The organism is Microbacterium sp. CCNWLW41, from assembly GCF_037083505.1.
Genome location: NZ_JBAOJP010000009.1, coordinates 1 through 403,695, shown reverse-complemented (window position 1 = coordinate 403,695; position 403,695 = coordinate 1). Strand labels below are relative to the sequence as shown.

The window sequence follows — 403,695 nt, the reverse complement described above, 5'->3', positions numbered from 1 at the left end:
AGCCGGAGCGGCGGGCGCCTCGGCCTGTGCCGGTGCGGGAGCCTCGGCCTGTGCCGGTGCGGCGGGAGCCTCGGCCTGTGCCGGCGCGGCGGGAGCCTCGGCCTGTGCCGGCGCGGCGGGAGCCTCGGCCTGTGCGGGCGCGGGAGCCTCGGCGGCCGGAGCCGGCGCGGCACCCGCCTCGCCGATGCGCGCCAGCGGCGATCCGACGGCGACCGTCTCGTCCTCCTGCACGAGGATCTCCTGCAGCGTGCCGGCGAACGGCGAAGGGATCTCGGTGTCGACCTTGTCGGTCGAGATCTCGAGGAGCGGCTCGTCGACCGCGACCTCGTCGCCGACCTGCTTGAGCCAGCGCGTGACGGTCCCCTCGGTGACGCTCTCGCCGAGCTCGGGGAGGACGACGTCCTTGCCGCCGCCCGCGGGCGCCGGGGCAGCCTCGGCCGCAGGTGCGGACGCCTCAGCGGCAGGTGCGGGAGCCTCAGCCGCGGGCGCCGGAGCGGGTGCGGGGGCCTCCGCCGGGGCGGGGGCGGAAGCCTGAGCCGGAGCGGCGTCTGCGGCAGCAGCCTCGGGAGCGGGTGCCGCCTCTGCGCTGCCGGAGCCGTCGCCGATCTTCGCCAGCACCGCGCCGACCTCGACGGTCTCGTCTTCCTGAACGAGGATCTCCTCGATGACGCCGCTGACCGGTGAGGGGATCTCGGTGTCCACCTTGTCCGTGGAGATCTCGAGCAGGCCCTCATCGGCCTGAACGGTGTCGCCGACGTTCTTGAGCCAGCGGGTGACCGTTCCCTCGGTCACGCTCTCGCCGAGAGCGGGGAGGACCACGGATGTGCTCATGAGGAAGTCTCCTTCTGAAGATATATCGGATCTAGCTTAGTGATGGGCGGCGGCGCGGAGGGTCACAGCGCGTGCAGCGGCTTGCCCGCCAGAGCGAGGAACGCCTCGCCGAGCGCCTCCGACTGCGTCGGGTGCGCGTGGACGAACGGGGCGATGTCCTCGGGGTGCGCTTCCCACCCGACGACGAGCTGGCCTTCGGTGATCAGCTCGCCGACGCGGTCGCCGATGAGGTGGACGCCGATGACCGGCCCATCCTTCGATCGCACCACCTTGACGACGCCCCCGGTGCCGAGGATCTCGCTCTTGCCGTTCCCGGCGAGGTTGTACTCGTACGTCACCACGGCGTCCGCGCCATGCGCGTCGATGGCCTGCGCCTCGGTCAGTCCGACGGAGGCGACCTCCGGGTGGCTGTAGGTGACGCGGGGGATCTGGGAGTCCGGGATGGCGACCGGGGACAGTCCGGCGATCTCCTCCGCGACGAAGATGCCCTGCTGGAACCCGCGGTGCGCGAGCTGGAGGCCAGGGGTGATGTCGCCGACGGCCCACACGTGCGGCACGCCGGTGCGGAGGCGCTCGTCGACCGTGACGAAGCCCCGCTCGATGGATACGCCCGCCTCCTCGTAGCCGAGGCCCGCGGTCGCCGGCCCGCGGCCGACGGCGACCAGCAGGTGGTCGGCGGTGAGGCTCTTGCCGTCCTCGAGCGTCACGGTCACGGCATCCGGCGTCTGCGACGCGCTCTGGAACCGCACTCCGAGGGAGTACTGGATGCCGCGCCGGCGGAAGGCGCGCTCGAGGCCCTTGCTCAGCGCGACGTCCTCGTTGGGGACGAGGTGGTCGAGCGCCTCCACGACCGTCACCTCGGCGCCGAAGGAGCGCCACACGCTCGCGAACTCCACGCCGATGACACCGCCGCCGAGGATGACGACGCTGCGGGGGATCTCGTCGAGCTCCAGCGCCTGCTCGCTGGTGAGGATCCGACCGGCGATCTCGAGTCCGGGCAGGGTCCGGCTGTAGGAGCCCGTCGCGAGCACGACGTCCGTGCCGCGGTAGAGGTCGTCGCCGACGCGCACCGCCGGCCCCGCCTCCAGCCGGCCCTCGCCGTTCACGACGGTGATGCCGCGCGCCTTCACCAAACCCTCGAGCCCCTTGTACTTCTTGGCCACGATGCCTTCGCGGTACGCGCGCACGCCCGCCGGGTCGATGCCCTCGAGCGACGCGCGCACGCCCACCGACGCGGCATCCCGCGTCAGGTCCGCCACCTCGGCGGCGTGCAGCAGCGCCTTGGTGGGGATGCAGCCGCGGTGCAGGCAGGTGCCGCCGACCTTGTCCTTCTCGACGAGGGCGACGCTCCTGCCGAGCTCGGCGGCGCGCAGCGCGGCCGCATAGCCTCCGCTGCCACCCCCCAGTACGACGAGATCGAAGGTGTGGTCGGTCATCGTGCCTCCTCATCGAGGTCTGCCAGGACGAAGCGGACCAGACTGCGCACGGTGGCGGCCGTCGGCCCCTTGTCGGTGTAGCCGTACGGCGCGCCCTTGTGGGTCCCGCTGCCGGCGATGTCCAGATGCACCCAGGGGATCCGGGGAGCATCGGCGTCGTCGCCCGTGCGGCCGACGAAGTGACGCAGGAACAGCCCTGCGAACAGCGATCCGCCCGCAGGGTCGCCGATCTTGGCGTTCTGCAGGTCGGCGATGGGCGAGTCGAGCTCCTCGACCATGTGGGCGGGGAGCGGCAGCTGCCACGCCGGCTCGCCCGTCTCCGCCGCGGCGGCGAGGTACGCCGCGACGGCGTCGTCATCGCCCATGACGCCGGTGTGCCGGGTGCCGAGGGCGATCAGGATCGCGCCGGTGAGCGTGGCGACGTCGACGATCACGTCGGGGCGCTCGCGGCTGGCGGCCGCGAGCCCGTCGGCGAGCACGAGGCGCCCCTCGGCGTCGGTGTTGAGCACCTCGACGGTCGTGCCGTCGAGCATCCGCAGCACGTCGCCGGGGCGGATGGCGCGGCCCGAGGGCATGTTGTCGGCCAGGCACAGCCAGGCGGTCACCTTGACGGGGGCGGAGACGGATGCCACGGCCCGCAGCACGCCGAGCACCGTCGCGGCGCCCGCCATGTCGTACTTCATGCCCACCATCGAGGCGGCGGGCTTCAGCGACAGGCCGCCGGTGTCGAACGTGATGCCCTTGCCCACGAGCGCGATGTGGCGTCGCGCCCCCTCGGGGGAGTACTGCAGGCGGACGAGGCGCGGCGGGCGGTCCGACCCCTGCCCCACGCCCAGGATGCCGCCGAAGCCCTGGTCGCGCAGCGCCTGCTCGTCGAGGACGTCGACGGTGACGGGAAGCTCCGCCACCGCCTGGGCCGCACGCTCCGCGACGTCGGCGGGCCCCAGCCACTCCGCGGGCATGTTCACGAGGTCCTTCACCAGCGCCACCGAGGTCGCGGTCTCGACCACGAGCCGCAGCGCGTCGTCGTCGGCATCCGCGGTGCCGTGCACGATGACCTTGGACGCCCGGGCCTTCGGCGCCTCCGACTTGTAGCCGTCGAACCGGTAGCCGCCCAGCGCGGCGCCTTCGGCCGCCGCGGTCCACAGCGCGGGACCCGCCAGCGGCGCGGCGACGGCGACCGTGGCGAAGCCGGTCAGCGAGCGGATCGCCGCGCCGACCGCGTCGCGCAGCGCCGCGGCATCCGGGTTCGCGCCGGTGCCCACGACGGCCAGCGGCATCGACGTGCTGTCGGGTGCGTACACCCGGACGAGCGCGCCGCACGACCCCGTGAAACCCACCGCGGACAGCGACTCTCGCAGACCCGGCCAGTCCGCGAGGTCGTTCGGGGCGTCGGCCTCGAGCGGGGGGAGTGCGAGGAGAAGAGCGTCGGCTTCGGACTCTCGGACGGGTGACGTGCGGTACTCGAGGTCGGGGAACGACATGCTGTCCATCCTAGGTTTCGATAGGTCCTCCTCCGTCGCACGACTCAACCCGGCGGGGACGACGGGTGTTCGCTCTGAGCGCGATGGCAGCGACCCGGCGTCGGCGGTCGGCTCGTAGCATGGGACCATGCCCCTTACCGGCCCGCTGTTCGAGCGTGCGGCCTCCGCGCCGCCCGTCCCGCGCGGACTCCCGCTGGTGATCGCCCTCACCGGGTTCACCGACGCGGGCAGCGCCGTGAGCCAGGTCATCGACTACTTCCGCGATGAGCTGTCGCCGTCTCCGCTGGCCGTGTTCTCCAACGACGTCCTCCTCGACTACCGTGCTCGACGGCCGATCGTCGCCTTCGAGAAGGACCACCTCACCGACTACCGCCCGCAGCGCCTGGAGCTGTCGTTCGCGCACGACGCCCTGGGCCAGCCCTTCCTGCTGCTGGCCGGGTACGAGCCCGATTTCGCGTGGGATGCCTTCGCCGCGGCGGTGCTCGACTTCACCGAGGCCTACGGCGTGTCGACGGTGACCTGGGTGCACGCGATCCCGATGCCGGTGCCGCACACCCGGCCGATCGGCACGACCGTCAGCGGCACCCGGTCGGAGCTCACGGAGGCGCACTCGGTGTGGCAGCCGCACACGCAGGTGCCCGCCACCGCGGGCCACCTTCTGGAGTACCGCCTCGCGGCGGCCGGTGTGCGCATCGCGGGCTTCGTCCTGCTCATCCCTCACTACCTGGGCGACACCGAGTACCCCGCGGCGGCGCTCGCGGCGCTGGACAGCCTCACGGTCGCGACTGGGCTGGTCTTCGCGGGGGACGACCTGCGCGACGAGAACCGCGAGTACCTCGAGAAGGTGACCGAGCAGATCGAGGGCAGCGACGAGCTCGCCCGCATGGTGCAGGGGCTCGAGGAGCGCTACGACGCCTACATGGCGGGATCGACGCTCGCCACGCCGATGATCCACACGGGGGATCTGCCCAGCGCCGACGAACTGGCGGCGGAGCTCGAGCGCTTCCTCGCGTCGCGACCGGGCGAGGACGACAAGCGCGGTTCCTGACGCGACCGCCGCCCCGGCGGAATGTCCGCGTGCGCCGCGGCGTTGAAGCCTTCGATGGAGGTGCGCCGCACTCCGCGGGGCGATGCTGGCGGCGCACGGCAAGTATGAGATACTAGACGCTCTGACCCGTTGTCAACCGTCTTCGTCAGGCTTCCTGCCGAAGATGTGGACTTGACAAGGGTCTTACTAGTGTCCGAAACCGACCGGAGGCGCGCGGCGCGCGTCGACCGGTGAAAGGCGAAACGTGACTCCAGGCACGAACACCAAGGCTCGCTCGGCCGCGAAGGACACCGAGTCGAACGAGATGAAGGCTCCGGCTGCGACGAAGGCCGCGGCGCCGAAGGGCGGCGCGAAGGCGAAGGCCGCGCCGAAGACGGCGTCCAAGCGCGCGAAGAAGTCGGACGACGAGTTCGAGGACGACGTCGAGGAGCTCGACGACGACGTCGAGCTCGAGGGCGACGACGTCGACGCCGACGAGGAGTCGGGCGACACCGCCGCCGCCAAGACCGAGGGCAAGCCCGCTGCCGCCGACGACGCGAACCCCGCCGAGGAGGAGGACGAGGAGGAGAGCACCAAGCCGGTGTTCACCGAGCCCCTCCCGACCGGCGCCATCGTCATCTCGTCGAGCGACGAGGACGACGTCCCCGTCTACTCGACGCAGATCACCGGCGCGACCGCCGATCCGGTCAAGGACTACCTCAAGCAGATCGGCAAGGTGCCGCTGCTGAACGCGGCCGAAGAGGTCGAGCTCGCGATGCGCATCGAGGCGGGCCTGTTCGCCGAAGAGAAGCTGTCGCACATGTCGGCCGCCGAGAAGACGTCGCAGCTCGGTCTCGACCTGCAGTGGGTCGCCCGGGACGGTCAGCGCGCGAAGAGCCACCTGCTGGGCGCCAACCTGCGCCTCGTCGTGTCGCTCGCCAAGCGCTACACCGGCCGCGGCATGCAGTTCCTGGACCTCATCCAGGAGGGCAACCTCGGTCTCATCCGCGCGGTGGAGAAGTTCGACTACACCAAGGGCTTCAAGTTCTCGACCTACGCGACGTGGTGGATCCGTCAGGCCATCACGCGCGCCATGGCCGACCAGGCGCGCACCATCCGCATCCCGGTGCACATGGTAGAGGTCATCAACAAGCTCGCGCGCGTGCAGCGGCAGATGCTGCAGGACCTCGGTCGCGAGCCCACGCCCGAAGAGCTCAGCCGCGAGCTCGACATGACCCCCGAGAAGGTCATCGAGGTGCAGAAGTACGGCCGCGAGCCGATCTCGCTGCACACGCCCCTGGGTGAGGACGGCGACAGCGAGTTCGGCGACCTCATTGAGGACACCGAGGCTGTCGTGCCGGCGGATGCGGTGGGCTTCACGATGCTGCAGCGCCAGCTCGAGTCGCTCCTCGACTCGCTCTCCGAGCGCGAGGCCGGCGTGATCCGCATGCGCTTCGGACTCGGCGACGGCCAGCCCAAGACGCTCGACCAGATCGGCGACACGTTCGGGGTGACCCGCGAGCGCATCCGCCAGATCGAGTCGAAGACGATGGCGAAGCTGCGGCATCCGTCGCGCTCGCAGTCCCTCCGGGACTACCTCGAGTGAGTGAGGCGAACGCCGGCAAGGCACTCACCGTCCAGGTCGAGGGTTCGTCGTTCGCGCGCATCCCGATCCGCACGCGGGTCGTGATGCCCGGCGACGATCTCGACGCCTTCGTGCGCGAGTACGCGGCGGACGTGGTGCGCGAGGGCGACCTGCTCTTCGTGACCGAGAAGATCGTCGCGATCACGCAGGGCCGTTCGTACCTCGTGGAGGACATCCAGCCGCGCAAGCTGGCCTTCTTCCTCTCGCGGTACGTCACTCGCACGCCCTACGGCATCGGCCTCGGCATGCCCGAGACGATGGAGATGGCGCTGCGCGAGTGCGGGACGATGCGGATCCTGTTCGCCGCGGCGGTTTCGGCCGTGACGAAGCTCTTCGGCCGCAAGGGCGACTTCTACCGCATCGCCGGCGACAAGGCCCGCGCCATCGACGGGCCGACGTCGGGCACGATCCCGCCGTACAACAAGGCTGTCGTGCTCGGACCCGAGCGCCCCCGCGAGGTCGCACAGCACCTGAAGGCGCTCCTCGGCGGCGTGTCCGAGGTCGCCGTCGTCGACATCAACGATCTCGGCGGCAACGTCCTCGGCTCCACGCTCGACAAGGCGCAGGAGCGGCGACTGGTCGCGATCCTCAAGGACAACCCGCTCGGGCAGGGGCACCAGTCCACGCCGCTCGGCATCGTCCGGGCGGTCTGACCGCCGTCACGCGAAAGGCGCGGCATCTGCTCGGATGCCGCGCCTTCGACGTCTTCAGGTCCTCCTCAGAACCCGATGGCCTTCCGATAGCGCGGCTTGTGGCCGGTGCGGATGCCGGTGACGCTCGGCTTGTTCTCGTACACGCCGGCACCCCAGTTGCCCTCGACGAGCACGGGCCCGTCGGGCGTGACGACGATGTCCCAGCCCACGTACTGGATCTGCGGCACCACGCGCGCCACCTGGTCGACGAACGCCTTGACTTCGTCGACCATGGGCAGCTGGAAGTCGGCGATCACGAAACCGCTGTCGGGGTGCGCGACGTGCACGTGCCCGTGCGAGTCGTAGCCGGGGCCGACGGCGCGGCCGTCGTCGTCGAGCATCGTGTAGAAGCCGCCGAAGGTCATCTGGTCGCTCACCTCGCCGCGCCCGAACTTCTGGGCCATCGCCAGGATGTGCGTCTCCTCGCCGTCGAAGAAGGCGGTCACCCTGGTCGTGTTCACCGTCCCCGGGCAGACCGCCGCGAGGTCGGCGTGCTGGCGGATGACCTCCTCGATGAGGAGTTCGCCGCGCGCGAGGAGACCGCGGTGGAACTCGTCCCAATCCGACACCTCGCTCGCGTGATAGCGGTGCACGCCCGTCCCGGCCTGGCCCACGGGCTCCTTCGTGACGATCGTCCCGTGCTTCTCCGCGAAGGCGCGCACGGCGTCGGCGTTGCCCTCCTCGACGATCATCCAGTCGCGCCGCAGGAACTCGCTGAACGTGCGGTCGAAGGCCACCTTGTCGTGGAAGAGGTGGCGGTAGTCGGGGTGGTCGTACTTCTGCGACAGCTCGTTCGACACCGGATGGGTCATATAGGTGGCGCGCTCGGCGCGGCTGAGGATCGCGAAGTCGTAGTCGACGTAGTCCTGGAAGCCCACCTGCCGGAAGCCGGCGGACCACAGCATGTCGGCGAGCACCGCGGGGGTCCACTTGCCGTGTGCGTGCGAGGTCTCCTTCGCGCGTTCGAGCACCGAGCCCACATCGATGCGGCGGGCGCGGGCGGCGAGATAGCGAAGGCGGGGCGCGAGGCCGAGGCCCTGAGAAGGCATGCGTGCTCCGGGGTCGGGTTCGGGGGACCCCGTTAGTCTAGAGGCGTGAGTTCGTCGATCCCTGGGCATGCCGCGACGGGATCCGATCCACGCAGCGCTCCGGTCGCCCGCGTCTCGCGCGCGGCGCTGGCGGCCAATGCGCGCGCCGCGCGGGAGCGCGGCATCCGTCGCTACGGGACCGCCGTGCTGCAGGCGGACGCCTGGGGGCACGGCGCGGCGCTAGTGCAGCAGGTCCTCGACGCCGCGCGGTTCGCTTCCGCCGGCGACGGCACGCCCGCCGACGCCGACGACGTGCTCGCTCCCGAGACCCTGTTCGGCCTCCCCGGCGGCGATGCCGGCACGACACCGGCCCTGCGCCTGTCGGGCACGGTGCTGTCGGTCAAGGACCTCCGCGCCGGCGAGGGGGTCTCGTACGGCTACGCCTTCCGCGCACCCGCCGACACGCGGATCGCGCTCGTCACGGGCGGGTACGCGCAGGGCGTCGTCCGCGGGCTCGGAGGGGCCGTGGACGTGAGCATCGCGGGGGAGCGGCATCCGATCGTCGGACGCGTCGCGATGGACGTCTGCGTCGTGGACGTCGCGGATGCCGCGGTCCGACGCGGCGACGAAGCGCTCTTCCTCGGCGACCCCGGCGCAGGAGAGCCGTCGCTCGCCGACTGGGTGCGCGTGACCGGCCTGCGTTCCTCGGAGCTGATCACGACGGTCGGGCTCCGCGCACTCCGCGAGGAGCTGCCGTGACCGCGACGCTGCACGTGGACCTGACCGCCCTCGTCGCCAACATCACGAGGGTGCGCGAGGCCGTCGCTCCGGCCGAGCTGATGCTCGTCGTCAAGGACGACGCGTACGGGCACGGCCTGGCCCCCGTCGTGCGGGCCGCGGCGGGCGCCGGCCTCCGCTGGTTCGGCGCGTTCGACATCGGCACGGCCCGGGCGGTGCGCGGGGAGCTCGGCGAAGACGTCCGCATCTTCGCCTGGATCGCGGCCGCGCACGCGGATCTCCGCGCCGCCGCCGAAGCGGGCATCGACCTCGGGGTGGGAGACGCCGACCTGCTCGAGGACGCGGCGGCCGCGGCCGGGCGTGTCGGGCGGCCGCTGCGCGTGCACCTGAAGCTCGACACGGGCCTGCACCGCAACGGCGTGCGCCCCGAGGCGTGGCCCCGCTTCGTGTCCCGGGCGGCCGCGCTGGAGGCGGAAGGCGCGCTGGACGTCGTGGGCATCTGGAGCCACATCGCCGAGGCGTCGGACGACGAGGACGACGACGCGCGGGCCCTGTTCGAGCGCGGGCTGCAACAGGCGCACGACGCGGGGCTCCGCCCCGTCGTCAGGCATCTCGCCGCCAGTGCGGCCTCGTTCGCGCGCCCGGAGTTCCGGTACGACATGGTTCGCGTGGGCGCCTTCTGCTACGGCATCCGCTCGGCCGGAGGTCCGTTCGCAGGCCAGCTCGGGCTCGTGCCCATCGCCCGGCTGGAGGCTGAGGTGCTCGGCGTCGGAGAGGACGGGGTACGCGTCGACGTGGGCGCGCTGCACGGTCTCCCTTCGCGCCTGGAGGGGCGGGCGAGCGTGGCCACCCCGGCGGGGACCCGGCGGCTCCTGTCCGTGGGGGAGATGGACTCGCTGATCGCTGCGTGGCCCGGAGCGGCCCCCGGAGACCGCGTGATCGTGTACGGGTCCGGCGCGGACGGCGAGGCGAGCGCGACCGATCTCGCCGAGCTCATCGGCACGATCGGCGAGGAGATCGCCGTGCGCGTCTCACCGCTGGTCCCGCGTTCGTACGCGGTGGAGTGAAGCCCGTCGCCGTCAGTCGGTGTCGGACAGCCGCGCGGTCTCGTCGTGCCAGCTCGTGGCGATCGAGCGAAGCTTCTCTTCGTACTTGCGGCCGTGGTGCGCGCAGAACAGCAGCTCGCTGCCGTTGACCTCGGCGGCGATGTACGCCTGGGCGCCGCAGGAGTCGCAGCGGTCTACCGCCGTGAGGCGGTGCTCGAGGACGGCGCCGTTCTCGGTGGGTGTCGAAAGCGTGGTCATCTCGGTGCCTCCTCGTATGCGTAGAACTCCGTAGCGGTCATGAAATACAACCACGCCCACGTCTGAGAATGCCCGGAACCGACGACATTTCGCTGAGCGCGTACGCGTCCTGCCCCATGGTGCGTGTCTGCGCGGACGTGTCGGGAGCCCCGATTACCATGGGAGATTGTGACCTCCGAGTACTCCGCCCATCATCTGCAGGTGCTCGAGGGGCTGGAGGCGGTCCGGAAGCGCCCCGGCATGTACATCGGCTCGACCGACGCCCGCGGCCTCATGCACTGCCTCTGGGAGATCATCGACAACTCCGTCGACGAGGCGCTCGCGGGGCACGGCTCCCGCATCGACATCGTGCTCCACGCCGACGGCAGCGTGGAGGTGCGCGACCGCGCGCGCGGCATCCCGGTCGACATCGAGCCCCGCACGGGCCTGTCCGGCGTCGAGGTCGTCTTCACCAAGCTCCACGCCGGCGGCAAGTTCGGCGGAGGGTCGTACGCCGCGTCCGGCGGCCTCCACGGCGTCGGGGCATCCGTCGTCAACGCGCTCTCGGAGCGGCTCGACGTCGAGGTCGATCGCGGCGGCAAGACGTGGGCGATGTCGTTCCACCGCGGCGAGCCCGGGATCTTCTCCAACGGCAGTCCGGACTCCGCCTTCACGCCGTTCGAGGAGCGCAGCGAGCTGCGCGTCGTGGGCCGCGCGGCCAAGGGCGTCACGGGCACGCGCATCCGGTACTGGGCCGACCGCCAGATCTTCACGAAGGACGCGGCGTTCAACCTGCAGGAGCTCGAGCAGCGCGCCCGGCAGACGGCGTTCCTCGTCCCCGGTCTCGAGATCGTCATCCGCGACGAGCGTCCCGGCACCGAGACCGGCGAGCCTGTCGAGACGAGCTACCGCTTCGACGGCGGCATCTCCGAGTTCGCCGACTTCCTTGCACCCGACGCCGGCGTGACCGACACGTGGCGCCTCACCGGCTCCGGCACCTTCACCGAGACCGTGCCGGTGCTGCAGGCATCCGGCGCCATGGTCCCCACCGAGGTCGAGCGGGAGTGCCAGGTCGACATCGCCGTGCGCTGGGGGACCGGCTACGAGACGGTGTCCCGGTCGTTCGTCAACATCATCGCCACCCCGAAGGGCGGCACGCACCAGCAGGGATTCGAGCAGGGTCTGATGAAGGTGCTGCGCGATCAGGTCACGCAGAACGCGCGACGGCTGAAGGTCGGGAACGACAAGCTCGAGAAGGACGACATCCTCGCCGGTCTCACCGCCGTCCTCACCGTCCGCCTCCCCGAGCCTCAGTTCGAGGGACAGACCAAGGAGGTCCTGGGCACCCCGGCCGCCCGCCAGATCGTCGCCAACGTCGTCACGCGGGAGCTCACGGCCCGATTCTCCTCGTCCAAGCGCGATGACAAGGCCCAGACCTCGCTGCTGCTGGACAAGGTCGTCTCCGAGATGAAAGCGCGCATCTCCGCGCGCACGCACAAAGAGACCCAGCGCCGCAAGAACGCCCTCGAGTCGTCCTCCCTCCCTGCGAAGCTCGCCGACTGCCGTTCGAACGACGTGGGCGAGTCCGAGCTGTTCATCGTCGAGGGCGACTCTGCGCTGGGCACCGCCAAGCTCGCCCGCAACAGCGAGTACCAAGCGCTGCTGCCGATCCGAGGCAAGATCCTCAACGTGCAGAAGGCGTCGGTCAGCGACATGCTGTCCAACGCCGAGTGCGCGGCGATCATCCAGGTGATCGGCGCCGGGTCGGGCCGCTCGTTCGAGCTGGACGCCGCACGCTACGGCAAGATCATCCTGATGAGCGACGCCGACGTCGACGGCGCGCACATCCGCACGCTGCTGCTCACGCTGTTCTTCCGATACATGCGCCCCCTCATCGAAGAGGGCCGCGTGTTCGCCGCCGTGCCGCCGCTTCACCGCGTTGTGGTCATGAACCCGGGCTCCAAGCCCAACGACACCATCTACACCTACTCCGAGGCGGAGCTGCACGGGCTGCTCACCAAGCTCACGAAGGCGGGCAAGCGCTGGCAGGAGCCGGTGCAGCGCTACAAGGGGCTCGGCGAGATGGACGCGGATCAGCTCGCGACCACGACGATGGATCGCGCCGGCCGCACGCTGCGTCGGGTGCGGATGGAGGACGCCGAGTCCGCGGCATCCGTCTTCGAGCTGCTGATGGGCAACGACGTCGCTCCCCGCAAGGAGTTCATCATCGACTCGAGCGACCGGCTCGCGCGCGAGCGCATCGATGCGTGACGCGAGTCGGATCAAGGTCGGGTAGCGCGCGAGGAACGAGCACGCGTATCGAGACCTCCCACCGCCGACCCGCCCCGGTCAGCGGACGCCGGTGCCGATCGCCCCGATGACGCCGTCCAGCGTCGTGCCCGAGGCATCGCGCTTGGCCCCCGATGCCGGGAGCGCGCGAACGGCGCCGTCCGGCCCGATCGCGCGCGGATCGGTGCCGACCCAGGCGATCGTGATCGCGTCTTCGCCCCTGAGGAACCGCTGAGCCCGCACTCCGCCGGTCGCACGTCCCTTCGCGGGGAACTCGCTGAACAGCGACACCTTGGCGCTCCCGGCGTCGGTGCCGGCGATCGCCGTGGTCGATCCGGCGACCGTGACCACCACGGCGTCGAACTCGGACGGTCCCACGACGTCGAAGGCGACGACCTGGGCGCCGTCAGCGAGGCGCATGCCCGCCATGCCCCCGGCCGACCGGCCCTGCGGGCGCACCGAGGATGCGTCGAAGCGCAGCAGCTGGGCGTCGCTGGCGACGAACACGAGCTCGGCCCCGTCGGAGGCGGGTGCGGCGCCGACCACGCGGTCGCCGTCCTTGAGGGAGATGATCTCGATGTCGTGCTTGGTGCCGAGCTCCCCGGCCGCGACGCGCTTGACGACGCCCTGCGCGGTGCCGAGCGCGATCGGCGGGGTGCTCGCCAGCGGAACGATGGCGACGACGTGCTCGCCGCCGCTGAGGCCGAGGTACTGGTCGCCGCGGGTCCCCGCCGCGAGCTGCACCGAGTTGCCGGGCACGGAGGGGAGATCGACGGGGGAGAAGCGGATCAGTCTGCCGAGGCTCGTCACCGCGCCGAGGTCACCGCGGGTGGTCGTATCGACCGCGGATCGGACCGCGTCGTGCTTGGAGCGGCGGGCGGGTGGGACGATGCCGCCGCCGGGGGCGTCGGCGACGAGCTCGGCGCGCACCATGCGGCCGGTCGCCGACAGGAACACACGGCACGGCGCGTCGGCGATCTGCAGATCGGCGGGGGCCGCGGCCGCACGCGATCGGGGCTGCACGGGGCCGCCGTTGAGGAGGAGCGTGCGGCGGGGGGTGCCGAACGCCTCGGCGGCGGCATCCAGCTCCTTGGCCACCTGCGCGCGCAGCAGGACGTCGCTGCCGAGGAGCTCCTCGAGCTCGGCGATCTCGCGCTTGAGATTGTCACGCTCCGTCTCCAGCTCGATGCGCGAGAACTTCGTCAGCCGCCGAAGCCGGAGCTCGAGGATGTACTCCGCCTGCGGCTCGGAGAGGTCGAAGACGTTCATCAGGCGCCCGCGCGCCTGCTCGCCGTCGTCGGAGGTGCGGATGACCTGGATGACCTCGTCGATGTCGAGGATGGCGATGAGCAGACCCTCGACCAGGTGCAGGCGCTCGTTGCGACGGGCCAGGCGGTAGCGGCTGCGCCGGGTCACCACGCTGATGCGGTGATCGAGGTACACGCGCAGCAGCTCGCGGAGGCCGAGCGTCTGCGGCTGGCCCTCGACGAGTGCGACGTTGTTGATGCCGAACGAGTCCTCGAGCGGGGTCAGCCGGTAGAGGTGCTCGAGGACGGCCTGCGGGTCGAACCCGGTCTTGATGCCGATGACGAGGCGCAGGCCCTTGTGGCGGTCGGTCAGGTCGGTGACGTCCGAGATGCCCTGGAGCTTCTTGGCGTTGACCGCGTCCTTGATCTTCTCGATCACGCGCTCGGGACCCACGAGATACGGCAGCTCGGTGACGACGAGGCCAGTGCGGCGCGGCCCGAGCGACTCGATGGAGACCTTCGCGCGGGTGCGGAAGCTGCCGCGGCCGTTCGTGTAGGCGTCCTTGATCCCGTCGAGACCGACGATGATGCCGCCGCCGGGGAGGTCTGGCCCGGGCACGAACTCCATGAGCTCGTCCACCGTGGCGTCGGGGTTGTCGAGCAGGTGGGTCGCGGCGCCGACCACCTCGATGAGGTTGTGCGGCGCCATGTTGGTCGCCATGCCGACGGCGATGCCGGTGGTGCCGTTGACGAGCAGGTTCGGGAACGCCGCCGGCAGCACCTCGGGCTGCTGGAACTGCCCGTCGTAGTTCGGGATGAAGTCGACGACGTCCTCGTCGAGGTTCTCGGTGAGCGCCAGGGCGGGTGGCGCGAGACGCGCCTCGGTGTAGCGCGGGGCCGCGGGGCCGTCATCGAGCGAGCCGAAGTTGCCGTGCCCGTCCACGAGCGGCACGCGCAGCGAGAACGGCTGGGCCAGACGCACGAGGGCGTCGTAGATGGGCGCATCGCCGTGCGGGTGCAGCTTTCCCATCACCTCGCCCACGACACGGGCGCTCTTGACGTGCCCGCGGTCGGGACGCAGGCCCATGTCGGCCATCTGGAAGAGGATGCGCCGCTGCACCGGCTTCAGCCCGTCGCGGGCGTCCGGCAGCGCGCGCGAATAGATGACCGAGTACGCGTACTCGAGGAACGACGTCTGCATCTCGGACGAGACGTCGACGTCCTCGATGCGTCCGTGATCGGCGGCTGCGGGATCGGTGCGGGAAGCGGGCATGTGACGATGAGGCCTCGGGTGACGGCGGGAGCGAGGTGGGGAGATCGCAGTGTGCGAGACTGGCCCCGATGTCCTTCAGCCTACCCGCGGACCCGCCCCGCGCCCGGAGCCTCACCCGTGTCGTTCCCGAGATGTCGGCGGCTCTGACGGGCGACTCCGAATGGTTCGCGCCCGCCCGGAGCGCGATCGTGTGGGTGCTCGACGGGCTCGGCGCGCACAGCCTCTCCGCCCGCGCGGGGCATGCCCGCTTCCTCGCCGAGGCCCGATCGAAGCGCGATGTCGCACGAACGGTCTTCCCCTCGACGACCGCCGCCGCCCTCACGAGCCTGCTCACCGGCGCGCAGCCGGGGGAGCACGGCATCGTCGGCTACCGCGCCCGCGTTCCCGGCACCGATGACGTCGTGAATCAACTGCGCGGCTGGGACACCGACGATCTGCCGCTCTCGTTCCAGCGCGCGACGCCGCTTTCGGCGACGCTCGGCCGCCCCTTCTTCGCCGTCTCGCGCGAGGAGTACCAGAGCACCGGTTTCACCGTCGCCACGCTCGGCGACGCCGAGTTCCACGCCGCCGACGACCTGGAAGACCGCGTGCGGATCGCCGCCGACCTCGCGGCGGGGCATCCGGGATCCCTCGTCTACCTGTACGCGCCGGATCTCGACGCCGTCGGACACAAGCGCGGCTGGGAGTCCGACGAGTGGATCGCGGTGCTGGAGCACGTGGATGCCGCCGCGCGCACGCTCGCCGCCGCGGTCGACCGCGGCACGGGCGTCGTGGTGACCTCCGACCACGGAATGATCGACGTGCCGCGCCACCGGCACGTCCTGCTCGAGGAGGGTCCGCTGCTGGAGGGGGTGCGCCTGGTCGGCGGCGAGCCGCGCATGCTCCACCTGTACGCCGAGCCCGGGCAGGCGGACGCCGTGCTCGACCGGTGGCGCGAGGCCGAGGCATCCCGCTCGTGGGTCGTCTCGCGCACCGAGCTGGAGGCGTCCGGCCTGATGGGTGACGTGGCACCGGAGGTCCGCGAGAGGATCGGCGACGTCGTGGTCGCCGCCCGCTCGGGCATCGCCTACTACGACGACCGGCTGGCCGACAAGGCGCCGCAGAAGATGGTCGGTCAGCACGGATCGTTGACCGACGAAGAACGGGTCGTCCCGCTCATCCGGCTCGGCGCGTTCGCCTGATCCGCAGACCTGACGGCAGCGTCCGCGTGGTCCCGGTCAGTCGTCGGAGCGGGCGCCGAAGACGATCTCGTCCCACGAGGGCATCGACGTGCGGCCCTTGCGGCGACCCGCCTCGGCCACGGCGGGCGAGGGAGGCTGGTAGTCGGATGCCGGCGGCTCGTCGTCGCCGGCCGTCTCCTCGTAGCCCGGCTCGAGCGCGTCGAACAGGGCGACCGGCGCGGTGCTGCGGGGCGACGCAGCGACCTCCTCGGCCCCTGGCAGCGGTTCGCGCTGGCCCCGCCTGCGACGCAGCGCCTCGAGCAGGTCGGCTGTCTCGGCCGAGGTCGTCACGGGAGGCTCGCTCGCGCGCTTGATCGCCGCCTGCTGCACGGCCGCCGCTGCCGGCGCCGGCAGGTCCGGCGACTCGAGGTCGGCGTCGGGAAGCCGGCGCGGGCCGAACGCGCCGCTGTCGAACCGGGAGTCGTCCTTGGTGGGGGCGGTCTCGAGCGCCCGCAGACGGGGGATCAGGCCTTCCGGCAGCGATCCCTGACGCGAGAGCTGGATCGCGTCGGAGTTCAGCGGCGACAGCGTGGAGCGGCGCGGATCGAATCCCCAGCGGGCGTCATGGCCGATGTCGTTCGAGGTGAACTCGAGCTTGACGATCCAGCCGGTCGGCTCCTTCCAGCTGGTCCACCGCTCTCCGACGGCTCCGGCCTCCGCGAGCTTGCCGCGCACCGCCGACCCGAAGGTGGTCTGGCCGTCGCCCTCGAGGTCGCCGCCCAGCAGCACCGGGACGGCCAGCGCCTGGCCGACGACGTGCTCGCGCTCGGCGAGCACGGGACCCTCGAAGCGGACGACGTCCTCGACGCGGGCGCCCAGCAGTTCAGCCACCTCGCGCGCGGAAAGCCCCGAGCGGATGTGCGACTGTATCTCGCGCGGGCTCGGCCGAGGAGTCTGCGCGTCGGTGTCGCGCTCCTTGCGCGCCTTGCGCAGCTCCACACGCAGCACGTCGTCGACGTCGAGCGAGAATCTCTCGCCGGACTCGGTCGCCAGAACGAGCTTGTCGTCCTCGGTTCCGATCACCTTGAGCTGTTCCATGCGAAACGCCCCTCCGATCCTGCCTGTCCGCCCATGCTGACACAGCGGACTGCGCGCGCCGGGAATATCCGACGCGCGCCGCGAGTTTCACGCGGCAGCACCCCCGAGAGCGGCCGGATCGCATTTGCGAAATGAGGACCGGTCGTGCAAACTATCGCCGCCCGCAAGGGCCAGCGCAACCCGCGATACCCCGGAAGTAGAGACCTTCACGCATGGCCACCGATTACGACGCCCCCCGCAAGACCGAGGACGACAGCGAGTCGATCGAAGCGCTCAAGGAGCGCGTTCCCGACAAGCTCTCGGGTTCGGTCGACGTGGAGGACGCCGACAACCCGTCGGGCTTCGAGCTGCCCGGTGCCGACCTGTCGGACCTCGAGCTCGACGTCGTCGTTCTCCCGCCCCAGGAAGACGAGTTCACCTGTTCGAACTGCTTCCTCGTCAAGCACCGCTCGCAGCTCGATCACGACACCGCGCACGGGCCTATCTGCTCGGAGTGCGCCGCCTGATCTGAGCCCGCCGCACCGCGGCGGCCAGCCGATCCGGCGTCCGCGAGGAGATCACCCACGCGGTCGTCGGGTCGTCGGGATCGGTCACGGGGATCACCACGACCCCGTCGATGCCCCCGCGGATGAGATGCCACGACCGCGGATCCAGACCCGCCCCGCGCGCGTGACGCGCATCGTCGCCCGTGTGCATCGCCGGGTCTCCGAGGAACTCCACTCCGATGTGGGCGCGCCCCGCCCGCAGCTCGCCGTCCCGGATCTCGAGGACCGGCGCTGCCGCGATCAGCACGCCGACGAGGAGCACCCCCACCGCCACCCCGATGACGAGCGCGACCGTGGTGTCGACGGGAGTGAGCACGAGCGCCACCATCGGAGCGGCCAGCGCCGCCGCCACCAGGATCCACAGCGAGGGACCCAGCCGCTCGCGATAGCCGTCGGTCCGAGGGCCCGCGGCTCCGGCATGACGCGTTGAGTTCTGCATTAGCCTCATGGGGTGACTGAAACGGTGGACGTCCCCATTATCGCCCCCGACGTCCCGGCGTACGCCCACCCGGGCGACGCGGGCGCCGACCTCGTGGCGGCCGAGGCGGTGCGCCTGGAGCCCGGTGGGCGCGCCCTCGTCGGGACCGGCGTGCGCATCGCGCTCCCGGAGGGCTACGTCGCGTTCGTGGTGCCCCGCAGCGGTCTGGCCGCGAAGCACGGCATCACGGTCGTCAACGCCCCCGGCACCATCGACGCCGGCTACCGCGGCGAGATCAAGGTCATCCTGCTCAACACCGACCGCGAGCAGGCCCACGACATCGCCGTCGGCGACCGCATCGCGCAGCTGATCGTGATGCCGGTGCCCCGCGCGGTGTTCATCCGCGTGGAGACCCTGCCCGACAGCGTGCGCGGCGAGGGCGGCTTCGGCTCCACCGGCTATCAGAAGGACGGAGTCCTGGCATGACCGATCCCTCATCCGCCGACGGGCCGCGCAAGGTCGCGCCCGAGGACCGCGCCGAGACGGGGCCCTTCGACGAGTCCGAGGCGAATCCCGTGCGGCCGTACATCGACCTCGGCGGGATCAAGATCCTCCCGCGCGAGGGCCTGAACCTGCGCCTCGAGGTCGAGGAGCAGACCAAGCGCATCGTCGCCGTCGGGCTGGACTACGCCGGCTCGACACTCCAGGTGCAGCCCTTCGCCGCCCCGCGCTCGGCGGGCCTCTGGGAGGAGACGCGCGAGCAGATCCGCCAGCAGATCCGCCAGCAGGGCGGCCGCGTCGAGGAGCGCGAGGGCCCGCTCGGGCCCGAGCTGCTGGCCGAGGTGCCGGTCGTGGCAGGCCCGGACGGCACCGCCGGCAAGCGCCTCGCGCGCTTCGTGGGCGTCGACGGACCGCGCTGGTTCCTGCGCGGCGTGATCGGCGGGGCGGCCACCGCCGACGTCGAGGCGGCCGCTGCCGTCGAGGACCTCTTCCGCTCCATCGTGGTGGTGCGCGGCGGATCGCCGATGCCCCCGCGCGACCTCATCCCGCTGCGGATGCCGGCGACGCCGGGCACGGCGTGAGCGACGCCCCGCGGTTCGACGACGACGCCGGCCGTCCCGCTCCCGGCGGCACGGCGGGCGACGCCGGCGAGCAGACTCATGCCGCGCCCTCGGCATCCGACGTGCTCGGCGCCGCCCTGGGCGGCGCCGCGCGTCGCGCCGGACTCGACCCCGCCGAGGGGAAGAGCACGGGCCACGTCGTGTGGGCCGCCATGGGCGGCTGGCGCGGCATCCTCGAGTCCGTGCTCCCCGGCGTGGTGTTCCTCGTCGCCTGGACCGCGACGTACGACTCCGATCCGGACGTGCGCTCGGGGAACCTTCCGCTGAGCCTCGGGCTGTCGGTCGGCCTCGCCGCGGTCTTCACCGTCGTGCGCTTGATCCAGCGCCAGTCCGCGAGCGCGGCGATCGGCGGTCTGATCGCCGCGGCCGCCGCAGCGGGACTGTCCCTGTGGACCGGACGGGGAGAGGACAGCTTCATCCCGGGCTTCCTCACCAACACGCTGTACGGCACCGCGTTCCTCGTCTCGGCGTTCGTCGGATGGCCGCTCATCGGCCTCGCCGTCGGATTCCTGATGGGGGAGGGCACCGCGTGGCGCGCCGACCGGCGCAAGCGGCGCGTGTTCTTCTGGCTCTCGATCGCCTGGGCCGCGCTTTTCGCCCTGCGCCTCATCGTCCAGGTGCCGCTGTACCTCGCCGGTGACGTGGCCGCCCTCGGCACGCTCAAGCTCATCATGGGCCTGCCGCTGTTCGCGCCTCTCGTCGCCGTGACGTGGCTCGCCGTGCGTGCGCTCTACCCGTCCTCGCCGAAGTGATACATTTATCTTGACATCAAGATACTTTCCCGCCGCACGATAAGGGAGACCTCACTAGCCGAGGGCTCCGGTGCGGGGGAAGATGGGGATGCCGGACTCCGGCCCGATCCCGCCGCCGACGAAGGAGACAGACGTGTCCACGGTTGACAGCTTCGGTGCGAAGAGCACCCTGACGGTCGGCAGCACCGACTACGAGATCTTCCGCATCGACACCGTCGACGGCTACGAGAAGCTCCCGTTCAGCCTCAAGGTGCTGCTGGAGAACCTGCTGCGCACCGAGGACGGCGCGAACGTGACGAAGGAGCAGATCAAGGCCCTCGGCTCGTGGAACCCCGACGCCGAGCCCGACACCGAGATCCAGTTCACGCCGGCCCGCGTCGTGATGCAGGACTTCACCGGCGTGCCCTGCATCGTCGACCTCGCCACGATGCGCGAGGCCGTGACCGCCCTCGGCGGCGACCCGAACCGCATCAACCCGCTGTCGCCCGCCGAGATGGTCATCGACCACTCCGTGATCGCCGACCTGTTCGGCACCGAGAACGCCCTCGAGCGCAACGTCGAGATCGAGTACGAGCGCAACGGCGAGCGGTACCAGTTCCTCCGCTGGGGGCAGACGGCGTTCGACGACTTCAAGGTGGTCCCGCCCGGCACCGGCATCGTGCACCAGGTGAACATCGAGCACCTCGCGAAGGTGATCTACGACCGCCAGGTCGACGGGGTCCTGCGCGCCTACCCCGACACCTGCGTCGGAACCGACTCGCACACCACCATGGTCAACGGCCTGGGCGTGCTGGGCTGGGGCGTCGGCGGCATCGAGGCCGAGGCCGCCATGCTCGGCCAGCCCGTCTCGATGCTGATCCCGCGCGTCGTCGGCTTCAAGCTGACCGGCGAGATCCCCGCCGGCGTCACCGCGACCGACGTCGTGCTGACCATCACCGACATGCTGCGCAAGCACGGCGTGGTCGGCAAGTTCGTCGAGTTCTACGGCGAGGGGGTCGCCTCGGTGCCGCTGGCGAACCGCGCCACCATCGGCAACATGAGCCCGGAGTTCGGCTCGACCGCCGCGATGTTCCCCATCGACGACGTCACGCTCGAGTACCTCCGCCTCACCGGGCGCGACGAGGACGCCGTCGCGCTGGTCGAGGCGTATGCCAAGGAGCAGTCGCTCTGGCACGACCCGACGCGGGAGCCGGCCTTCAGCGAGTACATGGAGCTGGACCTCGGGACCGTCGTCCCCTCGATCGCAGGCCCCAAGCGCCCGCAGGACCGCATCCTGCTGTCCGAGGCGAAGGCGCAGTTCGAGAAGGACATCGTCAGCTACGCCACGGCCTCCACCTCCGACGACATCGTCGACCTCGAGTCCAAGCACTCCTTCCCCGCTTCCGACCCGGGCCAGGTCCCCGGCGAGGAGGAGCCCACCACGCGTCCGGTGCACATCAACAGCGGCGCCCCGGCGACGGCGTCCAAGCCGGTCAAGGTCACCACGCCCGACGGCGAGGCGTACATCCTCGACAACGGCGCCGTCACGCTGGCCGCCATCACGTCGTGCACCAACACCTCGAACCCGTCGGTCATGATCGCGGCCGGTCTGCTGGCCAAGAAGGCGGTCGACAAGGGCCTCAAGCGCAAGCCCTGGGTGAAGACCACGCTCGGCCCGGGTTCCAAGGTCGTCACCGACTACTACGAGAAGTCCGGCCTGGACAAGGCGCTCGAGGGCCTGGACTTCTTCACCGTCGGCTACGGCTGCACCATCTGCATCGGCAACTCGGGTCCCCTCATCGAGGAGGTCTCCGCCGCGATCAACGACCATGACCTCGCGGTGACCGCGGTGCTCTCGGGCAACCGCAACTTCGAGGGCCGCATCAGCCCCGACGTGAAGATGAACTACCTCGCCTCGCCGCCCCTCGTGGTCGCGTACGCGCTGGCGGGCTCGATGAACTTCGACTTCGAGACCGACCCGCTGGGCAAGGACACCGAGGGCAACGACGTCTTCCTGAGGGACATCTGGCCCTCGCCCGACGAGGTCCAGCAGATCATCGACACGTCGATCTCGCGCGAGCAGTTCATCACCCAGTACGCGACGGTGTTCGAGGGCGACGAGCGGTGGAAGAACCTGCCCACGCCGACCGGTCCGATCTTCGAGTGGAACGACGAGTCGACCTACGTGCGCAAGCCCCCGTACTTCGAGGGCATGACGATGGAGCTGACCCCGGTCAGCGACATCACCGGCGCGCGGGTCATGGCGACGCTGGGCGACTCGGTGACCACCGACCACATCTCGCCGGCGGGCAACATCAAGGCCGGCACGCCGGCTGCGCAGTACCTCACCGAGCACGGCGTCGCGCAGAAGGACTTCAACTCCTACGGCTCGCGTCGCGGCAACCACGAGGTCATGATCCGCGGCACGTTCGCGAACATCCGCCTGAAGAACGAGCTCGTCGCCGCGGTCAACGACGGTCAGATCGTCGAAGGCGGCTTCACGCGCGACTTCACCCAGGAGGGCGGCCCGCAGTCGTTCATCTACGACGCGAGCATGAACTACCAGGCGCAGGGAACGCCCCTGGTCGTCTTCGGCGGCAAGGAGTACGGCTCCGGCTCGTCGCGCGACTGGGCGGCCAAGGGCACGAGCCTGCTCGGCGTGAAGGCCGTGATCACCGAGAGCTTCGAGCGCATCCACCGCTCGAACCTCATCGGCATGGGCGTGGTCCCGCTGCAGTTCCCGGCCGGCGAGAGCTGGCGCTCGCTCGGTCTGGACGGCACCGAGATCGTCTCGATCGAGGGCCTCGAGCAGCTCAACGAGGGCGTCACGCCCAAGACGGTGCGCGTCACCGCCGAGCCCAGCGAGTTCTCGCCCGAGGGCAAGCAGACTGTCGTGTTCGACGCGGTCGTCCGCATCGACACGCCCGGCGAGGCCGACTACTACCGCAACGGGGGCATCCTGCAGTACGTGCTCCGCTCGCTGGTCTGACAGCCGATTCACGGGGGACCGGATGCCGAGGCATCCGGTCCCTCGTTCATGCCGCGGGTAGACTGACAGGGCCCTTCCGGGCTGGAAAGGAGCGGGGATGTCGCTGCTGTCGTCCATCGCCGGACCCCGTGACCTCGACGCGCTGACCACCGACCAGCTGGAGCAGCTCGCGGACGAGATCCGCGGCTTCCTCGTCGAGAACGTCGCCCGCACCGGGGGTCACCTCGGCCCGAATCTCGGCGTCGTGGAGCTCACCATCGCTCTGCACAGGGTGTTCGACTCGCCGAACGACCCGATGATCTTCGACACCGGTCACCAGTCGTACGTGCACAAGCTGCTGACCGGCCGCCAGGACTTCTCGCGGCTCCGCGCACGTGGGGGCCTGGCCGGCTACCCCCAGCGCTCGGAGAGCCTCCACGACGTCGTCGAGTCCTCGCACGCCTCCAGCTCGCTGAGCTGGGCCGACGGCGTATCCCGGGCCCTCACGCGCACCGGGCGCAAGGACCGCCACGTCATCGCCGTCGTCGGCGACGGATCGCTCACCGGCGGCATGACGTGGGAGGCGCTCAACAACATCTCCGACGACAACGACCGGAACCTGGTGATCGTCGTCAACGACAACGGGCGGTCGTACGCCCCCACGATCGGCGGCATGGCGCGGTATCTGAACCGCGTGCGCACCGCCGAGTCGTACCGCACGCTGCACCGCGGCTCCGACAACCTGTTCCGCAAGCTCGGCCCGGCCGCGCGCGCGGTCTATCGCGGCGTGCGGGGCGGGACCCACGGATTCCTGTCCCGCTTCACCAACAACGCCGCCCTCTACTCGAACCTCGACATCAAGTACCTGGGTCCGGTGGACGGCCATGACCTGCCGACCCTCATCGAGACGCTCGAGCTGGCCAAGGAGTACGGCGCGCCCGTCATCGTCCACGCCATCACCGAGAAGGGCCGCGGCTACGCGCCCGCACTGTCGGACGAGGCCGACCAGTTCCACGCGGTGGGCAAGATCGACCCCCTCACGGGAGCGGCCCTGGGCTCCTCCGGCGGCCTCGCATGGACCGACGTCTTCGCCGACGAGCTCGTCGCGGTCGGCGACGAGCGCGAGGACATCATCGCCATGACCGCCGCCATGCTGCGGCCCACGGGACTCCTCTCGTTCGCGCAGCGCTTCCCCGACCGCGTCTACGACGTCGGCATCGCCGAGCAGCACGCCGTCGCCTCGGCGGCCGGCCTCGCCTTCGGCGGGCTGCACCCCGTCGTCGCGATCTACGCGACATTCATGAATCGCGCGTTCGACCAGGTGCTGATGGACGTCGCGCTCCACCGCGCGGGCGTCACGTTCGTCCTCGACCGCGCGGGGGTCACCGGACCCGACGGCCCCAGCCACCACGGCATCTGGGACCTCGCGATGCTGCAGATCGTGCCGCACATCCGCATCGCCGTGCCCCGCGACGAGCCGCGGCTGCGCGAGGAGCTCCGCGAGGCCGTCGCCGTCGACGACGCGCCGACCGTGGTCCGCTTCCCGAAGGGCGCCGTCAGCCCGGAGCTGCCGGCGATCGAGCGCCTCGAGGACGGTGTCGACGTGCTGGTGCGCTCCGACGCCCACGACGTCCTCCTCGTGGGCATCGGCCCGATGGCGCACATCGCCGTCGACGTGGCCGAGCGGCTTCGCGCCCAGGGGATCGGCGCCACCGTCGTCGACCCGCGGTGGGTCGTCCCGGTGCAGCCGTCGATCGTGGAGCTGGCGGCATCCCACCGCCTCGTCATCACCATCGAGGACGGCATCCGTGTCGGCGGCATCGGCACGCGCGTGCGGCAGGTGCTGCGCGAAGCGGGAATCGACACGGCCGTCGACGAGCTCGGCGTGCCCGACGAGTTCATCGACCACGCGAGCCGCGAGCAGATCCTCGAGGACGCCGGTCTCACGCCCGCGAAGATCGCGCAGGACGTCGTCGCCCAGGTGCTCGGCACGCGCATCCCCGTCGCCCGCGGAGCCCAGACCAGCGAGATCCCCACGCTGCCGGACCTGGCCCGCACGCGCGACGAGCGCCGCTAGACGGAGCTCAGCCGGTCCGCCAGCACGGCGGCCGCCGCGCCCCACTCGGACCGTGCGGGACCGGGCGCAAGGGGCGCGACCGCCTGCGACAGCAGGTATCCGTCGGTGAGCGCATCGCCGGTCACGATCACGCGCAGCAGCTCCACGCCGCATTCCCTGCGCACGAGCTCGGTGCACGCAGCCACGATGCGCGGCGACAGCACGTCGTTCGGCGGGAGGACCGCGCCGTCCAGCTCGTGCACGAGGTCGCGCAGCGCGGCGCCGACGATGTTGCCCGCCCGCTCCTTCACGTTCAGCACGTCCAGCTCGAGCACCCGCAGGTCGTGGCCCGAGACGATGGGCCGCCAGTCGAACGACGCATGGACGAGGTGCTGATGCCCGCTCGCCGCCGTGAGGCAGCGCGCCGGGAGATCCGTCGATCGGGCCCGGACGTCGACCATGCGGTACCAGTACAGGATCGGGAACGCCCCGTGGGTGCCCGGTCGCAGCACCACGACCTCGCCGCGGCCGTCGTCCGACCCGCGCACCCGTCGGATGATCGGCTTGCCGTTGCGCGTGCGGATCGCGGCCGAGCCCTCGTCCACCGTGACCAGGAAGAGCTTCATGAGCGCCGGGACCACCACGAGGAGGGTCAGCGCCGCGCCGCTCGTCTTGACGAGCACGCTGAGCGCGTTGCCGCTGAACAGCCCCGAGATCGCATCCAGCACCCGGACTCCTCCCGATCGTCCCTGAGTAAAGGATGCCCTGCGTCGATCCCGGGACATCGCCGAAGACGCCCCTGCTCGCGAGATGTTCACCGGCATGACCGCCGGCGTTCCACGGCGGGGGTGCGGTCGTTCGCCGCGCCGGCCGCTGTCGCCCCCGCGGCACGCACAGGGCGCACCCTCCGAGGAGGATGCGCCCTGCGCGGCCCGCTCGTCGTCGGTCGGCTCAGCTGCCGATGCCCGTGATCACCGGGTGGTGGAAGGTGTCGCCGAATGCCCGCTGCGAAGCCCCCTCGCGGTCGAGGTAGGGCGATGCGCCACCGTCGATGAACGGCCAGCCGGCTCCGAGGATGAGGCACAGGTCGATGTCCTGCACCTCCGGGACCACGCCCTCGTCGAGCATGATCCTGATCTCCTGGGCGAGTCCGTCCTGGACGCGCTCGAGAATGGTCTCCGCCGAGGCGGGCGAGGAGCCGACGGCGGGCTTGAGCACCTTCTCCGCCGCCTTCGTCCAGCCGGTCACGCGGCCGCCCTTGTCCTTCTCGACCACCTGCGGCAACTCCGCGAGGGCGTGGAAGTTCTCGTTCGCGTAGAAGCGGTCGGGGAAGGCGCGCACCATCGTGTCCTGCACGTGTGCGGCGACCTTCCATCCGACCAGGTCGATCAGCTGGAACGGTCCCATCGGCAGTCCGAGCGGCGCGAACGCCTTCTCGACCTCGGCGATGGGAGTGCCCTCGTACACCGCGCGCGCCGCCTCGCCCATGACCTTGGCGAGCAGCCTGTTCACCACGAAGCCCGGCGCATCCGCCGTCAGCACGCCGTTCTTCCCGAGGCTCTTCGCCACGACGAAGGCCGTCGAGAGTGCGGCATCCGACGTCTGCGGCGTCTTCACGATCTCGATCAGCGGCATGACCGCCACCGGGTTGAAGAAGTGGAAGCCCACCAGGCGCTCGGGATGCGTCAGCTTCGCGCCGATCTCCGCCACGGACAGCGACGAGGTGTTGGTGGCGAGGATGGCGTCCTCCGCGATGATCTTCTCGATCTCGCCGAACACCTGCTGCTTGACCGCCACCTCCTCGAATACGGCCTCGATCACGAAGTCGCAGTCGGCATAGAGCGTCTTGTCGGTCGTGCCGGTCACGAGGGCGCGCAGCCTGTTGGCCGCGTCGCCGTCGAGTCGCCCCTTCGCCTCGAGCTTGCCGATCTCGTCGTGGATGTAGGCCACACCCTTGTCGACGCGCGCCTGATCGAGGTCGGTGATGAGCACCGGCACCTGCAGCTTGCGGACGAACAGCAGCGCGAACTGGCTGGCCATGAGGCCGGCGCCGATGATGCCGACCTTGGCGACCTTCTTCGCCAGGGCCTTGTCAGGAGCCCCGACCGGCCGCTTGGCGCGCTTCTGCACCAGATCGAACGCGTACATGGATGCCGCGAACTGGTCGCCGGCGACGAGCTCGGCCAGCGCCTCGTCCTCGCGGGCGAAGCCCTCGGCCTTGGTGCCGCCCTTCGCCTTGTCGAGGAGGTCCAGCGCCACGTACGGCGACTTCGGGACCGTCCCGATCCTGGACTCGAGCATGCCGCGTGCCATCTTGATCGCGATGGGCCACTTGGTGAGGCGCTCGATCTTCCCGGGCTCGTGCTTGCGCTCGACCTTGGTCTTGCCGCTGAGCACGCGGTCCGCCCAGTTCAGCGAATCCTCGAGGTAGTTCGCCGCCGGGAAGATCGCGTCCACGATCCCGTAGTCGAACGCCTGCTGCGGCTTGAGCATGCGGTTCTGCTTCAGCGGGTTGGAGATCACGACCTCGAGGGCGTTCTCGATGCCGATGAGGTTCGGCAGCAGGTAGGCGCCGCCCCAGCCGGGGATGATGCCGAGGAAGACCTCGGGGAGGGCGATCGCGGCGGCCGAGGCATCCACCGTCCGGTACGTGCTGTTCAGCGCGATCTCGAGGCCGCCGCCCAGCGCCAGCCCGTTCACGAACGCGAACGTCGGCACCCCCAGCTCGGACAGCATGCCGAAGACCTTGTGACCCAGCTGGGCCACCAGGCGTGCGTTGTCCTTCGAGCCGACCTTGCTGATGTCGGAGAGGTCGGCGCCCGCCGCCAGGATGTACTGCTTGCCGGTGATGCCGACCGCCTGGATCTCACCGGCCGCGGCACGCCCCTCGAGCGCCTCGAGCGTCTCGCCCAGCTGGAACATCGTCGCCGGTCCCAGCGTGTTGGGGCGGGTGTGGTCGCGACCGTTGTCGAGCGTGATGAGGGCGAGCACCTTGCCGGAGGGGAGGCGGATGTCGCGCACCCGCGAGTGCGTGATCACCTCGCCCTCCGTGACGGCGAGGATGGGGGAGAAGTCGATGTCGTCGTAGTTCGTCATTCCGCGCTTACTTCCGCTTCTTTCCGTCGTAGAACGGGTTCTCCCAGATGACCGAGCCGCCTTGGCCCAGACCGACGCACATCGCGGTGAGGCCGTAGCGCACGTCGGGTCGTTCGGCGAACTGCGCCGCGAGCTGGATCATCAGGCGGACGCCGGACGCCGCCAGCGGGTGGCCGAAGGCGATGGCGCCGCCCCACTGGTTGACGCGCGGGTCGTCGTCGGCGATGCCGAAGTGGTCGAGCAGGGAGATCACCTGGATGGCGAACGCCTCGTTGAGCTCGAACAGTCCGATGTCGCCGATCGTCAGGCCCGCCTTCTTCAAGGCCTTCTCCGTCGACGGGATCGGCCCGATGCCCATGATCTCGGGCTGGACGCCGGCGAACGCGAACGAGACGAGCTTCATCTTCGGCGTGAGCCCGAGCTCCTTGACCGCGCCGCCACCGGCGAGGAGCGACATCGTCGCACCGTCGGTGAGCGGCGACGAGGTGCCCGCGGTCACCCGGCCGTGCGGGCGGAACGGGGTCTTGAGGCCGGCGAGGTCCGCCATCGTGGTACCCGGCCGCCGGCCCTCGTCCTCGGTCGCGAGACCCCACGAGCCGTCGGCGTCCTTGATCGCGACCGGCACGAGATCCGGCTGGATCTTGCCGGCGTCGTACGCCGCCTGCACCTTGTGCTGGCTGAGCATGCCGAAGCGGTCGGAGCGCTCCTTGGTCAGGTGGGGGAACCGGTCGAAGATGCGCTCGGCGGTGACGCCCATGTTGAGCGCCCCGGGGTCGACCATCTTCTCCGCGACGAAGCGGGGGTTGGGGTCGGCGTTGCCGCCGATCGGGTGGTGGCCCATGTGCTCCACCCCGCCGGCCAGGGCGACGTCGTACATGCCCACGCCGATCGAGGCGGCCATCGTCGTGACGCTGGTCATCGCGCCCGCGCACATGCGGTCGATCGCGAAGCCCGGGACGGTCTGGGGGAGCCCGGCGAGGATCGCGACGCTGCGGCCGAGGGTCAGGCCCTGATCGCCCGTCTGCGACGTCGCGGCGATGGCGACGTCGTCGACGCGGTCCCTCGGAACGCCCGGATTGCGCTCCATGAGTCCGATCGTCGCCTTGACGGCGAGGTCGTCCGCTCGGGTGTTCCAGTACATGCCCTTTTCGCCGGCGCGCCCGAACGGGGTGCGCATGCCATCGACGAAGTAGACGTCCGAAATCTCGGCCACTCTGCCTCCAAAAGTTGGGATGACGCCAGCCTAGGAGGGCGGTCGGAGCGGTCTGAATCGGGTGGCGGAAACCTACGAAGCCGTTTCGGAGGGCTCCGACACGGCTTGCACGGATCCCACAAAGGCATCGGCGATCAGCTGTGCAGTCTGCGCAATCTGCCACGACCGCGCGCCGAGCGAGGCGAGCGCGTCGCCGATGGATGCCTCGGTCACCGGCTCCGGCGGCGTCCACGCGATGCGCCGAAGCAGCTCGGGAGTCAGCAGGTTCTCGGTCGGCATGCGCAGCTCCTCCGCCCGCCGCTCGACGACGGGGCGCGCCGCCTTCAGGCGCGCGTCCGCCTCGGGGTTGCGGTCCGCCCACGCGCGGGGCGGCGGGAGCGAGTCCCCGCCCGTCGCGCGCTCCAGCGGGAGGTGGCTCGTGGCACGGCCCGCCTCGATGGCGGCCCACCAGCGATCGAGCTGAGAGCGGCTGGCCCGCCCGGTGAACTCCTTCACAGCGGCCAGTGCGCTCTTCGACTTGGGGTCGGCGAGCACCGCGGCCACCAGCGCGCGGTCGGGCACGAGTCGCCCGGGCGCGACGTCCTCCGCCCGCGCGTACTCCTCGCGCGCGGTCCACAGCTCACGGGCGACGGCCAGCGCCTTGCGTCCACGTACCGTGTGCAGGCCGCTCAGGCGACGCCACGGCTCTTCGCGCGGCGGCTTCGGCTCGCGTTCGAGCACGGCGCGGAACTCCTCGGCCGCGAAGTCGGCCTTGCCCTGCTCGTGAAGCTCCTCGAGCAGCTTGTCGCGCACGTCCACGAGGTGCTCGACGTCCAGTGCCGCGTACTCCAGCCACGACTGCGGCAGCGGACGGGTGGACCAGTCCGAGGCGGAGTGCGCCTTGGCGAGGGTGATCCCGAGGGTGTCCTCCACGACCGCACCGAGGCCAACCCGGTCATGACCCAGAAGTCGCGCGGCGAGCTCGGTGTCGAAGATCGAGTCGGGCACGAGGCCCAGTTCGCGCAGTGACGGCAGGTCCTGGCTGGCGGCGTGGAGGACCCACTCCTCGTGACCGATCGCGTCCTGCAGCGCCTGGAAGTCCCCGATGGGCGGAGGGTCGAACAGGAACACGCCGACGCCGCGACGGAACACCTGCACGAGGTATGCGCGTTGCGAGTACCGGAATCCGGAGGCGCGCTCGACGTCGACGGCCACAGGCCCCTGGCCGGCGGCCAGCCGGCGCGCGGCGTCGGCGAGGTGGCCCACCTCGTCGATCACCTCATAATCAACCACGCGGCGTCCTGCGCGAACCCAGCATCGCGATCCCTTCCGAGCCGGGCGGGAGCCCGGCGAGCATGCATACCAACTCCGCCCATGCTTCCACGTGCGGAGCGATCGCGCCTTCCGGTGACCAGGACGCCCGCAGCTCGATCTGCGCACCGTCTCCTTCCGCGGCAAGGGAGCCGAAACCTTTGGAGAGCGTCTTCGTGGCCGTCCCGGAGGCCGAATGGAACCCGGCGCGACGCGACGCCAGCGCGTCGGTGAGCCACGTCCACGCGACATCGGCCAGGAGCGGATCGACTCCGATCTCCGGCTCGAGCGGCGCCTGGGCGAAGCACACGATGCGCCAGGGGCCGTTCCACGGCGCCGGCTCCTCCGGATCGTGCAGCAGCACGAGCCGACCCGTGCCGTACGGCGAGTCGACGTCGTCGGGGGAGGAGCGCACATCGCCCGCGATCGCGAGCGCCTGGGGCGCCAGCCCCTGCGGTGCCGGGATCTCACGCACCGTCAGGTCGTCGCGGAACGAGATCGAGCGCACCGCCTCGGCCGCCTGCTCGAACGAGCTCGGTGCCGCGGGGGGACGCTGGTCAGCCACGCGGACAGACTAGAGTGATGCCTCGATGGTCGCCTTCAGGCGCGCCGCGATGGGCGGCGCAACCCGCAGCTCCGCCACCCGGCCCCGCACACCCGCCTACGTCGCCGGGGTCAAAGCCGCGCTCACGGTGCTGAGCGTCGCGCTGGCCGGGACGCTCGGCGCCCTCGCCGCCGGGTCCGTCCTGATGGCCCGCCGCGTCGTCACGCCGACGCGGCGCGAGCCCGACACGCGCATCCTCGCCCTGGACACCGCCGCGCAGACGATCACGCTGTCGCGGACGCCCGACACCGCGCTTCCGGGGCGCTACGGCCTGTTCACCAAGGGCACCTCGGACTACATCAAGCTCGGCTCGGTGCTCTCGGAGGACGCCACCAGCGTCAAGCGCAAGCTGCTCACCCATATCGGCTCCGACGCCGAGCTCGCCCCCGAGGCGGCCTTCAGCGGCTGGTACTACGACCGTCCCGAGCAGCTGCACCTTCCCTTCAGCCCGGAGCTCATCGGCTCGACCGTCGGCCCGTGCCCGGCGTGGCTCTTCCCGGCGGGCTCCGGCGAGACGTGGGTCATCCAGGTGCACGGGCGCGGTACGACGCGCGCCGAGTGCCTGCGCGCGGTCCCCGTCTTCCACGGGCTCGGCATCACCTCGCTCGTGGTCTCGTACCGCAACGACGGTGAGGCGCCGCGCAGCCGCAGCGGCACCTACGGGCTGGGATCGACGGAATGGCGCGACGTCGATGCCGCCGTCGGGTTCGCCCGGCGACGCGGCGCCCGCCGGATCGTGATCATGGGCTGGTCGATGGGCGGAGCGATCGCGCTGCAGCTGGCCCTGAACTCCGCACACCGCGACGCGATCGCCGGCCTGATCCTCGAGTCGCCCGTCGTGGACTGGAGCCTCGTGCTGAAGTACCAGGCGCGCGAGCAGCGCGTGCCCGACGCGATCACGGGTCTGGCGATGGAGGCGCTCCGTACGGAGTGGGCGGCCCCGCTCACCCGCACCGGCGCGGCGATCCGCCTCGACCAGCTCGACGTGCTGTCGCGCGCGAGCGAGCTGCGGCATCCGATCCTCATCCTCCACAGCGACGACGACGGCTACGTCCCCTCGGACGCCTCGCACGACCTCGTCGTCGCCCGCCCCGATCTCGTCCAGATGCAGGTGTTCGAGGTCGCGCGGCACACGAAGCTGTGGAACTACGACCAGGAGCGATGGAGCGACAGCATCCGCTCGTGGCTCGCAGCGCAGGGCCTCCTGCCCGACTGAGGAGTGCGCGCGTGTCAGGCGGCCGCTTTGGCGCGCACCTGCCGCTGCGCGCGCAGCAGCATGCCCGTCATGCCCGAGATCCGCAGCGGCGACACGACGCGGGTGAGCCCCAGCGTCTGGGGAAAGTCGCCCGGCACCGCGAGGACCTCGCCGGCTGTCAGCCCGGTGAGGCCCTGGGCCAGGATGCTGGCGAACCCGCGCGTCGTCGGCGCCTCGGGCGGCGCCGTCGCGTGCATGGCCACGGTGCCGTCGCCGTCGACGTCCACGACGATGAAGACGGGGGACTGGCACTCGACGACGCGCTCGTAGAGCTCGGGGTGGCCTTCGTACTCCGCCGGCACGGCGGGCAGCTCGTACGAGTACTCCAGGAGCAGCTGCAGCCGGTCGGCCTCGGGCAGCTCCAGGAACTCGTCGCGGATCTCGGCGAGGCGCTCGGGCAGGGCGGTGTCGGTCATCCCCGCCATCATCCCACGCCCGAATGGCGAGGGACCCGGCCGGTCACCGGCGGGGGGCGTCGCCGGGCTCGGCTCCCGCGACGATCGGCACACGCACCGCGCTGCCCCACTCCGTCCAGGACCCGTCGTAGTTGCGCACGTCGTCGAAGCCCAGGAGATGCCTGAGCACGAACCAGGTGTGGCTGGACCGCTCGCCGATCCGGCAGTAGGCGACGATCGCATCGTCGTCTTTCAGCCCGACCTCGCCCCGGTAGATCGCGTCGAGCTCGGCGCGGCTCTTGAAGCCGCCGTCCTCGGCGACGGCGCGTCCCCACGGGACGCTCCTCGCCGTGGGGATGTGCCCGGCGCGCAGAGCGCTCTCCTCGGGGTAGGCCGGGGCAGTGGTGCGCGAGCCGTCGTACTCCTCAGGGGAGCGCACATCGATGAGCGGACCGCTGCCGAGGTGTGCGAGGACGTCCTCCTTGTATGCGCGCAGCACCGAGTCGTCGCGCTCGACGACCGGGTAGCGCGTGGGCTCGGGCTTGGGCACCTCTGTCGTCATCGGGCGGCCCTCGGCGATCCACTTGTCACGGCCGCCGTCGAGGAGCCGGACGTCCTCGTGCCCGAAGAGGGAGAAGACCCACAGCGCGTAGGCCGCCCACCAGTTGTTCTTGTCCCCGTAGATCACCACCGTGTCATCGCGGGAGATCCCCTTGCGGCCGAGCAGCGCGGCGAAACCCTCGCCGTCGACGTAGTCGCGCACCACGGGGTCGTTGAGCTCGGTGTGCCAGTCCACCTTGACGGCACCGGGGATGTGCCCCGTCTCGTACAGCAGCACGTCCTCGTCGGATTCGACGACGACGAGCCCCGGCCGGCCCAGCCGGGCCTCGAGCCACTCGCCGGTGACGAGCCGTCCGGGCTGGGCGTACTCGGCGAACTTCTCGGACGAGGTGTCGGTCTCGACGGGCATGGCGTCTCCTGATGTCGGCGGGGTGCGGGCACGCGTCGGCGCCCGCGGGCGGCGGTTAGGGTTGAACCGTCGCCTTCGACCCTAGATTCCCGGGCGGGCGAGCACAGCCCTGCTGTAACGCGCCGTCCACTTCCACCGAGGATCCGCATGACCGTCTCCGCCACCCGCTCCGGCGTCGTCCACCTCGCAGAGCGGACCCCGCAGCTCGCCGGTGCCGAGATGGTCGCCGCCCTCGTGCCGCCGCCGCAGTTCGCCGACGCGACTTTCGACACCTACCGGGCCGATCCCGCATATCCCTCGCAGCAGGAGGCGAAGGACCTGCTCCTGGCGTTCACCGGAACCGCGGCACCCGTCAAGGGCGGGCTCTTCCGTCGCGCGAAGCGGCCGGAGGTCAAGCCGGGCGTGTACCTCGACGGCGGCTTCGGCGTGGGCAAGACCCACCTCCTGGCCGCGGTGTACCACGCGCTGCCCGCGCGGCGGAAGTACTTCGGGTCGTTCATCGAGTACACGGCGCTCGTGGGCGCGCTCGGCTACCAGAACACCGTCGAGCTGTTCCGCGGCTCGGATCTGCTGTGCATCGACGAGTTCGAGCTGGACGACCCCGGTGACACGATGGTGATGACCCGGCTGCTGGGCGAGCTCGTCGCCTCCGGGACGCGTCTGGCGGCGACATCCAACACCCCTCCCAACGCGCTCGGGGAGGGGCGGTTCGCCGCGCAGGACTTCCTGCGCGAGATCCACGCCATGGCGGCGAGCTTCCATACGGTGCGCATCGACGGGACGGACTACCGTCACCGCGCCGTCGACGGCCACGCGATGGTGCTCGAGCGCCCGCAGTACGACGCGGCGATCGCGGATGCCGCGGCCACGAGCCTCGTCTCCGACGATGCGTTCGACGACCTCGTAAGCCACCTCGCCCGCGTGCACCCGTCTCGCTACATCCGCCTGATCGAGGGGCTCTCGATGGTCGGACTGCGCGACGTCGAACCCTTCACGGACCAGTCCGCGGCGCTGCGCTTCGTCGCCTTCATCGACCGCGTGTACGACGCGCAGCTGCCGATCCGGGCGACGGGGACGTCGCTGGACCTCGTCTTCCCGGAGGAGATGCTCGCCGGGGGGTACCGCAAGAAGTATCTCCGGGCGATCTCCCGCCTGGTCGCGTCGACCCTCGCCTGATTCCCGGCGGGTCCTCGGAGCCCCGAAACACGATGTTTACGTGCGGGGCGGCTCCGTAACGAAGGAGAAACACGGGTCGTCCCGCTGCCGAAACGGACGGTCGACACACTGAGGGAACCCGACGCTTTCAGCTGCGTCCCCCGCAGAGAGGTTCTCCACCGAGATGGATCAAGGCAACACCGCATTCATGCTCATAGCGGCCGCGCTCGTCTTGTTGATGACGCCCGGTCTCGCGTTCTTCTACGGCGGCCTGGTGAAGGCCAAGAGCGTCATCAGCATGATGATGCTCAGCTTCGGCGCACTCGGCCTCATCGGCGTGCTGTGGGTCGTCTACGGCTACGCCATCGCCTTCCCCGGCGCTGAGGGCCTCGTCGCCCCGTGGTCGATCGACTGGTCGGCCATCGGACTGACCAGCCTCCTCGAGGTGCCGGAGGGCGCGGCATACCCGCCGCTGGCCTTCGTCGCGTTCCAGGCCACCTTCGCGATCCTCACGGTCGCTCTGGTGTCGGGCGCCATCGCCGACCGCGCCAAGTTCGGATCGTGGATGATCTTCGCGGCCATCTGGGCCACGATCGTCTACTTCCCGGTCGCCAGCTGGGTGTTCAACTTCGGCCTCGCCGAGGATGGGAGCTTCGCCTACGGCGGCTGGATCACCTACGGCATGCAGGAGTGGTTCGGAGTCGGCGCGATCGACTTCGCGGGCGGCACGGCCGTCCACATCAACGCCGGCGCGGCCGCTCTCGCGCTCGCCCTGGTGCTCGGCAAGCGCGTCGGCTTCCAGAAGGGCGTCCACGTCCCGCACAACCCGCCGTTCGTGCTCCTGGGCGCCGGCCTGCTGTGGTTCGGCTGGTTCGGCTTCAACGCCGGCTCGGAGCTCGCCGCCGACGGCACCGCGGCCCTCGCGTTCGTCAACACGATCGCCGCCCCCGCCGCGGCCCTCCTGGCCTGGCTCGTGGTCGAGAAGCTGAAGGACGGCAAGCCCACCTCGGTCGGTGCCGCCTCCGGCGCCGTCGCGGGTCTGGTCGCCATCACCCCGGCGTGCGCGTCGGTGACCCCGATCTGGGCGATCGTGCTCGGCCTCGTCGCCGGCGCCGTCTGCGCCCTCGCGATCGAGCTCAAGTACAAGTGGGGCTTCGACGACTCGCTCGACGTCGTGGGCATCCACCTCGTCGGCGGCCTCATCGGAACGCTTTACCTCGGCTTCTTCGCCAACGGCACCGGCCTCATCTACAGCGGCTCGTTCACGCAGCTGCTCGTGCAGGCCATCGCCGCGATCGCCGTCCTCGTGTACTCGTTCGCCCTGGCCTTCGGCATCGGCCTGGTCATCGAGAAGACGATCGGCTTCCGCGTCAAGAACGAGGACGAGGTCGCCGGCATCGACACCGTCGTGCACGGCGAAGAGGGATACGTCCTGGAGGGCACTCGCGCCTGACGCTCTTCGCACAGCGCCGAAGGGGCGCCGCGGTCTCCCCCCGACCGCGGCGCCCCTTCGGCGCGCCGGGGCGGCCCGACGCGCCTCGTAGGATGACGCGTGTGACACAGCGAAGAGGTCTGCTCGGCGTCCTGAGCGGCATTCTGCGGCCGCGGCGGTCCGCAGCGCCGGCGGTCCCCGCCGCGTCGCACGCCGGCGCGACCGCCACGATCGAGGTGCCGCCACCGGGCCGGAGCGCATTGCGGATCGCGTACGCCCCCGACCGCGACGGCGAGCCGGACGCCGGAGAGGTCGTCTGGACCTGGGTGCCGTACGTCGAGAACGACGGGCGTGGCAAGGACCGTCCCGTGCTCGTCATCGGAAGGCAGGATCCCGAACGCGTCTACGCCGTCAAGCTCACCAGCAAGGCCCACGACGGCGACCGCGACTTCCTCCCCCTGGGCGCGGGGGAGTGGGACGCGCGCGGCAGGCCGTCGTGGGTCGACATCGACCAGATCTACAGCGTGCATCGCGAGGGACTGCGGCGTGAGGCATCCGCCCTCGATCTCGAGCGCTTCATGCGGGTCGCCGACGCGCTCCACCGCCGCTACGGCTGGGCGATTGACGACTGACCGGATGCAGAAGAGGCCGGCCACTGACGTGGCCGGCCTCATTCGTCGTGGTGGGCGATACCAGACTCGAACTGATGACCTCTTCCGTGTGAAGGAAGCGCGCTACCAACTGCGCCAATCGCCCGTACCCCGAGGGGGACGAGTAACGATCCTACCGGATGGCGAAGCGTGCCTCGAACCACATCCGTGTGACACGCGCGGGGTCCGTCCGGTTTTGCATGACGGCGAGGATCGGCTAAAGTCGTTCAAGTGCCCGGGGTGCGAATCCCGGAAGCGAAATGCGGATGTAGCGCAGTTGGTAGCGCATCACCTTGCCAAGGTGAGGGTCGCGAGTTCGAGTCTCGTCATCCGCTCGAGTGCAGGGATCCCCTCCAGGGATCACGGCACGTGGGGTCAAACCACACGCGGTGGCGTGGCCGAGCGGCTAGGCACCGGCCTGCAAAGCCGTTTACACGGGTTCGAATCCCGTCGCCACCTCCACTCCCGGTCCCGACCGGAGTTCGACTCGGGCGATTGGCGCAGCGGTAGCGCGCTTCCCTGACACGGAAGAGGTCACTGGTTCGATCCCAGTATCGCCCACCACTGGAAACCCCCGGATCCCCGGGGGTTTCTTCGTTCCTCGCCATGCCGGCCGTGCTCGATCGGTCAGTTGTACCGGTCCAGCTCAGCGGTGAGGACCGGGTAGACATCGCGCGCGGCATCCGTCCCGATGAAGCAGTCCATGTGGGCGTAGCCGGGGATCACGTGCCGCGTGTAGTACCCGTCGCCGTTGACCTCCCGCAGGTGCTCGTACGTGATCCGGCTGCCCTCCGGCAGGAAGAGGCGATTGGCCTCGCCGTGGACGAACGCGATCGGGACGCGCAGGCCGGAGACGTCGTCGAGGTAGTCGTGCTCGCCGTCCATGCTCACGGCATGGTCCTCGCGGAGGATCTTCGTGATGTGGGTGAGCGCCCTCAGGTTGGCCACCCCGAACGCCTCATGCAGGTGATCGTGCGTCGCCTCGTTGAGGCGGTCGTGGTCGTAGACCTCGCCGTAGATGAACATCACCCGGCGGCAGAACGGCCTGTCGCACGGCTCCTCGCCCGCGGGATACAGCGCCAGGGCACGGTCGTAGAGCGACTCGGCCCACGACGGATCGTCGGCGGGCTCGGTGGTCAGCGTGTCGACGCCGAGCGCCTGGAGGACGTTGCCCGTGTAGATGCCGGCGCGGAACTCGTTGAGCGCGCCCGCGCGCGGGTGGAGCGTCACCTGCGAGGCCACCGCCGACCGCACGCCGCGCAGGCCCAGCCCGAGCGACATCAGCAGGGTGAGCGATCCGACACAGTGCGCGACGATCTGCACCGACTCGGCGCCGCTGACGTCTCGGACCTTCTGCACGGCGGCCGGGTAGTCGAACCGCGCGATGTCGTCCAGCGTGAACTGCGAGCTCGCCGACGCCAGGGCGGGGCTCGCGCGATAGTCCAGCACCCACACGTCGTAGCCGCGCTCGTAGAGGTGCTCGGGGAGGTTGGTCTCGGTCGTGTCGAGCGTGTAGGCCAGCGCCGACGTCCCGAAGCCGGGGGAGAGCACGACAGGTCCCCTGCGCCCGCCCCGGAACCGCGTGAGCCGCAGCGCCACGCCGTCGGCCGCGTCGAACCCGTGGACCACCGGCTCACCGCAGCGGAGCCTCCGCCTGATCCGATCGCCGGTCGCCGCCGGCAGGACATCGCCCTCGCTCATGTCGACCCCCAGTGGTCGCGGTGCGCGTGTCGCCGCACGCCGGGCGGCTTCTGCACCGCATGCGACGACGCCGTCAGCCTATTGCCCGCAGCGCGGCCCCGCCACGAGCTCGTCCACATCGGCCGCCGTCCGGCGGGCACGGGCGCCGCCGTCGGCTGACTAGACTCGGAGCGTGGAACTCGTCTGGTCGGCCGCCGCTGCGGCACTCGAGACCGACACGCGAACGCTCGGCGCCTGAGCGGGCGGGGCGTGTCGTGCGCCCGAAGCTGAGTAGCCTTGATCCGAGCCATTCCCTGGAGAGTTTCCGTGACTGACGCTGTGTCCTATCCCGCCGACGGCTTCGCCCTGTTCCCCGATCGCTCCGTGGTCGCCCTCCGCGTCAACGGTGAGCTGAAAGACCTCGCGACGGTGGTGGAGCAGGCGGATGCCGTGGAGCCCGTCACCATCGACAGCCCCGACGGCCTGGCGATCCTGCGCCATTCGACGGCCCACGTCCTCGCGCAGGCCGTCCAGCGCATCCACCCGCAGGCGAACCTGGGCATCGGCCCGCCGGTGACCGACGGCTTCTACTACGACTTCGGCGTCGAGCATCCCTTCACCCCCGAGGACATCAAGGCCATCGACAAGGAGATGCAGCGCATCGTCCGCGAGGGCCAGCGCTTCGTGCGCCGTGTCGTGACCGAGGAGGAGGCGCGCGTCGAGCTCGTCGACGAGCCGTTCAAGCTCGAGCTCATCGACCTGAAGGGCGGCGGCGCCGCCGACAAGGCCGAGGGCGCCTCCGTCGAGGTCGGCGCGGGCGAGCTGACGATCTACGACAACGTCGACCGCGACGGCCAGACCGTGTGGAAGGACCTCTGCCGCGGACCGCATCTGCCCACCACCCGCATGATCGGCAACGGGTGGGCGCTCCAGCGGATCGCGGGTGCATACTGGCGCGGCAGCGAGAAGAACCCCCAGCTGCAGCGCATCTACGGCACCGCCTGGCCGACCAAGGACGAGCTGCGCGCCTACCAGACGCGCCTCGAGGAGGCCGCGAAGCGCGACCACCGCAAGCTCGGCAAGGAGCTGGACCTGTTCTCGTTCCCGGACGAGATCGGATCGGGCCTGTCGGTCTGGCACCCGCGCGGCGGCGTGGTGCGCGGCGAGATGGAGCAGCACGCGCGCCGGCGCCACATCGAGGGCGGCTACACCTACGTCTACACGCCCCACATCTCCAAGCAGGACCTCTTCCTGCAGTCGAACCACCTCGTCACCTACAAGGAGGGGATGTTCCCGCCCATCCACCTCGACGAGGAGCGCGACGAGCAGGGCGAGATCACCAAGCACGGCCAGGACTACTACCTGAAGCCGATGAACTGCCCGATGCACATCCTCATCTACAAGGAGCGCGCGCGCAGCTATCGCGACCTGCCGATGCGGCTGGCCGAGAACGGCACGGTGTACCGCAACGAGCTCTCGGGCGCGCTGCACGGCCTCACCCGGGTGCGCGGCTTCACCCAGGACGACTCGCACCTGTTCGTCACTCCGGAGCAGCTGGAGGAGGAGGCGACCCGCGTCCTGGAGTTCGTCATCTCGATGCTCCGCGACTTCGGCCTCGAGGACTTCGAGCTCGAGCTGTCGATGCGCGACGACGAGAAGGAGAAGTGGATCGGCTCGGACGAGTTCTGGGAGCACTCGACCGACGCGCTTCGCAACGTCGCCCTCGCGAGCGGCCTGAAGCTCACCGAGGTCCCGGGCGAGGCGGCCTTCTACGGTCCGAAGATCGACCTCAAGACGCGTGACGCGATCGGCCGCACCTGGCAGCTGTCCACCGTCCAGGTCGACCCGAACCTGCCGGAGCGGTTCGAGCTGGAGTACACCGATCGCGACGGCCAGAAGAAGCGGCCGATCATGATCCACCGGGCGCTCTTCGGCTCGATCGAGCGGTTCTTCGCGATCCTGCTCGAGCACTACGCCGGCGCGTTCCCGGTGTGGCTTGCGCCCGTGCAGGTGGTCGGCATCCCCGTCGCCGAGGACTTCGCCGACTACCTCGGCGACGTCATCGCGCAGCTGAGGGCAGCGGGAGTGCGCGCCGAGCTCGACCACTCCGACGACCGCATGCAGAAGAAGATCCGCACCCACACCACCCAGAAGGTGCCGCTGCAGCTGATCGCGGGCGCCCAGGACCAGTCCGCCGGCACCGTGTCGTTCCGCTTCCGCGACGGCTCGCAGGAGAACGGCGTGCCGATCGCCGACGCCGTCCGCCGCGTCCGCGACGCGATCGCCTCGCATGCCCTGGTGAACACGGCGGAGGACTTTTCGTGACGGACGTCGGCGAGCCCGGTCCGGGGACTCCGGGAACGGATGCCCCGGACCCGGTGCTCGTCGACGCCGCGACACTCCCGGGGGTGCCCGACCAGTTCCAGCGGCTGTGGACCCCGCACCGCATGGCGTACATCCAGGCGGGCCCCGAGGTGCTGCGGCAGGAGTGCCCGTTCTGCGAGGCGCCCCGCAGGTCCGACGAGGACGGCCTCATCGTCTTCCGCGGGAGGACGGCGTACGCGCTGCTGAACCTCTTCCCGTACAACTCGGGTCATCTGCTGATCTGCCCGTATCGCCATATCGCGACCTACGACCAGGCGACGGACGAGGAGGTCGCCGAGATCGGCCTCCTGACCCAGCAGGGCATGCGCGTGCTCCGTCAGGTGTCGCGCTGCGACGGCTTCAACATCGGCATGAACCAGGGGCATGTCGCCGGCGCGGGCGTGGACGAGCACCTGCACCAGCACATCGTGCCCCGCTGGGCCGCGGACGCGAACTTCTTCCCGATCATCGCGAAGACCAAGGCGCTGCCCCAGCTGCTGGGCGACGTGCGCCGCGCGGTGGCCGACGCCTGGAGCGCCTGACCGGAGTCGACGGATGCCGCGGCCCGCGGCATCCGTCACTCCGATGCGATCAGCGGACCCGCGTGACCTCGAACTGCAGACGCGGGTGGGCGTAGGCCTCCTGCGACTCGACGAGCTGCAGCTCGCGCTCGCCCGACGCGTGCGTGCGCTCGAGGAGGTCGAACACGCTCGACGTGGTGCGGGCGAGCGCATCGGCTGCGTCGCCGGTGCGGCGGTAGTGCGCGGTGAAGAGGGCGGCCGTGACGTCGCCCGATCCGTTCGCCTTCATCGGGATGTGGGGCGTCTGCACGATCCAGGCGCCGTCATCGGTCACGGCGAGCATCTCGATCGTCCCCTCCGGGCGATCGGGCCGTTCGACGCTCGTGACCAGCACCGTTCCGGGGCCCATCGCCCGGGCGAGGTCTGCCGAGGCGAGCGTCGATGCGAGGTCGGCGGGCTCGGTGCCGGTCAGGAAGCCGAGCTCGAACTGGTTCGGGGTGATGATGTCGGCGGCGGGGACCACGCGCTCCCGCAGCAGCACGGGGATGGCCGGCGCGACGAAGCAGCCCGACTTCGCGTTGCCCATCACCGGGTCGCACGCGTAGACGGCCTCGGGGTTGGCCTGCTTGACCCGTGCGACGGCGTCGAGGATCACGTCGGCGATGCCCTCGCCGCCCTGGTACCCCGAGAGCACGACGTCGATCTCCGGGAACGCGCCGCGCTCCTCGATGCCCGTGATGACCTCGCGCACGTCGTCCGGGCTGATGAGGGGGCCGCGCCATGCGCCGTAGCCGGTGTGATTGGAGAAGTTCACCGTGTAGACCGGCATGACCTCGACGCCGATGCGCTGGAGCGGGAAGACGGCGGCGGAGTTGCCGACATGACCGTAGGCGACCGCGGACTGGATCGAGAGGATCTTCACCGCTCGATCATGCCACTTCGCGCGTGACGAGCCGTCCACCGGCCGCTCGCACGGCGGCGGCGACGTCGGCGGCGAGCCGGTCGGCGTCGGGGTCGTCCAGATCGTGCACCGTGAGCCGCAGGCGGTGCGACGGGCCCGCCTCGGCCAGCACGAACTCGTCGCCGGGCCGGGCGAGCCACCCGCGGCGCATCAGCTGCTCCGAGACCGCCCGCGCCGGCACGGGGAGCGCGATCCACAGGTTCAGCCCGTCACCGGCGCCCGCCGGCACGCCCTGCGCCGACAGGCGCTGCACGAACGCCGCGTTGCGCGCCGCGTAGTGAGCGCCCGCGCGCTCGATGGCCGCCATGGTCGCGGCATCCTTCACCAGAGCGAGCGTGAGCCGCTGGAGCAGGTGGCTGACCCAGGTCGTGCCGGGAGTGAGCCGCATCGCGAGCCGCTCGGCCGTCTCGGGATCGGATGCCGTCACCGCCAGGCACATGTCGGGACCCAGGAACTTCGACACCGACCTGACCAGCGCCCACCGTCGGTGGCCCGCCGCGACGAGGGAGTGGAACGGCTGCCGCGACAGCAGCGAGAAGTGGTCGTCCTCGATGACGAGGACGTACGGGTGGTCGCGCAGCACCGCCCGCAGCTGCTCGGCGCGACGCTTCGAGAGACTCGCCCCGGTGGGGTTCTGCGCCCGCGGCGTGTGGACGACGGCGCGGACGCCCTGGTCGAGCGCCGCCCGCAGTCCCTCGACCGTCATGCCCTCGTCGTCGACGGGGACCGGGACGGCGCGGTACCCGCCGATGCGGACGGTGTGGATGCTGGTGAGGAAGCAGGGGTCCTCGAGCGCCACGGCGTCGTCCCGCGTGAGCGCCTGGGCGAGCAGGCGCTCGACGGCGTCGGCCGCGCCGCTGGTGATCGTCAGCCGCATGTCCGCGGCGGGTGCCAGGTCCTGCCGCATCCACTCCCGCGCCCATTCCTCCAGGGCGGGGTCGATCACCGGCTCGCCGTACAGGACGGGCCGCCCGGCCACGCTCGCCAATGCGGACGACGGGTCGGGGATCAGGTCGGGGTCGGGGTTGCCCGTGCCGACGTCGCGCAGCACGCTGCCGGCGGCGAAGCCCTCCTGGGCGACGGGGGCGGGGTCGGCCACGCGCGTGCCGCCGCGGCCGCGCGTCACGATGACGCCGGCCTGCGTGAGCTGGCGATAGGCAGCGACGACTGTGTTGCGGTTGACCCCCAGCCCGTCTGCCAGGGCGCGGACGGGCGGGATCGCCTGCCCGGGGCGAAGGTCGCCGCGCTCGATCAGGGCACGCAGGCTGTCGGCGATCTCGGACGCCGACCTGCCGCGGATGTCCAGGTCCATTGCGCATCCCCCTTCAGCGGCCGTCTCCGGATGAGTGTAGGGCCCAGCTCATGCTATCTTTTGGCCTAGGCCAATACCCGCATATGTCCTCACCGCTGCGCGCACCGCGCCGAACGAAGGGAACGCTCGTGACCACTGCCGACACGGGAACCGACCGCGTCAAGCGCGGACTCGCCGAGATGCTCAAGGGCGGCGTCATCATGGACGTCGTCACTGCCGAACAGGCGAAGATCGCCGAGGACGCGGGCGCCGTCGCGGTCATGGCGCTCGAGCGCGTGCCGGCCGACATCCGCGCGCAGGGGGGCGTCGCCCGCATGAGCGACCCCGACCTCATCGACGACATCATCGCGTCGGTCTCGATCCCGGTGATGGCCAAGGCCCGCATCGGCCACTTCGTCGAGGCGCAGGTGCTGCAGGAGCTCGGCGTGGACTACATCGACGAGTCCGAGGTGCTCTCGCCCGCCGACTACGTCAACCACATCGACAAGTGGAAGTTCACCGTCCCGTTCGTGTGCGGCGCGACCAACCTCGGCGAGGCGCTGCGCCGCATCAACGAGGGTGCGGCGATGATCCGCTCCAAGGGCGAGGCCGGCACCGGAGACGTGTCGGAGGCGACCAAGCACATCCGCAAGATCAGCTCGGAGATCAACGTCCTGCGGTCGATGACCAAGGACGAGCTGTACGTCGCGGCCAAGGAGCTCCAGGCGCCGTACGAGCTGGTCGCCGAGATCGCCGAGACGGGCAAGCTCCCCGTCGTCCTCTTCGTCGCCGGGGGCGTCGCCACGCCCGCCGACGCGGCGATGATGATGCAGCTGGGCGCCGACGGCGTCTTCGTCGGCTCGGGGATCTTCAAGTCGGGGAACCCCGCCGAGCGCGCGGCGGCGATCGTGAAGGCCACCACCTTCTACGACGACCCCACGGTGATCGCCGACGTGTCCCGCGGACTCGGCGAGGCGATGGTGGGCATCAACGTCGCCGACCTCGCCGCGCCGCATCGGCTCGCCGAGCGCGGCTGGTGACGAGGCCGCGACCCCGGGTCGGCGTCCTCGCGCTGCAGGGCGACGTCCGTGAGCACGTGCGCGTGCTCTCGGACCTCGGGGCCGAGGTCGCGACGGTCCGACGCCCCGAGGAGCTCGCCCAGGTGGACGGCCTCGTCCTCCCGGGCGGCGAGTCGAGCGTCATCGACAAGCTCGCCCGCGCGTTCGGGATGCGCGACCCGGTGCGCGCCGCGATCGCGGAGGGGATGCCCGTCTACGGGACCTGCGCCGGCCTGATCCTCCTCGCCGACCGGATCACGGACGGGATCGAGGGTCAGCAGACCTTCGGCGGCCTCGACGTGACGGTGCGCCGCAACGCCTTCGGCAGCCAGGTGGACTCGTTCGAGGTGGATCTGGACGTCCCCGTGCTCGGCCGCCCCCCGGTGCACGCGGTGTTCATCCGCGCGCCGCTCGTGGAGCAGGCGGGGGAGGGCGTGGAGCGCCTGGCCGCGCTCGCCGACGGACGCGTGGTGGCCGTCCGCCAGGGAGCGCTCCTGGGCACGTCCTTCCACCCGGAGGTCGGCGGGGAGCAGCGGTTCCACGCGCTGTTCCTCGACATGGTCCGCGAGCGCGTCGGCTGACCGGCCGGATCCGCCTCCCGGGGTAGATTCTGATCCATGACGATCAACGACTGGTGGCGCGAGCACCCGGAGGAGCGCTACTGGATGATCGCCCCGTCGCGCGGCGTCGTCGGCGACGCGCTGACGGCTCCGAAGGCGGCCGACGACCGCCGCTTCGAGTGGTCCCACGAGCTCGTCGGGTTCACCGAGCCCGGTGACACGCTCTTCGTGTGGGATCGCACGCTGCCGGTTCCCGGCATCGCCGCGTGGGGTCGCGTGCTCGGCCCGCTCGGCGAGGAGACCCGCTCACGGCGCGGCGACGAGCTGCGCCACTGGCGCATGCCCATCAGCGACACGCTGCGCCTCGCCTCGCCGATCACCCTTCCCCGCCTGCGGCGCGTGGGCGCCGAGATCGTCGCCGTCCGCGATCGGGTCGAGCAGCTGACCGAGGGTCCGGTGTACTTCCCGTTCATCGGCTCGGCGGACAGGCTCGCCCCAGCCCCCGCCTATCTCACGAAGGTGCCGCGAGACCTCGTGGCGCTGCTGTCGTCGCGCTTCGGGTTCGAGTTCGCCCTGTGACGCGGGGATAAACTAGTCCGTCGTGGCGCCGCGATCGAAGCGCCGGCCGCCGACGAGCGTGATTCAGGAGGACCATGTCCGGGCATTCCAAGTGGGCGACGACCAAGCACAAGAAGGCGGTCATCGACGCGCGCCGTGCGAAGTCGTGGGCCAAGCTCATCAAGAACATCGAGGTCGCCGCGAAGCTCGGCGGGCCTGACCTGGCGGGCAACCCGACCCTGTTCGACGCCGTGCTGAAGGCGAAGAAGACGTCGGTCCCCAAGGACAACATCGACCGCGCCATCAAGCGCGGCGCCGGCATCGGCGGGGAGTCGGTCGAGTACTCCTCGATCATGTACGAGGGGTACGGCCCCTCCGGCGTCGCCCTCCTGATCGAGTGCCTCACCGACAACAAGAACCGCGCGGCCGCCGAGGTGCGCACCGCGCTCACCCGCAACGGGGGCACGCTCGCCGACCCGGGCAGCGTCGCGTACAACTTCACCCGCAAGGGCGTGATCGTCGTCGGCGGCGAGTCGACCACCGAGGACGACGTCATGATGGCGGTCCTGGAGGCCGGCGCGGAGGAGGTCGAGCCCCACGCCCAGGGCTTCGAGGTCATCACCGAGGCATCCGACCTCGTCACGGTGCGCACCGCGCTGCAGGAGGCGGGCATCGACTACGAGTCGGCCGACGTCGAGTTCGTCCCCAATCTCAAGGTCGAGGTGGACGCCGAGACGGCGCGCAAGGTCTTCCGCCTCATCGACGCCCTCGAGGACAGCGACGACGTGCAGAACGTCTACAGCAACTTCGACCTCACGCCCGAGGTGCAGGCGGAGCTCGAGGACGACGAGGACTGACGATCGCTCCGGATGCCCCGCCCAGGCGCGCCTGGGCGGGGCATCCGTCCGCCTGGCCTAACGTGGGGGAGTGGCGTCCTCCCGTGGTCCTCTGCGCGTGCTCGGCATCGACCCGGGCCTCACGCGCTGCGGCGTCGGCGTCGTCGACGTGCGTCCCGACCGCTCCGCGACGCTCGTGCACGTCGGCGTCGTGCGGTCCGACCCGGGCGCCCCGATCGAGGAGCGGCTCGCACTGATCGCGACGGGTCTGCGCGCGGTGCTGGACGCGCACGAGCCCCACGTCGTCGCGGTGGAGCGCGTGTTCGCACAGCACAACCGCGCCACGGTGATGGGCACCGCGCAGGCGAGCGGCATCGCGCTCCTGGTCGCCGGGGAACGCGGACTCGCCGCGGCGACGCACACGCCGTCGGAGGTCAAGGCGGCGATCACCGGGTACGGGAACGCCGACAAGCGGCAGGTGCAGACCATGGTGGCGCGCGTGCTGCGGCTCGACGAGCTGCCGAGACCCGCGGACGCCGCCGACGCGCTCGCCCTCGCGCTCTGCCACGCGTGGCGCGGAGCCCCCGCGACCGGGTCGCGCTCCGAGCCCCTCACACCGGCGCAGCGGGCATGGGCCGATGCCGAGCGCCTCGCCCGGAAGTGAGCGGTGCGCCGCCGAGCGTGTCGCTCGAACAAACGTGCGAACCGCACCGTAGGCTCGGAGCATGATCTCCTCAGTCCGCGGCACGGCCGTGCACGTCGACGCGGACGCGGTCGTCGTCGAGGTCGGCGGAGTCGGCCTCCACGTGGCCGTGACGCCGCAGGTGGCGCGCATGACGCAGGTCGGCGACACCCTCACGCTGCACACGTCGCTGATCGTCCGCGAGGACGCGCTGTCGCTGTTCGGGTTCGAGTCCCGCGAAGAGCTGGGCGTGTTCGGGCTTCTGCTGGGCGTCACGGGCGTCGGACCGAAGTCGGCGCTCGGGGTGCTGTCCACCCTGACCGTCCCGCAGATCGCCGACGCGGTCGCCGCCGACGACGACGCGCCGTTCCGCCGCGTGTCGGGGATCGGCCCCAAGACCGCGAAGCTCATCGTGGTGCAGCTGGCGGGGAAGATCGCCGTCACCAGGCCCACCGGCCCCGCCGGCGGCGCAGGCGCCGCCGCGGCGATCCCGGCACAGGTCGTGCAGGCACTCGTCGGGCTGGGGTGGTCTGAGCGCGTGGCAGCAGAAGCGGTGGACCTCGTCGCCGCCGACGCCGCCGACAGGGACCGCTCCTCGGTCCCCGCCCTGCTGCGACTGACCCTGGCGACCCTCGGGCCCGCGCGGAAGGAGCCGGTCGGTGGCTGAGGTGCGCGAGGCGACCGAGCCGGTCGACGAGGCCGAGCTCGCGATCGAGGGCGCGCTGCGCCCCGGCTCGCTCGCCGAATTCGTCGGACAGCAGAAGGTGCGCGGTCAGATGCAGCTGCTGCTGGACGCCGCGCGCATCCAGCAGCGCCCCGCCGACCACATCCTGCTCTCCGGACCCCCGGGCCTCGGCAAGACGACGCTCGCGATGATCGTCGCGCACGAGAGCGAACGGCCGCTGCGGCTGTCCAGCGGTCCGGCGATCCAGCACGCCGGCGACCTGGCGGCGCTGCTGTCGAGCCTGACGCCGGGAGAGGTGCTCTTCATCGACGAGGTGCACCGCATGGCGCGCTCGGCGGAGGAGATGCTGTACCTCGCGATGGAGGACTTCCGCATCGACATCATGGTCGGCAAGGGCGCCGGTGCGACCAGCATCCCGCTCGACCTCGCCCCCTTCACGCTGGTCGGCGCGACGACGCGGTCGGGGCTGCTGCCCAATCCGCTGCGCGACCGCTTCGGATTCACCGCGCATCTGGAGTACTACGAGCCGGAAGAGCTCGAGCGCGTCATCGAGCGCTCGGCGGCCATGCTCGGCGTCTCGCTGCCGCCGGCGGCCCGCGCCGAGATCGCCCGCCGATCCCGGGGGACGCCGCGTATCGCCAACCGCCTGCTGCGTCGCGTGCGCGACTACCTCGTGGTGCACGGCAACCGTCGCGGCGCCGACATCGCCACCGTCGACGCCGCTCTGGACCTCTACGACGTCGACGCCATCGGGCTGGACCGCCTGGACCGCGCCGTCCTCGACGCGCTCGTGCGGCGGTTCCGCGGCGGTCCCGTGGGCCTGGGCACCCTCTCCGTCGCGGTGGGCGAGGAGCCCGACACGATCGAGTCGGTGGTGGAGCCGTACCTGGTCCGCATCGGCTTCATGGGCCGCACACCGCGCGGACGCATCGCGATGCCGGAGGCGTATGCCCACCTGGGGGTGCCCCTCGCAGACTCGGCGCTCCGATTCGATGACCTATAATCGCTGGAGGCTTTCGCCCACCCCCTCCTGCAAGGCAGTGCCGCCGCTGGCGCGCACGCCTTAACCGAAAGGTGCTCCCGCCTCCATGGACCTCGCTACGTTCCTGAGCAATTACGGCCTCATCATCCTGCTGGTCGGACTCCTCGTCTTCATGTTCTGGAGCTCGCGCCGCCGGATGCAGAAGCAGAAGCTGGAGCAGGAGGAGAAGGCCCGCCAGACCGTCCCCGGCGCTGAGGTGCTCCTGCAGGGCGGCCTGTACGGCACGATCGTCTCGTACGACGCCGACAACCTCGACCAGCCCGCCATCGTCGAGCTGGCCCCGGGCGTGCAGATCAAGGTGCACAGCCAGGCGATCCTGCGCATCGTGAACCCCACCGTCGGCGCCGTCAGCGAGGACGAGTACCTCGCGGCCGAGGAGAGCCACGCCGAGTACGCCGAGGGCGTCGCCAACGGCGACATCAGCTCGATCAGCGACGACCAGGCCGCCACCGGCAACACGAAGGCCGACCCCGACACCGAGCCCGGCACCAAGTCGCAGGGCTGACGCCCCTCCTCCGCCCGTTCGGGCATCCCAAGAAAGCAGAGACGTGGCGACATCCACTCCCGTCCGGCATGCGTGGCGCGCGCTGACCGGCCTCCTCGCCATCACGGCCCTCCTGTTCGGCATCAACGCCCTGGGCGTGTACGTGTTCGGCCAGAGCTCGTGGACCCCCGCTCTCGCCCTGGACCTCCAGGGCGGCACCCAGATCGTGCTCGAGGCCCAGACCGAGGACGGCGCCGACCCGTCGGCCGAGCAGATGGAGCAGGCCGTCACGATCATCCGTCAGCGCGTCGACGCCTCCGGCGTCGGCGAGGCCGAGGTGACCACGCAGGCGGGCAACCAGATCGTCGTGCAGATCCCCGGGCAGGCCGACGAGGAGACCCGGAACCGGATCGAGGCCTCGGCGCAGCTCCAGCTGCGCGCCGTGCTGTACGCGGGCGACCCCGCCACCGAGTTCGTCGGAGAGGACGGCAACGCCACGCCGTATCCGACTCCCGACCCCACGCTGCAGGCGACGCCCACGACCTCGCCGACCAACGGCAGCGACACCGCGTGGATCACGCCGGCCCTGCAGGCCGAGTTCCTCGCGTACGACTGCTCCGACCCGGCCAACGACCCGGCCAGCGCTCCGGCCGACGAGCCGCTGATCACCTGCGACGCCGACCGCACGGTCAAGTACATCCTGGGCCCGGTCGAGCTCGACGGCTCGTCGATCGACGACGCGACGTTCGGCCTGCAGCAGCAGAACGGGCTGTGGGCGGTCAACCTGCAGTTCGACGGCGAGGGCACCCAGATCTTCGGCGAGATCAGCCAGCGCCTGTACGGCGCCCAGGCGCCGCTGAACCAGTTCGCGTTCGTCCTGGACGGGTACGTGCTCTCGGCGCCCTCCATGAACGGCGTCATCACCGACGGCAAGCCGAGCATCACCGGCAGCTTCACCCAGGAGACCGCCAAGGTGCTCGCCGACCAGCTCAAGTACGGCGCGCTGCCGCTGAGCTTCACGGTCGAGAGCTCCAACTCCATCTCGGCGACGCTCGGCTCGCAGCAGCTGCAGATCGGCCTCATCGCAGGTCTCATCGGTCTCGCGCTCGTCGCCCTGTATTCGCTCATCGTCTACCGCGCGCTCGGGTTCGTCATCATCGCCTCGCTGGCGGTCATGGCCGTGCTCACCTACGTCACGCTGTGCATCCTCGCGTGGCGCATGGGCTTCCGCCTGTCGCTGGCCGGCGTCGCGGGCCTGATCGTGACGATCGGCTTCACGGCCGACTCCTTCATCGTCTACTTCGAGCGCATCCGCGACGAGCTGCGCGACGGCAAGTCGGTCACGGCGGCCGTCGAGGACGGCTGGGGACGCGCGAAGCGCACGATCTACATCTCGAAGTCGATCAACATCCTCGCCGCAGTGGTGCTCTACATCCTCGCGGACTCGACGGTGAAGGGCTTCGCGTTCACCCTCGGCCTCACCACGGCCATCGACGTCCTGATCTTCATCCTGTTCACGCACCCCGTGATGCAGCTGCTCGTGCGCACGAGGTTCTTCGGGTCAGGGCATCCGCTGTCAGGGCTCGATCCGACGGCGCTGGGCGCGGTGTACCGCGGGCGCGCGCAGTTCCGCGAGCCGGTGCTCGCCGGCGGCGCCGCCGGACGCCGCACCGTCAAGGCCCGCGGCGAGGCCGTGCGCCGCCAGACGATCGCCGAGCGCAAGCAGGCCGAGCTCGCCGCGGCCGACAGCAGACCGGGCACGACCGTCAAGGAGGGAGACGACTGATGCGCTCCATGAGCCAGCTCGGCAACGACCTCTACACGGGCAAGACGTCGTTCCCCTTCGTCGGACGCCGCAACCTGTGGTTCCTCATCGCGGCGCTCCTCGTCCTCGGCTCGGTTCTCGTGCCGCTGTTCCGCCCGATCCAGTTCTCGATCGAGTTCACCGGCGGCTCGCAGTTCACCGTCAACGGCGTGCAGTCGCCGGTCGACCAGTCGCTGGCGACCGACGCCGTGCTGTCGGTGGTGCCCGAGGCGACGACGAAGGTGGTCACGATCGGAGAGGACGCCGTCCGCGTCCAGACCGATCAGATGACGGATGCCGAGAGCCGCGAGGTCTCCGACGCCCTCGCCGAGGCGTACGACGTTCCGGAGAGCGAGGTGAGCTACGCGTTCATCGGCCCCAGCTGGGGTGCCGACGTGACGCGGCAGTCGCTGTGGGGACTGGCGATCTTCCTGGCCCTGACCTTCATCATCCTCGCGCTGTACTTCCGCACCTGGAAGATGTCGGTGTCGGCGATCATCGGCCTCGTCGACGTCCTCATCATCACCATCGGCGTCTACGCGCTGTTCGGCTTCGAGATCTCGCCCGCCGCGGTGATCGGCTTCCTGACGATCCTCTCGTACGCCCTGTACGACACCACGGTCGTGTTCGACAAGATCCGGGAGAACACCAGCGAGGACGGGGAGGTGTCGGGGCGCACCTTCGGTGAGTCGGTCAACCTCGCGGTGAACCAGACGCTCGTGCGCTCCATCAACACGACCGTCGTGGCGATCCTGCCGACGGGTGCGATCCTGTTCATCGGCCTCATCTGGGCCGGCGCGCAGACGCTCACCGACCTGTCGCTGTCGATCTTCGTGGGAACGATCGTGGCCGCGTACTCGACCATCTTCGTCGCCGCGCCGCTGTACTCGCTGCTGCGTGAGAACGAGCCGGCGATCAAGACGCGCGACGCGCGCGTCGTGACGGCGCGCGAGCTGGCCGGCACCCCGGCCTGAGCGCACGACGCGCGGGCGTAGGATTGTGAGGTCCGGCGGAGGGGAGGGTTTCGAATGACCGAGACCGTTCCCCCCGCCCAGTCCTCGTCGCTTCGGCGTCTCGTGCCGCGCATCTTCTCGCGGTCGGCACGGCGCGACGACGTCGAGCAGCTCCTGCGCACGGTGCGCACGCACCACCCCAAGGGCGATCTGTCGATCGTCGAGCGCGCGTACTCGGTCGCCGAGTCCGCCCACTCCGGCCAGGCGAGGCAGAGCGGCGAGCCCTACATCACGCATCCGCTCGCGGTGGCCCAGATCCTCGCCGACCTCGGTCTCGGCCCGCGTGCGATCGCGGCGGCCCTGCTCCACGACACAGTGGAGGACACGCACTACTCGCTCGAGATGCTCACGAGCGAGTTCGGCGACGAGGTCGCGATGCTCGTGGACGGGGTCACGAAGCTCGACAAGGTCAAGTACGGCGAGAGCGCCCAGGCCGAAACCGTCCGCAAGATGATCGTCGCGATGTCCCGCGACATCCGCGTACTCCTCATCAAACTCGCCGACCGGCTGCACAACGCGCGCACCTGGGGCTTCGTCCCGCCGGAGAAAGCTCGCAAGAAGGCCACCGAGACGCTCGAGATCTACGCGCCGCTGGCCCACCGGCTCGGCATCCAGGCGATCAAGTCCGAGCTCGAGGACCTCTCGTTCGCCGTGCTGCACCCGAAGCTGTACGCCGAGATCGACAGCCTCGTCAAGCAGCGCACGCCGCAGCGCGAGCAGTACGTGCAGAACGTGATCGCCGCGGTCGACAGCGACCTCCGCGAGCTGCGCATCCGCGGCCGCGTGATGGGCCGCCCCAAGCAGCTGTACTCGGTGTACCAGAAGATGGTCGTGCGCGGTCGCGAGTTCGACGACATCTACGACCTCATCGGCATCCGTGTCCTCGTGGGCAGCGTCCGCGACTGCTACGCCGTGCTCGGTGCGATCCACGCACGCTGGACGCCGCTGTCCGGGCGCTTCAAGGACTACATCGCGACGCCGAAGTTCAACCTGTATCAGTCGCTCCACACCACGGTGATCGGCCCGGGCGGGCGCACCGTCGAGATCCAGATCCGCACGCACGAGATGCATCAGCAGGCGGAGTACGGCGTGGCCGCCCACTGGAAGTACAAGGAGCAGATGAACGGCGGCAAGACGGACGCCAAGTCCGTCGACACCGACATGGCGTGGCTCGCGCACATCTCCGACTGGCAGGCAGAGACCGCCGACCCGGGCGAGTTCCTCGACTCGCTGCGGTTCGAGATCGGCGCGAAGGAGGTCTACGTCTTCACGCCGAAGGGGCGCGTGATCGGCCTCCCGGCCGGCGCGACCCCGGTGGACTTCGCCTACGCCGTGCACACCGAGGTGGGCCACCGCACGATGGGTGCGAAGGTGAACGGCCGCCTGGTGCCGCTGGAGTCCGAGCTCAAGAGCGGTGACGTCGTCGAGGTGTTCACCTCCAAGAACCCCGACGCCGGCCCCAGCCAGGACTGGCTCGGGTTCGTCAAGAGCACCCGCGCGCGCAACAAGATCCGCGGCTGGTTCACCAAGGAGCGCCGCGAGGAGGCGATCGAGCAGGGCAAGGAGTCGATCGCCCGCGCGATGCGCCGGCAGAACCTGCCGCTGCAGCGCCTGATGAGTCAGGACTCGTTCACCGAGGTCGCCCACCAACTGCGCTACGAGGACGTCTCCGCGCTGTATGCCGCCGTCGGCGAAGGTCACGTCTCGACGCAGTCCGTGATCGAGAAGGTGACCGCGCTCGTCGCCGCCAACGACACCACGACGGGTCCGATCGACCTGCCGGTCGTCGGTCGCTCCCGCGCGCCGCGCGGCGGGGACTCCGGCGTCCTCGTCCGCGGAGCCCCCGACATCCTCGTGAAGCTGGCCAAGTGCTGCACGCCGGTCCCCGGAGACGAGGTCGTCGGCTTCGTGACCCGCGGCAGCGGCGTCTCGGTGCATCGGACCGACTGCACGAACGTGAAGTCGCTGATGGCGGACCAGGAGCGCCTGATCGACGTCGAGTGGGCGCCGACCACCAAGAGCGTCTTCCTGGTGCAGATACAGGTCGAGGCGCTGGACCGCTCCGGGCTGCTGAGCGATGTCACGCGCGTGCTCAGCGAGCACCACGTCAACATCCTCTCGGCCACCGTCTCGACCTCGAACGACCGGCTCGCCCTCAGCCGGTTCGTGTTCGAGATGGGCGACATCGTCCACCTCGACCGCGTGCTGAACGCGGTCCGGCGCATCGACGCGGTCTACGACGTGTACCGCGTCACGTCGTCCTGATCCGCGGCCTGGATCCGTTGGAGCACCGACAGGGCTGATCGCTTGTGGGGGAGCGTCCCGGCCTCCAGACGTGCGATCGCGAGGGGGACGAGGGCCGGAGCGGCCGCGGCGAGCAGCCGCGCCGCCCGCACGTGAGGCCCGTCGCCGAGCCGGGCGAGGTCGGCGAGCGTGCGCTCCGGCGTCGTCACCAGGACGCCGCCGACGCGCTGGAGGTCGTCGGGCGCGACGGCGAGGTCGCGGTAGACCAGCCGGCGGTCGGGGACGAGGTGCAGCCGCCGCGCCACCGCCCGCTGGACGGTGTGCCGGGCAGGCGGCAGCGGGAGCCCGCCATGGACCCACGCGGCGGTGAGGTGGGTGGCGGCGAGGGTGTCGCCGAGGATCGGGGTCAGCGACCCCGCCCGCAGCGCCGCCGTCTCGACGGCGTCGGCCGGGATGTACGCGTCACCGAGTGCGACGAGGTCGCCGTCGAGGCAGGCGGCCGTGAGCTCGGCCTCCGAGAGGCGATCGTCGGTGAAGTAGAGGAACGGCGATCCCATGGGGGAAGTGTGCCGCAGCGCGCGGCCGTCGCGGGCGCCGCATCGGCCGGGCTGTGGAGAACGCGACCGGCGTCGGTCCCTCCGGCCGTGCGTGCGTCGGCTCAGCCGCCCAGTGCCTTCAGCCACGAACGGCGGGCCTCCAGCGCCTCGGTCGCCTTCGCGATCGCGCGCTTGTCGCCCGTCGCTTTGGCCGCCTCCACCTCGTCCTCGAGCTTCTGGATCGCGTCGGTCAGCTGGCGCGTCATGTCGTTGGCGCGCGCCTTCTGCTCGGGGTCGTTCCGCTTCCAGTCGGCGTCCTCGCGGGTGCGCAGCGCGTTCTCGACGCGCCGGAGCTCGTCGTCGAGGGAGCGCTCGGTGTCGCGCGGGAAGACCCGTCCGATCTCGTCCCAGCGGCGCTGGATGCCCGTGAGGATCGACCTCGCCTTGGCGATGTCGCGCTCGTCGCCGACCGCCTTCGCCTCCTCGAGCAGACCGCGCTTGAGCTCGATCTTCTCGCGGGATGCCTCGGCGTCCGCCGCCTCGCGCTCCACGCGTGCGCCGTAGAGGGCGTCGCCGGCGGCCTTGAACCGAGCCCACAGCGCGTCGTCGACCTTCTTGCCGGCGCGGCCGGCGGTCTTCCACTCGTCAAGCAGCTCGCGGTAGGCGGGGATGCCGTCCTCGCCCTTGGACGACAGCGCCTCGGCCTTCTCGACCAGACGGCTCTTGCGGTCGCGGACGGTCTTGTGGGCCTCGTCGAGCTCGGCGTAGAACGCACGACGGTGCTTGTCGACCGTCGCACGGGCGTCGCGGAATCGCTTCCAGAGCTGCTGCGCGGTCGACTTCGGCAGGCGGGGGCCGCTCTGCTGCTGCGACTGCCACTGCTCGAACAGCGCGTTGAGGTCGGCGCTCGCCTGCTTCCACTGCACCGTCTTGGGGTCGCGCGCCGCGAGGGCCTCGGCCTTCTCGACGAGCTCCGTGCGTGCCTTGACGGCGTCGTCGACAGCCGCTCGGGCCGCCACGGCCTCGGTCTCTGACTCCGCGGCGAGGGTCTCGGTGAGAGCAGCCACGCGGGCGGCGAGGCTCGCGAGGTCGCCGACCGCCGCGGCGCCGTCGAGCTTGCCGTTGATGGTGCGGGCGGTGGCGCGCAGGTCGGATGCGGACGCGCCGCCGCGGCGGTGACGCACCTCGAGGAGCGTCACCTCGCTCGCGAGGTCGGAGTACTTGCGCTCGAAGTACGCCAGGGCCTCCTCGGCGGAGCCGTCGGGATACTGGCCCACGACGCGCCACCCGGTGGCCTCGCGAACCGAGACGGTGCCGTCCTCGTCGACGCGGCCCCAAGGCTCGTCGGACGCCGGAGCGGGCGTCTCGGCGCCGGCGGCGGGCCCGGCGTCGGCGACCGCGGGCTCAGCGTCGGCGACCGCGGGCTCAACGTCGGCGACCGCGGGCTCGGCGTCGTCCGTCGACTCGGGGGTCTGCTCGGGCTCGGCGTCCGCGGGGGCCTCGTCGGGCGAGCCGTCGGCCGCGGCCGCGGCATCCGTCCCGTCCGCCGTGATCTCGGCCGCCTCCGCGGTCGCGGGGTTCTCGTTCTCGCCGGTCCCGGTGTTCTCGGGGGCGTCGGTCTCGGGCTGGAAGTCTGCTGCGGCAGTCACGGGATGCACCTCATCGCGGCTCGCGCCGTCTGTAGGGAGTAGGACGGCTAAAGCCTAGTACGGCGGATGCCCCGACTCCGATGACTTCGCCGCCTCGGAGATCGACCTCGTCAGGACGTCGCGGTGGGGCTCGGCGTCGGCTCGGGCGTCGTGGTGGGCGCGGGCGTCGACGACGGGGTGGGCTCCGTCGGCGAGGGCGTGGGCGTGGTCACCGACGTCGGGGACGGGGCAGGTGCTCCGGGCCCCGCCACGAAATAGACCGTCTGCGCGGCGATGAGTCCCAGCACCAGCACGCCTCCCGCGATGCCGGCGATGAGATTGTCGCGGCGACGGCGACGGGCCTGGTCCTCATGGAACTGCCGACGCGCCTGATAGAGCCGCGAGCGCTCCTTCTCGGCACGTGCGCCGCGATCCTTGCCACCGGTCGCCACGGGACCTCCTCGTTCGCCTCGTCGCCGGCCGTCCCGCGCGGGGGAGGGCCCGGTCGTCCGCTCCGGACCGGATCGGGCCGCGCGGTGCTCCCGGGGCGCGCCCGGGCGGGTTGATCCTACGGGGCACGCCCGGCGGCGGCCAAAACGCCCCGGATCCGCCGTCCGCGCACCGGGATAGCCTGGAGGCGTGACCAGTCCGACCGCGCTCTTCCAGGGGCTCACGCCTCTCGCGGTCCGCATGCGTCCGACCTCGCTCGACGAGGTGGCCGGTCAGTCGCACCTGCTGCGCGCGGGATCCCCGCTCGTGACGCTCGCGAACCCCGAGGCGGCCGCGCGCGCCGCGACCTCGGTCATCCTGTGGGGGCCGCCCGGCACCGGCAAGACGACCCTCGCCCAGGCGATCGCGCGCTCCTCCGGCCGGCGGTTCGTCGAGCTGTCCGCCGTGACGGCGGGCGTGCGCGACGTGCGCGAGGTGATGCAGGAGGCGCTGACGCAACGCGATCTGTACGGGCAGTCGACCATCCTCTTCCTCGATGAGATCCACCGCTTCACCAAGGCGCAGCAGGACGCCCTGCTGCCCGGCGTCGAGAACGGCTGGGTTGTCCTCATCGCGGCGACCACCGAGAACCCCTCGTTCTCGGTCATCTCCCCGCTGCTGTCGCGCTCGCTCCTGCTCACCCTCAAGCCGCTCACCGACGACGACCTGCGCATGCTGCTCGACCGGGCGGTGGCCGATCCGCGCGGACTGTCCGGCGCGGTCGCGCTGGGCGACGAGGCTCGCGACGCGATCGTGCGCCTGGCATCGGGGGACGCGCGGCGAGCCCTGACGGCGCTCGAGGCCGCGGCATCCCTCGCGGTTCCCGACGACGATCCCGACGACGCCGAGGCGGCCGGGGTCCCCGAGATCACGACCGAGCAGGTGTCGCAGGCCGTCGACCGGGCACTGCTGCGCTACGACCGCCAGGGGGACGAGCACTACGACGTCATCAGCGCGTTCATCAAGTCGATCCGCGGCTCGGACGTCGATGCCGCCATCCACTACCTCGCCCGCATGATCGAGGCGGGGGAGGACCCCAGGTTCATCGCCCGCAGGCTCATCATCTCCGCTGCCGAAGACATCGGACTGGCCGATCCGCACGCGCTGCCGATCGCGGTGGCAGCCGCGGATGCCGTGCAGTTCATCGGCATGCCGGAGGGCCGCATCCCGCTGGCAGAGGCGACGGCGTACCTCGCGACCACGGCGAAGTCCAACGCCGCCTACCTCGCGATCGACAAGGCGATCGCCGACGTGCGCGCGGGCGGCTTCGGGCGGGTCCCGGTCCATCTGCGCGACGCGCACTATCCGGGCGCCAAGCGCCTCGGTCACGGCAAGGGCTACGTCTACCCGCACGACGCCGAGATCGGCATCTCGCCGCAGCAGTACCTTCCGGACGAGCTGCGCGGACGCCGGTACTACGAGCCCAAGGCGCTCGGCGCGGAGCGCGACGTGCAGGCGCGCCTCGAGAAGATCCGGCGCATCCTCGACGGCAGCTGATCGATATCCCTCAGAGGTAGATATATATCCCTCAAAGGGATATCGTGGCGTTCGACCCCGGGGGCGCCCATGCAATTCGTCATCCTCGGCCTGCTGCTCGGCGGGCCGCTGTCGCTCTACGACCTCCAGAAGCGGTTCGCCGCGGGGATCTCGCTGTTCTACAGCGCGAGCTCCGGCAGCATCCAACGCGCCCTGCAGCACCTGACCGCCGCCGGCGCGGTGGTGGTCGAAGAGGCCGACGGCACCAGGCGCGGCCGAAAGGTCCACCGGATCACCGACGAGGGCACCCGACGGTGGCGGACCTGGATGCTGGCGCCCATCCCGCAGGGGACGGAGGCCGAGACGACCGTGCTCGCCAAGGTGTTCCTCCTCGGCAGGCTCGAGCCGGCGTCGGACCGCGCCGGCGTCCTCCGCACCATCCGCGAGCACGTCGACGACTCGCGGCGGGCGCTGGAAGCCCTCGCCGTCGAGGTGGACGCGCGGACGGGGGATCTCGACCCCGCCACCCAGCGGCTGTTCGCGTACCAGCGCGCGACGCTGGACTACGGCCTGCGCTCGCACGCGCTGATGCGCGCCTGGATCGACGAGATGGGGGAGAAGCTGCCATGACCGCGAAGCCCCGCGCCCGCGCGCGGACCCTCTTCGGACTCGCGTCCGCGGCCGCCCTGGTGGTGACCGTGGTCTTCGCCACCGTCGGCGACGGCGTGGAGGTTCCCGAGGCCACGGGGCTGCGCCTGGCCGTCGTCGACGGCGGCCACACGCTGGTGTGGGCCCTCCTGACCGCCGCCTTCGCGATCGCGGCCGTCCGCGCGCGCTGGGGCCGCCTGTCGAACGGGCTCGCCGTCGCAGCGGGCATCGCGTACGCCATCTTCCTCATCGCCGTCTTCGTGTGGAGATAGGGATGCCGCCGACCCCCGCCCTCGTCGCGGCCACCGTTGCCACGCTGATCCTGTGCGCGCTCGCGGTGCTGCAGGCCTGCGTGGCCGCAGGCGCACCGTGGGGAAGGTTCGTGTGGGGCGGCGCCCATCGTGTGCTGCCGCGTCGCCTGCGCATCGGCAGCGCCGTCTCGGTGGTGCTGTACGCGGCCTTCGCTGTCGTGCTGCTCAGCCGGGCGGGCGCGCTGCCCGGCGGCGACAGCCCCGCCGTCGCGGTGATCACCTGGGTGCTCTTCGGTTACTTCGTCGTCGGCATCGCCATGAACGCGGTCTCGCGCAGCCGGGCCGAGCGCCTCACGATGACCCCCGCCTGCGCCGCTCTCGCAGCCGCCACGCTGGTCGTCGCCCTCTCATGAAGGGCCCGGCGGACCTCTGGTAGGCTTGAGCGGCTCGAAACTCCGTTTTCGGGCATCCCCTCTCTTCTTCACCGACCTGCCGGCATGCCCCGGCGTGCAGTCCGGACAGGGCGAAGACAGGGCGATACGCCCGCGAGCCGTGAAAGACACGGCAGCGTCATCGAAAGGAACACTTCGTGGCTACGAAGTCCCAGGACCGCCGCAAGGTCCGTCTGTCGCGCGCGCTCGGCGTCGCGCTCACCCCGAAGGCCGCCCGCTACCTCGAGAAGCGTCCCTACGCTCCGGGCGAGCACGGCCGCACCAAGCGCAAGGCCGACAGCGACTACGCCGTCCGTCTCCGCGAGAAGCAGCGTCTGCGCGAGCAGTACGGCATCCGCGAGAAGCAGCTGCGCATCCAGTTCAACGAGGCCCGCCGCACCCAGGGCCTGACCGGTGAGAACCTGGTCGAGCAGCTCGAGATGCGCCTGGACGCCCTCGTGCTCCGCGCCGGCTTCGCCCGCACCACCGCGCAGGCGCGTCAGCTCGTCGTGCACCGCCACATCCTCGTGGACGGCCAGCTCGTCGACCGCCCGTCGTTCCGCGTGAAGCCGGGTCAGCTCATCCATGTCAAGGGCAAGAGCGAGGGCCTCGAGCCCTTCCAGGTGGCGGCCGCCGGCGGTCACGCCGACGTCCTGCCCCCGGTCCCGGGCTACCTCGAGGTCGAGCTCGACAAGCTCCAGGCCCGCCTGGTGCGCCGCCCGAAGCGTGCCGAGGTCCCCGTGGTCTGCGACGTCCAGCTCGTCGTCGAGTACTACGCGGCCCGGTAACACGGTCGCACGAAGGGCGCCGGGGCAACCCGGCGCCCTTCGTCGTTTCCGCATACGATGGGAGGATGCCGCGCTCCGGCGGCCCCGCGAGGAAGTGGTGACATGAAGCTCCTGTGGTTCCTGTTCGGCATCGCCGGCGGATTCGTCCTCGCGCACCTGGTCAACAAGGACCCGCGCGGCCACGAGATCCTCGCCGAGGTCGACGCCCGCATCACAGAGTTCACCGACCGCATCGGCGACGCGTACCGCGAGCAGGAGTCCCGGTTCGCGGGGATCGTCGACGACGTGCGCGATGCCGCCGCCGACGCCGCGGGCACGGCCGCCGCCGCGGCATCCGAGGTCCTCGACTCGGCTCAGACCGCCGCCCGCAAGATCGCGGACTGACGACGCCGGCCGCCACGCGGCCACCGGCTCCGAACACCCTCGAAACACCCTCTCCCTCACGCACGCCCCCGCACGCATCAGCAAGGACCCGCATGAAGACCGCCGAGATCGCCCAGCGCTTCCTCGATTACTTCGAGAAGAACGGCCACACCATCGTCCCGTCGGCCTCGCTCGTGACCGACGACCCTGCGCTGCTGTTCACCGTGGCCGGCATGGTGCCCTTCATCCCGTATCTGTCGGGCGACGTGCCCGCGCCCTATCCGCGGGCCGCCGACAACCAGAAGTGCATCCGCACGAACGACATCGAGGAGGTCGGCAAGACCCCTCGGCACGGCACGTTCTTCCAGATGCTGGGCAACTGGTCGTTCGGCGACTACTTCAAGGAAGGCGCGATCCGCTACGCGTGGGAGCTCCTCACGAGCGCCGAGGCGGAGGGCGGCCTGGGCTTCGACCCGAAGGACCTGTGGGTGACCGTCTACGAGGAGGACGACGAGGCCCACGACCTGTGGCTGCGGCTCACCGGCCTGCCCGAGGAGCGGATCCAGCGTCTGGGCAAGGACACCAACTACTGGAGCACCGGGCTGCCGGGCCCCGCCGGCCCCTGCTCGGAGATCTTCTTCGACCGCGGCCCCGCGTACGGCGTCGACGGCGGCCCCGCCACCGATGACGACCGGTACGTCGAGATCTGGAACCTCGTGTTCATGCAGTACGAGATCACCAACGTGCGCTCGAAGTACGACTTCGACGTCGTGGGGGAGCTGCCGAACAAGAACATCGACACCGGCATGGGCCTGGAGCGCATCGCGTTCATCAAGCAGGGCGTCGACAACATGTACGAGACCGACCAGGTGCGTCCGGTCCTGGACCGCGCGGTGGCGCTGTCGGGCCGCACGTACGGCGCGAACCACGACGACGACGTGCGCTTCCGTGTGGTCGCCGACCACGTCCGCTCGTCCCTCATGCTCATGTCGGACGGAGTCACGCCGTCCAACGACGGCCGCGGCTACATCCTGCGCCGCCTGATGCGACGGGTCATCCGCTCGATGCGCCTGCTCGGCGTCGACGGGCCGACGTTCGCAGAGCTGTTCGCGGCCTCGCGCGACGCCATGAAAGATGCCTACCCCGTCGTCGAGACGGACTGGGCGCGCATCTCGCAGTACGCCCTCGCCGAGGAGGCCACCTTCCTGCGCACGCTCGCCGCGGGTGAGGCGATCCTCGAGGAGTCCCTGACCGGGACGAAGGCCGCCGGCGGGACCTCCATCCCCGGCGATGAGGCGTTCCTGCTGCACGACACCTACGGCTTCCCGATCGATCTCACCCTCGAGATCGCCGAGGAGGCGGGCCTGAGCGTCGACCGGGCCGCGTTCGACACCCTCATGCAGGAGCAGCGCGCGCGGGCCAAGGCCGATGCGCGCGCCCGCAAGCGTCAGCTCGCCGACACCAGCGTGTACCGCGATCTGCGCGCGCAGGGCGAGACGGTCTTCACGGGGTACACCGACCTCGAGACCGAGTCGCGCGTGCTCGGCATCCTCGTCGACGGCACGTCGGTCGATCGCGCGAGCGTCGGGCAGATCGCGGAGGTCATCCTCGCCGAGACGGCGCTGTACGCCGAGTCGGGCGGACAGGTCGCCGACAAGGGCGTGATCGTGGGTCCGGGCTACGAGCTCGAGGTCCTCGACGTGCAGAAGCCCGTGCCGGGCCTGGTGAGCCACACCGTCGAGGTCTCCACCGGAGAGGTCGGCGTCGGCCAGCCGGCCACGTCGGTGGTGGATGCCGCGAACCGCCGCGCCGCCCGCCAGGCGCACTCCGCGACCCACCTCGTGCACGCCGCCCTGCGCGACACGCTCGGCAAGACCGCGACGCAGGCCGGGTCGCTGAACCGCGCCGGCTACATGCGCTTCGACTTCTCGTGGGGCCAGTCGCTGTCCGACCAGACGAAGTCCGAGATCGAGGAGATCGCCAACAACGCGGTGCGGGACAACCTCGAGGTGACCACGCGCGTGCTCCCGCTGGATGAGGCCAAGGCCCTGGGCGCGATGGCGCTGTTCGGCGAGAAGTACGGCGACACGGTGCGCATGGTCGACATCGGCGGCCCGTGGTCGCGCGAGCTGTGCGCCGGCACGCACGTGTCGGCGAGCGCCGAGGTCGGGCTCATCAGCCTCGTGGGCGAATCGTCTGTCGGCGCCTCCAACCGCCGTGTCGAGGCGCTGGTCGGCCTCGACGCCTTCCGGTCGCTGGCCGCGGAGCGCGCGCTCGTCTCGCAGCTCACCTCCTCGCTCAAGGCGCCGCGCGAGCAGCTCCCCGCCCGCATCGCCGAGCTCCAGGCCAGCCTCAAGGCCGCCGAGAAGAAGATCGCGGCTTTCGAGGCCAAGGCGCTCGGAGACCGCCTGCCCGCCCTCGCCGGCACCGCGACCCGCGTCGGTGAGACCCTCGTGGTCGCCGAGTCGCTCGGCACCGCCGCGTCGGCCGACGACGTCCGCTCGCTCGCCCTCCAGGTGCGCGAGCGCCTCGGATCGGACGCCGCCGTCGTCGCACTGGGCGCCGTCGTGAACGAACGCCCCGTCGTCATCGTCGCGACCAACGACGCCGCGCGCGCCGCGGGCGCCAAGGCGGGCGCTCTCGCCAAGGGCGCCGCGGGCGTGCTCGGCGGCGGCGGAGGCGGCCGAGACGACGTCGCGCAGGGCGGGGGAGCGGATGCCGCCTCCCTGCCGGCCGCGCTGGCCGCCGTGAAGGACGCCCTCGCCGCGTGAGCGGCGCACGCTCATGAGCGGGTTCCGCAGGGGGACGCGGCTCGGTGTCGACGTCGGCAAGGCCCGCGTCGGGGTCGCGAAGTGCGACCCCGACGGGCTGCTCGCGACGCCGGTCGAGACCGTGCCGCGCGACGACGGCTCCGTCGCGCGCATCATCGCCCTCGCCGACGAGCACGGGGCCTTCGAGGTGCTGGTCGGTCTGCCGCTGAACATGAGGGGCGAGGACACCGCCTCGACCCGGGACGCACGGGAGTTCGCGGCGGCGCTGGCCGCGGCATCCACTCTCCCGGTGAGGCTCGTGGACGAGCGCCTCTCGACGGTCTCCGCACACGCGGCCCTGCGCAGTTCGGGCAGATCCCAGCGTTCGTCGCGTACCATCATTGACCAGGTCGCCGCGGTCGTCCTGCTCCAGCAAGCGCTCGATGTCGAGAAGAGCACCGGCCGTCCGCCCGGAATCACCGTCCCCCAGGAGCCAGCCTGATGCCCGACTCATCGCCTGACGGCGAAGCGATCCCCCAGTCGCGTCGCGCCGCCCGCGAAGCCGCAGCCCGCCGGTCCTCGACCGGCGCCACACCTGCGCAGGCCCCGGCCTCGTCGCCGGCGGCCGCTCCGCCGGCGTCGTGGGAGACGCTCGTCTCCGGGCCGTCGCCGGTGAGCCGGAGCGATTCCGCGCCGTCGCCGGCTCACGCCGCGCCGGCGGGCGACGGCTCCGGCGAGGGATTCCAGCCCGTGCCGCTTCGGACCCCGCGACCGGCGGACCCGGTCGGCGCCGAGGGCTCGTCCTCCGACGACGACCCATGGATCTTCGCCGGCGCCGGCGTCGGCCCCGCGATGCCCTACAGCCGCACCGCGAACGGCACCGCCGCCGGGGCCGCGCCCTCCGCAGCGCGGTCGGCGGCGCCCCGCGGCGACGCGCCGGCGGCGGACTTCGCGAGCGGGACGCTCGAGGAGCTGTTCAGCGGTTCCACCTCGACGGAGGACATCGGAGACGTGCCACCCGCCAAGAACCGGAGGCGCCGGCGCGCCGCGGGGTGGATCGCGCTCGGCGTGGTCCTCGCCATCCTCGGCGGCGTCGCCGCCGGCGGCCTCTGGGTGTGGAACACCTATGAGGACAACATCCGCGAGGTCATGGGGTGGGAGGAGCCCAAGGACTACGAGGCGGGCCTGGCCAACGGCGAGGCGTTCGTGACGATCGCCTCGGGCGACACCGGCTCGCCCATCTCGCAGTCGCTGTACGACGCCGGGGTGACCAAGACGCCCGACGCGTTCTACGACTACCTCATCGAGAGCGGGCAGAACCCGAACTTCCAGCCGGGCGTGTTCAAGCTGCAGAAGCAGATGACGAGCGAGGCCGCGCTGGCGGCGCTGCTCGATCCGGCCAACAAGCAGGAGTTCACGGCGCAGATCCCCGAGGGCTTCACGGTGGACGGCACGCTCGAGCGGCTCGCCGAGGGCACCGGGCTGCCGCTGGATCAGCTGCAGGCCGCCGCGGCGGACCCCGCCGCGTACGGCGTGCAGGCCGACAGCCTCGAGGGCTGGCTCTTCCCCGCGACCTACACGTTCGATCCGAGCGTCACCCCCCAGTCGGCGATCCAGACGCTCGTCGACCGCACGGTGCAGTCGCTGGACGAGGCAGGGGTGCCGCCCGAGGATCGTCAGCGCATCCTGACGATCGCGTCGATCATCCAGCGCGAGGCGCGGTTCGAGCAGGACATGCAGAAGGTGTCGACCGTCATCCAGAACCGGCTCGATCCGAGCAACCAGGAGACGTTCGGCAAGCTGCAGATGGACTCCACCGCGCAGTACGGCTACGGCGAGATGCACGACGGGACGGTGAGCTCCTCCGAAGAGGCGCTGAACGACCCCAACCCGTGGAACACCTACGTCCACACGGGGCTGCCGGTCGGACCGATCGCCAACCCCGGCGACGTCGCGATCGACGCGGCCATGCATCCCGCCGAAGGTCCGTGGCTCTACTTCGTCACGGTCAACATGAACACCGGCGAGACCGTCTTCACCGAGACCTACCGCGAGCACCTGCGATACGTCGAGCAGTGGCAGCAGTGGTGCGCCGACAACCCGGACTCGGGGTGCTGACGCCCGGCGCGACGCGTCTGGAGGTATGGGGCGATCCCATCGCGCACAGCCGCTCGCCGCAGCTGCACGCCGCCGCCTACGCGGTGCTGGGCCTGGACTGGTCGTACGGCCGCCGCCGCGTCGACGCAGCGTCGTTCGGGCAGGAGCTCGCCGGGCTCGACCGTGAGTGGCGCGGTCTGTCGCTCACGATGCCGCTCAAGGCGGTCGCCTTCGCCGCCGCGGCGACCCGCGACCGCCGGGCCGAGCTCACCGGCGCCGTCAACACGCTCCTGCTGCGGGGCACGGACTCGGGCATGCCCCGCGGCTTCAACACCGACGTCGGCGGCATCGTGCGCGCGCTCTCGGACGACCGGATCACCGTCGTCCCCCGTGCGCGGATCGTGGGAGCGGGCGCCACGGCGACGTCCGCCCTCGTGGCGCTGTCCGAGCTGGGAGCCAGCGAGGTGGAGGTGGCCGCCCGTCGGCCCGAGGCCGTCCACGCTCTGGTGCAGCTCGGAGAGCGGCTCGGCATCGCGGTCTCCCCGGCGCCGCTGGCGGCATCCGATCATCCCGCCGTCCCCGTGACGATCGCGACGCTCCCGGGCGAGGCGCAGCTGCCCGCCGCCGTCGCCGATGCGCTCGCGCGCTCGGGCGGGCTGCTCCTGGACGTCGTGTACGGGCACTGGCCGACCGCGCTCTCCGACGCGTGGGAGCGCGCGGGCGCTCCGGCACGGTCGGGCCTGGGCATGCTGCTGCACCAGGCCCTGCTGCAGATCCGCATCTTCCGCCACGGCGACCCCGACATGCCGATGGACCGGGAGGACGAGGCCCTCGCAGCCATGCGCCGCGTGCTCGTCGATCCTCACACGGCGTAACCCGCCCGCCCCGCGTGGGAGACTGGAGCAATGCTCCGCGTGCTCACGGCCGGCGAATCGCACGGCCCAGAACTCGTCGCCATCATGGAGGGACTTCCCGCCGGCGTCCCGATCTCCCGCGCTGCGATCCAGGCGGACCTCGCGCGCCGCAAGCTCGGCTACGGTCGAGGGTCGCGCATGAAGTTCGAGGAGGACGAGCTGACCATCTCGTCCGGCGTGGTCCACGGATCCTCGCTCGGCAGCCCCATCGCGCTGCGCATCGGCAACACCGAGTGGCCGAAGTGGGTCGAGGTCATGAGCGCCGAGCCGGTCGAGCTGACGGAGAAGTCGCGCGGTCGCGGTGCCGCGCTCACCCGCCCGCGCCCCGGACACGCCGACCTCGTCGGCATGCAGAAATACGGCTTCGACGAGGCCCGGCCGATCCTCGAGCGCGCGAGCGCCCGCGAGACGGCCGCTCGCGTGGCGCTCGGCGCCATCGCCCGCGCCTTCCTGGCGGAGCTCGGCATCCGCCTGGTCAGCCACACCCTGTCGATCGGCCCGGTCCGCGTCCCAGAGGGCGCAGCGCTGCCCGCACCCGACGACGTCGAGGTCCTCGACGCCGATCCGCTGCGCTGCTTCGACCCGGCAACGAGCCAGGCGATGGTCGCAGAGGTCGACGCCGCCCGCAAGGACGGCGACACGCTCGGTGGGATCGTCGAGGTGCTCGCCTACGGCCTGCCGCCCGGCCTCGGCTCGCACGTCCACTGGGACCGGCGCCTGGACGCCAAGCTCGCACAGGCGCTCATGAGCATCCAGGCGATCAAGGGCGTCGAAGTCGGCGACGGCTTCGAGACCACGCGCCGGCGCGGATCGGCGGCGCACGACGAGCTGTTCACGGCCGAGGACGGCATCACGCGCTCCAGCGACAAGGCGGGCGGCACCGAGGGCGGCATGTCCACCGGCACAGTGCTGCGCGTGCGCGCCGGCATGAAGCCGATCGCGACGGTGCCCCGCGCCCTGCGCACCGTCGACGTCTCCACCGGAGACGCCGCCTCCGCACACCACCAGCGCTCCGACGTGTGCGCGGTCCCGGCCGCCGGCGTCGTCGCCGAGGCGATGACCGCCGTCGTCCTGGCGGACGTGGTCCTGGAGAAGTTCGGCGGCGACAGCGTCGCCGAGACGCGTCGCAACATCGACGGCTACCTCGCGGCGATCCCCGAGGAGCTGCGCACGGCTGCCCGGAGCGACGCCGGCCTGCTCTCGCATGACGCCGCACTCTGACCCGGTCGTGCTGATCGGCCCGATGGGCTCGGGCAAGACCAGCATCGGCAAGAAGGCGGCGCGGGCACTGGGCGTCCCGTTCTTCGACACCGACGCCGCCGTGGTGCGCGAGCACGGACCGATCGAGCGGCTGTTCGCCGAGCACGGCGAGGAGCACTTCCGCGCGCTCGAGCGCGAGGCGGTCGTCGCCGGGCTCCGCGGCGGCGGCATCGTGTCGCTCGGCGGCGGCGCGGTCATGCACCCGCAGACGCGCGCCGACCTCGCCGGCCACCGGGTCGTGCTGCTGACCGTCACGGCGCGCGTGGTGGCCGGCCGCGTCCGCGACTCGGCCCGCCCGCTGCTTCAGGGCGAGGATGCCGTCCAGCGCTGGACCGCCATCTACGAGCAGCGGCGTCCGGTGTACGAGGAGCTCGCCGACGTGACCTTCGACACGTCGAGCGGACCGGTGCAGGATGTCGTGGACGCCCTCGTGGACTGGGTGCGCGGCGACGCGGCGCACGAGACGCTCGGGCCCGCTGGGGCCGAGCAGGAGGAGACGGACGTGCCCAGCGAGCGGAGCGAGTCGAGATGACGGATGCCACGACCATCGGCGTGAGCGGCGACGCGCGCTACGACATCACCGTGGGGCGCGGCATCCTGTCGACGCTCGGCGAGGCGCTGCCCCCCGCCGCCCGCAAGGTGCTGGTGATCCACCCCCCGACGCTCGCGGCGCAGGCCGAGCGCCTGCGCGCGCAGCTGATCGACGACCGCGAGGTGCTCCTCGCCGAGATCCCCGACGCCGAGGCCGGCAAGCGCATCGAGGTCGCCGCGTTCTGCTGGCAGGTGATGGGCAAGGCGGACTTCACCCGCACCGACGCCATCGTCGGATTCGGCGGGGGAGCGGTGACCGACCTCGCCGGCTTCGTCGCGGCGACCTGGCTCCGCGGCGTCGAGGTCGTGCAGGTGCCGACGACGGTGCTGGGCATGGTCGACGCTGCGGTGGGCGGCAAGACCGGCGTCAACACCGCCGAGGGCAAGAACCTCGTCGGCGCGTTCTGGGCGCCGCGCGCGGTCATCTGCGACCTCGATCTGCTCGATTCGCTCTCGCGCAACGAACTCGTCGCCGGGTACGCCGAGGTGGTCAAGGCGGGCTTCATCTGGGCTCCCGAGATCCTCGACCTCGTCGAGGCCGACGCCGAGGCCGCGGTCGATCCCCGCAGCGACGCGTTCCGGCGCACGATCGAACTCGCCATCGACATGAAGGCGCGGGTCGTGGGGGAGGATCTCCGCGAGGCCGGACTGCGCGAGATCCTCAACTACGGCCACACGCTCGGCCACGCGATCGAGCACGCCGAACGGTACCGCTGGCGCCACGGCGCCGCGATCTCGGTCGGCATGGTGTTCGCCGCCGAGCTCTCGCGGCTGGCGGGACGCCTGCCGGATGCCGCGGCGCAGCGTCACCGCGAGATCCTCGAGACCCTCGGGCTTCCGACGAGCTACCGCCCCGGCGCGTGGCCGCAGCTCCTGGCCACGATGCAGCGCGACAAGAAGAGCAGGGGCGGCATGCTGCGCTTCATCGTGCTGGACGACATCGCCAAGCCCACCGTGCTGCAGGCGCCGGACGAATCCCTGCTGTTCGCGGCCTACCAGGAGGTCGCGGGGTGACGGCGGCGGTCGCGCGACGCGTCCGCGAGGACGAGTGGGCGCGCGTGCGCGACCTCCGGATCCGTGCCGTGGGCGATCCGGACGCCGGCATCGCCTTCCTCTCCACCCCCGAGCAGGAGCTCGCGCACGACGACGAGTTCTGGCGCCGACGGACTCTGGACGCGGCGATCGGCGACGAGGCGGCGCAGTTCGTCGCCGAGGCCGACGGCCGGTGGGTCGGATCGGCCACCGTCCTCGTGCGCGCCGTCGGCACCGTCGACCACACCGGTCGCACCGTGTACACCGCCCGTGCCGACGTCGTCGGCGTCTACGTGAGCCCGGAGCACCGCGGCGCCGGCACGATCGACGCGCTGTTCGACGCCGCCGCCGCGTGGGTCGCCGGGCTCGGCATCCGTCGTCTCACCCTGGACGTCCACGCCGACAACACCCGTGCGCAGGCCGCCTACCGGCGCAACGGATTCGTCCCCACCGGCGAGACCTTCACGAGCACCATCGGGCCCGAGATCGTGATGGCGCGCGCGCTCTGAACCGGCGAGCCGGACCCACCGGAGCGGCGGCGTCACCCCGGTAGGGTGGGCGCGTGACCGTTCCGCGCCGCCTGCTCCTCGTCAACGGCCCCAACCTGAACCTCCTGGGCACCCGGGAGCCCGCCGTGTACGGGACGGCGACGCTCGCCGACGTCGAGCGGGTGACGACGGATGCCGCTGCCCGCCGCGGCTTCGAGGTCCGTGCCGTGCAGAGCAACCACGAGGGCGTGCTGCTGGATGCCATCCACGCCGCCCGCGAGGACTGCGCCGGCATCGTCATCAACCCGGGCGGGCTCACGCACACCTCGGTGGTGCTGCGCGACGCCCTGTCCGGCGTCGGGCTCCCCGTCGCCGAGGTGCACATCTCCGACATCCTCACCCGCGAGGAGTTCCGTCACCGTTCGTACGTCGCGGACGTCGCCATCGTCCACGTGATCGGCGAGGGCGTTCCCGGGTACGCCCGGGCGGTGGAGCTTCTCATCGACGCCGTCACAGGCCAGGCCGAGGGCTGACGGACCGGCGGGGGACCGGGCATCCCGTAGAATCGACCGTCGGCGCTCTCCGGCCCCCGGCCTCTTCGCCGGGCGTGACGCCCTCTCCTCTCGAACGAAACGGACCCGCACCCTCATGGCATCCACCGCAGACATCAAGAACGGCGTCGTCCTCAACATCGACGGTCAGCTCTGGAGCGTCGTGGAGTTCCAGCACGTCAAGCCCGGCAAGGGCGGCGCGTTCGTGCGCACCAAGCTCAAGAACGTCATGACCGGCAAGGTCGTCGACAAGACGTTCAACGCCGGCGCCAAGGTCGAGCTCGAGAACGTCGACCGCCGCGACTTCACCTACCTCTACAACGACGGCGAGGGCTTCGTCTTCATGGACGTCGCCGACTACGACCAGATCACGGTCGGCGCGGCGACCGTCGGCGACGCCGCGAACTTCCTGCTCGAGAACCAGCAGGTGCAGATCGCGCTCAACAACGGCAACCCGCTGTACGTCGAGCTCCCGGCATCCGTCGTCCTGGAGATCACCTACACCGAGCCGGGCCTGCAGGGCGACCGCTCGTCGGCCGGCACCAAGCCTGCCACCGTCGAGACCGGTTACGAGATCCAGGTGCCGCTGTTCCTCGAGACCGGAACGAAGGTCAAGGTCGACACCCGCACGGGCGACTACCTCGGCCGCGTCAACTGACGTCGGCGGCTGCTGACGATGAGCGCTCGTTCGAAGGCGCGCAAACGCGCGCTCGACATCCTGTTCCAGGCGGACGTCCGCGGCGACCAGCCGGCGACGATCCTCGCCGCCGAGGCGCGCCGCGCCGCCGGTGAGCCCGCACGCCAGGCCTCGTGGCTGTACGCCCGTGAGATCGTCGACGGGGTGATCGACAACCAGGACGCGATCGACGAGCAGATCACGACGTTCGCGAAGGACTGGTCCCTCGCCCGCATGCCCGCCGTCGACCGCGCCGTGCTGCGCATCGCCACGTGGGAGCTGCTGTACAACGACGAGGTGCCTGCCGCCGTCGCGATCGACGAGGCCGTGGAACTGGCGAAGGAGTTCTCCACCGACGACTCGGGCGCCTTCGTGCACGGCGTGCTCGCACGCATCGCCCGCGCGTCCTGACCGACCCCGGCCGGCCCGGCTGCCCCGACTGTCCGGAGCACTTGCCAGGATGGATGCCGTGACCCCGCCGTTCGTCGACCCGTCGCACATCCGCGGCCTCACCGACGCCGGCTCGTTCGAACGGGGCCGGGCCTATCTGGCCGAGGGCGCCGTGCAGCAGCTGTCGTGGGACCCGGCGACGTCCGTCATCGAGTCCGCGGTCGCCGGAAGCGGCGGCCGCACCTACCGCTGCCGCGTGCGCCTGGACGCACAGCGTCCCGACCGCCCGATCGCGGCGACGTCGTGCACCTGCCCCGTGCAGTTCGACTGCAAGCACACCGTCGCCACGCTGCTGGCGAGCAACCGTCTCGCCGGGTCCGCCCCTGCCGCCGGGGAGGGGACGTCGTGGCGCGCGGTCTTCGCCCCCTCGGCGCCCGCGCCGACGGAGCACGCGCCGCTCGCACTGGGTGTCGAGCTGCGCCAGCGCGTCCGCCGCGGCGCCTCCACGTGGGCGCCGGCACGGGTCGAGACGGCGACGCCGCGCGGCCTGCACCAGTTCGGCGCCGACGTGCTCGTCGGGCTGCGCCCCCTCCAGCGATCGGACCGGTCCGACGCATGGATCAAGGGCGCCGTCTCGTGGGACGCGCTGCGCCGGCCCGGCACCGCGTTCGACCCCGCGCAGGCGCGGTGGTTCGCCGAGCTCCACAGCATCGGGCGGGACGTCCGCTCCTTCGGCGCGTTCTCCGACGTCTCGGAGTGGCTCACCCTCGACGACATCGAGTCGAGCCTGCTCTGGCCGCATCTGGCCGCGGGGGCGGACCGCGGCATCCCCCTCGTCCCGACGAAGCGGGGCGCCGTGGTGACGCTCGCGAGCACCGCGACGGTCGCCGTCCACGCCCGGCGCTCGGCGCGCGGCCTCGACGTCGCCCCGGTGGTCACCATCGACGGCGAGCGGGCGGATGCCGCCACCGTGCGTCCGGTGGGACGCACGGGCGTCTACCGCTTCGCCGTCGCCCGAGAGCGGATCGAGCTCGTGCTGGCGCCCGTCGCGCTCCCCGAGCCGGTGCCTCGGCTGCTCGGCGCGCGCGAGGTCGTCAGAGTGCCCGTCGAGGAGGCCGACGAGTTCCTCCGCGACCATCTCCCGAGGATCGCGCGCCGCGTGAGCGTCGAGGCGCCCGGGATCGATCTGGCGGCACCGTCGCGTCCGCAGCTCGTGCTGCGCGTCCACTTCGAGCCGAACCACCGGCTCGTGTACGCCCTGGCGTGGCGCTACGACGGGAAGGAACTCGGCTTCGACGCCACCGGCGACGACGGGGACGCCGAGACCGAGTCGGAGATCCGCGCCCGGGTCCACGGGCTGTGGAGCGAGCACGCGCCGGTGGACTTCGCCTCCTCGGGCTCGCTCTCGGGCCTGGACGCCGCCGAGTTCTCCTCGCGGCTGCTGCCGCTGCTCGAGGCCGACGCCGACGTCCGCGTGGAGGTCTCCGGCGAGCGCCCGCGGTACCGCGAGCTCACCGGCGACCCGCGCATCGGCGTGCGCACGGTCGAGACGACCGACTCCGACTGGTTCGACCTGGGGGTGGTCGTCACGATCGACGGCCGGCGGATCCCCTTCGGCACGCTGTTCACCGCGCTCGCACGCGGCCGCCGGCGGATCCTGCTCAGCGACGGCGCCTACTTCTCGCTCTCGCACCCCTCGCTGCGACGCCTGCGCGATCTCATCGAAGAGGCGGGCGAGCTCGAGGAGTGGGAGGCCGGCCCCCGGATCAGCAGGTATCAGACGGCCCTGTGGGCGGACTTCGAGGATCTGGCCGACGAAGCGGAACCCGCGGTGGCCTGGCGTGAGACGGTCGACGCGCTGCGCGATGCCGACGGCGTACCGGCCGCGCCGCTCCCGTCCGCTCTGCACGCCGAGCTTCGGCCGTATCAGCGGGCGGGGTACGACTGGCTCGCCTTCCTCTGGCGGCACCGGCTGGGCGGCATCCTCGCCGACGACATGGGCCTGGGCAAGACGCTGCAGCTGCTGGCGCTCATCGCCCACGCGCGCGAGAGCGGCGAGACCCGCCCGTTCCTGGTCGTTGCGCCCACCTCGGTGCTGTCGACGTGGCGCAGTGAGAGCGAGCGGTTCACGCCGGACCTGCGGGTCGAGGTCGTCGACGCCACGCGAGCCAAGCGGCGGCGGTCGCCGGCCGACGCCGCCGGCACGGCCGACGTCGTCGTGACGTCGTACACGCTGCTCCGGCTGGACGAGCGCGAGTTCGCCGGCCTGGAGTGGGCCGGTCTCATCCTCGACGAGGCGCAGTTCGTCAAGAACAGCCGCACCCAGGCGTACCGCGCGGCACGGGATCTCCGCACCGACGTCGTCTTCGCCGTGACCGGCACCCCGCTGGAGAACAGTCTGACCGAGCTGTGGGCGCTGCTCTCGCTCACGGCACCCGGCCTGTTCGCCTCGTCCCGGCGGTTCCGCGAGGAGTACGTGGGCCCCATCGAGAAGGGCAAGGTGCCCGAGAACCAGGAGGGCGGGGCCTACCGTGCCGCTCGGCTGGACCGGCTGCGGCGACGCATCCGGCCGCTCGTGCTGCGGCGCACGAAGGAGCTCGTCGCCGCGGACCTGCCTGCCAAGCAGGAGCAGGAGGTCCGCATCGAGCTGGGCGCCGCCCACCGCGCCCTCTACGACACCGTGCTGCAGCGCGAGCGTCAGAAGGTGCTCGGGCTCCTGGAGGACCTGGATCGCAACCGCTTCATCGTGTTCCGGTCCCTCACGCTGCTGCGGATGCTGAGCCTTGCACCCGAGCTCGTGGATCCCGCGCACGCGAACATCCCGCCGAGCAAGCTCGGCGCCCTCTTCGAGCAGCTGGACGAGGCCCTCGCGGAGGGTCACCGGGCCCTCGTGTTCAGCCAGTTCACGTCGTTCCTCGGCCTCGTCGCCGCCGAGCTGGAGAAGCGCGGGGTGGCCTACGCGTACCTCGACGGGTCCACGCGGGATCGGGATGCCGCCGTGGCCGCGTTCCGCGGGGGAGAGGCCCCGGTGTTCCTCATCAGCCTGAAGGCCGGCGGCTTCGGCCTGACGCTGACCGAGGCCGATTACGTCTTCCTGCTCGACCCGTGGTGGAACCCGGCCGCCGAGGCGCAGGCCGTGGACCGCGCCCACCGCATCGGCCAGCACCGCAGCGTCATGGTCTACCGCCTCATCGCCTCGGGCACGATCGAGGAGAAGGTGATGGCACTGCAGCGGCGCAAGGCGCGGCTGTTCCGCTCGGTCATGGACGACGACGCCCTCTTCGGGCAGGCGCTCACCGCCGACGACATCCGCGGGCTGTTCGACGCCTGAGGACGAGCACACGCGGGTGGATCGGGTTTTGCACGGCCGGTGCGACAGGTGCCCGCGCGAGCCTCGCCTAGAATCATCTGGTTCGACACGGGAGGACACCCATGCGCATCACGGGCCTCGGCCACGCCGGAATGTTCATCGAGACGGCGGGGGGAAACATCCTCTGCGACCCTGTGATCGGCCCGACCTTCTTCGGGTCGTGGTTCCCGTTCCCCGACAACCGGGGACTCGACTGGGAGCGGTTCGGCAACGCCGACTTCCTCTACGTCTCGCACCGGCACCGCGACCACTTCGACCCGGCGCTCATGGACCGGTACGTGCCCAAGACCATCAAGGTGCTGCTGCCTGAGTACCCGACGGACGACCTCGAGCAGGATCTCCGCAGGCTCGGCTACGACGACATCATCTACACCCAGGCCGGCGTGCCGCTGGAGTTCGGACCGCTCAAGCTGATGGTGACGCCGCTGCGCGCGCCGAGTGACGGCCCGATCGGCGACTCGTCGCTGAGCGTCGACGATGGGACCGCCAGCATCCTGAACCAGAACGACTCGCACCCTCTGGATCTCGAGAAGCTGATGGCGTTCTCCAAGCCGGAGGCGTACTTCACCCAGGTGTCGGGCGCCATCTGGTGGCCGATGGTCTACGACCTGCCGCAGGACGCCAAGCAGAACTTCGCCAAGCTCAAGCGCGACGCGCAGAACAAGCGCGCGATGTACTACATCGAGAAGGTCGACGCCGAGCACGTCTTCCCGATGGCCGGCCCCCCGATGTTCCTGCGCGAGGAGCTCTTCCGCTACAACGGGACGGGGCTCGAGAACGACTCGATCTTCACCGACCAGCGCGAGTTCCTTGCGCACATGAAAGAGCTCCGGCCCGATCAGAAGGGCTACGAGTTCGTGCCCGGCACGGTCGTCGAGCTGAACGACGGCGAGCTCACGGTCACCCAGACGCTGTACACGGATGCCGAGATCGACCGCATCTTCGACGACAAGTGGGCCTACCTCGCCGAGCAGCGCGACTCCCGCCAGGACGAGATCCGCGCGGAGGAGGCGTCGCGGGCCCCGGTGCTCGCGCCGGATGAGATGCTCGCGGCGATCAAGGAGTGGTGGGAGCCGCTGCTGCGCCGCGCCCGCACGATCCGCAACGGCGTGGGCGGCGTGGTGCGCTTCCGCATCGGCGAGCTGGACATGGTCGTCGATTTCCCGAAGGCGAAGGTCCGGGAGTATGCCGGTGAGGAGTGCATCTACTGGTACACGATCCCCGCCGACCTCGTCTCCACCAACATCGCCGACCACGAGATCGACTGGTCGAACTCGATCTTCCTGTCGATGCAGTTCGAGGTGGGCCGCAGCGGCAAGTTCAACGAGTTCCTCACGACCTTCCTCAAGTGCCTCTCGCGCGACCGCATCGAGTACGTCGAGAACTGGTACGCCGAGCAGACCGACCAGACCGAGGACGCCCAGCTCGGCGACTGGCTGGTGCAGCGGCGGTGCCCGCATCTGCGCGCGGACCTCACCAAGACCGGGAAGATCGAGGACGGCGTGCTCACCTGCTCGCTCCACGACTGGAAGTGGGACCTCGCCAGCGGCAAGTGCCTCACCAGCCAGGGACACCCGATCCGCGCGTCGCAGGTGGAGGACGATCGCGCGGCGACGACGCCCGCCGCCTGAACCACCGCGCCGCCGTCTGGTTGTAGCTCATCTACAACCAGACGGCGGTCTGCTGTCGGTGCGGCTGTAGCAGGAGCGTGAATCTCGGGGCGCGCGTATCACTGCGGCTCCGATCGGGTCCTGATCACCGTGCCCGCCATCGCGGGCGATCACACCCGAAGGAGTCACGCCATGACCACCGTCCCCGTCCACGGCGCCGCCGGCGTCGTTCCCGCGTCCGCCGGCCGCCAGAACCCGCTCCGCGCCCTGATCGCCCTCGAGGCACGCGCGGAGTCCGCGCTCAAGGTGTCGCTGCAGCGCTGGAGCATCCCGGCGCTGCGCGTCGCGCTGGGAGCCGTCTTCGTCGTCTTCGGCGCGCTGAAGCTGATCCCCGGCGTGAGCCCCGTCGAGGCGCTGGTGAGCGCCACGTGGGAGAAGCTCACGTTCGGCATGGTCAGCGGCCAGGCCGCGTTGATCGCGACCGCCGTCATCGAGGTGCTCGCCGGAGCCCTGCTCATCGCCGGCGGCGCTTTCGCCCGAATCGGCCTCGTGGTGCTGGCGCTGGCGTTCGTCGGCATCCTGTCGCCGATCGTCCTGCTGCCCGCGGAGGTCTTCGGCCCGGTCGGTCCGACGCTGACCGGCCAGTACATCTTCAAGAACGTCGTGCTGATCGCCGCCGCCCTCGTGGTGGCATCCCGCGTCCTGCGCGGTCCCGCTGCCAGGCACTGACGTCGCCTCCACCGCGTGAAGGCCGGTCCCGTACGGGGCCGGCCTTCGCCGTGCCGTAGGATGGACGACGATCGCAGCAACCTTTAACACCGTCCTGTGAGGCGGAGAAGGGAGCCGGATGAGCACGCGCACCGTGCTGCACGAGGCCGACATCGCCCGGGCACTGACTCGGATCTCGCACGAGATCCTCGAGTCCAACAGAGGCCCCGACGGCCTCGTCCTCCTCGGCATCCCCACCCGCGGCGTCACGCTCGCCCACCGCATCGGCGCGCTCGTCGAGCAGTTCGGCGGAGCTTCGGTCGCCGTCGGCGCGCTGGACGTGACGATGTACCGCGACGATCTGCACCGCAACCCCACGCGCGCACCCCAGCCCACCCAGATCCCCGCGGGCGGCATCGACGGCAAGGTGGTCGTGCTCGTCGACGACGTGCTGTTCTCGGGCCGGAGCATCCGGGCGGCGCTGGATGCCCTGCAGGACATCGGACGACCGGCGGCCGTGCGCCTGGCGACCCTCGTCGACCGGGGCCACCGCGAGCTGCCCATCCGCCCCGACTTCGTCGGGAAGAACCTCCCGAGTGCGCGCGACGAGCGGGTGAACGTCCGTCTCACCGAGACCGACGGCCGCGAGGAGGTGACGATCGAGTCATGAGGCATCTCCTGGACACCCAGACGCTCGGCCGCGAGGACGCCCTGCGCGTGCTCGACGTCGCCGAGGACATGGCCGACACCCAGCAGCGCGAGGTGAAGAAGCTGCCGACGCTGCGCGGCAAGACCGTCGTCAACCTCTTCTTCGAGGACTCGACGCGGACGCGCATCTCGTTCGAGGCGGCCGCCAAGCGCCTGTCCGCCGACGTCATCAACTTCTCCGCGAAGGGCTCGAGCGTCTCCAAGGGGGAGTCGCTGCAGGACACGGCGCAGACGCTGCAGGCGATGGGGGCGGATGCCGTCGTCATCCGTCACGGTGCCTCCGGCGCCCCGCGCACGCTGGCCACGAGCGGGTGGATCAGCGCCGGCGTGGTCAACGCCGGCGACGGCACCCACGAGCATCCCACGCAGGCCCTGCTCGACGCGTTCACGATCCGCAGGCGCCGCTTCGGCCGGGAGAGCCGCGGACGCGACCTCGCCGGGGTCAAGGTCGCCATCGTCGGCGACATCCTGCACTCCCGCGTCGCGCGCTCGAACGTCTGGCTGCTGAACACGCTGGGCGCCGCGGTCACACTCGTCGCCCCGCCCACGCTCGTCCCGCAGGACATGTCCGGGTGGCCCGTGTCGGTCGTGTACGACCTCGACGAGGCGATCTCCGGCGCTCCGGACGCCCTCATGATGCTCCGCATCCAGCTGGAGCGCATGAACGCGGCGTATTTCCCCACTGAACGGGAGTATTCGCGCCGCTGGGGCCTGGACGCACGCCGCCTGGCCGCGCTCGGAGCCGATAGCATTGTCATGCACCCCGGACCCATGAACCGGGGCCTGGAGATCTCCGCCGAAGCCGCCGATTCGCCGCGCTCGACCGTGCTCGAGCAGGTGGCGAACGGCGTCTCGGTGCGCATGGCCGCGCTCTACCTGCTGCTGGCGGGAGCGGAGCGCACCACGGCCGACGACATCCCTGCGACGCACATCCCCGCGGCGGATCGCACAGCGAAGGAGAACACCCGATGAGCGAGACCTTCCTCTTCCGCGGAGCGCTGATCGAGGGCAGCGGCGCCGCCGATGTGATCGTCTCGGACGGTGTGATCGCCGAGATCGGCGCAGGCCTGAGCCGCACCGGCGCGACGACGGTCGACGTCGGCGGGCTCGTACTTCTCCCCGGCCTGGTCGACCTGCACACGCATCTCCGCGAGCCCGGGTACGAGGCATCCGAGACGATCCTCACCGGGTCCCGCGCCGCCGCCGCCGGCGGCTACACGGCCGTCTTCGCGATGCCGAACACCTCACCGGTCGCCGACACCGCCGGCGTCGTCGAACAGGAGCTCGCCCTCGGCGAGGCCGCCGGGTACGTCACCGTGCAGCCGATCGGTGCCGTCACCGTCGGGCAGAAGGGCGAGCGCCTGGCCGAGCTCGGCGCGATGGCGGACTCCCGCGCCCGCGTGCGCGTCTTCAGCGACGACGGCTTCTGCGTGTGGGACCCGCTCATCATGCGGCGCGCCCTCGAGTACGTGAAGGCGTTCGACGGCGTCATCGCGCAGCACGCCCAGGACCCCCGGCTGACCGAGGGCGCCCAGATGAACGAGGGCGCCGTGTCGGCCGAGCTCGGCCTCGCCGGCTGGCCCGCCGTCGCCGAGGAGTCGATCATCGCGCGCGACGTCCTCCTCGCCGAGCACGTCGGCTCGCGCCTGCACGTGTGCCACCTGTCGACGGCCGGTTCGGTCGAGATCATCCGCTGGGCCAAGAAGCGGGGCGTCGACGTCACCGCCGAGGTCACCCCCCACCACCTCCTCCTCACCGACGAACTGGTGCGCGACTACGACGCACGCTTCAAGGTGAACCCGCCGCTGCGCCGCGAGGAGGACGTGATCGCGGTGCGCGAGGGCCTGGCCGACGGCACGATCGACATCGTCGCCACCGATCACGCGCCGCATCCGGCGGAGGCGAAGGCCTGCGAGTGGCACGCGGCCGCGAACGGCATGGTGGGGCTGGAGAGCGCGCTGCGGGTCGTGCAGCAGTCGATGGTCGACACGGGTCTCATCACCTGGGGAGACGTCGCACGGGTCATGTCGCGGGAGCCCGCGCGCATCGGCCGGCTCTCGGGCCACGGCACTCCGCTCACCGAGGGCCAGCCCGCCTCCCTGACGTTCTACGACCCCTCGCCGCGGCGCACCTTCACCGCCGGTGACCTCCGCGGCCGCAGCGTCAACTCGCCCTACCTCGGGCGGGAACTCCCGGGCGACGTGCGGTGGACCCTCCACGGCGGCACGGCCACGGTCGCCGACGGCGTCCTCCTGGACGCACCGGGGGTCCGCGCATGACCCGTGAAGGCGCACTGGGCATCATCCTCGCCGTCACGGTCGTGCTCCTCGCCCTGCTCGTCTGGGCATGGCGACGACGCACCCGTCGTGACGCGCATCTCGCCGCTCCCGTGGGCGAGATCCCCCCGGGCGCCACCACCCGTTCGTCGTGGCCCGCGCTCTACGTGGCGACCACCCGGCACGGCCAGCCGCTGGAGCGCCTCGCCATCGGCGGCCTGGGCTTCCGCTCGCGGTCCGACGTCACGGTGACCGACGCCGGCATCGCCCTCGACGTGACCGGCAGGCCGCGGGTCTTCCTCGCCGCCGACCGGATCCAGGACGTCGCGCAGGCGACGGTGGCGATCGACCGCGTGGTCGAGCGCGACGGCCTCGTCCGCCTCGCCTGGCGCCTCGACGACGGCACCGTCGTCGACTCCTACTTCCGACCTCAGGATGCCTCCGCCCGCGCCCTCGCCGACGCCATGGCCGCCATCCTTCCCCCGACCCAGACGGGAACACGCGCATGAACTCCCTCTTCCAGACCGACCCCGCCGTCCTGGTGCTCGAGGACGGCACCCGCCACGTCGGGCGCGCCTACGGCGCCATCGGCACGACACTCGGCGAGGTCGTCTTCTCCACCGGGATGACCGGCTACCAGGAGACCCTCACCGACCCCTCGTACGCGGGCCAGATCGTGCTGCAGACCGCTCCCCACATCGGCAACACCGGCATGAACCGCGAGGACCCCGAGTCACGGCGCATCTGGGTGTCCGGGTACATCGTGCGCGACCCCTCGCGCGTGGTGTCGAACTGGCGGGCCGACGAGTCGCTCGACGACGCGCTCGTGAACGACGGCGTGGTCGGCATCAGCGGCATCGACACGCGCGCCGTCACGCGCCACATCCGGTCGGCCGGAAGCATGCGCGGCGGCGTCTTCTCCGGCGAGGCCGCGGGAATCGACCCGGAGGAGCAGCTGCGCCTCGTCCGCGAGGCGCCCGAGATGGCGGGCCGGAACCTCTCGGCCGAGGTGTCGGTCGCGGCCGCCGAGGTCACGAAGGCGACGGGGGAGCGGATCGGCAACCTCGCGGTGCTCGACCTCGGCGTCAAGCGGGCCACGGTCGACAACCTCGCGGCACGGGGCTTCGACGTCCACGTGCTGCCGCAGGACGTCTCCATCGACGACATCCGCGCGATCGACCCGGTCGCGGTGTTCTACTCGAACGGCCCCGGCGACCCCGCCGCCTCGGGGGATCACGTCGACCTCCTTCGCGGCGTCCTCGACGACGGCCTGCCGTTCTTCGGCATCTGCTTCGGCAATCAGCTGCTGGGGCGCGCCCTCGGACTCGGCACGTACAAGCTGCCGTTCGGCCACCGCGGGATCAACCAGCCGGTCCTCGACAAGGCCACCGGCCGCGTCGAGATCACCGCGCACAACCACGGTTTCGCCGTCGACGCCCCGGTCGAGGGCGCGTTCGACAGCCCGAACGGCTACGGCCGCATCGAGGTGAGCCATGTCGGCCTGAACGACCAGGTCGTCGAGGGACTGCGCGCGCTGGACATCCCGGCGTTCTCGGTCCAGTACCACCCCGAGGCGGCGGCCGGCCCGCACGACGCCAATTACCTGTTCGACCGCTTCCGCGACCTGGTCGTCGCGACCCTGGAGACCAAGAAGAATGCCTAAGCGCGACGACATCCACTCCGTCCTCGTCATCGGATCCGGTCCGATCGTCATCGGCCAGGCGGCCGAGTTCGACTACTCCGGCACGCAGGCCTGCCGCGTGCTGCGCGAAGAGGGCATCCGGGTCATCCTGGTCAACCCCAACCCGGCCACGATCATGACCGACCCCGACTTCGCCGATGCCACCTACATCGAGCCGATCACCCCCGAGGTGATCGAGACGATCCTCGCCAAGGAGAAGCCGGACGCCATCCTGCCGACGCTCGGCGGGCAGACCGCCCTCAACGCGGCGATGGCTCTCCACGATCGCGGCATCCTGGACAAGTACGGCGTCGAGCTCATCGGCGCGAAGGTCGACGCCATCCGCAAGGGCGAGGACCGCCAGATCTTCAAGGAGCTCGTCCTCGAGGCGGGCGCCGACGTGGCCCAGTCCGTCATCTGCCACTCGATGGACGACCTGATCGAGGGCGCCGAGAAGCTCGGATACCCGCTGGTGGTGCGTCCGTCCTTCACGATGGGCGGCCTCGGCTCGGGCTTCGCGTACGACGAGGCCGACCTCCGCCGCATCGGCGGTGCCGGCCTGCACGACTCGCCCACGAACGAGGTGCTCCTGGAGGAGTCCATCCTCGGGTGGAAGGAGTACGAGCTCGAGCTCATGCGCGACACCGCCGACAACACGGTCGTCGTCTGCTCCATCGAGAACGTCGACCCGGTCGGCGTCCACACCGGCGACTCGATCACCGTCGCCCCCGCTCTCACCCTCACCGACCGCGAGTACCAGAAGCTCCGCGACATCGGCATCGACATCATCCGGGCCGTCGGCGTCGACACCGGCGGGTGCAACATCCAGTTCGCCGTCGACCCCGCGACCGGGCGCATCATCGTCATCGAGATGAACCCGCGCGTGTCGCGCTCGTCGGCGCTGGCCTCGAAGGCGACGGGATTCCCCATCGCGAAGATCGCCGCGAAGCTGGCGATCGGCTACCGCCTCGACGAGATTCCCAACGACATCACGAAGGTGACGCCGGCGAGCTTCGAACCGACGCTGGACTACATCGTGGTGAAGGTCCCGCGCTTCAACTTCGAGAAGTTCCCGGCCGCCGACACCACGCTCACGACCACCATGAAGTCGGTCGGCGAGGCCATGGCGATCGGTCGCAACTACGCCACGGCCCTGCAGAAGGCGCTCCGCTCGCTCGAGAAGCGCGGCTCGAGCTTCCACTGGGGCGACGAGGACCGGTCGGTGGCCGAGCTCCTGGAGATCGCGAAGACGCCCACCGACGGCCGCATCGTCGTCCTGCAGCAGGCGCTTCGCAAGGGGGCCACCGTCGAGCAGGCCTTCGACGCCACCAAGATCGACCCGTGGTTCCTCGACCAGATCGTGCTCATCAACGAGGTCGCCGAGTTCGTGCGCCGGGCGGGGGAGTTGGATGCCGCCACCCTCCGCATCGCGAAGGAGCACGGCTTCAGCGACGCCCAGATCGCGCAGCTGCGCGGCGACACCGAGGCCGAGGTGCGGGGCGTCCGCCACGGGCTGGGCATCCGCCCGGTCTACAAGACCGTCGACACCTGCGCGGGGGAGTTCCCGGCGCTCACGCCCTACCACTACTCCAACTACGACGCCGAGACCGAGGTGTCCGCCTCCGAGCGCACCAAGGTCGTCATCATCGGCTCGGGCCCCAACCGCATCGGGCAGGGCGTCGAGTTCGACTACTCGTGCGTGCACGCGTCGTTCGCGCTCGCCGACGCCGGCTACGAGACCATCATGGTCAACTGCAACCCCGAGACGGTCTCGACCGACTACGACACCTCCGACCGCCTCTACTTCGAGCCGCTGACGCTCGAGGACGTGCTGGAGGTGCTGCATGCAGAGTCCCGGTCGGGGAGGATCCTCGGCGTCATCTGCCAGCTCGGCGGCCAGACGCCGCTGGGCCTGGCCAAGGGCATCGAGGAGGCCGGCTACACGATCCTCGGCACGAAGCCCGCAGCGATCGACCTGGCGGAGGAGCGCGAGCAGTTCTCGCGCCTCCTCGACGACGCCGGGCTCGTCGCGCCGCGCAACGGCACCGCGATCGACGTCGAGGGCGCTGTCGCCGTGGCCGAGGAGATCGGCTACCCGGTCCTCGTGCGCCCGAGCTTCGTGCTGGGCGGCCGCGGCATGGAGATCGTGTACTCGACCGAGGCGCTGCGCGACTACTTCGTGCGCATCGCCGACCAGGCCATCATCGGCCCCGGCCTTCCGCTGCTCGTGGACCGGTTCCTCGACGACGCCATCGAGATCGACGTCGACGCGCTGTTCGACGGTGAGGAGCTCTACATCGGCGGCGTGATGGAGCACCTCGAGGAGGCCGGCATCCACTCCGGCGACTCGTCGTGCACGCTGCCGCCGGTGAGCCTCGGACGCACCGACATCGACCGCGTGCGCGAGGCGACGCGCGCCATCGCCGAGGGCGTGGGCGTGCGGGGCCTGCTCAACGTGCAGTTCGCCATCTCGGCCGGCGTCCTCTACGTCATCGAGGCGAACCCGCGCGCCAGCCGCACGGTGCCGTTCGTGTCGAAGGCGCTGGGCATCCCGCTGGCCAAGGCCGCCGCGCGCGTCATGGCCGGCGCGACCATCGCCGAGCTGCGGGGCGAGGGCATGCTGCCCGAGCAGGACGGCTCGCGCGTGCCCCTGGACGCCCCGGTCGCCGTCAAGGAGGCCGTGCTGCCTTTCAAGCGGTTCCGCACGGCGGACGGCCAGACGGTGGACTCGGTCCTCGGCCCCGAGATGCGCTCCACGGGCGAGGTGATGGGGATCGACCGCGACTTCCCGACCGCGTTCGCGAAGTCCCAGGAGGCGGCCTACGGCGGCATGCCGCAGTCGGGCACCGTGTTCATCTCGGTGGCCGACAGCGACAAGCGCGCCGTGATCCTGCCCGCCCACCGGCTGCAGGAGCTGGGCTTCGACCTCGTCGCCACGGAGGGCACCGCCGAGATCCTCGCCCGCAACGGCATCGCGGTCGACGTCGTCCGCAAGTACTCCGAGACGCACGGCTCCGGCGACACGAACATCGTCGACCTCATCAACGCCGGCGAGATCGACATCGTCGTGAACACCCCCTCGGGAGGAGCGGCGCGCGCCGACGGCTACGAGATCCGCGCCGCGGCCGTCGCCGGCGACAAGGCGCTGTTCACCACGATGGCCGTCCTCGGAGCGGCGGTCAGCGCGCTGCCGGTGCTGCGCGACGGCTTCGACGTGAAGAGCCTGCAGGAGTACGCCGCCGACCGGCGGGCGGACGCATGACCTCATTCGGCGAGCGCATCCGCGCCGAGATGGCGGCGCACGGGCAGCTGTGCGTCGGCATCGACCCGCACGCGCACCTGCTCGCCGAGTGGGGGCTGGATGCCTCGCCCGCGGGCGTGCGCGAGTTCGGCCTCCGCGTGGTGGAGGCCGCCGCGGGACGCGTGGCCGTGGTCAAGCCGCAGGTGTCGTTCTTCGAGCGCTTCGGATCGGCGGGGATCGCCGCGCTGGAGGACGTGCTCGCCGCCGGCCGCGAGGCCGGGCTCGTGGTCATCGCCGACGCCAAACGCGGCGACATCGGCTCGACGATGGACGCGTACGCCGAGGCGTGGCTCGAACCCGGGTCGCCTCTGGAGGCGGACGCGGTCACGGTGAGCCCGTTCCTCGGCGTCGGGGCGCTGGAGGGCACGTTCGAGCTCGCGCAGCGCCACGGCAAGGGCGTCTTCGTGCTCGCCGCGACCAGCAATCCCGAGGCGCTGACCCTGCAGCGCGCGCATCACGCGGGCGGCGAGACCGTCTCCGCCGCCATCGTGCGGGAGGTCTCCGCGCGCAACGCCGCCGTGACGCCGGACGGCCGGTGGGGGAGCCTCGGCTTCGTCGTCGGGGGCACCGTGGACTGGGCGGATGCCGGGCTCCGGCCGTTCTCCCCGGTGGCGCCGATCCTGGGTCCCGGCTTCGGGCACCAGGGCGCCGAGCCGCACCAGCTCCGCGCGCGCTTCGGCGCGCTGTCGCAAGCGGTGATAGCGTCGGAGAGCCGCAGCATCCTGGCTGCCGGACCCGACCGGCTCGCCGCGCGCATCTCCGAGCGCGCCCTTCTCTACCGTGGTGAGTGACATGCCCGATTCGCGCACTGTACCCAATGGGGCTTCGCCCCATGCCTCCGGCGCACCTGGGCGGCCGCCCGAGGTCGACCGTGCGGCGGCATCCCGCCGTGCCGTCGCCGCCCGCCGCGAGCGCGCCGCACTGAAGAAGGACGTCGCGATGCGGGTGATCACGCCGCAGGAGCTCCTGCGGCGCGCCCTCGCCGACCCCTCATCACCGGCGGGCGCGATGCGCGTGCCCGAGTTCCTCACCGCGATCCCCGCGATCGGCGAGGGCAAGCGCGACCGCATCCTCCACGACCTCGAGATCTCGCCGGTCAAGCGTCTGGGCGGCCTCGGCTCGCGCCAGCGTGAGGATCTGCGGCGATTCCTCGACACCCGCTGGCCGGAGCTGGAGCCCCGCGGCGGCCGCAGCCGCCTCGTGGTGCTGGCCGGTCCGACGGCCGTCGGCAAGGGGACGGTCGCCGCCTACATCAAGGAGCACCACCCCGACATCCACCTCTCGGTCTCGGCGACCACGCGCGCGCCGCGCCCGGGCGAGGTCGACGGCGAGCACTACTTCTTCGTCGACGACGCCGAGTTCGATCGCATGGTCGAAGGCGGCGAGCTGCTCGAGCACGCGACGGTCCACAACGCGTACCGCTACGGCACGCCGCGCGGCCCGATCGAGAAGGCTCTCGCCGTCGGACGCACCGTCCTGCTCGAGATCGACCTCCAGGGTGCGCGGCAGGTGCGCGAGGCCGACCCGTCGGCGACCCTGGTGTTCCTGCTGCCGCCGAGCTGGGACGAGCTCGTCCAGCGCCTCGTGGGTCGCGGCACGGAGGACGCCGCCGAACGCGCACGGCGTCTGCGGACCGCCAAGACCGAGCTGGCGTCGCAGAGCGAGTTCGACTACCGCGTCGTGAACGACGACGTGGCCCGCGCCGCCGCCGAGGTCGCCGCCCTCGCGCACTGACAGCGGCCCGTCCCGTAGACTAGTGGGATGCCTCGGCACCCGAGGCCCGCAGACTCCCACTCCTTCCATCCGATCCAGGAGGTTTCGCCATGGCCGGAACGAACCAGGGCATCATCGAGCCCCCCATCGACAGCCTGCTCGAGAAGGTCGACTCGAAGTACCAGCTCGTGATCTACGCGGCCAAGCGCGCGCGCCAGATCAACGACTACTACTCCGACCTGCACGAGGGCAACCTCTTCGACAACGTCGGTCCGCTCGTGGACTCGACGGTCGAGGACAAGCCGCTGACGATCGCGCTGCACGAGATCCACGAGGACAAGCTGCGCCTTCGCCACCTCGAGTGACCTGTGACACCCTGATGCCCCCGTCGACGGAGAAGTCCGTCCACGGGGGCATACTGGTGTCCGCCCCCTCGGCGCCCACGTCCGCGTCCGAGGCCTGACAACTGGAGCATCGATGACCGAACTGCGTCTGTTCACGTCCGAGTCCGTCACCGAGGGGCACCCCGACAAGATCTGCGACCAGATCTCGGACTCGATCCTCGACGCGATCCTCACCGACGACGCCGACGGACGCGTCGCGGTCGAGACGCTGGTGACCACCGGGCTGGTCCACGTCGCGGGCGAGGTGTCCACCTCGGCGTACGTCGAGATCCCGGCCATCGTGCGCGACGTCGTCAACCGGATCGGGTACACCTCGAGCGAGACCGGCTTCGACGGCGACTCGTGCGGCGTGAGCGTGTCGATCGGCGCGCAGTCCTCCGACATCGCCGCCGGCGTCGACAAGGCGTTCGAGCGGCGCGAGGACGGCTCGGAGGATCCTCACGACCTGCAGGGCGCGGGCGACCAGGGCATCATGTTCGGCTATGCCACGACCGAGACGCCGCAGCTCATGCCGATGGCCGCTTGGACCGCTCACCGCATGGCCGAGCGCCTCGCCGAGGTGCGCCGCTCCGGCGAGCTGCCGTTCCTGCGGCCGGACGGCAAGACGCAGGTCACGCTCGGCTACGAGGGCCACACCCCCAGAACGGTCGACTCGGTCGTGCTGTCCACGCAGCACCACCCCGACATCTCGCAGAAGGCGCTGCGCGCCGCCGTGCGGGCCGAGGTGATCGACCCCGTGCTCGAGGCGACGGGGCTCGACCTCGCCGACGTGAAGTTCTACATCAACCCCGCGGGGCCCTTCGTGATCGGCGGGCCTAAGGGCGACGCCGGCCTCACCGGGCGCAAGATCATCATCGACACCTACGGCGGCGCCGCCCGTCACGGCGGCGGTGCGTTCAGCGGCAAGGACCCGTCGAAGGTCGACCGCTCCGGCGCGTACGCGATGCGCTGGGTCGCGAAGAACGCGGTCGCCGCCGGTCTCGCTGAGCGGCTGGAGGTGCAGGTGGCGTACGCCATCGGCAAGGCCAAGCCCGTGGGACTGTACGTCGAGACGTTCGGCACCGGCACGGTGGCCGACGAGGTGATCACGCGGGCCATCCTCGAGGTCTTCGACCTGCGTCCGAAGGCCATCATCGACCAGCTCGATCTGCTGCGCCCGATCTACGCGCAGACGGCGGCGTACGGCCATTTCGGGCGGGAGCTGCCCGACTTCACGTGGGAGCGCACCGACCGCGCAGACGCGCTGCGCGCGGCCGCCGGGCTCTGACTGCGGCCGCGTGACCGCGGTGCGCGACGAGCCTCAGCCCGACGAGGGCGACGCACGGCGTGGGCGTCGCATCGCCCGCGTGCTCATCGACTCCCCACTGCCACAGCTGGATCGCCTCTTCGACTACGAGATCCCCGCCGCGCTCACCGCCGATGCGGTCCCCGGCGTGCGCGTGCGGGTCCCGCTGCGCAGCGCAGGCCGGATGGTCGACGGGCTGCTCGTCGAGGTGGGGGAGCCCGATGCCGATGGGCGGCCCCTCTCTCAGCTCGAGGCCGTGGTGTCGCCGGTGCCGGTGCTGACCCCCTCGCTGTACGCCCTGGCCCGCAGGGCCGCCGACCGGGCCGCGGGTTCGGCGGGCGACATCCTGCGCCTCGCGATCCCCAAGCGCATGGTGAGGGCCGAGAAGGCCTGGCTGGCCGCAGACCCGCCGGCCCGTCCCGAGGTGGATCCCGCCCACGTCGCATGGGCGGACGACGTGCTGGGCGCGTATCCGGGGCTGGCGGAGGCGCTGGACCGCGGCGAGCGCCTCGCTGTCGACGCACCCCCCGTTCCGGCGGTGCTCGACGACGGGCGCGCGGTCGGCTCGTGGGCGGTGCTGCTCTCCGCTGCGGCGACGCACACGCTGGCCGCAGGGCGCAGCGCCGTGGTGGCGGTGCCCGACCATCGTGACCGCGCCCAGCTGGAGGCCGTGCTGGAGGCGCGGATCCCCGCCGATGCGCTCGTCCGCGACGACGCCAAGCAGAGCGGGCCGGCCCGCTACGCCGCGTTCCTGCGCACGCTGGACGCCGCGCCGTGCGTCGTCATCGGCAACCGGTCCACCGTGTACGCGCCTGTCTCCGACCCCGGGCTCGTCGCGATCTGGGACGACGGCGACCCGCTGCTCGGCGAGCCGCTCAGTCCCGGCGTCCACGCGCGCGATGCCGCCCTGCTGCGCCACGAGCTCGACGGCGGCGCGCTCGTGTTCGCGGGGCACACCCGCACCGCCGACGTGGAGCGCCTCGTGGCGATCGGCTGGGTCAGGGACCTCCCGGCCGCGCGGCGGATGAGCCCCCGGGTGGTCCTCAGCGCCACCCGTGAAGGGGAGTCGCGCGCCGCGCGCGTGCCCTCCTCGGCGTTCGCCGCGGCGCGCGAGGCGCTCTCGGGGGGACCGGTCCTCGTCCAGGTCGCGCGCCCCGGCTACGCCCCGGTCCTGGTCTGCGCGGCGTGCCGGCACCCGGCGCGCTGTCCGCACTGCGGCGGCCCCCTGCACGCCGCCCGCCACGGCGCGGTGCCGACGTGCTCCTGGTGCGGGCGCGCCGCCCACGCGTGGGCCTGTCCCGAGTGCTCCTCCACGATGCTGCGGATGGCTTCGGCCGGGAGCGAGCGCACCGCAGACGAACTGGGCCGCGCGTTCCCCGGCATCCGGGTCATCCTCGCCGACGGGGACCACCCCGTGATGCAGGTCGACGAGCGTCCGGCCCTCGTGGTCGCGACCCGCGGCGCAGAGCCTCTCGCTCTCGGCGGCTACCGGGCGGTGATCCTGCTGGACGGCGACCGGATGCTGATGGCCGACGACCTCCGCATCGGCGAGTCGTGCCTGCGCTGGTGGTCGAACGCCGCCGCCCTGGCCGCGCCCGGGGCGCCGGTCCACCTCGTCGGCGTGGCGGGCGAGATCGCGCGCGCGCTGGCCACGTGGACGCAGGCGTCGTACGCCCGCGGCGAACTGGCCGACCGTGCGCCGCTGCGCATGCCGCCCACCGTGCGGGTGGCCGCCGTGGACGGGCCGCGCACCGCCGTGGACACGGCTCTGGCGGAGCTGCGCCGGGCGGTTCCGGAGCTCGACGCGGAGGCCGTGCTGGGGCCGCTCCCGCGCGGCGAGGCGGTGCGGGCTCTGGTGCGCTTCGAGTACGCGCTCGGCGCGCGGGTCGCCGAGAGCCTGCGCGCCTCGGTCGTGAGCCAGGCCGTGAAGGGCAGGCGTCCGGCGAAGGGTCGTGCCCCTGCGGCCGCCAATACACTGAAGGTCCGGGTCGACGTGCCCGACCCCGACCTCTGATCCGTTCAGGAGCTTCATGCGCCTCGTCTTCGCCGGCACACCGGCGCCGGCTGTGCCGTCGCTGCGCCGGCTCGCGGCATCCGCCCACGACATCGCCGCGGTCGTCACCCGCCGTGACGCGCCCGTCGGGCGCAAGCGGGTGCTCACGCCGTCGCCCGTCGCGGCGGCCGCAGAGGAGCTGGGGCTCCCGGTGATCCGCGCCGATCGGCTGGACGAGGACGCCACCGGGCGGATCGCGGCGCTCGCGCCCGACCTCGGCGTCATCGTCGCCTACGGCGGCCTCGTGCGCGAGCCGCTCCTGTCGACGCCGGCGCACGGGTGGATCAACCTCCACTTCTCGCTGCTTCCGCGCTGGCGGGGCGCCGCGCCAGTCCAGCACGCGCTGATCGCCGGTGACGCGCAGACCGGGGCGAGCGTGTTCCAGCTGGTGCCCGAGCTCGACGCCGGCGATGTGTTCGGCGAGCTCGCCGTCGACATCCCGGGCGATGCGACCGCGGGCGACCTCCTCGCGTCGCTCGCGGAGGACGGCGCCGGGCTCCTCGCCGAGGTCGTGGACGCCATCGGCAGCGGGGCCACCGTCGCTCGCCCGCAGGCCGGCGAGGTCACCTACGCCGGCAAGCTCGGCGACGAGGACGGTCGCATCCGGTGGGACGAGCCGGCGCCGGCGGTGCTCGGCCGCATCCGCGGCGTCACCCCCGAGCCGGGGGCGCACACGACGATCGAGGGCGCACGCTTCAAGGTCCTGGCGGTCGCCGAGGCGCCCGCGGACGCACCCGCCCTCGCGCCCGGGATGCTCGCCTTCCACGGCAAGGAGGTCCTCGCCGGCACGGGCTCGACGCCGATCGTGCTCGACACCGTGCAGCCGGCGGGCAAGGGCGCCATGCGCGCCGCGGACTGGTGGCGGGGCCTGCGCGACGCGACCCCGGTGGCGGGATCGTGAGCCGCACGGTCGCCGCGCGCCGGGTCGCCTACGACACGCTGCGAGCGGTCCACGAGTCCGACGCCTACGCCAATCTCCTGCTGCCCACCGCGATCACGCGTGCGGGGCTCTCGACCGCCGACGCCGCCCTCGCGACGGAGCTCACCTACGGGACGCTGCGGCGGCAGGGTACCTACGACGCCGTCATCTCCATCGCCGCCGACCGTCCCGTCGCCGACATCGACCCCGCGGTGCTGGATGCGCTGCGCCTGGGCGTCCACCAGCTGCTGTCGACCCGGGTGGCCTCGCATGCCGCCGTCAACGAGTCGGTCGAGCTCGCCCGCGCGGCGGGCGGCCGCGGTGCGGGCGGGTTCGCCAACGCGGTGCTGCGGCGCGTCTCGCGCGACACCCCCGGCGACTGGATGACCCATGTGGCCGCCAGCGCCCGGTCCGATGACGAGCAGCTCGGCCTGCTGTTCTCGCACCCGGTGTGGGTCGTGCGCGCATTCCGGCGCGCCCTCGCCGCGGAAGGGCGCGCCGACGAGCTGGAAGCGCTCCTCACCGCCGACAACGCATCGCCGCGCGTCACGATGGCCGCGCTCCCGGATCTCGCCGAGGTGCCCGACGACGCCCGCCGCACGCCGTTCTCGCCGATCGGCTTCCGTCTGGGCGGCGGCGACCCCGACGCACTGGTGCGGGGATCCGAGGGGCGCGTGCGCGTGCAGGACGAAGGCTCGCAGCTGGCCGCACTCGCCCTGACGCGGGCGATGCCGGTCTCGGCGGGGGAGCGCTGGCTCGACCTGTGCGCCGGCCCCGGCGGCAAGACCGCCGTGCTCGCGGCCGAGGCGCTCGCGCACGGGGCGTCGCTCGAGGCTAACGAGATCTCGCCCGCGCGGGCGGGGCTCGTCCGCCAGGCGCTGGCCGGGGTGCCGCTGGAGGTTTCGGTGTCGGAGGAGGACGGTCGCACGCGCGCCGGCGGTTCTCCCGACACCTACGACCGGATCCTGGTGGATGCCCCGTGCACCGGCCTCGGCGCGCTGCGGCGCCGTCCCGAGGCGCGGTGGCGCAAGGCGCCCAGCGACGTCCCCGGACTCACCGAACTGCAGCGTGAGCTGCTGAACGCCGCTGTGAGCGCGCTCCGGCCGGGCGGCGTGGTCGCGTACGTCACGTGCTCGCCGCACCTCGCCGAGACCTCGGGCGTGGTGTCCGACATCCGCCGGGAGTGGGACGGCGCGCTCGAAGAGCTGTCGGCGCGCGAGGTCATCACGGCCCTGTCCGCCGCCGACCCCGGCATGCCTCCGCAGACGGACGGCAGCGGACGCGCGCAGCTGTGGCCGCACCGTCACAACACCGACGCGATGTCGGTGTCACTCCTGCGCCGCGTCTGAGCACACTTCCGCAGCGCCGCGTCGGGGCGACGAGCCGCAACACCGGAGTCACTCGGCGAGTCGCATCGACCGGGGCATCTGCTCGAACTCGGCGCGCAGCGCGATCAGCGCCGCGCTGTGCGCGCGGCCGAGGGCGCGCGCGTCGACGGTCACCTCGGCGCCCTCGGGCAGAGCCTCCGCGATCTCGCGCAGCACCGCGACGACGCGCTCCATCCCGGCCAGGCCCAGCTCGCCGGAGAGGCGCAGCGTGCGCCCGTGGTCGGTGTCCTCGACGGTGAACGCCGGAACGGCGATGCTGTCGTGAGCCTCGAGCATGTGCATGCCGAAGCGCTCGGCCAGCGTCTCGAGCAGAGCGATGGCGCGCACGGAGTTGCCGTGCACATCGAGACGGGGGCTGAACGCGGCGACGCCGAACTGCGAGGGGGCGACGGCGAGGAGCCCGCCGCTGACGCCGCTCTTGGCGGGAAGGCCCACCCGCAGCAGCCACTCGCCGGAGTAGTCGTACATGCCGCAGCTCGTCATGATCGACAGCACGTCGCGCGCGACCGCCTCGGCGACGACGCGCTCGCCCGTCACCGGGTTCACCCCGCCGAACGCGAGCGTCGCGGACATCACCGCCAGGTCGCGCGCGGTCACGAGCAGCGAGCACTGCCGGAAGTAGGTCTCGACCGCTGCGTCGACCGGGCCGTCGATGATGCCGTGGGACCGCAGGAGGTGGGCGAGCGCGCGGTTGCGATCGCCGGTGGCGGACTCGGAGGCGTACACCCGCTCATCGACCCACAGCGAACGTCCCGCGAACGCGGACAGTCCGGCGACGATGTGCGCCGTCCTCTCGTCCACGCCGTCCCCGGGGATGAGCGCCGACGTCGCGATCGCGCCGGCGTTGACCATCGGGTTGGCGGGGCGTCCGGTCACCGGCTCGAGACTGATCGCATTGAACGGCTCGCCGCTGGGCTCGGCACCCACCTTGCGCAGCACGGCATCCCGCCCGCGGTCGGCGAGCGCCAGCGCCAGGACGAACGGCTTCGAGATCGACTGGATGGTGAACTCGTGGTCGACGTCTCCGACCGCGCGCACCCTGCCGTGGGGGCCCACCACCGCGAGCGCGAGCCGGTCGGGATCCGCCGACGCGAGCTCGGGGATGTACCCGGCGGGCGCGCCGCCGCCGAGGGGCCGCACATCCTCGAGGACCTCGTGCAGGAGTACGGTGATCGGATCCACGGCTCGACCATAATGGACGGGTGCTCCCGAACGACGAGACCGGCCGCGCGGGCGGCATCCGCATCAACCCCAGCATCCTCGCCGCCGACTTCGTGAACATGCAGGCAGAGCTCGCGCGCATCGCCACCGCGGACTTCGTGCACGTCGACGTCATGGACAACCACTTCGTGCCCAACCTCACGTTCGGGCCGCAGATGGTCGAGCGCGTCCAGGCGACCAGCCCCGTGCCGCTGGACGTCCACCTCATGATCACGAATCCCGACCGGTGGGCGCCCGGCTACGCCGAGCTCGGAGCCGCGTCCGTCACGTTCCACCTGGAGGCGGCGAAGGAGCCCGTGGCCCTCGCCCGGCGGCTGCGCGCCATCGGCGCCCGCGCGGGGGTCGCGGTGAAGCCCGCGACGCCGGTGGAGGGTCTGTTCGACCTGCTCGACGACTTCGATCAGATCCTCGTCATGACGGTCGAGCCCGGCTTCGGCGGTCAGTCCTTCATGCCCGAGACCATGCCGAAGCTGCGCCGGCTCGCCGACGAGGCACGCCGTCGCGGATCCTCCGTGTGGCTGCAGGTCGACGGCGGGATCGGCGAGAGCACGATCGCGCAGGCCGCCGAGGCGGGCGCCGACACGTTCGTCGCCGGATCCGCGGTGTTCGGCGCCGACGACCCCGCGAACGCCATCGCGGGGCTGCGCGCGACGGTCGCCGCCCACCACCACGTGCACTGAGCCGCGGCGTCACGCGGCACCGGGGCATCCCGGCCGGACGGTAACCTGTCATGGTGAAGACGTTCGACACGCTGTACGCCGAGCTGGCCGCGAAGGCGGCCGAGCGCCCTGAGGGATCGGGCACCGTCGCGCAGCTGGACGCGGGCGTCCACGCGATCGGCAAGAAGATCGTGGAGGAGGCCGCCGAAGTCTGGATGGCGGCCGAGTACGAGTCGACGGATGCCGCAGCCGAGGAGATCTCGCAGCTGCTGTACCACCTTCAGGTGCTGATGATCGCGAAGGGGCTGAGCCTCGAAGACGTCTACCGACATCTCTGAGCGCGCGTCCCCGTCCGCCCTCGAACCCGAAAGCCCCGCTGCCATGCTGCGAATCGCCGTGCCGAACAAGGGCTCGCTCGCCGAGACCGCCTCCGAGATGCTCCACGAGGCCGGCTACATCGGCCGCCGCGACCCGAAGGACCTCCACGTCATCGACCCTCAGAACGAGGTCGAGTTCTTCTATCTGCGCCCCAAGGACATCGCGACCTACGTCGGCTCGGGTGCACTCGACGTGGGCATCACCGGCCGCGACCTGCTCCTGGACGCCCGCATGCCGGGCGCGCGCGAGATCGAGGCCCTCGGCTTCGGCGACTCGACGTTCCGCTTCGCGGGCCCGCCCGGACGCTTCGCCGACGTGAAGGACCTCCAGGGGTTCCGCGTCGCCACGGCGTACCCGGGTCTCGTCGACGCGTTCCTGGACGACCACGGCGTCGCCGTGGACCTGGTGCCGCTGGACGGCGCCGTCGAGTCGGCGGTCCGTCTGGGAGTGGCGGATGCCGTCGCCGACGTCGTCTCGACGGGCACCACGCTCCGTCAGGCGGGGCTGGAGATCTTCGGCCCCGTGCTGCTGCAGTCCGAGGCGGTGCTCATCACCTCGCCCACCGAGGCGGAGGGGACCGACACGCTGCTGCGCCGCCTGCGCGGCGTCATGGTCGCCCGGCGGTACGTGATGGTCGACTACGACCTCCCGGCCGAGCTCGTCGACGACGCCGTCAAGATCGCTCCGGGCATCGAGTCGCCCACGATCTCGCCGTTGCGCGACCCGGCGTGGGTCGCGGTGCGCGTGATGGTGGCCCGCAAGGGGGTCAACCAGGTCATGGACGCGCTGTACGCGATCGGCGCCCGCGCGATCCTGGTCACGGCGATCCACAACGCGAGGCTGTGATGGGCCTCGTCTGCCGCGTCATCCCCTGCCTCGACGTCGCCGCCGGACGCGTCGTCAAGGGCGTCAACTTCCAGAACCTGCGCGACATGGGCGATCCCGTCGAGCTCGCGCGGGAGTACTTCCGCCAGGGCGCCGACGAGATCACCTTCCTCGACGTCACCGCCACCGTCGACGAGCGCTCCACGACGTACGACGTCGTCCGGCGCACCGCCGAAGAGGTCTTCATCCCGCTCACCGTCGGCGGTGGCGTGCGCTCGGCCGACGACGTGGCGCGGCTGCTCTCCGTCGGTGCGGACAAGATCGGCGTCAACTCGGCGGCGATCGCCCGCCCCCCGCTCCTGGACGAGATCGCCGACCGCTTCGGCGCGCAGGTGCTGGTGCTGTCGCTGGACGTCAAGCGCTCGCCGGCGACCGCGTCCGGCTTCGTCGTGACGACGCACGGCGGGCGCACCGAGACCACCCTCGACGCGCTGGACTGGGCGCGCGAGGCGATCGAGCGCGGCGCGGGCGAGCTCCTGGTGAACTCCATCGACGCCGACGGCACCAAACAGGGCTTCGACCTCGAGCTCGTCGCCCTCATGCGCGAGCTCTCCAGCGTCCCCGTGATCGCCTCGGGCGGCGCGGGCAAGGCGTCGGACTTCGGCCCCGCCATCGCCGCGGGCGCGGACGCGGTGCTCGCGGCATCCGTCTTCCACTCGGGTCAGCTCACCATCGGCGACGTGAAGGCGGCGATGATGGCCGAGGGCATCGCGGTGCGGGAGGTGGCCGCGGCATGAGCGAGACGGTCGACGAGCGCATCGCGCGCGTGACGTTCAACGGCGACGGGCTCGTCGCCGCGATCATCCAGCAGTGGGACTCCCGCGAGGTGCTGATGCTCGGATGGATGGATGCCGAAGCCCTGCGCCGCACGCTCACCGAGGGGCGCGTCACATTCTGGTCGCGCTCCCGTCAGGAGTACTGGCGCAAGGGAGACACCTCCGGCCACATCCAGATCGTGCGCGGCGCCCGGTTGGACTGCGACGGCGACGCGGTGCTGGTCGAGGTGGAGCAGGTCGGGCCCGCGTGCCACACCGGCACGCGCACGTGCTTCGACGCCGACGATCTCGAGCCCACCCGCGGCGTCTGACACCCTGCGTGACGATCCGCCCGGATCGCGCGGCCGTTCGGTAGCGTGTCACCCAGTGGCGGGCGCTCCGGTCCGGCGACCCGCCGGCCGACTGCGACGCCGACGGCACCACGGGGGCGATGTGACGGCGACGGCCAGACGACTTTCGACGGCCATGACGGTGATCGCCGTCCTCATCCTGGGGGTGCTGTCGCCATGGTCGCCCCCGGCGAGCGCCGCCACCGCGATCGACCGCGTGGCCGGGGCCGACCGGTACGCGGTCTCGGCCGCCGCGAGCGCGCGCGCCTTCCCGAGCGGCGCCCGCGTCGCCTTCCTCGCGAGCGGGCACGTGTTCGCCGACGCGCTCGCGGGCGCACCGGCGGCGACCACGCTCGGCGGTCCTGTGCTGCTCACGCAGCCGTCGGGGCTGCCGCCGGCCATCCGCGACGAGCTCGCGCGACTCGCCCCGACGCGCGTCGTGATCTTCGGCGGTGCCGGCGCCGTGTCCGACACGGTGGCCGAGCAGGTCCTCGAGCTCGTCGGGGTGGCACCCGAACGCTGGTCCGGCGACGACCGGTACGGATCGGCCGTGGCGATCAGCCGGCAGAGCCACCCCGCCGGGGCGCCGGTGGTGTTCCTGGCCAGCGGCGAGATGTTCCCCGACGCGCTGAGCGGCGCACCGGGCGCCTCGGCGCAGTCGGCGCCCGTGCTCCTCACCGCGGCCGAGGCGCTGCCCGATGTGATCGAGACGGAGCTCGTCCGCCTGCGGCCCGGCCGGATCGTCATCCTCGGCGGCGCCGGCTCCGTGTCGGACGGCGTCGCCGAACAGGCCCGCGCGCTCACGGGCGCCGCCGTCGAGAGGTGGTCGGGCACCGACCGCTACGCCACCGCGGCCGAGGTGAGCCGGCGGACGTTCACCGCCCCGGCGCAGACCGTCTACCTCGCCAGCGGCACCGAGTTCGCCGATGCCCTCTCCGGCGCGCCGCTGGCCGGCCGCGAGCGGGCGCCGGTGCTGCTCACCCGGGCCGACGCGCTTCCCGGGCCGACGATGACCGAGCTGCGGCGGCTGAAGCCCGCGCGCGTGGTCATCCTCGGCGGAGACGCGGCAGTCTGGCCCCAGGTCGCGCAGCACCTCGCCTTCATCGCCGCGGAGCTGCCGCAGGCGACAGGCGGACGGCTGACCCGCAGCACGGAAGTGCATGCGGGGGAGTGCCTGTCCTCGCCGAACGGCGCGCACGCACTCTGCGTGAGTGCCGACGGCCGCATCGAGGTCCGCAGCGGCGGCGCGTCGCTGTGGCAGTCGGGGTCGTCCGGCCGCAGCGCCGGGGCGCTGCGCATCGGAACCGACGGGAACCTGGTCCTCGTGGCGATCGACGGAAGCGTGATGTGGCAGTCCAGCACGGCCGGGACTGCCGCGGTCGAGCTGGTCGTCGGCGACGACGGCGACGTCAACCTGCGCACCTCGACCGGCCAGGTGGTCTGGTCGACCATGACGAGTCCGAGCTCCCCGCGGTGGCGGATGCCCTATCTCTCCGGTCAGTGGTGGGCGGCCGGCGCCCCGCACAGCAACTCCGGCGGGACGGGTGCCCGTGGTTCGCTGGACTTCGGCCCGACCGCCGGCGGGGATCGCCGTGTGGTGGCGATCGCCGACGGCGTGGTGTACCGCGTCCAGTGCCAGTCCGGCTCGTACCTCGGCATCAACCACGCCGGAGGGTGGCAGTCCACCTACTACCACCTCGTCAACTATCAGAACCACCTCGTCGGCCAGCGCGTGACGGCCGGGACCTACCTCGGCGACGTGGGGCGGACGGTGCCCTGCGGCGGCGGCGCGACCTTCGACCACGTCCACCTCGTCATCCGGCGCGGCGGCGTCCCGGTCTCGGTCGAGGGCATGAGGTTCGGCGCCTACACCGCGCGCAGCGACGGGCGGGACTACTGGGGCTTCTGGACCGACGCGTGGGGCAACCGGGTGCTCACGGCCCCCGGAGGTGCGCGCTGCTGCCTCCCTGCGGAGTGACCTACAGTGAGGTGGTGGCTCGTCGCTCCCGGATGCTCGCCGTCGTCGTCGCCGCCCTGTGCGGGGCGGTCGGGGTCATCTCGTCGACGCAGACGTGGCTGACCGTCGTCCTGCGAGACGGCGCCCAGGAGGCGCTCGAGGTACCCGGCGCATCCGCGATCCCCGTCCTGGCCCCGCTCAGCCTCGCCGCCCTCGCTCTGGGGGCGGCGCTGTCGATCGTCGGGCTCGTCCTGCGCTACGTCTTCGGCACGCTGGCCATCCTCATCGCCGGCGTCCTCGCGTGGCTGACCGTCCCGGTGGTGTTCGCGCCGCCGGTGGCGGCGGTCGCCGCCGTGGTGACGGGATCGACGGGCATCGCCGGTGAGGCATCCGTCGCAGCGCTCGTCGCCGGCATCGACACGACGCCGTGGCCGGCGGTGACCCTGGTCGTGTGGGTGGTCCTGTTCGTCACGGGCGTCTTCGTGCTCGCCACCGCGCACACGTGGCCGCGCAGCGGACGCCGGTACCGCACCGACGATGCGGCGGCGTCTTCCGCTCCGGCCGCATCCCGCCCCCACGACGCCGCAGGATCGCGGGCCATCGACGACTGGGACGACCTGTCGCGTGGCCAGGACCCCACCGCCTGACCGCTAGACTGGCGACATTCCGCGCTTCCCAGGCTTCACCGAGGAGACATCCACCATGAGCAACAACATCGGCGACCCCGGCCACGGACACTCGCCCGCCGCCTGGACGGCCGTCGTGATCATGCTCGTCGCGGTCTGCCTGGGCACACTCTTCTTCTTCCTCGACATCCCCGCCCTGGTGTGGGCATCGGCGGCCCTGCTGATCGTCGGCCTCATCGTGGGCTGGGCGATGGCCAAGGCGGGCTACGGCGTCGGCGGTTCGAAGTACACCGCGAAAGAGCACTGAGCATGCTCGCCGACCTGACGGCCGGCGCTGTTGAGGACGCCGAGGCACGCGCCTCGGGGCGTCCCCTCGCGGCGGTCGAGGCGGCGGCCCTCGCACAGCGTCCCGCACTCGACGTGCTCGCTGCGCTGGCACCCGCCGACCGCGTGAAGATCATCGCCGAGGTCAAGCGCGCGAGCCCTTCGCGCGGCGACCTCGCCGCCATCCCCGACCCCGCGCTGCAGGCTCGCCGGTACGAGGAGGGCGGCGCGTCCGCGATCTCCGTGCTGACCGAGGGCCGGCGCTTCAAGGGCAGCCTCGCCGACCTCGAAGCGGTCAAGGCCGCCGTGTCGCTTCCGGTGCTGCGCAAGGACTTCATCGCCACCGAGTACCAGGTGCTGGAGGCCCGGGCGTCGGGCGCCGACCTCGTGCTGCTCATCGTGGCGGCCCTGGAGCAGGACGACCTGGCACGGCTGTACGCGCTGACCCGCGAGCTGGGCATGGCCGCGCTCGTCGAGACGCACAGCGCCGACGAGGTCGACCGAGCCGTCGACCTCGGCGCCGAGCTCATCGGCGTCAACGCGCGGGACCTGTCGACGTTCGAGCTCGACCGCGACCTGTTCGGGCGGCTCGCGGAGCGCATCCCCGCGGGGGGGGTGAAGATCGCGGAGTCGGCTGTGCTCGTGCCCGCCGACGTCGCCCACTACCGCGCGGCCGGCGCCGACGTCGTGCTGGTCGGCGAGGCCCTCGTCACCAACGATCCCGTGTCCACACTGCGTGCATTCCTGGAGGCCGGCGCATGAGTCTACGTGAGGCTCCCGGGCCACTGTTCGGCGAGTTCGGCGGGCGGTACATGCCCGAATCCCTGATCGCCGCGATCGACGAGCTGACCGCCGAATACGAGGCGGCGAAGATCGACCCCGACTTCCAGGCGGAGTTCGTGCGCCTGTTGCACTCGTACGCCGGCCGCCCGTCGCCGATCACCGAGGTGCCCCGGTTCGCCGAGCACGCCGGGGGAGCGCGGGTGTTCCTCAAGCGCGAGGACCTCAATCACACCGGCTCGCACAAGATCAACAACGTGCTCGGCCAGGCGCTGCTGACCAAGCGCCTGGGCAAGACGCGCGTGATCGCCGAGACCGGCGCGGGCCAGCACGGCGTGGCCACGGCCACGGCCGCGGCGCTGTTCGGGTTCGACTGCACCATCTACATGGGCGAGGTCGACACCGAGCGGCAGGCGCTCAACGTCGCCCGCATGCGTCTTCTCGGCGCGGAGGTGGTGCCGGTGAAGACCGGCTCGCGCACGCTGAAGGACGCCATCAACGACGCCTACCGGGACTGGGTCGCGAGCGTCGAGACGACGAACTACATCTTCGGCACGGCCGCGGGGCCCCATCCCTTCCCCGCCATGGTGCGCGACTTCCAGAAGGTGATCTCCGAGGAGGCGCGCGCGCAGCTGCTCGAAGAGGCCGGGCGACTGCCCGATGCGGTCCTCGCGTGCGTCGGTGGCGGCTCCAACGCGATCGGCATGTTCGACGCGTTCCTGGACGACGAGGGCGTCAAGCTCTACGGCGTCGAAGCGGCCGGCGATGGGGTCGACACGGCGCGCCACGCCGCGTCGATCGAACGCGGCCGGCCGGGCGTCCTGCACGGCGCCAAGACGTTCGTGCTCCAGGACGAGGACGGCCAGACCATCGAGTCCCACTCGATCTCGGCGGGCCTGGACTACCCGGGCGTCGGTCCCGAGCACGCCTGGCTCGCCTCGATCGGCCGCGCCGACTACATCCCGGCGACGGATGACGAGGCGATGCAGGCGCTGCGCCTGCTGTCCGAGACCGAGGGGATCATCCCCGCCATCGAGTCCGCCCACGCGCTCGCCGGCGCGCTGCGCATCGGCCGCGAGCTCGGCCCGGACGCGATCCTCGCGATCTGCCTGTCCGGCCGCGGCGACAAGGACATGGACACCGCTGCGCGCTACTTCCACCTCTACGACGAGGGAACGGATGCCGCAGCCGCCGCGGCCGCGCCGCACGACGACGCCGCCAAGGGCGAGGGGGAGAAGCTGTGACCTCGCGCGTCGCCGCGGCGATCGACGCCGCCCGCGCCCAGGGCCGCGGCGCCTTCGTCGGCTACCTTCCCCTCGGATACCCGGATCTGCGTACGAGCATCGAGGCGGCCGTCACGCTCGCCGAGAGCGGCGCGGACGTGCTCGAGCTCGGGCCGCCGTACTCCGACCCGGTCATGGACGGCACCGTGATCCAGGAGGCGACCCAGGAGGCGCTCGCGCGCGGCTTCCGCATGCGCGACACCTTCACCGCCGTGCGCGAGATCACCCGGCGCGTCGACGTGCCCGTGCTCGTGATGACGTACTGGAACCCCGTCCTGCAGTACGGCGTCGACCGGTACGCGGACGACCTGCGCGATGCCGGGGGAGCAGGGCTCATCACGCCCGACATCACGCCGGACGCGGCACCGGAGTGGATCGCCGCCAGCGAGCGCACGGGCCTCGACCGTGTGTTCCTCGCCGCGCCCACGTCCACCGACGAGCGCCTCGAGCTCATCGTGCGGGAGTCGACCGGCTTCGTCTACACCGTCTCGACGATGGGCATCACCGGGGAGCGCGCCGAGCTGGATGCCGCGGCCCGCACGCTCGTCGCCCGCCTGCGCGCGCACGGCGCCGAGCACTCCTGCGTCGGCATCGGCATCTCCAACGCCGCGCAGGTCGCGGGAGTGCTGGAGTACGCCGACGGCGCGATCGTCGGGACGGCGCTCGTGCGGGCGCTGCGGGAGGGGGGCCTGGAGGCCCTCGATCGCACCGCGCGCGCCCTCGCCGCAGGCACCGCGCGGAGCGCGAACTAGAATCTCAAGGTCGGCGGTCGCCGCCACCCACCCCAGCAAGGACACGGTTCTCCCATGATCAACGCCGCCGCGAGCGTCGTCGCCAGCATCCCGAGCCCGGAGATCAGCTACTTCGACCTCGGCCCCCTGCGCATCCACATCTACGCGCTGTGCATCATCACGGGCATCATCGCCGCGGTCCTGTGGACCAACGCGCGCTTGACGAAGCGGGGCGCCGAGCCCTGGGTGGTCATCGACATCTCGCTGCTGGCGGTGCCGCTGGCGATCATCGTCGCCCGCATCTACCACGTGCTCACGCACTGGGGCTTCTACTTCGGCGAGGGCGCGAACCCCATGTCGGCGCTGTACATCTGGGAGGGCGGCATCGCGATCTACGGCGCCCTCATCGGCGGTGCCATCGGCGCCTGGCTCGGCTGCCGCTGGACCGGGATCCGCTTCTGGACCTTCGCCGACGCGCTGGCGCCCGGCCTCCTGCTGGCCCAGGCCATCGGCCGCTTCGGCAACTGGTTCAACCAGGAGCTGTACGGTCTTCCCACCGACGTGCCGTGGGGTCTCGAGATCGACTACCCGAACCCCGCGTGGCCCATCGGGCTGCCCGAGGGCACGCTGTTCCACCCCACCTTCCTCTACGAGGTGATCTGGAACGTGCTCGGCGTCGTCTTCCTGGTGGTGGTCGGTCGGGCCTTCCGTCTGCAGTGGGGTCGCCTCTTCGCCCTCTACCTCGTCTGGTACAGCGCCGGGCGCATCGTGTGGGAGACGATCCGCGTCGACCCGAGCGAGATCATCCTGGGCCTGCGCACGAACGTCTGGGCCGCGATCTTCGGCGTGATCCTGGGGCTCGTGATCTTCTTCGTCCAGAAGCGCCGCCACCCCGGCCTGGAGCCGTCGCCCTACGTGTCCGGCCGCGAGTGGAATGCCGGACAGGCTGTACAATCGCAGGACACCGACGACTTCGTCGACGTCAGCGAACCCCCGACGTCCGAGGCCGACGGGGTCAGCGCCACAAGCACCCCTGCCACGAAATAACGCGCTCCTCGCCCCGAGAGAGAGCGCGCCCGGGCCGACGTCGTCCCATCTTGAGTATCAACGTGAGGACGGTAGGTATGGCTTCGAGCCCCCGTCATGTCACCTCCACCGAGGTGAGGACCCCCGCATCGTCGGGACAGGCCGGCTTCCCCGCGAAGCAGGGCATGTACAACCCTGCGTTCGAGAAGGACGCGTGCGGCCTGGCGATGGTCGCGACGCTGCGCGGCGAGGCCGGACACGACATCATCGACCTGGCGCTCACGGCGCTGCGCAACCTCGAGCACCGCGGAGCCATCGGCTCCGACGCCGGCACCGGTGACGGTGCGGGCATCCTCACGCAGATGCCGGATGCCTTCCTGCGCGCCGTGGTCGACTTCGAGCTGCCGCCCGTCGGCGAGTACGCCGCCGGCATGGTGTTCCTCCCGCGCGACGACGAGGCACGCAAGGCCCAGAAGGCGGGGATCGAGCGGATCGCGGCATCCGAGAACCTGACCGTCCTCGGATGGCGCGACGTGCCCACCGCGGAGGAGAACCTCGGCAAGCTCGCCTTCCAGGCGCGGCCGGTGTTCGAGCAGCTCTTCGTGTCGCGCCCGGCGACCGGCGACGCCCCTGCGCTGTCGGGGATCGCCCTGGACCGGCGCACCTTCCGCCTGCGCAAGCGCGCCCGCACCGAGCTCGACGCGTACTTCGTGTCGCTGTCCGCGCGGACGCTCGGCTACAAGGGCATGGTGACGACGCTGCAGCTCGAGCCCTTCTACCCGGACCTGCAGGACGAGCGCTTCGCGTCGGAGCTGGCCGTCGTCCACTCGCGCTACTCCACCAACACCTTCCCGTCGTGGCCGCTCGCGCAGCCGCTGCGCATGCTCGCGCACAACGGCGAGATCAACACGGTCAACGGCAACCGCAACTGGATGCGCGCACGCCAGTCCCAGCTCGAGTCCGAGCTGCTGGGCGACATCCGTCCGCTGCTGCCGATCTGCACCGAGGGCGCCAGCGACTCCGCGTCCTTCGACGAGGTGCTCGAGCTCCTCACCCTGACCGGCCGCAGCCTGCCGCACGCCATCATGATGATGGTGCCGGAGGCGTACGAGAAGCAGGCCGACATCGACCCGAAGCTGCGCGCCTTCTACGAGTTCCACTCCATGCAGATGGAGCCTTGGGACGGCCCGGCCGCGCTCATCTTCACCGACGGCACGCTCGTCGGCGCCACCCTCGACCGCAACGGCCTCCGCCCCGGGCGCTGGACCGAGACCACCGACGGCCTGATCGTGATCGGCAGCGAGACCGGCGTGCTCGACATCGCGCCGGAGCGCATCAAGCGCCGCGGACGGCTCCGCCCCGGACGCATGTTCCTCGTCGACACCGAGCAGCGCCGCATCATCGAGGACGACGAGATCAAGGCCGGCCTGGCCGATCTCGAGCCCTGGCAGGAGTGGCTGGACGCGGGCCGCGTGCGTCTGGCCGAGCTTCCCGAGCGCGAGCACATCGTGCACCCGATCGCCTCGATCACCCGCCGTCAGCGCACGTTCGGGTACACCGAGGAGGAGGTCAAGATCCTCCTCGCGCCGATGGGTCAGAACGGCGCGGAGCCGCTCGGCGCGATGGGTTCCGACACCCCGGTCGCCGTGCTCAGCGAGCGTCCGCGACTCCTGTTCGACTACTTCACGCAGCAGTTCGCCCAGGTCACCAACCCGCCGCTGGACTCGATCCGCGAAGAGGTCGTCACGTCCCTGTCGCTGGGCCTCGGACCGGAGCGCAACCTCCTGGAGTGGGGACCCGACCACACGCGCGTGGTCACCCTCGACTTCCCGGTGATCGACAACGACGAGCTCGCCAAGATCCAGCACATCGACACGGCGCTGCCGGGCCGCACCTCGGTCACCATCCGCGGCCTGTACCGCGTCGAGGCCGGCCACAAGGGCATGCGCAAGCGCCTGGAGCAGATGTGCCAGGAGGTCGACCAGGCCATCGAGGACGGCGCCGAGTTCATCGTGCTGTCCGACCGCGACTCCAACAAGGACCTCGCGCCCATCCCGTCGCTGCTCATGCTCGCCGCGGTGCACCACCACCTCATCCGCAAGCAGACCCGCATGAAGTGCGGTCTCGTGGTCGAGGCGGGCGATGTGCGCGAGGTGCACCACATCGCCACGCTCATCGGCTACGGCGCGTCCGCGGTGAACCCGTACCTGGCGATGGAGACCGTCGAGTACCTGGTGCGCGCCGGCATGATCACCGGCATCTCGCCGCAGAAGGCCGTCAAGAACCTGATCTACGCGCTCGGCAAGGGCGTGCTGAAGATCATGTCGAAGATGGGGATCTCGACCGTCTCGTCGTACGCGGGCGCCCAGGTGTTCGAGGCCGTCGGCCTGTCGCAGGACTTCGTCGACACCTACTTCACGGGGACGGAGTCCAAGCTCGGCGGCGTCGGGCTCGACGTCATCGCCGCCGAGAACGCCGCCCGGCACGCCTACGCGTACCCCGAGGACGCCGCCGTGCGCGCGCACGAGCGGCTCTGGACGGGCGGCGAGTACCAGTGGCGCCGCGACGGCTCGCCGCACCTGTTCAACCCCGACACGGTGTTCCGCCTGCAGCACTCGACGCGCACGCGGCGGTACGACATCTTCCGCGAGTACACCAAGCTGGTCGACGACCAGGCGGGCGAGCTGAAGACGCTGCGCGGACTGTTCGCGCTGAAGACCGAGGGACGCACGCCGGTGCCGATCGACGAGGTCGAGCCGGTCTCGTCCATCGTCAAGCGGTTCTCGACGGGTGCGATGAGCTACGGGTCGATCTCGAAGGAAGCGCACGAGACGCTGGCGATCGCGATGAACCGCCTCGGCGGCAAGTCGAACACCGGCGAGGGCGGCGAGGACGTCGATCGCCTGCTCGACCCCGAGCGCCGCAGCTCGATCAAGCAGGTGGCCTCGGGTCGCTTCGGCGTCACGAGCCTGTACCTCACGGAGTCCGACGACATCCAGATCAAGCTGGCCCAGGGCGCCAAGCCGGGCGAGGGCGGGCAGCTGCCCCCGACGAAGGTGTACCCGTGGGTGGCGCGCACGCGCCATGCGACCGCGGGCGTCGGCCTCATCTCGCCGCCGCCGCACCACGACATCTACTCGATCGAGGACCTCAAGCAGCTGATCTTCGACCTCAAGCGCGCGAATCCCGGCGCCCGGGTCCACGTGAAGCTCGTGAGCCAGTCGGGCATCGGGGCCGTCGCCGCGGGCACGGCGAAGGCGCTGGCGGACGTCATCCTGGTCTCCGGCCACGACGGCGGGACGGGCGCGAGCCCGCTGAACTCGCTGAAGCACGCCGGTACGCCGTGGGAGCTGGGCCTGGCCGAGACGCAGCAGACGCTCATGCTCAACGGCATGCGCGACCGGGTGGTCGTGCAGGTCGACGGCCAGCTGAAGACCGGCCGCGACGTGATCATCGGCGCGCTGCTCGGCGCGGAGGAGTTCGGCTTCGCCACGGCTCCGCTCGTGGTCTCGGGCTGCATCATGATGCGCGTGTGCCACCTCGACACCTGCCCCGTGGGTGTCGCCACGCAGAACCCGACGCTGCGCGCACGCTTCAACGGCAAGCCCGAGTTCGTGGTGAACTTCATGGAGTTCATCGCCGAGGAGGTGCGCGAGTACCTCGCCGAGCTGGGCTTCCGCTCGCTCGACGAGGCGATCGGCCGCAGCGACCTGCTCGACGTCGACGGCGCGGTCCGGCACTGGAAGGCGAGCGGACTCGACCTCGCACCGGTGCTCGCCGGCCCCGTCTTCGCCGACGACGAGCCCCGCCGCAACACGACGGGCCAGAAGCACGAGCTCGAGGAGCACTTCGACGTCGCCCTGCTCGAGCGCGCCCAGGATGTCGTCGCCCACGGCGGCCAGATCACCATCGATCTGCCCATCCGCAACACCGAGCGCGCGGTCGGGACCCTGCTGGGCCACCACGTCACGCGCGCCCACGGCGAGAACGGCCTGCCGTCGGGCAGCATCGTGGTGAACCTGACCGGCTCGGCCGGGCAGTCGTTCGGCGCGTTCATGCCCGCCGGCATCACGCTGCGACTGGAGGGCGACTCCAACGACTACGTCGGCAAGGGCCTGTCCGGCGGACAGATCGTGGTCCGGCCGCCGCGGGGTGCCTCCTTCGACGCGTCGAAGAACGTCATCGCCGGCAACGTCATCGGCTACGGCGCGACCCAGGGCACGATGTTCCTGCGCGGTGTCGTGGGCGAGCGCTTCTTCGTGCGCAACTCGGGCGCGACGGCGGTCGTCGAGGGTGTCGGCGACCACGCGCTGGAGTACATGACCGGCGGCCTCGCCGTCATCCTCGGCGCGACGGGCCGCAACCTCGGCGCCGGCATGTCGGGCGGCACCGCGTACGTGTACCGGCTCGACACCAAGCTTGTCAACCGGGAGGCCCTCGCCAGCGGCGAGCTCGTCCTGGGCGAACTCGGCTCCGGCGACGCCGAGATCCTCCGCGACCTGCTCGAGCAGCACGTCGCGGAGACCGAATCGACTCTCGCCCAAGCGCTCCTCGACGACTTCGAGGCGGAGCTGGCGAACTTCGTCCGGGTGCTGCCGCGCGACTACGCCGCAGTGCTGCAGACCCGGCAGGCGGCCGTCGCGGAGGGGCTCGACCCCGACGGAGACGTCGTCTGGAACCGCATCCTGGAGGTGACAGGTGGCTGACCCGAAAGGCTTTCTCAAGGTCACCGAGCGCGAGCTGCCCCCGCGGCGGCCGGTGCCGGTGCGCATCATGGACTGGAAAGAGGTCTACGAGCCGGGCGACTCCGCCGTGCTGCGCCGGCAGGCCGGCCGCTGCATGGACTGCGGCGTCCCGTTCTGCCACAAGGGCTGCCCGCTGGGAAACCTCATCCCGGAATGGAACGACCTGACGTGGCGCGGCGAGGGCCGTGCCGCCAGTGAGCGCCTGCACGCCACGAACAACTTCCCGGAGTTCACCGGCAGGCTCTGCCCGGCGCCGTGCGAGAGCTCGTGCGTGCTCGGCATCAACCAGCCTGCCGTGACCATCAAGCAGGTCGAGGTCTCGATCGCCGACGAGGCGTTCGCGAACGGCTGGATCGAGCCGGAGCCCCCCGGTCGCCTGACCGGCAAGACCGTCGCCGTCGTCGGCTCGGGTCCCGCCGGGCTCGCGGCGGCCCAGCAGCTCACGCGCGCCGGCCACACGGTGGCGGTGTTCGAGCGCGACGACCGCATCGGCGGTCTCCTGCGCTACGGCATCCCGGACTTCAAGATGGAGAAGAAGCACCTCGAGGTCCGGCTCCGCCAGATGCAGGACGAGGGCACGCGCTTCCGCGCCGGCGTCGAGATCGGCAAGGACATCTCGTGGGCCGATCTGCGCGCCCGGTACGACGCGGTCGTCGTCGCGACGGGCTCGACCGTGCCGCGAGAGCTGCCGATCCCCGGACGGGACCTCGCCGGCGTGCACTTCGCGATGGAGTACCTCGTGGAGTCCAACAAGGCTGTCGCGGGCGACGCGGTTCCCCATCAGATCACCGCGCAGGGCAAGCACGTCGTCGTCATCGGCGGCGGCGACACCGGCGCCGACTGCATCGGCACGGCCCACCGTCACGGTGCGCTGAGCGTGACGAACCTCGCGATCGGCCGCCAGCCCCCGGGCGAGCGCCCCGAGCACCAGCCCTGGCCGATGACGCCGACGGTGTTCGAGGTGCAGTCCGCCCACGAAGAGGGCGGGGAGCGCTCCTACCTGGCCTCCACCGTCGAGTTCCTCGCCAACGGCGCGGGAGAGGTGCGCGCGCTGCGCGTCGCCGAGACCGAGTTCGTCGACGGCCGCCGCGTCCCCAAGAGCGGCACCGAACGGGAGATCCCGGCCGACCTCGTGCTCATCGCGATGGGCTTCACCGGCCCCGAGCGCAGCCTGCTCGAGGAGCAGCTGGGCGCGCGCTTCACCGAGCGCGGGAACGTGCGCCGCGAGGACGACTACCAGACGACCGCCCCGGGCGTCTTCGTGGCCGGCGACGCCGGTCGCGGCCAGTCGCTGATCGTGTGGGCCATCGCCGAGGGCCGTGCCGCCGCGGCGAGCGTCGACCGGTACCTCATGGGCGACACCGAGCTGCCCGCTCCGGTGCGCCCCACGGATGTCGCCATCGGCCTGCAGCCCGCGTAGGCTGGCCGAGGCATTCGCCAATCCACCCCAACCCGGAGATACCACGGATGAGACGCGCGAAGATCGTCGCCACCCTGGGTCCGGCCACATCCACGTATGAGATGGTCCGTGCGATCATCGATGCCGGTGTGGACGTCGCCCGCTTCAACCTGAGCCACGGGGACTACTCGGTCCACGACAACAATTTCGCCAACGTGCGCAAGGCCGCGGAGGACGCCGGCCGCGCCGTCGCGATCCTCGTCGACCTGCAGGGCCCGAAGATCCGACTCGGCAAGTTCGAGAACGGTCCCCACGAGCTCGCCGTCGGCGACATCTTCAAGATCACCACCGAGGACATCCTCGGCACGAAGGAGATCGTCGGGACGACGTTCAAGGGCCTCCCAAACGACGTCAAGGCCGGCGACTTCCTCCTCATCGACGACGGCAAGGTGCGCGTGAAGGTCCTCGAGACCGACGGCACGGTCGTGACCACCGAGGTCGTCGTGGGCGGCGCGGTGTCCAACAACAAGGGCATCAACCTCCCCGGTGTCGCCGTCAACGTCCCGGCCCTGTCCGAGAAGGACGAGGCGGATCTGCGCTGGGGCCTCCGCGCCGGCGCCGACCTCATCGCGCTGTCGTTCGTCCGCGACGCCAAGGACGTGCAGCGCGTGCACGTGATCATGGCCGAGGAGAGCCGGCACGTCCCGGTCATCGCCAAGATCGAGAAGCCGCAGGCGGTCGACAACCTCGAAGAGATCATCGACGCGTTCGACGGCATCATGGTGGCCCGCGGCGACCTGGCCGTCGAGCTGCCGCTGGAGGCGGTGCCGATCGTGCAGAAGCGCGCGGTGGAGCTCTGCCGCCGCATGGCCAAGCCCGTCATCGTCGCGACGCAGATGCTCGAGTCGATGACGCACTCCCCGGTACCCACCCGCGCCGAGGCCTCCGACGTCGCCAACGCCGTCCTCGACGGCGCCGACGCCGTGATGCTGTCGGGCGAGACCAGCGTCGGCGACTACCCGGTGGTGACCGTCGAGACCATGGCGCGCATCATCGGCTCGACCGAGGAGCACGGCCTCGAGCGCATCCTGCCGCTCACGACGAAGCCGCGCACCCAGGGCGGAGCCATCACGCTCGCCGCCAACGAGGTGGCCGAGTTCGTCGAGGCCAAGTTCCTGTGCATCTTCACGGAGTCCGGCGACACGGCCCGGCGCATGTCGCGCCTGCGCCCGCGCATCCCCATGATCGGGTTCGCCCCCGAGCCGGCGATCCGCCGCCGCATGGCCATCACGTGGGGCGTGCAGTCGACACTCGTCGAGCACGTCGCGCACACCGACCTGATGTTCATCCAGGTCGACGACTACCTGCTGTCGAACGACCTGGCGAAGGTCGGCGACAAGGTCGTCGTGATCTCGGGATCGCCTCCCGGGATCATCGGCTCCACGAACGACATCCGCATCCACAAGGTGGGCGACGCGGTGCACGGCAAGGCGCCGATCTACAAGACGCGCGACTGACCGGGCTCAGCCCACGCGGCTGAGCAGGTCGTTCTCGATGACGGTGTCGAGGGCGAGCGTCTTGTAGCCGTGTTCCTCGAAGAACACGGTGAGACGGTCGCCCTCCACCGCCGAGACGGCTCCCCGGCCCCACTCGGTGTGCTCGACCTCCGCGCCGGAGGGGAACGGCGCCCCGGCCTCGTCCGTCGCCGCGTCCGCCGCGGTGCCGGCACGGCACGTGTCGCAGCTGCCGCAGGGCGCGTCGAGATCCTCGCCGAAGTAGCGCAGGAGGGCGCGTCGCCGGCAGTCGCGCGTCTCCGCGTAGCGCCGCATCACGTCCAGCCGCGACTGCTCGATCCGCTCGCGACGCTCCGACGCCTCCGCGGCGCGGGCCGCTGCTTCGGACGGGCTGACGGATGCCGCCGCCACCGCCCCGCGGCGGCCGACGCGAACCACCCCGCCTTCGACGAGCAGGTTGATCAGGTGCGTGACCCTGCGGGGCGGCGCATCGACGGCCGCCGCCAGCGCCTTCGTCGGGAGCGGTCCGTCGGCCTTCGCCACGGCGGAGTACGCCGCGGCGAGCTCGTCGAGGTCGACGCTGCGCGAGACGAAGTAGGTGCGGATGCCGAGGTCCTCCTGGCGGTAGAAGAGCGTGGCGTCCGCCGCGTCGCCGTCCCTGCCCGCACGGCCGATCTCCTGGTAGTACGCGTCGAGCGACTCGGGCACCGATGCGTGCGTCACGAAGCGCACGTCGGGCTTGTCGATGCCCATCCCGAACGCGTTGGTGGCGACGACCAGGTCGACCTCGTCCGCGAGGAAGGCCCGGTGGGTCTCCTCGCGCTCGGACCGCGACAGGCCGGCGTGGTAGACGCGGACGCGAGAGCCCGCCTCGGCGATCGTCGCCGCGTACTCCTCGGCCTCGCGCCTCGTCGCGGTGTAGAGGAGTCCCGATCCCGTCATCGCCGACACGTGTGCGATGACGGCGGCGCGCTTCTCGTCGGCGGTGACGGCTCGGCGCACGGTCAGGTCGATGTTCGGGCGGTCCACCCCGTGCACGACGACGGCGGGGTCGACGAGCCGCAGCCGCTCGGCGACCTCGACACGCACCGGCTCGGCACCCGTGGCGGTGAGCGCGACCACCGGGGGAGCGCCGAGCCTCTCGCGCACCGCGCCCAGCCGCAGGTAGTCAGGCCGGAAGTCGTGGCCCCAGCTGGCCACGCAGTGCGCTTCGTCGACGGCCAGCAGCGCCACTCCGACGTCGCGGAGCGCGGCCACGACGTCGTCCTTCGACAGCTGCTCCGGCGTGAGGAACAGGTATCCCACGGCGCCCGACCGGAGCTCGTCCCACAGCTCGGCGGTCGCACGCTCGCCGAGCGTCGAGTTGAGGACCGCCCCGCGCGCGGCGCGCGGTGCGGACGACAGCTGCGCGACCTGGTCGTCCTGAAGGGCGATGAGCGGGGACACCACGACGGTGAGACCGTCGCGCAGTGCGCCCGCGAGCTGGTAGACGGCGGACTTCCCGGCGCCCGTGGGCAGGACCACGATGGCGTCGCGCCCGGCGACCAGCGCGTCGATCGCCTCGGACTGTCCGGCGCGCAGCGTCGTCCAGCCGAAGATCTCGCGCGCCGCCCGGGCGATGGCCGTGTCGGGCATCCGGGTCCTCTCCCTCGTGACGGAGTGGCCATCCTCGCATCTCGCGTGAATCCGCCCCGCGGGGTTGACACGCCCGGCGCGCCCATAGGTCCCGGCACGGCCGGACGCTACGCTATCGCCACCACATCTCGCCGACAGGGGACGCCATGTTCTTCAACGACTTCATCTGGTTCCTGCTCTGGAGCTTCTACTTCATCGCCTATCTCTACGTGGTGATCGTGATCATCACGGACCTGTTCCGTGACGACAAGCTCAACGGCTGGATGAAGGCGCTGTGGATCATCCTCCTGGTGTTCGTGCCTTTCCTCACCGCGCTGATCTACGTGATCGCCCGCGGGAAGGGCATGGCGGAGCGCGCCCAGGCCGCGCGCGGGGGAGTGGTGGCCGAAGCGGACGACTACCGTCCGGCCGCCTCCACCAGCCCCGCCGAGGACATCGCCAAGGCGAAGGAGCTCCTCGATGCCGGCATCATCACGCAGGGCGAGTTCGACGCCCTCAAGAGCAAGGCCCTGGGCAACCAGTACTTCGGCGCCTAGCGCCGGCGCAGCAGAAGAGCGGATGCCTCGGGGTCGAGGCATCCGCTCATCTGCTCTTGGGCCGGAGCGCGCGTCAGCTGATCTTGCGACGGTAGATCGCCATCGACGCGACGTAGGCGACGACGAGGATGCCCACGAGCCACGCCATCGCGACCCAGATCTCGCTGCCCACGGGCTCGCCGGCGAACAGTGCCCGCATCGAGTCGACGATCGACGTCACCGGTTGGTTCTCGGCGAACCACTGCACCGGGGCCGGCATGCTCTCGGTCGGCACGAAGGCCGAGCTGATGAACGGCAGGAAGATCAGCGGGTACGAGAACGCGCTCGCGCCGTCGACGGTCTTCGCGGTCAGTCCGGGGATCACCGCGAGCCACGTGAGCGCCAGGGTGAACAGCACGAGCATGCCCGCCACGCCGAGCCAGGCGCCGAGGCTCGCCCCGGTGCGGAAGCCCATGAGCAGCGCGACGCCGATGACGATCGCGAGCGAGACGACGATCGACACGAGCGACGTCAGCACGTGCGCCCACAGCACCCCCGACCGCGAGATCGGCAGCGACTGGAACCGCTCGAAGATGCCGCTCTTCATGTCGAGGAACAGCCGATAGGCGGTGTATGCGATGCCCGAGGCGATGGTGATGAGCAGGATGCCGGGCAGCATGTAGTCGATGTACGACCCGCGGTCGGCACCGGTGTCGATCGCGCCGCCGAAGACGTAGACGAACAGCAGCATCAGGGCGATCGGTGTGACCGCCGTGGTGATGATGGTGTCGGGGCTGCGCAGGATGTGGCGCAGCGACCGACCGGTGAGTACGGCGGTGTCGCCGATGGCGTGAGAGGTCATCGCCCTTCCTTCCGTGTCGTGGCGGTGCCGGTCCCGGCCTCGCCGGCTTCCGCGGCGCCGTCCTCGCCCGTCAGGGCGAAGAAGACGTCCTCCAGGCTCGGCTGCTTCTCGACGTACTCGACCTTCGCCGCGGGGAGCAGCTGCTTGAGCTCGCTCAGGGAGCCGTTCACGATGATCCGGCCCTTGTGGAGGATCGCGATCCGGTCCGCGAGCTGCTCGGCCTCTTCGAGGTACTGGGTGGTGAGCAGGACGGTCGTGCCGCCCCGCGCGAGCTCTCTGACGGCATCCCACACCTCCAGGCGGGCCGCCGGGTCGAGGCCCGTGGTGGGCTCGTCCAGGAAGATCACCGGCGGGTCGCCGATGAGGCTCATGGCGATGTCGAGCCGCCGGCGCATACCGCCGGAGTAGGTCGCGACCTTGCGCGAACCCGCGTCGGTGAGCGAGAAGCGCGCGAGGAGGTCGTCGGCCACGGCGCCCGGATCGGGCAGGTGGCGCAGCTGCGCGATGAGCATCAGGTTCTCGCGCCCGCTGAGGACCTCGTCGACCGCCGCGAACTGCCCCGTGAGGCTGATCGTCTCCCGGACCTTCTGGGACTGCGCGACCACATCGAAGCCGGCGACCGCGGCCTTGCCGGCGTCGGCCTTCAGCAGCGTCGACAGGATTCGCACGACGGTGGTCTTGCCTGCTCCGTTGGAGCCGAGAAGGGCGAAGATGCTGCCCCTCTTCACATCGAAGTCGACGCCTCGCAGCACGTGCAGGTCCTTGTACGACTTCTCCAGGCCGGCGACCTGGATGACGGTGGCGGCGGTCATCGGTTCTCTCCTCGCTCTGCGTCGTCGATCGCCTTGTTGAGGCGCTCGCGCTCCTTGTCGATCCACTGCCTGCCCGAATAGGCGGCGGTGAACTCCTGCGCGAACGCCGACGGGTCCTCGCCCACGATGTCGCGCACGGGGGTGTGGTCGGCGGCGGCGCGCTCCCACATGTCGGCGGAGTCGCTGAGCATCTGGACCATGGACTCGCCGTCGGTCATGCCGCCGACGGTCATGAAGTACCGCTCCACGGCCTTCGCCGCGGCACGGTAGGGCTCCGGCAGGGCCTCGATGCGTGCCTTGTACTGCTTGTACTGCTTCTTCTGCTCGAGCGAGCCGGTGACGACCTCGTACCACTTGGCGGCCATGATCAGACCTCTTCCTTCCTGTTGTTGTCTTCGTGCTGGCGGTGGAGCTGTTCGATGCGCTCTGCGAGGAAGCTCCACGTCCGCCAGAACTCCGTGAGCTGTTCGCGCCCCTGCGCGTTGAGGGAGTACACCTTGCGCGGCGGCCCCTTCTCGGACGGCACCTTCTCGACGTCGACGAGACCGCGCTGCTCGACCCGCACGAGCAGGGCGTAGACCGTGCCCTCGGCGATGTCGCTGAAGCCCTGGTCGCGCAGCCACGTGGTGATCTCGTATCCGTAGGCCGGGCGGCCCGAGAGGATCGCGAGCACGATGCCCTCCAGCGTGCCCTTGAGCATCTCGGTCTCCTGCTTGCCCACCACGCGCCTCCTCTGACTACTCAGTGTTGCTGACTACCAGTACAAAGTAACACTAGGTACCAGTACCTAGCAACACCGAATACCGAGAAGTCTCGGGTGCCGGAAACGCCGAAGAGCGGATGCCTCGAATCCGAGGCATCCGCTCTCCGCGACAGATGGGGTGCCGGTGGTGGGAGTCGAACCCACACGCCCTTGCGGGCAACCGAGTTTGAGTCGGTCGCGTCTGCCATTCCGCCACACCGGCCCGCGGGCATGCCGCGCGTCCGCGATTGACCATACCGTAGGATTCAATGGTGACTGAGCAGGAGCAGAACGCCGCCCCCACGGCCTCCACACCCCGTCGTGTCGTCGTCGCGGAGGATGAGTCGCTCATCCGCCTCGACATCGTCGAGATCCTCCGCGACAACGGGTTCGACGTCGTCGGCGAGGCAGGCGACGGCGAGACGGCCGTCCAGCTGGCGACCGAGCTGCGGCCGGACCTGGTGATCATGGACGTCAAGATGCCGCAGCTCGACGGCATCTCCGCCGCCGAGAAGCTCAGCAAGAACCACATCGCCCCCGTGGTGCTGCTGACGGCCTTCAGCCAGAAGGAACTGGTCGAGCGCGCCAGCGAGGCCGGCGCGCTGGCGTACGTGGTGAAGCCGTTCACGCCGAACGACCTGCTTCCCGCCATCGAGATCGCCCTCGCCCGCTACGAGCAGATCATCACGCTCGAGGCTGAGGTCGCCGACATGGTCGAGCGCTTCGAGACCCGCAAGCTCGTCGATCGCGCCAAGGGCCTCCTCAACGAGAAGATGGGCCTGAGCGAGCCCGAGGCCTTCCGGTGGATCCAGAAGGCGTCGATGGACCGCCGCCTCACGATGCAGGACGTCGCCAAGGCGATCATCGAGCAGCTCGCGCCGAAGAAGGGCTGACCGCGCACGCTTTGCAGGAGCGGATGCCTCGATCGGGGCATCCGCTCTTCGCGTGAGGATCAGCGCTGCGGCCGCTGCGTGATGTGGTTCGTGATGCGCACCGTCGAGCAGCGGCGCCCCTGGTCGTCCGTGACCACGATCTCGTGGACAGTGATGCCGCGCCCGAGGTGGACGGGCGTGCACACTCCCGTGACGACCCCGGACGTGGCCGAGCGCGTGTGCGTGGCGTTGATGTCCACGCCGACGGCCAGACGTCCGGGCCCGGCATAGAGGTTCGCCGCCATCGAGCCGAGGGACTCGCCCAGCACCACATACGCACCGCCGTGCAGGAGCCCGACGGGCTGCGTGTTGCCCTCGACGGGCATGGTCGCCACCGCGCGCTCCACCGAGAACTCGGTGAAGACGATCCCCATCTTCTCGGCCAGCGCGCCCATGCCGCGATTCGCCGCCCACGCGAGTCCGTCGACGGCGGAGGGGGAGTGCTCGGGCATGGCAGGACTCTCGGTTCGGGCGGCGGGACGGGCGTTCCGCGCGGGAGGGACTGTCGCCGCCCCTGGCTAGGCTTGCAGGGTGACGGACACCGCAAAGCCTACCCTTCTCGTCGTCGACGGCCATTCGCTGGCGTACCGGGCCTTCTACGCCCTCCCGGTCGACAACTTCTCGACGAAGGACGGCCAGCACACCAACGGGATCTACGGATTCCTGGCGATGCTGATCAATCTCATCAAGGCGGAGAAGCCCACCCACCTCGCCGTCGCGTTCGACACGTCCCGGCAATCCTTCCGCACGCGGGAGTACAGCGAGTACAAGGCCAACCGCTCCGAGACGCCCAGCGAGTTCAAGGGCCAGATCCCGCTCCTGCAGGACTGCCTGGCGGCGATGAGCATCCGCACGCTCTCGCAGGAGGACATCGAAGCCGACGACATCCTGGCGACTCTCGCCACCCAGGGTGCGGCGCAGGGCTTCCAGGTCCTCGTCTGCTCCGGCGACCGGGACACCATCCAGTTGGTGAACGACGACATCACACTGCTGTACCCGAACGTGCAGGGCGTCTCGCAGCTCAAGCGCTACGACCGGGAGGCCGTCATCGAGCGCTACGGCGTGCCGCCCGAGCAGTATCCCGACATCGCCGCCCTCGTCGGCGAGACCAGCGACAACCTCCCCGGCGTTCCGAAGGTGGGCGAGAAGACCGCGGTGAAGTGGCTGACCCAGTTCGGCTCGCTCGACGCCCTGCTCGAGGGCGCGGATTCCATCAAGGGCGTCGTCGGCGGCAACCTGCGCGAGCACCTCGACGACGTGCGCCGCAACCGGCGCCTCAATCGCCTGCTGACAGACGTCGAGCTTCCGTTCGGTCCCGACGACCTCGAGGTGCAGCCGATGGACGCCCAGGCGGTGCGCGACATCTTCTCCCGGCTCGAGTTCAAGACGCTCATCCCGCGTGTCGCCGAGCTGGCCGGCATCGAGCAGCAGATGGCCGCGGTCACGTCGGCAGCGGCCGAGCTCGCCCCCGTCGCACAGGAGCTCTCGCCGACGGACTTCGCCGCCTGGCTCGCGGCCACCACCAGCGAGGTCGGCGTGACGGTCGTCGTCGAGGGCGGGCAGCCGGCGCGCATCGGGGCGGCGACCAGCGATGCCGCCGCCGAAGCGGCATGGACGCCCGAGCTGCAGGAGGCGCTGACCCCCTGGCTGACGTCCGACGAGCCGAAGGTCCTCGCCGACGCCAAGCCGCAGGTCAAGGCGCTCCGCCGCGCCGGGCTGCGGCTGGGCGGGCTCGTCTTCGACGTCATCCTCGGCGGTTGGCTGCAGCGGCCCAGCCTCCCCGACAAGAACCTCGCCGACCTCGTCGACCGCTACCTCGACGAGCGACTGCCCGAGTCCGATCCCGCACAGCTCGTACCCGAGACGGAGGGCGCGACCACCGGGCAGCTGTCGTGGTACACGCTGCGCGTGGCTCGCGCCCTGCAGTCCGAGATGCCCCCGAGCGTCACGAAGGTGCTCACCGACATCGAGCTTCCGACCCTGCACACGCTCGCCGACATGGAGCTGGCAGGCGTCGCGGTCTCGCACGAGCGCCTCTCTGCCTTCTCCGGAGAGCTCGGCGCGCGCGCCGACGCCTTGGCTGCGCAGGCGTATGCGGCGATCGGCCGGGAGGTGAACCTCGGCTCGCCGAAGCAGCTGCAGGAGGTGCTCTTCGAAGAGCTGCAGCTGCCGAAGACCCGCAAGACGAAGACCGGGTACTCCACGGACGCCGCGGTCCTCGCCGACCTGCAGGAGACCAACCCGCACCCGTTCCTGGACCTGCTGCTCCAGCACCGCGAGGCGACGAAGCTGCGCCAGATCATCGAGTCGCTCGACACGGCGATCGGCGCAGACCGCTCGGCGGGCGCCGACGGACGCATCCACACCACGTACGTGCAGACCGGCAGCCAGACCGGCCGGCTGTCGAGCACCGACCCCAACCTGCAGAACATCCCGATCCGCACCGAAGAGAGCAGGCGCATCCGCTCCGCCTTCACGGTGGGCGAGGGATACGAGACGCTGCTGACCGCCGACTACTCGCAGATCGAGATGCGCATCATGGCGCACCTGTCGGAGGACCCCGGTCTGATCGAGGCCTTCAACTCAGGGGAGGACACTCACCGCTTCGTGGGCTCCCGGGTGTTCGGCGTCGCGCCCGAGGACGTCACCCCCGCCATGCGCACCAAGGTCAAGGCGATGTCGTACGGTCTCGTCTACGGCCTGTCCGCCTTCGGGCTCTCCAAGCAGCTGCGCATCGAACAGGCCGAGGCGAAGCAGCTGATGATGGAGTACTTCGCCCGTTTCGGCGCGGTGCGCGACTACCTGCGCTCGTCGGTCGAGCAGGCCCGGATCGACGGGTACACCGAGACGATCTTCGGCCGCCGTCGCCCGTTCCCCGATCTCGCCAGCCCCAACCGCGTGCTGCGCGAGAACGCCGAACGGGCGGCGCTGAACGCGCCCATCCAGGGCAGCGCCGCCGACATCATGAAGATCGCGCTGTTCCACATCCACGACGACTTCGCCGCCGAGGGTCTCACCTCACGGGTGCTGCTCCAGATCCACGACGAGCTCGTGATCGAGGTGGCGCCGGCGGAGTGGGAGGCGGCGGAGCGCATCGTCCGCTCGCGCATGGGCGACGCCGCGCAGCTCTCGGTGCCGCTCGACGTGCAGATCGGCCGCGGAGACGACTGGAACGCCGCCGGCCACTGAGCCTGCGCCGGGCGCGGGGAAGAGACTCGAAGTCCCGTTTGGCGGCACCACGTCTCGTCCCTAGGCTCGGAGCCATGACTGACGAAACCCGCACACCCACGCAGATCGACAAGATCGCAGATGCGTGGGTCGACACCCTCGCCGAGCTCGAACCGACGCTCGCGACGTACATCGGCCGCTCGGAGTACAACGACCGGTTCGGCGACTACAGCCCGCAGGGGCACGAGCGCCTGGTCGAAGAGGGCCGCAAGACCCTGACCGCGCTGCAGGCCGCCACACCGGCCGATGATGTGGACGCCGTCACCCAGGACGACCTCGCGCGCGAGATCCAGCTCGGACTGGACCTCCACGACGCGAAGTGGCACCTGCGCGACCTCAACGTCATCGCATCGCACGCGCAGAACATCCGCTCGGCGTTCGACCTCATGCCCACGGCGACGGCCGACGACTGGTCCGTCGTCGCCACGCGCCTCGGCGCGGTGCCCGGCGCCATCGACGGCTACGTCGCATCGCTGCGCGAGGGCATCGCCCAGGGCGTCGTGCCGGCCCGCCGCCAGGTGGTGGAGGTCGCGACGCAGATCGCCCGCTACACCGCCGACGGCGGCTTCTTCGCCACATTCGCGGCCGAAGCGGCCCCGGCGGAGGGCCAGCTGCCCGCGTCGCTCGCGCGAGAGGTCGCCGACAACGCCAACGCCGCCCGCGTCGCCTACGACGAACTCGCGTCGTTCCTCACCGCCGAGCTGGCGCCCGCGGCGACGGAGAAGGACGCCGTCGGCCGCGAGCTGTACGCGCTGCACTCCCGCCGGTTCCTGGGAGCGACCGTCGATCTCGACGAGACGTACGAGTGGGGCATCGAGGAGCTGGCCCGCATGGTCGCGGAGCAGGAGTCGATCGCGAACGAGATCAAGCCCGGGGCATCCGTCGAGGAGGCGGTGGCCTTCCTCGAGCAGGACGCCAGCCGCAAGCTCCACGGCACCGATGCGCTCCAGAAGTGGATGCAGGAGACCAGCGACCGCGCCGTCGCCGAGCTGGGCAGGACCCACTTCGACATCCCCGAGCCGATCCGCACGCTGGAGTGCATGATCGCGCCGACGAAGGAAGGCGGGATCTACTACACCGGCCCGACCGACGACTTCTCGCGGCCCGGCCGTATGTGGTGGTCGGTGCCGGAGGGCGTGGAGGAGTTCGACACCTGGCGCGAGCTCACGACGGTCTATCACGAGGGCGTCCCCGGTCACCACCTGCAGATCGCCCAAGCGGTCTACAACCGCGCGCAGCTCAACACGTATCGCCGGCTCCTGGCGGGGACGTCGGGCCACGCCGAGGGATGGGCGCTGTACGCCGAGCGCCTCATGGAGCAGCTGGGCTACCTCTCCGACCCGGCGGACCGGCTGGGCATGCTCGACGGCCAGCGCATGCGCGCCGCGCGCGTGGTGCTCGACATCGGCGTGCACCTCGAGAAGCAGCGCCCCGACGAGCAGGGACCGTGGGACGCGGACTTCGCGCTGGACTTCATGCTGCGCAACGTCAACATGCCCGAGGAGTTCGTGAAGTTCGAGGTCAACCGCTACCTCGGCTGGCCTGGCCAGGCGCCGTCCTACAAGGTCGGCCAGCGCATCTGGGAGCAGCTGCGCGACGACGTGGCCGAGCGCGAGGGCGACGCGTTCTCGATCAAGCAGTTCCACAAGCGGGCGCTCGACATCGGAGGCGTCGGACTCGACACGCTTCGCGCCGCGTTGTCCCGCTGACGTGCGACGAGGCTCAGCGATCGTCCTCAGCGCCGGTCGCTGAGCCTCCTCCGTCGCCGGCGAGCAGGGCGACGACCTCGGCGTCGGTCGTCTGGCCGAAGTCGTCGTAGTACTGACCCACGGCCCAGAAGTCCGCCTCGCGGTGCGGGCACACGAACTCGTCGACGGCATCCGCGGGCGGCCGCCACCGGTGCGGCGCGACGGGCACCGCGAGGACCACGCGCGTCGCGCCGCGCGCCCTGACCGCACGGCAGGCGGCGACCGCGCTCGCGCCCGTCGCCACGCCGTCGTCCACGACGAGAGCCGTGCGGCCGGTCAGATCAGCCGGACGCGAGCCGTAGGCATCCGTCCGCCGTTGCAGCTCCTCGCGTTCGGCCTCCTCGACGCGCTCGACGTCGCCCTCGGACATCCCCGCCCATCGGACCGCCCCGGGGGTGACGATCCTGACGCCCTCGGCGATGGCCCCGACGGCGAACTCCTCATGGCCGGCCGCCCCGAGCTTGCGCACCACGACGGCGTCGAGGGGGAGGCCGAGCTCCTGTGCCACGGCGGCGGCGACCACGACACCGCCGCGGGCGATGCCGAGCACGACGGCATCCGTTCCCCGCCACCGGCTGAGCGCGCCCGCCAGCTCCCGCCCGGCTGCCCGTCGATCCGCGAAGAGGGCCATGCCCCACACGCTACGCCCATGCGGTCTGCACGTCTCGGGAATGCCGCACCGACCGGCGAGGTTCATGCAATCGCATAGAAGGAGACGCAATGACCTCTGTCGACCCTGCCACCATCGAGCTCGGACTGGACACGTTCGGCGACGTGACCCGCGATGCGTCGGGCGAGCTGCTCAGCGACGCGGAGACCATCCGCAACGTCGTGGAGCAGGCCGTGCTCGCCGACCGCGTCGGACTGTCGTTCTTCGGGGTGGGGGAGCACCACCGCCGGGAGTTCGCCATCTCGAGCCCCGAGATCGTCCTGGCGGCAGCCGCCGCGCTCACGGAGCGGATCCACCTCGGCACCGCCGTCACCGTGCTCTCCAGTGACGACCCCGTGCGGGTCTTCGAGCGCTTCGCCACGCTCGATGCCGTCTCCCACGGCCGCGCCGAGGTGATCCTCGGCCGCGGGTCGTTCATCGAGTCGTTCCCGCTGTTCGGGTTCGACCTGCGCGACTACGAGGCCCTCTTCGACGAGAAGCTCGACCTCTTCTCGCAGCTGCTGACGGAGAAGCCGGTCACCTGGAGCGGCACGATGCGCGCTCCACTGGAGGGCGCCGACGTGTTCCCGAAGACCGAGAACGGGCTCCGGGCATGGGTGGGCGTCGGCGGCACGCCCGAGTCGGCGGTCCGCGCCGCGCGGTACGGCTACGGGCTCATGCTTGCGATCATCGGCGGCCCCGCCGCCCGCTTCCGGCCGTTCGCCGACCTGTACCGCCGGTCGCTCAAGACGTTCGATCAGCCGCAGCTGCCCGTGGGCGTGCACTCGCCCGGCCACATCGCCGAGACCGACCAGCAGGCCTGGGACGAGGCCTACGAGGGCTTCGAGGCGATGAACAACTCGATCGGACGGGAGCGCGGCTGGCCCACGTACAACCGGCTCCGCTTCCAGCACGATGTCGGGCCCGACGGCGCACTGTACGTCGGTTCGCCCGAGACGGTGGCCCGCAAGATCGCCGACACGGTGCGAACGCTCGGCGCGTCGCGGTTCGACATGAAGTTCTCCACCGGCACGCTGTCGCACGAGAGGATGATGCGCTCGATCGAGCTCTTCGGCACCGAGGTGGCCCCGCTCGTGCGCGACATGCTGTCGTGAGCCCCGCCGGGTGCGCGGCATCCGTAGCATGACGCTATGACGGATGCCGGAACCCGTATGTCGTCGACGCTCTCGCAGCGTCTCGACCGCCTCCCGTTCACCCGCGCGCATCTGCGCGTGCTCACCGGCTCGGGGGTCGGCTGGGCACTGGACGCGATGGACGTCGGTCTCATCTCGTTCGTGATCGCGGCCCTCGCCGCGCAGTGGAGCCTCCAGCCGAGCGAGACCGCGTGGATCGCGTCGATCGGGTTCGTGGGCATGGCCATCGGCGCGAGCGTCGGCGGCCTGCTGGCCGACCGCTTCGGCCGGCGGCAGGTGTTCGCCCTGACCCTGCTCGTCTACGGCGTGGCGACCGGCGCGAGCGCGCTCGTCGGCGGGCTGGCGGCTCTGCTCGTGCTGAGGTTCCTCGTCGGCCTCGGCCTCGGCGCCGAGCTCCCGGTGGCCAGCACCTACGTGAGCGAGTTCGCGCCGGCGCGCATCCGCGGGCGCCTGATCGTCATCCTGGAGGCGTTCTGGGCCGTCGGGTGGACGCTCGCTGCGCTGATCGGCTACTTCGTGATCCCGTCCTCCGAGAACGGCTGGCGCTGGGCGTTCGCACTGGGCGCCATCCCGGCCGTCTATGCGCTCGTCGTGCGCTGGGGGCTGCCGGAGTCGGCGCGGTGGCTGGAGCGGCGCGGGAGGTTCACGCAGGCGGAGTCGGTCGTGCGCACCTTCGAGGAGGCGGCGGGCGTCACGGCGGCTCCGGCCGCCGGCAGGCCTGTCGCGTCACCGGCGAAGGCGACCTCCCTCGGGGAGCGGCTCGGTGCGCTGTGGTCGGCCGAGTTCCGCGTGCGCACGGCGTGCCTGTGGCTGGTGTGGTTCTGCGTCAACTTCTCGTACTACGGCGCGTTCATCTGGATCCCGTCGATCCTCGTCGCGCAGGGATACGACCTGGTGCGCTCGTTCGGCTTCACGCTCATCATCACGCTGGCGCAGCTGCCCGGCTACGCCGTCGCGGCCTGGCTGATCGAGGTCTGGGGCCGGCGGGCGACGCTCTCGGTGTTCCTCATCGGCTCCGCAGCATCGGCGGTCTTCTTCGGCACGGCCGGATCGCCGGGCGTGATCATCGCGGCCGGCATGGCGCTGTCGTTCTTCAATCTCGGGGCGTGGGGCGCGCTCTACGCGGTGAGCCCGGAGATGTACCCCACGTCGCTGCGCGCCACCGGCACGGGCTGGGCGGCCGGCGCCGGCCGCATCGCGTCCATCGTCGCGCCGCTCGTCGTGCCGCCGCTGCTGATGGCGGGCGGGGCGCCGACGCTGTTCGTGGTGTTCGCGGTGTTCTTCGCCGTCGCGGCCGCCGCGGCGTGGGGCCTCGTCGACCGGCGGGGGGCGGCGCTCGACGACCGGTGACCGGTGGCGGTCGTAGGCTGGGGTCGTGGCATCCGTTCGATACGTCGCCATCGGCGACTCCTTCACCGAGGGCGTGGGCGACGAGCTTCCCGACGGACGCGTGCGCGGCTGGGCGGACCTCGTGGCGCAGGGGTGGGCGGATGCCGCCGGCGAGGCGATCGACTACGCCAATCTGGCCATCCGGGGCAAGCTCGTGTGGCCGATCGTCGAGGAGCAGCTCGAGCCCGCTCTGGCTCTCAAGCCGACGCACCTGTCGTTCAACGGGGGCGGCAACGACATGCTGCGCCCGCGCACGAGCGTGGCGCGGGTCGTGGAGGCGTTCGACACCGTCCTGCGTCGCTGCGACGAGGAGGGCGTGCAGCTCATCGTCCTGTCGGGCGCGAACCCGACGCGCCAGCTGCCGCTGCGACGCGTCATCCAGCGCCGGGGGGACCTGCTCTCGCACGCGGTCGAGGCCCGGCTGTCGGCTCGCTCCGACATCGTCCGCGCCTACAACTGGTTCGACGAGGAGCTCGCGAGCCCGCCGTACTGGTCGGAGGACCGCCTCCACATGAACTCGCGCGGCCATCACCGCGTCGCGGCACGCGTGCTCGACGCCCTCGGACTCGAGGTGCCCGCCTCATGGTGGTCGCTCGATCCGCTGCCGGGCGCCGGCGCGCGCGGAGCGGCCTACTACCGTGACCACGTCGGGCCTTGGGTGCGGCGCCGGCTCACCGGAACCTCGTCGGGCGACGGCCGGACCGCCAAATTCGCTCAGTGGACCGCGTTCGCCCCCTCAGCCGCCTGACGCGGCCCCCGACCGGGCCGACTGCAGCCCTCAGCCCGGTTCGCCCTTCAGCCGGTAGGTGAGCTCGGCGAAGGCGCCGGCCTGGCGCGCGGAGAGCAGCTCGAGCCGATCGGCGCCGAGGCGGCGGGGGAGGAGCGGCTTGCCCGATGGGAGCGTGGCCGGCGCGACGGACACGCGGATCTCGTCGAGGAGCCCGGCATCGGCGAACTGTCCGGCGAGATCGCCCCCTCCCACGACCCACACATCGCGGTCGCCGGCGGCGTCGCGGATCTGCGGCCAGGCGTCACGCACGTCTCCGGCCGCGAAGCGGACGTCTGCCCCCGGGACCACCGGCAGCTCCCGCGTGGTGAAGACCCACGTGGGCCGCTCGCCGTAGTACGCCGGCCATTTCTCCGGATGCGCGACGAGGTCCTCGTGCTCGAGCACCCACCGGTAGGTCGACGACCCCTGCACGAGTACGCCGATGCCCGCGAGGAACCGCTGGAAGTCGGCGTCGCCGCCCTCGCCGCCCGGGGCGGCGAACAGCCACTCGAGCGAGTCGTCGTCGTCGGCCAGGAACCCGTTGAGGGTGGTCGCAGTGTAGAAGATGACGCGAGGCATGTCGTGACGGTATCGCGGGGATACGACACCGGGTATTGACGTTTGTTCAACCGATCGGTATTGTACCTACCGGTTGAACAAAGGAGGAGTCCCGTGGCCGACACCCTGAGCCGCACGTTCGCGGCTCTCGCCGACCCCACGCGTCGTGCCATCCTGGCGCGGCTCGCCGACGGGGAGGCGACGGTGGGCGAGCTCGCAGAGCCGTTCGACATGACGTTCGCCGCGATCTCGAAGCACCTCCGGGTGCTCGAGGGGGCGGGCCTCGTCACGCGGGGCCGTAACGCCCAGTACCGGCCCGCGCGGCTCGATGCACGACCCCTGGCCGCGGCATCCGACTGGATCGGCGGTTACGCGCGGTTCTGGGAGGACAGTCTGGGCGCACTCGACCACTACCTCAACGCCCTGCAGCAGCTGGGCGCCGCAGACGGCAGGGCCGTCGCATCCACCGAGAAGGAGAACGACCATGACTGAGTACTTCACCGTGACCCGCACCCTGCAGGCGCCGCGCGACCTCGTCTTCGAGGCCCTCACCAGGCCCGAGCACTTCGCCGTGTGGTTCGGCACCGCGGCGGTGGAGGTCCCGCAGGAGACGCTGACCATGGACGTGCGACCGGGTGGGGCCTTCCGCGCCGTCATGCATCTGCCGGACGGTGGTCTCATCCATTGGGCGGGCGAGTACCGGGTGGTCGAGCCGCCGTCGCACCTGGCCATGACGCTCACCGACCAGCCCGGCGACGACGCAGGCCTGCCCGTGCTGTTCGACCTGGAGGAGAGCGACGGCGCCACGGTCCTCACGATCCGCCAGGACCGGTCGGACTTCACCGACGAGCAGGTCGCGGCGACGATCGCCGGCTACAACGCGTTCGTCGACGACATCGAGCGCGTGCTGGAGCGCCTGCAGACCGCGTGACGACGCCGCGGTGTCGATCCGGATGCCGCGTCAGCGGCGCGGCCCGCGTGGCCGGCGGGGCGGATCCAGGCCGAGCCGGATGCGGGTGCGCTTGCGCTCGATCACGATGAGCACGGCTCCGAGCAGCCACAGCGGCACCTGCATCAGGAACGCGACGCGGAAGGCGTCCAAGCTGTAGGTGTCGGGCGTTCCGGCACCCTGCAGGTCGAGGGCGAGGCCGATGAGGAGGATGGCGATCAGTGCCGCCAGGAACCCGCCGGCGTTCGTCACGCCCGTCGCGGTGCTGAGCCGGTGCGACGGGTTGTGGGTGCGGGCGTGGTCGAAGGCGATCATCGAGGCGGGACCGCCGGTCGCGAGCGCGACGGCGAGCACCAGGAGCAGCCACAGCGGCGCCGGCCCGGGGTAGGCGATGACCGCGAGCCACGCGATCGCCTGGACGGCGACCGTGGGCAGCACGAGGGCCTGCGACCGCAGATGGGGGACGCGGCGGGACAGTTCGCCCATCACCGGCCCGAGCAGCATGCCGACCACGACGTAGAGCGACATGACCGAGGCCGCCTGGGCGGTGGTGAGGCCTTCGCCGGCGGTGAGGAAGGGCATTCCCCACAGCAGGACGAAAGCCGTCCCGGCGAACGGGGTGGTGAAGTGGGACCAGAACGCCAGCCGCGTGCCGGGGTGCGCCCATGCCGCGCGGATCCCGACGCCGGTGTCGACGGCGGAGGTCACGACCCGGATCGCTCCGGTGTCGGTGTCCACCGACACGTCGTCGTCGCGGTCGGGCGGATGGTTGCGGATGAGCAGGAACACCAGCACCGCGAACAGGATGCCGAGCCCGGCGATACTGCCGAACGTGATGGTCCAGCTCGTCGCGTGGAGGAGAGCCGCCAGCGGCACCAGCGACACGAGCTGCCCGGACTGGCCGACGATACCGGTGAACTGCACCATGAGCGGTCCCCGCTGAGCGGGGAACCAGGTGGCGATGAGACGCAGCACCCCGGGGAAGATCGCCGCGTCGCCCGCCCCCAGCAGCATCCGCGCGAGGATCGCGACGCCGACGCTGGGGGAGAGGGCCATGGTGAGCTGCCCCACCGCCATCAGGATCATGCCGACCGTCATGATGGGCCGAGCGCCGTATCGGTCCAGCAGCACCCCGATGGGGATCTGCATCCCGCCGTACACCGCCAGCTGGACGACCGCGAACATCGACAGGGTCGCCGCGTCGGCATCGAACCGGGCGGCCGCATCGACGCCGACGGCGCTGAGGGAGGACCGGTTCGTGATCGCGAGCACATAGGCGGCCACCCCGACGGTCCAGATCACCCACGCGCGCAGCCCGGGCCCCGCCGCGGGAGGACGCGAGAGGCTGGGCACGATTCCACAGTAGCCGCCGGCATCCGCGGCTCTTTGAGTGCTCACGCGTCGTTTGTCAAGACCCTCCTCGCGCGGTGGCGACTGCGTCACGGTTGTCGAGGGACAACTCGTCCCACAGCAGGGGAGGGCCCATCGCCGCGCCCCGGAAAGGACACCTCGCATGAGTATCGGAGCTGGCATCGCCCTCTTCGCCATCGGAGCGATCCTCGCGTTCGCGGTGAACGTGGAGGTCGAATGGGTGAACCTCGACATGATCGGCTACATCCTGATGGCCGCAGGAGCCGTCATCTTCATCATCGGCCTCGTCCTCATGGCGCGCCGCCGCCGCTCGGACACCGTGACGCGCACCGCGGTGGACCCCGTCGCGAACGAGCGCGTGACGCGCCAGAGCACGGCTTCGACCGACGACGCCGCCGGACTCTGACGAACACACCTGACCGCGGGCGCTACGGCGCGCCCGCGGTCAGTGCTCTCCGCCCTCCGCGGGGACGACCTCTCGTTGTGCCCGGGGGCCCGCGACGCTCGAGAACGGCTATCCGCCCGGGGTGCCGACGGCTGTGATGGTGTCGGGAAGGGTATCGCCGCTGTCCGGAACGACCCGCCGGAACTCGTCGTCCTGCCGGATGTAGAGACCTGCGACTGCTCCGGTGACGAAGTACTGACCGCCGGCCTCTCCGGGCAGCATCGTCGGAGTCAGGAACAGCAAGTACTCCTCGCCCAGGCCGAGCACCGGCGGAAGATCCTGTCGAACCTCGACGGTGTCGCCCACCGCGGCGGGCTCCGGGCGGTCAACGAGAGCGGCGCCCAGCTGTGGGTTCGTGGGCGCGTTGGTGACCTCGACGGAGGAGATGGTCGCATCGCCTTCCGTCGTCTGCGTCGACACTGTGCCCACGACGATCGACGAACTGTCAGCCGCGAGCGATTCGACGCTGTCGTACAGCGTGTGCCGGCTGCCCGAGCTCGTCTGGGAGCAACCGGCCAGAAGGCCGGCCACGACGATGCCGACCGCGAACAACCCGGCCGTCGTCAACCGCGGTCGCGTACCAGGCAATGCCACTCCTCGGTTCAGCTAAGGGTTGATCTGCAGAATTTCGCGGCGTTGAACGTGACCGCGGCGAGACTCATAACGACGAACGTAATGGGACGAGGTGTTCCAAAGCCAGCGGGTCGCAGGACTGAGGAGCGGCTGGAGCGTCGGCGTCCGACGCGGGGGAGGGACCGGCTTTCGGTCGGGTTCATCCGGTGCAATGGTGGCCGCATGGAAACCATCGAGTGGTGGGCGAAGGTGGACTCCGACGCCAAGGCGTGGCTCATTGCCCATAACGGCGAAGCGGTATCGTCCGAAGTGCTGAACAAGATAGCGGCGGCAGGCGGCGCGGTCACCTCGAGCGCATGGTGGGTCGGCGAGTCAGGACCTGACGGCTTCTTTCTCTCGGATGAAGCCGTCGACTGGATCGAAGCAGCAGCGAACGACGAGTCCGGCTGAATCCCGCGCGGCGGAGGACCGGCGCGCGAACGCACGAGAGCGAGCTTCGAGAACGTGCAGCGATTGCACGCCGGCGGATTGCGTGGGCGTCGACGCGATGACCGTCAGCATGTCGGCGACGCTGTGGCGGAACCCGGTGAACAAGTCCGACCCGGTGAACCTCGCGGACCTCGACGAGGCCACGCGCCGTGCACTCGACGAGGTGCCGCCCTGGCCACGCCCGGCCTGGTTGGTCGAGTCCGTCGAGCGGATGCGGTATCCGATGCTCTGGGAGGCTGCGCAGACGACCTGGCATCGTGAGGAGACCGAGCGCAGCACCCTCGATTCGCTGCTGGTGCAGCACACGAATCACATCCTCATGAACTAGTTCCGTGAACAACTCGGGCTTGGTCTATGCAGTGGGTGCAAAGCTCCCCGGCGGCGGCACCCTTACCGCCGTCGTTCCGCGAGATCACGTTCCGTTTCTCACGCTGGCGTTCGTGCGGCGCCCCCGCTGACACCCACGTCCCGCACAGCGCCGCCCGCAGGGCGATCCGCTGCGTACCGCGCGACTGAAGGCAGGCGAGGACCGTCTAACGCCCGTCGTGATTTAATCCTCTTCATCCCAGAGTGTTGGATGGTCTCATGAATTGGGCGGAGATGGACCGGCACATTCCGTTTCCATTCCCCGGAGGCGCGTTCCCGGCAACGTTGGGTGCCGTCGTTCAACTTACGGTGTTGCATCAGGTTGAACCCGCGCGGCTTGTCGTACATGACATCGATGGGGACTGGGCGATCGGCGATGGCGTGAACGACCCCAACCTCCCTGACGCTTGCGTTGCCACACACATCGCGCACGTGCTGACACTCGATCCCACGTTGGCCGCCCTGGCCACGCTTCCGCCCGGACATATGGCTGAACGCGCGAGCCCCGCTGATGAATGGCAGATTTCCGCCCACAGTTACGACCTGTAATGCCCGTGCCGACTCAGGTGGCTTTGCTGCAGGGAACGTTGGCCATCAGCGTTGCGCGCGGAATATCTCACCGGTCGTGTGGAATGTGTGCAGCAGCGAGATTGCTTCACCAGGTGTGGACAACGACGTCAGCACCGCTCTGCACCGAAGTCAGCTCATCGACTTGACGACGACCGGTCGCCGTAGCGGGCTACCGCGCCGCATCGAGATCTTCCTGCACGACGAGGACGGCGTGCTGTTCATCACCGGGATGCCGCGTCGAGACCGCACAAGGGACTGGATACACAACATCACCGCAGACCCCAACGTCATCGTGCATCTGAAGACAGACATCGAGGCCGACGTTCCTGCCACGGCGCGGGTGATCACCGATCCCCGCGAAGCACGGCCGCTCATCGAGGCCGCCGCACGCCGATGGCGCAGAGACGATGTCGACGAGATGATCGCGCACAGTCCGCTCATCGTGCTGACTCCGGCTGCCGCGCCCGCCGTCTGACCGCATCCCGAGGCACCGGCCGCGGCCACGGCGCGAAGGGGAGATGCGGCGATCACCGTGACGCTCGAAACTGCCGGAGCCGAGATGGCCAGTGACATCGCCGTCACGCCTGACAGCGACATGGACGCACTCCGCGACCATCGCCGACGCACCGACGAGTGGGCTCGTCCGGCGCCAACCAAAGCAGGTCGAGGGGAGAGGCCAATTCGAACCAGACGCGAAGAGGTCGATCTTCGATCTGACATAATGTGCATTATCGGCGCTCAGCCGACCAGCGAGCCGGCCTCAGACGAGCCACTCGCCATCCCGCATCAGCAGGCGGCCTGCGAGCTCATTCGACTCGCGCCAGGCCTGGATGCGGACAGGACGCAGCACGAGGAAGACGTAGGCGGCCAGTCCGCGCGGGTCCCAGTCGGCCTGCGCGGCGTACGCCGCGCCGATGCGCGCGTCGTCGTCGACGCCGAGCGACCGCTCGAGCGCGACGTCGATGATCGCGACGTCACGCGTCGGCCCCACGGCGAGCCGTGCGACGTTCGACGCGGCGAGGTTCCGCGCCGTCACGGATGCGCCCTCGAGGGCGATGACGGCGCGCTCGTCGATCCACGCGAGCGACAGCGGCACCAGATACGGCGTCGCGTCCGCGGACGCCGTGGCCACCCAGACGTCGGCGGCCGGAGCGGTCAGCGCGGCGAGCAGGTCGGCCTTGCGCGCGGCACGGTCGCGGGGCTGCGGCATCCATCGCTCCTTCGTCTCGGCGGGTGCCAGTCTGACAGACCGTGACGAGCGATTCGGAGCGACAGAACGTTGTCCCTAAGCTCGGAGCGTGCTGGAATCGCTCACCGGGTTCGTCGTGGTGGGCGTCGCGATCCTCGTCGGGTGGATCCTTGGGCGCATCGACCTCCTCGGCGAGCACGCCCGGCCGGTGCTGGCGCGCCTGACGTTCTTCGTGCTGTCGCCCTTCCTGCTGTTCGTCGTGCTCGCCCAGGCGGACGTGCGAACGCTGTTCTCGGCGCTGCTGCCGGTGTCCGCGATCGCCGCGGTCGCCGTGATCCTGGTGTACGCCGTGGTCGCCCGCCTCGCCTGGCGGCGCTCGGTCGGCGAGACGGTCATCGGCGCCCTGAGCGCCGGCCAGGTGAACTCCAACAACATCGGCATCCCGCTGTCGCTGTACCTGCTGGGCAGCGCCGCGTATCCCGCCCCCGTGATCCTCATGCAGCTGCTGGTGTTCACGCCCATCACGATGGCGATCCTGGATGCCGTCACCACCGCCCGCGCCTCGCTCTGGCGGGCCGTCGCCCGCGTGGTCACCAACCCCATCGTCGTGGGATCGGTGCTCGGCACGCTCGTGTCGGTGCTGGGGGTCGACCTGCCGCCGATCGTCATGGAGCCGGCGGTGCTCATCGCGAACGCCTGCGTCCCGATCCTCCTGATCGCGTACGGCATCTCGCTGCACGGCCAGCGCGTCCTCGGTCCGTCCGGACGCCGCCAGGACATCGTGCTGGCGACCGTGCTCAAGCTCGTGGCGATGCCGATCGTGGCGTGGGCCGTGGCGGAGTTCGTGTTCGGCCTCAGTGCCCACGACGTGCTCGTGGTGACGGTGCTGGCCGCTCTCCCGACCGCGCAGAACGTGTTCAACTACTCGCAGCGATACGACGTCGGCGAGACCATCTCGCGCGACACGGTGTTCCTCACCACGATCGGGTGCGTCCCCGTCCTGATCCTGGTGACGCTGCTGCTCGGGTGAACGGTCGCCGGCTAGGCCCGCACGAGTTCGCGCAGCGCACCGATCACGACTCTGGCGCCGTGCTCGTCGCGCAGCACCGTGATGAGGGTGTGCGTGCAGCCGCGGCACCGCACGATCGCGGCCGTCTCGTCGAGCTCCACGATCGCCTCGGCCATCGGCGCGGCCGCGCCGCAGCCCCCGCAGACACCGATGAGCGCGGTGACGTCGGCCCCGAACACGTCCCACAGCATCCCCGCGGCGGCGTTGCCGTCCACGGTGCTCGTGGCGATATCCGCCCGCATCATGCACCTCCGAAGCGCTCGGTCCTGATCCGCGCCGGCGGATGGCCCAGCTCGACCAGCGCGTCGGCGACGTGCTCGACGAAACCCGTCGGACCGCAGACGTACACGATCGGCTCCCGTCCAGGGTCCCACGTCGACTCGCGCAGCGCATCGAGGTCGACCCGCCCCACCGCCGCGCCCCACCCGGGCGGCGCGGAGCGGGTGTAGCGCCAGGCGACCGCCACTCCCCCGTCCGCCGCGCCGCGCTCCAGCTCATCGCGATATATCGCGTCCTCGGCACGGCGCACGGAGTACAGCAGGCGAACGGATGCCGCGGCTCCGGCATCCGTCGCCGCCCTCGCGATCGCCATCAGCGGCACGATGCCCGAGCCGCCGGCGATCAGCTGCACGAGCCCCTCTCCCCCGGGCCGCCAGACGAAATAGCCGCCCAGCGGTCCCTTCACCTCGAGCTCGTCGCCGGGGAGCACATCGCGCACCAGATAGGGCGAGACCTCGCCGTCGGGGATCTCGTCGACCGCCAGCTCGATGGTGTCCGAGGCGCCGTACGACCCCAGCGAGTACGAGCGCTCGGCCTGATAGCCGTCCTCGGCGGTCAGGCGGACGTCGACGTGCTGGCCGGCCACGCTCCCCGGCCAGCCGGGCACCGCGAGCCGGAGGATCCGCGCCGAGCGTGTCACCGGAACGGCGTCGACGACCCGGGCCGGACGCCAGTCGCCGACCGTCACCAATACCGCTCCTCGGTCCAGGGGTCGCCGTGCATGTTGTAGCCGTTCTGCTCCCAGAAGCCGGGCGCGTCGTCGTCCATGAGCGTCAGCCCGCGCACCCACTTCGCGCTCTTCCAGAAGTACAGATGGGGCACCAGCAGACGCGCCGGACCCCCATGCTCCGGATCGAGCGGCTCACCCTCGAACTCGAACGCGACCCACGCCCGGCCGTCGCGCAGCTCGTCGAGCGGGATGTTCGTGGTGTACCCGCCATACGAGTGCGCCATCGCGTAGCCGGCATCCGTGTCGACGCCCTCGAGCAGCGTGTCGAGCGAGACGCCCCGCCACGAGGTGCCGAGCTTGGACCAGCGGGTGACGCAGTGGATGTCGGTGTGCACGTCCTCGATCGGGAGGGCCAGGAACTCCTCCCACGTCCAGGAGACCACGCCGCCGGCCTCGTCGCGGATGCCGAAGCGCCACTCCCCCGTGTCGACGCGCGGTGTCGGCCCGGCCGACAGCACCGGGAAGTCCTCCGTCAGATACTGCCCCGGCGGAAGTCGCGGATCGCTCTCGCGACGGCGTGCGCCGAAGCCCCTCGAGATGACGGCCATTCCAGCTCCCTCCGACGGCTCGCCCGGCGCATCGCCATCGCGGGGCGACGCACGCTCACGGTAGCGCGGAGAGCTGCCGCGGGGCGAGCACTGTCACGACACACGAACGATGTTGCGCCGGAGTTCGACATGAGGTCTAAGCTTTAGCCGCACCACGTACAGGAAACTTTCAGAAAGGCCGCACATGTCCACTGCATCCGAGGCCGAGAAGTCGGCCGTCAACGGGATCCGCACGGCGCTCGGGATCGGCGGTGTCCTCGCCGTCATCGTCGGCATCCTGGTCCTGGTCTGGCCGGGCAAGACCGCCGCCGTCGTCACCGCGATCATCGCGATCTACGCGATCGCCGCCGGCCTCGTCTACGCCGGTCTGGGGATCTTCTCCAAGACCAAGGGCGGTTGGGCGCGCGTCGGGCACATCGTGCTCGGCATCCTGTTCATCATCGCGGGCATCGTCGCGCTGCTGAACCTCGGACAGGCCACCGCCTGGCTCGCCCTGTTCCTCGGCATCCTCGTCGGCATCATGTGGATCGTCGAGGGCATCGTCGCACTGTCCACCCTCGGCGACGCCGCATCCAAGGTGTGGTCGGTCATCTTCGCCATCCTGAGCATCATCGCGGGCATCATCCTGCTCTTCTCGCCCATCTGGGGCGCCGCCGTGCTGTGGTGGCTGCTCGGGATCGCGCTGATCGTGCTCGGCATCATCAACATCGTCCGCGCCTTCACCTTCAAGGGCGACCTCTGATCAGGCACTGACGACGACGGCCCCGGGAGCGATCGCTCCCGGGGCCGTCCGCGACGATCAGGTCACCGGCAGGTGACGCCGCCACCAGTCCAGCACGGCGTCGAAGCGCTCGACCCGGTGGCGCGGCTGACCCGAGCGGGTGAGCTCGTGATCCTCACCGGGGAAAACCAGCAGCTCAGCGTCGGTGCCCTGGCGCTTGAGCGCGGAGTAGTAGCGGGTGGCCTGCTCGAGCGGGCAGCGGAAGTCCAGCTCCGAATGCATCACCAGCGTCGGGGTGGTGACCTGGCCGACCACCGCCATCGGGCTCTGCCGGGCGATGTCGTCGGGCGAGACGCCGACGTACTCGTCGCCGAAGAACGACCCGATGTCGCTCGTGCCCTGGAAGGAGACCGGCTCGAGGAACCCGCGCTCGACGATGGCCCCGGCGAACCGGTGGTCGTGCGCGATCACCCACGCCGTGAGATAGCCGCCGTACGAGCCGCCCTGCACGCCGACGCGGCCGCCGTCCAGGCGATCGTCATCGGCGATCGCTCCCTCGAGGAAGTCGATCACGTCGGCGAAGTCCACCGTCCCCATCTGCTGACGGATGCTTCGCCCGTGCGCGCGCCCGTAGCCCGCCGAGCCGCGGGGGTTGCAGTAGACCACCGCGTAGCCGGCGTCGACGAGCACCTGCGTCTCGTCGAACAGGTGCACCCCGTACGCCGCGAACGGCCCGCCGTGGATCTGGAGGATCACCGGGAACGGACCCTCGCCCTCGGGCGTCGCCACCCAGCCGTGCACGGGGTAGCCGTCGCGGCCGGTCACGGTGAGCTCCCGGGGCAGGACGATGCCGGATGCCGCGGCCGCTGCACCGAATGCCGTGAGCGTCCGCGGCTCGTCGCCGACGAGCACCAGCTCGCCGAAGGAATCGGGCCGCGACACCGCAGCGACCACCTGGCCGCCGACGGCGGCGTGCCCGCCGACCTCGACGTCGCCGCCGAGCACCTCGGCGATGACCCCCTCGCGGGAGATGCGCAGCAGCCGGACGCGGCCGCGCGTGGTGTCCTGGGCGAGGAAGTCGGCGTCGACGGCGGTGAGATGCCCCTCGCCGAGGTGGATCGTCTCCGCGTCGGTGAGGCGCCGCGGACCGGTGTCCTCGAGGAGGAAGACCCCGACGCCGGGGGCGACGAAGTCGAGACCATCGCCGACCTCGTGGGCGAGGATGCCGATGGCGCCGTCTCCGGCGACCGCGACGTCGAGCACCGAGAGCCCTGCGTCTGCGCCGAGCACCTCGCGGACGCCCGATCCGTCGAGCGCGACGGCGACGAGACGGCTGCGCAGATCGCGGCGCTCCGTCTCGATCTCATCGGGCACCGTGAGCAGCTCGCGGCCGTCCGCCGTGAACACGATCCTGCTGTGCGACGTCGGCCCCGAGGTGAGCGCCCGCGCCTCGGCCGCGAGGACCCGCTTGCGGACAGGCTCGGCGTCGTCGGCGCGCACGGCTGCCGCAGGCTCGTAGAACGGCTCGCTGTCGGGCTGCGGCGCCGCGACCACGAACAGGTGCGCGGGGCGGTCGGCGGCGTAGCCCAGGCCGTTCGCGTGCCAGCGGACGCCGGTGATCCGGCGCGGCGCCTCGGCGTGGGGCTCCAGACCCTCGACGCTCCCGTACCGCCCCTTCTCGGGCACGCGCGCGAGGAACGCGATCGTGGCGCCGTCCGGCGACCACGCGAACTGCTCCACCCCGAGAGGGGCGTCGGTCGCCTGCACGGGCTCCCCGCCGCTCGCTGCGACGACGTGCACCTGCGGCTTGCGCGCGCCGTCCGCGCGCAGGAACGCCAGCTGAGAGCCGTCCGGCGAGAGCCGGGGCGCGGTGTCGGCGGTGCCCCGGGTCAGCCGACGCGGTGTGCCGCCCGGCAGCTCGACGCGCCACACCTGGCCGACGGTCCGGTTGGCGTCGAGGTCGGGCCGCGAGGTCGCGAAGACGGCGAAGGAGCCGTCAGCGGCGACATCCGGACGCCCGACCGAGATGAGTGTCTCGATGTCGCGAGCCTTCACCGATCACTCCCCCGCGAACGACGACGTGTCGCCGATGAGACGCGTGTTGCCTGACGGCACCGGCTCGACGGCCGCGGCGGCGACCTCGGCGGCGAACTCCGACACGTTGTAGAGCTTGCCCGCGTCCTCGCGGCGCGCCGCGATGGCGCCGGGGTTGGCCCGTTCGAGCAGCGTGGCCGTGATGGTGCCCTCGATCATGTCGCCGGAGACGACGACGAACTCCACCCCGCGTTCCGTGAGGGCAGGGATGCGCTCGCGCAGGGCGTCCTCGCCGGCCCGCTTGGACAGCGCGACGGGCTCGTACTCGGGCATCGTCGGCGTGGTGCGGATGAAGTGCGCCTGGTGGCTGGTGACGAAGACCACCCGCGAGCCTTCGCGCAGCACCGGCAGCGCGGTCTCGAGCACGCGCACCTGCGCGTCCCGGTTGAGTTGCAGGGCGTAGTCCTCTGCCATGCCGGACTCCATGCCGCCCGATGCGTTGAGCACGAGGATGTCGAGGCCTCCGAACGCGGCGGCGACCTCATCGAACATCGCCTGCACCGACTCCGCGTCGGTCAGGTCGGCGCCCACGACGAGCACCTCGACGCCGAGCTCGCGCAGCTCCGTCGCGAGCTTCTCGGCCCGCGGGGCCTTGTTGCGGTAGTTGATGACGACGTTCGCGCCGCCCTGCGCGAGGTACCGCGCGGTGTCGGCGCCGATGCCGCGCGACGAGCCGGTCACGAGCGCGGTCCTGCCGCTCAGGGCACCGGCGGGAATCGGGGTGGGTGTCTCAGTCACACAGCGACCCTACCTGCTAGGTTCGAGGCAAGAGGAGGCGCACCGTGGAGCTCATCCAGACCGTCGAGCAGTGGGCGTGGATCGGCTGGCTCGTCTTGATCCTCGTCTTCCTCGTCATCGAGATGCTCACGCTCGATTTCACCTTCCTGATGCTCGGCATCGGCGGCCTGGCAGGGCTGGTGGCCGACATCCTCGGAGCACCGATCTGGCTCCAGGTCATCATCGCCGCCGGCGTCGCCGCCGTCCTCGTGCTGCTCCTGCGGCCTCCGCTGCTGCGGCGCCTGCGACGCGGCGAGGACCCCACGCCGTCCAACGTCGACGCCCTCATCGGCATCGGCGGCACCGTTATCTCGTCGGTCGGCGCCCACGGCGGCCAGGTGAAGCTCGCGAACGGCGACGTCTGGACCGCGCGCACCGAGGCGGGCGATCTCGACCCGGGCACGCGGGTCCGCGTCAGCCGCATCGACGGCGCCACCGCGGTCGTCCGCTCCGACTCCCCCGAACCTCTCGCCCCCGCTCAGGAAGACCCCTACGCATGAACGACTTCGCCGCGGCCGTCCCCGCCGCGATCGGCTGGCTCCTCGCGATCGCGGTCTTCATCTTCGTGCTGGTCGTGATCGTCCGGTCGATCCGGATCATCCCGCAGGCCAACGCCGGGATCGTCGAGCGCCTGGGCCGGTACCACAAGACCCTCATGCCCGGCCTGAACCTCCTGGTGCCGTTCATCGACCGGCTGCGTCCGCTCATCGACATGCGCGAGCAGGTCGTGTCGTTCCCGCCGCAGCCCGTGATCACCGAGGACAACCTGGTGGTGTCCATCGACACCGTGGTCTACTTCCAGGTCACCGACGCCCGCGCCGCGACGTACGAGATCGCGAACTATCTCGGCGCCGTCGAGCAGCTGACGACGACCACCCTGCGCAACGTCGTCGGCGGGCTCAACCTCGAAGAAGCGCTCACCAGCCGCGACAACATCAACGGACAGCTGCGCGTGGTGCTCGACGAGGCGACCGGCAAGTGGGGCATCCGCGTCTCCCGTGTCGAGCTGAAGGCCATCGACCCGCCGCACTCGATCCAGGACTCGATGGAGAAGCAGATGCGCGCCGAGCGGGAGCGCCGCGCGACGATCCTCACCGCCGAGGGCTCGAAGCAGTCCCAGATCCTCGAGGCCGAGGGCCGCCGGCAGGCCGAGATCCTCAAGGCCGAGGGCGACAAGCAGGCGGCGGTCCTGCGCGCGCAGGGCGAGGCCGAGGCGATCCAGACGGTCTTCGACGCCATCCACTCCGGCAACCCCGACGACAAGCTGCTGGCCTACCAGTACCTGCAGACGCTGCCGAAGATCGCCGACAGCGCCTCGAGCAAGCTGTGGATCATCCCGAGCGAGTTCACCGATGCCCTCAAGGGGCTGAGCGGCTCCTTCGCCGGTGCGGTGACGGATGCCTCGGCCCGCGGCCGTGCGCAGTCCTCGGGTCCCGCCCTCGGCGGCCACACCACGCCGGGCGCCCCTCCGGCTCCGTGACCCACCCGTGGTTCCAGGGCGTCGCCCGACCCCGGGTGCTCGCCCACCGCGGACTGGTGACCTCGTCCGATGCCCGCGACGGCATCGTCGAGAACTCGTTCGCCGCCGTCGCCCACGCCCACTCCGCCGGGATCCGGTACGTCGAATCGGACTGCCATCGCACCGCCGACGGTGTCGTCGTGCTGTTCCACGACGACGACCTGTCGCGCGTGACCGGCGATCCGCGGAAGATCGCCGACGTCACGGTTCACGAGCTGGAGCAGCTCATGACCGGGCGCGGCGGCCTCGTCACGCTCGCACAGGCGCTCGACGCCTTCCCCACCCTCCGGTTCAACCTCGACGTGAAGGCGGCGGATGCCGCGGCCGACGTCGGCGCGACGGTGGCGGTGCATGGCGGGCGGGTGCTCGTGACGAGCTTCTCGGATCAGCGCCGGACCGCGGCGCTGGAGGCCGCGGCGACCGCGAGACGCGGCATCCGTCCTGCCACCTCCGCCGGCAGGAGCACGATCGCGAAAGTGCTCGCGGCCGCCTCGGCCCGCTCGGATCGCCTGCTGGCCAGGGCCCTCGCCGGCGTCGACGCACTGCAGGTGCCCGAGCGGCAGGGACGCCTGCGCGTCGTCACGCCGCGCCTGATCGCCGCCGCCCACCGGCACGGGGTCGAAGTGCACGTGTGGACGGTGAACGACCCTGAGGAGATGCGCAGGCTGGTCGCGATGGGCGTCGACGGCATCGTCACCGACCGCGCCGACGTCGCGCTCGAGGTTCTCGGATAGCACGCCCCGACGAAGGCAGGCAGACGCCCCTGTGCATCGACTGTGAAAGGTCGATGAACAGCCCCCCTTCGGATGATCCGCACAGGTCGTTTCGTTATACCTGTACAGCGACGAGAGGACCACACAATGGCAGACCGCAGTCTGCGCGGCATCCGACTCGGCGCCCAGAGCCTACAGAGCGAAGAGGGCGTCGTGTTCCATGAGCGCGCACAGCACATCTACACCTGCACCGCCTGCGGGCGTGACACCACCCTGACCTTCGCGGCCGACGCCGAGGTCCCCCCGGCCTGGGAGTGCCGCACGTGCGGCGCCGAGGCTCTCCTCCGCGTCGGAGAGGGCACCGCGACCGTCGACCACTCGGGCGACAAGACGCCGCGGAGCCACTGGGACATGCTGCTGGAGCGTCGCACCATCCCGGAGCTCGAAGAGCTCCTCGAGGAGCGCCTCGCCTACCTCCGCGCCCGCCGCGGCGGAGACCAGGCGAACTCCGACAAGCTCAGCGCCTGACGCACGTCCGCGCGACGCCGGCCCTACGGGGCCGGCGTTTTCGCGTTCCGGCGCCGACGCGCGACGACTCCGATGCCCGCCAGCAGCGCCACGCTGCCCCATGACAGCAGCGCGTTCACCCAGCCGCCCGCGATCACCGCCGGCGTCAGGCCGGTGCGCAGCGGGACGTCGGTGAGCATGTGGCCGGGCTCGTCTGCGGGCAGACCCTCGATCGTCGACCCGTCCGGCGCGATCACCTGGCTGGTTCCGACGGTCGAGAGGTTCACCACGGAGCGGCCGGTCTCGATCGCGCGCAGCCGCGCGACCGCCAGCTGCTGCAGGTTCTCGTCGGTCCCCCGGAAGTCGGCGTTGTTCGTCTGGAAGAGGTACACGCGCGCCCCTTCGCGCGCACCCTCCCACACCAGCGCGTCGTAGATGACGTCGAAGCAGATCGCGAGCCCCGCCAGGGTCCCGTCGATGTCGAACACCGGCGGAGTCGTGCCGGGGGTGTAGTCCCGGCCGATCATGCCGATGAGGTCGGGAGCGATCGCCGCGTAGAACGCCCGATCCGGCACGTACTCGCCGAACGGGACCGGGTTGCGCTTGTCGTACGTCTGCTCGATGCCGTCTCGCCACAGGAACGACATGTTGAAGTACTCGTCGCCCCGCTGATCGATCCGGTTCGCGACGAGCGGCGCCCCGACCTCGCGGACGACGCGGTCCAACGCCGCCGCCGCGGCCGGTGAGCCGTCCGGGTCGACGTCCACACTGCCCTCGGGCCACAGCACGACGTCGACGTCCTCGGCGCCGAAGAGCGGGAGGGTGGCCTCGTACTGCGACTCGAGCACATCCCCGGCCTGCCGGTCGTCGAAGTACCCCGCCGGCCCGTTGCCCTGCACGCCGGCGACGCGGAGGGAGCCGGCGGGCGTCGTCGCACACGCCGGCACCAGCAGGAGCGCCGTCGCGACGACGGCGAGGACGGCGACGGGGAGGAGACCGCGAACGCCGTTTCCGCGATCGCGGCGCGGGGCGCGCACCAGTTCGATGCCGACCGCGACCAGTCCCACCACGATGAAGGTCACGCCCGCGGTGCCGATCCACGAGACCAGCTCTGCGAAGGGGCCGCTCACCTGGGACGTCCCCACGCGACCCCACGGGAAGCCGCCGTACGGGAACCCGCCGTTGACGGCCTCGCGCGCCGTCCACAGGCCCGCCACGAGCCCCGACGTGAGCATCACGCGCCCCCTCCGGGACGTCGCCCGCGGCACCCACCGGTACGCCAGCGCGATGAGCGCGGCACCCCCGGCGACGAAGGCGGCCTCGAGCACCGAGAGCGCGATCCACGGCAGGGGTCCCACCCACTCGGCGGTGAAGTCCACGTTCAGCAGGTAGAACGCGAGCCCGAACGCCATCCCGACGACGAGCGCACTGCCGACCCGCCTGCCGATGAGGCTGACCAGCGCCAGCGCGACGGCGGCGAAGGCCATGGGCCACCACCCGACGGACGGGAACGACACGTCCAGCAGCACGCCGCCGAGCACCGAGGCCGGGATCGCGGCCCACAGCGGCAGCAGCGGGCGTGTCGCGGGGGCAGGTGGCACGCCATCAGCCTAAGCGAGCGCGCGGACGCCACAGGCGCGGCATCCGTCATCCCCGAGTTCAGACGCCGGAGTACGCGACGATGCCGCGGCGCACCGCATCCAGCGCCTTGCGGGCGGTGCCCGCGACGGGCTGATCGGCCACGAGGGACAGCTGGTCGAGAAGGTCGATCGTCTGCTTCGCCCACCGCACGAAGTCGCCGGCGGCCATGTCCGCCTCGAGCAGCACCCGATCCAGCATCCCGCCGCGCGCCCACGTGTGCATGGCCTGCGCGAGGCCGGCCGAGATCGGCTCCGTGCCCGGCAGCCGGTTCTCCTGCTCGAGATCGTCGAGCTCTTGCCACAGCGTCAGCGTCGCCTCGAATGCCGGGCGGAAGGCGCCCCGGGGAAGCCCGCGCTCGCCCGGCCCGGCATCGTCGCGCCGTGGCTCGTACACCAGCGAGCAGGCGAGCGCGGCGAGCGAGGGGGCATCCAGGTCCTTCCAGATGTCGCGCCGCAGCGACTCCGCCACGAGGAGGTCCCGCTCGCCGTAGATGCGCCGCATCGTCCGCCCCGACGGGGTCAGCGTCGTACGGCCGTCCTCGTCCAGCGAGACGTACTCCAGGGCGGCCAGGACGTCCACGACGCGGTCGAAGATGCGCGCGACCGTGCCGGTGCGGGTATCGATCTGGCGGCGCAGCTTGTCGATCTGGCGCTTGAGCTTCCAGTACCGCTCCGCCCAGCGCGCGTGATGCTCGCGGTCGGGGCACTGATGGCACGGATGCCGCTGCATGCGCCTGCGCAGGCTCGCGATCTGCCGCTGCCGCTCGTCGCGGGTTCGCCGCGAGGCGCCGGCGTCCTTGCGGTTGATCTTCTCCAGGTCGCTGAGCTCGCGGCGGATGCCGGAGTACTCGGCGAAGTCCCCCCGGTCGCACGTCATGGCGCTGCGGTAGCCGGCGAGAGATTCCTCCTGCTCGCGCACCTCGCGTGCGATGCCCACCACGGCGCGATCGGCCTGGAACTGCGCGAACGACGACTCGAGGATCTCGCGCGCCCTGGCGCGCCCGAACTGGTCGATGAGGTTGACGGCCATGTTGTACGTCGGCCGGAAGCTGGAGTTGAGCGGGTAGGTGCGCCGAGAGGCGAGGGCCGCGACCGCCTGGGGATCGAGGCCCTCCGTCCACTGGATGACGGCATGGCCCTCGACGTCGATGCCGCGGCGGCCGGCGCGGCCGGTGAGCTGCGTGTACTCCCCCGACGTGATGGCCACGCGCGCCTCGCCGTTGAACTTCTCGAGCTTCTCGAGCACCACGGTCCGTGCGGGCATGTTGATGCCGAGGGCGAGCGTCTCGGTCGCGAACACGGCCTTCACCAGCTTGCGCTGGAAGAGCTCCTCGACCACTTCCTTGAACGCGGGCAACAGGCCCGCATGATGGGCGGCGACGCCGCGTTCGAGGTTGTCGCGCCACTCCCAGTAGCCCAGGACGGCCAGGTCCTCCTCGAGGAGCGTGCGCGTGCGCTCCTCGACGACCGCGCGGATCTCGCGCCGCTCCTCCTGGGATGTCAGCCGAAGCCCCGAGCGACGCACCTGCTGGACGGCGCCGTCGCACCCTGCACGGCTGAAGATGAAGAAGATCGCCGGCAGCAGGTTGGAGCGCGAGAGCAGCTCGACGACCTCGGGCCGGTCGAGCCGCTCGATGCGCTGCACGTTGGCCGAGCGCACCGGCCGTCTGCCGCCCCGCTGGGGACGACGGCGGGATGCCTCGTAGCCGGCGTGGCGGGCACTGCTCGACGCCTGTGCGCGACGGTTGTTCTCGTAGTTCGAGCCCTTGAAGGACCGGATGCGCATGAGCTCCTGGTTCACCTGCGCCGTCGCGATGCCGGCACGGTCGTCGAACAGCGGCAGCAGGTCACCGCGCACCAGGACGTGCTGCTCCAGCGGCACCGGGCGGGTCTCGGAGACGATCACCTCGGTGTCGCCGCGGACCGTGTCGAGCCAGTCGCCGAACTCCTCGGCGTTGGACACGGTCGCCGACAGCGACACGAGCCGCACGCTCGGCGCGAGGTGGATGATGACCTCCTCCCACACCGCGCCGCGGAACCGGTCGGCGAGGTAGTGCACCTCGTCCATGACGACGTAACGCAGGCCGCGGAGGGCGGGTGAGTCGGCGTACAGCATGTTGCGCAGCACCTCGGTGGTCATGACGACCACCCGTGCGTTGCCGTTGATGTTCGTGTCGCCGGTGAGCAGGCCCACCTCGTCCGGACCGTAGACGTCCTGCAGCTCGCGGAACTTCTGGTTCGACAGCGCCTTCATCGGCGTGGTGTAGAAGGCCTTGTCCCCGGGCTCGCGCATCGCCAGGTGCACGGCGAACTCGCCGACGATCGTCTTGCCCGCTCCGGTGGGCGCCGCGACGAGGACGCTGCGGCCGTCCTCGAGGGCGCGGCATCCCTCGAGCTGGAACGGATCCAGGGTGAAGCGCTGTGCCGCGGCGAAGGCAGCCGTGAGGGGATGTGACCGGTCGAGCTGGGCGGACTCGCGTGCTCTCGCGTACCGCTCGGCGGGGCCCGGATCGGTCACGGAGTCGGCTCCGGCGGGAGCAGGGCGGCGTTGCGCTTGGCCTTGCGCCTGTCGAACAGCATCGACAGGCCGGCGGCCGCGAAGAACAGCACGACCAGGATGCCGGCCAGCATCAGCATGCTCACCACGTCGGCGGCCGGCGTGGCCAGCGCCGCGAAGGCGGTGGCGATGAGGACGGCGACGCGCCATCCCTTCACGATCGCCCGGCCGGACATGATCCCCGCCATGTTGAGGGCGACGAGGAAGACGGGCAGCACGAACGAGACGCCGATGACGATCATCAGCTTGAACACGAAGTCGTAGTACTCCGCGGCGGCGTAGAAGTTCACGGCGCCCTCGGGCGTGAAGCTCCACATGAGCTCGATGACGTGCGGCACGATGAGCAGGCCCACCCAGCAGCCGATGAAGAACAGCGGCACGGCCGCGGCGACGAAGCCGATCGTGTACTTGATCTCTTTGCGGGTGAGACCCGGCATGATGAACGCCCAGATCTGCCACAGCCAGATCGGCGCAGACAGGAAGAGCCCGATCGTGAACGCGATCCGCATCCGCAGGTCGAAGGACGACGTGACGGTGCCGAAGTTCAGAGCCGAGAAGTCGTCGCCGCGTCTCTCGGAGATGATGCGGATCGGCTCGGTGATCCAGTGGATGATCGGGTCGGTGATGATGAACGCCACGACCATGCCGACGAGCAGGCCGATGGCCGCGAAGACCAGGCGCCGGCGCAGCTCCAGCAGGTGCTGGCCGAGCGACATCCTCTTGTCGCGCTTCGGCAGCTCCGGGCCGTCGATCGGCGCGGAGCCGGTTGCGGCCACCATCCGCTACGGCTTTTTGTCGGGCGCGCTGTCGGTGGCGGGAGTGGCGGGGGTCGTGGCATCCGCGACCGTGGAGTCCGCGACGGTCGACGTCGTCGACGCGTCGGCGGTCTTGTCCTCTTCCTTCATGGCCTTCATCTCGCCCTTGAACACGCGGGCGGACTGCCCCATGCTCTTGGCGAGCGCCGGCAGCTTCGCCGCGCCGAACAGCAGCAGGATGACGACGAGCAGGATCAGCAGGTGCCAGCCGTTCAGATTGCCCAACATGAGTTGCTCCGTCGTTCGCGTCAGCGGGGATCGGCCTAAGTCTAATATGCCGGGGCGGGAGGATGCGGCCGATCAGCGATACTGCGCGAGACCGGCCTCTGCCCACTCGGCTACCGCCCGGCGCGCTCCGGCGGGCTCCAGAACCTCCACGAGCCCGCCGCGCCGCGCCGCGAGCCTGCGCAGGCTCAGCTCGTCGGCGACGCGCATGGTCGCGATCGTCATGCCGTCCCTCGTCTCCACCGTCGCCCGATCGAGGTAGTCGCCCAGGAGCGGCGCGACGCCCTCGGCGAAGCGGACGCGGGCGACCACGTCGCCGGCATCCGTGTCGAACCAGTCGGGGGCCTGGTCGCCCGCGTGCGTGCTGGCGATGTCCGTCAGCTCGAGATCGCTCACCCGATCCAGGTGGAAGGTGCGCATCGCCTCCCGCAGATGGCACCAGCCCTGCAGGTACCACTGTCCGCTCGCGATGTGAACTTTCACCGGATCCACCGTGCGCGTGGTGGGCGCGGCATCCGGCGCCTTGTAGGTGAACGAGACGGCCACCCCGCGGCGCAGCGCATCGGCGACGAGGTCGCGCGCCGTGTCGACGGGCTCGGGGGCGAGGATGACCTCGGCGGGCGTCCCCGACGCGCCGCGGGCGAGCTTGGCGAGCAGGCCCGCGTAGAGCTCGGTGTCGCCGATACCCGGAATCGAGCGTGCGAGCTGGAGGCCGGCCAGCAGCGCCGCCGCCTCGCGTGCGGTGAGCTTGGGCGCCCGCTCGAGTCCGACGGAGTTCGTGATGACGATGAGGTCCCGCTCGTCGAGAAGATCCCAGTCGATGTCGAACAGGTCGTTGGCCATCTGCCAGTAGCCCCGATCGCCGGGGAGACCGATGACGGTGAGCTTCTCGACCATCGAGCGCATCTGCTCGGGCGAGACGTCGAACTCGTCCGCCGCTTCGGCGAGCGAGACCTCGCCCTTGCCCATGAGGTAGGGCACGAGCTGGAGCATGAGGGCCGCGCGGTCCGTCGCGACGAGGGGCCGACGGGCGGTCATGAGGCGCCTCCGTGCAGGTCGCGGGTGGCCGCGAGGCGGTCGATCACCCGGTCGCGCAGGTCGGCGGGCTCCACCACCCGCACTTCCGGGCCGTAGGAGGCCAGTTCGTCGGCGAAGATGTGCACGTCCACGTACGGCACGCGGATGCCCTGCTCCGCAGGCCGTGCCCGGCGCGCGAGGCGGAGGGCCGCCTCGGTGCCGGGGTTCACCTCCAGCAGGGCGGAGCTGCGGGCGGCGACCTCCTCGAGCCCGGCCAGCGCCCGCTCCCCCGCGCCCTCGCGCAGCGCGGGATCGAACGGGACGCGGGTGACCGAGACGGGCCCCACGATGCGGGAGAGGAGGAAGGTGCGGTCGGCGCTGACGTCGAGGTCGATGCCGAACACGTGCCAACGCCCCTCGTACTCGACGAGCGCCAGGGGCTGCACGCGGCGCATGCGCGGCGCGCCCTCGCCCGGCTTCAGGTAGGGGAAGCCGACCACGCGGCTCTGCTCGATCGCCTGCTGCAACGGGAGGAACGCCGGGTCGTGCATGCTGAGCCGCGGCGAGAAGCCGATGATGGGCTCGTCGACGAGGTCGCCGAGCGCGCGGATCTTGCGCAGGCCGCTGCGGGCGTCGTCCGATATCGAGCTCTCGCTCCACACGCCGCCGGCGAGCGTCAGCAGCGCCAGCTCCGCGGGTGTGAACTCGATGTCCTCGGGCAGCTCGTACTCCGCCGTCGGCACCCGGTACCGCGCCTCGCGCAGGTCGTCCGGGTCGGCCCAGTCCCCGATCGTCTCGATCGGAACCCCGAGGCCGCGCAGCGACTCCTTGTCGCGCTCGAACATCTTCTCGAGCGCGTCCTTCGACGCCCCCGCCTCGCTCTGCTCGCGGTAGCCGGCGACCGAGCTGAGGATGGTGTCCTTGGTCAGCCCCTGATCAGTCGCGATGAGGGCCACCACGAGGTTGACCAGGCGCTCCTCGGGCGGGATCTTGGCGGCGACGGCAGGCACCCGCCCATCTTAGAGCCGGCCGCGCCGCCGCAGCCGATCCTCGATCACTCCGGGGCCGGCGCGTCCACGCCGAGGATGTCGATGACGAAGACGAGCGTCGATCCGCCGGGGATCGCACCCTGGCCCTCGTCGCCGTAGCCCTGCTCCGGCGGGATGACGACCATGACCTGGGAGCCGACGGTCTGCCCCTCGAGCGCCTGCGCGAACCCGGGCACGACGGCGTCGAGCGTGAGCGACGCGGCCTCGGAGTCCCACGTGGTGTCGAACGGCTCGTCCTCGCCCCAGACCACGCCGGTGTAGTGCACGCGCACGGGCTGTTCGCCGGTGACCTCCTCGCCGGAGCCCTTCTTCAGGGTCTGGACGACGACGTCCGCGGGAGGGGCGCCCTCGGGGATGATGAGGCCCGGACGTCCGTCGGGCGCACGGACGACGCTGGGAAGCCCGAAGCCGCTGTTGAACTGGTTCTGCCCGTTCGCGGCGGCGAGGTAGACCTTGCGCACGTCGACGACGGTGACGATGCTGTCGCCCTCCTCCAGCTCGAAGCTGCTCGCGACGCCGTCGCCGAGGTCGTCCGGCGACATCGCGATGGCGATGCGGGACCCCTCGGTGGCGCAGTCGAGCGCCTCCTGGAAGCCCGGGAACGTGGTCGCCCACTGCGCCGGCGACGACACCCGCGAGAGGTCGCCGTCGTAGGCGGTCGAGACGATCGGCTGGCCGGTCGCGCCGTTGACGACCGCGACGTCGACGACCATCAGCTGGTTGTCCGTCGTGATCGCGGTGCCCTCGCCGGTGACGACGTCCTCGAAGGCGAGCTGCTGCACGCTCAGCGGCGTGTAGACCTCCACGTCAGGCTCGTCCGCGACGTCGCCGGTGACCGTGATGAGCTCCATCACGTCGGGGTCGGACACCGCCGGCCGCGAGCAGTCGGAGGCGCCGGGCAGCAGTGAGCAGCCGGCGAGGCCGAGCGTCGTCAGACCGAGGACGGCGAGGGCAGCGGGGATCTTGCGCACCGGAACAGTTTAGATGCGTGCGGGGCGGATGCCGTGCACGAGGGTCAGGGGGCGTCCGGCTCGCTCGCGCGTGCCGCGGCCTGCCGCGCGCCCTCGGCCGCCCGCTCCGCCTCCCGCACGCGCTTGCGCAGGTTCTTATCGGTGATCTGGCGGTCTCCGACGGCACCGGGGGTCCACAGCTCCACGTCCTCGTCGCCGTAGCTGGTCTTCGACGCGCGGCGCTTCACCTCGGGCGGGATCGCCCCCGGCGCGAGGCGCCGCGCCCACACCAGGAAGCCGGTGTGCGCGACCATCCGGTGATCCGGCCGCACGGCGAGCCCCTCCACGTGCCAGCCGCGGACCATGGTCTCGTTCGCGTCCGGCTCGGTGAACAGGCCGGTCACGCGGATGTACTCCGCGACGCGGCTGAGCTGCGTCGCGGTGGCCACGTAGCAGACCACGACGCCGCCGGGGGTGAGCGCGTCGGCGACGGCGTCGATGCAGTCCCAGGGCGCGAGCATGTCCAGGACGACGCGATCGACGGATGCCGGTGCCACGGCGCCCCCCAGCTGCTCGGCGAGGTCCCCCACGACCACGTCCCAGTTCTCGGGCACGGCGCCGATGAACGTCTCGACGTTCGCACGGGCGACGGCGGCGAAGTCGTCGCGGCGCTCGAACGACACCAGACGGCCCTCTGTGCCGATGGCCCGCAGGAGCCACAGCGACAGCGCGCCCGATCCCACTCCCGCCTCCACGACGGTCGCCCCCGGGAAGATGTCGGCCTCGGCGAGGATCTGCGCGGCGTCCTTCGGATAGACGATCGCGGCGCCCCGTGGCATCGACATGACGAAGTCCCGCAACAGCGGGCGCAGCGCGAGGTACTCGTGACCGCCGCTGTTGGCGACGACCGAGCCATCGGGCTGCCCCACCAGGTCGGCGTGGCGGAGCACGCCGTGATGGGTGTGCAGCTCGCCCCCCTCCCGCAGGGTGATCGTGTGCAGACGGCCCTTCGGCCCGGTGAGCTGAACGCGATCGCCGAGCCGGAACGGCCCGCTCGGTCGCTCGATCGCCCCGGTCATCGCGCGACCTCCTCGGCGTGGTGCACCGCGCCGGCGGCGATCCGGGCGCGATGGGCGGCGTGGAACGCCGCGACGTCGTCGGCCGTCCGGCCGTCCAGGGTGTCCCACAGCGCGTGTGCGCCCGCACCGGTGAGCGACACCATCAGCGGAACGCCGATGACGGATGCCCCGGAGGCGACCGCGGATCGCAGTCCGTTGGGCGAGTCCTCGATGGCCACCGTCTCTTCGGGCGCGACCCCGAGCGCCTCGCACGCCTGCAGGTACGGGTCGGGGAAGGGCTTGGGGCGGGTGGCGTCGTCGCCGGCGATGACGACGTCGAAGGCCTCGAAGTCGATCAGGTCGACCACCGTCTCGGCCATGCGCCGCATCGACATCGTCACCAGGGCCGTCTTGATGCCCGCCGCCCGCAGGCCCGCGAGGAGCTCGCGCGCGCCGGGGCGGAACGGCACACCGGTCCGGGACAGGCTGCTCATGACCTCCGTGGTGAGGTGGTCGACGATGGCGTCGGTGCTCATCCGCACGCCGGTCTCCTGCAGGATCCGGGCCGAGTCCTCGAGCCCGAGCCCGACGAGGCCGAGCGCCTGCTCATGCGACCACGAGCCTCCGAAGCTCTCGACCAGCGGCGTCTCGGCTGCCATCCAATAGGGCTCGGTGTCGACGAGTGTGCCGTCCATGTCCCACAGGACGGCGGCGAGTCGGGGCTGGTTCACCGTCCAATCCTACCGACGGGCCTCGGGCCCCCCGCTGGGAGGGGGCCTATCCTGGAAGGAGCTCGCACCGCCGGATGCGGGCGGAGGAGGTTTCGTGGACGGACTGGGTCGCCGGGTTCTCGTCGCCGCGTTCGACGGGTGGAACGACGCGGGCGAAGCCGCGTCGTCCGCGCTCACGCAGCTGCGCGAGGGCGGCTCGTACGAGACCGTGTTCTCCGTCGATCCCGAGCTGTACTTCGACTACCAGTACACCCGGCCCCATATCTCCGCCGACGGCGACGGCGGCCGGTCGCTGCGCTGGCCGGAGGCGACGCTGCTCCGCCCGGCCCACGCGACGCGCGGCACGCAGCTGTGGCTGCTGACCGGCGTGGAGCCGGCGCGCGCCTGGCAGGCGTTCTCGTCGGAGTTCATCGACGTCGCCCTCCGCGAGGACATCACCGGGTTCGTGTCCATCGGCTCGATGATGTCGGACGTCCCGCACACGCGCCCCATCTCGGTCTTCGCCGGCAGCGAGAACGAGGCGCTCCGCGGCGCGCTGAGCCTCGAGCGCTCCACCTACGAGGGCCCGGTCGGCATCCTCAGCGTGCTGGGCGATGCCGCCGAGCGCGCCGGGATCCCGTCGGCGAGCCTGTGGGCGAGCGTCCCCCACTACGTCGCCGGCCACACGCCGTCGCCCAAGGCCACGCTGGCCCTGCTCGACCGCCTCGAGGACCTCACCGGCGCGTCGGTGTCGCGCGGCGAGCTCGCCACCGAGGCGGCCGCATGGGAGGCCTCGATCGACGCGGCCGCGGCCGACGACGAGGAGATGACGGAGTACATCCGCCAGCTCGAGCGCACCCGCGACACATGGGACTCCCCCGAGGCCTCCGGAGACGCGATCGCGCAGGAGTTCGAGCGCTACCTGCGCCGCACGGACGGCAAGCCGGGCGACGGGCCGAACAAGCCCGGCCGCGACGATCCGCGCCGCTGAGCGGCATCCGTCTGCCGATGCTGCGGCGCGTGCGCCGCTACGGCTGGATGACGCCCATGCTCAGGAGCACGAGCAGGAGCGATCCGAGCGCGACGCGGTAGACCACGAACGGCAGGAAGCTGTGCTTGGAGATCCAGCTCATGAAGAACGCGATCACTCCGAGCGCGACGATGAACGCGACGCCCGTCGCGACCGCGGTCTCGCCGAGCGTGAACACGCCCGGCTCGCCGAGGTTCTTGAACAGCTGGAAGAACCCGCTGCCGAAGACCGCCGGGATCGCGAGCAGGAACGCGTAGCGGGCCGCCGCGGCGCGCTCGTACCCCATGAAGAGGCCGGCGGTGATCGTCCCGCCTGACCGCGACACGCCCGGGATGAGTGCGAGCGACTGCGCGAAGCCGTAGATGACGCCGTGTCCGACCGTCATGTCCTGGAGCTTGCGCTTCTTCGCGCCGACATGGTCGGCGATGCCGAGCAGCACGCCGAAGAAGATGAGCATGCCGGCGGTGATCCACAGCGACCGCAGCACCGTCTCGATCTGGTCCTGGAAGAGCAGTCCGAGCACGACGATCGGGATCGAGCCGATGATGATGAGCCAGCCGAGCCGCGCGTCGGGGTCGTTGCGCGGAACGCGTCCGCCGAGCGACCGGAACCACTGCCCGATGATGCGCACGATGTCGCGCCAGAAGAACACGACGACCGCCGTCTCCGTGCCGATCTGGGTGATCGCGGTGAATGCGGCCCCCGGATCCTGCGCGGAGGGCAGGAACTCCCCGAGGATCCGCAGATGCGCGCTGGAGGAGATCGGCAGGAACTCGGTCAATCCCTGGACGAAGCCGAGGATGATCGCTTCGAGAAGCATGGGCGCCTTTCAGCCGTGCAGGGCGGATGCCGCCGGTCGCGGCATCCGCTCGGGTCTCAGTAGGTGCGGAGCAGGTCGGTGAGCACGGCCTGGCCGAACACGAGCGCGTCGATCGGCACGCGCTCGTCGACGCCGTGGAACATGCCCGTGAAGTCGAGGTCCGCCGGCAGCCGCAGCGGCGCGAAGCCGTAGCCGGCGATGCCGAGGGCCGCCAGCGCCTTGTTGTCGGTGCCGCCGCCCATCAGGTACGGCACGACAGGCGCCCCCGGGTCGTGACGGCCGAGGGCCGCCACCATCGCATCGACGAGGTCGCCGGAGAACGGCACCTCGAGGCCGATGTCCTGATGCACGACCTCGACCGCGACGTCGTCGCCGACGATCCGGCGGATGTCGGCGAGAGCGGCGTCCTCGGTGCCGGGGAGCACCCGCACGTCCACGAGCGCCTCGGCGCGATCGGGGATCACATTGTGCTTGTACCCGGCGACCAGGCCGGTCGGATTCGTCGTCGTGCGGAGCGTCGAGCGGAGGAATCCGGATGCTGCGCCCGTCGCGGCGGCGACCGCGTCGGGGTCGCCGGCGGAGCGTCCCATGATCTCGGCGAGCCGGTCGGTCATCTCGCGCGTGGTGTCGGTGAGGGTCACCGGCCACGCGGTGCGTCCCAGCGCCGCGACGGCCTCGGCCAGGCGCGTGACGGCGTTGTCGGCGTGCACGCTCGATCCGTGCGCCGCGCGGCCGCGGGCGACGAGGCGGATCCACACCAGCGCCTTCTCCCCCACCTGGAGGAGGTAGGCGTGCCGGTCGCCGACCGGGATCGAGTACCCGCCGACCTCGCTGATCGCCTCCGTCGCGCCGGCGAACCACTCCGGATGGTCCTGCACCACCAGCGCCGAGCCTTCGATGCCGCCGTTCTCCTCGTCGGCGAAGAACGCCAGCACCAGGTCGCGCTCGGGCTGCTCCCCCGTGCGGAGGAGCTCGGCGACGGACGTGAGGATCATGGCGTCCATGTCCTTCATGTCTACGGCGCCGCGGCCCCACAGCAGCCCGTCCTTGACGACGCCCTCGAACGGGTCGACGCTCCAGTCCTCCGCGATCGCGGGGACGACGTCGAGGTGACCGTGCAGCACGAGCGCCGGCTTGTCGCGGTCGCGTCCGGGAACCCGCGCCATCACGTTGGTGCGCCGCGGGACGGGCTCGTAGTACTCCGCCTGCAGGCCCAGGCCCTCGAGGTACGCGCCGACGTACTCCGCCGCCTCCCGTTCGCCCGCCGCCCGGCCCCCGCCGTGATTGGTGGTGTCGAAGCGGATGAGGTCTCGCGCCACGGCGGCGACTTCGGGGAGTCCGAGATCGGGTGAGGGCATGCGCTCCAACCTACCTGTCACTCGTTTCCCCTCCGTTTCCAAGCCCGCCGCCGGACCCCTCGTCCGCGATCGCGGACGAGCCGGCGAGGCGCCTGCCGGCGCACGAAAGAAGGCCCCCTTCCGGGGGCCTTCTTCACTGTGCGCGAGGGGGGACTTGAACCCCCACGCCCTATACGGGCACTAGCACCTCAAGCTAGCGCGTCTACCTATTCCGCCACCCGCGCAGGTGGTTTCCGGTTTCGCAACCGAGGAATGACATTACCACGTCACCGACCGTTCAACGAATCGCCGAGAGCTGCCGGGCGCGTCATCCGAGCGACACTCCGAACAGCAGTCCAAGGAGGTAGGTGATGCCGGCGGCGCCGAATCCGATGGCGAGCTGGCGCAGTGCGCGGCGCAGCGGCGGGGCCCCCGACAGGAGCCCGACCGCGGCCCCCGTCGACATCAGCGCGATGCCGACGAGCACCAGTGCGACGACGATCGCCGGGGTGCCCGTGAGCCCGAGGATCCACGGCAGCACCGGGATGATCGCCCCCGACGCGAAGAACAGGAAGCTCGACAGCGCGGCCCCCCACGCGGTGCCCACCACTTCGCCGTCGTCGGCGAGGGCGATGGGGCCGGTCTCGGCCCTCCCCTGCCCGAGGGCGCGAGCCGCCTCGACGGCGCGGCGGGCACGTGCGGACGCCTCGGCCTCCGGCATCCCGCGCGTGCGGTACACCAGCGCGAGCTCGTTGGCGTCGATGTCCAGGTGAGGGATGGCACCGTCGGCGTAGTCGCTGGGCTCGGTGGCGGCGAGCAGCTCCCGCTGGGAGCGCACCGAGACGAACTCCCCGGCCCCCATCGACAGCGCTCCGGCGAGGAGTCCGGCGATTCCGCTGAACAGCACGAACTGTCCCGCGACGCCCGTCGCGCCGATGCCCATCACGAGAGCCAGGTTGGACACCAGGCCGTCGTTCGCACCGAAGACGGCCGCGCGGAACGTGCCCGACAGGCGCCGGCGGCCGCGTGCCGCGAGACCGCGGACGACCTCGTGGTGCACCTTCTCGTCGGCGGCCATCCGCGACGTCGCGAACGGCTCGTCGTCGTACGGCGATCGCGCCTCGGCGCTCTGCGCGAGCGCGAGGACGAAGATCGATCCGAAGCTGCGGGCCATCCACCCCAGCAGGCGGGTGCGGACGTCCGGCTGCGGCAGCCGTTGAGGCTCGGCACCCAGCAGTTCCAGCCAGTGCGCCTCGTGCCTGCCCTCGGCCTCGGCGAGCGCGAGGAGGATCTCTCGCTCCTCGCCGCTGCGCCGCCCGGCGAGCTCGCGGTACACGCGCGCCTCGGCGCGCTCGTTGACGAGGTACCGCGCCCAGCGGCGTCGATCGCGGTCGGTCGGTGCGGCGGGCGCGCTCACTCGTGCCTCCAGTCGGCGGTTCGGGACTCGTCAACGGTAGCCAGCGGTCCGGCCGCGAACCGGCGGAAACCGAGGATTGCCAGCATTTCGGGGATCCGAACGGCATGGGCCTTCAGCGGCCGGCGCCGCCTCCTCTCCGCGCAGCGCGTGACGTGCGCGTGGCGCGCAGCGTCTGACGTGCGGGTGGGCGGGCGCGTCAGGAGTGGACGCGCTTGCGGAGCACGTCGATGCGCGCCTGCAGCTGCGCCACCGTCGCGTGCGAGACCGCCGGTCCGCCGCAGATGCGCCGCAGCTCGGCGTGCACGAGCCCGTGGGCCTCGCCGGACTGCCGGGCGTAGAGGCCGACGAGGCTGTTGAGCAGCTGCCGCTGCTCCTTGAGCGTGCGGTGCAGCGCCTGCGGGAGCGCGGGCTCCTCGTCGGCGGTCTCCGAGCCCGGTTCGGCCCGGGCGGCGCGGGCCTCGCGGGCGGCGCGGTGGCGGGACTGCCGCGAGACACGGGACATCAGCACCTCGTGCACCTGGTCGGGCTCCAGAAGACCGGGGATGCCGAGGAACTCCTCCTCCTCGGGGGTGCCCGGAACGGCGAGCTGGCCGAACTCCTTGCCGTCGAACAGCACGCGGTCGAAGTGCGCGAGCGAGCCGAGCGCCTGATACGCGAACTCCTCGGTGAGCGCGTCGGACGCCTTGTCCTCGCGCTCCGCCGCGTCCATGAGGTCTTCTTCGGCGTTCCACTCGTCGTCGCCGTCGGAGTCGCGGTCGAGCGCGTGGTCGCGCTGTCGCTCCATCTCGCCCGCGAGGGCCAGCAGCTGCGGCACGTTGGGCAGGAACACGCTCGCCGTCTCGCCGCGGCGGCGCGCGCGCACGAAGCGTCCGATCGCCTGGGCGAAGAACAGCGGTGTGGAGGCGCTGGTGGCGTACACGCCGACGGCCAGGCGCGGCACGTCGACGCCCTCCGACACCATGCGCACCGCCACCATCCAGCGGCTGGTGCTCTGGGAGAACGCCTCGATGCGGCCCGACGCCTCCGCCTCGTCCGACAGGACCACCGTCGGCGGCTCGCCGGTCAGCTGGTGCAGGATCGCGGCGTAGGCGCGCGCGGCCGTCTGGTCGGTCGCGATGACCAGTCCGCCCGCGTCGGGCACGTGCTCGCGCACCTCGGTGAGCCTGCGGTCGGCCGAGCGCAGGACCGCGGGGATCCAGTCGCCCTCCGGGTCCAGCGCCGTGCGCCACGCCTGCGCGGTGATGTCCTTGGTGTTGTCCTGGCCGAGATGCGCCTCCATCTCGTCGCCGGTCTTCGTGCGCCACCGCATGTGCCCGGCGTAGACCATGAACATCACGGGGCGGACGACCCCGTCCTCGAGCGCGCGGCCATAGCCGTACGCGTAGTCGGTCCGCGAGACGCGGATGCCCTTCGCGTCGGGGTGGTACTCCACGAACGGGATGGGCGCGGTGTCGCTGCGGAACGGCGTGCCCGACAGCAGCAGGCGTCGCGTGGCGCGGCCGTACGCCTCGCGCAGGGCGTCGCCCCAGCTCAGCGCGTCGCCGCCGTGATGCACCTCGTCGAGGATCACGAGCGTCTGCGCGTCCATCGTGAGCCGCTGATGGACGGATGCCTTCACCGCGACCTGCGCGTAGGTCACGGCGACGCCGTGGTACTGGCGGGCCGGTGCCACGTGGCGGTTGCTGAACGCCGGGTCGAGCCGGATGCCCACGCGGGCCGCGGCATCCGCCCACTGCGTCTTCAGGTGCTCGGTCGGCGCGACGACGACGACGCGGTTCACGATGCGCCGGCGCAGCAGCTCGCTGGCAAGGCGGAGGGCGAACGTCGTCTTGCCGGCGCCGGGGGTCGCCGCGGCGAGGAAATCGCGCGGTCCGCCCCCGGGGCCGTCGGGGCCGTCCAGCCCGAAGTACAGGTCGAGGGCCTCGGCCTGCCACGCGCGCAGCCGCTGGGCCGTTCCCCATGGCGCGCGCTGCGGATAGGTCGGCGACAGGTGCTCGGCGGCGAAGCTGCCGATGTGCGGCTCGCCGTCGCGCGCGGCGCGCGGGTCGTGGTGCGGTTCGGTGAGTTCGGGCGGCGATTCGATCGTCGTTTCGTCCGTCACCGAATGCACCTCCCCCGTAGACAACGAGTCACCACGATAGACGACCGGGCCGACATCGTGGGTGCCACCTCACCGGATCCGAGGCATCCGTCCGCGTCCGCGGTGCGCGGTAGCCTGTGTGTCGGTCACGAGCCGAGGAACGGAACAGGGATGTCCACGACAGAAGACCCCCGCACTCCCCACGTCGCGAACGCGGGGCCCCACCCCTGGCGTCGCTATGTCGCGATCGGGGACTCGTTCACCGAGGGCGTGGGCGACCCGGAGCCGACCGCGCCCAACGGGTTCCGCGGGTGGGCCGACCGCGTCGCCGAGGTGCTGTCCGAGCAGGTGGAGGACTTCGCGTACGCGAACCTCGCGATCCGCGGGCGCCTCATCGGCCAGATCGTCGCGGAGCAGGTGGAGCCGGCGATCGCGCTGAAGCCCGACCTCGTGACGTTCTCGGCCGGCGGCAACGACGTCATCCGGCCGAACGGCGATCCCGATGCGATCGCGCAGCTCTTCGAGGACGCCGTCGTGCGCCTCTCACGCGACGGCGCGACGGTGGTCGTGTTCACGGGCATCGACACCGCCTTCACGCCGGTGTTCCGCGGCATCCGCGGGAAGGTCGCCATCTACAACGAGAACATCCGCGCGATCGCCGACAGGTACGACTGCGTCGTCGCCGATCAGTGGGCGCTGAAGGAGGTGCAGGACATGCGCTTCTTCGACGACGACCGCCTGCACTACAACGCGCTGGGGCATCACGAGGTCGCCCGCATGGTGCTGCGCGCCCTCGCCGTGCCGAACGACCTCCAGCCGATGCAGCCCGACCCCCTGCCCGTGCGCACGTGGCGCGAGGCCCGCGCGGTCGACTTCGTGTGGGCGCGGGAGTACCTCGTGCCGTGGGTGCTCCGGCGGGTCCGCCACCAGTCCTCGGGCGACACCGTCACGGCCAAGCGCCCTGACCCGCTGCCGATGATCGCGTCGGCGCCCCCGGGCGAGACGTCGGCGCTGCCGGCGCTGAGTCCGGATGCCGCCGCCGCGCGCGAAGAGGAGGCCTGACGTGGCGACGCACCTCATCACGGGCGCGGGATCGGGAATCGGGGCCGCCCTGGCCGAGCGGCTCGCCGAGCGGGGCGACGAGCTCTGGCTGCTCGCACGCGACGCGGGCCGGGCCGCGCAGCTGCGTGAGCGATTCCCCGGGGCGCGGACGCTGGTCGGCGACCTCGCCGATCCGGGGCGCCTGTCGTGGGCCTTCAGCCACCAGAGCGTGCCGGGACGTCTGGACTCGCTGCTGCACGTCGCGGGCGTCGTCGAGCTCGGCGCGGTGGCCGACACCCCGGTGACGACCTGGCAGCACCAGCTCAACGTCAACGCCGTCGCACCGGCTGAGCTGACGCGCCTCCTGCTTCCGGGTCTGCGCATCGCGCGCGGGCACGTGGTCTTCGTCAACTCCGGCGCCGGACTGCGGGTGAGCCCCGAGTGGGGCTCGTACGCGGCGAGCAAGTTCGCGGTCCGCGCGGTCGCCGACGCCCTTCGCGAGGAGGAGCGCGCCCACGGCCTGCGGGTCACGACGGTGTATCCCGGACGGACGGCGACGCCCATGCAGGAGAAGGTGCATCAGCAGGAGGGCGCCGACTACGACGCGACGAAGTGGATCGACCCCGCCTCGGTCGCGACGACGATCCTGGCGGCGCTCGACCTGCCGCGCGACGCCGACCTCACCGAGCTCACCGTCCGCCCCGGCGGCTGAGCCCGGTCTGCCGCGCGGGTGCTCCGGTCAGGGCCGGCGCAGCTCCCATAGCGCCACCGCGCTGGCCGCCGCGACGTTGAGCGAGTCCACGCCGCCGGCCATGGGGATGGTCACCACCGTGTCGGCGGCCTGCAGCGCGGCGCGCGACAGGCCGTCGCCCTCGGCGCCCAGCATCAGCGCCACTCGCTCGGGGCGCCGTGCGCTGTAGGCGTCCAGCGACACCGCGTCATCGGCCAGCGCGAGCGCGGCCAGCTCGAAGCCGACGTCGTGCAGCGCGGCGCGCGCCTCGCTCCACTCGGGCAGCCGGGTCCAGGGGACCTGGAACACCGTGCCCATGCTCACCCGGACGCTCCGACGGTAGAGCGGATCGGCGCAGCGCGGACTGATCAGCACGGCGTCGGCTCCGAGTCCCGCGGCCGCCCGGAAGATCGCGCCCACGTTGGTGTGATCGACGATGTCCTCCAGCACGACGATCAAACGCGCCCCCGAGATCACGTCGGCGACCGGCGGCAGCGCGGGTCGATGCATCGACGCGAGCACCCCACGGTGCACGGCGTACCCGGTCAGCGACTGCGCGACCTCCGCGGTGACGACGTGGATCGGCACATCGGCGTCGCCCACCAGGGCCTCGGCGTCGGACAGCCACTTGTCCTGCACGAGCACGGAGCGCGGCCGGTGTCCGGCCGCGAGCGCGCGCGAGATCACCTTGGCCGACTCGGCGATGTACAGACCGCCCTCGGGCTCGATGACGCGGCGCAGCGCGACGTCCGTGAGGTCGCGGTAGTCGGCGAGCCGCTCGTCGGCGGCGTCGGAGATCCAGGTCGCACCCATCGCGTCCCATCGTCGCACGGGCCCGGCGCTTCACCGGGCGACGCCGACCGCCGCCCAGGCGCGCGCGGTGATCGTGAACGCCCCCTCGCCGAGCTCGTCCCGCAGGGACCGCTCGAGCCGCGTGATCGCCGCCTCGTCGAGACCGGCGATGTAGCGGCCCGCCGGTCCGACGCCGAGGAGGAACGGCTGCCACCAGTCGTCGAAGCCGTCGAACGAGAGGGTGCTCTCGACGACCTGCTGGGTGATGTCGGCGAGCCCGGCACGCTCGAAGATCTCGACGAGCTGCCCCTCGGAGGCGCCGCTGAGCCCGCCTTCGCCGCGGGCGTCGGGGTCGAGCCGCTGCGCGACCCGCCAGAAGTCCGAGAGGGGGCCCCCTCCCCCGCCGTGGTCCCACACGCACGCCGAGACCAGTCCGCCCGTCGTCGTCACCCGCGCCATCTCCGCGACCCCGCGCACGGGATCCGTCATGAAGTGGACGACCAGCTGGGCGAGGGCCGCCCCGAACTCGCCGTCGTCGAACGGCAGCTCCTCGGCGCGGGCGACCCGGGCGTCCACGCCGCGGCACGCCTCGGCCGTGGCCGCCACGAACGCCGGCTCCGGGTCGACCGCGACGACGGCGTCCGCGCCGCGGCGCCGCACGAGCTCCGCCGTGAGCATGCCTGGGCCGCAGCCGACGTCGAGCACCCGCGCATCGGGCGAGACGCCCACGAGCCCGGCGTCGGCGAAGGAGACCGCGAGCGGAGTCGAGAACCGGCCCATGAAGCGCGCGTAGGCCTCCGCGCTGACACCTCCGAAGCCGCCCACGCGCTCATCCTGGCACGGCGGCCGACGCCGTAACATCCCGGTAAAGCCCGGACCGTACACTCGACCGCGAAGGGGGTGCACCGTGACCTCGATGGCGACCGAACTGGACGCCCGCGCGACGGATGCCGTGGCGCAGGCGATCGCGACGCTCGCCGGGCGCCGCATCGCTGTGCTCACCGGTGCGGGCGTGTCGACCGACTCCGGGATCCCGGACTACCGCGGTGCGGGCGCGCCCGTGCGCACGCCCATGACCGCGGACCAGTTCCTCGCCAGCGACGCGTCCCGCCGCCGCTACTGGGTGGGCAGCCACCTCGGCTGGAAGGCGTTCGCGGCGGCCGAGCCCAACCCCGGCCACCGCGCGATCGCCGACCTCGAGGCGCGGGGGCTCGCCACCGGCGTCGTCACGCAGAACGTCGACGGCCTGCACGTGCGGGCGGGCAGCCGGCGGGTCGTCGAGCTTCACGGCACGATGCGGCGGGTCTTCTGCACCCACTGCGGCCAGGTCTTCGACCGGCGGGACCTCGCGGCACGCGTCGAGGACGACAACCCGTGGATCCGCGTGCCCGAGAACGTCCCGCTCGGGCCGGACGGAGACGTGCTCCCCGAGAGCACGGACGGCTTCCGCGTGCCCGATTGCAGCGTGTGCGGCGGCATGCTCAAGCCCGACGTGGTGTTCTTCGGCGAGTTCATCCCGGCCGGGAAGTTCCGCGAGGCCGAGCAGCTCGTGCACGCCAGTGAGGCGCTCGTCATCGCCGGCTCCTCGCTCGTCGTGAACTCCGGCATCCGGCTCCTCGAGCGCGCGCGGCGGCGCCGCCTGCCCGTGGTGATCGTGAACCGGGGGCAGACCAGGGCCGACAGCCGCGCCACGGTGAAGATCGACGCCGGCACCAGCGAGGTGCTGCGTCTCCTCGCGGACGGGCTGCCGGCGCTCGCCTGATGCCGCGCGGGTAGGCTCGAAGCGTGACCGCGTTGATCCTCATCCGCCACGGCGAGACCGATTGGAACCGCGACCGGCGCATCCAGGGGTCGACGGACATCCCCCTCAACGACAACGGACGTGCGCAGGCGCGCGCGACCGCCGCCCTCCTCCGCGAGCGCCTGTCCGGAGCCGACCAGCCGACGATCGTGTCGAGCGACCTCGCCCGCGCCCGCGAGACGGCCGAGATCATCGCCGGCGAGCTGGGTCTCGCCGCGCCGCGGACCTATCGCGGTCTTCGCGAGCGCGCGTACGGGGAGGCAGAGGGGCTCGGCGTCGACGAGTTCCGCACGCGATGGGGCGACTGGTACACCGCCGAGGTGCCCGGCGCCGAACCGTGGCCGGACCTGCGCGAGCGGGGCATCGCCGCCCTCGGCCGTGCGGTGCGCGACCATCGCCGCGCGACGGCCCCCGTCGCGGCATCCCTCATCGTCGTGAGCCACGGCGCGCTCATCCGCGAGATCATCCGCCACGCGACGGCGGGCGAGCTGCCGCCGGAAGGCGAGCGCCTGCTCAACGGTTCGGCGCACGACTTCGTCTACGAGCGCGATCACCTGCGGCTCATCGCGTACGCAGGCCTCGTGGCCTAGCCTCGATCCACCGCTCAGCCGTCTGCGCGCACCAGGATCCCGCGCGCGTGCCGCAGGACCGGCTCGTCCACCATGCGGCCCTCGTACGAGAACACCCCGCGCTCGCCGCGCGCCGCCTCCAGCACGCCGCGCGCCCACGCCACGGTCTTGTCGTCGGGGCGGTACGCATCGCGGATGATCGTCACCTGGCTCGGGTGGATGCAGGCCGTGGCACGGAAGCCGGATGCCGCGGCATCCGCCGCCTCGATCGCCAGGCGCTTCACGTCGGCGATGTCGAGGTGCACGGCGTCGATCGCCGCCTTGCCGCGCGCGCCCGCCGCGAGCAGCACCTGTGCCCGCGCGTGGCGCGCGATGTCGCGGTAGCGGCCGTTCGGCTTGCGGCTGGACGTGCCGCCGATGCTCGCGACGAGGTCTTCCGCCCCCCACATGAGCGCGGCGACGTTGCCGAGCGCCGCGATGCGATCGGCCTGCGCGACCCCCTTGGCCGTCTCGCACAGCGCGACGACCTCGAACCGGGCGTCGATCTTGGCGATCCGCTTGGGGGACTCGGCCTTGGCGACCATGATCCGCCGGTAGTCCGTCTGCGACAGCGTCGCGAGATCGGCGGCGAAGTCTCCCGTCTCGGGCGGGTTCACCCGCACGATGACGCGCGCCGGGTCCAGCTCCGACTCGATGAGGTGTCCGCGCGCAGCGGTCTTGTCGGCCGGCGCGACCGCGTCCTCGAGGTCGAGGATGACCCCGTCCGCGCGCTGCATCGCCTTGGCGTACCGCTCGGGCCGGTCGGCGGGGCAGAACAGCAGCGCGGGCCCCAGCTCGAAGGTCATGACGTCTCCCCCTCCGCCGGCACGGCGCCGGGCGGCTCGGCTGCGGATGGCGGAGCGCACCACATCAGCGCGGTCCGGGTCGCCTCCGCCACGATCTCGCCGCGCTGGTTGCGGCCGGTGTGGCGGAGCGTCACGATGCCCTGCCCGGGCCGCGAGGCCGAGAGCCGCTTGTCGACGACCTCCGACTCGGTGTACAGCGTGTCGCCGTGGAACAGCGGGGCCGGGAAGCGGATGTCGGTCAGTCCGAGCTGCGCCACGAGGGTGCCCTGCGTGATCTGGGTCACCGATGCGCCCACCATCGTCGCCAGCGTCCACATCGAGTTCATGAGACGCTGCCCGAACGGCTGCGCGTCCGCGTACGCGGCATCCAGGTGCAGCGCCTGCGTGTTCATCGTCAGTGACGAGAACAGCACGTTGTCGGCCTCCGTCGCGGTGCGGCCGGGACGATGCAGGTACCGCGCGCCGACCTCGAGCTCGTCGTAGTACAGCCCGCGCTGCACGATCGCCCGGGCGGCGCCGGCGTCGTGGGGGTCGGGGGTCACCTGTGCCACGCTACCCTCACGCGATGCCGAGCGCCCGGGCGATCACGAGGAGCTGCACCTCGTTGGTGCCCTCGCCGATCTCGAGGATCTTCGAGTCGCGGTAGTGCCGGGCCACCGGGTACTCGTTCATGAACCCGTTGCCTCCGAAGACCTGGGTGGCGTCGCGCGCGTTGTCCATGGCCGCATCGCTCGCGGTGAGCTTCGCGATCGCCGCCTGGGTCTTGAACGGCCTGCCGGCGTCGCGCAGCCGCGCCGCGTGGTGCCACGCGAGCCGGGCGAGGTGCACTCGCTGCTGCATCCGGGCGAGGAGGAACTGGATGCCCTGCCGCGTGGCGAGGGCCTCGCCGAACACCGTGCGCTTGCGCGCGTAGTCGACGGCGGCCTCGAGGCATCCCTCCGCCGCTCCCGTGGAGAGCGCGGCGATCGCGATGCGGCCCTCGTCGAGGATGTGCAGGAAGTTCGCGAAGCCGCGCCCGCGCTCGCCGAGGAGGTTCCCCTCGGGCACCCGCGCGTCCTGGAAGGTGAGCGGATGGGTGTCGGAGGCCCGCCAGCCCACCTTGTCGTAGCCCGGCTCCACCGTGAAGCCCGGCGTGCCGTTCGGCACGATGATGGTCGATATCTCCTTGCGCCCGTCCGTCTCGCCGGTGACCGCGGTGACGGTGACGAATCGGGTGATGTCAGTGCCGGAGTTCGTGATGAACTGCTTCGACCCGTTGATCACCCACTCGCCGCCCTCCAGCCGCGCGGTCGTGCGGGTGGCGCCGGCGTCCGATCCCGCCTCCGGCTCGGTGAGGCCGAAGCCCGCCAGCGCACGGCCGGCGAGGAGGTCCGGAAGCAGCTGCTGCTTCTGCTCCTCGGTGCCGAACCGGAACACCGGCATCGCGCCGAGGCTCACGCCGGCCTCGAGGGTGATCGCGAGGGACTGATCGACCCTGCCCAGCGCCTCGATCGCGAGGCACAGCGCGAAGTAGTCGCCGCCCTGTCCGCCGTACTCCTCGGGGAACGGCAGGCCGAACAGCCCCAGCTCGCCCATCTGGGCGACGACGTCCATCGGCAGCGTGTGCGTGCGGTCGGCCTCGTACGAGCGGGGCGCGACCACCTCCTCGGCGAACTGCCGGGCCATCGCGGCGAGCTCGCGCTCGTCGTCGGTGATGTCGTAGGTGTCGTAGCCGTCCATGGCTGCTCCTCGGGGGTGTCAGGGCGCGGTCGCAGGCGCCTCGTGGGCGTCCGCGTCGGTCTGTGCGGGATGGTCGGATGCCGCGCCCGCCGCGTCAGCGGCTGTCACGTGCGCGAGCACCTGGTCGCGGCGCACCTGGTCGCCGACGCCCACGTCGACGCGCACCACGCCGTCGTGGGGCGCGAGGACGGGGTGCTCCATCTTCATGGCCTCGATGGTGACGATGCGGTCGCCCGTGGCGACATGAGCGCCGTCGGCGACGTGGACCGCGACGACGGCGCCCGGCATCGGTGCGCGCAGTTCGGGATCGGATGCCGCGGCCTCGCGTCGGCGGGCCGCCAGGCGGCGCTCCATCGCGGCGCGCCGGGTGAGCGGGCGGAGCGCCGTGGTGACCCCGTCGACGTGGACCCACAGCAGTCCGTCGGCGGCTGTCGCGAGCTCGACACCCGGCGCAGCCGCGTGGCCGTTGCGGAGGGCGCCGCGCGGGTCCGTTCCCGCGCCCACGACCGGTCCGGGCGCGTCGGCCTCGGTGACGACGACCCCACCGTCGGAGGTCTCGAACGCGGCCGTCGCCGGCGCCGGCGGAGCGCCCATCCGCCACCCCGACAGCTCGTGCCACACCGCCCCGCTGCGTCGAGATCGTGCGTTCTCGCCGAACGACCACGTCCTCGGCGCCGAGGACGTGCTGTCTCGACGAGATGGCGCGATCTCGGCATGAGCCCGGACGAACGACGCGGCGGCGCGGAGCGCGGTCGGGCCGGGCTGCGGAGCGACGAAGGCGGGCATGCGGTCGATGAGCCCGGTGTCCATGTCGCCGGTGCGCACCCCGTCGTCGGCGAGCAGCGTGCGGAGGAACCCGATGTTGGTGTCGAGCCCGAGCACGACCGTGTCGGCGAGTGCGGCGTCCAGGCGCGCGAGGGCGGTCGCACGATCCTCGCCGTGCGAGATGACCTTCGCGATCATCGGGTCGTAGTCGGCCGTGACGACGCTGCCCGTCTCGACGGCGGCATCCGTCCTCACCCCGGCGGCGGGCCGCCACGCGAGCACCTCGCCGGTCGCGGGCAGGAAGCCACGCTCCGGCGACTCGGCGTACACCCGCGCCTCGATCGCGTGGCCGTCGAGGCGCACGTCGTCCTGCGCGAACGACAGGGGCTCCCCCGCCGCGATCCGCAGCTGCTGCTCGACGAGGTCGAAGCCGGTCACGAGCTCGGTCACCGGGTGCTCGACCTGCAGCCGCGTGTTCATCTCGATGAAGAAGAACTCGTCCGGCCGGTCGGCGGCGACGAGGAACTCCACCGTCCCGGCGCCGACATAGTCGACGGATGCCGCGGCGGCGCAGGCCGCGGCGCCGAGGCGTGCGCGCGTCGCCGCGTCGACGGCGGGCGACGGCGCCTCCTCGATCACCTTCTGGTGTCGGCGCTGCAGCGTGCATTCGCGCTCGCCGAGGTGGACCACACCGCCGTGCCCATCGGCGAGCACCTGCACCTCGATGTGCCGGGGCCGCTCGATCAGGCGTTCGAGCAGCAGCGTGTCGTCGCCGAATGCGGCGAGCGCCACCCGTCTCGCGGTCGCGAGGGCGTCGGGCAGCTCTCCGGGAGAGCGCACGACCTGCATGCCCTTGCCGCCGCCGCCCGCGGACGGCTTGACCAGCAGCGGGTAGCCGGACCGTTCGGCGGCGACGGCGATCTCGGCATCCGTCATCTCCGCCGCGCTGAACCCGGGCACGGTCGGCACGCCGTGGGCCGCGACATGCTCCTTCGCGCGGATCTTGTCGCCCATGACTTCGAGGGCTCGCTCGCCCGGGCCGATGAAGACGATGCCGGCCGCGGCGCAGGCCCGCGCGAACGCGACGTTCTCCGACAGGAACCCGTAGCCCGGGTGCACGGCCTGTGCGCCGGCGACGATCGCCGCCTGCACGACGGCGTCGACGTCGAGGTACGAGCGCGCCGCCGCCGCGGGCCCGATGCGCACCGCGGCATCGGCCTCGCGCACGTGCGGCGCCCCGGCATCGGCGTCACTGAAGACGGCCACCGAGCGGATGCCGAGGCGGTGGAGCGTGCGGATCACCCGGCGCGCGATCTCGCCGCGGTTGGCGACCAGGACTGTTTCGAACATGGGTCTCACATCCGGAAGACGCCGAAGCGCGGTTCGGGAAGCGGCGTGCGCGACACGACGTCCAGGGCGAGGCCGAGGAGGTCGCGGGTGTCCAGCGGGTCGACGACGCCGTCGTCCCACAGGCGGGCCGTCGCATAGTAGGGATCGCCCTGCTGCTCGTACTGCGCGCGGATGGGAGCCTCGAACGCGGCCTGGTCCTCGGCCGGCCACTCCTCGCCGCGCGCCTCGATCTGATCGCGCTTGACGGTCGAGAGCACGGACGCGGCCTGGTTGCCGCCCATCACCGAGATGCGGCTCGCCGGCCAGGTCCACAGGAACCGCGGCGAGTACGCGCGACCGCACATCGAGTAGTTGCCCGCGCCGAAGGACCCGCCGATGACCACGGTGAGCTTGGGAACGCGGGTGGTCGCCACCGCGGTGACCATCTTCGCGCCGTCCTTCGCGATGCCCCCGGCCTCGGCATCCCGCCCCACCATGAAGCCCGAGATGTTCTGCAGGAACAGCAGCGGCACCCCGCGCTGGTCGCACAGCTCGATGAAGTGGGCGCCCTTCTGGGCCGACTCGCTGAACAGGACGCCGTTGTTCGCGACGACGCCGACGGGATGCCCGTGGACGCGGGCGAACCCGGTGACCAGCGTGTCGCCGTACTCGCGCTTGAACTCGTGGAACTCGCTGGCATCGACGAGGCGCGCGATGACCTCGCGCACGTCGTAGGGCTGGTTCACGTCGACCGGGACGACGCCGTACAGATCGGATGCCGCCACCGCCGGCTCCCGCGACGGCGCGACGTCCCACGCCGGCTCGGCGGGCCCGGGCAGCGTGGCGACGATGTCGCGCACGATCTCCAGCGCGTGCTCGTCGTCTTCGGCGAGGTGGTCCACGACGCCCGAGCGGCGGGCGTGCAGCTCTCCCCCGCCGAGCTCCTCCGCCGTGACGACCTCGCCGATGGCCGCCTTCACCAGCGGCGGTCCGCCGAGGAAGATCGTGCCCTGATCCCGGACGATCACGGTCTCGTCGCTCATCGCGGGCACGTAGGCGCCCCCGGCCGTGCACGAGCCGAGCACGGCGGCGATCTGCGGGATGCCGGCGGCCGACAGCCGCGCCTGATTGAAGAAGATGCGCCCGAAGTGATCGCGGTCGGGGAACACCTCGTCCTGCATCGGCAGATACGCCCCGCCGGAGTCGACGAGGTAGATGCACGGGAGCCGGTTCTCGAGCGCGATCTCCTGCGCGCGCAGGTGCTTCTTGACCGTGAGCGGGTAGTAGGTGCCGCCCTTCACCGTCGCGTCGTTGCACACCACCATGACGTGGCGCCCCTGCACCAGCCCGATGCCGGCGATCACCCCGGCGGCGGGGGCGTCGCCGTCGTAGAGGCCCTCGGCGGCGAGGGGCGCGACCTCGACGAAGGGACTCCCCTCGTCGAGCAGGCGCGCGACCCGGTCGCGCGGCAGCAGCTTGCCGCGGGCGACGTGCCGCTCCCGCGAGGCGGGAGGTCCGCCGAGGGATGCCGCCGCCAGCCGCTCGCGCAGCTGCTCCGCCAGCTCCCGTTGGGCGTCTCGCGTGCGCGTGAACGCATCGTCGTGCACCGCGTCGGTGGTCAGCACGCTCATCTCGCCCTCCGTGTCATCCCCGTCGACGTCACGATCGGATCACGCCGGTTGTCCGGACGCGATCGCATTGGTTAGTGTTCACTAACTGAGCTTTAGGTTAGCGGTTGTTAACTCGAACGACAAGCGGAGTGCGGAGATGACGAGCGGCGCCACCGACCGCGAACGCGCGAAGGCAGACCGGCACGCGGCGATCCTCCACGAGGCCGCCGCCCTCTTCGCCGAGCGCGGGTTCAGCGGCGTGAGCCTCGAGGACATCGGCGGCGCCGTCGGCGTGAGCGGCCCCGCGCTGTACCGGCACTTCGCCAACAAGCAGGCGCTGCTGGGCGCCATCCTCGTCGAGGTGAGCGAGCGCCTGCTCGCCGGCGGGCGGGAGGTCCTCGCCGCGCACGACGAACCCGTCGCCCAGCTCGACGCGATCATCGACTTCCACGTCGAGTTCGCCCTCCGCGACGCCGACGTCATCCGCGTGCAGGACCGCGATCTGGCGAGCCTCAGCGACGCCGATCGCCACACCGTGCGGCGACTGCAGCGCGAGTACGTCGAGGTGTGGATCGGCATCCTCGCCGCCGTGCATCCCGATCGCGACGAGGACGACCTCCGCGTCCGCGCCCACGCCTGCTTCGGCCTCATCAACTCGACGCCGCACACCGTGCGCGCGACCCGCTCACGGCCCGGCGCCGGGGACGTGCGCGGCATCCTCCGCACGATGGCGCAGGCCTCCCTCACGGCCTGAGCCGCGGAAGGCCCTAGTCTGGACCCACCATGGCGGGGCATGGGCACGACGACGACGACGGCGGGGCGGGCCGCGTCGAGGCCACCGAGACGCCCGCGACTCCGCCTGCGCCCGAAGCGCTCGATCAGAGCTCCCGCCGCGACTTCCTGAAGCTCGGCGGCATCGCCGCCGCGGGACTCGTCGTCGGCGGCGGCGTCGGAGCGGCCGCCGGCGCCGCGATCGGACACGCGGTCGGCTACCGGGAGGGCTCGCTCGACCTCGGCGCCGTCGCGCCGCGATCCGAGCCGGGCTTCGACCACATCGTCGTCCTGATGGGCGAGAACCGGTCTTTCGACAATCTCCTCGGCTGGCTCTACACGCCCGATACGCTGCCGGACGGCGAGACGTTCGACGGGCTGGCGTTCGGCGACTACGCCAACATCGCGCCCTCCGGCGAGCGCGTGAGCGTGCACGCGTACTCGGGCCCGACCGACGACGTCATGGCGCGCCCCGACCCGGACCCCGGCGAGGAGTTCCCGCACGTCAACACGCAGCTGTTCGGCACGGTGCACCCAGCGGGCAATGCCGCCAGCCAGGTCGGCGACATGGTGGCGCCGTTCAACGCGCCGTCCTCGGGCACGGCCGCGACCATGGAGGGCTTCCTCCGCGACTACTGGAACAACCTGATGCGGCTGCGGCACGGCAAGGCGCCGACCCTCGACGAGGCGTCGCACATCATGGGCGGCTTCTCGCCCGAGCATCTCCCGGTGCTGTCGACGCTGGCCAGGGGCTTCGCCGTCTTCGACGCGTGGTTCGCCGCCGTGCCGTCGCAGACGTACTGCAACCGGTCGTTCTTCCACGCCTCCACCTCGCACGGGTACGTCACCAACAAGCACGGCGGCGGCTACGACAAGTGGCTCGACGCCGATGCGGCGCCGACGATCTTCAATCGGCTCGAGGACGCCGGGGTGTCCTGGAAGGTGTACTTCGACGAGATGCAGCTCGTCTCGCTCACCGGCATCCTCCACGCTCCGGTGCTAGAGGAGTACTGGCGGACCGGGCGGTTCGGGCACATGTCGGAGTTCTACGACGATGCCGCCGCCGGCCGCCTCCCGGCGTACTCCTTCATCGAGCCCCGGCTGGTCTACAACCACAACGACTTCCACCCGCCGTTCGGGACGCTTCGCGAGAGCGACGTCGAGGGCGAGGACGTCATCGACTCCGCCGTGTCCGACGTGCGCAACGGCGAGAAGCTCGTCGCCGACGTCTACAACGCCGTGAAGACGTCCGCAGCGCCGGACGGATCGAACGCGATGAACACGCTCCTGCTCATCACCTTCGACGAGCACGGCGGCACGTACGATCACGTCCCTCCTCCCCCCGCCACGCCGCCGGTCGCCGACGACGCTCCGGGCGAGATGGGCTTCGCCTTCGACCGGCTCGGGGTGCGCGTCCCGGCGATCGCCGTATCGGCCTACACGCGCGCGGGGACCGTCGTCCACGACGAGATGCACCACGCCGCCGTGATCGCGACGCTCGCACGCCTGCACGGGCTCCGCCCGCTCACGCGCCGCGACGCCGAGGCGAACGACCTCTTCTCGATCGTCAACCTCGACGCGCCGCGCGACCCGGCGACCTGGCCCGTCGTGCACGCGATGTACGTGCCGCCGAACCCGCACGAGGACGAGGCATCCGACCTGAAGGACGGCCCCCACAAGCACAAGCCGCTCAGCCCGCCGGGCCGCGGCCTCCTCGGCCTGCTGCTCGCGAAGTACGGACCGCCCGGCGCCCCGGAGCCGCAGAGCTACGCGGAGGCGTTCGACGTGCTGCAGAAGCACGGCCTCGGGCTGTTCTATCCCAAGACGTCGTGAACGGATGCCGCCACCGGCGACGCCGCTGCGCGGCAGGCGTCCGGCGGCGGCAGACCGCTCACTGCAGGAGCATCGCCCTCCCCGGCTCACGGAGGATGTCGGCCACCTCCACGAGGAACCGCGACCCCTGCTCCCCGTCGACGAGACGGTGGTCGAACGACAGCGCCAGCGTCATCACGTCGCGCAGCGCGATCTCACCGCGGTGCTCCCACGGCTGGCGCCTCACCGCACCCAGCGCGAGGATTCCGGCCTCGCCCGGGTTGATGATCGGGGTGCCCGCATCCACCCCGAACACGCCGACGTTCGTGATCGAGAAGGTGCCGCCCATCATGTCGGCGGGTGCCGTCTTGCCGGCGCGCGCGGTGTCGGCGAGAGCCCGGATCGCGTCGGCGAGCTCGGCCAGATTCAGCTCCTGCGCGTCGCGGATGTTCGGCACCACCAGGCCGCGGCCGGTGGCGGCCGCGATGCCGAGGTTGACGTAGTGGTGCTCGACGATCTCGCCGGCCTGCTCGTCCCAGCGGGAGTTCAGTCCCGGGTGCCGCGCGAGTGCCAGGCATACGGCCTTGGCCGCGACGGCCATGATGCCGATCCGGTGCTCCTGCAGTGCCCGGTCCGCCTTCAGCGAGGCGATGAGCTCGCTCGTCGCGGTCACGTCGGCGGTGAGGAACGTCGTGACGTGCGGCGCGGTGAAGGCGCTGCGCACCATGGCGTCGGCGGTGAGCCGGCGCACCCCGCGGATCGGGGTGCGCGTGGTCCGCTCGCCGGCGGCGACGGGCCGCGGCGGCTCGAACGCCTCGACCGGCTCGGCGGCGGCCGGCTCGGCGGCGACCGCCCCGACCCGCGTCGCATACGCCTCGACGTCGGCCCGCGTGATCACGCCCGACGCCCCCGTGGCCTCCACGAGGGCCAGGTCGATGCCCAGCTGCTTGGCGTACTTGCGCACCGGCGGCGTCGAGCGCGGCCGCTCGATCGGGCGCTCGACGTCGCCGAGCTGGATGGCGTCGTGCGGCGCCGCCTCGAGCACCGCCGTGTCGGACGCCGCGGCGGCCGCGGCGGCGACGCGCGCGCGGCGCTGCGGGCGGGCGGAGCCTCGCGGGGCCGCGCCGTACCCGACGAGGTTCGGCTGGCCCTGCTCGGCCGCCTCAACCGGCTCCGGCCGCCGTGACGCCTCGGCCGCGGGGGCCGAGGCGTCGGCGTGCGCGACGCCGGCCTCCTGGGCGGGCGCCGAGGGCGAGGCATCCGTCGCCGCGGTGTCGAAGGAGATGAGCACCGATCCGACGGCGATGACGTCGCCGGGCTCGGCGTGGAGCGCCGTGACGGTGCCGGCGTGCGGCGACGGCAGCTCGACGACCGCCTTCGCGGTCTCGACCTCGGCGATCGTCTGGTTGAGCGTCACGGTGTCGCCCACCGCGACCATCCACTGCACCAGCTCGGCCTCGGGCAGGCCTTCGCCCAGATCGGGGAGTCGGAAGTCCTGGGTCATGAGTCCAGCACCCCCGAGAGGCTGTTCGGGCGGTCCATCACGCGATCGACGGCGTCGAGGATGCGGTCGAGGTCGGGAAGGTGGTGCTTCTCCAGCTTCGCGGGCGGGTAGGGGATGTCGTGCCCGGTGACGCGCTGCGGCGCGGCCTCGAGGTAGTTGAAGCAGCGCTCGGTCACGCTCGCGATCAGCTCGGCGCCCACGCCCGCCTCGCGCGCGGCCTCGTGCGTGACGACGACCCGGCCGGTCTTGCGGACGGATGCCGTCACGGTGCGGTAGTCCACCGGCGAGATCGATCGCAGGTCGATCACCTCGATCGAGACGCCGTCGTCCTCGGCCGCGGTGGCGGCGTCGAGGGCGGTCCCTACCTGCGAGCCGTACGTCAGCAGCGTCACGTCGCTCCCCTCCCGCGCGACGCGCGCGAGGCCCATCGGCGGCGCATCGGCGAGTTGCACGTCCAGATCGACCTCGCCCTTGGAGTGGTACAGGCGCTTCGGCTCGAAGTAGACCACGGGGTCGTCGGAGGCGATCGCCTGGCGCAGCATGACGTACGCGTCCTGCGGATTGGACACGGCGATCACCCGGAGGCCGGAGGTGTGGACGAAGTAGGCCTCGGGGGACTCGGAGTGATGCTCGGCTGCGCCGACGCCCCCCGCCCAGGGGATGCGGATCGTGATCGGCATCGTCACGTTGCCGCGGGTGCGGTAGTGGAGCTTGGCCACCTGGCACACGATCTGGTCGAACGCCGGATACACGAACCCGTCGAACTGGATCTCGACGACCGGACGGTAGCCACGGAACGCGAGGCCGACGGCCGTGCCCATGATGCCCGCCTCGGCCAGCGGCGTGTCGACCACGCGCTGCGCGCCGAACTCGGCCTGCAGACCGTCGGTGATGCGGAACACGCCGCCGAGCTTCCCGATGTCCTCGCCCATCACGAGCACCTTCGGGTCGTCGGCCATCGCGCGGCGGAGCCCTTCGTTGATGGCCTTGGCCATCGTCAGCTGCACCATCGTCACGCCCCCTCTGCCGCCGGGGCGAACCCGTCGAGGTAGGCGCCGAACCACTCGCGCTGCTCGTCGATGCCCGAATGGGGCTCGGCGTAGACGTCGTCCAGGACGGTGAGCGGCGCGCGCGTCGTCGCGGTCATGGCGGCCTCGCGCACCGAGGCGGCCAGGGCGTCGGCGTCGGCCTCGACGCTCGCGACGAAGGCCTCGTCGAACTCGCCCTGCGTCCGCAGCAGCGCCTCGACGCGGGAGATCGGGTCGCGGCGGCGCCACATCTCGACCTCCTCCTTGTCGCGGTAGCGCGTGGGGTCGTCCGACGTGGTGTGCGGTCCCATCCGATATGTGACGGCCTCGATGAAGGCCGGTCCGTTCCCGCGGCGCGCGTTGTCGATCGCCCAGCGCATGGCGGCGAGGCACGCGAGGACGTCGTTGCCGTCGATGCGCATGCTCGGGATGCCGAAGCCCGGCGCGCGGCCGGCGATCGGGAACTTCGCCTGCACGGTGACGGGCTCGGAGATCGCCCACTGGTTGTTGGTGCAGACGAAGACGACCGGTGCGCCGAAGGACGACGCGAAGACCATCGCCTCGTTGACGTCGCCCTGGCTGGACGCGCCGTCGCCGAAGTACGCGACGGAGACCTGGTCGGTGCCGTCGCGCTGGATGCCCATCGCGTACCCGACGGCGTGGAGCGCCTGCGCGCCGATGATGATCTGCTGGGTCGCCGTGTTGAGCTCGTACGGGTTGTAGGTGGAATGCTCCTCGCCGCGCCAGGCGAGGACGAAGTCGGAGGGCTTTCCGCCGCGCGCGTACACCACGCCCGTCTCTCGATAGCTCGGGAAGGCGAAGTCGTCGGCGCGGAGCGCTCTGGCGGTGCCGATCTGCGTGGCCTCCTGGCCCTGGCACGGCGGCCAGAGAGCCAGCTGGCCCTGGCGCTGCAGGGCCACGCCCTCCGTGTCGATGCGCCGGAGCAGGACCATGTCCCGGTACAGGCCGCGCAGCGCGGCCGCGTCGACGTCGGCCACCCAGCGGTCCAGTTCGGGGTCGGCGATGCGCTCGCCGTCGGGGGTGAGCAGCCGCGCGACATCGTCGATGTCGGTGGCGAGATCCGCCGTCGGGGTCAGGGTGTGCGTCATCGTCATCACTCCTCGTTGCGGGCCCCCTCGTGAGGAGCCGCTTCGCGTGCGCCGGCTTCGTCGCCGACTGATTCGAGGCTACGTCCGCCAGGCACCTCGCTCAAGCATCTGCGTTCGACTTGAGCATGTTGACAACTATCACCCCCCGGAGGCGTGCTAACGTTTCGCACTATGGGTGCCCTCGATCACGTCGACCTGGAGCTTCTCGCCGCGCTCTCCGCGGACCCCCGCGCGACCGTCGTCGCCCTCGCGGAGCGGCTCGGACTGTCGCGCAACACCGTGCAGGCGAGGATGGCCCGGCTCGAGCGCGCGGGCGTCTTCCTCTCGTACGAGCGCGCCATCTCCTCCGCCTCGCTCGGCTTTCCCATCGAGGCGTTCATCAGCGTCATCGTGCGCCAGGCGGATCTGCCCCGCATCGCGGTGGAGCTCGCGCGCGTGCCGGAGGTCGTCCAGGCGCACGGCCTGTCGGGTCAGGTCGACCTGCTGGTGCGGGTCGCGTGCCGCGACACGCAGCACCTCTTCGACACCGACGCCCGCATCCTCGCGATCGAGGGCGTCGAGCGCACCGAGACCTCGCTCGTCATGGGCGAGGTCATCCCCCACCGCGTCACGCCGCTGATGGAGCTCGCGCGACGCGAGTGATCGCCGGCGAATACGCGGTCAGGAGATGACCGCGGCCTCGCCCCTCGGATTCCCGCTCGAGGACGCATCGGCGCGCACGAGCACCACGCCCGCGAGGAGAAGCGCACCGCCCACGAACTGGATGGGCGCGGGCACCTCCGCGAGGAAGATCCAGGCGAACGCGAGCGCGAACAGCACCTCCGACAGCCCGACGAAGGACGCCACCCGTGAGCCGATGCGCGGAACAGCCATGACGCCGAAGGCGTAGCCGAGCGTCGTGGCGACGCCGGCGACCCAGAGGATCGGCATCCACCACGGCACTTCCACGCCGGCGAGGACGACGTCGACGGCGGGCGCCCGGAACGGCATGAGGCCGGTGAGGCACAGCAGGCCCATCACCAGCGCGCCCGTCAGCAGACCGCTCGCCGCCAGCGCGAGGGGCGGAAGGTCGTCGCCGGTCCGCTCCGAGATCACGAAGTACGCGCACACGCACACGGCCGCCGCGAGCGCGAACAACGTGCCCAGCAGGTCGAACGACGCCCCGGAGATGTCGACGACGAGCACCAGGCCGGCGATCGCGACGACGGACCCCCACAGCACGAGGCCGGACGGGCGCCGGCGGGTGCGCAGCCAGACGGCGGCGACGAGCATGACCGGCGCGAGGTACTGGATCAGCAGCGCGACGGCCACGGGCATCCGCTGCATGGCGGAGAAGAAGAACAGCTGGCAGCCGAGCACCGGCATCAGGCCGAATCCCACGATGAGCCGCCAGTGCCTCCGCAGGAATCCCGGCTGCCGCCGCATCGCGAGCAGCAGCGCCGGCGACAGGACGAGCCCCGCGACCCCCATGCGCACGAGCAGCGCCGCCCCGAGCGACCAGCCCGCCTCGAGCAGGGGTTTGACGAACGGACCGCTCGACGAGAACGCGAGTGCGGACGCGATGCCGAGCAGCAGCCCGGTCGTGCGCAGCCGAGCGCCGGACGCGACGGCCGCGCCGGGGGCGATGACGGGGAGGGGCGCGGTCGAGGCGGTCATGGGCGGCATCCGACTGTCAGGAGTGAAACGTGCTTACACTGGTGACGGTACTCGCGTCGGACGTCAGGAGTCAACATGGTTTTCATCCATGACACGCAGCAGAGCCTGCGCGCCGCCGCGTATCTGGTCAACACGATGCCCGGACGCGACGGCGACGACACCCTCACCACCGCCGACGACTTCGAGGAGTACCTGCGGGTGAACCCCTACACGGGAGCGATCCGGCGCGACGAGACCGAGCTGTCGGCCCTGCGCGCCATCCGGCCGCGGCTGCGCCGGCTCTGGGAGGTCGACCGCGACGGCGCGGTGCCGCTCGTGAACGGGATGCTCCGCGACGGGCACGCCCTCCCCCGCCTCGTCATCCACGACGGGTTCGACTGGCATGTCCACGCCACGAGCGACGACGCACCGCTGGCCACGCGGGTCCTCGTCGAGGCGGCGATGGCCTTCGTCGACGTCATCCGTGCCGACGAGTACGACCGCGTGCGGATCTGCGCGGCCGACGACTGCGACGGCGTCTACGTGGACTACTCGAAGAACGGCTCGAAGCGCTACTGCGACACCGGCAACTGCGGCAACCGGATGAACGTCAACGCGTACCGGCGTCGGAAGGCGCGAGAAACCGCGTGATGGCGCCGGCCGCGGTCGCCGGCGTCTCGTAGTGGATGAGGTGCCCCACGTCGGCGATCTCGACGAGCTCCGCCGCCGGGAACATGGTCGCCAGGCGCCGCTCCGCCTCGATGGGGGTGATGTCGTCGCGCTGCGCCGCGACCAGCAGCGTCGGCTGCGCGATGCGCGGGGCGAACGCGCGCACGTCGTGCGAGACCGACGCGACGAACGCGTCGCGCAGCACGTCGCGATCGGCGAAGCGCGAGAAGTAGGTGTCGTGCTGATCGTGCACGAAGCGACGGATGCCGCGATCCCTGGTCTTGGCCATCGACTCGCTCATCACGCGCACGATCAGGCCGTTGCGCAGCAGCGCCTCGCCCAGCCGCCGGGGAAGCCGCGCTCCTGCCCAGTAGTAGAACACCGCGAGCCGCGTGAGGATGCCCCGCGGCCCCTCCAGCGCGGGGGCGCCGATGGGGTTGACGAGGATCACCCGCGGGGTGTCCAGCCCGCCCGCCACGGCGGCCGCCACCACGATCGAGCCGAACGAGTGACCGAGGATCACGGCGCCGGGGGCGACGGCACGCGCGAACTCCTCCAGCCACTGCGCATACAGCTCGAGGTCGTGCGTGCGGCCGGGGACGGGCGGCGTCTCGCCGAACCCGGGCAGATCGGGTGAGATGACGCGGATACCGGGAAGGTGCGCCACCACCGGTTCGAGACCGTGGTGCTCGCCGCGGAACCCGTGAACCGCGACGATCGTGGTCGGCGCGTCGGCCGGCCCGTAGACCCAGTACGCGGTGGTCCCTCCCAGCACGCTCGCCTCGTGCCGCTCGACGGGGATCTCATCGAGCAGACGCGCGTACGGGTTGACGGAGGTCACCCGTCGAGTCTACGAGCCCGCCGCGTGCCCGCATCGCGCGGAGCGCCTGACCCGGGATGTCGGAGCCGGCGCATACCGTGAGCGGCATGAGCCACCGGCATCCCGATCAGCTGGCGTTGTGGGATGTCCCGGAGTGGCTCCAGGTGGTGGGGGTCTTCGACCTCGAGACCACGGGGGTCGACGTCACGGCCGACCGCATCGTCACCGCGCACGTCGGGCTCCTCGACGCCGAGGGCGGGGTGATCCGCGCCCGCGACTGGCTCGCCGATCCGGGGGTCGAGATCCCCGACGGGGCCAGCGCCATCCACGGCATCTCCACGGCGCACGCCCGCCTCCACGGGCGCGGCGCGCGCGAGGTCGTCGACGAGGTCGTGACGGCGCTGCGCGCCCTGCTCGACGCCGGCATCCCGGTGGTCGCCTACAACGCGCCCTTCGATTTCTCGATGCTGAAGTACGAGGCGCTGCGCCACGGCGTCCCGCCCATCGAGCGCCCGTCGCCGGTGATCGACCCGCTCGTCGTCGACAAGGCGTACGACCGCTGGCGCCGGGGCAAGCGCACGCTCGAGGTCGTCGCCGCCCACTACGCGGTGCGCCTCGACGCCGCCCACGAGGCCTCGGCGGACGCCGTGGCGGCGGGCCGCGTCGCGCAGGCCCTCGCCGAGCGCTTCGCGCCCTGGCTCCCCACGACCGTGCACGAGCTCCACACCCGGCAGATCGGGTGGGCCCGCGCGCAGGCCGAGAGCCTGACGGAGTACTTCATCCGCGTCGGGCGCATCGACCCCGACGACCGGCTCGACGGCCGCTGGCCGATCCGCTGACGCCGCACACGCAGAAGACCCCGCGCGGGGCGGGGTCTTCCGGGGCGGCGGACCGTCGACGGTCCGCTGCGCGGCGGCTTACTTGGTGCCGAAGTTCTTGAAGCGCTGGTTGAACTTCTCGACGCGGCCGGCCGAGTCCATGATGCGCTGCTTGCCCGTGTAGAACGGGTGCGAGGCCGACGAGATCTCGACGTCGATGACGGGGTACTCGACGCCGTCGAGCTCGATCGTCTTGTCGCTCGACACCGTCGAGCGGGTGAGGAAGGTCTCGCCCGAGCCGAGGTCACGGAACACGACGGCCTGGTAGTCCGGGTGGATGTCAGTCTTCATGATGGTCCTTTGAGGATGGTGCCCTGGATTTTGCCAGGGCGGTCAAAGTCTGCGGTGCTTGCGCACCAAAGAGCGAGTCTACCAGCCCAGGGCCCGCTCGCCGAACCGCCGTTCCACGGCGCGCGAGCCGGACGGGTCAGTGTGCGGCACGGGCGGCGTAGCGGCCGCCGTCCTCGCTCAGCCGGATGGGCACGCCGAAGGTCTCGGTGAGCGCGTCCGCGGTGAGGGTCTCGCCGACGGGGCCGGATGCCACCGCCTGGCCGTCGCGCAGCAGCAGGACGTGCGTGAACCCGACCGGGATCTCCTCGACGTGGTGCGTGACCATGATCATCGCCGGCGTCGTCGGCGCCTGCGCGTACCCGCCCAGCAGGATGAGCAGCTCCTCGCGGGCGCCGAGGTCGAGGCTCGCCGTGGGCTCGTCGAGGAGCAGCAGCTCGGGGTCGGTCATGACGGCCCGCGCGATCTGCACGCGCTTCTGCTCGCCGTCGCTGAGCGTTCCGAACGTGCGATCGGCGAGATGGTCGAGCTTCCACTCGGCGAGCACGCGCAGGGCGCGCCGCTCGTCGATGTCCTCGTAGTCCTCGCGCCAGCGTCCGAGCACCGAGTACGCCGCGGTGAGCACGACGTTCAGCACCGTCTCCTCCGGGGGCACCCGACGGGCCATCGCGGAAGAGGCGAAGCCGATGCGGGGGCGCAGGTCGAAGACGTCGGTGCGGCCGAGCCGCTCCCCCAGGATCGTCACGGTGCCGGACGTCGGGTGCAGCAGCGTGTCGGCCATCTGCAGCAGCGTCGTCTTGCCGGCGCCGTTCGGCCCGAGGATCACCCAGCGCTCGTCGTCGGAGACCGTCCAGTTCAGGTGATCGACGATGTTCCGAGCGTTTCGGCGGACGACGACGTCGGAGAACTCGAGCACCTCAGGCATGCCGACAGCCTATCGGCCGCCGGCGGCCACCTCCGCGTACAGCGCCGCCGTCTGCTCGGCGATGCGCCGCCAGCTGAACTCCTCGGTCGCCCTCCGGCGCCCTGCCGCGCCGTACTCGCGGGCACGCTCGGGATCGCTGACGACCTCGGTCAGCACGCGAGCGAGATCCGCGACGAAGCGCTCGGGATCGGTGGGGGTGCCGGTGCCGTCCTGCACCTGCTCGATGGGCACGAGGCGCCCCGTCACGCCGTCGACCACGACCTCCGGGATGCCGCCGGTCGCCGTGCCGACCACCGCGGCGCCGCACGCCATCGCCTCGAGGTTGACGATGCCGAGCGGCTCGTACACCGACGGGCAGACGAATGTCGTCGCGGCGCTCAGGATCGTGCACAGCTCGTGGCGTGACAGCATGCGGTCCAGCCACACGACGCCGTCGCGGCTCTGTTGCAGGCCGCGCACGAGACCCTCGACCTCGGCCATGATCTGCGGGGTGTCGGGGGCGCCGGCCGCGAGGATCACCTGCACGTCGGCGGGAAGGCGCTCGGCCGCACGGAGGAAGTACGGCAGGCCCTTCTGGCGCGTGATGCGCCCGACGAAGACCACCGACGGCCTCGCCGGATCGATCCCGAGCTCCTCCAGCAGAGCCGGGTCCTCGACCGGATGCCACGCCTCGACGTCGATGCCGTTGTAGATGACGTGCACGCGGTCGGGGTCCAGCGCCGGGTAGCTGCGCAGGATGTCGGCGCGCATGCCGCCGCTCACGGCGACGATCGCGGCCGCGCCCTCGTAGGACGTCTTCTCGATCCAGCTGGAGACCGCGTACCCGCCGCCCAGCTGCTCGGCCTTCCAGGGGCGCAGCGGCTCGAGGCTGTGGGCGGTGACGATGTGCGGGATGCCGTGCAGCAGCGAGGCGAGGTGCCCCGCGAAGTTCGCGTACCAGGTGTGGCTGTGGACGACGTCGGCGCCGGCGACGTCCGACACGATCTCGAGGTCGGTGCCGAGCGTCTGCACGGCGGCGTTGGCGGCCGCCAGCTCGGACGGCACCCCGTAGGACGTCGTCCCCTCCTCGTCGCGGTCGGCGCCGAAGGCGCGCACCCGGACGTCGATCATGTCGCGCAGCGCTTTGACGAGCTCGGTGGCGTGGACGCCGGCTCCCCCGTAGATCTCCGGCGGGTACTCCTTGGTCACGATGTCGACGCGCATGGCACGAAACCTATTACACCGGCGTGCCCGGGTGTAACGGGTACCCCCGAATCACCCGCCGGGCCTAGGGTGGTGCCATGCCAGCAGCGCCCAAGGTCTTCGGAATCATCCTCGCCGGCGGCGAAGGGAAGCGGCTGATGCCGTTGACCGCGGATCGCGCCAAGCCGGCGGTGCCGTTCGGTGGGCAGTACCGGCTCATCGACTTCGCGATCTCGAACCTGATCAACTCGGGGCTGCGCCAGGTCGTGGTGCTCACCCAGTACAAGTCCCACAGTCTCGACCGCCACATCTCCCAGACCTGGCGGATGTCGGCGCTCCTGGACTCGTACGTCGCGTCGGTGCCTGCCCAGCAGCGCCTCGGCAAGCGCTGGTTCTCCGGCTCGGCCGACGCGATCCTGCAGAGCCTCAACCTGATCAACGACGAGCAGCCCGACATCGTCGTCGTGATCGGCGCCGACCACGTCTACCGCATGGACTTCCGGCAGATGCTCGCGGCCCACATCGAGTCCGGCGCGCGCGCCACGGTCGCCGGCATCCGGCAGCCGATCGCACTGGCGAACCAGTTCGGCGTCATCGACGTCGACCCGGAGGACCCGGGCCGGATCCGCGACTTCCTCGAGAAGCCGCAGAGTCCCGTGGGGCTGGCCGACGCGCCTCACGAGGTGCTCGCGTCGATGGGCAACTACATCTTCAACACCGACGCGCTCATCGAGGCGGTCGAGCACGACGGCGAGCTGGCGACCTCCAACCACGACATGGGCGGAGACATCGTCCCCTACTTCGTGCAGCGCGGCGAGGCGGGCGTCTACGACATGAACCGCAACGAGGTGCCGGGGTCCACCGACCGCGACCGGTACTACTGGCGGGACGTGGGAACGATCGACTCGTTCTTCGACGCGCACCGCGACCTCATCTCGACGCTGCCGATCTTCAACCTCTACAACACCGACTGGCCGATCCACTCGCAGGCGGTCAACTCCCCGCCGGCGAAGTTCGTGCGCGACTCGGTGGGCCGCATCGGCAACGCGATCGACTCGATCGTCTCGCTCGGATCGGTGCTGTCGGGCACGCACCTCGAGCGCAGCGTGGTGGGGCCGTGGACGCTCGCCGGCGGCGGTTCCACGATCACCGACTCCGTCCTGTTCGACTACGTGCACGTCGGCGCCGGGGCGCGCGTGCACCGCGCGATCCTCGACAAGAACGTCTGGCTCGAGGACGGCGCGACCGTCGGGGTCGACCGGGAGAAGGACCTGGCCCGCGGCTTCACGGTGACCGACAGCGGCATCACGGTGGTCGGCAAGGGCGTGCGCGTCGAACGATGACGGGCGGTCGGGAGCGGCATCCGCGTCCCGCTAGCGTGGAGTCATGCCCGCAGCGCCCGCCCGCTTCCTGGTCGTCCTCGACGCCGACTCGACGCTCATCCGCAACGAGGTCATCGAGCTGATCGCCGACGAGGCGGGCCGCGGACCGGAGGTCGCCGCGGCGACCGAGGCCGCGATGCGCGGCGAGGTCGACTTCGCGACCAGCCTGCGCTCGCGCGTGCGCGTGCTGGAGGGCGTGCCGCTCGCGGCGTTCGCCCGGGTGCGGGCCCGCATCGAGCCGACGCCGGGCGTCGTCGAGCTGATCGAGGCGGTGCACGACCGGGGCGGGGCCGTCGGGGTGGTGTCGGGAGGGTTCCACGAGATCCTCGACACCGTGGCGCCGCAGCTCGGCGTCGACGTGTGGCGCGCGAATCGTCTCGCCACGCGCGACGGGGTTCTCAGCGGCGTCGTCGACGGGGAGATCGTGGATGCCCCGGGCAAGGCCGCCGCCCTGCGGGAGTGGGCGGCCGAGCGCACCGTCCCGCTGGCACGCACCATCGCGATCGGCGACGGCGCGAACGATCTCGAGATGATGGCGGTCGCGGGCCTGGGTGTCGCGTTCAACGCGAAGCCGGCGGTGCGCGCCCGCGCCGATGTCGTCGTCGGACCGGTGGACCTCGCCGAGGTCATCCCGCTGCTGCCCTGACGGTCCTCGCGCGATGTCGGCGGCGAGGCGTAGCGTCGGCGCCATGCACATCATCCTCATACCCGGACTGTGGCTCGACGCGGCGTCGTGGGGCGACGTCGCCCCGGCGCTCGAGTCGGCAGGCCATCGCACGCACCCGCTCACCATGCCCGGAGTCGGAGCGCCGGCCGACGAGTCCGCCGGGATCGGCATCGCCGACTGGGTCGAGGCGGCGGTCGCGGCGGTCGACCGGCTCGACGGCGAGATCGTGCTGGTCGGGCATTCCGGCGGGGGCAATGTCGCCTACGGCGCAGTGGATGCCCGCCCCGAGCGTGTCGCGCGCGTGGTCTTCCTCGACACCTTCCCTCCCTCCGACGGCGGGTCGGTGTCGGAGTTCCCCGTCGTCGACGGGGTGATCCCGTTCCCCGGGTGGGACTTCTTCGACGAGCTCGACGTCGCCGACCTCGACCCGCAGACGAGGGCGGATGCCGCGGCCCGCACCCGCTCGGTTCCCGCGCGCGTGCCCACCGACCCGATCCACCTGTCCGATGAGCGCCGGCGCTCCGTGCCCGCGACGATCATCACCGGAACAGTGAGCGAGGCGCAGATCCGCGAGATCATCGCGGCCGCCCCGCAGTGGGCGGCAGAACTCGCGGCGCTGCGGCAGCTCGACATCATCCAGCTCGGAGCAGACGGCGACCCGACCGGTCACTGGCCGCAGTTCTCACGTCCCGGCGCGGTGGCAGAGGCGATCCTGCGGGCCATCGGCTGACCCGTCGACCGGCTCGCGGAGGTCAGTGCCCCATGCCGAGGCCGCCGTCGACCGGGATGACGGCGCCGGAGATGTACGCGGCGTCGTCCGACGCGATCCACGCCACGACGCCCGCCACCTCCTCGGCCGAGGCGAAGCGGCCGGCGGGAATGTTCTTCTTGTACTCGGCCTGCGTCTCGTCGGAGAGCTCGGCCGTCATGTCGGTCTCGATGAAGCCCGGCGCCACGACGTTCGCGGTGATGCCGCGGCCCCCGAGCTCGCGCGTGAGCGACCGGGCGAAGCCGACGAGGGCGCTCTTGGAGGCGGCGTAGTTGATCTGCCCGGCGGAGCCGTAGAGGCCGACGACGCTCGAGATCAGCACGACGCGGCCCCAGCGGGCGCGGAGCATCCCCTTGGAGGCCCGCTTGACCACACGGAAGGTGCCGCCGAGGTTGGTGGCGATGACGCTGTCGAAGTCGTCCTCGGTCATGCGCAGCAGCAGCGTGTCCTTGGTGATGCCGGCGTTGGCGACGACGATCTCCACCGGTCCGAGCGCCTTCTCGACCTCGGTGAAGGCGGCGTCGACGGCTGCGGCATCCGTCACATCCGCGCGCACCGTGAGGGTGCCTTCGGGGCCCTCACCTGACCGCGCCGTGACGGCGACGCGGTAGCCCTCCGCGACGAAGCGCTCGGCGATGGCGCGGCCGATGCCGCGGTTGCCGCCGGTGACGAGGACGACGCGATCGCTGGACATGGTGGTACTCCCAGGGGTGAGCGGGCGGATCCGCACCAGCCTATCGGCGCGCGAGGGCCCCGCCCGGTCGCGTTTGACACCCCCGACCGCCGCTGGGACGCTGGAGCCAGACATCGAGAAAGGCCTCGCCGTGAGCGACAGCACCCCGCAGAGCCCCCAGAACCCCGAGCCCGGTTCCTACCCGCCGGTCCCGCCCCCGCCGTCCCCGGCGCAGGCGTCGCCCGGCGCGTACCCTCCCGCCTCGCAGGGTGCGTACCCGCCGGCCTACGGCTCGGACCCGGCCGCCGCCCCCGGAGCCGCGTACGGCTCGACGCAGGCCTACGGATCGGCTCCGTCGTACGGCTACGGCTACGGCGCGCCGGCGAAGACCAACACGCTGGCGATCGTCTCCCTCATCTCGTCGATCGCGAGCTTCGTCATCCTCCCCTTCATCGGGTCGATCGTCGGAGTGATCACGGGCCACATGTCGCTCAACCAGCTCAAGACGAGCGGCGAGCAGGGCCGCGGCATGGCGCTGGCGGGCACCATCGTCGGGTGGGTCGGCCTGGGCCTCACCATCCTCGGCATCATCGCCGCCATCGTGTTCTTCTCGTTCTTCGCGGCGATCTACCAGCAGTCCGGCGGAAGCGTCTGACGGAGGCGCCCGGGGAGCCGCTCCCCGGGCGCCCGCACGGTGCAACCGGCGTACGCTGGAAGTACCGTGAAGAGCTCAGGCAACGCCCCGTCTGCGACATCTCTGCCGCGCGCACCGCGCGACGAGGTCGGCGCGCGGTCGGCGCGGTATCTCGTGATGATGGGCATCCGCGTCGCGTGCTTCATCCTGATGGTTGTCATCACGCCGTACGGCTGGTACACGTGGGTGTTCGCCGCCGGCGCGATCTTCCTGCCCTATATCGCCGTCGTCTCGGCCAACGTCGGACAGGAGAGCCGTCGCAACCGCCGAGAGGACCCCGAGCCCGCGCTGCCGGCGCCGTCCTCCGCGCCGCCCGCGGAGCCCTCGCCGCCGCGGGTCATCCGCATCGAGGAGTCGCGTCCGGCGGCCGACGACACGACGGACCGGAGCGCATGAGCCTCCCCGAGCCCGATCAGGTCGCCGACGCGATGTGCTCGCGGACAGGATGCCGCGCCGCTGCGCGCTGGCGGATCGACTGGCGCAACCCGCGCATCCACGCCGGCGATCGCCGCAAGACGTGGGTCGCGTGCGACGAGCACGTCGGCTACCTCCGGGAGTTCCTCGCCGCACGGGATTTCCCGCTCTCGGTGGACCCCCTTCTTCCCACGGAGGCCGCGCGATGAGCGGGCGCTCGGTGAGCATGCAGAATCTCCCGCGCGCGGGGCGGTGGGCGATCTACATCACCCTGGCCGTCGTCTTCGCGATCGCGTGCGCGTTCCTGTCCAACTGGCAGTTCTCGCGCAACCAGGAGCGATCCGCCCAGCTCGAGCTGGTGGAGCGCAACTACGACGCCGACGCGGTCCCGCTGGCAGAGCTCATCGCCGACGGCGACGGGCTCGACCCGGCGGACGAGTGGCGTCCGGTCGTCCTTCGCGGGACGTACCTCGCCGACGACGCGCTGCTGGTGCGCAACCGTCCGCACGGCGGCACGTCGGCGTTCGAGGTGCTCGTGCCGTTCCGGCTCGATGACGGCCGCGTGCTCTTGGTGGATCGCGGGTGGGTGCCGCCCGGGCAGGATCAGCCCGTGCCGGACGCCGTGCCCGCTCCACCCGACGGTCCCGCGACGGTCGTCGTCCGGCTCCGGCCGGGCGAGCCTCTCCCGGCGTCGGGCCGCGGCGCGCCCGACGGACAGGTGCCGACGATCAACCTCGGCCTCGTCGCCGAGAGCCTCTCCCCCGCGGCCGGTGACGCCCTCGAGCGCAGTGCCTACGGCGTGATGGTCTCGGAGGAGCCCGCGCCGGCGAGTACGCCCAACGCACTGGAGGCGCCGTCGGACGACCCCGGTCCGCACCTGTCGTACGCCATCCAGTGGATCCTGTTCGCGATCATGGGCTTCGTCTTCATCGGCTACGTCATCCGCACGGAACGCCGCCACCGCCGCGAGGACGCGGAGGACGCGTTGGACGCAGCCGTTGAGAGGGCGGAGGCGACGGATGCCGCGGCCGCGGCGCCATCGCGCCGCCGGCGTGATCGCGATGCGGAGGACGAGGACGCCCTGCTGGACGCCGCCGGGCGCTGACGTCGCCGGCATGCGGCGGCGCGGACGCTACGCGAGGGTGACCAGGTCGGCGTAGTCGCGGCCCCAGATGTCCTCGACGCCGTCGGGCAGGATGAGCACGCGCTCGGGGTTGAGCGCCTCGACTGCGCCCTCGTCGTGCGACACCAGCACCACGGCGCCCTCGTAGTGCGCGAGCGCACCGAGGATCTCTTCGCGCGAGGCGGGGTCGAGGTTGTTCGTGGGCTCGTCGAGCAGCAGCATGTTCGCGGACGACACCACGAGCGTCGCGAGCGAGAGGCGCGTCTTCTCGCCGCCGGACAGCACACCGGCCGGCTTGAGCACGTCGTCGCCGGTGAACAGGAACGATCCGAGCACCTTGCGCGCGTCGGTGGCGGTGATGTCGGGCGCGGCGGACATCATGTTCTCGAGCACCGACCGCGAGACGTCCAGGTTCTCGTGCTCCTGCGCGTAGTAGCCGATCTTGAGCCCGTGGCCCGGCTCGAGCTGCCCCGTGTCGGGCTGGTCGACACCGGCGAGGATGCGCAGCAGCGTCGTCTTGCCGGCGCCGTTGAGACCGAGGATGACGACCTTCGAGCCGCGGTCGATCGCGAGGTCGACGTCGGTGAAGATCTCGAGCGAGCCGTACGACTTCGACAGGCCCGACGCCATGAGCGGCGTCTTGCCGCAGGGCGCAGGCTTCGGGAAGCGCAGCTTGGCCACGCGCTCCTCCTGACGCACCTCGTCGAGCCCGGCGAGCATCTTCTCGGCGCGGGCCACCATCTGGTGGGCCGCCGCGGCCTTGGACGCCTTCGCACCGAACCGCGCCGCCTGCTGCTGGAGCACGGTGGCCTTCTTCTCGACGTTGGCGCGCTCCTTCTTGCGGCGCTCCTCGTCGGCCACCCGTTGGCGCAGGTAGTTCTTCCAGTTCATGTTGTAGACGTCGATGACCTGGCGGTTCGCGTCGAGGTAGAACACGCGGTTGACCGTCTCGCCGACCAGCTCGACGTCGTGGCTGATGACGATGAGCCCGCCCTTGTAGCTCTTGAGGAACTCGCGCAGCCAGACGACGCTATCGGCGTCGAGGTGGTTGGTGGGCTCGTCGAGGATCATCGTCTGCGCGTCCGAGAAGAGGATGCGCGCGAGCTCGATGCGCCGCCGCTGACCGCCCGAGAGGGTCTTCAGCGGCTGGTCGAGGATGCGGTCGGGCAGCGACAGGTTGTGCGCGATCGAGGCCGCCTCCGCCTCGGCCGCATAGCCGCCCAGCGCCTCGAAGCGCTCGGTGAGGTTCGCGTATCGGCGCATCGCCTTCGCGGCGACGGCCTCGTCGCCGTCGCCCATGGCGAGGGATGCCTCGTGCATGCCGATCGCGAGCGTGCCGAGGCCGCGCGCGTCGAGGATGCGCGTTCGCGCGAGCATCTCGGGGTCGCCGGAGCGCGGGTCCTGCGGGAGGTAGCCCAGCTCGCCGGAGCGCTCGACCTTGCCGTCCGCGGGGATGAGGTCGCCCGCGAGCACCTTCGTGAGCGTCGTCTTGCCGGCGCCGTTGCGCCCGACGAGGCCGATCTTGTCGCCATCGGAGACGCGGAAGGAGACGTCCGACATGAGCACGCGCGCGCCCACGCGGATCTCGAGGTCGTGCACGGCGAGCACAGCGGATGTCCGTTCCGTCGGTGGGTGGTGGGGCGGCCGAGTGGCCAGCCATCCAGTATACGGGCCTTCGTCGGCCGGCGATCGTCCCGCCCTCGCACCGCAGCCCTCACCTCGGCGGGTGTGGAAGCCGGACAGCGGATCGGCCGATCATTGGTGGACTGCGTCCAACTAGCGGCATCCGTCGCCCCCTAGGCTGAGTCCCATGTCATCCATCGCCGCCGTCCCGACCGCCGCCGCAGGCGCGCGCCGCGTGCTCGCAGACGTCATCGCCCGCCCGTCCTCCCGCGCCCGCGCCTTCGCCCTCGACGCCGGGCTCGTCATCGCCGGCGCCGCCGTCGTCGCCCTCCTCGCCCAGGTCGAGATCCCCCTCTGGCCCGTCCCCATCACCGGACAGACGCTGGGCGTCATCGTCGTCGGCGCCGCACTCGGCGCCTGGCGCGGCGCGGCGGCGCTCACGACCTACATGCTCGTGGGCCTCGCGGGCCTCCCCGTGTTCGCCGGCTTCACCGGGACCCTCGCCGCCGTCGGCAAGCCCAGCTTCGGCTTCGTCATCGGATTCATCGTCTCGGCGTTCGTCGCCGGCTGGTTCGCCGAGCGCGCATGGGATCGGCGCCCCGCCCTCGCCTTCATCGGCTTCGCCGCCGCGAGCATCGTGCCCTTCCTCTTCGGCATCCCCTACATGGCGTTCATCCTCAACGTCGTGATGGGGCTGGACTACTCCTTCGCCGGCCTGCTCGAGGTGGGGCTGCTGCCCTTCATCCTCGGCGGCCTGATCAAGGCGGCCCTCGCCGCCGCGATCATCCCCGGCGCGTGGGCGCTGGTGCGCAAGGCCGACGCCTCCAAGGAGTGATCCCGCGCTCGGACGACGAGGGAGCCCCGGCCGATCGGCCGGGGCTCCCCTTGTTCCAGGCGTCAGCCCTGCGCGACGGCGGTCGCCGTGGCGAGCTTCTCCACGAGGGCGTCCAGCCCCCACGGCAGCGTCAGCGGCGTGGGCGACAGCGCCGAGACGTCTTCGGCGCCCACGAGCGAGGCGACCGCGCCGCTCTGCACGGCGGGGATGAGCTTGCCCGCATCTGAGCCCAGGAACGCGTCGAGCGCGTCCTGCGTCTCCGCGAACGTCAGGATGACGTCGGCATCGATCCGGTCGAGGTTCTCCGGGCTGACCGTGGTGTAGAACGTGCTCTCCCCCGTGTCGAGGTCGGCGACGCTCGCGGGCGTCTGGAATCCGAGGTCCTCGAGGATCTCGACGCGCGGGTCGGAGGCCAGGTACAGGTAGTAGGTGCCCGCCGACTCCGTGGGAACGGCGATCGTCGACTCGGCGAACTCGGGATGCGCCGCAGCCGCCTCGGCGACCATCGCGTCGAGGTCCTCGAGCACCTGCTCGGCCTCGTCCTCCTTGCCCAGCGCCTCACCGACGATCGTGACGACATCGCGCCACGGGGTGGTCCACGGACCGTCGGGGTACGCGACGACCGGCACGCCCGCCTCGGTCACGGCGTCGAACTCGTCCTGCGTGAGACCCGAGTAGGGCGCCAGGAGCACGTCCGGGTCGGTGGCGAGCAGCTCCTCGACCGAGAGCTCGTAGGTCGAGTTGTCGAGGATCGCCGGCGCCTCCCCGCCGAGCCCCTCCAGCCCGTCCGCCACCCACGGAGCCATGCGGTCGTCGCCGCCGGAGTAGTCGTCGGACGGGATCGCGACAGGGACGACTCCCAGCGCCAGGACCGCGTCGGTCGCGCCCCATCCCCACGTCGCGACGCGGGTCGGCGCGGATTCGATCACGGCGTCGCCGAGCGCGCTCGGGATCGTCAGCGGGTAGGCGCCGGTCTCGGACCCCTCGTCGGCCGACGTCTCGGCGGCGGGCGCGCCCGCGCACGCGGCGAGGGTCAGGGCCAGCGCCGCGACCGCAGCCGCGCCGGCGGCGCCACGGGTGAGCTTGCGTGACATGTGGTGTTCCTTTCGATGGTGTCAGGCGTGGTCGGCGGCGCTGTGGGCGCCGCCGGGGACGGGGACGATCAGCGGGGTGCCGGTGAGCGGGTCCGGCATGACCAGGGCGTCGAGCGAGAAGGCCTCGGCGACCACCTCCGCCGTCAGCACATCGGCGGGCGCGCCATGCGCCACGACACGGCCGTGCGACATGACGACGAGCTCGTCGGCGTATCGCGCCGCCAGGTTGAGCTCGTGCAGCACCACCACGATCGTCGTGCCCTGCGTGCGGTTGAGCTCTCGGAGCAGATCGAGCACCTCGATCTGGTGGCTGAGGTCGAGGAACGTGGTCGGCTCGTCCAGCAGCAGGATCCGCGGGTCCTGCGCGAGCGCCATCGCGATCCACGCGCGCTGCCGCTGGCCGCCGGAGAGGTCGCCGACGGGGCGGTCGGCGAGCTCGGTCATCCCCGTGCTCGCCAGCGCCGAGTCCACGATCGCGGAGTCCTCCGGGCTCCACCGTTGGAACACGCCTCGGTGCGGATGCCGACCGCGCGAGACGAGCTCTGCCACGGTGAGCCCCTCGGGCGCCGACGGCTGCTGAGGCAGCAGGCCGACCGCTCGCGCGAACCGCCGCCGCGACAGGGTCGTCGCGTCGACGCCGTCCAGCTCGACGGTGCCCGCCATCGGGGGGCGGAGGCGGGCGAGCACGCCCAGCAGCGTCGACTTCCCGCAGGCGTTCGCGCCGATGATCATCGTGACCCGACCCGGGGCGATCGTGAGGTCGAGATCCTCGATCACCCGTCGACCCGGGTAGCCGGCCGACAGTCCGCGCGCCACCAGCCGCGGAGAAAGAGTGTCGGTGCTCACAGGTTGCGTCCTTTCGACGTGCCGAGAAGCCACAGGAGGAAGACGGCGCCGAGCGCACCCGTCACGACCCCGACCGGCAGCTGCAGGCCGGGGATGGCGAACTGCGCGACGAGGTCGGCGGCGGCGAGCAGCGTCGCACCGACGACCGCGCTCGAGCCGACGCCGATGGCCCCGTGCCCGAGCAGCGGTCGTGCGATCGCCGGCGCGCACAGCGCGATGAAGCCGACGGGGCCGATGAACGCGCAGGTCGCAGCGGTCAGGAGCACGGCCGCCCCGACCGCCACCAGCTGCACCCGGGAGGGATGGATGCCGAGTCCCGCCGCCGTCGCGGGTCCCATCTGGTTGATCGGGAGCCAGCGGGCGGACGCGATGACGGCGGGGACGGCGGCGACCCCGACCAGCACGAGCGTCACGACCTGCCACCACGGGGTGGAGGACAGGCTTCCCGTGAGCCACAGCAGCGCGGTCTGCGTCTGCTCCACCTGCGCGCGCACCATGAGGAAGTTCGTGATCGCCGTGCACAGGAACGCCACCCCGATGCCGGCGAGGATCAGCCGGTAGCCGCCGGCGCGCTGGCCCCGCCCCGCGAACAGCAGGAGGACCGCGACGGTGAGGCCGCCCGCGAACGCGAAGACCGTCAGGACGGGCCCGGTCGTCCCCAGCACCAGCAGGGCGAACACCGCCGCCACGCCGCTGCCGCCCGAGATCCCGAGGAGATCGGGGCTGGCCAGCGGATTGCGCAGCAGCGCCTGGAGCAGCGCACCCGCGGTGCCGAGCGCGGCGCCGGCGGTGAGGGCCATCGTCAAGCGCGGAGCCCGCACCTGGAACACCACGTAGGCCTCGACGCGCTCGCCACCGCCCCACAGCGTCCGCCAGACCTGATCGGGCGAGAGCGGGTAGTCCCCGAGCGAGAGCGAGAGCGCGGCGATGAGGACGAGCACCGCGCTCAGCGCCAGCACGACCCAGCGGCGACGGGTTCGCGTCCTCGTGCGGACGGCCTCGACGACGCTCACAGCGTGACCTGCTTCCGCCGCAGGACGAGGGCGATGAGCATCGGCGCCCCGAGGAAGGCGACCACGATGCCCGCCTGGACCTCCCCCGGTGGCGCGATGACGCGTCCGATGACGTCCGCCAGCACCAGCACCGCGGCGCCGAGCGGGATGCCGATCAGCACGAGGTCGCGGTAGCTGTCTCCGACGAATGCGCGCAGCACGTGCGGGACCAGCAGGCCGAGGAACACGATCGGCCCGGCGATCGCGGTCGCCCCGCCGCAGAGCAGCACCGTCGCGAGGATCCCCACCACCCGGGTGCGCGTCACATCATGGCCGAGGCCGCGCGCCGTGTCCTCACCGAGCGCCATCAGGTCCAGTCCGCGGATCGAGACGACCGCCAGCGCGAGCCCGACGACGACCGGCCCGGCCACCGCGGCGACGGCGTCGAGGCCGCGAGCGGTGAGGGCTCCGACCGACCAGTAGCGGTAGACCTCCAGCGCGACGATGTCCGTCGTCAGGATGAGGATCGACACCGAGGTCAGACCGGCGGTGACGGCGGCGCCCGTGAGCGCGAGCTTGGCCGGGTTCGAGCCGTCCGCCCCGCGTGAGCCGATCGCGGCGACGAGGACGGCGGCGGCGGCCGCTCCGGCGAAGGCGAACCACACGAACCCGGCGGGGGTGGTGATGCCGAGGAGGGTGATGGCCGCGAGGACGGCGAGCGAAGCCCCCGCGTTGATGCCCAGCAGTCCGGGATCGGCGAGCGGGTTGCGCGTGAGCCCCTGCATCACCGCCCCGGCCGCGGCGAGCGCCGCTCCGGCGAGGATCCCGATCACGGTGCGAGGGATGCGCTGCGTCAGCACGACGGAGTGGTCCGCCATCGTCAGGTCCGGCGCGGTCAGCGCGTCCCAGACCACCCACGGCGGTATCGGCCGCGCGCCGACTGCCAGGCTCAGGAGCACGGCGATCGCGAGCACGACGAGGGCCGCCGCGAAGATGGCCCGCGCGCGCCGCGTGCGGGCGCCGGTCATTCCTGCCGCTCGGACTGGCCCAGGCGCCAGTACCCCATGAACGCGACGCGCTTGCGGTCGACGCCGCACCCCTGGACGAGGTGACGGCGCAGTCCCTTGACCATCGCCGCCTCGCCCGCGATCCATGCGTAGAAGTCGCCGTCGGCGTCGGCAGGGCTGTCCCACAGCAGGTCGATGTCCACGTCGACGTCGACGAGGTCCTGCGTCCGCGGCGCCGCGGCCTTGGCGAGGACGTCCGGCGAGGCATCCGTCCAGGCCGACACCGCGGACATCAGGCTCTCGCCGTGCGGCCGGGCGTCGCGGGCGAGCCACGTGACACGGAAGTGGCCGGGCACGTCGAGGTCCAGGCGATCCGCCGCCGTGGGGACCTCGAGGAAGGCGTCCACGTCGTAGGAGTCGTCCAGCGACTCGAGGATGGCGCAGATCGCCGGCGTCGCCGTCTCGTCGCCGGCGAGCAGCACGCGCTGTGCGGTACCGGGATGCCAGTCCAGACCGGAGCGGCGGTCCTCGCTGCGCTCGTCGGGTCCGACGATGACGAGCTCCTGCCCGGCGGCGGCGGATTCCGCCCACGAACCGGCCGGCCCGGCGTCGTGGTGGACGACGAAGTCCACCACCAGCCGGCGCTCGACGGGGTCGATGCGCCGGACGGTGTACGTGCGGAGGGGGCTGCGGGACGCGCCCGGCACCGAGCGCCAGCGGAGGTACCAGCTCCCGTCGTCGACCGCGGCGGGGTCGTCCTGCCCGATGTCGCTGAGGGAGCCGTCGGGCAGCGGGAGGATGAGCTTGATCCGCTGGTCGAGACCGGCGGTTCCGAAGACGTCGAGGTCGGGGCCGGTGAAGGTCACGCGCACGAAGTGCGGCGCGAGCCGCTCGACCGCGACGACGCTGGTCCGGTAGGGACGATAGGCGGGACGTGTGCGGGTCTCGGTCGAAGTGCTCACCCGGTTAGGCTAGCCTTACCTGCCTCGCTCCCCCAAATCGCGCGTCGTCATCCGCCGTCACGCGCGCGCAGCCTCATGGGCGTGGCCGAGACGGAGCCCGGGGATGAGGGCCGCGAGCGCGAGCACGATGCCGATCGCGAACACGGCGGGGAATCCGGCATCCGTCGCCGCCAGCATCGTGAAGACGAGTCCCATCACGGCGATCGACGACGCCGAGCCGACCGCGTCGGAGATCGACAGCGCCGATGAGTTGAACCCCTGGTTCTGCGCCGTCGAGTACGCGAGCGTCAGCACGGTCAGTCGCGGATACATCAGTCCCATGCCGCCGCCGGCGAGCCCCCACCCGGCGATGAGGATCGCCGGGTGCAGCCCGAGGAGCGCTGTGGCCGCGGCAACGGTGAGCGAGGCGACGAGCAGCCCGGTGCCGACGAGCGTGATCCGCGCGTTCCCGATCAGGTCGCCGAACCGGCCCTGCACGTCGGCGGCGGCCGCCCACGCGAGTGCCGCGGCGGTCAGGCCCAGGCCGGCCCACGTCGGCGAGAACCCGTAGTCGTCGATGAGCAGGTACGGCACGTAGATCTCTGCTCCGAACAGCGCCCCCGCGATCAGCCCGCGCATGAGCACCACGCTGGGAAGACCGCGCGCCGCGCGCAGGGTCCCGCGCGGCAGCAGAGGTCGCGAGGCGAGGGCGATGACGGCGACGGATGCCGCGACCGCGACTCCCGCCCAGACCCCCAGCTCTCCGGCGAGACTGAGCCCGAGGGCGCCGATCGCCAGAGCGACGGCGCACGCCAGCCGTGGCCCGACGCGCCCCGTCGCAGGCTGATCGGTGTGCAGAGGCAGCCCATACAGGCGCGCCACGACCATGACGAACGCGACGACCGTGAGCGCGGCGACACCGAGGAACACCCAGCGCCAGTGGAGGAACTCGGTGACCGCGCCGGCCAGGAACGGACCGATGAGCGAGGGCACGACCCACGCCGCCGAGAACGCGGCGAACACGCGCCCGTGCACGGCGCCCGGGTACACCCGCGCCACCACGACGTACAGCGCCACCGTCTGCCCGCCGGTGCCGAGCCCCTGCACGAGACGGCCCGCGACGAGCACGGGCATGCTCGGGGCGAGCCCTGACAGCACCAGCCCGACGACGAAGAGTCCCACCGCGGTGGTGAGCGGGGCCAGCACGCCGCCGCGGTCGCACCAGGCGCCGACCGCCACCATGCCGATGACGCTCGTGGCGAGCGTGCCCGCGAACGCCACGGCGTAGAGCCGATCGCCGTCGAGGTCTGCGCTGACGACGGGCATGACCGTCGTGATCGCCAGCGACTGCATCGCCGCGAGGAAGATCAGCGCGACGGCGCCGACGGTCACCCAGACGTAGCGCGCCTGCCAGATGCTCGTCCGCGGCGCGCCCGTCACGACCGCGCCAGGGCGCCCAGGCGCTGCACCGCCTCGCGCAGCACGTCGGGTGAGCAGCCGAAGTTCAGACGGACGTGGCCCCTGCCCTCCTCGCCGAAGAGCGGGCCGAAGTGCAGCGCGACCTTCGCATCCCGGAGCACCTTCACCGCGGGGTTCTCGCCCCAGCCCAACGCGGAGAGGTCGATCCACGCGAGGAATCCGGCATCCGGGATCCGGTACCGCGCCGCCGGCACATGCTCGGCGAGGAGGTCGGCCAGCAGGAGCCGGTTCTCGTCGAGGGCCGCCAGCTGCGCGTCGAGCCAGCCGTCGCTCTCCGGAGAGAAGGCGGCGACGGCCGCGAGTGCTCCGAAGAGGCCTGTGCGCCATTCGACCTCGTCGGGCAGGGAGCGCACGACCGCCGCGGTCGCGTCGTCGGCGGTGACCATCAGCGCGCACTTCAGGCCCGCGAGGTTGAACGCCTTGCTCGCGCTCACGACGGCGTACCCGACCCGCGCGGCCGTCGGCGACGCGTCGAGGAACGGCGTGAAGGTGGCGCCGCGTCCGGTGAGGGGGGCGTGGATCTCGTCGCTGACGACGACGGCGCCGTGCTTCGACGCGATCTCGGCGAGAGCCGCGAGCGTCGCGCGGGAGTGGACGGTGCCGGTCGGGTTGTGCGGGTTGCAGAGCAGGATCGCGCGCGCCCCGTCCGCGAACGCCGCCTCGATGCCGGCCAGGTCGAGCTCCCACGCGTCGCCGGTGTCACGGAGCGGCACCCGTTCCACGACCGCGCCCGCCTCGGGCACGCAGTCGTAGAACGGCGGGTAGACCGGCGGCGTCACGACGACGCGGCTCCCGGGCTCGACGACCCGCCGCAGGATCTCGACGACGCCCATCATCACATCGCACGTGGTGCGGATGCGCGCCGGGTCGACGGTCCATCCGAAGCGTCGGTCCGCGAAGCCCGCGTAGGCGTCGCGGATGCCGGGGTCGGGGGGCGTGTAGCCGGTGTCGCCCAGCTCCACCGCCCGCGCGAGCACCGCCGTGACGGCAGGGGCCGGCACGAAGTCCGTCTCGGCGACGAACATAGGCAGCACGTCCTCCGGATACCGGCGCCACTTCGTGCTCGAGCGCCGGCGCAGCTGATCGACGGGAAGTGCCTGCAGGGGGGTGATGACGCTCACCGTTCGAGCCTAGCGACGGGTGCGCCGCCGCATCGCCGAGGCGTCACCGTGCGAAACGTCACCGCCGTCGTGGCGACCAGGCTCGGTCAGATGGCGAAGCCGAGCGCGCGCATCATGTCGCGGCCGTCGTCGGTGATCCGCTCGGGACCCCACGGCGGCATCCACACCCAGTTGATGCGGAACCGCTCGACGACCTCGTCGAGCGCCTGCGCCGTCTGCTCCTCGAGCACGTCGGTCAGCGGGCAGCCGGCCGATGTCAGGGTCATGTGGATGACCAGAGCATCGTTCTCGTCATCCCAGGCGAGATCGTAGATGAGACCGAGATCGACGACGTTGATCCCGAGCTCCGGGTCCATGACGTCCTTCAGGGCCTCGGTGACCTCGTCGTACTTCTCGGGCGTGAGCGTCGCCGTCATGAGACGATCCTACGCTTCGCTGCCGACGGGGGCCTCGGCCGCGGCCGGCTCTTCTTCGCCCGCGGGCAGGAAGCGGTCGTAGCCCTCGTCCTCGAGGCGGTCGGCGAGCTCGGGTCCGCCCTCCTCGACGATACGGCCGCCCACCATGACGTGCACGAAGTCGGGGTGGATGTAGCGGAGGATGCGCGTGTAGTGCGTGATGAGCAGCACGCCGAGGTCGGTCTCGGCCTTGGCGCGGTTGACGCCCTCCGAGACGACCTTCAGCGCGTCGACGTCGAGCCCCGAGTCGGTCTCGTCGAGGACGGCGATCTGCGGCTTCAGCAGCTCGAGCTGGAGGATCTCGTGGCGCTTCTTCTCTCCGCCGGAGAAGCCCTCGTTGACGTTGCGCTGCGCGAACTTCGGGTCCATGCGCAGGTTCTTCATCGACGCCTTGACGTCCTTGGTCCACGTGCGGATCGACGGCGCCTCGCCGTCGACCGCCGTCTTCGCGGTGCGCAGGAAGTTGGTGACGGTGACGCCGGGGATCTCGACCGGGTACTGCATGGCCAGGAACAGGCCCGCGCGTGCGCGCTCGTCGACGGACATCTCCAGGACGTCCTCGCCGTCGAGCGTGATCGAACCGCTCGTCACGGTGTACTTCGGGTGACCGGCGATCGTGTAGGCGAGCGTGGACTTCCCGGAGCCGTTGGGGCCCATGATCGCGTGGGTCTCACCCGTGCGGATCGTGAGCGTCACGCCGTTGAGGATCGGGGTGGTGCCGGCATCCGTCTCGACCGTCACATGCAGGTCGCGGATCTCGAGGACAGACATTGTTCAGTACCTTCTTCAGTTCACTTCGAGCTTGACGGTCGGGTCGATGAGCACGTCATCGCCGTCGACGGTGACCGCGAAGACCGGGACCGGCTCGTACGCGGGGAGGTTGAGGGGCTTTCCGGTGCGCAGCGAGAACGCCGAGCCGTGGGCCCAGCACTCGAGCGTCTCGCCGTCGACGAAGCCCTCGGACAGCGAGATGTCGCCGTGGGTGCAGACGTCGCCGATGGCGTGCACCTCGCCGTTGGAGTCGAGCACGACGGCGATGGCGACGCCGTCCACCTCGACGCGGCGGGCTTCGTCCTGGACGAGGTCGCTGAGGGCGCACACGCGCTGCGCGGTCATCGCACGACCTCCTTGGCGAGTTCAGCCTCGATCGCGGCGAACAGCTCGGTCTCGAGCTCGGCGACGCCGATCTTCTGCACGATCTCCGCGAGGAAGCCGAGCACGACCAGGCGCCGTGCCTCGTCCTCGCCGATGCCGCGGGACTGCAGGTAGAACAGCTGCTCGTCGTCGAAGCGCCCGGTGGCGCTGGCGTGTCCGGCACCGCGGATGTCGCCCGTCTCGATCTCGAGGTTCGGGATCGACTCGGCGCGCGCGCCGTCGGTGAGCACCAGGTTGCGGTTGGCTTCGTACGAGTCCGTGCCGACGGCATCCGGTCCGATGAGCACGTCGCCGATCCAGACGCTGCGCGCGCCCTCCCCCTGCAGCGCGCCCTTGTACAGGACGTCGCCGCTGGTCTCGGCGCCCTTGTGGTGCAGGTACACCTGGCTCTCGAGGTGCTGGCCGGCGTCGGAATAGCTGAGGCCGTACAGCTCGCCGCGCGAGCCGGTTCCGGCGAGCTCGACGCTCGGGTTGACGCGCACGACGCCGCCGCCGAAGCTGACGACCACGTGGCGGAGGGTCGCGTCGCGCTCGACGCGGGCCTGGTGGGATGCCGCGTGCACGGCGTCGTCGTCCCACTCCTGCACCGACACCAGGGTGAGATGGGCGCCGTCGCGGACGATGATCTCGACGTTCTGGGCGTGCTGCGCCGTGCCGGTGTGGCGGAACACCACGGTGGCGTGGGAGTTCGGCAGCGCCTCGACCACGACGTGGGCGTGCGCCAGCCCGCCGGTCCCCCGCAGGTTCACGACGACCGGCTCGGAGAGCTCCACGCCGGCGGGGATGCGCAGCAGCGGCGCCTCGGCCTCCTGCTTCCAGGCGATCGCGGCGGGCAGGTCCTCGGGCTGGAAGACCTCTCCGCGCGGCCGGGTGCCGTGGCCGAGCCGCTCCTGGACCAGCTCGGAGGGCGCCTGGACGTCGACCTGGATCACGCCGTGGGGCGCGGGCTGGTCGGCGAACAGCGGCGCCAGGCGGCTCGTGGGGGTGTGCTTCCAGTTCACCTCACGCCCGGTCGGTGCCTCGAAGGCGGCCGGGTCGTAGGAACGGGGACGCTCGGAGCGCGTCTGCACCGGCACGAACGCACCGGCGCCATCGGAGTGGCCCTTCGCGCCGGGAATGGTGGGGGCCTCGGTGGTGGGGCTCATCTAGCCGACGGATCCTTCCATGCCCATCTCGATGAGCTTGTTGAGTTCGAGCGCGTACTCCATGGGCAGCTCGCGCGCGATCGGCTCGATGAAGCCGCGCACGATCATGGCCATGGCCTCGTCCTCGGGCAGTCCCCGGCTCATGAGGTAGAACAGCTGCTCCTCGCTGACCTTCGAGACGGTCGCCTCGTGGCCGAGCTGCACGTCGTCGACCCGGATGTCGATCGCGGGGTACGTGTCGGAGCGGGAGATCGTGTCGACCAGCAGCGCATCGCAGCGGACGGTGTTGGCCGAGTGGTGGGCGTTGGCGTCGACGCGCACCTCACCGCGGTAGCCGGCACGGCCGCCCCCGCGGGCGATCGACTTCGAGACGATCGAGGACTGCGTGTAGGGCGCCATGTGGATCATCTTCGCGCCGGCGTCCTGGTGCTGGCCGGGTCCCGCGAAGGCGACCGACAGGGTCTCGCCCTTGGCGTGCTCGCCCATCAGGAAGATCGACGGGTACTTCATCGTCACCTTGGAGCCGATGTTGCCGTCGATCCACTCCATCGTCGCGCCCTCGTGGGCCACGGCCCGCTTGGTGACGAGGTTGTAGACGTTGTTCGACCAGTTCTGGATCGTCGTGTAGCGCACACGGGCGTTCTTCTTCACGATGATCTCGACCACGGCCGAGTGCAGCGAGTCGCTCTTGTAGATCGGGGCGGTGCAGCCCTCGATGTAGTGCACGTACGAGCCCTCGTCGGCGATGATGAGCGTCCGCTCGAACTGGCCCATGTTCTCGGTGTTGATGCGGAAGTAGGCCTGCAGCGGGATCTCGACGTGGACGCCCGGCGGGACGTACACGAACGACCCGCCCGACCACACCGCGGTGTTCAGGGCGGCGAACTTGTTGTCCCCGGCGGGGATCACGGTGCCGAAGTACTCCTCGAAGAACTCCGGGTGCTCGCGCAGCGCCGTGTCGGTGTCCATGAAGATGACGCCCTGCGCCTCGAGGTCTTCGCGGATCTGGTGGTACACCACCTCGGACTCGTACTGCGCGGCGACGCCGGCGACGAGGCGCTGACGCTCCGCCTCCGGGATGCCCAGCTTCTCGTAGGTGTTGCGGATGTCCTCGGGGAGGTCCTCCCACGACTGCGCCTGCTTCTCGGTGGAGCGCACGAAGTACTTGATGTTGTCGAAGTCGATCTCGCTGAGATCAGCCCCCCACGTGGGCATCGGCTTGCGGCCGAAGAGCTGATAGCCCTTCAGACGGGTCTTCAGCATCCACTCCGGTTCGTTCTTGAGAGCGGAGATGCCGCGCACCACGCCCTCGTCGATGCCGCGCTTCGCCACGGCGCCCGCGGCGTCGGCATCGTGCCATCCGAACTCGTAGACACCCAGGCCTTCCAGCTCCGGGCGATCGATCAGCACATCAGTCATCGTCACGTTCTCCTCCGGGCCCTGGCGGTGTCATCCGTCCCGGCATCCGTGATCTCCGGTGGAGATACCGGAGGGGGGATGCCGCTTCTCGGGCCCTCTCAAGTGGCGCCGACCATCGCGCCTAGACTGTCGGTGGTGCGCGGCGCCGAGGGCGCGCGCGACCGACCCCTCGATTCTACAGGTTCCACCCCGCCGCGGACGCGCGACGTCCGTCACACGGGGAGCGCGGAGCCTCTCCCTGGAGGCAAGACCGGCATGTCCGCGCAGCAGACCACCCAGACCGACCCCGGCCTGTGGCAGCGCTTCTGGCGCTGGCTGCCCGATCGGGTCGACCGGCGGATCCGCGTGTTCGCGTGGCTCTCGTTCCTCGCCGAGGTGATCATCATCGGCACCGGCGGCGCCGTGCGCCTCACCGGGTCGGGCCTCGGCTGCCCCACCTGGCCGCTGTGCACGGCCGACTCGCTCGTCCCCACGCCGGGGATCGACGAGGGCATCCACTCGATCATCGAGTTCGGCAATCGGCTGATGACGGGCGTCGTCGGGCTCATCGCCCTGGCGGTTCTGATCCTCCTGCTCAAGCTGCGCACGCGGCGGCGCGACCTGTACGTGCTCGCCGTGGTCGTGGTGGGCGGTGTCGCCGCGCAGGCCATCGTCGGCGGGATCACGGTGCTCACCGGGCTCAACCCGTTCATCGTCGGCTTCCACTACGTCGCGTCGCTCGCCCTGGTGTGCGTGACGGCGGCCTTCCTGGTGCGGATGTCGCAGCCCGCCGGACCGCGCGTACTGCTCGTGCCGCGCTGGCACGAGGTGCTCGCCCACGCGACCTCCCTCGCGATGGCGCTGACCATCGCCTTCGGCGTGCTGACGACCGGCGCCGGGCCGCACTCCGGCGACGCCGACGCCGGCCGCAACGGCTTCGACGCCTCGATCCTCGAGCACGTCCACGCGTGGCCGGGCTATGCGCTGTTCGCCCTCACCGTCGCTCTGCTGGTCGCGGGCCGGCGCTCGCGGACCGCGGCGCCCCGGCTGCTGCGCTGGACGGTCGTCCTGCTCGCGGTCGAGTTCGTCCAGATCGGCGTCGGCCTGTACCAGGCCAGGAACGGCCTTCCCGAACTCGCCGTCGGCGCGCACATGGTGCTGGCGGCCCTCGCCGCGGCCACGATGACCGTCGTGGTGCTGCACCTGAAGGCGCCGGAGCGGGCCGCCGCGGCCGACGCCGCCCACAGCTGATTCATAGCGCGAGGATTGGCGCCGCACGGGCGCGTTTGGGAGGGTGGGATGCCGCGGCCACCCGGGTCGCACATCCCGAGGAGTGATCGACCCTATGCCCACCCGTCCCCGTCTCATCCGCAGCATCCCGTTCTGGGGCCTTCTCGTCGTCTCGCTGGCGACGATCGCCGCCGGCTGGTTCCTCACGACCGGCGAGCTCGCCTCGATGACGACGACGCTGACCGACGGCACCGCGACCGGTGTCGACGTCTACGTCGGCCAGTCGATCGCCCAGCTCGGCGGGACCCTCATCGGCGCGGGAGTCATCGGCGTGCTGCTCACGCTGGCCGTCGCCGCCCTCTCGACGCTGCGTCCCCACCCGCCCGTCGAGGTCGTGGAGCTCACCGACCGGACCGAGTCCGAGATCGCTGACGAGTCGCCCGCCGAGGCGGAGCCGGCCGCCGAGGAGTCCGCGCTCTCGCGCTGATCGCACGTTCACGAAGAGGCCGCCCGGTAAGCCGGGCGGCCTCTTCGCGTTCCTGTCAGAACGGGAGCAGCGGGTCGACCGCGATGGCGACGAAGAGCAGCGTGAGGTACGTGATCGACGCGTGGAAGACGCGCATCGGTCGCGGCTCGGTCCCACGCACCGCGCGGTTGTACAGAACGTGCGACTCGTAGATGAACCAGCCGCCGAACACCAGCGCCGAGACCGTGTACACCACGCCCATCCCGGCGACGGGGATGAGCAGGAGCGAGCACACCACGGTCGCCCACGCGTACAGGATCACCTGGAGCCCGACCTGCGAGCCGGCGCGCGTGGCCCCCAGCATCGGAACGTCGACCTCTTCGTACTGGTCCTTGTACTTCATCGACAGCGGCCAGTAGTGCGGCGGCGTCCACAGGAACACCAGCGCGAAGAGGATGATCGGCGGCCAGGCCAGCGAGCCGGTCACTGCGGTCCAGCCGATCACCACCGGGAAGCAGCCTGCGATGCCGCCCCACACGATGTTCTGCTCGGTGCGGCGCTTGAGGATCATCGTGTAGATCACGACGTAGAAGAAGATCGCCGCGGCGGACAGGGTCGCGGCGAGCCAGTTGGTGGTCACCCACAGCCACACCGTCGAGAACACCGCGAGCGTCCACGCGAAGATCAGCGCGCCGCGGGGCGACACCTCGCCCGTCACGAGCGGCCGGTTCACCGTGCGCTGCATGTGCGCGTCGATGTCGCGGTCGAGATACATGTTGAACGCGGCGGCCGAGCCCGCGCTCGCGGTTCCGCCGATGACGGTGGCGATGACCAGCCAGATGTCGGGGAGCCCGCCCTCGGCGAGGATCATGACCGGGACGGTGGTCACCAGCAGAAGCTCGAGGACGCGCGGCTTCATCAGGGCGATGTAGGCCCGGACGGTGCGGCCGAAGCTCTGACGCGGCCGGTGCGAACCGTCGACGAGCGCCCCGGCGCCGGCCGTCTTCGTGATGTCCATGGCCCCCGCAATCGCCGCCTGCAGAATCCTCCCAAGTCTATGTCATCGGCGTGTCGCGCCCTGCCCGCCCGCCCCCTTCCCGGTCGCGGCCCGCGGATCACATGACGCCTGCCGCGAGCGTGAGCAGAACGTGACGTCCAGGACACCGCCATGTCACAGGCGGCGACAGGGCCTTCGCAAGACTGCGTCACATAGACCTCTCGCATGGCCTCGGTGGTATACCGCTTCGCTATGCTGAGACCACGCGCGCCCGTCGCCGATTCCCCCTTCTCCGTCCGGACAAGGGCCGCGAGCCGGCCGGCTTCTGGGCGCAACCTCCTCGAGAAAGGCGGCCGGGTGTCGGAACTGCGGTGGGATGAGATCGATCGGCGCGCGGTGGACACCGCACGCGTGCTGGCAGCGGACGCGGTCGAGAAGGTGGGCAACGGCCACCCCGGCACCGCGATGAGCCTGGCGCCGGCGGCGTACCTGCTCTACCAGCGCGTGCTCCGCCACGACCCCGCCGACACCGACTGGCTGGGCCGTGACCGGTTCATCCTCTCGGCCGGGCACTCGTCGCTGACGCAGTACGTGCAGCTCTATCTGGGCGGTTTCGGGCTGGAGCTCGACGACCTGAAGGCGCTGCGCACGTGGGGCTCGAAGACCCCGGGCCACCCCGAGTACGGCCACACCAAGGGCGTCGAGATCACCACCGGCCCGCTCGGCCAGGGGCTCGCGTCGGCGGTGGGCTTCGCGTACGCGGCCCGCTACGAGCGCGGCCTGTTCGACCCGGAGGCGCCCGCGGGCGAGTCTCCGTTCGACCACTTCGTCTACGTGGTGGCCGGTGACGGCGACCTGCAGGAGGGCGTCACCAGCGAGGCGTCCTCGCTGGCGGGCCACCAGCAGCTGGGCAACCTCATCGCGATCTACGACTCCAACCAGATCTCGATCGAGGACGACACCGATGTCGCCTTCACCGAGGACGTCGCAGCGCGCTACGAGGCATACGGCTGGCACGTCCAGACCGTCGACTGGAAGAAGACCGGCGAGTACGTCGAGGACGTCGCCGAGCTGCACGCCGCGATCGAGGCCGCGCAGGGCGAGACCGACAAGCCGTCGCTCATCGTCCTGCGGACCATCATCGGCTGGCCGTCGCCCGGCAAGCAGAACACCGGCAAGATCCACGGCTCCGCCCTCGGCGCGGACGAGCTGGCCGCGACCAAGAAGGTCCTCGGCTTCGACCCCGAGCAGTCGTTCGTCGTCGCCGACGACGTGCTGGCCCGCACCCGTGCGCTGAAGGACCGCGCCGCCGAGGCGCGCGCCGCCTGGCAGGAGTCCTTCGACGCGTGGGCGACGGCCAACCCCGAGCGCAAGGCGCTGCTGGACCGCCTCGAGGCGGGCGAGCTGCCCGCGGACGTGGCATCCGCTCTCCCCTCGTTCGAGGCGGGCAAGGACGTCTCGACCCGTGCCGCGTCGGGTGTCGTGATCAACGCCCTCGCGGCGGAGCTCCCGGAGCTGTGGGGCGGCTCGGCCGACCTCGCCGAGTCCAACCTGACGACGATCAAGGACGCCAAGTCCTTCATCCCGTCCGAATGGTCGACGCACGAGTGGTCGGGCGACCGGTACGGCCGCGTGCTGCACTTCGGCATCCGCGAGCACGCCATGGGCGCGATCGTCAACGGCATCAAGCTGCACGGCCCGACGCGTCCGTTCGGCGGCACCTTCCTCATCTTCAGCGACTACATGCGCCCCTCGGTGCGTCTGGCCGCGCTGATGGACATCCCGTCGATCTTCGTGTGGACGCACGACTCCGTCGCGCTCGGCGAGGACGGGCCCACGCACCAGCCGGTCGAGCAGCTCGCGACGCTGCGCGCGATCCCGAACTTCACCGTGGTGCGCCCGGCCGACGCGAACGAGACGTCCGCGGCGTGGCTCGAGATCCTGCGCCGCCAGGGCGGGCCGTCGGGCATCGCACTGACCCGCCAGAACATCCCGGTGTTCCCGCGCGGCGAGGGCGAGGCATCCGGTGACGAATTCGCCTCGACCGCGGGCGTCGCCAAGGGCGCGTACATCCTCGCCGAGGCGCCGAACGGCACCCCCGACGTGATCCTCATCGCGACGGGCTCCGAGGTCCAGCTCGCCGTCGCCGCACGCGAGACCCTCGCCGCGGAGGGCGTGAACGCCCGCGTGGTGTCGGCCCCCTCGCTGGAGTGGTTCGACGAGCAGGACGAGGCGTACCGCGAGAAGGTCCTCCCCGCCGCGGTCAAGGCGCGCGTGTCGGTCGAGGCCGGCTCCGCGCTCACCTGGCGCGGCATCGTGGGCGACGCCGGCCGCTCGGTCGCGATCGACCACTTCGGCGCGTCGGCCGACTACAAGACCCTGTTCCAGAAGTTCGGCATCACCGCCGACGCCGTCGTCGAGGCTGCCCGCGAGACCATCGCGGCCGCCGCGGCAGAGTAAGCACGAGGAGAAGGCAGCATGAGCACCCCCACCGAGAAGCTGGTCGCCGAGGGCGTGAGCATCTGGCTCGACGACCTGTCGCGCGAGCGGATCACGTCGGGCAACCTGACCGAGCTCATCTCGACGCGCAACGTCTCCGGCGTCACGACGAACCCGACGATCTTCCAGGGCGCGATCGGCGGCGGCGGGCACGCCTACGCCGACCAGATCGGCGAGCTGGCTCGCGCCGGCGCCTCGGTCGACGACGCGATCTTCGCAGCGACGACCGACGACGTCCGCGACGCCGCCGACATCTTCCGTCCGGTCTACGACGCGACCGACGGGGTGGACGGGCGGGTCTCGATCGAGGTCTCCCCCGACCTCGCCCACGACACCGACGCCACCGTCGCCCAGGCCAAGGAGCTGTGGGCGAAGGTCGACCGCCCGAACGTGCACATCAAGATCCCCGCGACGAAGGCGGGCCTGCCCGCCATCACCGCGGTGCTCGCCGAGGGCATCTCGGTCAACGTGACGCTGATCTTCAGCCTCGAGCGGTACGCCGAGGTCATCGAGGCCTTCCTCGCGGGCCTCGAGCAGGCGCAGGCGAACGGCAAGGACATCTCGAAGATCCACTCCGTCGCGTCGTTCTTCGTCTCGCGCGTGGACACCGAGGTCGACAAGCGTCTCACGGCGATCGGCACCGACGAGGCCGCGGAGCTGAAGTCGCTCGCCGGCGTCGCCAACGCGCGACTGGCGTACGAGCTGTTCGAGAAGGAGTTCGCCACCGACCGCGCGAAGGCGCTGACGGATGCCGGCGCCCACGTCCAGCGCCCGCTGTGGGCCTCGACCGGCGTCAAGGACCCGTCGCTGCCCGACACGCTGTACGTCACCGAGCTCGTCGCCCCGGGAACCGTCAACACGATGCCCGAGAAGACGCTCGAGGCCACGTTCGACCACGGTCAGATCGCCGGCGACGCCGTCACCGGCACCTACGAGGCCGCCCACAAGGTGTTCGCGGACCTCGCGGCGGCCGGCGTCGACTTCGCCGACGTCACTCAGGTGCTCGAGGACGAGGGCGTCGACAAGTTCATCGCCTCCTGGCACGACCTCCAGGGCACCGTGAAGACCGCCCTCGAGGACGCCCTCCAGGGCACCCGATGAGCTTCGACATCCACCTGTCGGGACGCGTCAAGTCGGTCGTCGAGGAGACGCTCCCCGGCCTGGTCTCGAGCCTCGTCGCGTCGGGCATCACGGCCGGCGACGCGTCCCTGTGGGGGCCGGCCGCCGAGGACGAGGCGTCCCGGCGTCTGGGCTGGGTGGAGGCGGTCAGCGTCTCGCGCCCCCTGGTGCCGGAGATCCTCGCGCTGCGCGAGCGCCTCCGCTCGCGCGGGGTCACGCGTGTCGTGCTCGCGGGCATGGGCGGCTCGTCGCTGGCTCCCGAGGTGATCGCGCAGACCGCGGGCGTGCCGCTGGTGATCCTGGACTCGACGGCGCCGGGCCAGGTGCTCGCCGCCATCGATGGCGACGCCGAGAGCGGCGACCTCACGCGGACGGCGCTCGTGGTGTCGTCCAAGTCGGGATCGACCGTCGAGACGGACTCGGCCAAGCGGGCCTTCGAGGCGGCGTTCCGCGACCTGGGCATCGACCCGGCCGAGCGGATCGTCGTGGTCACCGACCCGGGCTCCCCGCTGGACGAGTCCGCGCGCGCCGACGGCTACACGGTGTTCAACGCCGACCCGACGGTCGGCGGGCGCTACTCCGCGCTCACCGCGTTCGGCCTGGTGCCGGCCGGTCTCGCCGGCGCCGACATCGCCGAGCTGCTCGACGAGGCCGAGGCGTCGCTCCTCGAGGTGGCGATCGACAGCCCCGACAACCCGGCGCTGGTCCTGGCCGCCGCGATCGCCGGCGACGAGCCGCGCCGCGACAAGCTCGGTCTCGTCACCGACGGCACCCACATCGAGGGGCTGCCGGACTGGATCGAGCAGCTCGTCGCCGAGTCCACCGGCAAGGACGGGACCGGTGTGCTGCCGGTCGTCATGCTGCCGGTCTCCCCCGAGGTCGAGACCCGGCCGGACGATGTGCAGATCGTGCGCTTCGTCGACGAGGCCAAGCAGTTCCACCTCTTCGAGCACCACGAGGGCGAGGTCCTCGTGAGCGGCTCGCTCGGCGCGCAGTTCGTCGTGTGGGAGCACGCGACGGCGATCGTCGGCCGGATGCTGGGGATCAACCCCTTCGACCAGCCCGACGTCGAGTCCGCCAAGGTCGCCGCGCGAGGTCTGCTCGACGCACGGCCCGAGCCCACCGCCCCCGCGTTCTCGGCGGAGGACGTCGAGGTCCGCGTGTCCGACCCCGCTCTGGCGGCATCCGGGACCGTCGCCGGCGTCCTGGACGCGCTCTGGGCGCGGATCCCGGCGGGCGGCTACGTCGCCATCCACGCCTACGTCAACCGTCTCGAGCTGCCGCAGCTCTCGGGACTGCGCGAGCTCGTCGCCGCGGACTCCGGCCGGCCCACCACCTTCGGATGGGGACCCCGGTTCCTGCATTCGACCGGCCAGTACCACAAGGGCGGGCCGGCGAACGGCGTCTTCCTCCAGATCCTCGAGCAGACCGACGTCGACCTCGAGATCCCCGGCCGGCCGTTCACCTTCGGCCAGCTCATCCAGGCGCAGGCCGCCGGCGATGCGAGCGTGCTCGCCGAAGGCCATGACCGCCCGGTCGTCACCCTCACCCTGACCGATCCCCAGATCGAAGTGCTCTCGCTCTTCGAAGCGGCCCAGTAGGAGCTCACCGCCCCATGACCGTCGAGATTGCGCGCGGGCACAACCCGCTGCGCGACCCCGAAGACCGTCGCCTCAACCGCATCGCCGGCCCGAGCGCGCTCGTCATCTTCGGCGTCACGGGAGACCTCTCCCGCAAGAAGCTCATGCCCGCCGTCTACGACCTCGCCAACCGCGGTCTGCTGCCCCCCGGGTTCGCCCTGGTGGGCTTCGCCCGCCGCGACTGGGAGGACCAGGACTTCGCCAAGGTCGTCTACGACGCGGTGCGCCAGCACGCGCGCACCGAGTTCCGCGAGGAGACCTGGCAGCAGCTGCTGCAGGGCATCCGGTTCGTGTCCGGCGAGTTCGACGACCCCGACGCGTTCCGGCGTCTGCGCGAGACCGTCGACAAGCTCGACACCGAGCGCGGCACGATGGGCAACCACGCGTTCTACCTGTCGATCCCGCCCAAGGCGTTCCCGCTCGTCGCCGAGCAGCTGAAGGCATCCGGCCTCGTCGACGACACCGCCGACCGGCCCGACCGCTGGCGCCGTGTGGTCATCGAGAAGCCGTTCGGCCATGACCAGGAGTCCGCGCGCGCACTCAACGACGTGCTGCGCTCGGCGTTCCCGACGGACTCGATCTTCCGCATCGACCACTACCTCGGCAAGGAGACGGTCCAGAACATCCTGGCGCTGCGCTTCGCCAACGAGCTGTACGAGCCGATCTGGAACCGCAACTACGTGGACCACGTGCAGATCACCATGGCCGAGGACATCGGGGTGGGCGGACGCGCGGGCTACTACGACGGCGTCGGCGCGGCACGCGACGTCATCCAGAACCACCTGCTGCAGCTCATGGCGCTGACGGCGATGGAGGAGCCCATCTCGTTCGAGGCCAAGGACCTCCGCGCCGAGAAGGAGAAGGTCCTCGCGGCCGTCACGCTCCCCGCGGACCTCGCGCGCTCGACCGCGCGCGGGCAGTACGCGGGCGGCTGGCAGGGCGGCGAGAAGGTGCTGGGCTTCCTCGAGGAGGACGGCATGAACCCGCACTCCACCACCGAGACGTACGCCGCGGTGACCCTCGAGGTGAACACCCGCCGCTGGGCGGGCGTGCCGTTCTACCTCCGCACCGGCAAGCGCCTCGGGCGGCGGGTGACCGAGATCGCCGTCGTGTTCAAGCGCGCACCCGAGCTCCTGTTCCCGCGCAGCCAGACCTCGGGACAGGGGCAGAACGCCCTGGTCATCCGCGTGCAGCCCGACGAGGGCGTCACGATCCGCTTCGGCTCGAAGGTGCCGGGTGCCGGCGCCCAGGTGCGCGACGTCACGATGGACTTCGGCTACGGCCACGCCTTCACCGAGGCGAGCCCCGAGGCCTATGAGCGACTCATCCTCGACGTGCTGCTCGGCGACCCGCCGCTGTTCCCGCGGCACGAAGAGGTCGAGCTGTCGTGGAAGATCCTCGACCCCATCGAGCGCTTCTGGGACGCTCAGGGCGGTCCGCTCGAACAGTACTCGCCCGGGTCGTGGGGCCCGGCATCCGCGGACGAGATGCTCGCCCGCGACGGACGGAGCTGGAGGCGCCCGTGATCGTCGATCTTCCCGACACCACCGTCAGCAAGATCTCCCGCGCACTGGTCAACGTGCGCGAGGAGGGCGGCGCGGTCGCGCTCGGCCGTGTGCTGACCCTCATCATCCTGACCCGCGAGGGTGCCGTCGAAGAGGTCATCGAGGCCGCCAACGACGCCTCCCGCGAGCACCCCATGCGCGTGATCGTGCTGATGATCGCCGACGGCTACGACGAGGATCCGCGCCTGGACGCGCAGATCCGCGTGGGCGGCGACGCGGGGGCGAGCGAGGTCGTCACGCTCCGCGCGTTCGGCGACGCCGGGCGCTCGAACCTCGAGAGCCTCGTCACGGGACTGCTGCTGCCGGACGCGCCCGTGGTGGTCTGGTGGCCGAACCGCACGCCCGCCCACATCTCGAAGACCTCGATCGGCCGCATCGCACAGCGACGGATCACGGATGCCGCCGCGCAGGCCGACCCGTCGGCGTGGGTCGCGGACCTCGGCGAGCAGTACGCGCCCGGTGACACCGACCTCGCGTGGACGCGTCTGACGCGGTGGCGCGAGCAGCTCGCCGCGATCCTCGACCAGCCGCCGTACGAGCCCGTGCTCAGCGTGCGGGTGCGCGGCGCATCGGACTCGCCGTCCACCGCGCTGCTCGCGGCCTGGCTGCGGCTCACCCTCGACGTGCCGGTCGACTGGGCGTACCTCGACCCCGAGGAGTGGCCGCACGGCATCAAGTCGGTGGCACTCGTCCGCCCCAGCGGCGAGGTGCTGCTGGAGCGTCCGACGCCCGGTGTCGCGATCCTCACGCAGCCGGGGCAGCCGAGCCACGAGCTGGCTTTCCCGCGCCGCACGCTGCGCGAGTGCCTCGCCGAGGAGCTCCGTCGCCTGGACCCGGACCTCCTGTATGGTCGAGTCATCACGGAGGGCTGGGACCTGCTCGACTCTCCGGCGACGAAGGAGACGCTGGCCAGATGAGCGACGTGCGGGTGACGGACGGGATTGCGAATGCCTGAAGGCTGGGCCGAGAAGCGCGTCATCATCAGTCCTGATCCCGCGGCACTCGCCGAGTCGGTCGCTCCGCGCTTCCTGAGCCGCGTGGCCAAGCGGGTCGACGAGGGCAAGCTCGCCCACGTCTCCCTCACCGGCGGATCGATGGGGGCCGCGGTCCTCGCCGTCGCCGCCCGCAGCCCTCGCGTGGCCGACATCGACTGGTCGCGCGTGCACTTCTGGTGGAGCGATGAGCGGTTCGTGCCGCGCGGGCACGCCGACCGCAACGACGCACCGGCGCGCGCGGCGTTCCTCGACGCCCTCGACATCCCGGCCGGCAACATCCACTCGCCCTTGGGCAGCGACGACGGCGCCGATCTCGACGCCGCTGCCGCCGCGTACGCCGAGGAGCTCGCCGCGTTCCCCGGCAGCGAGGGTGCCTGGCCGTCGTTCGACGTCTGCTTCCTCGGCGTCGGCCCGGACGGGCACATCGCCTCGCTGTTCCCCGATCGAGCCGAGATCCAGATCACCGATCGCGCGGTGGTCCCCGTGCGCGACTCCCCCAAGCCGCCGCCGGAGCGCATCTCGATGACCCGTCCGGTCATCAACAGCTCCAAGCGCGTGTGGCTCGTCCTCGCCGGCGCCGACAAGGCCGCCGCACTGGGCCTCGCGCTCGCCGGGGCGAGCTACGCCAGCGTGCCCGCCGCCGGCGCGAAGGGCCGCAAGCGCACGACCTTCTTCGTCGACGAGGCCGCTGCCTCGCAGGTTCCGCCCGAGCTCATCGACCGGGAGTACTGACGCGGCTCGGATCACATGCGAGCGCATAGGCGAGAAGAGCGGATGCCGTCGGCATCCGCTCTTCTTGTCTGTTCAGGAGGTCACTCCTGGCCGCGACGCTCGCGCAGCTGCTTGAGGGCGTCCTCGAGGAGGCTCTCGGCCTCCTCCTCGGTACGACGCTCCTTCACATAGGCCAGGTGCGTCTTGTACGGCTCGGTCTTGGCGACCGCGGGCGGGTTGTCCTTGTCTCGACCGGCGGGAAGACCCGAGTGCGGCGAGTCGATGATCTCGGGGATCTCCTCCTCGGGGATGCCCGCGGCGAAGTGGCGCACCGTCTCGTTGCCCAGGGCGTCCCAGTACGAGACCGCGATGCGCTCCGCGTGGAAGCCGTGGTCCTGTTCGCCCATCGGGCCCGCGCCGACGCGGGTGCCGCGGATCGCGTTGCCTCCGGTCGCCATCAGAGGGCCTGGAACTTCGTGATCAGGCCGAGCGCGACGATCGAGGCGAACCACGCCAGGGCGAGGACCACCGTGAACCGGTTAAGGTTGCGCTCAGCGAGCCCGGACGAGCCGAGGGCCGAGGTCATGCCGCCGCCGAACATGTCGGACAGGCCGCCACCGCGTCCCTTGTGGAGCAGGATGAGGAGGGTCAGCAGGAGACTCGTGATGCCGAGAAGCACCTGCAGGACGAACTCGAGGATCTGCACAGTCGTTGAAGCCTTTCGCTGCGATCGGTCGCCGATCGCACAAGGGTCAAGTATACGTGTCGGCCGACGGACCGCGAGGAGCCCCGCGGTCCGCCGGCCACGGCGTCAGACGCCGACGTGCTTCTGGTACCGGATGATGGCGGCGAACTCGTCGACGACGAGGCTCGCACCGCCGACGAGGGCGCCGTCGACATCGGGCTCGCGCATGAAGCTTGCGATGTTGGCCGCCTTGACGGACCCGCCGTAGAGCACACGGGTGCGGGCCGCGGCATCCGCCCCGAGCTTGTCCGCGATGACGTCGCGCAGCTTGGCGCAGACGTCCTGCGCCTGCTCCGGCGTCGCGGCCTGACCCGAGCCGATGGCCCACACCGGCTCGTAGGCCACGACGATGTCGGCGTCGGGCTTCAGGCCCTCCAGCGCGACGGACAGCTGGCTGACCGGAACGGCGCTCGCACCGAACTTCTCGAGATCCTCGCTGGTCTCGCCGACGCAGATCACCGGGACGAGCCCGTGCTTGATCGCCGCCTTCACCTTCGAGGCCACGACCTCGTCGGTCTCGGCGTGGTACTGGCGCCGCTCGGAGTGGCCGATGATGACGTAGCGCGCGTCGAGCTTCGCCAGGAACGCGCCCGAGACCTCGCCGGTGTAGGCGCCGGAGTCGTGCGTCGACACGTCCTGCGCGCCGAGCGCGAACGGGATCTTGTCGGCGTCGAGGAGCGTCTGCACGGTGCGCAGGTCGGTGAAGGGCGGGAAGACCGCGACCTCGACCGACGCGTCGTCGTGCTTGGCGTCCTTGAGCGTCCAGTGCAGCTTCTGCACGAACGCGACCGCCTGCAGGTGGTCGAGGTTCATCTTCCAGTTGCCCGCGATGAGCGGGGTTCGCGTGCTCACTGCCATCCGAGGACCTCCAGTCCGGGGAGCTTCTTGCCCTCGAGGAACTCGAGGCTGGCGCCGCCGCCGGTCGAGATGTGACCGAACGCGTCGTCGGCGAATCCGAGCTGGCGGACCGCCGCGGCGGAATCGCCGCCGCCGACGACGGACAGGCCGTCGACCGCGGTGAGCGCCTGAGCGACAGCCTTGGTGCCCGCGGCGAAGGGGGCGAGCTCGAACACGCCCATCGGACCGTTCCAGAACACCGTCTTGGAGTCGCGGACCAGCGCGGCGAAGCGCTCGCCCGTCTCGGGTCCGATGTCCAGTCCCAGGCCGGATGCCGCGAACGGCGTCTCCTCGATCGCGTCGGCCCTGGTCACCACGTGCTCCGCGTCGGCGCCGAACTTCGAGGCGACGACGACATCGGTGGGCAGCACGAGCTCGACCCCGGACTCCTCGGCACGCGTCATGTACTCGCGCACGGTGTCGAGCTGGTCGGCCTCGAGGAGGCTCGACCCGACCTTGTGCCCCTGCGCCGCGAGGAAGGTGAACAGCATCCCCCCGCCGATGAGCAGCCGGTCCACCCGCGGCAGCAGGTGGTCGATGACGCCGAGCTTGTCGCTGACCTTCGAGCCGCCGAGCACGACCGTGTAGGGGCGCTCGGGGTTCTCGGTGAGGCGGTCGAGGACGTCGACCTCCTTCTCGATGAGGAAGCCGGCGGCCGAAGGGAGGATCTCGGCGAGATCGTAGACGGACGCCTGCTTGCGGTGCACGACGCCGAAGCCGTCGGACACGAGCACGTCGCCCAGGGCGGCCAGCTCCTCCGCGAAGGCACGGCGTGTGGCGTCGTCCTTCGCGGTCTCGCCGGCGTTGAACCGCAGGTTCTCGATGATCGCGACGTCGCCGTCCTCGAGTGCGGCGACGGCCTCATGAGCCGACTCCCCCACGGTGTCCCGCGCGAAGGCGACGGGCTTGCCGAGGAGCTCCGACAGGCGCTGCGCCACCGGCGCGAGGCTGTACTTCGGGTCGGGCGCGCCGTCGGGGCGGCCGAGGTGCGAGCAGACGATGACGCGGGCGCCCTGGTTGATGAGGGCGTTCAGCGTGGGGAGCGTGGCCCGCACACGGCCATCGTCCGTGATGACCGCGTCCTTGAGGGGGACGTTGAGGTCAGCACGGACGATGACGCGCTTGCCGGCCAGCGAACCCAGCGAGTCGAGGGTGCGCAGAGCCATGGTGATCGCTTAGAGGCGCTCGGCCACGTACTCGGTGAGGTCGACGAGACGGTTGGAGTAGCCCCACTCGTTGTCGTACCAGGCCGAGACCTTGACCAGGTTGCCGCTGACGTTGGTCAGCTCCGCGTCGAAGATCGACGAGTGCGGGTTGCCCTGGATGTCGCTGGAGACGATCGGGTCCTCGGTGTACTGGAGGTAGCCCGCGAGGCGACCGTCGGCCGCGGCGGCCTGGTAGGCGGCGTTGACCTGGTCGACCGTGAGGCCCTCGGCCGGGGTGACGATCGTGAGGTCGACGATCGAGCCGGTGGGCACCGGCACGCGGTACGACGAGCCGCTGAGCTTGCCGTTCAGCTCGGGGAGCACGTGGCCGATGGCCTTGGCGGCACCCGTCGAGGCGGGCACGATGTTGATCGCGGCGCCGCGCGCACGGCGGAGGTCGCTGTGCGGGCCGTCCTGCAGGTTCTGGTCGGCGGTGTAGGCGTGCGCCGTCATCATGAAGCCGCGCTCGATGCCGAAGGCGTCGTTGAAGACCTTCGCCAGGGGCGCGAGGCAGTTCGTCGTGCACGACGCGTTGGAGATGATGACGTGGTTCGCGGGGTCGTAGTCGCCCTCGTTGACGCCCATCACGACGGTCACGTCGTCACCGGTCGCGGGTGCCGAGATGAGGACCTTCTTCGCGCCGCCCGCGACATGCTTCTTGGCGTCGTCGGCCTTGGTGAAGCGGCCGGTGGACTCGATGACGATGTCGACGCCCAGCTCGCCCCAGGGCAGGTTGGCGGGGTCGCGCTCTTCGAAGACCTTGATCTTCTTGTCGCCGACGGTGATCGAGTCCGCGTCGTACGAGACGTCGGCGTCGAGCACGCCGCCCACCGAGTCGTACTTGAGCAGGTGGGCCAGGGTCTTGTTGTCGGTGAGGTCGTTCACCGCCACGATGTCGAGGTCCGCGCCCTGCGCGAGGGCCGCGCGGAGGTAATTGCGTCCGATTCGGCCGAAGCCGTTGATGCCGATCTTGACAGCCACGGAGTTTCTCCTGAGTGTGTCGTGCGCGAGTGCGCGGTTGTTGCGATTCGAACGAGGACAACGGCGTCCCGGCGGGCATCATCCCGCCGGGACGGCCGCGCCTACTAGGACAGTACCAGCAGGCCAGAGGTCTTCTGACGGGCGGCGTCGAGGCGCTGCGCGACGTTCTGCCAGTTCGCGATGTTCCAGACCGCCTTGACGTAGTCGGCCTTGACGTTGAGGTAGTCGAGGTAGAACGCGTGCTCCCACATGTCGAGCTGGAAGATCGGCACGGTGCCCTGCGCGGTGTTGCTCTGCTGGTCGAAGAGCTGCTGGATGATCAGCTGCTCGCCGATCGGGTCCCAGCTGAGCACGGCCCAGCCCGAGCCCTGGATGCCGGTCGCAGCGGCGGTGAAGTGCGCCTGGAACTTGTCGAAGCCGCCGAAGAACTCGTCGATGGCAGCGCGCAGCTCGCCCTCGGGCTCGCCGCCGCCCTCCGGAGAGAGGTTGGTCCAGAAGATGGAGTGGTTCACGTGGCCGCCGAGGTTGAACGCGAGGTCCTTCTCGAGCTTGTTCACGTTCGCCAGGCTGCCGGTTTCGCGGGCCTCCGCGAGCTGCTCGAGCGCGGTGTTGGCACCGGTGACGTACGCCTGGTGGTGCTTGCTGTGGTGCAGCTCCATGATCTTGCCGCTGATGTGCGGCTCGAGCGCCGCGTAGTCGTAGGGGAGGTCGGGCAAGGTGTACTTCGCCATGTTCTCTTCTTCCTGTCGGCGCGCGCCGATTCCCCGGCGCAGCGAGGGTGACGGACTCATCCTACTGAGCGGCAACGCGCGCGCGCCGGGGTTGCTTCCCTCCATGACGTGTGGAAGACGGATGCCTCGCCGGCGGCGGATCAGTCCTCCATGCCTGCGGGAACGGCGGACTCCGTGCCGGGGAGGCCCTCGGCCTCGGCCTTCTTGTCGGCCATGGCCAGCAGCCGGCGGATGCGACCGGCCACGGCATCCTTCGTCAGGGGCGGGTCGGCGTGGTGGCCGAGCTCGTCGAGGCTCGCATCCCGGTGGGCCAGACGCAGGTCGCCTGCCTGGCGGAGGTGCTCGGGCACCTCGTCGCCGAGGATCTCCAGCGCGCGCTCCACGCGCGCGCACGCGGCGACCGCGGCCTGGGCGGAACGCCGCAGATTGGCGTCGTCGAAGTTCACGAGGCGGTTGACCCCCGCCCGCACCTCGCGGCGCTGGCGCATCTGATCCCATTCGGCCGCCGCGCGGACGGCGCCCATGGCTGCCAGGGCGGCGCGGATGGCCTCGCCCTCGCGCACGACCACCCGGGGGATGCCGCGCACCTCGCGGGCCTTCCCCGCGATGCCGAGGCGGTGGGCGGCGCCGACGAGCGCCATGGCTGCCTCCGACGACGGGCAGGTGATCTCCAGCGCCGCCGAGCGGCCGGGGTCGCTGAGGCTGCCGGCGGCGAGGAACGCGCCCCGCCAGATGGCGGCGAGGTCGCCGCGGGAGCCGGTCGTGAGCTTGTTGGGCAGGCCGCGGACGGGGCGGCGGCGCTGGTCGAGCAGTCCGGTCTGACGGGCGAGCGTCTCGCCGCCCTCGATGACGCGCACGGCGTAGTGGCTGCCGCTGCGGGCCCCGGAGCCCTGCACGTGCACGAGCTCGGGGCGCACGCCGTAGAGCTCGACGAGATCGCGCGCGGTGCGGCGCGCGAGGATGTCGGAGTCCAGCTCCGCCTCGACCGCCACGCGGTTCGCGATCGAGTGCAGGCCTCCCGAGAACCGCAGCAGCGACGTGAGCTCGGCCACCCGCGCGGTGGGGCGCGGGTCTCGCACGGTGATCAGCTCGGCCTTCACGTCAGCGGTCAGCGACACGACTCTCCTTCTCAAGGGTCTTCCGGGAACGACCGTCAAGCCTACCCGGCCGGGTAGGCCGGGTCGGCGGGCATCACTCGCGACCGAGGTCTCGGTCGGTCATTCGCACGGCCACGCCCGGCACGGCGGCCAGGCGACCGGCGAGCTCGCGCACCATCACGACCGAGCGGTGCTTGCCGCCCGTGCACCCGACGGCGATCACGGAGTGGCTCTTGTTCTCTCGCTGGTACCCCTCCAGGACGGGCCGCAGCGCCGCGCTGTAGGCGTCGAGGAACTCCTTCGCGCCCTCTTGCGCCAGCACGTACTCGCGCACCTCGGCGTCCTCGCCGGTGAAGGGCCGCAGCCGCTCGTCCCAGAACGGGTTCGGCAGGAACCGCATGTCGGCGACGATGTCCGCGTCGGCCGGCAGCCCGTACTTGAAGCCGAAGCTCTGCAGCGTCACGGTGTGGCGCGCGGCGCCCTCTTCGGTGAAGAGATCGGCGACCTTCGTGGCGAGCTGGTGGATGTTGAACGAGGACGTGTCGATGATCACGTCGGCGCTCTCGCGGACGGCTGCCAGCCGGGCGCGCTCGCGACGGATGCCGTCCAGCAGCGTCCCGTCCGCCTGCAGCGGGTGCGGGCGGCGCACAGCCTCGAACCGACGCACCAGCACCTCGTCGGACGCGTCGAGGAACATCAGGCGGATCTGCCGGCGCTCGCGGAGCGCCCGCATCGCGTCGGGCAGATCGAAGAACAGGTCCCGGCCGCGCACGTCGACCACGACCGCCACGCGGGGCAGCACTCCCCCGGCGAGCTCGGTGAGCTCCAGCAGCGGCTTGAGCATCTGCGGGGGGAGGTTGTCGACGACGTACCAGTCGAGATCCTCGAGCGCGTTCGCCGCGGTCGACCGACCGGCGCCCGACATGCCCGTGACGATCAGCACTTCTCCGACGTCGTGACGCGTCGCCTCGACCATGACCACCCCCGTCCTCACCAGCCTAGTCACTGGTGGCGGCGGCATGCTCGCGCGCGGGTGCCTCCTGGCCGTCCGGCAGGGCCGGCGACTGCGCGAGGTGCGCATGGATCGCCGCGGCGAGCTTCGGCCCGACTCCCGGAAGCTCGGTGATCTCGTCCGCCGTCGCATTCTTCAGGGCCGTCACCGAGCCGAAATGCCGCAGCAGCGCCTTGATCCGGGCCTCGCCGAGGCCCGGCACCTCGGCGAGCACGCTCTGGATGTCGCGCCGCCGCCGCCTGCGCTGATGCGTGATGGCGAACCGGTGCGCCTCGTCGCGGAGGCGCTGCAGGAGGTAGAGGGCCTCGGAGGTGCGCGGCAGGATCACCGGGAAGTCCTCCCCCGGCAGCCACACCTCCTCCAGGCGCTTCGCGATCCCGCACAGCGCGATCTCCTCGTGGCCGGCGTCGCGGAGGGCGCGGGCGGCCGCCTCGACCTGCGGTCTGCCGCCGTCCACGACGAGGAGCTGCGGCCGATAGGCGAAGCGGGGACGCTTGCGCGTGGTGACGACCGGCTCTTCGCCGTCCGGGATGGCGCGGGATGCGGCATCCGTCGTCTCGTCCTGCTCGTCCGGGCGGTCGAGGTAGGCGAGCCGGCGGGTGAGCACCTGGTAGAGCGAATCGGTGTCGTCCGTCGTCTCGCCGACGCCGAAGGAGCGGTACTGGTCCTTCCTCGGCAGTCCGTCCTCGAAGACCACCATCGACGCGACGACGTTGGTGCCGCTGAGGTGCGACACGTCGAAGCACTCGATGCGCAGGGGCGCCTCGGCGAGGTCCAGCGCCTCCTGGAGATCGGTGAGCGCCTGCGTGCGGGCGACGTAGTCGCTGGTGCGACGGGTCTTGTGCAGCATCAGCGCCTGCTGCGCGTTGAGGCTGGCGGTGCGCATCAGATCGGCCTTGCGGCCTCGCTGGGCCACCTGGATGGTCACGGCCTTGCCCCGGCGGCCGCGGAGCCATTCCTCCAGGTCCGCGGCGTCCTCGGGCATCGCGGGCACGAGCACCTGGCGCGGGATGTCGGCGCCGGCGGCGTTGCCGTACGTGCGCTGCAGCACCTGGTCGACGAGGTCCCCGCCCGAGATGTCGATCTCCTTCTCGATCGTGGTCGCCCGGACGCCCCGCACGCGGCCACCGCGGACGACGAAGTGCTGCACGGTGGCGGCCAGCTCGTCCTCGGCGATGCCGAACAGGTCGGCGTCGGTGTCGGCGGCGAGCACGAGCGCGCTCTTGTTCAGCACGGCGTCGATGGCCTGCAGCCGGTCTCGGTAGACGGCGGCCGCCTCGTAGTCCATCGCGGCGGACGCCTCGCGCATGCGGGCCGTCAGCTCCTTGGTGAACCGCTGATCGCCGCCGGACATGAACGCGATGAAGTCCTCGACGATCGCGCGGTGCTCCTCGATCGTGACCTTCATCGAGCAGGGGCCTCCGCACCGCCCGATCTGGCCGGGGAAGCAGGGGCGTCCGGTCGACATCGCCTTCTTGTACGACGAGTCGCTGCAGGTGCGGATCGGGAACACCCTGATCATCAGGTCGATGGTGTCGTGGACCGCCCACACCTTCGGGTAGGGCCCGAAGTACTTCGCCCCGGCGATGCGGCGGTTGCGGGTGACGATCACGCGCGGCGCCTCGTCGGCGAGGGTGATCGCCATGAACGGATACGACTTGTCGTCGCGGTACCGTACGTTGAAGGGCGGATCGAACTCCTTGATCCACTGGTACTCCAGCTGCAGCGAGTCGACGTCGGTCGCGACGACCGTCCACTCCACGGAGGCCGCGGTCGTCACCATGCGCCGCGTGCGCTCGTGCAGCGTGTGCAGCGGCGCGAAGTAGTTCGACAGGCGGGCACGCAGGTTCTTCGCCTTGCCGACGTACAGCACGCGGCCGTCGCGGTCGCGGAAGCGGTAGACCCCGGGATTGGTCGGGATCTCGCCGGGCTTCGGCTTGTACGGGACCGTGGGAGCGGATCGCGCCATGGTGTCAGGCCTCGCCGGGCTCAGCCGGCCTTGCGGGCCCCGACGAGCTCGGCGACCGGGCCTGCCGGCGCACGGACGCCGAGCACCTCCGCGAGGAAGGCGCCGGTGTGGCTGCCCTCGGCACGCGCGACCTGCTCCGGCGTGCCGGTGGCGATGACCTGACCGCCGCCGGCGCCGCCCTCGGGCCCGAGGTCGATCACCCAGTCGGACGACTTGATGACGTCCAGGTTGTGCTCGATGACGATGACCGTGTTGCCCTTCTCGACGAGGCCGTTCAGCACCTCGAGGAGCTTGCGCACGTCTTCGAAGTGCAGACCCGTCGTCGGCTCGTCGAGCACGTAGATCGACCGGCCGTTCGTGCGCCGCTGGAGCTCCGTGGCGAGCTTGACGCGCTGCGCCTCGCCGCCCGAGAGCGTCGTGGCCGACTGCCCGAGCCGCACGTAGCCGAGCCCGACGTCGACGAGCGTCTTGAGGTACCGGTGGATCGCCTGGATCGGCTCGAAGAACTCCGCCGCCTCGGCGATCGGCATCTCGAGCACCTCGGCGATGTTCTTGCCCTTGTAGTGCACGGCCAGCGTGTCGCGGTTGTACCGCTTGCCGTGGCACACCTCGCAGTCGACGTACACGTCGGGCAGGAAGTTCATCTCGATCTTGATCGTGCCGTCGCCCGAGCACGCCTCGCAGCGGCCGCCCTTGACGTTGAAGCTGAACCGCCCCGGCTGGTAGCCGCGCACCTTCGCCTCGGGCGTCTCGCTGAACAGCGTCCGGATCCGGTCGAAGACGCCGGTGTAGGTGGCGGGGTTCGATCGGGGCGTGCGGCCGATCGGCGCCTGGTCGACGTGCACGACCTTGTCGAGGTTGTCCAGACCGGTCACGCGGGTGTGCTTGCCGGCGACCCGGCGGGCGCCGTTGAGCCGCGTCGCGAGCACCTGGTACAGGATGCCGTTGACGAGCGACGACTTGCCCGACCCGCTCACCCCGGTGACCGAGGTGAGCACGCCGAGCGGGAAGTCCACCGTCACGTTCTTGAGGTTGTTCTCGCGCGCGCCGACGACGCTCACCTGACGGCTCTTGTCGATCTTGCGGCGCTTCTTCGGCGTCGGGATCTCGCGGCGCCCCGCGAGGTAGTCGCCGGTGATCGAGTCGGGGTCCGTGAGCAGCTCTTCGATCGGCCCGGAGTGGACGACCTCGCCGCCGTTGACGCCGGCACCGGGCCCGATGTCGACGACCCAGTCGGCGGCGTGGATGGTCTCCTCGTCGTGCTCGACGACGATGAGCGTGTTCCCGAGGTCGCGCAGCGCGACGAGCGTCTCGATGAGCCGCCGGTTGTCGCGCTGGTGCAGGCCGATCGACGGCTCGTCGAGCACGTACAGCACCCCGGTCAGGCCCGAGCCGATCTGCGTGGCCAGCCGGATCCGCTGCGCCTCACCGCCGGACAGGGTGCCTGCCGCGCGGCTGAGGCTGAGATAGTCCAGCCCCACGCGGATCAGGAAGTCCAGGCGGACGCGGATCTCGCGAAGCACCTGCGCGGCGATCGTCGCCTCGCGCTCGGTCAGGGTCAGCTTGGCGAAGTACTCGCGCGCCTCGCCGAGGCTGAGGTGCGAGGCATCCGCGATCGAGTGCCCGTGGACGAGCACCGCGAGCACCTCGGGCTTCAGGCGGTCGCCGTTGCAGACCGGGCACGGCACCTCGCGCAGGTACTCCGACCAGCGCTGGCGCTGCGTGTCGGACTCTGCCTGGGTGTACTGCCGTTCGATGTAGGGCACGACCCCCTCGAAGCCCGACGAGTACCGCATCTCACGGCCGTAGCGGTTCTTCCACTTCACCGTGACCTTGTAGTTCTCGCCGCGCAGCACGGCCTCGCGCACCGCCGACGGGAGGCGCTTCCACGGGGTGTCCAGCGAGAAGCCGAGGTCGTTCGCCAGACCCTCGAGCAGTCGCTCGTAGTACTGGAAGAGCCCCTTGCCCTGCGTCGTCCACGGGATGAGCACGCCCTCGCGGATCGAGAGGTCCTCATCACCGAGCATCAGCTCGACGTCGACCGACATGCGGGTGCCGAGGCCGGAGCAGGCCGGACAGGCGCCGAAGGGCGCGTTGAACGAGAAGGTGCGCGGCTCGATCTCGGTCAGCTGCAGCGGGTGCCCGTTCGGGCACGCGAGCTTCTCGGAGAAGGACTGCCATGCGGCATCGCCCTCCTCGTCGACGAAGTTGATCTGGAGCACGCCGCCGGCGAGCGACAGCGCGGTCTCGACCGAGTCGGTGACGCGGTCGAGGATGCCGGGCGCCGCCACGAGGCGGTCGACGACCACGGCGATGTCGTGCTTGTAGCTCTTCTTGAGCGTCGGCGGCTCGGCCAGCTGGATCAGCTCGCCGTCGACGATGGCGCGGGCGTAGCCCTTGGCGCCGAGCTCCTTGAAGAGGTCGACGAACTCGCCCTTCTTCTGCGTGACGACGGGCGCGACGATCTGGTACCGCGTGCGCTCGGGCAGCTCCATGAGCTGGTCGGCGATCTGCTGCACGGTCTGGCGCTGGATGACCTCGCCGCACTCCGGGCAGTGCGGCACGCCGATGCGCGCCCACAGCAGGCGCATGTAGTCGTGGATCTCGGTGATCGTGCCCACCGTCGAGCGCGGGTTGCGGTTCGTGGACTTCTGGTCGATCGAGACGGCGGGGCTCAGTCCCTCGATGAAGTCGACGTCGGGACGGTCGACCTGGCCGAGGAACTGGCGCGCGTACGCGCTGAGCGACTCGACGTAGCGGCGCTGGCCCTCGGCGAAGATCGTGTCGAACGCGAGGCTCGACTTGCCCGAGCCGGACAGGCCGGTGAACACCACGAGCGAATCCCGCGGGATGTCGAGGTCGACGTCCTTCAGGTTGTGCACTCGGGCACCGCGGACGCTGAGCTTTCCGCTGGTGCCGCCGAGGGCGGTTCCGGGCGTGTTGCCAGGCATGTTTCCGGGCAGGGCGACAGGGACGATGGGCACCAGACAAGTCTAGGCGGGGCCTCCGACATAGGGCCTGTGAGCCGTTCGCCGCGGGCGAAGACGACGGATGCCGCGGGGCCCGGGCCCCGCGGCATCCGCCGTCGATCACATCCGGGTCACTTCACGTTCGCCTTGACCGTGGTCTCCGCTGCGATGAAGACGCCGTTTCCGGGGTAGGAGACGGTGATCTCCGTCTTGCCGGCAGGCAGCGCGGGCAGCTCCACCGACGCGGTGCCGTCGGTGAGCGGCGCGACGATGGGGTCCAGGCCCGGGACGGTGATGGTGACCGATCCCGGGGCGAACATCCCCCGCGCCTTCACCGTGACGTCCAGGACGTACGGCTCGCCCTTCTTGCCGCCCGTGAGCTTGCCCGAGACGGTCGTCTTGACGCCCTCCACGACCGTGAGCGGGACGAGGACCTCGGTGCCCGTCGTCGCTCCGGAGAGCACCAGCGTCGCCTGACCGGCCGGCAGGCCGGCGGGAAGCTGGACCGACACGCGCGCGGTGCCCAGGTTGTCGTACGGGTCGGTTCCCAGCACGGTGGCCACCGGGAAGGTGCCCAGCGTCTGGTCGCCGAGGGTCACGACGATCTCGCTGTCCGTGAGATCGGCGGCGGTGGACATCGACCACGACTTCACGTCGAAGGCAACGGTCGACCCGCCCGCGTACTCGGTGGCGGCGCCTTCGCCGAAGGTGACCTCGACGGCGCGCTGCGAGTAGTCCACCGGCACCGCGCCGGTCGCCGCCGCGTCCTCCATGTAGTCGACCATCCCGGCGAGGTCGATCTTGCCGGTGTCGCGCTTGCCCGTCGCGTTGCCGAACTCGCGGAAGTTGTCGCCGCCGGCTGCGAGGAACGCGTTCGCGGTCACCGAGTACGTCGCGGCCGGGTCGATCGGCTGGCCGTTCAGCCACATGCCGGTGATGAACCCGCGCGGCGCCGTGTACGGCGTGAGCGACTCGTCGACGTCGGCGGTCGCCGGGTTGTCGAGCGGGTACTCCGTCACCATGCGCTGCGTGTACGTGTACTCGAAGCCCTCCGAGACGCCCAGCCGCAGGAACGGACGCGTGCCGACCCTGTTGAGGCTGTCACGCTGCCACTGCTGCTCGAGGAGCGTCTCGATCTGAGCGCCCGTGAGCGACATGTTGACCAGCGTGTTCGCGAACGGCTGCACCTCTGCGGCCTCCCGGTAGGTGAGCTCTCGCGGGTACGGGTCGCCGGCAGGCGTCCCGACCATGTCGGCCCGAAGTCCGCCCGGGTTCATGAAGGCGATCTGGGCCGCCCCGGACTCCGCGCTCTCCGTCGCGGTCTGCTGGACCTCGGCGACCAGGTTGCCCAACGTCGACTCGCCGCCGCGGTTCTCGTTCGGCAGACCCGTCGTCGGGTTGATGGTCGAGAGCTGGGCACGGTTGAACGCACCGGCGATCTCGCCGATCGGGACCGAGCCCAGGTCCTCGGCGACGGCCTCGGCGTCGGCGACGAGCGCCGCCACCTCGGAGTCGGCCGGGTAGCCGGCGACGGCCAGGATGTCGTGTGCCTTCGCCTTCACCTCGCCGGTCGCGCCGTCCACCGTGAAGATGAGCCGGTTCAGGCTCGTCCCGTACTGCCCCGCCGAGACCACGGGCCGCTCCGTCACGGCCCGGCCCTCGGTCGCCCACTGGGCGACGGGGAAGGCGCAGTTGTACGCGAGGTGGGTGTGGCCCGACACGATGGCGTCGACGTCCGGCGAGACGGTGTTGATGATGTCCGCCCACCGTCCAGAGTCGTCCATCGTCTCGCACGAGGTCGACGGGGCGCCCTCGTGCACGAGCATGACGACCAGGTCGGCACCCTCTGCCACCAGGGCGGCCGCCTCGGCGTTGACCGACTCCACGATGCCGTCGACCTGGATGTCGGCGATGCCGTCAGGGCTGACGAGCGTGGGAAGGTCTTCGGTCACCGCGCCCACGAAGCCGACCTCGACGTCGCCGAACTCCTTGATCCACGTGGCGGGCACCGCCGGCTCACCCGTCGCGCGCATCTTCAGGTTCGCCGCGATGTACTCCCACTCGGCCCCGCCGTACGGGTTCGTCTCGGGATCGTACGGGGCGAGCACGCGGTTCACCAGGTCGTCGTAGCCCTGGTCGAGCTCGTGGTTTCCGACAGCCGAGACCTCGAGGCCCGCGGCGTTCAGCGAGTCGATCGTCGGCTTGTCATTCTGGATGAACGACTCGAACGTCGAGGCGCCGATCAGGTCGCCCGCCGCGGCGAAGACCGTGTTGGGGTTGGCGGCGCGCAGCGCGTCCAGCGCGCCGGCGAGCTTCGCCGCTCCGGCCTGCGCCCCCTCGTCGAGGATCCGGCCGTGGAAGTCGTTGGTGGCGACGATCTGGATCTCGGTGTCGGCGGCGTAGGCGGGGGGCGCGGCGAGCAAGCCCGCTCCGAGTGCCGCGGCAGCGGCGGCCGCGGTCGCGGCTCGCCGGATGGCGGGTGAGCGGTCTGGGTGTGACCTGACGTGCATGGGCGGGATCTCCTCTGTGAAGGACGGGACGGGCTCGGGCGAATCCTCGGGACACCCTCGCACCGATGTCGAGCCTAAGAACTTCCTGGGAATTCGGGAAGAGTCATCGGCAGGAGTTCACACATTGGTCAGCCGTCGCGCAGCGAAGACCCCCATTTCGGCTCCGCGCCGGCGAAGTCCTTGAGCGTATCGCGCAGCGTCGCCAGGTCGTCGACCGTCATGCCGGTACGCGCCATGACCTGCTCCGGCACCGCCAGCGCGCGGCGGCGGAGCGCCCTTCCGTCGTCGGTGAGCGCGACGTCAAGGACGCGTTCGTCCCCTTCGCGACGCGCGCGGGTGACGAGCCCCTGCGCCTCGAGCCGCTTCACCAGGGGCGACAGCGTGGCCGGCTCGAGCGCCAGCTCCCCCGCCAGCTCGCGCAGGGAGCGCGGCGACCGCTCCCACAGCGCCAGCATGACCAGGTATTGCGGATGCGTGAGCCCCAGCGGCTCGAGGATCGGGCGGTAGAGCCCGACGACGTTGCGCGCTGCGGTCACGAAGGCGAAGCACAGCTGGTTGTCGAGTTTGAGCAGATCGTCGGGCGTCGGCGGGGCGGTCGTCACGCGGATGAGTCTATCGCGCACGAATCGTTAGTACACTAATGAGTATGCCGACACCGGATGCCGCAGCCCCTGACCGCCGACCGCTCCGCGAGCGCGTCCGCGAGGCCGGCGGCTGGTACGCCTTCCTCAACGCGAATCTGATCCGCCTCGCGGGACCCGCCGCCGTGGGACCGTACGAGACGGCTCCGCCGCCGAGTGCCGCGGAGCGTGCGGAGCGGGCGTGCCCCCTGTGCGGTGCGCCGATCACGCAGCACACCTTCGACCGGTCCGGCCCGAAGCCGCTCATGCACTGCCCGTAGCATCCGCACAGCCCCGCGGCAGCCGTCGCGGCATCGACGTCGTCGCGTCGACCGCTTGCGCGGGCGCTAGGCGTGGCCGGCCCGCTCCATCGCGCGCAGCTCCTTCTTGAGGTCCTGCACCTCGTCGCGCAGCCGGGCTGCGAGCTCGAACTTCAGCTCCCCCGCCGCCGCGAGCATCTGCTGGCTGAGGTCGGCGATCGTCGCCTCGAGCTGCTCCGCACCCTCGGCGGCGATCCCCTCCCGGCGCAGCTGCGGGGTCGGGCTCTTGCCGACGCCCGACTTCGTCTTGGCGGCGGCCTTGCCCCGGAGCATCCGATCGGTGTCGGAGGCCTCCCGTGCGAGGACCTCGGTGATGTCGGCGATGCGCTTGCGCAGCGGCTGCGGATCGATGCCGTGCGCCGTGTTGTACGCGACCTGCTTCTCGCGGCGACGGTCGGTCTCTTCGATCGCGTTGCGCATCGAGTCGGTGACGGTGTCGGCGTACATGTGCACCTGGCCCGACACGTTCCGGGCCGCACGGCCGATCGTCTGGATGAGGGACGTGCCGCTGCGGAGGAAGCCCTCTTTGTCGGCGTCGAGGATCGACACCAGCGACACCTCGGGCAGGTCCAGGCCCTCCCGGAGGAGGTTGATGCCGACCAGCACGTCGTACACGCCGGCCCGCAGCTCGCTGAGCAGTTCGACACGGCGCAGCGTGTCGACGTCGGAGTGGAGGTAGCGCACGCGCACGCCGTGCTCGCCGAGGAAGTCGGTGAGCTCCTCGGCCATCTTCTTGGTGAGCGTCGTCACCAGCACGCGCTCGTCGCGCTCGACGCGCAGGCGGATCTCTTCGAGCAGATCGTCGATCTGGCCCTTGGACGGCTTGACGATGATCTCGGGGTCGACCAGGCCCGTCGGCCGGATGATCTGCTCCACCACGCCGTCGGCGATCCCCATCTCGTAGCGCCCCGGCGTGGCCGACAGGTAGACCGTCTGCCCCACGCGCTCCTTGAACTCGTCCCACCGCAGCGGCCGGTTGTCCATCGCGCTCGGCAGCCGGAAGCCGTGCTCGACGAGCGTGCGCTTGCGGGAGGCATCCCCCTCGTACATCGCACCGATCTGCGGCACGGTCACGTGCGACTCGTCGATCACCATGAGGAAGTCGTCGGGGAAGAAGTCCAGCAGCGTATGGGGCGGCTCCCCCGCCATGCGACCGTCGAGGTGGCGGGAGTAGTTCTCGATGCCCGAGCAGAAGCCGAGCTGCTGGAGCATCTCGAGGTCGAACGTCGTGCGCATCCGCAGGCGCTGCGCCTCGAGGAGCTTGTTCTGCGACTCGAGCTCTTTCAGACGCTGCTCGAGCTCGTGCTCGATGGTGCCGATCGCGCGCTGCACCGTCTCGGTGCCGGCCGCGTAGTGCGTCGCGGGGAAGATCGGCACGGAGTCCAGGCGCTGCACGACGTCGCCGGTGAGCGGGTGCAGCATGAAGAGGGCCTCGATCTCGTCGCCGAACATCTCGACGCGGATGGCGTACTCCTCGTAGACCGGGATGATCTCGATCGTGTCGCCGCGGACGCGGAAGTTGCCGCGCGAGAAGTCGACGTCGTTGCGGTTGTACTGCATCGCGATGAACTTGCGGATCAGCGCGTCGCGGTCGTACCGCTCGCCGACCTGCAGCGCCACCATCGCGCGCAGGTACTCCTCGGGCGAGCCGAGGCCGTAGATGCACGAGACGGTGCTGACCACGACGACGTCGCGGCGGCTCAGCAGCGAGTTGGTGGTGGAGTGCCGCAGGCGCTCGACCTCGGCGTTGATCGAGGAGTCCTTCTCGATGAAGGTGTCGGTCTGGGGGACGTACGCCTCGGGCTGGTAGTAGTCGTAGTAGCTGACGAAGTACTCGACGGCGTTGTGGGGCATGAGCTCGCGGAACTCGTTCGCGAGCTGCGCCGCCAGCGTCTTGTTGTGGGCGAGCACGAGCGTCGGGCGCTGGACCGCCTCGACGAGCCACGCCGTGGTGGCGGACTTGCCGGTACCCGTCGCCCCGAGCAGCACGACGTCCGTCTCGCCGGCATTGATGCGCGCCGCCAGCTCGGCGATCGCCTGTGGCTGATCGCCCGACGGGGCGAATTCGCTCACGACCTCGAACGGTCGCACGGATCGTGTGGTCTGCACTCGATCCAGCGTAGGCGTCACCACCGACACCGGGGCGGCGTTCGCCGCGAGCGGATGCCTCGCCCGGGGAGGGCCCGCGGTCTCACCGGCTATCCGCCGAAGCCGCCCCCGCCGTCGAAGCCTCCGCCGAAGCCGCCGGCGTCGAAGCCTGCGAACCCGCCGCCGTCCGCTCCCCCGGATCCGCCGCCGTCGAAGCCTCCGCCGAAGCCGCCGTCGAGCCCCGCCGAAGCCGGGTCGAAGGTCTCGCCCACCCAGCCGGGCTCGGACCCGATCTGGAGCGATCCCGCGCCGACCGTGTAGTACGCGGCCACCGAGCTCGACAGCAGGAACTGATTCGCGACGAAGGCCATCACGCCCACGTTCATCAGCATCGCGCGCGCGTCGACCCCGTCCCGAGGATCACCGTCCTCGACGCCGACCGCCGTGCGCGCCGTCTCGGGCGCAGCGCGGGTCGCGGCATCCGTCTCGGCGGCCTGCGCGCGCCGCGCCCGGTGCTCCTCGGCCCTGCGGACGAGCCGCGCGATGACGGTGGGGTCCTCGGCGGCGGCGTCCCGCTCGGAATCGGACAGGAAGGGCCGGAGCTGCTCGAACATCTCACGGCGTCGCTCGGGCGGCACGTCCTTGAACGCCGACGCGTGCGCGCTCTCGATCACCGACGCGGGCAGTGTGTTGAGCAGATAGACGTAGCGCGAGATGCGCTCCTCCTCCGTCACCGACCGGTACGGGTCGCGACGCCGCCTGAGTCTCGAGAACACGCCCATGTGACACCCCCTGGATCCGCTCCCAGGCTACGCCGCGCGGCCCCGCCGCGGTACGCGCGCGTGCGCGGGTCGGTCCGGGCGGCGGGAATCTAGAGTGGACGCGTGCTGGAGTTCATCGTCGGATCGGGGCTGGCCACCGCGGCGGGCCTGAACGCGTGGATGCCGCTGTTCGTGCTGGGGATCGCCGATCGCTTCGTTCCGGCCGTCGAGCTGCCCGCCGGCTGGGCGTGGCTGTCGTCGGATGCCGCACTGTGGATCGTCGGCGTGCTCCTCGTCGTGGAGATCGTCGCCGACAAGATCCCCGCCGTCGACTCCGTCAACGACGTGATCCAGACCGCGGTGCGGCCGGTGGCGGGAGGCATCGCGTTCGGCGCGGGCTCGAGCGCCGAGACGGTCCGGGTGGACGACCCGGACCTGTTCGCGGGGACGGCCTGGATCCCGATCGTCGTCGGCGTCGTCATCGCACTGGCCGTCCACGTCGCGAAGACGGCCGTCCGTCCGGCGGCCAACCTGGCCACGGCGGGCATGGCCGCGCCCGCCGTCAGCACCGCCGAGGACGCCACAGCGCTCGGCCTGTCGGTGTTCGCGATCCTGCTGCCCCTCGTCGCGCTCGTCATCATGATCGCGCTCGTCGTCGCGGTCGCGCTCGCCCTGCGGGCACGGCGCCGGCGGCGGCTCGGTACGACGACGGATGCCGCTCCCCCGCCCCCTCCGGACACAGAGAGCTCCCGAGGCTAACCCCGGCCCGTGCGTCCGCCGACGTGCTCCGGCAGGCGGTTCCACAGCTCGTCGGTCTGGCGCAGCGTCTCGTCGAGGGTTCCCGCGGTGTCGATCACCACGTCGGCGATGCGAAGGCGCGCCTCGTCGGGAGCCTGCGACGCGATCCGCGCGGCGGCCTCCGCCTCGCTGAGCCCGCGCAGCTCGACGAGCCGCGCGGCCCGGATGTCTGCGGGAGCGTGCGCCACGACGACGAGCTCCCACGGGTCCTCCGCGCGGGCCTCCACCAGGAGCGGCACGTCGTAGACGACGATCGCGGCAGGGTCGGCCGCGAAGGCCTCGGCGAAACGGCGCGCCGACTCCGCCCGGACGGCGGGATGCACGATGGCGTTGAGCCGGCGGATCGCCGCCTCATCGCCGAAGACACGGCTGCCCAGCGCCGCGCGGTCGAGGGATCCGTCGGGTCGCAGCATCTCGTCGCCGAAGGCGTCGGCGATCGCGTCGAGCACCGGCGAGCCGGGTGCCTGCACTTCGCGCACGAGCTGGTCGGCGTCGATCACGACGGCGCCGTGCTCGGCCAGGCGGCGGGCGATCGTGGACTTTCCCGAGGCGATGCCTCCGGTGAGGGCGACGAGCGGCATGAGTCGAGGATGCCACGTCCGCCACCGTCCGCGACGCCGGCAAGCCTGCGGACTTCTTGAGGCTGCGCTGAGCGGGAGTTGAGGGGCCGGGAGTAGCGTCGGGGGCACCCGAAGGACAGATCCGCAGGTGCGGAGCTGGGGAGGGCGGAGGATGAGCGCCGGACGCGACCACGTTGCGCACGACGCCGATCCGCCCCTCCGCACACGCCGCGCCGCCCGTCAGCTCGATGGCAGGCGCGGTGGGATCGTCCGGGAGTGCGGGCCGGCCGCTCGCGTGGGGACGAAGGCGGCCGGGCCCCGCACGTCGAGGACGCGCGTGGGGCGGGGAATGGGGGCATCTCCCGCCCTCCGCGCGCCCTGTCTTCCAGCCGCGACGAGCCGCCGTGCGCTCGCCGCCGCCGGCTTCCTTCCTCGCCGCGTCCGCTGATGGACGATCGGCCCCGCGGATTCCAGACCGTGTTCTGGGATATCATTTCGGACGTCCAGGACCGGTCGTCCGCGACACCGTTCGGGGAAGGTGCAACGGTGAAGGAATCCCGTATCGCCGTCGTCATCGAAGACGAGGCAGACATCCGGTCGCTGCTGTCCACCGTCCTCGGGCAGGCCGGATTCGAGGTTCACGGCGCGGCCAACGGTGCCGACGGGGTCCAGCTCGTGCGCGAGCGCCGACCGCTGGTGACGACACTCGACGTCAACATGCCCGGCATGGACGGCTTCGAGACGGCCAAGCGCATCCGCGCCATCAGCTCGACCTACATCGTCATGCTGAGCGCGCGCACGGAGGAGATCGACGCCCTGCAGGGCCTCGAAGCGGGAGCCGACGACTACGTCGCGAAGCCGTTCCGGCCCCGCGAGCTGCGCGCGCGGATCGACGCCATGCTGCGCAGGCCCCGCCACGTCGCGCCGGCCGAGTCAGCGGATGCCGCGCCGTCCGCCGACGACGACGGTTCGTGGCTCGAGCACCGCGGCCTCAGGCTCAACGCCGACACGCACATCGTCACCGTCGACGGCCACGACATCGAGCTGACGCGCAGCGAGTTCGACATCCTCGCTGACCTGCTGGTCGCCGGCCGGCGCGTGCGCGCGAAGGCGGACCTCGCGATCATGCTGCGCGGCGACCAATACGTGGCGAATGACTTCGTCAGCGACAGCGACGCCCGCGCCATCGAGGTGCACATGGCCAATCTGCGGCGCAAGCTCGGCGAGTCGCCGTCTCAGCCGCGGTGGATCGAGACGGTGCGGGGCGTCGGCTACCGGCTCACCGCCTGATCACCCGCCGTCCACGCCGGTCACTCGCCCTCGTCGACCAGCACCGAGGTCTCGACGTTCGCAGCCGCCCGGCTGGCGGCGTCGCGCGCCGCGCCGACGAGGCGGGCGGGCTCGTAGCCGGCGGAGTCGCTCAGGGCGACCCCGACGCCGACGACGGGGATCACGCCTTCGCCGACCTTCGCGAGGTCGTCGAACAGCGCGCGGTAGATCGCGCCGGCCTGGCGGCGCGCCTCCGGCCCGGAGGCGACCGCGAGGGCCACGACGAACCCGGTGGGGCCGTCCTCGGCGACGACCGCGTTGGTGGGGGCGTGCCGCCGGACCCCTGCACGCCACGTCTCCGAGACCGCGCCGGCCACATCGCTTCCGAAGGCCGTGGAGATCTCGTCGAGGTCGTCCAGTCGCACGGACGTCACGGCCACGAGCTCTCCGCGCCGCGACGCCCGGTCGCACAGCACCTCGAGGAGGGCGGGGAAGGACGACCCGTCGACGATGCCCGATTCGGCGTCGCCGGACGGAGCGCGCATGAGGTAGCCCCGCATCGGCGCACGGCTCGCCCGCAGCACCGAGGTCACGACGACCGCGACGATGGTGAGGGTGACGGTGAGGAAGCTCGTGCTGATGGTGCCGAACGCGGTCCGGAACAGGGCGCTGTCGGGTCCCGAGGTCACGAATGCCGTCGTGCGCGACACGTAGTACAGCGATTGGAAGCCGAGGACCGCGCCCAGCACCCACGCGGTGCGCGACTCCCGCATGTCGCCACGGAAGCACTCTGTCGCGCCGGCCGCGGCGAAGGCCAGCAGCGGCACGAACATCCACAGCGCGCCCGCCCAGTCCCCGCCCTGCGCGCCCTCAACCGCGACCGCCGCAGCGGCCCCGATCACCCCGGCCGCGACCACGAGCGACGCCCACTGCATCCGGCGGCCGTTGAAGCGGCGGCATCCGAGCCACATGCACCCCGTGCCGGCGACGAAGGAGGCGTTCCCGACGGCGATGGCCCACCAGGCGCCCTCCGACAGCACCCAGACGGTGTAGGCGAGCGTCGTGAGCATGCCGGCGAGGAAGGCGAGCGACCAGATCCGGCCGGCGCCCTCGTCGCGGCGGAGGATCGTCTCGATGATAAACAGCACGCCGCTGACATTGACCACGAGCGCGGTGATGAGGTGGACGCTGGCGAGGTCGAGCGTCATGATCCGTCTCCTTCCGGGGCGACCGCGGGCAGCTTGACGATGAACGTCGAGCCCACGCCGGGAGCGGTGTGCAGGGCGAGCTCGCCCCCGTGGGCCCGCACGATGTCGCGGGTGATCGCCAGGCCCAGCCCGGTCCCGGCGCGGCGCTCCCCTCCCGCCTTGTAGTACCGCTGGAACAGGCGCGAGCGATCGGCGTCCGAGATGCCGACGCCGGTGTCGCGCACCAGGATCCAGCTCGACGTCCCGTCACTGGTAGTACCGACGAACACGGTGCCGCCGTCCTTGTTGTACGCGATGGCGTTGGAGACCAGGTTGTCGACGACCTGCCGGAGCCGCAGCGGGTCCGCCCACGCCGCCGCCGGCTCCAGCCCCGTCTGGTCGATCGTGATGGCGCGTGCCGCGGCACGAGGCGCCGCATCGGCTGCGGCGGCGCCCACGAGCTCGCGCGCGTCGAGCAGCTGGGGCACGAGCGAGGCCTCCACCGAGGACGGGGACGAGCTCGACGCCGCCAGGATGTCGGCGACGATCCGCAGCAGTCGCTCGGCGTTGCGCTCGGCGATGTCGAGCCCGGCACGCACGGTCTCGGGGGTGTCGGGGTCCTCGATCGCCAGATCGAGGTAGCCGAGGATCGACGTGAGGGGGGTGCGCAGCTCGTGCGAGACCGAGGCGACCAGGTCGTCCCGGGCACGGAGGGCGGTCAGCTCGGCGGTCACGTCGCGCGACACGACCACGGCGCCCGCGTCGCCCCCGTCCGGGTCGGTGATGCGCCGCGCCGTGATGTTCAGCGCGCGGCGCGGGCCGGGCTCCTCACCGAACCACACCACCTGATCGTCGAACGCCTCGCCGCGCCGCGCCCGTTCGAGCGGAAGCTCGTCGTGCGGCATCCGGGAGGTGCCGTCGTCGCGGAAGGCGGGCACCTCGGACGCCTCGTCCGGTTCGAGGCCCAGCTGCAGTCTGCCGTGCGCCTCGTTGGTGATCGTGACCCGCCCGTCGGGGCGCAGCCGCACGACTCCGAAGTCGACGGCGTCGAGCACCTCGGTGACGACCTGCTCCTGTCGGCGGGTACGGGCCAGGACGCTCCGCAGCAGCTCGGACTGCTTGGCCAGCAGCATCCGCTGCGCGTCCGAGCGCCGCGCGTTGAGGTGGCTCGTCGCCGCCAGCGCGGTCAGCACGAGCGGGAGCAGGAAGGTGAGGTACGTGACCTCCGTCGCGCTGAGCGCGGCCAGCACGCTGGCGATGCCCGCGATCGCCACGATCACCCCGGACAGCCCCATCAGCCCGAAGCCGCCGGCGAGCCAGGTCGTGGGGAAGATCCACAGGAGGCCGATGGCGGTGTCGGGTGCTGCGACCTGCATCAGTGTGATCGCGAGGATGTCGACGGCCGGCACCAGCGCGACCCAGCCGTAGCTGATCCGGCCCCACGGGATGACGACGGTCGCCGCCGCGACGACGACCACGATCACAACGCCGAGGAAGAACAGCTGCGGGTCGCCCGCGAACGGCCCGATCGCCACGAACACGCCGAGGACGAAGACGACGGCCGCCAGCAGCAGCTGATTGAGCGTCGCCGTGCGACCGCGCGTGCGGTCGGCCGCCTCGGGTGCCGTCACTCCCGGGCGCGGGCGGCCGGTGAGCACGCCCGGTTCGCGCGGTCTCGCGGCGGTCATACCGCGACGCTAACGGATGCCCGCCCGCACGTGTGCGGGGCGCGCGCGGCATTCCCGTCCCGCGACAGCGGGCGTTAACGCCCCGCGAGGGGTCAGAACCCGAAGTCGCCGCCGAAGTCGCCGCCCATGTCTCCGAATCCGCCCATGTCGCCGGCCGCGTCGCCGCCCCACCCGGAGCCGGGGTCGCCCCAGCCGGCGTCGCCCGCCCCGGCATCGCCCGCGGCATCCGCTCCGGTGTCTCCCCCGCCGTCGCCGGAGCCGTCCTCGGCGGCCGAGCCGTCCTGGTAGCCCTGGTCGTAGGCCATGCCGGGTGCCAGGAACGAGCTCACGAGCGCGGAGCCGATGACGTAGCCGACGACGGTGCCGGGGATCGACGAGCCGAGCATCGACCCGAACGAGGGGCCGCCGCCCTGTCGCTGCGGCCCGAGTGTGCGCTCCATGAAGCCGGGGTTCTGGTACTCGGCCCGCGTCGCGGCCCGCGCCATCGCCTGCGGGTCGGTCGACCGAGGCTGCTCGTACGGCGGCAGGCCCGCGGAGAGCTCGGCGAGCACCTGCTGCCGCTGCGGCTCGGTGAGCTTCGCGAAGGCCTCCGCGTGCACCTGTTCGATCGTCTCGGGCGGCGCCGTCCGCAGCAGGTAGCGGTAGCGCTCGACCGCGATCTCGTCCTGGCTGCGCGGCGGCTGCATGCCCGGCCGGGACGGCGGAGTCTGCCCGCCGTAGGAGTTCTGCGGCACCGGCGGGGCCTGGCGTGCGTCGTCCGAGCCTCCGAAGAGTCGATCGAGGAATCCCATGGTCTGCTCCGTCCTGCGGGGTGGTGCGGTGTCTCACACGCTAGAGGCGGTTCCTCTGAGCGGGCTGGAGGGTCGACCGCCGCCGTCCGCCCAGCGTAGGGTTCCTACCCGCGCGCGGCGAGCGCCTCGCTCAGCCACCGGGCGTGCTGATCCCACGGGTCGTCGACCCCGGCGGCGAGCACGGCGATGTGGGCGGTGAGGGCTTCGGAGCGTCGGAACCACTCCGTGCGCGGGTGGCGGTCGGCCGCGAACTGCGCGTGCCGACGCTGCTCGAGCGCGCGCCCGCCGCGTTCGAAGGCGAGGAGCTCGTCGTGCCAGATCGCCGACAGGCGCTGCCTCGGGTTCGAGCTCGTTCCGATCTTGATGCGGTCGGCGTAGCCGAGGTAGTAGACGACGTCCACGCGCGGGGGCGCCAGCTCGCCGTCGGGTATCTCGCCCTGGCGCCACTCGCACACCGCGCACAGCCATCCTGATGCGTAGTGCACTCCCAGGCGCGACCCGCAGAGCAGGCAGGGCGACGGCAGCACGTCGGTGAGACCGTACTTTACCCCGGCCCACTCCCCCGCCATCGCCAGGTGGGCCTCGCACAGCGGCACCGGAGCGCCGGCGGGCACCGGGCCGCGGCATCCGTCGTCATCCACGGCGCAGCGGACGGGAGCGGGGTTCACGGGCACACCGCGACACTACCCAGGACCACCGACGCCGCTGCCGAGGCGACGGCGGATGCCCGGCAGGCAGGCGAAAGGGCCGCCACCGGCAGGTGACGGCCCTTCGACCAGAGGTTCAGCGAACCGCGGGGCTCAGCCCGGGATCAGCGACCCGAGAGCTTCTCGCGCAGAGCGGCGAGCGCCTCGTCGTCGGCCAGCGTGCCCACCGGGCTGCTGTCGGACGAGAAGGTCGACGAGCCGGTCTCGGCCGGGGCGGCAGCCTCGGCCTCGAGAGCCTTCGTGACGGCGGCCTTGTGGGCCTCCCAGCGAGCGTGGGCGGCGGCGTACTCCTGCTCCCACTTCTCGCGCTGCTCGTCGAAGCCGTCGAGCCACGCGTTGGTCTCGGGGTCGAAGCCCTCGGGGTACTTGTACTCCCCGTTCTCGTCGTACTCCGTGACCATGCCGTAGAGGGCCGGGTCGAACTCGGTGCCGTTGGGGTCGACCGACTCGTTCGCCTGCTTGAGCGAGAGCGAGATGCGGCGACGCTCGAGGTCGATGTCGATGATCTTGACGAAGACCTCTTCACCGACCGACACGACCTGCTCGGCGAGCTCGACGTGCTTGCCCGACAGCTCCGAGATGTGCACGAGGCCCTCGATGCCGTCCGCGACGCGCACGAACGCGCCGAACGGAACGAGCTTGGTGACCTTGCCCGGCGCGACCTGGCCGATCGCGTGCGTGCGGGCGAAGACCTGCCACGGGTCCTCCTGGGTCGCCTTGAGCGACAGCGAGACGCGCTCGCGGTCCAGGTCGACCTCGAGGATCTCGACGGTGACCTCCTGGCCCACCTCGACGACCTCGGACGCGTGCTCGATGTGCTTCCACGACAGCTCCGAGACGTGGACGAGACCGTCGACGCCACCGAGGTCGACGAACGCACCGAAGTTGACGATCGACGAGACCGTGCCCTTGCGGACCTGGCCCTTGTGGAGGTTGTTGAGGAACGTCGTGCGCGACTCGGACTGCGTCTGCTCGAGCAGCGCGCGGCGCGAGAGCACCACGTTGTTGCGGTTCTTGTCGAGCTCGAGGATCTTCGCCTCGATCTCCTGGCCGAGGTACGGCGTGAGGTCGCGGACGCGGCGGAGCTCGATGAGCGAGGCGGGGAGGAAGCCGCGCAGGCCGATGTCGACGATCAGACCGCCCTTGACGACCTCGATCACGGAGCCGGTGACCACACCGTCGTTCTCCTTGATCTTCTCGACGTCGCCCCACGCGCGCTCGTACTGCGCACGCTTCTTGGAGAGGATGAGGCGGCCTTCCTTGTCCTCCTTCTGGAGAACGAGGGCTTCGACCTCGTCGCCGACCTTGACGACCTCGTTGGGGTCGACGTCGTGCTTGATGGAGAGCTCGCGCGAGGGGATGACACCCTCGGTCTTGTAGCCGACGTCGAGGAGGACCTCGTCGCGGTCGATCTTCACCACGGTGCCCTCGATCAGGTCGCCGTCGTTGAAGAACTTCAGAGTCTTCTCGACCGCGGCCAGGAAGTCCTCAGCAGAGCCGATGTCGTTGATCGCGACCTGCTTGGTGGCCGTGGCGGTCGTTGCGCTAGTCATGTAGTGGGTTGTCCTTGTTGGGTTGGGAGTCGGGCCGCGGCTTTCAGCGGCAGCCGGCCACGCGAGCGCGAACGGATGCCTCGAACCGAGGCGAAGCGGATTGTGTAAAGCGATGCCACCCGGCCCTTGCGGGGTCCGGTCACCGGCGCGAACCGGTACTCAGGCGTGGCGAAACAGCCACACGAGTGACGATCCAGGGTATCAGAACGACGGGGTCGCCCGCGATGTTCCCGCGAAGCGCGGCTCGGGCGCCGCCGGCGACCCGCGGCTCACCGCGGCAGGTCGATCGGCGCGGTGCTGGTGCGGTCGGGATCGAAGGCCTCGGCGGCAGGGGCGGGCTCTCCGCGCAGCTGCGCCAGCCGCTCGTCCTCGCGCCGCTGCGCCTCGGCGAGCCAGTCCCACCCCGAGGCCGCGGCGGCGTGCCGGACCTCGGGCACCGGCGCCGTGGCATGGGTCTCGTGCGCAGTCTCGGCGGTGGTGAGCGACGCGGCGGGCGGCGGCTGCGGAGCGGGCATCATCGGCGCGCCGGCGAAGTCGGGCCGCCCGGCGGCGCCGCGCAGGCCCGCCTGCTGGATCACCCGCTGGATCGTCAGACCGCGTCCGTCGGGATCGCCCACGTAGCGGATGTCGCGAAGGCCCTGCTCCTGGGCGGCCGATTCGAAGACGAAGTGCCCATAGCCGAAGATGCGGCCGATGGCGGGCTTGTGCACCGAGATGTCGAGGATGCGCGTGAGCGGCATCGTCGCGATGCGCTGCGACACGATGCCGTGCACGCGGAACACCCGCATGTTGGTGATCACGAACCGGTCGGTGTGCTGTTCGAAGAGGCGCCAGACGGCGTGCACCATCGCCGCGCCGCCGAGCACCGCGGGCACCCACCACGCCTGCGCGGGGACGGAGAACGTCAGGAGCAGCACGACGATGCCGGCGAACAGCTCGAGCGCGGCCGAGGCGCTGGCGGCCCAGTGCTTGCGCACCTCGTCGACGATCCGCTCCCCCTGATCGGTGATCAGGTGCTTGTCGATCCGCGGATCGAACACGGTCAGCCCTGGGCGAGGGCCACGAAGAAGTCGACCACGGCGGCACCCGCACCCCACACCGCACCGATGGCGCCCTGCACGGCGTTCGCCGCGTCCTGCGGCCTGGTGATGAGGTAGAAGACCGCGAACGCGATGACGAGCAGCAGCACGATGCGCTTGACGAGCTTCACGGTTCGGGTGTCCCTTCGACTTCTGCTGTTCTACCGCACGCGCGGCCGGTCGCGCGCAGGCGCGCGGGCGCGTCGCGGATCGCCGGCGCACCGGATCGGCCGCTGCGCGCGTCCCTGCTCACGGCCGCAGGAGCACCTTGACGGCGCGTCGTTCGTCCATCGCGGCATACGCCTCGGCGGCCTCCGACAGCGGGAGCACGAGGTCGAACACGCGCCCGGGCCGGATCGCGCCCGAGCGGACGTCGGGCAGCAGCTCCTCGATGTAGCCGCGGACCGGCGCGACGCCGCCGTTGACCCCGACGTTGCGACCGAACATCTCACGCACCGGCAGCTCGGGGCCGCCGTTGGGCACGCCCACGTATCCGACCATCCCGCCGGGCCGGGTGGAGCGCAGGGCCTGATCCATCGACTCCTTGGTGCCGACGCACTCGAGCACGCGGTCTGCGCCGACGCCGTCGGTGAGCTCACGGACGGCCTCGACGCCCGCATCGCCGCGCTCCTGCACGATGAGGGTGGCGCCGAGCTCGCGGGCGAGCGCCTGTCGCTGCGGGTGGCGCGACATCGCGATGATGGTCCCGGCGCCCAGCCGCTTGGCCGCGATGATCGCGCACAGTCCCACCGCGCCGTCGCCGACGACCGCGACGCTGTCGCCGGGCCGGACTCCGGCAGAGACGGCGGCGTGGTGGCCGGTGCCCATGACGTCGCTGAGCGTGAGCAGACCGGGGATCTCGTCGTCGGCCACCGGTCCCGGGACGACGGCGAGGGTGCCGTCCGCGAGCGGCACGCGGACGCGCTCGCCCTGGCCGCCGTCGGCGAAGCCGCCGAAGCGGTCGTCGCTCCCCCACCAGCCGCCGGTGAGGCAAGAGGTGCTGACGCCGTTGCGGCAGTTCGCGCAGGTGCCGTCGCACACGTAGAACGGCGCGATCACGAAGTCGCCGGGACGCACGATCCTCACGTCGGGGCCGACCTCCTCGACCACGCCGACGAACTCGTGGCCGATCCGGTGCGGCTCGGTCGTCGGGGTCACGCCGCGGTACGGCCAGAGGTCAGAGCCGCACACACAGGCGGCGACGACGCGGACGATCGCATCGCCGCCGGTGGACAGCACCGGATCGGGGACGGACTCGACGCGGATGTCTCGGGCTGCGTGGATGACGGTGGCGAGCATGCGTCCGAGCCTAAGGGCCCCGGTGGGGCGGCGGGCTGCGCTGCCGCTCGACGCGAGACGCGAGACGCGAGACGCGAGACGTCCCGACGATAGGGCGTCCCGGGCCCGCCCCCTGTCAGCATGTACCCATGTGGATCGGATGGATCGAGTTCGACCTGCTCCTGGGCGACGTGCGATCGCTGAAGGAGAAGCGCAGCGTGCTGCGGCCGCTGATCGCCGAGCTCAGCCGCCGCACCGAGGCGGCCGCGGCCGAGGTCGGCGAGCACGACCTGCACCGACGCGCCCAGATCGGCGTGTCGGTCGTGGCATCCGGGGCGTCGCACGTGCGCGACGTCCTCGACCACGCCGAGCGGCTGGTGGCCGAGCGGCCCGAGGTGACCCTGCTCTCGGCCCACCGCGGGCTGCATTCGAGCGAGGACTGAGCTCAGCCGGCCACCGCGTGGCCGATGGCCTCGTCCCCGGCTCCGAAGCGGATGGTGCGGCCGATGGTCGAGTCGTCCGCGATCGCCGCCGCGATCACCGCCGCGACGTCGGCACGCGGCACCTCGCCGGAGCCCTCGGGGTCGATCGCGATGCGTCCGGTGGGCGGGTCGAGCGTCAGCGTCCCCGGGGCCAGGATGGTCCAGTCGAGGCCGCTCTGCGCGAGGTGCGCGTCGGCGGCCCATTTCGCGTCGGCGTACGGGAAGAACGAGCTGTCGCGGGCGACGCCGTGGTCCTGCCGGGAGCCGATCCACGACACCATCACGTACCGCAGCGCGCCCGCGGCCGCGGCGGCGTCCATCGAGCGGATCGCCGCATCCCGGTCGACGGCGTACGTGCGCGCCGGGTCTCCTCCGCCGGCGCCGGCGGACCACACGACGACGTCGTTCCCCGCGACGAGGTTGGTCAGCTGGTCGAGGTCGAAGGTCTCGATGTCGGCGACGAGCGCCTGCGCGCCGGTCGCCGCGACCTCGGCGGCATGGTCGGGGTTGCGGATCACCGCGGTCACGGTGTGTCCTCGCGACACCAGCAGCGGCTCGAGCAGCAGCGCGACCCTGCCGTGGCCACCGAGGATCAGGATGCGGGCCATGGGACTCCCTCCGTCGGACCACCCACGCTACGCCAGCGGGCCATCGGCCGGGTCACCGCCTCCGGTCCGCGGGCGCACGCAGGCCGCCCCTCCCGGCACCGTCGCGGTCGCTGCTCACGCGAACGCCGCGGCGAACTCCTCCGAGGGCTCGATCGGCTCGATGACGTCTACGAGCACGCCGCCGGGTGCGGCGAGGATGAAGTGCCGCTGTCCGAACGGCTCGTCGCGCAGCGCCAGCACGCATTCCGCTCCGCCAGCGGTGACCAGGCGCTCGTACGCCGCCCGCGCGTCGTCGACCTCCACGTTCAGCAGCACGCCCCGCACCGGCGCGCCGAAGCCTGCCGGGATCGAGTCGTGGTCGCTCGCGAGGAACGCCAGCTCTGCTCCGTCCCGCACGAGGCTGACGTACCAGTCGGCCGCGAACGTCCGCGTGAAGCCGAAGCGCTCCTCGAAGAAGCGCGCGGCGGCCGCGGCATCCGTCGTCATGACCACCGGGTAGAAGCTCGTCATCGTCTCCATCGGCCGGCCCCTTTACATACGATGAGTTCGTAAGCAACGATACATACACCACGCACGTAAAGGAACCCATGCCCCGAGCAAGTGCTGCCGACGCCGCCGAGACTTCACGCCGCGTGCTCGAGGCGGCGCAGGAGCGCTTCGCCGCGGATGGCTTCGCCGCGGCATCCGTCGACGACATCGCCCGCCGCGCGCGCGTCACCCGCGGGGCCGTCTACCACCACTACGGGAGCAAGCCCGGGCTGTTCCGCGCCGTCGCCGAGCGGCTGCAGGGCGAGATCGCCGCGCGGGTCGTCGCGGCGGCGGAGAGCGAGACGGATGCCGCGGACCAGCTGCGCGCCGGAAGCCATGCCTTCCTCGACGCGATCACCGACGATCGCGCGGTGCGCGTGCTCCTCGTCGACGCACCCGCCGTCCTGGGGTGGGCGCAGTGGCGGGAGCTCGACGCGCAAGCCGCGGGGCGTGAGCTGCGCGAGGCGATCGCGGCGCTCGGCACCGTTCCGCCGGGTCTCGTCGACGCCGTGACCCGCCAGCTGAGCGGCGCCATGAACGAGGCGGCGCTGTGGCTGGCTGACGGGCCGGGCGACGCCCGGGCCCGGGCGTCCGCGCATGACGCCCTCGACCTGCTTCTGGACGCCGTCGCGCCCCGCTGAGGATCAGGCGGCGAGCGCCTCGCGCTCGGCGACGATCGCCCGCACCGCGTCGCGCCCGGCGCGATTGGCGCCGACCGTCGACTGCGACGGTCCGTAGCCGATGAGGAACAGCCGTGGCTCGTCGATCGACCGGCCGTTCTCGACGCGGACGCCTCCCTCGGGGGTGCGCAGCCGCAGCGGGGCGAGGTGGTCGAGCGCAGGCCGGAAGCCCGTGGCCCACAGGATCGCATCGGCCGGCTCGAAGGACCCGTCCGGCATGCGCACGCCGTGCTCCTCGATCCCGGTGAACATCGGATGGCGCACGAGCACGCCACGCGCCTCGGCGGCGCGCGCCCACGGCGTCCAGTGCATGCCCGTCACCGAGATGACGCTGCCCGGCGGCAGACCGCGACGGACCCGATCCTCGACCCCGGCGATGGCGGCGACGCGGGCGGGGACGTCGAAGTCCTCGTCGACCCAGTGGGGTTCCCGCCGGGTGACCCAGAACGTGTCGGCCATGTGCGAGATCTCGTCGAGCAGCTGCACGGCCGAGATCCCGGCGCCGACGATCACGACACGCTTGCCGCGGAACTCCTCCGCCGAGACGTAGTCCGCGACGTGGAGCTGCCGGCCGCGGAACCGCTCCTGCCCGCGATAGTGCGGCCAGAAGGGACGTCGCCACGTGCCGGTGGCGTTGACGACGTGCCTTGCGGCCCAGGAGCCGCTGTCGCTCTCGACCACGAGGCGGCCGTCCGAGTCGGCGCGTCGCACCGCCCTCACCCTCACCGGGCGGAGCACGTCGAGCGCGAAGCGCTCCTCGTACGCGGCGAAGTACGCCGGCAGGACGTCGCGGCTGGCGGCCGCCGGGTCGGCGGGCGGAACCGGGAAGCCCGGCAGCTCGTGAATGCCGTTGACCGTCGCCATGCGCAGCGACGCCCACCGGTGCTGCCACGCGCCGCCCGGCCGCACGTCAGCGTCGAGGACGACGAACGACGGATCGGAGGCCGCCGCTCGCGCGAGCGGCACGAAGCCGCGCCGCTGCAGGTGGTAGGCGGCGGACAGGCCAGCCTGCCCGGCGCCGATCACGACGACGTCGACGGGTGCGGGCTCCATACCCCCGACAACCTTCCCCGGCCCGAGGGGATTCCCGGGCCGGGCCGGTGTCAGTTGAGGGCGCGCGTCGACGACGGGATGACGCCACCCCGGTAGAGATCGGCCGCGGTGTCCTGCAGCGCCGTCAGCGCCACGCGCTGCGTCGTCGGGCCGTACGAGATGCGAGCGACCCCGAGCTGCTCGTACTCCGTCGACGAGAGGGCGCCGGGCAGGCCGATGACGCTGATCTTGCGCTCCCCGATGCCGTCCACGAGCTGCCGGGTGACGTCGGCGTTCAGCACTCCCGGTACGAACACGAGGTCGGCGCCGGCGTCGAGGTAGGCGCGCCCGCGCTCGATCGCGTCCGCGATCGACTCCTCCACGGGCCGGTCCCCCGCACGCACGAAGGCGTCGGTGCGGGCGTTGAGCACGAACGGCACGCCCTCGGCCTCACCGGCGGCGACGATGGCCTTCACGGCCGCGACGGCTTCGTCGAGGGGCCGCAGCCGGTCCTCGACGTTGCCGCCCACCACACCCACGCCGATCGCCCGGCGGACGGTCTCGCCCGCGTCGTCGTAGCCGGCGTCGAGGTCGGCGCTCACCGGCAGGTCGCCGGCGGCCTCGACGATGCGGCCGAGCATGTCGAGGGAGACGTCGAGGGGGATGGTGCCGTCACGGTAGCCGAACGACGCGGCGATCGAGTGCCCGGCGGTCGCGATGGCCCGCGTCTCGGGGAGCGCGGCGATGGTCCGGGTCGACACGGCATCCCAGACGTTCACCAGGCGCAGGATCTCGGGGGCGGCGTGCAGCCGGGCGAGGGTCAGTGCTTTCTCGGCGTGAGTGGTCATGGGTTTCACGCTATCGGCGCCCGAGCATGCCGCGGCCCGGTCAGCCCGGATCGATGCGTCCGTCCAGGTACCACCACCGCCCGCTCTGCGTGACGAACCGGCTGCGCTCGTGCAGCACGCCACGCTCGGCGCCGGACCGCCAGCCGGCGCGGAACTCGACGATCCCGCGCTTGTCGCCCTCCGCCCCGGCGTCCACCTCGATGATCTCCAGGCCCGTCCAGCGCTGCGCGGGGTCGAGGGTCAGCTCCTCGGGCCGGGTGCCCGGATGCCACGTGTCGAACAGGTGACGCTCGTCTCCGACGACGAAAGCGGTGTAGCGCGAGCGCATGAGGCGCTCGGCCGTCGGGGCCGGAGTCCCGCGCAGCAGCGGAGCGCAGCATCCGCCGAAAGCGTCTCCGCTGCCGCACGGGCAGGGGTCGGTGTTTGCGACGCGCGGGAAGCCGGTTCCCGGCCCGCCGCGGGCGGCGCCGGACGGCATGTCACGCACCCGCCTTCTCGGCGCACGAGACGCAGCGGGTCGCGAAGGGGCGCGCCCGGAGGCGCGCGATCGGGATGCCTCGCCCGCAGTCCACGCAGACCCCGTAGGTGCCCGCCTCCCAGCGCCGGACAGCCTCGTCGATCTCCCCGATCTCCCTGCGCGCGGCCTCGGCCAGACCGACGGCGCGCGCCCACTCGCCCGACAGCGTGACACCCTCGGGGTCGTGCTCGTCGTCGGCGACATCGGCACCGCGGTCGGCGCGGAGCTCGGCGAGCGTGTCGTCCAGCGTGGCCAGGCGGGCCGACGCCGCGTCGTGCAGCTCGTCGAGGAGCGCGCGCAGCTCGCGCCGGCCCGCGGCGGTGGTCATCGCACGAGGATACGCCCGGATGCCGCGACCGCCGCGGCGGCGTGCCGTGGACGATCCCGGCGCGGCCGCGTGGCGGCGCCCCGGCAGTGCCCGCGCGCGCGTCCGGTGTTTGCACGGCGGAGGCATGGCCGGCTCCCAGGCGGGAGTGCCACCATGGTTGCGTTCACGAGGCGGAGCTGTCCGGTTTCGTCTCGTGCACCGAACGGCGATGCGTCTCGCCCGGACCGTGCGTCCCCCTAGCGCCGGCTTCCCGCGGACCCGCCCGAAGCCGGCGATCCGAGCCCCCGTCGTGATCGCCGGCTTCTCTGTCTTCGGGTGTGGATAACTCGCGAGCCGCTCGCTGCGTGCCGGTTACCGTGGGGGCGTGAGGAATCGCGCGCTCGCAGTCATCGGCACTGCGGTGCTGCTCGCCCTGTCCGGGTGCACGACCCCCGAGCCCGCCACGCCTACTCCCACGGCGGCCTTCTCCACCGAGGAAGAAGCCTTCGCCGCCGCCGAGGAGACCTACCGGGCGTACGTGGATGCGCTGAACCAGGTCGATCTGAGCGACCCGGAGACGTTCGAGGGCGTCTACGAGTGGACGACCGGCGAGGCCAATGCCGGCGAGCGGCGGTCGTTGACAACAATGCACGCCGACGGATGGCGTGTGAGCGGCGACACCGCGATTCAGTCGCTGGACTTGGGCAGCGCGGATCGATACTCCGGGGTTGTAACCCTGCACGTGTGCTCCGACGTCAGCGCGGTAGACGTCGTGGATGAGAACGGCGCCTCTGTCGTCGCAACGGACCGCCCGACCGCTCAGGCGAGTCGCGTGACGCTGGTGACAGTCTCGGCATCCGACACAGGGTTGCTTATCTCGAATATCGGAGGGAGCAGCCACCAATGTGGCGGCTAGCTCTTACGGCCACGCTCGTCATCGCGAGCGTTGCGACTCCCTCGCTGGCTAGCGCCGGCCAAGGCGGCTGCTACAGCGACAGCAGCTGGACGGGCGTCTGTGCATCGAATGACGGAACCCAGGTCGATCTTGCTGGAGATCGGCATGAACGCGGAAGCCGTGACAATGCGAATAGGGCGCCCTCGCAAGACGGCGTCAATCTGACACCCGATCATCCCTCCCCCGCGCCGCCCGAGGACTGCGGGCCGCTGAACCGCTGCATCGAGTACAGCGTGGTGGGGATCCCCGACGTGACGCTCGCCGATCTCGCCTCGTTCCGCCCCTCGCCGCCGACCCTCGGCGGCGAGCCGGCCGGCTTCGGGGTCGTGGGCATGCCGACGAACCTGGTGGCGACGGCATCCGAGGAGCGCATCCCGGGGACCGTGCTGGGCTGGGACGTGACGGTGCGGTTCCTGCCGACCGCGTACGTGTTCGACCACGGCGACGGCACCGTCGGACGCTCCACGACCGGGGGCGCGTCGTGGACGTCGCTCGGACAGGGGCAGTTCACGCCGACCGCGACGAGCCACGTGTACCGGGAGCGCGGCACCTACGACGTGTCGGTGACCGTCGAGTACGCGGCATCCGTCGACTTCGGCAGCGGCGCGTGGCACGCCGTGCCGGGTGTCGTCCGCGCGGCCGGGCCGGGCTACGGCGTCCGCATCGTCGAGGCGCGCACAGCGCTCGTCGACCGGACGTGCGCCGAGGACTCCTCCGCGGCGGGCTGCTGAGCGCCGAACCCGATGGCAGCGCGCAGCCGGCCGGCGAGACGCGCGAGCGCCCGCAGCGGCACGCCGATGACGAGGGCGACCGCACCCGCCGGAGAGGTGTCGCCGCGTCCGAGGGCGACCTTCCGCTCCCACGCATCGCGGAGGGCGCCGCCGCGCCGTGCGAAGGCGGCGCGCCCCGGCAGCATCCCGGCCCGGCGCGCCGTGACCAGCTCCTCGACCCGGTCGGCCCAGTCGTCCTCGGCCGGATCGTGGAAGTAGTTGTCGTCGAGCCACTCGGGGGCGGGATGGCGGAACCGCCGCGCGACGACGTCGTGCTCGGAGGCCAGCAGATCCGCCTCGGCGAGCGTCTCGTTGATCAGCTGCGGCGACACTCCGTAGGTGTCCAGCGCGATGACGGGGATGCCGCGGGCGACCGCCTCGATCGCGGCGGTCGAGCTGACCGTCACGAGCCCCTCGGCGGTCGAGAGCGCCTCCCCCATCGGGCCCGTCGAGGTGACGAGGTTGGGCGGCAGCGGCCCCAGCGAGGCGAGCAGCTCGGGGTATCCGTCCTGCTCGAGGTGGGTCTGGTGCTCCCCGCTCGCGGCCCGCAGCTTCACTACCACCCGCCGCGACGGATCGGCGACGGCCGCCCGCACCATGAGCCGCGCGATCCCGAGTCGGTCGGAGCGGTCGGCGGGCACTTTGGCCTGCGGGGCGAAGACGAGGTCGGTGCCGCCCGTCGCCCCGCGCTCATCGCGCGCGCCTGTCCCCGCCACCGCCGCGCCGCGTGCGAACGGCAGCGTCGCGAGGGCGTAGCGGTGCGCGTAGCCGGTGCGTGCCGACAGGGCGGCGAACTCGCGCAGCTCGCGTCGGGAGTGCACCACGAACAGGTCGCACTGCAGGCGGTACACGACGGCCTTGCGCGTGGCGGGGATCGCGATCCCGGGCAGCCCCGTGACCACGACAGGACGCGGCGCCAGGGCGGCGACATCCCGGGCGAGCACACGGACGAGCGGCCCGCGCGCACCGAGGACGACGACGTCGGCGCGCAGCTCCGACAGCCGCGCGGCGAGCCCGTCGTACGTCACGCGCTCGACCCGGTCACGATCCAGGCCGCTGCCCCGGAGCGCCGCGCGCAGCTGCGGTGCGCTGACCACGAGCGGCGTCTCGAGCACCAGGAGCGAGGCATCCCACCGGTCCGCGACGCCGCCGAGCAGCGCCGCGGCCCACTTCACGTACGAGTCGGTGTCGGCGATCGCGACGATCCGCAGCCGCGCGCCGTCGCCGGTCGTCGCCGTCACGCCGGCACGCGGCGCAGCTTCGCCATCGGCGCGAGCTCGCCGGGGTACACGCGCTTGACGCCGTCGCCGAGCGCGGCTTCGATGACGCGGATGTCGCGCACGAGGTGCGCGAGGCCCGTCGGCTCGAGCGACGCCGCGTGGTCCGAGCCCCACATGGTGCGGTCGAGGGTGATGTGCCGCTCGACGGCCACCGCGCCGAGGGCGACCGCGGCGAGCGAGATCTGCAGCCCGCGCTCGTGCCCCGAGTACCCGACGGGCACGCCCGGATACCGGTCGCGCAGCGTCGGGATCATGCGCAGGTTCGCCTCGGCAGGCTCCATCGGGTAGGTCGAGGTGGCGTGCATCAGCAGCAGGCGGTCGGTTCCCACGATGTCGATCGCCGCGTCGATCTGCTCGATCGTCGACATGCCGGTGGAGAGGATCACGGGCTTGCCGGTGTCGCGCAGCGCCTCCAGCAGCTCGCGGTCGGTCACCGATGCCGACGCCACCTTGTGGGCGACGACGCCGAGGTCCTCGAGGAACGCGATGCTCGGCACGTCCCACGGCGAGGCGAACCACTCGAGGCCGCGCAGCAGCGCGTGATCGGAGATCTCGATGTACTGATCCCGGTCGAACTCCACGCGCCGGCGGTACTCGAGGTACGACATCGTGCCCCACGGGGTCTCGCGGGCGACGTCGCGCATGTGCTCGGGCGTCGCGATCTCGGGGGTGCGCTTCTGGAACTTCACCGCGTCCGCGCCGGCGTCGGCGGCGACGTCGATGAGCCGCTTGGCGAGCTCGACGTCGCCGTTGTGGTTCAGTCCGATCTCGGCGATGACGTAGGCGGGGCGTCCGCCCCCGACGACGCGGGATCCGATGGTGACGGTCATGAGGCCTCCAGTGGTGCGGTGGGGTGATCGGATGCCGCATCGGCGGCGTGTTCGTGGACCTGTCGGGGTGCTCCTGCGGGCGTCGCGGGGCTGCGTCCGGCGAGCACGCGCTCGGCGAGGTCCCGGACGGCGCCGGAGCCCCCGGGCCGGTCGAGGACGACGCGCGCGGCGGAGAGCACGAGCGGGTGCGCGTCGGGGACGGCGACCGGCCACCCGACGAGCTCGAGGCAGGAGAGGTCGTTGACGTCGTTGCCGAGATAGGCGATGCGGGAGAGCGGGATGCCGCGCCCCTTCGCCCAGTCGCGCAGGACGGCCGCCTTGTCGGCCGCTCCCTGCCGCACCTCGACGCCGAGCTTGCGGCCGCGCGCGGCGACGACCGGGTTCGCCTCGGTGGAGAGGATGAGGAAGGGGATGCCGGCCGCACGCAGCAGCGACACGCCCATGCCGTCGGACCTGCTGACGGCGACCGACTCGATGCCGTCCTGATCGACCCGCACCCGGTCATCGGTGTGCACGCCGTCGAAGTCGGTGACGACGGCGTCGACAGGGATCGCCGCGCCGTGGCCGTCGGGCGCCCGGTCGATCAGGCCGGCGACCGCGCGGGCCGTCTCGAGCTCCTGGAGGCTGTCGATCTCGATCGCCGTGCGCGGGTCGACCTCGACGATGCCGATGCTGCCGAAGAAGCGGTGGCGAGCGGCGCGGAGACCGGAGGCCCGCAGGACGTAGAAGCCGCCCGTCTCGAGGTGGTGCGGATCGCGGTCCTGGCGGCGCGGGCGCACGTCGGCGTCGTGGTTGATGGCCTCCGCCGCGCCCCCGCCGCCCTTCCGCCACAGGAACCCGTAGGTCTCGACCGCGGAGAAGACGCTGTCGCGCCGGCGGGAACGCACGAGCTGCACCGCGGTGGTCAGCGCGTCGACGTCGAGGAACGGCGACGTCGCCTGCAGGAAGGCCACGATCCCCGCATCCACCCGCCGCGCCTCGAGCACGTCGAGGGCGTGCAGCAGCGCGCTCTCGGAGCCGGCCTCGTCGCCCGAGAGGTCGGCGGGGCGCTCGACGATCTCGGCGCCCCACTCGGCGGCGACGGCGGCGATGTCGGCGTCGTCGGTGGTCACCACCACGCGGTCGATGGCGGGGCATCGGCGAGCGGCGTCGACGGCGCGCGCCACCAGCGGCACCCCGCCCACGCGCTGCAGGTTCTTGCGCAGGATGCCCTTCGACCCGCCCCGCGCGGGGATGATCGCGACGGCCTCGCTCATGCGGCCGCCCTTCGCGCGGAGGGCCGCGCGGCGCCCGTGCGCACGACGGCGCCCGTGCCCGCCAGCACCAGCGGAAGCGTCGTAGCGGTGCTCGACGGCAGCGTATGGACGTCCAGCGCCTCGCGGGCGCCCGCGAGCACCAGCTCGACCGGCAGCCCTGTCGTATGGATCCGCACCCCGGGCAGCGTCGCGACGGCGTCGAGCTGCTCCTGCGACTCGCGGCGATGCGGCAGATAGACCGCGGCGCCGGCCGTGGCATCCCGCACCCAGCGCAGGTAGTCCACCAGCATCATGCGGCCGTCGACCGGCAGCGCACTGCCGAGCACGATGCGCGGCCCGAGCTCGGGCGCGGCGGGCGCCGTCGCGCGCGTCCAGGAGAAATCGTGTCGACGGATGCCGAAGCCGCGGTCGGCCAGCGCGTCGAAGCGGTCCCCGCCCAGGTCGAAGGCGGTGAACACGCTCACCCGCCGCGCCGCGGCGCGACGGTGCACCAGCTCCGCGGCCAGCGGGGCGACCATCGTCGTGAGACCTCGCTCGTCGACGTGCGGCCGCGCGTACGGGCGCCGGCCCAAGAGCGTGTCGGCGAACGCGACGGCGAGTCCGCCGTCGTCGAGGAACGTGATCCGACGCGGCCGCAGGACGGCGGCGGCCAGACGGAACTGCCCCGAGAAGCCGTCGCCCACGAGCCAGTGGTCATGGCGGGCGAGCAGGCTCCACGGGATGCCGAGGTAGGGCGCGAGCTCGCCGAACGCGGCCCCGCGGGCGAGCAGCTCGTCGGCGGTCGCCGAGATCTGCGCCGTGAGGCGCCCGGCGACCGGGACCGCCGTTCGATGCGCGGCGGCCCACTCGGCGGCGCCGATGAGCTGGAGCGGCGACTCCACCCACGCCAGCACGTCCTCGCGGCCCATGGCGTCTCCTCTCCCCGCTGTCTCCCCACGGTGGGCGCGAGACGTGAACGCGACGGGTGCCGGCAGGCGACCGACGGAGGTCCGGCGGGTGAACGACGCGTGCCGCGGCCCGGTGGGCGCGCCGTCGGATCCGCGTGCCAGGATGAACGCGTGACAGAACGCCTCATGCTGCTGGACTCCGCCTCGCTGTACTTCCGCGCGTTCTACGGCGTCCCCGACACCGTGCGGGCGCCCGACGGCACGCCCGTGAACGCGGTGCGCGGCTTCCTCGACATCATCACGAGGCTCGTGTCCACCTACCGCCCCTCCCACCTCGTCGCCTGCTGGGACGACGATTGGCGGCCGCAGTGGCGGGTCGATCTCATCCCCACCTACAAGACGCACCGCGTCGCCGAGGTCGTCGCCGGCGGGCCCGACGTCGAGGTCGTCCCCGACCCCCTCGAGGTGCAGGTGCCGGTGATCCGCGAGGCGCTGGACACCCTCGGCATCCGGATCGTCGGCGCGGCGGCTCATGAGGCCGACGACGTGATCGGCACCCTCGCGACGACCGCGGCGATGCCCGTCGACATCGTCACGGGCGACCGCGACCTGTTCCAGCTCGTCGACGACGGACGCGACGTGCGCGTGGTCTACACCGCCCGGGGCATGAGCAACCTCGAAGTGCTCACCGACGCGTCGGTCGTGGCGAAGTACGGCGTCCTCCCCTCGCAGTACGCCGACTACGCGACGCTGCGCGGCGACTCGTCGGACGGGCTGCCGGGCGTCGCCGGTATCGGCGAGAAGACCGCGGCCGGCCTGCTCGCGACCCACGGCGATCTCGAGGGCATCATCGCCGCCGCGCAGGCGGGCGAGGGCATGTCGGCGGGGGTGCGCTCCAAGGTGCTGGCGGGTCTGCCCTACCTGGCCGTCGCACCACAGGTGGTCGCGGTCGTCCGCGACCTGCCGCTCGAGGTCCCCGATCCCCGTCTGCGCCCCCTGGACGACAGCGCGAGAGCGGATGCCGCCGCGCTGGCCGAGCGGTGGGCCCTCACCAGCGCGATGACGCGCATCGTCGAGGCCCTGGACGCGCTGTAGGCAGCAGTCGGGCTGTCGTCAGCGGTCGCGCTGCCGTCAGCCGTCGCGCTGCCGTCAGCGGTCGCGGCCCGTCCACGCGCGCAGCCGCTCCAGCGGCCACGTCGTGACGATGCGCTCGGCGGGTACGCCCAGCCGCTCCGCCCGTTCGGCGCCGTAGTCCAGCAGCGAGAGCTGCCCGGGCGCATGGGCGTCCGAATCGATGGAGAAGAGGCATCCGATCTCCAGCGCCAGCGCCATCAGCTCATCCGGCGGGTCCTGCCGCTCGGGGCGCGAGTTGATCTCCACGGCGACGCCGTGCTCGGCGCACGCCTCGAAGACCGCGCGGGGATCGAACGTCGAGGGCGGGCGCGTGCCGCGGGAGCCCTCCACCAGACGCCCGGTGACGTGCCCGAGCACGTCGACGTGCGGGTTGCGCGCCGCCGCGACCAGGCGTCTGGTCATCGGCACGCGCTCCATGCGCAGCTTCGAGTGGGCCGAGGCCACCACGACGTCGAGCTCTCCCAGCAGCTCCGGCTCCTGGTCGAGCGCGCCGTCCTCGAGGATGTCGACCTCGATCCCCGACAGCAGCGTGAACCCGTCCCCGCTCATCCCCCCGACGACCTCGAGCTGCGCCCGCAGGCGCTCGGGCGACAGTCCGTTCGCTACCCGCAGCCGGGGCGAGTGGTCGGTCAGGGCGAGGTACTCGTGCCCGAGCGACCGCGCGGCCGCCACCATGAGGTCGATCGAGGTGAGGCCGTCGGACCAGTCGCTGTGCGAGTGCAGGTCACCGCGCAGCAGGGGCCGCAGCGACGACGTCCGCTGCACCCCGGCGCGCTCCCGCAGGTCGGCGAGGTACCCGGGCACCTCGCCCGACAGCGCCTGCTGGATGACAGCGAACGTGGACTCGCCGATGCCCTTGCGCCGGCGCAGCGATGCGGCATCCCGCAGCTCCTCGTCGCTCAGCCCCGCGATCGCGTCGGCTGCGGCCCGGAACGCCTTGGACTTGTACCGCGACGACCGCTCGCGCTCGAGCAGCGTCGCGATCTCGGTGAGCGCGTCGTGCGGGTTCACGCGTGGCTGCGGGCGAGGTCAGACGACATTCGCCCGCTTGATCACGACGGGGACGTCGGCGAGGCGGTGGATCGCCCACCCGAACAGGATCGCCAGCACTCCCATGCCGGCGGCGAAGAGCGCGACCCCGTAGGCGACCACGGAGGTGAAGAGCGACGCCCGGAGGAAGGACGCCTGCATCACCGTCGCGCGCACCGGGTCGTCCTGGTCGAGCTCGGCGTAGGTCTTCCCGCCGGACGCCTCCAGCGCGTGCTGGTTGATGATGTCGGCCTGCACATAGGCGGTGAAGGGCCCCGTCACCTGCTGCCCCTGGAACGCCGCGGCGTCATCGGGGATCGTGATGTTCTCGGCCGTCAGCTGGGTGGTGACGCCGATCCAGGCGATGATGCCCACGACGATCAGCAGGATGCCGCCGACGATTCCGAGGATGCCCACGGCCTTCACGAGGCCGACCTTCTTCTCGGGGGGCTCGATCACGTCGGCGGTGCGGGGCTCAACCTGGCTCATGCTGCCTCCTCGGAACGGGACGTCTTGCGCCACACGCTAGCGGGGACGCCGCGCGCCGCGGAAGACCACGCGCCGGGAGGGGTCGCGCCGGGGCTCAGGCCGCGAACGACCGCGTGGCCTCGACCCAGCGGTCGAGCGTCGCCGTCGCGGCGCCGCTGTCGATCGCCAGCGCGGCGTCGTCCCGGGCCTCGGCCAGGCGCTCCAGGATGGGCCGCTGCACCTGCGTCGCATCGCGGAACAGCCGGTACGCGACGATTCCGGCGGCGGCATTCAGCAGCACGATGTCGCGCACGGCGCCCGCCTCGCCGTCGAGCACGCGCCGCACCACCTTCGCGTTGTGCGCCGGGTCGCCGCCGAGCAGGTCGTCGATGTCGGCGAGCGGGATGCCCAGATCGCGCGGGTCGAGGTCGTGCTCGTGGATGTCGCCCCGGCTGACCTCCCACAGCCGGCTGTGGCCGGTCGTGGTGAGCTCGTCCAGCCCGTCGTCGCCGCGGAAGACGAGCGCCGTAGCACCCCGGGTGCGGAAGACCCCCGTGATGAGGGGCACCCGGTCGAGGTGCGCGACGCCGACGGCGTTGGCCTCCGCACGCGCCGGGTTGCACAGCGGGCCGAGGAAGTTGAACACGGTCGGCACGCCCAGCTCGGCGCGCGTGGCGCCGGCGTGACGGAAGCCGGGGTGGAAGGCCGCCGCGAACGCGAACGTGATGCCCGCGCGGGACAGCGTCTCGGCCACCGCCTCGGGCGGGAGCGCGAGGTCGACCCCGAGGGCGGCCAGAACGTCCGACGAGCCCGACGACGAGCTCGCCGCCTTGTTTCCGTGCTTGACCACGGGGACGCCGGATGCCGCGGCCACCAGTGCCGCCATGGTCGAGACGTTCACCGTGCCGAAGCGATCGCCGCCGGTGCCGACGATGTCGAGCACCGCGGCGTCGACGGGGAGCGGGAGGGCCGCCTCGAGGATCGCGTCGCGGAAGCCCACGATCTCGTCGACCGTCTCGCCCTTCGCCCGCAGCGCGACCAGGAAGCCGGCCAGCTGCGAGGGCGTCGCACTGCCCGACATGATCTGCCGCATCGCCCACGTCGACTCCGACACGCTGAGGTCGCGGCGCTCGAGGAGCGCGGTCAGGATCGCCGGCCAGGTGTACAACTCCGCCATAACGAAGAAGCCTAGCCGGGCCCGTGAATCGGAACCTTTTCGTGACACGGCGTCCCGGCGGCGCCGATTCCGCGTCTTCACCACGTGTTCAGGGCAGAGTCGCAGGGAACTCTTAGGTTCTCCTAACTTCACATCCGGCCGAAGAGATGGTCCGCGGTGCGGAACTCTGCGTCCCGAATCGGCCATAATGGGGAGCGTGACGACCTCCACAGCGACCTACTCGCAGGCCATGCGGTCCGTCAAGCGGCCGGATCCGGTCGCTGTCGGCACCATCGTGTGGCTCGGCAGCGAGGTGATGTTCTTCGCGGGCCTGTTCGCGATCTACTTCACCCTCCGAAGCACCTCCCCCGAACTGTGGGCGGAAGAGACGCAGCTTCTGAACATCCCGTACGCGACCGTCAACACGATCATCCTCGTGCTGTCGTCCGTCACGTGCCAGATGGGCGTCTTCGCCGCCGAGCGCTTCCAGCCGTATTCGACCAAGAAGCGCGGCTGGCTGGGCTGGGGCATGGTCGAGTGGTTCTGGCTGACCTTCGCACTCGGTGCGATCTTCGTCTCGGGCCAGGTGTGGGAGTACGCACAGCTCGTCGCCGAGGGCATGCCCATCACGGCCAACGCCTACGCGTCCGCCTTCTACCTGACCACCGGCTTCCACGCCCTCCACGTCACCGGCGGCCTCATCGCGTTCCTGCTCGTCATCGGGCGCGCGTACGCCGTCAAGAACTTCGGGCGCAAAGAGATGACGTCCTCGATCGTCGTGTCGTACTACTGGCACTTCGTCGACGTCGTCTGGATCGCCCTCTTCCTCGTCATCTACTTCCTCAAGTGAGAGCGGAGCTGAACCCCGACATGGCACGAGAGACCACGCGCCGCTCGAAAGGCCGCCGCAGCCCCTGGGCCGCCGCAGCGCTCATCGGCATCGGCCTGCTCATCACCGGCGGCGTCTACGCGGGCGCCTCCGCCGCGATGGCCGCCACGACCACCGAGACCGCGGTGGACTCCGCGCTGACCGTCGAGGACGGCGAGCGGCTGTTCCAGGCCAACTGCGCCACCTGCCACGGGCTCGACGTGCAGGGCACCGAGGACGGCCCGTCGCTCTACGGCGTCGGCGAGCTGGCGGTGCACTTCCAGATGAGCACGGGCCGCATGCCGCTGCAGGCGCAGGGGCCGCAGGCCCCGCAGAAGCCGGTGCAGTTCACCGACGAGCAGATCGAGGCGATCGGCGCCTACATCCAGTCGATCGCACCCGGACCGACCTTCCCCGACGAGGAGGTCCTGGACGGCGAGGGCAACGCGGCCGAGGGCGGCGAGCTGTTCCGCATCAACTGCGCGATGTGCCACAACGTCGCCGGCGCCGGCGGTGCGCTCACCGAGGGCAAGTACGCCCCGGCGCTGCACACCACGACGCCTCTCAACATGTACGCGGCCATGGTCACCGGTCCGCAGAACATGCCGGTGTTCAACGACATGACGCTGACCACCGAAGAGAAGCGCGACATCATCACCTACCTGCTCTACCTGCAGGACAACGAGTCCGCGGGCGGGTTCTCGCTCGGCTCGCTCGGCCCGGTCTCCGAGGGCCTCTTCATCTGGATCTTCGGGATCGGTTCGCTGATCGCCATCACCGTGTGGATCACGGCGAAGTCCAACTGATCGACGAACACCACAGCAACACTTGACGAGGAGCAGCATGGCCCACGTGGACGACCCGCTCGAGCACGAGAGGGCTACCTGGAAGCCCTCCCCCGGGCTCGCCGTCGCGGTCCCCGACCCGGTCACCAACCCTGGCCTCCCCCCGCACCGCGAGCGGATGACCGACAAGGACCCCGCTTCGATGAAGCGCGCGGTCCGCACGGTCTACACCCTGTTCTACCTGTCGATCGCGGGCAGCATCTGGGCGGTCGCCGCCTACATGCTGTTCCCCATCGAGAGCGGGCGGATCGTCGACATCCGCGCGAACAACCTCTTCATCGGTCTCGGCATCGCGTTCGCGCTGCTGGCCATCGGCATCGGCGCGATCCACTGGTCGAAGGCCGTCATGTCCGACAAGGAGTTCGTCGAGCCCCGCCACGCGACCCGCGGACGCGACACGACGCGTGCGGCCGCCATCCAGGCGTTCGCCGACGCCGACGCCGACTCGGGCTTCGGTCGCCGGGTCATGATCCGCAACTCGCTGTTCGCCGCGCTGGCCGCCTCGATCGTGCCCGGTGTCGTGCTGTTCCGCGGCCTCGCGCCCTTCAGCTCCCCCGAGCACCCGCACGCGGGCGACCCGGTGTTCCTCCTCGAGCACACCATGTGGACCGAGGGAATGCGTCTCGCGCACGACCCGACCGGCGAGCCGATCCGCGCCGCCGACCTGACCCTCGGCTCCGCCGTGCACGTCATCCCCGAGGCGCTGGCCGAGCTGTCGCACAGCGAGGGCTACCTCGAAGAGAAGGCGAAGGCCCTCGTCCTCCTCGTCCGTCTGCTCCCCGAGCAGCTGACCGAGCCCGAGGACCGCAAGGACTGGTCGTACGACGGCATCGTCGCCTACTCCAAGGTGTGCACGCACGTCGGCTGCCCGGTCGCGCTGTACGAGCAGCAGACCCACCACCTGCTGTGCCCCTGCCACCAGTCGCAGTTCGACGTGACCGACCAGGCGAAGGTCATCTTCGGCCCGGCCGCCCGCCCGCTGCCGCAGCTGCCCATCACCGTCGACGATGAGGGCTACCTCGTCGCGCGCAGCGACTTCACCGAACCCGTCGGCCCGAGCTTCTGGGAGCGTCATTGAGCACCCCAACCGTCACCCAGCCTGAGGCTCCCGGCGCTCCCGTCTCCTCGAACGGGCGCGACAAGCCTCTCGGCGGCCGCTTCATCGGCGCCACCGCCAACTACATCGACGAGCGCACGAGCCTCTCCGGCTTCGTGAAGGAGCTCGGACGCAAGATCTTCCCCGACCACTGGTCGTTCATGCTGGGCGAGATCGCGATGTGGGCGTTCGTCGTCGTCCTGCTCTCGGGAACGTTCCTGACGTTCTTCTTCCAGGCCTCGATGACCGAGACGCACTACGACGGCGCCTACCTGCCCATGCGCGGCATCGAGATGTCGGCGGCGATGGCCTCGACGCTCGAGATCTCGTTCGACCTGCGCGGCGGACTCCTCGTCCGCCAGATCCACCACTGGGGCGCGCTCGTGTTCGTCGCCGGCATCGGCGTGCACATGCTCCGCGTGTTCTTCACCGGCGCCTTCCGCAAGCCGCGCGAGCTCAACTGGGTGATCGGCTTCGTCCTGTTCGTCCTGGCGATGGGCGAGGGCTTCACCGGATACTCGCTCCCCGATGACGTCCTGTCGGGCAACGGCCTGCGCATCATCGACGGCATGGTCAAGGGCATCCCGCTGATCGGCACGTGGACCTCGTTCCTGCTGTTCGGCGGCGAGTTCCCCGGCACCGCCATCGTCGGACGCCTGTACACCCTGCACATCCTGCTGCTGCCGGCGATCCTGGTGGCCCTGCTGGTCGTGCACCTCATGCTGATGGTGATCAACAAGCACACGCAGTTCGCGGGGGCCGGTCGCACCAACAGCGTCGTCGTCGGCTACCCGATGATGCCCGTGTACATGTCGAAGATGGGCGGCTTCCTGTTCATCACGTTCGGCGTGATCGTGCTCATCGCGTCGCTGTTCACGATCAACCCGATCTGGAACTACGGGCCCTACGACCCGTCCCCCGTGTCCGCCGGCACCCAGCCGGACTGGTACATCGGCTTCGCGGACGGCATGCTGCGCCTCATCCCGCCGGGCTGGGAGGTCGTCTTCCTCGACCGCACGTGGTCGTTCAACATCCTGGTTCCGCTCGGCATCATCGGCATCTTCCTGGTGCTGGTCATCATCTACCCCTTCATCGAGGCGTGGGTGACCGGCGACAAGCGCGAGCACCACATCGCCCAGCGCCCGCGCAACGCGGCCACCCGCACCGCCATCGGCGCGGCCGGTGTCACGTTCTACGCGGTCATGTGGGCGGCGGCGTCGTCCGACATCATCGCCACGCACTTCTGGCTCACGATGGAAGGTGTCATCCACACCCTCCAGGTGCTGCTGATCATCGGCCCGATCATCGCGTACTTCGTCACCAAGCGCATCTGCATCGCCCTTCAGAAGAAGGACCGCGAGATCGTGCTGCACGGCTACGAGTCGGGCCGCATCGTCCGCCTCCCGGGCGGCGAGTACATCGAGGTGCACCAGCCGGTCGACGAGTACGAGCGCTTCAAGCTCGCCGACTTCGACTCCTACGAGCCGCTCGTCGTGCGTCCGAACGCCAAGGGCCGCATTCCGTGGCACGAGAACCTCCGCGCGTCCATCTCGCGCTGGTTCTTCGAGGACCGCCTCACCCCGGTGACGCAGAGCGAGCTGGACGCGGCGCTGGCCCACCAGCACCACGACCTCGAGCACATCGCGGCGGAGGAAGACCTCGAGCTGCAGGGCGCCCACGAGCGCGCCGGTGTGCCGGATGCCCCGCACAAGCCGATCGATGACGGCAAGCACGGCGAGATCCCGGTGCGCCCCTCGAACGTCATCGTCCCCGAGCCGGATGCAGGCACCAAGGCGCCGCGCAACCGCGAGAAGGAGCCCGGCGCGTAGAGCTCGACGCTTCGCCGACGGATGCCTCGGCACGATCACCCGATCGTGCCGGGGCATCCGTCATGTCGGCCTGATAGGTGCGCGACGACGCCACCTCGTCTCGAACGGCAGGAATCGCACGGCCGGTGTCCGACGTCCGGACGGCCGCCGCGGCGCGCCTGCCTTAGCGTGGAAGCATGATCGACGCGCTCTCGTACTTCTCCGCCAAGCTCGCCCTCGAGACCGATGCCTCCGACGTGTACGCCGCCCAGAAGGCCGGCGAGCAGTTCGTGCTCGTCGATGTGCGGGGCGACGAGGCGTGGGCGCAGGGGCGCGTTCCCGGGGCCGTCCACATGCCGTACCGCGAGATCGCCGAGCGTGCTCTGCAGGAGATCGACCGGTCGACACCGGTCGTCGTGTACTGCTGGAGCCCCGGCTGCAACGCCGGAGCGAAGGGCGCGGTGGAGTTCGCGAAGCTCGGGTACAGCGTCAGGGAGATGATCGGCGGCTACGAGTACTGGGTCCGCGAAGGACAGCCCGTCGAGAACGACGAAGGCCCGCTCCCCCGCGTCTTCGACGCGCAGGTCATGGTCGTGCGCGCGCCCGTGGCCGGCTGAGCGTACCGCTCCCCGGGGTAGCGGCTCGTCCTACAGCCCCTCCATGAAGCGCACGGCGGCGGACCCGTAGAACGCCGTGCCCGCCGTCTCGCCGGCATCGACCCCGGAGTCCGGGAGCACGTCGCACACGACGACCGTCACGTTGTCGTGCGTTCCGGCGGTCAGCGCCAGCTCCACGCACGCACGCGCGGCCTCAGCAGGGTCGGGATGCCAGGCGAGCATCGCGTGGATCTCGGCCTCGGGAACGTAGTCGGTGAGCCCGTCGCTGCACAGCATCCACCTGTCGCCGATGCGCGCCTCGTGCACGTCGACACTGGCCGCGTCGCGCTCCCTGCCGCCCAGCGACGCCGTGATGATGTTCCGGTGCGGATGCGCCAGCGCGTCCTCCGCCGACACCAGCCCCTGCTCCAGCAGCGCCTGGACGAGCGAGTCGTCGCGGCTCTGCTGCACGAGCGCCGCGTCCCGAAGCCGGTACGCACGGGAGTCGCCCGTGTGCGCCAGGAGGAGATCCCCGGCACTCGACACGAACAGTCCGGTGAATGTGGTGGCCATGCCGCTGAGGGTCACGTCCCGCTCCACGTGCGCACGCAGGTCCCAGTTCGCCGCCCGGACGCTCGTCGCCAGCGCCTCCGGCTCCACAGCGCCGACGCGTCCGGCGGCCAGCCGGTGGACGAATGCGGCCGAGGCGAGGTCGCCTGCGGGGCCGCCGCCGACGCCGTCCGCCACGGCAGCACCCCAGGGGGCCGTGAACGCCGCATCCTGGTTCACCGCCCGATGCGGGCCGATGTCCGAGTATGCGGCCGCATGCAGCCGTACGCGGGGTCCCGTCGGTGACGGAACCCCGCGTACGTCGCGCGAGAAGTCGCTCAGTTCGGCTGATCCCGGATCAGCGGGCGAAGTAGCCGCGGTAGTACTCGTAGACCCAGCCGACGATCGCGACGACGAAGACCGCGATGCCGATCGGCATGAGCCAGGCGCCCACCGCGAGGCCGATCATGGCGAGAGCCGCCGAGAACGCCAGGACGATCGGCCACCACGACCACGGGCTGAACTCGCCGAGCTCGGGGTCGCCGTCGTCGATGTCCGCCGTGAGCAGGTCCTCGGGCAGCTCACCGCCCTGCGCCTTGTGCACCTTGCCCACGTAGAACGCGATGAGCGCGGCCATGAAGGCGGTGAACAGCAGGGCGATGCTGCCGACCCACTCGATCGAGAGGGTGACCGTCTCCCACATCTGCTGGCCGCCGGTGGCGTTGGTGTCCCAGTGCGACAGCAGGTTCCACGCGGTGTACACCACCGCGACGACGAGGAAGAAGGCGGACAGCAGCCACCAGAGTCCGGCGTTGGTACGCACTTACTTCACCTCTCCCTCGGCGAGGTCGACAGTCGGGGCTTCGGGAGCGTCCTTGGCCGGCCCGACGCCCACGGGGATGCCCGCCTCGGGGTGGTTCAGGTCGAACGCGGGACGCTCGCTGCGGATGCGCGGGATCGACGTGAAGTTGTGGCGCGGCGGCGGGCAGGAGGTCGCCCACTCGAGCGATGCCCCGTAGCCCCACGGGTCGTTCACGGTGACCTTCGGCGCCTTGCGGGCGGTGATCCACACGTTGAACAGGAACGGGATCATCGAGGCGCCGAGGAGGATGGCGCCGACCGTCGAGACCTGGTTCTGCCACGTCCAGCCGTCCGCCTCCGAGTAGTCGGCGTAGCGGCGGACCATGCCGTCCACGCCCAGCCAGTGCTGGATGAGGAAGGTCATGTGGAACCCGATGAAGAGCATCCAGAAGTGGACGTACCCCAGACGCTCGTTCAGCATCTTGCCCGTCCACTTGGGCCACCAGAAGTAGAAGCCGGCGAACATCGCGAACACGACGGTGCCGAACACGACGTAGTGGAAGTGCGCGACCACGAAGTACGAGTCGGACAGGTGGAAGTCCAGCGGCGGCGATGCCAGGATGACGCCGGTGAGACCGCCGAAGACGAACGACACCAGGAAGCCGAGCGCGAACACCATCGGCGTCTCGAACGTCACCGAGCCTCGCCACATCGTGCCGATCCAGTTGAAGATCTTCACGCCCGTGGGCACCGCGATGAGCATGGTCATGAGGGCGAAGAACGGCAGCAGCACTCCACCGGTGACGTACATGTGGTGCGCCCACACGGCGACCGACAGCGCCGCGATGGCGATCGTCGCGTAGACGAGCGTCTTGTAGCCGAAGATCGGCTTGCGGCTGAAGACCGGGAAGATCTCCGACACGATGCCGAAGAACGGCAGCGCGATGATGTACACCTCGGGGTGGCCGAAGAACCAGAACAGGTGCTGCCACAGCAGCACGCCGCCGTTCTGCGGGTCGTAGATGTGGGCGCCGAGCACGCGGTCGGCGGCGGCGGCCAGGATCGCCGCGGCGAGCACGGGGAACGCCATCAGGATCAGGATGCTGGTGACCAGCGTGTTCCACGAGAAGATCGGCATCCGCCACATGGTCATGCCGGGCGCGCGCATCGTGATGATCGTCGTGATGAAGTTCACGGCACCGAGGATCGTGCCGAAGCCGCTCATGCCGAGCCCGAGCATCCAGAGGTTGCCGCCGGCGCCGGGCGAGAACGAGGCGTTCGCGAGCGGCTGATAGGCGAACCAGCCGAACGACGCGGCGCCCTGCGGGGTGAGGAAGCCGGCGACCGCGATGGTCGAGCCGAACAGGAACAGCCAGAATGCGAACGCGTTCAGGCGCGGGAAGGCGACGTCGGGGGCGCCGATCTGCAGCGGCAGGATCGCGTTGGCGAAGCCCGCGAACAGCGGCGTCGCGAACATCAGCAGCATGATCGTGCCATGCATGGTGAACAGCTGGTTGTACTGCTCCTTGGTCGGGATGATCTGCATCCCCGGCTCGAACAGCTCGGCGCGGATGATCAGCGCCATCACCCCGCCGAGGAGGAAGAACAGGACCGACGAGATGAGGTAGAGGTAGCCGATCGTCTTGTGGTCGGTGGAGGTGATCCACTTGACGATGATGTTGCCCTTGTCCTCGACGCGCGTGGCGCTGAGCAGCGCAGCCTGACGCGGCGGCAGGGTGGTCGGGCGACCCTGCGTCGGTTCCTGAAGCGGAAGCGTCGTCGCCATGATCAGTTGTCTCCCTCTTCCTCGGACGCCTCGCCCGATCCCGTGCCCGGGAGGTTCTGGAGGCGGTCGTAGGCGTCGTTGATGTCGCCGGTCTGGCCGGCGTCGCGGAGCGTCGCGAGGTACTCGTCGTACTCGGCCTCGCTCACGACCTCCACGTTGAACAGCATCATGGAGTGGTACTCGCCGCAGAGCTCGGCGCACTTGCCGGCGTAGCTGCCCTCGCGGGTGGGCGTGAAGGACCAGTAGTTGTCCTTCCCGATGTACATGTCCTTCTTGTACAGGAAGTCGATGATCCAGAAGGAGTGGATGACGTCGCGCGACTGGAGCTTGATCTTCACCGTCTGGTCGACGGGGAGGACCAGTGTCGGCAGGTCGCTGACGACGTCGCCGCGCTCGTCGGTCTCGGCCTGGACGCCCATGGTCCACACCGTGTCGTCCTCGGACTCGCCCTCGTACTGGAAGTCCCACGACCACTGCTTGCCGATCGCCGTGATCTCGACGTCCGGGTCGTCGTACTGCGTCTCGAGGATCGTCTGGTCGCGCGCGGTGAATGCGAAGAACCCGATCACGAGGATGAGCGGCACCACCGTGTAGAAGATCTCGATGGGCATGTTGTAGCGCAGCTGGACCGGAAGTCCCATCTGGCCCTTGCGACGCCGGTACGCGATCGCCGCCCAGCCCATGAGACCCCACGTGATGACGCCCACGACGAGCAGCACGATCCACGAGTTGACCCAGAGCCCGCTCACCATGTCGGTGCGGTTCGTGGCCGCCTGGCCGTCTTCGGTGAACCCGGGCAGGAAGCCGTTGAGCTCGGTCGGGGTGCATCCGGCGAGGACTGCAGCCGCCGCGATCCCGAGCGGGAGAACGGCCCAGCGGATACGGCGTTTCGAAGGCACGTTGCACCTTTCCGATCACGAACAGGACTCCTGCAAGTCTAGGGCAAGCGCCCAGGCCATTCAGGCCATTCACTCAGGCTGAATCGGCGTGCGAAGACGAAAAAGGCGGGCCCGGGCGCCATAAAAAGGCGCACCGGACCCGCCGCGAAGTGCTCGGATCCTCAGCCGACCGTCGGTCGGCGCTGACTCAGTGGAAGCTGTCGCCGCACGCGCACGAGCCGGCGGCGTTCGGGTTGTCGATCGTGAAGCCCTGCTCCGAGATCGTGTCCTTGAAGTCGATGGTGGCGCCGTCGAGGTACGGGACGCTCATGTCGTCGATGATGACCTCGACGCCGTCGAAGTCCACCGTCTTGTCGCCGTCGAGATAGCGCTCGTCGAAGTAGAGCTGGTAGATCAAGCCGCTGCATCCGCCCGGCTGGACGGCGACGCGCAGACGCAGGTCGTCGCGTCCTTCCTGCTCGAGCAGGCTCTTCACCTTTCCGGCGGCGGCATCGGTCAGCAGCACACCGTGGTCGCGGGCGGTCTGCTCGGTCGTCAGTGCGGTGTCGGTCATGGCACTCCTCCGGACGGGCCGCCGAGGCGATCGGCGGCGGGATGCCTCGATTGTACGCGCGCCCGCCGGGAGGAGGCTCCGCGACCCCGGTTTGCGGTACGGCGACCCACGGCCTACCCCTCGTGCGGGGTCCGGCCGTCGAGCTTCTCCAGCAGGAGCGCCTCCGCGAGCACCGCGTTGCGGAACGTGTCCAGGTGCAGGGACTCGTTGGGGCTGTGCGCCTTCGAGTGCGGGTCCTCCACGCCGGTGACGAGGATCTGCGCACCAGGGAACTCGCGCACGAGGTCGGCGATGAACGGGATCGACCCGCCCACGCCGATGTCGACCGGCGCGACCCCGTAGCCCTCGTGGAGCGCCTCGCGTGCCGCCGCGACGGCCCAGCCGCTCGTGTCGACGAGGAAGGCGTCTCCGTAGTCCTGGTCGCTGAACTCCAGCTGCGCGCCGAACGGCGCGTGTGCGCGCAGGTGCGCCTCGATGGCCACGTAGGCCTCGCGCGCCGGCTGCCCAGGGGCGATGCGCGCGCTGATGACCACCGAGACCTCGGGCGTGAGCGTGTTCGAGGCGTTCACGACGCTCGGCGCGTCGATGCCCGTCACCGTGATCGACGGCTTGTTCCAGATGCGGCCGAGGATCGTTCCGCGGCCGACGGGCGAGACGCCGTCGGGAAGGCCCGCCTCGTCGCGCAGGGTCTCCTCGCTGTACGGAGGGGTCTCGGCATCCCGCTCGGTCAGGCCCGCGACGGCGACCGCGCCGTCGGCGTCCCAGAGCGTCGCGAGGAGCTTCACCGTCGCCATCATGGCGTCGGGCACCGCTCCCCCGAACATCCCGGAGTGGGATGCATGCTCGAGCGTGCGCACGCGCAGCGTGAACCGGGTGTTGCCGCGCAGCGACACCGTGAGCGCCGGCGTCTTGTCGTCCCAGTTGCCGGAGTCCGCCACCACGATCACATCGGCGCGCAGGGCGGCGGCGTTGTCCGAGAGGAACTGGGCGAAGGAGCGGGATCCCGCCTCCTCCTCGCCCTCGAAGAAGAGTGCGACCCCGAGGTCGAAGTCCTCGCCCAGCGCCTCCTTGAGCGCGCGGAGCGCGGCGACGTGCGCCATGATGCCGGCCTTGTCGTCGGCGGCGCCGCGCCCGTAGAGACGGCCGCTGCGCACCGTGGGCTCGAACGGCGCCGACTCCCAGAGCGCCTCGTCGCCGACGGGCTGCACGTCGTGGTGCGCGTAGAGCAGGATCGTCGGGCGGCCGTTGCGGGCCGCGCGCGTCGCCAGCACGGCGGGGTTGCCCTGCTCCCCCGTCTCCGGGATGGTCGCGCGGCGGATCTCGACGGTCTCGAACAGCCCGGTCTCGCGAACGAGCTCGGCCACCGCCTCGGCGCTGCGCTGCACCGCTGCCGGGTCGAATCCGGGGAAGGCGATGGAGGGGATGCGCACGAGGGTGCCGAGATCGGCCAGGGCGGAGGGGATGCCGGAGGCCGCCGCGTCACGCACAGCATCCTGTCGGGAGAGCTCAGAGGTCATGCGGGTAATCTTAAGTGCACCCCTTCTCCGCACTCGAGGATGATCCGTGGCCAAGAACTCCGCCCCCGTTCCGAACGACGCTCCCAGCGAGGGAACCGTCCTGAACGGCACGTCCGCCGGCAAGGGCCGCGCCACGCCGTCCCGCGCCGAGCGGGAGGCCGCCCGCAAGCGGCCGCTCGTGCCCGACACGAAGGAGGCGAAGGCCCGCGCCCGCGCCGACCTCGCCGCCCAGCGCGAGAAGGCCCGTCTCGGCATGGCGGCCGGCGACCCCCGCTACCTCCCGGCGCGCGATCAGGGCGCCCAGCGCAAGTTCGCCCGCGACTGGGTGGACGCCGGATGGCACCTCGGTGAGGCCGTGATGCCGGCCATGGTGCTCGTCATCCTCGCCACGTTCCTGCCCATCGCCGCGCTGCAGTACTACGCGTTCGTCGGTCTGTGGATCTTCATCCTCTTCGTCATCGGCGACATGGTGATCACCTCGATCTCGGTCAAGCGCGCCGTGAAGAAGAAGTTCGGCGCCGACAAGATGGAGAAGGGCCTCGGCTGGTACGCCGCGATGCGCACCGTCCAGATGCGCTTCCTCCGCCTGCCCAAGCCGCAGGTCAAGCGCGGCCAGAAGCCCGCCTGAGCGCGGCGCCTCCCCGGCCCAGCCCGCCCAGCGCGCTCAGCGTCGCCCGACGAGCCCGCGGTTGATCTGACGCGCCCAGAGCGGGCCGCGGTAGAGGAACGCCGTGTAGCCCTGCACGAGCGTGGCACCGGCATCCAACCGTTCCTGAACGTCGGCGGCCGTCTCGACGCCGCCGACCGAGATGACGCAGAAGTCCGCGGGAACGCCCGCGCGCAGCAGCCTCAGCACCTCGAGCGAGCGCACCTTCAGCGGCGCACCCGACAGTCCCCCCTCACCCGCCGCGGCGACGGTCCCGGGGTTTGTGATCAGCCCGTCGCGCGAGACCGTCGTGTTGGTGGCGATGATGCCGGCGAGGCCCGCGTCCACGGCGAGCCCGGCGATCGCGACGATCTCGTCATCGGGCAGATCGGGGGCGATCTTCACCAGCAGCGGGGTCGCGCCGGCCGCCTCGCGGACCGCCTCCAGGAGCGGACGCAGCGTCTCGGCGGCCTGCAGGCCGCGCAGGCCGGGCGTGTTCGGGGACGAGACGTTCACGACGAGGTAGTCCGCGAGCGGAGCCAGGAGCGTCGCACTGCGCACGTAGTCGGCGGTCGCGTCGGCCACCTCGACCACGCGGCTCTTGCCGATGTTGACCCCGATCACGCCACGGCGCCTGCGTGCACGCAGCTTGCGCAGGCGGTCCGCGGCCGCCTCCGCCCCGTGGTTGTTGAACCCCATGCGGTTCACGACGGCGCGGTCGGGGATGAGTCGGAAGAGCCGGGGTCGCGGGTTGCCCTCCTGCGGGATGGCCGTGACGGTGCCCACCTCCACGTGCCCGAATCCCAGCGCGAAGAGCCCCGCGGCGCCCTTCACGTCCTTGTCGAATCCGGCGGCCACGCCGAACGGCGAGTCGAACCGGAGGCCGAGCGCGGTGGTGGCCAGCTCCGGCGCCGGGCGCGTCACCGCACGGGCGGCCCATGAGAACGGCGGCACGCCGAGCACCCGGATGACCCGCATCGCGGCGTGGTGGGCGGATTCGGGATCCATGCGCGACAGCACGGTGCGGAAGAGGAGGGGATACATCCCCCCTAGATTATCGGCTCGGCACTCCGGGCCTCGGCGGTCAGTCCCCGGCGACGCCCTCGGCGCGCGCGGGAGCGCGTCCGTGGTCGACGCGGAGCTGCTCGATCGCCGACTCGAAGTCCTCCAGCGAGTCGAACGCCTGGTAGACGCTCGCGAAGCGCAGGTAGGCCACCTCGTCGAGGTCGCGCAGCGGACCCAGGATGGCCAGCCCGATCTCGTTCGCATCCAGCTGCGACGCTCCGGTCTGGCGGATGCTCTCCTCGACGGTCTGCGCGAGCACCGCGAGGTCGGCCTCGGTCACCGGGCGGCCCTGGCAGGCCTTGCGGACCCCCGACATGACCTTCTCGCGGCTGAACGGCTCGATCACGCCGGAGCGCTTGATGACGTTCAGGCTCGCCGTCTCGACGGTGGTGAACCGGCCCCCGCACTGCGGGCATTGACGACGGCGACGGATGCTGAGCCCGTCGTCGCTCGTGCGGGAGTCGATCACCCGCGAATCGGCGTGACGGCAGAAGGGGCAGTGCATGGTGCAGACAGCCTACGCCGGGTCCTCGACGACGGGCTCCTGGCCCTGTCGAGCGCCGAACCTCGCGGTGATCGCCTCGCCGTGCGCGGGGAGCGCCTCCGCCTCGGCGAGGGTGACGATCGCGTCGCGGACGGCCGCCAGCGCGCCGCGGTCGTACTCGATCACCTGCTGCGGGCGCAGGAACGTGGCGGCGGAGAGCCCCGCCGAGTAGCGCGCCTGCCCGCCGGTCGGCAGCACGTGGTTGCTCCCCGCCAGGTAGTCGCCGAGGCTCACCGGCGAGTCGGCGCCCACGAAGACGGCCCCGGCGTGCACGAAGTCCTGCGGGCGCGGGTCGGTCACGTGCAGCTCGAGGTGCTCGGGGGCGTACGCGTTGCTGAACGCGGTGGCGGCGGCGAGGTCGTCGACCAGCACGATCGCGGACTGCGGTCCGCCGAGCGCGGCCGCCACACGCTCCGCGTGGCGGGTCGCCGTTGCGCGCGGCGCGATCGCGGCGACCACGTCCTGCGCGAGGCGCTCCGACGTGGTCACGAGCACGGCAGAGGCCTGCTCGTCGTGCTCGGCCTGGCTGATGAGGTCGACGGCGACGAGGTCGGCGTCGGCGCTGTCGTCCGCGACGATGAGGATCTCGGTGGCGCCGGCCTCGGCATCCGTCCCGACCAGGCCCGCCACGGCGCGCTTGGCGGCGGCGACGAAGTTGTTTCCGGGACCGGTGACGACGTCGACGGGCTCGAGGCGGAGCGCCGGCACGCCGTGCGCCAGCGCGCCGATCGCGCCGGCGCCTCCCATCGCATAGACCTCGGTGACGCCGAGGAGGCGCGCGGCCCCCAGGATCACCGGGTGCACGCGGCCCCCGAATCCGCGCTGCGGCGGCGAGGCCAGGGCGATCTCGGCGACGCCGGCGACCTGCGCGGGGACGACGTTCATGACGACGCTCGACGGGTAGACCGCCTTGCCGCCCGGCACGTAGAGGCCGACGCGGCGGACCGGCTGCCACCGCTGCGTCACCCGGGCGCCCGGGCCGAGCTCGGTCACCGAGGGCGACGGCACCTGCGCGGCGGATGCCTCCCGCACGCGCTGGATGGCCTCCTCCAGTGCCGCGCGGACGGCGGGATCGAGCGCCGCGAGCGCCTCGTCGAGGTGCTCCGCCGGCACCCGGAGGTCGTGGCCGGCCACCCCGTCGAAGCGCTCGGCCTGCTCGCGGAGAGCTGCTTCGCCGCGCGCCGCGACGTCGTCGACGATGTGCGCCGCGGTGGCGAGCGCCTCCTCGCGGGCGGCGGCGGCGCGGGGAACGGTGGCGAGGAGTTCCGCGGGAGACAGCGTGCGTCCCCGCAGGTCGATCGTCCGGAGCATCCTTCTACGGTATCGCGCGGTCGCCGCGGGATCGGTCGTCGCGCCGTCAGCCCCGCGTGACGCCGGAGACGTCGTGCAGGTAGCCGATGCGGCCGTCTTCGTGACGGACGACGAACGCGTCACCGCGGTCCTCGATCACGAGGGCCCACGCGGTCGGGCCGATGCGGAACACCGGGATGCCGATCTCGTCGACGACGTCGCGCTCCTCGGGCACGAGCGCCCAGAAGGCCTGGCTCTGCGGCGTCGTCGCGGCCGCCGGCTCGACCGTGGAGCTCGGGTTCTCGACGTGCTCGAACGACTCGCGCGTCTGCACCGGCTCGGCCACGGTGGGCGCCGTGTCCGCGGCGGCGGCGTCGTCCGCGGCGACGGCATCCGTCTCGCGATCGACCGGGATCACCGTGGTGGTGGCCTCGGCGCTCGAGGCACCGCGGGCGCCGGCCGCATCCTCGCGATCGGGCACGTACGCCGGAGCCGGCTCGTTCGCCGCCGGAGCCGTCTCGGACGCGGAGGGCGCCGCCTCGGGCGGGTACGGCGCGGCGGCCGCCGCTTCGTACGGGGCGGGCTCGTGCTGCTCGGGCGCCCGCTCGGGGCGCTCGACGGGCGGACGCGGGGTGACCGGACGGACCTGCCGCGCGTTGCGGTGCGCCGGAGCCTCGGGGCGCCCCTGGAAGTCCTGGGCGAACGGGGCGATGAACGGCGCGACGACGGTCAGCACCACACCGGCGAGCATGAGGAAGAACTCGACCCACACGACCCACGTCGCGATGAAGAAGCGCTCTTCGGCGAGGGAGACGAAGGAGTGCCACAGGATGTTCAGCCACGTCACGGCGGCGACCGAGAAGGCCACCGACGCGAACTGGTCGATGCCGAGCGAGCCGACGCGGCGGATGCCCTGCGGGGAGAGGCGGCGCAGCACGATGAGGAAGACCGCCACGGTGGGAAGGCCGATGGTCAGCACCCAGTCGATCCCGTGGGTCCACACCGACGGCCCCTCGCCGAGCTCGCCGATGATGGGGAAGAACGAGACGACGAACGCGACGAGCCAGGTGCCGACGAGTGCGACCTCCCGGATCGAGAACGGACCCACCCCGTACTGCGGCTCGTCGGCTGCCGTTCTGTCGACCTGCACGTTCTGATTCTCGTCCGTCACGATGTCTGTTCCTTCCGGCGGGCCCGCGAGGCCCGCGTCGAGCCGATTTTACTCAGCGCGCATGAGACCGCGATGAGACCACGCGATCCACGGCCACATCACGGACGCTCGAACGCGGGCGGGAGCTCAGCCCAGGCACTGCGGCCCCAGCAGGCCCTTGAGCTCGCCGTAGAGGTCCGGGGTGATCCGCACGGTGTGGGGCACCTCGAACACCTTCGCGACGCTGCCGCTGTGCAGCTTGAGCGATACCTCCGTATCGCCGCCGTGACGCTGCAGCGTCTGCAGCAGCTCGCCGATCACGTCCTCGCTCGCCCGTCTCTCGGGCATGACGAGCACGAGGGAGCCGGATTCGTCCAGCGACCCGAGGTCGGGCGTGAAGGCCGACTGCGCGTGCAGGTTCATGCCGTCGTCGCGGCGCGACACCCGTCCCCGCACGACCAGGATCGCATCTCCCTGCAGCATGTGCTGGAACTCGGTGTAGGTCTTGCCCATGAACATGACGGTGATCTCGCCGTCGAAGTCCTCGACGGTGATCATGCCGTACGGGTTGCCGCTCTGCTTGGCCACGCGATGCTGGACGCTCGTGACCAGGCCCGCGACCGTGACCTGGTCGCCGTCGCCGATGTCCTCGGAGGCGAGGAGGTCGTGGATGCTCGTGGAGGCGTGCTTCGCGAGGGGGATCTCGAGCCCGGCCAGCGGGTGGTCCGACACGTACAGGCCCAGCATCTCGCGCTCGAACGCCAGCTTGTCCTTCTTGGTCCACTCGGGACGCTCGGGGACCTTCGCCGCCTGCTGCGGCTCGTCCTCGCCCCACAGCGAGTCGAAGTCGAAGCCGACCTCGCCGTTGGCCTCGCGGCGCTTGTCGAGCACGGCCGCCTCGGTGGCGTCCTCGTGGATCTCCATGAGCGCGCGGCGGGTGGAACCGAGCGAATCGAACGCCCCCGCCTTGATGAGCGACTCCACCGTGCGCTTGTTGGCGACGGGGACGGGCACCTTGGCGAGGAAGTCGTGGAACGACGTGAACGGCGCATCGGCCCGCGCCTCGACGATCGCATCGACCACGTTGGTGCCGACGTTGCGGACGGCGCCCAGCCCGAAGCGGATGTCTTCGCCGACGGCCGCGAAGTACCGGATCGACTCCCCGACGTCGGGCGGCAGCACCTTGATGCCCATGCGACGGCATTCGTTGAGGTACACGGCCATCTTGTCCTTCGAGTCGCCCACACTCGTCAGCAGCGCGGCCATGTACTCGGCCGGATAGTGCGCCTTCAGGTACGCGGTCCAGTACGACACCAGGCCGTAGGCGGCCGAGTGCGCCTTGTTGAAGGCGTAATCGGAGAACGGGAGCAGGATGTCCCACAGCGCCTTGATCGCGTCGTCGCCGAACCCGCGCTCCTTCATGCCGCCGGAGAAGCCCTCGTACTGCTTGTCGAGCTCGGACTTCTTCTTCTTGCCCATCGCGCGGCGGAGGATGTCGGCCTGTCCGAGGGAGAAGCCCGCCACCTTCTGGGCGATCGCCATGACCTGCTCCTGATAGATGATCAGGCCGTAGCTGATGTCGAGGATCTCTCGCAGCGGCTCCTCGAGCTCGGGGTGGATGGGCGTCACCTCCTGCTGGCCGTTCTTGCGCAGGGCGTAGTTGATGTGCGAGTTCGCGCCCATGGGCCCGGGCCGGTACAGCGCGATGACGGCGGAGACGTCCTCGAAGTTGTCGGGCTTCATCAGCCGCAGCAGCGACCGCATCGGCCCGCCGTCGAGCTGGAACACCCCGAGGGTGTCACCCCGCGTGAGCAGGTCGTACGCGGCGCGATCGTCGAGGGCGAGATGCTCGAGGTCGAGTTCTTCGCCCCTGTTCATGCGGATGTTGTCGAGCGCGTCGGAGATGATCGTGAGGTTGCGCAGCCCCAGGAAGTCCATCTTGATCAGGCCCAGCGTCTCGCACGACGGATAGTCGAACTGCGTGACGATCTGGCCGTCCTGCTCGCGGCGCATGATGGGGATGATGTCCAGGAGCGGCTCGCTGGACATGATGACGCCCGCCGCGTGCACGCCCCACTGCCGCTTCAGCCCTTCCAGACCGAGCGCGCGATCGAAGACCGTCTTGGCCTCGGGGTCGGTGTCGATGAGGGCACGGAACTCGCTGGCCTCTTTGAACCGCGGATGCTGCGGGTCGAACATGCCGCTCAGCGGCATGTCCTTGCCCATGACCGCCGGGGGCATCGCCTTGGTGAGCCGCTCCCCCATGCTGAACGGGAAGCCGAGCACGCGGCCGGCGTCCTTCAGCGCCTGCTTGGACTTGATCGTCCCGTAGGTCACGATCTGCGCGACCCGCTCGGAGCCGTACTTCTCGGTGACGTAGTCGATCACCTCGCCACGGCGACGGTCGTCGAAGTCGACGTCGAAGTCGGGCATCGAGACGCGGTCGGGGTTGAGGAAGCGCTCGAAGATCAGCCCGTGCTCGAGCGGGTCGAGGTCGGTGATGCGCATCGCGTACGCGACCATCGACCCGGCTCCGGAACCGCGGCCCGGACCCACGCGGATGCCGTTGTCCTTGGCCCAGTTGATGAAGTCGGCGACGACGAGGAAATAGCCGGGGAACCCCATCTGGAGGATGATGCCCGTCTCGTACTCGGCCTGCTTGCGCACCCGGTCGGGGATGCCCTGGGGATACCGGTAGTGCAGCCCCGCCTCGACCTCTTTGACGAGCCAGCTGTCTTCGGTCTCGCCGTCGGGCACCGGAAAGCGGGGCATGTAGTTGGCCGACGTGTTGAACTCGACCTCGCACCGCTCGGCGATGAGCAGCGTGTTGTCGCAGGCCTCCGGGTGGTCGCGGAAGATCTGCCGCATCTCCTGCGCGGTCTTGACGTAGTAGCCGTCGCCGTCGAACTTGAAGCGGTTGGGGTCGTCGAGCGTGGAGCCGGACTGCACGCAGAGGAGGGCCGCGTGCGCGTCCGCCTCGTGCTGGTGCGTGTAGTGGGAGTCGTTGGTCGCGACCAGGGGGATGTCGAGGTCCTTGGCCAGCCGGAGCAGGTCGGTCATCACGCGACGCTCGATGGACAGCCCGTGGTCCATGATCTCGGCGAAGTAGTTCTCCTTGCCGAAGATGTCCTGGAACTCCGCGGCGGCCGCGCGGGCGGCGTCGTACTGGCCGAGCCGCAGACGCGTCTGCACCTCGCCGGAGGGGCATCCCGTCGTGGCGATGAGCCCTCTGCCGTACGTCTCGAGCAGCTCCCGGTCCATGCGGGGCTTGAAATAGTAGCCCTCCATGCTCGACAGCGAGCTCAGCCGGAAGAGGTTGTGCATGCCCTCGGTGCTCTGGCTCCACATCGTCATGTGGGTGTAGGCGCCTGAGCCCGAGACGTCGTCGCTCTTCTGCTCGGGTGTGCCCCACGCGACGCGCGACTTGTCGCTGCGGTGCGTGCCGGGCGTGACGTACGCCTCGAGCCCGATGATCGGCTTGACCCCGGCCGCCTTGGCCGCGTTGTAGAACTCGAACGCCGCGAACGTGTTGCCGTGGTCGGTCACGGCGATCGCGGGCATGCCGTAGTCGGCTGCCGCCTGCGTCATCGCGCCGATCTTGGCGGCTCCGTCGAGCATCGAGTACTCGCTGTGGACGTGCAGATGAACGAAGGAGTCGGATGCCACGCAACGAGTCTACGAACCGGCGCCGACATGGGCGGGCCGCTGTCGGCGGGTCCGCGAGCCGCCCGGCGGATACGCCTCACCCTCGAGTGGAGGGTGAGGGTCGCCCCGCGTCAGAACTCCTCGTCGAGGGCGTACTGCTGCTGCCACGTGTGCGGACGGTCGATGCCCAATCCGTACATGTAGCGGATGAGCTGGCCCTGGTGCTGCGTCTCGTGCTCGAGGAGGGCGAGCACGTACCGCAGGGACTCCTCGTCGTCGGCGGCGAGGCCGGCGATCCACGCGTCGAGGTCGGCGGCGGTCTGGACGAACGCGGATCGCAGGGCCCCGGCATCCGTCGTCTGCTCCGCCGTGACGGGGCTCGTGAAGCCCTGCCACTGGCCCGCCTTCGCCGCGCGCGGGTAGCTCTCGCGCGCGCCGAGCACGCACCACAGCTGATGCCCGATCGTGTCGGACGGAAGGTCGGCCAGCCTCGAGCCGAGGCGGCTCTCGGGCACGGTGTCGAGGAAGTCGAGGTACAGGGTGTTCGAGCGCTCGAAGCGCCGGCGCAGCAGGTCGTTCACGCGTCCACGCTAGAGGTCGCGTCGCATCAGCACGCGCGGAAACCCCGAGAGCACCGACCCGGTGTCGGCCGCCTTGGCGAAGCCGGCCTTCTCGAACAGGCCGCGGGTTCCGACATACGCCATGGTGAGGTCGACCTTCTCGCCGCCGTTGTCGACCGGGTACCCCTCGATCGCCGGGGCGCCCTGCGCACGGGCGAACTCCACCGCACCGTCGATGAGGGCGTGCATGACGCCCTTCTTGCGGTGCCCGGGGCGCACGCGGAAGCACCACAGCGACCACACGTCGAGGTCGTCGACGTGCGGGATCTTGCGGAAGGTGGCGAAGTGCGTCCGGCGGCGCGGTGCGACGGCCGCCCACCCGACCGGCTCGTCGCCGTCGTACGCGAGCACGCCGATGGGTCCTTCCTCCGCCATGAGCCGGCGCACGCGGTCTGCCCGCTCCGGGCCCTTGAGCGCGACGTTCTCCTTCGAGGGGATGCGGTAGCTCAGGCAGAAGCACACGCTCGACTGCGGGTTCTTGGGGCCCACCAGCGTCGCGACGTCTTCGAACACCGTCGCCGGCCGCACCTCGATCGCCATGCCCTCAGTCTGACCGGCGGCTCCGACATCCGCGCCTAGGGTGGGTGCGTGCCCACCCCCGACTTCGTCCTCGACCTCCGCCGCAAGATCGGCACCGACCCGCTGCCGCTGGTCGGCGTGACGGCGGTGGTGCTCCGCGACGACCGCGTGCTCCTCGGCCGCCGCAGCGACAACGGCCACCTCACGCCGGTCACGGGCATCGTCGACCCCGGCGAGGAGCCCGCCGACGCCGCCGTCCGCGAGACCCTCGAGGAGGCCGGCGTCCGCTGCCGCGTGGAGCGCCTCGCGTGGGTGCACCAGATCCCGCGGATCACCTACAGCAACGGCGACCAGAGCGACTACCTGGATCTGACCTTCCGCTGCCGCTGGGTGTCGGGCGACCCGTTCCCGGTCGACGGCGAGATGACCGAAGTCGGCTGGTACGACCTGGGCGCCCTGCCGGCGCTCGAGCAGGACGACATGCGGCGGCGCATCGCGTTCGCGCTGACCGACGACGACGTCGCCCGGTTCGAGGGCGGCCGCTGACACGGAATCGGAGGGTTCCGCCGACACGCCGGGCCGCGGCATCCGTTCGCCGCGTGTCGCACGAAATGTCCGATTCCGTGCTCGACGGCCCCGGGCTCAGTCGCCGCGCAGCACGTCCAGCGCGTGCGCCAGGTCGGCCGGGTACTCCGACGTGTAGGTGGCCCATTCGCCGGTCGCCGGGTGGACGAACGACAGCTCGCGCGCGTGCAGCCACTGGCGCGTGAGCCCCAGCCGGGCCGAGATCGTCGGGTCCGCCCCGTACAGCGGATCGCCGACGCACGGATGCCGGTGCGCGGCCATGTGCACGCGGATCTGGTGCGTCCGCCCCGTCTCGAGGTGGATCTCCAGAAGCGACGCCCCCGGGAACGCCTCGAGCGTCTCGTAGTGGGTGATGGAGTCCTTGCCGTCGGGTGTGACCGCGAACTTCCAGGAGTGGGACGGATGCCTTCCGATCGGCGCGTCGATCGTGCCGACGAGCGGGTCGGGGTGGCCCTGCACGACCGCGTGGTAGATCTTCTCGACCTCGCGCTCCTTGAACGCCCGCTTCAGCGCGACGTACGCGCGCTCGGTCTTGGCCACGACCATCAGCCCGCTGGTGCCGACGTCGAGGCGGTGCACGACCCCCCGGCGCTCGGCCGCGCCCGTCGTGGCGATGCGGAAGCCGCCCGCGGCGAGGGCGCCGAGCACCGTCGGCCCCTCCCACCCGAGCGAGGGATGGGCCGCGACTCCGGCCGGCTTGTCGACCACCACGATGTCGTCGTCGTCATGGGCGATGCCGAGGTCGGGGACCTCGACGGGCACCACCCGCGGCTCCTCCTTCGGCGCCCACGAGACGTCCAGCCAGGCGCCGCCGCGCAGCTTGTCGGACTTCGCGAGCGTGCGGCCGTCCATCGACACCCCGCCGGCCTCGGCGACGTCGGCCGCGAAGGTCCGCGAGAAGCCCAGCATCTTGGCAAGCGCGGCGTCGACGCGGGCGCCGTCGAGGCCGTCGGGCACGGGAAGGCTGCGCGACTCCACGTCAGTCCTCGGGAGAGCCGGATGCCGCGGCATCCGCCTGCTCGTCATCGGCCGCAGCGGCCCCGCGGCGCGGCTCGCGCGTGCCGTCGAGGTGCAGGCCCACCACCACGAGGATCGCGACTCCGATCATCATCGACACGATGAAGATGTCGGCGATGTTGTAGATCGCCGGCGACATCCCCGGGAAGAACCAGAGCCACGGCGTGTTGATGAAGTCGATGACATGCCCGACGGCGAAGCCCGGCTCACGCAGCAGACGGTCGGTCAGGTTGCCGAGGACGCCGCCGAGGAGGAGTCCCAGCGCGACCGCCCAGAGACGTGAGCGCACCCGCGTGGCCGCGAGCCAGCCGATCACGACGGCGACGGCGGCCAGGGCGATGGTGAAGATCCACGTGACCTCGGCGCCCAGCGAGAAGGCGGCGCCCGGGTTGCGCGTGAGGTAGAAGATCAGGAAGTCGCCGATGACGTGCACCGGCTCCTGGTACGGGAGGTTCTGCAGAGCGGATTGCTTCGCCAACTGGTCGGCGGCCAGCACCAGCACCGCGAGAGTCGCGATGATGGTGCCGGCCGCCGCCTGACGAAGGGGAGGTCGGCCCGTCAAGGACCGGGCCTAGAGACCGAGCGCCGAGACCGGCTGTGCGCCGGACGTCGTCGCCGTGGTCTCGAGGTCGCGCAGCTTGCCCTCGATGTAGCTGCGGAGCTGCGCGCGGTAGTCGCGCTCGAAGTTGCGCAGCTCGGAGATGCGGCCCTCGAGGTTGGTGCGCTCGCGCTCGAGACGGGCGACCTCCTCGCGACCGCGGGTCTCGGCCTCCGACACGATCGAGGCGGCCTGCGCCTTGGCGTCGGCGATGAGCTGGTCGCGCTGTGCGATGCCCTCGGCGACGTGCTCGTCGTGGAGACGCTGCGCGAGCTCGATGATGCCGGCGCTCGCGGCGGGGCCGCCGGCGGTGGCGGCGGCGGCAGGAGCGGCCTCGACGGGGGCAGGGGCCGGGGCGGCGGCCGGCGCGGGAGCGGAGCCCGACTCGTACGCCGCCAGCTTGGCCTTCAGCTCCTCGTTCTCAGCCAGAGCCTTGCGCCACTCGACGACGATCTCGTCGAGGAAGTCATCGACCTCGTCCGGGTCGAAGCCCTCCTTGAAGCGGACGTGCTGGAACTGCTTGGTGACGACGTCATCGGGGGTCAATGCCATGGTGATTCCTCTTTCGAGCGCTCTGGTCGCTGGCCGATGTCGGGGCCGACCGCCGGTGGACGGCGGTGCGTATCAGGCAAGCATAGTCACCGGTCCGGAGAGTGTCGAAGGGCACCGGCGCGTCGGATGCCGCCTTTCGGCTCAGCCCGCGACGGTGCGCGTGACGCTGAGCAGGATGAACACGAGCAGCATCGTCAGCGCGAATCCGAAGTCGATCGCGATCGCGCCCACGCGGAGCGGCGGAATGAAGCGGCGGAACAGCTTGATGGGCGGATCGGTGACGGTGTAGACGATCTCGGCGGCCACCAGGCCGGCGCCGCGAGGGCGCCACTCCCGATTGAAGAACGGGATCCAGTCGAGGATCAGCCGGGCGAGCAACACGAAGACATAGAGCAGCAGCGCGAGGTTGAGGATCGCTGCGATGAGTTGGACGACTGCCACGTAGCCAGATTACGGCTGCGCGAAGGGAACCGACTCCGGATCCGCCTGTGCAACCGCCCCATCGCCCGACACGGCGACGTTCTCGGGCGACAGAAGGAAGACCTTGCTCGTGACGCGCTCGATGCGCCCGTAGAGCCCCAGCGAGAGTCCGCTGGCGAAGTCGATCAGGCGGCGCGCGTCGGCATCGCTCATCTGCGAGAGGTTGATGATCACCGGGATGCCGTCGCGGAAGTTCTCGGCGATGATCTGCGCATCGCGATACTGCTTCGGGTGCACGGTGAGGATCTCGTTGATCGTCGCGGGCGCGGGCTGCCGCACGACGGCAGGGCGGTGGATCGGCGTCACCGGGGCGGCCGGCTTCTCGACCGCCTTCTCGGACGTGCGAGCACGGGGCTGCGGGGCCGGCTCTTCGTAGACCTCTTCCTCGTCCGCGAGTCCGAGGTACACCATGGTCTTCTTGAGCGGGTTCGACATCTGATCCTCCGTAGTGCTCATCTGTTCCGAGGTTAACCGCGTTGTGGTCTGGGGCCCGTGATTGCCGAGCCGATGCGTAGGTGTGTCGCGCCGGCCGCGATGGCTTCGGCGAAGTCGGCGGTCATGCCGGCCGAGATCCAGCCGGCGTCGGGCACCACGGTGCGCAGCGTCTCGGCGAGGCCGCGCAGACGCTCGAACGCGGGCGCGGGCGGCTCGTCGAGGGGGGCGACGGCCATGATCCCGCGCACGCGCAGCGACGGGAGCCCGGCGGCATGTGCGGCCAGCGACTCCAGCTCCGCCGGGGCCACGCCGCCGCGGCCGGGATCGTCGGTCAGGTTGACCTGCAGGAGCACGTCCAGCGCCGGCTCCCCCGGCTCTGCGGCGGCGTGGAGCGCGTCGGCGAGGCGGGCACGGTCGACGGAGTGGACGACGGATGCCGCGGCCCGGATCGCCCGCGCCTTGTTGGTCTGCGCCTGCCCGATGAAGTGCCACCGGAGGCCGTCGAGGTCGCCGGCCTCGACGACCTTGCGGCTGAGCTCCTGCTGGCGGTTCTCCCCCACGTCGCGGACGCCGAGCCGATGCAGCTCGGCGACCAGCGACGCCGGGTGGAACTTCGTGACGACGATGCGGGTCAGGGCCGCGGGATCGCGACCGGCCGCGCGCGCGGCATCCGCGATCCTGTCGTCGACCGCCGCGAGGCGCGCCCGGAGATCTCCCATGACCTTCTGAGCCTGTCCTGAGCGCGCCGCAGGGCTTACTTCAGGAAGTCGGGGATGTCGAGGTCGTCGTCGCCGAAGGCCGTGTCGTACGACGACTCGGTGACCGCGCCCACCGAGACGGGCACCGGCGCCTGCTCGGTCGTCTCGCGGTGGTCCTTCGCCGCCTCCTCGGCCGGGGTGACGGGGATCGCGGGCGTGGAGACCACGCGGGCGGCCGTGATCGGCTCGATGCGCGTCTGCGGCTCGCCGCCGTCGAATCCCGCGGCGATGACGGTGACGCGCACCTCGTCGCCGAGCGTGTCGTCGATGACCGTTCCGAAGATGATGTTGGCCTCGGGGTGCGCGGCCTCCTTCACCAGCTGGGCGGCGTCGTTGATCTCGAAGATGCCGAGGTTCGATCCGCCCTGGATCGACAGCAGCACGCCGTGCGCACCCTCGATCGACGCCTCGAGCAGCGGAGACTCCACGGCGAGCTCGGCGGCCTTGATGGCGCGATCCGCCCCCCGCGCCGAGCCGATGCCCATGAGGGCGGACCCCGCTCCCTGCATGACGGACTTGACGTCGGCGAAGTCGAGGTTGATCAGACCCGGCGTGGTGATGAGGTCGGTGATGCCCTGCACACCGGCGAGGAGCACCTGGTCGGCCGTGGCGAACGCCTCGATCATCGAGATGCCGCGGTCGCTGATCTCGAGCAGGCGGTCGTTCGGCACCACGATGAGGGTGTCGACCTCTTCCTTCAGGCGCGAGACGCCCGTCTCGGCCTGCTGCTGGCGGCGACGACCCTCGAACGAGAAGGGCTTCGTCACGACACCGATCGTGAGCGCTCCTATCGACTTCGCGATCTTCGCGACGACGGGGGCGCCGCCGGTGCCGGTTCCGCCGCCCTCGCCCGCGGTGACGAAGACCATGTCGGCGCCGCGCAGGGCCTCCTCGATCTCTTCGGCGTGGTCCTCCGCGGCCCGACGGCCCACCTCGGGGTCGGCGCCTGCGCCGAGCCCGCGCGTGAGCTCGCGCCCGACGTCGAGCTTGACGTCGGCGTCGCTCATCAGCAGCGCCTGGGCGTCGGTGTTGATGGCGATGAACTCGACGCCCCGCAGGCCGAGCTCGATCATGCGGTTGACCGCGTTGACACCACCGCCGCCGACGCCGACGACCTTGATCACGGCGAGGTAGTTCTGGTTCTGGCTCATGCCGGCCTCCGTAGCCCTGGACCTTCTAAACCTTCAACCTCTAGTAGAGGTATAAAGAATTGCCCGGTATGCAATTCCTCGACTCGAAAGTATGCGGACGCCGCCCGCGCGCCGGGAGCGGATCGGCGTGTCGCGGCATCCGGTGCCGAACTTTCGCGGAGACGTGCTCGATCAGCGGACGACGACGACGTCGGGCGACGACACGTCGTACGTGGAGACCTCCGCCGGGGGCCGGGCGGCCATCATCTTGGCGAGGTTCACGGCCTTCTCGGCCGAGTCCGCGGCGCTTCCCCATACGATCTGCGCGTTGGAGCCGCCGAGCGCGAGGGTCACGTCGTCCGGGGTGGTCGCCGAGACCTCGGTGACCTGGGCGCGGATGTCGGCGGGGAGCGAGCGCATCACCTGTCCGGCCGCGGCGAACGCGTCGGAGTCGACGCCGCCCTCGATCGACAGCAGCGGCGTCCCCGCCGCCGGCGTGGCGGTGGTCGACAGCGCGACTCCCGCGGCATCGACCAGCGTGTATCCCGCGCGCGTCTCGATGAGCCCGATCGGCGTGCGCTCGACGATGCGCACGACGAGCTCGTGCGGCGGGCGCGCCTCGAGGGCATACGTCTCGATGAGGGGGAAGGCGACGAGCTCCGCCTTGACCTCGCTCTCGTCCACCAGCGGAAGCGGCGTGCCCAGCTGACCGGCCAGGGCCGTCTCGACCGCGGCGACGTCGAGCTGCTGCGCCCCGGTGACGGTGATCTCCTCGACGGCGAACAGCGGGCTGTAGGCGGCACCGAGGGTTCCGAGCGCGAGGACCAGCACGGATGCCGCGGCCCCGACCCACATCATGCGGCGACGTCGCTGGCGCGCGGTGAAGCGGCGGATCTCGGCGCGCAGCGCCTTGCGTCGCGCGTGCGCCGCCTTCCACACCTCGCGGAAGCCGACCTCGGCCGCCTCCGCCGGATCGGCGGCCTCGCCGCCGACGTCCGGGCTGGACCCGGGCGCGGCGGGCGTCGGTGCCGCGAGCGGGATGACGGGCGCCGGCGCGCCCTCGTCCACGCCGGTGCCGGCGTGATCCTCGGGGGCGGCTGCGGCCGGTGCCGCCTCGGCCCGCTCGCGCGACCGGCGCGCCGGCGCGGCCGGCTGCGCAGGGGTGCGCGAGGCGACCGGCGGCTGCGGCAACGGCGACGGACGGCGCATCGGCTGCTACTCCCCCGTGCGCGTGCGGCCGAGAGCCTCGAGGACCTGCGGGATGATCTGGTAGACGTTGCCGCAGCCCAGTGTGATGACGTAGTCGCCGTCGCGGGCCACCGACGCCGTGTAGTCGGCCGCCTGCTGCCAGTCGGGCACGAAGTGCACGTGCGACGGGTCGGCGAACGCGCCGCTGACGAGCTCGCCCGTCACGCCGGGCACCGGGTCCTCGCGCGCCCCGTACACGTCGAGCATGACCGTGTGGTCGGCGTACCGCTCGAGCACCTCGGCGAACTCGCGGAACATCTCCTGCGTCCGCGAATAGGTGTGGGGCTGCTGGATCGCGATGATGCGGCCGTCGCCGACGACCGTCCGTGCGGCGGCCAGCGCCGCGGCGACCTCGGTGGGGTGGTGGGCGTAGTCGTCGAAGACGCTGACGCCGCGCTCGACGCCGTGCAGCTCGAAGCGGCGGACCGTGCCCGCGAACCCCTCCACGGCACGGACGGCCGGCTCGAGGTCGTGGCCGAGGGTCAGCAGCACCGCGACGGCGCCGGCGGCGTTGATCGCGTTGTGCGCGCCGGGGACCGGCAGCTGCGCGTCGACGGTGCGCCCGTCGTAGGTGACGCGGAACGCCACGGGGCCGTCGGTGACGACGTCGCTCACGCGCACGGCGGCGTCGTCGGCCTCGCCGAACGTGACGACGTGCGCGTGCGTGAGGCGGGCGGCGACCAGCTGCGCGCCGGGGTCGTCGGACGAGATCACGACGGCCTCGCGCGCCTCGTCGGCGAAGCGCGCGAACGCCTCGTAGAACGCCTCGCGGGTGCCCCAGTGGTCGAGATGGTCGGGGTCGACGTTCGTGATGAGCGCGACCGACGTGTCGTAGAGCAGGAACGTGCCGTCGGACTCGTCGGCCTCGATGACGAAGAGGTCGTCCGAGCCGCTGCCGCTGGACACGCCGAGCTGGGCGATGACGCCGCCGTTGACGAACGTCGGCTGGACGCCGAGGTCGTGCAGGGCCGTGACGATCATGCCCGTCGACGTCGTCTTGCCATGGGCTCCGGCGACCGAGACGAGGCGCCGCCCGCCGATGAGCCAGTACAGCGCCTGGGAGCGGTGGATGACGTGCAGGCCGCGCTGCTTCGCCAGCACGAACTCCGGGTTCTCGGGCCAGATCGCACCGGTGTGCACGACGGTGTCGACGTCGTCGGCGAGGTTCGCCGCGTCGTGCCCGACGTGCACCGTGGCTCCGAGTCCGGCCAGCTCGCGAAGCGCCGCGCTGTCGGCGCGGTCGGACCCCGACACGCGGATGCCGCGCTCGAGGAACATGCGGGCCAGCCCCGACATGCCGGATCCGCCGATGCCGATGAAGTGGGCCGCGGAGATGTCGTCGGGAATGGGGAGGGTGAGATCGGGTCTGATCATGACCGTCCAATCCTAAGTTGGGCGGCCGGCGCCTCGGGCAGGGCGCGCTGACCGTCCCCGGCTCGGTGGTCCTCGTCAGCCCCGGAGTGCGGCGTCGATCATCGCGACGACGTTCTGCGTCCCCGAGCGCGTGCCGACGGATGCCGCGGCCGCCGCCATCGCCGCACGCCGGGCGTCGTCGCCCAGGAGCGGGATGACCTCGGAGCGGACACGATCGCCCGTGAAGTCGGCATCCGGGATCAGCACGGCCGCGCCCGCGCGGACGGCGGACGACGCGTTGAGCGCCTGCTCGCCGTTGCCGACGGCGTAGGGCACGTAGACCGTCGGGATGCCGAGGGCGCTGATCTCGCTGACGGTCGCGGCGCCCGCGCGCGACACGATCGCGTCGGCGAGGGCGAACGCGAGGTCCATGCGGTCGACGTAGCGGCGCACGACGTAGCCGGGCACACCGGGGTCGGAGAGTTCGGAACGCTCCCCCGTGATGTGCAGCAGCTGCCAGCCGGCGTCGAGGACGTCGCGCCAGGCGGTGCCGTGGCCCTCGCCGAAGGCCTCGTTGAGACGCTGAGCCCCGAGTGACCCGCCGAACACCAGCAGCACGGGCCGGGCGGGGTCGAGCCCGAAGTGGGCGGCCGCCTCGGCGCGGAGTGCGGCGCGGTCGAGAGTGACGATCTCGCGGCGCAGCGGCATCCCCACCACCCGCGATCGCTTGAGCGGGGTGCCCTCGAAGGCCACGCCGACGCCGGCGGCCCGGCGGGCGCCGAGCACGTTCGCCAGTCCCGGGCGCGCATTCGCCTCGTGGACCACGAACGGCACGCGCTCACGGCGCGCCGCGACGTAGGCGGGTGCCGAGGCGTAGCCGCCGAAGCCCACGACGACGTCGACGCCGCGTGCGCGGATGTGGGCGCGCACCTGGGCGATCGCGCGCGGGAACCGCGCCGGAAAGGCTGCGGCGGCCTTGTCGGGGCGCCGCGGGAACGGCACCTTGTCGACGAACAGCAGCTCGTAGCCCCGCTCGGGCACGAGGCGCGCCTCGAGCCCTTCTCGGGTGCCGAGGACGAGCACCACGGCCTCCGGGTCACGGGCGCGCAGTGCATCGGCGACCGCCAGGAGCGGGTTCACGTGTCCGGCGGTGCCGCCGCCGGCCAGGAGGTACGTCGTCACTCCCCGAGCCTACCCGGCTCGGTCCTTCCGGGTTTGGGGCGCACCGCGTCCGTTCGGGGCGCACCTCGCGCGCCCCGAGCGCACAGGGCGCGCCCCAAACCTGGGAGAAGAGACCGGGGCGTCCGAGGCCGGCGGCAACGACCGCGGTCAGCGGACGGCGCGCAGCTTCGCCCGCTCGCGCGCGGCGCGCACCTCGGCGATGCGCGCCTCGCGTCGCGCGACGGAGGCCGGCAGGGTGCGGGCGAAGGCCAGCAGGACGCCGGCCGCCACGAGCACCGACAGCAGCGACGTGCCGCCCTGCGACATGAACGGCAGGGGCACGCCCAGCACCGGGAAGACGCGCAGCACCACGCCGATGTTGATGAGCGCCTGGCCGACGATCCAGACCGTGATGCCGCCGGCGGCGATGCGCACGAACGGGTCGTCCGTCTTGCGGATGATGTGGAACGCGCCGACCGCGAAGAGGGCGAACAGCGTCAGCACCACCGCGCAGCCGATGAGCCCGAGCTCCTCGCCGACGATCGCGAAGATGTAGTCGTTGGCCGCCGCGGGCAGCCAGTCGTACTTCTCGCGCGAGTTGCCGAGCCCGAGCCCGAAGATGCCGCCGCTGGCGAGACCCCAGATGCCGTGCAGCGGCTGGTAGCAGTCGTTGAAGTAGTCGTCGAGGCAGTTGGGGTTGAGGAAGCTCATGAACCGCCGCATGCGGTCGGGGCTCGTCAGGAAGTAGAACGCGACGAAGCCGACCGCGGCCACCATCGGCAGGATGAACACGCGCAGCTTCACGCCGGAGAAGAAGAGCCCGCCGAGCACCACCAGGACGAGGATCATCGCGGTGCCGAGGTCACGGCCCGCGATCACGGTCGCGATCGCCAGCCCCGCCACCGGCACGAGCGGGATGTAGACGTGGCGCCAGTCGGCCAGCAGCGTGCGCTTGCGGAACAGCACGAACGCCACCCACAGGGCGAGGGCGAGCTTGAGGAACTCCGACGGCTGCGCCTGCACGCCGCCGACGTTGATCCAGTTGCGGTTGCCGTCCATGTCGATGCCCAGCGGCGTGAACACCAGGAGCTGCAGCGCGATCGCCGCGATGAGGGCCGGCCAGGCCACCCGTTTGAAGAAGGTCAGCGGCAGCCGGCTGGCGATGAGCATGAGCGGGATGCCGATCGCGGCGAAGGCGACCTGCTTGATGACGTCCTCCCACGGCGCCACGCCGCGCGCGGTCGCGATCGCCGACGTCGCCGACAGCACCATCACCAGCCCGAAGACCGTCAGCAGCAGCGTCGTGGACGCGATGAGCAGGAACTCGCTCGGCACCGGGGCGAAGATGCGCCCGAGGGAGACCCGCGCGGCGAGCCCGCGGCGCGCGGAGTCAGTGTCCTCGGCGCTCGTCGGTGTCGGACCCGTCCGGGTCGGCCGGGTCCGAGGCGGCTGCGTCGTGGTCACCCGTCTCCCCTGTCCCGATCCGATCCCGTACCGCGGCGGCGAACCTGCGGCCGCGGTCTGCGTATGACGTGAACTGGTCGAAGGATGCTGCGGCGGGAGCGAGGAGAACCACGTCCCCGTCGCGCGCCACCGCCGCCGCCAGTTCGACGACCTGCGCCATGACCTCTTCAGTCTCATCGGCCTCGACCTCGAACACGGGCACCGCCGGCGCGTGTCGCTCGAACGCGGCGACCACCTCCGCCCGCTCGAGGCCGATGACAATGGCCGCCTTCGTTCCGGCGCCCCTGCCGGCGACGAGAGCCGAGATGTCGACGCCCTTCAGCAGGCCGCCGACCACCCACACCGCACCGGGATACGCCGCGAGCGACGACGCGGCGGCGTGCGGGTTCGTGGCCTTCGAGTCGTCGATCCAGGTGATGCCGGCGTGCCGGGCGACCACCTCGATGCGGTGGGGGTCGAGGCGGAAGCCGCGCAGCGCGTCGCGGATCGCGAGCGGCGGCACGCCCAGCGAGCGCGCGAGCGCGGCGGCGGCGAGGATGTTCGCCACGATGTGGGGTGCCGCCAGCCCGAGCTGCGTCAGCTCGTCGACCGTCGACAGCTCCAGTGCGCTCTTGTGCCGGTCCTCCAGGAAGGCGCGGTCGACGAGGATGCCCTCGACGACGCCGAGGTCGCTCGGGCCGGGCACGCCGAGATCGAAGCCGATGGCCCGCGCGCCCTCGATGACATCGGCGTCCTCGACCATGCGCCTGGTCGCGGCATCCGCCTTGTTGTACACGCACGCGACGCGGGTGTTGTCGTAGACGTGCGCCTTCGCGTCGCGGTAGTCGTCGAACGAGCCGTGCCACTCGAGGTGGTCGTCGGCGAGGTTCAGGCACACCGCCGCGTGCGGCGAGACCGGCTCGGGACCGCTCTGCAGGCCCAGGTACCAGAGCTGGTGGCTCGAGACCTCGACCACGAGCGCGTCGAATCCCGAGGGGTCGCGCACCGCATCGAGGACCGGCGTGCCGATGTTGCCGACCGGCGCCGCCCGCAGCCCGCCGCCGACGAGCATGGCGGCCGTCAGGCGCGTCGTGGTCGTCTTGCCGTTCGTCCCGGTGATGAGGATCCAGTCCGCCGGGGTGCCGTCCGCGCGCAGCACCTTGTCGCGGACGCGCCATGCCAGCTCGATGTCGCCCCACAGCGCGATGCCGCGCTCGCGCGCCCACGTGATGACCGGATGCCGCGGCGAGAAGCCCGGGGAGGCGACGACGACGTCGGGCTCGAACCCGGAGAGCTCGGCCGGCACGGAGCCGAGCGGCCCGGTCCAGAGCCGGGCGCCGATGACCGGCAGCAGGCGCTCGTACTCCTCGTCGGCCTTCTCGGTCACGACGAGGACGTCGGCGCCGAGCTCGGCGAGCGTGTCGGCGACCGAGAAGCCGGTGACGGAGAGCCCGAGCACGGCGACCCGCAGCCCCTTCCAGTCGGCGTTCCAGCTGGTCAGGGTGGCCAGGCGTTCCGAGGTCATGTGCGGGAGAGCCATTCGACGTAGAAGAATCCGACGCCCGACACCGCGAGCAGGCCGGCGATGATCCACATGCGGACGACGATCGTCACCTCGGACCAGCCGCGCATCTCGAGGTGATGGTGGAAGGGGCTCATCAGGAAGAGCCGCTTGCCGCGGGTGATCTTGAAGTACAGCCGCTGGAGGATCACCGAGCCGGGGGCGATCACGAAGACGCCGGCGACGAGCACCGCCAGCAGCTCGGTGCGGGTCAGGATCGCCATGGCGGCCAGGACCCCGCCGATCGCCATCGATCCGACGTCGCCCATGAAGACGTTCGCCTTGGGCGCGTTCCACCACAGGAAGCCGACCAGGGCGCCGACGAACGACGCGGAGACGATGGCCAGGTCGAAGGGGTCGCGCGTCGGGTAGCACGCGGCCTTCGCCGCGGCCGACAGCGCCTCGCCTCCCCAGCAGGCCTGGTTGAACTGCCAGAAGGCGATCAGGCTGTAGGCGCCCGCGACGAAGATGCCCGAGCCGGCCGCGAGCCCGTCGAGCCCGTCGGTCACGTTGGTGCTGTTCGAGAAGGCGACGCCGATGAACGACACCCAGGCGAGGTAGAGGATCCAGCCGACGATGAGACCGAGCGCCATGAACGAGAGCACGGGCACGTCTCGGAAGACGGAGATGTAGGGCGAGGCGGGGGTCTGCCCGTACTGGTTGGGGAAGCTGAGCGCCACGATGCCGAACGGCACCGTCACGATCACCTGGCCGAGGATCTTGCGCCAGCCGCTCAGTCCCATGAACTTCTGCTGACGAACCTTCATGTAGTCGTCGATGAAGCCGACCGCGCCGAGGCCGACCATCATCCATATCACCAGCAGGCCCGAGATCGTGGGCGGGTTGTTGCCCGCGAAGCCGCCGACGAGGTATCCGACGATGGTTCCGACGATGAAGATCGTCCCGCCCATGGTGGGCGTGCCGCGCTTGGTCTGGTGATTGGGGTTGCGGATGTCCTCCGGGGTCCGGATCACCTGGCCCCAGCCCCATCGGCGAAAGAGCCGGAGGAAGACCGGCGTGAGGAACAGGGTGAATGCCAGCGAGATCGCTGCCGCGGTAAGGAGTGATCTCACGAGAACGATTCTCCCAGACGATCGCCGAGGAACCGCAGTCCCGCCGAGTTGGAGGACTTCACCAGCACGCGGTCGCCCTCGCGCAGCTCGCCCCGCAGGTAGTCGAACGCCTCGTCGGCGGTCGAGAAGAAGACCGCCTCGTTGTCCCACGAACCCTGCGCGACGGCTTCGAGGTACATGCGGCGCGCCGCGTCGCCCACCACCACGATCCGCTGGATGCCCAGGCGCACCGCCAGCAGCCCGACGCGGTCGTGCTCCTCCTCGGAGTACTCGCCGAGCTCGCTCATCGCGCCGAGCACCGCCACCGTGCGCTCGCCCGGACCGGTGATCTGCGCGAGTGTGCGCAGGGCTGCCGCCATGGAGTCGGGGCTGGCGTTGTAGGCGTCGTTGATGATGCGAACGCGGTCCGAGCCCAGCGGCTGCATCCGCCAGCGCTCGGCGATCTCGACCGTCTCCAGGCGCGCGACGGCGTCGGCGAGGGACACGCCGAGCGTCGTGGCCGCGGCGATGGCGGCCAGCGCGTTCATCACGTGGTGCTCGCCGAGCACCCGCAGTCGCAGCGGCAGCGAGACGCCGTCGGCGGTCACGGTGAACGAGGTTCCGGATGCCGTCACCACGACGTCGTCCGCCCGCACGTCGGTCGCACCCTGGCCGCGGCCGAACCAGCGGACACCCGCACCCGCCTCGGACGCGATGGGCGCCATCGCGGCGACCCGGGCGTCGTCGGCGTTGAGGACGGCCACGCCGCCCGCCCGCAGCGACTTCACCAGCTCGGACTTCGCGTGGAAGGTCCCCTCGATCCCGCCGAACCCGCCGGCGTGGGCCATCCCGACCATGAGCACGACGGCGACGTCCGGGTTGACGAGGTCGGCGAGGCGCGCGATGGCGCCGGGGCCGCTCGCCCCGAACTCGCTCACGAGGTACCTCGTCGACGCGGTCACGCGGAGCATGGTCAGGGGCGCGCCGACCTCGTTGTTGAACGACGCCTTCGGCGAGACGGTCTCGCCCTCCCCCTCCAGGATGCGGGCGAGCAGGTTCTTCGTCGTCGTCTTGCCGTTGGACCCCGTGATGCCGACGACGCGGAGGTCACCGGCATCCTTCACCCGCTTCACGACGTCGCGGGCGAGATCGGCCAGCGCCTCGACGGCGTCGGCCACGACGATCTGGCTCACCGGAGCCTCGACCGTCCGCTCCACGATCGCGAGGGCCGCGCCCTTCCCGGCGGCGGCGTCGACGAACAGGTGGCCGTCGGTCTCCTCGCCGGGCTTCGCGACGAACACGCCGCCCGCCTCGATGAGCCGGGAGTCGGTGTCGACGGCGCCCGAGATGACGGTGTCGGCGGTGGCGCCGGGGGCGAGATGAAGCTCGCCCGAGACGGCGTGGGCGATCTGGGCGATGGTGAGCGCGATCATGTGGGGAGTACTCCGGCCCTCAGCTGGAATCCGGCACGGGACTACCCGAACTTGGGCAGCAGCTCCGGCGACGACGTCGAGGGCATGACGCGATACGTCTTCAGAACCTGGGTCATGGCCTTCTGGAACGCGGTCGCATTGGCCGCAGACGATGTTACCTTCGTCGGCTCGTCGAGGGTGACGACCACCACGTACTCGGGATCGTCGGCGGGCGCGAACCCGACCATGGTCGTGTAGTAGACACCCGCCTTGTAGCCGCCGTTGACGAGGTCGGGCTTCTCACCGGTGCCCGTCTTGCCGCCCAGGCGATAGCCCGGGATCTCGACCGTCTTGGCGTACGGCGCCTGCAGGAAGACGTTCTCGAGCATCTCGCGCATGTGCGCCGACGTGGTCTCGCTGATCACCTGCTCGGGCTCGGCGAGCTCCGGCGTCACCACGGTGCCGTCGGGCCGGGTGCACGACTCGACGATCGTCAGCGGCATCATCACGCCGTCGTTCACGATCGCCCCGTAGGCCCGGGCGAGCTCGGGCATCGTGGTCGTGACGCCCTGCCCGAACGACGTGTTGTACGCCGTCTGCGCGCCCCACTCCGACACCGGGTGGATCAGCCCGTTGCCCTCGAGCGGGTAGGTCGAGCCGGTGCCGGCGCCGATGCCGAAGCGCGTCAGGTAGTGGAAGCGCGTCTGGTTGTCGACCCGCTCGCTGAACTTGGAGATGCCGACGTTCGAGGAGTCGATGAGCACGCCGGTCAGCGTGTAGAGGTTCGCGGGGTGCTGGAACGCGTCGCGCACGCGCGCACCGTTCGGGAATGTCTCCAGCCCCGCGGCGGTGACCGTGGAATGCGGCGTCTGACCGCCGGCGTCGATGACGGTGGCGGCGGTGAGCGCCTTGAACGTCGACCCGGGCTCGAAGGAGCCGCGGAAGATCTCGCTGGTCCGGTCCTCCGCATCGGTGGCGTCCACGTCGTTGGGGTCGACGGTCGGGTACTCCGCCGCCGCACGCACCTTGCCGGTCTTCACCTCGTAGACGAGGACCGACCCGTGCTGGGCGGCCATGTTCTGCGTCTGCTCGGCGATGAGCTGCTGCAGATACCACTGCAGGTCGCGGTTGATGGTCAGCTGCAGCGTGCCGCCGTCCTGCGCGGGCACCTCGGTCTCGGTGCCGGGGATGACGACGCCGTCCTTGCCCTTCTCGTAGCTGCGGCTGCCGTTCTCGGCGGCCAGGCAGTCGTTCTGCGACTTCTCCAGTCCCTCGAGCGCCTCGCCGTCGGTGCCCATGAACCCGACGAGGTTGCCCGCGACGGCGCCGTCGGGGTAGGCGCGCGCCGGGTGGGAGATGCACGTGATGTACGGCGCCTCGAGGTCGGCGAGGGCACGGAACTGCTCGGTCGAGACGCCCTTCTTCAGCTGCGCGTAGCGCGAGTACTGGTCGGCGGCCAGGGCGGTGCCGACGATCTCGCGCACCTCCTCCGGAGTCTGCCCGGTGATGCGGGCGACGTCGCTGGACAGGTCCCCCCACAGCGGCGCGTCGGACTCGCCCTCCAGCACCTGGGCGTCGATCTGCGTGATCAGCAGGGGGTCGAGCTGGCAGTCGTAGCGGAGGATGCTGCCGGCCAGCGTCTGCCCGCTCTCATCGACGATCTGCCCGCGGGTCCCGTAGAGGGTCTGGGAGCTTGCGAACGCCGTGTCCAGCGAGTCCTGGATGTGCTCGTCGGCGTTGACGACCTGGATGTCGACCAGGCGCACGATGAAGCCGGCGAGGACGGCGAGGACGACGGCGAGGGCCACGACGGTCCGGCGGCGGGGGCTTCTCGTGCTGCGTGTCGTCATCTGCGTGAGTCGTCGTCTCGGTCTCGATCGCCGTGGGGTGTGTCCGGGTTCAGTGTGTGCTCGGGACCGGCAGTCCCTCGGTGATCGGCGGCGGTGTGTTGCCGACACCGGCGTCGCCGGGACCCGCCGTCTGCACCGGGACGCCGTCGATGGTGGCGTCGGGGACGGTGACCAGCGGTGTGTCGGTGATGAGGGCGTTGGGCACCGCGCCGCGGCCGATCGCGTCGACCGACGAGGCCCCCATCGCGACCTCCGAGGGCCCGAGGATCGCACCGTCGCTCAGCCGCAGGTAGCTCGGCGCCTCATTGATCACCATGCCCAGCGCGGCGGCGTTGGCCGCGAGGTACTGCGGCGAGCTGAGGCCCGCGACGTCGTCGTAGAGGATCTGCTTCTCGTACGTCAGGTCGCGCTGCTGGCTCGTCAGGGCGGCGATCTCGTACGTCCCCTGGGTCGTCATGATCGACAGCGCCATCTGCGCGCCGGCGATGAGGAACGCCCCGAGCACCGCGATGACGCCGTAGAGGAGCTTCGGGCGGCGGCGCCGGGCGGGAGCCTCGACGACCCGCAGTCCGCGGCGCGGGTCGCCGACGCGATCCGGCGCGACGGCACCCCTGGTCCGCGCGGGAGCGGCGAGGGCGTTCGCGGTGCTCATGAGTCCTCCTTCACTCGCTCGGCGGCACGCAGGCGCACCGGCGTCGCGCGCGGGTTGACCGCGCGCTCTTCGTCGGTGGCCAGCTCGGCGCCTTTGACGAGCAGCCGGAACCTGGGGGCGTGCTCGGGGAGCTCGACCGGCAGGCCTCGGGGCGCGGTCGAGGCCGAGGCATCCGCGAGGGCGCGCTTGACGAGCCGGTCCTCGAGCGACTGGTACGACAGCACGACGATGCGACCGCCGACCGGCAGGATGCCGAGCGCCGACGGGATGGCCCGCTCGAGCACCGACAGCTCGCGGTTGACCTCGATGCGCAGCGCCTGGAAGACCCGCTTGGCGGGGTGCCCGGTGCGCTGCGCGGCCGCCGGCGTCGCCGCCTGGAGGATCTCGACCAGCCGGCCGGAGCGCTCGATCGGCGCCTCCGCGCGGGCGGCGATGATGGCGCGGGCGTAGCGTCCGGCGAGCTTCTCCTCGCCGTACCGCTCGAAGATGCGGCGCAGGTCGCCTTCGCCGTAGGTCGCGAGCACCTCGGCCGCGGTGGTGCCGGCCGACTGGTCCATGCGCATGTCCAGCGGCGCGTCCTGCGCGTAGGCGAAGCCGCGATCGGCCACGTCCAGCTGCAGCGACGAGACGCCGAGGTCGAACAGGATGCCGTCGGCTGCGGCGAAGCCGGCCGAGGCGACGGCATCCGCGATCCCGTCGTAGACGGTGTGCACGAGGTGCACGCGGTCGCCGAAGCGGGCGAGCCGCTCCCCCGCGATCCGCAACGCGTCGGTGTCGCGGTCGAGTCCGACCAGGTGGAGCCCGGGGAATCGCTCGAGGAACGCCTCGGAGTGCCCGCCCATGCCGAGGGTCGCGTCGACGAAGACCGCGCCGTCCCGCTTGAGGGCGGGGGCGAGCAGCTCGATGCAGCGCTCGAGCATGACCGGGGTGTGGATGTCGCGCAGGTTCATGATCGACAGGGCATCCGCGGATCCCGTCCCCTGGAGCCTGATCCCCATCCGCTCTGACCTGGCACCGGGGAAGTGGCGTCAGGGCGGGAGCGGCTGGGAGTCGGGCTTCAGGCGACGTGAGCCTCAGAACAGGCCCGGAATCACCTCCTGCTCCAGCTCGGCGTAGCTCTCTTCGTTGGCCTCTGCGTAGGTGTTCCACGCAGCGGCGTCCCAGATCTCGGCATGAGCGCCCACGCCGGTGACGACGAGGTCGCGCTCCAGGCCGGCATATGCGCGCAGCGGAGGGGGGATCGTGATGCGGTTCTGACCGTCGGGCTTCTCGGCACTGGCACCCGAGAGGAACATGCGCAGGAAGTCGCGCGCCTGCTTGTTCGCGAGCGGCGCCTCGCGGATGCGGTCATGCACCCGCTCGAACTCCTTCTCGCTGAACACGTACAGGCAGCGGTCCTGTCCGCGCGTCACGACGACACCCCCACCAAGGTCGTCGCGGAACTTGGCCGGGAGGATGACGCGCCCTTTGTCATCCAGCTTGGGTGTGTGGGTACCCAAAAGCATCGGTACATCACACCCCCTTCAATCCGGCCCCCCGGGATGTCCGCCACTTTACTCCACTCTCCTCCACTTGACCACCATTTCTCGACACCGGTTCTCCCCCGGCGCCCACTCGGCGCCGCTCGGGGTGACTGCGGGCACGAAAAAAAGCACCGACCCGAAGGTCGGTGCTTTGTTCTGCTGCTCAGGCGGCGGGGACGCTCAGCGCTCCTCCTGCCGCCTGTCCCAGCGATCGTTCATTCGATCCATGAACGAAGAGTTGGACTGCGCTCTGGGGGGCCGCTCGGGCTCGACACGCGCCTTGCCCGGACCGCGGCCGGGGGTGATCGCGAGGATCACGCCGCCCAGCATCACGACGAACCCGATGACGCCGACGACGATCAGCTGCTGCGAGACGCCGACGATGAGCCCACCGAGGCCGAGCAGCACGAGGATCGTGCCGTAGACGATGTTGCGATAGCTCAGTGAGCGTCCGCCCCGGGGCGCGCTGACGACGTCCGCGTCGTTGCGCATGAGATGGCGTTCCATCTCGTCCAGCAGGCGCTGCTCCTGTTCGGAGAGTGGCATGCATCCCCCTCTGTACTTCGGTGGCTCGATTGTACGCGTGCCTTTCGTCACTAGGCTAGGCCCGTGTCCGCCCTCGCAGAGCCGATCGAAGCCATTTCCCAGCGAGTGGACATGTTCGTCACGGTCAGGCGACAGGATGTCGCCGACGCCGGCCCCGAGGCCGCCCGTTTCGTCGATGCGGCCGCCGACGCGGTGACGGGCGGGAAGCGCCTGCGCGGCCGATTCTGCATCGCCGGGTGGAGGGCGGTGGAGGAAGCGGCGTCACCCGCGGGCGACGCCCCCGAGCCGGTGCTCGCGGCCGCCGCGGCACTGGAGGTCTTCCACGCCGCGGCGCTCGTGCACGACGACCTCATCGACAACTCCGACACCCGCCGCGGCCGCCCGTCCGCGCATCGCGCGCTGGAGGAGGGCCACCGCCGTGCGGGCTGGGCCGGCGACGCGGACGACTTCGGCCGGTCGGCGGCGATCCTGGTCGGCGACCTGCTCGTGGCGTGGAGCGACGACCTCCTCGAGGAGGGCCTGACCGGGCTCTCCCCCGACCGTGCCGCCGCCGCCCGCCGCCAGTACGCGCTGATGCGCCGCGAGGTCACGCTCGGGCAGTTCCTCGACATCGCCGAGGAGTCGGCGTTCGTGAGCGAGCCGGACGACCGCCACGCGGAGCGCGCGCTGCGCGTCGCGTCGTACAAGTCCGCGCGGTACAGCGTGCAGCAGCCGCTCGCGATCGGTGCCGCGCTGGCCGGGGCGGATGCCGCGCAGGAGGCCGCCCTCGCCGCGTTCGGGCATCCGCTCGGCATGGCCTTCCAGCTGCGCGACGATGTGCTCGGGGTGTTCGGCGACGAGGCCGCGACCGGCAAGCCGTCCGGCGACGACCTGCGCGAGGGCAAGCGCACGGTGCTGATCGCCTACGCGCGAGAGGCCCTGGCGGCCCCCGCACGGCGGATCCTCGACGAGATGGTGGGCGATCCCGGGCTGGACGCGCAGCAGATCGCCTCGCTGCAGCAGACGATCGTCGACACCGGTGCACTGGACCGCGTCGAGCAGCTCATCGCCCAGTACGCCCAAGAGGCCGACCGCGCGCTCTCCGGCGCCCGCCTCGGCAACGCGGCGGTGGGTGCGCTGCGCGACCTGGCACACGCCGCGACCGTCCGGACGACCTGAGGCCCGCCTCTTTCAGGCGACCCGCACGATCAGGCGAGGGTGCGGGCGACCCGGCGGACCTCGCTCTTGCGACCGGCCAGGAGCGCCTCGATCGGCGCGGCGCCGATGGTCTCCTCCGGCGTCAGCAGCCAGTCGATCACCTCGTCGTCCGAGAAGCCGGCGTCGTGGAGCACGATCGCGGTGCCCCGCAGCGACGACAGCGGGTGCCCGTCGACCACGAAGACGGCCGGCACCTTGAGCACGCCGTCCCGGCGCGAGCCCACCAGGTGGGACTCGTCGAGGAGCCGGCGCACCCGGCCCAGGGGTTCGCCCAGCACCTTGACGAGCTCAGGAAGGGTGAGCCAATCGGTCTCGAAACGCGAAGAGTCGTCAGCGGTCACGAATGCAACTATCTCAGATCGCGCGCGGGCCGGATCCGGCGACTCCTGTCCCATCAGTCACACAAGCCCCTTTTTTCACAGGCGTTGACACCAATAGACATCCGTGACAGCGTTTTCGGAGTCGACGGAGGGGGAGTCTCGTGCGATCAGTCCGGAGTACCAGCAACCAGGTCCACCAGGGCCTCGCCGCCTCGCGCGGCATCCCCGTCGGCGTCTCGGCGGCCGTCGTCGGCTCGATCGCCCTCGCGCTCTCGGGCGCCCCGGCTCACGCCCTGGGGACGGATGCCGCCTCCCGCGGCCCCCTCCCCGCTACTCTGCACGGGCCCGGCGCGCCGGCGACCGTGCGCGCACTGCCGACCCCCGTCTCCGCCGCGGTGGGCGTGACCGCCTCCGTGCGCCCGACCCACGCGGCGTCGGCGACCTACACGGTTCAGCCGGGCGACACGGTCAGCGCGATCGCCGCGCGCTTCGGCCTGAGGGTCGCCGATGTCCTCGCCTTCAACGGACTCGGCTGGTCGTCGATCATCCAGCCGGGTCAGGTGCTGAAGCTCACCGGAACGGCGAGCCCTGCGCCGGCACCGACCACGCCGGCGCCGGCCGCACCCGCAGCCGGCGCGTACACCGTCGCCGCCGGCGACACCGTCAGCTCCATCGCCCGGCGGCACGGCACCACCGTCGGCGCCGTGCTGTCGGCCAACGGCCTGGGGTGGTCGTCGATCATCTACCCCGGACAGACGATCTCGATCCCGGGTGCGTCGGCGCCGGCGGCATCCGCCCCCTCCCCTCCTCCGGCTCCGGCCCCGGGCGCCGCGGCCGGGTCGTACACCGTCGCCGCGGGCGACACCGTCAGCGCGATCGCGGGCCGCCACGGCGTCTCCGTCGACGCGGTGCTCTCGGCCAACGGCCTCAGCCGGGCGTCGATCATCTACCCCGGCCAGACGCTGAAGATCCCGGCATCGGGTCCGTCCGTCCCCGGGCTGACGTCCGAGCAGGCGGCCAACGCGCACCTCATCGTGCGGATCGGCCGCGAGCTCGGCGCCTCGGACCGCGCCATCGCGATCGCGCTCGGCACCGCGATGCAGGAGTCCTCGCTGCGCAACGTGACGTGGGGCGACCGGGACTCGCTGGGGCTCTTCCAGCAGCGTCCCAGCTACGGCTGGGGCACCGCGGCCGAGGTGCAGGACGCGGCGCGCGCGACGCGGGTCTTCTTCGGCGGCGCGGGCGACCCGAACGGCGCGCGCACGCGGGGTCTCCTGGACATCCCCGGCTGGGAGGGCATGTCGTTCGCCCAGGCCGCGCAGGCCGTGCAGATCTCGGCGTACCCCGACGCGTATGCCCAGTGGGAGGCGCCGGCCTTCTCGTGGCTCGCCACCCTCGGGTGAGGCCCGAGCCCGCCGAACCGTCGGTAACGGTACGGTCGCAGGGTGAGGCGCTCCGCCGGCTCGCAGGTGCGCGTCCGTAGACTCTCAGCGTGAGCACGAGTCAGCAGACGGACCCGCTGATCGGCCGTCTGGTCGACGGCCGGTACCGGGTGCGTGCTCGCATCGCGCGCGGCGGCATGGCCACCGTGTACGTCGCGACCGACCTGAGGCTGGAGCGCCGCGTCGCCCTCAAGGTGATGCACGGGCACCTCAGCGACGACACCGTGTTCCAGAGCCGGTTCATCCAGGAGGCCCGCGCGGCCGCCCGACTGGCCGATCCGAACGTCGTCAACGTGTTCGACCAGGGCCAGGACGGCGACATGGCGTACCTCGTCATGGAGTACCTGCCGGGCATCACCCTGCGCGAGCTCCTGCGCGAGCAGCGTCGGCTGACCGTCCCGCAGGCGATCTCGATCCTCGACGCGGTGCTGTCGGGCCTCGCCGCCGCGCACAAGGCCGGCATCGTGCACCGGGACGTCAAGCCCGAGAACGTCCTGCTGGCCGAGGACGGCCGCATCAAGATCGGCGACTTCGGGCTCGCTCGCGCCACGACGGCCAACACCGCCTCGGGCGCCCAGCTCCTCGGCACGATCGCGTACCTCGCCCCCGAGCTGGTCACCCGCGGCACCGCCGACGCGCGCAGCGACATCTACGCCATCGGCATCATGCTGTACGAGATGCTCACCGGCGAGCAGCCCTACAAGGGCGAGCAGCCGATGCAGATCGCCTTCCAGCACGCGACCGACTCGGTCCCCCGCCCGAGCGTGAAGAATCCGGGCGTTCCTGAGCCGCTCGACGAGCTCGTGCTGTGGGCGACCGAGAGGTCGCCCGACGATCGTCCCCTCGACGCGCGCGAGATGCTGCAGCGCCTGCGCGAGATCGAGCGGGAGCTCGGCGTCGCGCCCGTCGTCGCCCGCACCGGCCCCATCGGGATCGTGCGCGACGACGGCGCCTCGACGGGCGAGCTCACGGCGGTCCTGCCCGGCACGCCGACCGGACCCACCACCGCCATGGGCGACGTCGACAACGCCGGGCGCCTGCGCCGGGCGACCCAGCGCCGGCGCACGCGCGGCGCCTGGCTCCTGATCGCGGTGCTCTTGCTGGCGACGCTCGCCGGCGGGCTCGGCTGGTACTTCGGGTCCGGTCCCGGGTCGCTCGTGGCCGTCGCCGACGTGTCCGGCATGACGTATGAAGAGGCATCCGCCCGCCTGCAGCAGGACACGCTCGTCGCCGTGCAGCAGGGTGAGAGCAGCCTCGACGTCGCCGCCGGTCTCGTCATCCGCACCGATCCGCCGCAGGGCTCGCGCGTCGACCGCGAGGCCCAGGTCAACGTCTTCGTCTCGCTCGGCCCGGCCGAGGCGACGTTCACGTCGTTCGCGGGCATGTCCGAGACCGACGCCCGCAGTATGCTGAGCGAGCAGTCCGTCCAGACGGTCGACGAGAACTCCGAGTTCTTCACCGACGACGCTCCCGGCACGGTCGTCAACGTCTCGATTCGTCCGGCCGGAGCGCCGGAGGACGGCTCGCAGGACGTCGCCTGCTTCGAGGGATGCGTCGTGCACCAGGGCGACACCGCGCGGCTCTCGGTCTCGGTCGGACCGGTCCCGGACGTGGTGGATCAGAGCGAGGGCTCCGCGCGGAGCGCGCTCGAGGGTGTCGGGCTCGTCGTGGCCGACGAGAGTGCCACCGAGGCGAGCGACGCGATCGAGGAGGGCCGCGTGATCCGCGTCAGCGGCCCCGAAGGACGCTCGTGGCAGCCGAACGACACGGTCACCCTCGTGGTGTCGACCGGTCCCCCGCTGTTCGAGGTGCCGAACGTCGTCGGCGACAGCCGTGACGAGGCGATCGAGAAGCTCGAGGGAGCCGGGTTCCAGGTGGACTACGCGGCGTTCTTCGGCGTCGTGCCCGACGACATCACCGAGGTGACGGCATCCGATCCCGCCGCCGGTGAGTTCCGGGTCCGCGGCACGCGCGTGTACATCCAGCTCACCGTCACCGGCTGAGCCGCCGCGCACCCCCACCCGGCCGACAGCACGGATCCCGGATGCCTCGGCGAGAGGCATCCGGGATCGTCGTCGTGTCAGCGGCGCGAGATCAGCGCTTCTCGAGCTCCTCGGCCACGAGGAAGGCGAGCTCCAGGCTCTGCATGTGGTTCAGGCGCGGGTCGCACAGCGACTCGTAGCGGGTGGCGAGGGTGGCCTCGTCGATCTGCTCGGAGCCGCCCAGGCACTCGGTGACGTCGTCGCCGGTGAGCTCGACGTGGATGCCGCCCGGGAACGTGCCGACCGCGCGGTGCGCCTCGAAGAAGCCGCGGACCTCGTCGACGACGTCGTCGAAGCGACGCGTCTTGTAGCCGGTGGGGGTGGTGATGCCGTTGCCGTGCATGGGGTCGGTGACCCACAGCGGCACGGCTCCGGAGTCCTTGACGGCCTCCAGCAGCGGCGGCAGCGCATCGCGGATCTTGCCGGCGCCCATGCGCGTGATGAACGTGAGCCGGCCGGGCTCGCGTTCGGGGTCGAGCTTGTCGATGAGCGCGAGGGTCGTCTCGGGCGAGGTCGTCGGGCCGAGCTTCACGCCGATCGGGTTGCGGATCTTCGAGAAGTAGTCGACGTGAGCGCCATCGAGCTCGCGGGTGCGCTCGCCGATCCACAGGAAGTGCGCCGACGTGTTGTACGGCGTGTTCGTGCGGGAGTCGATGCGCGTCATCGGGCGCTCGTAGTCCATGAGCAGGCCCTCGTGGCCGGTGTAGAACTCGACGCGCTTGAGCTCGTCGAAGTCGGCGCCGGCAGCCTCCATGAACTTGATGGCCCGGTCGATCTCGGTCGCGAGGCGCTCGTACTGCTGGTTGGCCGGGTTCTGCGCGAAGCCCTTGTTCCACGAGTGCACCTCGCGGAGGTCGGCGAAGCCGCCGGTGGTGAAGGCGCGGATCAGGTTGATCGTCGACGCCGCCGTGTGGTACCCCTTCAGCAGCCGCTCGGGGTTGGCCTGCCGCGAGTTCTCGGTGAAGTCGTAGCCGTTGACGATGTCGCCGCGGTACGCCGGCAGGGTGACGTCGCCCCGCGTCTCGGTGTCGCTCGAGCGGGGCTTGGCGAACTGACCCGCCATGCGCCCCATCTTCACGATCGGCATGGAGGCGCCGTACGTGAGCACGACCGCCATCTGCAGCACCGTCTTGATGCGGTTGCGGATCTGCTCGGCCGTGGCGCCGGCGAAGGTCTCGGCGCAGTCGCCGCCCTGCAGCAGGAACGCGTTGCCCGATGCGGCGCGCGCGAGCCGGTCGCGCAGGTTGTCGACCTCGCCGGCGAAGACGAGCGGGGGCAGCGTGGCCAGCTCAGCGGACACCGCAGCCACCGCCTCTGCGTCGGGCCACGCGGGCTGCTGCTTGATGGGCAGGGTCCGCCAGTGGTCGAGGGCATCGAGCTGCTGAAGCATCCCTCGATTCTAGCCGCGGGGCGCGGCGCCCCGGTGCGCTGTGACGCGCTGTTCGCCGAGGCGTCAGGGCGCGGCTATCGGGCGTCGGTCCGCGTGCGCGTCGACAGCCGGTCCTTCACCGTCGAGGCGTAGACGTCCTCGTACTCCTGCTCCCCCAGCCGCTGCAGGGCCACCATGATCTCGTCGGTGATGGAGCGCAGGATGTACCGGTCGCCCTCCATCCCCTGGAAGCGCGAGAAGTCCAGCGGCTCGCCGATCACGATGCCCACGCGCACGATGCGCGGCACCGTGGTGCCGATCGGCATCATCGTGTCGGTGTCGACCATGACCACCGGCACGACGGGCACGTGCGCCTCCAGCGCCATGCGCGCGATGCCGGTGCGGCCGCGGTAGAGCTTGCCGTCGGGGCTGCGGGTGCCCTCCGGGTAGATGCCGAGCAGATCGCCGCGTCCGAGCACCTGGAGACCGGTGTTGAGGGATGCCTCGGATGCCTTGCCGCCGGACCGGTCGATGGGCAGCTGGCCGGTGCCCTTGAAGAACATGCGGGTCGCCCAGCCTTTGAGGCCCTTGCCCGTGAAGTAGTCGCTCTTGGCGAGGAACGCGACGGGCCGGTCGATCATGAGCGGCAGGAACACCGAGTCCACGAACGACAGATGGTTGCTCGCGAGGATCGCCGCACCCTCGGCGGGGACGTTCCGGCGGCCGATGATCCACGGGCGCCAGATCGCCTTGACGATCGGTCCGATCACCACGTACTTCATCAGCCAGTAGAACATCGCGCGCTCAGCCCTCCGGCGTAGCCAGGTCGGCTGCGCCGATGAGCCCGGCGTCGTTGACGAGCTGGGCGATCGCGAACTGCGCGACGGGGCGGTCGCCGTACCCCGGCAGCGACGTCTCGTAGGCGAGGCGGACCGGCGCGAGCAGGTCCTCGCCGAGCTGCGCGACGCCGCCGCCGATGACGAACAGCTCGGGGTCGAGGACGGCCTGGAACCCGCCGCACGCCTCGCCGAGAGCCGTCGCCACACGCCGCAGCGCCTCGATGGCCCCGGGGTCGCCGGCCAGCACGAGCCGGGAGACGGCCGGGCCCGAGATCGAGCCCTTCTCCGACCGCAGCCGCGCGAGGGCGTCGCCGATGCCGCCGGCGTCGGCGATGTCGTTGGCCTCGCGCTGCAGGGCGCGTCCGGACGCGTACTGCTCGAGGCATCCGCTCTGTCCGCAGCCGCACAGGATGCCGCCGCGGATGAAGCGCATGTGGCCGAGCTCCGCCGCGATGCCGTGGCCGCCGCGGAAGAGCTCGCCGTCGAGGACGATGGCCCCGCCGACGCCGGTCCCCATCGTGAGCATGACCATGTGCCCGACGTCCCGGCCGGCGCCGAACCGGTACTCGGCCCAGCCGGCCGCGTTGGCGTCGTTCTCGATGGCGACGGGCAGGCCGATGCCGGCCTCCAGCGTGGCCTTGAGCGGCTCGTTGCGCCACGCGATGTTGGGCGCGTGGATGACGGTCGCACGCCGGCGGTCGATGAAGCCGGCCGCGGCGACGCCGACGGCGGCGATGTCGTGGCCGGCGCGGAAGTGGCGAGCCATGTCGATGACGGCCTGAGCCAGTGCTGCGGTGTCGGCGGGGGTGTCGACGCGGACCTTCTCGACGATGTGCCCGTCGAGGTCGACGACGCCTCCCGCGATCTTGGTCCCGCCGATGTCGATGCCGACTTTGAGCACAGTCTCCCTCTCCGGCCGGCGCGCCCGCGACGGCGCCTTGAAGTCTATCCAGGCGGCGCTGTCCACATCCGCCGGTGAGTCGGATGTGACAGCCGATTAGACTCTGCTCAGACCCACCCGAGATTCCCGCAATCCGGTACCGAAGGAGCTGCCGTGGTCCAATTCGAAGTCCCTGCCATCGTCCCCGCCGATCCGCAGGCGAACGTCACCGACCTGCTGGTCGAGCGCGTCAAGAAGACGCCCGGCCTCGCGCTCTTCGCCGTCCCCGAGGGCGACGGCTGGCGCGATATCACCGCGTCGGAGTTCCAGAAGCAGGTCGTCGCCCTCGCGAAGGGCTTCGTCGCCGGCGGCATCGAGCCGGGTGACAAGGTCGGATTCGTCGCGCGCACCACCTATCAGTGGACGCTCGTCGACTTCGCGCTGTTCTATGCCGGCGCCGTGATGGTCCCCGTCTACGAGACGAGCTCGGCGTCGCAGATCGCCTGGATCCTCACCGACTCCGGCGCCGTGGCCATCATCACCGAGAGCCCGGAGCACACCGCCCGCTTCACCGAGGTGAAGGGGGAGCTGCCCCTCGTGCGCTCGGCGTGGGAGATGCAGGCCGGTGACCTCGACACGCTCATCGCCGAGGGCGCCTCCGTGGCCGACGACGAGATCGAGCGCCGGCGGAACATCGCCAACGGCGCCGACATCGCCACGCTCATCTACACGTCCGGCTCGACCGGGCGCCCGAAGGGCTGCGTGCTGACCCACAGCAACTTCGTCGAGCTCACGCGCAACTCGGCCAAGGCGCTGCACGAGGTCGTCGAGGTGCCCGGAGCATCGACGCTGCTGTTCATCACGACGGCGCACATCTTCGCGCGCTTCATCTCGATCCTCGACATCCACGCCGGCGTCAAGACGGGCCACCAGCCCGACACCAAGCAGCTCCTGCCCGCGCTCGGGTCGTTCAAGCCCACGTTCCTCCTCGCCGTCCCGCGCGTGTTCGAGAAGGTGTACAACTCGGCCGAGCAGAAGGCCGAGGCGGGCGGCAAGGGCAAGATCTTCCGCGCCGCCGCGCACACCGCGATCGAGCACTCGCGTCTGCAGCAGGAGGGCAAGAAGGTGCCCCTCGGCACCAAGATCAAGTTCGCGCTGTTCGACCGGCTCGTCTACAGCAAGCTGCGCACCGCGATGGGCGGCCGCGTGGTCTACGCGGTGTCGGGTTCGGCACCGCTCGGACCGCGTCTCGGTCACTTCTTCCACAGCCTCGGCGTGACGATCCTCGAGGGCTACGGCCTCACCGAGACCACGGCGCCCGCGACGGTGAACCTGGCGACGAAGTCGAAGATCGGCACGGTGGGCCCGGTGCTCCCCGGTGTCGGCATGCGGCTCGCCGACGACGGCGAGCTCGAGGTCCGCGGCATCAACGTCTTCAAGGAGTACTGGCGCAATCCCGAGGCGACCGCGGCCGCCTTCGACGGCGAGTGGTTCAAGACCGGCGACCTGGGCTCGTTCGACGACGAGGGGTTCCTCACGATCACCGGCCGCAAGAAGGAGATCATCGTCACGGCGGGCGGCAAGAACGTCGCCCCCGCCGCCCTCGAGGACCCCATCCGCGCCAACCCGATCGTGGGCCAGGTCGTGGTGGTCGGGGACCAGAAGCCGTTCATCGCGGCCCTGGTCACCCTCGACCCCGAGATGCTGCCGGCCTGGCTGGCGAACAACGGCCTGCCCGCCGACATGTCCCTCGAGGACGCCGCCAAGAACGACGCCGTCCGCGCCGAGGTGCAGCGGGCGATCGACCACGCGAACAAGTTCGTCTCGCGCGCCGAGTCCATCCGCAAGTTCACGATCCTCCCCAGCGAGTGGACCGAGGCCAGCGGACACCTCACGCCGAAGATGAGCATCAAGCGCAACGTGATCCTCGCGGACTTCGCGTCCGACATCGAGGAGCTCTACGCCGTGCCGGTCAGCACATCGAACGTGTCGCTGAGCTGATCAACGACGAAGAGAGCGGATGCCGGGGCTCCCGGCATCCGCTTTTCTTCGTTCGTCCCTGTGCCGTCTGTCGCCCACGAATCACCGCAGGTCGAAGGTCCCTGTCGAGGACTCGCCGCGAAGCGGACGATGAGTATCCCGACCCTGTGCGGGGACATCCAAGGAGCAGACATGAAGGCGCTGGTGTATCAAGGTCCGGGATCGATCGTCTGGCAGGAGAGACCTGCTCCCCGGGTTCAGAAGCCGACGGATGCGGTCGTGAAGATCGAGACGACGACGATCTGCGGAACGGATCTGCACATCCTCAAGGGGGACGTTCCCACGGTGGAATCCGGGCGCATCCTCGGCCATGAAGGCGTCGGCGTGGTGACCGAGGTCGGTGCGGCTGTGACCGAGATCGCCGTCGGGGATCGCGTCATCATCTCGTGCATCTCCGCGTGCGGAAAGTGCGGCTACTGCCTCGAGGGAATGTACTCCCACTGCCTCGCCGACGAAGGCGCATCCGGAATCGGCTGGATCCTGGGTCACCTCATCGACGGCACGCAAGCCGAGTACGTGCGGGTGCCCTTCGCCGAGACCTCACTGCACAAGGTGCCCGAAGGGGTCGCCGCCGAAGAGGCCGCGATGATCAGCGACATCCTGCCCACCGGGCATGAGATCGGCATCCGCTACGGCGCCGTCGAGCCGGGTGATGTCGTCGCGGTCATCGGCGCCGGCCCCGTCGGCCTCGCCGCGATGACGACAGCCTCGCTCTACGGGCCGAGCCGGGTCATCGCGATCGACATCGACGCCAACCGGGTCGAGCAGGCGAGGCGCTTCGGCGCGAGCGACGGCGTCGTCTCGTCGGACGAGGACTGGAAAGAGCAGGTGTTGGCTCTCACGGACGGGCTCGGCGTGGATGTCGCCGTCGAGGCTGTCGGTGTGCCGGCGACGTGGGACATGTGCCTGGCGATCGTGCGGCCGGGTGGCCACGTGGCCAACGTCGGTGTTCACGGCAAGCCCGTGAGCTTCCCGCTGGAGTCGGCGTGGATCCAGAACCTCACGATCACCACCGGACTGGTCAACACCGACACCTCGCGCATGCTCATCAAGCTGCTCGCGCAGGGACGGCTCGCTGTGGGCGGCTTCATCAGCCACCGCTTCTCGCTCGAGGACATCATGGACGCCTACGACACGTTCGGCCGTGCGGCCGAGACCAAGGCGCTCAAGGTCATCCTGACGGCCTAGCGGCTCGACCCGTCCGGCGGGATCTCGATACGGCTCGTTCCTCGCCTACTCGATCTTGACCCGGCACGCATCAACGCTCCTTCGTCGCATTGATCCGCACCGCGTCAAAACCAGTCGGACTCGCGGATCTCGCGCATGGCGACGCGACGGTGCTCGGGCGGGAGCCGGTCGATGTAGAGCGTGCCGTCGAGGTGGTCGGTCTCGTGCTGCAGCGCCTGCGCGAGCAGCCCCTCCCCCTCGATGACGACCTCGCCGCCGTCGAGGTCGATGCCGACGACCTTGGCCCACGGGTAGCGGAGGGCCTCATGCCACAGGCCCGGCACCGACAGGCAGCCCTCGCCGACGGGCTCGGGCTCGCCCGACACCTCCACGAGCACGGGGTTCAGGACGTACCCGATGTCGCCGTCGATGTTGTAGCTGAAGGCGCGGAGGCCGACGCCGATCTGGGGCGCTGCGACACCGGCGCGCCCGGGCAGCTCGACGGTGTCGACGAGGTCGCGCACGAGGGCGCGGACGCCGTCGTCGATGTCATCGATGGGGGCGCTGACGGACTTCAGGACAGGGTCGCCGAAGAGGCGGATCGGACGGACGGCCATCTGCGCTCAGGCCGCCGGCCGCAGCGAACGGAGACCCTCGACCACGATCGCGGCGAGCTCACGGGCCGCCAGGCGCGTCGCCGGCTGCAGCTCGCGGAACACGATGGCGCTGCCGGCCGCGATGTGCGGGTCGTACGGCACGCGCACCACCGCGCGCACGCGGGTGCGGAAGTGCGTCTCGAGCTCGTCGAGCTGGACGAGCGGATGCCCCGGCCGGGCGCTGTTGAGCACCACCACCGCGTTGCGCACCTTCTCGGAGTGCCCGTTGGTCTCGAGCCACGTGAGCGTCTCGGACGCCAGCCGGGCCTCGTCGACGCTGAGGCCCGCCACGATGACGAGCTGGTCGGCCAGATCGAGCGTGGCCTCCATGACGGAGTGGACGATGCCCGTGCCGGTGTCGGTGAGGACGACCGAGTAGTAGTGCGCGGCGAGGCTCGCCACGTCGCGGTAGTCGGCGTCGTTGAACGCCTCCGAGACGCGCGGGTCGGCGTCGGAGGCGACGACGTCGAGCCTGGTCTCGTCGCGGGCCACCATGTTGGAGAGGTCGTTGAAGCCCACGACCTCGCCGCGGATGCGCACCAGGTCGCGCACGGTCTTGCCGCTCTCGCGGGTGATGCGCTCGGCGAGTGTGCCGCGGTCGGGGTTGGCGTCGACGGCGATGACGCGATCGTCACGGGCGTCGGCGAGCGCCATGCCGAGCAGCGTGGTCACGGTCGTCTTGCCGACGCCGCCCTTGCGCGAGACCACCGGCACGAAGCGCGCCCCGCCGGGCAGCGGCGCGGCGATGCGGCGGTCGAGCTCCTTGCGCGCCCGCGCGCGCTTGCTGTCGCCGAGGTTGATGCGCCGGCCCGAGATCGAGTAGACGAACTGCTGCCAGGCGCCCTCGGGCTCGGGACGCACCACCTGATGCGGGTCGAGCAGTCGGTCGGCGGTGAGCAGGTCCGCGGTCTCGCGGCTCGACTCGAGCTCGCCGAGCCGCTTCGACGCGAGCGCCACGTCGGCGCGCGGGACCGAGCGTTCGACCGCGCGCTCGGCGGAGCGATCAACGACCGGCTGCGCGCCCGTGCCGTGCGTCGACCGGCGCCGGCTCGACACGGGCCCCGTCGCCGGGCTCGCGGCCGCAGCAGCGGCGGCGGTGGCGGGAACCGACGGCGCCGCCGGAGGGGTCACCGGGGCGGGCGCGGCATCCTTCGCGTCGTCGGCCGGGGTCTTCGCAGTCATGGGGTCCTCCGCGGTGTCGTCGGTCGCGATGACATCGTCTCCTGCGGCGGCATTCTCCGCCAGGGTGGCGTCAGCCGGAGCGGCCTCTGCGCCGTCGTCGTCGAGCACGAGCTCGAACTCGGCGGGGTCGAACTCCCCGTCGAAGTCGGCGTCCTCGAACTCCACGTCCTCGAAGTCCACCGGGAAGTCCTCGGCCCGGGTGTGGGAGTCGTCCGGCACCGGTGCCGGCGCCGCCTCAGGCTCGGGCTCGGGCTCGACGTGAACCTCGGGCTCTGCGACGAACACTGGACCGGGCTCGGCGACGAACACAGGCTCGGGCTCGGCGTGCGCGTCGGCCGCGGGCTCGTCCTGCACCTCGGGCTCAGGGTCGAGGTACTCCGCGGCGCGGTGCTCGTCGGCGACAGGCTCACCCTCCCCCTCGCCGTACGTCTCGGGCTCGGCGGCGGGCTCGTGCGCGACGACGGATGCCTCGTACTCCACGATGTCGGCACCCGCGACGTCGTCCGCGGGAGCCCCCGAACCGAAGCCCTCGCCCTCCACGGTCCACTCCTCGAGATCGGCGGTGTCGTCCACGATCTCGGCCTCGGTGGTGTGCGTGCCGGGCTCCTCGACCGCGACCGGCATGATGACCGGCAGGTCCGCGTCGGCGGGGATCTCGATGACGAAGGGGACCTCGCCGTCGATCACCGCGTCGTCGTCGAGGTCGTCCTCGGACTCCGTCGGCAGCTCGACGTTGACCTGTGCCGTCCCACCGCCGAGGATTCCGAGGCCTGTGGTGTCGAGGCTCCCCGTGTCGGAGAGCACGCCGTTCTCAGGCTCGTCGTGCGTGTGGTCGTTGCGGTCGGGCGTCACTGGGCGGTACTCCTGGGCAGGGCGGAACGGCGCATACGGGCATATGCCGCCTTCCAGGCTACTGCGAGGGGCGGATCACGACCAAAAGGTCGCCGGCATCGACCTGCGTCGTCTCGGCGATCGCGAGGCGCTCGATGACCCCGTCGATGGGTGCGGTGATGGCCGCCTCCATCTTCATCGCCTCGATCGACGCGACCGGCTGACCCGCCGAGACCTTGTCGCCGACGCCCGTCTTGAGGGTGACGACGCCAGAGAACGGCGCGGCGACCTGCCCCGGCTTCGACGTGTCGGCCCTCTCCGCCTGGCGCGTCTCGACCTTGATGCTGCGATCGCGGACGAAGACCGGCCGCAGCTGGCCGTTGAGCGTCGTCATGACGGTGCGGATGCCCTTGTCGTCGGCTTCACCGATCGCCTCGAGTCCGACGTACAGCTGGACGCCCGGGTCGATCTCGGCGACGTGCTCCTCGCCCGGCTTGAGCCCGTAGAGGTAGTCGGGGGTGCCGAGCGCGGTGAGGTCGCCGTAGGTCTCGCGGTTCTTCTCGAACTCGCGGGCAGGGCCGGGGAACAGCAGCCGGTTGAGGGTGCGCCGGCGGCTCACCGCGTCTCCGGCCAGGCCGTCGCGCTCCTCGTCGGTCAGCGGCGGCACGTCGATCGAGATCGTGCGCCCCTCGAGCACCTTCGTGCGGAAGGGCTCGGGCCAGCCGCCCGGCAGGTCGCCCAGCTCGCCCGCCATGAAGCCGACGACGGAGTCCGGGATGTCGTAGCCCTGGGGGTTCGCCTCGAAGTCCGCGGGGTCCGCGCGCACCGCGACGAGGGCGAGCGCGAGGTCGCCGACGACCTTCGACGACGGCGTCACCTTCGGGATGCGCCCGAGGATGCGGTCGGCCGCGGCGTACATGTCCTCGATGAGCTCGAAGTCGTCGGCCAGCCCCAGCGCGATCGCCTGCTGGCGCAGGTTGGAGAGCTGACCGCCGGGGATCTCGTGGTGGTACACGCGGCCCGTCGGCGCGGGAAGGCCCGACTCGAACGGCCGGTAGAGCTGCCGGACGGCCTCCCAGTACGGCTCCAGGTCGCTGACGGCCTGGAGGTCGAGCCCGGTGTCGCGGTCGGTGTGCGCGAGCGCCGCGACGAGGGCCGAGAGCGACGGCTGGCTCGTGGTTCCCGACATGGGCGCAGCCGCGGCATCCACCGCATCCACTCCCGCGGCACTCGCCGCCAGCAGCGTCGCGAGCTGGCCGCCCGCGGTGTCGTGGGTGTGCAGGTGCACCGGCAGGTCGAAGTTCTCGCGCAGCGCGCTGACGAGCGTCGCCGCCGCTGCCGGCCGGACGAGCCCGGCCATGTCCTTGATGGCGAGGATGTGCGCCCCCGACTGCACGATCTGCTCGGCCAGGCGCAGGTAGTAGTCGAGCGTGTACAGCTTCTCCGACGGGTCGAGCAGGTCGGCGGTGTAGCACAGGGCGACTTCGGCCAGCGCGGTGCCGGTCGAGCGCACCGCGTCGATGGCGGGCCGCATCTGCGACACGTCGTTGAGCGCGTCGAAGATGCGGAAGATGTCGACCCCCGTGGCCGCGGCTTCGCGCACGAAGGCGTCCGTCACCTCGACCGGCCGAGGGGTGTAGCCCACCGTGTTCCTGCCCCGCAGCAGCATCTGGATCGGGATGTTGGGCATCGCGGTGCGCAGGGCCTCCAGGCGCTCCCACGGGTCCTCCGCGAGGAAGCGCAGCGCGACGTCGTAGGTCGCCCCGCCCCACGCCTCGACCGACAGCAGCTGCGGCGTCATGCGCGAGACGTGCGGCCCGACGCGCACGAGGTCGCGCGTGCGCACGCGGGTGGCCAGCAGCGACTGGTGCGCGTCGCGGAAAGTGGTCTCGGTGACCGCGAGGCTGCGCTGCTCGCGCAGCGCCTTCGCGAAGCCCTCCGGCCCGAGCTCGCGCAGGCGGTCGAGCGTGCCTGCGGGCGGGGCCGAGGCGAGGTCGATCTCGGGCAGCTTGCTGCCCGGCGACACCGACAGCGGCTTCTCGCCGTACGGGCGGTTGACCGTGACGTCGCCCAGCCAGTTCAGCAGCTTCGTCGCACGGTCGCGCGACGGGTTGCTCGTCAGCAGCGTGGGCCGTTCGTCGATGAAGGAGGTGCTGACGTCGCCCGCGACGAACGCCGGGTCGTCGAGCACCGCGCGGAGGAACGGGATGTTGGTCGCGACGCCGCGGATGCGGAACTCCGCCAGCGCCCGGCGCGCGCGCGCGACGGCGGCGGGGAAGTCCCGTGCCCGGCAGGTGAGCTTCGCGAGCATCGAGTCGAAGTGCGGGCTGATCTGCGAGCCGGCGGCCGTGGTGCCGCCGTCGAGGCGGATTCCGGCGCCGCCGGGCGAGCGGTACGTGGTGATGCGCCCGGTGTCGGGGCGGAAGCCCTGCGCCGGGTCCTCCGTGGTGATGCGGCACTGCAGTGCCGCGCCGCGCAGCTGGATGCGGTCCTGGGTCAGGCCGAGGTCGGCGAGGGTCTCCCCCGCCGCGATGCGGATCTGCGACTGCACGAGGTCGACGTCCGTCACCTCTTCGGTGACGGTGTGCTCCACCTGGATGCGCGGGTTCATCTCGATGAAGACGACCTCGCCGGTGCGCGGGCCGGCCGTCTCGAGCAGGAACTCGACGGTGCCGGCGTTCTCGTAGCCGATGGAGCGCGCGAACGCCACCGCGTACCCGTGGAGCGCGTCGCGCACAGCGGGGTCGAGGTTCGGCGCGGGCGCGATCTCGATCACCTTCTGGTGACGGCGCTGCACCGAGCAGTCGCGCTCGAAGAGATGGACGGTCTCGCCCGTGCCGTCGGCGAGCACCTGCACCTCCACGTGCCGCGGCCGCTGCACCGCCTGCTCGAGGAAGACGCGGGCGTCGCCGAACGCGCTGCCCGCCTCGCGCATGGCCTCGGCGAGGGCGGGTGCGAGCTCTTCGGGCCGCTCGACGCGGCGCATGCCGCGCCCGCCGCCTCCGGCCACAGCCTTGACGAAGATGGGGAATCCGATGTCGTCGGCCTGGCCGAGCAGCTCGTCGACGTCGTCGGATGCCTCGGTCGAGCGCAGCACCGGCACGCCGGCGGCGATGGCGTGCTGCTTCGCGGTGACCTTGTTGCCCGCCATCTCCAGCACGTGGGACGGGGGTCCGATGAAGGCGATCCCGTTCGCGGCGGCCTTCTCGGCGAGCTCGGGGTTCTCCGAGAGGAAGCCGTAGCCCGGGTAGATGGCGTCGGCGCCGGCCTCCTTGGCGACCCGCACGATCTCGTCCACGTCGAGATAGGCGCGGACGGGATGCCCCTTCTCGCCGATCTCGTACGATTCGTCGGCCTTCTGGCGGTGCAGAGACCCGCGATCCTCGAAGGGGAACACCGCGACGGTGCGGGCTCCGAGCTCGTAGGCGGCGCGGAATGCGCGGATGGCGATCTCGCCTCGGTTCGCGACCAGGATCTTGCGGAACATTCGACCTCCGTGTGCGGCGACGCAGGCGGGCCCCTGAATAATCAGGCTGAGTGTGCTCTCAGCCTAGGGGACGGTAACGTGGTGCCTTGTGCACGTCCTATCCGTCAGCTCGCTCAAGGGTGGGGTCGGCAAGACGACCGTGACTCTCGGACTCGCGTCGGCGGCTTTCGCCCGCGGGGTCCGCACGCTCGTCGTCGACCTCGACCCGCAGTCCGACGTCTCGACGGGCATGGACATCCAGGTCGCCGGGCGCCTCAACGTCGCCGACGTCCTCGGCAATCCCAAAGAGAAGACGGTCCGCCAGGCCATCACCTCCAGCGGCTGGGCCAAGGTGCATCCCGGCACGATCGACGTGCTGATCGGCAGCCCGTCCGCGATCAACTTCGACGGCCCGCACCCGAGCGTGCGCGACGTCTGGAAGCTCGAAGAGGCCCTGGCGACCATCGAGGCCGACTACGACCTCGTGCTGATCGACTGCGCCCCGTCACTCAACGCGCTGACGCGCACGGCCTGGGCGGCCTCCGACCGCGTGATCGTCGTCACCGAGCCGGGTCTGTTCTCTGTGGCCGCCGCCGACCGCGCCCTGCGCGCCATCGAGGAGATCCGCCGCGGCCTCTCCCCCCGTCTGCAGCCGCTGGGCATCGTGGTCAACCGCGTGCGTCCGCAGTCCATCGAGCACCAGTTCCGCATCAAGGAGCTGCGCGACATGTTCGGCCCGCTGGTGCTCTCGCCGCAGCTGCCCGAGCGCACGTCGCTGCAGCAGGCGCAGGGCGCCGCGAAGCCCCTGCACATCTGGCCGGGCGATTCCGCGCAGGAGCTTGCGGCGGACTTCGACTCGCTGCTCGACCGCGTCATGCGCACCGGCCGCATCCCGGTCCCCGAGGACACCCGCTCCTGACCCTCCCGGGGACGGATGCCGCGGCCCGCGGCATCCGTATGCTGATCAGTCTGCTCAGCAGATGATCAGTCTGCACGCTTTGTGCACGCCGCGCTGAACACGATTTGCCTTTCGCGGCGAACTCGCTGACCATATCGCCATGGCACCGATGACGTTGCACCCCGACAGCCTTGCCGTGCACGCAGGCCGCGAAGACCTCGCGAGCCTCGGCGTCCACGCCCTCCCCCTCGACCTCTCGTCGACGAACCCGCTTCCCGGCATCGAGCTCGGCGGCATGTCGTACGAGGTGCTCGCGACCGGCGGGCATCCGTTCGAGGGCGGGTCCCACGTCTATGCCCGGCTGTGGAACCCGACGGTCGCCCGGTTCGAGGAGGCGCTCGCACGACTCGAGCACGCCGAGGAGGCCGTGGCGTTCTCGTCGGGGATGGCGGCCGTCACCGCGGTGATCCTCGCGTTGGCGCACGAGTCGAAGCGCCGGCACATCGTCGCCGTCCGCCCGCTCTACGGCGGCACCGACCACCTGCTGGCGTCGGGCCTGCTCGACGTCGAGACGACGTACTGCGCTCCGGATGCCGTCGCCTCCGCCGTCCGCCGCGACACCGCGCTCGTCGTGCTCGAGACGCCGGCGAACCCGACGCTGGACCTCGTCGACATCGCCGCCGTCGTGGCCGCGGCGGGCTCGGTGCCGGTGCTCGTCGACAACACGTTCGCGACGCCGGTGCTGCAGCGGCCGCTCGACCTCGGCGCATCGCTCTCGCTGCACAGCGCGACGAAGTACCTCGGCGGGCACGGCGACGTGGTGGGCGGCGTGGTCGCCTGCGACGCGCGGACGGCCGCAGCGCTTCGCCGCACCCGCGCCATCACCGGCGCGATCATGCATCCCCTCGCGGCCTACCTCCTGCACCGGGGACTCGCGACGCTGCCGGTGCGGATGCGCGCGCAGCAGGCGGGTGCCCGCACGGTGGCGGAGTGGCTGACGACGCGCCCCGAGGTCTCGCGCGTGCACTTCCCCGGGTTCTCTTCCAGCGACCCGCTCGGGCTGGTCGGGACGCAGCAGGACGGCCCGGGCGCGATGATCGCGATCGAACTGGCCGAGGGCTTCGATGCGGCAGCCGCGCTCACGGCATCCGTCCGCCTGTTCACCCACGCGGTGTCGCTCGGCAGCGTGGACTCGCTCATCCAGCACCCCGCGGCGCTCACCCACCGCCCCGTCGCGTCGGAGGCCAAGCCCTCGGATGCGCTCGTGCGGCTCTCGATCGGACTGGAGGACCCCGCCGACCTCATCGCCGATCTCGCTCAGGCGCTCACCGTCGGCGCATCGGCGACCGCCGGCGTCGAAGCGGTGCGCGGCTGAGCCGGGCCGTCGCGCGTCAGGCGGTGCGGGCGGCGCGGCGCACCGCGAGCTCGTCCATGGCGTCGGGCTTCTCGACCTCGAACTCGACGAGCTCGGACTCGACCTCGCGCAGCACCTTGCCGACGGCGATGCCGAAGACGCCCTGGCCCCGGCTGACGAGGTCGATGACCTCGTCGTTGGACGTGCACAGGTAGACGGACGCGCCGTCGCTCATGAGGGTCGTGCCGGCGAGATCGCGGATGCCGGCGGCACGGAGCTGGTCGACGGCGGTGCGGATCTGCTGGAGCGAGATCCCGGTGTCGAGCAGACGCTTGACGAGCTTGAGCACGAGGATGTCGCGGAAGCCGTACAGACGCTGCGACCCGGAGCCGCTCGCGCCGCGCACGGTCGGCTCGACCAGTTCGGTGCGGGCCCAGTAGTCGAGCTGACGGTACGTGATGCCGGCGGCGCGGGCTGCGACCGCCCCGCGGTACCCGACCTCGTCGTCCATCGCGGGCAGGCCGTCCGTGAAGAGGAGGTCTGCACCGAAACGCTCGCCTTCAGCAGCATCTCCGGTCATGCTCGTTCCCCCCTCCGGATCGAATACCTCAACGCTAGATCAGCCTCCCCCTCGCGGCAACGACATCCGCTGTTCGGAGGTCGGCGTGTCGCGCGGCTTCGCCCGGCGACGTCCGTCGCGTGGGCGTCAAGAGAGCATGCGGTCCAGCGCGCTGCGCACGAACATGGCCCGCACGTCGTCGAGCCGGCGGACGAGCTCGGGCGCGAGCTCGCCGGCGCGGCCCCGGGACGAGGCATCCGTCCGGCGCAGCAGCGGAGCGAGAGCCGACTCGACCAGCGCGACGTCGCGCTCCGCGCTCTGGCGCAGGGCCCTGACGTGTCGCGGCTCGATGCCGTGACGGTCCAGCGCCACGAGGGCGCGCAGCAGCGTGACCGACTGCTCGGTGTAGCTCTCGGCTCCCGCGAGGATCCCGGTGCTGATCGCGTCGTTGAGCAGCTGCGGCGCGGCGCCCGCGGCGGAGAGCAGCTCCTCGCGGCGGTACCGGCGCGGTGCGGGCACGATCGACGGCGGCGGCACGGCAGTCGGGGTCGCCGGGTCGCGTCCGGCGTCGACGTCCTCGAGGTACTCGCGGATCACCGACAGCGGCAGGTAGTGGTCGCGTTGCAGCGTGAGCGCGAGGCGCAGGCGCTCGAGGTCGTCCTGCGAGAACTTGCGGTAGCCGGACTCGGTGCGAAGCGGCGTCACGATCCCCTGCACCTCGAGGAAGCGCAGCTTGCTCGAGGTCAGCGACGGGAACTCCGGCGACAGCCGGGCGAGAACCTGACCGATGCTGAGAAGACCCGCGGACGACGCCCGCTCACGGGCGGATGCCGCGGGCATCAGGCCTCCGCTGCCTGCGTAAGGTCGGCCGGTGAGACGAAGAAGTTGAGGCGGAACTTGCCGACCCGCACTTCGGCGCCGTTGGTGAGCGTGGCACGGTCGACCCGCTCGCCGTTGACGTAGGTGCCGTTGAGCGAGCGCTGGTCGACGAGCTCGAACGACGTGCCGTTGCGCGTGATCTCCGCGTGCCGACGCGAGACGGTCACGTCGTCGAAGAAGATGTCGGCCTCGGGGTGACGCCCGACGGTGGTCACGTCGGAGTCGAGGAGGTAGCGGGCGCCGGCGGTGGGTCCGGAACGCACGAGCAGCAGAGCGGCACCGGACGGCAGGGCATCGATCGCGTCGAGCTCTGCGTCTGCCAGTTCGCTGCCGAACGGGACGAACGACAGATCGGAATCATGGCCGAACGTCTGGGTCGTGTCGGATGCGCGGTCGGAATCCCGTGCGTCGGCCCCGGCTGCGCGGCGGATCTCGCCCTCATCGGGTCGGCGGTCGTGCTCCACGGTTTCCTCCTCTTGTCTGTTCAGCCTATCCGATCGCCCCAGCCTCGGAAGAGGCCTTCACCGGTTCGCTTCGCCGTGCCGCCCCAGCCGCGCAGGAAGAACTCGTACACGCAATGTTTCGCCACGTGTCACCTGAGATGCCATGAAAAGCATGCCCGCCTAGCCTGGCAGAAACCTCAGCCGCTCAGCGACCCAAGGAGTCGATCGTGTCCAGCCAGCACCGCCACATCCCGCCCCTCGAGGTGCGTGAGCGTGCGGCGTGCATGTGCGACCACGGCGACAGCTGCTCCTCGTTCGCGCCCGGCCACGCGCTGCACCTGATCCAGGCGCGCCTCGCGTCGGCCACGCCGTCCGAATGGGCAGACGCGATCGTCGAGGCATCCGACGCCCGCTCCGGCTTCGTGATCGTCCGCACGATCGCCGACGGCACGGCTGTCGCGCTGTGGAACGGCACGGGGGCCGCAGCGGTCGCGACCGCGGGCACCCCCGTCGCGCTCCACGAGCGCTACCACGTGCTCGCCGTCGGCGGGGCGCGGTTCAACGTCCTCCAGGGCTGACGCCTCGCACCGACCGGGCCCGCGGGCTCAGCGTCCGTGGCGCGCCGCGCCCGTCATGACGAAGGCGACGGGGCTCAGCCCATCGCCATCATCGACTCGCGCATCTTCATGCACGCGTCCATGCACGCCTGGCACGACTGCGCGCACATCTTGCAGACCTCGCTGTGGTCGGCGTGCTCCATGCACTCGTCCATGCAGACCTGGCACATCGCGATGCACGCGTCGAGCATCGACATCATGGCGGCCGGGGTCATGCCCTGCGGGCGCATCATGGCGCGCATCATCGTGTTGCACATGTCGGCGCAGTTCATGCACGCCGGAGCGCACGACATCATCTGCGTGGAGCAGACCGTGCATGCCTGCTCGCAGGCCGAGCAGGCGTCCATACACGCCTGCATCACCGACATGTCCATGGTCTCCATGCCGGGCATCGACATCATGTCCTTCGACATGGCGCCCATCATCATCGCGTCCATCGCCGCCGTCCTTCCAACGTGGGGATGGCGGGCAGGTGACCCGCCTGCGGCCAGGCTAGACCTCTCAGGGTCGGGAGCAAAGGGCCGGTTAGGCTCGATCGGGTGATGTCACACGCAATTCACACGCCCCTCGGAGCGCGCCTCTCGGCGCTGGCCGCCGCACTGCTCGTGGCGTTCGGCGTCGCCCTGGGGGCGGCATCCCCCGCGCAGGCCCATGACGACCTCATCGGCAGCGACCCGGCCGCCGGTGCCGCCCTCGACGCCCTGCCCGCGCAGCTGACGCTGACCTTCAGCGCCGGGATCGCCGGCGACGAGGGAGCCTCGGTGGTGGAGGTGACGGATGCCGCGGGCATGACGCTCGTGGACGGCTCGCCGAGTGTCAGCGACAACGTGCTCACCCAGCCCCTCGCGGGTGAGGCATCCGGTGCCGTCACCGTGCTGTGGAAGGTCGTCTCCAGCGACGGACACCCCATCTCGGGCGAGTTCTCGTTCACCGTCGCGGCCGCCGCACCCACCCCGACCGAGACGGCCACCGCCGCGCCGACCGAGACCGCGGCGCCCGACGAGACGCCGGCTCCGAGCACCGCCCCGACGGTCGCCCCGGAGGAGGCCGGCTCGGACGCCGCGGTGTGGCCGTGGGTGCTGTTCGGCCTCATCGCGGCCGCCGCGGCGGGCGTCGTCGTCTACCTCCTCGTCGCCCGCGCGCGCCGCGACGGACGCCCCGGCGAGGCCGGTGACGGCGCGGCGGGAGGCGCCTCCGGGCCCGGTTCCGAGCCCCCGGCCGCCCACTAGGCTGGAAGCATGCCTCACTACGACGTCGCCATCCTCGGCGCGGGTCCCGGCGGGTACGTCGCGGCCGTCCGTGCTGCTCAGCTCGGCCTCACGGTCGCGATCATCGAAGAGAAGTACTGGGGCGGTGTCTGCCTCAACGTCGGCTGCATCCCCTCGAAGGCTCTGCTGAAGAACGCCGACCTCGCGCACCAGTTCCACCACAAGGCCGACCTGTTCGGCATCTCGGGTGACGTGCACTTCGACTTCGGCGTCGCGTGGGACCGCAGCCGCAAGGTGGCAGAGACCCACGTCAAGGGCATCCACTACCTGATGAAGAAGAACAAGGTCACCGAGTACGAGGGCCGAGGCTCGTTCACGGGCCCCAACGCCCTGCGGGTGACCAAGGCCGACGGCTCCACCGAGGACGTCACGTTCGACAACGCGATCATCTCGACCGGCTCCAGGGTGCGTCTCCTCCCGGGCGTGCAGCTCGGCGGCAACATCGTGACCTACGAGGAGCAGATCCTCGCCCGCGACCTCCCGAAGTCCATCGTGATCGTCGGCGCCGGTGCCATCGGCATGGAGTTCGCGTTCGTGATGGTGAACTACGGCGTCAAGGTGACGATCATCGAGTTCCTCGACCGGGCGCTCCCCAACGAGGACGCCGACGTGTCGAAGGAGATCGCGAAGCAGTACAAGAAGTACGGCGTCGACATCCTCACCTCGACCAAGGTCGAGACGGTCACCGACCACGGCGACCGCGTCACCGTGACCTACACCCCGGCGGCGGGCGGCGAGACGCAGTCGATCGACGCCGACAAGGTCATGATGTCGATCGGCTTCGCCCCGAACGTCGAGGGCTTCGGGCTGGAGACCACCGGTGTCAAGCTCACCGACCGCGGCGCCATCGACATCGACGACCACATGCGCACGAACGTGCCGCACATCTACGCGATCGGCGACGTCACCGCCAAGCTGCAGCTGGCGCACGTGGCCGAGGCGCAGGGCGTCGTCGCCGCCGAGACGATCGGCAAGGCCGAGACCATGACGCTCGGCGACTACCGCATGATGCCGCGCGCCACGTTCTGCTCGCCGCAGGTCGCGTCGTTCGGGCTCACCGAGCAGCAGGCCCGCGACGCCGGTTACGACGTCAAGGTCGCGAAGTTCCCGTTCTCGGCCAACGGCAAGGCGAACGGCCTCGGCGAGCCGATCGGCTTCGTCAAGCTGATCGCCGACGGCGAGCACCTCGAGTTGCTCGGCGGCCACCTCATCGGCCCCGACGTCTCGGAGCTGCTGCCCGAGCTGACGCTCGCCCAGAAGTGGGACCTCACCGCCCTCGAGGCGGCGCGCAACGTCCACACGCACCCGACGCTGTCGGAGGCCGTGCAGGAGGCCTTCCACGGTCTCGCCGGCCACATGATCAACCTCTGACGCGCGCCGGATCGCGCTGACGAGACGCATCCCGCGCAGCAGCCGCAGAAAAGCCCCGGAGCCGTTCGGCTCCGGGGCTTCTCGCATGCTCAGTAGCCGAGCGTACGGGCGAGCTTGGAGGCGGATGCCGCGGGCCGGCCGCCCGCGGCGAGCACGGCGCTGCCCGCCTTGGCGAAGAGGCGCCGGCGTTCGGGACCCGGCTCGGGCGCCGCCGGTCCGAGCTCGAACTCCCATTCGCGCCAGGTGCGCTCGGTGCCGGCCCGCTCGTCGGTGGCGACGACGTGGTCGTCGACGAACTCCGCGACCACTCCCCCGTCGGCATCCCGCAGCGCGTAGGCGACCCGTCTGTTGCGGATACGGGCGATCGGCGCCAGCTCGCGGACGGTGGCGACCGACGCGAGGGCGGCGGCGACGGCATCCGGGATCTCGTCCGCAGGGCCCAGCGGCCACTGCTGCTCGAGGCGTCCGCCTTCGCCGTGACGCGGTCCCTTGATGTGCCAGCCCTCGTCGGGGCCGCCGGTGCGCCGGCGCACCGCGTACCCGGCGTGCGCGAGGGCGAGGTCGTCGCTGTCGAGGTAGACGGCGTCGAGCTCGCGGACCTCGGGCTCGCCGACCGACGCGACGCCCGGCAGCGGGGACCAGTCGGGCAGCGGCGTCGACTCGTCGACGTCGAACTTCAACTCGATCTCGACCGAGTGCGCCGCACCGGCGTCGTCGGGCGAGGACGGGTCAGCGGCGCTCACGGGGCTGGTCGCTGTCGGGGTCGATGTCGTCCTCGGCCTCGACGAACCAGAACTCCGCCTCGGTCGGCCCGTCGTGGTCGCCCGTGCGCTCGAGGTCGCCTCGGCGTTCGTAGACCACCTGGGTCTCGCTGTACGGGACGATCATGCGGTCGAGGTCCGGGTCTTCCAGCGGGAGGAGCTGCCCGTCGAGCGGGCCTCCGTGCAGTCGTGCGATGGCCATACGGTCAGCGTAGACCCGGCGCCCGGCGCGAGCCCGCTCCGTTGCGATTTGGCGCCGGACGTGTCACGGGCACAGCCCTTGCACGATCCTGAGGTGCCCGAGCAGCATCTGGTGCAAGCGCTTCCAGCTTGTACCCATAGAATCGCTCGCGTGAAGGCCATCCGAACGTTCACGGTCCGCCCCGTCCTCGCCGACTCCCTCGCCCCGCTCGACCGCCTCGCGTCGAACTGGCGCTGGTCGTGGAGCCGGGCGACCCACTCCCTCTTCGCCTCGATGGATCCGCAGCTGTGGGACGAGATCGGCGCTAACCCGGCCCGCATGCTCGGGGCGCTCGGCCAGGAGCGCCTCGACGAGCTCGCCCGCGACGACGAGTTCGTCGCCCGCGTGGCCGCCGAGGACGAGCGCCTCACCGCGTACCTCACCGGCGACCGCTGGTTCCAGCACCTCGAGGGCGACAAGCCGGCGCACATCGCGTACTTCTCCCCCGAGTTCGGCGTCGACGGCTCGCTTCCGCAGTACTCCGGCGGCCTCGGCATCCTCGCCGGCGACCACCTGAAGAGCGCCTCCGACCTCGGCGTGCCGCTGACCGGCGTCGGCCTCTTCTACCGCGCCGGCTACTTCCGTCAGTCGATCGGCGACGACGGCTGGCAGCGCGAGGCGTATCCGCTGCTCGACCCGTACGGCCTCGGCCTGACGCTGCTGCGCGATCGCAGCGGAGCCCCGGTCGAGATCGCACTCGACCTCCCGGCCGACCGCCGCCTGCACGCGCGCGTCTGGGTCGCCGACATCGGCCGCATCCCGCTGCTGCTGCTCGACTCCGAGACCCCGTCGAACACCGACGAGATGCGTCGCGTGACCGACCGCCTCTACGGCGGCGGCGGCGAGCACCGCCTGCTGCAGGAGCTGCTGCTCGGCGTCGGCGGCGTCCGCGCCGTGCGCGCGTGGTCGGAGCTCACCGGCCGCCCCGCGCCCGACGTCTACCACACGAACGAGGGCCACGCCGGGTTCCAGGGCCTCGAGCGGATGTCGGAGCTGATCACCCACGACGGCCTGGACTTCGACCAGGCGCTCGCGCAGGTGCGCGCGGGCACGGTCTTCACCACCCACACCCCGGTGCCGGCGGGCATCGACCGCTTCTCGCGCGACCTCATCGCGGACTACCTCGCGAGCGGCCTCTTCCAGAACCTCGACGCCGGGCGCGCCATCGCGCTCGGGCTCGAGACGTGGGCGGGCGGCGACCAGGGCGTCTTCAACATGGCCGTGCTCGGTCTGCGCCTGGGTCAGCACGCCAACGGCGTCTCGGTGCTGCACGGCGAGGTGAGCCGTGGGATGTTCGGGATGCTGTGGCCCGGCGTCGACGCCGACGAGGTGCCCATCACCTCGATCACGAACGGCGTGCACGCGCCGACGTGGGTGCACCCGGCGCTGAAGTCCGTGAGCGAGCGCGCGTGGGGCGACGCCCACTCCGACGCGCACGACTGGACCGACCACGCCGTCGTCACCGACGCCGAGCTGTGGGGCGTCCGCCAGCAGATGAAGGGCGAGCTCGTCGCCGAGGCGCGGCGGCGGGTCGCGACATCCGTCACCAACGGCAGCGGCCGCGCACCGTCGTGGGTCGAGGACCTCCTCGACCCCGAGGTGCTCACGATCGGCTTCGCGCGCCGCGTGCCGACGTACAAGCGCCTGACGCTGATGCTGCGCGACCCGGAGCGCCTCACGAAGCTGCTCACCGACCCCGAGCGGCCGGTGCAGATCGTGATCGGCGGCAAGTCGCACCCGGCCGACGACTCGGGCAAGATCCTGATCCAGCAGCTGGTGCGCTTCAGCCGCGACCCCAAGGTGCGCGGGCGCATCGTGTTCCTGCCGGACTACGACATCACGCTCGCCAAGGACCTGTATCCGGGCTGCGACGTGTGGCTCAACAACCCGCTGCGTCCGCTCGAGGCGTGCGGCACGAGCGGCATGAAGGCGGCGCTCAACGGCGCGCTCAACCTCTCGATCCTCGACGGCTGGTGGGACGAGTGGTTCGACGGCGAGAACGGCTGGGCGATCCCGAGCGCCGACACCGCGTCGAGCGACGAGGAGCGCGACGACGCCGAGGCGGCCGCCCTGTACGACCTCATCGAGCACCAGCTCGTGCCGCGGTTCTACGACCGCGAGGGCGGCATCCCGACGGCGTGGCTGCGCATGGTGCGCCACACGATGACCGACCTCGGCAAGAAGGCGACGAGCGACCGCATGGTGCGCGACTACGTCGAGCGCCTGTACGTCCCCGCCGCTCAGCACGACGTCGCCCTGCGCGCCGGCGACTTCGCCGAGGCGCGCGCCGTGTCGGCCTTCATCGCGCGCGTGAAGGCGGCGTGGAGCCGGGTGTCGATCGCGAGCGTCGACAGCACGGGCATCCCGCAGCAGGCGCAGGCCGGTGACACGCTCGAGGTGCGCGCCGACGTGCGCCTGGACGGTCTGTCGCCCGACGACGTCGCGGTCGAGCTGATCTACGGACGCACCGACGAGGACGACGCCCTCGACCGCGACCACTCGGTGTACCGTCTCACGCCGGGCGCCGCTGTCGACGGCGTCACGACGTTCACGGCCACCCTCCCCCTCACGGTGACCGGCACCTTCGGCTACACCGTCCGCGTGCGCCCGGCCCACCCGCAGCTGGTGTCGCCGGTGGAGCTCGGCCTGGTGACGTACGCCTCGTAGGCCGTCTCGCCGGGTCGAGGCATCCGTCGTCGTGCGGGCCGGCGGGGCACAGAATCGGAGGTTCTGACCGACACGCCGGGAACGGATGCCGCCACCCGGCGAGTCGCAGAGAACCTCCGACGGTGTGCACCCTCCGTCGGCGCGGCTGGGGGCACAGAATCGGAGGTTCTGACCGACACGCCGCGAACGGATGCCGCCACCCGGCGAGTCGCCGAAGCCCTCCGATGCTGTGCACCCGAGGTCACGCCCGGTGGAGCCCGCGGTCGACGAGTCCGAGGATGGCGAGCTCGACCGTGTCCCAGTCGTGGACGACCATGGCGTAGTCGAAGCGGAGGGTGACGTATCCCCACGCCGCGGCGTTGGCGTCGCGGACGAGGTCCTTGTGACGGTGCGACTCGCCGTCGTGGTTGTCTGCGCCGTCGACCTCGACGATCAGGCGCTCGCCGATCACGAAGTCCACGCGGCCGACCGAGGTGATCGCCTGTTGCGTCCGCACACTGAGCCCATGCGGCCGCAGCCGCCATCGGAGCAACGACTCGAGGCCGCTGTCGGCGTCGCGACGGGCGAATCCGATCGCGTCCCGGGCCGCGGCATTCGTGTGCTGCCGAAGCCACACGAGGTCGGCGTTCGAGAGCTTGCGCAACCGGAGCGCCGACTCCAGCACCACGAAGAACGACTCGAGCCCTTGGCATCGAAGCACCTGCCGCACCACCGCTCGAATCGATGGCACTCCGAAGGAGCTGCGCTTCGCGCCGTCGTCGCTCCAGTGTACGACGCACGAGCAGTCGTCGTGGGCATAGGCGCGCCCGTGGGCGCGAAGTCCGACGTGCAGTCCGTCGCCATGGTCGGTCACCCAGAGCCCGTGGTGGCGCGCGGCGCTCACGCACGCGATCCAGCCGCCATGGGCCGTCGCGGCCTTGACCTCGTCACAGACGCCGAGACGTTCGTACACTCCCCGCCGCGGCGACGAGAGAACGCCGTCCCGCACCGCCGCCGCGATCTTCGACCGCGACAGCCCGGATCCTCTGAGTTCGCGGAACGTCACGACGGCGGGCGAGGCGGCGGTGCACATCCGCCCAGACTCACGGTCGCGGCATCCGACTTCCGTGCATCCGGGCGGAGATGTGAGCGCTCGGACGACTCCGCATCGCTGGGGAGGAACCCCGCACCCGGTGCACAGAATCGGAGGCTTCGACCGACACGCTGGGAACGGATGCCGCGACCCGGCGTGCCGCGCACAACCTCCGATCCTGTGCCCCGGCAACGCACGCGACCGCACCGGCCCGGCACATTAAATCGTTCCAATCTCCCCGAAAGGGTGGTTGACCGGGCCGCGTCCAGTGACTAACGTCGCTCGGGAAAACGCATTCCTCGCGTCTTCACGATGGACGGTCCGTACCCCACGCGGGCCACTGACTCGGGAGAACGATTCGACGATGAATCTCCGCAGAACATCCGTCCGCGCGCTCGTGGCAGGCACTGCCGCGTGCGCACTCACCCTGGGCCTCGCGCAGCCGGCGCTGGCCGAGGAGGCTCCGAGCGCCCCGCAGCTCGAGGCGCTCGACCGCGGCCTGGTCGCGGTGTCCACCGGCGAGGGCGTCTTTCTCAGCTGGCGGCTGCTCGGGACCGAGGCGGGGCCCGCCACCGACACGGGCGTGAGCGGCCCGTCGTTCGCGGTGTTCCGCGACGGCGAGCGCATCGCGACGGTCGACGACAGCACGAACTACTCCGACCCCGACGGCACCGCCGACTCGGAGTACACCGTCGCGCCGGCGTGGCACGACATCACCGGCGACCAGTCGGCGCCGGTGTCGGTGTGGGGCGACGGGTTCTGGGACCTGCCGCTGCAGAAGCCCGCCGACGGCGTGACCCCCGCCGGCGAGGCGTACACCTACTCGGCCAACGACGCGTCGGTCGCCGACGTCGACGGCGACGGCGCGCTGGAGTTCGTGGTCAAGTGGGACCCGTCCAACTCGAAGGACGTGTCGCAGAAGGGCTACACCGGCCCGGTGTACGTCGACACGTACGAGCTCGACGGCACGCTGCTCAACCGCATCGACCTCGGCGTCAACATCCGCGCGGGCGCCCACTACACGCAGTTCATGGTCTACGACTTCGACGGCGACGGCCGGTCCGAGACGATGCTGAAGACGGCGCCGGGCACGACCTCCACGCGGTACGACGCCGACGGAACGGCCCAGACGCCTGCCCCCATCACGATGCTCGCCGAAGACCTCGCCGCGGGGTACGCGCACACCGACGACTACCGCATGAGCGCCGCCGACTACCGTGAGCACCTCATCGAGGTGTTCGAGGGCTGGTCGGAGCATCCCGAGGTCGTCGCGGGCAACTGGCCGGCGACGCTCGAGGAGGCGTTCGGCATCGCGGTCGCGCACGAGTACCCGCTGTCGACCGAGTCCGCCACCGAGCTCGTCGACTACTTCATCACCACCTACGCGCCGTCACGCAGCGGCCGCAACGACCTCACGACGTTCGAGGGCTTCATCGTCGACGGACCGGAGTACCTGACGGTCTTCGACTCGGCCACCGGCGAAGAGCTCGAGACCGTCCGCTACGAGCCGGGCCGCGGCGACGACGGCCTGCTGTGGGGCGACTACGCGATGTCGCGCATCGAGCCGGGCAACCGGGTCGACCGGTTCCTCGCGGGCGTGGCGTACCTCGACGGCGCGCATCCGTCGGCGATCTTCGCCCGCGGCTACTACACGCGGTCCACGATCGCGGCGTACGACTGGGACGGCGAGAGCCTCAGCACCCGCTGGTTCGTCGACAGCGGCCACGTGCCCATGACGAACCCGTTCAACGACGGCCCGCACGGCCGTGACGGCACCGATCCGGTGTACGGCTCGATCACGACGCAGGGCTTCCACTCGCTGAGCGCGGCCGATGTCGACGGCGACGGCAAGCACGAGATCGTGTACGGCGCGGCGACGATCGACGACGACGGCGGACTGCTGTACAGCTCGTTCGACGTGCTGCCCGAGGGCAGCGCGGCACCGGGTGAGAACGTGCGCCTCGGCCACGGCGACGCCATGCACGTCACCGACATCGACCCGAGCCGTCCCGGCCTCGAGATCTGGACGGCGCACGAGGGCGGCACGTACGCGCCCTACGGGTCGGCGATGCGGGATGCCGCGACCGGCGAGGTCCTCTTCGGGGCGTACTCCGGCCGCGACACGGGCCGCAGCATGATCGGCGACGTGCGGGCCGACGTCTCGGGCATCGAGGTGTGGGCGAGCATGCCGAACGGCAGCGAGGGCTCGGGTCTGCTGAGCGCGACGGGCGAGTCGGTGCAGCCGGGCAGCACGCCCGGCACGAACCAGTCGATCCGGTGGGCGGCCGACCTCACGACGCAGATCGTGAACGGCAGCATCGAGCAGACGCCGACCATCGACGACTGGACCCGCGGCCGCCTGCTCACTGCCGACGGCACGCGCACCAACAACTACACGAAGGGCAACCCGTCGCTCGTGGCCGACGTGCTCGGCGACTGGCGCGAGGAGCTGCTGGTGCGCACCGCCGACTCCAGCGCGCTGCGCATCTTCACCAGCACCGAGGTGACGACGCACAAGCTGCCGACGCTGCTGCACGACGTGCAGTACCGCGCCGAGGTGGCCCGCCAGAACACCACCTACAACCAGCCGTCGTACACGAGCTACTACCTCGCGAGCGACATGGACTTCGCGAACGTGCCCGTGCTCACCACGGCGGCGACGCCGAAGGAGCCGAGGTTCGTCGAGCGCCGCGGCGCCGCCACCGACCTCGTCGTCGTGGCGCCCGACGCGGCGTTCGACGTCTACCTGAACGGCGAGCTCGCCGCCAAGGGGCCGAACGAGGTCGCCGACGGCAGCGAGGTCACCGTGACGGCGGTGCCGAAGGCCGGCTTCGCGGTCGACACCGGCGCCGAGTCGAGCTGGACCCACCAGTTCCAGACCAGGGACTGACGACCGGGAGCGGATGCCTCGGCCCGGCGACTCGCGCCGGGCCGGGGCATCCGTCATTCTCTGCTCCCGCGCCCACGTAGGCTGGTGCGGTGAAGCCGTTCGTCCTCCTCGCCACGCGCGCCGAGGATCTGCCGGCCGACGAGGAGTACGCGCTGTTCCTGCGCTACGCCGGTCTTACCCCCGACCAGCTGGTGCGGGTGCGGCTCGAGGCCTGCCCCATGCCGCGGCTGGATCTCGACGCGCTGTCGGGCATCTTCGTGGGCGGCGGGCCGTTCAACGCGTCGGACCCCTTCGAGAAGAAGTCGCCGGTGCAGCGCCGGGTGGAGGCGGAGTTCCAGACCCTCCTCGACGATGTGGTGGCGCGCGACTTCCCGTTCCTCGGCGCCTGCTACGGCGTGGGCACCGTGGGCGCTCATCAGGGCGCGGTGATCGACCGCACCTACGGCGAGCCGATCAGCGTCGTGCCGGTGACCGTGACCGAGGCGGGGGCATCCGATCCCCTGCTGGCCGGCATGCCCGCCACGTTCAACGCGTTCGTCGGGCACAAGGAGGCGATCACGCGCCTGCCGTCGTCGGCCGTGCTGCTGGGGTCGTCGCCGGGATGCCCGGTGCAGATGTTCCGGGTGGGAGAGAACGTCTACGCGACGCAGTTCCACCCCGAGCTCGACGTCGAGGGGATCACGACGCGGATCCACGCGTACGCCGACCACGGCTACTTCGGCGCGGGCGAGCTGGAGCTGACGCTGTCCGCCGTGCGACGCGCGGCCGTGTCGCATCCGAGCCGCATCCTCCGCGCGTTCGTCGAGCGCTACGCGCGCTGAGCCCCGCGTCCGCGAGCGCCTCGACCTCTTCGCACGGCCCGTGGGCGGTGGTACGCTCCCCGCACCGGCTGCCTCCGCCGCCCGAGAACGAGGTGCGTCATGGGTTCGAAGAAGCTGCTCATCACCGGAGCGGTGATCGCGGGCGTCGCTGCGACGGCGATCCTCGTGCCGAGCATCGCGGCGGGTGTTCCGCTGACGTCCCTGGTGCCCTCGTCGCTCCTCGTCTCGCACGACGACGGACCGGGCGAGAACGGGCGCGGGAACGCGTTCGGGCACGACAAGGACTCCCCGGGCTTCCCCGGCGACAACGGTGCCCGCGACGACGACGACCGCGGTCGCGACGACGACGACGCGCGCGGACGCGGTGCCGAGAAGCACGAGGACGGCCCTGGCGGCAACGGACGCGGAAACGCGTTCGGGCACGACAAGGACTCTCCCGACTTCCCGGGGAACAACGGCGACCGCGACGACGACGACTAGCCCCGTCCGGCGCCCCGCGGGCTGCCGGGCTGCGGGCGTCAGCGCTGGGCTGTGACGACGCGGGAGACGGATGCCTCCCCCGCCGGTTCCACCGAAGCCAGGGCGTCCGAGAGTCCGATGTCGACGAGCACGATGTCGCCGGCGAGGTCCGGTCCGCGGCCGGTGACGAGCCCGGCCTTGACCGCGCCGAACGTGACGGTGACGGATGCCGGCAGCACGGCGTCGTCGGCCGCGCCGGTGTCGGGATGGAGACCGCTGGGGATGTCGACGGCGACGACGCGCGGCATCCGCTCGAGCTCCCCCCATCCGAGAAGGGTGGTGACCGCGTCGCGGGCGGCGCCGCGCAGACGCGAGTCGCGGGAGGCGCCGATGCCGACGACGCCGTCGACGAGCACGGCGTACGCGTCGCCGGCGTGCTCGGCCTCGTCGAGCTCGATGCGGCGGGCGCCGGATCCGATGGCGGCGGTGAAGGCGGCTTCATGGAAGCGGTCGCCGACGAGCACGAAGTCGACGTCGGCGACGTCGGTGAGTCCGGCGGCGGCGTAGAGCGCGTCGCCGCCGTTGTCGCCGCCGCCGGCGAGCACGAGGATGCGCGGTCGGTGCTCCTGCGGCGCTCCGGGCACGGTCGGCTCCAGCGCCCGCCAGGCAGGGGCGGCCCCTCCGGACTTCATGGACCCGAGTTCGGCGCGGATGATCTGCGACAGGGCGCCGGCCGCGCGCTGCATGAGCGGCACGCCCTCATCGAGCAGGGGTCGTTCGGCGGCGCGCACCTGCTCGGCCGTGTAGACGGGAACCTCGGTGCTCATGACTTCTCTCCTGCGTCCTGTTCGGCCTGCTTCTTCGCGTCCTGTTCGACCTGCTTCTTGCGCGCCTGCTCGCGTTCGCGATCGGCGTCGGCGCGGGCGTGCGCGAGCTCCTCGGTGGTGACGCGCACGGCGTCCTCGGCCTGGCGGACGCGGCGGAGCGCGAAGGTCGGCGACCCGAACCGCTCGCGCACCCGGTCGACGCGTTCGCGCTCCCCGACGATGATCCAGGTGCCGGCGAGGAGGATCACCTGGGCCGAGAGGTTCAGCCAGATGAGCAGGGCGATGAGGGCGGCGAAGGAGGCGAGCAGGGGGTTGGCTCCGGCGCCCCGCACGAAGAGGCTCGACAGCTGCTGCAGCACGATGAGGCCGACGGCGCCCAGGAAGGCGCCCGTCCACAGCGACCGGGCGCGAGGGCGCACGCCGCTGAGCGTGCGGAACGCGACGGCGACGAGCGCCATGTCGAGCACGAAGACCACGAGGATCGACACGGTGCGGGTGGCGAGTTCCGCGAACCAGCTCTGGCTGAGGCCGAGCCAGTCGAGCACGCCGCCCACGAAGGATGTGCCGATGAAGGTGGCGCCGGCCGACAGCACGAAGCCGCCGCCGATCGCGATCGCGAGGAGCAGGTTGCGCAGCAGCACCCAGACGAAGAAGACGTCGTCGTGCACCTTGTCGGCGAGGGTGCGGAGGGCGACGCGGAGCGAGCCGATCGCGCCGATGGCCGCTGCGAGCAGACCGATCAGGGCGATGATGCCGGTGACGGTGAGGCCCGCAGGCGCCTCGATGTCGGAGACGTCGACGAGTCCGTCCTCGCCGACGAGGCCGGGGATCGCCGCATCCACCGCCGACACCAGCGACCGCCACGCCTCCGGGTTGTCGCTCAGCCAGAGCGCGGCGAACGAGAAGCCCAGCAGCACGCCGGCGAAGACCGAGAACAAGGCGCGGTAGGTGACGCTGTCGGAGAGCATCGGTCCGCGGCGCTCGGCGTAGTGCAGCCACACCCGCACCGGCTTGAGCGAGAGCGCCCACGCGGTCGCCTTCGGGATGAACCCGCTGGCGGGGACCGCTCCCCCGGCCGGCGCGCCGGGCGGGTTCGTGTCTTCGGTCACTGAACCTGTCGACGTGGGCATGGCGCCACACTAGTCAGTGCGTTTTCTCAGCGCGCCGGTCTTGACGTCATGCGTAGTATGTCCTCTAGGGACTGGGGAGTCTCTTGGCGATTGGGGAGATCGCTGCTGGGGGGTCTTGGGCATAATGACAGGCATGGCTGCACCGTTTCGCTCACGTCGCGAAGCTCGCGGTCGTCTGTCAACCCCTCCCGCAGTTCCGCCCGTCGTCGTACCATCTGGGGATTCAATGGGGGACGCTGTGAGGGGATTGGCACAAACACTCGTACTGACTGGGGCGGTACGGGCGGCAGACATGTCAGCGGCGCTGGCGCAGACGGGCGAAGGGCCCGAGCTGCAGCGCCTGCTGGTGAGTTCGCATCTGGTGACCGAGGGGCAGGTGGCCGAGGCGATCGCGCTGCACACCGGCCACCGGTATGTCGATCTGGCGAACACGCCGCTCGACCCGAGCGTCGTGGCACTGGTTCCCGGGAACCTGTGTCGCAAGTACAGCCTGATCCCGGTGGATCGCAAGGGTGACCGCCTGACCGTCGGCGTGCTCGACCCCACGGATATCGTCGCGCTCGACGACGTGGCGAGCATCACCGATCTGTTCGTCGAGCCGGTGGTCGTCGCCGAAGACGCGTTGACGAACATGTTCGAGCGGTTCCTGCGCTCCGACGAAGAGCTCAGCGAGCTGTCGATGTCGATCGAGGAGTCGAGCGAGGCCAATCAGGCCGCGTTCACCGAGAGCCTCGAGGAGCAGGACGACGCCGCGCCCATCGTGCGGTTCGTGAATCTTCTGATCGCGCAGGCGATCAACGACCGTGCGAGCGACATCCACGTCGAGCCGGGCGAGAAGCAGCTGACGGTGCGGTTCCGCATCGACGGCGTGCTGCACGAGATGCAGAAGGCCGACCGGGCGATTCAGGACGGCATCATCTCGCGCCTGAAGATCATGTCGTCGATCGACATCGCCGAGAAGCGCAAGCCCCAGGACGGCCGCCTCTCGGTCACGCACGAGAACCGCACCGTCGACCTCCGCGTGGCCACGCTGCCCACCGTGTGGGGCGAGAAGATCGTCATGCGAATTCTCGACAACACCGGTCAGACGATGGCGATGCGCGACCTGCTGTTCTCGGGCGTCAACGACCGGCGCTTCCGTGAGTCGATCACCAAGCCGCACGGAATGATCCTCGCCACCGGCCCGACCGGTTCGGGCAAGTCGACGACGCTGTACACGGCGCTCCGTTCGATCGCGAACCCGAAGATCAACGTCATCACCGTCGAAGACCCGGTCGAGTACCGCATCGCCGGCATCAACCAGGTGCAGGTGAACAACCGCGCGGGCCTGACGTTCGCGTCGGCGCTGCGGTCGATCCTCCGGTCCGACCCCGACGTGGTGCTCGTCGGCGAGATCCGCGACTTCGAGACCGCGAACATCTCGATCGAGGCGGCGCTCACCGGTCACCTCGTGCTGTCGACGCTGCACACCAACGACGCACCGTCGGCGCTCACGCGTCTCACCGAGATCGGCTGCGAGCCGTTCCTCGTCGCAACGGCGCTCTCGGCCGTGATCGCGCAGCGCCTCGCACGTCGGCTGTGCATGCGCTGCCGCGAGCCGCTCGTCGAGACGACCGAGGTTCTCACCTCACTCGGCTTCCCGCACGACCCGCACGACCTCCCCGAGCTGTACAAGGCGGTCGGATGCCCCGCCTGCAGCAACACCGGATACCGCGGCCGCGTCGCGCTCCACGAGATCATGACCCTCAGCGACGAGATCGAGTCGCTGGTCGTGACGCGTTCGACGGGTTCGGAGATCCGTCAGGTCGCAATTGAGCAGGGCATGGTGTCGCTGCGAGAGGACGGCTGGTCGAAGGTCGCGCAGGGTCTGACGACGATCGAAGAGGTGCTGCGGGTCACCGTGTGACTCATCCATCGAGCGAGCGGAACGGGCGATGACCCGCTCTGCCCGGCTCGCTCATCACTACTGGCCGGCCAGCTCGCCGTAGAGCGTGAAGATCGGCAGGTAAAGCGATACGACCATGCCGCCGATGACGATACCCAGTCCCACAATGAGAACCGGCTCGATCGTGGACGACAGCTGCGCCGTCGCGGTCTCGACCTCGTCCTCGTAGAAGTCGGCGATACTTGCGAGCATGTCGACGAGCGTTCCCGACTCCTCACCGACCGACACCATCTGCGGCACCATCGGTGGGAAGACCTCCGCTTTTGCGAGCGGCACCGCAAACGAGCGTCCCTGACGAATCGACTCCTGGACGTCGCGGACGGCCTGCTCGACCTTCCAGTTGTTCGACGCCTGTCCCACGATGGAGAGCGCTTGGATGATGGGCACACCGGCGTGCAACATCATCGAGAGATTCCGTGCAAACCGGGCAACGGCGATCTTGGTGGTGAGCTTCCCGAAGATGGGCATCTTCAACTTGATCGGGTCCATCACTTTGCGGTACTGCTCGGTGTGCCTATTCGCGCGCCACCAGACGAGAGCGACGATCACCACGAGCGCCAGCGCTGGGATGATCCACCACATGTTGTTGGAAACCGTTACCAGAATCTGCGTCGGGAGCGGCAGCGATGAGCCGAGGCTCGCAAACATGCCCTCGAAGACGGGGACAACGAAGGTCACCATCACCAATACACCGAGGATGGCGATGATGAGGACGATCGCTGGGTAGGTGACCGCCGCGCGGATCTTGTTCTGCAGTTCTGCCTCGCGCTGGTAGTTGTCCGCGATCGAGACGAGGGCGCTACCCAGGAATCCGCCCGACTCACCGACTTTCACGATGCTGAGCATCAGGGGCGGGAAGGTCTGCGGATGCCGGGCGAGGGCCGCCGAGAAGGAGGATCCTGATTCGACGTCTGCCTGCACCTGGACGAGGGCGGGCTGGAGCCGCTTGTCATCGGTCTGGTCGATGAGAATGGATAGGGTTCGCATCAACGGCAGACCGGCGTTGATGAGTCCAGCCATCTGACGTGCGAAGACCGCGAGGTTTCGGGCGGACACACTCCTCGTCGCACCAGGAAGCTTGATGTCTCGGTTCAGCCCGGTGTTCGACTTCAGCGTGACCTCGAGCGGCGTCAAGCCCTGCGCCTTGAGCTTCGTCGTCACAGCCGCCTCCGTCGATGCCTCGACGGTTCCCTTGACGACGCTCCCCCCACGCGGGTCGACCGCGCGGTACACGTACTCCTGTACGACGGCCATCTCAGCTCTCTCCGTCGGGCATCGCCCAGGTGATCTCACGCGCCGTCGGGTCCACGCGGCCACCGACCGTTGGCGTCCCGAAGCGCGAACCCATGCCGACACCGGTCCCGGCTGCGGCGTCGGCGGGGATCGCGTCGAGTTCCCCTTGCCGCCACTCGCCTGCGTGATGCATCCACTCCTCCGCGTCGAGGTCACGGGCGCGCACCACGACACCGTCCAGACTCTTCGGGTCGACGGCGAAGTCGGCGGCCACGTTGCGGGCAATAGTTCCGTCCTGAACCAGACGGCGCAAGTCCTGGTCCAAGGTGTGCATACCCATCGCCGAGCCGGCCTGCATGGCCGAGTAGAGCTGCGCGACTTGGCCCTCGCGGATCATGTTCGCGACTGCGGGAGTGTTCACCAGCACCTCGGTCGCGATGGTGCGCCCGTTGGTCTGCGCGAGTGGCAGCAGCGTCTGGCTGATGATTCCTTGCAGGGTGTCGCCGAGCTGAGTGCGGATCTGGTGCTGGGCGTCTGCCGGAAACACATCGATGATGCGGTTGATGCTTTTCGCGGCGCCCTGGGTATGCAGCGTAGACAGCACCAGGTGACCGGTTTCCGCTGCGGACAGCGCAGTGGAGATGGATTCGGGGTCACGAAGCTCACCGATCAGGATGACGTCGGGATCCTGCCGCAGCACGCGACGGAGCGCCTCGGCGAAGGAGTTCGTGTCACGCCCGACCTCCCGTTGGTGCACGAGCGACTTCTTGGACTCGTGGTGGAACTCGATCGGGTCTTCGATCGTGATGATATGAGCGGGTATCAGCTGGTTGATGATGTCCACCATGGCGGTGAGCGTCGTCGACTTGCCCGAACCCGTCGGACCAGTCAGCAGGACAAGACCTCGAGGTCGCAGGGCGAGATCGCGCGCGATCGCAGGCGCACCCAGCTCGTCCAGGGAATAAACGCGGTCGGGAATGTAGCGGAGCGCGATAGCGATCGATCCGAGTTGTCGGTACACGTTCGTCCGGAATCGCCCGATGCCGGGAGTCGCATGGGCGAGGTCAACCTCGCCACGCTCAAGGAACTCCCGCCTCTGCCCCTCCGTCATCAGATCGAAGGCTGTCTTTTCAACCCACTCCTCCGACAGCGGCTCGGGGTATCCCGGGACGGGCACCAGATCGCCGTCAATCCTGAACAACGCAGGGGCTTCGGCGGTGATGTGCACGTCCGACGCACGAAGCCGCGCGCCGTGCGCGAGGAGGGTCTCGAAATCGAGATACGGCATACCGATCAGCCTTCCGCGTCGATGAAAGAAAGGGCGTTGACCTGCACTTCAACGGTGCCCTCGCCCGTGAGGTTGGAGGTCGCTGTGATGCTGCTCAAGAGGCGCGGCCCACCGCGCAGAGCGTCAAGGAACGCCGTCGCCTGTGCCATGTCTGCAGCAGTCGCGTTGATGACGAAATCAACCTGCTGACGACCATCCGGCGAGCCGGACCCGACCGAGGATGCACCGCCCGACGGTGTCCCGGCCTCCGCGGGGGCGCTCGGTTCGGGCGTCGCCGACGGCGCAGGCGCCGGTGCGGCCGCTGCGTCCTCCGCTGACTCCACGCCTGTGCGCGCGACGAAGATCGTTTGCTCACCCGCCGTCACGGCGGTCAGTGCGACTCCGGACGCCTCAGATGCGCGGGCGACGACTTCAAACACGTCATCCAGCTGAGAGTTGGCGGGGATCTGCGAGCGAAGTTCGCTCACGTTTGCCTCGATTGAGGCGAGATTCTCCTCCTGCGCCTCGAGGGTCGCGACTTGCGTTTCATAGAGCGCGTTCGTATCGGCTACGGATGCCGTCTCCGCATCGACACCCACCGCCTGGAAGTAGAGCGGTAGGGCGACCAAGAAGACTCCCAAGGCGATGACCCCGAGAGAAACGATGAGCCCAATGGCTGTCACAAGCTGCTTGGGCATCAGTCGCTCCCCTCCTCAATGGCGTACTGACCGGAGTAGATGGACTGGTCGAACTGGACGTTGAGCAGATACGAGAACCGACCCTCTGTGATCTGGCTCGAGGTAACAGATTGACCGTCGGCGAAGAGGACACCCTCCACCCCGCGGAGCGATCGAATGATGCCGACGATGTCAAGCGGCGTGGGGCTGTCGATGGAAACGGTTCCCACAAGTCCTTGCTCTGACGCTGGATCATCGCCTTGCGGCACGCCTCCTACCGAGACGTCCAAGCCCGTAAGCGACGTGTCGGCGGGGAGCACACCGGTCACTTTGCTCACCACTGGCGCCCATGCGAAATCGTTTGCCATCGCCTCGGCGCGGAAGTTGGTGAGCTCGGACTCAGTGGTCAGCGCCTGACTCACATCTGAAAGCGCGGCGATTTCTGCCAACAGCGCGTTGGTTTGTGCCCGCTCGGCTGCCAGGCGCTGATCAGCAAACATCTTGAAGGCGAACGCTCCGACGATGATGAGGGCGGCTACGACAACCGCAGCGAGCACGATCCAGACCCACACCCGAACGAGTCTGTCGCGCTCACGGCGCACGATCTCCGAACGTGGCATGAGGTTGACGCGTGGAAAGCCGGAGACCGGCGACGCGATGGCAGTCATCGACGCACCTCCCCAAGCGCGATACCGACTGTGCCCACTAGATTCAGCGCGACATCGCCGCCTGGCTGCGGAGTGCTCATCGTCATGATGTCTCCCACCTGCACGACTCGCAGTTCGGAATCGATCGCCGCGTCGAGCGACGGAACCACACCCTCGGCAACAGCGCCGGCTCCCGTCACGAACACCCGCGCGATGGGCGAGGAAGTGGGCCGACTCGCGAAGAACGCGAGGGTACTGCGAATTCGGGCAGCGAGCTCGGAGACACCCGGCGGTTGCGCGGCACGGATTCCGCCGCGTGTTCGGGCCGACCCGCCGTTGCCTCCGGCCATCTCGAGCGCCGGCTCCGAGAGCGCCAGCTCGTCTGAATGACGACGTGCGGCCGCGGTCGCCACGTCGATGGGCAGGATGCGAACGAACAGCGGGACGCCCCCGCGCGAGACCACTACTTGCGTCGTGTGATCGCCGATGTGGATCGTTGCGACGGTCCCGCCGTCGGGCACAAGCGACGCCGTCGCACGGGCGAGTCCGAAGGCAGTCAGATCGACCGCCTGCACGCGCAGCTTCACTTTCGACAACGTGGAGATGATCTCTTCGATGTTCTCCGACACTGCGGCGACGAGGAGGCCCGAAATCTGGTCGCCCTCCTGAGACAGCGGGAAGAAGTCCAGCACAGCCTGGCTGGCCGGGACGGGCAGCAGATCTTGAACCTGGTACGGAAGGGCCTCGCGCAACAGGTCTGGGCGCATCGCCTGCGTCGTGTATTCGCGAACGAGGATGCGGCGACTCGCGACGCCGAGCACGACGTCCTTGCTCTTGAAGCGGGCGCCCGTCCAGAGCTGGCGGAGCGCCACCGCCACGGTACCCGCGTCGAGTACCTCTGAGTCGCGGGCGGCCTCCGCCGGCAAGGGCACCTCGCCGTAGGCGATCATGTGAGGTTTTCGCCCCAAAGAGAGCTCGGCAGCGCGGACGCTCTCTTCAGTCACCTCCAGGGCGACGATTGTCTTTCCCATGCTTGTTCCTTCCCCCCGACGGCAGCTTCTAGACCCCGGTGAACAGATTCACATACCAACGGCCGACGGACTCGCCGGCGAACACTCCCGTCCACGCTCCAAGAAGCATCCACGGACCGAACGGGATCGCCGTCTTCCTTCCTGCCCGACGGAGCACCAGCAGCGCGATGCCGAACACGCCGCCGTAGACAAACGCGGCGAAGGCACCCACGGCCAATGCTCCCCAGCCCAACCAGCCGAGATAGATTCCGATCATTCCGGCCAGTTTGACGTCGCCCCCGCCCATTCCGCGGGGTCTAACGAGTCGCAGCAGCGCATAGAACAGATACAGCACGGCCATGCCGACGGCGGCGCGCAACAAGGCGGCCCATTCACCCGTGAACCACGCGGCCAGCGCGAGCAACACGCCGGCGACAGCGTAGCTGGGAAGCACGATGCTGTTGGGCAGTCGACGCGTGTCGAGGTCTATCAAGGTGAGCACAATACTGACGGCGGCGAAATAGAGGTACGCCACGACGACGAAGACGAGCGCCCAGACGTCCGCGGGACGGACCTCCCCGTCGACGGTCGGAAGGACGAGGTACTGCGGCAGCGTTTCGCCCAGAAGGTCGTCATATACAGCGAGCGCCCACCAGGTAACACAGGCGAACGTCACCCCGGTGAACGCTTCGACCAGCGGGTACCGGACCGAGATTAGCGAACCGCAGTTTGCGCATCTACCCCGAAGAGCGACCCAACCCAACACAGGTACGTTGTGCCACGGCTTGATCGGTATATCGCAGTCAGGACACCGACTCTCTCGCAAGAGCGAGATCTTCGCCGGCACGCGGTAAGCGACGACGTTGAGGAAGGATCCGATCAGTAGGCCAAGAACTCCCGCCACCACGACGAAGAAGGGGGTGATCACCGACATCCGTTAGCGCTCAGTCTGGTAAACGCGCTCACCGAGCTTCTGGACAATCGTCGTCATGTCGATGATGCCGCCCGCGCCCTTGATCGCGCATCCCAGATTCGCCAGTGCAGTGGGCCACGACATCGGCTGACACGTGTAATTCGATCCTGAATGGAAGTTTGTGGTGTCGTCTGAATACAGTTGACCCTCGAAACTCGCCGTGACGGTGCCATTGAGGCCGCAGGGAGAGTAAACCATGACGTCAATATCGGTGTCGACCGCGGCAGTGGTGCCAAAAGAGTCTTCACCGCCGATTCCGCAGGTCGGCCTGGGGTCGCCCGCGGCGTCGACGTCATCCGGGTTGTTGTCCTCGTGCAAGAAGAAGAGCTGCTTGCGGGACGACGCTGACAGACCTGCACCTAGAGACACGCTCATCGACTTGGTCGCGGGAAAAATGAGCACGGCGTCGTGGTTCAGCGTCATGGCGGACAACGTCATGCTCACATTCTTGCTGCAAGTAGTGAAGTCGAGGACGAGCGGCCCGCTCGCGGCGGCGATTTGCGTCTTCACCCACGCGGACGCCGCAGCATCCGTGTTGAGGATGCTGTTGCACCCCGTCGTCGGGACAGACACTCTCGTAGCCCCACCAGCGGTCCAACCGGAGTTCCTGTCAAGGTCAAGCCACTTTGTAGCGTCCTCAAGCCATGCGAGCGTGGGAACGAATGGTGGCGGTGTTGTGCTCCCAAGCGTGACTGCTCCTGTTGTCCAGGCCGCCTCGTCCACGCGGTCAGCGGAGGTCATGGACGTGACCGTCCCGCCGACAGTGCCAAGGCCACCGCCGCCCGCGGCGAGCGTGACGTCGCCTCGAGCGTGAATGCTGCCTGCGACTGTGGGATTCGCGTTCGAGGTGAAGCTGACATAGGCATCGGTCACGATGTTCCCAGGGCTCACATAACCGCTAGGCGAGGTCCGCGACTGAACGTGCCAGTTCTGGGAAGTGCTTCTCACTTCCTTCTTCGCGTAGATGTCACCCTTGATTACGCAGTTGTTGCTCAGCGTGACAGTGCCGTTCAATACATAAAGATCGCCTTCCAGAAGACCGCCTTCTGTGCAGCTCCAGTTCCCGTTCCTTAGGACCAGATCGCCCGTGTAGTGGGAGACTCCCTGCGACACGCTGCCCGAGAAATACGTGACGACGCCGCCGGGGACGTCTGAATACGTCGATGACCAGCGATAAACGCTGTCGATCGTGGCAGTCGTGGAATCAGGGCCGGTTCCGGTGGAACGGATCACGATGTAACTCGTGTCGATTGTGGGACACGCTGCAGTGGTCACAGCGTCATAGTCGGTTGGCTGTCCGCCCGTCGTCGTCCGCACCGCGTACGTGTACGTGGGTCCCGTGCCGTTACCGGCTAGATCTGCCGGCGCGCAACCGTCCGAGAGCGCCAGAACCGCCGCATCCCGGCCCGACTCGGCGGCGATGAACGCCTGTGTCCGCTGCTTGTTATCGGCGTTGGCCTGAAAGGTGGTGAGCACCGACGCGGCGATCATTGTTGCGGCCACGAATGCGACGAGCATCACGACGACAACCGTGACGAGGACAGCGCCAGAATCGTCGCCGTGGTGCCAAGCACGCTTCCGATCCGTCAAGACCAGCATGGGTTCGTCCCTCCGGTGCCGCTGAAGCGACTCGCAGCCGTGCCCTCGAAGCGGACGGGCGCCGAATCGGTGATGATGTCGAACGCGTAATCCACGCTGTCGCCATTGTCGATGAAAAAATCCTGAACCGGCGTGGTGCTTTGCGCAACGTCTTGTTCCCAGTCGGGCCATGTCGCCGACAGCGGCATCGGCCCAGAGTTCACTGTCAGTCGAGCCTGGCCGTCCGCAAGGAAGAATCCCTGGCATTCACGCGTTCCACCGAGCGTTGTCCAGACCCAGAGTTCGCCCCCATCCGTACCCTCGACCTTGAAATCCCGCGCGTTTCGCATCGCGCGCTCGACCGCCGTGCTGATCAGCTGACCGCGTGTAGTGGCCTGGGATGTCGAGGTGACGTCGGCCTGCGCGATCCATGCGTTGACTAACACCGTGGATATCCCGACCAAGACGATCGTCGACACCAGGAGACTGACGATGAGCTCGATGAGGGTAAGGCCGTCGTCGTCCGGATCACAGTTCACGGACATGCGACGCTCGTCTTCGCAGCCGGCACGAACACCAGCGCTGACACCTCGGCGAGCACGCGCGAGTCCTGAGTGGCGGTCAGTGACAGCGGAACGGCAATTCCGGTGGCCGACGGGCACGAGAAGCACGAACCAGCGGTCCCGGAGGTGGAAAACGCGCGATTGGCGCCGTCTGAGAATGTGTGCGCAGCTGCAGCGGCCGCAAGGCTTGCACAGCTGGGCGTTTCCCGGGCTGACTCCACCAACGCATAAAGTTGGCGGGTCGCGGTTGCAACCGCTGACTGCTGCGACGAATACATTACGCCTTGCCAAAGCACGGGGATGATCGCCACGGCGACAAGTCCGAAGAGGACCATAGCGATAATGACTTCGACCAGGCTAAACCCTGCGTCGCTAGAGTCGCGCTCACCCATCCGCGCACCTCCCCAAGTCGCAGATCCTACGCCAATGATGCCACTAGGGCCGGGGACTTGTGGCCCCGGCCCTAGAGAGCTGCAGCAGATTCGTTAGCAACCCGGGCCCGACGTGCCCGACAGACTGTAACCGCTTGCCGTGATGCAGACGTCATCGATCGTCGCGGGAGCCGTAGCTCCGTAGCTGACCGTGATGTCTCCACCCGTGTACGGGGCGATTGCGGAGTCAGGCGTCGTGGCGGCAGAGCTGTCGGCGAGCGCAGCAGCAACAGCCACGGCGGCGTCGGCTGCGGCCGCGTCGACCGCGTTCTGCTGCGCGGTCGCCTGGATGTTGCTGAAGATCGGAATCGCGATCGCGACGAGAATTCCGAGGATCACGACGACGATGATGAGCTCGATGAGCGAGAAGCCCTCTTCGCCCTCTTCCTCACGACGCTTGTTCATCGCGTCGATGTAGTTCTTGATGGTTGCACGCATGGCGCAGTCACTCCCCACTCATAGTTACAAGGTCGACTTCGACCGGCCGGCACGCCGAGCACCAGCCTTGATCATTTCCCCAAAACGAAAATCCCAGCTAGTCGAAGCTGGATGGGGAAACACACACACGTGCGTGAATCCCCTCCCCACGACCGAGCATGGCGGGTGCAGGCTTTCGCTGTCAACGCGCCGAAGGGCAAGGTTCGCTGAAGAATGGCTTAAGAGCGGTCGGGCGCACTCACGCCGTGATGGCGACGGTCACCAGGAACAGCACCACACCCAGCCCAGCAGTGAGCACCACCGCGACCGCAAGCGCGACGATCGAAGTCGTCTTCTTGGTCGGGCGCTGCGCGGCGATGACCAGACCGCCGATCGCGAGGAAGATCGCCGTCAGGGCCAGCCCGAGGTTCACCAGGCTGGCGGTCCCCGCGAGCATGGGATTGACGGGGAGGATCCAGCCGACCACCGCGGCCCCTCCGAGCAGGCTCAGCGCACTGAGCACGAGAGACGCCGTCGCCGCACCGTTCCTCGACGACTTCTCCGGCAGCGATCGCGTCAAATCGCCCACGTATGAGCTCGACACCGGGTGATACACGAGCGGACGCGGCATCCGATCGTCGTCCGCCGCGACCGACGGGCGCACCACGATCGGATCGGGAAACCGCTCCCCCGGCCGATCGCTGTCGAACGCGGACGCAGCGGCGACGGCATCCGCGGTGGCGGCCCCGGTGCTGGGATCGGGGGCGGACGGAGCGGCGTCGCGGGCGAGCGAAGGCTCGATCGTCGGGCGCGGCCCGGAACGGGTGCGCCGGAGAAGAGGCGGCTCCGACGAGGGCTCCGGCTCGACCGCTTCGGAAGCGGGGCGGGGTTGGCCGGCTGCGACGATGGATTCGGGTGGTCCAGCGCTCACCGTCGAGCGAGCTTCTCCAACCGCGCTTTCTGCGGATGTCGACGCCGCCGTACTCGACGGCGACGTCGCCGGGGCGGTCGGCAGAACGGCCGCGCTGCCGGCATCCGCGGGACGGCGCATCGATCCGGGGGCTGCCGTGGTGTCGATGGGCCCCGACAGCGTCGAGACCGGGGGCGGCCACGCGTGCACCACAGCCGCAGGAGCCGGCGCTGCCTGTTCGGGCGTCGAGACGGCTGCCGTCGCGGCCCCTGCCGTCGACGCCGCGAAGAACGCCGCGATGTCGTTCTCCCGATCGGACAGCTCGTCGTGCGACCGGCGTCGATGGCGACGTTGCGCGCGGCCCGTCGCCCACGCCGCGCCGACGGGCGGCTCGGACGCGTCCGCGCTCGTGATCGCCGGCAGATCGGACGGCGGCGGAGCCGCGGCATCCGTCGTCGTGAATCGATAGTGCTGCGTCCAGGCAGCACCATCCCACCACCTCAGGCGGGCGGCACCCGGTGACTCGGCGTACCAGCCCGGCGGCGGTCCCCCAGTTGACCGATCGGACATCATGCTCCCCAGCAGAATGATTCTCGCTCGAGGCCAACTTAGCGGGTCGCGACGGTCATCCGCAGACATCCCTCATCTGCTGCAGGGACACGGGAGGTCCCGATGATCGGAGCACGCGCGCGCCGAAGGCGCTCGATGAGCGGCGACGCAGACGGCGAGGGGAAGCCGTCGGGGCTCGCCCGGCTTCCCGACAGCGCCGACGCGCGCCTGCTCGCCGCGGGCACTCCAACCTGCGCCCTCCCCTCCGGGCGGTGTCGGTCGTGCCCGAAGAGTTCGCGGCGTTGCACGAGAAGATCCGCGTGTACCGCAACACCACCGTGGCGCACTCGCAGTCCGAGCTGGTGCGTCCGGCGCCGATCGCGTATCTCGATCAGGCCGGTCGCATCCGTCGCGTGGGCGATGCGGTCATCAGCCGGCACCTGCCGGGGAAGATCGCGAGGCCGTTCGCCGGTCTGATCGGCCTGGTGCAGAACACGGTCGAGGAGTGGGCCGACGACATCCGCGCGCGCCTGGACTCCAGACGGCGGCCGGGGTCGGTCTTCACCCACTACCTGAGCGTCGAGCCTGTGGAGGAGTGAAGCGGATGCCTCCGCCCCGGGCCGACCCCGTCGGCGGGGTGTCGCGCGCCTACGATCGACGCATGACGCAATCGCATCTCATCCTCGTGGCGAACGCCGGTGACGGCAGCATCAGCACGTTCCAGCTGACGGACGGCGCTCTCGAGCGGATCGCCGTGAACGAAGGACTGGACGGATGCTCCACCTTCGCCGTCGACGCCGCCCGCGACCTCGTCTACGCCGGCGTCAAGGGTGAGCCCGCCGCGATCGTGACGTTGCGCCTGGAGCGCAGCTCAGGACGCCTGTCGGAGGTGTCGCGTCGCGACCTGCCCGACGGCGGTATGAACTACCTCGCGCTCACCCGCGACGGCGCGGGGCTCCTCGGCGCATCGTACGGCGGCGGATATGGAATCAGCGCCACGATCACCGATGGGGTGGTCGGCGAGCCGGTGTCGCGGGTGGAATTCCCGAACCTGCACTCGGTGCTGCCCAGCGCCGACGGCCGTTTCGGGTACTTCGTGTCGCTCGGCGTCGACCTCGTCGCGCAGTACGCCCTCGACGATGACCTGGGCCTCGTCGCGTTGACGCCCGAGACCGTCGCGGCGCCGAAGGGCAGCGGCCCGCGGCACCTCGTGCTGAACGACGCGCAGGACGCCGTGTACGTGCTGACAGAGTTCTCGGCCGAAGTGCTGCACTTCGCCCGCGACACCTCGAACGGAACGCTCGAGCTGGTGGGCGCAGCATCCGCTTTCGATCCGTCCAAGGGCCTGAAGCACAGCCGGTTCGGTGCCGACCCGAAGGCCGAGCACCTCATCTGGGGCGCCGACCTGCACTTCGGCGCGCAGGGCCGGTGGCTGTGGGCCTCGGAGCGCACCGAGAGCACGCTCGGTGCGGTATCCGTCGCGGACGACGGGTCGGTGTCTGCCCCCACCGGGTTCACGGTCACCGAAGAGCAGCCCCGTGGCTTCGCGCTCAGCCCGGACGGCGCGTATCTCGTCGCGGCGGGCGAGCGCTCGACGTCCGTGGCGCTCTACGCGGTGGACGCGGACCGGCTCGAGCTGCTGCAGCGTGCCGAGACCGGCGGCGGGGCCAACTGGGTGCGCTTCGTCTGAACCGGCGTGATTCGGTCGGCGGCACAGCTGAGCACGGCAGGCGTTTCTCGAATATAGGTGCGAATGTCGGAGGTTGCGTCTAAGATTCAGTTATGGAGATTTCATCGGATGCCGCGGCGCCGCTGCCGGCCTGGATCGATGACGACCCCTGGTTCCAGCTCGGCCCATGGGAGGCGCCCGAGTTCGAAGACTTCGTTCCCGACGTCGACCTCGACGCGCTGCAGGCGAGCGGGGAGATGCACTCGGTGGGGCTCAAGGCCATCGAGTACGCGGCGGTGCGCAGCCGCATCCTTCTCGCCGAGCAGTACGCGGGCATCGCGTCCGTGCTTCGGGACGCCGCGGACTGCCCAGACCCGTGGACCGGCCCCGATCCGACCCTCGACCCCGCATGGCGTGATCCGCAGGGCCGCTCGGTCGGTGCCGTGCGCGCGGAGCGCCGTGACATCGCGGTGCGCTCGGCCGCGGCAGACGTGGCGGTGCGGCTCGGGCTGTCCGAGGCGATCGTGCGCACGCGCGCCTTCCACGTCGACACGCTTCGCGAACGATGCCCCCTCGTGTGGGCGGCGTTCGCGTCCGGTGACGTCTCCGAGCAGAACGCGAACACCGCGGCGCAGCACGCCGCTTCGCTCCCCCGTTCCGCGTCCGAGGCGTGGGCGCAGTTCGACGCGCAGGTGATCGAGGGAGCACGACGGATGCCGCCCGGCAAGTTCCGTCTTCGCGCCCGCGTCGTCCGGGAGCGAGTGCACCCTGAGTCCATCGACGATCGGCACCGTCGGGCCGCCGAAGACCGCCGGATCTGGACCACCGCCGAGCCGGACGGCATGGCGACACTGAGCATCTTCGGCCCCGCCGCCGAGGTGCAGGCCGCCCAGCGCCGGGCGGACGCCCATGCGCGACACCTGCGCGACCAGCCGGGTGAAGAGCGCACCGTCGCGCAGATCCGCGCCGACGTGCTGCTCGACCTCCTGGCGCACGGCGAGACTCCGCAGACCGGCCCCGCGCCCGCGCGCGCCGCGGTCGCCGTCACCGTCCCGGTGATGACGCTCCTCGGCCACGACGACGAGCCGGCGACGCTCGACGGCTACGGCCCGATCGACGCCGACACCGCCCGTCGCCTCGCCGGCGAGGCCACCAGCTGGGTGCGCATCCTCACGCACCCCATCACCGGCACGGTGCTCGACGTCGATCGCCGCACCTATCGGGTTCCCACAGCGCTTCGCCGCTGGCTCGGCGTGCGCGACCCGGTCTGCATCGGCCCCGGCTGCACCCGCCCCGCCCGCGACTGCGACATCGACCACCGCCTCGACTGGCAGTACGGCGGCACGACCGCCGACACGAATCTCGCTCCGCTCTGTGAACGGCATCACGTGCTCAAGACGAAGAGCGCATGGAAGCTCTATCGGGACGAGATCACCGGCGTCACGTGGTGGGTCACACCGACCGCCCGCATCGTCGACCCCGAGCCGCCACCGTGGTGATCCGGCCCGTCAGCCGTCCAGCACTTCGAGCCGCACCGTCACCGGACCCCCGTCGGCGAGCCCCTCGGCATCGCGCACGGCCTTCTTCAGCGGCAGCACGTACGACCCCGACCCGGAGTCCGGGAAGATCGACGTCGCCCACTCCGTGCCGCCCACCCGTGCCCGCACGCGCACCGACCCGAAACCGCGAGACGGGCGCGGAATCTCGCGGATGTCCGCGCTCAGCTCGGGCGGCACCGACGTGAAGAACCACGACGCATCGTCACGGGCATCCCAGCGCCACACCTCGCCGTCGAACTCGATGATCACGAGCTGAAGACTAGCGAGCGGGTCGGACGTCCGGTCAGAGGTGCTCGCCCGGCGGACCGCCGTGCCGGTCGACGAGCCGCTGCAGGCAGCTTGACCAGCCGTCCACGTGCTGCGTCCGCTCGTCGGCGGTCGCGAACCCGGAATGCCGCACGATCACGCGGGTCGTGGCATCCGCCGCCTCTTCCAGCTCGATCCCGACGTCGGTAGTGTGCTCCTCCCCCGCCCACCGCCACGCCAGCCGCAGGCGGTGCGGCGCCTCGAAGCCCAGCACCGTCGCCTCGACCGCGATGCCGGCCACCTCGGAGCGCACCTGCCATGGCCCCAGCTCGTGCACCTCGACGAGCGCGGTCGTCTCGAACCGCGGCGGCCAGAACCAGCTGACGAGCAGGTCGGCGAGCGTGAACTCCGCCCAGACCACGTCGACGGATGCCGCGACCAGCGCCTCTTCGGTGAGCTCATGCATCTCAACACCGTACGCCCGAGCAGCCGCAGCCGACCGCTCCCGTCGCGCACGTCGGAGGGCGGGTCTACGCTCCCGCCATGAGCGCACTCCGCTTCGTCCCCGCGAACGAGGCGTCGTGGGACGACCTGCAGGCGATCCTCACCGGCGCCGCCGGACGCTGCCAATGCCAGCGACAGCGACTCGGCGACCACGACTGGTGGTACATGCCCGAGAGCGAGCGGGCCGCGATTCTCGAGGCCGAGACGCACTGCGGCGATCCGCGCGCCACCGAGACCATCGGCATCGTCGGTTACGACGACGCCGAGCCCGTCGCGTGGGCGGCGGTCGACCGCCGCGGGGTGTACGGACGGGTGCGCGGATCACCGGTCCCCTGGCAGGGACGCACCGAAGACCCCGACGACGACTCCGTCTGGGCGATCCCGTGCCTGGTGGTCCGCAAGGGCCATCGCGGCCAGGGCCTCACCTACCCGCTCGTCGCGGCCGCCGCCGAGCACGCACGCGCTCGCGGAGCCGCGGCCGTCGAGGGCTATCCGCTTCTCGCACAGGGCAAGAAGGTCATCTGGGACGAGATGAGCGTCGGCGCCGTCGGGCCGTTCCTCGCGGCCGGATTCCGCGAGATCACGCACCCCACCAAGCGCCGTCTCGTGATGCGACGTGATTTCTGAGCGAGCAAGCGCTGTCCGAAAACAGTCCTTGAGAACGCTCCCACGATTGGTTACAGTCCGGTAAGCAACATCGCTTCCCACCCTCGACGGAGAGGTTCCCCATGCCCGCACCTGTTCCCCGCCTCGGTGTCGCTTCGGCACGCTCCGGGCGCCCTGCCCGGACGGCGCGCCTCCTGGCCGTCGCCACCGGCGCGGCCCTCGTCGCCGGCGCGCTGTTCGCCGCCCCCGCCACCGCCGCGCCACCGCGGACGGTCGACCCGTTCGACCCCGACTTCGGGCCGAACGTCACGATCTACAGCCCCGACACCCCCGTCTCGCAGATCCAGACCGAGCTCGATGCGCTGCACGCGCAGCAGGTCGACGCCGAGATGGGTTCGGAGCGCCGGTCGGTGTTCTTCCTGCCCGGCCAGTACGGCTCGGCCGCCGAGCCGCTGCAGGCGAAGGTCGGCTACTACACCGAGATCGCGGGCCTCGGCGCCTCACCCGAGGACGTCACCATCCACGGCGCCGTCGAGGTGTACAACCGGTGCCTCGAGAACGGCGGCACGAGCAACTGCCTGGCCCTCGTGAACTTCTGGCGCACCATCTCGAACCTGTCGATCGACATCGACAAGACCGGGCAGGACGGCTGCCGCGCGAGCGCGGAGTTCTGGGCGGTGTCACAGGCGGTCTCGATGCGCCGGCTCGACATCTCGGGCGCGAACCTCTCGCTCATGGACTACTGCACCGCCGGCCCCCAGTACGCCAGCGGCGGCTTCATCGCCGACTCGCGGCTGCCGTTCGTGATCAACGGCTCGCAGCAGCAGTGGCTGATCCGCAATAGCGAGGTCGCCGGCTGGTCGAACGGCGTGTGGAACCAGGTCTTCTCGGGCGTCGTCGGCGCCCCCGACGACGCGTCCTTCCCGGACCCGCCGTACACGACCCTCGACGAGACGCCGCTCAGCCGCGAGAAGCCGTACCTCTACGTCGACGACGACGGCCGCTACAACGTGCGGGTGCCCGCTGCCGCCGAGGACACGCGCGGGATCACCTGGGCCGAGGGCGAGACTGCGGGGCGCAGCATCCCGATCACGGACTTCTTCATCGCGACGCCCGCGGACTCGGTCAAGGACATCAACAACGCGCTCGCCCGCGGACAGCACCTGATCCTCACGCCCGGCGTCTACGACATCGACCGCACGATCGAGGTCAAGCGCGCGGGCACCGTCGTGCTCGGCCTCGGGCACGCGACCCTCACCGCCGCGGGCGGCGCCGTCCCGATGCAGGTGAAGGATGCCGACGGCATCGTGATCGCCGGCGTCACGATCGACGCGGGCACCGAGCTCTCGCCCGTGCTGCTGCGCGTCGGCGAGCCCGACAGCGACAAGGTGCTCGACGCGGCGAACCCGATCACCCTCAGCGACGTGTACTTCCGCGTCGGCGGACCGCACATCGGCAAGGTCACGACCGCGCTCGAGGTCCACTCCGACGACGTGCTCATCGACCACACCTGGGTGTGGCGCGGCGATCACGGCATCGAGGGCTTCACCGAAGGCGTGAACGGCGACACCGACCGGTGGAACACCAACACCGGCACGAACGGCGTCATCGTCGAGGGCGACCGCGTGACGGCGACCGGCCTCTTCGTGGAGCACTTCCAGCAGTTCAACACGCAGTGGAACGGCGAGGACGGCCACGTGGTCCTGTACCAGAACGAGCTGCCGTACGACCCGCCCACCCAGGCGGACTGGACGCAGCCCGACGGCACGCTCGGCTACCCCGGCTACAAGGTCGCCGACGACGTCACGACCCACCGCCTCGACGGCGCCGGCGTGTACGTGTTCAACCAGAACACCCCGTCGATCCTCACCGAGAACGGGTTCGAAGCGCCCGAGACCCCGGGCGTGCAGCTGCACCACATCATGACGGTGAACCTCTCGGCCGGCACGATCCAGCACGTCGTGAACGGCATCGGCGGTCAGGCCGACACGACCAAGATCGGCGTGCCGCAGTACGTCGTGGACTACCCCGCGCCGTAAGGCCGGATGACGGATGCCTCGGCCCGGCGGATCACGCCGGGCCGAGGCATCCGCGTGTCGCGCGTGCTCACCAGAGCGGGTGGATGGACGCCCGCAGATCCCGGTCGTAGACCTCGCGGACGACCCGGTCGAACCCGTCGACGTCGAAGCCGTCGTCGAGGAGCGCACCGGCGGCGGCGTTCGCCTCGGCCTGACCGACGTTGCGCGCGCCGGGGATGACGCTCGTCACGCCCTCCTGGGCGGCGATCCACGCGAGCGTCGCCGCGGGAAGCGACACGCCGTCCGGAAGAGCGGCGGCCAGCTCGTCGGCGGCCGCGACGCCGGTCTCGAAGTCGACGCCCGAGAACGTCTCGCCGCGATCGAACGCCTCGCCGTGCCGGTTGTAGGTGCGGTGATCGTCGGCGGCGAACGTCGTCTGGGCCGTGTACTTGCCCGACAACAGGCCCGACGCGAGGGGCACGCGTGCGAAGATCGCGACGCCGGCTGCCCGCGCCGCGGGCAGCACCTCGTCGAGCGGCTTCAGCCGGAACGGGTTGAAGATGATCTGCACGTTCGTCACGTTCGGGCGTGCGATCGCGGCGAGCGCCTGCGCGCACGTCTCGACCGACACGCCGTACGCCGCGATCGCGCCGTCCGCGACGAGCGCGTCGAGGGCGTCGTACGTCGTGTCGCGCTCGATCACCGCGGTGGGCGGGCAGTGCAGCTGCACCAGATCGAGCGTGTCGACGCCGAGGTTGCGGCGCGACCGGTCGGTCCACGCGCGGAAGTTCTCGGGCGTGTAGTTCTCGGGCTCCTGCGCCGCCCGCCTGCCCATCTTGGTCGCAACCGTGATGCCGTGGTCGCCCCGTCCGGCGAGGAAGCGCCCGATGATCGACTCGCTCCGCCCGTCGCCGTAGACGTCGGCGGTGTCGAAGAGCGTGACGCCGTGATCCGCGGATGCCGCGAGCACGGCCGTCGCGTCCTCCTCGCTGACATCGCCCCAGTCAGCGCCGAGCTGCCAGGTGCCGAGACCGATCGCCGACACCGAGCGTCCGGTGCGGGCGAGTGCGCGCTGCTGCATGGGGATCCTCCGCGATCGAGAGATGAGCGGGTTCCAGCATCCCACCTCCTCCACCCTGTGGCGCGGAGACTAGGTTGGGGCCAGCGACCGATGGGAGGGACGTCGTCATGGACGAACACGCCGAACCGCTGAGGCGGGCCGTGTCGTACACCGCGCGACTTGCTCAGCAGCCGCGCCTGCTGCTGGCGATCAAGACATCGCTCGCGGCGGTGATCGCGTGGTACCTCGCCCCGCTGATCCCGTTCGCCGAGGACCAGTACACCTACTACGCGCCGCTGGGGGCGCTCGTCACCATGCACCCGACGATCGCCCGGTCGGCTGCGGTCGGCATGCAGGTGCTCCTCGGCCTGGCGGTCGGCATCGGTCTCGGCATGTGCGGCGTCGCGGGGCTGCGGCTGGGGCTGCCGGGCGGCCTGGTGCTCGGCGTCGTCATCGGCGTCGGCGTGCTGCTGGGCGGTCTCCGGCTCCTGGGCGCCGGCGGAGACTGGGCGGCGCTCGCGGCGCTCTTCGTGCTGCTGACCGGCGGCTCCGACCCCGAGGGCTTCTCCATCTCGTACCTCGGCACGGTGGCGTTCGGTGTCATCGTCGGCATCGCGGTCAACCTCATCGTGGTGCCGCCGCTGTACCTCCGGCAGGCGGGCGAGCGGCTGTCCGCGTTCCGCGACACGGTCACCGGCCTGCTCACGGATGCCGCCGATGCCGTCGCCGAGGACCGCATCGAGCCCGACCGCTTCACGTCCGCGCTCGAGTCGCTCGACGAGGCGCGCGCGGCCGTCACGGTGGAGGTCGACGAGGCCGACGAGAGCGCCCGCGCCAACCCGCGCCGCCGGGGCCACGGCGACGAACGGGAGCAGAACGCGCTGCGCATGGCGGCGCTCGACCGGACGGCGTTCCTCACCCGCGACCTCATCGACCTGCTGCTGGAGCTGCAGGCCTCCGACGACGCCGCCGTCACCGATGAGGTGCGCGCCCAGCTCGCCCAGGCCATCCGCTACGCCGCCGCGCTCACCGCCACGCCCCTGGGCGACGAGGCCGCGCCCCGCCGTTTCCGCGAGGCGAACGAAGCGCTCACCGCCTACCAGCGGGCGCTCGGCACCCCGCACCCGTCGCACCGCACCGGCATCGCCACCGGCGCCGCCGTCGAGTTGTGCGTCCGGCGCATCATCGACGTCTCGCGCCCCTTCGTCTGAGTCACGCGCCCCCGTGCTCGTGCGCGTGCCGCGTCGGCGGGGCGCGGCATCCGTCCGGCGGTTAGCCTGAGCGGATGGCGGAACGCAGCGACCAGGACGGCACGCCGGCGGACCTCGAGCAGATCCGGACGCTCGGCATCATCGGCGCGGGGCGGGTCGGCCGGGTGCTCGCGCGGCTCGCCCGCGAGGCCGGATACCGCGTCCTCGTCGCCGGATCGGGAGACCCCGGCCGCATCGCCGTGCCGATCGGGGCCGTTGCTCCGGGGGCGACCGCGGCCGAGGCATCCGTCGTCGCCCGTGACGCCGACGCCGTCGTGCTCGCGCTGCCGCTCCCCCGCTACCGGGAGCTTCCCGTCGAGGAGCTGCGCGGCAGGATCGTGATCGACGCCATGAACTACTGGTGGGAGGTCGACGGGCTGCGCTCGGACCTCGCCGACCTGCGCACGACGACGAGCGAGACGGTGCAGCGGTTCCTCCCGCAGTCGCGCGTCGTGAAGGCCTTCAACCACATGGGCTACCGCGACCTCGACGAAGAGGCCAGGCCCGCAGGCGCTCCCGGGCGCAAGGCGATCGCCGTGGCGGGTGACGACGCCGCCGCCGTGGGCGCGGTGATGCGGATCGTCGACGCCCTCGGATTCGACCCGGTGCTCGCCGGTCCGCTGCGCGAGGGCATCAAGCTCGAGCCCGGGGCGGAGGCGTTCGGCGCCGACGTCGACGCCGCCGAGCTGCAGGCGATGCTGGACCGGTTCGAGACGTCGCAGCGCGGCATCGTGGTCGCCCGGGCGCGCCGCGATGCGGGGACGGATGCCGCGCCCTGACCGGCGCGGCTCGGGTGAGGTGTCACCTCAGTCTGGCGCAGCCGGCGAGGTCAGCCGGCTGCGCCAGGCCGTTTCAGACGCCGGTGCGGCGCGGCTCCAGGAAGAAGTCGTACGACACCGATCCGTCAGGCCGGGTGTCCGCGTAGTGGACGAACTCGAGCCCGCGCTCGTCGAACGCCCTGAGCCACTCCTCCCAGCTCACCGGCCGCAGCTCCACGAGCTCCGGCCCGAAATCGAAGTCGAACCGCAGGTCGCCGATGGCGTCGCCGGTGCCAGCGACCGTCGCCGGCGTCGCATGACGGTCCTCCGCCCACCGGCGGATCTCGTCGTGATCGGTCGTGGCGGTCGTCACCTCACTGCGCGACGTGTCGTACTCGCCCTCGCCCACGGCGTCGATGCTGCGTTCGGCGTCACGCATGCCGGGGTCGACGGCACCCATGTCGTCTGCATTCCTGTTCATGGCAGACCTCCTCTGCATCGATTCCAGCCTCTGCGGATCGCAGGCGTGCGGCGAGGGGGTTGTCAGCACCGGACGAGCACGCTAGCCGAGCGCAGGCCGGTTGCCGGCCCATGCACAAGATCGGAGGTCTTCGCCGACACGCCGCGTGGCGGCATCCGTTCCCCGCGTGTCGGCGAGAACCTCCGACGCTGTGCGCGCCCGCGCTCCGCCGCCCCCGCGGCATGCAAGATAGGGCATTTGCCCGATGCGGCACCGGGTGCTTCGCGGTTGGGTGCACACAGTACGAGCATTCTGCGTGCAGAGGAGAGCTGCGATGAAGCTGCGAACCACCCGCCTGATCGTCGCGATCACCGTCGCCGCGCTCTTCACCCCTCTCGCCGCCTCGCCGGCCGCGGCCGACACGACTGAGCCAGACGACCCGATCACGTCGTTCACCGTCCCGATCGTCGCGGAAGGGTCGCTGGAGCTCGTCATCAGCTCGAACGGCTCGCTCACGACCATCGGCGACCAGTCGACCGTGCGGTCGCAGTGCATCGACAGCGGCTCGGGCTCCATCTGCATCGGCACGCAGGGCACCGGCGACCCGTTCGCGGGCGACCTGAACGTCGGCGGCTCGGTATCGGGCTATACCCTCGGCGACGAGGGCGGCGCGGCGGAGGCGCTCGGATGGATCATCGGTGAGGGCGTCGACGTCATCACCGCCATGTACGACATCCCGGCCGACGGCCGCGTGCAGCGCCTGGCCGGCGACCAGCTCCGCGCCTACGTCATGATGCGGATCCTCGACATCCTCGATCGCTCGCTCTACGGCGTCGAGCTCACGGCCAACGAGCAGACGACCCTCGACTACGTCAACCGCCAGCTGCTCGGCACCGACCGCAAGATCGCCCAGTACGCCGTCGAGGAGCACGCGGCGTTCAAGGCCTTGGAGTGCGGGTACACGCCGCCGGCGGCGCCCGCGTTCATCACGAATCCCGTGCCGCTGCCCAAGGAGGTCGTCGACTGGTGTGCGCGCAGGCACACGGTGCTCGAGAGCGCCTTCGTGTTCGCCCCGCCGCAGCCGTCGGCCGACGCCTTCCAGGCGTGGGGGATGTACCGCAACGCCGCGGAGCTCGGGCTGGACCGGCTTTCGACGTCGGGCTACGCCGACGAGATCGCCGACGTGCAGCGGGCGTATGGCGCACTGGCGGGTGCCGCGATCGCGGGAGGCGCCGCTGCCGCTGCCGCCGCCGCTGCGGGCAGCGCGGCCCTGGCGGCCGGCACCGCCGGAGCTGGAACCGCTCTGGGGACCGTGTTCGCAGGCGTGTTCCCACACGCCGCATGGGGAGGCGCGCTCGTCCCCGCCACGGCGGCCGGCGCGGCGGCGACCGTCGTGGGGATCGTCATCCTCGCGATCGTCGTCACCGTGGTGGCGTCCATCCAGCTCGCCGAGCACGAGCAGGTCGGCATCAAGCTCGCCGAGCGCCTGAAGAACGCCAAGGACGCCACCGATCCCTTCTTCCTCGACGATCTGCGCGACGACTACGCAGGACTCGAGCTGCGCGAGGGCATGACAGCCGAGAACCAGCCGGCGTACCGCGACGACCCAGCGGTGGCGAGGATCCTCGATCTCATCCTCGTCAAGACGTCGAACACGATCGACGGCGCCTTCATCCCCGACGTCGATGCGCTGTGGACCCCCAACGAGACGACCGAGCAGGACTACCGCTTCCTCGTCATGGACGGCACCACCACCCCGCGCGTCGAAGACTCCATCACGGTGCCGATGGGCGACAGCGACACCACCGTCCGCTTCAGCCGCGACTGGATGATCGTCGACGAGGGCGACGGCGAGAAGCCCGCCCTGGAGTTCCGGTACACCGACAACGCCGGGCGCGAGACGACGGCCAGCCGGGTGCCGCCCGCCGAAGGAGCGGCGGCCCCCGACGGTGGCTTCAGCGTGTCCCGCCTGGACGGCGACGGCATGCTCGTGGCCCAGCGGGCATCGACGATCCACTACATCGACCGCGAGGGCCGCTCGGTCTCGGTCGCGCTCGTCGCACCGGACGTGCCGAGCGTCGGCGGCGTCCGGCCGAGCGCGGTCGGGCCGCTCACGCCGGGCCGGACCGTGATCCTGCGCCCGAACCCCGTCGCGGCCGACGGCACGTTCGACGGTCTTCACGAGACCGGGTACAGCTATACGTGGACCGTCAAGCGGGTCGATCCGATCACCGGCGCGTGGATCGACGTCGTCCCCGAGGTCACCAGCTACGACACCAGGTTCAAGCCGACGGAGGTGGGCGACTACCGTGCCGCCGTCCGCGCGCACGACACCGATCCGGCGGACGGCACCGTGCCCGACGCGTGGGGCTCGGTCGACTTCCGCATCGTCCCGCCGCAGACCGAGATCGCGGAGCTCACGTTCCACGACGACGGCACATCCGGCCTCCGTGTCTCGGCGCAGCTCGGGGCGGCGGTGCCATCGAACGACTTCACCATCGACGTCACGTGGCCAGGCTCCGTCACCGGTGAACCGGGCGAGCACTCGCGCGTGGACCTCACCTGCCACACGATCGACCCGATGAGCTGCTCCAGCGTGAGGACGGACCTCTTCCCCGAGCTGAAGGCCGCGCTCTCGCACACGCTCGCCGGCGATGCGGACCTCACCCAGGGCGTCGAGGTGACCATCACCGACCGGTTCGGCACCGCCACCACGCAGTCCTTCGCGATCGACGACCCGGCGCGTCCGGTGCTCACAGCGCCCCGCACCGCTCCCGGTCCGGACCAGCCCGGCTTGGTCGTGTTCGACCCCGTCCACTCGTCCGTCGAGGTCCCCGTGCAGGTCACCGCGAACCCGAACTACGAGCTCGCGCGGATCGTTCCCGGCACCGGCGGGACGCCCACGTCGTTCGGGGTCGTCGATCCCGCCGACGACACGCCGAAGTCGATCGTGCAGTTCCTCGACGGCGCCGTGACCCTGTCGACGGGCTACGACACCGCGAACGGCGAATGGGTGCTCGACCTCCGGGTGACCGCCGGACTCGACGATCTGGGGACGACCACCATCCCCGTCGTCGTGCAGCAGGTCACCGGCGCCCGCACCATGATGCCGCTCACGGTCGACCTCGTGCCGGCGTCCGGCGACCGCTTCCGCGCCGCCGTCGCGAACGAGATCGACCCGCTCGCCATGTCGGTCGACACCGTTCCCGAGCTCGTGCCGTACGTCATGGGCGGACGTGAGGAGTGGGGCGACTACACGGGCGACCTGTGCGTCAGCCTGCTGTACACGGAGATACCGGCGAGCCCGGTCGAGCGCTGCGGAACCGTCGCGAGCCTGCTGGACGCCGACGGACGCCTTTCGGCGATCTCGTTCCCCGAGTTCGACCCCGACGGGCTCGAGACCGGCCGGTACGAGGTGACGGCGCGGATCCCCGGCGACGAGCACTCCGACGACACCCCGTTCACCGTGTCGTTCCGCCTCCTCAGCGGTCCCCCGACGATCGACTCGTTCGCCTGGGCCAAGGCGAAGAACGCCGTCCGGTTCAGCACCACCCCGTTCGGTCCCGATGCGCCGATCACCGGCTACGCCTGCCGCCTCGACGGCGAGCCCGTCGACTGCGCCGACGCCGCCTCGGGATCGTGGACGGCTCCCCCGCTGGCGCAGGGCACGCACACGTTCGACCTGATGGTGACGGATGCCGCCGGCAACTACACCGCGGACTCCTTCGAGTTCACCCTCAAGAAGGACACGAAGGTGAAGACCCCGAAGCCCCCGAAGCCCTGACGACGACGGCCTCGGGGGGCTACCGCGCGGTCACCAGCCCGTGGCGATGCGCGTACGCGGTCGCCTCGGCACGGCCGCGGACATCGAGCTTGCGGTAGATCGCGACCGAGTGATGCATGACCGTCTTGACCGACAGGAGCAGCTCGTCGGCGATCTCGCGATTGGTGAGCCCGTTCGCGAGGAGCGCGAGCACCTCGAGCTCGCGCGGCGTGAGGCTGCCGGACGACGCCTGCGGGGACGCGGGCGACGGCACATCGCGCTGGAGCCACGCGAGCGCGAGCGCTGCGCCCCCGGCCGCGGACTCGACGCTGCCGGCTGCCACCAGCGCCGCGTAGCGCTCGCCGCCGAGACGCGCACGCAGCTGCGGGGCCAGCGCCTCGTACGCCTCGCGTCGCCGCGGCGGCAGGAGCCGGACGATGCGCTCCTCGTCGGCGGCCACCGCCCCCAGCAGGCGCGCCGCGAAGGCCGCATCGCCCGACCGCGCGGCGATGAGCGCCGCGTGCACCACCGAGAGGCCGGCCGCGCTCGTCCAGCCGCGCCGTGCGGTGTCCTCGAGCCGGAGGCGGCACCAGTGAGCGGCCTCCGGGATCCTGCCGGCATCCAGCTCGCGCCCGGCGAGCGCCGCCAGGATCATCGACTCGATGTAGGCGTCGCCCGACGTGCGTCCGAGCTCGAGGGCGGACTCCAGCGACGGCACGGCGAGCGGATGGTCGGCGGGCTCGGGGCGTGCGGTCCGAAGCAGCACCGTCGCGGCGGCGACGGCCTTGGCGTCGGCGACGCGGGTCGCGCGCCGCAGGGCCGTCAGGGCGAGGTCGATCGCGTCGTCGAGGCGCCCGCTCGTCTGCATCAGCACGGCCGACCACACCTCGAAGCGCGCGAGCCATGCGGCGTGGCCGATCGACGCCGCGAGGGCGCGGCCCTGCTGGATCGACGAGACGAAGCGGGCGACGTCGCCGGTGGCCGGGTGGATGGCCACCGCGACGGAGTGGCAGAGGAGGACGAGCAGCGAATCGCCCAGCTCGTCCGCGAGGTCGCGCGAGCGCTGCCACCGCGCGCCGATCTCGGCCGCGCTCCCCTGCGCGTCCGGCGTCTCGGCCATCAGCGCCGCCGACCACAGCCACACCCGCGCGGCGAGCGCCGGCTCGAGCCCGTCGACGGCGCCGGTCGCGATGACCTGCCCGAGCACGGCCTCCACAGCGGCCCGCTCCGGGAGTCCCTCGAGCACGCCGGCGGCGTCCACGGCGAGGCGCGCCGCCGTCACGGGGTCGGCGGCCAGGTCGTCGAGCACCGAGACGACGTCCCGCCGAAGCACGCGGATCCGCTCGATGTCGATCGACGGCCGGCAGTCCGCGGCCGCACGGGCTGCGGCATCCGCGGTCCTGCAGACATAGGCGCGACGCAGGTCGCCCGCCCGTCCGCTGTCGGCCCATTCCGCCCCACGCACGTACGTGCGCACGATGGGGAGCAGGTCGAACGCCGGCTCCTGCTCTCCGACGGCGATCGGCTCGACCAGACGGCTGTCCACGAGCGCACCGAGATCGTCGAGCACCTCACCGAGCGGGCGGCCGTCGAGCGACACGAGGGCGTCGACAGGGAACGTGCCCTCGAACCCGGCGGCGCACACCAGCAGCGCGCGCTGACCGCCCGTCAGCGCGGCGGTCGTGGAGTCCAGCGCGTCGCGGAGGCTGAGCCGTCGCCCCGTTCCGTCCCCCAGACCCGACGTGAGCAGGTCGGGATCGCTCCCGTCCGCGGCGAGGCGTGCCGCGAGCTCGGCGGGCGGAAGCAGTCGCACGCGAGCCGCCGCGAGCTCGATCGCCAGCGGCAGACCGCCGACCAGGCGGCAGACCCGGGCGACATCGTCTGCGGTGCCGGGATCGAGGTGGAAGTGCGCGTCGACCTCCTGCGCGCGCTGGACGAACAGTCGCACGCTCGGCGACTCGGCGACCGTCTCGAGATCGGCGCCCGGCAGCGGGACGGGGAGCGGCTGGAGTCTCACGTGGCGCTCTTCGGGCAGCCCGAGCGGAGCGCGGGAAGCGACGACCACGGCAAGCGTCGGGCACCGGTCGAGGAGCCTCGGCAGCCCCGCACGGAGCGACTCGGCGTCGGCGTGATCGATGGCGAGGGCGATCGGCCTCCGCGCGACGACCTCGGTGATCCGCGCCTCGGCGTCCTCGCCGCCGTCCAGGCCGATGCCCAGCCGCCGCGCCACCGTCACCCAGATCGGAGCCTCGCGTTCGGCGTCGGCGAGGTCGACCGACCACGCGGCGGCCGAGGTCGCCGCGGCGCCCAGGACCGCACTCGTGCCCGACCCGGCCGGTCCGTGGATCGTGACGATCCGCGCCCCCGGGTCGGCGAGATGACCTCTGACCAGCGCGAGGTCCCGCTCGCGCCCGATGAGCGTCACGCCGGCGCCCCTTCCCCAGAACCCTGCGATCTCGGAGCCTCGTCGCCCCGTGACCACAGCATATTGGCACGTGCCCGCACCCGCGCCAGTGCACAGGATCGGAGGTCGTGCGCGACACGCCGGGGCGCGGCATCCGTTCCCCGGCGTGTCAGCCAGAACCTCCGATTCCGTGCGCGGCGCACGACCCCGACACCGGGGCGCCGCACGGTTCAGGCGGCCGCGGCCTCCGGATTCTGCGCCCACAGGTCGGGGCCGAACACCTCGTAGTGGATCCGCTCGCCGGGGATCCCGCGCCCGACGAGGGTGGCGCGCGCAGCGCGCATGAAGGGCAGCGGTCCGCACATGAAGACCGTCGCGCCCTCCGGCAGCTCGACGTCGCTGAGGTCCATGTACCCCGGACGCGCCGGGTGGAGCGTGGGTGCGCGATCGGCATCCGTCTCGTACCAGTTCTGCGCCTTCGCGTCCTCCATCGCCACGACCTGGCGCCGCAGCGACGAGTACAGGGCGTGGGTGTCGTGGGCGCGGTCGGCGTGGAAGAGCCGCACCGTGCGGTGGGGCTGGCGCCGCGACAGGTCCTCGAGGATCGCGGCGATCGGAGTGATGCCGATGCCCGCCGAGACGAGCACGAGCGGCCGCTCGGACTCGTCGAGCACCACATCCCCCGCCGGCTGCGAGACGTCCAGCACGGTGCCCGGCTGCGCGTTCTCGTGCAGCCACGTCGACACCTGACCGTCGGGCGCGCCGTCCACCCCGCGGACGCGCTTGATCGTCACGCGCAGCGAGTCGCCGCGAGGGCCGGAAGAGATCGTGTACTGGCGGGGCTGGCGCGACCCGTCGGGGAGGTCGACGGCGATCGCGACATACTGCCCGGTGCGATGCGACGGCACCTCGCCGTCGACCGGCGCCAGCAGGAGCGAGAACACCTCGTCGGACTCCTCGAACCGCTCGACCACCCGGTGCGGCCGCCACGGCTGCTCCGGGTCGGTGCCGCCGAGGGCGTACAGCTTGGCCTCCTCGGCGATGAGCGAGCACCCGAAGAGCCAGTACACCTCGTCCCACGCGGCACGCACCTCGGGGGTGACGGCGTCGCCGAGCACGGTTCCGACCGCATCGAGCAGGTGGTGTCCGACGATCGTGTACTGGCGGGCCTGGATGCCGAGCGACACGTGCTTGTGGGCGATCCGGCGCATCACCGGCGTGAAGTCGGGGGCATCGGGGTCGATGAGGTGCACGGCGAACGCCACGACGGACGCGGCGAGCGCCTTCGGCTGCTCCCCCACCGCCTGATTGGCGCGGTTGAACACCCGCAGCAGCTCGGGGTGGGCGGCGAACATCGCCGGGTAGAAGACCTTGGTGATCTCCTCGGCGTGCGCGGCGACGACACCCGCGGTGGCTCGGACGACGGCTTCTGACTCCGGTGAGAGCTTCATGCGTTCCCTTTCTCGCTCCGGTCGCAACGCCTTCGAGCCTCGCCTGACCGCCGCGGGAGCGCTGGGCGTTCCACCGGTTTTATCCGGCGCTCTCCCCAGCGCTCCCGCGGCGGCCCGGCTACGGTCGAGGGATGCCACGCCGCGCACACGACTTCCGCGGACTGACCCAGCCGCGCCGCCTCCAGCTGCTGCGCGCCATCCAGCGGGTCCCCGGACGCCGCGCCGGCGAGCTGGCGTCGGAGTGCGGCATCCCGCTCAACACCGTCCGCGACCACCTGCGGGTGCTCGAGGACGAGGGCCTGATCCGCAGCGAGGCCCTGCAGGTCGGCGTGCGCGGTCGCCCACCCGTCGTGTTCCATCCGGTACGCGAATCGGCCCCGAGCGCCGCGGCGAGCGCACGCGTCGTGGGGGCCGAGAAGCGCGGACGGATGCTGCGCGCCGTGACCGGCGCCGAGCCCCCGGTGCTCGACGCCGACGCCGCCCGCCAGCTCGACGTGCTGTACGAGCACCTCGACGACGCCGGTCTCGACCCGGCCGTCGACGAGCGGACTCTGTCGTTCGACCTCGCGCCCTGCCGCTACCACGACATGATCGACGAGGATCGCGCGCTCGTCTGCGGCGTGCACGCCCGTCTGGTGCAGGACGTGCTGCTGCACACCGACGGACCGCTCGCGATGGAGCGTCTCGAGCCCTTCGTCACGGCGCACCGGTGCCGGCTGCTCCTCACGCACGCCGAGGGCGCCGTCGGCTCGGCGTGAACGCGGATTCGCGACCCGGTCGCCCGCTCGATAGCGTCGGGAGCGCGCGTCGGTGCGCGAAGGGGTGGGATCGACGATGGAGCGCTTCGACACGATCGTGGTCGGCGCAGGCGTCGCCGGACTGACCGCGGCGCGGCTGCTCGCGAGGGCCGGGCGCCGCGTCGTGGTGCTCGAAGCCCGCGACCGGGTGGGCGGGCGCATCTCGACCGATCGCCGGTACGGGCTCACGACCGACATGGGCGCGTCGTGGATCCACGGGATCACCGGCTCCCCCGTCGCCGCGGCGGCGGAGGCGTTCGGCATGCCGATGGTCGAGTTCACCGTCGGCGGGTATCAGCCAGACAGTCGCCCGATCGCCTACTACGGGCCCGACGGCGTGCGATTGACGGATGCCGCGACCCGGGCGTACATCGCCGACATCCACACCGTCGACCGGGCGCTGATCGATGTGGTCGCGGCATCGGCTCCCGATGCGTCGTATCGCGACGTCACCGAGGCCGCGCTCGACGCCCAGGGCTGGGACGCCGAGCGCACGCAGCGCGTCCGCGAATACCTCGAGCACCGCACCGAGGAGCAGTACGGCGCATGGATCGAGGACCTCGCCGCGCACGGCCTCGACGACGATGTCATCGACGGCGACGAGGTGGTCTTCCCCGACGGCTACGACCGGCTGCCGCGGCGGCTGGCCGAGGGCCTCGACATCCGGCTCATCCACGTGGTGTCGCGAGTGCAGTGGTCAGCGGAGGGCGTCCTCGTCACGACCGACCACGGGCTGTTCGCGGCGGACAGCGCGATCGTGACCGTGCCGGTCGGCGTGCTGCAGTCCGGCGACCTCGAGATCGAGCCCGCCCTCCCCGAGCCGGTCGCGGGAGCGCTCGGCCGGTTGCGCATGAACGCGTTCGAGAAGGTGTTCCTGCGCTTCCCGACGAAGTTCTGGGACGACGGCGTGTACGCGATCCGGCAGCAGGGGGACGAGGGCCGCTGGTGGCACTCGTGGTACGACCTGACCGCGCTGCACGGCACCCCGACGCTGCTCACGTTCGCCGCCGGTCCCGCGGCGGTGGAGACGCGGGACTGGACCGAGGAGGAGATCGTCGACTCGATCCTCGCTCAGCTGCGGCGCCTCTACGGTGAGCGCGTGGCAAACCCGACCTCCGTGCACGTGACCGACTGGCAGGACGACCCGTGGTCGCACGGCTCCTACGCCTTCATGACCGTCGGCTCGACGACCTCGGACCACGACGACCTCGCCACGCCCATCGGCGGCGTGCTGCATCTCGCCGGCGAGGCGACGTGGACCGACGACCCCGCGACGGTCTCGGCCGCCATGCTCTCGGGGCACCGTGCGGCGCAGCACGTGCTCGGACGGGATGTCGCGATCGAGGATGCCTGGGCGCACTGACGCCCGACACGGCGGCGTTTATGGATCTGAACGCGCCGTTGCCTCTGCGTTCAGGTATTTGAACGCTCCGGGCGTAGTCACACCCATACACGGCTCATATGTTCGGGGAGTACCCGAAATCGCGCTCCCGCCGGCGCTCCATCCGAAGGACACGCCATGGATTCGTCACGCCTGCTCGCGGCCCGCAACGACGCGTCAGCATCGCCGCCGCGGAAGCGCCGGACCCTCTGGGCGGTGATCGCGGCCGTGCTGGCCCTCGTGATCGCCGGGCTCGGCGCGCCGGCCGCGTTCGCATCGAGCGTGACCACCGCGGTCTTCTCCGGTCAGACCGGCGTCTTCGCGGTCGTAGGCGGAACGCTGTACGCCAAGAGCAGTGCGACACTGTCCCTGGCTGTGAGCACGTCATCCGACACCAGGTGTGTCGATGTCACCGGCGCACTCACCGCGGGCGACCGCTCGCCGAGCGACAAGTCGCAGTGGATGTTCTCGTCCTTGGCCGCGGGAGCGATCGAGGGCGTGCGCACGGTCACGGTGGCCGCCTCCCCGGGCATCAACCCGCAGAACCAATGCACCGGCCAGACGCGGACGCTCGACGCCTCCTACGTGGTGGACAACACCGGGCCGACGCTCACGGCAACGGTTTCGCCTGCGCCGAACGCTGCCGGCTGGAACAACGCGAACGCGACGGTCACCTGGGCGGCCTCTGACGGCCTGAACGGGTCAGGCGTCGCAACCGGCCCGTCTCCCGCTTCGGCAACCGTTTCAGGCAACGGGATCTCGACCCCCACCTCGACCGCGACCGACCGCCTCGGCAACGTCGGGAACGGCGCGGTCACGGTCCGCGTGGACAAGACGGCCCCCACCATCACCGCATCGCAGGTGCAGAACGCCGACGGCACGACGACCATCACCTTCATCTGCTCCGACACGACGTCGGGCGTCGCCTCCTGCCTGGCCGAGGGCTCGACCACCAACTCGCGGACCGTCGGGCCGAACACCACCGTCACAGGCACCGCGACCGACGCCGCCGGCAACACGGCGACGGCCTCCTCGACCTCCCCGGCCGGCGACACCAGCGCCCCGATCCTGAGCGGTTCGCCGACCACCCAGCCCAACCCCGCAGGGTGGTACCAGGGCGACGTCGTGATCGACTGGACCGCCAGCGACGCCGAGTCGGGTGTCCCGACGCAGCCCTCCGACACGACGATCACCGGCGAGGGCACGGCTCTGACGAGCACGCAGTCCGTCACCAACGGCGCCGGACTGTCGACGACCGCTACGAGCCCGGCGGTGAAAATCGACCGGACCGCGCCGACCACAGGCATCTCCGGCGCCTCGAACGGCTGGGTCAACGGGGCCGTCACGGTCGTCCTCACGCCCGGTGACAACCTCTCGGGCGTCGCCCGCACCGAGTACACCGTCGACGGTGGCGCCGTGCAGCAGGGCACGACGTTCTCGCTCAGCACCGAGGGCGCGCACACGATCACCTACCGCAGCGTGGACGCCGCGGGCAATGAGGAGGGTTTCCACACCGCGACGGTCAACATCGACAAGACGGCGCCCACCATCGGCCACGTCTTCGACCCCGACACCTATACCGGCGCCGGCTGGATCAACACCGACGTCACTGTTTCGTTCACGTGCGAGGACCAGGGCGGTTCGAGGCTCGCCGACTGCAGCGCCGACGTGATCGTCGCGGACGAGGGTGAGCAGAACGTCGTGGGCACCGCGACCGACAATGCGGGCAACTCCGCGAATGACACCGCCACGGTCCGCGTCGACAAGACCGCCCCCACCATCGCCGCGACCGTCGGAGGAACGAAGAACGACGCCGGCTGGTACAACGAGGACGTCACCGTCAGCTTCTCGGCGGAAGACGCCCTGTCGGGGATCGCGAGCCTCTCGCCGGCCGCTGTGCTGAGCGACGGTGCGGGTCAGACCGCGTCGGGGACGGCGACGGATGCCGCGGGCAACAGCGCCTCGACCACCGTGACCGGCATCAACGTCGACACGACGGCTCCCGTGCTCACCGCTGAGTACTCCACGGCATGGAGCGCCGGCGACGTCACCGTGGTGTGGACGTGCACCGACGAAGGCGGATCGGGCGTCGGGGACGCGCCGGGCACGAGGGTGGTCGATGGCGAGGGTGCGAACCTGTCCGACACCGCGAGCTGCATCGATGTCGCGGGCAACACCGCCACTGAGACCGCGTCCGGCATCCGGATCGACCGCACCGCCCCGGTCACGACCGCTTCCCTCGCCGATGCGGGTGACGACGGCTGGCACAGTGCGGCGGTGGAGGTGACCCTTACCGGCAACGACAACCTCTCGGGCGTGGCATCCACCCTCTACACCGTCGACGGCGGCGCAGCGCAGGAGTACTCCGGCGTGTTCTCGATCACAGCGGACGGGGAGCACACCGTCACGTTCTGGAGCAAGGATGCCGCGGGCAACGTCGAGCAGGCCGGGCCGGCGATCGAGGTGAAGGTCGACACGACCGCTCCTACGACGGCGGTCATCAACCCGATCTCGCCGGCGAGCGGCTGGTTCGTGACGAGCGGCATCCCGTTCGCGTTCGACGCCTCCGACGAGCACTCCGGTGTCGCGGCGACCTACTACACGATCGACGGCGGTGACCCGCAGCTCTACGGCGAGGAGTTCACCGAGAACCTGTCGACGGGCACGCACGAGGTCACGTACTGGAGCGTCGACATCGCCGGCAACATCGAGGTGGTGCAGAGCCTCACGATCAACGTGGACACGGTGCTCCCGACCATCACCGGTCAGGCGATCCCTGCGGCCAACGCCTTCGGCTGGAACAACGACGACGTGACGGTGAAGTTCACCTGCTCCGACGCCGAGTCCGACATCGCCGGCTGCGCGCCTGACGTCCTCCTTGAGAATGAGGGAGCCGGGCAGACCGCTGCTGGGCAGGCGCGGGACAACGCAGGGAACCTGAACAGCACCACGGTCGGTCCGGTGAACATCGACAAGACGAAGCCGACGCTAGCCGGCGTGTTGCCGGCTGCGAACGGGGCCGGCTGGTACCGCGACGACGTGACGGTGCAATGGCAGGGCGATGACGGACTGTCGGGCATCGACCCGGCCTCGCAGCCCACGGCAAGCATCATCACCGGCGAAGGCGACGACCTCGGCGCCGGGCCGGTCACCATCGACGACAAGGCCGGCAACACGAGCGATCCCGCCTCGGTCACCGGCGTCAAGATCGACCGCACCGCGCCCGAGATCGAGGGGAACCCTTCCACCGCACCCAACGCCGCCGGCTGGTACAACTCCTCGGTGATCGTCGACTTCACCTGCACCGACAACCTGTCGGGCGTGGCGCAGTGCCCCACGAGCAAGGTCGTCTCGGGCGACGGCGCGAACAAGAGCGCCACCAGCGGCAGCGCCGGGGACGAGGCGGGCAACGAGGCCGCGGGCATCACCGTCGAGGGCATCAACATCGACGGCACCGCCCCGACGACCCTCAGCGACAACACGTGCACGAAGGTCAACGGCTGGTGCACGGCCGCCACCGCCGGTGTCGTCCTGACCGCCACCGACCAGGCCGGCCTCTCCGGGGTCAAGGAGATCTGGTACGCGGTGAACGGAGGTGCGCCGCAGCGCGCGGCGGGTGCGAGCGCGACGGCCACGGTCCCCCTGACGGGAACCGGCAGCGGGACCGTCAGCTACTACGCGGTCGACCACGCCGGAAACGCCGAGTCGCCCAACACCGTGTCGCTCAAGTGGGACAACATCGCCCCGACCGTGAAGCACACCCTCTCGCCGGCGCCGAACGCCGACGAGTGGAACATGGCTGACGTGACCGTCTCCTTCACCGCGAAGGACGACGACGCGGGCTCGGGCGTGAGCAGCGTGAGCGAACCCGTCCTCGTCTCCGAGGAGACCGCCGGCCAGGTCGTCACCGGAACCGCCACCGATACCGCCGGCAACGTCGGCACCGACAGCGTGACGGTGAAGCTCGACAAGACAGCGCCGACGATCACCACCGCGATCACGGCAGGACAGCTCGGCGCCAACGGCTGGTACACCGGCCCCGTCACCGTGACCTTCACCTGCGCCGATGCACTGTCGGGTGTGGCGACCTGCCCTGATCCCCAGGTCCTCACCTCCAACGGCCTGAACACGCCGGCAGGAGCAGTGACGGACAAGGCCGGGAACACGGCCTCGGCCGTGCTGGGAGGCATCCGGATCGATCAGGAGAAGCCGACGCTCACAGCAGCAGGCGTGAACGTGGCCGGCGGGATCTACGTGCTCGGATCCGCGCCCGCGGCCACCTGCACGGCGACCGACAACGTCTCCGGCCTCGCGTCGTGCGTGGTCTCGGTCACCGGCGGCACCGCGAACGGCGTGGGCACGTTCTCCTACACCGCGACCGCCACCGACAACGCAGGCAACCAGACGATCCTCACCGGCTCGTACACGGTGACCTACCGGTTCGACGGGTTCCTGCAGCCGATCAACGACACGGCCCACCAGGTCGGCGTCTCGACGAGCATCTTCAAGGCCGGCAGCACCGTGCCCGTGAAGTTCCAGCTCAAGGACGCCGCCGGCAAGGTCGTGCAGTCGGCGACCGCACCGGTCTGGCTGACGCCGGTCAAGGGCAGTGCGACGTCGGCACCCGTGGACGAGACGAGCTACCCGGCGACGGCGGACAGCGGCACCGCGTACCGCTACGACGCCACCGCGCAGCAGTACATCTACAACTGGAAGACGGGCAACGGAGGCGGCAACTACTGGCGCATCGGTCTGAAGCTCGACGACGGGCAGACGTACTACGTCAACATCGGTTTGCGCTGACGCGCGGACCGAAGGCCGGACCTCCTCCTCGTGGGGACGGAGGAGGTCTGCGGGGCTCCTCGCTTGGGGACGAGGAGCCCCGCCCTCGTGGCTCACGGCGACCCGACAAGGAGCACTCATGACTCCGGACGAGATGGACGTCGACCGGGCCGCCTCGGTCGGGGAACGCACCTGCCCGGCGTGGTGCCGCACCCGTCACGGCGCCGCCGCGGGCGAGGACGACTGGCTCCACGTCAGCGAGCCGCTCGTCCTGGCAGACGACGTGATCGCCCGGCTGTGCATGTCGGTCGACCCGCGAACCGACGAGGCCGACGGACCGTACGTGATCGTCGGCACGCGCGAGTACTCGCTCGCAGAAGCCGCCGAGCTCGGGGCATCCCTCATCCAGCTCGCGGAAGTCGGCGCTATCCCTCGTTCAGCAGCTTGAACGCACTGGCGCGATCCTTCACCTGCAGCTTGCGCAGCACCGTCGAGACGTGCACGCGGATGGTGGTCGGCGACAGGTACAGCTGCTTGCCGGCCTCCTCGGTCGAGAGCCCCTGCGCGAGCAGCTCCATGACCTCCCTCTCGCGTGGACTCAGCTTCGAAACCGCCGACGAACGCGCGAACGGGCGTCGTGTGGGCCGACGGAACTCGTTCAGGATGCGCGTCACCAGAGCGGCCGGCATGGCCGCCTCGCCCGCGAGTACACCGCGCAGGGCGTCGGGAAGCGACGCGGGGTCGGCACTCTTGAGCAGATAGCCGGATGCCCCGGCCCGGAGCGAGTCGAAGAGGTCATCGTCGTCGGCGGACTGGGTCAACATGACGATCGCGGCGTCCGGGAGCTGACGGCTGATCTGCTGGGCGGCGGTGATCCCGTTGCCGGGCATGTGGATGTCGAGCAGCACCACATCGGGACGGTGTGCGAGGGCGAGTTCGACCGCCTCCTCGGCGCTGGCGCCCTCTGCGGCGACGACGCAGCCGCCGGCCTCGAGCGCGGCGCGCACCTGGGCGCGGACGCGCGCGTGATCGTCGGCCAGCACCACCTCGATCGGACGTTCCCCTACCATGCGACCGTCACCACGCTCCCCTTGCCCCGATGCGATTCCATGCTCAGCACGCCGGGCAGGCCCTGGGCCCGGTCGCGCATGCTGATGAGGCCGTAGCCCGAACCGGCCGCGATCGTCGCGTCGACGTCGAACCCGGTCCCGTCGTCCTCGACAGTCAGTCGCCGCGCACCGCCGTCGCGGCTCAGCCTCACCCAGATCCGCTCGGCCTTGCCGTGGCGGACGGCGTTCGACACCGCCTCGCGAGCGATCCGCATGAGCGCATGACGCTGGTCGGAATCGGCCGTGATCGAGTCGTCGACGTCGACCTCGAGGTTGACCCGATAGCGCTCGGAGAGCTCGCGCACCGCGCGGTGGAGCGTGAAGCCGAAGGGCTCCTCCTCGACGGTTCGGCCCAGCGCGTTGACCGCCGAGCGCGCCTCGTCGAGCCCTCTGTCGCACGCTGCGATGATGCGGAGCGCGTTCGGCGAGCCCGTCGGCAGCGCATGGCTCTCGGCGCGGATGTAGCCGAGCTCCTGTACGACGCCGTCGTGCAGCTCGCGCGCGAGGCGACGACGATCGTCGAGCACGGCGGCCCGCGCCTGAGCGGTCCAGTAGGACTTCATCTCGCGCATCGCGCCGATGAGCAGCAGCAGGTAGCACCCTGTGCGCAGGAAGTCGCCCGTGTAGAGCCAGTCGGTGTAGAGCGAAGGGAACAGCGCGTAGTTGAGTCGCGCGAACCCGCCGAGGGCGCAGGCCGGACCGAGCCACCGGAGCAGCTCGTCGTCCCGCTCGGTCGCCTGAACGGTGAAGGACGCGGACGCGATGAAGAAGGATGCCGCCGCGACGGCCTGGCCCGCGATCAGAAGCGGGTGCGCTCCGGCGAACGGCGGGTCGGTGGACGTCGGGATGTACGCGGGGTCGAGCGCGAGCGGCAGCTCCAGCCGCACAGACCACAGGGCGAGCGCGCACAGCACGACCGCGAAGGCGACCGCGCCGAACACAGTCGTCGCCGGTCGGTGGGGCACCAGCTGTCGGGCAGACCTGTCACGGACGAGCGCCGCCGCGACGATCAGCAGCCCGCCGAGCACGCGGACGCCGATCGGCAGCCACACCTCGAACCGGCCGGTGGGCTCGGTGAGGAGCGCGCCCGCCACCGCGGTCAGCCCGAGGCCGGCCACCGCGAGGAGAACGAGCCCCACGCACAGGAGCAGATCCTGCAGCCGCCCCGCGCGGCTGTACCTCCCGTAGACCAGGTACGCCACGAGGAGGGCGACGCAGGCGTCGACGGTGTCGAGCACCAGATGCAGCGACGGATTCCTGTAGCCGAATGAGACGATCGGGCTCCACAGCACGAGCGCAGTGACGGCGATGCCGACCGCGCACCCTGCGGCCGTCAGACTCCTGTCAGTCACGTGGCAGTCGCCTTTCAGGCGACGCCGAACAGCGGTGATCCGCTTCCCCCATGAAGACACCCCGGATGATTCCCCGAGCGGCCACCCCCCTGGAGCCGCTCCCGTTCCGCGATTGTATCCCCACGCAAGTGTCGTGGGAATCGTCGGATCCGAGAACGAAAGGGACCCGCTGATGCCGATCCCTTTTTCCTGTCGGGATGACAGGATTCGGACCTGCGACCCCCTTGGCGGACGGGGCCCACGATCGAATGCTGGAAGCGTCTCGTGCCAGCCCCGTGAGTGCGGACGAAGGGTGCCCTCTCGGTACACCCCTCATCAGGGACTCCCGCTCTTCGGCGGGGGCGGTGAGGCTGTTGGCATGAGTCCACCGCCGTGCCGGAGAAGCAGTTACACCGGTGGGCAGGAGAAGGAGGCGCTCTCCCTCCACCGGCCGATCCGGCACCCCGATCCGCGGACGATCAGGAAGAACCTCCGTCGTAGCCCGCAGTCCTCATCACCCCGCCGTCCCGTTCCCGGGATGAGGCGGTCGACCACGAGCGTTCGCACCAAGGCTGGCAACGCTCGCGCGTTGATGATGGCCGCTGCGCGGACACCCCAGACGCCACGCGGTGGGACGTCGTCACGCCGTCAGCGATGGCGTCCCGGATGTGAGTTCCGCGTCACCGGTGTCCGGGTGCAGCGCGGCCGCGACGTGTCGGCGCAGGTCGGCAACGACGTCGGTGAGGAACCAGGGATTTCTGGAATGCCAGCGGAAGTTAAGTGGTGAGGGGTGCACCAGGGGGAAATGGGCGGGCAGGTGGTCCTGGTAGTTCCGCACCGTTTCGGTCAGGGTTTGGGCGCTCCTGACCGGCAGGTAGGCCTGTTGCGCGTACCTGCCGATCAGCAGCGTCAAGCGAATGTCGGGCATCAGCGCGAACAGTGGCGGGTGCCACCGCGCCGCGAAGCCTCGCCGCGGTGGGGCATCACCTGATCCGGATCGGCCGGGTCCGGGGTAGTAGAAGTCCATCGGGAGCAGAGCGAACTTGTCAGGGTCGCGGAACTGTTCCTCGGTGACACCCAGCCACTGCATGAGCGTTGCCCCGCTGGCGTCATCCCAGGGGAGACCGCTTGCTTGCGCGCGCCGGCCGGGTGCTTGTCCGATGACGGCGATGCGCGCGGCCGGGCCCGCCGTGTAAACCGGGTCCCAGCCCAATTCTCGGAGGGTCTTGTTGGTGTGATCGTTGACCAGGTCTTGCCGAAGCAGCGCAAACCGGTCCGGACCGGTGTCACGGAGCACGTGTTCGTCCGATATCTACTCTGTCCCCACGCAGCGGCGTGCCTTCTGCGGCGAGCAGACTCCCTGCGACGCCACCGTGACAGGTGGCCGTGGACCCGTCCTGGTACACCACCCGCCACCAGGGGCTGCTTTCATCCAGGTCGGCCACAAGCCGTCCTGCCCGCCGGGGGGTGATCCCGACCAACGCGGCGATCTCGCCGTAGGTGATGACCTGGCCTGGCGGGGTGGTGTTGACGATGCGACGAACCTCTTCCACAGTATTCATGCGGCGACCTCCAGGTCAGGGTAGGTGATGCGTCCGTCGTGGACGCAGGCGAACGGGGTGAGCTCAGCGGGCCGTGTCGCAGTCGCCGACATGATGTGAGAGACGGTGACACCGCGAACCAGGAGAGCGTCGGTGATCAATCGCCGATGGCATCGCCACGGGACTGCTTCGCTGCACATGATGGCCGGCGACGAGTGGCCCGCGAGGCGGATCAGTTGATCGACGCCGGCGTGAAATTGGTCGGTGCCCATGTAATCGGCGTAGTCGCGGAATGCTTTCACCCGCCACGCGCCGTTCGGGCTCGGCACGCCCGCGGGCGTGTACCGGCGGCCCCCGAGTTGCCGCATCCACTGGTAACCGATGTCGGGTGGGAGCGCGCTCTGAATGTTTTCACGGTCCCACTGCGGGAATTTCCGCGACGACGGGAATGAACGCACGTCCACCAGCTGAGTGACCCCGTTGCTGCGGAGCATGGCCACGACATCGTCGAAGCCTCGCGTCGAGTGACCGATGGTATGGATGATCATCATGTGCTGAGGGTGGTGCTCAACGGACCTTCAGGGGCCCAGCTGATGTCTGCGGGGCAGCGCCGCGCCGCACCACGAGTTCAGGACCTTCCGGGTGGTCTTGCCGAGTCCGCTGTTCCCCTCGAACAGGGTCGCGGGCTGTCACCGTGGACATGGGTGCTTCCTCCTCAGGTCTGGGTTCCGTTGCCGTGGACCAGTCCGACAGCGACCGTCACGGCGACCTGGCGCCATGCGCTCTGGAACTTTTCGATACCTTGCCGGGTGAGAGTGGCGATCACGTCCGGGTAGTCGATTCCCGCAGCGATGACGGCGTCCAACACGTCGCGGGAGTCGGTGCGGGTTCCGGTGATCCGGTCGCCGGTGATGATGCCGTGATCGGCGACAGCGCGGAGGGTGGGTTCCGGCAGGGTCATCACCGTGCCGGGAGCGACCAGCTCCTCGACATACATGGTGTCCCGGTAGGTGGGATCCTTCACTCCGGTGGATGCCCACAACGGCCGTTGACGCCGCGCCCCGCTCTTCTGCAGCACTGCCCACCGGTCCGTGCTGAACTTCGCTTCGTGGGCGGCGTACGCCAGTCTCGCGTTCGCGATCCCCGCCTGTCCGAACAGTTCCTTCGGAGCGTTCCGCGCGCGAAGCCGCGCATCGACTTCAGTGTCTACCCGTGAGACGAAGAACGAGGCCACCGAATGGATCGTGGAGATATCCCGGCCGCCGTCCCGCGCGTCCTCGAGCCCGCCGATGAACGCGTCCAATACCGCGTCGTACTGCTCCAGCCCGAAAATGAGTGTCACGTTGACGTCGATGCCTTCGCCCAGACAGCGGCGGATCGCCGGGTATCCCGCCGGGGTCGCGGGGATCTTGATGTAACAGTTCTTCCGGTCCACCGCGCCCCAGATGCGTCGCGCCGATGCGACGGTGGCTGCGGTGTCATCGGCAAGATCGGGGGCGACCTCAATGGACACCCGCCCGTCCACGCCGTCGCTAGCCTGGAAGACCGGTGCCAGGATGTCGCAGGCAAGTCGAACATCGGTGGTGAGCAGTTCGAAGACGGCCACAGATGTATCGGTCTGCGCGGCGGCCAGCTCTCGCAGTTGCGGGTCGTAGTGGTTCCCGACCGTGAGTGCATTGGCGAAGATCGTGGGGTTGGTGGTCACGCCCACGACATGACTGTGGTCGATCAGGTCGCGGAGGTTGCCGGAGTCGATCCGGTCACGCGAGAGATCGTCGAGCCAGATCGACACTCCTGCGTCATTCAGCTGGGTCAACGGGTCGCTCATGGCCGACTCCTCTGCGCATAGTCCGGGTGAATGTAATGAAGGAGGAGTTCGCTGCCGGAGCGCAGAACGGTGACCAGCTCCATGTCCGTGGGACTGAAGCGGGTGTCATCGGTGATCCGTTTCGCCGACCCTGCCTCCAGTGTCGGGGCAACGGTCAGATGCAACGCATCGATGACGTGCGCTGCCAGGAAAGAGCCGAACAAGCTCGGGCCGCCTTCGCAGTGGATCCGCGGCAGACCGCGGTAGGCCAGGTCCCGCTTCAGCTCGACAGCATCGACCGTGCGGAGACCCACATCGGCCACATCGGCTACGTCTTCCAGAGCGTGCCTCCGCGTCGGGTCGGCATCGGCGACGGTATACACCAGGGGACGCACAGGTGCGTCCGTGAAGATCGGCGATGCCGGGTCGAGGTTGAGGCTGCGAGAGACCACAGCGAACGTGGGATGCGGGGGGAGCCCGCGGTGCACCCGCCACGATGCCGCCGCCTCATCGACTCGCATTGCCCCGTATCCTTCCGCACGGACCGTCCCCGCCGCGACCAGGATCACGTCGGCGTGATAGCGCAGCAGGTTGAACAGGCGATGATCGGCGGTGTCGCCGAGGCCGGCGGAGCGTCCCTGCCGGGTCGCTGCACCGTCCAGGCTGGAGGCGAAATTCATCCGCAACCAGGCCCGATCGGCGGGGAAGGTCAGCCGTGCGAGCAGGTCATCATCATTCAGCGCGGTCGCCGGGGAGGGCCACAACCGGTCGATGTCGGCAGTCATGGGTGTCACACGTTTCGGGTGGGGTGAGTGTTGTGGGCGAGTCGGGCCGGTGGTCGCATTCCGAGCATCGCTGCCGTCATCCGGGCGGCGTCCACTGCCGCTTGGATGTCGTGCATCCGCACGATTCGCGCGCCCTGCCAGATGCATGCCGTCATCGCCGCGAGGGTTCCCGCGAGCAGTTCCCCGCGAGGGCGGTCGATGGCTTCACCGATGAAGTCCTTATGGGACACCGCGACCAGCAGCGGCAGTCCAAGGGAAGCGAACTCGGTCAACCGGCGGGTGATCTCCAGCGAATGCAGGGTGTTCTTGTCCAGATCGTGACCGGGGTCGACGATGATCCGGTCCCGCGGGATTCCCGCCGCCTCCGCCCGGTCGACGCGTTCGAGGAGAAAGCGGCGCACCTCGGCGACGACATCGGCAAAGTGCGCGGCGGGTTTTTCTTGCCGGGGAGGTCCGACGCTGTGGGTGATCACGATGTGCGCCCCGGTTTCGGCGACCACTGCGGCCATCTTCGGATCTGCGAGGCCACTGGTGTCGTTCACAACCGAAGCGCCCGCATCGACCGCTGCTCGCGCGACGTCCGCCTTGTGGGTGTCGACGGAGATCACCACGTCCGGGCGGCGGGTTGCGATCGCCGTGATCAATGGCACCACGCGTTCGATCTCCGCCTCGGTGCTGACTTGCACTCCTCGACCGAACGGGACGCCACCGACGTCAACCCACCCGGCGCCGATGTCGGCAGCCTGCACAGCTCGCGTTACGGCGGTCTTCAAGGCGAACGTTGACCCCGCATCGTGAAACGAGTCGGGGGTGCGGTTGATGATCGCCATCACCACCACCTCCCGGGTGAAGTCGAACCGGCGTGTGCCGATCTGATGGATCATCGCCGGATCCCTGACGGTGTGCGTGGCGTTCACCGGTTCGTTCCGACACTCGCTCGGACGGTCTTGGCGGCATCCCAGTCGTTGGCGTGCATGGCCGCAACGACGACGCCGGCTTTGACCCAGAAGGCTCGGAACGCCGTGTTGGCGGCGACGTCGACGGTCCCTTCCACATCGACACGGTCGTAGCCGTCGGGCCCGACGTTCCCGAAGTACTCCATGCCCAGGTCGTACTGATCGGTGAAGAAGTACGGTTGCCGCGTGTACTGTTCAGAACCTCCGAGGAGATTGCCTGCCACGATCTTGCCCTGCTGGATGGCGGTATCCCAGTGCTCGACCCGGATCCGGCGCCCAAGCACCGGGTGGAGGTGGTTCGCAACATCCCCGATGGCGTAGATATGGGGATCTGAGGTCCGCAGGGTTTCGTCGACCAGGATCCCGTTGTCCACTGCGAGGCCAGCGGCGTCAGCCAGTGCGGTGCGAGGGATCGCCCCGATGCCGACGACCACAACATCGGCATGCGTGAGATCGGCTTCGCTGACCTGACTGTTCAGGCGAAGGTCCACCCCGTGATGGCGGTGCAGGTCCGCGAAGACCTGTGCGATCTCGGGTCCCAGCACGCGGATCAGAGGCAGTTCACCGGCTTCGAACACGGTTACGTTCGCGCCGGCGATGCGGGCTGCCGCGGCGACCTCGAGTCCGATCCACCCTCCGCCCACAATGACGACCTGTTGACCGGGACGCAGCTGGCCCCGCAACCGCTCACTGTCCTCGATGGTGCGCAGATAGGTCGGCACGCCGACCTGCTCAGCAGGAGCGAACCGGCGTGGCTCGGCCCCCGGTGCGAGAAGCAGCCGGTCATACGTCGTGGTGGCGTCCCCGGAATCGGTTACGGTCCGATTCGACGGATCTATGGCGGTTGCGGAAACCCCGACGCGGAGGTCGACATGATGTGTGTCGTACCACGCGGCATCGTGCACGATCGCGGCAGCGAATTCTTCCTTGCCCTGCAGGATCCCCTTCGAGAGCGGGGGGCGCTCATAAGGCAGGTGCTGCTCTGCAGCGAAGACCACAACGTCTCCATCGAAACCCCGACCACGCAGCTCAGCCGCGGCCGTGGCGGCGGCGAGTCCTCCACCGATGATGACGATTCGCATCGGGTATCCTTCCTTCGTCGTGAATGGGATGCACGAATGCTCAGTGGGACGTGTGCCCCGCGAGGGAGAAGAACTCCGCACGGGAGCGGGGATCGTCACGGAGTATCCCGCGCACGGCTGATGTCCTCGTGGCGGCCGCCCCCGCCCGGACGCCACGCAGAGTCATACACGTGTGGACGGCCTCAACCACCACGCCGACGCCCTGCGGGGCCAGGTGAGCGACCAGGGCGTCTGCGATCTGCACCGTCAGGCGTTCCTGGGTCTGCGGGCGCCGTGCAAAGTGATTCACCATGCGCGGAATCTTTGACAGCCCAACCACACGGCCAGCGGGCAGGTATCCGACGTGCGCCGTCCCGGTAAACGGAAGCAGATGATGTTCACACACCGACTGCACGGGAATGCCGCCGACGATCACCATCTCGTCGTACCCCTCGGTGTTCTCGAACGTCGTGAAATCGAAACTCTCCGAGGTGAGCAGCTCCGCATAAGCCTCCGCAAATCGGCGCGGGGTGCGCGCCAGATCCGGGGTCGCCGTCGAGTCCGGATCGATGCCCAACGCGCGAAGAAATGCCCGACCCGCGTCCTCCGCAGCCACCAGATCGACCCCGACACTCGGTGGCCCAACCCGACCGCGACGCACTGTTGGCGGCGCAGCGAAGGTGGTCGCTGGCACCGTCGAGATGCTCATCACCATGGTGGCCGCCTCTCGTCCTGGACTTCCTCTCATTCAGCCACCGATTGACTCTAAAGTCAACGCACATTATCTTTAGAACGAACGCTGGATCCCGAGGGGAATTTCCTGTGGAAAGCATTGATGCGATCGGGTTGCTGACAGAGCCGACCCGGTTACGGGTCTACCGCTGCGTCATAGAGGCCGAGGATCCGCCCAGTCGCGATGAGGTCGCCCAACGAACTGGTCTCGGCGTCGGGGTGGTCAAATTCCACCTCGAAAAGCTCGCTGCCGCAGGACTGTTGGTCACGGAGTTCCACAAGCCTGCCGAGCGCAGAGGACCCGGTTCGGGGCGACCGACGAAGCTGTACAAACGCAGCCCGGTCCACCAGTCGGTGGAACTGCCGCCCCGCCAGTTCGGTTTGCTCAGCACGGTGCTCGTCGAGGCGATAGTCCAGTCCGCTCGCACGGGCGAGACGACCACCCTCGCGGCGCACCGCGTCGCTGCCGACACCGGTTACCGCCTCGGCTTTCGGTCCGCGGGCCCCACCCCCACTCCGCAGATCCTCGGCGTGCTCGACTCCATCGGCTACGAACCACGCGAAGCGCGCCAGATCGTCACATTGGCAAACTGTCCATTCCACGAAGCCGCGGAAACCCAACGTGATCTCGTCTGCGGACTCAACCTCTCCCTCGTGAGCGGAATCCTCCGCGGTGCGAACTGCACCAGCGCGCAGGCCGCACTCGCCCCGGAACCAGGCCGTTGCTGCGTTTCCATCTCTCTCGAGCCGAAGAGATCATGACCGCTCTGGCGCTGATCCCCGCCGCGTACGTCTACCTCCGCCGTGGTGGGGAAGTGCTCCTCCAGCTGCGCCAAAACACCGGATTCATGGATGGCAACTGGTCCGCAGGAGCCGCGGGACATCTCGAAGCCGGCGAGACGGCCGAACGCGCAGCCCGGCGTGAGCTCTCGGAGGAACTGGGCGTAGCGGCTCAGGAGGGCGCACTAGCGCCGGCCATGGTGATGCAGCGGACGGACGGGACGGACAACCCCGTCGAGCAACGCGTCGACTGGTTCTTCGTCTGTGACCGCTGGAGGGGACAGCCCACCATCCAGGAACCGCGCAAGTGCGAGGAACCCGATCTCGCCGAAAGTGCCGATCGCGAGGCGTACGCGACTCATCGCGTCACCGAGGGTTGACGGGTGCTGGAGCGCCCGGCTCCCTGTGGGCGTCGACCCAAGCCCGCACATCCGCGGCCGCGAATGTCAGGTGCTTGCCGTAGCGATGCGCGAGAGGCGCCTGCCCCTTCGTCCGCCACTCGTAGATGGTCGACACTGGGACACGAAGATAGGCCGCGAGCTCGTTGGTATTGAGGAGTCTTTCCAGCCCCCAGAGCTCGAGCGTCAGGTTGTCTACCGCGTCCATGCCTACTAGGTGCGCAGTTCGTCGCCCCACCGTTCGGAGGCAACCGGAGCGAAGTCGAATCAGTCGAGGCTTCGCGCCGCGAGAGGGCGTCAGAGCGGTCAATTCGATGGCATTGCGATGACTTGGTCAAGTTTCACCAACTAGAAAGTCCCGGGAACCCTTAGGTTCCCGGGACTTTTCGGTCGGGATGACAGGATTTGAACCTGCGACCCCTTGACCCCCAGTCAAGTGCGCTACCAAGCTGCGCCACATCCCGATGCCCCCGCTCTCGCGCGGACAACTCCCCCATCCTACCCGCTCCGCGGAGGCCTCGCGAACCGGCGTGCGCCCGGGCGTGGCATCCGTCGTCCGCTTGCCGGTGACGGCGGGCGGCGTTAGTTTCGCGGCATGGCGAACATCACGATCGAGCCGGCCACCGCGGACCGCTTCGACGACGCGCAGCACGCCCTCACCGGCGGAGGCGACGGCCGCAGCTGCCAGTGCCAGTGGTGGACCATCACCAACGCGGAGTTCCAGAGAACGCCGATCGAGCAGCGCCAGGCGATGCTCCGCGACGAGATGCAGGTCGCGCCCCCTCCAGCGCTGATCGCATACGTCGACGGCGAGGCGGCGGGCTGGGTGCGGGTCGGGCCGCGGACGCGGCAGATCCGTCTCGGACGCACTCGGAACTTCACCGCGCACTCCGAGGAGCCGTGGGACGACGACTCGGTGTGGGCCGTGAGCTGCTTCGTCGTCCGCAAGGAGTTCCGCCGGCAGGGACTGAACGCGCGGCTGCTCGACGCGGCGGTCGATTTCGCCCGGGCGGGCGGCGCGCGCGTCATCGAGGCGTACCCCATGGATCCCGATGCCGGTAAGAAGATCCCCGTCAACGACCTCTACCACGGCGTCCTGTCGACGTTCGAGCAGGCCGGCTTCCGCGAGATCGCACGGCCCAAGCCGTATCTGGCGCTCGTCGCGCTCGATCTCGCCGCCTGACGATCACAGGGCGAGAAAGCGGCAGCACCCTTTGGCAAGCGTGCGACGATGGACGGCGTCCCTGCGTATCGAGGAGGATCATGCACCGGCTCTGGGTCTGCTTCGCGCCCTACGTCGTGGTGTCGATCGTCCACGTGATCGCCCTCGCGGCCGGCGCTGACGGCGTCGCGGCGCCGACGAAGCTCGCGCTCATGCCGCTGCTCGCCCTCGCTGTCGTGTGGGGAGCGCGCGGCCGCGGCTGGACGAGCTCTCACACCCTTCTCATCGCAGCGCTCGCGCTGTCGTGGCTCGGCGACGGAGCCGGCACGTTCGTGCCGTTCCTGCCGACGGTGCCGATGATGCTGCTCTTCTTCGGCCTGGCCCACCTCTGCTACATCTGGCTGTTCTGGCGCCGGATGGCGGTGCGCCGCGTCCCGCTGTGGGCCGCTGTCTACGGCGCGTGGTGGGTCCTGCTCCTCGCCGTCCTGTGGCCGCACCTCGGCGGCCTGGCCGTGGCCGTCGCCGCCTACGGACTGGTGCTCGGAGGGACGGCGGTCGCGGCATCCCGCTGCCATCCGCTCATCGTGTGGGGCAGCGTCTTCTTCCTGACGTCGGACTCCGTGCTGGCCTTCCGCCTGTTCCTCCCCGATGCCATGCCCGACTGGACCAGCCCGCTCGTCATGCTGACGTACTGCCTCGGTCAGGGCCTCATCGCGGCGGGCGTCCTGGTCGGCGTCTCGGCGCGGCGCGATGCCGCGACGACCGCGGCGGTGGCGACGTGACGGATGCCTCCGCCTCGGCCAAGACTGTCCGCGTCGTCGCCTGGCTGTGGGCGGTGCGCATCTACAAGACGCGCTCGGCCGCGACGACGGCATGCCGCGCCGGGCATGTCCGGGTCAACGGCGAGCGCGCGAAGGCGGCACAGCCCGTGCGGCCGGGCGACGAGCTCCGCGTGCGGGTGAGCGGCTTCGACCGCATCCTGATCGTGAAGCAGCCGATCTCCAAGCGGGTCGGCGCTGCCCCCGCGGCCGAGGCCATGGACGACCGCACGCCGCCACGCGACCCCACCCCCGTCATCGCGCAGCGGGATCGCGGCGCGGGGCGCCCGACCAAGCGCGAGCGTCGGGAGATCGATCGCCTGCGGGGGCGAGAGTGACCTGTTCCAGCGCATCCGCGACGGTGATCGCCGGCACGCGGTGCCCCACCTCGCTCCGCGTTACCGCGCGGCGCTGCGCGACGCACAGCACCAGCATGATGGCGCACGACACGACGTAGAACGTGTGCAGCGCCCAGATCGGACCGACCGGCAGCGTGAACACGTAGAGCGAGTAGACCGCATTGGCCGCATTGATCATCCCGAGGCTCACGAGGCTGTACGACGAGACGTCGCGGGTGCGCAGCGCCTTGGTGAGCATGGGCAGGTTGCTGATCGCGAAGACGACGGTCGCCACCGTGCCTGCGATCAGCGGGATGTCCATATCGCCACGGTAGGTGCAGGGCGCCGCGCACCGCGTCGGGCGAAGAGCCCATCTTCGGCGGGCGCCGCGAATGGGTCATTGTGTGTAGGCCCGGCTGCCCGGCGGGCGATTGGTCAGACCAGCCCGTTCTCGTACGCGTACGCGGTCGCCGCAGCCCGGCTCGAGATGCCGAGCTTGCCGAAGATGTTGGCCACGTGCCGGGCGACCGTCTTCTCGCTCAGCGACAGCCTCGCGCCGATCCCGCGGTTCGTGAGACCCGTCGACACGAGCCGCAGCACCTCGAGCTCGCGCGGGGTGAGGGCGCCGACGCGCCGATCGCCCGTCAGCGCGGCGAGGTCGGCGAGGGCGGGCTCCGCGCCGAGGTCGAGGAACACCGCGCGCGCGGCCTCGACGTCCGCCCTCGCGTCCTCGGCGTGGCCCAGCGAGCGGAGGGCGAGCCCCGCCAGCACCCGGCTGCGGGCGGCCTCGTACCGCGCCCCCACCGCATCCCACGCGTGCGCGGCGACTCGCGCCGCCTCGAGCGCGTCCGCCGCGCGTCCCTCCGCGAGCAGCACCCTCGCGTCCGCCGTGGCGACGGCGGCGTCGCGCATCGGGCTGGCCGTGTCGAGGCTCGCGCCGCGAAACTCCTCCAGCGCGCGACGTGCGGCCACGGGATCGCCCGCCGCGACCTCGATCTCGATGAGCGCGGGCAGCAGGAACCGACGGGTGACCGGGTCGGCGCCGGCCGCACTCCGGCGGATCTCCTCCTGCGCCCGCGCCGTGCGCCCCAGCGCGAGGTGGAGGAGCGAGAGGCCGGGCTGCGCCTCCCACCCGGACTCGGCCGCGCGGCGGTACGACTCCTCGGCGGAGTGGAACGCTCCGCGCAGCCGTGCGAGCTCTCCCAGCTGGTAGGGCGCGCCCCAGATCGCCCGGTAGTCCCCCGCCCGGAAGCGCGAGAGGGCGAGATCGACGGCCGTCGACGCCTCGGCCCACGCGCCCCGGACGAGCAGGAGCGCCGCCTCCAGCGCGTGGCACTGCCCGCTGAAGGCGATCAGCTGCGGCTGCTCGCCGCACCACCGCTTGAGCACGGCCGTCCACGCGTCCGCACGCTCCAGGTCGAAGGCCAGCAGGGCGTCCGAGATCGAGGCGCAGGCGATCACGCCGCTCGGCAGGGGCGGGACGTCGCCGGCCGCGACGGCGGCCATCGCCTGGTCGAGGCAGGCGAAGCCGTCGGCCGGAGACCCGTCCTCGATCAGCGATTTGCCGAGGCCGAGTCTCGTGATCGCGGCGACCTCGCGATCGCCCTCCCGCTCGGCGACGTCGAGGATCTCCTCGAACGAATGGATCGCCTCGGCGGCGTTCCCGCTGCCGAGCTGCCCGACGGCCGGCGCCAGCCGGACGAAGCCCGCCAGCGCGCCGGGCTCGGCCATCGCGTGCACGATCCGCATCGCCCGGGCGGCCCACAGCACGCTGTTGGTGAAGTCGCCCTGCTCGATGAAGTTCAGCGCCAGCCAGCCCGCCGAGCGCGCCGCGCCCGCGGTGTCCTGCACGCCGAGGTGCGCCGAGTAGGCCCGCGACAGCGCGTCGAGGGAGGCGCGCGGCTCACCGCGGAGCAGGGCGGCCGTCGCGAGGACCTCCAGATCGGATGCCGCGAGCCCGGCGCGCGCATCGACGCGGGCGAGCAGCTCGAGCGCGTCCGCCCAGCGCCGGTCCGCCGCGGCCGTTCGGCCGGCGTCCAGGTCGCTGGAGATGATCATGTCGCTCCCCCGTCGGTCCCGTGCCGGCCTCGGGTCGGCGCCGGCTCCCCTCGGATCCTGCGCGAAACGTACCGCCGCCGAGACGGCCCCACAAGGCGCGCCGCGTCGGCAGGCCCTCCGCCCGGCAGGGCCAGTGAACCCACGGCCCCGTCAGGCGTCGAGCAGCTCCAGCACCCAGCGGGCGCCGCGGACGGCGGCTCCGGCATCCGTCACCCGCTCCGCCAGGCCGCGATCGCTCGTGACGACGGTCACCGTGCGCCCCGCGGCGACGGCGCGCTCGGCGGCGGCGAGGATCGCGTCGTCGTCGGATGCCTCGGCTCGGACGACCTCGACACCCGCAGCGCCGGCGGCACTGCGAGCCTGACCCTCGACGACGGCCGTCCACTCCGGATACCAGGTGTGCTCGGGGAGGTCGAGGGCGGATGCCGCGACGCCCCGCGCCGCCAGCTCGGCGAGACGCGCGAGCAAGCGACCGGCGGCGCCGGATCGGTCGCGCCACCACCCGTCGGGCACCGACCCCATGACGTTCGCGATGTCGACGACCACCGCCGGGCGCACGTCGAGCAGCTGCCGCAGCCGTCCCCAGGATTCGGCGAACCCGGGGTGCAGCGGGTACCGGGTGACCTCGTCGACCGGGACCCACGCGAGCTCGCGGCTCTCGGGGTCGCTGATGACGGGCTCGAAGGGCACGATGACATCCCCGACGACCGTCGTATAGGTCCAGTAGCCGAGATCGAGCACGCTCAGCACGCGCGGCCGCACCGCGGCATCCGGCACGCCCGCCTCTTCGGCCGACTCGCGCAGGGCGCCGTCGCAGGCGGTCTCGCCCTCGTGCCGCGCCCCGCCGGGCAGCGCCCAGGTGTCGCCGAAGTGGCTCCACGAGACGCGATGCTGCAGCAGCACGCCGCGTCCGGGATCGACGGCGAGGAGCCCGGCGGCCCCGAACCGGCCCCAGTACCGCTCCCCCGTCGGCGCGACCACCCAGGCGTCACCGGCGTCGCGAGGCCCGTGCGGACGCCGCGGCTCACCGGGGGCGGGCGGCTCGATCGTCACCCTGCCAGCCTGTCACACCACCGGGCCACTGGGTCTCGGGCGGCCCGCCCGCCGTCCCGCGACGGCTCGCCACAATGGACCCCGTGGACTACGACCTCGACGACGACCCCGCCCGGATCCAGCGCGACGTGGTGTGGGACTTCCTGTCCACCCGGGCGTACTGGGGGCGCTGGCGCACACGGGACCAGCTCGAGACGCAGATCGACGGCGCCTGGCGGGTCGTGGGCGCCTACCGGCGCGACACCGGGGAGCAGGTCGCATTCGCCCGCGCGGTGTCCGACGGCATCGGATTCGCCTATCTCGCCGACGTCTTCGTGCTCGACGATCACCGCGGGCAGAGCCTCGGCAAGCGCCTGCTGCGCCTCATGATCGACGACGGACCCGGTGCCGACATGCGCTGGACGCTGTTCACCGGCGACGCCCACGGCCTCTACCGTCAGTTCGGGTTCCACGAGCCGGACGTGACCGCGATGGTGCGCCCGGCCCGCCAGGGCACCTGAGTCCGGTCAGCGCTGGCGGCGCTCCCGCACCCGCATGTTGATCACGATCGGCGTCCCCTCGAAGCCGTACAGCTCGCGCAGGCGCCGCTGGATGAAGCGGCGGTAGCCCGGGTCGAGGAAGCCGGTCGTGAACAGCACGAAGGTGGGCGGACGCGTCGACGCCTGCGTGCCGAAGAGGATCCGCGGCTGCTTTCCGCCGCGCACCGGGTGCGGGTGCTCGGCGATGAGCTCGGTGAGGAAGGCGTTGAACTTGCCGGTGGGGATGCGCTGATCCCACGACTCCAGCGCCGTCTCCAGGGCCGGCACGAGCTTGTCGAGGTGGCGTCCGGTGCGCGCGGAGATGTTGACGCGCGGCGCCCACGTGACATGCGCCAGGTCCTGCTCGATCTCGCGCTCGAGGTAGCGGCGACGGTCCTGGCCGTCCATGTCGTCGTCGTTGAGGCGGTCCCACTTGTTGTAGGCGATCACCAGCGCGCGCCCCGACTCCAGCACGAGGTCGATGATGTTGAGATCCTGCACGCTCACCGGCTGCGTCACGTCGATCACGACGATCGCGACCTCGGCCTTCTCGAGCGCGGCCGACGTGCGCAGCGACGCGTAGAAGTCGGCGCCCTGCTGAAGGTGCACGCGGCGGCGGATGCCGGCGGTGTCGACGAAGCGCCACAGCCTGCCGCCGAGCTCGACGATCTCGTCGACGGGGTCGCGCGTCGTGCCGGCGAGCTCGTTCACGACGACGCGCTCCTCGCCGGCGGCCTTGTTGAGCAGTGACGACTTGCCGACGTTGGGGCGGCCCAGGATGGCGACGCGGCGCGGGCCGCCGATCTCGGCCTTCGCCACCGCCGACACGTCCGGCATCACCTTGACGACCTCGTCGAGGAGGTCGGCGACGCCGCGGCCGTGGATGGCCGAGACGGGGTGGGGCTCGCCCAGGCCCAGGTTCCACAGCGCGGCGGCCTCGGGCTCCTGACGGGCGTCGTCCACCTTGTTGGCGACGAGGAAGACGGGCTTGTTCGCCTTGCGCAGCAGTCGCACGACGTGCTCGTCCGTGGAGGTGGCGCCGACCATCGCGTCGACGACGAACAGCACGACGTCCGACAGGTCGATGGCGACCTCCGCCTGCGCGGCGACCGAGCGGTCGATCCCGCGGGCGTCGGGCTCCCAGCCGCCGGTGTCGACGAGGGTGAAGCGGCGGTCCATCCACTCGGCCTTGTACGTCACCCGGTCGCGCGTGACCCCCGGCGTGTCCTCGACCACGGCTTCGCGACGGCCCAGGATGCGGTTGACGAGGGCCGACTTGCCCACGTTCGGTCGGCCGACGATCGCCACGACCGGCAGCGCCGGCAGGAACTCGACGCCGTCCTCGCCGCGGACGAGCCCCTCCAGCAGGGCCGCGTCCTCGGCGTCGAGGGCGTAGTCCTCGAGGCCGGCGCGCAGGGCGGCCGCGCGCTGTTCGGCGAGGTCGTCGTCGAGCTCGGCGAGGTTCTCGGCGAGGTGGTCCTCGCCGGCCTCGAACTCGTCGAAGTCGGGGGTGGTGTCAGCGGCCATCTCAGGCTCCCGTCCGGGTGTGAGTCGTGGTGCCGCGCGAGGACGCCGACGGCGTCTCGCCTGCGGCGGAGTCGACCGCGCGGATGACGGCCAGCACGGCGTCCACGGTCTGATCGAAGTCGAGGTCGGTCGAGTCGACGACCTCGACGCCCGGCGCGGCGGTGAGGAAGTCGACCACGGCCGAGTCCTTCGCGTCGCGCTGGTGGAGCGCCGCGGCGACCGCCGCGGCGTCGTGCGTCGTCAGTTCGGCGCTGCGCCGCGCGGCGCGCACCTCCGGCGCCGCCGTGAGGAGGACGCGCACCGGGGCATCGGGGGCGACGACGGTCGTGATGTCGCGACCCTCGACCACGACGCCCGGGCGCCCCGAGCGCGCGACGAGCGAGCGGAACAGCGCATTCACCGACTCGCGCACCGCCGGCACCCGGGCCACGCCGCTCACGGCGTCGGTCACGCGGGGCTCGCGGATGGCGTCGGTCACGTCCGCCTCGCCCACGCGCACCCAGTACGCGTCGGGGTCGAGCGAGATGGCGTAGTCGAAGTCGCCGGTCGCATCGAGGACGGATGCCGCATCCGAGGTGTCGAAGCCGCGCTCGAGGGCGTGCCACGCCAGGGCGCGGTAGGCCGCGCCGGTGTCGAGGTAGCCGAAGCCGAGACGGCGCGCGACCTGCTTCGAGACGCTGGACTTGCCGCTGCCGGCGGGGCCGTCGATCGCGACGACCGTCGGGGCCGGCGTGTCTGCCGGCGGCCGGGTCAGGGACTCAGTCATTGGTGGTGCTCGCAATCTTCCAGCCGCGCGACTCGAGGCCGTCGACGGCCCGGCGCACGGCGCTGGGGACGACGCTGATCTCGGCGAGGCCGAACTGGGCGCCGGGCGAGTGCTCCAGGCGCAGGTCTTCCACGTTCACGCCGAGCTCTCCCAGCTCGCCGAAGAGCCGTCCGAGCTGACCGGGAGTGTCGTCGACCATCACCACGACCTGCTCGAAGCGGCGGTTCTGGCCGTGCTTGCCGGGGAGCCGCTCGACGCCGTCGTTGCCGCGCCGGATGGTGTCGGCGACAGCGCGCCGGGCGCCGGGGGCGTCCGGCCGGCGCAGGGCGTCCGCGACCGCCGTCAGGTCGGTCGCGAGCTGATCGAGCACGTCGACGACCGGCTCCGCGTTGGCGCCGAGGATCTGCACCCACAGCTCGGGGGCGGATGCCGCGATCCGCGTCGTGTCGCGCACGCCCTGGCCGGCCAGGCGCAGCGACCCGTCGGGGGCGTCGACGAAGCGTCCCGCGAGCAGGCTCGCGACGAGCTGCGGCACGTGCGAGACGAGGGCGACAGCGCGGTCGTGGTCTTCGGGAGTCATCTCGATGGGCGTCGCACCGAGGTCGAGCGCGAGCCCCTCGACCAGCGCGAGGTCGGACGACGACGTCTCCTCGTCGCGGCAGACCACCCACGGGCGCCCGACGAAGATGTCGGCGCGCGCCGAGATCGCTCCCCCGCGCTCGCGTCCGGCGAGCGGATGGGAGCCGATGTAATGGGTCAGATCGACGCCGCGCTCACGCAGCTCGCGCAGCGGCTCGAGCTTGACGCTCGCGACATCCGTCACCACCGCCCGCGGGAAGCGGGCCAGCTCGCGCTCGATGACGTGGGCGGTCACATCCGGCGGCACCGCCACGACGACCAGGACCGGCTCGTCGCGATCGTCCGCGGCGCGGCCGGCGCCGTAGTCGATGGCGAGGCGCAGCTGGGACGGGGACGTGTCGTCGAGCGCGACGTCGACGCCGCGCGCCCGGAGGGCGTGTCCGATGCTGGCGCCGAGCAGGCCGGCGCCGACGATCCGCACCGTTCCCTGCACGCGCGCAGCGAGGAGGGTCTCGGTCACTTAGTCCTCCTGTGGGGCGGCCCGGCGCGCGAGGGTCAGCAGAGCGCCGCGCTCCACTTTAGTCAACTCGCGGGTGCGCCCGGCTGGCAGGGTTCCCAGGTGGAGCGGGCCGAACTGGCGCCTGACGAGTTCGACGACCGGATGCCCCACCTCGGCCATCATCCGCCGCACGATGCGGTTGCGCCCCGAGTGCAGCGTCAGCTCGACCAGCGATCCGCCGCCCTCGGCCGACGTGGACAGGAGCCGCGCCTTGTCTGCGGCGATCGGGCCGTCCTCGAGCTCGACCCCGCGCACCAGCCGCTGGATCGTCTGGGCCGTCACGGTGCCTTCGACCTTGGCGATGTAGACCTTGGTGACGCCGAACGACGGGTGGGCGAGCACGTGCGCGAGCTCGCCGTCGTTGGTGAGCACGAGGAGGCCGCTGGTGTCGGCATCCAATCGCCCCACGTTGTACAGCCGCTCGTCCCACTCCTCGGTGTAGCGCCGCAGGTCGGGGCGACCGCGGTCGTCCTTCATCGAGCTGACGACGCCCGTCGGCTTGTTGAGCATGACGTAGCGCTTGGACTGATCCAGCTGGACGGCCGTGCCGTCGACGTCGACGAGGTCGTTCTCGGGGTCCACGCGCGAGCCCAGCTCGGTGACGACCCGGCCGTTCACGCGCACGCGGCCCTCGACGATCATGTTCTCGGCGACGCGCCGCGAAGCCACGCCCGCGTTCGCGAGCACCTTCTGCAGGCGCTGCCCTGAGTCTGTCGAAGGGCGCTGCCCTGAGCCTGTCGAAGGGCGCTCGCCCTCCGCTTCCGCGCCCGTCATCGACGTACCCCCTCTTCCATGCCGTCGCCGACTTCGTCCGCGCCGTCCAGCAGCGGTGAGATGTGCGGCAGCTCGTCCAGCGAGTTGATGCCGAGGTGAACCAGCAGCGCGTCCGTCGTGCCGTAGTTGATGGCGCCGGTCTCGGCATCCGCGAACAGCTCGGTGATCAGTCCGCGCGCCAGCAGCGTCCGCACCACCGAGTCCACGTTCACGGCGCGGATCGACGCCACCTGGCTGCGGGTCACCGGCTGCTTGTACGCGATGACGGCGAGGGTCTCCAGCGCGGCCTGCGACAGTCGCGACGGCGCCTGTCCGCCCACGAACTCGCTCACCAGGTCGTCGAGCTCCTCGCGCACGTACAGGCGCCAGCCGCCGCCGACCTCGCGCAGCTCGAAGCCGCGCACCGGCCCGCCGCTGCGCCCGTCGTAGTCGTCGACGAGCGCCGCGATCGCCTGGCGGACGGCGGGCACCGGCGCGCCGACGGCGGCCGCCAGGCTCACGAGGCTCTGCGGCTCCTCGACGATCAGGAGGATCGCCTCGAGGCGCCGCGCGACGTCGGAGGCGTCCACCACGGGCGGGTCGGGCGTCGTGTCAGTGGTCATAGTCGGCTCCCAGGGTGGCGAGATTCTCGTCGCTCCAGCGCTGCGCGCTCCAGCGGAGCGTCAGCTCGCCGAGCGGCTCGAGCTGTTCGAAGGACAGGGCGGCGTGGCGGTAGAGCTCGAGCACCGAGAGGAAGCGCGCCACCACGACTCCCGGCTGCGAGACGCCGGCGATCAGCTCGCGGAAGCTCAGCGAGCCGGCATCCCGCAGCAGCGTCACCACGATGGCCGCCTGCTCGCGGATGCTCACCAGCGGCGCATGCAGGTGGTCGAGGCCGACCCGCGGGATCTCCTTCGGCGTCATGGCGAGCATGGCGAGCGCCGCGAAGTCCTCGGCACTGAGCGACCACACCAGCTCGGGCACCGCCTGCCGGTACTTCTCGTCCAGCCGCACCGACCGGGTGTGACGCCCGCTCTCGCGACGCAGGCACCGCTCGAACCAGGCCGAGACCTCCTTGAACGCGCGGTACTGCAGCAGGCGCGCGAACAGCAGGTCGCGCGCCTCGAGGAGCGCGACGGACTCGGCGTCCACGAGCTCCCCCTGCGGCAGGAGCCCCGCGACCTTCATGTCGAGCAGGGTCGCTGCCACCACGAGGAACTCCGACGCCTCCTCGAGCTCCTCCTCGGGTCCGAGCTCGCGCAGGTAGGCGATGAACTCGTTGGTCACGAGCGACAGCGACACCTCGGTGATGTCGAGCTCGTGCTTGGAGATGAGGCTGAGCAGGAGGTCGAACGGACCGTCGAAGTTCGACAGGGCGACGCGGAACCCGTCGCCGGCGGCCGCCGGGCCTTCGCCCGCGGGCGCTGAGCCTGTCGGAGCGTCAGGCGACGGCACCACGGGCGACCAGCTCCCGCGCCAGTCGCAGGTAGGCCTGCGCCGCGGCGTGCTCGGGCGCGAACTCGGTGATCGGCATGCCCGACACCGAGGCGTCCGGGAACTTGACGGTGCGGCCGATGACGGTCTCGAGCACGTCGTCGCCGAAGGCGTCCACCACGCGCTCGAGCACCTCGCGCGAGTGCAGCGTGCGGGCGTCGTACATGGTGGCCAGGACGCCGTCGAGGCGGATGGTCGGGTTGAGGCGGTCGCGCACCTTGTCGATCGTCTCGATGAGCATCGCGACACCGCGCAGGGCGAAGAACTCGCACTCCAGCGGGATGATGACGCCGTGGCTCGCGGTCAGCGCGTTCACCGTGAGCAGGCCGAGGGACGGCTGGCAGTCGATGAGGATCGCGTCGTACTCGCCGGCCACCTTGCGCAGCACGCGCGAGAGCGTCTGCTCGCGCGCGACCTCGTTGACGAGGTGCACCTCGGCCGCCGACAGGTCGATGTTGGCGGGGAGGACGTCGAGGTTCTCGACGCGCGTCTGCACGATGACGTCCTGCGGGTCGCGCTTGCCGTCCAGCAGCAGATCGTAGATCGTCGGGATCTCGTGCGTCTGGATGCCGAGGCCGGCCGACAGCGCGCCCTGCGGATCGAAGTCGACCGCGAGCACGCGGCGTCCGTAGCTTGCGAGCGCGGCTGCGAGGTTGATCGAGGTGGTCGTCTTGCCGACGCCGCCCTTCTGGTTGCACAGGGCGATGATGCGGGCGGGACCGTGCCCGTTCAGCTTCGGCGGCGTCGGGAAGCCCTGGTACGGACGCCCGGTAGGCCCGATGGGGACCTCGGACTTCGAGGCCTTCCCCGATCTGGTCTTCGCCGTGCTGTCAGCCACCGTGCTCCCGCTTCCTCGTGCTCGCTCGATCCTAGTCGGCTCTAGGAGAATCCTTCGATGAAGCGCCGTGCCGCAGCACATAGCGCGCCACCGCGGCGCCCGGCCGGCGGGCGACCCAGCGGCTCAGTCTGTCGGATCGAGCCGCTCGCGCGCCAGTCGTCAGCGCGCCCGCGGGTGCGACGTCGCGTAGACGTCGCGCAGCGCGTCGACCGACACGTACGTGTAGATCTGCGTGGTCGCCACCGACGCGTGCCCGAGAAGCTCCTGCACCACCCGCACGTCGGCCCCGCCCTGCAGCAGGTGGGTCGCGAACGAGTGCCGCAGGGTGTGCGGCGAGACGTGCGCCGTGAGGTGGGCGCGCTCGGCGGCGGAATGGATCACGAGCCACGCGCTCTGCCGCGACAGCGGCGCGCCGCGCGCGCCGAGGAAGAGCCGCGGCGTGGCGCGCCCGCGACGCGACAGCTCGGGCCGCGACCGGGTCAGGTAGGCGTCGACGGCGGCCCGCGCGTACGAGCCGACCGGGACGATCCGCTCCTTCGACCCCTTGCCGCGCACGCGCAGCACGTCGCCGTGCGCCATGTCGTCGACGTCGAGCTGCACGATCTCCGACACGCGGGCGCCGGTGGCGTAGAGCAGCTCCAGCAGCGCGCGGTCGCGCAGCCCCACCAGGTCGCCGGTCGCCCCGCCCGCGGCGCCGGTCGCATCGGGGCCGGAGCCGGTCGCGGGAGGCGGGCCCGCGGCATCCAGCAGCTTCTCCACCTGCTCGATCGTGAGCGCCTTCGGGAGTCGTTTCGGCTGCTTGGGCGGGCGCAGGTTCGCGGAAGGGTCCGCGGTCGCGATGCCCTCCCGCGCCAGGAAGCGGTGCAGCCCGCGCACCGACGACTGCAGCCGCGCCAGCGACGACGCGGCCATCGGCGGCTGAGCGGCGGCGCGGTCGGCGACGAAGCTGCCGAGCATGACCGGGGTCACCTCGCCGGTCTCCTCGACGCCCTGCTCGCGAAGCCAGCCGGCGTAGCCGGCGAGGTCGCGGCGATACGCGGCCACCGTGTTCTCGGACAGCCCGCGCTCGACCGCGATGTGCCGCAGGTACCCGTCCACCGCACGATCGATCCGCATGTCCGTCCGCCCTCGTCCCGGGGCGACCCGTGCCCTGCCCTGCACCATCGGCAGGTCAGGGCGTCGGCGCCCCCTGTGCCGCGCGCAGCCGCTCGGCCGCGGCGAGCACCCCCACGGTCATGATGCCATTGCGAAGGCGTCCGGCGAAGATGCCGGCGACGACGTCGGTCAGCGGCACCCACTCCAGGCGGATGTCGGCCTCCTCGTCCTCGCGCGCGTGCACCTCGCCGGCGGGCGAGAGGCCGCGCGCCAGGAACAGGTGCACGACCTCGTCGTTCCCGCCCGGCGTGGTGAAGATGCTCAGCAGCGGCTCCCACGAGTCGGCGACCAGGTCGGCCTCTTCGGCGAGCTCCCGACGGGCGGTCTCGAGCGGCGTCTCACCCGCCACGTCGAGCAGGCCGGCGGGCACCTCCCAGTCGCGCAGGCGGATCGGATGCCGGTACTGCTGGATCAGCAGCACGCGGCTCTCATCGTCGACCGCCACGACCGCCGCGGCGCCGGGGTGATCGACGTACTGGCGCACGATCCTCCCGTCGCCGTAGGCGACCGTGTCGCTGCGCACATCCCACACGCGGCCCTCGTAGACGCGCTCGCTCTCGAGGACGGTCGCGTCGACGGGCTCGTCGGCCAGGAGCGCCCCGGTCGTCTCGGAGGCGCCGGGCTGCGGCATCCGTCCGCCGGTCACGCGACCGGTTCCTGAACCTCTTCGAAGGGCTCCACCTCGAACAGCTCGCTCGAACGGTGACGCTCCAGCGCCGCGCCCACGAGGCCGCGGAACAGCGGGTTCGCGTTCGTGGGGCGCGAGCGCAGCTCGGGGTGCGCCTGCGTCGCGATGTAGTACGGGTGCACGTCGCGCGGCAGCTCGACGTACTCGACGAGGTCGAGGTCGGGGTTGATCCCGGAGAACACCAGTCCCGCCTCCGCGATCTGCTCGCGGTAGCGGTTGTTGACCTCGTAGCGGTGCCGGTGGCGCTCCGAGACGCGCCGGGCGCCGTACACCTCGGCGGCGATGGAGCCCTCGGCGAGCTCGGCGGGATACAGCCCCAGGCGCATGGTGCCGCCCATGTCGCCACGGTCGAGGATGTCGACCTGCTCCTCCATGGTCGCGATGACGGGGTGCTCGGTGTCGGGGTCGAACTCGCTCGACGACGCGTCCTCGATGCCGGCGACGTGCCGGGCGTACTCGATGACGATGCACTGCAGGCCCAGGCAGATGCCGAGCGTCGGGATGCCCTGCTCGCGCGCGAACTTCAGCGCGCCGATCTTGCCCTCGATGCCGCGGATGCCGAAGCCGCCGGGGATCACGATGCCGTCGAGGGTGCCCAGCGCCTTGGCGGCGCCCTCCGGTGTCTCGCACTCGTCGGACGGGATCCAGCGGATGCTGACGTGGGTCTCCTGGGCGAACCCGCCGGCCTTGAGGGCCTCGGTGACCGAGAGGTAGGCGTCCGGCAGGTCGATGTACTTGCCGACCAGGCCGATGGTCACCTCGTGCTTGGGGTTGTGCACGGCGTTGAGCACCCGCTGCCAGCGCGACCAGTCGACGTCGCCGGCACGCGACAGTCCGAGCGCGCGCACGATGTACTCGTCCAGGCCCTGCTCGTTGAGCATCGACGGGATGTCGTAGATGCTCGGCACGTCGACGGCGTTCACGACGGCGCCCTCGTCGACGTCGCACATGAGCGCGATCTTGCGCTTGTTCGACTCGGTGACCGGCCGGTCGCTGCGCAGCACGAGGGCGTCGGGTTGGATGCCGATCGAGCGGAGCGCCGCGACGGAGTGCTGCGTCGGCTTGGTCTTCTGCTCGCCCGATGCGCCCATGAACGGCACCAGCGAGACGTGAACGAAGAACACGTTGTTGCGGCCGAGCTCGTGGCGGATCTGGCGGGCGGACTCGATGAAGGGCTGCGACTCGATGTCGCCGACCGTGCCGCCGATCTCGGTGATGATGACGTCGGGGCGGGGCTCCTCGGTCGCCTGCAGGCGCATGCGCCGCTTGATCTCGTCGGTGATGTGCGGGATCACCTGCACCGTGTCGCCGAGGTACTCGCCTCGACGCTCCTTTGCGATCACCTGCGAGTAGATCTGGCCGGTCGTGACGTTGGCGGCCTGGCTCAGCTCGATGTCGAGGAAGCGCTCGTAGTGGCCGATGTCGAGGTCGGTCTCGGCGCCGTCGTCGGTCACGAAGACCTCGCCGTGCTGGAACGGGTTCATCGTGCCCGGGTCGACGTTCAGGTACGGGTCGAGCTTCTGCATCACGACGCGCAGCCCCCGCGCGGTCAGCAGGTTCCCGAGGCTGGCGGCGGTGAGGCCCTTGCCCAGAGAGGAAACGACACCACCGGTCACGAAGATGTGCTTGGTGGTGTCGCTCTGGGAGTCGCCGTGGGAAGAATCAGAAGTCTGCATCACGGGCTTTTATCCTATCAGGCGGTGTTTCGTTGAGCTTCGCGGGAGCGGAGGACACGCGGGCGCCGGGGCGCTCACCCGTTCGCATCCGAGCGAAGGCTGAGCAACTCGCGGGCGTGGGTGAGCGCGGCGTCGGAATCGGGCATGCCCGACAGCAGCCGCGCCATCTCGGCCTCGCGATCGGCGCCGTCCAGGCGACGGACATCGGATGCCGTGACCGAGCCGTCGTTCGCCTTCACGACGGTGAGGTGGTTCGCCGCGAACGCCGCGACCTGCGCGAGGTGGGTGACGGCGATCACCTGCGACGACTGGGCGAGCCGCGCGAGCCGGCGGCCGACCTCGATCGCGGCGGCGCCGCCGATGCCGGCATCGACCTCGTCGAACACGAACGTCGGCACGGGGTCGACCGCGGCGATCACCACCTCGATCGCGAGCATGACGCGGCTGAGCTCGCCGCCCGACGCCCCCCGCGAGACCGGACGGGGCTCCGCTCCCGGGTGCGGCGCGAGGAGGATCGCGACGTCGTCCCGGCCGTGGGTCGAGTCGGCGCCGGGCGTCACGGCGACCTCGAGCCGCGCATCGGGCATCGCCAGCGCGCGCAGCTCGTCGGTCACGGCGGCGCCCAGGCGCGCGGCGGCGTCGGTGCGGGCGGCGGTGAGGACGGCCGCCGCGTCGTCGAGGACGGATGCCGCAGCCTCCCGCTCCTCGGTCAGCCGCTGGATGCGCTCACCGTCGTCATCGAGCTCGGCCAGACGAGCCGAGCCGGTGTCGAGGAGGTCGATCGCGGCGTCGAGGGTGCCGTGCGTGCGCACGAGGCCCGCGAGCACGGCGCGGCGCTCCTCCACGGCCGCGAGCTCGTGCGGGCCGGACTCGTCGAGATCGGCGAGGTACCCGGCCAGGGCCGCGGCGATGTCGGCCACGCGGTAGCCCACGTCGGCCAGCTGCCCCGCGAGCTCCTCGAGCACGGGGTCGTGGACGCGCTCGAGCGCGCGCCGGGCCTCGGCCAGGAGGGACCCGGCGTCGGGGACGTCGCCGTCGCCCGAGAGGCCGTCGTGCGCGGACGCTGCGGCGAGCCGCAGCTCCTCGGCGTTGGCGAGGCGCTCGGCGCGGGTCGCGAGGTCGGCGTCCTCCCCCGCCATGGGCGCCGCCTGCTCGATCTCGGCGAGCTGCGCCCGCAGCTCGCCCGCCTCGCGCGCCCGGGCGTCGCGGTCGTCGGTGAGCTGCGACAGTTCGCGGTCCACCGCACGCCAGTGCTCGTAGGCGCGCCGGTACGCGTCGCGGGCGGTGTGGACGGCCTCGCCGCCGAACCGGTCCAGCGCGTCGCGCTGCGCCGCCGCGGAGCGCAGCCGCAGCTGCTCGGACTGCCCGTGCACGACGACGAGCTGCTCGGCGAGGTCGGCCAGCACGCCCGCCGGCGCGGCGCGGCCGCCGACGGATGCCCGGCCGCGGCCCTCGCTCGAGATGGACCGCCCGACGTACAACTCGGCCCGCCCGCCGCCGATGGGCTCGACGTCGCCGCCGGCTTCGCGCACGCGCGAGGCGACCGGGCCCTCCTCGGGCACGATCCACACGCCGTCGACGGTGGCCTGCGACGCTCCGGCGCGCACCGCGCCGGAGTCCGCCCGCTGGCCGAGCAGCAGTCCGAGGCCGGTCACGACCATCGTCTTGCCCGCGCCGGTCTCACCCGTGATGGCGGTGAAGCCCGGCCCGATGGGCAGTGTCGCCTCGGCGATGACGCCCAGGTCGCGCAGCCGCATCTCTTCGATCACAGCGGCGCCTCCGCGCCGGCGGCGGGCGTGGCATCCGTCTCCGGCGCCGTGCGCACCGGCAGCACACCCGTGATCGCGGCGGGACCGCGCCACCCCTCCACCGGGAGCCGGAACTTGCGCACCAGGCGATCTGTGAACTGGGAGGGGTGCAGGCGCGCGAGGCGCACCGGACGATCGGAGCGCCGCACCACGACGCGCGCGCCGGGGGGCAGATCGTGCGAGCGGCGCCCGTCGCACCAGAGGATGCCGGTGCCGTTCGTGCGCTCGAGCACCTCGATGGCGACCGCGTGCTCGGGCCCGACGACGAGCGGCTTGGCGAAGAGCGCGTGGGCCGACAGCGGAACGACTGAGATCGCCTCGACGGTCGGCCAGATCACCGGTCCGCCGGCGGAGAAGTTGTAGGCCGTCGAACCGGTCGGCGTCGAGACGACCATGCCGTCGCAGCCGAAGGTCGACAGCGGGCGGCCGTCGATCTCGACCACGACCTCGAGCATGCGCTCGCGGCTGGCCTTCTCGACCGTCGCCTCGTTGAGCGCCCACGTCTCGTAGATGACGGAGTCGCCGGTGTCCTTCACGCGCACCTGGAGCGCCATGCGCTCCTCGACCTCGTACTCGCGGGCGATCACCCGGCGCACCGCCTCATCCATGTCGTCGCGTTCGATCTCGGCGAGGAAGCCCACGTGGCCCATGTTGATGCCGAGCACCGGCGCGCTGCCGTCCCGGACGAGCTCGGCCGCCCGCAGGATCGTGCCGTCGCCGCCGAGCACGATCGCCAGCTCGATGTGCGGGACGGGCACGTCGACGCCGAGGACCGCGACATCGCCCAGCGGCGAGCCGGCGTCGACGAGCTCCTGCTTGTCGTCGGGGGCGAGCACGGGCGTCGCCCCGGCGGTGCGGAGGGCGGCCACGACGCGCTCGGCGGAGGCCACCGTGTCGGCGCGATGCGCGTGCGCCACCACCAGGATGCTGCGCTCGGCGCGTGCGTCGGCGTTGTTCATCGGCTCCCCGCCAGTCGGTTCACAGTGCTCAACCATTCTGTCGGATTGCTCCCCCGGCCCGGCGCGAGGTGGGCGATGTACTCCGAATTCCCGTGCGTGCCCGCGATCGGGGAGGAGATCAGGCCGCACGTGCCGAGCCCGGCGTCCCACGCCGCCCACAGCACGCGTGCGACCGCGTCGGCGCGCAGCACGGGGTTGGTGACGAGTCCGCCCTTCACAGCAGTGCGTCCGACCTCGAACTGCGGCTTGATCAGCAGCACGAGGTCGGCATCGGAGGCAGCGACCGCGCGGGCGGCGGGCAGCACGTGGCCCAGCGAGATGAACGACAGGTCGCCGGTGATCACGGACGGCGCATCGGCGATCCCGCTCGCCTCGGCGAGGGACGCCGCGGTCATGTACCGCACGTTGAAGCCCTCGATCGATCTCACGGCAGGGTCTGCCGCGACGGATGCCGCGAGCTGACCGTGCCCGACGTCCACGGCGATCACCGGCTCGGCGCCGCGCTCGCGGAGCACCTGCGTGAAGCCGCCGGTCGAGGCGCCCATGTCGAGCGCCAGCCGGCCCCGGACGTCGACCTCGAAGGCGTCGAGCCCGGCGATGAGCTTGTGGGCGGCACGGCCCACGTAGTGGTCGGCAGCGGCGACCTCGATCACGCTGTCGTCGGCCACGGGCGTCGAGGCCTTCACCACGGGGCGTCCGTCGACGGTCACGACTCCCTCGGCGATGAGCGTCGCAGCGTGCGTCCGCGAGCGCGCGAGACCTCGAGCGGCCAGAGCGGCGTCGAGGCGGCTCGTCATGACCCGGTGCCGGGACTCGCCTCGAGGCGACGGGCGAGGGTGTCGTGCAGCGTGTCGTACGCCGCGGCGCGCGTGGCCAGCGGCTGCGCCTCGATCACCTCGAGTGTCGACAGCAGGTCGCCGGTCTCGTCCTCACGCTCTCGGGGCTGATCCATGGTCCCCAGGATACGTCGGTGCCGCGACGGTGCCGCGAAGCGCCTCGCGCTCTCGCACGCGCTGATCGGAGGCAGCAGCGGTCAGGGGCGGTGGAACGGATCGGCGTAGAGCTCTTCTGGCACGCGGAACCCGAAGATCGCACGCCCGGTCGACCAGATCGCCGCCGCGCCCGCGCGCACGAGGTCGATCGGCCGGTCGCCGGCGCTCAGGATGCGGATGTCGGCCCCGTCGATCGCGACGCGCGCATCGCGCACCTTCGCGACGCCGTCCTTCACGTGCACCTCCGGGTACGGCTCGTGGAGTTCGCGCAGGTCGCCCAGGATGTACGTCGGACGCGAGCCCTCCGGCGCCGCCAGCACGTGCTTCGGCCGGTCGATGCCCGTCAGCACGAGGGCGGATTCGATGCCCGCGCGGTTGGCTCCCAGGATGTCGGTGTCGAGCCGGTCGCCGAGGAAGAGCGGATGCCGCGCCCCGAAGCGCGCCACCGCCTCGTGGAAGATCGGCGCCTCGGGTTTGCCCGCGACGGTCGCGAGCCGGCCGACGGCGGTGTGCACCGCCGACACCAGCGTGCCGTTGCCCGGCGCGACGCCCCGCGACTGCGGGATCGTCCAGTCGGTGTTGGTCGCCACCCAGGGGATGCCGCCCTCCTCCTCGGGAGTCTTGAGCGCGAAGGCCGCCTCGGCGAGCTGCAGCCACCCGACCTCCGGGGCGAAGCCCTGCACGACCGCAGCAGGGGCGTCGTCCGCGCTACGCGTGACGACGAAACCCGCCTTCTCCACCTCCACCACGAGACCGTCGCCGCCGACCACGAGCACGGTCGCGCCGGGCTCGATCTTGTCGGCGAGCAGTCGCATCGCGGCCTGCGGACTGGTCACCACGTCACGCGGCGCCGTGGCGAGGCCGAGTTCGCTGAGATGCCCGGCGACCGAGGCATCCGTCCGCGACGCATTGTTGGTGATGTACGCGAGCACGCGGCCGTCGCGGGCGCGGTTCAGGCTCTCGACGGCATACGGCAGTGCCCCGGCGCCGGCGTACACCACGCCGTCGAGGTCGGCCAGCACGACGTCGACCCCGTCGAGCGGGGCGCGCGTCACCGCGCGGCGCCCGAACAGCGCCATCAGCGGTCGGCCTCGTCCGCAGCCGGCTCGTCGACGCCGGCCTCGATGAGGATCTCGCTCACCTCGTCCGCGACGGATGCCTCAGCACCGGCGGGTTCGTCGGCGCCGGCGTCGGCGTCGTCGGGGAGGGACTCGGCGTCATGGACGGAGGATTCATGGACGAAGGCGTCATGCACGGAGGCGCCGGTGTCGGCGTCGGCGTCGTCGGGGAGGGACTCGGCGTCGCCGGCGTCGTCCCGGCCGGCGTCGACCTCGAGGGATTCCTCTTCCAGGACCTCCTCGACGAAGACGGTCTCGAGATCGCCGAGGCCCGATGCCGCATCCAGCGCCTCTTCGGCGACCACGGCGCGGCGGTGCCACTGCGCCGCTTCGTCCGCACGGCCGAGCTCCTCGAGCACTGCGGCGCGCGCGGCGAACAGTCCCGGGCTCCATTCGAAGGCGCGGTCGGGATCCAGCTCGGGGATGTCGAGCTCCTGCAGCGCGCGCTCCGGTTCGCCCAGATCGAGCCGGGCGCCGGACATGGCGATCGCCAGTTCGACGCGGACGGCGGTGTCGAGGGTGGAGCGGTCGACCGACCGACCCACCTCGAGCGCACGGTCGGGGCGTCCCACACCGCGCTCGCTGTCGACGATGAGCGCGATCTGGTCGTCCTTGCCCGAGATGCGGCGGTACGTGCGCAACTCGCGCAGCGCCAGAGCGAAGTCGCCCGTCGCGTACGCCGTGATCGCGAGCGTCTCGCGCACCACTGCGATCCGGCCCGCGCGACGCGACGCCGACAGGGCATGCTGGTGCGCGAGCACGGGATCCTCGTCGATCAGCTGCGCCGCCATGGCGAGATGACGCGCGACCTGCTCGGCGTTCTCCTTGCTCAGGGTCTTCAGTTCGTTGCGCGCCGACGGCGGCAGATCCTGCGGCGTGACGTCATCGGAGATGACCGGGTCGTCGTGACGCGGACGGACCGGACGGATCTCGCCCTCGCGGACGGCGCGGTCAGGCCGCTCCGCCCCGCCGCGCGTCGGCCGCGCGCTGCGCTCGTACGGCTTGCGGTCGCCGTCACGCTTCTCGTACGGCTTCCGGTCGCCGTCGCGCTTGGCGTACGGGCGGTCGCCGTCGCGCTTCGCGTAGGGACGGTCGCCATCGCGCTTCTCGTACGGCTTGCGGTCGCCATCGCGCTTCTCGTACGGCTTGCGGTCGCCATCGCGCTTCTCGTACGGCTTGCGGTCGCCGTCGCGCTTCGCGTACGGACGGTCACCGTCACGCTTCTCGTACGGCTTCCGGTCGCCGTCACGCTTCTCGTACGGCTTACGGTCGCCGTCGCGCTTCGCGTAGGGACGGTCACCGTCACGCTTCTCGTACGGCTTGCGGTCGCCGTCGCGCTTCGCGTAGGGACGGTCACCGTCACGCTTCTCATACGGCTTCCGGTCGCCGTCGCGCTTCGCGTACGGACGGTCGCCATCGCGCTTCGCGTACGGGCGGTCGCCAGCGCGCTTCGCGTACGGACGGTCGCCATCGCGCTTCGCGTACGGGCGGTCACCATCGCGCTTCTCGTACGGCTTACGGTCACCGTCGCGCTTGGCGTACGGCTTCCGATCACCGTCACGCTTCGCGTACGGGCGGTCGCCGTCGCGCTTGGCGTACGGCTTCCGATCGCCGTCGCGCTTGCCGTACGGCTTGCGGTCCGAACTCGGCGACGAGGGCCTCCCGCTGCTGGGTCGATCGCGCGGCGCGCGTCGATCGTCGCGCGGCTCCTGCTCTGCCATTCTTCGATCCTCCCGGATGCGTTCTGCGTCGGCAATCCACCGTGTTAACGCGGAATGGCCACCCTGCGTTGGGTGGCCATTCCGTGTAATGGGTGTCCGGCGGTGTCCTACTCTCCCACAGGGTCCCCCCTGCAGTACCATCGGCGCTGAGAGGCTTAGCTTCCGGGTTCGGAATGTGACCGGGCGTTTCCCTCTCGCTATGGCCGCCGAAACTCTTTCGATGTTTCAGTCAACGACAAGCACAATATGTTGTTGTCAGATTCCCGACCGTACATCGGGAACCACTCAGTGGACGCAAGCACCATGGAACGGTGTGTTATCAAGTCATCGGCTTATTAGTACCAGTCAGCTGCACGCATTGCTGCGCTTCCACATCTGGCCTATCAACCCAGTAGTCTGGCTGGGAGCCTCTCACCCCGAAGGGTATGGAAGTCTCATCTTGAGGCCGGCTTCCCGCTTAGATGCTTTCAGCGGTTATCCATCCCGAACGTAGCTAACC

At 71.0% G+C, this 403,695-nt stretch carries 384 protein-coding genes, 7 tRNA genes and 2 rRNA genes; 175 read left to right on the top strand and 218 right to left on the bottom strand.

Annotated features, from left to right (window positions below; all coding sequences use genetic code 11):
• The 3 genes from V6R91_RS28460 to V6R91_RS28450 all read right to left on the bottom strand — a co-directional run.
• Nucleotides 1–831: biotin/lipoyl-containing protein (locus V6R91_RS28460; RefSeq protein ID WP_336398044.1), on the bottom strand; the 831-nt coding region annotated here is incomplete at its 3' end.
• Between the two features lie 62 nt (nt 832–893).
• Nucleotides 894–2,267 (bottom strand): dihydrolipoyl dehydrogenase, encoded by a 1,374-nt coding sequence (gene lpdA / locus V6R91_RS28455; RefSeq protein ID WP_336398043.1) that lies wholly within the window; start codon nt 2,265–2,267, stop codon nt 894–896.
• Nucleotides 2,264–3,751, bottom strand: coding sequence for a leucyl aminopeptidase (locus V6R91_RS28450; RefSeq protein WP_336398042.1), 1,488 nt, complete (start codon nt 3,749–3,751; stop codon nt 2,264–2,266). Before V6R91_RS28450 ends, lpdA (V6R91_RS28455) begins: the two co-directional genes overlap by 4 nt.
• Before the next feature lie 127 nt (nt 3,752–3,878).
• Between V6R91_RS28450 and V6R91_RS28445 the strand changes: the two genes are divergently transcribed.
• The 3 genes from V6R91_RS28445 (at nt 3,879) to V6R91_RS28435 (ending at nt 7,076) form a co-directional block, all read left to right on the top strand.
• Entirely contained in the window at nt 3,879–4,799 is a 921-nt protein-coding gene (locus V6R91_RS28445; protein ID WP_336398041.1) for a PAC2 family protein, read from the top strand.
• A 244-nt stretch (nt 4,800–5,043) separates the two neighbouring features.
• Nucleotides 5,044–6,384 carry an RNA polymerase sigma factor gene (locus V6R91_RS28440; RefSeq protein ID WP_442928190.1) on the top strand — a complete coding sequence of 447 codons (1,341 nt, stop codon included), beginning with the start codon at nt 5,044–5,046 and terminating at the stop codon, nt 6,382–6,384.
• Nucleotides 6,381–7,076 carry a coenzyme F420-0:L-glutamate ligase gene (locus V6R91_RS28435; RefSeq protein ID WP_336398040.1) on the top strand — a complete coding sequence of 232 codons (696 nt, stop codon included), beginning with the start codon at nt 6,381–6,383 and terminating at the stop codon, nt 7,074–7,076. Before V6R91_RS28440 ends, V6R91_RS28435 begins: the two co-directional genes overlap by 4 nt.
• Nucleotides 7,077–7,141: 65 nt before the next feature.
• On the opposite strand, the gene V6R91_RS28430 is transcribed toward V6R91_RS28435, so the two are convergent.
• Nucleotides 7,142–8,164, bottom strand: coding sequence for a sugar-transfer associated ATP-grasp domain-containing protein (locus V6R91_RS28430; RefSeq protein WP_336398039.1), 1,023 nt, complete (start codon nt 8,162–8,164; stop codon nt 7,142–7,144).
• A gap of 45 nt (nt 8,165–8,209) precedes the next feature.
• Here V6R91_RS28430 and V6R91_RS28425 point away from each other — a divergent pair, with 45 nt between their 5' ends.
• Entirely contained in the window at nt 8,210–8,902 is a 693-nt protein-coding gene (locus V6R91_RS28425; RefSeq protein WP_336398038.1) for an alanine racemase C-terminal domain-containing protein, read from the top strand.
• The gene (locus tag V6R91_RS28420; RefSeq protein ID WP_336398037.1) at nt 8,899–9,948 is read left to right on the top strand and encodes an alanine racemase; all 1,050 of its coding nucleotides are present in this window, start codon (nt 8,899–8,901) and stop codon (nt 9,946–9,948) included. The genes V6R91_RS28425 and V6R91_RS28420 overlap by 4 nt, the downstream gene beginning before the upstream one ends.
• Nucleotides 9,949–9,960: 12 nt before the next feature.
• On the opposite strand, the gene V6R91_RS28415 is transcribed toward V6R91_RS28420, so the two are convergent.
• Nucleotides 9,961–10,185 (bottom strand): DUF7455 domain-containing protein, encoded by a 225-nt coding sequence (locus V6R91_RS28415; RefSeq protein WP_336398036.1) that lies wholly within the window; start codon nt 10,183–10,185, stop codon nt 9,961–9,963.
• Between the two features lie 165 nt (nt 10,186–10,350).
• Between V6R91_RS28415 and V6R91_RS28410 the strand changes: the two genes are divergently transcribed.
• Nucleotides 10,351–12,435, top strand: coding sequence for a DNA gyrase/topoisomerase IV subunit B (locus V6R91_RS28410; RefSeq protein ID WP_336398067.1), 2,085 nt, complete (start codon nt 10,351–10,353; stop codon nt 12,433–12,435).
• 78 nt (nt 12,436–12,513) lie between these two features.
• Here the strand turns inward: V6R91_RS28410 and V6R91_RS28405 are convergent, their stop codons facing one another.
• Nucleotides 12,514–14,973 (bottom strand): DNA gyrase/topoisomerase IV subunit A, encoded by a 2,460-nt coding sequence (locus V6R91_RS28405; RefSeq protein WP_336398035.1) that lies wholly within the window; start codon nt 14,971–14,973, stop codon nt 12,514–12,516.
• Nucleotides 14,974–15,041: 68 nt separating this feature from the next.
• Between V6R91_RS28405 and V6R91_RS28400 the strand changes: the two genes are divergently transcribed.
• Complete coding sequence (locus V6R91_RS28400) at nt 15,042–16,154, top strand: alkaline phosphatase family protein (protein ID WP_336398034.1); 1,113 nt, start codon at nt 15,042–15,044, stop codon at nt 16,152–16,154.
• Between the two features lie 36 nt (nt 16,155–16,190).
• Here V6R91_RS28400 and sepH read toward each other — a convergent pair whose 3' ends face one another.
• Nucleotides 16,191–17,231, bottom strand: coding sequence for a septation protein SepH (gene sepH, locus V6R91_RS28395; protein WP_336398033.1), 1,041 nt, complete (start codon nt 17,229–17,231; stop codon nt 16,191–16,193).
• Between the two features lie 212 nt (nt 17,232–17,443).
• On the opposite strand from sepH, the gene V6R91_RS28390 reads away from it, so the two are divergent.
• Nucleotides 17,444–17,737 (top strand): DUF4193 domain-containing protein, encoded by a 294-nt coding sequence (locus V6R91_RS28390; RefSeq protein WP_336398032.1) that lies wholly within the window; start codon nt 17,444–17,446, stop codon nt 17,735–17,737.
• On the opposite strand, the gene V6R91_RS28385 is transcribed toward V6R91_RS28390, so the two are convergent.
• The gene (locus tag V6R91_RS28385; protein WP_336398066.1) at nt 17,712–18,215 is read right to left on the bottom strand and encodes a DUF3093 domain-containing protein; all 504 of its coding nucleotides are present in this window, start codon (nt 18,213–18,215) and stop codon (nt 17,712–17,714) included. The two genes, V6R91_RS28390 and V6R91_RS28385, sit on opposite strands and share 26 nt — an antisense overlap.
• Before the next feature lie 12 nt (nt 18,216–18,227).
• Between V6R91_RS28385 and dut the strand changes: the two genes are divergently transcribed.
• From dut to dxs, 5 genes are all read left to right on the top strand, one after another.
• Nucleotides 18,228–18,680, top strand: a complete 453-nt coding sequence (gene dut / locus V6R91_RS28380; protein WP_336398031.1) for a dUTP diphosphatase — start codon at nt 18,228–18,230, stop codon at nt 18,678–18,680.
• Nucleotides 18,677–19,276 carry a DUF3710 domain-containing protein gene (locus V6R91_RS28375; RefSeq protein ID WP_336398030.1) on the top strand — a complete coding sequence of 200 codons (600 nt, stop codon included), beginning with the start codon at nt 18,677–18,679 and terminating at the stop codon, nt 19,274–19,276. Before dut ends, V6R91_RS28375 begins: the two co-directional genes overlap by 4 nt.
• Nucleotides 19,273–20,067: a DUF3159 domain-containing protein gene (locus V6R91_RS28370; protein WP_442928189.1), complete on the top strand. Its 795-nt coding sequence runs from the start codon at nt 19,273–19,275 to the stop codon at nt 20,065–20,067. Before V6R91_RS28375 ends, V6R91_RS28370 begins: the two co-directional genes overlap by 4 nt.
• Before the next feature lie 133 nt (nt 20,068–20,200).
• Entirely contained in the window at nt 20,201–23,035 is a 2,835-nt protein-coding gene (gene acnA / locus V6R91_RS28365) for an aconitate hydratase AcnA (protein WP_336398029.1), read from the top strand.
• Nucleotides 23,036–23,132: 97 nt separating this feature from the next.
• On the top strand, nt 23,133–25,091 hold the full coding sequence (gene dxs / locus V6R91_RS28360) for a 1-deoxy-D-xylulose-5-phosphate synthase (protein ID WP_336398028.1): 1,959 nt from the start codon (nt 23,133–23,135) through the stop codon (nt 25,089–25,091).
• Here dxs and V6R91_RS28355 read toward each other — a convergent pair.
• The 5 genes from V6R91_RS28355 to V6R91_RS28335 form a co-directional block, all read right to left on the bottom strand.
• Entirely contained in the window at nt 25,088–25,798 is a 711-nt protein-coding gene (locus V6R91_RS28355) for a hypothetical protein (protein WP_336398027.1), read from the bottom strand. The genes dxs and V6R91_RS28355 overlap by 4 nt on opposite strands.
• A 223-nt stretch (nt 25,799–26,021) precedes the next feature.
• Nucleotides 26,022–28,166, bottom strand: coding sequence for a 3-hydroxyacyl-CoA dehydrogenase NAD-binding domain-containing protein (locus V6R91_RS28350; protein ID WP_336398026.1), 2,145 nt, complete (start codon nt 28,164–28,166; stop codon nt 26,022–26,024).
• A 7-nt stretch (nt 28,167–28,173) separates the two neighbouring features.
• Complete coding sequence (locus tag V6R91_RS28345) at nt 28,174–29,379, bottom strand: thiolase family protein (RefSeq protein ID WP_336398025.1); 1,206 nt, start codon at nt 29,377–29,379, stop codon at nt 28,174–28,176.
• Nucleotides 29,380–29,451: 72 nt separating this feature from the next.
• On the bottom strand, nt 29,452–30,651 hold the full coding sequence (locus V6R91_RS28340; protein ID WP_336398024.1) for a ribonuclease D: 1,200 nt from the start codon (nt 30,649–30,651) through the stop codon (nt 29,452–29,454).
• Nucleotides 30,644–31,234: a DUF3000 domain-containing protein gene (locus tag V6R91_RS28335; protein WP_336398023.1), complete on the bottom strand. Its 591-nt coding sequence runs from the start codon at nt 31,232–31,234 to the stop codon at nt 30,644–30,646. Before V6R91_RS28335 ends, V6R91_RS28340 begins: the two co-directional genes overlap by 8 nt.
• A gap of 25 nt (nt 31,235–31,259) precedes the next feature.
• Here V6R91_RS28335 and V6R91_RS28330 point away from each other — a divergent pair, with 25 nt between their 5' ends.
• Nucleotides 31,260–32,489 (top strand): alpha/beta hydrolase, encoded by a 1,230-nt coding sequence (locus V6R91_RS28330; RefSeq protein WP_336398022.1) that lies wholly within the window; start codon nt 31,260–31,262, stop codon nt 32,487–32,489.
• A gap of 14 nt (nt 32,490–32,503) precedes the next feature.
• Here the strand turns inward: V6R91_RS28330 and V6R91_RS28325 are convergent, their stop codons facing one another.
• Together V6R91_RS28325 and V6R91_RS28320 are read right to left on the bottom strand one after the other, a co-directional pair.
• Nucleotides 32,504–32,944: a SufE family protein gene (locus V6R91_RS28325; RefSeq protein ID WP_336398021.1), complete on the bottom strand. Its 441-nt coding sequence runs from the start codon at nt 32,942–32,944 to the stop codon at nt 32,504–32,506.
• Between the two features lie 43 nt (nt 32,945–32,987).
• Nucleotides 32,988–33,893 carry a sulfurtransferase gene (locus tag V6R91_RS28320; protein ID WP_336398020.1) on the bottom strand — a complete coding sequence of 302 codons (906 nt, stop codon included), beginning with the start codon at nt 33,891–33,893 and terminating at the stop codon, nt 32,988–32,990.
• Nucleotides 33,894–34,040: 147 nt separating this feature from the next.
• On the opposite strand from V6R91_RS28320, the gene zapE reads away from it, so the two are divergent.
• From zapE to V6R91_RS28305, 3 genes are all read left to right on the top strand, one after another.
• Nucleotides 34,041–35,069 (top strand): cell division protein ZapE, encoded by a 1,029-nt coding sequence (gene zapE / locus V6R91_RS28315; protein WP_336398019.1) that lies wholly within the window; start codon nt 34,041–34,043, stop codon nt 35,067–35,069.
• Between the two features lie 163 nt (nt 35,070–35,232).
• The gene (locus V6R91_RS28310) at nt 35,233–36,501 is read left to right on the top strand and encodes an ammonium transporter (RefSeq protein WP_336398018.1); all 1,269 of its coding nucleotides are present in this window, start codon (nt 35,233–35,235) and stop codon (nt 36,499–36,501) included.
• Nucleotides 36,502–36,593: 92 nt separating this feature from the next.
• Nucleotides 36,594–37,112: a type II toxin-antitoxin system PemK/MazF family toxin gene (locus V6R91_RS28305; protein ID WP_442928188.1), complete on the top strand. Its 519-nt coding sequence runs from the start codon at nt 36,594–36,596 to the stop codon at nt 37,110–37,112.
• Between the two features lie 48 nt (nt 37,113–37,160).
• Here V6R91_RS28305 and V6R91_RS28300 read toward each other — a convergent pair.
• Nucleotides 37,161–37,236, bottom strand: a tRNA-Val gene (locus V6R91_RS28300).
• Nucleotides 37,237–37,392: 156 nt separating this feature from the next.
• Between V6R91_RS28300 and V6R91_RS28295 the strand changes: the two genes are divergently transcribed.
• The 3 genes from V6R91_RS28295 (at nt 37,393) to V6R91_RS28285 (ending at nt 37,694) form a co-directional block, all read left to right on the top strand.
• A tRNA-Gly gene (locus V6R91_RS28295) sits at nt 37,393–37,465 on the top strand.
• Nucleotides 37,466–37,518: 53 nt separating this feature from the next.
• Nucleotides 37,519–37,592: transfer RNA gene (locus V6R91_RS28290), tRNA-Cys, on the top strand.
• Nucleotides 37,593–37,619: 27 nt separating this feature from the next.
• Nucleotides 37,620–37,694 (top strand) — tRNA-Val (locus V6R91_RS28285).
• Nucleotides 37,695–37,757: 63 nt separating this feature from the next.
• On the opposite strand, the gene V6R91_RS28280 is transcribed toward V6R91_RS28285, so the two are convergent.
• Nucleotides 37,758–38,831: an alpha/beta fold hydrolase gene (locus V6R91_RS28280; RefSeq protein ID WP_336398016.1), complete on the bottom strand. Its 1,074-nt coding sequence runs from the start codon at nt 38,829–38,831 to the stop codon at nt 37,758–37,760.
• Nucleotides 38,832–39,137: 306 nt separating this feature from the next.
• Between V6R91_RS28280 and thrS the strand changes: the two genes are divergently transcribed.
• Nucleotides 39,138–41,135 (top strand): threonine--tRNA ligase, encoded by a 1,998-nt coding sequence (gene thrS, locus V6R91_RS28275; RefSeq protein WP_336398015.1) that lies wholly within the window; start codon nt 39,138–39,140, stop codon nt 41,133–41,135.
• Between the two features lie 53 nt (nt 41,136–41,188).
• Nucleotides 41,189–41,716 (top strand): HIT family protein, encoded by a 528-nt coding sequence (locus V6R91_RS28270; RefSeq protein WP_336398064.1) that lies wholly within the window; start codon nt 41,189–41,191, stop codon nt 41,714–41,716.
• A gap of 49 nt (nt 41,717–41,765) precedes the next feature.
• Here the strand turns inward: V6R91_RS28270 and pdxY are convergent, their stop codons facing one another.
• Together pdxY and V6R91_RS28260 are read right to left on the bottom strand one after the other, a co-directional pair.
• Nucleotides 41,766–42,617: a pyridoxal kinase PdxY gene (gene pdxY / locus V6R91_RS28265; protein WP_336398014.1), complete on the bottom strand. Its 852-nt coding sequence runs from the start codon at nt 42,615–42,617 to the stop codon at nt 41,766–41,768.
• A gap of 7 nt (nt 42,618–42,624) precedes the next feature.
• Nucleotides 42,625–43,968 carry an aminotransferase class I/II-fold pyridoxal phosphate-dependent enzyme gene (locus V6R91_RS28260; protein ID WP_336398013.1) on the bottom strand — a complete coding sequence of 448 codons (1,344 nt, stop codon included), beginning with the start codon at nt 43,966–43,968 and terminating at the stop codon, nt 42,625–42,627.
• An 83-nt stretch (nt 43,969–44,051) separates the two neighbouring features.
• On the opposite strand from V6R91_RS28260, the gene pdxS reads away from it, so the two are divergent.
• The 11 genes from pdxS to V6R91_RS28205 all read left to right on the top strand — a co-directional run bounded on the left by pdxS (nt 44,052) and on the right by V6R91_RS28205 (nt 54,934).
• Nucleotides 44,052–44,987 (top strand): pyridoxal 5'-phosphate synthase lyase subunit PdxS, encoded by a 936-nt coding sequence (pdxS, locus tag V6R91_RS28255; protein WP_442928187.1) that lies wholly within the window; start codon nt 44,052–44,054, stop codon nt 44,985–44,987.
• A complete protein-coding gene (pdxT, locus tag V6R91_RS28250) occupies nt 44,981–45,586 on the top strand; it encodes a pyridoxal 5'-phosphate synthase glutaminase subunit PdxT (protein WP_336398063.1) in 606 nt (201 codons plus the stop codon). The genes pdxS and pdxT overlap by 7 nt, the downstream gene beginning before the upstream one ends.
• A gap of 36 nt (nt 45,587–45,622) precedes the next feature.
• Nucleotides 45,623–46,144, top strand: coding sequence for a hypothetical protein (locus V6R91_RS28245; protein WP_336398011.1), 522 nt, complete (start codon nt 45,623–45,625; stop codon nt 46,142–46,144).
• Between the two features lie 74 nt (nt 46,145–46,218).
• Nucleotides 46,219–46,980 (top strand): YebC/PmpR family DNA-binding transcriptional regulator, encoded by a 762-nt coding sequence (locus V6R91_RS28240; RefSeq protein ID WP_336398010.1) that lies wholly within the window; start codon nt 46,219–46,221, stop codon nt 46,978–46,980.
• Nucleotides 46,981–47,050: 70 nt separating this feature from the next.
• Nucleotides 47,051–47,623, top strand: a complete 573-nt coding sequence (ruvC, locus tag V6R91_RS28235) for a crossover junction endodeoxyribonuclease RuvC (protein ID WP_336398009.1) — start codon at nt 47,051–47,053, stop codon at nt 47,621–47,623.
• Between the two features lie 61 nt (nt 47,624–47,684).
• The gene (ruvA, locus tag V6R91_RS28230; protein WP_336398008.1) at nt 47,685–48,308 is read left to right on the top strand and encodes a Holliday junction branch migration protein RuvA; all 624 of its coding nucleotides are present in this window, start codon (nt 47,685–47,687) and stop codon (nt 48,306–48,308) included.
• Nucleotides 48,301–49,329: a Holliday junction branch migration DNA helicase RuvB gene (gene ruvB / locus V6R91_RS28225; RefSeq protein WP_336398007.1), complete on the top strand. Its 1,029-nt coding sequence runs from the start codon at nt 48,301–48,303 to the stop codon at nt 49,327–49,329. The genes ruvA and ruvB overlap by 8 nt, the downstream gene beginning before the upstream one ends.
• Nucleotides 49,330–49,414: 85 nt before the next feature.
• The gene (locus tag V6R91_RS28220; protein ID WP_336398006.1) at nt 49,415–49,873 is read left to right on the top strand and encodes a preprotein translocase subunit YajC; all 459 of its coding nucleotides are present in this window, start codon (nt 49,415–49,417) and stop codon (nt 49,871–49,873) included.
• A 43-nt stretch (nt 49,874–49,916) separates the two neighbouring features.
• Nucleotides 49,917–51,638 carry a protein translocase subunit SecD gene (gene secD / locus V6R91_RS28215; protein WP_336398005.1) on the top strand — a complete coding sequence of 574 codons (1,722 nt, stop codon included), beginning with the start codon at nt 49,917–49,919 and terminating at the stop codon, nt 51,636–51,638.
• On the top strand, nt 51,638–52,630 hold the full coding sequence (gene secF / locus V6R91_RS28210) for a protein translocase subunit SecF (protein WP_336398004.1): 993 nt from the start codon (nt 51,638–51,640) through the stop codon (nt 52,628–52,630). The genes secD and secF overlap by 1 nt, the downstream gene beginning before the upstream one ends.
• 54 nt (nt 52,631–52,684) lie before the next feature.
• Entirely contained in the window at nt 52,685–54,934 is a 2,250-nt protein-coding gene (locus V6R91_RS28205) for a RelA/SpoT family protein (protein ID WP_336398003.1), read from the top strand.
• Here the strand turns inward: V6R91_RS28205 and V6R91_RS28200 are convergent.
• From V6R91_RS28200 to V6R91_RS28190, 3 genes are all read right to left on the bottom strand, one after another.
• On the bottom strand, nt 54,904–55,470 hold the full coding sequence (locus tag V6R91_RS28200) for a hypothetical protein (RefSeq protein ID WP_336398002.1): 567 nt from the start codon (nt 55,468–55,470) through the stop codon (nt 54,904–54,906). The two genes, V6R91_RS28205 and V6R91_RS28200, sit on opposite strands and share 31 nt — an antisense overlap.
• Nucleotides 55,471–55,571: 101 nt before the next feature.
• Nucleotides 55,572–57,098, bottom strand: a complete 1,527-nt coding sequence (locus V6R91_RS28195) for a DUF349 domain-containing protein (protein WP_336398001.1) — start codon at nt 57,096–57,098, stop codon at nt 55,572–55,574.
• Nucleotides 57,099–57,208: 110 nt separating this feature from the next.
• Nucleotides 57,209–57,529, bottom strand: coding sequence for a dioxygenase (locus V6R91_RS28190; RefSeq protein ID WP_336398000.1), 321 nt, complete (start codon nt 57,527–57,529; stop codon nt 57,209–57,211).
• A 238-nt stretch (nt 57,530–57,767) separates the two neighbouring features.
• On the opposite strand from V6R91_RS28190, the gene V6R91_RS28185 reads away from it, so the two are divergent.
• The 33 genes from V6R91_RS28185 (at nt 57,768) to V6R91_RS28025 (ending at nt 93,649) form a co-directional block, all read left to right on the top strand.
• A complete protein-coding gene (locus tag V6R91_RS28185) occupies nt 57,768–59,063 on the top strand; it encodes a replication-associated recombination protein A (protein ID WP_378881300.1) in 1,296 nt (431 codons plus the stop codon).
• Nucleotides 59,064–59,132: 69 nt separating this feature from the next.
• Nucleotides 59,133–59,672, top strand: coding sequence for a PadR family transcriptional regulator (locus V6R91_RS28180; protein ID WP_336397998.1), 540 nt, complete (start codon nt 59,133–59,135; stop codon nt 59,670–59,672).
• A complete protein-coding gene (locus V6R91_RS28175) occupies nt 59,669–59,962 on the top strand; it encodes a hypothetical protein (RefSeq protein ID WP_336397997.1) in 294 nt (97 codons plus the stop codon). Before V6R91_RS28180 ends, V6R91_RS28175 begins: the two co-directional genes overlap by 4 nt.
• 2 nt (nt 59,963–59,964) lie before the next feature.
• On the top strand, nt 59,965–60,354 hold the full coding sequence (locus V6R91_RS28170) for a hypothetical protein (RefSeq protein WP_336397996.1): 390 nt from the start codon (nt 59,965–59,967) through the stop codon (nt 60,352–60,354).
• A 176-nt stretch (nt 60,355–60,530) separates the two neighbouring features.
• The gene (rpsD, locus tag V6R91_RS28165) at nt 60,531–61,160 is read left to right on the top strand and encodes a 30S ribosomal protein S4 (protein ID WP_336397995.1); all 630 of its coding nucleotides are present in this window, start codon (nt 60,531–60,533) and stop codon (nt 61,158–61,160) included.
• Between the two features lie 102 nt (nt 61,161–61,262).
• Nucleotides 61,263–61,544: an ATPase gene (locus tag V6R91_RS28160; RefSeq protein WP_336397994.1), complete on the top strand. Its 282-nt coding sequence runs from the start codon at nt 61,263–61,265 to the stop codon at nt 61,542–61,544.
• Between the two features lie 92 nt (nt 61,545–61,636).
• The gene (alaS, locus tag V6R91_RS28155) at nt 61,637–64,294 is read left to right on the top strand and encodes an alanine--tRNA ligase (protein ID WP_336397993.1); all 2,658 of its coding nucleotides are present in this window, start codon (nt 61,637–61,639) and stop codon (nt 64,292–64,294) included.
• A gap of 13 nt (nt 64,295–64,307) precedes the next feature.
• A complete protein-coding gene (ruvX, locus tag V6R91_RS28150) occupies nt 64,308–64,775 on the top strand; it encodes a Holliday junction resolvase RuvX (protein ID WP_336397992.1) in 468 nt (155 codons plus the stop codon).
• Nucleotides 64,775–66,391 carry an endolytic transglycosylase MltG gene (mltG, locus tag V6R91_RS28145; RefSeq protein WP_336397991.1) on the top strand — a complete coding sequence of 539 codons (1,617 nt, stop codon included), beginning with the start codon at nt 64,775–64,777 and terminating at the stop codon, nt 66,389–66,391. Before ruvX ends, mltG begins: the two co-directional genes overlap by 1 nt.
• Nucleotides 66,358–67,245: a shikimate dehydrogenase family protein gene (locus V6R91_RS28140; protein ID WP_336397990.1), complete on the top strand. Its 888-nt coding sequence runs from the start codon at nt 66,358–66,360 to the stop codon at nt 67,243–67,245. Before mltG ends, V6R91_RS28140 begins: the two co-directional genes overlap by 34 nt.
• 30 nt (nt 67,246–67,275) lie before the next feature.
• The gene (gene aroC / locus V6R91_RS28135) at nt 67,276–68,505 is read left to right on the top strand and encodes a chorismate synthase (RefSeq protein WP_336397989.1); all 1,230 of its coding nucleotides are present in this window, start codon (nt 67,276–67,278) and stop codon (nt 68,503–68,505) included.
• On the top strand, nt 68,489–69,076 hold the full coding sequence (locus V6R91_RS28130; protein ID WP_336397988.1) for a shikimate kinase: 588 nt from the start codon (nt 68,489–68,491) through the stop codon (nt 69,074–69,076). Before aroC ends, V6R91_RS28130 begins: the two co-directional genes overlap by 17 nt.
• Entirely contained in the window at nt 69,073–70,149 is a 1,077-nt protein-coding gene (aroB, locus tag V6R91_RS28125; RefSeq protein WP_336397987.1) for a 3-dehydroquinate synthase, read from the top strand. The genes V6R91_RS28130 and aroB overlap by 4 nt, the downstream gene beginning before the upstream one ends.
• Nucleotides 70,146–70,676, top strand: a complete 531-nt coding sequence (locus tag V6R91_RS28120) for a GNAT family N-acetyltransferase (protein ID WP_336397986.1) — start codon at nt 70,146–70,148, stop codon at nt 70,674–70,676. Before aroB ends, V6R91_RS28120 begins: the two co-directional genes overlap by 4 nt.
• Before the next feature lie 53 nt (nt 70,677–70,729).
• Nucleotides 70,730–71,188: a type II 3-dehydroquinate dehydratase gene (locus tag V6R91_RS28115; RefSeq protein WP_336397985.1), complete on the top strand. Its 459-nt coding sequence runs from the start codon at nt 70,730–70,732 to the stop codon at nt 71,186–71,188.
• Between the two features lie 115 nt (nt 71,189–71,303).
• Complete coding sequence (gene efp / locus V6R91_RS28110; protein ID WP_336397984.1) at nt 71,304–71,864, top strand: elongation factor P; 561 nt, start codon at nt 71,304–71,306, stop codon at nt 71,862–71,864.
• An 18-nt stretch (nt 71,865–71,882) separates the two neighbouring features.
• Nucleotides 71,883–72,293 carry a transcription antitermination factor NusB gene (gene nusB / locus V6R91_RS28105; RefSeq protein ID WP_378880815.1) on the top strand — a complete coding sequence of 137 codons (411 nt, stop codon included), beginning with the start codon at nt 71,883–71,885 and terminating at the stop codon, nt 72,291–72,293.
• A gap of 58 nt (nt 72,294–72,351) precedes the next feature.
• On the top strand, nt 72,352–75,603 hold the full coding sequence (locus tag V6R91_RS28100; RefSeq protein ID WP_336397983.1) for a DEAD/DEAH box helicase: 3,252 nt from the start codon (nt 72,352–72,354) through the stop codon (nt 75,601–75,603).
• A 101-nt stretch (nt 75,604–75,704) separates the two neighbouring features.
• Nucleotides 75,705–77,273 carry a Rieske 2Fe-2S domain-containing protein gene (locus V6R91_RS28095; RefSeq protein ID WP_336397982.1) on the top strand — a complete coding sequence of 523 codons (1,569 nt, stop codon included), beginning with the start codon at nt 75,705–75,707 and terminating at the stop codon, nt 77,271–77,273.
• A gap of 171 nt (nt 77,274–77,444) precedes the next feature.
• The gene (locus V6R91_RS28090; protein ID WP_336397981.1) at nt 77,445–77,981 is read left to right on the top strand and encodes a DoxX family protein; all 537 of its coding nucleotides are present in this window, start codon (nt 77,445–77,447) and stop codon (nt 77,979–77,981) included.
• Between the two features lie 118 nt (nt 77,982–78,099).
• Complete coding sequence (gene pyrR / locus V6R91_RS28085) at nt 78,100–78,630, top strand: bifunctional pyr operon transcriptional regulator/uracil phosphoribosyltransferase PyrR (protein ID WP_336397980.1); 531 nt, start codon at nt 78,100–78,102, stop codon at nt 78,628–78,630.
• Nucleotides 78,627–79,640 (top strand): aspartate carbamoyltransferase catalytic subunit, encoded by a 1,014-nt coding sequence (locus tag V6R91_RS28080; RefSeq protein WP_336397979.1) that lies wholly within the window; start codon nt 78,627–78,629, stop codon nt 79,638–79,640. Before pyrR ends, V6R91_RS28080 begins: the two co-directional genes overlap by 4 nt.
• Entirely contained in the window at nt 79,637–80,947 is a 1,311-nt protein-coding gene (locus V6R91_RS28075; protein WP_336397978.1) for a dihydroorotase, read from the top strand. Before V6R91_RS28080 ends, V6R91_RS28075 begins: the two co-directional genes overlap by 4 nt.
• Nucleotides 80,944–81,453 (top strand): PH-like domain-containing protein, encoded by a 510-nt coding sequence (locus V6R91_RS28070; protein ID WP_336397977.1) that lies wholly within the window; start codon nt 80,944–80,946, stop codon nt 81,451–81,453. The genes V6R91_RS28075 and V6R91_RS28070 overlap by 4 nt, the downstream gene beginning before the upstream one ends.
• Nucleotides 81,450–82,607 (top strand): glutamine-hydrolyzing carbamoyl-phosphate synthase small subunit, encoded by a 1,158-nt coding sequence (carA, locus tag V6R91_RS28065; protein WP_336397976.1) that lies wholly within the window; start codon nt 81,450–81,452, stop codon nt 82,605–82,607. Before V6R91_RS28070 ends, carA begins: the two co-directional genes overlap by 4 nt.
• Nucleotides 82,600–85,887 (top strand): carbamoyl-phosphate synthase large subunit, encoded by a 3,288-nt coding sequence (carB, locus tag V6R91_RS28060; protein WP_336397975.1) that lies wholly within the window; start codon nt 82,600–82,602, stop codon nt 85,885–85,887. Before carA ends, carB begins: the two co-directional genes overlap by 8 nt.
• Entirely contained in the window at nt 85,884–86,717 is an 834-nt protein-coding gene (gene pyrF, locus V6R91_RS28055; RefSeq protein ID WP_336397974.1) for an orotidine-5'-phosphate decarboxylase, read from the top strand. Before carB ends, pyrF begins: the two co-directional genes overlap by 4 nt.
• A 1-nt stretch (nt 86,718) precedes the next feature.
• On the top strand, nt 86,719–87,660 hold the full coding sequence (gmk, locus tag V6R91_RS28050) for a guanylate kinase (RefSeq protein WP_336397973.1): 942 nt from the start codon (nt 86,719–86,721) through the stop codon (nt 87,658–87,660).
• Between the two features lie 89 nt (nt 87,661–87,749).
• Entirely contained in the window at nt 87,750–88,004 is a 255-nt protein-coding gene (gene rpoZ, locus V6R91_RS28045) for a DNA-directed RNA polymerase subunit omega (RefSeq protein WP_194398411.1), read from the top strand.
• 112 nt (nt 88,005–88,116) lie between these two features.
• Nucleotides 88,117–89,310 (top strand): methionine adenosyltransferase, encoded by a 1,194-nt coding sequence (gene metK, locus V6R91_RS28040; protein ID WP_336397972.1) that lies wholly within the window; start codon nt 88,117–88,119, stop codon nt 89,308–89,310.
• 10 nt (nt 89,311–89,320) lie between these two features.
• A complete protein-coding gene (locus tag V6R91_RS28035) occupies nt 89,321–91,342 on the top strand; it encodes a primosomal protein N' (RefSeq protein ID WP_336397971.1) in 2,022 nt (673 codons plus the stop codon).
• 16 nt (nt 91,343–91,358) lie between these two features.
• Nucleotides 91,359–92,282: a methionyl-tRNA formyltransferase gene (gene fmt, locus V6R91_RS28030; protein WP_336397970.1), complete on the top strand. Its 924-nt coding sequence runs from the start codon at nt 91,359–91,361 to the stop codon at nt 92,280–92,282.
• Entirely contained in the window at nt 92,279–93,649 is a 1,371-nt protein-coding gene (locus V6R91_RS28025) for an RsmB/NOP family class I SAM-dependent RNA methyltransferase (protein WP_336397969.1), read from the top strand. The genes fmt and V6R91_RS28025 overlap by 4 nt, the downstream gene beginning before the upstream one ends.
• Nucleotides 93,650–93,697: 48 nt before the next feature.
• Here the strand turns inward: V6R91_RS28025 and glsA are convergent, their stop codons facing one another.
• Nucleotides 93,698–94,870, bottom strand: a complete 1,173-nt coding sequence (gene glsA / locus V6R91_RS28020; RefSeq protein ID WP_336397968.1) for a glutaminase A — start codon at nt 94,868–94,870, stop codon at nt 93,698–93,700.
• A gap of 20 nt (nt 94,871–94,890) precedes the next feature.
• Between glsA and rpe the strand changes: the two genes are divergently transcribed.
• The 15 genes from rpe to pyk all read left to right on the top strand — a co-directional run bounded on the left by rpe (nt 94,891) and on the right by pyk (nt 112,324).
• Entirely contained in the window at nt 94,891–95,589 is a 699-nt protein-coding gene (gene rpe, locus V6R91_RS28015; RefSeq protein ID WP_336397967.1) for a ribulose-phosphate 3-epimerase, read from the top strand.
• 53 nt (nt 95,590–95,642) lie between these two features.
• Complete coding sequence (locus V6R91_RS28010; RefSeq protein ID WP_109209522.1) at nt 95,643–95,906, top strand: phosphoribosyl-ATP diphosphatase; 264 nt, start codon at nt 95,643–95,645, stop codon at nt 95,904–95,906.
• Nucleotides 95,907–95,949: 43 nt separating this feature from the next.
• On the top strand, nt 95,950–96,792 hold the full coding sequence (hisG, locus tag V6R91_RS28005; protein ID WP_336397966.1) for an ATP phosphoribosyltransferase: 843 nt from the start codon (nt 95,950–95,952) through the stop codon (nt 96,790–96,792).
• A complete protein-coding gene (hisF, locus tag V6R91_RS28000; RefSeq protein WP_336398062.1) occupies nt 96,792–97,568 on the top strand; it encodes an imidazole glycerol phosphate synthase subunit HisF in 777 nt (258 codons plus the stop codon). The genes hisG and hisF overlap by 1 nt, the downstream gene beginning before the upstream one ends.
• A complete protein-coding gene (hisI, locus tag V6R91_RS27995) occupies nt 97,565–97,918 on the top strand; it encodes a phosphoribosyl-AMP cyclohydrolase (RefSeq protein ID WP_336397965.1) in 354 nt (117 codons plus the stop codon). The genes hisF and hisI overlap by 4 nt, the downstream gene beginning before the upstream one ends.
• Nucleotides 97,919–98,072: 154 nt before the next feature.
• Complete coding sequence (locus V6R91_RS27990; RefSeq protein WP_336397964.1) at nt 98,073–99,914, top strand: cell wall-binding repeat-containing protein; 1,842 nt, start codon at nt 98,073–98,075, stop codon at nt 99,912–99,914.
• Between the two features lie 14 nt (nt 99,915–99,928).
• Nucleotides 99,929–100,540, top strand: coding sequence for a Trp biosynthesis-associated membrane protein (locus tag V6R91_RS27985; RefSeq protein WP_336397963.1), 612 nt, complete (start codon nt 99,929–99,931; stop codon nt 100,538–100,540).
• Between the two features lie 55 nt (nt 100,541–100,595).
• Nucleotides 100,596–100,826: a DUF6704 family protein gene (locus V6R91_RS27980; protein WP_336397962.1), complete on the top strand. Its 231-nt coding sequence runs from the start codon at nt 100,596–100,598 to the stop codon at nt 100,824–100,826.
• A 2-nt stretch (nt 100,827–100,828) separates the two neighbouring features.
• Nucleotides 100,829–101,605: an indole-3-glycerol phosphate synthase TrpC gene (trpC, locus tag V6R91_RS27975; RefSeq protein ID WP_336397961.1), complete on the top strand. Its 777-nt coding sequence runs from the start codon at nt 100,829–100,831 to the stop codon at nt 101,603–101,605.
• Entirely contained in the window at nt 101,602–102,867 is a 1,266-nt protein-coding gene (trpB, locus tag V6R91_RS27970) for a tryptophan synthase subunit beta (RefSeq protein ID WP_336397960.1), read from the top strand. Before trpC ends, trpB begins: the two co-directional genes overlap by 4 nt.
• A complete protein-coding gene (gene trpA / locus V6R91_RS27965) occupies nt 102,864–103,658 on the top strand; it encodes a tryptophan synthase subunit alpha (protein ID WP_336397959.1) in 795 nt (264 codons plus the stop codon). Before trpB ends, trpA begins: the two co-directional genes overlap by 4 nt.
• 54 nt (nt 103,659–103,712) lie before the next feature.
• Nucleotides 103,713–104,684 carry a prolipoprotein diacylglyceryl transferase gene (gene lgt, locus V6R91_RS27960; protein WP_336397958.1) on the top strand — a complete coding sequence of 324 codons (972 nt, stop codon included), beginning with the start codon at nt 103,713–103,715 and terminating at the stop codon, nt 104,682–104,684.
• Nucleotides 104,685–104,761: 77 nt separating this feature from the next.
• Nucleotides 104,762–109,369 carry a glutamate synthase large subunit gene (gene gltB / locus V6R91_RS27955; RefSeq protein WP_378880759.1) on the top strand — a complete coding sequence of 1,536 codons (4,608 nt, stop codon included), beginning with the start codon at nt 104,762–104,764 and terminating at the stop codon, nt 109,367–109,369.
• Nucleotides 109,362–110,828 carry a glutamate synthase subunit beta gene (locus V6R91_RS27950; protein ID WP_336397957.1) on the top strand — a complete coding sequence of 489 codons (1,467 nt, stop codon included), beginning with the start codon at nt 109,362–109,364 and terminating at the stop codon, nt 110,826–110,828. Before gltB ends, V6R91_RS27950 begins: the two co-directional genes overlap by 8 nt.
• A gap of 47 nt (nt 110,829–110,875) precedes the next feature.
• Nucleotides 110,876–112,324 carry a pyruvate kinase gene (pyk, locus tag V6R91_RS27945; protein ID WP_336397956.1) on the top strand — a complete coding sequence of 483 codons (1,449 nt, stop codon included), beginning with the start codon at nt 110,876–110,878 and terminating at the stop codon, nt 112,322–112,324.
• Between the two features lie 6 nt (nt 112,325–112,330).
• On the opposite strand, the gene V6R91_RS27940 is transcribed toward pyk, so the two are convergent.
• Nucleotides 112,331–113,956: a RecQ family ATP-dependent DNA helicase gene (locus V6R91_RS27940; protein WP_336397955.1), complete on the bottom strand. Its 1,626-nt coding sequence runs from the start codon at nt 113,954–113,956 to the stop codon at nt 112,331–112,333.
• Nucleotides 113,957–114,102: 146 nt separating this feature from the next.
• On the opposite strand from V6R91_RS27940, the gene V6R91_RS27935 reads away from it, so the two are divergent.
• Nucleotides 114,103–114,492, top strand: a complete 390-nt coding sequence (locus V6R91_RS27935) for an SHOCT domain-containing protein (protein WP_336397954.1) — start codon at nt 114,103–114,105, stop codon at nt 114,490–114,492.
• Between the two features lie 73 nt (nt 114,493–114,565).
• Here V6R91_RS27935 and V6R91_RS27930 read toward each other — a convergent pair whose 3' ends face one another.
• From V6R91_RS27930 to V6R91_RS27910, 5 genes are all read right to left on the bottom strand, one after another.
• On the bottom strand, nt 114,566–115,333 hold the full coding sequence (locus V6R91_RS27930) for an ABC transporter permease (protein WP_336397953.1): 768 nt from the start codon (nt 115,331–115,333) through the stop codon (nt 114,566–114,568).
• The gene (locus V6R91_RS27925; RefSeq protein ID WP_336397952.1) at nt 115,330–116,145 is read right to left on the bottom strand and encodes an ABC transporter ATP-binding protein; all 816 of its coding nucleotides are present in this window, start codon (nt 116,143–116,145) and stop codon (nt 115,330–115,332) included. Before V6R91_RS27925 ends, V6R91_RS27930 begins: the two co-directional genes overlap by 4 nt.
• Nucleotides 116,142–116,510: a DUF1048 domain-containing protein gene (locus tag V6R91_RS27920; RefSeq protein ID WP_336397951.1), complete on the bottom strand. Its 369-nt coding sequence runs from the start codon at nt 116,508–116,510 to the stop codon at nt 116,142–116,144. The genes V6R91_RS27925 and V6R91_RS27920 overlap by 4 nt, the downstream gene beginning before the upstream one ends.
• Nucleotides 116,511–116,512: 2 nt before the next feature.
• A complete protein-coding gene (locus V6R91_RS27915; RefSeq protein WP_336397950.1) occupies nt 116,513–116,866 on the bottom strand; it encodes a PadR family transcriptional regulator in 354 nt (117 codons plus the stop codon).
• 161 nt (nt 116,867–117,027) lie between these two features.
• Nucleotides 117,028–117,110, bottom strand: a tRNA-Leu gene (locus tag V6R91_RS27910).
• Nucleotides 117,111–117,156: 46 nt separating this feature from the next.
• Here V6R91_RS27910 and V6R91_RS27905 point away from each other — a divergent pair.
• The gene (locus V6R91_RS27905) at nt 117,157–117,780 is read left to right on the top strand and encodes an ANTAR domain-containing response regulator (RefSeq protein ID WP_336397949.1); all 624 of its coding nucleotides are present in this window, start codon (nt 117,157–117,159) and stop codon (nt 117,778–117,780) included.
• 59 nt (nt 117,781–117,839) lie between these two features.
• Here the strand turns inward: V6R91_RS27905 and V6R91_RS27900 are convergent, their stop codons facing one another.
• A complete protein-coding gene (locus tag V6R91_RS27900; protein ID WP_336397948.1) occupies nt 117,840–118,271 on the bottom strand; it encodes a hotdog fold thioesterase in 432 nt (143 codons plus the stop codon).
• A 79-nt stretch (nt 118,272–118,350) separates the two neighbouring features.
• On the opposite strand from V6R91_RS27900, the gene polA reads away from it, so the two are divergent.
• Both polA and V6R91_RS27890 read left to right on the top strand, forming a co-directional pair.
• Nucleotides 118,351–121,008: a DNA polymerase I gene (polA, locus tag V6R91_RS27895; protein ID WP_336397947.1), complete on the top strand. Its 2,658-nt coding sequence runs from the start codon at nt 118,351–118,353 to the stop codon at nt 121,006–121,008.
• 74 nt (nt 121,009–121,082) lie between these two features.
• Nucleotides 121,083–122,756, top strand: a complete 1,674-nt coding sequence (locus V6R91_RS27890) for a DUF885 domain-containing protein (protein ID WP_336397946.1) — start codon at nt 121,083–121,085, stop codon at nt 122,754–122,756.
• Nucleotides 122,757–122,769: 13 nt separating this feature from the next.
• On the opposite strand, the gene V6R91_RS27885 is transcribed toward V6R91_RS27890, so the two are convergent.
• Complete coding sequence (locus tag V6R91_RS27885) at nt 122,770–123,426, bottom strand: phosphoribosyltransferase (protein ID WP_336397945.1); 657 nt, start codon at nt 123,424–123,426, stop codon at nt 122,770–122,772.
• Nucleotides 123,427–123,515: 89 nt separating this feature from the next.
• Between V6R91_RS27885 and V6R91_RS27880 the strand changes: the two genes are divergently transcribed.
• The 3 genes from V6R91_RS27880 to V6R91_RS27870 are packed head-to-tail and all read left to right on the top strand — an operon-like array spanning nt 123,516 to nt 126,735.
• Nucleotides 123,516–124,559, top strand: a complete 1,044-nt coding sequence (locus V6R91_RS27880; RefSeq protein ID WP_336397944.1) for an LLM class flavin-dependent oxidoreductase — start codon at nt 123,516–123,518, stop codon at nt 124,557–124,559.
• Between the two features lie 36 nt (nt 124,560–124,595).
• Nucleotides 124,596–125,948: an MFS transporter gene (locus V6R91_RS27875; RefSeq protein ID WP_336397943.1), complete on the top strand. Its 1,353-nt coding sequence runs from the start codon at nt 124,596–124,598 to the stop codon at nt 125,946–125,948.
• Nucleotides 125,949–125,973: 25 nt separating this feature from the next.
• On the top strand, nt 125,974–126,735 hold the full coding sequence (locus V6R91_RS27870) for an SGNH/GDSL hydrolase family protein (RefSeq protein ID WP_336397942.1): 762 nt from the start codon (nt 125,974–125,976) through the stop codon (nt 126,733–126,735).
• A 30-nt stretch (nt 126,736–126,765) separates the two neighbouring features.
• On the opposite strand, the gene V6R91_RS27865 is transcribed toward V6R91_RS27870, so the two are convergent.
• Nucleotides 126,766–127,335, bottom strand: a complete 570-nt coding sequence (locus V6R91_RS27865) for a dihydrofolate reductase family protein (protein WP_336397941.1) — start codon at nt 127,333–127,335, stop codon at nt 126,766–126,768.
• Between the two features lie 93 nt (nt 127,336–127,428).
• Here V6R91_RS27865 and V6R91_RS27860 point away from each other — a divergent pair, with 93 nt between their 5' ends.
• Together V6R91_RS27860 and V6R91_RS27855 are read left to right on the top strand one after the other, a co-directional pair.
• A complete protein-coding gene (locus V6R91_RS27860; protein ID WP_336397940.1) occupies nt 127,429–127,806 on the top strand; it encodes an ArsR/SmtB family transcription factor in 378 nt (125 codons plus the stop codon).
• The gene (locus V6R91_RS27855) at nt 127,799–128,245 is read left to right on the top strand and encodes an SRPBCC family protein (RefSeq protein WP_336397939.1); all 447 of its coding nucleotides are present in this window, start codon (nt 127,799–127,801) and stop codon (nt 128,243–128,245) included. The genes V6R91_RS27860 and V6R91_RS27855 overlap by 8 nt, the downstream gene beginning before the upstream one ends.
• Nucleotides 128,246–128,275: 30 nt before the next feature.
• Here V6R91_RS27855 and V6R91_RS27850 read toward each other — a convergent pair whose 3' ends face one another.
• Entirely contained in the window at nt 128,276–129,565 is a 1,290-nt protein-coding gene (locus V6R91_RS27850; protein ID WP_442928195.1) for an MFS transporter, read from the bottom strand.
• Nucleotides 129,566–129,776: 211 nt separating this feature from the next.
• Here V6R91_RS27850 and V6R91_RS27845 point away from each other — a divergent pair, with 211 nt between their 5' ends.
• Nucleotides 129,777–130,040: a DUF6458 family protein gene (locus tag V6R91_RS27845; RefSeq protein ID WP_336397938.1), complete on the top strand. Its 264-nt coding sequence runs from the start codon at nt 129,777–129,779 to the stop codon at nt 130,038–130,040.
• Between the two features lie 108 nt (nt 130,041–130,148).
• On the opposite strand, the gene V6R91_RS27840 is transcribed toward V6R91_RS27845, so the two are convergent.
• Nucleotides 130,149–130,646, bottom strand: a complete 498-nt coding sequence (locus V6R91_RS27840) for a hypothetical protein (RefSeq protein ID WP_336397937.1) — start codon at nt 130,644–130,646, stop codon at nt 130,149–130,151.
• A gap of 228 nt (nt 130,647–130,874) precedes the next feature.
• On the opposite strand from V6R91_RS27840, the gene V6R91_RS27835 reads away from it, so the two are divergent.
• The 4 genes from V6R91_RS27835 (at nt 130,875) to V6R91_RS27820 (ending at nt 132,552) form a co-directional block, all read left to right on the top strand.
• Nucleotides 130,875–131,102: a hypothetical protein gene (locus tag V6R91_RS27835; RefSeq protein ID WP_336397936.1), complete on the top strand. Its 228-nt coding sequence runs from the start codon at nt 130,875–130,877 to the stop codon at nt 131,100–131,102.
• A 97-nt stretch (nt 131,103–131,199) separates the two neighbouring features.
• A complete protein-coding gene (locus tag V6R91_RS27830; protein WP_336397935.1) occupies nt 131,200–131,469 on the top strand; it encodes a hypothetical protein in 270 nt (89 codons plus the stop codon).
• A gap of 257 nt (nt 131,470–131,726) precedes the next feature.
• The gene (locus V6R91_RS27825) at nt 131,727–132,056 is read left to right on the top strand and encodes a hypothetical protein (RefSeq protein WP_336397934.1); all 330 of its coding nucleotides are present in this window, start codon (nt 131,727–131,729) and stop codon (nt 132,054–132,056) included.
• A gap of 85 nt (nt 132,057–132,141) precedes the next feature.
• Entirely contained in the window at nt 132,142–132,552 is a 411-nt protein-coding gene (locus V6R91_RS27820; protein WP_336397933.1) for a nitroreductase family deazaflavin-dependent oxidoreductase, read from the top strand.
• Nucleotides 132,553–132,837: 285 nt separating this feature from the next.
• Here the strand turns inward: V6R91_RS27820 and V6R91_RS27815 are convergent, their stop codons facing one another.
• Nucleotides 132,838–133,287: a pyridoxamine 5'-phosphate oxidase family protein gene (locus tag V6R91_RS27815; protein WP_336397932.1), complete on the bottom strand. Its 450-nt coding sequence runs from the start codon at nt 133,285–133,287 to the stop codon at nt 132,838–132,840.
• Nucleotides 133,288–133,375: 88 nt separating this feature from the next.
• Between V6R91_RS27815 and V6R91_RS27810 the strand changes: the two genes are divergently transcribed.
• A complete protein-coding gene (locus tag V6R91_RS27810) occupies nt 133,376–134,296 on the top strand; it encodes an AEC family transporter (protein WP_336397931.1) in 921 nt (306 codons plus the stop codon).
• 11 nt (nt 134,297–134,307) lie between these two features.
• Here the strand turns inward: V6R91_RS27810 and V6R91_RS27805 are convergent, their stop codons facing one another.
• The 3 genes from V6R91_RS27805 to V6R91_RS27795 are packed head-to-tail and all read right to left on the bottom strand — an operon-like array spanning nt 134,308 to nt 135,892.
• Nucleotides 134,308–134,580, bottom strand: a complete 273-nt coding sequence (locus V6R91_RS27805) for a DUF6510 family protein (protein ID WP_336397930.1) — start codon at nt 134,578–134,580, stop codon at nt 134,308–134,310.
• Nucleotides 134,577–135,302: a ferredoxin reductase gene (locus tag V6R91_RS27800; RefSeq protein ID WP_336398059.1), complete on the bottom strand. Its 726-nt coding sequence runs from the start codon at nt 135,300–135,302 to the stop codon at nt 134,577–134,579. Before V6R91_RS27800 ends, V6R91_RS27805 begins: the two co-directional genes overlap by 4 nt.
• Complete coding sequence (locus tag V6R91_RS27795; protein WP_336397929.1) at nt 135,299–135,892, bottom strand: sulfite oxidase-like oxidoreductase; 594 nt, start codon at nt 135,890–135,892, stop codon at nt 135,299–135,301. Before V6R91_RS27795 ends, V6R91_RS27800 begins: the two co-directional genes overlap by 4 nt.
• 184 nt (nt 135,893–136,076) lie before the next feature.
• Here V6R91_RS27795 and V6R91_RS27790 point away from each other — a divergent pair, with 184 nt between their 5' ends.
• The gene (locus V6R91_RS27790; protein WP_336397928.1) at nt 136,077–136,634 is read left to right on the top strand and encodes an HdeD family acid-resistance protein; all 558 of its coding nucleotides are present in this window, start codon (nt 136,077–136,079) and stop codon (nt 136,632–136,634) included.
• Between the two features lie 57 nt (nt 136,635–136,691).
• On the opposite strand, the gene V6R91_RS27785 is transcribed toward V6R91_RS27790, so the two are convergent.
• Nucleotides 136,692–138,668, bottom strand: a complete 1,977-nt coding sequence (locus tag V6R91_RS27785) for a S9 family peptidase (protein WP_336397927.1) — start codon at nt 138,666–138,668, stop codon at nt 136,692–136,694.
• Between the two features lie 3 nt (nt 138,669–138,671).
• Nucleotides 138,672–139,445: an SDR family oxidoreductase gene (locus V6R91_RS27780; RefSeq protein WP_336397926.1), complete on the bottom strand. Its 774-nt coding sequence runs from the start codon at nt 139,443–139,445 to the stop codon at nt 138,672–138,674.
• 44 nt (nt 139,446–139,489) lie between these two features.
• Between V6R91_RS27780 and V6R91_RS27775 the strand changes: the two genes are divergently transcribed.
• The 4 genes from V6R91_RS27775 (at nt 139,490) to V6R91_RS27760 (ending at nt 142,244) form a co-directional block, all read left to right on the top strand.
• Nucleotides 139,490–139,984, top strand: coding sequence for an NfeD family protein (locus V6R91_RS27775; protein ID WP_336397925.1), 495 nt, complete (start codon nt 139,490–139,492; stop codon nt 139,982–139,984).
• Complete coding sequence (locus V6R91_RS27770; RefSeq protein WP_336397924.1) at nt 139,981–140,964, top strand: SPFH domain-containing protein; 984 nt, start codon at nt 139,981–139,983, stop codon at nt 140,962–140,964. The genes V6R91_RS27775 and V6R91_RS27770 overlap by 4 nt, the downstream gene beginning before the upstream one ends.
• Nucleotides 140,961–141,737: a glycerophosphodiester phosphodiesterase family protein gene (locus V6R91_RS27765; protein WP_336397923.1), complete on the top strand. Its 777-nt coding sequence runs from the start codon at nt 140,961–140,963 to the stop codon at nt 141,735–141,737. The genes V6R91_RS27770 and V6R91_RS27765 overlap by 4 nt, the downstream gene beginning before the upstream one ends.
• A gap of 126 nt (nt 141,738–141,863) precedes the next feature.
• Complete coding sequence (locus tag V6R91_RS27760; protein WP_336397922.1) at nt 141,864–142,244, top strand: RNA polymerase-binding protein RbpA; 381 nt, start codon at nt 141,864–141,866, stop codon at nt 142,242–142,244.
• Between the two features lie 23 nt (nt 142,245–142,267).
• On the opposite strand, the gene lnt is transcribed toward V6R91_RS27760, so the two are convergent.
• The 9 genes from lnt to V6R91_RS27715 form a co-directional block, all read right to left on the bottom strand.
• Nucleotides 142,268–143,824, bottom strand: coding sequence for an apolipoprotein N-acyltransferase (gene lnt, locus V6R91_RS27755; RefSeq protein ID WP_336397921.1), 1,557 nt, complete (start codon nt 143,822–143,824; stop codon nt 142,268–142,270).
• A gap of 58 nt (nt 143,825–143,882) precedes the next feature.
• Nucleotides 143,883–146,381, bottom strand: a complete 2,499-nt coding sequence (locus V6R91_RS27750) for a DEAD/DEAH box helicase (protein WP_336397920.1) — start codon at nt 146,379–146,381, stop codon at nt 143,883–143,885.
• Nucleotides 146,378–147,136: a twin-arginine translocase subunit TatC gene (gene tatC / locus V6R91_RS27745; protein WP_336398058.1), complete on the bottom strand. Its 759-nt coding sequence runs from the start codon at nt 147,134–147,136 to the stop codon at nt 146,378–146,380. Before tatC ends, V6R91_RS27750 begins: the two co-directional genes overlap by 4 nt.
• A gap of 66 nt (nt 147,137–147,202) precedes the next feature.
• On the bottom strand, nt 147,203–147,463 hold the full coding sequence (gene tatA, locus V6R91_RS27740) for a Sec-independent protein translocase subunit TatA (protein ID WP_336397919.1): 261 nt from the start codon (nt 147,461–147,463) through the stop codon (nt 147,203–147,205).
• Nucleotides 147,464–147,535: 72 nt separating this feature from the next.
• Nucleotides 147,536–148,498, bottom strand: coding sequence for a helix-turn-helix transcriptional regulator (locus V6R91_RS27735; protein ID WP_336397918.1), 963 nt, complete (start codon nt 148,496–148,498; stop codon nt 147,536–147,538).
• Nucleotides 148,495–149,487 (bottom strand): helix-turn-helix transcriptional regulator, encoded by a 993-nt coding sequence (locus V6R91_RS27730; protein WP_336397917.1) that lies wholly within the window; start codon nt 149,485–149,487, stop codon nt 148,495–148,497. The genes V6R91_RS27735 and V6R91_RS27730 overlap by 4 nt, the downstream gene beginning before the upstream one ends.
• A 44-nt stretch (nt 149,488–149,531) precedes the next feature.
• Nucleotides 149,532–150,497: an FKBP-type peptidyl-prolyl cis-trans isomerase gene (locus tag V6R91_RS27725; protein WP_336397916.1), complete on the bottom strand. Its 966-nt coding sequence runs from the start codon at nt 150,495–150,497 to the stop codon at nt 149,532–149,534.
• A gap of 44 nt (nt 150,498–150,541) precedes the next feature.
• Entirely contained in the window at nt 150,542–151,555 is a 1,014-nt protein-coding gene (locus V6R91_RS27720; protein ID WP_336397915.1) for a tRNA (adenine-N1)-methyltransferase, read from the bottom strand.
• Complete coding sequence (locus V6R91_RS27715; RefSeq protein WP_336398057.1) at nt 151,552–152,229, bottom strand: HAD family hydrolase; 678 nt, start codon at nt 152,227–152,229, stop codon at nt 151,552–151,554. The genes V6R91_RS27720 and V6R91_RS27715 overlap by 4 nt, the downstream gene beginning before the upstream one ends.
• Nucleotides 152,230–152,359: 130 nt before the next feature.
• On the opposite strand from V6R91_RS27715, the gene V6R91_RS27710 reads away from it, so the two are divergent.
• A complete protein-coding gene (locus V6R91_RS27710) occupies nt 152,360–153,235 on the top strand; it encodes a PAC2 family protein (protein WP_336397914.1) in 876 nt (291 codons plus the stop codon).
• 37 nt (nt 153,236–153,272) lie between these two features.
• Here the strand turns inward: V6R91_RS27710 and V6R91_RS27705 are convergent, their stop codons facing one another.
• From V6R91_RS27705 to V6R91_RS27685, 5 genes are all read right to left on the bottom strand, one after another.
• A complete protein-coding gene (locus V6R91_RS27705; RefSeq protein WP_336397913.1) occupies nt 153,273–154,094 on the bottom strand; it encodes an undecaprenyl-diphosphate phosphatase in 822 nt (273 codons plus the stop codon).
• A 56-nt stretch (nt 154,095–154,150) separates the two neighbouring features.
• Nucleotides 154,151–155,452 carry a M20/M25/M40 family metallo-hydrolase gene (locus tag V6R91_RS27700; RefSeq protein WP_336397912.1) on the bottom strand — a complete coding sequence of 434 codons (1,302 nt, stop codon included), beginning with the start codon at nt 155,450–155,452 and terminating at the stop codon, nt 154,151–154,153.
• Nucleotides 155,453–155,591: 139 nt separating this feature from the next.
• Nucleotides 155,592–155,676, bottom strand: a tRNA-Leu gene (locus tag V6R91_RS27695).
• A gap of 83 nt (nt 155,677–155,759) precedes the next feature.
• The gene (locus V6R91_RS27690; RefSeq protein ID WP_336397911.1) at nt 155,760–156,848 is read right to left on the bottom strand and encodes a VIT1/CCC1 transporter family protein; all 1,089 of its coding nucleotides are present in this window, start codon (nt 156,846–156,848) and stop codon (nt 155,760–155,762) included.
• 196 nt (nt 156,849–157,044) lie between these two features.
• A complete protein-coding gene (locus tag V6R91_RS27685) occupies nt 157,045–158,862 on the bottom strand; it encodes a DEAD/DEAH box helicase (protein WP_336398056.1) in 1,818 nt (605 codons plus the stop codon).
• A gap of 237 nt (nt 158,863–159,099) precedes the next feature.
• On the opposite strand from V6R91_RS27685, the gene V6R91_RS27680 reads away from it, so the two are divergent.
• Both V6R91_RS27680 and V6R91_RS27675 read left to right on the top strand, forming a co-directional pair.
• Nucleotides 159,100–159,990 carry an SGNH/GDSL hydrolase family protein gene (locus tag V6R91_RS27680; protein ID WP_336397910.1) on the top strand — a complete coding sequence of 297 codons (891 nt, stop codon included), beginning with the start codon at nt 159,100–159,102 and terminating at the stop codon, nt 159,988–159,990.
• A 1-nt stretch (nt 159,991) separates the two neighbouring features.
• Nucleotides 159,992–160,681, top strand: a complete 690-nt coding sequence (locus V6R91_RS27675; RefSeq protein ID WP_336397909.1) for an SDR family oxidoreductase — start codon at nt 159,992–159,994, stop codon at nt 160,679–160,681.
• 27 nt (nt 160,682–160,708) lie between these two features.
• Here the strand turns inward: V6R91_RS27675 and V6R91_RS27670 are convergent, their stop codons facing one another.
• Together V6R91_RS27670 and V6R91_RS27665 are read right to left on the bottom strand one after the other, a co-directional pair.
• Complete coding sequence (locus V6R91_RS27670; protein WP_336397908.1) at nt 160,709–161,512, bottom strand: TrmH family RNA methyltransferase; 804 nt, start codon at nt 161,510–161,512, stop codon at nt 160,709–160,711.
• 30 nt (nt 161,513–161,542) lie between these two features.
• On the bottom strand, nt 161,543–162,316 hold the full coding sequence (locus V6R91_RS27665; RefSeq protein WP_336397907.1) for a class I SAM-dependent methyltransferase: 774 nt from the start codon (nt 162,314–162,316) through the stop codon (nt 161,543–161,545).
• Between the two features lie 91 nt (nt 162,317–162,407).
• On the opposite strand from V6R91_RS27665, the gene V6R91_RS27660 reads away from it, so the two are divergent.
• Together V6R91_RS27660 and V6R91_RS27655 are read left to right on the top strand one after the other, a co-directional pair.
• A complete protein-coding gene (locus tag V6R91_RS27660; RefSeq protein ID WP_336397906.1) occupies nt 162,408–163,253 on the top strand; it encodes a Sir2 family NAD-dependent protein deacetylase in 846 nt (281 codons plus the stop codon).
• Nucleotides 163,254–163,276: 23 nt separating this feature from the next.
• A complete protein-coding gene (locus V6R91_RS27655) occupies nt 163,277–163,882 on the top strand; it encodes a histidine phosphatase family protein (protein ID WP_336397905.1) in 606 nt (201 codons plus the stop codon).
• 14 nt (nt 163,883–163,896) lie between these two features.
• Here the strand turns inward: V6R91_RS27655 and V6R91_RS27650 are convergent, their stop codons facing one another.
• Genes V6R91_RS27650 through V6R91_RS27630 form a run of 5 tightly spaced genes read right to left on the bottom strand, consistent with a single transcriptional unit; the run spans nt 163,897 to nt 170,150 of the window.
• The gene (locus V6R91_RS27650; RefSeq protein WP_336397904.1) at nt 163,897–164,706 is read right to left on the bottom strand and encodes an HpcH/HpaI aldolase/citrate lyase family protein; all 810 of its coding nucleotides are present in this window, start codon (nt 164,704–164,706) and stop codon (nt 163,897–163,899) included.
• Nucleotides 164,703–165,248 (bottom strand): MaoC family dehydratase, encoded by a 546-nt coding sequence (locus tag V6R91_RS27645; RefSeq protein WP_336397903.1) that lies wholly within the window; start codon nt 165,246–165,248, stop codon nt 164,703–164,705. Before V6R91_RS27645 ends, V6R91_RS27650 begins: the two co-directional genes overlap by 4 nt.
• Before the next feature lie 16 nt (nt 165,249–165,264).
• Nucleotides 165,265–166,425, bottom strand: a complete 1,161-nt coding sequence (locus V6R91_RS27640; RefSeq protein ID WP_336397902.1) for an acyl-CoA dehydrogenase family protein — start codon at nt 166,423–166,425, stop codon at nt 165,265–165,267.
• Between the two features lie 18 nt (nt 166,426–166,443).
• Nucleotides 166,444–168,540, bottom strand: coding sequence for an acetyl/propionyl/methylcrotonyl-CoA carboxylase subunit alpha (locus V6R91_RS27635; RefSeq protein ID WP_336397901.1), 2,097 nt, complete (start codon nt 168,538–168,540; stop codon nt 166,444–166,446).
• 5 nt (nt 168,541–168,545) lie between these two features.
• Nucleotides 168,546–170,150 (bottom strand): carboxyl transferase domain-containing protein, encoded by a 1,605-nt coding sequence (locus V6R91_RS27630; RefSeq protein ID WP_336397900.1) that lies wholly within the window; start codon nt 170,148–170,150, stop codon nt 168,546–168,548.
• A 136-nt stretch (nt 170,151–170,286) separates the two neighbouring features.
• On the opposite strand from V6R91_RS27630, the gene V6R91_RS27625 reads away from it, so the two are divergent.
• Both V6R91_RS27625 and V6R91_RS27620 read left to right on the top strand, forming a co-directional pair.
• Nucleotides 170,287–170,883, top strand: coding sequence for an SACE_7040 family transcriptional regulator (locus V6R91_RS27625; RefSeq protein WP_336397899.1), 597 nt, complete (start codon nt 170,287–170,289; stop codon nt 170,881–170,883).
• A 29-nt stretch (nt 170,884–170,912) separates the two neighbouring features.
• Nucleotides 170,913–172,733, top strand: a complete 1,821-nt coding sequence (locus tag V6R91_RS27620; RefSeq protein ID WP_336397898.1) for an alkaline phosphatase family protein — start codon at nt 170,913–170,915, stop codon at nt 172,731–172,733.
• Between the two features lie 58 nt (nt 172,734–172,791).
• On the opposite strand, the gene V6R91_RS27615 is transcribed toward V6R91_RS27620, so the two are convergent.
• The 3 genes from V6R91_RS27615 to pdhA are packed head-to-tail and all read right to left on the bottom strand — an operon-like array spanning nt 172,792 to nt 176,359.
• Nucleotides 172,792–174,216 carry a dihydrolipoamide acetyltransferase family protein gene (locus V6R91_RS27615; protein WP_336397897.1) on the bottom strand — a complete coding sequence of 475 codons (1,425 nt, stop codon included), beginning with the start codon at nt 174,214–174,216 and terminating at the stop codon, nt 172,792–172,794.
• The gene (locus V6R91_RS27610) at nt 174,213–175,226 is read right to left on the bottom strand and encodes an alpha-ketoacid dehydrogenase subunit beta (RefSeq protein ID WP_336397896.1); all 1,014 of its coding nucleotides are present in this window, start codon (nt 175,224–175,226) and stop codon (nt 174,213–174,215) included. Before V6R91_RS27610 ends, V6R91_RS27615 begins: the two co-directional genes overlap by 4 nt.
• Before the next feature lie 2 nt (nt 175,227–175,228).
• Nucleotides 175,229–176,359 carry a pyruvate dehydrogenase (acetyl-transferring) E1 component subunit alpha gene (gene pdhA, locus V6R91_RS27605; RefSeq protein WP_336397895.1) on the bottom strand — a complete coding sequence of 377 codons (1,131 nt, stop codon included), beginning with the start codon at nt 176,357–176,359 and terminating at the stop codon, nt 175,229–175,231.
• 165 nt (nt 176,360–176,524) lie between these two features.
• Between pdhA and V6R91_RS27600 the strand changes: the two genes are divergently transcribed.
• Nucleotides 176,525–176,995 (top strand): Lrp/AsnC family transcriptional regulator, encoded by a 471-nt coding sequence (locus V6R91_RS27600; RefSeq protein WP_336397894.1) that lies wholly within the window; start codon nt 176,525–176,527, stop codon nt 176,993–176,995.
• 18 nt (nt 176,996–177,013) lie between these two features.
• Here V6R91_RS27600 and V6R91_RS27595 read toward each other — a convergent pair whose 3' ends face one another.
• The gene (locus tag V6R91_RS27595) at nt 177,014–178,009 is read right to left on the bottom strand and encodes an EamA family transporter (protein ID WP_336397893.1); all 996 of its coding nucleotides are present in this window, start codon (nt 178,007–178,009) and stop codon (nt 177,014–177,016) included.
• 75 nt (nt 178,010–178,084) lie between these two features.
• Here V6R91_RS27595 and V6R91_RS27590 point away from each other — a divergent pair, with 75 nt between their 5' ends.
• Entirely contained in the window at nt 178,085–178,639 is a 555-nt protein-coding gene (locus V6R91_RS27590; protein WP_336397892.1) for a CGNR zinc finger domain-containing protein, read from the top strand.
• Here V6R91_RS27590 and V6R91_RS27585 read toward each other — a convergent pair.
• Nucleotides 178,599–179,498 (bottom strand): alpha/beta fold hydrolase, encoded by a 900-nt coding sequence (locus tag V6R91_RS27585; protein ID WP_336397891.1) that lies wholly within the window; start codon nt 179,496–179,498, stop codon nt 178,599–178,601. The genes V6R91_RS27590 and V6R91_RS27585 overlap by 41 nt on opposite strands.
• 86 nt (nt 179,499–179,584) lie before the next feature.
• Between V6R91_RS27585 and V6R91_RS27580 the strand changes: the two genes are divergently transcribed.
• Nucleotides 179,585–180,316: an exonuclease domain-containing protein gene (locus V6R91_RS27580; RefSeq protein WP_336397890.1), complete on the top strand. Its 732-nt coding sequence runs from the start codon at nt 179,585–179,587 to the stop codon at nt 180,314–180,316.
• 78 nt (nt 180,317–180,394) lie between these two features.
• On the opposite strand, the gene V6R91_RS27575 is transcribed toward V6R91_RS27580, so the two are convergent.
• From V6R91_RS27575 to glgA, 3 genes are all read right to left on the bottom strand, one after another.
• Entirely contained in the window at nt 180,395–180,646 is a 252-nt protein-coding gene (locus V6R91_RS27575) for a type B 50S ribosomal protein L31 (protein ID WP_336397889.1), read from the bottom strand.
• 136 nt (nt 180,647–180,782) lie between these two features.
• On the bottom strand, nt 180,783–181,568 hold the full coding sequence (locus V6R91_RS27570; RefSeq protein WP_336397888.1) for an ABC transporter ATP-binding protein: 786 nt from the start codon (nt 181,566–181,568) through the stop codon (nt 180,783–180,785).
• Between the two features lie 9 nt (nt 181,569–181,577).
• Complete coding sequence (gene glgA, locus V6R91_RS27565; protein WP_336397887.1) at nt 181,578–182,771, bottom strand: glycogen synthase; 1,194 nt, start codon at nt 182,769–182,771, stop codon at nt 181,578–181,580.
• Between the two features lie 77 nt (nt 182,772–182,848).
• Between glgA and V6R91_RS27560 the strand changes: the two genes are divergently transcribed.
• The 3 genes from V6R91_RS27560 to V6R91_RS27550 are packed head-to-tail and all read left to right on the top strand — an operon-like array spanning nt 182,849 to nt 185,529.
• Nucleotides 182,849–184,093 (top strand): glucose-1-phosphate adenylyltransferase, encoded by a 1,245-nt coding sequence (locus V6R91_RS27560; protein ID WP_336397886.1) that lies wholly within the window; start codon nt 182,849–182,851, stop codon nt 184,091–184,093.
• Nucleotides 184,094–184,136: 43 nt separating this feature from the next.
• Complete coding sequence (gene serB / locus V6R91_RS27555) at nt 184,137–184,778, top strand: phosphoserine phosphatase SerB (RefSeq protein WP_336397885.1); 642 nt, start codon at nt 184,137–184,139, stop codon at nt 184,776–184,778.
• Between the two features lie 43 nt (nt 184,779–184,821).
• The gene (locus tag V6R91_RS27550; RefSeq protein ID WP_336397884.1) at nt 184,822–185,529 is read left to right on the top strand and encodes an alpha/beta fold hydrolase; all 708 of its coding nucleotides are present in this window, start codon (nt 184,822–184,824) and stop codon (nt 185,527–185,529) included.
• A gap of 22 nt (nt 185,530–185,551) precedes the next feature.
• Here the strand turns inward: V6R91_RS27550 and fabG are convergent, their stop codons facing one another.
• Nucleotides 185,552–186,262 carry a 3-oxoacyl-ACP reductase FabG gene (fabG, locus tag V6R91_RS27545; protein ID WP_336397883.1) on the bottom strand — a complete coding sequence of 237 codons (711 nt, stop codon included), beginning with the start codon at nt 186,260–186,262 and terminating at the stop codon, nt 185,552–185,554.
• Nucleotides 186,263–186,392: 130 nt separating this feature from the next.
• Between fabG and V6R91_RS27540 the strand changes: the two genes are divergently transcribed.
• The 4 genes from V6R91_RS27540 (at nt 186,393) to V6R91_RS27525 (ending at nt 188,454) form a co-directional block, all read left to right on the top strand.
• Complete coding sequence (locus V6R91_RS27540) at nt 186,393–186,896, top strand: DUF4190 domain-containing protein (RefSeq protein WP_336397882.1); 504 nt, start codon at nt 186,393–186,395, stop codon at nt 186,894–186,896.
• A gap of 66 nt (nt 186,897–186,962) precedes the next feature.
• Entirely contained in the window at nt 186,963–187,331 is a 369-nt protein-coding gene (locus V6R91_RS27535) for a DUF3099 domain-containing protein (RefSeq protein ID WP_336397881.1), read from the top strand.
• On the top strand, nt 187,328–187,558 hold the full coding sequence (locus tag V6R91_RS27530) for a hypothetical protein (protein WP_336397880.1): 231 nt from the start codon (nt 187,328–187,330) through the stop codon (nt 187,556–187,558). Before V6R91_RS27535 ends, V6R91_RS27530 begins: the two co-directional genes overlap by 4 nt.
• Nucleotides 187,555–188,454, top strand: coding sequence for an SURF1 family cytochrome oxidase biogenesis protein (locus V6R91_RS27525; RefSeq protein WP_336397879.1), 900 nt, complete (start codon nt 187,555–187,557; stop codon nt 188,452–188,454). Before V6R91_RS27530 ends, V6R91_RS27525 begins: the two co-directional genes overlap by 4 nt.
• A 27-nt stretch (nt 188,455–188,481) precedes the next feature.
• Here V6R91_RS27525 and V6R91_RS27520 read toward each other — a convergent pair whose 3' ends face one another.
• On the bottom strand, nt 188,482–190,080 hold the full coding sequence (locus V6R91_RS27520; protein ID WP_336397878.1) for an ABC-F family ATP-binding cassette domain-containing protein: 1,599 nt from the start codon (nt 190,078–190,080) through the stop codon (nt 188,482–188,484).
• A gap of 202 nt (nt 190,081–190,282) precedes the next feature.
• On the opposite strand from V6R91_RS27520, the gene V6R91_RS27515 reads away from it, so the two are divergent.
• Nucleotides 190,283–190,930 carry a biotin transporter BioY gene (locus V6R91_RS27515; RefSeq protein ID WP_336397877.1) on the top strand — a complete coding sequence of 216 codons (648 nt, stop codon included), beginning with the start codon at nt 190,283–190,285 and terminating at the stop codon, nt 190,928–190,930.
• Nucleotides 190,931–190,992: 62 nt separating this feature from the next.
• On the opposite strand, the gene V6R91_RS27510 is transcribed toward V6R91_RS27515, so the two are convergent.
• From V6R91_RS27510 to sufB, 12 genes are all read right to left on the bottom strand, one after another.
• Nucleotides 190,993–192,024, bottom strand: a complete 1,032-nt coding sequence (locus V6R91_RS27510; RefSeq protein ID WP_336397876.1) for an ABC transporter substrate-binding protein — start codon at nt 192,022–192,024, stop codon at nt 190,993–190,995.
• Nucleotides 192,025–192,045: 21 nt separating this feature from the next.
• Nucleotides 192,046–192,870 carry an ABC transporter ATP-binding protein gene (locus V6R91_RS27505; RefSeq protein ID WP_336397875.1) on the bottom strand — a complete coding sequence of 275 codons (825 nt, stop codon included), beginning with the start codon at nt 192,868–192,870 and terminating at the stop codon, nt 192,046–192,048.
• Nucleotides 192,867–193,883, bottom strand: a complete 1,017-nt coding sequence (locus V6R91_RS27500; RefSeq protein ID WP_336397874.1) for a FecCD family ABC transporter permease — start codon at nt 193,881–193,883, stop codon at nt 192,867–192,869. Before V6R91_RS27500 ends, V6R91_RS27505 begins: the two co-directional genes overlap by 4 nt.
• Nucleotides 193,880–194,890 carry a FecCD family ABC transporter permease gene (locus tag V6R91_RS27495; protein ID WP_336397873.1) on the bottom strand — a complete coding sequence of 337 codons (1,011 nt, stop codon included), beginning with the start codon at nt 194,888–194,890 and terminating at the stop codon, nt 193,880–193,882. The genes V6R91_RS27500 and V6R91_RS27495 overlap by 4 nt, the downstream gene beginning before the upstream one ends.
• The gene (locus tag V6R91_RS27490; RefSeq protein ID WP_336397872.1) at nt 194,887–195,831 is read right to left on the bottom strand and encodes a siderophore-interacting protein; all 945 of its coding nucleotides are present in this window, start codon (nt 195,829–195,831) and stop codon (nt 194,887–194,889) included. The genes V6R91_RS27495 and V6R91_RS27490 overlap by 4 nt, the downstream gene beginning before the upstream one ends.
• A 57-nt stretch (nt 195,832–195,888) precedes the next feature.
• Complete coding sequence (locus V6R91_RS27485; protein ID WP_336397871.1) at nt 195,889–197,250, bottom strand: MFS transporter; 1,362 nt, start codon at nt 197,248–197,250, stop codon at nt 195,889–195,891.
• The gene (locus tag V6R91_RS27480) at nt 197,247–198,410 is read right to left on the bottom strand and encodes a MalY/PatB family protein (RefSeq protein ID WP_442928186.1); all 1,164 of its coding nucleotides are present in this window, start codon (nt 198,408–198,410) and stop codon (nt 197,247–197,249) included. The genes V6R91_RS27485 and V6R91_RS27480 overlap by 4 nt, the downstream gene beginning before the upstream one ends.
• A gap of 86 nt (nt 198,411–198,496) precedes the next feature.
• On the bottom strand, nt 198,497–198,826 hold the full coding sequence (locus tag V6R91_RS27475; protein ID WP_318352910.1) for a metal-sulfur cluster assembly factor: 330 nt from the start codon (nt 198,824–198,826) through the stop codon (nt 198,497–198,499).
• A 9-nt stretch (nt 198,827–198,835) separates the two neighbouring features.
• A complete protein-coding gene (gene sufC / locus V6R91_RS27470) occupies nt 198,836–199,636 on the bottom strand; it encodes a Fe-S cluster assembly ATPase SufC (protein ID WP_336397870.1) in 801 nt (266 codons plus the stop codon).
• Between the two features lie 15 nt (nt 199,637–199,651).
• Entirely contained in the window at nt 199,652–199,981 is a 330-nt protein-coding gene (locus tag V6R91_RS27465; RefSeq protein ID WP_336397869.1) for a non-heme iron oxygenase ferredoxin subunit, read from the bottom strand.
• Nucleotides 199,978–201,165, bottom strand: coding sequence for a Fe-S cluster assembly protein SufD (gene sufD, locus V6R91_RS27460; protein WP_336397868.1), 1,188 nt, complete (start codon nt 201,163–201,165; stop codon nt 199,978–199,980). The genes V6R91_RS27465 and sufD overlap by 4 nt, the downstream gene beginning before the upstream one ends.
• Nucleotides 201,166–202,584 carry a Fe-S cluster assembly protein SufB gene (sufB, locus tag V6R91_RS27455; protein ID WP_336397867.1) on the bottom strand — a complete coding sequence of 473 codons (1,419 nt, stop codon included), beginning with the start codon at nt 202,582–202,584 and terminating at the stop codon, nt 201,166–201,168. It lies immediately after the preceding gene.
• Nucleotides 202,585–202,839: 255 nt separating this feature from the next.
• Here sufB and V6R91_RS27450 point away from each other — a divergent pair, with 255 nt between their 5' ends.
• Both V6R91_RS27450 and V6R91_RS27445 read left to right on the top strand, forming a co-directional pair.
• Complete coding sequence (locus V6R91_RS27450) at nt 202,840–203,814, top strand: COX15/CtaA family protein (protein WP_336397866.1); 975 nt, start codon at nt 202,840–202,842, stop codon at nt 203,812–203,814.
• 94 nt (nt 203,815–203,908) lie between these two features.
• Nucleotides 203,909–204,280 carry a dinucleotide-utilizing enzyme gene (locus V6R91_RS27445; RefSeq protein ID WP_336397865.1) on the top strand — a complete coding sequence of 124 codons (372 nt, stop codon included), beginning with the start codon at nt 203,909–203,911 and terminating at the stop codon, nt 204,278–204,280.
• 55 nt (nt 204,281–204,335) lie between these two features.
• On the opposite strand, the gene V6R91_RS27440 is transcribed toward V6R91_RS27445, so the two are convergent.
• A complete protein-coding gene (locus V6R91_RS27440; RefSeq protein ID WP_336397864.1) occupies nt 204,336–205,277 on the bottom strand; it encodes a heme o synthase in 942 nt (313 codons plus the stop codon).
• A 336-nt stretch (nt 205,278–205,613) separates the two neighbouring features.
• Between V6R91_RS27440 and tkt the strand changes: the two genes are divergently transcribed.
• The 6 genes from tkt to pgl are packed head-to-tail and all read left to right on the top strand — an operon-like array spanning nt 205,614 to nt 213,806.
• Nucleotides 205,614–207,716, top strand: a complete 2,103-nt coding sequence (gene tkt, locus V6R91_RS27435; RefSeq protein ID WP_336397863.1) for a transketolase — start codon at nt 205,614–205,616, stop codon at nt 207,714–207,716.
• 18 nt (nt 207,717–207,734) lie between these two features.
• Nucleotides 207,735–208,856, top strand: coding sequence for a transaldolase (gene tal / locus V6R91_RS27430; RefSeq protein WP_336397862.1), 1,122 nt, complete (start codon nt 207,735–207,737; stop codon nt 208,854–208,856).
• Complete coding sequence (locus tag V6R91_RS27425) at nt 208,853–210,475, top strand: glucose-6-phosphate isomerase (protein ID WP_336397861.1); 1,623 nt, start codon at nt 208,853–208,855, stop codon at nt 210,473–210,475. Before tal (V6R91_RS27430) ends, V6R91_RS27425 begins: the two co-directional genes overlap by 4 nt.
• A gap of 14 nt (nt 210,476–210,489) precedes the next feature.
• Nucleotides 210,490–212,040: a glucose-6-phosphate dehydrogenase gene (zwf, locus tag V6R91_RS27420; RefSeq protein ID WP_336397860.1), complete on the top strand. Its 1,551-nt coding sequence runs from the start codon at nt 210,490–210,492 to the stop codon at nt 212,038–212,040.
• The gene (locus V6R91_RS27415; protein WP_336397859.1) at nt 212,037–212,996 is read left to right on the top strand and encodes a glucose-6-phosphate dehydrogenase assembly protein OpcA; all 960 of its coding nucleotides are present in this window, start codon (nt 212,037–212,039) and stop codon (nt 212,994–212,996) included. The genes zwf and V6R91_RS27415 overlap by 4 nt, the downstream gene beginning before the upstream one ends.
• Nucleotides 212,997–213,026: 30 nt before the next feature.
• Nucleotides 213,027–213,806: a 6-phosphogluconolactonase gene (gene pgl, locus V6R91_RS27410; protein ID WP_336397858.1), complete on the top strand. Its 780-nt coding sequence runs from the start codon at nt 213,027–213,029 to the stop codon at nt 213,804–213,806.
• A gap of 80 nt (nt 213,807–213,886) precedes the next feature.
• Here pgl and V6R91_RS27405 read toward each other — a convergent pair whose 3' ends face one another.
• From V6R91_RS27405 to V6R91_RS27350, 12 genes are all read right to left on the bottom strand, one after another.
• Complete coding sequence (locus tag V6R91_RS27405) at nt 213,887–214,243, bottom strand: RNA polymerase-binding protein RbpA (protein ID WP_336397857.1); 357 nt, start codon at nt 214,241–214,243, stop codon at nt 213,887–213,889.
• Nucleotides 214,243–214,491, bottom strand: coding sequence for a preprotein translocase subunit SecG (secG, locus tag V6R91_RS27400; RefSeq protein ID WP_336397856.1), 249 nt, complete (start codon nt 214,489–214,491; stop codon nt 214,243–214,245). The genes V6R91_RS27405 and secG overlap by 1 nt, the downstream gene beginning before the upstream one ends.
• 105 nt (nt 214,492–214,596) lie before the next feature.
• Complete coding sequence (tpiA, locus tag V6R91_RS27395) at nt 214,597–215,388, bottom strand: triose-phosphate isomerase (RefSeq protein ID WP_336397855.1); 792 nt, start codon at nt 215,386–215,388, stop codon at nt 214,597–214,599.
• Complete coding sequence (locus tag V6R91_RS27390; protein ID WP_336397854.1) at nt 215,379–216,593, bottom strand: phosphoglycerate kinase; 1,215 nt, start codon at nt 216,591–216,593, stop codon at nt 215,379–215,381. Before V6R91_RS27390 ends, tpiA begins: the two co-directional genes overlap by 10 nt.
• Nucleotides 216,594–216,602: 9 nt before the next feature.
• On the bottom strand, nt 216,603–217,613 hold the full coding sequence (gene gap / locus V6R91_RS27385; RefSeq protein ID WP_336397853.1) for a type I glyceraldehyde-3-phosphate dehydrogenase: 1,011 nt from the start codon (nt 217,611–217,613) through the stop codon (nt 216,603–216,605).
• A gap of 104 nt (nt 217,614–217,717) precedes the next feature.
• Nucleotides 217,718–218,344 (bottom strand): superoxide dismutase, encoded by a 627-nt coding sequence (locus V6R91_RS27380; protein WP_336397852.1) that lies wholly within the window; start codon nt 218,342–218,344, stop codon nt 217,718–217,720.
• A 140-nt stretch (nt 218,345–218,484) separates the two neighbouring features.
• Nucleotides 218,485–219,462, bottom strand: a complete 978-nt coding sequence (whiA, locus tag V6R91_RS27375) for a DNA-binding protein WhiA (RefSeq protein ID WP_336397851.1) — start codon at nt 219,460–219,462, stop codon at nt 218,485–218,487.
• A 73-nt stretch (nt 219,463–219,535) separates the two neighbouring features.
• The gene (rapZ, locus tag V6R91_RS27370; RefSeq protein WP_336398054.1) at nt 219,536–220,417 is read right to left on the bottom strand and encodes an RNase adapter RapZ; all 882 of its coding nucleotides are present in this window, start codon (nt 220,415–220,417) and stop codon (nt 219,536–219,538) included.
• A 22-nt stretch (nt 220,418–220,439) separates the two neighbouring features.
• A complete protein-coding gene (gene uvrC / locus V6R91_RS27365; RefSeq protein WP_336397850.1) occupies nt 220,440–222,422 on the bottom strand; it encodes an excinuclease ABC subunit UvrC in 1,983 nt (660 codons plus the stop codon).
• A 20-nt stretch (nt 222,423–222,442) separates the two neighbouring features.
• Nucleotides 222,443–225,406, bottom strand: a complete 2,964-nt coding sequence (gene uvrA / locus V6R91_RS27360) for an excinuclease ABC subunit UvrA (RefSeq protein ID WP_378880594.1) — start codon at nt 225,404–225,406, stop codon at nt 222,443–222,445.
• A gap of 116 nt (nt 225,407–225,522) precedes the next feature.
• The gene (locus V6R91_RS27355) at nt 225,523–227,814 is read right to left on the bottom strand and encodes a 5'-nucleotidase C-terminal domain-containing protein (RefSeq protein WP_336397849.1); all 2,292 of its coding nucleotides are present in this window, start codon (nt 227,812–227,814) and stop codon (nt 225,523–225,525) included.
• A 215-nt stretch (nt 227,815–228,029) separates the two neighbouring features.
• Complete coding sequence (locus tag V6R91_RS27350; RefSeq protein ID WP_336397848.1) at nt 228,030–228,503, bottom strand: MarR family winged helix-turn-helix transcriptional regulator; 474 nt, start codon at nt 228,501–228,503, stop codon at nt 228,030–228,032.
• Between the two features lie 38 nt (nt 228,504–228,541).
• Between V6R91_RS27350 and V6R91_RS27345 the strand changes: the two genes are divergently transcribed.
• Nucleotides 228,542–228,802 carry a hypothetical protein gene (locus tag V6R91_RS27345; protein WP_336397847.1) on the top strand — a complete coding sequence of 87 codons (261 nt, stop codon included), beginning with the start codon at nt 228,542–228,544 and terminating at the stop codon, nt 228,800–228,802.
• Between the two features lie 66 nt (nt 228,803–228,868).
• Here the strand turns inward: V6R91_RS27345 and uvrB are convergent, their stop codons facing one another.
• Complete coding sequence (gene uvrB / locus V6R91_RS27340; protein WP_336397846.1) at nt 228,869–230,950, bottom strand: excinuclease ABC subunit UvrB; 2,082 nt, start codon at nt 230,948–230,950, stop codon at nt 228,869–228,871.
• A gap of 89 nt (nt 230,951–231,039) precedes the next feature.
• Nucleotides 231,040–231,711, bottom strand: a complete 672-nt coding sequence (locus tag V6R91_RS27335; protein WP_336397845.1) for a hypothetical protein — start codon at nt 231,709–231,711, stop codon at nt 231,040–231,042.
• 102 nt (nt 231,712–231,813) lie between these two features.
• Here V6R91_RS27335 and V6R91_RS27330 point away from each other — a divergent pair, with 102 nt between their 5' ends.
• A complete protein-coding gene (locus tag V6R91_RS27330; RefSeq protein WP_336397844.1) occupies nt 231,814–232,449 on the top strand; it encodes a DUF4126 domain-containing protein in 636 nt (211 codons plus the stop codon).
• Here the strand turns inward: V6R91_RS27330 and coaE are convergent.
• Nucleotides 232,446–233,069 carry a dephospho-CoA kinase gene (gene coaE, locus V6R91_RS27325; protein WP_336397843.1) on the bottom strand — a complete coding sequence of 208 codons (624 nt, stop codon included), beginning with the start codon at nt 233,067–233,069 and terminating at the stop codon, nt 232,446–232,448. The two genes, V6R91_RS27330 and coaE, sit on opposite strands and share 4 nt — an antisense overlap.
• A 525-nt stretch (nt 233,070–233,594) precedes the next feature.
• On the opposite strand from coaE, the gene V6R91_RS27320 reads away from it, so the two are divergent.
• Complete coding sequence (locus V6R91_RS27320) at nt 233,595–234,338, top strand: response regulator transcription factor (protein ID WP_336397842.1); 744 nt, start codon at nt 233,595–233,597, stop codon at nt 234,336–234,338.
• 20 nt (nt 234,339–234,358) lie between these two features.
• On the opposite strand, the gene V6R91_RS27315 is transcribed toward V6R91_RS27320, so the two are convergent.
• From V6R91_RS27315 to V6R91_RS27280, 8 genes are all read right to left on the bottom strand, one after another.
• Nucleotides 234,359–235,525: a hypothetical protein gene (locus tag V6R91_RS27315; RefSeq protein ID WP_336397841.1), complete on the bottom strand. Its 1,167-nt coding sequence runs from the start codon at nt 235,523–235,525 to the stop codon at nt 234,359–234,361.
• Nucleotides 235,522–237,192, bottom strand: a complete 1,671-nt coding sequence (locus V6R91_RS27310; protein WP_336397840.1) for a sensor histidine kinase — start codon at nt 237,190–237,192, stop codon at nt 235,522–235,524. Before V6R91_RS27310 ends, V6R91_RS27315 begins: the two co-directional genes overlap by 4 nt.
• Before the next feature lie 92 nt (nt 237,193–237,284).
• The gene (locus V6R91_RS27305) at nt 237,285–237,983 is read right to left on the bottom strand and encodes a hypothetical protein (protein ID WP_336397839.1); all 699 of its coding nucleotides are present in this window, start codon (nt 237,981–237,983) and stop codon (nt 237,285–237,287) included.
• Nucleotides 237,984–238,087: 104 nt separating this feature from the next.
• Nucleotides 238,088–238,657 (bottom strand): GIY-YIG nuclease family protein, encoded by a 570-nt coding sequence (locus tag V6R91_RS27300; RefSeq protein ID WP_336397838.1) that lies wholly within the window; start codon nt 238,655–238,657, stop codon nt 238,088–238,090.
• A 137-nt stretch (nt 238,658–238,794) separates the two neighbouring features.
• Nucleotides 238,795–240,243 (bottom strand): 30S ribosomal protein S1, encoded by a 1,449-nt coding sequence (gene rpsA / locus V6R91_RS27295; protein WP_336397837.1) that lies wholly within the window; start codon nt 240,241–240,243, stop codon nt 238,795–238,797.
• Between the two features lie 269 nt (nt 240,244–240,512).
• A complete protein-coding gene (locus V6R91_RS27290; protein ID WP_336397836.1) occupies nt 240,513–241,283 on the bottom strand; it encodes a PH domain-containing protein in 771 nt (256 codons plus the stop codon).
• 2 nt (nt 241,284–241,285) lie between these two features.
• Nucleotides 241,286–241,453 carry a hypothetical protein gene (locus tag V6R91_RS27285; protein ID WP_336397835.1) on the bottom strand — a complete coding sequence of 56 codons (168 nt, stop codon included), beginning with the start codon at nt 241,451–241,453 and terminating at the stop codon, nt 241,286–241,288.
• A 118-nt stretch (nt 241,454–241,571) separates the two neighbouring features.
• Complete coding sequence (locus tag V6R91_RS27280) at nt 241,572–242,621, bottom strand: zinc-dependent alcohol dehydrogenase family protein (RefSeq protein WP_336397834.1); 1,050 nt, start codon at nt 242,619–242,621, stop codon at nt 241,572–241,574.
• A 128-nt stretch (nt 242,622–242,749) separates the two neighbouring features.
• On the opposite strand from V6R91_RS27280, the gene V6R91_RS27275 reads away from it, so the two are divergent.
• On the top strand, nt 242,750–243,043 hold the full coding sequence (locus V6R91_RS27275) for a DUF503 domain-containing protein (RefSeq protein WP_336397833.1): 294 nt from the start codon (nt 242,750–242,752) through the stop codon (nt 243,041–243,043).
• A gap of 2 nt (nt 243,044–243,045) precedes the next feature.
• Here the strand turns inward: V6R91_RS27275 and V6R91_RS27270 are convergent, their stop codons facing one another.
• Both V6R91_RS27270 and V6R91_RS27265 read right to left on the bottom strand, forming a co-directional pair.
• On the bottom strand, nt 243,046–243,690 hold the full coding sequence (locus V6R91_RS27270) for an SDR family oxidoreductase (protein ID WP_336397832.1): 645 nt from the start codon (nt 243,688–243,690) through the stop codon (nt 243,046–243,048).
• Between the two features lie 114 nt (nt 243,691–243,804).
• Nucleotides 243,805–244,209, bottom strand: a complete 405-nt coding sequence (locus V6R91_RS27265) for a VOC family protein (RefSeq protein ID WP_336397831.1) — start codon at nt 244,207–244,209, stop codon at nt 243,805–243,807.
• A 68-nt stretch (nt 244,210–244,277) separates the two neighbouring features.
• Here V6R91_RS27265 and V6R91_RS27260 point away from each other — a divergent pair, with 68 nt between their 5' ends.
• Entirely contained in the window at nt 244,278–244,859 is a 582-nt protein-coding gene (locus V6R91_RS27260) for a TetR/AcrR family transcriptional regulator (protein ID WP_336397830.1), read from the top strand.
• A 3-nt stretch (nt 244,860–244,862) separates the two neighbouring features.
• Here V6R91_RS27260 and V6R91_RS27255 read toward each other — a convergent pair whose 3' ends face one another.
• The 4 genes from V6R91_RS27255 to V6R91_RS27240 are packed head-to-tail and all read right to left on the bottom strand — an operon-like array spanning nt 244,863 to nt 247,623.
• On the bottom strand, nt 244,863–245,951 hold the full coding sequence (locus V6R91_RS27255; RefSeq protein WP_336397829.1) for an NAD(P)-binding domain-containing protein: 1,089 nt from the start codon (nt 245,949–245,951) through the stop codon (nt 244,863–244,865).
• Nucleotides 245,952–246,001: 50 nt separating this feature from the next.
• Nucleotides 246,002–246,778 (bottom strand): isocitrate lyase/PEP mutase family protein, encoded by a 777-nt coding sequence (locus tag V6R91_RS27250; protein WP_336397828.1) that lies wholly within the window; start codon nt 246,776–246,778, stop codon nt 246,002–246,004.
• 40 nt (nt 246,779–246,818) lie between these two features.
• A complete protein-coding gene (locus V6R91_RS27245; protein WP_336398052.1) occupies nt 246,819–247,256 on the bottom strand; it encodes a YchJ family protein in 438 nt (145 codons plus the stop codon).
• 1 nt (nt 247,257) lies between these two features.
• A complete protein-coding gene (locus V6R91_RS27240; protein WP_336397827.1) occupies nt 247,258–247,623 on the bottom strand; it encodes a TraR/DksA family transcriptional regulator in 366 nt (121 codons plus the stop codon).
• A 364-nt stretch (nt 247,624–247,987) separates the two neighbouring features.
• On the opposite strand from V6R91_RS27240, the gene V6R91_RS27235 reads away from it, so the two are divergent.
• Together V6R91_RS27235 and V6R91_RS27230 are read left to right on the top strand one after the other, a co-directional pair.
• The gene (locus V6R91_RS27235) at nt 247,988–248,518 is read left to right on the top strand and encodes a hypothetical protein (protein ID WP_336397826.1); all 531 of its coding nucleotides are present in this window, start codon (nt 247,988–247,990) and stop codon (nt 248,516–248,518) included.
• 275 nt (nt 248,519–248,793) lie between these two features.
• Nucleotides 248,794–249,288, top strand: coding sequence for a hypothetical protein (locus V6R91_RS27230; protein ID WP_336397825.1), 495 nt, complete (start codon nt 248,794–248,796; stop codon nt 249,286–249,288).
• Here the strand turns inward: V6R91_RS27230 and V6R91_RS27225 are convergent.
• Genes V6R91_RS27225 through V6R91_RS27210 form a run of 4 tightly spaced genes read right to left on the bottom strand, consistent with a single transcriptional unit; the run spans nt 249,207 to nt 253,601 of the window.
• Nucleotides 249,207–250,568, bottom strand: a complete 1,362-nt coding sequence (locus V6R91_RS27225) for a DUF6716 putative glycosyltransferase (RefSeq protein WP_336397824.1) — start codon at nt 250,566–250,568, stop codon at nt 249,207–249,209. The genes V6R91_RS27230 and V6R91_RS27225 overlap by 82 nt on opposite strands.
• Nucleotides 250,565–251,437, bottom strand: a complete 873-nt coding sequence (locus tag V6R91_RS27220) for an N-acetylneuraminate synthase family protein (RefSeq protein ID WP_336397823.1) — start codon at nt 251,435–251,437, stop codon at nt 250,565–250,567. Before V6R91_RS27220 ends, V6R91_RS27225 begins: the two co-directional genes overlap by 4 nt.
• Complete coding sequence (locus V6R91_RS27215) at nt 251,434–252,693, bottom strand: acylneuraminate cytidylyltransferase (protein ID WP_336397821.1); 1,260 nt, start codon at nt 252,691–252,693, stop codon at nt 251,434–251,436. The genes V6R91_RS27220 and V6R91_RS27215 overlap by 4 nt, the downstream gene beginning before the upstream one ends.
• On the bottom strand, nt 252,690–253,601 hold the full coding sequence (locus V6R91_RS27210) for a hypothetical protein (RefSeq protein ID WP_336397820.1): 912 nt from the start codon (nt 253,599–253,601) through the stop codon (nt 252,690–252,692). Before V6R91_RS27210 ends, V6R91_RS27215 begins: the two co-directional genes overlap by 4 nt.
• 150 nt (nt 253,602–253,751) lie before the next feature.
• Between V6R91_RS27210 and V6R91_RS27205 the strand changes: the two genes are divergently transcribed.
• Complete coding sequence (locus tag V6R91_RS27205; RefSeq protein WP_336397819.1) at nt 253,752–254,675, top strand: 5'-3' exonuclease; 924 nt, start codon at nt 253,752–253,754, stop codon at nt 254,673–254,675.
• A gap of 54 nt (nt 254,676–254,729) precedes the next feature.
• Here V6R91_RS27205 and V6R91_RS27200 read toward each other — a convergent pair whose 3' ends face one another.
• The 3 genes from V6R91_RS27200 to trpD form a co-directional block, all read right to left on the bottom strand.
• The gene (locus V6R91_RS27200; RefSeq protein ID WP_336397818.1) at nt 254,730–255,725 is read right to left on the bottom strand and encodes a PHP domain-containing protein; all 996 of its coding nucleotides are present in this window, start codon (nt 255,723–255,725) and stop codon (nt 254,730–254,732) included.
• Between the two features lie 18 nt (nt 255,726–255,743).
• On the bottom strand, nt 255,744–256,232 hold the full coding sequence (locus V6R91_RS27195; RefSeq protein WP_336397817.1) for an aromatic ring-opening dioxygenase LigA: 489 nt from the start codon (nt 256,230–256,232) through the stop codon (nt 255,744–255,746).
• A 94-nt stretch (nt 256,233–256,326) separates the two neighbouring features.
• The gene (trpD, locus tag V6R91_RS27190; RefSeq protein ID WP_336397816.1) at nt 256,327–257,388 is read right to left on the bottom strand and encodes an anthranilate phosphoribosyltransferase; all 1,062 of its coding nucleotides are present in this window, start codon (nt 257,386–257,388) and stop codon (nt 256,327–256,329) included.
• A gap of 187 nt (nt 257,389–257,575) precedes the next feature.
• Here trpD and ctaE point away from each other — a divergent pair, with 187 nt between their 5' ends.
• From ctaE to V6R91_RS27165, 5 genes are all read left to right on the top strand, one after another.
• The gene (gene ctaE, locus V6R91_RS27185) at nt 257,576–258,217 is read left to right on the top strand and encodes an aa3-type cytochrome oxidase subunit III (protein WP_336397815.1); all 642 of its coding nucleotides are present in this window, start codon (nt 257,576–257,578) and stop codon (nt 258,215–258,217) included.
• A 20-nt stretch (nt 258,218–258,237) separates the two neighbouring features.
• Nucleotides 258,238–259,041 (top strand): cytochrome bc1 complex diheme cytochrome c subunit, encoded by an 804-nt coding sequence (gene qcrC, locus V6R91_RS27180; RefSeq protein WP_336397814.1) that lies wholly within the window; start codon nt 258,238–258,240, stop codon nt 259,039–259,041.
• Nucleotides 259,042–259,078: 37 nt separating this feature from the next.
• Nucleotides 259,079–260,158: a cytochrome bc1 complex Rieske iron-sulfur subunit gene (gene qcrA, locus V6R91_RS27175; RefSeq protein WP_336397813.1), complete on the top strand. Its 1,080-nt coding sequence runs from the start codon at nt 259,079–259,081 to the stop codon at nt 260,156–260,158.
• Nucleotides 260,155–262,005, top strand: coding sequence for a cytochrome bc1 complex cytochrome b subunit (gene qcrB / locus V6R91_RS27170; protein ID WP_378880524.1), 1,851 nt, complete (start codon nt 260,155–260,157; stop codon nt 262,003–262,005). Before qcrA ends, qcrB begins: the two co-directional genes overlap by 4 nt.
• Before the next feature lie 176 nt (nt 262,006–262,181).
• A complete protein-coding gene (locus V6R91_RS27165; RefSeq protein ID WP_336397812.1) occupies nt 262,182–262,601 on the top strand; it encodes a rhodanese-like domain-containing protein in 420 nt (139 codons plus the stop codon).
• A gap of 30 nt (nt 262,602–262,631) precedes the next feature.
• Here the strand turns inward: V6R91_RS27165 and V6R91_RS27160 are convergent, their stop codons facing one another.
• The 6 genes from V6R91_RS27160 to V6R91_RS27135 all read right to left on the bottom strand — a co-directional run bounded on the left by V6R91_RS27160 (nt 262,632) and on the right by V6R91_RS27135 (nt 268,685).
• Nucleotides 262,632–263,369: a PP2C family protein-serine/threonine phosphatase gene (locus V6R91_RS27160; RefSeq protein ID WP_336397811.1), complete on the bottom strand. Its 738-nt coding sequence runs from the start codon at nt 263,367–263,369 to the stop codon at nt 262,632–262,634.
• 118 nt (nt 263,370–263,487) lie between these two features.
• Nucleotides 263,488–263,952, bottom strand: a complete 465-nt coding sequence (locus V6R91_RS27155; protein WP_336397810.1) for a cytochrome c oxidase subunit 4 — start codon at nt 263,950–263,952, stop codon at nt 263,488–263,490.
• On the bottom strand, nt 263,953–265,716 hold the full coding sequence (ctaD, locus tag V6R91_RS27150) for an aa3-type cytochrome oxidase subunit I (RefSeq protein WP_336397809.1): 1,764 nt from the start codon (nt 265,714–265,716) through the stop codon (nt 263,953–263,955).
• A 2-nt stretch (nt 265,717–265,718) separates the two neighbouring features.
• The gene (ctaC, locus tag V6R91_RS27145; RefSeq protein WP_336397808.1) at nt 265,719–266,615 is read right to left on the bottom strand and encodes an aa3-type cytochrome oxidase subunit II; all 897 of its coding nucleotides are present in this window, start codon (nt 266,613–266,615) and stop codon (nt 265,719–265,721) included.
• Nucleotides 266,616–266,802: 187 nt separating this feature from the next.
• The gene (gene erpA / locus V6R91_RS27140) at nt 266,803–267,168 is read right to left on the bottom strand and encodes an iron-sulfur cluster insertion protein ErpA (protein ID WP_336397807.1); all 366 of its coding nucleotides are present in this window, start codon (nt 267,166–267,168) and stop codon (nt 266,803–266,805) included.
• A 113-nt stretch (nt 267,169–267,281) separates the two neighbouring features.
• Nucleotides 267,282–268,685, bottom strand: a complete 1,404-nt coding sequence (locus V6R91_RS27135; protein WP_336397806.1) for a dipeptidase — start codon at nt 268,683–268,685, stop codon at nt 267,282–267,284.
• A gap of 46 nt (nt 268,686–268,731) precedes the next feature.
• Between V6R91_RS27135 and V6R91_RS27130 the strand changes: the two genes are divergently transcribed.
• A complete protein-coding gene (locus V6R91_RS27130; protein WP_336397805.1) occupies nt 268,732–269,313 on the top strand; it encodes a DUF3043 domain-containing protein in 582 nt (193 codons plus the stop codon).
• A 36-nt stretch (nt 269,314–269,349) separates the two neighbouring features.
• On the opposite strand, the gene V6R91_RS27125 is transcribed toward V6R91_RS27130, so the two are convergent.
• From V6R91_RS27125 to V6R91_RS27095, 7 genes are all read right to left on the bottom strand, one after another.
• The gene (locus tag V6R91_RS27125) at nt 269,350–270,375 is read right to left on the bottom strand and encodes a quinone-dependent dihydroorotate dehydrogenase (RefSeq protein WP_336397804.1); all 1,026 of its coding nucleotides are present in this window, start codon (nt 270,373–270,375) and stop codon (nt 269,350–269,352) included.
• A gap of 40 nt (nt 270,376–270,415) precedes the next feature.
• Entirely contained in the window at nt 270,416–270,901 is a 486-nt protein-coding gene (nrdR, locus tag V6R91_RS27120; RefSeq protein WP_336397803.1) for a transcriptional regulator NrdR, read from the bottom strand.
• A gap of 12 nt (nt 270,902–270,913) precedes the next feature.
• Nucleotides 270,914–272,251: a histidinol dehydrogenase gene (gene hisD, locus V6R91_RS27115; protein WP_336397802.1), complete on the bottom strand. Its 1,338-nt coding sequence runs from the start codon at nt 272,249–272,251 to the stop codon at nt 270,914–270,916.
• Between the two features lie 46 nt (nt 272,252–272,297).
• The gene (locus V6R91_RS27110) at nt 272,298–273,401 is read right to left on the bottom strand and encodes a hypothetical protein (RefSeq protein ID WP_336397801.1); all 1,104 of its coding nucleotides are present in this window, start codon (nt 273,399–273,401) and stop codon (nt 272,298–272,300) included.
• A gap of 126 nt (nt 273,402–273,527) precedes the next feature.
• Entirely contained in the window at nt 273,528–276,998 is a 3,471-nt protein-coding gene (gene dnaE, locus V6R91_RS27105; RefSeq protein ID WP_442928194.1) for a DNA polymerase III subunit alpha, read from the bottom strand.
• A gap of 158 nt (nt 276,999–277,156) precedes the next feature.
• The gene (locus tag V6R91_RS27100) at nt 277,157–277,606 is read right to left on the bottom strand and encodes a DinB family protein (RefSeq protein ID WP_336397799.1); all 450 of its coding nucleotides are present in this window, start codon (nt 277,604–277,606) and stop codon (nt 277,157–277,159) included.
• Between the two features lie 9 nt (nt 277,607–277,615).
• On the bottom strand, nt 277,616–278,185 hold the full coding sequence (locus tag V6R91_RS27095; RefSeq protein ID WP_336397798.1) for a GNAT family N-acetyltransferase: 570 nt from the start codon (nt 278,183–278,185) through the stop codon (nt 277,616–277,618).
• Between the two features lie 48 nt (nt 278,186–278,233).
• On the opposite strand from V6R91_RS27095, the gene V6R91_RS27090 reads away from it, so the two are divergent.
• Nucleotides 278,234–278,710: an NUDIX hydrolase gene (locus V6R91_RS27090; RefSeq protein WP_336397797.1), complete on the top strand. Its 477-nt coding sequence runs from the start codon at nt 278,234–278,236 to the stop codon at nt 278,708–278,710.
• Between the two features lie 96 nt (nt 278,711–278,806).
• Here the strand turns inward: V6R91_RS27090 and V6R91_RS27085 are convergent, their stop codons facing one another.
• The 19 genes from V6R91_RS27085 to V6R91_RS26995 all read right to left on the bottom strand — a co-directional run bounded on the left by V6R91_RS27085 (nt 278,807) and on the right by V6R91_RS26995 (nt 297,520).
• Nucleotides 278,807–279,727, bottom strand: a complete 921-nt coding sequence (locus V6R91_RS27085) for an RluA family pseudouridine synthase (protein ID WP_336397796.1) — start codon at nt 279,725–279,727, stop codon at nt 278,807–278,809.
• A gap of 1 nt (nt 279,728) precedes the next feature.
• On the bottom strand, nt 279,729–280,328 hold the full coding sequence (gene lspA / locus V6R91_RS27080; protein WP_336397795.1) for a signal peptidase II: 600 nt from the start codon (nt 280,326–280,328) through the stop codon (nt 279,729–279,731).
• Between the two features lie 9 nt (nt 280,329–280,337).
• Nucleotides 280,338–280,916, bottom strand: a complete 579-nt coding sequence (locus tag V6R91_RS27075) for a DivIVA domain-containing protein (RefSeq protein ID WP_336397794.1) — start codon at nt 280,914–280,916, stop codon at nt 280,338–280,340.
• Nucleotides 280,917–281,057: 141 nt separating this feature from the next.
• On the bottom strand, nt 281,058–281,357 hold the full coding sequence (locus V6R91_RS27070) for a YggT family protein (protein ID WP_336397793.1): 300 nt from the start codon (nt 281,355–281,357) through the stop codon (nt 281,058–281,060).
• Nucleotides 281,358–281,366: 9 nt separating this feature from the next.
• Nucleotides 281,367–281,831, bottom strand: a complete 465-nt coding sequence (locus V6R91_RS27065; RefSeq protein WP_336398050.1) for a cell division protein SepF — start codon at nt 281,829–281,831, stop codon at nt 281,367–281,369.
• Between the two features lie 32 nt (nt 281,832–281,863).
• A complete protein-coding gene (locus V6R91_RS27060; RefSeq protein WP_336397792.1) occupies nt 281,864–282,550 on the bottom strand; it encodes a YggS family pyridoxal phosphate-dependent enzyme in 687 nt (228 codons plus the stop codon).
• Nucleotides 282,551–282,585: 35 nt separating this feature from the next.
• A complete protein-coding gene (ftsZ, locus tag V6R91_RS27055; RefSeq protein ID WP_336397791.1) occupies nt 282,586–283,740 on the bottom strand; it encodes a cell division protein FtsZ in 1,155 nt (384 codons plus the stop codon).
• A gap of 171 nt (nt 283,741–283,911) precedes the next feature.
• Nucleotides 283,912–284,928, bottom strand: a complete 1,017-nt coding sequence (locus V6R91_RS27050; protein WP_442928185.1) for an FtsQ-type POTRA domain-containing protein — start codon at nt 284,926–284,928, stop codon at nt 283,912–283,914.
• 6 nt (nt 284,929–284,934) lie between these two features.
• Entirely contained in the window at nt 284,935–286,341 is a 1,407-nt protein-coding gene (gene murC, locus V6R91_RS27045; RefSeq protein WP_442928184.1) for a UDP-N-acetylmuramate--L-alanine ligase, read from the bottom strand.
• A gap of 75 nt (nt 286,342–286,416) precedes the next feature.
• Nucleotides 286,417–287,502: a UDP-N-acetylglucosamine--N-acetylmuramyl-(pentapeptide) pyrophosphoryl-undecaprenol N-acetylglucosamine transferase gene (locus V6R91_RS27040; protein ID WP_336397790.1), complete on the bottom strand. Its 1,086-nt coding sequence runs from the start codon at nt 287,500–287,502 to the stop codon at nt 286,417–286,419.
• A gap of 147 nt (nt 287,503–287,649) precedes the next feature.
• A complete protein-coding gene (gene ftsW / locus V6R91_RS27035) occupies nt 287,650–288,945 on the bottom strand; it encodes a putative lipid II flippase FtsW (RefSeq protein ID WP_336397789.1) in 1,296 nt (431 codons plus the stop codon).
• Nucleotides 288,872–290,449 carry a UDP-N-acetylmuramoyl-L-alanine--D-glutamate ligase gene (murD, locus tag V6R91_RS27030; RefSeq protein ID WP_336397788.1) on the bottom strand — a complete coding sequence of 526 codons (1,578 nt, stop codon included), beginning with the start codon at nt 290,447–290,449 and terminating at the stop codon, nt 288,872–288,874. The genes ftsW and murD overlap by 74 nt, the downstream gene beginning before the upstream one ends.
• Nucleotides 290,446–291,558, bottom strand: coding sequence for a phospho-N-acetylmuramoyl-pentapeptide-transferase (gene mraY, locus V6R91_RS27025; RefSeq protein ID WP_336397787.1), 1,113 nt, complete (start codon nt 291,556–291,558; stop codon nt 290,446–290,448). The genes murD and mraY overlap by 4 nt, the downstream gene beginning before the upstream one ends.
• Nucleotides 291,555–292,970: a UDP-N-acetylmuramoyl-tripeptide--D-alanyl-D-alanine ligase gene (locus V6R91_RS27020; RefSeq protein ID WP_336397786.1), complete on the bottom strand. Its 1,416-nt coding sequence runs from the start codon at nt 292,968–292,970 to the stop codon at nt 291,555–291,557. The genes mraY and V6R91_RS27020 overlap by 4 nt, the downstream gene beginning before the upstream one ends.
• Before the next feature lie 41 nt (nt 292,971–293,011).
• On the bottom strand, nt 293,012–294,799 hold the full coding sequence (locus V6R91_RS27015; RefSeq protein WP_336397785.1) for a peptidoglycan D,D-transpeptidase FtsI family protein: 1,788 nt from the start codon (nt 294,797–294,799) through the stop codon (nt 293,012–293,014).
• A 49-nt stretch (nt 294,800–294,848) separates the two neighbouring features.
• Nucleotides 294,849–295,451 (bottom strand): hypothetical protein, encoded by a 603-nt coding sequence (locus V6R91_RS27010; protein WP_336397784.1) that lies wholly within the window; start codon nt 295,449–295,451, stop codon nt 294,849–294,851.
• The gene (gene rsmH / locus V6R91_RS27005) at nt 295,448–296,401 is read right to left on the bottom strand and encodes a 16S rRNA (cytosine(1402)-N(4))-methyltransferase RsmH (protein WP_336398048.1); all 954 of its coding nucleotides are present in this window, start codon (nt 296,399–296,401) and stop codon (nt 295,448–295,450) included. The genes V6R91_RS27010 and rsmH overlap by 4 nt, the downstream gene beginning before the upstream one ends.
• Nucleotides 296,402–296,524: 123 nt before the next feature.
• On the bottom strand, nt 296,525–296,956 hold the full coding sequence (gene mraZ, locus V6R91_RS27000; RefSeq protein WP_336397783.1) for a division/cell wall cluster transcriptional repressor MraZ: 432 nt from the start codon (nt 296,954–296,956) through the stop codon (nt 296,525–296,527).
• A gap of 198 nt (nt 296,957–297,154) precedes the next feature.
• Nucleotides 297,155–297,520 (bottom strand): DUF3040 domain-containing protein, encoded by a 366-nt coding sequence (locus tag V6R91_RS26995; protein ID WP_336397782.1) that lies wholly within the window; start codon nt 297,518–297,520, stop codon nt 297,155–297,157.
• Between the two features lie 63 nt (nt 297,521–297,583).
• Between V6R91_RS26995 and V6R91_RS26990 the strand changes: the two genes are divergently transcribed.
• Nucleotides 297,584–298,678 carry a polyprenyl synthetase family protein gene (locus tag V6R91_RS26990; RefSeq protein WP_336397781.1) on the top strand — a complete coding sequence of 365 codons (1,095 nt, stop codon included), beginning with the start codon at nt 297,584–297,586 and terminating at the stop codon, nt 298,676–298,678.
• A gap of 29 nt (nt 298,679–298,707) precedes the next feature.
• Here V6R91_RS26990 and V6R91_RS26985 read toward each other — a convergent pair whose 3' ends face one another.
• A complete protein-coding gene (locus V6R91_RS26985) occupies nt 298,708–299,058 on the bottom strand; it encodes an Rv2175c family DNA-binding protein (RefSeq protein ID WP_336397780.1) in 351 nt (116 codons plus the stop codon).
• A gap of 200 nt (nt 299,059–299,258) precedes the next feature.
• Here V6R91_RS26985 and V6R91_RS26980 point away from each other — a divergent pair, with 200 nt between their 5' ends.
• Nucleotides 299,259–300,440 (top strand): LysM peptidoglycan-binding domain-containing protein, encoded by a 1,182-nt coding sequence (locus V6R91_RS26980; protein ID WP_442928193.1) that lies wholly within the window; start codon nt 299,259–299,261, stop codon nt 300,438–300,440.
• An 89-nt stretch (nt 300,441–300,529) separates the two neighbouring features.
• Nucleotides 300,530–302,482: a Stk1 family PASTA domain-containing Ser/Thr kinase gene (gene pknB / locus V6R91_RS26975; RefSeq protein WP_336397778.1), complete on the top strand. Its 1,953-nt coding sequence runs from the start codon at nt 300,530–300,532 to the stop codon at nt 302,480–302,482.
• Between the two features lie 91 nt (nt 302,483–302,573).
• On the opposite strand, the gene V6R91_RS26970 is transcribed toward pknB, so the two are convergent.
• The 3 genes from V6R91_RS26970 to V6R91_RS26960 form a co-directional block, all read right to left on the bottom strand.
• The gene (locus V6R91_RS26970; protein WP_336397777.1) at nt 302,574–303,911 is read right to left on the bottom strand and encodes a class II 3-deoxy-7-phosphoheptulonate synthase; all 1,338 of its coding nucleotides are present in this window, start codon (nt 303,909–303,911) and stop codon (nt 302,574–302,576) included.
• A gap of 74 nt (nt 303,912–303,985) precedes the next feature.
• Entirely contained in the window at nt 303,986–304,687 is a 702-nt protein-coding gene (locus tag V6R91_RS26965) for a lysophospholipid acyltransferase family protein (protein WP_336397776.1), read from the bottom strand.
• Between the two features lie 7 nt (nt 304,688–304,694).
• Nucleotides 304,695–305,630, bottom strand: coding sequence for an ROK family glucokinase (locus V6R91_RS26960; protein ID WP_336397775.1), 936 nt, complete (start codon nt 305,628–305,630; stop codon nt 304,695–304,697).
• Nucleotides 305,631–305,783: 153 nt separating this feature from the next.
• Between V6R91_RS26960 and V6R91_RS26955 the strand changes: the two genes are divergently transcribed.
• Nucleotides 305,784–307,610 (top strand): AMP-dependent synthetase/ligase, encoded by a 1,827-nt coding sequence (locus tag V6R91_RS26955; RefSeq protein ID WP_336397774.1) that lies wholly within the window; start codon nt 305,784–305,786, stop codon nt 307,608–307,610.
• A 171-nt stretch (nt 307,611–307,781) separates the two neighbouring features.
• Nucleotides 307,782–308,837 carry a zinc-dependent alcohol dehydrogenase family protein gene (locus V6R91_RS26950; RefSeq protein WP_336397773.1) on the top strand — a complete coding sequence of 352 codons (1,056 nt, stop codon included), beginning with the start codon at nt 307,782–307,784 and terminating at the stop codon, nt 308,835–308,837.
• Between the two features lie 104 nt (nt 308,838–308,941).
• On the opposite strand, the gene V6R91_RS26945 is transcribed toward V6R91_RS26950, so the two are convergent.
• From V6R91_RS26945 to V6R91_RS26935, 3 genes are read right to left on the bottom strand one after another with little or no spacing between them, the layout of a single operon-like run.
• Nucleotides 308,942–309,433 (bottom strand): peptide deformylase, encoded by a 492-nt coding sequence (locus tag V6R91_RS26945; RefSeq protein ID WP_336397772.1) that lies wholly within the window; start codon nt 309,431–309,433, stop codon nt 308,942–308,944.
• 6 nt (nt 309,434–309,439) lie between these two features.
• Entirely contained in the window at nt 309,440–311,506 is a 2,067-nt protein-coding gene (locus V6R91_RS26940; protein WP_336397771.1) for a MinD/ParA family ATP-binding protein, read from the bottom strand.
• A gap of 58 nt (nt 311,507–311,564) precedes the next feature.
• Entirely contained in the window at nt 311,565–314,972 is a 3,408-nt protein-coding gene (locus tag V6R91_RS26935; RefSeq protein ID WP_336397770.1) for a pyruvate carboxylase, read from the bottom strand.
• Between the two features lie 88 nt (nt 314,973–315,060).
• Between V6R91_RS26935 and V6R91_RS26930 the strand changes: the two genes are divergently transcribed.
• Together V6R91_RS26930 and V6R91_RS26925 are read left to right on the top strand one after the other, a co-directional pair.
• Nucleotides 315,061–315,870, top strand: a complete 810-nt coding sequence (locus V6R91_RS26930; RefSeq protein ID WP_336397769.1) for a ParA family protein — start codon at nt 315,061–315,063, stop codon at nt 315,868–315,870.
• A 139-nt stretch (nt 315,871–316,009) separates the two neighbouring features.
• Entirely contained in the window at nt 316,010–317,224 is a 1,215-nt protein-coding gene (locus V6R91_RS26925; protein ID WP_442928183.1) for a trans-sulfuration enzyme family protein, read from the top strand.
• A 16-nt stretch (nt 317,225–317,240) separates the two neighbouring features.
• Here the strand turns inward: V6R91_RS26925 and V6R91_RS26920 are convergent, their stop codons facing one another.
• From V6R91_RS26920 to V6R91_RS26910, 3 genes are all read right to left on the bottom strand, one after another.
• Nucleotides 317,241–317,783 carry a MerR family transcriptional regulator gene (locus V6R91_RS26920; protein ID WP_336397768.1) on the bottom strand — a complete coding sequence of 181 codons (543 nt, stop codon included), beginning with the start codon at nt 317,781–317,783 and terminating at the stop codon, nt 317,241–317,243.
• 126 nt (nt 317,784–317,909) lie between these two features.
• Nucleotides 317,910–318,602 (bottom strand): transcriptional regulator FtsR, encoded by a 693-nt coding sequence (gene ftsR, locus V6R91_RS26915; RefSeq protein WP_336397767.1) that lies wholly within the window; start codon nt 318,600–318,602, stop codon nt 317,910–317,912.
• On the bottom strand, nt 318,602–319,105 hold the full coding sequence (locus V6R91_RS26910) for an FHA domain-containing protein (protein ID WP_336397766.1): 504 nt from the start codon (nt 319,103–319,105) through the stop codon (nt 318,602–318,604). The genes ftsR and V6R91_RS26910 overlap by 1 nt, the downstream gene beginning before the upstream one ends.
• A 206-nt stretch (nt 319,106–319,311) precedes the next feature.
• Between V6R91_RS26910 and V6R91_RS26905 the strand changes: the two genes are divergently transcribed.
• On the top strand, nt 319,312–319,662 hold the full coding sequence (locus V6R91_RS26905) for a hypothetical protein (RefSeq protein ID WP_336397765.1): 351 nt from the start codon (nt 319,312–319,314) through the stop codon (nt 319,660–319,662).
• A 74-nt stretch (nt 319,663–319,736) separates the two neighbouring features.
• On the opposite strand, the gene V6R91_RS26900 is transcribed toward V6R91_RS26905, so the two are convergent.
• Nucleotides 319,737–320,138 (bottom strand): hypothetical protein, encoded by a 402-nt coding sequence (locus V6R91_RS26900; protein ID WP_336397764.1) that lies wholly within the window; start codon nt 320,136–320,138, stop codon nt 319,737–319,739.
• 105 nt (nt 320,139–320,243) lie between these two features.
• Between V6R91_RS26900 and V6R91_RS26895 the strand changes: the two genes are divergently transcribed.
• Nucleotides 320,244–320,930 carry a copper resistance CopC family protein gene (locus V6R91_RS26895; protein WP_336397763.1) on the top strand — a complete coding sequence of 229 codons (687 nt, stop codon included), beginning with the start codon at nt 320,244–320,246 and terminating at the stop codon, nt 320,928–320,930.
• A 9-nt stretch (nt 320,931–320,939) separates the two neighbouring features.
• Nucleotides 320,940–322,340 carry a dihydrolipoyl dehydrogenase gene (lpdA, locus tag V6R91_RS26890; RefSeq protein WP_336397762.1) on the top strand — a complete coding sequence of 467 codons (1,401 nt, stop codon included), beginning with the start codon at nt 320,940–320,942 and terminating at the stop codon, nt 322,338–322,340.
• Between the two features lie 89 nt (nt 322,341–322,429).
• On the opposite strand, the gene V6R91_RS26885 is transcribed toward lpdA (V6R91_RS26890), so the two are convergent.
• Both V6R91_RS26885 and V6R91_RS26880 read right to left on the bottom strand, forming a co-directional pair.
• Nucleotides 322,430–323,083 carry a CYTH domain-containing protein gene (locus V6R91_RS26885; protein ID WP_336397761.1) on the bottom strand — a complete coding sequence of 218 codons (654 nt, stop codon included), beginning with the start codon at nt 323,081–323,083 and terminating at the stop codon, nt 322,430–322,432.
• Nucleotides 323,070–323,303, bottom strand: coding sequence for a response regulator (locus V6R91_RS26880; RefSeq protein ID WP_336397760.1), 234 nt, complete (start codon nt 323,301–323,303; stop codon nt 323,070–323,072). The genes V6R91_RS26885 and V6R91_RS26880 overlap by 14 nt, the downstream gene beginning before the upstream one ends.
• Before the next feature lie 150 nt (nt 323,304–323,453).
• Here V6R91_RS26880 and glgP point away from each other — a divergent pair, with 150 nt between their 5' ends.
• Nucleotides 323,454–326,009: an alpha-glucan family phosphorylase gene (glgP, locus tag V6R91_RS26875; protein WP_336397759.1), complete on the top strand. Its 2,556-nt coding sequence runs from the start codon at nt 323,454–323,456 to the stop codon at nt 326,007–326,009.
• Between the two features lie 241 nt (nt 326,010–326,250).
• Here glgP and V6R91_RS26870 read toward each other — a convergent pair whose 3' ends face one another.
• Nucleotides 326,251–327,081 (bottom strand): type IV toxin-antitoxin system AbiEi family antitoxin domain-containing protein, encoded by an 831-nt coding sequence (locus V6R91_RS26870; RefSeq protein ID WP_336397758.1) that lies wholly within the window; start codon nt 327,079–327,081, stop codon nt 326,251–326,253.
• Nucleotides 327,082–327,445: 364 nt separating this feature from the next.
• Here V6R91_RS26870 and V6R91_RS26865 point away from each other — a divergent pair, with 364 nt between their 5' ends.
• From V6R91_RS26865 to V6R91_RS26855, 3 genes are all read left to right on the top strand, one after another.
• Entirely contained in the window at nt 327,446–329,971 is a 2,526-nt protein-coding gene (locus V6R91_RS26865; RefSeq protein ID WP_336397757.1) for a rhamnogalacturonan lyase, read from the top strand.
• A gap of 89 nt (nt 329,972–330,060) precedes the next feature.
• The gene (locus V6R91_RS26860) at nt 330,061–330,792 is read left to right on the top strand and encodes a glutamine amidotransferase (protein ID WP_336397756.1); all 732 of its coding nucleotides are present in this window, start codon (nt 330,061–330,063) and stop codon (nt 330,790–330,792) included.
• Nucleotides 330,793–330,891: 99 nt separating this feature from the next.
• Entirely contained in the window at nt 330,892–331,272 is a 381-nt protein-coding gene (locus tag V6R91_RS26855; RefSeq protein ID WP_336397755.1) for a hypothetical protein, read from the top strand.
• Nucleotides 331,273–331,310: 38 nt separating this feature from the next.
• Here the strand turns inward: V6R91_RS26855 and V6R91_RS26850 are convergent, their stop codons facing one another.
• Both V6R91_RS26850 and V6R91_RS26845 read right to left on the bottom strand, forming a co-directional pair.
• Nucleotides 331,311–332,078, bottom strand: coding sequence for an NAD(P)H-hydrate epimerase (locus tag V6R91_RS26850; protein ID WP_336397754.1), 768 nt, complete (start codon nt 332,076–332,078; stop codon nt 331,311–331,313).
• Nucleotides 332,075–333,187, bottom strand: coding sequence for a YihY/virulence factor BrkB family protein (locus V6R91_RS26845; RefSeq protein WP_336397753.1), 1,113 nt, complete (start codon nt 333,185–333,187; stop codon nt 332,075–332,077). Before V6R91_RS26845 ends, V6R91_RS26850 begins: the two co-directional genes overlap by 4 nt.
• Nucleotides 333,188–333,446: 259 nt before the next feature.
• Between V6R91_RS26845 and V6R91_RS26840 the strand changes: the two genes are divergently transcribed.
• Nucleotides 333,447–335,114 (top strand): GspE/PulE family protein, encoded by a 1,668-nt coding sequence (locus V6R91_RS26840; protein ID WP_442928192.1) that lies wholly within the window; start codon nt 333,447–333,449, stop codon nt 335,112–335,114.
• Nucleotides 335,115–335,171: 57 nt separating this feature from the next.
• Here the strand turns inward: V6R91_RS26840 and V6R91_RS26835 are convergent, their stop codons facing one another.
• From V6R91_RS26835 to V6R91_RS26785, 11 genes are all read right to left on the bottom strand, one after another.
• Entirely contained in the window at nt 335,172–336,407 is a 1,236-nt protein-coding gene (locus V6R91_RS26835) for a type II secretion system F family protein (protein WP_336397751.1), read from the bottom strand.
• Nucleotide 336,408: 1 nt separating this feature from the next.
• A complete protein-coding gene (locus V6R91_RS26830) occupies nt 336,409–337,674 on the bottom strand; it encodes a type IV pilus twitching motility protein PilT (RefSeq protein ID WP_336397750.1) in 1,266 nt (421 codons plus the stop codon).
• A 5-nt stretch (nt 337,675–337,679) separates the two neighbouring features.
• The gene (locus tag V6R91_RS26825) at nt 337,680–338,351 is read right to left on the bottom strand and encodes a hypothetical protein (RefSeq protein ID WP_336397749.1); all 672 of its coding nucleotides are present in this window, start codon (nt 338,349–338,351) and stop codon (nt 337,680–337,682) included.
• A complete protein-coding gene (locus tag V6R91_RS26820) occupies nt 338,351–338,998 on the bottom strand; it encodes a hypothetical protein (RefSeq protein ID WP_336397748.1) in 648 nt (215 codons plus the stop codon). The genes V6R91_RS26825 and V6R91_RS26820 overlap by 1 nt, the downstream gene beginning before the upstream one ends.
• Nucleotides 338,995–340,008, bottom strand: coding sequence for a type IV pilus biogenesis protein PilM (pilM, locus tag V6R91_RS26815; protein ID WP_336397747.1), 1,014 nt, complete (start codon nt 340,006–340,008; stop codon nt 338,995–338,997). The genes V6R91_RS26820 and pilM overlap by 4 nt, the downstream gene beginning before the upstream one ends.
• 28 nt (nt 340,009–340,036) lie before the next feature.
• Nucleotides 340,037–340,921: a prepilin peptidase gene (locus tag V6R91_RS26810; protein ID WP_336397746.1), complete on the bottom strand. Its 885-nt coding sequence runs from the start codon at nt 340,919–340,921 to the stop codon at nt 340,037–340,039.
• A gap of 3 nt (nt 340,922–340,924) precedes the next feature.
• Entirely contained in the window at nt 340,925–342,559 is a 1,635-nt protein-coding gene (locus V6R91_RS26805) for a hypothetical protein (RefSeq protein ID WP_336397745.1), read from the bottom strand.
• Nucleotides 342,547–343,083, bottom strand: a complete 537-nt coding sequence (locus tag V6R91_RS26800; protein WP_336397744.1) for a PulJ/GspJ family protein — start codon at nt 343,081–343,083, stop codon at nt 342,547–342,549. The genes V6R91_RS26805 and V6R91_RS26800 overlap by 13 nt, the downstream gene beginning before the upstream one ends.
• The gene (locus V6R91_RS26795; protein WP_336397743.1) at nt 343,074–343,493 is read right to left on the bottom strand and encodes a type II secretion system protein; all 420 of its coding nucleotides are present in this window, start codon (nt 343,491–343,493) and stop codon (nt 343,074–343,076) included. The genes V6R91_RS26800 and V6R91_RS26795 overlap by 10 nt, the downstream gene beginning before the upstream one ends.
• Nucleotides 343,494–343,586: 93 nt before the next feature.
• Nucleotides 343,587–343,970, bottom strand: a complete 384-nt coding sequence (locus tag V6R91_RS26790; protein WP_336397742.1) for a pilus assembly FimT family protein — start codon at nt 343,968–343,970, stop codon at nt 343,587–343,589.
• A gap of 238 nt (nt 343,971–344,208) precedes the next feature.
• Nucleotides 344,209–345,498 (bottom strand): DUF2510 domain-containing protein, encoded by a 1,290-nt coding sequence (locus V6R91_RS26785; RefSeq protein ID WP_336397741.1) that lies wholly within the window; start codon nt 345,496–345,498, stop codon nt 344,209–344,211.
• Between the two features lie 191 nt (nt 345,499–345,689).
• Between V6R91_RS26785 and V6R91_RS26780 the strand changes: the two genes are divergently transcribed.
• From V6R91_RS26780 to V6R91_RS26770, 3 genes are all read left to right on the top strand, one after another.
• A complete protein-coding gene (locus tag V6R91_RS26780) occupies nt 345,690–346,007 on the top strand; it encodes a hypothetical protein (RefSeq protein ID WP_336397740.1) in 318 nt (105 codons plus the stop codon).
• A 62-nt stretch (nt 346,008–346,069) separates the two neighbouring features.
• Nucleotides 346,070–347,098: a lactonase family protein gene (locus tag V6R91_RS26775; RefSeq protein ID WP_336397739.1), complete on the top strand. Its 1,029-nt coding sequence runs from the start codon at nt 346,070–346,072 to the stop codon at nt 347,096–347,098.
• A gap of 92 nt (nt 347,099–347,190) precedes the next feature.
• Complete coding sequence (locus V6R91_RS26770) at nt 347,191–348,576, top strand: HNH endonuclease signature motif containing protein (protein ID WP_336397738.1); 1,386 nt, start codon at nt 347,191–347,193, stop codon at nt 348,574–348,576.
• Between the two features lie 9 nt (nt 348,577–348,585).
• Here the strand turns inward: V6R91_RS26770 and V6R91_RS26765 are convergent, their stop codons facing one another.
• Complete coding sequence (locus V6R91_RS26765) at nt 348,586–348,885, bottom strand: DUF1905 domain-containing protein (RefSeq protein ID WP_336397737.1); 300 nt, start codon at nt 348,883–348,885, stop codon at nt 348,586–348,588.
• A 34-nt stretch (nt 348,886–348,919) separates the two neighbouring features.
• Nucleotides 348,920–349,348 carry an SRPBCC family protein gene (locus V6R91_RS26760; protein WP_336397736.1) on the bottom strand — a complete coding sequence of 143 codons (429 nt, stop codon included), beginning with the start codon at nt 349,346–349,348 and terminating at the stop codon, nt 348,920–348,922.
• A gap of 77 nt (nt 349,349–349,425) precedes the next feature.
• Between V6R91_RS26760 and V6R91_RS26755 the strand changes: the two genes are divergently transcribed.
• Together V6R91_RS26755 and V6R91_RS26750 are read left to right on the top strand one after the other, a co-directional pair.
• Nucleotides 349,426–350,013 carry a GNAT family N-acetyltransferase gene (locus tag V6R91_RS26755; protein ID WP_336397735.1) on the top strand — a complete coding sequence of 196 codons (588 nt, stop codon included), beginning with the start codon at nt 349,426–349,428 and terminating at the stop codon, nt 350,011–350,013.
• 101 nt (nt 350,014–350,114) lie between these two features.
• A complete protein-coding gene (locus V6R91_RS26750) occupies nt 350,115–352,031 on the top strand; it encodes a glycosyl hydrolase family 28-related protein (RefSeq protein ID WP_336397733.1) in 1,917 nt (638 codons plus the stop codon).
• A 67-nt stretch (nt 352,032–352,098) separates the two neighbouring features.
• Here V6R91_RS26750 and V6R91_RS26745 read toward each other — a convergent pair whose 3' ends face one another.
• Nucleotides 352,099–353,091: an aldo/keto reductase gene (locus tag V6R91_RS26745; protein ID WP_336397732.1), complete on the bottom strand. Its 993-nt coding sequence runs from the start codon at nt 353,089–353,091 to the stop codon at nt 352,099–352,101.
• A gap of 107 nt (nt 353,092–353,198) precedes the next feature.
• Here V6R91_RS26745 and V6R91_RS26740 point away from each other — a divergent pair, with 107 nt between their 5' ends.
• Nucleotides 353,199–354,281, top strand: coding sequence for an FUSC family protein (locus V6R91_RS26740; protein ID WP_336397731.1), 1,083 nt, complete (start codon nt 353,199–353,201; stop codon nt 354,279–354,281).
• Nucleotides 354,282–354,355: 74 nt separating this feature from the next.
• Nucleotides 354,356–355,099: an NADPH-dependent F420 reductase gene (locus V6R91_RS26735; RefSeq protein WP_336397730.1), complete on the top strand. Its 744-nt coding sequence runs from the start codon at nt 354,356–354,358 to the stop codon at nt 355,097–355,099.
• Between the two features lie 73 nt (nt 355,100–355,172).
• Here the strand turns inward: V6R91_RS26735 and V6R91_RS26730 are convergent, their stop codons facing one another.
• On the bottom strand, nt 355,173–355,559 hold the full coding sequence (locus V6R91_RS26730) for a hypothetical protein (RefSeq protein WP_336397729.1): 387 nt from the start codon (nt 355,557–355,559) through the stop codon (nt 355,173–355,175).
• Nucleotides 355,560–355,872: 313 nt separating this feature from the next.
• Between V6R91_RS26730 and V6R91_RS26725 the strand changes: the two genes are divergently transcribed.
• The gene (locus V6R91_RS26725; protein WP_336397728.1) at nt 355,873–359,322 is read left to right on the top strand and encodes a hypothetical protein; all 3,450 of its coding nucleotides are present in this window, start codon (nt 355,873–355,875) and stop codon (nt 359,320–359,322) included.
• A 19-nt stretch (nt 359,323–359,341) separates the two neighbouring features.
• On the opposite strand, the gene V6R91_RS26720 is transcribed toward V6R91_RS26725, so the two are convergent.
• Nucleotides 359,342–361,726: a LuxR C-terminal-related transcriptional regulator gene (locus tag V6R91_RS26720; protein WP_336397727.1), complete on the bottom strand. Its 2,385-nt coding sequence runs from the start codon at nt 361,724–361,726 to the stop codon at nt 359,342–359,344.
• A 209-nt stretch (nt 361,727–361,935) separates the two neighbouring features.
• Complete coding sequence (locus V6R91_RS26715) at nt 361,936–363,156, bottom strand: globin domain-containing protein (protein WP_336397726.1); 1,221 nt, start codon at nt 363,154–363,156, stop codon at nt 361,936–361,938.
• A 131-nt stretch (nt 363,157–363,287) separates the two neighbouring features.
• On the opposite strand from V6R91_RS26715, the gene V6R91_RS26710 reads away from it, so the two are divergent.
• The 4 genes from V6R91_RS26710 to V6R91_RS26695 all read left to right on the top strand — a co-directional run bounded on the left by V6R91_RS26710 (nt 363,288) and on the right by V6R91_RS26695 (nt 370,564).
• Nucleotides 363,288–363,914 carry a helix-turn-helix domain-containing protein gene (locus tag V6R91_RS26710; RefSeq protein ID WP_336397725.1) on the top strand — a complete coding sequence of 209 codons (627 nt, stop codon included), beginning with the start codon at nt 363,288–363,290 and terminating at the stop codon, nt 363,912–363,914.
• 76 nt (nt 363,915–363,990) lie between these two features.
• Nucleotides 363,991–365,316 (top strand): flavin monoamine oxidase family protein, encoded by a 1,326-nt coding sequence (locus V6R91_RS26705; RefSeq protein ID WP_336397724.1) that lies wholly within the window; start codon nt 363,991–363,993, stop codon nt 365,314–365,316.
• 156 nt (nt 365,317–365,472) lie between these two features.
• Nucleotides 365,473–370,137: an OmpL47-type beta-barrel domain-containing protein gene (locus tag V6R91_RS26700; protein WP_336397723.1), complete on the top strand. Its 4,665-nt coding sequence runs from the start codon at nt 365,473–365,475 to the stop codon at nt 370,135–370,137.
• Between the two features lie 118 nt (nt 370,138–370,255).
• Nucleotides 370,256–370,564, top strand: a complete 309-nt coding sequence (locus V6R91_RS26695) for a DUF6907 domain-containing protein (protein ID WP_336397722.1) — start codon at nt 370,256–370,258, stop codon at nt 370,562–370,564.
• Here the strand turns inward: V6R91_RS26695 and V6R91_RS26690 are convergent.
• The 10 genes from V6R91_RS26690 to folE form a co-directional block, all read right to left on the bottom strand.
• Nucleotides 370,542–371,186 carry a response regulator transcription factor gene (locus tag V6R91_RS26690; RefSeq protein ID WP_336397721.1) on the bottom strand — a complete coding sequence of 215 codons (645 nt, stop codon included), beginning with the start codon at nt 371,184–371,186 and terminating at the stop codon, nt 370,542–370,544. The genes V6R91_RS26695 and V6R91_RS26690 overlap by 23 nt on opposite strands.
• Nucleotides 371,180–372,577: a sensor histidine kinase gene (locus tag V6R91_RS26685; RefSeq protein ID WP_336397720.1), complete on the bottom strand. Its 1,398-nt coding sequence runs from the start codon at nt 372,575–372,577 to the stop codon at nt 371,180–371,182. The genes V6R91_RS26690 and V6R91_RS26685 overlap by 7 nt, the downstream gene beginning before the upstream one ends.
• A gap of 619 nt (nt 372,578–373,196) precedes the next feature.
• Nucleotides 373,197–373,853: a uracil-DNA glycosylase family protein gene (locus tag V6R91_RS26680; RefSeq protein WP_336397719.1), complete on the bottom strand. Its 657-nt coding sequence runs from the start codon at nt 373,851–373,853 to the stop codon at nt 373,197–373,199.
• Complete coding sequence (locus V6R91_RS26675; RefSeq protein WP_336397718.1) at nt 373,843–374,118, bottom strand: MGMT family protein; 276 nt, start codon at nt 374,116–374,118, stop codon at nt 373,843–373,845. The genes V6R91_RS26680 and V6R91_RS26675 overlap by 11 nt, the downstream gene beginning before the upstream one ends.
• Complete coding sequence (locus V6R91_RS26670; protein ID WP_336397717.1) at nt 374,115–374,648, bottom strand: DUF488 domain-containing protein; 534 nt, start codon at nt 374,646–374,648, stop codon at nt 374,115–374,117. The genes V6R91_RS26675 and V6R91_RS26670 overlap by 4 nt, the downstream gene beginning before the upstream one ends.
• A 164-nt stretch (nt 374,649–374,812) precedes the next feature.
• Nucleotides 374,813–375,925: a transaldolase gene (gene tal / locus V6R91_RS26665; protein WP_336397716.1), complete on the bottom strand. Its 1,113-nt coding sequence runs from the start codon at nt 375,923–375,925 to the stop codon at nt 374,813–374,815.
• Nucleotides 375,922–376,689, bottom strand: a complete 768-nt coding sequence (locus V6R91_RS26660; protein WP_336397715.1) for a pyrimidine reductase family protein — start codon at nt 376,687–376,689, stop codon at nt 375,922–375,924. The genes tal (V6R91_RS26665) and V6R91_RS26660 overlap by 4 nt, the downstream gene beginning before the upstream one ends.
• A 5-nt stretch (nt 376,690–376,694) precedes the next feature.
• Nucleotides 376,695–377,573 (bottom strand): dihydropteroate synthase, encoded by an 879-nt coding sequence (gene folP, locus V6R91_RS26655; protein WP_336397714.1) that lies wholly within the window; start codon nt 377,571–377,573, stop codon nt 376,695–376,697.
• A 29-nt stretch (nt 377,574–377,602) separates the two neighbouring features.
• Nucleotides 377,603–378,727 (bottom strand): NAD(P)/FAD-dependent oxidoreductase, encoded by a 1,125-nt coding sequence (locus V6R91_RS26650; protein WP_336397713.1) that lies wholly within the window; start codon nt 378,725–378,727, stop codon nt 377,603–377,605.
• 40 nt (nt 378,728–378,767) lie between these two features.
• Nucleotides 378,768–379,415 (bottom strand): GTP cyclohydrolase I, encoded by a 648-nt coding sequence (gene folE / locus V6R91_RS26645; RefSeq protein ID WP_442928191.1) that lies wholly within the window; start codon nt 379,413–379,415, stop codon nt 378,768–378,770.
• 113 nt (nt 379,416–379,528) lie between these two features.
• On the opposite strand from folE, the gene V6R91_RS26640 reads away from it, so the two are divergent.
• Both V6R91_RS26640 and V6R91_RS26635 read left to right on the top strand, forming a co-directional pair.
• Nucleotides 379,529–380,200, top strand: a complete 672-nt coding sequence (locus tag V6R91_RS26640) for a helix-turn-helix transcriptional regulator (RefSeq protein WP_336397711.1) — start codon at nt 379,529–379,531, stop codon at nt 380,198–380,200.
• Nucleotides 380,197–380,598: an NUDIX domain-containing protein gene (locus V6R91_RS26635; protein ID WP_336397710.1), complete on the top strand. Its 402-nt coding sequence runs from the start codon at nt 380,197–380,199 to the stop codon at nt 380,596–380,598. Before V6R91_RS26640 ends, V6R91_RS26635 begins: the two co-directional genes overlap by 4 nt.
• On the opposite strand, the gene V6R91_RS26630 is transcribed toward V6R91_RS26635, so the two are convergent.
• Together V6R91_RS26630 and V6R91_RS26625 are read right to left on the bottom strand one after the other, a co-directional pair.
• On the bottom strand, nt 380,585–380,824 hold the full coding sequence (locus tag V6R91_RS26630) for a helix-turn-helix transcriptional regulator (protein ID WP_336397709.1): 240 nt from the start codon (nt 380,822–380,824) through the stop codon (nt 380,585–380,587). The two genes, V6R91_RS26635 and V6R91_RS26630, sit on opposite strands and share 14 nt — an antisense overlap.
• Nucleotides 380,825–381,006: 182 nt before the next feature.
• A tRNA-Pro gene (locus tag V6R91_RS26625) sits at nt 381,007–381,080 on the bottom strand.
• A gap of 131 nt (nt 381,081–381,211) precedes the next feature.
• Here V6R91_RS26625 and V6R91_RS26620 point away from each other — a divergent pair.
• The 3 genes from V6R91_RS26620 to V6R91_RS26610 all read left to right on the top strand — a co-directional run bounded on the left by V6R91_RS26620 (nt 381,212) and on the right by V6R91_RS26610 (nt 382,934).
• Nucleotides 381,212–381,799 (top strand): GNAT family N-acetyltransferase, encoded by a 588-nt coding sequence (locus V6R91_RS26620; RefSeq protein ID WP_336397708.1) that lies wholly within the window; start codon nt 381,212–381,214, stop codon nt 381,797–381,799.
• A gap of 80 nt (nt 381,800–381,879) precedes the next feature.
• Complete coding sequence (locus V6R91_RS26615; RefSeq protein WP_336397707.1) at nt 381,880–382,560, top strand: lysoplasmalogenase; 681 nt, start codon at nt 381,880–381,882, stop codon at nt 382,558–382,560.
• Nucleotides 382,557–382,934, top strand: coding sequence for an RNA-binding S4 domain-containing protein (locus V6R91_RS26610; protein WP_336397706.1), 378 nt, complete (start codon nt 382,557–382,559; stop codon nt 382,932–382,934). The genes V6R91_RS26615 and V6R91_RS26610 overlap by 4 nt, the downstream gene beginning before the upstream one ends.
• Here V6R91_RS26610 and V6R91_RS26605 read toward each other — a convergent pair.
• From V6R91_RS26605 to V6R91_RS26595, 3 genes are all read right to left on the bottom strand, one after another.
• Nucleotides 382,852–383,256 carry a hypothetical protein gene (locus V6R91_RS26605; RefSeq protein WP_336397705.1) on the bottom strand — a complete coding sequence of 135 codons (405 nt, stop codon included), beginning with the start codon at nt 383,254–383,256 and terminating at the stop codon, nt 382,852–382,854. The two genes, V6R91_RS26610 and V6R91_RS26605, sit on opposite strands and share 83 nt — an antisense overlap.
• Nucleotides 383,257–383,369: 113 nt before the next feature.
• Nucleotides 383,370–384,992 carry a helix-turn-helix transcriptional regulator gene (locus tag V6R91_RS26600; RefSeq protein WP_336397704.1) on the bottom strand — a complete coding sequence of 541 codons (1,623 nt, stop codon included), beginning with the start codon at nt 384,990–384,992 and terminating at the stop codon, nt 383,370–383,372.
• A gap of 150 nt (nt 384,993–385,142) precedes the next feature.
• Nucleotides 385,143–386,045 carry an NUDIX hydrolase gene (locus tag V6R91_RS26595; RefSeq protein WP_336397703.1) on the bottom strand — a complete coding sequence of 301 codons (903 nt, stop codon included), beginning with the start codon at nt 386,043–386,045 and terminating at the stop codon, nt 385,143–385,145.
• Between the two features lie 74 nt (nt 386,046–386,119).
• Here V6R91_RS26595 and V6R91_RS26590 point away from each other — a divergent pair, with 74 nt between their 5' ends.
• Nucleotides 386,120–386,545, top strand: a complete 426-nt coding sequence (locus tag V6R91_RS26590) for a GNAT family N-acetyltransferase (RefSeq protein WP_336397702.1) — start codon at nt 386,120–386,122, stop codon at nt 386,543–386,545.
• A gap of 6 nt (nt 386,546–386,551) precedes the next feature.
• On the opposite strand, the gene der is transcribed toward V6R91_RS26590, so the two are convergent.
• The 18 genes from der to V6R91_RS26500 form a co-directional block, all read right to left on the bottom strand.
• Nucleotides 386,552–388,090, bottom strand: a complete 1,539-nt coding sequence (der, locus tag V6R91_RS26585; protein ID WP_336397701.1) for a ribosome biogenesis GTPase Der — start codon at nt 388,088–388,090, stop codon at nt 386,552–386,554.
• Between the two features lies 1 nt (nt 388,091).
• Nucleotides 388,092–388,856 carry a (d)CMP kinase gene (cmk, locus tag V6R91_RS26580; protein WP_336397700.1) on the bottom strand — a complete coding sequence of 255 codons (765 nt, stop codon included), beginning with the start codon at nt 388,854–388,856 and terminating at the stop codon, nt 388,092–388,094.
• Complete coding sequence (locus tag V6R91_RS26575; RefSeq protein ID WP_336397699.1) at nt 388,849–389,955, bottom strand: prephenate dehydrogenase; 1,107 nt, start codon at nt 389,953–389,955, stop codon at nt 388,849–388,851. Before V6R91_RS26575 ends, cmk begins: the two co-directional genes overlap by 8 nt.
• Nucleotides 389,956–390,768: a pseudouridine synthase gene (locus V6R91_RS26570; RefSeq protein WP_336397698.1), complete on the bottom strand. Its 813-nt coding sequence runs from the start codon at nt 390,766–390,768 to the stop codon at nt 389,956–389,958.
• Nucleotides 390,765–391,370 (bottom strand): SMC-Scp complex subunit ScpB, encoded by a 606-nt coding sequence (scpB, locus tag V6R91_RS26565; RefSeq protein ID WP_336397697.1) that lies wholly within the window; start codon nt 391,368–391,370, stop codon nt 390,765–390,767. Before scpB ends, V6R91_RS26570 begins: the two co-directional genes overlap by 4 nt.
• Nucleotides 391,360–392,205, bottom strand: a complete 846-nt coding sequence (locus tag V6R91_RS26560; protein ID WP_442928182.1) for a segregation and condensation protein A — start codon at nt 392,203–392,205, stop codon at nt 391,360–391,362. The genes scpB and V6R91_RS26560 overlap by 11 nt, the downstream gene beginning before the upstream one ends.
• Nucleotides 392,189–393,079 carry a ParA family protein gene (locus V6R91_RS26555; protein ID WP_336397696.1) on the bottom strand — a complete coding sequence of 297 codons (891 nt, stop codon included), beginning with the start codon at nt 393,077–393,079 and terminating at the stop codon, nt 392,189–392,191. The genes V6R91_RS26560 and V6R91_RS26555 overlap by 17 nt, the downstream gene beginning before the upstream one ends.
• 159 nt (nt 393,080–393,238) lie before the next feature.
• On the bottom strand, nt 393,239–394,195 hold the full coding sequence (gene xerD, locus V6R91_RS26550) for a site-specific tyrosine recombinase XerD (RefSeq protein WP_336397695.1): 957 nt from the start codon (nt 394,193–394,195) through the stop codon (nt 393,239–393,241).
• Nucleotides 394,196–394,250: 55 nt separating this feature from the next.
• On the bottom strand, nt 394,251–394,880 hold the full coding sequence (locus V6R91_RS26545) for an NUDIX hydrolase (protein ID WP_336397694.1): 630 nt from the start codon (nt 394,878–394,880) through the stop codon (nt 394,251–394,253).
• A complete protein-coding gene (locus V6R91_RS26540) occupies nt 394,877–396,598 on the bottom strand; it encodes a CTP synthase (protein WP_336398045.1) in 1,722 nt (573 codons plus the stop codon). Before V6R91_RS26540 ends, V6R91_RS26545 begins: the two co-directional genes overlap by 4 nt.
• Before the next feature lie 74 nt (nt 396,599–396,672).
• A complete protein-coding gene (gene recN, locus V6R91_RS26535) occupies nt 396,673–398,367 on the bottom strand; it encodes a DNA repair protein RecN (RefSeq protein ID WP_336397693.1) in 1,695 nt (564 codons plus the stop codon).
• Nucleotides 398,364–399,365 carry an NAD kinase gene (locus V6R91_RS26530; RefSeq protein ID WP_336397692.1) on the bottom strand — a complete coding sequence of 334 codons (1,002 nt, stop codon included), beginning with the start codon at nt 399,363–399,365 and terminating at the stop codon, nt 398,364–398,366. The genes recN and V6R91_RS26530 overlap by 4 nt, the downstream gene beginning before the upstream one ends.
• Entirely contained in the window at nt 399,362–400,162 is an 801-nt protein-coding gene (locus tag V6R91_RS26525) for a TlyA family RNA methyltransferase (RefSeq protein WP_336397691.1), read from the bottom strand. Before V6R91_RS26525 ends, V6R91_RS26530 begins: the two co-directional genes overlap by 4 nt.
• Nucleotides 400,159–400,317 (bottom strand): hypothetical protein, encoded by a 159-nt coding sequence (locus tag V6R91_RS26520; RefSeq protein ID WP_336397690.1) that lies wholly within the window; start codon nt 400,315–400,317, stop codon nt 400,159–400,161. Before V6R91_RS26520 ends, V6R91_RS26525 begins: the two co-directional genes overlap by 4 nt.
• A gap of 81 nt (nt 400,318–400,398) precedes the next feature.
• On the bottom strand, nt 400,399–401,436 hold the full coding sequence (locus V6R91_RS26515; protein WP_336397689.1) for an HAD-IIA family hydrolase: 1,038 nt from the start codon (nt 401,434–401,436) through the stop codon (nt 400,399–400,401).
• On the bottom strand, nt 401,436–403,196 hold the full coding sequence (locus tag V6R91_RS26510; RefSeq protein WP_336397688.1) for a primosomal protein: 1,761 nt from the start codon (nt 403,194–403,196) through the stop codon (nt 401,436–401,438). Before V6R91_RS26510 ends, V6R91_RS26515 begins: the two co-directional genes overlap by 1 nt.
• Nucleotides 403,197–403,290: 94 nt before the next feature.
• Nucleotides 403,291–403,407 (bottom strand): 5S ribosomal RNA (rrf, locus tag V6R91_RS26505).
• A gap of 104 nt (nt 403,408–403,511) precedes the next feature.
• Nucleotides 403,512–403,695 (bottom strand): 23S ribosomal RNA (locus V6R91_RS26500); the annotation flags it as partial.

Coding starts and splice junctions, on each gene's coding strand:
- lpdA (WP_336398043.1), bottom strand. CDS start 2,267: ATGACCGACCACACCTTCGATCTCGTCGTACTGGGGGGTGGCAGCGGA.
- V6R91_RS28450 (WP_336398042.1), bottom strand. CDS start 3,751: ATGTCGTTCCCCGACCTCGAGTACCGCACGTCACCCGTCCGAGAGTCC.
- V6R91_RS28445 (WP_336398041.1), top strand. CDS start 3,879: ATGCCCCTTACCGGCCCGCTGTTCGAGCGTGCGGCCTCCGCGCCGCCC.
- V6R91_RS28430 (WP_336398039.1), bottom strand. CDS start 8,164: ATGCCTTCTCAGGGCCTCGGCCTCGCGCCCCGCCTTCGCTATCTCGCC.
- V6R91_RS28415 (WP_336398036.1), bottom strand. CDS start 10,185: ATGACCACGCTTTCGACACCCACCGAGAACGGCGCCGTCCTCGAGCAC.
- V6R91_RS28405 (WP_336398035.1), bottom strand. CDS start 14,973: ATGCCCGCTTCCCGCACCGATCCCGCAGCCGCCGATCACGGACGCATC.
- V6R91_RS28400 (WP_336398034.1), top strand. CDS start 15,042: ATGTCCTTCAGCCTACCCGCGGACCCGCCCCGCGCCCGGAGCCTCACC.
- sepH (WP_336398033.1), bottom strand. CDS start 17,231: ATGGAACAGCTCAAGGTGATCGGAACCGAGGACGACAAGCTCGTTCTG.
- V6R91_RS28390 (WP_336398032.1), top strand. CDS start 17,444: ATGGCCACCGATTACGACGCCCCCCGCAAGACCGAGGACGACAGCGAG.
- V6R91_RS28385 (WP_336398066.1), bottom strand. CDS start 18,215: ATGCAGAACTCAACGCGTCATGCCGGAGCCGCGGGCCCTCGGACCGAC.
- V6R91_RS28375 (WP_336398030.1), top strand. CDS start 18,677: ATGACCGATCCCTCATCCGCCGACGGGCCGCGCAAGGTCGCGCCCGAG.
- dxs (WP_336398028.1), top strand. CDS start 23,133: ATGTCGCTGCTGTCGTCCATCGCCGGACCCCGTGACCTCGACGCGCTG.
- V6R91_RS28350 (WP_336398026.1), bottom strand. CDS start 28,166: ATGACGAACTACGACGACATCGACTTCTCCCCCATCCTCGCCGTCACG.
- V6R91_RS28330 (WP_336398022.1), top strand. CDS start 31,260: ATGGTCGCCTTCAGGCGCGCCGCGATGGGCGGCGCAACCCGCAGCTCC.
- V6R91_RS28325 (WP_336398021.1), bottom strand. CDS start 32,944: ATGACCGACACCGCCCTGCCCGAGCGCCTCGCCGAGATCCGCGACGAG.
- V6R91_RS28320 (WP_336398020.1), bottom strand. CDS start 33,893: ATGCCCGTCGAGACCGACACCTCGTCCGAGAAGTTCGCCGAGTACGCC.
- zapE (WP_336398019.1), top strand. CDS start 34,041: ATGACCGTCTCCGCCACCCGCTCCGGCGTCGTCCACCTCGCAGAGCGG.
- V6R91_RS28310 (WP_336398018.1), top strand. CDS start 35,233: ATGGATCAAGGCAACACCGCATTCATGCTCATAGCGGCCGCGCTCGTC.
- V6R91_RS28305 (WP_442928188.1), top strand. CDS start 36,594: ATGACGCGTGTGACACAGCGAAGAGGTCTGCTCGGCGTCCTGAGCGGC.
- V6R91_RS28280 (WP_336398016.1), bottom strand. CDS start 38,831: ATGAGCGAGGGCGATGTCCTGCCGGCGGCGACCGGCGATCGGATCAGG.
- V6R91_RS28260 (WP_336398013.1), bottom strand. CDS start 43,968: ATGGACCTGGACATCCGCGGCAGGTCGGCGTCCGAGATCGCCGACAGC.
- pdxS (WP_442928187.1), top strand. CDS start 44,052: ATGTCCTCACCGCTGCGCGCACCGCGCCGAACGAAGGGAACGCTCGTG.
- V6R91_RS28245 (WP_336398011.1), top strand. CDS start 45,623: ATGACGATCAACGACTGGTGGCGCGAGCACCCGGAGGAGCGCTACTGG.
- V6R91_RS28240 (WP_336398010.1), top strand. CDS start 46,219: ATGTCCGGGCATTCCAAGTGGGCGACGACCAAGCACAAGAAGGCGGTC.
- ruvA (WP_336398008.1), top strand. CDS start 47,685: ATGATCTCCTCAGTCCGCGGCACGGCCGTGCACGTCGACGCGGACGCG.
- V6R91_RS28220 (WP_336398006.1), top strand. CDS start 49,415: ATGGACCTCGCTACGTTCCTGAGCAATTACGGCCTCATCATCCTGCTG.
- secF (WP_336398004.1), top strand. CDS start 51,638: ATGCGCTCCATGAGCCAGCTCGGCAACGACCTCTACACGGGCAAGACG.
- V6R91_RS28205 (WP_336398003.1), top strand. CDS start 52,685: ATGACCGAGACCGTTCCCCCCGCCCAGTCCTCGTCGCTTCGGCGTCTC.
- V6R91_RS28200 (WP_336398002.1), bottom strand. CDS start 55,470: ATGGGATCGCCGTTCCTCTACTTCACCGACGATCGCCTCTCGGAGGCC.
- V6R91_RS28185 (WP_378881300.1), top strand. CDS start 57,768: ATGCGTCCGACCTCGCTCGACGAGGTGGCCGGTCAGTCGCACCTGCTG.
- V6R91_RS28180 (WP_336397998.1), top strand. CDS start 59,133: ATGCAATTCGTCATCCTCGGCCTGCTGCTCGGCGGGCCGCTGTCGCTC.
- V6R91_RS28175 (WP_336397997.1), top strand. CDS start 59,669: ATGACCGCGAAGCCCCGCGCCCGCGCGCGGACCCTCTTCGGACTCGCG.
- V6R91_RS28170 (WP_336397996.1), top strand. CDS start 59,965: ATGCCGCCGACCCCCGCCCTCGTCGCGGCCACCGTTGCCACGCTGATC.
- V6R91_RS28160 (WP_336397994.1), top strand. CDS start 61,263: ATGAAGCTCCTGTGGTTCCTGTTCGGCATCGCCGGCGGATTCGTCCTC.
- alaS (WP_336397993.1), top strand. CDS start 61,637: ATGAAGACCGCCGAGATCGCCCAGCGCTTCCTCGATTACTTCGAGAAG.
- ruvX (WP_336397992.1), top strand. CDS start 64,308: ATGAGCGGGTTCCGCAGGGGGACGCGGCTCGGTGTCGACGTCGGCAAG.
- mltG (WP_336397991.1), top strand. CDS start 64,775: ATGCCCGACTCATCGCCTGACGGCGAAGCGATCCCCCAGTCGCGTCGC.
- aroC (WP_336397989.1), top strand. CDS start 67,276: ATGCTCCGCGTGCTCACGGCCGGCGAATCGCACGGCCCAGAACTCGTC.
- V6R91_RS28130 (WP_336397988.1), top strand. CDS start 68,489: ATGACGCCGCACTCTGACCCGGTCGTGCTGATCGGCCCGATGGGCTCG.
- aroB (WP_336397987.1), top strand. CDS start 69,073: ATGACGGATGCCACGACCATCGGCGTGAGCGGCGACGCGCGCTACGAC.
- efp (WP_336397984.1), top strand. CDS start 71,304: ATGGCATCCACCGCAGACATCAAGAACGGCGTCGTCCTCAACATCGAC.
- nusB (WP_378880815.1), top strand. CDS start 71,883: ATGAGCGCTCGTTCGAAGGCGCGCAAACGCGCGCTCGACATCCTGTTC.
- V6R91_RS28095 (WP_336397982.1), top strand. CDS start 75,705: ATGCGCATCACGGGCCTCGGCCACGCCGGAATGTTCATCGAGACGGCG.
- V6R91_RS28090 (WP_336397981.1), top strand. CDS start 77,445: ATGACCACCGTCCCCGTCCACGGCGCCGCCGGCGTCGTTCCCGCGTCC.
- pyrR (WP_336397980.1), top strand. CDS start 78,100: ATGAGCACGCGCACCGTGCTGCACGAGGCCGACATCGCCCGGGCACTG.
- V6R91_RS28080 (WP_336397979.1), top strand. CDS start 78,627: ATGAGGCATCTCCTGGACACCCAGACGCTCGGCCGCGAGGACGCCCTG.
- V6R91_RS28075 (WP_336397978.1), top strand. CDS start 79,637: ATGAGCGAGACCTTCCTCTTCCGCGGAGCGCTGATCGAGGGCAGCGGC.
- V6R91_RS28070 (WP_336397977.1), top strand. CDS start 80,944: ATGACCCGTGAAGGCGCACTGGGCATCATCCTCGCCGTCACGGTCGTG.
- carA (WP_336397976.1), top strand. CDS start 81,450: ATGAACTCCCTCTTCCAGACCGACCCCGCCGTCCTGGTGCTCGAGGAC.
- carB (WP_336397975.1), top strand. CDS start 82,600: ATGCCTAAGCGCGACGACATCCACTCCGTCCTCGTCATCGGATCCGGT.
- pyrF (WP_336397974.1), top strand. CDS start 85,884: ATGACCTCATTCGGCGAGCGCATCCGCGCCGAGATGGCGGCGCACGGG.
- gmk (WP_336397973.1), top strand. CDS start 86,719: ATGCCCGATTCGCGCACTGTACCCAATGGGGCTTCGCCCCATGCCTCC.
- rpoZ (WP_194398411.1), top strand. CDS start 87,750: ATGGCCGGAACGAACCAGGGCATCATCGAGCCCCCCATCGACAGCCTG.
- metK (WP_336397972.1), top strand. CDS start 88,117: ATGACCGAACTGCGTCTGTTCACGTCCGAGTCCGTCACCGAGGGGCAC.
- fmt (WP_336397970.1), top strand. CDS start 91,359: ATGCGCCTCGTCTTCGCCGGCACACCGGCGCCGGCTGTGCCGTCGCTG.
- hisG (WP_336397966.1), top strand. CDS start 95,950: ATGCTGCGAATCGCCGTGCCGAACAAGGGCTCGCTCGCCGAGACCGCC.
- hisF (WP_336398062.1), top strand. CDS start 96,792: ATGGGCCTCGTCTGCCGCGTCATCCCCTGCCTCGACGTCGCCGCCGGA.
- hisI (WP_336397965.1), top strand. CDS start 97,565: ATGAGCGAGACGGTCGACGAGCGCATCGCGCGCGTGACGTTCAACGGC.
- V6R91_RS27990 (WP_336397964.1), top strand. CDS start 98,073: ATGACGGTGATCGCCGTCCTCATCCTGGGGGTGCTGTCGCCATGGTCG.
- V6R91_RS27980 (WP_336397962.1), top strand. CDS start 100,596: ATGAGCAACAACATCGGCGACCCCGGCCACGGACACTCGCCCGCCGCC.
- trpC (WP_336397961.1), top strand. CDS start 100,829: ATGCTCGCCGACCTGACGGCCGGCGCTGTTGAGGACGCCGAGGCACGC.
- trpB (WP_336397960.1), top strand. CDS start 101,602: ATGAGTCTACGTGAGGCTCCCGGGCCACTGTTCGGCGAGTTCGGCGGG.
- lgt (WP_336397958.1), top strand. CDS start 103,713: ATGATCAACGCCGCCGCGAGCGTCGTCGCCAGCATCCCGAGCCCGGAG.
- gltB (WP_378880759.1), top strand. CDS start 104,762: ATGGCTTCGAGCCCCCGTCATGTCACCTCCACCGAGGTGAGGACCCCC.
- pyk (WP_336397956.1), top strand. CDS start 110,876: ATGAGACGCGCGAAGATCGTCGCCACCCTGGGTCCGGCCACATCCACG.
- V6R91_RS27940 (WP_336397955.1), bottom strand. CDS start 113,956: ATGCCCGACACGGCCATCGCCCGGGCGGCGCGCGAGATCTTCGGCTGG.
- V6R91_RS27935 (WP_336397954.1), top strand. CDS start 114,103: ATGTTCTTCAACGACTTCATCTGGTTCCTGCTCTGGAGCTTCTACTTC.
- V6R91_RS27930 (WP_336397953.1), bottom strand. CDS start 115,333: ATGACCTCTCACGCCATCGGCGACACCGCCGTACTCACCGGTCGGTCG.
- V6R91_RS27925 (WP_336397952.1), bottom strand. CDS start 116,145: ATGACCGCCGCCACCGTCATCCAGGTCGCCGGCCTGGAGAAGTCGTAC.
- V6R91_RS27920 (WP_336397951.1), bottom strand. CDS start 116,510: ATGGCCGCCAAGTGGTACGAGGTCGTCACCGGCTCGCTCGAGCAGAAG.
- V6R91_RS27905 (WP_336397949.1), top strand. CDS start 117,157: ATGGTGACTGAGCAGGAGCAGAACGCCGCCCCCACGGCCTCCACACCC.
- V6R91_RS27900 (WP_336397948.1), bottom strand. CDS start 118,271: ATGCCCGAGCACTCCCCCTCCGCCGTCGACGGACTCGCGTGGGCGGCG.
- V6R91_RS27890 (WP_336397946.1), top strand. CDS start 121,083: ATGACTGACGAAACCCGCACACCCACGCAGATCGACAAGATCGCAGAT.
- V6R91_RS27885 (WP_336397945.1), bottom strand. CDS start 123,426: ATGGCCCTCTTCGCGGATCGACGGGCAGCCGGGCGGGAGCTGGCGGGC.
- V6R91_RS27880 (WP_336397944.1), top strand. CDS start 123,516: ATGACCTCTGTCGACCCTGCCACCATCGAGCTCGGACTGGACACGTTC.
- V6R91_RS27875 (WP_336397943.1), top strand. CDS start 124,596: ATGACGGATGCCGGAACCCGTATGTCGTCGACGCTCTCGCAGCGTCTC.
- V6R91_RS27865 (WP_336397941.1), bottom strand. CDS start 127,335: ATGCCTCGCGTCATCTTCTACACTGCGACCACCCTCAACGGGTTCCTG.
- V6R91_RS27855 (WP_336397939.1), top strand. CDS start 127,799: ATGACTGAGTACTTCACCGTGACCCGCACCCTGCAGGCGCCGCGCGAC.
- V6R91_RS27845 (WP_336397938.1), top strand. CDS start 129,777: ATGAGTATCGGAGCTGGCATCGCCCTCTTCGCCATCGGAGCGATCCTC.
- V6R91_RS27835 (WP_336397936.1), top strand. CDS start 130,875: ATGGAAACCATCGAGTGGTGGGCGAAGGTGGACTCCGACGCCAAGGCG.
- V6R91_RS27830 (WP_336397935.1), top strand. CDS start 131,200: ATGACCGTCAGCATGTCGGCGACGCTGTGGCGGAACCCGGTGAACAAG.
- V6R91_RS27825 (WP_336397934.1), top strand. CDS start 131,727: ATGAATTGGGCGGAGATGGACCGGCACATTCCGTTTCCATTCCCCGGA.
- V6R91_RS27815 (WP_336397932.1), bottom strand. CDS start 133,287: ATGCCGCAGCCCCGCGACCGTGCCGCGCGCAAGGCCGACCTGCTCGCC.
- V6R91_RS27805 (WP_336397930.1), bottom strand. CDS start 134,580: ATGATGCGGGCGGATATCGCCACGAGCACCGTGGACGGCAACGCCGCC.
- V6R91_RS27795 (WP_336397929.1), bottom strand. CDS start 135,892: ATGGCCGTCATCTCGAGGGGCTTCGGCGCACGCCGTCGCGAGAGCGAT.
- V6R91_RS27790 (WP_336397928.1), top strand. CDS start 136,077: ATGTCCACTGCATCCGAGGCCGAGAAGTCGGCCGTCAACGGGATCCGC.
- V6R91_RS27770 (WP_336397924.1), top strand. CDS start 139,981: ATGAACGACTTCGCCGCGGCCGTCCCCGCCGCGATCGGCTGGCTCCTC.
- V6R91_RS27760 (WP_336397922.1), top strand. CDS start 141,864: ATGGCAGACCGCAGTCTGCGCGGCATCCGACTCGGCGCCCAGAGCCTA.
- tatC (WP_336398058.1), bottom strand. CDS start 147,136: ATGTCGCTCGGCCAGCACCTGCTGGAGCTGCGCCGGCGCCTGGTCTTC.
- tatA (WP_336397919.1), bottom strand. CDS start 147,463: ATGTTGGGCAATCTGAACGGCTGGCACCTGCTGATCCTGCTCGTCGTC.
- V6R91_RS27735 (WP_336397918.1), bottom strand. CDS start 148,498: ATGACCGCCCGTCGGCCCCTCGTCGCGACGGACCGCGCGGCCCTCATG.
- V6R91_RS27720 (WP_336397915.1), bottom strand. CDS start 151,555: ATGACCGGGGCGATCGAGCGACCGAGCGGGCCGTTCCGGCTCGGCGAT.
- V6R91_RS27715 (WP_336398057.1), bottom strand. CDS start 152,229: ATGGACGGCACACTCGTCGACACCGAGCCCTATTGGATGGCAGCCGAG.
- V6R91_RS27705 (WP_336397913.1), bottom strand. CDS start 154,094: ATGCTTCTCGAAGCGATCATCCTCGGCTTCGTCCAGGGATTGACCGAG.
- V6R91_RS27700 (WP_336397912.1), bottom strand. CDS start 155,452: ATGCCCTCACCCGATCTCGGACTCCCCGAAGTCGCCGCCGTGGCGCGA.
- V6R91_RS27680 (WP_336397910.1), top strand. CDS start 159,100: ATGTCCACGACAGAAGACCCCCGCACTCCCCACGTCGCGAACGCGGGG.
- V6R91_RS27670 (WP_336397908.1), bottom strand. CDS start 161,512: ATGGGTGCGACCTGGATCTCCGACGCCGCCGACGAGCGGCTCGCCGAC.
- V6R91_RS27660 (WP_336397906.1), top strand. CDS start 162,408: ATGGCGACCGAACTGGACGCCCGCGCGACGGATGCCGTGGCGCAGGCG.
- V6R91_RS27650 (WP_336397904.1), bottom strand. CDS start 164,706: ATGACCTTCGAGCTGGGGCCCGCGCTGCTGTTCTGCCCCGCCGACCGG.
- V6R91_RS27640 (WP_336397902.1), bottom strand. CDS start 166,425: ATGGACGGCTACGACACCTACGACATCACCGACGACGAGCGCGAGCTC.
- V6R91_RS27635 (WP_336397901.1), bottom strand. CDS start 168,540: ATGTTCGAAACAGTCCTGGTCGCCAACCGCGGCGAGATCGCGCGCCGG.
- V6R91_RS27630 (WP_336397900.1), bottom strand. CDS start 170,150: ATGAGCGTGCTGACCACCGACGCGGTGCACGACGATGCGTTCACGCGC.
- V6R91_RS27625 (WP_336397899.1), top strand. CDS start 170,287: ATGACGAGCGGCGCCACCGACCGCGAACGCGCGAAGGCAGACCGGCAC.
- V6R91_RS27620 (WP_336397898.1), top strand. CDS start 170,913: ATGGCGGGGCATGGGCACGACGACGACGACGGCGGGGCGGGCCGCGTC.
- V6R91_RS27615 (WP_336397897.1), bottom strand. CDS start 174,216: ATGACCCAGGACTTCCGACTCCCCGATCTGGGCGAAGGCCTGCCCGAG.
- V6R91_RS27610 (WP_336397896.1), bottom strand. CDS start 175,226: ATGGTGCAGCTGACGATGGCCAAGGCCATCAACGAAGGGCTCCGCCGC.
- pdhA (WP_336397895.1), bottom strand. CDS start 176,359: ATGACGATGACGCACACCCTGACCCCGACGGCGGATCTCGCCACCGAC.
- V6R91_RS27600 (WP_336397894.1), top strand. CDS start 176,525: ATGGGTGCCCTCGATCACGTCGACCTGGAGCTTCTCGCCGCGCTCTCC.
- V6R91_RS27595 (WP_336397893.1), bottom strand. CDS start 178,009: ATGACCGCCTCGACCGCGCCCCTCCCCGTCATCGCCCCCGGCGCGGCC.
- V6R91_RS27590 (WP_336397892.1), top strand. CDS start 178,085: ATGGTTTTCATCCATGACACGCAGCAGAGCCTGCGCGCCGCCGCGTAT.
- V6R91_RS27580 (WP_336397890.1), top strand. CDS start 179,585: ATGAGCCACCGGCATCCCGATCAGCTGGCGTTGTGGGATGTCCCGGAG.
- V6R91_RS27575 (WP_336397889.1), bottom strand. CDS start 180,646: ATGAAGACTGACATCCACCCGGACTACCAGGCCGTCGTGTTCCGTGAC.
- V6R91_RS27570 (WP_336397888.1), bottom strand. CDS start 181,568: ATGCCTGAGGTGCTCGAGTTCTCCGACGTCGTCGTCCGCCGAAACGCT.
- glgA (WP_336397887.1), bottom strand. CDS start 182,771: ATGCGCGTCGACATCGTGACCAAGGAGTACCCGCCGGAGATCTACGGG.
- V6R91_RS27560 (WP_336397886.1), top strand. CDS start 182,849: ATGCCAGCAGCGCCCAAGGTCTTCGGAATCATCCTCGCCGGCGGCGAA.
- serB (WP_336397885.1), top strand. CDS start 184,137: ATGCCCGCAGCGCCCGCCCGCTTCCTGGTCGTCCTCGACGCCGACTCG.
- V6R91_RS27550 (WP_336397884.1), top strand. CDS start 184,822: ATGCACATCATCCTCATACCCGGACTGTGGCTCGACGCGGCGTCGTGG.
- fabG (WP_336397883.1), bottom strand. CDS start 186,262: ATGTCCAGCGATCGCGTCGTCCTCGTCACCGGCGGCAACCGCGGCATC.
- V6R91_RS27530 (WP_336397880.1), top strand. CDS start 187,328: ATGAGCCTCCCCGAGCCCGATCAGGTCGCCGACGCGATGTGCTCGCGG.
- V6R91_RS27525 (WP_336397879.1), top strand. CDS start 187,555: ATGAGCGGGCGCTCGGTGAGCATGCAGAATCTCCCGCGCGCGGGGCGG.
- V6R91_RS27515 (WP_336397877.1), top strand. CDS start 190,283: ATGTCATCCATCGCCGCCGTCCCGACCGCCGCCGCAGGCGCGCGCCGC.
- V6R91_RS27510 (WP_336397876.1), bottom strand. CDS start 192,024: ATGTCACGCAAGCTCACCCGTGGCGCCGCCGGCGCGGCTGCGGTCGCG.
- V6R91_RS27495 (WP_336397873.1), bottom strand. CDS start 194,890: ATGACCGGCGCCCGCACGCGGCGCGCGCGGGCCATCTTCGCGGCGGCC.
- V6R91_RS27475 (WP_318352910.1), bottom strand. CDS start 198,826: ATGACGGCGACGCTCACGCCCGAGAAGTACGACGAGGTCACCGAGGCC.
- sufC (WP_336397870.1), bottom strand. CDS start 199,636: ATGTCTGTCCTCGAGATCCGCGACCTGCATGTGACGGTCGAGACGGAT.
- V6R91_RS27465 (WP_336397869.1), bottom strand. CDS start 199,981: ATGACCGCGCAGCGCGTGTGCGCCCTCAGCGACCTCGTCCAGGACGAA.
- sufD (WP_336397868.1), bottom strand. CDS start 201,165: ATGAGCCCCACCACCGAGGCCCCCACCATTCCCGGCGCGAAGGGCCAC.
- sufB (WP_336397867.1), bottom strand. CDS start 202,584: ATGACTGATGTGCTGATCGATCGCCCGGAGCTGGAAGGCCTGGGTGTC.
- V6R91_RS27450 (WP_336397866.1), top strand. CDS start 202,840: ATGTCCGCGCAGCAGACCACCCAGACCGACCCCGGCCTGTGGCAGCGC.
- V6R91_RS27445 (WP_336397865.1), top strand. CDS start 203,909: ATGCCCACCCGTCCCCGTCTCATCCGCAGCATCCCGTTCTGGGGCCTT.
- V6R91_RS27440 (WP_336397864.1), bottom strand. CDS start 205,277: ATGGACATCACGAAGACGGCCGGCGCCGGGGCGCTCGTCGACGGTTCG.
- tal (WP_336397862.1), top strand. CDS start 207,735: ATGAGCACCCCCACCGAGAAGCTGGTCGCCGAGGGCGTGAGCATCTGG.
- V6R91_RS27425 (WP_336397861.1), top strand. CDS start 208,853: ATGAGCTTCGACATCCACCTGTCGGGACGCGTCAAGTCGGTCGTCGAG.
- zwf (WP_336397860.1), top strand. CDS start 210,490: ATGACCGTCGAGATTGCGCGCGGGCACAACCCGCTGCGCGACCCCGAA.
- pgl (WP_336397858.1), top strand. CDS start 213,027: ATGCCTGAAGGCTGGGCCGAGAAGCGCGTCATCATCAGTCCTGATCCC.
- V6R91_RS27405 (WP_336397857.1), bottom strand. CDS start 214,243: ATGGCGACCGGAGGCAACGCGATCCGCGGCACCCGCGTCGGCGCGGGC.
- tpiA (WP_336397855.1), bottom strand. CDS start 215,388: ATGGCAGTGAGCACGCGAACCCCGCTCATCGCGGGCAACTGGAAGATG.
- V6R91_RS27390 (WP_336397854.1), bottom strand. CDS start 216,593: ATGGCTCTGCGCACCCTCGACTCGCTGGGTTCGCTGGCCGGCAAGCGC.
- V6R91_RS27380 (WP_336397852.1), bottom strand. CDS start 218,344: ATGGCGAAGTACACCTTGCCCGACCTCCCCTACGACTACGCGGCGCTC.
- rapZ (WP_336398054.1), bottom strand. CDS start 220,417: ATGGTCGAGGCGACGCGTCACGACGTCGGAGAAGTGCTGATCGTCACG.
- uvrC (WP_336397850.1), bottom strand. CDS start 222,422: ATGGCGCGATCCGCTCCCACGGTCCCGTACAAGCCGAAGCCCGGCGAG.
- V6R91_RS27345 (WP_336397847.1), top strand. CDS start 228,542: ATGAGTATGCCGACACCGGATGCCGCAGCCCCTGACCGCCGACCGCTC.
- V6R91_RS27335 (WP_336397845.1), bottom strand. CDS start 231,711: ATGGGCGTGTTCTCGAGACTCAGGCGGCGTCGCGACCCGTACCGGTCG.
- coaE (WP_336397843.1), bottom strand. CDS start 233,069: ATGCCGCTCGTCGCCCTCACCGGAGGCATCGCCTCGGGAAAGTCCACG.
- V6R91_RS27315 (WP_336397841.1), bottom strand. CDS start 235,525: ATGACGCTCGACCTCGCCAGCGTCCACCTCATCACCGCGCTCGTGGTC.
- V6R91_RS27310 (WP_336397840.1), bottom strand. CDS start 237,192: ATGACCGCCGCGAGACCGCGCGAACCGGGCGTGCTCACCGGCCGCCCG.
- V6R91_RS27305 (WP_336397839.1), bottom strand. CDS start 237,983: ATGGGATTCCTCGATCGACTCTTCGGAGGCTCGGACGACGCACGCCAG.
- rpsA (WP_336397837.1), bottom strand. CDS start 240,243: ATGACTAGCGCAACGACCGCCACGGCCACCAAGCAGGTCGCGATCAAC.
- V6R91_RS27280 (WP_336397834.1), bottom strand. CDS start 242,621: ATGCTCGCCACCGTCATCCACGCAGCCCGAGACATCCGCGTCGAGTCC.
- V6R91_RS27275 (WP_336397833.1), top strand. CDS start 242,750: ATGTGGATCGGATGGATCGAGTTCGACCTGCTCCTGGGCGACGTGCGA.
- V6R91_RS27270 (WP_336397832.1), bottom strand. CDS start 243,690: ATGGCCCGCATCCTGATCCTCGGTGGCCACGGCAGGGTCGCGCTGCTG.
- V6R91_RS27265 (WP_336397831.1), bottom strand. CDS start 244,209: ATGGAGACGATGACGAGCTTCTACCCGGTGGTCATGACGACGGATGCC.
- V6R91_RS27260 (WP_336397830.1), top strand. CDS start 244,278: ATGCCCCGAGCAAGTGCTGCCGACGCCGCCGAGACTTCACGCCGCGTG.
- V6R91_RS27255 (WP_336397829.1), bottom strand. CDS start 245,951: ATGGAGCCCGCACCCGTCGACGTCGTCGTGATCGGCGCCGGGCAGGCT.
- V6R91_RS27250 (WP_336397828.1), bottom strand. CDS start 246,778: ATGACCACTCACGCCGAGAAAGCACTGACCCTCGCCCGGCTGCACGCC.
- V6R91_RS27245 (WP_336398052.1), bottom strand. CDS start 247,256: ATGCCGTCCGGCGCCGCCCGCGGCGGGCCGGGAACCGGCTTCCCGCGC.
- V6R91_RS27240 (WP_336397827.1), bottom strand. CDS start 247,623: ATGACCACCGCCGCGGGCCGGCGCGAGCTGCGCGCGCTCCTCGACGAG.
- V6R91_RS27220 (WP_336397823.1), bottom strand. CDS start 251,437: ATGACCGTCACCATCGGATCCCGCGTCGTCGGGGGCGGACGCCCCGCC.
- V6R91_RS27215 (WP_336397821.1), bottom strand. CDS start 252,693: ATGAGCGAGGCCGTCGCGATCATCCCCGCGCGGGGCGGGTCGAAGGGC.
- V6R91_RS27210 (WP_336397820.1), bottom strand. CDS start 253,601: ATGGGCCGCGAGGACGTGCTGGCGTGGGTGGAGTCGCCGCTCCAGCTC.
- V6R91_RS27195 (WP_336397817.1), bottom strand. CDS start 256,232: ATGAGCCAGGTTGAGCCCCGCACCGCCGACGTGATCGAGCCCCCCGAG.
- trpD (WP_336397816.1), bottom strand. CDS start 257,388: ATGGCGGAGTTGTACACCTGGCCGGCGATCCTGACCGCGCTCCTCGAG.
- ctaE (WP_336397815.1), top strand. CDS start 257,576: ATGGGGAGCGTGACGACCTCCACAGCGACCTACTCGCAGGCCATGCGG.
- qcrC (WP_336397814.1), top strand. CDS start 258,238: ATGGCACGAGAGACCACGCGCCGCTCGAAAGGCCGCCGCAGCCCCTGG.
- qcrA (WP_336397813.1), top strand. CDS start 259,079: ATGGCCCACGTGGACGACCCGCTCGAGCACGAGAGGGCTACCTGGAAG.
- V6R91_RS27165 (WP_336397812.1), top strand. CDS start 262,182: ATGATCGACGCGCTCTCGTACTTCTCCGCCAAGCTCGCCCTCGAGACC.
- ctaD (WP_336397809.1), bottom strand. CDS start 265,716: ATGGCGACGACGCTTCCGCTTCAGGAACCGACGCAGGGTCGCCCGACC.
- erpA (WP_336397807.1), bottom strand. CDS start 267,168: ATGACCGACACCGCACTGACGACCGAGCAGACCGCCCGCGACCACGGT.
- V6R91_RS27135 (WP_336397806.1), bottom strand. CDS start 268,685: ATGACCTCTGAGCTCTCCCGACAGGATGCTGTGCGTGACGCGGCGGCC.
- V6R91_RS27125 (WP_336397804.1), bottom strand. CDS start 270,375: ATGTATCCCCTCCTCTTCCGCACCGTGCTGTCGCGCATGGATCCCGAA.
- nrdR (WP_336397803.1), bottom strand. CDS start 270,901: ATGCACTGCCCCTTCTGCCGTCACGCCGATTCGCGGGTGATCGACTCC.
- hisD (WP_336397802.1), bottom strand. CDS start 272,251: ATGCTCCGGACGATCGACCTGCGGGGACGCACGCTGTCTCCCGCGGAA.
- dnaE (WP_442928194.1), bottom strand. CDS start 276,998: ATGCTCGACGGAGCCGCCAAGATCGGCGCGATGACGCAGGCGGCAGCC.
- V6R91_RS27095 (WP_336397798.1), bottom strand. CDS start 278,185: ATGGCGATCGAGGTGCGGCCGGCGACGGTGTTCGAAGACGTCGCGACG.
- V6R91_RS27075 (WP_336397794.1), bottom strand. CDS start 280,916: ATGGCATTGACCCCCGATGACGTCGTCACCAAGCAGTTCCAGCACGTC.
- V6R91_RS27065 (WP_336398050.1), bottom strand. CDS start 281,831: ATGTCGAACCCGCTCAAGAAGACCATGGTGTACCTCGGACTCGCGGAC.
- V6R91_RS27060 (WP_336397792.1), bottom strand. CDS start 282,550: ATGGGAGATCTCCGGGCGCGCCTCGCGGCGGTCGACGACAGGATCGCG.
- ftsZ (WP_336397791.1), bottom strand. CDS start 283,740: ATGAGCCAGAACCAGAACTACCTCGCCGTGATCAAGGTCGTCGGCGTC.
- V6R91_RS27050 (WP_442928185.1), bottom strand. CDS start 284,928: ATGCGCCGTCCGTCGCCGTTGCCGCAGCCGCCGGTCGCCTCGCGCACC.
- murC (WP_442928184.1), bottom strand. CDS start 286,341: ATGATCAGACCCGATCTCACCCTCCCCATTCCCGACGACATCTCCGCG.
- murD (WP_336397788.1), bottom strand. CDS start 290,449: ATGACCTCGGAACGCCTGGCCACCCTGACCAGCTGGAACGCCGACTGG.
- V6R91_RS27020 (WP_336397786.1), bottom strand. CDS start 292,970: ATGATCGCGCTCACCATCGCCCAGATCGCCCACGCCGTCTCGGGCGAG.
- V6R91_RS27015 (WP_336397785.1), bottom strand. CDS start 294,799: ATGACGACACGCAGCACGAGAAGCCCCCGCCGCCGGACCGTCGTGGCC.
- V6R91_RS27010 (WP_336397784.1), bottom strand. CDS start 295,451: ATGAGCACCGCGAACGCCCTCGCCGCTCCCGCGCGGACCAGGGGTGCC.
- rsmH (WP_336398048.1), bottom strand. CDS start 296,401: ATGAACCTGCGCGACATCCACACCCCGGTCATGCTCGAGCGCTGCATC.
- mraZ (WP_336397783.1), bottom strand. CDS start 296,956: ATGCTTTTGGGTACCCACACACCCAAGCTGGATGACAAAGGGCGCGTC.
- V6R91_RS26995 (WP_336397782.1), bottom strand. CDS start 297,520: ATGCCACTCTCCGAACAGGAGCAGCGCCTGCTGGACGAGATGGAACGC.
- V6R91_RS26970 (WP_336397777.1), bottom strand. CDS start 303,911: ATGCTTCAGCAGCTCGATGCCCTCGACCACTGGCGGACCCTGCCCATC.
- V6R91_RS26965 (WP_336397776.1), bottom strand. CDS start 304,687: ATGTTCTACTGGCTGATGAAGTACGTGGTGATCGGACCGATCGTCAAG.
- V6R91_RS26950 (WP_336397773.1), top strand. CDS start 307,782: ATGAAGGCGCTGGTGTATCAAGGTCCGGGATCGATCGTCTGGCAGGAG.
- V6R91_RS26945 (WP_336397772.1), bottom strand. CDS start 309,433: ATGGCCGTCCGTCCGATCCGCCTCTTCGGCGACCCTGTCCTGAAGTCC.
- V6R91_RS26935 (WP_336397770.1), bottom strand. CDS start 314,972: ATGTTCCGCAAGATCCTGGTCGCGAACCGAGGCGAGATCGCCATCCGC.
- V6R91_RS26925 (WP_442928183.1), top strand. CDS start 316,010: ATGGCACCGATGACGTTGCACCCCGACAGCCTTGCCGTGCACGCAGGC.
- V6R91_RS26920 (WP_336397768.1), bottom strand. CDS start 317,783: ATGACCGGAGATGCTGCTGAAGGCGAGCGTTTCGGTGCAGACCTCCTC.
- ftsR (WP_336397767.1), bottom strand. CDS start 318,602: ATGCCCGCGGCATCCGCCCGTGAGCGGGCGTCGTCCGCGGGTCTTCTC.
- V6R91_RS26900 (WP_336397764.1), bottom strand. CDS start 320,138: ATGGACGCGATGATGATGGGCGCCATGTCGAAGGACATGATGTCGATG.
- V6R91_RS26895 (WP_336397763.1), top strand. CDS start 320,244: ATGTCACACGCAATTCACACGCCCCTCGGAGCGCGCCTCTCGGCGCTG.
- lpdA (WP_336397762.1), top strand. CDS start 320,940: ATGCCTCACTACGACGTCGCCATCCTCGGCGCGGGTCCCGGCGGGTAC.
- V6R91_RS26880 (WP_336397760.1), bottom strand. CDS start 323,303: ATGGCCATCGCACGACTGCACGGAGGCCCGCTCGACGGGCAGCTCCTC.
- V6R91_RS26870 (WP_336397758.1), bottom strand. CDS start 327,081: ATGTGCACCGCCGCCTCGCCCGCCGTCGTGACGTTCCGCGAACTCAGA.
- V6R91_RS26865 (WP_336397757.1), top strand. CDS start 327,446: ATGAATCTCCGCAGAACATCCGTCCGCGCGCTCGTGGCAGGCACTGCC.
- V6R91_RS26855 (WP_336397755.1), top strand. CDS start 330,892: ATGGGTTCGAAGAAGCTGCTCATCACCGGAGCGGTGATCGCGGGCGTC.
- V6R91_RS26850 (WP_336397754.1), bottom strand. CDS start 332,078: ATGAGCACCGAGGTTCCCGTCTACACGGCCGAGCAGGTGCGCGCCGCC.
- V6R91_RS26835 (WP_336397751.1), bottom strand. CDS start 336,407: ATGGCCGTCGTACAGGAGTACGTGTACCGCGCGGTCGACCCGCGTGGG.
- V6R91_RS26830 (WP_336397750.1), bottom strand. CDS start 337,674: ATGCCGTATCTCGATTTCGAGACCCTCCTCGCGCACGGCGCGCGGCTT.
- V6R91_RS26825 (WP_336397749.1), bottom strand. CDS start 338,351: ATGCCCAAGCAGCTTGTGACAGCCATTGGGCTCATCGTTTCTCTCGGG.
- V6R91_RS26820 (WP_336397748.1), bottom strand. CDS start 338,998: ATGACTGCCATCGCGTCGCCGGTCTCCGGCTTTCCACGCGTCAACCTC.
- pilM (WP_336397747.1), bottom strand. CDS start 340,008: ATGGGAAAGACAATCGTCGCCCTGGAGGTGACTGAAGAGAGCGTCCGC.
- V6R91_RS26810 (WP_336397746.1), bottom strand. CDS start 340,921: ATGTCGGTGATCACCCCCTTCTTCGTCGTGGTGGCGGGAGTTCTTGGC.
- V6R91_RS26805 (WP_336397745.1), bottom strand. CDS start 342,559: ATGCTGGTCTTGACGGATCGGAAGCGTGCTTGGCACCACGGCGACGAT.
- V6R91_RS26800 (WP_336397744.1), bottom strand. CDS start 343,083: ATGTCCGTGAACTGTGATCCGGACGACGACGGCCTTACCCTCATCGAG.
- V6R91_RS26795 (WP_336397743.1), bottom strand. CDS start 343,493: ATGGGTGAGCGCGACTCTAGCGACGCAGGGTTTAGCCTGGTCGAAGTC.
- V6R91_RS26790 (WP_336397742.1), bottom strand. CDS start 343,970: ATGCGTGCAACCATCAAGAACTACATCGACGCGATGAACAAGCGTCGT.
- V6R91_RS26785 (WP_336397741.1), bottom strand. CDS start 345,498: ATGTCTGCGGATGACCGTCGCGACCCGCTAAGTTGGCCTCGAGCGAGA.
- V6R91_RS26775 (WP_336397739.1), top strand. CDS start 346,070: ATGACGCAATCGCATCTCATCCTCGTGGCGAACGCCGGTGACGGCAGC.
- V6R91_RS26770 (WP_336397738.1), top strand. CDS start 347,191: ATGGAGATTTCATCGGATGCCGCGGCGCCGCTGCCGGCCTGGATCGAT.
- V6R91_RS26760 (WP_336397736.1), bottom strand. CDS start 349,348: ATGCATGAGCTCACCGAAGAGGCGCTGGTCGCGGCATCCGTCGACGTG.
- V6R91_RS26755 (WP_336397735.1), top strand. CDS start 349,426: ATGAGCGCACTCCGCTTCGTCCCCGCGAACGAGGCGTCGTGGGACGAC.
- V6R91_RS26750 (WP_336397733.1), top strand. CDS start 350,115: ATGCCCGCACCTGTTCCCCGCCTCGGTGTCGCTTCGGCACGCTCCGGG.
- V6R91_RS26745 (WP_336397732.1), bottom strand. CDS start 353,091: ATGCAGCAGCGCGCACTCGCCCGCACCGGACGCTCGGTGTCGGCGATC.
- V6R91_RS26740 (WP_336397731.1), top strand. CDS start 353,199: ATGGACGAACACGCCGAACCGCTGAGGCGGGCCGTGTCGTACACCGCG.
- V6R91_RS26735 (WP_336397730.1), top strand. CDS start 354,356: ATGGCGGAACGCAGCGACCAGGACGGCACGCCGGCGGACCTCGAGCAG.
- V6R91_RS26730 (WP_336397729.1), bottom strand. CDS start 355,559: ATGAACAGGAATGCAGACGACATGGGTGCCGTCGACCCCGGCATGCGT.
- V6R91_RS26725 (WP_336397728.1), top strand. CDS start 355,873: ATGAAGCTGCGAACCACCCGCCTGATCGTCGCGATCACCGTCGCCGCG.
- V6R91_RS26715 (WP_336397726.1), bottom strand. CDS start 363,156: ATGAAGCTCTCACCGGAGTCAGAAGCCGTCGTCCGAGCCACCGCGGGT.
- V6R91_RS26710 (WP_336397725.1), top strand. CDS start 363,288: ATGCCACGCCGCGCACACGACTTCCGCGGACTGACCCAGCCGCGCCGC.
- V6R91_RS26705 (WP_336397724.1), top strand. CDS start 363,991: ATGGAGCGCTTCGACACGATCGTGGTCGGCGCAGGCGTCGCCGGACTG.
- V6R91_RS26700 (WP_336397723.1), top strand. CDS start 365,473: ATGGATTCGTCACGCCTGCTCGCGGCCCGCAACGACGCGTCAGCATCG.
- V6R91_RS26695 (WP_336397722.1), top strand. CDS start 370,256: ATGACTCCGGACGAGATGGACGTCGACCGGGCCGCCTCGGTCGGGGAA.
- V6R91_RS26690 (WP_336397721.1), bottom strand. CDS start 371,186: ATGGTAGGGGAACGTCCGATCGAGGTGGTGCTGGCCGACGATCACGCG.
- V6R91_RS26675 (WP_336397718.1), bottom strand. CDS start 374,118: ATGAATACTGTGGAAGAGGTTCGTCGCATCGTCAACACCACCCCGCCA.
- V6R91_RS26670 (WP_336397717.1), bottom strand. CDS start 374,648: ATGATGATCATCCATACCATCGGTCACTCGACGCGAGGCTTCGACGAT.
- tal (WP_336397716.1), bottom strand. CDS start 375,925: ATGAGCGACCCGTTGACCCAGCTGAATGACGCAGGAGTGTCGATCTGG.
- V6R91_RS26660 (WP_336397715.1), bottom strand. CDS start 376,689: ATGACTGCCGACATCGACCGGTTGTGGCCCTCCCCGGCGACCGCGCTG.
- folP (WP_336397714.1), bottom strand. CDS start 377,573: ATGATCCATCAGATCGGCACACGCCGGTTCGACTTCACCCGGGAGGTG.
- V6R91_RS26650 (WP_336397713.1), bottom strand. CDS start 378,727: ATGCGAATCGTCATCATCGGTGGAGGACTCGCCGCCGCCACGGCCGCG.
- folE (WP_442928191.1), bottom strand. CDS start 379,415: ATGAGCATCTCGACGGTGCCAGCGACCACCTTCGCTGCGCCGCCAACA.
- V6R91_RS26635 (WP_336397710.1), top strand. CDS start 380,197: ATGACCGCTCTGGCGCTGATCCCCGCCGCGTACGTCTACCTCCGCCGT.
- V6R91_RS26630 (WP_336397709.1), bottom strand. CDS start 380,824: ATGGACGCGGTAGACAACCTGACGCTCGAGCTCTGGGGGCTGGAAAGA.
- V6R91_RS26620 (WP_336397708.1), top strand. CDS start 381,212: ATGGCGAACATCACGATCGAGCCGGCCACCGCGGACCGCTTCGACGAC.
- V6R91_RS26615 (WP_336397707.1), top strand. CDS start 381,880: ATGCACCGGCTCTGGGTCTGCTTCGCGCCCTACGTCGTGGTGTCGATC.
- V6R91_RS26605 (WP_336397705.1), bottom strand. CDS start 383,256: ATGGACATCCCGCTGATCGCAGGCACGGTGGCGACCGTCGTCTTCGCG.
- V6R91_RS26600 (WP_336397704.1), bottom strand. CDS start 384,992: ATGATCATCTCCAGCGACCTGGACGCCGGCCGAACGGCCGCGGCGGAC.
- V6R91_RS26590 (WP_336397702.1), top strand. CDS start 386,120: ATGGACCCCGTGGACTACGACCTCGACGACGACCCCGCCCGGATCCAG.
- der (WP_336397701.1), bottom strand. CDS start 388,090: ATGGCCGCTGACACCACCCCCGACTTCGACGAGTTCGAGGCCGGCGAG.
- cmk (WP_336397700.1), bottom strand. CDS start 388,856: ATGACTGAGTCCCTGACCCGGCCGCCGGCAGACACGCCGGCCCCGACG.
- V6R91_RS26570 (WP_336397698.1), bottom strand. CDS start 390,768: ATGACGGGCGCGGAAGCGGAGGGCGAGCGCCCTTCGACAGGCTCAGGG.
- scpB (WP_336397697.1), bottom strand. CDS start 391,370: ATGACCACTGACACGACGCCCGACCCGCCCGTGGTGGACGCCTCCGAC.
- xerD (WP_336397695.1), bottom strand. CDS start 394,195: ATGCGGATCGATCGTGCGGTGGACGGGTACCTGCGGCACATCGCGGTC.
- V6R91_RS26540 (WP_336398045.1), bottom strand. CDS start 396,598: ATGCAGACTTCTGATTCTTCCCACGGCGACTCCCAGAGCGACACCACC.
- V6R91_RS26530 (WP_336397692.1), bottom strand. CDS start 399,365: ATGAACAACGCCGACGCACGCGCCGAGCGCAGCATCCTGGTGGTGGCG.
- V6R91_RS26525 (WP_336397691.1), bottom strand. CDS start 400,162: ATGACGAGCCGCCTCGACGCCGCTCTGGCCGCTCGAGGTCTCGCGCGC.
- V6R91_RS26520 (WP_336397690.1), bottom strand. CDS start 400,317: ATGGATCAGCCCCGAGAGCGTGAGGACGAGACCGGCGACCTGCTGTCG.
- V6R91_RS26515 (WP_336397689.1), bottom strand. CDS start 401,436: ATGGCGCTGTTCGGGCGCCGCGCGGTGACGCGCGCCCCGCTCGACGGG.
- V6R91_RS26510 (WP_336397688.1), bottom strand. CDS start 403,196: ATGGCAGAGCAGGAGCCGCGCGACGATCGACGCGCGCCGCGCGATCGA.